The 446,989-nt window shown below is 62.1% G+C and carries 443 protein-coding genes, 5 tRNA genes, 1 other RNA gene and 1 riboswitch (2 of these 450 only partly in view); of the genes, 203 read left to right on the top strand and 246 right to left on the bottom strand.

Annotation, left to right across the window (positions count from 1 at the left end):
* Positions 1-509, top strand: partial view of a J domain-containing protein gene (locus ACR0JC_RS09865; protein ID WP_170340931.1) — the 3' portion only. It extends 112 nt beyond the left edge of the window; 509 of the gene's 621 nt are visible here — the last part of the coding sequence; the start codon falls outside the window, past its left edge; its stop codon occupies positions 507-509.
* Positions 510-514: 5 nt separating this feature from the next.
* On the opposite strand, the gene ACR0JC_RS09860 is transcribed toward ACR0JC_RS09865, so the two are convergent.
* Complete coding sequence (locus ACR0JC_RS09860) at positions 515-1,354, bottom strand: Hint domain-containing protein (protein WP_170340930.1); 840 nt, start codon at positions 1,352-1,354, stop codon at positions 515-517.
* A gap of 668 nt (positions 1,355-2,022) precedes the next feature.
* On the opposite strand from ACR0JC_RS09860, the gene cobS reads away from it, so the two are divergent.
* The 4 genes from cobS (at position 2,023) to ACR0JC_RS09840 (ending at position 7,310) form a co-directional block, all read left to right on the top strand.
* Positions 2,023-3,009, top strand: coding sequence for a cobaltochelatase subunit CobS (gene cobS / locus ACR0JC_RS09855; protein ID WP_480763856.1), 987 nt, complete (start codon positions 2,023-2,025; stop codon positions 3,007-3,009).
* A 125-nt stretch (positions 3,010-3,134) separates the two neighbouring features.
* Positions 3,135-5,012, top strand: coding sequence for a cobaltochelatase subunit CobT (gene cobT, locus ACR0JC_RS09850; RefSeq protein WP_170340929.1), 1,878 nt, complete (start codon positions 3,135-3,137; stop codon positions 5,010-5,012).
* 84 nt (positions 5,013-5,096) lie between these two features.
* On the top strand, positions 5,097-6,887 hold the full coding sequence (locus ACR0JC_RS09845) for an aminopeptidase P family protein (protein WP_170340928.1): 1,791 nt from the start codon (positions 5,097-5,099) through the stop codon (positions 6,885-6,887).
* 78 nt (positions 6,888-6,965) lie between these two features.
* Complete coding sequence (locus tag ACR0JC_RS09840) at positions 6,966-7,310, top strand: DUF427 domain-containing protein (protein ID WP_170340927.1); 345 nt, start codon at positions 6,966-6,968, stop codon at positions 7,308-7,310.
* A gap of 33 nt (positions 7,311-7,343) precedes the next feature.
* On the opposite strand, the gene ACR0JC_RS09835 is transcribed toward ACR0JC_RS09840, so the two are convergent.
* From ACR0JC_RS09835 to ftsW, 16 genes are all read right to left on the bottom strand, one after another.
* On the bottom strand, positions 7,344-8,009 hold the full coding sequence (locus tag ACR0JC_RS09835) for an outer membrane protein (RefSeq protein ID WP_170340926.1): 666 nt from the start codon (positions 8,007-8,009) through the stop codon (positions 7,344-7,346).
* A gap of 123 nt (positions 8,010-8,132) precedes the next feature.
* Entirely contained in the window at positions 8,133-9,818 is a 1,686-nt protein-coding gene (locus tag ACR0JC_RS09830) for a chloride channel protein (RefSeq protein ID WP_170340925.1), read from the bottom strand.
* A gap of 101 nt (positions 9,819-9,919) precedes the next feature.
* Entirely contained in the window at positions 9,920-11,569 is a 1,650-nt protein-coding gene (gene recN / locus ACR0JC_RS09825; RefSeq protein ID WP_170340923.1) for a DNA repair protein RecN, read from the bottom strand.
* A 36-nt stretch (positions 11,570-11,605) separates the two neighbouring features.
* Entirely contained in the window at positions 11,606-12,469 is an 864-nt protein-coding gene (locus tag ACR0JC_RS09820) for an outer membrane protein assembly factor BamD (protein WP_170340921.1), read from the bottom strand.
* Between the two features lie 125 nt (positions 12,470-12,594).
* A complete protein-coding gene (gene lpxC / locus ACR0JC_RS09815) occupies positions 12,595-13,515 on the bottom strand; it encodes a UDP-3-O-acyl-N-acetylglucosamine deacetylase (protein WP_170340918.1) in 921 nt (306 codons plus the stop codon).
* 213 nt (positions 13,516-13,728) lie between these two features.
* Positions 13,729-15,360 (bottom strand): cell division protein FtsZ, encoded by a 1,632-nt coding sequence (gene ftsZ / locus ACR0JC_RS09810; RefSeq protein ID WP_170340916.1) that lies wholly within the window; start codon positions 15,358-15,360, stop codon positions 13,729-13,731.
* Between the two features lie 344 nt (positions 15,361-15,704).
* On the bottom strand, positions 15,705-16,121 hold the full coding sequence (locus ACR0JC_RS09805; RefSeq protein ID WP_170340914.1) for a hypothetical protein: 417 nt from the start codon (positions 16,119-16,121) through the stop codon (positions 15,705-15,707).
* A complete protein-coding gene (ftsA, locus tag ACR0JC_RS09800; protein ID WP_170340912.1) occupies positions 16,108-17,442 on the bottom strand; it encodes a cell division protein FtsA in 1,335 nt (444 codons plus the stop codon). The genes ACR0JC_RS09805 and ftsA overlap by 14 nt, the downstream gene beginning before the upstream one ends.
* A gap of 7 nt (positions 17,443-17,449) precedes the next feature.
* Positions 17,450-18,457: a cell division protein FtsQ/DivIB gene (locus ACR0JC_RS09795; protein ID WP_170340910.1), complete on the bottom strand. Its 1,008-nt coding sequence runs from the start codon at positions 18,455-18,457 to the stop codon at positions 17,450-17,452.
* Complete coding sequence (locus tag ACR0JC_RS09790; protein WP_170340908.1) at positions 18,445-19,365, bottom strand: D-alanine--D-alanine ligase; 921 nt, start codon at positions 19,363-19,365, stop codon at positions 18,445-18,447. Before ACR0JC_RS09790 ends, ACR0JC_RS09795 begins: the two co-directional genes overlap by 13 nt.
* Positions 19,366-19,469: 104 nt before the next feature.
* Entirely contained in the window at positions 19,470-20,396 is a 927-nt protein-coding gene (murB, locus tag ACR0JC_RS09785) for a UDP-N-acetylmuramate dehydrogenase (protein WP_170340906.1), read from the bottom strand.
* Between the two features lie 342 nt (positions 20,397-20,738).
* On the bottom strand, positions 20,739-20,987 hold the full coding sequence (locus ACR0JC_RS09780) for a DUF2484 family protein (RefSeq protein WP_170340904.1): 249 nt from the start codon (positions 20,985-20,987) through the stop codon (positions 20,739-20,741).
* Entirely contained in the window at positions 20,984-21,232 is a 249-nt protein-coding gene (locus ACR0JC_RS09775) for a DUF2484 family protein (protein WP_170340901.1), read from the bottom strand. The genes ACR0JC_RS09780 and ACR0JC_RS09775 overlap by 4 nt, the downstream gene beginning before the upstream one ends.
* A 75-nt stretch (positions 21,233-21,307) precedes the next feature.
* Positions 21,308-22,717: a UDP-N-acetylmuramate--L-alanine ligase gene (murC, locus tag ACR0JC_RS09770; protein ID WP_170340899.1), complete on the bottom strand. Its 1,410-nt coding sequence runs from the start codon at positions 22,715-22,717 to the stop codon at positions 21,308-21,310.
* Complete coding sequence (locus ACR0JC_RS09765) at positions 22,714-23,811, bottom strand: UDP-N-acetylglucosamine--N-acetylmuramyl-(pentapeptide) pyrophosphoryl-undecaprenol N-acetylglucosamine transferase (protein WP_170340897.1); 1,098 nt, start codon at positions 23,809-23,811, stop codon at positions 22,714-22,716. Before ACR0JC_RS09765 ends, murC begins: the two co-directional genes overlap by 4 nt.
* The gene (gene ftsW, locus ACR0JC_RS09760; protein ID WP_093964841.1) at positions 23,811-24,974 is read right to left on the bottom strand and encodes a putative lipid II flippase FtsW; all 1,164 of its coding nucleotides are present in this window, start codon (positions 24,972-24,974) and stop codon (positions 23,811-23,813) included. Before ftsW ends, ACR0JC_RS09765 begins: the two co-directional genes overlap by 1 nt.
* A gap of 129 nt (positions 24,975-25,103) precedes the next feature.
* On the opposite strand from ftsW, the gene ACR0JC_RS09755 reads away from it, so the two are divergent.
* Positions 25,104-26,285: a BaiN/RdsA family NAD(P)/FAD-dependent oxidoreductase gene (locus tag ACR0JC_RS09755; RefSeq protein WP_170340895.1), complete on the top strand. Its 1,182-nt coding sequence runs from the start codon at positions 25,104-25,106 to the stop codon at positions 26,283-26,285.
* Here ACR0JC_RS09755 and ACR0JC_RS09750 read toward each other — a convergent pair.
* The 9 genes from ACR0JC_RS09750 to mraZ all read right to left on the bottom strand — a co-directional run bounded on the left by ACR0JC_RS09750 (position 26,282) and on the right by mraZ (position 35,939).
* Positions 26,282-26,656, bottom strand: a complete 375-nt coding sequence (locus tag ACR0JC_RS09750) for a glycine zipper family protein (protein ID WP_093964839.1) — start codon at positions 26,654-26,656, stop codon at positions 26,282-26,284. The two genes, ACR0JC_RS09755 and ACR0JC_RS09750, sit on opposite strands and share 4 nt — an antisense overlap.
* A 110-nt stretch (positions 26,657-26,766) precedes the next feature.
* Positions 26,767-28,161: a UDP-N-acetylmuramoyl-L-alanine--D-glutamate ligase gene (gene murD, locus ACR0JC_RS09745; protein ID WP_170340893.1), complete on the bottom strand. Its 1,395-nt coding sequence runs from the start codon at positions 28,159-28,161 to the stop codon at positions 26,767-26,769.
* 150 nt (positions 28,162-28,311) lie between these two features.
* Positions 28,312-29,394 carry a phospho-N-acetylmuramoyl-pentapeptide-transferase gene (gene mraY, locus ACR0JC_RS09740; protein WP_170340891.1) on the bottom strand — a complete coding sequence of 361 codons (1,083 nt, stop codon included), beginning with the start codon at positions 29,392-29,394 and terminating at the stop codon, positions 28,312-28,314.
* A gap of 34 nt (positions 29,395-29,428) precedes the next feature.
* Positions 29,429-30,823, bottom strand: coding sequence for a UDP-N-acetylmuramoyl-tripeptide--D-alanyl-D-alanine ligase (locus ACR0JC_RS09735; RefSeq protein WP_480763845.1), 1,395 nt, complete (start codon positions 30,821-30,823; stop codon positions 29,429-29,431).
* Positions 30,820-32,301: a UDP-N-acetylmuramoyl-L-alanyl-D-glutamate--2,6-diaminopimelate ligase gene (locus ACR0JC_RS09730; RefSeq protein WP_170340887.1), complete on the bottom strand. Its 1,482-nt coding sequence runs from the start codon at positions 32,299-32,301 to the stop codon at positions 30,820-30,822. The genes ACR0JC_RS09735 and ACR0JC_RS09730 overlap by 4 nt, the downstream gene beginning before the upstream one ends.
* A 21-nt stretch (positions 32,302-32,322) precedes the next feature.
* Complete coding sequence (locus ACR0JC_RS09725; RefSeq protein ID WP_170340885.1) at positions 32,323-34,110, bottom strand: peptidoglycan D,D-transpeptidase FtsI family protein; 1,788 nt, start codon at positions 34,108-34,110, stop codon at positions 32,323-32,325.
* The gene (gene ftsL / locus ACR0JC_RS09720) at positions 34,107-34,475 is read right to left on the bottom strand and encodes a cell division protein FtsL (RefSeq protein WP_093964833.1); all 369 of its coding nucleotides are present in this window, start codon (positions 34,473-34,475) and stop codon (positions 34,107-34,109) included. Before ftsL ends, ACR0JC_RS09725 begins: the two co-directional genes overlap by 4 nt.
* Positions 34,472-35,467 (bottom strand): 16S rRNA (cytosine(1402)-N(4))-methyltransferase RsmH, encoded by a 996-nt coding sequence (rsmH, locus tag ACR0JC_RS09715; RefSeq protein WP_170341099.1) that lies wholly within the window; start codon positions 35,465-35,467, stop codon positions 34,472-34,474. The genes ftsL and rsmH overlap by 4 nt, the downstream gene beginning before the upstream one ends.
* A 4-nt stretch (positions 35,468-35,471) precedes the next feature.
* The gene (gene mraZ / locus ACR0JC_RS09710; protein ID WP_254920219.1) at positions 35,472-35,939 is read right to left on the bottom strand and encodes a division/cell wall cluster transcriptional repressor MraZ; all 468 of its coding nucleotides are present in this window, start codon (positions 35,937-35,939) and stop codon (positions 35,472-35,474) included.
* 953 nt (positions 35,940-36,892) lie between these two features.
* Here mraZ and ACR0JC_RS09705 point away from each other — a divergent pair.
* Entirely contained in the window at positions 36,893-37,117 is a 225-nt protein-coding gene (locus ACR0JC_RS09705) for a DUF1127 domain-containing protein (protein WP_170340883.1), read from the top strand.
* A 514-nt stretch (positions 37,118-37,631) separates the two neighbouring features.
* Here ACR0JC_RS09705 and ACR0JC_RS09700 read toward each other — a convergent pair.
* A complete protein-coding gene (locus ACR0JC_RS09700; RefSeq protein ID WP_170340881.1) occupies positions 37,632-40,034 on the bottom strand; it encodes an ATP-dependent helicase in 2,403 nt (800 codons plus the stop codon).
* Positions 40,035-40,195: 161 nt separating this feature from the next.
* Between ACR0JC_RS09700 and ACR0JC_RS09695 the strand changes: the two genes are divergently transcribed.
* Both ACR0JC_RS09695 and ACR0JC_RS09690 read left to right on the top strand, forming a co-directional pair.
* Complete coding sequence (locus tag ACR0JC_RS09695) at positions 40,196-41,356, top strand: alpha-hydroxy acid oxidase (RefSeq protein WP_170369415.1); 1,161 nt, start codon at positions 40,196-40,198, stop codon at positions 41,354-41,356.
* 120 nt (positions 41,357-41,476) lie between these two features.
* Positions 41,477-44,914 carry a pyruvate carboxylase gene (locus ACR0JC_RS09690; RefSeq protein WP_170340877.1) on the top strand — a complete coding sequence of 1,146 codons (3,438 nt, stop codon included), beginning with the start codon at positions 41,477-41,479 and terminating at the stop codon, positions 44,912-44,914.
* A gap of 66 nt (positions 44,915-44,980) precedes the next feature.
* Here ACR0JC_RS09690 and ACR0JC_RS09685 read toward each other — a convergent pair whose 3' ends face one another.
* Both ACR0JC_RS09685 and ACR0JC_RS09680 read right to left on the bottom strand, forming a co-directional pair.
* On the bottom strand, positions 44,981-45,949 hold the full coding sequence (locus ACR0JC_RS09685; protein ID WP_170340111.1) for a hypothetical protein: 969 nt from the start codon (positions 45,947-45,949) through the stop codon (positions 44,981-44,983).
* A gap of 123 nt (positions 45,950-46,072) precedes the next feature.
* Positions 46,073-46,225, bottom strand: a complete 153-nt coding sequence (locus ACR0JC_RS09680; protein ID WP_170340270.1) for a hypothetical protein — start codon at positions 46,223-46,225, stop codon at positions 46,073-46,075.
* A 148-nt stretch (positions 46,226-46,373) separates the two neighbouring features.
* Between ACR0JC_RS09680 and ACR0JC_RS09675 the strand changes: the two genes are divergently transcribed.
* The 3 genes from ACR0JC_RS09675 (at position 46,374) to ACR0JC_RS09665 (ending at position 47,509) form a co-directional block, all read left to right on the top strand.
* A tRNA-Gly gene (locus ACR0JC_RS09675) sits at positions 46,374-46,448 on the top strand.
* A gap of 34 nt (positions 46,449-46,482) precedes the next feature.
* Positions 46,483-46,557: transfer RNA gene (locus ACR0JC_RS09670), tRNA-Gly, on the top strand.
* Between the two features lie 88 nt (positions 46,558-46,645).
* Positions 46,646-47,509, top strand: a complete 864-nt coding sequence (locus ACR0JC_RS09665) for a GNAT family N-acetyltransferase (protein ID WP_170340875.1) — start codon at positions 46,646-46,648, stop codon at positions 47,507-47,509.
* 3 nt (positions 47,510-47,512) lie between these two features.
* On the opposite strand, the gene ACR0JC_RS09660 is transcribed toward ACR0JC_RS09665, so the two are convergent.
* Positions 47,513-47,752 carry an Lrp/AsnC family transcriptional regulator gene (locus ACR0JC_RS09660; protein ID WP_050602861.1) on the bottom strand — a complete coding sequence of 80 codons (240 nt, stop codon included), beginning with the start codon at positions 47,750-47,752 and terminating at the stop codon, positions 47,513-47,515.
* Between the two features lie 153 nt (positions 47,753-47,905).
* On the opposite strand from ACR0JC_RS09660, the gene hisB reads away from it, so the two are divergent.
* Both hisB and hisH read left to right on the top strand, forming a co-directional pair.
* Entirely contained in the window at positions 47,906-48,493 is a 588-nt protein-coding gene (hisB, locus tag ACR0JC_RS09655; RefSeq protein ID WP_170340873.1) for an imidazoleglycerol-phosphate dehydratase HisB, read from the top strand.
* The gene (gene hisH / locus ACR0JC_RS09650; RefSeq protein ID WP_170340870.1) at positions 48,494-49,132 is read left to right on the top strand and encodes an imidazole glycerol phosphate synthase subunit HisH; all 639 of its coding nucleotides are present in this window, start codon (positions 48,494-48,496) and stop codon (positions 49,130-49,132) included. It begins immediately after the preceding gene.
* 4 nt (positions 49,133-49,136) lie between these two features.
* Here the strand turns inward: hisH and ACR0JC_RS09645 are convergent, their stop codons facing one another.
* Positions 49,137-49,544: a DUF2147 domain-containing protein gene (locus ACR0JC_RS09645; RefSeq protein WP_170340868.1), complete on the bottom strand. Its 408-nt coding sequence runs from the start codon at positions 49,542-49,544 to the stop codon at positions 49,137-49,139.
* 135 nt (positions 49,545-49,679) lie between these two features.
* Here ACR0JC_RS09645 and hisA point away from each other — a divergent pair, with 135 nt between their 5' ends.
* Both hisA and ACR0JC_RS09635 read left to right on the top strand, forming a co-directional pair.
* The gene (gene hisA / locus ACR0JC_RS09640; RefSeq protein ID WP_170340866.1) at positions 49,680-50,402 is read left to right on the top strand and encodes a 1-(5-phosphoribosyl)-5-[(5-phosphoribosylamino)methylideneamino]imidazole-4-carboxamide isomerase; all 723 of its coding nucleotides are present in this window, start codon (positions 49,680-49,682) and stop codon (positions 50,400-50,402) included.
* Positions 50,403-50,406: 4 nt separating this feature from the next.
* On the top strand, positions 50,407-50,889 hold the full coding sequence (locus ACR0JC_RS09635; protein ID WP_170340863.1) for a DUF2867 domain-containing protein: 483 nt from the start codon (positions 50,407-50,409) through the stop codon (positions 50,887-50,889).
* A gap of 6 nt (positions 50,890-50,895) precedes the next feature.
* Here ACR0JC_RS09635 and ACR0JC_RS09630 read toward each other — a convergent pair whose 3' ends face one another.
* A complete protein-coding gene (locus ACR0JC_RS09630) occupies positions 50,896-51,288 on the bottom strand; it encodes a DUF302 domain-containing protein (RefSeq protein ID WP_170341095.1) in 393 nt (130 codons plus the stop codon).
* A gap of 171 nt (positions 51,289-51,459) precedes the next feature.
* Here ACR0JC_RS09630 and hisF point away from each other — a divergent pair, with 171 nt between their 5' ends.
* From hisF to ACR0JC_RS09615, 3 genes are all read left to right on the top strand, one after another.
* Positions 51,460-52,221, top strand: coding sequence for an imidazole glycerol phosphate synthase subunit HisF (hisF, locus tag ACR0JC_RS09625; RefSeq protein ID WP_170340861.1), 762 nt, complete (start codon positions 51,460-51,462; stop codon positions 52,219-52,221).
* A complete protein-coding gene (locus ACR0JC_RS09620) occupies positions 52,218-52,535 on the top strand; it encodes a phosphoribosyl-ATP diphosphatase (RefSeq protein WP_170340859.1) in 318 nt (105 codons plus the stop codon). Before hisF ends, ACR0JC_RS09620 begins: the two co-directional genes overlap by 4 nt.
* A gap of 85 nt (positions 52,536-52,620) precedes the next feature.
* On the top strand, positions 52,621-53,196 hold the full coding sequence (locus tag ACR0JC_RS09615; protein ID WP_254430755.1) for a hypothetical protein: 576 nt from the start codon (positions 52,621-52,623) through the stop codon (positions 53,194-53,196).
* 4 nt (positions 53,197-53,200) lie between these two features.
* Here ACR0JC_RS09615 and ACR0JC_RS09610 read toward each other — a convergent pair whose 3' ends face one another.
* From ACR0JC_RS09610 to rlmB, 3 genes are all read right to left on the bottom strand, one after another.
* On the bottom strand, positions 53,201-53,671 hold the full coding sequence (locus ACR0JC_RS09610) for a CoA-binding protein (protein ID WP_093964819.1): 471 nt from the start codon (positions 53,669-53,671) through the stop codon (positions 53,201-53,203).
* A 201-nt stretch (positions 53,672-53,872) separates the two neighbouring features.
* On the bottom strand, positions 53,873-54,325 hold the full coding sequence (locus tag ACR0JC_RS09605; protein WP_170340856.1) for a YHS domain-containing (seleno)protein: 453 nt from the start codon (positions 54,323-54,325) through the stop codon (positions 53,873-53,875).
* Positions 54,326-54,717: 392 nt separating this feature from the next.
* The gene (rlmB, locus tag ACR0JC_RS09600; RefSeq protein ID WP_170340854.1) at positions 54,718-55,491 is read right to left on the bottom strand and encodes a 23S rRNA (guanosine(2251)-2'-O)-methyltransferase RlmB; all 774 of its coding nucleotides are present in this window, start codon (positions 55,489-55,491) and stop codon (positions 54,718-54,720) included.
* A gap of 116 nt (positions 55,492-55,607) precedes the next feature.
* Here rlmB and ACR0JC_RS09595 point away from each other — a divergent pair.
* The 6 genes from ACR0JC_RS09595 to ACR0JC_RS09570 all read left to right on the top strand — a co-directional run bounded on the left by ACR0JC_RS09595 (position 55,608) and on the right by ACR0JC_RS09570 (position 61,346).
* Positions 55,608-55,691, top strand: a tRNA-Tyr gene (locus ACR0JC_RS09595).
* Positions 55,692-56,121: 430 nt separating this feature from the next.
* Positions 56,122-57,468: a substrate-binding protein gene (locus tag ACR0JC_RS09590; protein ID WP_093964815.1), complete on the top strand. Its 1,347-nt coding sequence runs from the start codon at positions 56,122-56,124 to the stop codon at positions 57,466-57,468.
* Positions 57,469-57,572: 104 nt separating this feature from the next.
* Complete coding sequence (locus ACR0JC_RS09585) at positions 57,573-58,604, top strand: branched-chain amino acid ABC transporter permease (RefSeq protein WP_170340251.1); 1,032 nt, start codon at positions 57,573-57,575, stop codon at positions 58,602-58,604.
* Positions 58,605-58,607: 3 nt separating this feature from the next.
* Complete coding sequence (locus ACR0JC_RS09580; protein WP_170340852.1) at positions 58,608-59,813, top strand: branched-chain amino acid ABC transporter permease; 1,206 nt, start codon at positions 58,608-58,610, stop codon at positions 59,811-59,813.
* 12 nt (positions 59,814-59,825) lie between these two features.
* On the top strand, positions 59,826-60,581 hold the full coding sequence (locus ACR0JC_RS09575) for an ABC transporter ATP-binding protein (protein ID WP_093964812.1): 756 nt from the start codon (positions 59,826-59,828) through the stop codon (positions 60,579-60,581).
* 9 nt (positions 60,582-60,590) lie between these two features.
* Positions 60,591-61,346 (top strand): ABC transporter ATP-binding protein, encoded by a 756-nt coding sequence (locus ACR0JC_RS09570; protein ID WP_093964811.1) that lies wholly within the window; start codon positions 60,591-60,593, stop codon positions 61,344-61,346.
* Positions 61,347-61,352: 6 nt separating this feature from the next.
* On the opposite strand, the gene ACR0JC_RS09565 is transcribed toward ACR0JC_RS09570, so the two are convergent.
* The 7 genes from ACR0JC_RS09565 to ACR0JC_RS09535 all read right to left on the bottom strand — a co-directional run bounded on the left by ACR0JC_RS09565 (position 61,353) and on the right by ACR0JC_RS09535 (position 69,248).
* Positions 61,353-62,474, bottom strand: coding sequence for an alanine racemase (locus ACR0JC_RS09565; protein ID WP_170340850.1), 1,122 nt, complete (start codon positions 62,472-62,474; stop codon positions 61,353-61,355).
* Positions 62,471-63,718, bottom strand: a complete 1,248-nt coding sequence (locus tag ACR0JC_RS09560) for a D-arabinono-1,4-lactone oxidase (RefSeq protein ID WP_170340848.1) — start codon at positions 63,716-63,718, stop codon at positions 62,471-62,473. The genes ACR0JC_RS09565 and ACR0JC_RS09560 overlap by 4 nt, the downstream gene beginning before the upstream one ends.
* Positions 63,719-63,808: 90 nt before the next feature.
* On the bottom strand, positions 63,809-64,330 hold the full coding sequence (locus tag ACR0JC_RS09555; protein ID WP_170340846.1) for a DUF2478 domain-containing protein: 522 nt from the start codon (positions 64,328-64,330) through the stop codon (positions 63,809-63,811).
* A gap of 71 nt (positions 64,331-64,401) precedes the next feature.
* Positions 64,402-65,067 carry an NnrU family protein gene (locus ACR0JC_RS09550; protein ID WP_170340844.1) on the bottom strand — a complete coding sequence of 222 codons (666 nt, stop codon included), beginning with the start codon at positions 65,065-65,067 and terminating at the stop codon, positions 64,402-64,404.
* 105 nt (positions 65,068-65,172) lie between these two features.
* Positions 65,173-67,239 carry an ABC transporter permease gene (locus tag ACR0JC_RS09545; protein ID WP_254430753.1) on the bottom strand — a complete coding sequence of 689 codons (2,067 nt, stop codon included), beginning with the start codon at positions 67,237-67,239 and terminating at the stop codon, positions 65,173-65,175.
* Positions 67,236-68,288, bottom strand: coding sequence for a betaine/proline/choline family ABC transporter ATP-binding protein (locus ACR0JC_RS09540; protein ID WP_170340842.1), 1,053 nt, complete (start codon positions 68,286-68,288; stop codon positions 67,236-67,238). Before ACR0JC_RS09540 ends, ACR0JC_RS09545 begins: the two co-directional genes overlap by 4 nt.
* A gap of 9 nt (positions 68,289-68,297) precedes the next feature.
* Positions 68,298-69,248, bottom strand: coding sequence for an ABC transporter substrate-binding protein (locus ACR0JC_RS09535; protein ID WP_170340840.1), 951 nt, complete (start codon positions 69,246-69,248; stop codon positions 68,298-68,300).
* A 397-nt stretch (positions 69,249-69,645) separates the two neighbouring features.
* Here ACR0JC_RS09535 and ACR0JC_RS09530 point away from each other — a divergent pair, with 397 nt between their 5' ends.
* Together ACR0JC_RS09530 and ACR0JC_RS09525 are read left to right on the top strand one after the other, a co-directional pair.
* Positions 69,646-70,308: a DNA-3-methyladenine glycosylase I gene (locus ACR0JC_RS09530; protein WP_170340838.1), complete on the top strand. Its 663-nt coding sequence runs from the start codon at positions 69,646-69,648 to the stop codon at positions 70,306-70,308.
* Between the two features lie 40 nt (positions 70,309-70,348).
* Positions 70,349-71,035, top strand: coding sequence for a hypothetical protein (locus ACR0JC_RS09525; RefSeq protein ID WP_170340836.1), 687 nt, complete (start codon positions 70,349-70,351; stop codon positions 71,033-71,035).
* Between the two features lie 3 nt (positions 71,036-71,038).
* On the opposite strand, the gene ACR0JC_RS09520 is transcribed toward ACR0JC_RS09525, so the two are convergent.
* Positions 71,039-71,443, bottom strand: coding sequence for a c-type cytochrome (locus ACR0JC_RS09520; RefSeq protein WP_170340833.1), 405 nt, complete (start codon positions 71,441-71,443; stop codon positions 71,039-71,041).
* Positions 71,444-71,538: 95 nt separating this feature from the next.
* Between ACR0JC_RS09520 and ACR0JC_RS09515 the strand changes: the two genes are divergently transcribed.
* Positions 71,539-71,976 carry a DMT family transporter gene (locus ACR0JC_RS09515; protein ID WP_170340233.1) on the top strand — a complete coding sequence of 146 codons (438 nt, stop codon included), beginning with the start codon at positions 71,539-71,541 and terminating at the stop codon, positions 71,974-71,976.
* Here ACR0JC_RS09515 and ACR0JC_RS09510 read toward each other — a convergent pair.
* The 3 genes from ACR0JC_RS09510 to ACR0JC_RS09500 form a co-directional block, all read right to left on the bottom strand.
* Entirely contained in the window at positions 71,960-72,646 is a 687-nt protein-coding gene (locus ACR0JC_RS09510) for an ABC transporter ATP-binding protein (protein WP_170340830.1), read from the bottom strand. The two genes, ACR0JC_RS09515 and ACR0JC_RS09510, sit on opposite strands and share 17 nt — an antisense overlap.
* Positions 72,639-73,925, bottom strand: a complete 1,287-nt coding sequence (locus ACR0JC_RS09505; RefSeq protein WP_170340828.1) for a lipoprotein-releasing ABC transporter permease subunit — start codon at positions 73,923-73,925, stop codon at positions 72,639-72,641. The genes ACR0JC_RS09510 and ACR0JC_RS09505 overlap by 8 nt, the downstream gene beginning before the upstream one ends.
* Before the next feature lie 81 nt (positions 73,926-74,006).
* Positions 74,007-75,011: a DUF6492 family protein gene (locus ACR0JC_RS09500; RefSeq protein ID WP_217361079.1), complete on the bottom strand. Its 1,005-nt coding sequence runs from the start codon at positions 75,009-75,011 to the stop codon at positions 74,007-74,009.
* Positions 75,012-75,323: 312 nt separating this feature from the next.
* Between ACR0JC_RS09500 and ACR0JC_RS09495 the strand changes: the two genes are divergently transcribed.
* A complete protein-coding gene (locus tag ACR0JC_RS09495) occupies positions 75,324-75,683 on the top strand; it encodes a hypothetical protein (protein WP_170340824.1) in 360 nt (119 codons plus the stop codon).
* Here ACR0JC_RS09495 and ACR0JC_RS09490 read toward each other — a convergent pair.
* Complete coding sequence (locus ACR0JC_RS09490; RefSeq protein ID WP_170340822.1) at positions 75,680-76,573, bottom strand: glycosyltransferase family 2 protein; 894 nt, start codon at positions 76,571-76,573, stop codon at positions 75,680-75,682. The two genes, ACR0JC_RS09495 and ACR0JC_RS09490, sit on opposite strands and share 4 nt — an antisense overlap.
* A complete protein-coding gene (proS, locus tag ACR0JC_RS09485; protein ID WP_170340821.1) occupies positions 76,557-77,897 on the bottom strand; it encodes a proline--tRNA ligase in 1,341 nt (446 codons plus the stop codon). Before proS ends, ACR0JC_RS09490 begins: the two co-directional genes overlap by 17 nt.
* A gap of 165 nt (positions 77,898-78,062) precedes the next feature.
* Between proS and ACR0JC_RS09480 the strand changes: the two genes are divergently transcribed.
* From ACR0JC_RS09480 to ACR0JC_RS09460, 5 genes are all read left to right on the top strand, one after another.
* The gene (locus ACR0JC_RS09480) at positions 78,063-79,427 is read left to right on the top strand and encodes an FAD-dependent oxidoreductase (protein WP_170340818.1); all 1,365 of its coding nucleotides are present in this window, start codon (positions 78,063-78,065) and stop codon (positions 79,425-79,427) included.
* A complete protein-coding gene (locus tag ACR0JC_RS09475) occupies positions 79,427-80,401 on the top strand; it encodes an isopenicillin N synthase family dioxygenase (RefSeq protein WP_170340817.1) in 975 nt (324 codons plus the stop codon). Before ACR0JC_RS09480 ends, ACR0JC_RS09475 begins: the two co-directional genes overlap by 1 nt.
* An 87-nt stretch (positions 80,402-80,488) precedes the next feature.
* A complete protein-coding gene (locus ACR0JC_RS09470; protein ID WP_170340814.1) occupies positions 80,489-81,562 on the top strand; it encodes an AI-2E family transporter in 1,074 nt (357 codons plus the stop codon).
* Complete coding sequence (locus ACR0JC_RS09465) at positions 81,563-82,252, top strand: HdaA/DnaA family protein (protein ID WP_170340812.1); 690 nt, start codon at positions 81,563-81,565, stop codon at positions 82,250-82,252. It abuts the gene before it with no gap.
* A 49-nt stretch (positions 82,253-82,301) separates the two neighbouring features.
* The gene (locus ACR0JC_RS09460) at positions 82,302-83,837 is read left to right on the top strand and encodes a Ppx/GppA family phosphatase (protein ID WP_170340810.1); all 1,536 of its coding nucleotides are present in this window, start codon (positions 82,302-82,304) and stop codon (positions 83,835-83,837) included.
* Between the two features lie 15 nt (positions 83,838-83,852).
* On the opposite strand, the gene ACR0JC_RS09455 is transcribed toward ACR0JC_RS09460, so the two are convergent.
* The 6 genes from ACR0JC_RS09455 to scpA form a co-directional block, all read right to left on the bottom strand.
* On the bottom strand, positions 83,853-84,224 hold the full coding sequence (locus tag ACR0JC_RS09455; protein ID WP_170340808.1) for a hypothetical protein: 372 nt from the start codon (positions 84,222-84,224) through the stop codon (positions 83,853-83,855).
* Between the two features lie 39 nt (positions 84,225-84,263).
* A complete protein-coding gene (locus tag ACR0JC_RS09450) occupies positions 84,264-85,277 on the bottom strand; it encodes an endonuclease/exonuclease/phosphatase family protein (RefSeq protein WP_170340806.1) in 1,014 nt (337 codons plus the stop codon).
* A 4-nt stretch (positions 85,278-85,281) separates the two neighbouring features.
* Positions 85,282-85,962, bottom strand: a complete 681-nt coding sequence (locus tag ACR0JC_RS09445) for a molecular chaperone DjiA (protein ID WP_170340209.1) — start codon at positions 85,960-85,962, stop codon at positions 85,282-85,284.
* Between the two features lie 45 nt (positions 85,963-86,007).
* Positions 86,008-86,496, bottom strand: coding sequence for a GNAT family N-acetyltransferase (locus ACR0JC_RS09440; protein ID WP_170340801.1), 489 nt, complete (start codon positions 86,494-86,496; stop codon positions 86,008-86,010).
* Positions 86,493-87,095: a VOC family protein gene (locus ACR0JC_RS09435; protein ID WP_170340799.1), complete on the bottom strand. Its 603-nt coding sequence runs from the start codon at positions 87,093-87,095 to the stop codon at positions 86,493-86,495. Before ACR0JC_RS09435 ends, ACR0JC_RS09440 begins: the two co-directional genes overlap by 4 nt.
* A 157-nt stretch (positions 87,096-87,252) precedes the next feature.
* On the bottom strand, positions 87,253-89,418 hold the full coding sequence (scpA, locus tag ACR0JC_RS09430) for a methylmalonyl-CoA mutase (RefSeq protein ID WP_367646602.1): 2,166 nt from the start codon (positions 89,416-89,418) through the stop codon (positions 87,253-87,255).
* A gap of 144 nt (positions 89,419-89,562) precedes the next feature.
* Between scpA and ACR0JC_RS09425 the strand changes: the two genes are divergently transcribed.
* A complete protein-coding gene (locus ACR0JC_RS09425) occupies positions 89,563-90,009 on the top strand; it encodes a DUF4174 domain-containing protein (protein ID WP_170340796.1) in 447 nt (148 codons plus the stop codon).
* A gap of 115 nt (positions 90,010-90,124) precedes the next feature.
* On the opposite strand, the gene ACR0JC_RS09420 is transcribed toward ACR0JC_RS09425, so the two are convergent.
* The 5 genes from ACR0JC_RS09420 to ACR0JC_RS09400 all read right to left on the bottom strand — a co-directional run bounded on the left by ACR0JC_RS09420 (position 90,125) and on the right by ACR0JC_RS09400 (position 95,546).
* Positions 90,125-92,170, bottom strand: coding sequence for an acetyl-CoA carboxylase biotin carboxylase subunit (locus ACR0JC_RS09420; RefSeq protein WP_170340795.1), 2,046 nt, complete (start codon positions 92,168-92,170; stop codon positions 90,125-90,127).
* A gap of 117 nt (positions 92,171-92,287) precedes the next feature.
* The gene (locus tag ACR0JC_RS09415; RefSeq protein ID WP_093964781.1) at positions 92,288-92,491 is read right to left on the bottom strand and encodes a hypothetical protein; all 204 of its coding nucleotides are present in this window, start codon (positions 92,489-92,491) and stop codon (positions 92,288-92,290) included.
* Between the two features lie 485 nt (positions 92,492-92,976).
* Positions 92,977-93,330, bottom strand: coding sequence for a hypothetical protein (locus ACR0JC_RS09410; RefSeq protein ID WP_170340793.1), 354 nt, complete (start codon positions 93,328-93,330; stop codon positions 92,977-92,979).
* Positions 93,331-93,457: 127 nt separating this feature from the next.
* On the bottom strand, positions 93,458-93,943 hold the full coding sequence (locus ACR0JC_RS09405; RefSeq protein ID WP_093964780.1) for a DUF6497 family protein: 486 nt from the start codon (positions 93,941-93,943) through the stop codon (positions 93,458-93,460).
* Between the two features lie 70 nt (positions 93,944-94,013).
* Positions 94,014-95,546 (bottom strand): acyl-CoA carboxylase subunit beta, encoded by a 1,533-nt coding sequence (locus ACR0JC_RS09400; protein ID WP_170340792.1) that lies wholly within the window; start codon positions 95,544-95,546, stop codon positions 94,014-94,016.
* A gap of 172 nt (positions 95,547-95,718) precedes the next feature.
* On the opposite strand from ACR0JC_RS09400, the gene ACR0JC_RS09395 reads away from it, so the two are divergent.
* A complete protein-coding gene (locus ACR0JC_RS09395) occupies positions 95,719-96,924 on the top strand; it encodes a multidrug effflux MFS transporter (protein WP_170340790.1) in 1,206 nt (401 codons plus the stop codon).
* A 65-nt stretch (positions 96,925-96,989) separates the two neighbouring features.
* Positions 96,990-98,390: a helix-turn-helix domain-containing protein gene (locus ACR0JC_RS09390; RefSeq protein WP_093964777.1), complete on the top strand. Its 1,401-nt coding sequence runs from the start codon at positions 96,990-96,992 to the stop codon at positions 98,388-98,390.
* A 46-nt stretch (positions 98,391-98,436) separates the two neighbouring features.
* Here ACR0JC_RS09390 and ACR0JC_RS09385 read toward each other — a convergent pair whose 3' ends face one another.
* From ACR0JC_RS09385 to ACR0JC_RS09360, 6 genes are all read right to left on the bottom strand, one after another.
* On the bottom strand, positions 98,437-98,676 hold the full coding sequence (locus ACR0JC_RS09385) for an HP1242/YdcH family protein (protein ID WP_093964776.1): 240 nt from the start codon (positions 98,674-98,676) through the stop codon (positions 98,437-98,439).
* A gap of 127 nt (positions 98,677-98,803) precedes the next feature.
* Complete coding sequence (gene betA, locus ACR0JC_RS09380; protein ID WP_170340788.1) at positions 98,804-100,462, bottom strand: choline dehydrogenase; 1,659 nt, start codon at positions 100,460-100,462, stop codon at positions 98,804-98,806.
* A gap of 86 nt (positions 100,463-100,548) precedes the next feature.
* Complete coding sequence (gene betC / locus ACR0JC_RS09375; protein WP_170340786.1) at positions 100,549-102,057, bottom strand: choline-sulfatase; 1,509 nt, start codon at positions 102,055-102,057, stop codon at positions 100,549-100,551.
* Complete coding sequence (betI, locus tag ACR0JC_RS09370; protein ID WP_170340784.1) at positions 102,054-102,626, bottom strand: choline-binding transcriptional repressor BetI; 573 nt, start codon at positions 102,624-102,626, stop codon at positions 102,054-102,056. The genes betC and betI overlap by 4 nt, the downstream gene beginning before the upstream one ends.
* A gap of 94 nt (positions 102,627-102,720) precedes the next feature.
* Positions 102,721-103,629, bottom strand: a complete 909-nt coding sequence (locus ACR0JC_RS09365; protein ID WP_170340782.1) for a DMT family transporter — start codon at positions 103,627-103,629, stop codon at positions 102,721-102,723.
* Positions 103,630-103,669: 40 nt separating this feature from the next.
* Positions 103,670-104,269 carry a LysE/ArgO family amino acid transporter gene (locus tag ACR0JC_RS09360; protein ID WP_170340781.1) on the bottom strand — a complete coding sequence of 200 codons (600 nt, stop codon included), beginning with the start codon at positions 104,267-104,269 and terminating at the stop codon, positions 103,670-103,672.
* Positions 104,270-104,353: 84 nt separating this feature from the next.
* Between ACR0JC_RS09360 and ACR0JC_RS09355 the strand changes: the two genes are divergently transcribed.
* Positions 104,354-105,238, top strand: coding sequence for a LysR family transcriptional regulator ArgP (locus ACR0JC_RS09355; protein WP_170340780.1), 885 nt, complete (start codon positions 104,354-104,356; stop codon positions 105,236-105,238).
* Positions 105,239-105,259: 21 nt separating this feature from the next.
* On the opposite strand, the gene ACR0JC_RS09350 is transcribed toward ACR0JC_RS09355, so the two are convergent.
* Complete coding sequence (locus ACR0JC_RS09350; protein ID WP_093964769.1) at positions 105,260-106,525, bottom strand: permease; 1,266 nt, start codon at positions 106,523-106,525, stop codon at positions 105,260-105,262.
* 177 nt (positions 106,526-106,702) lie between these two features.
* Positions 106,703-107,443: a YebC/PmpR family DNA-binding transcriptional regulator gene (locus ACR0JC_RS09345; RefSeq protein WP_093964768.1), complete on the bottom strand. Its 741-nt coding sequence runs from the start codon at positions 107,441-107,443 to the stop codon at positions 106,703-106,705.
* 110 nt (positions 107,444-107,553) lie between these two features.
* Between ACR0JC_RS09345 and ACR0JC_RS09340 the strand changes: the two genes are divergently transcribed.
* The 4 genes from ACR0JC_RS09340 (at position 107,554) to ACR0JC_RS09325 (ending at position 112,704) form a co-directional block, all read left to right on the top strand.
* The gene (locus tag ACR0JC_RS09340; protein ID WP_170340779.1) at positions 107,554-109,326 is read left to right on the top strand and encodes an SLC13 family permease; all 1,773 of its coding nucleotides are present in this window, start codon (positions 107,554-107,556) and stop codon (positions 109,324-109,326) included.
* A gap of 40 nt (positions 109,327-109,366) precedes the next feature.
* Positions 109,367-110,101, top strand: coding sequence for a glutamine amidotransferase (locus tag ACR0JC_RS09335; protein WP_170340778.1), 735 nt, complete (start codon positions 109,367-109,369; stop codon positions 110,099-110,101).
* 72 nt (positions 110,102-110,173) lie between these two features.
* Positions 110,174-111,031 (top strand): bile acid:sodium symporter family protein, encoded by an 858-nt coding sequence (locus ACR0JC_RS09330; RefSeq protein ID WP_170340175.1) that lies wholly within the window; start codon positions 110,174-110,176, stop codon positions 111,029-111,031.
* Between the two features lie 11 nt (positions 111,032-111,042).
* On the top strand, positions 111,043-112,704 hold the full coding sequence (locus ACR0JC_RS09325; RefSeq protein WP_170340777.1) for an FAD-binding dehydrogenase: 1,662 nt from the start codon (positions 111,043-111,045) through the stop codon (positions 112,702-112,704).
* Between the two features lie 13 nt (positions 112,705-112,717).
* On the opposite strand, the gene ACR0JC_RS09320 is transcribed toward ACR0JC_RS09325, so the two are convergent.
* From ACR0JC_RS09320 to ACR0JC_RS09310, 3 genes are all read right to left on the bottom strand, one after another.
* Positions 112,718-113,455, bottom strand: coding sequence for a YbaY family lipoprotein (locus ACR0JC_RS09320; RefSeq protein WP_170340776.1), 738 nt, complete (start codon positions 113,453-113,455; stop codon positions 112,718-112,720).
* 99 nt (positions 113,456-113,554) lie between these two features.
* Positions 113,555-115,333, bottom strand: a complete 1,779-nt coding sequence (locus ACR0JC_RS09315) for an SLC13 family permease (protein ID WP_170340775.1) — start codon at positions 115,331-115,333, stop codon at positions 113,555-113,557.
* A gap of 90 nt (positions 115,334-115,423) precedes the next feature.
* Entirely contained in the window at positions 115,424-116,236 is an 813-nt protein-coding gene (locus ACR0JC_RS09310) for a TIGR00282 family metallophosphoesterase (protein WP_170340774.1), read from the bottom strand.
* 129 nt (positions 116,237-116,365) lie between these two features.
* Between ACR0JC_RS09310 and ACR0JC_RS09305 the strand changes: the two genes are divergently transcribed.
* The gene (locus ACR0JC_RS09305; RefSeq protein WP_170340771.1) at positions 116,366-116,596 is read left to right on the top strand and encodes a putative hemolysin; all 231 of its coding nucleotides are present in this window, start codon (positions 116,366-116,368) and stop codon (positions 116,594-116,596) included.
* A gap of 3 nt (positions 116,597-116,599) precedes the next feature.
* On the opposite strand, the gene ACR0JC_RS09300 is transcribed toward ACR0JC_RS09305, so the two are convergent.
* Together ACR0JC_RS09300 and mgtE are read right to left on the bottom strand one after the other, a co-directional pair.
* Positions 116,600-117,157 (bottom strand): 5-formyltetrahydrofolate cyclo-ligase, encoded by a 558-nt coding sequence (locus tag ACR0JC_RS09300; protein ID WP_170340768.1) that lies wholly within the window; start codon positions 117,155-117,157, stop codon positions 116,600-116,602.
* Positions 117,154-118,548: a magnesium transporter gene (mgtE, locus tag ACR0JC_RS09295; RefSeq protein WP_170340164.1), complete on the bottom strand. Its 1,395-nt coding sequence runs from the start codon at positions 118,546-118,548 to the stop codon at positions 117,154-117,156. Before mgtE ends, ACR0JC_RS09300 begins: the two co-directional genes overlap by 4 nt.
* 138 nt (positions 118,549-118,686) lie before the next feature.
* Here mgtE and guaD point away from each other — a divergent pair, with 138 nt between their 5' ends.
* Entirely contained in the window at positions 118,687-119,976 is a 1,290-nt protein-coding gene (gene guaD / locus ACR0JC_RS09290; protein ID WP_170340765.1) for a guanine deaminase, read from the top strand.
* A 7-nt stretch (positions 119,977-119,983) separates the two neighbouring features.
* Here the strand turns inward: guaD and ACR0JC_RS09285 are convergent, their stop codons facing one another.
* The 3 genes from ACR0JC_RS09285 to ACR0JC_RS09275 all read right to left on the bottom strand — a co-directional run bounded on the left by ACR0JC_RS09285 (position 119,984) and on the right by ACR0JC_RS09275 (position 122,639).
* Positions 119,984-121,318 carry an 8-oxoguanine deaminase gene (locus tag ACR0JC_RS09285; protein ID WP_170340763.1) on the bottom strand — a complete coding sequence of 445 codons (1,335 nt, stop codon included), beginning with the start codon at positions 121,316-121,318 and terminating at the stop codon, positions 119,984-119,986.
* A 113-nt stretch (positions 121,319-121,431) separates the two neighbouring features.
* Entirely contained in the window at positions 121,432-122,223 is a 792-nt protein-coding gene (hisN, locus tag ACR0JC_RS09280; RefSeq protein WP_170340760.1) for a histidinol-phosphatase, read from the bottom strand.
* A gap of 44 nt (positions 122,224-122,267) precedes the next feature.
* Positions 122,268-122,639, bottom strand: a complete 372-nt coding sequence (locus ACR0JC_RS09275; protein ID WP_093964756.1) for a helix-turn-helix domain-containing protein — start codon at positions 122,637-122,639, stop codon at positions 122,268-122,270.
* 301 nt (positions 122,640-122,940) lie between these two features.
* Between ACR0JC_RS09275 and ACR0JC_RS09270 the strand changes: the two genes are divergently transcribed.
* Positions 122,941-123,897 carry an NADPH:quinone oxidoreductase family protein gene (locus ACR0JC_RS09270; RefSeq protein WP_170341088.1) on the top strand — a complete coding sequence of 319 codons (957 nt, stop codon included), beginning with the start codon at positions 122,941-122,943 and terminating at the stop codon, positions 123,895-123,897.
* A 5-nt stretch (positions 123,898-123,902) separates the two neighbouring features.
* On the opposite strand, the gene ACR0JC_RS09265 is transcribed toward ACR0JC_RS09270, so the two are convergent.
* Positions 123,903-124,784: a LysR family transcriptional regulator gene (locus ACR0JC_RS09265; protein ID WP_093965049.1), complete on the bottom strand. Its 882-nt coding sequence runs from the start codon at positions 124,782-124,784 to the stop codon at positions 123,903-123,905.
* 127 nt (positions 124,785-124,911) lie between these two features.
* Between ACR0JC_RS09265 and ACR0JC_RS09260 the strand changes: the two genes are divergently transcribed.
* Together ACR0JC_RS09260 and ACR0JC_RS09255 are read left to right on the top strand one after the other, a co-directional pair.
* Complete coding sequence (locus ACR0JC_RS09260; protein ID WP_170340757.1) at positions 124,912-125,127, top strand: DUF1127 domain-containing protein; 216 nt, start codon at positions 124,912-124,914, stop codon at positions 125,125-125,127.
* 173 nt (positions 125,128-125,300) lie between these two features.
* Positions 125,301-126,038: a Bax inhibitor-1/YccA family protein gene (locus ACR0JC_RS09255; protein ID WP_170340154.1), complete on the top strand. Its 738-nt coding sequence runs from the start codon at positions 125,301-125,303 to the stop codon at positions 126,036-126,038.
* Positions 126,039-126,178: 140 nt separating this feature from the next.
* Here the strand turns inward: ACR0JC_RS09255 and ACR0JC_RS09250 are convergent, their stop codons facing one another.
* Entirely contained in the window at positions 126,179-126,685 is a 507-nt protein-coding gene (locus tag ACR0JC_RS09250) for a lipoprotein (RefSeq protein ID WP_170340151.1), read from the bottom strand.
* Positions 126,686-126,904: 219 nt separating this feature from the next.
* Positions 126,905-127,072, bottom strand: coding sequence for a 50S ribosomal protein L33 (gene rpmG / locus ACR0JC_RS09245; protein WP_007799108.1), 168 nt, complete (start codon positions 127,070-127,072; stop codon positions 126,905-126,907).
* A 292-nt stretch (positions 127,073-127,364) separates the two neighbouring features.
* Here rpmG and ACR0JC_RS09240 point away from each other — a divergent pair, with 292 nt between their 5' ends.
* From ACR0JC_RS09240 to ACR0JC_RS09230, 3 genes are all read left to right on the top strand, one after another.
* The gene (locus tag ACR0JC_RS09240; protein WP_149774645.1) at positions 127,365-128,000 is read left to right on the top strand and encodes a DUF1326 domain-containing protein; all 636 of its coding nucleotides are present in this window, start codon (positions 127,365-127,367) and stop codon (positions 127,998-128,000) included.
* Positions 127,981-128,841: a DUF2182 domain-containing protein gene (locus tag ACR0JC_RS09235; RefSeq protein WP_170340754.1), complete on the top strand. Its 861-nt coding sequence runs from the start codon at positions 127,981-127,983 to the stop codon at positions 128,839-128,841. Before ACR0JC_RS09240 ends, ACR0JC_RS09235 begins: the two co-directional genes overlap by 20 nt.
* Before the next feature lie 77 nt (positions 128,842-128,918).
* A complete protein-coding gene (locus tag ACR0JC_RS09230; RefSeq protein ID WP_170340147.1) occupies positions 128,919-129,251 on the top strand; it encodes a GYD domain-containing protein in 333 nt (110 codons plus the stop codon).
* Between the two features lie 7 nt (positions 129,252-129,258).
* Here ACR0JC_RS09230 and rnpB read toward each other — a convergent pair.
* From rnpB to gatC, 5 genes are all read right to left on the bottom strand, one after another.
* Positions 129,259-129,674: RNase P RNA component class A (gene rnpB, locus ACR0JC_RS09225), an RNA gene on the bottom strand.
* Between the two features lie 12 nt (positions 129,675-129,686).
* The gene (locus ACR0JC_RS09220; protein WP_170340752.1) at positions 129,687-130,454 is read right to left on the bottom strand and encodes an N-acetylmuramoyl-L-alanine amidase; all 768 of its coding nucleotides are present in this window, start codon (positions 130,452-130,454) and stop codon (positions 129,687-129,689) included.
* Complete coding sequence (locus ACR0JC_RS09215; protein ID WP_093964748.1) at positions 130,393-131,091, bottom strand: hypothetical protein; 699 nt, start codon at positions 131,089-131,091, stop codon at positions 130,393-130,395. The genes ACR0JC_RS09220 and ACR0JC_RS09215 overlap by 62 nt, the downstream gene beginning before the upstream one ends.
* A gap of 39 nt (positions 131,092-131,130) precedes the next feature.
* Positions 131,131-132,618, bottom strand: a complete 1,488-nt coding sequence (gene gatA / locus ACR0JC_RS09210; RefSeq protein ID WP_170340750.1) for an Asp-tRNA(Asn)/Glu-tRNA(Gln) amidotransferase subunit GatA — start codon at positions 132,616-132,618, stop codon at positions 131,131-131,133.
* A gap of 3 nt (positions 132,619-132,621) precedes the next feature.
* A complete protein-coding gene (gene gatC / locus ACR0JC_RS09205) occupies positions 132,622-132,909 on the bottom strand; it encodes an Asp-tRNA(Asn)/Glu-tRNA(Gln) amidotransferase subunit GatC (RefSeq protein ID WP_005981734.1) in 288 nt (95 codons plus the stop codon).
* A gap of 227 nt (positions 132,910-133,136) precedes the next feature.
* Between gatC and ACR0JC_RS09200 the strand changes: the two genes are divergently transcribed.
* The 3 genes from ACR0JC_RS09200 to ACR0JC_RS09190 all read left to right on the top strand — a co-directional run bounded on the left by ACR0JC_RS09200 (position 133,137) and on the right by ACR0JC_RS09190 (position 134,828).
* Positions 133,137-133,298, top strand: a complete 162-nt coding sequence (locus tag ACR0JC_RS09200) for a hypothetical protein (protein ID WP_170340142.1) — start codon at positions 133,137-133,139, stop codon at positions 133,296-133,298.
* Positions 133,299-133,499: 201 nt separating this feature from the next.
* Positions 133,500-134,063: a DUF4202 domain-containing protein gene (locus ACR0JC_RS09195; protein ID WP_170340747.1), complete on the top strand. Its 564-nt coding sequence runs from the start codon at positions 133,500-133,502 to the stop codon at positions 134,061-134,063.
* Positions 134,064-134,069: 6 nt separating this feature from the next.
* Complete coding sequence (locus tag ACR0JC_RS09190) at positions 134,070-134,828, top strand: class I SAM-dependent methyltransferase (RefSeq protein WP_170340745.1); 759 nt, start codon at positions 134,070-134,072, stop codon at positions 134,826-134,828.
* Here the strand turns inward: ACR0JC_RS09190 and ACR0JC_RS09185 are convergent.
* Entirely contained in the window at positions 134,788-135,474 is a 687-nt protein-coding gene (locus ACR0JC_RS09185; protein ID WP_170340743.1) for a ceramidase domain-containing protein, read from the bottom strand. The two genes, ACR0JC_RS09190 and ACR0JC_RS09185, sit on opposite strands and share 41 nt — an antisense overlap.
* Positions 135,475-135,531: 57 nt before the next feature.
* On the opposite strand from ACR0JC_RS09185, the gene ACR0JC_RS09180 reads away from it, so the two are divergent.
* Together ACR0JC_RS09180 and ACR0JC_RS09175 are read left to right on the top strand one after the other, a co-directional pair.
* On the top strand, positions 135,532-136,224 hold the full coding sequence (locus ACR0JC_RS09180) for a metal-dependent hydrolase (protein ID WP_170340741.1): 693 nt from the start codon (positions 135,532-135,534) through the stop codon (positions 136,222-136,224).
* On the top strand, positions 136,221-137,399 hold the full coding sequence (locus ACR0JC_RS09175; protein WP_170340739.1) for a M24 family metallopeptidase: 1,179 nt from the start codon (positions 136,221-136,223) through the stop codon (positions 137,397-137,399). Before ACR0JC_RS09180 ends, ACR0JC_RS09175 begins: the two co-directional genes overlap by 4 nt.
* A gap of 7 nt (positions 137,400-137,406) precedes the next feature.
* Here ACR0JC_RS09175 and ACR0JC_RS09170 read toward each other — a convergent pair whose 3' ends face one another.
* On the bottom strand, positions 137,407-137,877 hold the full coding sequence (locus ACR0JC_RS09170; RefSeq protein ID WP_170340737.1) for a nucleoside deaminase: 471 nt from the start codon (positions 137,875-137,877) through the stop codon (positions 137,407-137,409).
* A 61-nt stretch (positions 137,878-137,938) separates the two neighbouring features.
* Here ACR0JC_RS09170 and ACR0JC_RS09165 point away from each other — a divergent pair, with 61 nt between their 5' ends.
* The 16 genes from ACR0JC_RS09165 (at position 137,939) to ACR0JC_RS09090 (ending at position 155,169) form a co-directional block, all read left to right on the top strand.
* Complete coding sequence (locus ACR0JC_RS09165) at positions 137,939-138,751, top strand: pseudouridine synthase (RefSeq protein WP_437342835.1); 813 nt, start codon at positions 137,939-137,941, stop codon at positions 138,749-138,751.
* A 177-nt stretch (positions 138,752-138,928) separates the two neighbouring features.
* Entirely contained in the window at positions 138,929-139,843 is a 915-nt protein-coding gene (locus tag ACR0JC_RS09160) for a 5-bromo-4-chloroindolyl phosphate hydrolysis family protein (protein WP_170340733.1), read from the top strand.
* Between the two features lie 30 nt (positions 139,844-139,873).
* Entirely contained in the window at positions 139,874-141,064 is a 1,191-nt protein-coding gene (locus ACR0JC_RS09155) for a toxic anion resistance protein (RefSeq protein ID WP_093964738.1), read from the top strand.
* A 13-nt stretch (positions 141,065-141,077) separates the two neighbouring features.
* Entirely contained in the window at positions 141,078-142,031 is a 954-nt protein-coding gene (locus ACR0JC_RS09150; protein ID WP_170340731.1) for a DUF2927 domain-containing protein, read from the top strand.
* A 22-nt stretch (positions 142,032-142,053) separates the two neighbouring features.
* Positions 142,054-143,202, top strand: a complete 1,149-nt coding sequence (locus ACR0JC_RS09145; protein ID WP_170340729.1) for an SPFH domain-containing protein — start codon at positions 142,054-142,056, stop codon at positions 143,200-143,202.
* 9 nt (positions 143,203-143,211) lie between these two features.
* Positions 143,212-143,529 (top strand): CPCC family cysteine-rich protein, encoded by a 318-nt coding sequence (locus ACR0JC_RS09140; protein WP_170340726.1) that lies wholly within the window; start codon positions 143,212-143,214, stop codon positions 143,527-143,529.
* A 6-nt stretch (positions 143,530-143,535) separates the two neighbouring features.
* The gene (locus tag ACR0JC_RS09135) at positions 143,536-144,651 is read left to right on the top strand and encodes a TFIIB-type zinc ribbon-containing protein (protein ID WP_170340724.1); all 1,116 of its coding nucleotides are present in this window, start codon (positions 143,536-143,538) and stop codon (positions 144,649-144,651) included.
* Between the two features lie 99 nt (positions 144,652-144,750).
* A complete protein-coding gene (locus tag ACR0JC_RS09130) occupies positions 144,751-145,431 on the top strand; it encodes a nitroreductase (RefSeq protein WP_170340721.1) in 681 nt (226 codons plus the stop codon).
* 23 nt (positions 145,432-145,454) lie between these two features.
* Positions 145,455-145,892 carry a D-aminoacyl-tRNA deacylase gene (dtd, locus tag ACR0JC_RS09125; RefSeq protein ID WP_170340719.1) on the top strand — a complete coding sequence of 146 codons (438 nt, stop codon included), beginning with the start codon at positions 145,455-145,457 and terminating at the stop codon, positions 145,890-145,892.
* Positions 145,892-146,995 carry a glycerate kinase type-2 family protein gene (locus ACR0JC_RS09120; protein ID WP_170340717.1) on the top strand — a complete coding sequence of 368 codons (1,104 nt, stop codon included), beginning with the start codon at positions 145,892-145,894 and terminating at the stop codon, positions 146,993-146,995. The genes dtd and ACR0JC_RS09120 overlap by 1 nt, the downstream gene beginning before the upstream one ends.
* Before the next feature lie 51 nt (positions 146,996-147,046).
* Complete coding sequence (locus ACR0JC_RS09115; RefSeq protein WP_170340713.1) at positions 147,047-149,041, top strand: CocE/NonD family hydrolase; 1,995 nt, start codon at positions 147,047-147,049, stop codon at positions 149,039-149,041.
* 127 nt (positions 149,042-149,168) lie between these two features.
* Complete coding sequence (locus ACR0JC_RS09110; RefSeq protein ID WP_170340108.1) at positions 149,169-150,755, top strand: ABC transporter substrate-binding protein; 1,587 nt, start codon at positions 149,169-149,171, stop codon at positions 150,753-150,755.
* 15 nt (positions 150,756-150,770) lie between these two features.
* Positions 150,771-151,727, top strand: a complete 957-nt coding sequence (locus tag ACR0JC_RS09105) for an ABC transporter permease (RefSeq protein WP_170340107.1) — start codon at positions 150,771-150,773, stop codon at positions 151,725-151,727.
* Positions 151,724-152,539 (top strand): ABC transporter permease, encoded by an 816-nt coding sequence (locus tag ACR0JC_RS09100; RefSeq protein WP_170340710.1) that lies wholly within the window; start codon positions 151,724-151,726, stop codon positions 152,537-152,539. Before ACR0JC_RS09105 ends, ACR0JC_RS09100 begins: the two co-directional genes overlap by 4 nt.
* Positions 152,536-154,173 carry an ABC transporter ATP-binding protein gene (locus ACR0JC_RS09095; RefSeq protein ID WP_170340708.1) on the top strand — a complete coding sequence of 546 codons (1,638 nt, stop codon included), beginning with the start codon at positions 152,536-152,538 and terminating at the stop codon, positions 154,171-154,173. The genes ACR0JC_RS09100 and ACR0JC_RS09095 overlap by 4 nt, the downstream gene beginning before the upstream one ends.
* Before the next feature lie 159 nt (positions 154,174-154,332).
* Positions 154,333-155,169 (top strand): alkaline phosphatase family protein, encoded by an 837-nt coding sequence (locus ACR0JC_RS09090; protein WP_170340706.1) that lies wholly within the window; start codon positions 154,333-154,335, stop codon positions 155,167-155,169.
* A gap of 6 nt (positions 155,170-155,175) precedes the next feature.
* On the opposite strand, the gene ACR0JC_RS09085 is transcribed toward ACR0JC_RS09090, so the two are convergent.
* The 4 genes from ACR0JC_RS09085 to ACR0JC_RS09070 all read right to left on the bottom strand — a co-directional run bounded on the left by ACR0JC_RS09085 (position 155,176) and on the right by ACR0JC_RS09070 (position 160,178).
* Positions 155,176-156,099, bottom strand: coding sequence for an alpha/beta hydrolase (locus ACR0JC_RS09085; protein WP_480763805.1), 924 nt, complete (start codon positions 156,097-156,099; stop codon positions 155,176-155,178).
* Positions 156,100-156,111: 12 nt separating this feature from the next.
* The gene (locus ACR0JC_RS09080; protein ID WP_170340702.1) at positions 156,112-158,001 is read right to left on the bottom strand and encodes an acyl-CoA synthetase; all 1,890 of its coding nucleotides are present in this window, start codon (positions 157,999-158,001) and stop codon (positions 156,112-156,114) included.
* A gap of 154 nt (positions 158,002-158,155) precedes the next feature.
* Positions 158,156-159,976, bottom strand: a complete 1,821-nt coding sequence (locus ACR0JC_RS09075) for an ABC transporter transmembrane domain-containing protein (protein ID WP_170340700.1) — start codon at positions 159,974-159,976, stop codon at positions 158,156-158,158.
* A 128-nt stretch (positions 159,977-160,104) separates the two neighbouring features.
* A tRNA-Gly gene (locus ACR0JC_RS09070) sits at positions 160,105-160,178 on the bottom strand.
* Positions 160,179-160,485: 307 nt separating this feature from the next.
* On the opposite strand from ACR0JC_RS09070, the gene ACR0JC_RS09065 reads away from it, so the two are divergent.
* On the top strand, positions 160,486-162,375 hold the full coding sequence (locus ACR0JC_RS09065) for a PhoX family protein (protein ID WP_170340698.1): 1,890 nt from the start codon (positions 160,486-160,488) through the stop codon (positions 162,373-162,375).
* A gap of 54 nt (positions 162,376-162,429) precedes the next feature.
* Here the strand turns inward: ACR0JC_RS09065 and ACR0JC_RS09060 are convergent, their stop codons facing one another.
* Positions 162,430-162,996, bottom strand: a complete 567-nt coding sequence (locus ACR0JC_RS09060; RefSeq protein ID WP_170340695.1) for a tetratricopeptide repeat protein — start codon at positions 162,994-162,996, stop codon at positions 162,430-162,432.
* A gap of 30 nt (positions 162,997-163,026) precedes the next feature.
* Entirely contained in the window at positions 163,027-163,515 is a 489-nt protein-coding gene (locus ACR0JC_RS09055) for an Lrp/AsnC family transcriptional regulator (protein WP_093964720.1), read from the bottom strand.
* Between the two features lie 102 nt (positions 163,516-163,617).
* Here ACR0JC_RS09055 and putA point away from each other — a divergent pair, with 102 nt between their 5' ends.
* Genes putA through ACR0JC_RS09040 form a run of 3 tightly spaced genes read left to right on the top strand, consistent with a single transcriptional unit; the run spans position 163,618 to position 168,169 of the window.
* The gene (gene putA, locus ACR0JC_RS09050) at positions 163,618-167,016 is read left to right on the top strand and encodes a bifunctional proline dehydrogenase/L-glutamate gamma-semialdehyde dehydrogenase PutA (protein ID WP_170340693.1); all 3,399 of its coding nucleotides are present in this window, start codon (positions 163,618-163,620) and stop codon (positions 167,014-167,016) included.
* Positions 167,017-167,057: 41 nt separating this feature from the next.
* A complete protein-coding gene (locus ACR0JC_RS09045; protein WP_170340691.1) occupies positions 167,058-167,801 on the top strand; it encodes a rhomboid family intramembrane serine protease in 744 nt (247 codons plus the stop codon).
* Positions 167,798-168,169: a GFA family protein gene (locus ACR0JC_RS09040; RefSeq protein WP_170340688.1), complete on the top strand. Its 372-nt coding sequence runs from the start codon at positions 167,798-167,800 to the stop codon at positions 168,167-168,169. Before ACR0JC_RS09045 ends, ACR0JC_RS09040 begins: the two co-directional genes overlap by 4 nt.
* Here the strand turns inward: ACR0JC_RS09040 and ACR0JC_RS09035 are convergent.
* Positions 168,145-168,984 (bottom strand): IclR family transcriptional regulator, encoded by an 840-nt coding sequence (locus ACR0JC_RS09035; protein ID WP_170340686.1) that lies wholly within the window; start codon positions 168,982-168,984, stop codon positions 168,145-168,147. The genes ACR0JC_RS09040 and ACR0JC_RS09035 overlap by 25 nt on opposite strands.
* Positions 168,985-169,180: 196 nt before the next feature.
* Between ACR0JC_RS09035 and bhcA the strand changes: the two genes are divergently transcribed.
* Genes bhcA through bhcD form a run of 4 tightly spaced genes read left to right on the top strand, consistent with a single transcriptional unit; the run spans position 169,181 to position 173,529 of the window.
* A complete protein-coding gene (bhcA, locus tag ACR0JC_RS09030; RefSeq protein ID WP_170340684.1) occupies positions 169,181-170,371 on the top strand; it encodes an L-aspartate--glyoxylate aminotransferase BhcA in 1,191 nt (396 codons plus the stop codon).
* A gap of 52 nt (positions 170,372-170,423) precedes the next feature.
* Positions 170,424-171,368 carry a beta-hydroxyaspartate dehydratase BhcB gene (gene bhcB / locus ACR0JC_RS09025; RefSeq protein ID WP_170341086.1) on the top strand — a complete coding sequence of 315 codons (945 nt, stop codon included), beginning with the start codon at positions 170,424-170,426 and terminating at the stop codon, positions 171,366-171,368.
* Entirely contained in the window at positions 171,365-172,528 is a 1,164-nt protein-coding gene (gene bhcC / locus ACR0JC_RS09020) for a 3-hydroxy-D-aspartate aldolase BhcC (RefSeq protein WP_170340682.1), read from the top strand. The genes bhcB and bhcC overlap by 4 nt, the downstream gene beginning before the upstream one ends.
* Positions 172,529-172,542: 14 nt before the next feature.
* The gene (bhcD, locus tag ACR0JC_RS09015; RefSeq protein ID WP_217361078.1) at positions 172,543-173,529 is read left to right on the top strand and encodes an iminosuccinate reductase BhcD; all 987 of its coding nucleotides are present in this window, start codon (positions 172,543-172,545) and stop codon (positions 173,527-173,529) included.
* Between the two features lie 76 nt (positions 173,530-173,605).
* Here bhcD and ACR0JC_RS09010 read toward each other — a convergent pair whose 3' ends face one another.
* Positions 173,606-174,391 carry an inositol monophosphatase family protein gene (locus tag ACR0JC_RS09010; RefSeq protein ID WP_170340678.1) on the bottom strand — a complete coding sequence of 262 codons (786 nt, stop codon included), beginning with the start codon at positions 174,389-174,391 and terminating at the stop codon, positions 173,606-173,608.
* Positions 174,392-174,499: 108 nt separating this feature from the next.
* On the bottom strand, positions 174,500-175,405 hold the full coding sequence (locus ACR0JC_RS09005; protein WP_170340674.1) for a LysR family transcriptional regulator: 906 nt from the start codon (positions 175,403-175,405) through the stop codon (positions 174,500-174,502).
* Positions 175,406-175,499: 94 nt separating this feature from the next.
* On the opposite strand from ACR0JC_RS09005, the gene metF reads away from it, so the two are divergent.
* A complete protein-coding gene (gene metF, locus ACR0JC_RS09000; RefSeq protein ID WP_170340673.1) occupies positions 175,500-176,366 on the top strand; it encodes a methylenetetrahydrofolate reductase [NAD(P)H] in 867 nt (288 codons plus the stop codon).
* Between the two features lie 229 nt (positions 176,367-176,595).
* The gene (locus tag ACR0JC_RS08995; RefSeq protein ID WP_480642319.1) at positions 176,596-177,201 is read left to right on the top strand and encodes a J domain-containing protein; all 606 of its coding nucleotides are present in this window, start codon (positions 176,596-176,598) and stop codon (positions 177,199-177,201) included.
* Positions 177,202-177,257: 56 nt separating this feature from the next.
* On the opposite strand, the gene ACR0JC_RS08990 is transcribed toward ACR0JC_RS08995, so the two are convergent.
* Positions 177,258-177,776 carry a YHS domain-containing (seleno)protein gene (locus ACR0JC_RS08990; RefSeq protein WP_170340669.1) on the bottom strand — a complete coding sequence of 173 codons (519 nt, stop codon included), beginning with the start codon at positions 177,774-177,776 and terminating at the stop codon, positions 177,258-177,260.
* Between the two features lie 241 nt (positions 177,777-178,017).
* On the opposite strand from ACR0JC_RS08990, the gene yghU reads away from it, so the two are divergent.
* A complete protein-coding gene (yghU, locus tag ACR0JC_RS08985) occupies positions 178,018-178,896 on the top strand; it encodes a glutathione-dependent disulfide-bond oxidoreductase (RefSeq protein ID WP_170340667.1) in 879 nt (292 codons plus the stop codon).
* Positions 178,897-178,948: 52 nt separating this feature from the next.
* Here yghU and ACR0JC_RS08980 read toward each other — a convergent pair whose 3' ends face one another.
* Together ACR0JC_RS08980 and ACR0JC_RS08975 are read right to left on the bottom strand one after the other, a co-directional pair.
* A complete protein-coding gene (locus ACR0JC_RS08980) occupies positions 178,949-179,737 on the bottom strand; it encodes an SseB family protein (protein WP_170340664.1) in 789 nt (262 codons plus the stop codon).
* A complete protein-coding gene (locus ACR0JC_RS08975; RefSeq protein WP_170340662.1) occupies positions 179,730-180,317 on the bottom strand; it encodes a uracil-DNA glycosylase family protein in 588 nt (195 codons plus the stop codon). Before ACR0JC_RS08975 ends, ACR0JC_RS08980 begins: the two co-directional genes overlap by 8 nt.
* Before the next feature lie 234 nt (positions 180,318-180,551).
* Between ACR0JC_RS08975 and ACR0JC_RS08970 the strand changes: the two genes are divergently transcribed.
* Genes ACR0JC_RS08970 through ACR0JC_RS08955 form a run of 4 tightly spaced genes read left to right on the top strand, consistent with a single transcriptional unit; the run spans position 180,552 to position 185,114 of the window.
* Positions 180,552-181,211: an ABC transporter ATP-binding protein gene (locus ACR0JC_RS08970; protein ID WP_093964707.1), complete on the top strand. Its 660-nt coding sequence runs from the start codon at positions 180,552-180,554 to the stop codon at positions 181,209-181,211.
* Positions 181,189-182,763 (top strand): KpsE/RkpR family capsule polysaccharide export protein, encoded by a 1,575-nt coding sequence (locus ACR0JC_RS08965; RefSeq protein ID WP_170340660.1) that lies wholly within the window; start codon positions 181,189-181,191, stop codon positions 182,761-182,763. The genes ACR0JC_RS08970 and ACR0JC_RS08965 overlap by 23 nt, the downstream gene beginning before the upstream one ends.
* A 5-nt stretch (positions 182,764-182,768) precedes the next feature.
* Complete coding sequence (gene kdsA / locus ACR0JC_RS08960) at positions 182,769-183,602, top strand: 3-deoxy-8-phosphooctulonate synthase (RefSeq protein ID WP_170340066.1); 834 nt, start codon at positions 182,769-182,771, stop codon at positions 183,600-183,602.
* 15 nt (positions 183,603-183,617) lie between these two features.
* Positions 183,618-185,114 (top strand): phosphomannomutase/phosphoglucomutase, encoded by a 1,497-nt coding sequence (locus ACR0JC_RS08955; RefSeq protein ID WP_170340658.1) that lies wholly within the window; start codon positions 183,618-183,620, stop codon positions 185,112-185,114.
* A gap of 31 nt (positions 185,115-185,145) precedes the next feature.
* Here ACR0JC_RS08955 and ACR0JC_RS08950 read toward each other — a convergent pair whose 3' ends face one another.
* Positions 185,146-187,125 carry an AsmA family protein gene (locus ACR0JC_RS08950; protein ID WP_170340656.1) on the bottom strand — a complete coding sequence of 660 codons (1,980 nt, stop codon included), beginning with the start codon at positions 187,123-187,125 and terminating at the stop codon, positions 185,146-185,148.
* 98 nt (positions 187,126-187,223) lie between these two features.
* Here ACR0JC_RS08950 and rimO point away from each other — a divergent pair, with 98 nt between their 5' ends.
* The gene (gene rimO, locus ACR0JC_RS08945) at positions 187,224-188,615 is read left to right on the top strand and encodes a 30S ribosomal protein S12 methylthiotransferase RimO (RefSeq protein ID WP_170340654.1); all 1,392 of its coding nucleotides are present in this window, start codon (positions 187,224-187,226) and stop codon (positions 188,613-188,615) included.
* 58 nt (positions 188,616-188,673) lie between these two features.
* Here rimO and ACR0JC_RS08940 read toward each other — a convergent pair whose 3' ends face one another.
* A complete protein-coding gene (locus tag ACR0JC_RS08940) occupies positions 188,674-188,862 on the bottom strand; it encodes a hypothetical protein (RefSeq protein WP_244952318.1) in 189 nt (62 codons plus the stop codon).
* A gap of 229 nt (positions 188,863-189,091) precedes the next feature.
* Between ACR0JC_RS08940 and ACR0JC_RS08935 the strand changes: the two genes are divergently transcribed.
* Positions 189,092-189,334, top strand: coding sequence for a CDGSH iron-sulfur domain-containing protein (locus ACR0JC_RS08935; RefSeq protein WP_170340652.1), 243 nt, complete (start codon positions 189,092-189,094; stop codon positions 189,332-189,334).
* Between the two features lie 5 nt (positions 189,335-189,339).
* Here ACR0JC_RS08935 and ACR0JC_RS08930 read toward each other — a convergent pair whose 3' ends face one another.
* From ACR0JC_RS08930 to ACR0JC_RS08910, 5 genes are all read right to left on the bottom strand, one after another.
* Positions 189,340-189,597 (bottom strand): DUF6455 family protein, encoded by a 258-nt coding sequence (locus ACR0JC_RS08930; protein WP_170340646.1) that lies wholly within the window; start codon positions 189,595-189,597, stop codon positions 189,340-189,342.
* On the bottom strand, positions 189,594-189,866 hold the full coding sequence (locus ACR0JC_RS08925) for a DUF6455 family protein (protein WP_302478326.1): 273 nt from the start codon (positions 189,864-189,866) through the stop codon (positions 189,594-189,596). The genes ACR0JC_RS08930 and ACR0JC_RS08925 overlap by 4 nt, the downstream gene beginning before the upstream one ends.
* 17 nt (positions 189,867-189,883) lie before the next feature.
* Positions 189,884-190,135 carry a DUF6455 family protein gene (locus ACR0JC_RS08920; protein WP_170340645.1) on the bottom strand — a complete coding sequence of 84 codons (252 nt, stop codon included), beginning with the start codon at positions 190,133-190,135 and terminating at the stop codon, positions 189,884-189,886.
* A gap of 69 nt (positions 190,136-190,204) precedes the next feature.
* Positions 190,205-190,573 (bottom strand): YigZ family protein, encoded by a 369-nt coding sequence (locus ACR0JC_RS08915; RefSeq protein ID WP_170340643.1) that lies wholly within the window; start codon positions 190,571-190,573, stop codon positions 190,205-190,207.
* Positions 190,570-191,268: a M48 family metalloprotease gene (locus tag ACR0JC_RS08910; RefSeq protein WP_170340641.1), complete on the bottom strand. Its 699-nt coding sequence runs from the start codon at positions 191,266-191,268 to the stop codon at positions 190,570-190,572. The genes ACR0JC_RS08915 and ACR0JC_RS08910 overlap by 4 nt, the downstream gene beginning before the upstream one ends.
* Before the next feature lie 118 nt (positions 191,269-191,386).
* On the opposite strand from ACR0JC_RS08910, the gene ACR0JC_RS08905 reads away from it, so the two are divergent.
* Complete coding sequence (locus ACR0JC_RS08905) at positions 191,387-191,626, top strand: hypothetical protein (protein WP_093964694.1); 240 nt, start codon at positions 191,387-191,389, stop codon at positions 191,624-191,626.
* Here the strand turns inward: ACR0JC_RS08905 and ACR0JC_RS08900 are convergent.
* Positions 191,623-191,898 carry a DUF167 domain-containing protein gene (locus ACR0JC_RS08900; protein ID WP_170340638.1) on the bottom strand — a complete coding sequence of 92 codons (276 nt, stop codon included), beginning with the start codon at positions 191,896-191,898 and terminating at the stop codon, positions 191,623-191,625. The genes ACR0JC_RS08905 and ACR0JC_RS08900 overlap by 4 nt on opposite strands.
* 123 nt (positions 191,899-192,021) lie before the next feature.
* Here ACR0JC_RS08900 and ACR0JC_RS08895 point away from each other — a divergent pair, with 123 nt between their 5' ends.
* Together ACR0JC_RS08895 and ACR0JC_RS08890 are read left to right on the top strand one after the other, a co-directional pair.
* Positions 192,022-192,600 carry a nitroreductase family protein gene (locus ACR0JC_RS08895; protein WP_170340636.1) on the top strand — a complete coding sequence of 193 codons (579 nt, stop codon included), beginning with the start codon at positions 192,022-192,024 and terminating at the stop codon, positions 192,598-192,600.
* On the top strand, positions 192,597-193,298 hold the full coding sequence (locus ACR0JC_RS08890) for an EI24 domain-containing protein (protein WP_170340634.1): 702 nt from the start codon (positions 192,597-192,599) through the stop codon (positions 193,296-193,298). Before ACR0JC_RS08895 ends, ACR0JC_RS08890 begins: the two co-directional genes overlap by 4 nt.
* Here ACR0JC_RS08890 and ACR0JC_RS08885 read toward each other — a convergent pair whose 3' ends face one another.
* Both ACR0JC_RS08885 and mce read right to left on the bottom strand, forming a co-directional pair.
* On the bottom strand, positions 193,299-193,574 hold the full coding sequence (locus tag ACR0JC_RS08885) for a DUF1467 family protein (protein WP_170340631.1): 276 nt from the start codon (positions 193,572-193,574) through the stop codon (positions 193,299-193,301). It lies immediately after the preceding gene.
* A gap of 22 nt (positions 193,575-193,596) precedes the next feature.
* On the bottom strand, positions 193,597-194,001 hold the full coding sequence (gene mce / locus ACR0JC_RS08880; protein WP_093964690.1) for a methylmalonyl-CoA epimerase: 405 nt from the start codon (positions 193,999-194,001) through the stop codon (positions 193,597-193,599).
* 134 nt (positions 194,002-194,135) lie between these two features.
* On the opposite strand from mce, the gene ACR0JC_RS08875 reads away from it, so the two are divergent.
* Entirely contained in the window at positions 194,136-194,855 is a 720-nt protein-coding gene (locus ACR0JC_RS08875; RefSeq protein WP_170340629.1) for a response regulator, read from the top strand.
* A 263-nt stretch (positions 194,856-195,118) separates the two neighbouring features.
* On the opposite strand, the gene aspS is transcribed toward ACR0JC_RS08875, so the two are convergent.
* Positions 195,119-196,894 carry an aspartate--tRNA ligase gene (aspS, locus tag ACR0JC_RS08870; protein WP_170340627.1) on the bottom strand — a complete coding sequence of 592 codons (1,776 nt, stop codon included), beginning with the start codon at positions 196,892-196,894 and terminating at the stop codon, positions 195,119-195,121.
* 205 nt (positions 196,895-197,099) lie between these two features.
* Between aspS and ACR0JC_RS08865 the strand changes: the two genes are divergently transcribed.
* Positions 197,100-198,326 carry an SAM-dependent methyltransferase gene (locus ACR0JC_RS08865; RefSeq protein ID WP_170340624.1) on the top strand — a complete coding sequence of 409 codons (1,227 nt, stop codon included), beginning with the start codon at positions 197,100-197,102 and terminating at the stop codon, positions 198,324-198,326.
* Between the two features lie 5 nt (positions 198,327-198,331).
* On the opposite strand, the gene ACR0JC_RS08860 is transcribed toward ACR0JC_RS08865, so the two are convergent.
* From ACR0JC_RS08860 to ACR0JC_RS08850, 3 genes are read right to left on the bottom strand one after another with little or no spacing between them, the layout of a single operon-like run.
* Positions 198,332-199,003, bottom strand: coding sequence for a CPBP family intramembrane glutamic endopeptidase (locus tag ACR0JC_RS08860; protein ID WP_170340622.1), 672 nt, complete (start codon positions 199,001-199,003; stop codon positions 198,332-198,334).
* Positions 199,000-199,647, bottom strand: a complete 648-nt coding sequence (locus tag ACR0JC_RS08855) for an aminotransferase class IV family protein (protein WP_170340620.1) — start codon at positions 199,645-199,647, stop codon at positions 199,000-199,002. Before ACR0JC_RS08855 ends, ACR0JC_RS08860 begins: the two co-directional genes overlap by 4 nt.
* The gene (locus tag ACR0JC_RS08850; RefSeq protein WP_170340618.1) at positions 199,602-200,735 is read right to left on the bottom strand and encodes an aminodeoxychorismate synthase component I; all 1,134 of its coding nucleotides are present in this window, start codon (positions 200,733-200,735) and stop codon (positions 199,602-199,604) included. Before ACR0JC_RS08850 ends, ACR0JC_RS08855 begins: the two co-directional genes overlap by 46 nt.
* 172 nt (positions 200,736-200,907) lie before the next feature.
* Here ACR0JC_RS08850 and carB point away from each other — a divergent pair, with 172 nt between their 5' ends.
* Positions 200,908-204,261: a carbamoyl-phosphate synthase large subunit gene (gene carB / locus ACR0JC_RS08845; protein WP_170340616.1), complete on the top strand. Its 3,354-nt coding sequence runs from the start codon at positions 200,908-200,910 to the stop codon at positions 204,259-204,261.
* A 56-nt stretch (positions 204,262-204,317) separates the two neighbouring features.
* On the opposite strand, the gene ACR0JC_RS08840 is transcribed toward carB, so the two are convergent.
* Genes ACR0JC_RS08840 through ACR0JC_RS08830 form a run of 3 tightly spaced genes read right to left on the bottom strand, consistent with a single transcriptional unit; the run spans position 204,318 to position 208,878 of the window.
* Complete coding sequence (locus tag ACR0JC_RS08840) at positions 204,318-207,365, bottom strand: efflux RND transporter permease subunit (RefSeq protein ID WP_170340614.1); 3,048 nt, start codon at positions 207,363-207,365, stop codon at positions 204,318-204,320.
* An 11-nt stretch (positions 207,366-207,376) separates the two neighbouring features.
* The gene (locus ACR0JC_RS08835) at positions 207,377-208,414 is read right to left on the bottom strand and encodes an efflux RND transporter periplasmic adaptor subunit (RefSeq protein ID WP_170340613.1); all 1,038 of its coding nucleotides are present in this window, start codon (positions 208,412-208,414) and stop codon (positions 207,377-207,379) included.
* On the bottom strand, positions 208,411-208,878 hold the full coding sequence (locus tag ACR0JC_RS08830; protein ID WP_093964681.1) for a MarR family winged helix-turn-helix transcriptional regulator: 468 nt from the start codon (positions 208,876-208,878) through the stop codon (positions 208,411-208,413). The genes ACR0JC_RS08835 and ACR0JC_RS08830 overlap by 4 nt, the downstream gene beginning before the upstream one ends.
* A gap of 166 nt (positions 208,879-209,044) precedes the next feature.
* Between ACR0JC_RS08830 and ACR0JC_RS08825 the strand changes: the two genes are divergently transcribed.
* Both ACR0JC_RS08825 and ACR0JC_RS08820 read left to right on the top strand, forming a co-directional pair.
* Entirely contained in the window at positions 209,045-210,169 is a 1,125-nt protein-coding gene (locus ACR0JC_RS08825; protein WP_170340609.1) for a beta-ketoacyl-ACP synthase III, read from the top strand.
* Positions 210,170-210,361: 192 nt separating this feature from the next.
* Positions 210,362-211,090, top strand: coding sequence for a hypothetical protein (locus ACR0JC_RS08820; RefSeq protein WP_170340607.1), 729 nt, complete (start codon positions 210,362-210,364; stop codon positions 211,088-211,090).
* Positions 211,091-211,181: 91 nt separating this feature from the next.
* Here ACR0JC_RS08820 and ACR0JC_RS08815 read toward each other — a convergent pair whose 3' ends face one another.
* The gene (locus tag ACR0JC_RS08815) at positions 211,182-211,643 is read right to left on the bottom strand and encodes a hypothetical protein (RefSeq protein WP_170340605.1); all 462 of its coding nucleotides are present in this window, start codon (positions 211,641-211,643) and stop codon (positions 211,182-211,184) included.
* A gap of 356 nt (positions 211,644-211,999) precedes the next feature.
* On the opposite strand from ACR0JC_RS08815, the gene ACR0JC_RS08810 reads away from it, so the two are divergent.
* Complete coding sequence (locus ACR0JC_RS08810; protein WP_170340603.1) at positions 212,000-212,578, top strand: thymidine kinase; 579 nt, start codon at positions 212,000-212,002, stop codon at positions 212,576-212,578.
* On the opposite strand, the gene ACR0JC_RS08805 is transcribed toward ACR0JC_RS08810, so the two are convergent.
* From ACR0JC_RS08805 to ACR0JC_RS08785, 5 genes are all read right to left on the bottom strand, one after another.
* On the bottom strand, positions 212,575-213,525 hold the full coding sequence (locus tag ACR0JC_RS08805; RefSeq protein ID WP_170340601.1) for a 2-hydroxyacid dehydrogenase: 951 nt from the start codon (positions 213,523-213,525) through the stop codon (positions 212,575-212,577). The genes ACR0JC_RS08810 and ACR0JC_RS08805 overlap by 4 nt on opposite strands.
* On the bottom strand, positions 213,525-213,863 hold the full coding sequence (locus ACR0JC_RS08800) for a tRNA-binding protein (protein ID WP_170340599.1): 339 nt from the start codon (positions 213,861-213,863) through the stop codon (positions 213,525-213,527). Before ACR0JC_RS08800 ends, ACR0JC_RS08805 begins: the two co-directional genes overlap by 1 nt.
* Complete coding sequence (gene proC, locus ACR0JC_RS08795) at positions 213,856-214,671, bottom strand: pyrroline-5-carboxylate reductase (RefSeq protein WP_170340597.1); 816 nt, start codon at positions 214,669-214,671, stop codon at positions 213,856-213,858. Before proC ends, ACR0JC_RS08800 begins: the two co-directional genes overlap by 8 nt.
* A gap of 39 nt (positions 214,672-214,710) precedes the next feature.
* On the bottom strand, positions 214,711-215,211 hold the full coding sequence (locus ACR0JC_RS08790) for a type III secretion system chaperone family protein (RefSeq protein ID WP_093964674.1): 501 nt from the start codon (positions 215,209-215,211) through the stop codon (positions 214,711-214,713).
* Between the two features lie 322 nt (positions 215,212-215,533).
* Positions 215,534-215,782 (bottom strand): accessory factor UbiK family protein, encoded by a 249-nt coding sequence (locus tag ACR0JC_RS08785; protein WP_093964673.1) that lies wholly within the window; start codon positions 215,780-215,782, stop codon positions 215,534-215,536.
* Between the two features lie 97 nt (positions 215,783-215,879).
* On the opposite strand from ACR0JC_RS08785, the gene lgt reads away from it, so the two are divergent.
* The 5 genes from lgt to ACR0JC_RS08760 all read left to right on the top strand — a co-directional run bounded on the left by lgt (position 215,880) and on the right by ACR0JC_RS08760 (position 220,100).
* Positions 215,880-216,767: a prolipoprotein diacylglyceryl transferase gene (gene lgt / locus ACR0JC_RS08780; RefSeq protein ID WP_170340595.1), complete on the top strand. Its 888-nt coding sequence runs from the start codon at positions 215,880-215,882 to the stop codon at positions 216,765-216,767.
* A complete protein-coding gene (locus ACR0JC_RS08775) occupies positions 216,764-217,831 on the top strand; it encodes a class I SAM-dependent methyltransferase (RefSeq protein ID WP_170340592.1) in 1,068 nt (355 codons plus the stop codon). Before lgt ends, ACR0JC_RS08775 begins: the two co-directional genes overlap by 4 nt.
* Complete coding sequence (gene pgeF / locus ACR0JC_RS08770; protein ID WP_170340589.1) at positions 217,828-218,586, top strand: peptidoglycan editing factor PgeF; 759 nt, start codon at positions 217,828-217,830, stop codon at positions 218,584-218,586. Before ACR0JC_RS08775 ends, pgeF begins: the two co-directional genes overlap by 4 nt.
* A gap of 544 nt (positions 218,587-219,130) precedes the next feature.
* Positions 219,131-219,316, top strand: a complete 186-nt coding sequence (locus ACR0JC_RS08765; protein ID WP_093964668.1) for a hypothetical protein — start codon at positions 219,131-219,133, stop codon at positions 219,314-219,316.
* 1 nt (position 219,317) lies between these two features.
* Positions 219,318-220,100 carry a Hint domain-containing protein gene (locus ACR0JC_RS08760; RefSeq protein ID WP_170340587.1) on the top strand — a complete coding sequence of 261 codons (783 nt, stop codon included), beginning with the start codon at positions 219,318-219,320 and terminating at the stop codon, positions 220,098-220,100.
* Positions 220,101-220,222: 122 nt separating this feature from the next.
* On the opposite strand, the gene ACR0JC_RS08755 is transcribed toward ACR0JC_RS08760, so the two are convergent.
* Positions 220,223-220,723, bottom strand: coding sequence for an Lrp/AsnC family transcriptional regulator (locus ACR0JC_RS08755; RefSeq protein ID WP_093964666.1), 501 nt, complete (start codon positions 220,721-220,723; stop codon positions 220,223-220,225).
* Between the two features lie 222 nt (positions 220,724-220,945).
* Here ACR0JC_RS08755 and trxB point away from each other — a divergent pair, with 222 nt between their 5' ends.
* The 4 genes from trxB to ACR0JC_RS08735 all read left to right on the top strand — a co-directional run bounded on the left by trxB (position 220,946) and on the right by ACR0JC_RS08735 (position 226,355).
* On the top strand, positions 220,946-221,887 hold the full coding sequence (gene trxB, locus ACR0JC_RS08750; RefSeq protein WP_170340585.1) for a thioredoxin-disulfide reductase: 942 nt from the start codon (positions 220,946-220,948) through the stop codon (positions 221,885-221,887).
* Between the two features lie 110 nt (positions 221,888-221,997).
* The gene (locus ACR0JC_RS08745; protein ID WP_170340583.1) at positions 221,998-223,689 is read left to right on the top strand and encodes an adenylate/guanylate cyclase domain-containing protein; all 1,692 of its coding nucleotides are present in this window, start codon (positions 221,998-222,000) and stop codon (positions 223,687-223,689) included.
* 195 nt (positions 223,690-223,884) lie between these two features.
* Positions 223,885-225,603: a bifunctional sulfate adenylyltransferase/adenylylsulfate kinase gene (locus ACR0JC_RS08740; RefSeq protein ID WP_170340581.1), complete on the top strand. Its 1,719-nt coding sequence runs from the start codon at positions 223,885-223,887 to the stop codon at positions 225,601-225,603.
* A gap of 194 nt (positions 225,604-225,797) precedes the next feature.
* Positions 225,798-226,355: a hypothetical protein gene (locus ACR0JC_RS08735; protein WP_170340578.1), complete on the top strand. Its 558-nt coding sequence runs from the start codon at positions 225,798-225,800 to the stop codon at positions 226,353-226,355.
* Between the two features lie 37 nt (positions 226,356-226,392).
* Here the strand turns inward: ACR0JC_RS08735 and ACR0JC_RS08730 are convergent, their stop codons facing one another.
* The 4 genes from ACR0JC_RS08730 to ACR0JC_RS08715 all read right to left on the bottom strand — a co-directional run bounded on the left by ACR0JC_RS08730 (position 226,393) and on the right by ACR0JC_RS08715 (position 228,895).
* Entirely contained in the window at positions 226,393-227,262 is an 870-nt protein-coding gene (locus tag ACR0JC_RS08730; RefSeq protein ID WP_170340575.1) for a hypothetical protein, read from the bottom strand.
* Positions 227,259-228,146: a PhzF family phenazine biosynthesis protein gene (locus tag ACR0JC_RS08725; RefSeq protein WP_170340573.1), complete on the bottom strand. Its 888-nt coding sequence runs from the start codon at positions 228,144-228,146 to the stop codon at positions 227,259-227,261. Before ACR0JC_RS08725 ends, ACR0JC_RS08730 begins: the two co-directional genes overlap by 4 nt.
* A 107-nt stretch (positions 228,147-228,253) precedes the next feature.
* Positions 228,254-228,478, bottom strand: a complete 225-nt coding sequence (locus ACR0JC_RS08720; RefSeq protein WP_093964659.1) for a DUF1150 family protein — start codon at positions 228,476-228,478, stop codon at positions 228,254-228,256.
* Positions 228,479-228,481: 3 nt separating this feature from the next.
* A complete protein-coding gene (locus ACR0JC_RS08715; protein WP_093964658.1) occupies positions 228,482-228,895 on the bottom strand; it encodes an Hsp20 family protein in 414 nt (137 codons plus the stop codon).
* A 165-nt stretch (positions 228,896-229,060) separates the two neighbouring features.
* Between ACR0JC_RS08715 and ACR0JC_RS08710 the strand changes: the two genes are divergently transcribed.
* The 3 genes from ACR0JC_RS08710 (at position 229,061) to ACR0JC_RS08700 (ending at position 230,915) form a co-directional block, all read left to right on the top strand.
* Complete coding sequence (locus ACR0JC_RS08710) at positions 229,061-229,285, top strand: YdcH family protein (RefSeq protein WP_005981552.1); 225 nt, start codon at positions 229,061-229,063, stop codon at positions 229,283-229,285.
* Positions 229,286-229,366: 81 nt separating this feature from the next.
* A complete protein-coding gene (gene purE, locus ACR0JC_RS08705) occupies positions 229,367-229,855 on the top strand; it encodes a 5-(carboxyamino)imidazole ribonucleotide mutase (protein ID WP_093964656.1) in 489 nt (162 codons plus the stop codon).
* Positions 229,848-230,915: a 5-(carboxyamino)imidazole ribonucleotide synthase gene (locus ACR0JC_RS08700; RefSeq protein ID WP_170340566.1), complete on the top strand. Its 1,068-nt coding sequence runs from the start codon at positions 229,848-229,850 to the stop codon at positions 230,913-230,915. The genes purE and ACR0JC_RS08700 overlap by 8 nt, the downstream gene beginning before the upstream one ends.
* Here ACR0JC_RS08700 and ACR0JC_RS08695 read toward each other — a convergent pair.
* The 6 genes from ACR0JC_RS08695 to ACR0JC_RS08670 form a co-directional block, all read right to left on the bottom strand.
* The gene (locus ACR0JC_RS08695) at positions 230,912-232,072 is read right to left on the bottom strand and encodes an alpha-D-ribose 1-methylphosphonate 5-triphosphate diphosphatase (RefSeq protein WP_170340563.1); all 1,161 of its coding nucleotides are present in this window, start codon (positions 232,070-232,072) and stop codon (positions 230,912-230,914) included. The genes ACR0JC_RS08700 and ACR0JC_RS08695 overlap by 4 nt on opposite strands.
* Positions 232,069-232,842 (bottom strand): alpha/beta fold hydrolase, encoded by a 774-nt coding sequence (locus tag ACR0JC_RS08690; RefSeq protein WP_170340560.1) that lies wholly within the window; start codon positions 232,840-232,842, stop codon positions 232,069-232,071. The genes ACR0JC_RS08695 and ACR0JC_RS08690 overlap by 4 nt, the downstream gene beginning before the upstream one ends.
* A gap of 38 nt (positions 232,843-232,880) precedes the next feature.
* Positions 232,881-233,723 carry a DMT family transporter gene (locus tag ACR0JC_RS08685; RefSeq protein ID WP_170340558.1) on the bottom strand — a complete coding sequence of 281 codons (843 nt, stop codon included), beginning with the start codon at positions 233,721-233,723 and terminating at the stop codon, positions 232,881-232,883.
* Between the two features lie 221 nt (positions 233,724-233,944).
* Positions 233,945-235,588 (bottom strand): chaperonin GroEL, encoded by a 1,644-nt coding sequence (groL, locus tag ACR0JC_RS08680; RefSeq protein ID WP_170339978.1) that lies wholly within the window; start codon positions 235,586-235,588, stop codon positions 233,945-233,947.
* Between the two features lie 57 nt (positions 235,589-235,645).
* Positions 235,646-235,933, bottom strand: a complete 288-nt coding sequence (groES, locus tag ACR0JC_RS08675; RefSeq protein ID WP_093964650.1) for a co-chaperone GroES — start codon at positions 235,931-235,933, stop codon at positions 235,646-235,648.
* 166 nt (positions 235,934-236,099) lie between these two features.
* Positions 236,100-236,774, bottom strand: coding sequence for a DUF2161 domain-containing phosphodiesterase (locus tag ACR0JC_RS08670; RefSeq protein WP_170340556.1), 675 nt, complete (start codon positions 236,772-236,774; stop codon positions 236,100-236,102).
* A 115-nt stretch (positions 236,775-236,889) separates the two neighbouring features.
* Here ACR0JC_RS08670 and ACR0JC_RS08665 point away from each other — a divergent pair, with 115 nt between their 5' ends.
* From ACR0JC_RS08665 to ACR0JC_RS08630, 8 genes are all read left to right on the top strand, one after another.
* The gene (locus tag ACR0JC_RS08665) at positions 236,890-237,873 is read left to right on the top strand and encodes a TraB/GumN family protein (RefSeq protein WP_480763780.1); all 984 of its coding nucleotides are present in this window, start codon (positions 236,890-236,892) and stop codon (positions 237,871-237,873) included.
* Between the two features lie 110 nt (positions 237,874-237,983).
* Complete coding sequence (locus ACR0JC_RS08660; protein WP_480763778.1) at positions 237,984-238,904, top strand: manganese-dependent inorganic pyrophosphatase; 921 nt, start codon at positions 237,984-237,986, stop codon at positions 238,902-238,904.
* Positions 238,905-239,012: 108 nt separating this feature from the next.
* On the top strand, positions 239,013-240,104 hold the full coding sequence (locus ACR0JC_RS08655) for a DUF389 domain-containing protein (RefSeq protein WP_480763776.1): 1,092 nt from the start codon (positions 239,013-239,015) through the stop codon (positions 240,102-240,104).
* 84 nt (positions 240,105-240,188) lie between these two features.
* Complete coding sequence (locus ACR0JC_RS08650) at positions 240,189-241,064, top strand: TIGR01459 family HAD-type hydrolase (RefSeq protein ID WP_170340548.1); 876 nt, start codon at positions 240,189-240,191, stop codon at positions 241,062-241,064.
* Positions 241,065-241,165: 101 nt separating this feature from the next.
* Complete coding sequence (locus ACR0JC_RS08645) at positions 241,166-241,609, top strand: MaoC family dehydratase (protein ID WP_170339967.1); 444 nt, start codon at positions 241,166-241,168, stop codon at positions 241,607-241,609.
* 80 nt (positions 241,610-241,689) lie between these two features.
* On the top strand, positions 241,690-242,622 hold the full coding sequence (locus ACR0JC_RS08640; protein WP_170340545.1) for a bifunctional riboflavin kinase/FAD synthetase: 933 nt from the start codon (positions 241,690-241,692) through the stop codon (positions 242,620-242,622).
* Entirely contained in the window at positions 242,619-243,092 is a 474-nt protein-coding gene (locus ACR0JC_RS08635) for a YcgN family cysteine cluster protein (RefSeq protein ID WP_170340543.1), read from the top strand. The genes ACR0JC_RS08640 and ACR0JC_RS08635 overlap by 4 nt, the downstream gene beginning before the upstream one ends.
* Complete coding sequence (locus ACR0JC_RS08630; RefSeq protein WP_170340541.1) at positions 243,092-244,126, top strand: threonine aldolase family protein; 1,035 nt, start codon at positions 243,092-243,094, stop codon at positions 244,124-244,126. Before ACR0JC_RS08635 ends, ACR0JC_RS08630 begins: the two co-directional genes overlap by 1 nt.
* Here the strand turns inward: ACR0JC_RS08630 and ACR0JC_RS08625 are convergent.
* Both ACR0JC_RS08625 and ACR0JC_RS08620 read right to left on the bottom strand, forming a co-directional pair.
* Positions 244,123-244,935: an alpha/beta fold hydrolase gene (locus tag ACR0JC_RS08625; RefSeq protein WP_170340537.1), complete on the bottom strand. Its 813-nt coding sequence runs from the start codon at positions 244,933-244,935 to the stop codon at positions 244,123-244,125. The genes ACR0JC_RS08630 and ACR0JC_RS08625 overlap by 4 nt on opposite strands.
* Positions 244,932-245,534 carry a 2-hydroxychromene-2-carboxylate isomerase gene (locus ACR0JC_RS08620; RefSeq protein ID WP_170340534.1) on the bottom strand — a complete coding sequence of 201 codons (603 nt, stop codon included), beginning with the start codon at positions 245,532-245,534 and terminating at the stop codon, positions 244,932-244,934. The genes ACR0JC_RS08625 and ACR0JC_RS08620 overlap by 4 nt, the downstream gene beginning before the upstream one ends.
* Before the next feature lie 107 nt (positions 245,535-245,641).
* On the opposite strand from ACR0JC_RS08620, the gene ACR0JC_RS08615 reads away from it, so the two are divergent.
* Positions 245,642-246,661: a ribose-phosphate pyrophosphokinase gene (locus tag ACR0JC_RS08615; RefSeq protein WP_093964640.1), complete on the top strand. Its 1,020-nt coding sequence runs from the start codon at positions 245,642-245,644 to the stop codon at positions 246,659-246,661.
* Between the two features lie 21 nt (positions 246,662-246,682).
* Entirely contained in the window at positions 246,683-247,123 is a 441-nt protein-coding gene (rpiB, locus tag ACR0JC_RS08610) for a ribose 5-phosphate isomerase B (RefSeq protein ID WP_170340531.1), read from the top strand.
* A 32-nt stretch (positions 247,124-247,155) separates the two neighbouring features.
* On the opposite strand, the gene ACR0JC_RS08605 is transcribed toward rpiB, so the two are convergent.
* From ACR0JC_RS08605 to ACR0JC_RS08575, 7 genes are all read right to left on the bottom strand, one after another.
* Positions 247,156-247,506, bottom strand: coding sequence for an H-type lectin domain-containing protein (locus tag ACR0JC_RS08605; RefSeq protein ID WP_093964638.1), 351 nt, complete (start codon positions 247,504-247,506; stop codon positions 247,156-247,158).
* A 115-nt stretch (positions 247,507-247,621) separates the two neighbouring features.
* Positions 247,622-248,032 (bottom strand): F0F1 ATP synthase subunit epsilon, encoded by a 411-nt coding sequence (locus ACR0JC_RS08600; protein WP_149776434.1) that lies wholly within the window; start codon positions 248,030-248,032, stop codon positions 247,622-247,624.
* Between the two features lie 12 nt (positions 248,033-248,044).
* Complete coding sequence (gene atpD, locus ACR0JC_RS08595) at positions 248,045-249,469, bottom strand: F0F1 ATP synthase subunit beta (protein WP_093964636.1); 1,425 nt, start codon at positions 249,467-249,469, stop codon at positions 248,045-248,047.
* A 20-nt stretch (positions 249,470-249,489) separates the two neighbouring features.
* Positions 249,490-250,365 (bottom strand): F0F1 ATP synthase subunit gamma, encoded by an 876-nt coding sequence (locus tag ACR0JC_RS08590; protein WP_170340529.1) that lies wholly within the window; start codon positions 250,363-250,365, stop codon positions 249,490-249,492.
* A 12-nt stretch (positions 250,366-250,377) separates the two neighbouring features.
* A complete protein-coding gene (atpA, locus tag ACR0JC_RS08585; protein ID WP_170339951.1) occupies positions 250,378-251,916 on the bottom strand; it encodes a F0F1 ATP synthase subunit alpha in 1,539 nt (512 codons plus the stop codon).
* Positions 251,917-252,477: a F0F1 ATP synthase subunit delta gene (locus tag ACR0JC_RS08580; RefSeq protein WP_093965027.1), complete on the bottom strand. Its 561-nt coding sequence runs from the start codon at positions 252,475-252,477 to the stop codon at positions 251,917-251,919.
* A 312-nt stretch (positions 252,478-252,789) separates the two neighbouring features.
* Positions 252,790-253,524 (bottom strand): class I SAM-dependent methyltransferase, encoded by a 735-nt coding sequence (locus ACR0JC_RS08575; RefSeq protein WP_170339950.1) that lies wholly within the window; start codon positions 253,522-253,524, stop codon positions 252,790-252,792.
* A gap of 61 nt (positions 253,525-253,585) precedes the next feature.
* Here ACR0JC_RS08575 and gloB point away from each other — a divergent pair, with 61 nt between their 5' ends.
* From gloB to ACR0JC_RS08560, 3 genes are all read left to right on the top strand, one after another.
* Positions 253,586-254,353 (top strand): hydroxyacylglutathione hydrolase, encoded by a 768-nt coding sequence (gene gloB / locus ACR0JC_RS08570; RefSeq protein WP_170340527.1) that lies wholly within the window; start codon positions 253,586-253,588, stop codon positions 254,351-254,353.
* Between the two features lie 174 nt (positions 254,354-254,527).
* Positions 254,528-256,852 carry an ATP-dependent Clp protease ATP-binding subunit ClpA gene (gene clpA, locus ACR0JC_RS08565; RefSeq protein WP_170340524.1) on the top strand — a complete coding sequence of 775 codons (2,325 nt, stop codon included), beginning with the start codon at positions 254,528-254,530 and terminating at the stop codon, positions 256,850-256,852.
* Between the two features lie 168 nt (positions 256,853-257,020).
* A complete protein-coding gene (locus tag ACR0JC_RS08560) occupies positions 257,021-257,911 on the top strand; it encodes a YHYH protein (protein ID WP_170340522.1) in 891 nt (296 codons plus the stop codon).
* A 7-nt stretch (positions 257,912-257,918) separates the two neighbouring features.
* Here the strand turns inward: ACR0JC_RS08560 and ACR0JC_RS08555 are convergent, their stop codons facing one another.
* The 3 genes from ACR0JC_RS08555 to ACR0JC_RS08545 all read right to left on the bottom strand — a co-directional run bounded on the left by ACR0JC_RS08555 (position 257,919) and on the right by ACR0JC_RS08545 (position 261,442).
* Positions 257,919-259,661: a peptidoglycan -binding protein gene (locus tag ACR0JC_RS08555; RefSeq protein WP_170340520.1), complete on the bottom strand. Its 1,743-nt coding sequence runs from the start codon at positions 259,659-259,661 to the stop codon at positions 257,919-257,921.
* 3 nt (positions 259,662-259,664) lie between these two features.
* Positions 259,665-260,843 carry a biopolymer transporter ExbB gene (locus tag ACR0JC_RS08550; RefSeq protein WP_170340518.1) on the bottom strand — a complete coding sequence of 393 codons (1,179 nt, stop codon included), beginning with the start codon at positions 260,841-260,843 and terminating at the stop codon, positions 259,665-259,667.
* 68 nt (positions 260,844-260,911) lie between these two features.
* Positions 260,912-261,442 (bottom strand): gamma-glutamylcyclotransferase, encoded by a 531-nt coding sequence (locus ACR0JC_RS08545; RefSeq protein WP_170340516.1) that lies wholly within the window; start codon positions 261,440-261,442, stop codon positions 260,912-260,914.
* An 85-nt stretch (positions 261,443-261,527) separates the two neighbouring features.
* On the opposite strand from ACR0JC_RS08545, the gene ACR0JC_RS08540 reads away from it, so the two are divergent.
* Positions 261,528-262,511, top strand: a complete 984-nt coding sequence (locus ACR0JC_RS08540) for a DUF2125 domain-containing protein (RefSeq protein WP_367647292.1) — start codon at positions 261,528-261,530, stop codon at positions 262,509-262,511.
* Here the strand turns inward: ACR0JC_RS08540 and ACR0JC_RS08535 are convergent.
* The 4 genes from ACR0JC_RS08535 to ACR0JC_RS08520 form a co-directional block, all read right to left on the bottom strand.
* On the bottom strand, positions 262,508-263,365 hold the full coding sequence (locus ACR0JC_RS08535; protein ID WP_170340514.1) for an extensin-like domain-containing protein: 858 nt from the start codon (positions 263,363-263,365) through the stop codon (positions 262,508-262,510). The genes ACR0JC_RS08540 and ACR0JC_RS08535 overlap by 4 nt on opposite strands.
* Positions 263,362-264,282, bottom strand: coding sequence for a prephenate/arogenate dehydrogenase family protein (locus tag ACR0JC_RS08530; RefSeq protein WP_170340512.1), 921 nt, complete (start codon positions 264,280-264,282; stop codon positions 263,362-263,364). Before ACR0JC_RS08530 ends, ACR0JC_RS08535 begins: the two co-directional genes overlap by 4 nt.
* Positions 264,279-265,364 carry a histidinol-phosphate transaminase gene (hisC, locus tag ACR0JC_RS08525; RefSeq protein WP_170340510.1) on the bottom strand — a complete coding sequence of 362 codons (1,086 nt, stop codon included), beginning with the start codon at positions 265,362-265,364 and terminating at the stop codon, positions 264,279-264,281. Before hisC ends, ACR0JC_RS08530 begins: the two co-directional genes overlap by 4 nt.
* Before the next feature lie 64 nt (positions 265,365-265,428).
* Positions 265,429-266,844, bottom strand: a complete 1,416-nt coding sequence (locus ACR0JC_RS08520) for an aminotransferase class V-fold PLP-dependent enzyme (RefSeq protein WP_170340507.1) — start codon at positions 266,842-266,844, stop codon at positions 265,429-265,431.
* A gap of 102 nt (positions 266,845-266,946) precedes the next feature.
* Between ACR0JC_RS08520 and ACR0JC_RS08515 the strand changes: the two genes are divergently transcribed.
* Positions 266,947-267,408, top strand: a complete 462-nt coding sequence (locus ACR0JC_RS08515) for an Lrp/AsnC family transcriptional regulator (protein WP_170340505.1) — start codon at positions 266,947-266,949, stop codon at positions 267,406-267,408.
* A gap of 67 nt (positions 267,409-267,475) precedes the next feature.
* On the opposite strand, the gene rpsD is transcribed toward ACR0JC_RS08515, so the two are convergent.
* From rpsD to ACR0JC_RS08500, 3 genes are all read right to left on the bottom strand, one after another.
* Complete coding sequence (rpsD, locus tag ACR0JC_RS08510; RefSeq protein WP_093964621.1) at positions 267,476-268,096, bottom strand: 30S ribosomal protein S4; 621 nt, start codon at positions 268,094-268,096, stop codon at positions 267,476-267,478.
* Between the two features lie 196 nt (positions 268,097-268,292).
* On the bottom strand, positions 268,293-268,670 hold the full coding sequence (locus ACR0JC_RS08505) for a hypothetical protein (RefSeq protein ID WP_170340503.1): 378 nt from the start codon (positions 268,668-268,670) through the stop codon (positions 268,293-268,295).
* Between the two features lie 294 nt (positions 268,671-268,964).
* On the bottom strand, positions 268,965-271,247 hold the full coding sequence (locus tag ACR0JC_RS08500; RefSeq protein ID WP_170340500.1) for an adenosylcobalamin-dependent ribonucleoside-diphosphate reductase: 2,283 nt from the start codon (positions 271,245-271,247) through the stop codon (positions 268,965-268,967).
* A 129-nt stretch (positions 271,248-271,376) separates the two neighbouring features.
* On the opposite strand from ACR0JC_RS08500, the gene ACR0JC_RS08495 reads away from it, so the two are divergent.
* Positions 271,377-271,808, top strand: coding sequence for a DUF1489 family protein (locus tag ACR0JC_RS08495; protein ID WP_170340498.1), 432 nt, complete (start codon positions 271,377-271,379; stop codon positions 271,806-271,808).
* A gap of 2 nt (positions 271,809-271,810) precedes the next feature.
* Here the strand turns inward: ACR0JC_RS08495 and hisG are convergent, their stop codons facing one another.
* From hisG to hisS, 3 genes are read right to left on the bottom strand one after another with little or no spacing between them, the layout of a single operon-like run.
* On the bottom strand, positions 271,811-272,500 hold the full coding sequence (gene hisG / locus ACR0JC_RS08490) for an ATP phosphoribosyltransferase (RefSeq protein ID WP_170340496.1): 690 nt from the start codon (positions 272,498-272,500) through the stop codon (positions 271,811-271,813).
* Complete coding sequence (locus tag ACR0JC_RS08485) at positions 272,497-273,585, bottom strand: ATP phosphoribosyltransferase regulatory subunit (protein WP_170340494.1); 1,089 nt, start codon at positions 273,583-273,585, stop codon at positions 272,497-272,499. Before ACR0JC_RS08485 ends, hisG begins: the two co-directional genes overlap by 4 nt.
* A gap of 3 nt (positions 273,586-273,588) precedes the next feature.
* Positions 273,589-275,076: a histidine--tRNA ligase gene (gene hisS, locus ACR0JC_RS08480; RefSeq protein WP_170340492.1), complete on the bottom strand. Its 1,488-nt coding sequence runs from the start codon at positions 275,074-275,076 to the stop codon at positions 273,589-273,591.
* A 128-nt stretch (positions 275,077-275,204) separates the two neighbouring features.
* Here hisS and ACR0JC_RS08475 point away from each other — a divergent pair, with 128 nt between their 5' ends.
* Positions 275,205-275,399 carry a SlyX family protein gene (locus ACR0JC_RS08475; protein ID WP_093964614.1) on the top strand — a complete coding sequence of 65 codons (195 nt, stop codon included), beginning with the start codon at positions 275,205-275,207 and terminating at the stop codon, positions 275,397-275,399.
* Positions 275,400-275,408: 9 nt separating this feature from the next.
* Here the strand turns inward: ACR0JC_RS08475 and ACR0JC_RS08470 are convergent, their stop codons facing one another.
* From ACR0JC_RS08470 to ychF, 8 genes are all read right to left on the bottom strand, one after another.
* Positions 275,409-275,774, bottom strand: a complete 366-nt coding sequence (locus ACR0JC_RS08470) for a hypothetical protein (RefSeq protein WP_093965024.1) — start codon at positions 275,772-275,774, stop codon at positions 275,409-275,411.
* Positions 275,775-275,815: 41 nt separating this feature from the next.
* Complete coding sequence (locus ACR0JC_RS08465) at positions 275,816-276,034, bottom strand: YMGG-like glycine zipper-containing protein (RefSeq protein ID WP_254428944.1); 219 nt, start codon at positions 276,032-276,034, stop codon at positions 275,816-275,818.
* Between the two features lie 85 nt (positions 276,035-276,119).
* Entirely contained in the window at positions 276,120-276,641 is a 522-nt protein-coding gene (locus tag ACR0JC_RS08460) for a thioesterase family protein (protein ID WP_170340490.1), read from the bottom strand.
* Positions 276,638-277,426 carry a cyclase family protein gene (locus ACR0JC_RS08455; RefSeq protein ID WP_170340488.1) on the bottom strand — a complete coding sequence of 263 codons (789 nt, stop codon included), beginning with the start codon at positions 277,424-277,426 and terminating at the stop codon, positions 276,638-276,640. Before ACR0JC_RS08455 ends, ACR0JC_RS08460 begins: the two co-directional genes overlap by 4 nt.
* A 117-nt stretch (positions 277,427-277,543) precedes the next feature.
* Complete coding sequence (fdhF, locus tag ACR0JC_RS08450) at positions 277,544-280,327, bottom strand: formate dehydrogenase subunit alpha (RefSeq protein WP_480763769.1); 2,784 nt, start codon at positions 280,325-280,327, stop codon at positions 277,544-277,546.
* 11 nt (positions 280,328-280,338) lie between these two features.
* The gene (locus tag ACR0JC_RS08445) at positions 280,339-282,042 is read right to left on the bottom strand and encodes an NAD(P)H-dependent oxidoreductase subunit E (RefSeq protein WP_480752664.1); all 1,704 of its coding nucleotides are present in this window, start codon (positions 282,040-282,042) and stop codon (positions 280,339-280,341) included.
* Positions 282,043-282,126: 84 nt separating this feature from the next.
* Positions 282,127-283,008 (bottom strand): LysR family transcriptional regulator, encoded by an 882-nt coding sequence (locus tag ACR0JC_RS08440; RefSeq protein ID WP_170340480.1) that lies wholly within the window; start codon positions 283,006-283,008, stop codon positions 282,127-282,129.
* Between the two features lie 73 nt (positions 283,009-283,081).
* A complete protein-coding gene (gene ychF / locus ACR0JC_RS08435) occupies positions 283,082-284,179 on the bottom strand; it encodes a redox-regulated ATPase YchF (protein ID WP_170340478.1) in 1,098 nt (365 codons plus the stop codon).
* A 195-nt stretch (positions 284,180-284,374) separates the two neighbouring features.
* On the opposite strand from ychF, the gene ACR0JC_RS08430 reads away from it, so the two are divergent.
* From ACR0JC_RS08430 to ACR0JC_RS08400, 7 genes are all read left to right on the top strand, one after another.
* The gene (locus ACR0JC_RS08430) at positions 284,375-284,860 is read left to right on the top strand and encodes an acyloxyacyl hydrolase (RefSeq protein WP_170340476.1); all 486 of its coding nucleotides are present in this window, start codon (positions 284,375-284,377) and stop codon (positions 284,858-284,860) included.
* Between the two features lie 78 nt (positions 284,861-284,938).
* Complete coding sequence (gene trpA / locus ACR0JC_RS08425; RefSeq protein WP_170340474.1) at positions 284,939-285,730, top strand: tryptophan synthase subunit alpha; 792 nt, start codon at positions 284,939-284,941, stop codon at positions 285,728-285,730.
* A gap of 158 nt (positions 285,731-285,888) precedes the next feature.
* On the top strand, positions 285,889-287,055 hold the full coding sequence (locus tag ACR0JC_RS08420; RefSeq protein ID WP_170340472.1) for an alpha-hydroxy acid oxidase: 1,167 nt from the start codon (positions 285,889-285,891) through the stop codon (positions 287,053-287,055).
* Positions 287,056-287,165: 110 nt separating this feature from the next.
* Positions 287,166-287,822 carry a 50S ribosomal protein L25/general stress protein Ctc gene (locus ACR0JC_RS08415; protein ID WP_093964607.1) on the top strand — a complete coding sequence of 219 codons (657 nt, stop codon included), beginning with the start codon at positions 287,166-287,168 and terminating at the stop codon, positions 287,820-287,822.
* 133 nt (positions 287,823-287,955) lie between these two features.
* Positions 287,956-288,642 (top strand): aminoacyl-tRNA hydrolase, encoded by a 687-nt coding sequence (pth, locus tag ACR0JC_RS08410; RefSeq protein ID WP_480763762.1) that lies wholly within the window; start codon positions 287,956-287,958, stop codon positions 288,640-288,642.
* 78 nt (positions 288,643-288,720) lie between these two features.
* The gene (locus tag ACR0JC_RS08405; RefSeq protein ID WP_170340467.1) at positions 288,721-289,884 is read left to right on the top strand and encodes a serine hydrolase domain-containing protein; all 1,164 of its coding nucleotides are present in this window, start codon (positions 288,721-288,723) and stop codon (positions 289,882-289,884) included.
* A gap of 9 nt (positions 289,885-289,893) precedes the next feature.
* Positions 289,894-290,274 (top strand): DUF2237 family protein, encoded by a 381-nt coding sequence (locus ACR0JC_RS08400; protein WP_093964605.1) that lies wholly within the window; start codon positions 289,894-289,896, stop codon positions 290,272-290,274.
* A 60-nt stretch (positions 290,275-290,334) separates the two neighbouring features.
* Here the strand turns inward: ACR0JC_RS08400 and trpB are convergent, their stop codons facing one another.
* From trpB to ACR0JC_RS08355, 9 genes are all read right to left on the bottom strand, one after another.
* The gene (gene trpB, locus ACR0JC_RS08395; protein WP_170340465.1) at positions 290,335-291,582 is read right to left on the bottom strand and encodes a tryptophan synthase subunit beta; all 1,248 of its coding nucleotides are present in this window, start codon (positions 291,580-291,582) and stop codon (positions 290,335-290,337) included.
* A 67-nt stretch (positions 291,583-291,649) separates the two neighbouring features.
* Complete coding sequence (locus ACR0JC_RS08390) at positions 291,650-291,985, bottom strand: hypothetical protein (RefSeq protein ID WP_170340463.1); 336 nt, start codon at positions 291,983-291,985, stop codon at positions 291,650-291,652.
* Between the two features lie 48 nt (positions 291,986-292,033).
* Complete coding sequence (locus tag ACR0JC_RS08385; RefSeq protein WP_170340460.1) at positions 292,034-292,678, bottom strand: phosphoribosylanthranilate isomerase; 645 nt, start codon at positions 292,676-292,678, stop codon at positions 292,034-292,036.
* Between the two features lie 6 nt (positions 292,679-292,684).
* On the bottom strand, positions 292,685-293,035 hold the full coding sequence (locus ACR0JC_RS08380; protein WP_170340535.1) for a lipopolysaccharide assembly protein LapA domain-containing protein: 351 nt from the start codon (positions 293,033-293,035) through the stop codon (positions 292,685-292,687).
* 7 nt (positions 293,036-293,042) lie between these two features.
* Positions 293,043-293,327: an integration host factor subunit beta gene (gene ihfB, locus ACR0JC_RS08375; RefSeq protein WP_050603110.1), complete on the bottom strand. Its 285-nt coding sequence runs from the start codon at positions 293,325-293,327 to the stop codon at positions 293,043-293,045.
* A gap of 272 nt (positions 293,328-293,599) precedes the next feature.
* Positions 293,600-295,276 carry a 30S ribosomal protein S1 gene (gene rpsA, locus ACR0JC_RS08370; RefSeq protein WP_170340458.1) on the bottom strand — a complete coding sequence of 559 codons (1,677 nt, stop codon included), beginning with the start codon at positions 295,274-295,276 and terminating at the stop codon, positions 293,600-293,602.
* Between the two features lie 271 nt (positions 295,277-295,547).
* Positions 295,548-295,805 carry a DUF6525 family protein gene (locus tag ACR0JC_RS08365; RefSeq protein ID WP_244952315.1) on the bottom strand — a complete coding sequence of 86 codons (258 nt, stop codon included), beginning with the start codon at positions 295,803-295,805 and terminating at the stop codon, positions 295,548-295,550.
* Positions 295,806-296,011: 206 nt separating this feature from the next.
* Positions 296,012-297,697 (bottom strand): tryptophan halogenase family protein, encoded by a 1,686-nt coding sequence (locus tag ACR0JC_RS08360; RefSeq protein ID WP_170340455.1) that lies wholly within the window; start codon positions 297,695-297,697, stop codon positions 296,012-296,014.
* 239 nt (positions 297,698-297,936) lie between these two features.
* A complete protein-coding gene (locus ACR0JC_RS08355) occupies positions 297,937-298,452 on the bottom strand; it encodes a hypothetical protein (protein WP_170340453.1) in 516 nt (171 codons plus the stop codon).
* 216 nt (positions 298,453-298,668) lie between these two features.
* Between ACR0JC_RS08355 and ACR0JC_RS08350 the strand changes: the two genes are divergently transcribed.
* Together ACR0JC_RS08350 and ACR0JC_RS08345 are read left to right on the top strand one after the other, a co-directional pair.
* A complete protein-coding gene (locus ACR0JC_RS08350) occupies positions 298,669-298,962 on the top strand; it encodes a YHS domain-containing protein (protein ID WP_254430750.1) in 294 nt (97 codons plus the stop codon).
* 12 nt (positions 298,963-298,974) lie between these two features.
* Complete coding sequence (locus tag ACR0JC_RS08345) at positions 298,975-299,148, top strand: hypothetical protein (RefSeq protein WP_254430749.1); 174 nt, start codon at positions 298,975-298,977, stop codon at positions 299,146-299,148.
* Positions 299,149-299,178: 30 nt separating this feature from the next.
* Here ACR0JC_RS08345 and cmk read toward each other — a convergent pair whose 3' ends face one another.
* The 10 genes from cmk to miaB all read right to left on the bottom strand — a co-directional run bounded on the left by cmk (position 299,179) and on the right by miaB (position 309,735).
* A complete protein-coding gene (gene cmk, locus ACR0JC_RS08340; protein WP_170340451.1) occupies positions 299,179-299,796 on the bottom strand; it encodes a (d)CMP kinase in 618 nt (205 codons plus the stop codon).
* Positions 299,793-301,139 carry a 3-phosphoshikimate 1-carboxyvinyltransferase gene (gene aroA / locus ACR0JC_RS08335; protein ID WP_170340448.1) on the bottom strand — a complete coding sequence of 449 codons (1,347 nt, stop codon included), beginning with the start codon at positions 301,137-301,139 and terminating at the stop codon, positions 299,793-299,795. The genes cmk and aroA overlap by 4 nt, the downstream gene beginning before the upstream one ends.
* Before the next feature lie 68 nt (positions 301,140-301,207).
* Positions 301,208-301,918 (bottom strand): tRNA (guanine(46)-N(7))-methyltransferase TrmB, encoded by a 711-nt coding sequence (gene trmB, locus ACR0JC_RS08330; RefSeq protein WP_170340446.1) that lies wholly within the window; start codon positions 301,916-301,918, stop codon positions 301,208-301,210.
* A gap of 127 nt (positions 301,919-302,045) precedes the next feature.
* Positions 302,046-303,227 (bottom strand): methionine adenosyltransferase, encoded by a 1,182-nt coding sequence (metK, locus tag ACR0JC_RS08325; RefSeq protein ID WP_170340445.1) that lies wholly within the window; start codon positions 303,225-303,227, stop codon positions 302,046-302,048.
* Positions 303,228-303,232: 5 nt separating this feature from the next.
* Positions 303,233-303,281: riboswitch (SAM-SAH riboswitch) on the bottom strand.
* A 42-nt stretch (positions 303,282-303,323) separates the two neighbouring features.
* A complete protein-coding gene (lnt, locus tag ACR0JC_RS08320) occupies positions 303,324-304,829 on the bottom strand; it encodes an apolipoprotein N-acyltransferase (protein ID WP_170340442.1) in 1,506 nt (501 codons plus the stop codon).
* Positions 304,826-305,710, bottom strand: a complete 885-nt coding sequence (locus ACR0JC_RS08315) for a hemolysin family protein (RefSeq protein ID WP_170340440.1) — start codon at positions 305,708-305,710, stop codon at positions 304,826-304,828. The genes lnt and ACR0JC_RS08315 overlap by 4 nt, the downstream gene beginning before the upstream one ends.
* Before the next feature lie 36 nt (positions 305,711-305,746).
* Positions 305,747-306,241 (bottom strand): rRNA maturation RNase YbeY, encoded by a 495-nt coding sequence (gene ybeY, locus ACR0JC_RS08310; RefSeq protein WP_170340439.1) that lies wholly within the window; start codon positions 306,239-306,241, stop codon positions 305,747-305,749.
* A gap of 39 nt (positions 306,242-306,280) precedes the next feature.
* Positions 306,281-307,303 carry a PhoH family protein gene (locus tag ACR0JC_RS08305; protein ID WP_093964591.1) on the bottom strand — a complete coding sequence of 341 codons (1,023 nt, stop codon included), beginning with the start codon at positions 307,301-307,303 and terminating at the stop codon, positions 306,281-306,283.
* A gap of 164 nt (positions 307,304-307,467) precedes the next feature.
* Complete coding sequence (locus tag ACR0JC_RS08300; RefSeq protein ID WP_170340437.1) at positions 307,468-308,232, bottom strand: outer membrane beta-barrel protein; 765 nt, start codon at positions 308,230-308,232, stop codon at positions 307,468-307,470.
* A gap of 183 nt (positions 308,233-308,415) precedes the next feature.
* Positions 308,416-309,735 (bottom strand): tRNA (N6-isopentenyl adenosine(37)-C2)-methylthiotransferase MiaB, encoded by a 1,320-nt coding sequence (gene miaB / locus ACR0JC_RS08295; RefSeq protein WP_170339872.1) that lies wholly within the window; start codon positions 309,733-309,735, stop codon positions 308,416-308,418.
* A gap of 122 nt (positions 309,736-309,857) precedes the next feature.
* Here miaB and ACR0JC_RS08290 point away from each other — a divergent pair, with 122 nt between their 5' ends.
* Positions 309,858-310,721: a glycosyltransferase family 2 protein gene (locus tag ACR0JC_RS08290; protein ID WP_170340434.1), complete on the top strand. Its 864-nt coding sequence runs from the start codon at positions 309,858-309,860 to the stop codon at positions 310,719-310,721.
* A 15-nt stretch (positions 310,722-310,736) separates the two neighbouring features.
* Here the strand turns inward: ACR0JC_RS08290 and ACR0JC_RS08285 are convergent, their stop codons facing one another.
* Positions 310,737-311,534, bottom strand: coding sequence for a phytanoyl-CoA dioxygenase family protein (locus ACR0JC_RS08285; RefSeq protein WP_170340431.1), 798 nt, complete (start codon positions 311,532-311,534; stop codon positions 310,737-310,739).
* A gap of 86 nt (positions 311,535-311,620) precedes the next feature.
* On the opposite strand from ACR0JC_RS08285, the gene ACR0JC_RS08280 reads away from it, so the two are divergent.
* Positions 311,621-312,517 carry a LysR family transcriptional regulator gene (locus ACR0JC_RS08280; RefSeq protein ID WP_170340429.1) on the top strand — a complete coding sequence of 299 codons (897 nt, stop codon included), beginning with the start codon at positions 311,621-311,623 and terminating at the stop codon, positions 312,515-312,517.
* Here the strand turns inward: ACR0JC_RS08280 and irrA are convergent, their stop codons facing one another.
* On the bottom strand, positions 312,518-312,937 hold the full coding sequence (gene irrA / locus ACR0JC_RS08275) for an iron response transcriptional regulator IrrA (protein WP_170340427.1): 420 nt from the start codon (positions 312,935-312,937) through the stop codon (positions 312,518-312,520).
* 188 nt (positions 312,938-313,125) lie between these two features.
* On the opposite strand from irrA, the gene fabA reads away from it, so the two are divergent.
* The 4 genes from fabA to ACR0JC_RS08255 are packed head-to-tail and all read left to right on the top strand — an operon-like array spanning position 313,126 to position 315,951.
* On the top strand, positions 313,126-313,635 hold the full coding sequence (gene fabA / locus ACR0JC_RS08270; protein ID WP_093964585.1) for a bifunctional 3-hydroxydecanoyl-ACP dehydratase/trans-2-decenoyl-ACP isomerase: 510 nt from the start codon (positions 313,126-313,128) through the stop codon (positions 313,633-313,635).
* A gap of 48 nt (positions 313,636-313,683) precedes the next feature.
* Entirely contained in the window at positions 313,684-314,913 is a 1,230-nt protein-coding gene (fabB, locus tag ACR0JC_RS08265) for a beta-ketoacyl-ACP synthase I (RefSeq protein WP_170340424.1), read from the top strand.
* 5 nt (positions 314,914-314,918) lie between these two features.
* The gene (locus tag ACR0JC_RS08260; protein ID WP_170340422.1) at positions 314,919-315,710 is read left to right on the top strand and encodes an enoyl-ACP reductase FabI; all 792 of its coding nucleotides are present in this window, start codon (positions 314,919-314,921) and stop codon (positions 315,708-315,710) included.
* 58 nt (positions 315,711-315,768) lie between these two features.
* Positions 315,769-315,951: a hypothetical protein gene (locus tag ACR0JC_RS08255; protein ID WP_170340421.1), complete on the top strand. Its 183-nt coding sequence runs from the start codon at positions 315,769-315,771 to the stop codon at positions 315,949-315,951.
* Positions 315,952-315,962: 11 nt separating this feature from the next.
* Here the strand turns inward: ACR0JC_RS08255 and ACR0JC_RS08250 are convergent, their stop codons facing one another.
* Positions 315,963-316,391, bottom strand: coding sequence for an FKBP-type peptidyl-prolyl cis-trans isomerase (locus ACR0JC_RS08250; RefSeq protein WP_170339858.1), 429 nt, complete (start codon positions 316,389-316,391; stop codon positions 315,963-315,965).
* A 127-nt stretch (positions 316,392-316,518) separates the two neighbouring features.
* On the opposite strand from ACR0JC_RS08250, the gene ACR0JC_RS08245 reads away from it, so the two are divergent.
* From ACR0JC_RS08245 to ACR0JC_RS08205, 9 genes are all read left to right on the top strand, one after another.
* A complete protein-coding gene (locus ACR0JC_RS08245; RefSeq protein WP_170339856.1) occupies positions 316,519-317,205 on the top strand; it encodes a haloacid dehalogenase type II in 687 nt (228 codons plus the stop codon).
* Positions 317,205-318,032, top strand: a complete 828-nt coding sequence (locus ACR0JC_RS08240; RefSeq protein WP_170340420.1) for an alpha/beta fold hydrolase — start codon at positions 317,205-317,207, stop codon at positions 318,030-318,032. The genes ACR0JC_RS08245 and ACR0JC_RS08240 overlap by 1 nt, the downstream gene beginning before the upstream one ends.
* Positions 318,029-319,003 carry a threonine ammonia-lyase gene (locus ACR0JC_RS08235; RefSeq protein WP_170340419.1) on the top strand — a complete coding sequence of 325 codons (975 nt, stop codon included), beginning with the start codon at positions 318,029-318,031 and terminating at the stop codon, positions 319,001-319,003. The genes ACR0JC_RS08240 and ACR0JC_RS08235 overlap by 4 nt, the downstream gene beginning before the upstream one ends.
* 73 nt (positions 319,004-319,076) lie before the next feature.
* On the top strand, positions 319,077-319,865 hold the full coding sequence (gene pcaD / locus ACR0JC_RS08230; RefSeq protein ID WP_170341084.1) for a 3-oxoadipate enol-lactonase: 789 nt from the start codon (positions 319,077-319,079) through the stop codon (positions 319,863-319,865).
* Between the two features lie 11 nt (positions 319,866-319,876).
* Positions 319,877-320,590: an alpha/beta fold hydrolase gene (locus ACR0JC_RS08225; protein WP_170340418.1), complete on the top strand. Its 714-nt coding sequence runs from the start codon at positions 319,877-319,879 to the stop codon at positions 320,588-320,590.
* A 124-nt stretch (positions 320,591-320,714) separates the two neighbouring features.
* The gene (locus tag ACR0JC_RS08220) at positions 320,715-321,914 is read left to right on the top strand and encodes a TCR/Tet family MFS transporter (protein ID WP_170340416.1); all 1,200 of its coding nucleotides are present in this window, start codon (positions 320,715-320,717) and stop codon (positions 321,912-321,914) included.
* Positions 321,915-321,994: 80 nt separating this feature from the next.
* The gene (locus ACR0JC_RS08215) at positions 321,995-323,089 is read left to right on the top strand and encodes a Zn-dependent alcohol dehydrogenase (RefSeq protein WP_170340414.1); all 1,095 of its coding nucleotides are present in this window, start codon (positions 321,995-321,997) and stop codon (positions 323,087-323,089) included.
* Between the two features lie 31 nt (positions 323,090-323,120).
* Entirely contained in the window at positions 323,121-324,353 is a 1,233-nt protein-coding gene (locus tag ACR0JC_RS08210; RefSeq protein ID WP_170340411.1) for a mandelate racemase/muconate lactonizing enzyme family protein, read from the top strand.
* Positions 324,354-324,468: 115 nt separating this feature from the next.
* Positions 324,469-324,756, top strand: a complete 288-nt coding sequence (locus ACR0JC_RS08205; RefSeq protein WP_170340532.1) for an ArsR/SmtB family transcription factor — start codon at positions 324,469-324,471, stop codon at positions 324,754-324,756.
* 5 nt (positions 324,757-324,761) lie between these two features.
* Here ACR0JC_RS08205 and ACR0JC_RS08200 read toward each other — a convergent pair whose 3' ends face one another.
* Complete coding sequence (locus ACR0JC_RS08200; RefSeq protein WP_170341081.1) at positions 324,762-327,758, bottom strand: cyclic nucleotide-binding domain-containing protein; 2,997 nt, start codon at positions 327,756-327,758, stop codon at positions 324,762-324,764.
* Between the two features lie 215 nt (positions 327,759-327,973).
* Between ACR0JC_RS08200 and ACR0JC_RS08195 the strand changes: the two genes are divergently transcribed.
* Entirely contained in the window at positions 327,974-328,366 is a 393-nt protein-coding gene (locus ACR0JC_RS08195; protein ID WP_093964572.1) for a DUF3307 domain-containing protein, read from the top strand.
* Here ACR0JC_RS08195 and ACR0JC_RS08190 read toward each other — a convergent pair whose 3' ends face one another.
* Positions 328,367-328,828: an Lrp/AsnC family transcriptional regulator gene (locus tag ACR0JC_RS08190; protein ID WP_244952314.1), complete on the bottom strand. Its 462-nt coding sequence runs from the start codon at positions 328,826-328,828 to the stop codon at positions 328,367-328,369.
* A gap of 139 nt (positions 328,829-328,967) precedes the next feature.
* Here ACR0JC_RS08190 and ACR0JC_RS08185 point away from each other — a divergent pair, with 139 nt between their 5' ends.
* Positions 328,968-332,396, top strand: coding sequence for an indolepyruvate ferredoxin oxidoreductase family protein (locus tag ACR0JC_RS08185; RefSeq protein WP_480763751.1), 3,429 nt, complete (start codon positions 328,968-328,970; stop codon positions 332,394-332,396).
* On the opposite strand, the gene ACR0JC_RS08180 is transcribed toward ACR0JC_RS08185, so the two are convergent.
* From ACR0JC_RS08180 to ACR0JC_RS08150, 7 genes are all read right to left on the bottom strand, one after another.
* Positions 332,384-333,115, bottom strand: a complete 732-nt coding sequence (locus ACR0JC_RS08180; RefSeq protein WP_170340402.1) for a hypothetical protein — start codon at positions 333,113-333,115, stop codon at positions 332,384-332,386. The two genes, ACR0JC_RS08185 and ACR0JC_RS08180, sit on opposite strands and share 13 nt — an antisense overlap.
* 54 nt (positions 333,116-333,169) lie before the next feature.
* A complete protein-coding gene (locus ACR0JC_RS08175) occupies positions 333,170-334,474 on the bottom strand; it encodes an NAD(P)/FAD-dependent oxidoreductase (RefSeq protein WP_170340399.1) in 1,305 nt (434 codons plus the stop codon).
* Entirely contained in the window at positions 334,461-335,147 is a 687-nt protein-coding gene (locus ACR0JC_RS08170; protein ID WP_170340396.1) for a TetR/AcrR family transcriptional regulator, read from the bottom strand. Before ACR0JC_RS08170 ends, ACR0JC_RS08175 begins: the two co-directional genes overlap by 14 nt.
* Position 335,148: 1 nt before the next feature.
* Complete coding sequence (locus tag ACR0JC_RS08165; protein WP_170340394.1) at positions 335,149-336,693, bottom strand: trimethylamine methyltransferase family protein; 1,545 nt, start codon at positions 336,691-336,693, stop codon at positions 335,149-335,151.
* 2 nt (positions 336,694-336,695) lie between these two features.
* The gene (locus ACR0JC_RS08160; RefSeq protein WP_170340392.1) at positions 336,696-339,098 is read right to left on the bottom strand and encodes a GcvT family protein; all 2,403 of its coding nucleotides are present in this window, start codon (positions 339,096-339,098) and stop codon (positions 336,696-336,698) included.
* 77 nt (positions 339,099-339,175) lie between these two features.
* The gene (locus ACR0JC_RS08155) at positions 339,176-339,805 is read right to left on the bottom strand and encodes a glutathione S-transferase family protein (protein ID WP_170340390.1); all 630 of its coding nucleotides are present in this window, start codon (positions 339,803-339,805) and stop codon (positions 339,176-339,178) included.
* Positions 339,806-339,897: 92 nt separating this feature from the next.
* Complete coding sequence (locus tag ACR0JC_RS08150) at positions 339,898-340,395, bottom strand: class I SAM-dependent methyltransferase (RefSeq protein WP_170340388.1); 498 nt, start codon at positions 340,393-340,395, stop codon at positions 339,898-339,900.
* Between the two features lie 231 nt (positions 340,396-340,626).
* Here ACR0JC_RS08150 and ACR0JC_RS08145 point away from each other — a divergent pair, with 231 nt between their 5' ends.
* From ACR0JC_RS08145 to ACR0JC_RS08125, 5 genes are read left to right on the top strand one after another with little or no spacing between them, the layout of a single operon-like run.
* On the top strand, positions 340,627-342,399 hold the full coding sequence (locus tag ACR0JC_RS08145) for an ABC transporter ATP-binding protein (RefSeq protein ID WP_170340386.1): 1,773 nt from the start codon (positions 340,627-340,629) through the stop codon (positions 342,397-342,399).
* Entirely contained in the window at positions 342,392-344,305 is a 1,914-nt protein-coding gene (locus ACR0JC_RS08140) for an ABC transporter substrate-binding protein (RefSeq protein WP_170340383.1), read from the top strand. The genes ACR0JC_RS08145 and ACR0JC_RS08140 overlap by 8 nt, the downstream gene beginning before the upstream one ends.
* A 13-nt stretch (positions 344,306-344,318) precedes the next feature.
* Positions 344,319-345,347, top strand: a complete 1,029-nt coding sequence (locus ACR0JC_RS08135; RefSeq protein WP_093964561.1) for an ABC transporter permease — start codon at positions 344,319-344,321, stop codon at positions 345,345-345,347.
* Complete coding sequence (locus ACR0JC_RS08130) at positions 345,344-346,498, top strand: ABC transporter permease (protein ID WP_170339824.1); 1,155 nt, start codon at positions 345,344-345,346, stop codon at positions 346,496-346,498. The genes ACR0JC_RS08135 and ACR0JC_RS08130 overlap by 4 nt, the downstream gene beginning before the upstream one ends.
* Positions 346,495-347,844, top strand: coding sequence for a CoA transferase (locus ACR0JC_RS08125; RefSeq protein WP_480763743.1), 1,350 nt, complete (start codon positions 346,495-346,497; stop codon positions 347,842-347,844). Before ACR0JC_RS08130 ends, ACR0JC_RS08125 begins: the two co-directional genes overlap by 4 nt.
* A gap of 93 nt (positions 347,845-347,937) precedes the next feature.
* Here the strand turns inward: ACR0JC_RS08125 and ACR0JC_RS08120 are convergent, their stop codons facing one another.
* Positions 347,938-350,310 carry a mechanosensitive ion channel family protein gene (locus ACR0JC_RS08120; RefSeq protein WP_170341078.1) on the bottom strand — a complete coding sequence of 791 codons (2,373 nt, stop codon included), beginning with the start codon at positions 350,308-350,310 and terminating at the stop codon, positions 347,938-347,940.
* A gap of 373 nt (positions 350,311-350,683) precedes the next feature.
* Here ACR0JC_RS08120 and ACR0JC_RS08115 point away from each other — a divergent pair, with 373 nt between their 5' ends.
* From ACR0JC_RS08115 to ACR0JC_RS08085, 7 genes are read left to right on the top strand one after another with little or no spacing between them, the layout of a single operon-like run.
* Entirely contained in the window at positions 350,684-351,898 is a 1,215-nt protein-coding gene (locus tag ACR0JC_RS08115; RefSeq protein WP_170340379.1) for a glycosyltransferase family protein, read from the top strand.
* Positions 351,895-353,142, top strand: a complete 1,248-nt coding sequence (locus tag ACR0JC_RS08110) for a glycosyltransferase family 4 protein (protein ID WP_170340377.1) — start codon at positions 351,895-351,897, stop codon at positions 353,140-353,142. Before ACR0JC_RS08115 ends, ACR0JC_RS08110 begins: the two co-directional genes overlap by 4 nt.
* Positions 353,142-354,218: a glycosyltransferase family 4 protein gene (locus ACR0JC_RS08105; protein ID WP_170340375.1), complete on the top strand. Its 1,077-nt coding sequence runs from the start codon at positions 353,142-353,144 to the stop codon at positions 354,216-354,218. Before ACR0JC_RS08110 ends, ACR0JC_RS08105 begins: the two co-directional genes overlap by 1 nt.
* Complete coding sequence (locus ACR0JC_RS08100) at positions 354,215-354,799, top strand: histidine phosphatase family protein (RefSeq protein ID WP_170340373.1); 585 nt, start codon at positions 354,215-354,217, stop codon at positions 354,797-354,799. The genes ACR0JC_RS08105 and ACR0JC_RS08100 overlap by 4 nt, the downstream gene beginning before the upstream one ends.
* Complete coding sequence (locus tag ACR0JC_RS08095) at positions 354,796-355,938, top strand: glycosyltransferase family protein (protein WP_480763735.1); 1,143 nt, start codon at positions 354,796-354,798, stop codon at positions 355,936-355,938. Before ACR0JC_RS08100 ends, ACR0JC_RS08095 begins: the two co-directional genes overlap by 4 nt.
* Complete coding sequence (locus ACR0JC_RS08090) at positions 355,935-356,687, top strand: polysaccharide deacetylase family protein (RefSeq protein WP_170340368.1); 753 nt, start codon at positions 355,935-355,937, stop codon at positions 356,685-356,687. The genes ACR0JC_RS08095 and ACR0JC_RS08090 overlap by 4 nt, the downstream gene beginning before the upstream one ends.
* 18 nt (positions 356,688-356,705) lie before the next feature.
* On the top strand, positions 356,706-357,182 hold the full coding sequence (locus ACR0JC_RS08085; protein WP_170340366.1) for a class I SAM-dependent methyltransferase: 477 nt from the start codon (positions 356,706-356,708) through the stop codon (positions 357,180-357,182).
* On the opposite strand, the gene ACR0JC_RS08080 is transcribed toward ACR0JC_RS08085, so the two are convergent.
* Positions 357,183-358,325 (bottom strand): alpha-D-ribose 1-methylphosphonate 5-triphosphate diphosphatase, encoded by a 1,143-nt coding sequence (locus ACR0JC_RS08080; protein WP_170340363.1) that lies wholly within the window; start codon positions 358,323-358,325, stop codon positions 357,183-357,185.
* A 52-nt stretch (positions 358,326-358,377) separates the two neighbouring features.
* Between ACR0JC_RS08080 and ACR0JC_RS08075 the strand changes: the two genes are divergently transcribed.
* A complete protein-coding gene (locus tag ACR0JC_RS08075) occupies positions 358,378-359,061 on the top strand; it encodes a DUF1045 domain-containing protein (protein WP_170340361.1) in 684 nt (227 codons plus the stop codon).
* On the opposite strand, the gene phnN is transcribed toward ACR0JC_RS08075, so the two are convergent.
* The 7 genes from phnN to phnG all read right to left on the bottom strand — a co-directional run bounded on the left by phnN (position 359,037) and on the right by phnG (position 364,287).
* Positions 359,037-359,591 (bottom strand): phosphonate metabolism protein/1,5-bisphosphokinase (PRPP-forming) PhnN, encoded by a 555-nt coding sequence (gene phnN / locus ACR0JC_RS08070; protein WP_170340359.1) that lies wholly within the window; start codon positions 359,589-359,591, stop codon positions 359,037-359,039. The two genes, ACR0JC_RS08075 and phnN, sit on opposite strands and share 25 nt — an antisense overlap.
* A complete protein-coding gene (gene phnL, locus ACR0JC_RS08065) occupies positions 359,588-360,271 on the bottom strand; it encodes a phosphonate C-P lyase system protein PhnL (RefSeq protein WP_170340357.1) in 684 nt (227 codons plus the stop codon). The genes phnN and phnL overlap by 4 nt, the downstream gene beginning before the upstream one ends.
* Before the next feature lie 24 nt (positions 360,272-360,295).
* On the bottom strand, positions 360,296-361,066 hold the full coding sequence (phnK, locus tag ACR0JC_RS08060; RefSeq protein WP_170340355.1) for a phosphonate C-P lyase system protein PhnK: 771 nt from the start codon (positions 361,064-361,066) through the stop codon (positions 360,296-360,298).
* Positions 361,063-361,923 (bottom strand): alpha-D-ribose 1-methylphosphonate 5-phosphate C-P-lyase PhnJ, encoded by an 861-nt coding sequence (locus tag ACR0JC_RS08055; RefSeq protein WP_480763732.1) that lies wholly within the window; start codon positions 361,921-361,923, stop codon positions 361,063-361,065. Before ACR0JC_RS08055 ends, phnK begins: the two co-directional genes overlap by 4 nt.
* Before the next feature lie 235 nt (positions 361,924-362,158).
* Entirely contained in the window at positions 362,159-363,250 is a 1,092-nt protein-coding gene (locus tag ACR0JC_RS08050) for a carbon-phosphorus lyase complex subunit (RefSeq protein ID WP_480763729.1), read from the bottom strand.
* A gap of 3 nt (positions 363,251-363,253) precedes the next feature.
* Complete coding sequence (gene phnH / locus ACR0JC_RS08045; protein WP_170340350.1) at positions 363,254-363,829, bottom strand: phosphonate C-P lyase system protein PhnH; 576 nt, start codon at positions 363,827-363,829, stop codon at positions 363,254-363,256.
* Positions 363,826-364,287 carry a phosphonate C-P lyase system protein PhnG gene (gene phnG / locus ACR0JC_RS08040; RefSeq protein ID WP_170340347.1) on the bottom strand — a complete coding sequence of 154 codons (462 nt, stop codon included), beginning with the start codon at positions 364,285-364,287 and terminating at the stop codon, positions 363,826-363,828. The genes phnH and phnG overlap by 4 nt, the downstream gene beginning before the upstream one ends.
* Before the next feature lie 102 nt (positions 364,288-364,389).
* Here phnG and phnF point away from each other — a divergent pair, with 102 nt between their 5' ends.
* Positions 364,390-365,106 carry a phosphonate metabolism transcriptional regulator PhnF gene (gene phnF / locus ACR0JC_RS08035; RefSeq protein ID WP_170340344.1) on the top strand — a complete coding sequence of 239 codons (717 nt, stop codon included), beginning with the start codon at positions 364,390-364,392 and terminating at the stop codon, positions 365,104-365,106.
* A gap of 6 nt (positions 365,107-365,112) precedes the next feature.
* On the opposite strand, the gene ACR0JC_RS08030 is transcribed toward phnF, so the two are convergent.
* The 5 genes from ACR0JC_RS08030 to phnC all read right to left on the bottom strand — a co-directional run bounded on the left by ACR0JC_RS08030 (position 365,113) and on the right by phnC (position 369,859).
* Positions 365,113-365,730, bottom strand: a complete 618-nt coding sequence (locus ACR0JC_RS08030; RefSeq protein ID WP_170340342.1) for an LbetaH domain-containing protein — start codon at positions 365,728-365,730, stop codon at positions 365,113-365,115.
* Between the two features lie 24 nt (positions 365,731-365,754).
* Positions 365,755-367,122, bottom strand: a complete 1,368-nt coding sequence (gene phnE, locus ACR0JC_RS08025; RefSeq protein WP_170340340.1) for a phosphonate ABC transporter, permease protein PhnE — start codon at positions 367,120-367,122, stop codon at positions 365,755-365,757.
* On the bottom strand, positions 367,119-368,000 hold the full coding sequence (gene phnE, locus ACR0JC_RS08020; protein WP_170340338.1) for a phosphonate ABC transporter, permease protein PhnE: 882 nt from the start codon (positions 367,998-368,000) through the stop codon (positions 367,119-367,121). The genes phnE (ACR0JC_RS08025) and phnE (ACR0JC_RS08020) overlap by 4 nt, the downstream gene beginning before the upstream one ends.
* Positions 368,001-368,066: 66 nt before the next feature.
* Positions 368,067-368,969, bottom strand: a complete 903-nt coding sequence (gene phnD / locus ACR0JC_RS08015) for a phosphonate ABC transporter substrate-binding protein (RefSeq protein WP_170339782.1) — start codon at positions 368,967-368,969, stop codon at positions 368,067-368,069.
* A gap of 68 nt (positions 368,970-369,037) precedes the next feature.
* Positions 369,038-369,859 (bottom strand): phosphonate ABC transporter ATP-binding protein, encoded by an 822-nt coding sequence (gene phnC, locus ACR0JC_RS08010; RefSeq protein WP_170341072.1) that lies wholly within the window; start codon positions 369,857-369,859, stop codon positions 369,038-369,040.
* A 184-nt stretch (positions 369,860-370,043) separates the two neighbouring features.
* Between phnC and rpe the strand changes: the two genes are divergently transcribed.
* Entirely contained in the window at positions 370,044-370,733 is a 690-nt protein-coding gene (gene rpe / locus ACR0JC_RS08005; RefSeq protein WP_170340335.1) for a ribulose-phosphate 3-epimerase, read from the top strand.
* Positions 370,734-370,845: 112 nt separating this feature from the next.
* Here rpe and ACR0JC_RS08000 read toward each other — a convergent pair whose 3' ends face one another.
* The 6 genes from ACR0JC_RS08000 to ACR0JC_RS07975 all read right to left on the bottom strand — a co-directional run bounded on the left by ACR0JC_RS08000 (position 370,846) and on the right by ACR0JC_RS07975 (position 378,469).
* Positions 370,846-372,336: a class I adenylate-forming enzyme family protein gene (locus tag ACR0JC_RS08000; RefSeq protein ID WP_170340333.1), complete on the bottom strand. Its 1,491-nt coding sequence runs from the start codon at positions 372,334-372,336 to the stop codon at positions 370,846-370,848.
* A 39-nt stretch (positions 372,337-372,375) separates the two neighbouring features.
* On the bottom strand, positions 372,376-372,795 hold the full coding sequence (locus tag ACR0JC_RS07995; RefSeq protein WP_170340331.1) for a PaaI family thioesterase: 420 nt from the start codon (positions 372,793-372,795) through the stop codon (positions 372,376-372,378).
* Positions 372,776-373,903, bottom strand: a complete 1,128-nt coding sequence (locus ACR0JC_RS07990) for an acyl-CoA dehydrogenase family protein (protein ID WP_170340329.1) — start codon at positions 373,901-373,903, stop codon at positions 372,776-372,778. The genes ACR0JC_RS07995 and ACR0JC_RS07990 overlap by 20 nt, the downstream gene beginning before the upstream one ends.
* Position 373,904: 1 nt before the next feature.
* Positions 373,905-375,095 carry an acyl-CoA dehydrogenase family protein gene (locus ACR0JC_RS07985; RefSeq protein ID WP_170340327.1) on the bottom strand — a complete coding sequence of 397 codons (1,191 nt, stop codon included), beginning with the start codon at positions 375,093-375,095 and terminating at the stop codon, positions 373,905-373,907.
* 102 nt (positions 375,096-375,197) lie between these two features.
* Positions 375,198-376,373, bottom strand: coding sequence for an acetyl-CoA C-acyltransferase (locus ACR0JC_RS07980; protein WP_170340325.1), 1,176 nt, complete (start codon positions 376,371-376,373; stop codon positions 375,198-375,200).
* Positions 376,373-378,469, bottom strand: a complete 2,097-nt coding sequence (locus ACR0JC_RS07975; RefSeq protein WP_170340323.1) for a 3-hydroxyacyl-CoA dehydrogenase NAD-binding domain-containing protein — start codon at positions 378,467-378,469, stop codon at positions 376,373-376,375. The genes ACR0JC_RS07980 and ACR0JC_RS07975 overlap by 1 nt, the downstream gene beginning before the upstream one ends.
* A gap of 251 nt (positions 378,470-378,720) precedes the next feature.
* On the opposite strand from ACR0JC_RS07975, the gene ACR0JC_RS07970 reads away from it, so the two are divergent.
* From ACR0JC_RS07970 to ACR0JC_RS07960, 3 genes are all read left to right on the top strand, one after another.
* Positions 378,721-379,539, top strand: a complete 819-nt coding sequence (locus ACR0JC_RS07970; RefSeq protein ID WP_149775580.1) for a cyclase family protein — start codon at positions 378,721-378,723, stop codon at positions 379,537-379,539.
* A gap of 2 nt (positions 379,540-379,541) precedes the next feature.
* Positions 379,542-379,937, top strand: coding sequence for a carboxymuconolactone decarboxylase family protein (locus ACR0JC_RS07965; RefSeq protein ID WP_170340320.1), 396 nt, complete (start codon positions 379,542-379,544; stop codon positions 379,935-379,937).
* A 123-nt stretch (positions 379,938-380,060) separates the two neighbouring features.
* Positions 380,061-380,279: a DUF1127 domain-containing protein gene (locus tag ACR0JC_RS07960; RefSeq protein ID WP_170340318.1), complete on the top strand. Its 219-nt coding sequence runs from the start codon at positions 380,061-380,063 to the stop codon at positions 380,277-380,279.
* On the opposite strand, the gene ACR0JC_RS07955 is transcribed toward ACR0JC_RS07960, so the two are convergent.
* Genes ACR0JC_RS07955 through ACR0JC_RS07930 form a run of 6 tightly spaced genes read right to left on the bottom strand, consistent with a single transcriptional unit; the run spans position 380,276 to position 387,895 of the window.
* Positions 380,276-381,574, bottom strand: a complete 1,299-nt coding sequence (locus ACR0JC_RS07955) for an aspartate aminotransferase family protein (protein ID WP_170340316.1) — start codon at positions 381,572-381,574, stop codon at positions 380,276-380,278. The two genes, ACR0JC_RS07960 and ACR0JC_RS07955, sit on opposite strands and share 4 nt — an antisense overlap.
* Before the next feature lie 10 nt (positions 381,575-381,584).
* The gene (locus ACR0JC_RS07950; protein ID WP_480763716.1) at positions 381,585-382,691 is read right to left on the bottom strand and encodes a mandelate racemase/muconate lactonizing enzyme family protein; all 1,107 of its coding nucleotides are present in this window, start codon (positions 382,689-382,691) and stop codon (positions 381,585-381,587) included.
* The gene (locus ACR0JC_RS07945) at positions 382,688-383,794 is read right to left on the bottom strand and encodes a mandelate racemase/muconate lactonizing enzyme family protein (RefSeq protein ID WP_480763714.1); all 1,107 of its coding nucleotides are present in this window, start codon (positions 383,792-383,794) and stop codon (positions 382,688-382,690) included. The genes ACR0JC_RS07950 and ACR0JC_RS07945 overlap by 4 nt, the downstream gene beginning before the upstream one ends.
* Entirely contained in the window at positions 383,791-384,369 is a 579-nt protein-coding gene (locus ACR0JC_RS07940; protein WP_170340311.1) for a dimethylsulfonioproprionate lyase family protein, read from the bottom strand. The genes ACR0JC_RS07945 and ACR0JC_RS07940 overlap by 4 nt, the downstream gene beginning before the upstream one ends.
* A complete protein-coding gene (locus ACR0JC_RS07935) occupies positions 384,366-385,445 on the bottom strand; it encodes an alcohol dehydrogenase family protein (protein WP_217361077.1) in 1,080 nt (359 codons plus the stop codon). Before ACR0JC_RS07935 ends, ACR0JC_RS07940 begins: the two co-directional genes overlap by 4 nt.
* Positions 385,442-387,895, bottom strand: a complete 2,454-nt coding sequence (locus ACR0JC_RS07930) for an FAD-dependent oxidoreductase (RefSeq protein ID WP_170340309.1) — start codon at positions 387,893-387,895, stop codon at positions 385,442-385,444. Before ACR0JC_RS07930 ends, ACR0JC_RS07935 begins: the two co-directional genes overlap by 4 nt.
* Before the next feature lie 68 nt (positions 387,896-387,963).
* Here ACR0JC_RS07930 and ACR0JC_RS07925 point away from each other — a divergent pair, with 68 nt between their 5' ends.
* The 10 genes from ACR0JC_RS07925 to ACR0JC_RS07880 all read left to right on the top strand — a co-directional run bounded on the left by ACR0JC_RS07925 (position 387,964) and on the right by ACR0JC_RS07880 (position 396,143).
* Positions 387,964-388,851, top strand: a complete 888-nt coding sequence (locus ACR0JC_RS07925) for a MurR/RpiR family transcriptional regulator (protein ID WP_170340307.1) — start codon at positions 387,964-387,966, stop codon at positions 388,849-388,851.
* Positions 388,848-389,972 carry an aromatic ring-hydroxylating oxygenase subunit alpha gene (locus tag ACR0JC_RS07920; protein ID WP_170340305.1) on the top strand — a complete coding sequence of 375 codons (1,125 nt, stop codon included), beginning with the start codon at positions 388,848-388,850 and terminating at the stop codon, positions 389,970-389,972. The genes ACR0JC_RS07925 and ACR0JC_RS07920 overlap by 4 nt, the downstream gene beginning before the upstream one ends.
* Entirely contained in the window at positions 389,956-390,348 is a 393-nt protein-coding gene (locus ACR0JC_RS07915) for a carboxymuconolactone decarboxylase family protein (RefSeq protein WP_170340302.1), read from the top strand. The genes ACR0JC_RS07920 and ACR0JC_RS07915 overlap by 17 nt, the downstream gene beginning before the upstream one ends.
* 191 nt (positions 390,349-390,539) lie before the next feature.
* Positions 390,540-391,742 carry a 3-oxoadipyl-CoA thiolase gene (gene pcaF / locus ACR0JC_RS07910; protein WP_480763710.1) on the top strand — a complete coding sequence of 401 codons (1,203 nt, stop codon included), beginning with the start codon at positions 390,540-390,542 and terminating at the stop codon, positions 391,740-391,742.
* Between the two features lie 15 nt (positions 391,743-391,757).
* A complete protein-coding gene (gene paaA / locus ACR0JC_RS07905; RefSeq protein ID WP_170340298.1) occupies positions 391,758-392,750 on the top strand; it encodes a 1,2-phenylacetyl-CoA epoxidase subunit PaaA in 993 nt (330 codons plus the stop codon).
* A gap of 23 nt (positions 392,751-392,773) precedes the next feature.
* The gene (gene paaB, locus ACR0JC_RS07900; RefSeq protein WP_005978248.1) at positions 392,774-393,058 is read left to right on the top strand and encodes a 1,2-phenylacetyl-CoA epoxidase subunit PaaB; all 285 of its coding nucleotides are present in this window, start codon (positions 392,774-392,776) and stop codon (positions 393,056-393,058) included.
* Positions 393,058-393,819 carry a 1,2-phenylacetyl-CoA epoxidase subunit PaaC gene (paaC, locus tag ACR0JC_RS07895; protein WP_170340295.1) on the top strand — a complete coding sequence of 254 codons (762 nt, stop codon included), beginning with the start codon at positions 393,058-393,060 and terminating at the stop codon, positions 393,817-393,819. The genes paaB and paaC overlap by 1 nt, the downstream gene beginning before the upstream one ends.
* Positions 393,820-393,825: 6 nt before the next feature.
* Positions 393,826-394,287, top strand: a complete 462-nt coding sequence (gene paaD, locus ACR0JC_RS07890; protein ID WP_170340292.1) for a 1,2-phenylacetyl-CoA epoxidase subunit PaaD — start codon at positions 393,826-393,828, stop codon at positions 394,285-394,287.
* Positions 394,288-394,297: 10 nt separating this feature from the next.
* Positions 394,298-395,371 (top strand): 2Fe-2S iron-sulfur cluster-binding protein, encoded by a 1,074-nt coding sequence (locus ACR0JC_RS07885; RefSeq protein WP_170340289.1) that lies wholly within the window; start codon positions 394,298-394,300, stop codon positions 395,369-395,371.
* Between the two features lie 13 nt (positions 395,372-395,384).
* On the top strand, positions 395,385-396,143 hold the full coding sequence (locus ACR0JC_RS07880; protein ID WP_170340287.1) for a Phenylacetic acid catabolic protein: 759 nt from the start codon (positions 395,385-395,387) through the stop codon (positions 396,141-396,143).
* On the opposite strand, the gene ACR0JC_RS07875 is transcribed toward ACR0JC_RS07880, so the two are convergent.
* The 5 genes from ACR0JC_RS07875 to paaG all read right to left on the bottom strand — a co-directional run bounded on the left by ACR0JC_RS07875 (position 396,144) and on the right by paaG (position 399,567).
* Complete coding sequence (locus tag ACR0JC_RS07875; protein ID WP_170340285.1) at positions 396,144-396,353, bottom strand: hypothetical protein; 210 nt, start codon at positions 396,351-396,353, stop codon at positions 396,144-396,146.
* A 71-nt stretch (positions 396,354-396,424) separates the two neighbouring features.
* Positions 396,425-397,021: a TetR/AcrR family transcriptional regulator gene (locus ACR0JC_RS07870; protein ID WP_170340282.1), complete on the bottom strand. Its 597-nt coding sequence runs from the start codon at positions 397,019-397,021 to the stop codon at positions 396,425-396,427.
* A gap of 3 nt (positions 397,022-397,024) precedes the next feature.
* Complete coding sequence (gene paaK / locus ACR0JC_RS07865; RefSeq protein ID WP_170340280.1) at positions 397,025-398,335, bottom strand: phenylacetate--CoA ligase PaaK; 1,311 nt, start codon at positions 398,333-398,335, stop codon at positions 397,025-397,027.
* Positions 398,336-398,350: 15 nt separating this feature from the next.
* Positions 398,351-398,779, bottom strand: coding sequence for a hydroxyphenylacetyl-CoA thioesterase PaaI (paaI, locus tag ACR0JC_RS07860; RefSeq protein ID WP_170341068.1), 429 nt, complete (start codon positions 398,777-398,779; stop codon positions 398,351-398,353).
* 2 nt (positions 398,780-398,781) lie between these two features.
* Complete coding sequence (paaG, locus tag ACR0JC_RS07855; RefSeq protein WP_480763698.1) at positions 398,782-399,567, bottom strand: 2-(1,2-epoxy-1,2-dihydrophenyl)acetyl-CoA isomerase PaaG; 786 nt, start codon at positions 399,565-399,567, stop codon at positions 398,782-398,784.
* Between the two features lie 166 nt (positions 399,568-399,733).
* Here paaG and ACR0JC_RS07850 point away from each other — a divergent pair, with 166 nt between their 5' ends.
* The 12 genes from ACR0JC_RS07850 to ACR0JC_RS07795 all read left to right on the top strand — a co-directional run bounded on the left by ACR0JC_RS07850 (position 399,734) and on the right by ACR0JC_RS07795 (position 413,157).
* Positions 399,734-400,753 (top strand): TRAP transporter substrate-binding protein, encoded by a 1,020-nt coding sequence (locus tag ACR0JC_RS07850; protein ID WP_170340276.1) that lies wholly within the window; start codon positions 399,734-399,736, stop codon positions 400,751-400,753.
* Positions 400,754-400,809: 56 nt separating this feature from the next.
* The gene (locus tag ACR0JC_RS07845; protein WP_170340274.1) at positions 400,810-401,316 is read left to right on the top strand and encodes a TRAP transporter small permease; all 507 of its coding nucleotides are present in this window, start codon (positions 400,810-400,812) and stop codon (positions 401,314-401,316) included.
* Positions 401,313-402,665: a TRAP transporter large permease gene (locus ACR0JC_RS07840; protein WP_170340272.1), complete on the top strand. Its 1,353-nt coding sequence runs from the start codon at positions 401,313-401,315 to the stop codon at positions 402,663-402,665. The genes ACR0JC_RS07845 and ACR0JC_RS07840 overlap by 4 nt, the downstream gene beginning before the upstream one ends.
* 43 nt (positions 402,666-402,708) lie before the next feature.
* Positions 402,709-404,739, top strand: a complete 2,031-nt coding sequence (paaZ, locus tag ACR0JC_RS07835; RefSeq protein WP_170340271.1) for a phenylacetic acid degradation bifunctional protein PaaZ — start codon at positions 402,709-402,711, stop codon at positions 404,737-404,739.
* A 51-nt stretch (positions 404,740-404,790) separates the two neighbouring features.
* Positions 404,791-405,591, top strand: coding sequence for a PaaX family transcriptional regulator C-terminal domain-containing protein (locus ACR0JC_RS07830; protein WP_170340269.1), 801 nt, complete (start codon positions 404,791-404,793; stop codon positions 405,589-405,591).
* A gap of 72 nt (positions 405,592-405,663) precedes the next feature.
* Positions 405,664-407,145 carry a flavin-containing monooxygenase gene (locus ACR0JC_RS07825; RefSeq protein WP_170340266.1) on the top strand — a complete coding sequence of 494 codons (1,482 nt, stop codon included), beginning with the start codon at positions 405,664-405,666 and terminating at the stop codon, positions 407,143-407,145.
* Entirely contained in the window at positions 407,142-408,116 is a 975-nt protein-coding gene (locus ACR0JC_RS07820) for an alpha/beta fold hydrolase (protein WP_170340264.1), read from the top strand. Before ACR0JC_RS07825 ends, ACR0JC_RS07820 begins: the two co-directional genes overlap by 4 nt.
* Before the next feature lie 71 nt (positions 408,117-408,187).
* Positions 408,188-408,264, top strand: a tRNA-Met gene (locus ACR0JC_RS07815).
* Positions 408,265-408,494: 230 nt separating this feature from the next.
* The gene (locus ACR0JC_RS07810) at positions 408,495-409,874 is read left to right on the top strand and encodes an amidohydrolase family protein (protein WP_170340262.1); all 1,380 of its coding nucleotides are present in this window, start codon (positions 408,495-408,497) and stop codon (positions 409,872-409,874) included.
* A 4-nt stretch (positions 409,875-409,878) separates the two neighbouring features.
* Positions 409,879-410,685: a DUF3299 domain-containing protein gene (locus ACR0JC_RS07805; RefSeq protein WP_254430748.1), complete on the top strand. Its 807-nt coding sequence runs from the start codon at positions 409,879-409,881 to the stop codon at positions 410,683-410,685.
* A complete protein-coding gene (locus ACR0JC_RS07800) occupies positions 410,682-411,863 on the top strand; it encodes a carbohydrate porin (RefSeq protein WP_170340258.1) in 1,182 nt (393 codons plus the stop codon). Before ACR0JC_RS07805 ends, ACR0JC_RS07800 begins: the two co-directional genes overlap by 4 nt.
* A 52-nt stretch (positions 411,864-411,915) precedes the next feature.
* Positions 411,916-413,157 (top strand): dipeptidase, encoded by a 1,242-nt coding sequence (locus ACR0JC_RS07795; protein WP_170340256.1) that lies wholly within the window; start codon positions 411,916-411,918, stop codon positions 413,155-413,157.
* On the opposite strand, the gene ACR0JC_RS07790 is transcribed toward ACR0JC_RS07795, so the two are convergent.
* The 11 genes from ACR0JC_RS07790 to ACR0JC_RS07740 form a co-directional block, all read right to left on the bottom strand.
* Positions 413,154-414,266, bottom strand: coding sequence for an alpha-hydroxy acid oxidase (locus ACR0JC_RS07790; RefSeq protein ID WP_170340254.1), 1,113 nt, complete (start codon positions 414,264-414,266; stop codon positions 413,154-413,156). The two genes, ACR0JC_RS07795 and ACR0JC_RS07790, sit on opposite strands and share 4 nt — an antisense overlap.
* Positions 414,266-414,820, bottom strand: a complete 555-nt coding sequence (gene comE / locus ACR0JC_RS07785; RefSeq protein ID WP_170340252.1) for a sulfopyruvate decarboxylase subunit beta — start codon at positions 414,818-414,820, stop codon at positions 414,266-414,268. The genes ACR0JC_RS07790 and comE overlap by 1 nt, the downstream gene beginning before the upstream one ends.
* On the bottom strand, positions 414,817-415,323 hold the full coding sequence (comD, locus tag ACR0JC_RS07780; protein WP_170339639.1) for a sulfopyruvate decarboxylase subunit alpha: 507 nt from the start codon (positions 415,321-415,323) through the stop codon (positions 414,817-414,819). Before comD ends, comE begins: the two co-directional genes overlap by 4 nt.
* Before the next feature lie 49 nt (positions 415,324-415,372).
* Positions 415,373-415,783 (bottom strand): universal stress protein, encoded by a 411-nt coding sequence (locus ACR0JC_RS07775; RefSeq protein WP_170340249.1) that lies wholly within the window; start codon positions 415,781-415,783, stop codon positions 415,373-415,375.
* Between the two features lie 22 nt (positions 415,784-415,805).
* Positions 415,806-416,786: a zinc-dependent alcohol dehydrogenase gene (locus tag ACR0JC_RS07770; protein WP_170340247.1), complete on the bottom strand. Its 981-nt coding sequence runs from the start codon at positions 416,784-416,786 to the stop codon at positions 415,806-415,808.
* On the bottom strand, positions 416,783-417,544 hold the full coding sequence (locus ACR0JC_RS07765; RefSeq protein ID WP_170340245.1) for an SDR family NAD(P)-dependent oxidoreductase: 762 nt from the start codon (positions 417,542-417,544) through the stop codon (positions 416,783-416,785). Before ACR0JC_RS07765 ends, ACR0JC_RS07770 begins: the two co-directional genes overlap by 4 nt.
* On the bottom strand, positions 417,537-418,844 hold the full coding sequence (hisD, locus tag ACR0JC_RS07760) for a histidinol dehydrogenase (protein WP_170340243.1): 1,308 nt from the start codon (positions 418,842-418,844) through the stop codon (positions 417,537-417,539). The genes ACR0JC_RS07765 and hisD overlap by 8 nt, the downstream gene beginning before the upstream one ends.
* A gap of 12 nt (positions 418,845-418,856) precedes the next feature.
* Complete coding sequence (locus tag ACR0JC_RS07755; RefSeq protein ID WP_170340241.1) at positions 418,857-420,185, bottom strand: TRAP transporter large permease; 1,329 nt, start codon at positions 420,183-420,185, stop codon at positions 418,857-418,859.
* Between the two features lie 11 nt (positions 420,186-420,196).
* Entirely contained in the window at positions 420,197-420,709 is a 513-nt protein-coding gene (locus tag ACR0JC_RS07750) for a TRAP transporter small permease (RefSeq protein WP_093964490.1), read from the bottom strand.
* 98 nt (positions 420,710-420,807) lie between these two features.
* On the bottom strand, positions 420,808-421,953 hold the full coding sequence (locus ACR0JC_RS07745; protein ID WP_170340240.1) for a TRAP transporter substrate-binding protein: 1,146 nt from the start codon (positions 421,951-421,953) through the stop codon (positions 420,808-420,810).
* A 24-nt stretch (positions 421,954-421,977) separates the two neighbouring features.
* Complete coding sequence (locus ACR0JC_RS07740; protein WP_170340238.1) at positions 421,978-422,160, bottom strand: hypothetical protein; 183 nt, start codon at positions 422,158-422,160, stop codon at positions 421,978-421,980.
* Positions 422,161-422,295: 135 nt separating this feature from the next.
* On the opposite strand from ACR0JC_RS07740, the gene ACR0JC_RS07735 reads away from it, so the two are divergent.
* Positions 422,296-423,321, top strand: coding sequence for a LacI family DNA-binding transcriptional regulator (locus ACR0JC_RS07735; RefSeq protein WP_170340236.1), 1,026 nt, complete (start codon positions 422,296-422,298; stop codon positions 423,319-423,321).
* 14 nt (positions 423,322-423,335) lie between these two features.
* On the opposite strand, the gene ACR0JC_RS07730 is transcribed toward ACR0JC_RS07735, so the two are convergent.
* Positions 423,336-424,307: a LysR family transcriptional regulator gene (locus tag ACR0JC_RS07730; RefSeq protein ID WP_170339623.1), complete on the bottom strand. Its 972-nt coding sequence runs from the start codon at positions 424,305-424,307 to the stop codon at positions 423,336-423,338.
* Between the two features lie 90 nt (positions 424,308-424,397).
* Complete coding sequence (locus tag ACR0JC_RS07725; protein ID WP_170340234.1) at positions 424,398-426,833, bottom strand: GcvT family protein; 2,436 nt, start codon at positions 426,831-426,833, stop codon at positions 424,398-424,400.
* 185 nt (positions 426,834-427,018) lie between these two features.
* Between ACR0JC_RS07725 and ACR0JC_RS07720 the strand changes: the two genes are divergently transcribed.
* The gene (locus ACR0JC_RS07720; RefSeq protein ID WP_170340232.1) at positions 427,019-428,536 is read left to right on the top strand and encodes a trimethylamine methyltransferase family protein; all 1,518 of its coding nucleotides are present in this window, start codon (positions 427,019-427,021) and stop codon (positions 428,534-428,536) included.
* Between the two features lie 83 nt (positions 428,537-428,619).
* Complete coding sequence (locus tag ACR0JC_RS07715; protein ID WP_093964484.1) at positions 428,620-429,588, top strand: agmatinase; 969 nt, start codon at positions 428,620-428,622, stop codon at positions 429,586-429,588.
* Here the strand turns inward: ACR0JC_RS07715 and ACR0JC_RS07710 are convergent.
* From ACR0JC_RS07710 to ACR0JC_RS07675, 8 genes are all read right to left on the bottom strand, one after another.
* The gene (locus ACR0JC_RS07710) at positions 429,585-430,565 is read right to left on the bottom strand and encodes an arginase family protein (protein ID WP_170340231.1); all 981 of its coding nucleotides are present in this window, start codon (positions 430,563-430,565) and stop codon (positions 429,585-429,587) included. The genes ACR0JC_RS07715 and ACR0JC_RS07710 overlap by 4 nt on opposite strands.
* A 62-nt stretch (positions 430,566-430,627) precedes the next feature.
* Positions 430,628-432,217 carry an ABC transporter permease gene (locus ACR0JC_RS07705; protein WP_170340229.1) on the bottom strand — a complete coding sequence of 530 codons (1,590 nt, stop codon included), beginning with the start codon at positions 432,215-432,217 and terminating at the stop codon, positions 430,628-430,630.
* The gene (locus ACR0JC_RS07700; RefSeq protein WP_170339611.1) at positions 432,210-433,247 is read right to left on the bottom strand and encodes a quaternary amine ABC transporter ATP-binding protein; all 1,038 of its coding nucleotides are present in this window, start codon (positions 433,245-433,247) and stop codon (positions 432,210-432,212) included. Before ACR0JC_RS07700 ends, ACR0JC_RS07705 begins: the two co-directional genes overlap by 8 nt.
* A gap of 84 nt (positions 433,248-433,331) precedes the next feature.
* Positions 433,332-434,282, bottom strand: a complete 951-nt coding sequence (locus ACR0JC_RS07695) for an ABC transporter substrate-binding protein (RefSeq protein ID WP_170340226.1) — start codon at positions 434,280-434,282, stop codon at positions 433,332-433,334.
* 347 nt (positions 434,283-434,629) lie between these two features.
* Positions 434,630-435,403 carry a heme ABC transporter ATP-binding protein gene (locus tag ACR0JC_RS07690; protein ID WP_437342833.1) on the bottom strand — a complete coding sequence of 258 codons (774 nt, stop codon included), beginning with the start codon at positions 435,401-435,403 and terminating at the stop codon, positions 434,630-434,632.
* Positions 435,404-435,406: 3 nt separating this feature from the next.
* Positions 435,407-436,480: a FecCD family ABC transporter permease gene (locus tag ACR0JC_RS07685; RefSeq protein WP_170340221.1), complete on the bottom strand. Its 1,074-nt coding sequence runs from the start codon at positions 436,478-436,480 to the stop codon at positions 435,407-435,409.
* A complete protein-coding gene (locus ACR0JC_RS07680) occupies positions 436,477-437,325 on the bottom strand; it encodes a heme/hemin ABC transporter substrate-binding protein (RefSeq protein WP_367647291.1) in 849 nt (282 codons plus the stop codon). Before ACR0JC_RS07680 ends, ACR0JC_RS07685 begins: the two co-directional genes overlap by 4 nt.
* A complete protein-coding gene (locus ACR0JC_RS07675) occupies positions 437,325-438,377 on the bottom strand; it encodes a hemin-degrading factor (RefSeq protein WP_170340217.1) in 1,053 nt (350 codons plus the stop codon). Before ACR0JC_RS07675 ends, ACR0JC_RS07680 begins: the two co-directional genes overlap by 1 nt.
* 307 nt (positions 438,378-438,684) lie before the next feature.
* Between ACR0JC_RS07675 and ACR0JC_RS07670 the strand changes: the two genes are divergently transcribed.
* From ACR0JC_RS07670 to ACR0JC_RS07645, 6 genes are read left to right on the top strand one after another with little or no spacing between them, the layout of a single operon-like run.
* Positions 438,685-440,649, top strand: coding sequence for a TonB-dependent receptor domain-containing protein (locus tag ACR0JC_RS07670; RefSeq protein WP_480763678.1), 1,965 nt, complete (start codon positions 438,685-438,687; stop codon positions 440,647-440,649).
* 23 nt (positions 440,650-440,672) lie between these two features.
* Positions 440,673-441,119 carry a hypothetical protein gene (locus ACR0JC_RS07665; protein WP_254430746.1) on the top strand — a complete coding sequence of 149 codons (447 nt, stop codon included), beginning with the start codon at positions 440,673-440,675 and terminating at the stop codon, positions 441,117-441,119.
* Positions 441,120-441,123: 4 nt separating this feature from the next.
* A complete protein-coding gene (locus ACR0JC_RS07660) occupies positions 441,124-441,789 on the top strand; it encodes a MotA/TolQ/ExbB proton channel family protein (RefSeq protein WP_170340213.1) in 666 nt (221 codons plus the stop codon).
* A 31-nt stretch (positions 441,790-441,820) separates the two neighbouring features.
* Positions 441,821-442,150, top strand: a complete 330-nt coding sequence (locus ACR0JC_RS07655) for a biopolymer transporter ExbD (RefSeq protein ID WP_480763677.1) — start codon at positions 441,821-441,823, stop codon at positions 442,148-442,150.
* Positions 442,147-442,542: an ExbD/TolR family protein gene (locus tag ACR0JC_RS07650; protein ID WP_170340208.1), complete on the top strand. Its 396-nt coding sequence runs from the start codon at positions 442,147-442,149 to the stop codon at positions 442,540-442,542. The genes ACR0JC_RS07655 and ACR0JC_RS07650 overlap by 4 nt, the downstream gene beginning before the upstream one ends.
* Entirely contained in the window at positions 442,539-443,279 is a 741-nt protein-coding gene (locus ACR0JC_RS07645) for an energy transducer TonB (RefSeq protein WP_170340206.1), read from the top strand. Before ACR0JC_RS07650 ends, ACR0JC_RS07645 begins: the two co-directional genes overlap by 4 nt.
* Positions 443,280-443,303: 24 nt before the next feature.
* Here the strand turns inward: ACR0JC_RS07645 and ACR0JC_RS07640 are convergent, their stop codons facing one another.
* The gene (locus ACR0JC_RS07640) at positions 443,304-444,233 is read right to left on the bottom strand and encodes a LysR family transcriptional regulator (protein WP_170340203.1); all 930 of its coding nucleotides are present in this window, start codon (positions 444,231-444,233) and stop codon (positions 443,304-443,306) included.
* 111 nt (positions 444,234-444,344) lie between these two features.
* Between ACR0JC_RS07640 and ACR0JC_RS07635 the strand changes: the two genes are divergently transcribed.
* Together ACR0JC_RS07635 and ACR0JC_RS07630 are read left to right on the top strand one after the other, a co-directional pair.
* Positions 444,345-444,788 (top strand): cupin domain-containing protein, encoded by a 444-nt coding sequence (locus tag ACR0JC_RS07635; protein ID WP_170340201.1) that lies wholly within the window; start codon positions 444,345-444,347, stop codon positions 444,786-444,788.
* 5 nt (positions 444,789-444,793) lie between these two features.
* Positions 444,794-445,603 carry a glutathione S-transferase family protein gene (locus ACR0JC_RS07630; protein ID WP_170340199.1) on the top strand — a complete coding sequence of 270 codons (810 nt, stop codon included), beginning with the start codon at positions 444,794-444,796 and terminating at the stop codon, positions 445,601-445,603.
* Between the two features lie 172 nt (positions 445,604-445,775).
* On the opposite strand, the gene xylA is transcribed toward ACR0JC_RS07630, so the two are convergent.
* Positions 445,776-446,989 carry the 3' portion of a xylose isomerase gene (gene xylA / locus ACR0JC_RS07625; protein WP_170340197.1) on the bottom strand. 94 nt of this gene lie beyond the right edge of the window, so the window shows 1,214 of its 1,308 coding nt (coding positions 95-1,308); its start codon lies off the right edge, out of view — the gene reads right to left on this strand; the stop codon is at positions 445,776-445,778.

Raw genomic sequence — 446,989 nt, 5'->3', positions numbered from 1 at the left:
GTGACCACGAAGGATGCCAGGAAGCTGGCAAGTTCCGCGCGCCCAAGGCACCGGATGTGCTGGACGACTTTTTCTGGTTCTGCCAGCAGCACGTGCGCGAATATAACCAGAAGTGGAACTTCTTCGACGGCACCACCGAGGCCGAGCTTAACGCCCAACGGTCGAAAGACAAAGTGTGGGAACGCGAAACCAAGCCGATGGGCGATCCCGAGGCGCGGGCTTGGGCCCGGCTTGGCATCGAAGATCCGCATCAGGTTCTGGGCGAAAACGCAACCAAGAACCCCGGTCGGGCCGCAACAGGCCGTCGTCTGCCGCCTACTGAGCGTCGTGCGATCGAAATCCTCGAAGCCAAGGACACCTGGACCAAGGCCGAGGTTCGCAAAGCCTACAAAAAGCTGATCAAGGTGCTGCACCCGGACATGAACGGCGGCGACCGCAGCCAGGAAGAACAGCTGCAGGAAGTCGTCTGGGCCTGGGATCAAATCAAGGACAGCAGAAACTTCAAATAGCGGTTTTAGTGCGCGAACGTATCGCGTAACGCAGCAGCTTCGGGGCGTTTTAGGCAACGTACGCGCGTTTGCTCAAAAGCGGATGCCGCGTTTCGCAGTTCGGGAAATAGCACACGGAGTTCCTCGGCATCCTCCCGATCGAAGGACATCACCGCCATTTCACCTAAAAACAGACTTTCAGTTGGCAAACCATTCGACAACAGTATCGCGTGGCGACAGCAAGCAATGTGGTAGTATGTAACGGGATCATAAGTATTTACTTGGCGAATTGTTTGTTCGTTAACGAGATGAACTGCCGCGGCGAAAACTTTTGGCTCTCCAAACAGCAACTCTGCGCGCCAACCCTCCACGACAATCCTATGTTGTGGAGAAACGTACAAATCTCGGTCAGGCAGTCCTTTTCCGAATGCACCTTTCTGAATGCAAACCGGACGTAACTGGGGGTTTCGCTTCAAAGCTTCTGCCTGCAGGGTCTTCTCTCCGATCCACTCGATGCGTAGCAGTTCACCACTGGAAGCACGCACTTTGTCACCAACAGCGAGTTCCTCAACAGCGCGACAGCCACTTTCAGTTTCAATCAATGTCCCTTTCACGAAACACGGCACCGTTCCAGCGGGCAACCTAACGGTTACCCCAATCGAGGCATTGTTGCCATTTCCAGGCCCGCTGGAGGCTCTGACGATCAAACTCAGAGTTGTATTTGGGGGAACAATAACCCCCGGCTGCAGGTCCACTGTTAGTAAACCAGCACTGGAAATCGTAACCGAGTAATCTGAAGGGGAAAGAAGTCCGTCATCTGTTACAGATACAAACCAAGACGCTGGCTTGCTGGAGTTGTAGTCCACAGAAAATGTGTCCGTGTTCGGAGGAAAGAAAATCCTCGTTGGACCGGTAATTACTAAAGCCATGGCAACCTTTTACTCAAACTAAGTCCGAAATAGTGTACCACCTCCACAACACATTTCAATATCTGCACGTGACGAGCTGCAAGTTGTGAAGATTTCTTGTGGCATTTGCCCGAGGTCACTTTCCAGTTCGCCGAAAGTGTTGCCCTGCCTAGTTTCTACACGTCCTTAGGATGACGCTGAATCCAGAAACTGCCATCTCGACGTCTGGTATTGCCACCTGACAGTTCAGGCTCGCGACTAGCAAAGAAATCTGCTGTGTACTTGAGCAACTTGCAAAAAGCCCCATGAGACCATTTTTCATATGTCTGATAAGGTCATTTTCAACATTTGGATTATTGAATACTTACCTGCATACAGCATTTCCGACACATGGATCGGCATGTGCGTCCGAACAGGCCGCAGTGCCTTTGTTGACAAACGCGGCTTGACCTGCACCTGGTACGCGTCGCGACCAAGGATCGCCCGCGCGTCAATAGGGCCAGTTTGAAAGAAAAACCTGCTCACCTTTCCAAGGGGGCCGCTTTCCCTTGCCCTTATCTGCAATATGTTGCACCACACACGGGTTCAAACCCGGCAAAACGGGCCAAAGGATAAGGACAAGGCGAATGGCTGACGGATCGACCGATATCAACGCAAAACCCACCGAAGAGATCTCGGTCCGTGACGTGTTCGGGATCGACAGCAATATGTCCGTCAAAGGGTTCGCCGAAAGCAGCGACCGCGTGCCGGCAATCGACCCTACCTACAAGTTTGATCCCGAAACCACGCTGGCAATTATGGCCGGGTTCACTCACAACCGCCGGGTGATGATCCAGGGCTATCACGGCACCGGTAAATCGACCCATATCGAGCAGGTTGCTGCGCGACTGAACTGGCCTGCTGTGCGCGTCAATCTGGACAGCCACATCAGCCGGATCGACCTCATCGGCAAGGATGCGATCAAGCTGCGTGATGGCAAACAGGTGACTGAATTCCACGAGGGCATCCTGCCCTGGGCGCTGCGCAACCCTGTGGCCATCGTGTTCGACGAATACGATGCAGGCCGCGCCGACGTGATGTTCGTGATCCAGCGGGTTCTGGAGCATGACGGCAAGCTCACCTTGCTGGACCAGAACGAGATCATTACGCCCAACCCCTATTTCCGCCTGTTCGCCACTGCCAACACCGTCGGCCTGGGTGACACCACCGGCCTGTATCATGGCGTTCAGCAGATCAACCAGGCCCAGATGGACCGCTGGTCGCTGGTGGCGACGCTGAACTATCTCAGCCACGACGCCGAGGTCATGATCGTTCTGTCCAAGGCGCCGCATTACAACACCGAAAAAGGCCGCAAGACCGTCAGCCAGATGGTCACCGTTGCCGACCTGACCCGGACGGCGTTCATGAACGGCGATCTGTCGACCGTGATGAGCCCGCGTACCGTTATCAACTGGGCGCAGAACGCCGAGATCTTCCGCGACGTGGGCTACGCCTTCCGCTTGTCTTTCCTGAACAAATGCGACGAGTTGGAACGGCAGACCGTTGCCGAGTTCTATCAGCGTTGTTTTGATGAAGAACTGCCGGAAAGCGCGGCCAGCGTGAGCCTGGGTTGATGGCATCGATTGCGCCCAGATCGGGCGCAACGCCCCCGGCGGGGACATCGGGGGCCAGATGAAGACGGGGTCCGGCCACTTTAACCGGGCGTCGGGCCTAAGGGCGTGAGTGAGGGCTGATAGATATGGCGCAGAAGAACGACAACCCTGCTGATCCGTTCAAGAAGGCTCTGGCCGAGGCGACCAAGGTCATGGCCGATGATCCCGAGTTGTCGGTAAGCTATTCCGTCGACCCGTCGGGCCTGTCCGGAGACTCGATGCGCCTGCCGCAGGTGTCACGCCGAATGACACGCGAAGAGGTTCTTTTGGCGCGGGGCACCGCAGATGCCCTGGCGCTGAACCGTCGCTACCATGACGATGCGACGCATGCACGATATGCGCCTCCGGGAGATATGGCGCGCGACCTCTATGAAGCGATGGAAACCGCCCGGTGCGAAGCGATGGGCGCCCGGGACATGCCCGGCACGGCTTCGAACATTGACGTCAAGATCGGCCACGAGGCGTTGCGGCGCGGCTATGACCAATGCAAGCAACCCTCGGAGGCACCGCTTGCGGTGGCGGCGGGTTATCTGATCCGTCATCTGGCGACCGGGCGTGATCTGCCCGCTGCAGCCGAGAACGTCATGAACCTGTGGCGCGGATTCATCGAGGAACAGGCCGGCGGGGTGTTGGAGAATCTCGACGAGGTGCTCTCGGATCAGGCCGAATTCGCCAAATTCGCCCGCCAGATGATCAAGGATCTGGGCTATGGCGACCAGTTGGGTGACGACCCGGACGAACTGGACGAAGATCAGGAAGATCAGGCCGAGGAAGACGCCGAAGAACAGCCCGATCCGGACAGCACCGGCCAGGACGACCAAGACGACCAGGACGCCGACGCGACGCCCGAGCAAACTCAGGAAGAGCAACAGGATCAGTCTCAGGCGCAGGTCTCGATGGACGAGATGGCCGAGGACGAGATGGGTGAAGAAGCCGAGATGCCCGAGGGCGAAGCGCCTTTGGAGCCGCCTGCCCCTCCGCCCGCATCCGAGGCCGATCCGGACTACATGGTCTACCTGAGCACGCATGACGAAGAGATTGCGGCCGAGGACCTTGCCGAACCCGCCGAACTGGAACGGCTGCGGGCCTATCTTGATCAGCAGCTCGAGCCGCTGAAGGGCGCCGTCAGCCGCTTGGCCAACAAGCTGCAGCGCCGCCTTCAGGCACAGCAGAACCGCAGCTGGGAGTTTGACCGCGAAGAGGGCATTCTGGATGCCGGTCGGCTGGCGCGGGTGGTGGCCAACCCCACGACACCGCTCAGCTTCAAGGTCGAGAAGGATACCGAGTTCCGCGACACCGTGGTGACACTGTTGCTGGACAATTCGGGCTCGATGCGTGGACGACCGATTTCCATTGCAGCGATCTGCGCCGATGTTTTGGCCCGCACGCTGGAACGGTGCAACGTGAAGGTCGAGATCTTGGGCTTCACGACGCGGGCATGGAAGGGTGGACAAGCGCGTGAGGCGTGGCTGAACGATGGCCGCCCACAGCAACCCGGCCGCCTGAACGACCTGCGCCACATCGTCTACAAGGGCGCCGACGCGCCTTGGCGCCGCGCACGGCCCAACCTTGGCCTGATGATGAAAGAAGGCCTGCTGAAGGAAAACATTGACGGCGAGGCGTTGGAATGGGCCCACCGCCGGATGCTGGCGCGTCGTGAACAGCGCAAGATCCTGATGGTGATCTCGGATGGCGCTCCGGTCGATGATTCAACGCTCAGCGTGAACCCAGCCAACTACCTTGAGAAGCATCTGCGCGATGTCATCGCCATGGTCGAAAAGCGCAAGATGGTCGAGTTGCTGGCCATCGGCATCGGCCACGACGTCACCCGCTATTATGATCGTGCGGTCACGATCACTGATGTCGAACAGCTGGCAGGAGCGATGACCGAGCAATTAGCCGCGCTGTTCGACAGCGACCCGCGCGCGCGGGCCCGCGTGATGGGCATGAAAAAGGCCGGCTGAGGCCGGTCTTGCCTCCAGCGGGAGCATTTCAAAGATAGGTGAAGGCAGGCGAACAAGACCTGTAGCGAGCCGAAGGAGAAGCAGATGTTCCAGTCTTTCGAAGTCACGGCGCGGCCCGAACAGGGGCCGCCACGATTGGCGGCGTTGCGCACAGAATTGGAGCGCGAACGACTGGATGGCTTCATCGTCCCGCGTGCCGACGCGCATCAGGGCGAATATGTAGCCGCCCGCGACGGGCGGCTGGCATGGCTGACCGGGTTCACCGGTTCTGCCGGGTTCTGCGTTGCGCTGCGAAACGTGGCCGGCGTATTTGTGGACGGACGGTATCGCACTCAGGTCAAGGCGCAGGTGGCGTCCGATTTCACGCCGGTACCGTGGCCCGACGTAAGCCTTGCGGTGTGGCTGAAACAGCAATTGCCCGATGGAGGGCGGGTGGCGTTCGATCCCTGGCTGCATTCCGCCGGACAGATCACGGCGACCCGGGCCGAGCTGCAGAATAGCGGGATCGAGTTGGTTCCGTCAGACAATCTTGTGGACCGTATCTGGTCCGACCAGCCACCACCGCCAATGAACCCGGTCAAGGTGCACCCGCTGGAATTTGCAGGCGAAAGCGCCGAAAGCAAGGTCTCGCGGCTGGCTTCGGCGCTTGCTCGAAACGGACGGTCGGCTGCCGTCATCACGTTGCCGGATTCGATCATGTGGCTGCTCAACATCCGCGGGTCAGACATTCCGTACAACCCGGTTGCGCATGGGTTTGCGATTTTGCAGGCCGATGGGCACGTGGACCTGTTCATGGCCGCAAAAAAGCTGAAGGGGATGGACGACCATCTGGGGCCGCGGGTTTCGATCCACGAACCCGACGCGTTCCTGAACGCTGTTGCGGCGCTTGAGGGCGCGGTGCAAGTGGACATGGGAACTCTGCCGCAGGCCGTTGCCGATGTGCTTGGCGACCGGGCCGTGGATGGCGGCGATCCCTGCGCCCGCCCCAAGGCCTGCAAGAACGAAGCCGAAATTGCCGGCAGCGCCGCCGCGCATCTTCGTGACGCCGCTGCAGTCATCGAAACACTGTGCTGGCTGGATGCCCACCCCCCCGGCAGCCTGACCGAAACGCAGGTGGTCACACGGTTGGAGGAGAACCGGCGGCGCGACAATGCGTTGCAGGATATCTCGTTCGACACCATTGCCGGCACCGGGCCAAACGGCGCCATCATGCACTACAGAGTGACCGAAGAAACCGACAGCCGGCTTGAGGACGGTCATATTCTGGTGCTGGACAGCGGCGGGCAGTATCTGGATGGTACCACGGACATCACCCGGACGATCCCCATCGGCACGGTGGGAGACGAGGAAAAGAGCTGCTTTACCCGGGTTCTGAAGGGAATGATCGCGATGTCGCAACTGCGCTGGCCCGTTGGCCTCGCCGGTCGAGACATCGAGTGCATCGCCCGGGCACCTTTGTGGGCCGCGGGCCAGGATTTCAATCACGGCGTCGGCCATGGTGTCGGCGCATACCTGAGCGTTCACGAAGGGCCACAGCGCCTGGCGCGGGTCAGCCACGTTCCGCTCGAGCCTGGGATGATCCTGTCAAACGAACCGGGTTACTACCGCGAAGGTGCCTTCGGCATTCGGATTGAAAACCTGCTGGTTGTTGAGGAGGCCCCGGCCTTGCCCGGCGCAGACCCCGAGCGCGCGATGCTGTGCTGGCGGACACTGACATATGTCCCCATCGATCGACGCCTGATCGTCGTCGACATGCTGACCCGTGCCGAGCGTGATTGGCTGAACGCGTATCACCGGGACGTGGCGGAAAAAGTCCGGCCAAGACTGTCACATGCCGCGCAACTGTGGTTGGATGCCGCAACCGCGCCCTTGTGACACCCGTTTGTCACATACTATGGGCATAGGCGAAGGCCTGACCACAACGAGGCCGCGACGACGAGGGAAGGAGCAGACATGACAGACTACATCAAGATCCGCAAAGCACCTGGCAAGTGGTGCGTCAGGTCCGGTGGCGCGATTCTGGGCGAAACGACCAACGCCCTGGAATTGTTGGAAGGCGATCTGGCCCCCGTCATCTACTTTCCACGCGCAGACATCGCGATGGCCTTTCTGGACAAGACCGACAAGTTGACCCATTGCCCGCACAAAGGCGATGCTACGCACTACTCGATCGTCAACAAGTCGAGCGTGACGCAGAATGCGGTCTGGAGCTATGAAGATCCAATTCCCGCCGTTGCCGAAATCAAAGGCTACCTTGCTTTCTACCCGCTGGAGTCGGTGAAGGTCGAACAGATTTGAGGGCTAGACAAACCTAGCCCTCAACTACGTCTGTCAGAAACTGTAGCTGTATCCGACAATGAGCGAGTGCGAAGAGTAGCGGCCATTCGCGAGATCTGTCGGGATGAACACTTGGGTCGTGGTGAAATCAAGATCGCCGGTCGTCTTGTAGCGGTACCCGATGTCAATGTTCCCGCGTTCCCCTACCTGAAAGCGTCCGCCAAACCCCAATTGCCCCGCAATGGCGGTGTCGCTGTCATCGACCAATGTGACGCCAGCACCAGACTGACCGTCATGGGACACGCGCGCAAACCCGAGCCCGCCCCCAACATAGGGCTTGAACCTGCCCTGAACCGGGACGTCATACCAAAGGTTTGCCATCCCGAAGGTCGCATCAAAGCTTCCGTCATACTGAGCAAACGGGCGACCGATTTCCTTGGTATCATTCGAAGCATATGAAAGTTCGAACTCGGCCCGCAGATTTGGCGCGACACGTAGTCCGACGGCCAGACCGTAGGTTACTCCATTGTCGGTTGTGATGGTGCCTTGGCCAACCACGACCGAAGGAATTGTCTGGAAAAAATCAAAATCATAGTCGCCCATATCGGTGATACCGAGAAAGCCGGTCACGTACGAAGCCTCCTGCGCCCGCGCGGGGACAGCACCAATCATCGAAACCGCAACCACCACAGTCAGCAAAGAAGACCGTTCGAAAGCCATGTTCACACCTCAATCAAAGTGACTATCAGGGATAATTCTTCCATCAGGCTAGAATGCTCTCACTTTTTGACAAGGCGTCAAAATCAAAGAGAAACTCTCAGTGGCCCGCCTGCCACTGCTGCGTCATGAGTGTTCCTCGGCCGCTGTTGCGGCCAGTGCACGATTGTACGCCTTCAATGCGTCCACGTGGTACAAGGCTCCGACCGGGTTCTCGACCCCGTCGTCATCCCGAACGACCACCGGGAGCCAGGTGATTCCATCTCGATCGAAATACGGCATTGCCGCCTCGAGGGTTGCGCTGGCCCGGACGCATAGGCCCTGCTCGATCATCTCCTGAATCTCCTCCCTGCTTGCCGTATTCGGATCTCCCAGCGGGCGCATCACGGCCCCGGCCCGCAGCATCGCCAGCAAATAAGCCTGTGGCCCGGCGGCCAAATGCACCCCGCGGCGCTCGAGCTGGGTCAGGAAGAAGGACCGGTCCACAAGGCGCGAGGCCAACGCCGTGGACATGGACACCGAGACCATCACGGCAAGCCCGATCTGCCAGTCTCCGGTCAGTTCGAACACAATCAACGTGGTCGAGATCGGAGCGCCCAGAACCGCCGCCGCGACAGCACCCATGCCGGCAAAAGCATATAGCGTATGCGTGCCCGACACGCTTGGCAGAAGGCCTGTGGCGATCAGGCCAAAGGCAAGGCCAGTCAGCGCGCCGATCATCAACGACGGAGAAAATACCCCGCCGCCCATACGACCACCCATGGTTATGGCCACTGCCACGGTTTTCATCACTGCAAACAGGATGGCCGTGGTCAGCACCAGATCTCCGGTCAGGGCACGGATGGTCGTCTCGTATCCTACGCCGATGATATGCGGGAACCACACCGCCAGAACGCCGAGCATCGCGCCGGACACGGCGGGTCGCAGCCAGCGCGGCAGCGACAGGCGCGCCTGCACGTGGTTGCCAAAGTCTTCGGCAAAAAAGATCGACCGCATCAGCAACAGCGAGACCAGCCCACAGATCAGCCCAAGGATCAAAAAGGCCGGAAGTTCGACGTAGAATTGCAGGGATCCGGGCGTGTCCAGGACAAACTCGGTCACATCGCCATATGCCAGCCGGTTGATGACGGTGCCGGCCACAGACGCAATCACGATCGGTGCAAATGCGTGGACTGCAAAATGGCGCAGCACGACTTCCAGCGCGAACAGCGCTCCAGCGATCGGGGCGTTGAAGCTGGCCGATACAGCGGCGGCCACGGCGCAGCCCAGCAGGTCGCGGCCGGTTATTCCATCCGCGTTGATACGCTGGCATACCCAGGTCGAAATCACGCCCGCCATGTGCACCACTGGCCCTTCGCGGCCCGTCGACCCGCCCGTGCTGAGTGTGATCAGCGAGGCGAAAAACGACGCGACCCCGGCTTTGGTTTCGACCCGGCCATCGCTTATCGCGGATCCTTCGATCACATCGGCGACAGACCGAACTCTCCCGTCATCGGTAAAGCGGTGCAGGATGATCCCGACGACGAGCCCTCCAACCGTGGGGATCGCCAAAATCCAGGTCCAGTGCAGTTTCTCCGCAAAGCTGTGCAGAAACAGGATGTCATCGGTCTGATAGACCAGCGCTTGCAGAGCCGCGATCCCTTTGCGAAATCCCAAGGCCATGAAACCTGCCGTGATCCCGATCACCAGCGCGATGAACCAGAACTGAATCTGGCTTGGCCCGCGGTGCCGCAGTACCCGCCACGCGTCCTTGAGCGCGGCCAGGGCCTGATTGAGCTGAGTGCGCAGGACGGTTCGGGTTGATTGTGTCATAGGGCTTTGCGGATAAACAGGTATCCCTTACTAAGCCACACCGGGCGCTTAGAAAAGTCGGCTGACAAGATATTGAAGGCAAGTGTCGCCGCCCGGCTGCATCAGGCTTGCAACAACGAACGGGCGGCCGCGCGGGCTTCATCCGTGATGACGTCGCCCGAGACCATGCGCGCGATCTCGTCGATCCGGTCCGGCTCGGACAGTGGCAGGACGGTCGAAAGGGTCTGCCCGTCGGTCACGTGTTTCTGAACCCGCCAGTGATGCGCCGCGCGGGCCGCGACCTGCGGCGAATGGGTTACCACCAGCACCTGCCCGCCCTGCGCCAGCGCCGCAAGCCTGCGGCCCACGGCGTCGGCCGTGGCGCCGCCCACCCCGCGGTCGATTTCGTCAAAGATCATTGTCCGGGTGCTGTCATCGCCCGAAAGGCACACCTTGAGCGCCAGCAGAAAGCGGCTGAGCTCCCCGCCCGAGGCGATCTTGTTCAGCGGGCCCGAGGGGGCGCCCGGGTTGGTGGCCACGGTAAAGGCTACGGCGTCCTGCCCTTCGGGCCCGGGGTCGGTGGGCGTGATCTGGGTTTGAAACACCGCGCGCTCCATCTTCAGCGGCGCAAGCTCGGCCATCACCGCCGCGTCCAACCGGCCGGCAGCCTCGCGCCGCAGGGCGCTGAGTGCCTTGGCGGCCGCGTCATAGGCGGCCTGCGCGGTCTGCACCGCAGCACGGCGGTCGGCCAGGTCGGCGTCGCCGGCCTCAAGCTGGCCCAGACGGGCGCGCAGCGTGTCGGCGAAACCGCTCAGGTCATCGGGCGCCACTTCATGTTTGCGGGCCAGCGCGCGGATGGCGAACAGGCGCTCCTCGGTCTGCTCCAGTTCGGCGGGATTGAAGTCCAACGCCTCAAGGCAGGCGGTCACGCCGTCCTGCGCCTCGCCCAGTTCAATCAGGGCGCGCCCCAGGGCGGCGATCGGCTCGTCCAGTTGGCCCTCGGCCCGGTCGGCGACACCTTCCAGCCAGCGCACGGCATCCGCCAGCGCACCTTCGGCCCCGTCACCGCCCAGCAGGGCAAAGGCACGAGCCACGTCGTCGCGGATGCGCTCGGCCCCCTGCATCATCCGGCGGCGCGCGTCGAGTTCGGCGTCCTCGCCCGGCTGCGGATCAAGTCTGTCGAGTTCGGCCACGGAATGCCGCAGAAATTCTTCTTCGCTGCGCACGGCGGCCACGGCGGCCTCGGTCTCGGCCAGGGCCTTGCGGGCCCGCGCCATCTCGGTCCAAGTGGCGCGCACGGCGGCCAATTGCGGCTCGGCCCCGGCATAGACGTCCAGCATCGCGCGATGGCCGCGCGGGTTCAGCAGGCCGCGGTCATCATGCTGGCCGTGCAGTTCGACCAAGGTTTCTGACAGCGCCCGCAGCACCTCGCCCGAGCAGCGGCGGTCGTTGACCCAAGCGGTCTTGCGCCCCTCGGCAGTGTTGACGCGGCGCAGGATCAGCTCCGACCCGCCGGGCAAACCAGCCTCGGCCAGGATCGCATGGACGGGATGGTCCTCGGGCAGTTCGAACTCGGCCACGACCTCGCCCTGCGCGGCCCCCTGCCGGACCAGTTCCGCCCGTCCGCGCCAGCCCAGCACAAAGCCCAACGAGTCGAGCAGGATCGACTTGCCCGCGCCCGTCTCTCCGGTCAGCGCGTTCAAGCCCGGCTGAAAGGTCAGCTCCAGCCGATCAATGATCAGCATATCGCGGATATCAAGGGCGCGCAGCATCGGGTCGTCAGCGTCCCAAGCCTGTGACCATGGCGATTACAACCACTGGCCCTTGATGGTCTGGCGGTAGATCGTGCTGAGCCAGTTGTTGCCGCGGCTCTTGAGTTCAAGCCCGCGCGAGGTCAGCAGCTTGTAAGCCGCGTCATACCATTCAGACGACTGGTAGTTGTAGCCCAGGATCGCGCCGGCCGATTGAGCCTCGTCGACCAGACCCAAGGCCAGATAAGCCTCGACCAAGCGGTACAGCGCCTCGGCTGTGTGGCTGGTGGTCTGGAAATCCTCGACAACGACACGGAAACGGTTGATGGCCGCGGTATAGTGATCCTGACGCAGGTAGTAGCGCCCAATCTCCATTTCCTTGCCCGCCAGATGGTCGAAGGCCAGATCGAATTTCAGCACGGCCGAGGTGGCGTATTCGCTGTCGGGATAGACCTCGATCACGGTGCGCAGCGCCTGCAACGCCTGGAAGGTCAGGCCCTGGTCGCGGCCGACCTCGTCGATCTGGTCATAGTAGCTGAGCGCCAGAAGGTATTGCGCATAGGCTGCGTCTTCGTCGGTTGGGTAGAAGTCGATATACCGCTGCGCGGCGGCGCGGCTTTCTTCATACTCCTTGTCCGAGTGGAACGCGAAAGCCTGCATGATCAGTGACCGCTTGGCCCAGTCGGAATAGGGATAAAGCCGTTCGACTTCGGAAAAGTACCAGGCCGCATCTGCGGGACGATTCTGCGCAAGCTCGTATTCGCCACGGGTGTAGATCTGCTCGGGCGTAAAGCCTTCAAGGTTCTGGGACTTGTCAGCGCCCTTGTTGCCAAACAGGCCGCCCGCGTTGCCGCAGGCCGTCAAAGTAGCTGCCAGAAGAATCGCGCCCGCAAGCCTGACTGCCGCTTTGGTGCCAACCATACCGCCCATCCTAGTCGTCTTGTCTCTTTGGGTAACCCCGGATTGAGCTTTGGTCTAGCACATAAAATTCCGGTGCAAAACGCCTTATCGGCCCCACGACCGATTTGTCGCCGGGCCGTGCCGGATCAGGCAACTTCGGGGATTTCGTCCCAGACCAACCCCTGCCCGGGAAGTTGTGCGGCTTGCTCAGGCGTGCACAGCACCGGACGCACGGCGCCAGGCGTCTCGAACAGCTTGCGCAGCAATGTGTTGGTCATGGCATGGCCGGATTTCTCGCCGACGAAATGACCAAAGATCGGGCCGCCGGCCAGATACAGGTCTCCCAACGCGTCCAGCATTTTGTGGCGCACGGCTTCATCCCGGTGACGGAAGCCACCCGGTGTCAGCACCTCGGCCCCTTGAACAACAACCGCATTCTCCAGTGTGCCGCCCAAGGCCAGACCGTTTTCGCGCATCGCCTCGACATCGGTTCGGCGGCAGAAGGTCCGGCAGTCGGACAGTTCCCGAGCAAACGACCCGTTGCGCATATCCAGGATCTTCGATTGGCTGCCGATCGCAGTGTCTTCGAAATCAATGTGGAACTCGATGATCAAACCGTCTGCCGGCCGGATCGAGGCACGGGCACCTTCCCGCTCGGCCACGACCGGCTTGAGAACCTCATACGCCAGAACCGGGCTGGCCTGGCGGCGAACGCCTTTGGCGATGATACCGCGCACGAAGTCGATCGACGAACCGTCCATGATGGGAACTTCGGGACCATCAATCTCGATCAATGCGTTGTGGATCCCGCACCCTGCCAGCGCGGCCATGATATGCTCGACGGTTGACACCGAAACGCCTGCGTCATTGACCAGGCGCGTACACAGTTGAGTTCTTTCGACCACATCGTAGATGGCCGGGATCAACGCGTTGCCCAGTTCGATATCGGTCCGCTTGAACCAGATCCCGTGACCGGCTGCTGCCGGTTTCAGAACCATCGTCGCGGGCTTGCCACTGTGCAGGCCCACGCCTTTGAACGTGATCGAAGATTTGAGCGTCTGTTGCAAATTGAACCTCGGTGAGCGGTGTCCAGCCTTTTTCGGCTGTGTTGCACCCTCAGTTAAGGAAGCGCGGGTCAAGGCTCAACTCACTCTTTGTAACTGAATGAAACAGTTCTGCAACAGATCGGCAAAACCCTGCTTACTGGCACTTAAACGTTTGCATCAAAAGGAAAAAGGGCCGCCTTTCGGCGACCCCGTGAGTGGATATTGTTACCGCGATCAGTTGGCCTGACGGCGCAGGAAAGCCGGAATTTCGATACGCTCCTGCTCGGGATCGACCTCTTCATGCGAGGGTGCCGTAGCGTCAGTCTGGCGCATCGCAGGCTGTTGCCGGGCCGGTTGAGCGGGGGTATCCGGGGCGTGCCCAGTCATCCGGTCGATCAAACGGTTGAACCCGAACCGCGGTCGTTCCTCGGCGGCGGGCTGGCGCTGCGGCGCCGGTTCCTGCGGGCGCGACGCGGTCAGACGCTGGGCCGAAGTCGGTACGTTCTGAACAGCCGCCTGCAGCCGTTCCAGCGCGGCAGGCGAAGGCGTTCCAGGAGTATGCGGCACCTGTTGCGGCTGATAACTTTCCGCCGGGCGTTCGACCGGCTCGGGCTGCGGATCGAACTCGGCGCTGCGTGGCTGATAGGCCGGAGGAGGCAGCCCGTCGTCATCGTCCTCGACAGCCTCATCCGCGCCTTGACCGAATTGCAAAGTCGTGTGCGAAGGCTCTTCGGTCGCTTCAAACAGTGACGGTTCGCGCGGAGCTTCGGGCTGCGGAGCCGGTTCAGCAACTTCCGCCGCAACCGGAGCCGGCTGTGCTGCCTCTTCTTCCGCCGATACGGTGCGGGTCAGAGGTGCGGACATGGACCGGCGCGGAGCCGGCGCCTCGGAGCCGCTTTCGCTGGCGTCGATGCCGGTTGCCACGACCGATACGCGCATCTTGCCTTCCATCTCGGGGTCCAAAGTGGAGCCGACGATGATGTTGGCCTCGGGGTCCACTTCCTCGCGGATGCGGTTGGCGGCCTCGTCCAGTTCGAACAGGGTCAGGTCATGGCTGCCGGTGATGTTGATCAACACGCCCTTGGCGCCCTTGAGGCTGATTTCGTCCAGCAGCGGGTTGGCGATGGCCTTTTCCGCAGCCTGGATGGCGCGATCTTCGCCCTCGGCCTCGCCCGTACCCATCATGGCCTTGCCCATCTCGTCCATCACCGCGCGGACGTCGGCGAAGTCGAGGTTGATCAGGCCCGGACGCACCATCAGGTCGGTCACGCCCTTGACGCCCTGGTACAGCACGTCATCGGCCATCGAGAAGGCCTCGGTGAACGTGGTCTTTTCGTTGGCCAGACGGAACAGGTTCTGGTTCGGGATGATGATCAGTGTATCGACAACCTTCTGCAGCGCCTCGACGCCGTCCTCGGCCTGGCGCATGCGCTTGGCGCCTTCGAACTGGAACGGTTTGGTCACCACGCCCACGGTCAATACACCCAGTTCACGCGCAGCCTGCGCGATGATCGGAGCGGCGCCGGTGCCGGTGCCCCCGCCCATGCCGGCGGTGATGAAGCACATATGCGCGCCGGCCAAGTGATCGACGATCTGTTCGATGCTTTCTTCGGCGGCGGCGGCGCCGACCGATGCGCGGGCGCCTGCGCCCAGACCCTCGGTCACCTTGATACCCAGCTGCACCCGCGCCGACGAGCGGCTTTGCTGCAGTGCCTGCGCGTCCGTGTTGGCCACCACGAAGTCAACGCCGTCGAGTTGTTTTTCAATCATGTTGTTGACGGCGTTTCCACCTGCACCGCCTACGCCAAATACCGTAATCCGAGGCTTGAGTTCGTCGTGCCCGGGCATCGAAAGATTCAATGTCATGCTCTGTCCGCCTGTATTTATGATCCCGCAAAGCGGTGTTTTTCTTGCCTATCCGCTTGTGATTCTACCTTTCCAAACGTCAAACGTCACGCCAAAAATCGCGTGAATCCACAAAATATGGAAGAAATAAGGCGGTTTTTCGCGGCATTTCGCCCGACTGCGCAAATCTAGCGGTTCAGGGCGGACAGACCACCACACACGCGAAAACCCCCAGCCTGATTTGGCGGGTGCGATGCTGGACATCCTGTTCAAACTGCGGCTGACTGCTCGGGTCCTGCCGATGAGCCTCTGACGGGCCTTCTTGATATTCTGAGGGATAAATCCCTGCACCGCAACCAGAATTTTCAGCTGATGGGAACGGAAGGACAATCCAGGCCGTCGTCCGAAAATCCGCTGACTTCCTGGATTTCGCCATCCCCCAGCCGCGCGATCCTGACCAGCAACCGCCCATCATGCTCGAATGGCCACCAGCATACCGGGCCGGGCTCGGTGTCATAGAGGAAGCACAGCTTGCCGTCCGGCGTCGTGATCTGGCCATAGACACAGCCTTCGCCCTCTCGCCGCCAGACCGAGCGGGTTGGGCTGAGGAACTCCTCGGTGCCCACAAGCATACCGCTGGTCAATTCGTGGAACGTGACGGTTTTTCCGACCACCGCTTCCAGGAATGCTTCGGGCGAGATACGGCTCTGCGCGACAGCCGCAGCCGGAACCCAGGCTGCGCAAAACACCGCAGCCCGGAGCAGGAACCTACCAGTTGTCACGGAACCAACGCACGGCACGCTTGAATGGCCGTGCTGCGTAGGTATCAACCGGGATTTCAAAGTCCCACCATTCGTCCTGCGGATGCGCCGCAAACAGCGCAAGACCGACCGCCGAGGAGAACCCTGGGCCTGTCGCAGATTGCGGCAACCCATGCACACGCAGCGGTCGACCCAGACGCACACGCTGACCCAATATGCGGCTGGCCAGCCCATCCAGACCTGGGATCTGACTGGCTCCACCGGTCAGCACGATCTGTTGGCTTGGCATATGTTCGAACCCTGCAGCGTCCAGCCGAACACGGACTTCCTCGAGGATTTCCTCGACGCGCGGACGCATGATGCCGATCAGCTCGGCACGGCTGACGGTACGCCGGTCGTGTTCCCAATCCCCGGTGTCGCCGCCAATGTCGATCATGTCGCGGTCATCGGCTCCGGTGGCGTGAACCCCGCCATTGAAGGTCTTGATCCGCTCGGCAACCGAGGCGGACACACCAAGCCCCATCGAAATGTCACTGGTGACGTGATCCCCGCCCATGCGGACACTGTCGGCATAGATCATGTGCTTTTTGATGAAGAGCGAAACGCCGGTGGACCCACCGCCCATGTCGATACAGGCCGCTCCAAGTTCCTGCTCGTCTTCAACCAGCGCAGAAATCCCCGACACATAGGCCGAGTTCGCGATGCCGGCCAATTCCAGGTCGCACCGCTTGACGCAACGAACGATGTTCTGAATCGCCACCGCATCGACCGTCAACATGTGCATGTCGACCGCAAGCGTCTGACCCATCTGCCCCCGCGGGTCGATCAAGCCAGATCGGTTGTCCAGAGCGAAGTTCACAGGTTGTGCATGCAGCACCTCACGCCCTGCCCCATAGTCTGGGACATCGCAGGCGTTCAGGACACGACCGATCTCGGCCTCGGTCACCAACTGACCGTCCAGATCCACCTGCGCATCCAGCCCATAAGACCGAGGGTTTGCCCCCGAGAAACAGGCGATCACATGGTCTACCCGGATATCGGCCATCTTCTGAGCAGCCTGCAGCGCGGTGCGGATGGCGCGCTCGGTTTCCTGCATGGCCGTGATCTCACCAAAGCGCACCCCGCGCGATCGGGTCGTCGCCGCACCGATCACCCGGAACCCGGTCTGCCCGGCCATGGACCCGATCGAGTTGTCCTCGCTGAGCCGCGCCGACCCATCAAAACGCAGCACAAGACAGGCGATCTTGGAACTTCCGACATCCAGGATCGCAACGACACCGCGTTGCATGGCCTGTCTGCGCATCTGGCGCATTGCGCGTTGAGACTGATAGAGATCCGTCATCATCGTATTACTGCCCGTTACCCATAGTCACTTTTGTATTCCACCAGTCTGCGCTGGCGGCTTCTGTCATCCGAATGGTCGGCCGCGCCCCTATGCGCATATCGACCACGGCAACATCCCGTTCCAGAAGGTCCTGCACCTCGTTCACCGCCAGAACACGCTCGAGCGCGCGCACCGGACGTTCCGTCGGCAGCATGACCCGTTGGCCTCGGTCCAGAACCAGGTCCCAGCGCCGCTCGCCGACGCGGACCAGACCGCGCACCCGGCTGCCCAGGCTGCGCGCAGTGGCCAGAAGCTCCAGTGCCTCGGCCACATGCTGATCTGCACCCTGACCGGCAATCAGCGGAAGATCGGAGCGCTCGGTCCGAGCCGCGATCTCGGCCACGTGGATGCCCGTTTCGTCCAACAGCTGGATGCCTTCACGGGTGCGCCAGACGATCACGGGCTGACGTTCGACAACATCGACCTGCAGAATGCCGCCCGGACGGATCCGCACGGTTGCCGATTTGACCGGGTCCAAGCCGGTGATCGTGTCCCGGATCTGCTCGACATCCAGATCCCAGGAGCTGAGCGGGAAGTCCAAAGGCACGACTTCGCGGATGTCGTCAGCAAGGCCGGCCCCCGCCCCGTCGATCGCCATGAGCTTGACCATGAATTCAGGACGCTCCTGGAACGACGTGATCAAGTTGTCCACCTGCGCCCGAACCGCTTCTCGCCGCTCTTCGGCCGCGAAGTAGAGCCCAACCGTGGCCACGACCGCGCAGAGCGGCACTCCGATCTTGACCCCCAGCCGGATTCCCGGCGTCAGCATCCATCGCTGGAACCGATAACTAAACCGCGACGGTGCCGGGTCCGCACGGCCCTTGCCACGGCGGAAGAACCGACCACCGCGCAACCGCAATTTGGGCTCAGCACGGACGGCGTCGGCGTCCGCAGACTGAAACTCGGCATCAGGGCCGGACAGAGGCTTGGCGCGGTGGATCACCGGCGCACGAGTGGCGGTCAGCGGTCGCATGAGGCGTCCTCGACCATCCAGGCGCAGAGCTGACCGAAGGTCATGCCCAGATGCGCGGCTTGTTCAGGCACCAGCGAGGTGGGGGTCATACCCGGCTGGGTGTTGGTCTCCAGCAGGAACAGGCCCTTTTCGCCCCAGGCCTCGTCCCAGCGGTAATCGGTACGGCTGACGCCCCGGCAGCCCAAAACTTGATGGGCACGCAGGGCGTAATCCATGCACAGATCGAAGATCCGCGGCGGGATATCGGCGGGCAGCACGTGGCGTGATCCGCCGGGCTTGTATTTGGCGTCGTAGTCATACCAGCCGTCGGTCAGGATCTCGGTCACGGTCAGGGCGCGGTCGCCCATCACGGTCACCGTCAACTCGCGCCCGGCGACGTATTGCTCGACCATGACCTGTTCGGGCATGTCCTCCGACAGCTGCGGCGGGCCGTTCGAGCCTTCGAACACCAGATAGATCCCGACGCTCGAACCTTCGTTGTTGGGCTTGACCACATATGGCGCGGGCATGACGTGCCCCGCCATCACGTCCGATTTCGGGACGATCACGCTGTCGGCCACGGGCAGGCCGGCCGCGCGGAAAACCTCTTTGCTGCGCTGTTTGTCCATGGCCAGCGCCGAGGCAAGAACGCCGGAATGCGTGTAGGGCATTCGCAGCCACTCCAGCAGACCCTGCACGCAACCGTCCTCGCCCCAGCGGCCATGCAAGGCGTTGAAGACCACGTCGGGCTTGATGTCCTGCAAACGCGCACAAAGGTCGGGACCGGCGTCCAGCTCGACGACCTCGATCCCTTCTCCCACAAGGGCGGCTGCGCATTCGCGCCCGCTGCTGAGAGACACCTCGCGCTCCGCCGAGGGGCCACCCATCAATACCGCCACTTTGGGGTTTGTCCTGCTCGACCTACCCACGTTCGTGCGCCTCAATGTCCCCGGACCTTATCTGGTGGTCCGTATTTCGTTATGCCTTTGATCCGTCGCCTGAATTTGCCTGTTTTGGTCTGACGGTCGGGGCTTTAATCTGTCAGCGGATCACCGACCCGCATGATTTCCCACTCTAGCGTGATCCCGCTTGTTTCGTAAACCTTTTTTCGCACCTCTTCACCCAGCTCTTCGAGGTCGGCGGCGGTGGCGTTTCCGGTGTTGATCAGGAAATTCGAGTGCTTGGGGCTCATCTGTGCGCCTCCGCGCCGGGCGCCGCGCATTCCGGCGTCGTCGATCACCTTCCAGGCCTTCAGGTCGTGCACATCATCGGCCCGCCCGGTCGAGGAAAACCCCGCCGGATTGCGGAAGGTCGACCCGGCGCTGCGGTCCTTGGTGGGCTGGGTCTCGTCTCGCTTTTTCAGCTGCGCCTCCATCCGGGCGTGCAGGTCGGCCGGGTCGCCCGCCGGGCCCTGGAACGTGGCCGACACCAGCACCGCACCCTCGGGCAGGTCGGACTGGCGATAGCGGAAGTTCAGGTCGGCCGGCGTCAGCTCGACCACCTCGCCCTGCCGGGTGACGATGGTAGCCGATTTCAGAACATCCGCCGTGTAGCTGCCATAGCACCCGGCGTTCATCCGCACGGCCCCACCGATGGAACCCGGAATGGTGCGCAGAAAGGTGAGGTCCACCCCCGCATCCGCCGCCATGCGCGCCACATGCGCATCCAGCGCGGCCGCCCCTACAGTGACGGTGGTGCCCTCGACCGAAATGCCGTTGAAACCGCGCCCCAGCCGGATCACCACGGCCCGCAAGCCCCCGTCGCGGACTATCAGGTTCGAGCCGACGCCCATCGGGAACACCGGCACCTCGGCCGGAAGGTAGCGCAGGAAAGCCTGCAAATCCTCAAGGTCAGCCGGCTGAAACAGATAATCCGCCGGGCCGCCGACTCGCAGCCATGTGAGGTCGTTCAATTGTCTGTTTTGGGAAACTCTTCCTCGGACGGCGGGAAGTCCTGTCATTTCCTGACCTGCAATATCTAACTTCGTCTTGCCTCAATAAATGCACGGACCGCCCTCGCACAAGCGAATATGGCCGCGCCCACGACGATGACACCGAAGGCAAGGACGCCAAAGACCAATGCCCAATCACCAAAATTATGAAGATCGAAGCGTGGGTGGGTTAGTCCCAGCGTAAGACGCCAAGCCACGGGTGCAGCCAGAGCTATGAGAAATATTCCTCGATAGACGGATCGATTCCCCGCCCATCCACAGACCAGCGCAGCGGCCATGATCGTCAACCCGCAGATCACAATTAGTTGGCTCATGAATGGGAACGGGGTAGCTGGGTTAAACATAAGGCAATCAGCGTTGCCCTTGCCGCCGCAGCCACCGCCCAAGGTAGATCATCGGCCAGCGCAGCACCGACATGCCGGCGGCCAGAACGAACAGGCCAACCCACGGGCCGTTTTCGTAGGTGACATAACCCAGGATCGGAATGCCCACCGCGATCAGCGCATAGGCGCGGGTCCAGTGATTGTCCTTGCTGGGGATCATGGCCAGCACATTGGCGGCGACGCCCCAAAGGGCGGCAAGTGCGATCGACCAGCTCATTGCCCCACCTCGCGGCCCGACCATTTGCGCCAGTAAAACCGGATGGGGTTGCGGAACATCGATACGAACCCGGCAAAGGCCAGCACTCCGATCAGCCAGCCATGCGCTACGCCCAGCCAGGCGATCAGAACCGGCGCGCAGATCAGCAGCACGATGCCCGGCGGGAATTGCAGGCGCATCGGCAGCAGCGCCACGACAGTGGCGCAGATCACCCAAAGGGCGGCAAAGATGACGGAATAATCCATGGCTCTCTCCGCAAATGAGTCACGCACCAGGGCAGCGACACATCCGCAAGTTGTGCACCCAAATGCCTGCGAACGTCAAACGGCTTGTTTGACCTTCAGCCGGTCCGGCAGCGCATTGGCCCAGGCACTGATGGTGCCGGCGCCCAGACAGACGACCATGTCGCCGGGCCGGGCCTGTTCGCGGACCAGACGCTCCAGGTCGCCTTCGTCCAGCAACGCGCGCGCGTGGCGGTGGCCGTGGCGGATCAGGCCCTGCACCAGATCATCGCGGCTGGCGCCTTCGATCGGGTCCTCACCGGCCGAGAATACCTCGGCAATGGCCACGACATCGGCATCGTTGAAACAGGCGCAGAAATCGTCGAACAAGTTGGACAGGCGCGAATAGCGGTGCGGCTGGTGCACCGCGATCACGCGGCCTTCGGTCGCCTGACGCGCGGCCTTGAGCACCGCCGCGATTTCCACCGGGTGGTGGCCGTAGTCGTCGATGACGGTGACGCCGTTCACCTCGCCAACCTTGGTAAAGCGGCGATTGACGCCGCCGAAATTGGCCAGCGCGTCGCGGATTTCAGCGGTCTTCATGCCCAGATGACGTGCCACGGCGACCGCCGACAGGGCGTTCGAGACGTTGTGATCGCCCGGCATCGGCAGGGTGCAACCCTCGATCACGGTGTCCTCGTATTGCAGGTGGATGTCGAAATGCGCGATGCCGCCCTTGTAGGTCAGGTTGACCGCACGCACGTCCGCCTGGGCGTTGAACCCATAGGTGCGCACGCGGCGGTCGGTGATGCGGCCCACCAGCGCCTGAACCTCTGCATGGTCGGTGCAACACACCGCCAGACCGTAGAACGGGATGTTCGAGACGAAATCATGAAAGCCCGCGCGCAGGCGGTCGAAATCACCCCAATGCTCCATGTGCTCGGGGTCGATATTGGTGACGATGGCGATGGTCGCGGGCAGCCGGTTGAACGAGCCGTCGGACTCGTCGGCCTCGACCACCATCCACTCGCCCTGCCCCATCCGCGCGTTCGAGCCGTAGGCATGGATCACGCCGCCGTTGATGACGGTCGGGTCGAAATCGCCCGCCACCATCAACTCGGCCATCATCGTGGTGGTCGTGGTCTTGCCGTGGGTACCGGCAATGGCGATGTTGGATTTCAGCCGCATCAGCTCGGCCAGCATGTCGGCACGGCGCACCACCGGCAGGCCCAATGCGCGGGCGCAGTCCAGTTCAGGGTTGCCCGGCTTGATCGCGGTCGACACGACCACGACTGCCGCGTTGTCGAGATTCTCGGCCCGCTGACCCACGAAAATTTCGGCCCCTAGCGACGCCAGACGGTCGGTGATCTTCGAGGCTTTCAGATCGGATCCCTGCACCTGGTACCCAAGGTTCAGCAGCACCTCGGCGATGCCCGACATCCCGATGCCGCCGATGCCCACGAAATGGATCGGTCCGACATCCTGCGGCAGTTTGGTTGCTGGATTCATGGGGTCTCCTTCTGCGCCAGCTGTTCGACAAGGGCCACCAGACGCTCGGTCGCGTCGGGCGCCCCGACCGACACGGCAGCATGGGCCATTTTCTGTGCGGCTTCGGGGTTGGTCAGAACCAGTGCGATTTGCTCGGTCAGGGCGGGAACGTCAAGCGCATTTTCGGGAATCATGATCGCCCCGCCCGCCTGCACCAACCCGCGCGCATTGGCGGTTTGGTGATCGCCCGCTGCGGCGGCAAAGGGGATCAGGATCGAGGGCCGCCCGATCACCGAGATGTCGGCCACGCTGGACGCGCCCGAGCGGCTGATCACCAATTGCGCCTCGGACATGCGGCGGGGGACGTCGTGGAAAAAGGGCTGGACCTCGGCCAGAATCCCGTGGTCGGCGTAGAAGGCGGTGACCCGCTCGGCATCCTCTTCGCGCGCCTGATGCGAAACACGGATATACTGGCGCAGGCTCTCGGGCAGAGCAGCGATGGCGCCGGGCACCACATCGCTGAGGATGCGGGCGCCTTGGCTGCCGCCCATCACGAGCACCGACATCGGGTAATCTCCGGGCGGGATATAGGGCGCGGCCGCGCGTTCCAGCACGGCAGCACGGACCGGGTTACCGGTGTGGATGCCGTGAGCGCCCTCGGGCAGGTCGGTGGGCCAGACGCCGCAGGCCACATGCGCGACCCGGGTGGCGAACAGCTGGTTCACGCGCCCCAGAACGCCGTTCTGTTCGTGAATCATGCGGGGCAGACGCAACATCACCGCCGCGCTCAGCGCCGGGATCGACGGATAGCCACCGAACCCCACCACCACGTCCGGCTTGTCGCGCAGCAACTGGGCCGTCATCCCGGCAACTCCGGCTGCGATCCGGGGACCAGCCAGCGCCTTGGCCGCCAGCCCGCCGCGGGCGAAAGTGGCCGAGGAGACCTCGACGATCTCGGTGGAATGCGGGAAGCCGCCGGTATAGCGCGCGCCGCGCGGGTCGGTGGACAGGCGCACGCGCCAACCCTTGTTCAGCATGGCCTCGGCCAGCGCCTGGGCGGGGAACATGTGGCCCCCGGTTCCGCCAGCCGCGATCAGCAAATAAGGGTTCGTCATCAGCCTCGTCCGCGCAGAATGTCGCCCAGCTCGCCCTGCGGGCGGGTGCGGGTGAAGGCCAGCAGCATTCCCAGCGCGATGCCGCCCGCAATCAACGACGAGCCGCCGTAGCTGACGAAGGGCAGCGTCATGCCCTTGGCCGGCAGCAGGCGCACCGCGACGCCCATGTTGATCATCGCCTGAACACCGAACATGCAAGCCAGTCCCGTGCCTGCCAACCGGGTGAACATGTCACGCTCGCGCATCAAGCGCAGCAGGGACCGCACCACGATGATTGAATAAAGCGCGATGATGATCAGCACCAGGATCAGGCCGTATTCTTCGGCCGCGACGGCGATGATGAAATCGGTATGTGCATCGGGCAGCGACCATTTCACCTGCCCTTCGCCAACCCCAACGCCAAACAGCCCGCCCTCGCGGATTGCGTTGGTGGCATAGCCCAACTGGGTCGTCGGATCGACCTCTTGATTCAGGAAACCATCGATGCGCCGGGCGAAGTGTTCAGAATTGGCGTAGGCGAACATGCCACCCAGAACGACCGCTCCGGCCATTCCCAGCAGCAGGAACATCGGCGCACCCGCCACGAAGTACATCACGCCCCAGCCGAACAGGATCAGACAGGCCTGACCGAAATCAGGCTGCATCACCAACATGCCAACGATCGACATACACAGCGCAAACGACCACAACCGCCCCGGGGGGCCATTGATCTCCTGCGCTGCGGCCAGCAGCCACGCGGCCACGACAATGAAGCCCGGCTTCAGAAACTCGGACGGTTGCAGCGAGGCGAAGCCCAGCGAGTACCAGCGCACCGCACCCTTACCGAAATCGGTTCCGAAGACCGGCAGAAAGGCCAGCGCAACAAAAGAGGCCAGAAATCCCAGCACCGCCAACCGACGCACCAAGGTGGGTGACATCATCGAGGTCAGCATCATCGCGATCAGCGCCAGCACACCGAAAAGGGCCTGACGCTCGACATAGTGGAACGGATCGAACCCGTTGCGCTGCGCCAGCGGCGGCGACGAGGCCAGCCCCAGCAGAAGCCCGATCGCAAACAGGATCAGCACGCAGGACATCGTCCAGCGGTCAATCGTCCGCCACCATTTCGGAAGGATCGGTTCACCGCGCTGGTCCTGGACCGCGCCATACACCATCTCAGTCATGAGATACCGCCACTATCTGCCTCGTTACCGTCCCGTTTTTGGGATCTGTTTGAGAGTCTACAGGGAAAATGCCCCTCAGGCCAGCCTCTTCCTCTTGTCATTGGCGTCAATCCGCGCCAAGGGCGAGGGATGCGATTTGACACGATCATACTGGGCGCCGGAGCCGCCGGCATGATGTGCGCCGCCCATTGCGGCGGGCGTGTGCTGGTGATCGATCACGCCAAGGCGCCGGGGGAAAAGATCCGCATCTCGGGCGGGGGGCGGTGCAACTTCACCAACCTCTACGCCGGGCCGCAGAACTTCCTGTCGCAGAACCCGCATTTCTGCAAATCGGCCCTGGCGCGATACACGCAGTGGGATTTCATCGACCTTGTGGGCCGTCATGGCATCACCTGGCATGAAAAGACGCTGGGGCAGCTGTTCTGCGACGGCTCTTCGAAGCAGATCATCGCCATGCTGCTGGCCGAGATGGACCGCGCGGGCGCAGAGCTGTGGTTGCACACGTCGCTGCGCGATCTGCGCATGACCGAAGCCGGCTTTGAATTGGTGGTCGAGCGCGAGGGTGCGCGATATGACCTGAGCTGTGCCAACGTGGTATTGGCCACCGGCGGGAAATCCATCCCCAAGATGGGTGCGACCGGGCTGGCCTATGACATCGCCGCGCAGTTCGGATTGCACGTCACCGAGACCCGTGCCGCATTGGTGCCGTTCACCTTCCCCGATGGGCGGTTCAAGGACCTGTCCGGTGTGTCCGTCCCCTCGCGACTGTCGAACGATCGCACGAGTTTCGACGAGGCGCTGCTGTTCACCCATCGCGGCCTGAGCGGGCCGGCTGTGCTGCAACTGTCCTCGTACTGGCGCGAGGGCGAGGCGATCCGGGCCAATCTGATCCCGGACCTGCCCCTGTTCGACTTGCTGCGCGAACGGCGACAAAGCGCCGGCCGGAAGGCCCTGACCACGGAACTCGCGCGCCACCTGCCCACCCGCCTGGTCGAGTATCTGAGCGCCCAAATCCCGATGCACGGCAACCTGGCCGATCAATCGGACGCAGCGCTGCGGGCGCTGACCGATGCGCTGTCCAACTGGGTGCTGACCCCTGCAGGCACCGAAGGGTACCGCACCGCCGAGGTCACTTTGGGCGGCATCGACACGGCCGGCCTGTCCTCCAAAACGATGGAGGCCAAGGAGGTCCCCGGCCTCTTTGCGATTGGCGAAGCGGCGGATGTCACCGGATGGCTGGGCGGATACAACTTCCAGTGGGCGTGGTCCTCGGGCCACGCCGCCGGAATTGCGATCGCCGGTCGCCTCTAGCCTACGACGTTGTAGCCGCGGCCGCGCATGCAGTTGCGGACGATGACTTCCTGCTTCTGGGTGTTTTGCAGAGCGCTGGCCCCTGCCCCCACCAGTGCGCCAGCGACAGCCGCACGGCCCAGATCGCTTGCGCTGTCGTCTATGATGGCTTTGGTACCCGCAGCACCCGCCGCGCCAATGGCCGCTGCGCCAGCGGTATTGCTGTCGATCGTGCCCTGCTGCCGCGCCACGGCCTGACACTGCGCCAAGTCTGCGTTGTAGTTCGGGCTGACGGGTCCATCCACAATGGGTTGGTAGTTCGCGCCTGTGTTCGTGCAGGCCCCTGCCACCAGGATGGCCGGCAGGATCATTGAAAGCTTGCGGTTCAGCATGGTCTTAACCTCGTGTTGAATTCCTAGGGTAACAAAATCATTAATTCTGGTGCGTCAAGCTGATAGCACTTCAATTTGGCCCAACCGGCGGTTCATTGCAAATGCGCAGTTCAAAGCCGCTTTTGAACCTGCGCCACGAAATCGTCGCCGCGCTGTTCGAAATTGTCGTACTGGTCGAAACTGGCCGCCGCGGGCGCCAGCAGCACGGTTTCACCCGGCGCGGCGTCGCGCATGGCCTGTTCGACTGCCTCGGCCATTGTGGTGCAAACGCGGGCCTCAACCGACAACTGCATGGCGAAGCCGGCTGCCTCGCGCCCGATCACATAGGCGCACAGAACCTCGTCGGTCGCGTCGTTCAGCGCGGCGACACCCCCCTCTTTCTCAAGCCCGCCGCAGATCCAGCGGATTTTTTTGAACGCGCCCAGCGCCTTGGCCGCGCTGTCGACATTGGTGGCCTTGGAGTCGTTCACGAATGTCACACCGTTTGCCTCGGCGATGATCTGGCTGCGGTGCGGCAGGCCCGGATAGCTGTGCAGCGCGTCCTCGATCATCTTGGGCGCCAGGCCCAGCGCGCGACAGGCGGCATAGGCCGAACACGCGTTCTGGTGGTTGTGGGTTCCGGGCAGGCCCTTGATGCCGCGCAGGTCGATCGACGCGGCCTGCCGCCCCTTGCGATATTCCGACAGGAACCCCTTGCGGGCAAAGACCTGCCAGCCCGGGCCGGCCAATTTGCGCGCCACCGAGACGCGGATCACCCGGTCGTCGCCCGGCCCTTCGGCCAGTTGACCGGCTAGAAACGCGCCTTCGATCTCGTCCACGCCGATCACGGCACGGTCGGGACCGCCTTCTGAGAACAGGCGGCGTTTGGCGGCGAAATAGCCGCCCATGCCCCCATGCCGGTCCAGATGGTCGGGCGAGAGATTGGTGAACACCGCCACGTCGGGCGTCAGCGCACGCGCCAGCTCGGTCTGATAGCTGGAAAGCTCCAGCACCACCACTGATCCGTCGCCGCCGGGCTCGATATCCAGCACGCCGCGCCCGATATTGCCCGCCAGCTGCGCCTCGCGCCCCGATTGGGTCAGGATATGGTGGATCAGCGCCGCCGTGGTCGACTTCCCGTTCGAGCCGGTGACGGCGACCACACGCGGCGGCACATCGAACTTGTCCCATTCGGCACCGCCCAGCGAGCGGAAGAACAGACCAATGTCATTGTCGACCGGAACGCCGGCCTGCAGCGCGGCGGCAACTACCGGGTTGGGTTCGGGATAAAGATGGGGAATGCCGGGCGATACGATCAACGTGGCAATCGCGTCAAAGGCGCCTTCCCGCCGCAGGTCCTGACACATGAACCCCTCGGCCTCGGCCTTTTCGCGCGCGGCGGGGTTGTCATCCCAGCACACCGGCTCGGCTCCGCCCGTCCGCAATGCGCGCGCCGTGGCCAGGCCCGACCGCCCCAGCCCCAGAACCGCAACCTTATGTCCTGAAAACCCTTTGACCGGGATCATGCCGCGCACCTTCTTCCATCTGCCAATGCGCCGCTACCCTGTACCGAAGAATTGACCCTTGGCAAGGGCGGCGTCAGGCTCGCGCCCTCGGCGCGAGCCGGGCCCAACGGGTACAGGCGGGCCGCAGGCCCACCGCGCCCGGCGGGAGCCTTACCGTACTTTCAGTGTCGCAAGGCCAATCATCGCCAGGATCAGCGAGATGATCCAGAACCGGATCACGATGGTTGGCTCGGCCCAGCCCTTCTTCTCATAGTGGTGATGGATCGGCGCCATCAGGAAGACCCGCCGGCCTGTGCGTTTGAAATACAGCACCTGGATGATCACGCTCAACGCCTCGACCACGAACAGGCCGCCGACGATGGCCAGAACCAGCTCGTGCTTGGTGGCAACGGCGATGGCGCCCAGTGCGCCGCCGAGGGCCAGCGAGCCGGTATCCCCCATGAACACCGCCGCTGGCGGAGCGTTGTACCACAGAAACCCAAGCCCACCGCCAAACAATGCGGCGGTGAAGATAAGAATCTCACCCGTGCCGGGCACATAGTGCACGTCCAGATATTCGGTAAAGTCGACGCGACCCACCGCATAGGCGATCACGCCCAAGGTCGAGGCCGCGATCATCGCGGGCATGATGGCCAGCCCGTCCAGCCCGTCGGTAAGGTTGACGGCATTCGCCGCCCCCACGATCACCACGATCGAGAACGGAATGTAGAAGATACCCAGATTGATCAGCGTGTCCTTGAAGATCGGCACGGCCAGCTGGTTCTGCAGCATCTCCGGGTGGTGCAGCGTCGCCCACAGCGCGGCCAGCGCGGCAATAATGATGCCCAAAGCCAGGCGCATTTTGCCTGAAACGCCCTTGGTATTCTGCTTCGACACCTTGGCATAGTCGTCCGCAAATCCGATGGCTGCGTAGGCCAGCGTGACGAACAGAACCATCCAGACATAGGGATTGTCCCACCGCGCCCAAATCAGCGTGGACGTCACCAGAGCACCGACAATCAGCAGGCCCCCCATCGTGGGCGTGCCGGCCTTGGAAAAGTGCCCCTCGGGGCCGTCATCCCGAATTGGCTGACCCTTGCCTTGTTTCCGGCGCAGCACGTTGATCAACGGCTTGCCGAACAGGAAGCCAAAGATCAGGGCCGTCAGAAAGGCGCCGCCTGCGCGGAACGTGATGTAGCGGAAGAGGTTGAAGAAATCCCCTCCGTCCGACAGGCTGGTCAACCAATAAAGCATTACAAAACCTTTCTCACACCGCGGTCATGGGTGGTCATGCATCAAGCGCGCCCACTTGCCCCATTTTCCGCAAACCGTCAACAATCCGTGCCAGCGCCATGCTGAGGGAACCTTTGGCCAACACGGCATCGCCCGCCCGAACCAGCTGCGGAAGCTCTGGAACCATTTCGTCACTGGTCTCGAACCACAGCCCACGCTTGTCCTCGGGCAGGGCCTCGTGCAGCGCCCGCATCAACGGTCCAATGCAATGCACCTTGTCGATCTGCGTCATGGCCGGCACGTCTGCCATCGCTGCGTGCATCGCGCTTTCGTTTGGCCCCAGCTCTTTCATGTCGCCCAGGAAGGCGATGCGCCTTTCGCTCTGCGCTGCCGCCAACACATCCAGCGCCGCCGCCATCGAGGTCGGATTGGCGTTGTAGCTGTCATCCAGCAGTTCGATCTGCCCGCCATCCGGCAATGTCAGCGTTTCGCGCACGCCCCGCCCTGTGACCGGCGCCCATTTGGCCAGGCCGGTGATGGCCGCGTCCAGATCGATGCCCAGCGCAACACAGGCGGCAAGCGCGCCCAGGCCGTTCATGGCAAAATGCGTGCCCGCCGATTGCACATCAAAGGCGATGGCCTGGCCCATGGCCTCGGCGGTCACGTGGATGTCTGTAGGCGACTGGGTCACGCCGGTCAGCCGATAATCCGAGGCGGTGCGGCCGAAATCCACGATCACGGCGCCATGCCGGGCGGCGCAGGTGCGCAGGATGTCGGTATGATCCAGATCGGCGTTCACGATGGCGGTGCCGCCGGCCTCCAACCCTTCGAAGATGGCGGCCTTTTCGTGAGCAATGCCGGCAACCGACTCGAACGCCTCGAGGTGAACGGCGGCGACGGTGGTGACCAGCGCCACATGCGGGCGAGCCTGCCGCGCCAGAGGTGCAATTTCGCCGGGGTGGTTCATGCCGATCTCAATCACCGCATATTCGGTGTCGCGCGGCATCCGGGCCAGAGTCAGCGGCACGCCCCAATGGTTGTTGTAGCTGGCAACGCTGGCATGGGTGCGGCCCTGATCCGACAGGATGGTCGCCAGCATCTCCTTGGTCGAGGTCTTGCCGACACTGCCCGTCACCCCGACCACGCGGGCCTTGCACCGATCACGGGCGGCGCGGCCCAACGCCTCGAGCGCGGTCTGCACGTTGTCGACGATCAACAATGGCGCATCGGCGGCCACGCCGTCCGGGACGTGCGTCACCAGCGCGGCGGCGGCCCCTTTTTCCAGCGCCTGCGCCGCGAAATCATGCCCGTCGCGCGCCGCCTTCAACGCCACGAACAGGTCGCCCGGTTGCAGCGTGCGCGTATCGATGGACACGCCGCCCGCCTGCCAGTCGGTCGTGGCCCGTCCGCCCGTCGCGGCGGCGGCCTCGGATGCGGTCCAGAGTGTCATGCGACCCTCCCGTCCAGTGCGGCCACGGCGATGCTGGCCTGTTCCACATCATCGAAGGGCAGAACCTGGTCACCCACGATCTGCCCGGTCTCGTGCCCCTTGCCCGCGATCAGCAGCGCATCGCCCGGCTGCAAAGCATCGATGCCGCGCAGGATGGCTTCGGCCCGGTCGGCCACCTCGGTCGCGTCGGGGGCCCCGGCCATCACCGCGGCGCGGATGGCGGCGGGGTCTTCCGAGCGCGGGTTGTCGTCGGTGACAAAGACGATATCGGCGTTCTCGGCCGCGGCGCGGCCCATCAACGGGCGCTTGGTCGCATCCCGGTCGCCGCCCGCGCCGACGATGGCGATCAACCGGCCCATCACATGCGGGCGCAGCGCCTGCAGCGCAGTGGCCACAGCGTCGGGCGTGTGCGCGTAATCGACGAACACCGCAGCCCCGTTGCTGCGCGTCGCGGCCAACTGCATCCGCCCCCGCACCGTGGTCAGATGCGGCAAGGTGTCAAAGACATGGTCGGGCTCGTCTCCGCTGGCAATGACCAGCCCGCAGGCCAGCAGAACGTTTTCGGCCTGGAACCCGCCGATCAGGTTCAGCCGGGTCTGGAAGGTCTTGCCGCGCCAGGCAAAGCGCAGATCCTGCCCGGTGGCGTCAAACCGTTGGTTCAACAGGCAAAGATCGACATCCCCGCTGCCTACGGTCAAAACTGTCTGACCGCGCGCCTGCGCGATATCACGGATCGCGGCGCCTTTCGGATCATCCATGTTGATCACGGCGGTTCCGTCCTGCGGCAGAACCCGGTCGAACAGCCCCGCCTTGGCGGCGAAATACGCCTCGAACGTCGCGTGATAGTCCAGGTGATCCTGGGTGAAATTCGAAAACCCCGCCGCCGTCAGGTGCACGCCGTCCAGCCGGCGCTGTTCCAACCCATGCGACGAGGCCTCCATCGCGGCGTGGGTCACGCCGGCCTCGGCGGCCTCGGCCAGACAGCGATGCAGGGTGATGGGTTCGGGTGTCGTGTGGGCCAGCGGTGCCGTCCACGCGCCCTCGACCCCTGTAGTGCCGAGATTGACAGCCATGTGGCCCAGCTCGGTCCAGATCTGGCGCACGAAGGTCGAAATCGAGGTCTTGCCGTTGGTGCCGGTGACCGCCACCATGGTGCGCGGCTGCGCCCCGAACCACAATGCGGCGGTATAGGCCAGCGTCTGGCGCGGGTCCTGCACCACCACCAGGGCGGCGTCCGAGGCGGCCAGTTCATCAGCGGCGATCCGCGCGCCTTCGGCATCGGTCAGGATGGCCGCAGCCCCCATACGCAGGGCGTATTGAATGAATTCGCCCCCATGCACGCGCGTCCCCGGCAGCGCCGCGAACAGAAAGCCGTCCTTGACCTGACGGCTGTCCACCGCCAGCCCGGAAATCTCCGGGTCGGCACCGCCGCGCGCGGTCAGGGCCAGCTGGCTGAGTTTCTTTGACCTTGCGCCCATGACCCACCTCTGTCGGACTTCCTAATTCGAGGTCAGCGTTATAGCAGCGCGATCCTCAGGCTCAAGCCGCGGACGCAAGCCCAGCAGCGGCGCGATGCGGCCGATCAACTCGGCCGCCACGGGTACCGCCGTCCAGCCTGCCGTGCGGCGCTTTTCGCCGTAGGCCAGGATCGACGGTTCGTCCAGCGCAACGATCAGAACATATTTCGGATCGTAGGCCGGAAAGACCGAAGCGAAGGTGGCGATCACCTTGTCATCATAGTACCCGCCGCGCGGCTTGGGCTTGTCGGCGGTGCCGGTTTTGCCGGCCACGGCATAGCCCGGAACGTCACCAAAACTGGCGGTTCCGTCCGTCACCACCTTGCGCAGCATCATCAGCGATTGTTTGGCCGCGCTTTCCGACATCACGCGCGGCCCGTATTGCGGCCCGTTGCGGCGCAAGATCGTGGGGCTGACATAATGCCCGCCATTGGCGATGGCCGCATAGCCCGCCGCCAGATGCATCGGGCTGGTCGACAGGCCGTGGCCGTAGGAAATGGTGACGGTGCTCAATTCGCCCCACTTCTTGGGCTTGAGCGGCACCCCGCCCTTGGCCTCGACGATCTCGAACGGGGTGGGGTCGAACATGCCCAGCGCGTCCAGGAACTGTTGCTGGCGCTCGGCGCCGATCTGCAGCGCCAACCGCCCCGTGCCGCGGTTCGAGCTGTGCACGATCACTTCGGCCACGCTGATCTTGCCGTAATTCTTGCCGTTGAATTCGCCGATCGGGAAACGCCCGATCTTCATCGGGCCCGAGGTGTCGATGATCGTGTCGGAATTCACCAGCCCCAGATCGACCGCTTGCGCGGCGGTGAATATCTTGAAGACCGAGCCAAGTTCATACACGCCCTGCACATAGCGGTTGAACAGCGGGCTGTCCGAAGGGTCGAAACCCGAGGTCGGCGGGCGCGGGCGGTCGTTCGGGTCGAAAGAGGGCAACGAGGCGGCAGCAATTACTTCGCCGGTATGGGCGTTCATCAGCACCGCCGAGGCGCCCTTGGCGTTCATGATCTTCATGCCGCCGTCCAGCACTTGTTCCACCGCCGCCTGAACGGTCAGGTCCAGCGACAGCTGCAGCGGCTTGGTTCCGTTGGCCGGGTCGCGCAGATAGTCATCGAACTGTTTTTCCACCCCGGCCACACCGATCACCTCGGCAGCCGAGACGCCTTCGCGCCCAAAGCCTGAACCGCCAAGGATATGCGCGGCCAGCCGGCCGTTGGGATAGAGCCGCATTTCGCGCGGGCCGAACAGGATGCCCGGATCGCCGATGTCATGCACCGCCTGCTTTTGTTCCGGTGAAATACGTTTTTTGATCCACAGGAATTTGCGCTTGCCGGTGAAGTCCTTGACCAACCGCTCTTTGTCCAGATCCGGGAAGATCGCCACCAGCTTTTCCGCGGCCGCGATCGGGTCGATCATCAGCGGGGGCTGGGCATAAACGGAGTAGGTATCAAGGTTGGTCGCAAGGATTCGGCCTTCGCGGTCCACGATATTCGCCCGCTGCATGGCAATCGACGCGCCCGGGGCGCTCGCCAGCGGCTCTTGCGCCTCCGAAGTAGCCAAAGCGCCCATCCGGAACCCGACAACGGCAAAAGCCGCAAAGAAAAACGCACTGAGCACCAGCAACCGCCCCTCGGCGCGAGCGCGGGCGCGGTCCTTCATCTCTTCGTGGCGGCGGCGGATGTTCTCGCGCTCGATCACCTTGGGGTTTTCCCCGCGGGCGCGGGCCTCGAGGATGCGGGCAAGCGGGCGGAGCGGTGTGCGCGTCATGGGATCTGCACCTCGCCAAGGGCCTGGGTGTCGGTGATCGCCTGCAATTCGATCGGGTCGGCAATGGGCAGGTCGGGATCCTCGGCATAGGCGATCTGGTCCGCGCGTCCGAACTGCTCGGCGCGCAGCGGCAGAAGGCCCAGACGCTCGAAATTCAGGTCGGCCAATTCACGCAGTCGGTCCGGACGGTTCAGATAGGCCCATTCGGCCTGCAACACCGCCAGCCGGGCCTGCGCCGCGCCGATCTGGTGCTGCAGAGACTGAGTTTCCTTCAGTACCTGTTGGGTGCGGTAGTTTTCCTGATAGGCCCACAAGGCCAGCCCGAAAACACCCAAGGCGGTCAATACAAACAGAATACTCTTCATCTTGCCTTTCCCCCGATCATGGGCATGCCGATGGCGCGGGCATCAATTTCCCCCGCCGGAGCATCGGTACGAACAGCAACCCGCAACTTGGCAGAGCGCGCGCGCGGGTTGTCCTGCAACTCCTGCGGGTCGGGGCCGATGGCCTTGCGGGTCTTCAATGTGAATTGCGGCTGATCCGGCTGGATTTCGGGCGCATAGCGATTGGCGCGTCCGGTCTTGCCCGCGCGCGATTGAAAAAAGCGTTTGACCATCCGGTCCTCGACCGAATGGAAAGTGACCACCGCCAGTTGCCCGCCCGGCTTCAACGCGCGCTCGGCGGCCATCATACCCTGGAACAATTCCTCATATTCGGCATTCACCGCTATGCGCAGCGCCTGGAACGACCGCGTGGCCGGATGGGACTGGCCGGGCTTGGCGCGGGGCAGGCAGGATTCGACGATCTCGGCCAGACGCAGGGTGGTGGTGATGGGCGACTCGGTGCGGGCCTTCACGATGGCGCGCGCGATGCGGCGGCTGGCCCGCTCCTCACCGTAGTGGAACAGGATGTCGGCCAATTGCTCCTCGGTCGCAGTGTTGACCAGATCAGCTGCGCTTTCGCCCTCCTGGCTCATGCGCATGTCCAGCGGGCCGTCTTTCATGAAGGAAAAGCCGCGCTCGGCCTGGTCCAGCTGCATGGACGAGACACCAAGGTCCAGCACCACGCCGTCGAGGTCGCTGGCATATTCATCCATGCGCGAGAAAACACCCGGCTGCATCACCAGCCGGTCACCATATTCGGCAGCCCAATCCGCCGCCATTTCAAAGGCCAATGGATCCCGGTCGACGCCGATTACCTTGTCGGCGCCAGCCTCAAGCAAACCCCGGGTATAGCCGCCCGCACCAAAGGTACCATCCAGCCAGGTGCCGGAAACCGGCTGGACCGCGTCCAGCAAAGGGCGCAGCAGAACGGGAATATGGGGTTTGTCAGATGAAGTGTGATCCGCGCCGGCCATGCCGTCACGCACCTTCGATGCCGTCAAGGAACTGCATCGGATCGAAATCCTCGGGCAGTTCGTCCAACCAGTCTTCGGTGGCGGCCAGTTCCTCGGCCTCGTATGTCTCGGGCTTCCAGATCTGGAACGTGTCGCCCGCGGCGATAAAGAACGCCTCGCCTTCCAGCCCGATCTTGTTGCGCAGCTTGGCCGGCAACACCAGGCGACCTGTTTCATCGACATTGGTCGGGAAAGACTGCCCGTGGAACAGACGCTGCAACATCTTGCGCTGCATCGAGCCGCGCGGCAGCGCGTCGATCTTGGCGTCGACCTCGTCGATCGCCTCCATAGTATAGCATTCAAGGTATTTGCGGCGGTGGTCACCGTAAACGATCACCAGTTCAGGATTGTCGCCAGGCTGCCAGTTGGGGTCCGAGGCCTCGAGCACACGGCGAAACGAGGCCGGGATCGACACCCTGCCCTTCGCATCCACCTTGTGGTGGCTTTCACCTCTAAACCTGCGCGCCAAGACGACTGTCCCTTTCGCTTGCGCCCCACCTACGTCTTCCCCCGGATGAAAAACGGCGGGTTGATCTGCTGCCACTGATCAACCCGCCGCATTGACCCGCTGTGCGGGATGTCCAGCTGCGCGCGCCACCTGGGGGGATGTCTGCTCGCCCGCGCGCCGGATCTCTTGAGTGATGAAAGCGAGATGCCTGTATGAAACCTGTTTGTTTTTGGTTCGGGGTCGTTTGGCGCCCCATGTGCCTCGTCCTCATCGGATGAATAAGGGATGCCATGGGAATTCATGGAAATCAATGAGATTTTTTCCCAAGAAGGTTAGATCCGGAAAACTAAAGCAGTGGAAATTCATACACAAATACGAAAAATGACCACAGGTAGACAACTAATAACGCCTAAACACAATATATAGACAGATTCCGCGCGGGAAAAATTTTCCCACGATTTCCCACATCTCCTGCTCAACAACCCCGATTCCGCCCAACACCCCTCGCTTATTCGACCAAATGGCGCCGAATCACCCTGCGAACCAGGCCGAACCCAAGAGAGACCGCCCCGAATTTCCCACCAATTCCCGCCAGTCCCACAAAGCCCCATGACCGCGCCCAAATCGGGAGTTGGGCCAGACGCACAAAAATCGCGCAGTCCTGAACCGCACAAATTCCGCGTTTACGCGCGCAAATTTTCATCAAATGATGGGCGGCAGCCAGGCCGGAACAATGCCCCGCAGTTCGCGCTAACGAAAATTTCCATATTTTAAAGGCATATTTACGGGTGTCGGGATTCCGACAGTCAATCTATGCACTTGCTGCATAGCAGCATTGATCCTGTCCGGTATTGTGCAATCGCAGCATTTGCCTATCTTCAGTCTCAAGCAAGCGCCGGAACATAGCGGCGGCAACGACAGATGATTGGGTAACGAACATGGCAGTCGCAAGCACCAACAGCGCACACAAAAGCGCATCGACATTTGGTTTCGCCTTTCTGATCGAAACCATGAAGACCCGTATCGCACGCTATCGCGTGTACCGCCAGACGGTGAACGAACTGTCAGAACTGTCGGACCGCGAGCTGGCCGATCTGGGCCTGCACCGTTCGATGATCCGTCGCCTGGCCATGCAGGCCGCCGAAGAACAATTCGCGCGCTAAGCGCCACGAAACACCGAGATCAGGTCCACTCCTCCTCCCATAGGACCTGTATTTCAGCGGCAGCATCTCTCCTCCTCCCTGATGCTGCCGCACCCTATACCGGCCTCAACCTGCCGGATGCTGATACATCGGGGCTCTCCTCCTCCCTGCTCTGATGTTGAAAGCGCGCGGTGGCATCTTCCTCCTCCCTGATGCCACCGCGCCCTTCAAATACCGGGCCAGACCCGGAAACGCATACATCGGGTTCTCCTCCTCCCTTCCCGATGTGAAAAGAGCGCGGTGGCACCCTTCCTCCTCCCTGGTGTCACCGCGCGCTTCAGATACCGGGGAAAACCCGGGTTCGGATACATCGGGGCTCTCCTCCTCCCTGCTCTGATGTTGACAAGAACGGCGGTTCCCTCCTCCTCCCTGGGAACCGCCGTTTATTTTCATTCGGCATGAAAAAGGCGCCACGGGCAGGACCGGGCGCCAAACAAAAAAGTCGAGCATGTGCCGGGAGGCACATTCCGCTGGATCAGAACGGCACGTCGTCTTTTGCGGATAGATACTGTGCGACGACCTTCTTGGTTCCGGCCTTGTCGAACTCGACCTCGACCTTGTCCCCCTCGATCCCGACCACGCCGCCATAGCCGAACTTCTGGTGGAACACCCGCTCGCCCAGGGTAAAGCTGGCCACGGCGGTCGCGTCGATCACGGTGTTGCGGGATTCACGCGGCTGCGACATGCCGTATTGCCCCTGCCGCGCCTGCATCCGTTTCCAGCCGGGCGAGTTGTAGACATTGGCCTGCGCCGCGCGGGTCTCGATGCCTGCCGACATCTGGCCACCGCCATAGAGGCCCGGAGGTGTCAGAACCTCGACATGATCCTCGGGCAATTCATCGATGAAACGCGAAGGCATCGCGTTCTGCCACTGCCCGAACACCCGCCGGTTGGCGGCGAAGGAAATGGTGCAGACCTCCTCGGCGCGGGTGATGCCCACATAGGCCAGCCGCCGTTCCTCCTCGAGCCCCTTGAGGCCGGACTCGTCCATCGACCGTTGCGAGGGGAACAGACCGTCCTCCCACCCCGGCAGGAACACGGCCGGAAACTCCAGCCCCTTGGCCGCGTGCAGGGTCATGATCGAGACCTTGGGCCCGCCGCTGTCCTGTTCGTTGTCCATCACCAGGCCGACATGCTCCAGGAACCCTTGCAGGTTCTCGAAATTGTCCAGCTGGTTCACCAGTTCCTTCAGGTTTTCCAACCGCCCCGGAGCCTCCGGCGTCTTGTCGTTCTGCCAGTGGGCGGTATAGCCGGATTCGTCCAGCACGATCTGCGCCAGTTCGATATGCGACACCTCGGGCGGGCCATAGCGCACGGGCGCGGTTCCGTCGTCGATGACCGCATCATCCTCGATCTCGATCCGGGGGCCGCGGGTCATCGCGTTCCAGCGCGCCAGCCCTTCTACCAGTTCACGCAGAGCCGCGCCGCCCTTGCCCTTGATCAGCCCTTGCTCCACAGCGATCCGCGCGCCCTGAACCAGCGACACACCATGTTCGCGCGCGGTGCGCTGGATCGTCTGCTGCGCCTTGTCGCCCAAGCCGCGCTTGGGCGTGTTCACGATCCGCTCGAAAGCCAGATCGTCCTCGGGGCTGACCACCAGCCGGAAATAGGCCATGGCATCTCGGATCTCCATCCGTTCATAGAATCGAGGGCCGCCGATCACCTTGTAGGGCAGGCCGATGGTCAGGAACCGGTCCTCGAAGGCGCGCATCTGATGGCTGGCGCGCACAAGGATGGCGATTTCGTCCAGGTTCATCGGTCGCACGCCACGGGTGCCGCCCTGCATGGCGTCGATCTCTTCGCCGATCCAACGGGCCTCCTCCTCACCATCCCAGTGGCCGATCAGGCGGACCTTTTCGCCCCCGGGCTTGTCGGTCCACAACTCCTTGCCCAGACGGCTTTCATTGCCACGGATCACGTTCGAGGCGGCGGCGAGGATATGCGGGGTCGAGCGGTAGTTCTGTTCCAGCCGCACCACATGGGCGCCGGGAAAGTCTTTCTCAAAACGCAGGATGTTGCCCACCTCGGCGCCGCGCCAGCCATAGATCGACTGGTCGTCGTCCCCCACGCAGCAGATATTCTTGTGCCCACCGGCCAACAGCCGCAGCCACAGGTACTGGGCGATGTTGGTGTCCTGGTATTCGTCCACCAAGATGTAGCGGAACCAGCGCTGGTATTGCTCCAGCACGTCCGGGTGGGTCTGGAAAATGGTGACCATGTGCAACAGCAGGTCACCGAAATCCACCGCGTTCAGCTCGCGCAGGCGGGTCTGGTATTGGGCATAAAGCTCGACGCCTTTGTTGTTGTAGACCCCGGCATCGGCGGTGGGAACCTTGTCGGGCGTCAGGGCGCGGTTCTTCCAGTCGTCGATGATGCCCGCCAACATCCGCGCGGGCCAGCGCTTGTCGTCGATATTGGCGGCGTGCACCAGTTGCTTGAGCAGGCGCAGCTGGTCGTCGGTGTCGAGGATGGTGAAGTTCGACTTCAGCCCCGCCAGTTCCGCATGGCGGCGCAGCAGCTTGACGCAGATCGAGTGGAAGGTGCCCAGCCACGGCATGCCCTCGGCGGGCTGGCCCAGCAGGCGGCCGACCCGTTCCTTCATCTCGCGCGCGGCCTTGTTGGTGAAGGTCACGGCCAGAATCTCGTTCGGGCGGGCCCGCCCGATGTTCAGCAGATGCGCGATGCGGGTGGTCAGGGCCTTGGTCTTGCCGGTGCCCGCCCCGGCCAGCATCAGGATCGGGCCATCCAACAGCTCGACCGCTTCCCGCTGCGCCGGGTTCAATTCATTCAAGTAGTCCACCTCGGGCCGAAGCGCGGCCATGGCGCGGGCCGACAGCGAGGCGCCTTCGAAGGCGTCATTTTCATCGAAACTGCTCATGCGCCCAAACTAAGCCGGAAGCGCGCCGAGGGAAAGGGTTTGTTCACGGCTTGTTCGCACGGTTTTACGAATTTCTTTCGTTGCGCTGGTTGAGCCGTCAGGTGCGGGCTGCATCCGATTGAAACCCTTGCCGAATCGGGCCTCAGGTCGGATCAATCAGCATGGACCTGCACAGCACCTATCCAGGCATCGAGGATCTGAAGCGCCGCGCACGCCGTCGGCTGCCGCACTTTGTCTGGGACTATGTCGACAGCGGCACCGGGGCCGAGACCGCGCTGAAACGCAACCGGGCGGCGCTGGACCGCATCGGGTTTCTGCCCGCCATCCTGAAAGGCCCGCTGGAATTCGACACCAGCACCCGCTTTCTGGGGCGCGACCATCCGCTGCCCTTCGGCATGGCCCCGATCGGGATGTGCGGACTGGTCTGGCCGGGGGCCGAAGCGCTGATGGCGCGCGCCGCGGCGCAGGCGGGCATTCCGTATGTTCTGTCCACTGTCGCCAGTCAAAGCCCCGAGGACATGGCCCCGCATATCGGACCCGACGCCTGGTTCCAGCTGTACCCGCCCAAGGACCCGGAGATTCGCGCCGACCTGCTGTCCCGCGCCCGGTCCGCCGGGTTCGGCACGCTGGTGCTGACCGTCGATGTGCCCGTGGCCTCGCGCCGGGAACGGCAAACCCGCTCGGGCCTGACCCATCCGCCGCGCCTGACGCCGCGCCTGCTGGCGCAGATCGCCGCCCGTCCGGCCTGGGCCTGGGGCATGGCGCGTCACGGCAAGCCCCGGATGCGCACGCTGGACAAATATATCGACGGCACCGCCAATCTGCCGCCCACGGCGCATATCGGGTACCTGCTCAGGACCTCTCCGGGCATGGATTACGTCAAGTGGCTGCGCGACCACTGGCAGGGGCCGTTCATCATAAAGGGCGTGCTGCGCCCCGAGGATGCCGAGCGGCTGAAACAGGCTGGGATCGACGCGCTTTGGGTCTCGAATCACGGCGGCCGCCAGTTCGATGGCGCGCCGGCCAGCATCGACATGCTGCCCGCCATCCGCGCCGCGACCGACCTGCCGCTGATCTTCGACAGCGGTGTTTCGGGCGGGCTGGACATTCTGCGGGCGCGCGCCTTGGGCGCCGATCTGGTCATGCTGGGGCGGGCGTTCCTCTATGGCGTTGCAGCATTGGGCGCGCGCGGACCGACCCATGTCATTGATATTCTGCGACAGGACATGCTTGCAAATATGGGACAATTGGGTGCCGCAACGCTAAAAGATCTGCCGGATGTTAACGCAAACATTGATGCCGCGATGCAGCATGTGCCATAAAACGCCGCAATAGGCGGCGTTTGCGAGCGATAACATGCCGGTTCTACCCAGAACTACAGATATATCTGCGCGTAATCTCGGTCTATTAACACGGCCAAATGCAAAAGACCGGGACTTGCCATGACTGACTTCAAGAAAATCCTGATCGCCAACAGGGGTGAGATTGCCATTCGCGTGATGCGCGCCGCGAACGAGATGGGCAAACGCACCGTTGCCGTCTATGCCGAGGAGGACAAGCTGGGCCTGCACCGGTTCAAGGCGGACGAGGCGTATCGCATCGGCGAGGGTCTGGGCCCGGTCGCGGCCTATCTGTCGATCGACGAGATCATCCGCGTCGCCAAGGAAAGCGGCGCTGACGCCATCCACCCGGGCTATGGCCTGCTGTCGGAAAACCCCGATTTCGTGGATGCCTGCGTGCAGAACGGTATCACCTTCATCGGCCCCAAGGCCGAAACCATGCGCGCCCTGGGCGACAAGGCCAGCGCACGCAAGGTGGCGATTGCCGCCGGTGTGCCGGTGATCCCGGCGACCGAAGTGCTGGGCGATGACATGGACGCGATCCGCAAGGAAGCGGCCGAGATCGGCTATCCGCTGATGCTCAAAGCGTCCTGGGGCGGCGGCGGCCGGGGGATGCGCCCGATCTATTCCGAAGACGAGTTGGAAGAAAAGGTTCTGGAAGGCCGCCGCGAGGCCGAGGCCGCATTCGGCAATGGTGAGGGCTATCTGGAAAAGATGATCACCCGCGCCCGCCATGTCGAGGTGCAGATCCTGGGCGACAAACACGGGCAGATCTATCACCTGTATGAACGCGACTGCTCGGTTCAGCGCCGAAACCAGAAGGTCGTGGAACGCGCCCCTGCCCCCTATCTGACCGAAGAGCAACGCGCCGAGATCTGCGACCTGGGCCGCCGCATCTGTGCGCATGTGAACTATGAATGCGCCGGCACGGTCGAATTCCTGATGGATATGGAGACCGGCAAGTTCTATTTCATCGAGGTGAACCCCCGCGTCCAGGTCGAACACACCGTGACCGAAGAGGTCACCGGCATCGACATCGTGCAGGCGCAGATCCTGATCGCCGAGGGCAAGACCCTGGCCGAGGCCACCGGCAAGGCCAGCCAGGACGAAATCCGCCTGAACGGCCACGCGCTGCAGACGCGCGTGACCACCGAAGACCCGCTCAACAACTTCATCCCCGACTATGGGCGCATCACGGCCTATCGTTCGGCCACGGGCATGGGCATCCGGCTGGATGGCGGCACGGCCTATGCCGGCGGGGTGATCACGCGGTATTACGACTCGTTGCTGACCAAGGTCACCGCCTGGGCGCCGACGCCGGAAAAGGCGATTGCCCGGATGGACCGCGCCCTACGAGAGTTCCGCGTGCGCGGTGTTTCCACCAACATCGCCTTTGTCGAAAACCTGCTGAAGCACCCGACCTTCCTGTCGAACGAATACACCACCAAGTTCATCGACGAGACGCCCGAGCTGTTTCAGTTCAAGAAGCGCCGCGACCGGGGCACCAAGGTTCTGACCTATATCGCCGACATAACGGTGAACGGGCACCCCGAGACCAAGGATCGCCCGCGGCCGCGTGCCGACCTCAAGGAACCCAAGCCCCCCGCGCCCAAGGCGGAACCGCTGATGGGCACGCGCAACCTGCTGGAACAGAAGGGCCCGCAGGCCGTGGCCGACTGGATGAAGGCCCAGCGCCAGTTGCTGATCACAGACACCACCATGCGCGACGGGCACCAGTCGCTGCTGGCCACCCGGATGCGCTCGATCGACATGATCCGCGTCGCACCCAGCTATGCCGCGAACCTGCCGCAGCTGTTCAGCGTCGAATGCTGGGGCGGGGCGACTTTCGACGTGGCCTATCGTTTCCTGCAGGAATGCCCTTGGCAACGCCTGCGCGACCTGCGCGAGGCCATGCCCAACCTGATGACCCAGATGCTGCTGCGCGGCGCCAACGGGGTGGGCTATACCAACTATCCCGACAACGTGGTGCAGGAATTCGTGCGCCAGGCCTCGCAGAATATCGACGTGTTCCGGGTGTTCGACTCGCTCAACTGGGTCGAGAACATGCGCGTGGCGATGGACGCGGTGATCGAGAACGGCAAGATCTGTGAAGGTACCGTCTGCTATACCGGCGATATCCTTGATCCGAACCGCGCCAAATATGACCTTAAATACTATGTCGGCATGGCCAAGGAGCTGCGCGACGCCGGCGCCCATGTTCTGGGCCTCAAGGACATGGCCGGCCTGCTGAAACCCGCCGCCGCGCGGGTACTGATCCGCGCGCTGAAGGAAGAAGTCGGCCTGCCGATCCACTTCCACACCCACGACACCGCCGGCATCGCCAGCGCCACCATCCTGGCGGCCAGCGAGGCGGGCGTGGACGTGGTGGACTGCGCGATGGACAGCTTCTCGGGCAATACCAGCCAGGCGACGCTGGGCACCGTGGTCGAGGCCCTGCGCCACACCGACCGCGACACCGGGTTGGACGTGAAGGCGATCCGCGAGATCAGCGACTACTTCGAGGCGGTGCGCGGCCAATACGCGGCCTTCGAATCCGGGCTGCAGGCCCCCGCCTCCGAGGTTTATCTGCATGAAATGCCGGGCGGCCAGTTCACCAACCTCAAGGCGCAGGCGCGCTCGATGGGGCTGGAGGAACGCTGGCACGAAGTCGCGCAGATGTATGCGGACGTGAACCAGATGTTCGGTGACATCGTCAAGGTGACGCCGTCCTCGAAAGTGGTGGGTGACATGGCGCTGATGATGGTCAGCCAGGGCCTGACCCGCGAGCAGGTCGAGGATCCCTCGACCGACGTGGCCTTCCCCGATTCGGTCATCGACATGATGCGCGGCAATCTGGGACAGCCTCCGGGTGGTTTCCCCGAGACGATCGTGACCAAGGTGCTGAAAGGCGAAAAGCCGAACACCGAACGGCCGGGCAAAGACGTGCCTCCGGTTGATCTGGAGGCCACCCGCGCGGAGCTGTCGAAACTGCTGGAGGGCAAGGAGGTCGATGACGAAGACCTCAACGGATACCTGATGTATCCCAAGGTGTTCCTGGACTACATGGGCCGCCACCGGATCTATGGCCCGGTACGCACCCTGCCCACCCGCACCTTCTTCTACGGCATGGAGCCGGGAGAGGAGATCTCGGCCGAGATCGACCCCGGCAAAACTCTGGAAATCCGGTGCCAGGCGATCAGCGAGACCGACGAGAAGGGCGAAGTGAAGGTGTTCTTCGAACTGAACGGTCAGCCCCGCGTGATCCGGGTGCCCAACCGGATGGTCCAGGCCTCGACCATACAGCGCCCCAAGGCCGAGGTCGGAAACGCCAACCATGTCGGCGCGCCGATGCCGGGCGTGGTTTCGACTGTCGCCGTCACCGCCGGGCAAGAGGTCAAAGAAGGCGACCTTCTGCTAACCATCGAGGCGATGAAGATGGAAACCGGCATCCATGCCGAACGCGACGCCACGGTAAAGGCGGTGCATGTCCAGCCCGGCGGCCAGATCGACGCCAAGGACCTTTTGGTCGAGCTGGAGTGACCCAAACCGTTAAAACACAGAAAGGCGCGCCATCAAGCGCGCCTTTTTTCATCTGAACAGGCTAGTTCAACCGTCGCTGGACTCCGCGACGGGCTGCTGCGGCAACTGTTCCGGCGTGCTGTCGATCGAAACCTCTTCCTCGATTGGCGCTGGCAAGCCCAACAAATCGTGCAGTTCATGAAGAGCCGGATCGGACAAGTCACGGCCACCGGTCAAGGTATCAAGTGCTTCCTGCGGATCATCCGCCCCTGCCAAGGCTTCTTCGGCTTCGGTCACAGCCTGCTCCGCTTCGGCCACGGCATCCTCGTATTTGTCCTGTGCGGTGATGCCCTCGGCTGCTTCTTCTTCAGTTGGCGCAAATTGGTCCTCGATCTCCGCTTCGGTCAGACCTTCTAGTTCGGACAATTCCTGTTCGCGCATTTCAAGCTCCTCTGTCGCGCCAGAGAAACCAAGTATACTCTGCTGATAGCTGTAGAGCTTGCCAGGCATGCTGTTCGGGGCCGCATTCATCAGGGCAGTCTGGCTGGCGTGCGCGGCATTCAAGCCCTTGAGCTCGGACGCGATTTTGCCGTGCTTGATTGGTTTGACATACGGCTCCTCGACAACTGCCGCCGCTACCCGCGCTTTACGGATCGGCTTCTCGACTTTCTTTTTTCCAGTGAAGAATTCGTCGAGTTTGGCTGCAAAACCGTTCTGCCCTTTGATCCGTGATGTAGTTTTGGTGTTCTTTCGTTGTGCTTTTGGTTTAGCGAGACCGAGACCGGCGAGAAAACCCTTGCCCTGGCCGGATCCACCCTTCGTGCTGCGCGCAGATCCTCCGAGGCTGGCACTGGATTTTTCGGCGCTTTTGCCATTTCCGTTGCCGCCACCGTTACTATTTCCGTTTCCACCACCGTTACCATTTCCGCCACCATTGCCATTCCCGTTCTTGGCTATGGCGATATCTGGCGTAGCCAACACCGCAACGAAGCTAACTGCCCCGGTCAGCAACAAAGATGTCGCCACAACCCGTGACATGGAAATAAACCAATGCATGCCAATCCCCTTTTAGGTATCCAAATACTTGCGCCAACCGGCACAAGTTTGAGCAGAAATTTCGCATTATGCATATACTAGTTATCGAATACGGCAAAATTTGGCCTTCGAACGAAACCGCTGTCACCCACTCAATTCGAGAGAATTGACCTCGGGCGGCAGTTTGAAAATATCATTAACTTCATAGGCTTGCTCGTTTCTCAACTGACCTGCAAAGAGGCTCAGAAGCATAGCTCCGACCAGCGCAGTCAGTTTTATGTTCTCAACCTTGTTCATCCCTCCGTCTCCACCGTTGTCAATATCCGGGGCTGTAGGTTTCAACGGCTCAGCACACCTGTTCTGTCGCAAAATTTTTTCCGACCAAGTGCGTTTTTCCTCTTGCAGCTTTCCGCCAGAATTTATAGTTCACGCCTCACTCGACGGCGCGGGCGTAGCTCAGGGGTAGAGCATAACCTTGCCAAGGTTAGGGTCGTGAGTTCGAATCTCATCGCCCGCTCCAACGAGGACCGAAAGGTCGCACAAGATATCTGATTGCGGGCGTAGCTCAGGGGTAGAGCATAACCTTGCCAAGGTTAGGGTCGTGAGTTCGAATCTCATCGCCCGCTCCAGATATCCACCTTCCCACAACAAGCACTGGCGGATCGGTCGGTCCTGCGCCATTCTGTTCTGACAAGCAGCAGTCAGATGGATGCTCCGATGTCAGACTACCAAATTCGCACGCTGACCGCCGAAGAACTGCGCCACGCAGTGGATTGGGCCGGGCGCGAGGGCTGGAACCCGGGCCATGAGGATGCAATTTGTTTCCGCTCGACCGACCCCGACGGATTTCTGGGCGGGTTTCTGGATGGCGAGATGATCGCCTCGGTTTCAGCCGTGAACTACGACGACGCGTTTTCGTTTCTGGGCTTTTATATCGTGCGGCCCGAGTTTCGCGGATCCGGTCATGGTCTGGAAATCGCCCAGCACGCCCTAGCGCATTGTACGGGGCGAAATATGGGCTTGGACGGGGTGGTCGAACAACAGGACAACTACCGCAAGTCGGGCTTTGTCTTCGCCTACAACAATTATCGGTTCTCCGGCACGGTTTCAGGCATCCTGTCCAGCCTACCCAAGACCAGTATCGAGGTCGCGCCCATCGGTGGCCTGACCGAAGACCTTCGCACCTATGACCGTGCCCTGTTCCCCGCGCATCGGGATGCCTTTCTGACGGAGTGGCTGAGCGCACCGGGCCACATCTCGCGTTTTTGTATCCAGAAAGGTCGCCTCGCCGGCTATGCAACTCTGCGCCCCTGCCTGAATGGCTACAAGGTAGGGCCGCTGTTCGCCGACGATCCGGACATCGCGCAGGCGCTTTTGGCTGCGGTTCTGGCCGAAGTTCCCGCTGATCACCACAGTTCTGAGGTCTATGTCGACATGCCACAGCCCAACGCGGCGGCCTTTGCACTGGCTGACGCTTTGGGCCTAGAAAAAGTCTTTGAAACCGCGCGCATGTATTCCGACCACGAGCCGGATATCGACCTGAACCGCGTGTTCGGCGTGACGACGTTCGAACTTGGCTGAGCCTTAGAACGCCTTGAAGGTCATTGTCGTCAACGACCGCTCGATGTTCGGAATGACCAGAAGGTGTTCGTTAATGAAATGGCCCACATCCTCGGTTTCGGGAATGTAAAGCTTGAGCAGCAGGTCATATTCACCGCTGGTGGAGTAGAGTTCCGAGTGGATTTCGCGCAGAGCGATCTCTTCGGCCACCTTGTAGGTGGTGCCGGGCTTGCAGCGGATCTGGATGAAAACGCAGGTGGACATTTCGTGGCCTTGTTGCTTCCGTTTGGCGCAGGCTGGCACGCCCCGCGCCCGGGCGCAATCCCCTGCAACAGTTTGCTGCGATTGCAATGATCGGGCTGGATAAGGCCGCCCGTCCCCGTCTATAAGCGCCCCTGTAGCAAGAGGATTTCGCCAATGCGCACAGCTTCGATCAGCCGCAAGACCGCCGAGACCGCGATTACGGTCGAGGTCAACCTCGACGGCACCGGCACCTATGACAACCAGACCGGCGTCGGGTTCTTCGATCACATGCTGGACCAGTTGGCGCGCCATTCGCTGATCGACATGACGATCCGGGCCAAAGGCGACTATCACATCGACGATCACCACACCGTCGAGGACACCGGCATTGCACTGGGTCAGGCGCTGACGCAAGCGCTGGGAGACAAGAAAGGCATCCGGCGGTATGGCGAGTGCCATCTGCCGATGGACGACGCGCAGGTGCGCTGCGCGCTGGATCTGTCGGGCCGACCGTTTCTGGTGTGGAAAGTGGATCTGCCGACACCCAAGATCGGCAGTTTCGACACCGAGTTGGTACGCGAGTTCTTTCAGGCGCTGGCCACCCATGGCGGCATCACCCTGCATATCGACCAGTTGCACGGCTTCAACAGCCACCACATCGCCGAGGCGGCGTTCAAGGCCGTCGCCCGCGCCCTGCGTCAGGCGGTCGAGACCGACCCGCGCAAGGGGGATGCAATTCCGTCCACCAAGGGCGCGCTCTAGATGCTGACCGCGATCATCGACTACGAAAGCGGCAACCTGCACTCGGCGGAAAAGGCGTTTCAACGCATGGCGCGCGAGCTGGACGCGGGTGAGGTCGTCGTGACCTCGGATGCCGATGTCGTCGCGCGCGCCGACCGGCTGGTGCTGCCCGGCGACGGCGCCTTTCCCGCCTGCGCGGCCGAGCTGCGCGGGCACAGGGGCATCCACGATGCGATGGTCGAAGCGGTCGAGCAGAAGGGCCGCCCGTTTCTGGGCATCTGCGTCGGCATGCAGCTGATGGCGACCACGGGCCGCGAATATACCGACACGCCGGGCCTGAATTGGGTGACCGGAGACGTGGTGCGGATCGAGCCGGAAGACCGGTCGCTGAAGGTTCCGCATATGGGGTGGAACGATCTGGTGATCGAGAGCGAGCACCCGGTGTTCAACGGCGTCGCCTCAGGCGATCACGTCTATTTCGTCCACTCCTACCATTTCCGTGTCGCCAATCCGGCGCAACGTCTGGCCCATGTGGACTATGGCGGGCCGGTCACGGCCGTGATCAGCCGCGACACGATGATCGGGATGCAGTTTCACCCTGAAAAAAGCCAGGATGTGGGCCTCCGGATGATCGGAAACTTCCTGACCTGGGCCCCCTGACCGGTTACTGCACTCGGGTCCAGGTCTGACCGCGACAGATCAGGCCGCCCGCGACGCAACCCTTGACCGTCAGCTTGTTCTGACCGTCCAGCGACATCTTGGAATTGTAGGTCTTGTCCCGGTCCGGCGCCCAGATCTTGCCGCCGCTATAGCTGCCGCCGCCATCCGAGACCATATCCCAGATGATGTTCTTGCCAAGGTTCTCGTAATCCAGCTGCTGGTTTCCGTCCTTGTCGAAGGCGCTGTCGATGGTGCCGCAAACGGCGCTGCCGCAGGGCCCGATCGAGACGTGCAGATATCCGCCGGTATCCCCCGGCTGGGTTTTCCAAAGCCCGTCGACCGGGTCATCCGCGCGCGCGCCGGTGGCCAAGGTGACAAGTGCAGCCGCAGCGGCCAGAGCAAGTTTGTTCATGGTATCCTCCCTGTTTTGCAGGCAGTCTGACCGCCGGCACCCGTTCGGGCAAGATTGACTTTGCGTCGCGTTGCATCCCCTGCCCCGCCTGTGCCATATCCCGCGCCAGTACCAGTCACGAAAAGGCCGCCCGACATGATCCTCTATCCCGCAATCGACCTGAAAGACGGCCAGGCCGTACGCCTTCTGCGCGGCGAGATGGACAAGGCCACGGTCTTCAACGAAGACCCTGCCGCCCAAGCCCGGGCCTTTGTCGAGGCCGGTTGCGAATGGCTGCATCTGGTGGACCTGAACGGCGCTTTCGCCGGGGAACCCGTGAACGCCGCCCCGGTCGAGGCGATCTTGAAATCCTGCAACGTGCCGGCCCAGCTGGGCGGCGGCATCCGCGACATGGCCACGATCGAGACCTGGCTGGACAAGGGTCTGGCCCGGGTGATTCTGGGCACGGTTGCGGTGGAGAACCCCGATCTGGTCCGTCAGGCGGCCAAGGCCTTTTCCGGCCAGGTCGCCGTCGGGATCGACGCGCGCAACGGACGCGTAGCCACCAAGGGTTGGGCCGAGGAAACCGACGTGATGGTGACCGACCTGGCTCGCAGCTTCGAAGACGCGGGCGTGGCGGCGATCATCTACACAGACATCAACCGCGACGGCGCGATGCAAGGCCCCAATGTCGAGGCCACGGCCGACCTGGCCCGGGCAGTCTCGATCCCTGTGATCGCCAGCGGCGGGGTCAGTTCGCTGGACGACCTGATCGCCCTGCGCGACTGCGGCGCAAACCTGAACGGCGCGATTTCAGGCCGCGCACTCTACGACGGCGCGCTGGATCTGCGCGACGCCCTGGCGGCTTTGAAGGGTTAGTCTATTGCCAGGGGTCCGCAAAGAGGTTCTGCCCGAGCAGTCTGAGTTGTGGTCGCTGTACACTCCGGGCGATTTTGTTGATGGGTACTCGGTCCAAAGCGACCTTGCACCGTTTGACGCAATGAAAATCGGTCTGAGCATGCCGGGGTGGGTGAAGATCCTGATGGGAATCCGGAACGCAATCGTTGCCCCATTCGGCTTGAAGGGCGGCAAGCACTTGAACACCGACAATGGCTCGCCCGACGCAGGCACCGGCGCGATTTTTCCCGTGACCTACAGGGATGAGACAGAGGTCATCGTGGGAATCGATGACCGCCATCTGGATTTCCGCATCGCCGTGCATCGCGACGAAGACCGCATAGTCATGGCAACCTGGGTGCGGACTCACAATCGTTTGGGACGGATCTATCTGACGGTGATCATGCCCTTTCACATTCTGATCGTGCGCAATTGCATGAAACGGATCGCGCGCGCTTCTCAGGTATGACGCCGATCAGTTGGCCGCTGCACTCGTCAGCTTGCTCAACGCACCGCGCATCTTGTCGATCACCGGGGATTTTTCCACCGCATCAAGCTCGTCCATGGTTTCCTTGGGATCCTCGTAGGCCAACCAGACTTGGCCGTCGGCATCCTCATAGGCCTGCACCTTGAGCGGAAGGAACAATCCCGCGCGCGGATCGATCCGCATGGCGGGCGTTCCCAGGGCCGGGTTTCCGAAGATCAAAACCTGATTGGGCGGTATCGTCATGTCGACCTTGTGCGCACCGGCCGCGTGGTCAACGCGGGCAAATACAGTCGCGCCTGCATTTTCGACGGCAGCCTGCAGCGCGTCGATGGCCTCGGTCACGGACTTGTCGGTCGGGACCTTGATGATGTCGTCAGCCATCGCCCAAGTCGCACCGGACAGAATGAAAGCGGTTGTAAGAAACAAGTTGCGCATGGTTTTCACCTCCTGCTGAAATCCGCTTCAGTTTCACGAGGTTCCGGGCGCAGGACAATCACAACTCTGGCATCGGCGGGGCTTTGCCGGTAGAGGTGCGGCAACAAAGGACAAACCATGCTGAAAACCCGCATCATTCCCTGTCTGGATGTCGCCGATGGCCGCGTGGTCAAGGGCGTGAATTTCGTGGGCCTGCGCGACGCGGGCGATCCGGTGGAATCGGCTAAGGCCTATGACGCCGCCGGCGCCGACGAGATCTGCTTTCTGGACATCCACGCCACGCATGAAAACCGCGGCACAATGTTCGACGTGGTTCAGCGCACGGCCGAGCAGTGCTTCGTACCGCTGACAGTGGGTGGCGGCGTGCGGACCAAGGAAGACGTGCGCGCGTTATTGCTGGCGGGGGCCGACAAGGTCAGCTTCAACTCGGCCGCCGTGGCCAACCCCGATGTGATCTCCGAGGCCGCCGACCAGTTCGGCAGCCAGTGCATCGTCTGTGCCATCGACGCCAAAACCGTCAGCCCCGGCAAATGGGAGATCTTCACCCATGGCGGACGCAAGCCAACCGGCATCGACGCGGTAGAGTTCGCCAAGACCGTCGTCGCCAAGGGAGCGGGTGAGATTCTGCTGACCTCGATGGACCGCGACGGCACCAAGGCGGGGTTCAACATTCCCCTCACTCGCGCCATCTCGGACGCGGTCGACGTGCCAGTGATCGCCTCGGGCGGCGTGGGCAATCTGGACCACTTGGTCGAAGGCGTGACGGAAGGCGGAGCCAGCGCGGTGCTTGCGGCCTCGATCTTTCACTTCGGCGAATACACCATTCGCGAGGCCAAAGAACACATGGCCGCCGCGGGTATCCCCATGAGGCTGACATGAGCATACTGAACGATCTGGCCGCCACGATCGCATCCCGCAAGGGCGCGGACCCCGAATCAAGCTGGACCGCCAAGCTGCTGTCCAAAGGTCCCGAGAAGTGCGCCGAGAAGTTCGGCGAAGAGGCCGTGGAGGCGATCATCGAAGCCGTGAAGGGTGACCGCGACCGGCTGACATCCGAGGCCGCCGATGTGCTGTATCACCTGCTGGTCATGCTGGCCGCGCGCGACGTGCCGCTGGATGACGTTCTGGCCGAGCTTGCCAGACGGCAGGGCACCAGCGGCATCGCCGAAAAGGCCGCACGCGACCGGGGCTGAGACCCGGCTTTCACCAACAACATCCACGCCCTATAGTGGTTGACCGAAGCGCCTGCCGGGCGCAGAGGCGACAAGGGACACAGGCATGTTCAAACCCATGATCTGGGCACTGACGACGCTGGCCATTCTGGGGCTCGGCGCATGCTCATCCGCGCCGCCCGCTCGCAGCGACGACGTCGCGCGGCTTGCAGCCCAGATCCAGGCGCTGGGGCCCGAGGTCGACCCGGAAGAGGCCCAGCGCGCGGCCCGCGTCACCTATGCCTATACCGCGCAACTGTCGCAGGAATACCAGATCACAGACCCCCCTCTGATCCATAACGCCAAGGTCAACAAAGGGCTGCGCCCGCGCGGGCTTTGCTGGCACTGGGCCGAGGACATCGAACGGCGCTTGAAGCAGGAGAACTTTCGCACGCTGACCCTGCACCGCGCGATCGCCAACGCCGACAACCCGTTCCGAATCGATCACAGCACGGCAATAATCAGCCGACGCGGTGATTCGATGTACGACGGTGTCGTTCTGGACCCATGGCGCTATGGAGGGGTCCTGTTTTGGAGTCCTTTGCGCGAGGACACGCGCTATGACTGGGTCCCGCGCGACATCGTGCTGGAGAAACGGCGGCAAGAGCAGCTTGCGGAACTCAACGCCGTGGCGGTCAACTGAGCGGTCAGAGTTTTGATGAGATGATGCCGGTGGCGAACCCGCCCATGCGCAGCTCGCCGAACAGGCGCTGATATTCGATCTTGGGGCAGCGATTCATGACGACATCGACACCGCGCGCCTGCGCCACCGCGGCGGCCTCGGCGTTTTCGACGCCGATCTGCATCCAGATCGTGCGCAGGTCGGGAAATGCAGCCAGCGCTTCATCCACGATCGGAGGAACGGCTTCGGACCTGCGAAAAATATCCACCATGTCAACGGGTTCACTGATTTCGGACAACGAGGCCCGAACGGTTTCCCCAAAAAGATCGGCTCCGGCATGGCCGGGATTGACCGGGATCACCCTATACCCCTTGAGCGACAAGTAGCGCGCGACGTAATAGCTGGGCCGCACCGGGTTCATCGACACGCCAACGACCGCAACCACCTTGGTGCGTTTCAGGACGGATCTGAGGAAGTCATCGGAATAGTCGGTCATGGCTGCAGCCTAGCCGTGACTTGGAAAAGAAAAAAGCGCCCAAGGATACCTTGGGCGCCAGTTGTTGGAACGAGGGACAGTGAAATGACCCGCGGCAGTTCCGTTCCGCGGTCACTGTGACATTTAGGCATGAGTTGAGGAAAAAAAAGGGGCTGCGCGCATTTTTGTGATGACACGAGCGGATAAGCGGGAATCTGCCTGTCAACCGTATAGGATCGCCGGCCAGTTTTTCTCGGCCTTCTGGATAAAGCCGGTCGTGTCCGTCAGCCACATCTTTTCGATCTCGAGGGAATGCGTCAGATACAGCCTGCCACCTACGATTTTCCACGCCATCGGGTCCGCGCTGGTGAGCTCGCCATAGGCCATGGCATAGGCGCAATATCCGCCGAACCTCGGCGCGTAGGCACGCGGATTAAGCTCGAACGCCTCTCGGTTCTCCTGCGAGGCAAACCGCCAGGTAGCGCCCTTCCACATCACCGCAATGTCGGGTCGCCCTTGAACCGGGCCGCCATCTCGAAAATAGCTGACCGCGTCATAACCGGTAATGGCCGCACCTTTTGCGGAATAGAAGACCGGGGCGGTCTGCGCCCGCAATATCAGCGGACAAGCGATTGAAAAGGTAAGACCGGCAAGTACGGATCGTCGGGGTAGCATCAGATTTCACGGGTTGTGTTTTACAGACGCTATAAGATGCAACTTTTGACGCGCCGCGAAACCCATTTGACGCAGTTGTGAAGGGTCGTGTCGGAAAGGGCTCAGTCGAACACGTCCTCGATCACATCCCAAGCTTCGTCCAGAACGCGCGAGAAAAGGCCTTTTTTCCTTTTCTTGTAGCTCTTCTTTTTGGGCTTCTGCATCGGAATGCTGTGTCGCGGCTGTGGATCCGAAGCCTTTTTGACCGGAATCATCTTCAGGTTATGCAACGGGGCGCCGCAACTGGAACAGCTGAGTTCGTGCCGCTGGCGACCCTTGAGGACCAGCGCCGCGCGGGTGCCGCAGTAGCAGCACGTAGCAATCTTGGACGGGGCGGGAATGGGTCTCTCCTCTCAATGCGGCTGAGAAGCATATAGGGCAATCGCCGCGGCATTTGAGACGTTCAGGGATCCGAAACCGCCCGCTGCGTCAATTTTGACAAGCATATCCACCGTTTCCTTGGTCTTTTGCCGCAATCCCGGCCCCTCGGCGCCCAGAACCAGCGCAACCGGACGATCGCGCTTGCCTTCCAAAGCGGCCTCGATGGTCTGATCGGCCTCACCATCCAGGCCCAGAACCAGGAACCCCATATTCTGCAACTCAACGATCGCGTCGGCAAGGTTGCGGACCCGCAGGTAAGGTTGGCGCTCCAACGCACCGCTGGCGGTCTTGGCCAGCGCACCGGTTTCCGGCGCAGAGTGGTGGCGCGTGCCGATGACCGCGCTGGCGCCCAGAACCTCGGCCGAGCGCAGAATCGCGCCCACATTGTGCGGATCGGTCACGCGGTCCAACAGCAGCACCCGAGGGTTTTCGCGCCCGATGCAATTCTCGGCCAGACCGCCCCACTCCAGCGGCTTGGCTTCAAGCGCCGCGCCTTGGTGCACCGAGCCCGGGTCGATTGGCGCGTTGAATTTTCGCGGATCGACGAGTTCAGCCTGCATGCCGGATTCCGCGATCGCATCCGCCAGCTTGTCCTGTGCGTTGCGGGTCACGATCAGGCGCAGTTTCTGCCGTTTGGGGTTCATCAACGCATCACGCACGGCGTGCAATCCGAACAACCAGACGGTTTCGGAAGCCGCCGCTTTGCGCGCCTGCTCTTTCTCAATTACCCACTTCGGTTTCTTCATTTTACTGGCCTCCGGGCCGGGAACAATGTTTCCTGCGCCAAAGCGGAATTTTCCTGTTGACGCTCCTTTTGAGCGCTAGTAATCACGCCTCCACGTCAGGTGCAACGCCTGACAGTGGGCGACAGGCCGCAAGGTGTGGCAGGGGACTGTAACTCCCTCGCGGAGACGCACGCCTGGTTCGATTCCAGGGTCGCCCACCATCTTCTTCCGCAAATCAGAACGCAGATGGATGGCGCACACCGGATTTGTCCGGGTGGACCTTTGCCCTTGCCCTCGATTCTGCAAGGAAATTCAGGTAAAGGTTGAGTGCCCGGAGATCATGCGGTGCCCCGAGCAGCAACGGCCGGTCATCGGACGGCTTGGGAATGGCGGTTGCGTCCCGACACCCAATGCTCGTATCGAAACGGGATTTTCTGACTCATCCTTTCCAATGAGCAGCTTAGCTGCTTCCAATTCCAAAAATTTACAATTCCATAAATATAAGAGTTCAAGAATTTACAAAATAATATTTCATTTCTAGGGACTTGTTGGGGAATTTTCATTCTGCCCCTCATACTTGCCCTGCGCAGGTTGCGTTTTACCCGACGGAAGAGGAGCCCGAGGGCGTAGCCTGCTAGTTGGGAGGAATTCATGTCAAACAAATCTGTCACGCGTCGCGGCGTGCTGAAGTCTGGTGCCGTCACAAGCGCCGGTCTGGCATTGCCGACGATCTTCACGGCCTCGTCGGCCGCGGCCTATACCAACGAACCCACTGGCGGATCAGTCACGCTGGGCTTCAACGTGCCGCAGACCGGTCCCTATGCCGAAGAAGGCAATGACGAACTGCTGGCACAGCAGCTGGCGGTCGAGCATCTGAATGGCGAAGGCGACGGCGGCTGCCTGAACACCTTCACGTCCAAGGCGCTGAAGGGGAACGGCATCCTGGGCAAGAAGGTCGAGTTCGTCACCGGCGACACGCAGACCAAGTCCGACGCCGCCCGTGCATCGGCCAAGTCGATGATCGAAAAAGACGGCGCGATCATGATCAACGGCGGTTCGTCCTCGGGCGTGGCCGTTGCGGTTCAGGGCCTCTGCCAGGAGGCGGGCGTGATCTTCATGGCCGGCCTGACGCACGCCAACGACACCACCGGCAAGGACAAGAAGGCGAACGGCTTCCGTCACTTCTTCAACGCCTACATGTCGGGTGCCGCTCTGGCGCCGGTGCTGGCCAAGGAGATGGGTACCGAACGCCGGGCCTATCACCTGACCGCCGACTACAACTGGGGCTGGACCCAGGAAGAGTCGATCGTGGCGTCGACCGAGGCGATGGGCTGGGAGACGGTCAACACCGTCAAGACCCCGCTGGCCTCGACCGACTTCTCGTCCTACATCGCGCCGGTTCTGAACTCGGGCGCGGACGTGCTGGTTCTGAACCACTACGGCGGCAACATGGTCAACTCGCTGACAAACGCGATCCAGTTCGGCCTGCTGGACAAGGTCGTGAACGGCAAGGACTTCAAGATCGTCGTTCCGCTGTACTCGGAACTGATGGCAGCCGGTGCCGGCGAGAACATCAAAGGCGTTCTGGGTTCGATGAACTGGAACTGGCAGCTGCAGGATGAGGGCACCAAGGCCTTCGTGAAGTCCTTCGGCGAGAAGTACGGCAAGCCGCCGTCGAACTCGGCTCAGACTTGCTATGCCCAGGTACTGCTGTACGCGGATGCGTGCGAGCGCGCAGGCACCTTCAACCCGTGCGGCGTGGTCGAAGCTCTCGAGGACTTCGAGTTCGACGGTCTGGGCAACGGCCCGACCTGGTATCGCGGTGCCGACCACCAGTGCTTCAAGGATGTGCTGGTCGTGCGCGGCAACGAAAACCCGACCAACGCCTATGACACGCTGGAGATCGTCGAGATCACTCCGCGGGCGCAGGTCGAATACGATCCGGATCACCCGATGTTCGCCGGCGGCGAACTGGGCAAGTGCAACCCGGGCGCGTAACCCCGACACTCGGTTTTTCGCAAGAAAACCCCTGAGTCCTCAAAACGGCTCTCTCCGGTCAGACGACCGGGGAGAGCTGCCGGGACCAGTCAAAGGTAAGGACAATGGACGCAATCCTACTGCAAATTCTGAACGGGCTGGACAAGGGCTCGGCCTATGCGCTGATTGCGCTGGGGCTGACGCTGATCTTCGGCACGCTCGGCGTGGTGAACTTCGCCCACGGGGCCCTGTTCATGATCGGCGCCTTCTGTGCCGTCACGCTTCAGAAGATCTTCAACCTCAGCTACGAGGTGGTCGACGAGACCCAGACCGACTTTCTGGGCAACCCGCTGAAGGTGAAGACCCCCTATGTCGAAAGCTGGTTCGGCCCCGAGCTGGGCGCGACCATCATCGACTGGTCCGTGCCACTGGCCATCCTGTTTGCCATCCCGATCATGCTGATGGTCGGCTACGTGATGGAACGCGGCCTGATCAAGCATTTCTACAAGCGTCCCCATGCAGATCAGATCCTTGTGACCTTCGGCCTGGCCATCGTTCTGCAAGAGATCATCAAGTACTTCTTCGGCGCCAACCCGATCCAGACCCCGCCGCCTGCGGCACTGAGCGGGTCCGTCGATCTGGGCGTGGCGCTGGGGTTCGATCCAAACGCGATCATCTATCCGATCTGGCGTCTGGTCTATTTCCTGTTCGCAGTCGTGATCATCGGAGGCGTGTTCTCGTTCCTGCAGTTCACCACCTTCGGCATGGTCGTGCGCGCCGGAATGGCCGACCGGGAGACCGTGGGCCTTCTGGGCATCAACATCGACCGACGGTTCACCATCATGTTCGGCATCGCAGCCGCCGTGGCTGGCCTCGCTGGCGTGATGTACGGGCCGCTGAACCCGCCCAACTATCACATGGGAATGGATTTCCTTGTGCTCAGCTTCGTGGTCGTCGTGGTCGGCGGCATGGGCTCGCTGCCCGGCGCGGTTCTGGCCGGGTTCCTTCTGGGCATCCTTGAAAGCTTTGCCTCGACCACCTGGGCGACCACCACGATCCCGGGCATCAACCAGATCATCATCTACCTTGTCGCCATCATCGTTCTTCTGACCCGTCCGCGGGGTCTGATGGGCCGCAAAGGCGTGATGGAGGAATAACCCATGCTGGGACTGAACAAAAAAGACACAAGCCTGCTGATCGTCGTCGCAATCCTGACGCTGCTGGCCCCCTTCATCCTGAACCCCTTCCCCACTGACAGCGCCATGGCGCAGTTCAATGCGGGCTATCCGGACCTGATGCAGCGGTTCGTGATCTTCGGCATCTTTGCCATCGGGTTCAACATTCTGTTCGGCCTGACCGGATACCTGTCCTTTGGCCACGCGGCCTTTCTGGGGGTGGGTTCCTACTCGGCCGTCTGGATGTTCAAGCTGCTCAGCTACAACGTCATCCCGGCCATCGCGTTGAGCGTCGTGGTCGCCGGGCTGTTCTCGGTGCTGATCGGCTATGTCAGCCTTCGCCGGTCGGGGATCTACTTCTCGATCCTGACGCTGGCCTTCGCGCAGATGAGCTTTGCGCTGGCCTATTCGGTGCTGTCGAACCCCAAGTTCAACCTGACCAACGGGGAAACCGGCCTGCAGGTCTATGCCGACGACCCGCAGATCCTGCAGGGGGCCAATTCTCCCGATCTGCCGCATCTGTTTGGCCTGCCGATGCGCGCGACCTACACGATGGATGTGGGCGCGTGGAGCTTTGACTTCAACGCGGGCTACTATCTTTGCGCGGTGATCATGATGGTGGTGTTCTACCTGGCGATCCGCATCTTCCGCTCGCCCTTCGGCATGATGCTGCGGGCGGTGAAGTCGAACCAGCAGCGGATGAACTATACCGGTCTGAACTCCAAGCCCTACACTCTGGCCGCTTTCGTGATCTCGGGCATGTATGCCGGTCTGGCCGGTGGCCTGATGGCCGCAATGGACCCTCTGGCCGGAGCTGAACGGATGCAATGGACCGCCTCGGGCGAGGTCGTCTTGATGACTATCCTGGGCGGCACCGGTACCCTGATCGGGCCGGTTCTGGGTGCAGGCTTCATCAAATATTTCGAGAACATCTTCTCGAAGATCAACGACAACGTGCTTCACAGCTGGTTCGCCTTCCTGCCTGACGGGCTCGAGGACGCGGTGGTCTTCATCATCCACCCGTTCATCGGCAAAGGCTGGCATCTGACCCTGGGCATCCTGTTCATGCTGGTGGTGATCTACCTGCCTGGCGGACTGGTCGAAGGCGGTCAGCGGTTGCTGAACTGGATCCGCCGCAAAAGCGTTGGCGGGGATGACACCCGCGAAGGCAAAACCGAGCCGGCAGAATAAGGATACGCGTCAATGGCAATTCTGAAAGTAAAAGATGTCAGCAAGCGCTTCGGTGGCCTCAAGGCCCTGACGGACGTGAACCTGAGCGTCGAGGAAAACTCGGTCCATGCGATCATCGGCCCCAACGGGGCGGGCAAGTCCACCCTGCTGAACTGCCTGGTGGGCAAGCTGATCCCGGATACTGGTTCGGTCTTGTTCGACAACCAGTCTGTGCTGGGGCGCGAGCCGTACCAGATCAACCAGATGGGCATCAGCCGGGTGTTCCAAACGCCCGAGATCTTTGGCGAACTGACCGTGATGGAAAACATGCTGATCCCGATCTTCGCGATGCGCGACGGGGCATTCCGCATGCACGCCTACGAGACCATCGCCAACGAAAAAGAGGTGGTCGAACAGGCCGAGGCCATGCTGGAAGAGATGAATATGGCCGACAAGCGGCACATGCATTCAGCCTCGCTGTCGCGCGGCGACAAGCGGCGGCTCGAAATCGGCATGTGCCTCAGCCAGAAGCCGCGCCTGCTGCTGCTGGACGAGCCCACAGCCGGCATGGCACGGGCCGACACCAACAACACCATCGACCTGCTGAAGCAGATCAAGGACGAGCGCGACATCACCATCGCGATCATCGAGCACGACATGCATGTGGTGTTCAGCCTGGCCGAGCGGATCACCGTTCTGGCGCAGGGCACGCCGCTGGTCGAGGACACCCCAGAAAACATCCGCGGAAACCCCAAGGTCCGAGAGGCCTATCTGGGCGAGGCGGCGTGAGGAAAAGCTATGAACGAGAAACCTGACTTTTCGAAAAACGCCAACATGGCCAGCACCGCGCCCGCGTTCCTGTCGGTGTGGGACATGCATTCGTATTATGGCGAAAGCTACATCGTCCAAGGCGTCAGCTTCAACGTCCACGAGGGCGAGATCCTGGCCCTGCTGGGGCGGAACGGGGCCGGGAAGACTTCGACCCTGCGCTCGATCGCGCGCGTGGGCGAGCCCGAGGTGCGCCACGGCGAAATCTGGCTGGACCACAAGCCACTGCACAACATGACCAGTTACGAGGCCGCCGCGGCCGGGTTGGGCCTTGTGCCCGAGGATCGGCGGATCATCCCCGGCCTGACGGTCGAGGAGAACCTGCAGCTGGCCCAGATCGCCCCGCCGATCGGCTGGTCGCTGGAACGGATCTACGAGCTGTTCCCGCGTCTGGGCGAACGGCGCAAGCAAGAAGGTGTGACCCTTTCGGGCGGCGAACAGCAGATGCTGTCCATCGCCCGTGCGTTGGCCCGGGACATCAAGGTGCTGCTGCTGGACGAACCCTACGAGGGGCTGGCCCCGGTGATCGTGGACGAGATCGAAAAGACGCTGATCCACATCAAGCAGCAGGGCATGACCACCATCATCGTCGAACAGAACGCGGTGCGCGCGCTGCAACTGGCCGACCGGGCAATCATTCTGGACACCGGCTGCATCGTGTTTGACGGCACCGCCGACGAAGTGCTGGAAAACACCCAGCTGCGCGAGGAATATCTGGCGATCTGACCCGCGTCAGTTGGGCAGGCAGGCCCATTCGGCCACGACCCGCCCCTGCCGCAGTGCCAGAACCGTGCCGAACTGGTTCAAAACCGCTTCACTCTGACTGGGGCGCAGCAAGGCGATATCGCCGGGCTGCGCCCTGGTTGTTTTGGGACCCACCCAGACCTCTTGATTGCTTGAACGCCCGAAAACACCGGAATAGCCGAACCCGTCGGGCCAGACGGGTCTGGCCAGGTAGTGACCACCGGAAATGGCGAGGTTGGACCGGCGCAGGCCGGGCAGGTCGATCCCCGGCACCGGGTTGCGCGGCATGACCTTGAGGATCGGTGTGGCCAGGAACAGGGCGGGCAAAAATGCCTTCGTCGATGCGTGGTCAAAATCCGAAGGTTTCACCAGAACCGACCCAAAGGCGACCTCGGTCGCCGGGGTTCGCGTGGCCGGGTCCTGAAAGGTCAGGCTACCACCGGTGTTCAGGCACAGCCCCTGCGCCCCCTGCCCCAGCGCAGCGACCGCTTGCCCAAAGGCTTTGGCACTGGCTCGCCGCGCGCGGCGTCGGAGCGGCGCAGGCAGTTTGGCCAGATGCACCTCGTACCCCATCACGCCCGACAGTGTGACATGGGCGCGATCCGCGATCCGTGCCGCGACGCCTGCGACCTCATCGGGGGTCAACCCGCCGCGATGCAGGCCCACGTCGATCTCGAGCGACAGGCGCAGGGTTTGGCCCGTGTCAGCGGCAAGCGACAGATATGCGTCCAGCCGCTGTGGCGTGTCGATCAGCCACTGCACCCTTTGGGCGGCGTCGGGATGCGTCTCAAGAATCCGCCGGGCGGCCGCCACCGGCAGCGGCTTGCCCAGCAGGTGGTCGGTGTCCGGCTCGGCGGACAGCAGCGCCGACAGCATGGGTTCGGAAAAGCTCATCAGGCCCGATGTCGGAATCCGGGCGCGGATATGGTCCAGCAGAGGCAGGCACGGCAGAGACTTGGCCACCATCCGTGCCTGCAAGCCGTGGCCCAACCCCGCGCGGGCGGCGTCGCAATTCCCATCGACCCGGTCCAGATCGACGACGGCAACCGGCCGATCGACACCATGATCGCGCAGCGCTTGGGCGAGATGTTCAAGATACTCTGCAGTCATGGGCGGAACATCCGGGCCAGCGCGGGTGTCAGGAACTTGCCCTTTGGGTCCAGCCGTTCACGCAATGCGCTGAAGGCATCGAAATCGGGATAGAGGCGCGACAGATCGGAATAGGTCAGGCTGTGCAACTTGCCCCAATGGGGGCGGCCACCGGCCTGCACAAATTGCGGCTCCATCGCCTCGAAATACCGCAGATGGCCTTCCTTCGCATCGGTGTGGATGGCAACCGATACCCGTGGGCCACCTTGGAAAGGTGAAAGGCAGGCGTCGTCGCCTGCGGTCTGCCGCACCTCGATCGGGAAATAGATGTCGGCGTGGTCACGCTCCAACCGCCGGATCAGTTCGGACAGCACGTCCCGGGCGTTTTCAGGCGGCAGGTGGTATTCCATTTCCTTGAACCGGACGTGCCTGTCGCTGCACAGAACACGCCAGCTTTCGCCGACATAGTCCTCGTCGGATTGGGCCATCGTCAGCAGACGCAGTAGGGCGCGCCGCAAACCGGGGCTGAGCCGACCCGCATTGCGCGCCAGCTTCAGAACCTTGACGGCGATCATGTCCAGATCGCGCGGCGCGCGGGTCTCGGGCGCGTCGGTAATGTCATGTCGGATTTCAACGGTCTTGCCGGTGAAGGGGATGTAGAAGAATTCGAAATTCCGGTTCTCGTCCCAATGCTGGTGCATGCGCTCTAGTGTGTCCTGCAGGTCCGAAAGACGCACCCGGCGGCGCAGGTTGTATTTCGGCACGACATTGATCTGCGCCTCGGTCAGGAGGCCCAGCAACCCCAGCGAGACCTGCACCATGTTCAGCGGAATGTCGTTGGTGGTCAGGGTCTGTCCGTCAGCGCCGATCAGTCGGGCCGAGGTGATCTCGGCAGACAGGCACGGCAGGGTGCGCCCGGTGCCATGGGTCGCCGTGGCCGCCGCGCCGGCCAGAGTTTGCACGTTGATATCACCCAGATTGCGGAAGGCCTTACCGTGCTGGCCCAGGACCGGCGACAGATCGCGCAGCCGGGCATTGGCGTTGACCCAAGCCCGTGCACCTTCGATCTGCGTCACGGCAGGCAGGTCCAAGGCGGTAAGGTCAATGATATGTTGCGCGCCCGGAACCAGCGGGGTGAAGGAATGCCCTGCCCCGACCGGACGCAGGGTTTCGGCCGAGGCGATCAGCTGCTGCAAGTCTTCGGTCGTGGTCGGCCGCTTGGGCCGTATTTGGCTGGTCTGGTTGCCTGCCCAGTTCTGCCACATGGCTGATCCTCCTCCCATCCGGGGCAGAGGATTGCAGTCGGGGCGATAGGGAACAAGCCCGGTTTTCAGGACGTTACGTCGGGAAAGCTGTTATTCGGCGGCAGGCCGCAGGTTGGCGACGCTGTCGAACCAGGCCTCGATGGCGTCCAGATCGGGTTCAAGCGACTGCGCAGAGCCATCGGTGAAATCCACGAACTTGTCACGGTTCAGGCCGTTGACCCCGACCAGCACCGGGATATCCAGCGCCAGCGCCTCGGCGATGACGGGGCGGAACCCGCGGCCATCGGCCTCGTGCTTGCCGAACTTGTTGACGATCAGCAATTGCGGACCGTCGGCCAAAGACGCCGTCACATAGCCCACCGCCTGCTCCAACGCGGCCGGATCCAGCCGGCACCCGCGCGATTGGCGGCCCAGCGATTGCGAGATGCGGATGGTCTTGCCATTCGGCAGCACGCGCAGGTCCATGTCGCATTTGCTGCTGTCGGCGCAATCGGTGTTGGTCTGAACCACACCGGCCAGACGGGCGCCCTTGGCCAGCAGGCGTTCGGCCACCGCGCTCAGCAGGCGGTCGGTTGCGCCGCGATCGGTAGTGGTGACATAGGCCAGGTGCATCGGCAGACCCTTCTGGGTTTCATCTTGTTGTTTTAATTAGCACGCATGGGGCGCCCCTTCCAGCACCAGCATCAAGGCAGCGGAGACACTCCGATCACCGGCGCGTGCAGGTGCAACAGCGCGACATAGGCCAGCCCCGCCACCAACCAGACCCAGGGCCTCGGCCAGGGGCGCGGTAGCCGCAGCGACAGGCGTGCTGTGTTGCGCAACAGGCGCGGCCAATCGGCCCCCATCTCGCGCGCCTTACGCCTGTCGATCAGGGCCATGCCCATCCAGGCGAAACCCGTGAACAGTCCGAACAGAACCACATGCGCCAGGCTGCCATTGGCCAGCAGATGCGCCAGCGCCCACAGCATCATCGCCAGCAAGATCGGGTGGCGGGTGGTGCGCAGGATGCCGGGCTGCTCGGGGTTGAACGGGCGGCGTCCCAGCCCGCCGAAGGAAAACGGGTTGGTCGCCGCCAGCCCGGCCACCGCCAGCCAGCAGACGACGGGCATCACCAGCAGCGGCACCCAGCGCAGGATCGCCAGCTGTGGGATCACCTCGACATAGGGCGCGTTGGCCGCGGCAACGATCAGCCAGGCCAGAACTGCCAGTGACAGTGCCGAATAGACCGCGAAATAGGGCCCGCGCCCCATCAACCCGATCAGCCGGCCACGCACTGCCGGACGCGCCGGAATGGCGTGGCTCAGCAGAAAGATCAGAAGTGCAGCAACAAAAGCGCCCCAACCGGCCATTGTCATCTCCGCCTGTTTTGCGCCCGAGATACCGGGGGAAACGGCCCCGGTCCTTGTCCGAAATCAAGTGTGGTCGGGGGCAGCTGCTCCGCCCCCGATCCAACGTTACAGGCCCAGCGCCTTGCGGCGTTCCTCGGCAAAGCCCTGAACCATGCGGTCGGCGATCAGTGCCAGAATGGCCATCGCCGCCCCGGCCGAAATGCCCAGCCCCACATCCGCCTGCCCCAGCGCCAGATAGATCGACTGGCCCAAACCGGTCGTGCCGATCAGCGCCGCGATCACCAGCATCGCAAAGGCATAGAGGATCGTCTGGTTCAGCCCCAGGAGGATCGTGGGCGCAGCATAAGGCGCACGCACGTCGCGCATGATCTGCCACTCGGTCGCGCCGCTTGAGATCGCGGCCTCCATCATCTCGTCCGGGGTGTTGACCAGCCCGTGACGGGTGTAGCGGATCATCGGCACGATCGCATAGGCGCAGATCGCCAGAAAGGCCGAGAACTCGCCGATCTGGAACACCATCAGCACCGGGATCAGGAACACGAACAACGGGATCGTCTGCAGCATGTCGCAGATCGGGCGTACGATCTTCCAGACCGGCGACCAGACCGCGCTGGCGAGGCCGATCAGCCCGCCGACAACGGCACAGAAGAACACCGCCGCACCGCTGAGATAAAGCGACAGCAGCGCCCTCTCCCACAGGCCCGAGATCAGGATCGTGCTCAGCAGCGCCACCGACAGCGCCGCCAGACGCCAACCGCCCGCCACCCAGCCCAACGCCGCCGCGCCGGTCAGGACGAAGGGCCATGGCAGGTTGGCGATGCCGGTTTCCAGCATGCCGATCAGGATCAGCGTGACCAGACCTCCGGTCAGGTGCCCACGCCATGCCATCAGCAAGGCGATCACCGCACCGGCAGCGAACAGGCCATAGCTCATGGCCGGGGTCCACTGGAACCCCCAGGTAAAGGGCAGAACCGCCTGATCCAGACCGATCCGCAGCGGCAGCAGGACATAGAACATCGAGTTGTTCTTGAGCGAATCCAGCCACGGGCCGTTGTTCTGGGTAAAGGCTGTCAGGCCGCTGTCCACCGCCTCCGCGACCGGATCCAGCAGCGTCAGTTCGGACGGGTTGGGCAGCCGCGCCCAGAACAGCAGCGTGAACAGGACCGCAAAGCCAAGAACCGCCCAGACGACGCGGTTGTCATGGCGATTGCGCTCGGTTGCGAGCGTGCCGCTCATGCGGTCGATCACCACCGCAAAGACAACGATCACCATGCCGGCCAGCAGAGATTCACCGAACTGCGCCTTGCGCATGGTCAGCAGGACCTCCCAGCCGATGTCGTTGAACCCGCCGATGACCGCAGCGATGATCACCATCGACAGGGCCGCCATCAGGCACTGGTTCACACCCACCATGATCTGCGTCGCCGCCGCCGGGATTTCCACCTGGAACAGCTGCTGGAACCGGGTGCCGCCCGACATGATGGCGGCTTCCTTGATCTCGGGCTCCACGCGCTCCAACCCCAGCATCACGTTTCGCGCCATCGGCGGCGCCGCATAGATGGCCGAGGCGATCAGCCCCACCACAGGGCCAAAACCGAACAGCAGGAGCAACGGTGTCAGATAGGCAAAGGTCGGTACCGTCTGCATGATGTCCAATACTGCCTGAACGGCCGATTTCACCCGCGGCACCTCGTTGGCCAGAATGCCGATCGCCCCGCCGACGATCAGCGCAACCGGGACCGAAACGGCCACCAGAGCCAAGGTGTTCATGCTCTCGGCCCAATATCCCGAGGCCAGCACGAAGCTGAGGCCCAGAAAGCCCAGCGCCGCCATGGGCAACCCGCCCAGATACCAGCCGAGTGCCGTCACCAGCCCGATCAGAATCGGCCAGGGCGTATTGCCCAACACGAAGTTGGCCCAGTCCATCGGATAGGCCATCAGGTCGGAAAACAGCCGGGCCGCCGGTTTGATCGCGTTCAGAAACCAGTCGAGGAAGGTTCCCACCCACTGTGTGGCTGGCACTTCCCATGACGCAGGCCATTTGACGAGCCAGGGCGCGTGCGGCTCAAGCGCCAGACACAGCGCGCCCACGATCAGCGTGATCAGGGCCGCCTGCGCTCCGGCTGTCAGGTGCATCCAAGTGGGTGTGGGAACATCGGCGACGACGGTCATGCGTCATCCACCTGCAGGGCTGCGGCCAGATCCGAGGGGTGCACGGTGCCGACGATCGCGCCGGTTTCGTCATGCACCGGCACGGGCTCGTACAATGCCATACAGCGCGCCAGCGCCGCGTCCAATGTCATCTTTGTTGTCAGGCCAGGGTCATCGGGACCGCGCTCGGCCTCGCCCGCTTGCATGACCGAGGCGACTTTGGCGTGCTGGCCCTTGGCCACGTCCTTTGAGAACTCGCGCACATAGTCGTCAACGGGGCGCAGAACGATATCCGTCGGCGTGCCGATCTGCACAATCTTGCCGTCCCGCATGATTGCGATGCGGTCCGCCAGCTTTAGCGCTTCTTGAATATCATGCGTGATGAAGACGATGGATTTCTTCAGCGTCGCCTGAATGCGCAGGAATTCGTCCTGCAGCTGCCGCCGGATCAACGGGTCCAAGGCCGAAAACGGCTCGTCCAAGAACCAGATGTCGGGGTTCACTGCCAAAGACCGGGCGATGCCCACGCGCTGACGCTGACCGCCCGAAAGTTGCCGGGGAAAGCTGTCCTCGCGGCCCTCAAGCCCTACCAGCGAAATGACTTCCTGCGCACGGGCCAGACGTTCTTTGCGGCCCACACCCTGCACGCGTAGCGGATAGGCGACGTTCTCGGCCACCGTCATGTGCGGGAACAGTCCGAAATGTTGGAACACCATGCCCAGTTTCTTGCGGCGCAGTTCGGTCAGCTGCTTCTTCGGGGCACCCATCACGTTGTCGCCGTCGATGCGGATCTCGCCACCCGTTCCGGGCAACAGTTGCGAGATGCAACGGATCAGGGTCGACTTGCCGGACCCCGACAGACCCATGATGACGAACAATTCACCATCGCGGACTTCGAAATTTGCATCCTGAACAGCCGGGATGAACCCCTGTTCGCGCAAATTGGCGGCGGCCTTGTCGGCGTCGTTCCCTGACCGAGACAACGCGTCGGTCAGGGCTTTTTCTGCGCCTTGGCCAAAAACCTGCCAGAGAGACTGGCAGGCAATGGCTGGCGTATTCGCGTCAGTCACTTAGGTGGCTCACTTCGTTGCCGCGTCCACGACCGGACGCCACTTGTCTTCGTTGTCCGCCATCCAGGCCGCGACAACCTCTTCGACCTTGCCGCCGTCGACATCGATCGCCCCCATCATCGGCTGCTGGTCTTCGACCGCCAGTTGATAGTTGTTCAGGATTTCATACGCGGCAGGCCACTTGTCCGCCAGACCGCTCCACCCGGCTTTGAAGATGCGCGAGGGCGAGAAATCGCAGTCATTGACGGCATTGGGGTTTGGCCCCCAGGCCGGATCGTTGAAGCAAGCGTCTTCACCCGGCGGCAACTCAACGAATTTCACATCATAGGCCGACATGGCCCAATGCGGTTGCCAGAAGGTGATCAGCAGAGGCGATTTGCGTTCGGTCGAAGCGCGTAGTTCGGCAATCAGCGCGCCCTCGGACCCGGCAGGAATAGCCTTGAACGGCAGTTCAAGCCCGACCATGCGGTCTGCCCCGGGCGTACCCCAGTCAGCCGGATAGTCGACCAGACGTCCCATCGGCAGGGTCTCGGCCGTCGCAAAATTCTGTGCGCAGTCCTTCAGCGCTTCCCACGCGGGCAGGCCCGGGCAAAGGTCGGCGACATGGGCCGGATATGCGATGCCTTCCTTCGCATCGAGGCCAAGGTCGCCGATTTCGACCACGGTGCCCTCTTCGATTTTCTTGGCGTATTCGTCCGACACGTTCGACGACCAGATCTCGAGCGTGGCGTCGATGTCTCCGTCGGCCAGCGCCTGGAACTGGTTCAACATGCCCGCGGTGACGAATTCGACCTGGTAACCGGCGGCCTTGAGCATCTCTGCAGCGACATGAGTGGTGACGTGTTGGCCCGTCCACTCGTTGATCGCCAGTTTGATCGGCTCGTCCACCGCGCCCATGTCAGCCGCGTGCGCGGCGCCAGCGACCATGATCGCCAGAAGGCTTACATTCAGTTTTTTCATGGATTTTCTCCCTGTTTCTTTGTTTTGCCCACCCCGGCGGAAACGTGCCCGCCGGCTGACTTGTCTAACGACAATACCATGTCGCAACATGCACAAATTTGGCCGGAAAAGGAAAGCGAACAGTTCGCGTCATTCCCAATAAACGGCCTTGGTACCGCATTTCATTCCCCTTGCGCCCTCGTGTCGTGGGGCGGCTTGCCCGAGGTTTCGCGGACCGGACATTGATTGACGAGTCAATCACAAACCCAATTGGGGTCGTTTGTCGAGTATTTCTTGTGGCGATGGGGCAAATTCCTGATTTTCCGACTGTTTTGCCCAAATGGCAGACCATACTCGGCCGCCGCCCTTGCATTTAGTGGAACAAATTGGCAACATTTGGCGCGAAGGGAGCTTTGCGATGCACCATTTCGATGAGATCTATGGGCTGGCGGCCGACCGGCACGGCGGACAACACGCGCTTGAAGACAAACTGTCCAAGCCCAAATCCGCAGAGGAATTGGCCACCCTGCCAGAGGATCGGTGGCTTTCGACAATCACAAAATGCATCTTTCAGGCTGGGTTCAATTGGAAGGTCATCGAGGCCAAGTGGGACGGTTTCGAGGCGGCCTTTGACGGGTTCGACGTCGGGCGCTGCGCCTTCATGGATGATGAGAAATTCGACGCGCTGTTGCAGGACACGCGCATCGTGCGCAACGGCACCAAGATCGCCACCGTGCGCGACAACGCAGCGTTTCTTCTGGAACTCCGCACGGAAGGCGGTGCCGGCAAAGTGTTGGGCGGCTGGCCATCGACCGACTATGTCGGACTTTTGGACATGCTCGCAATACGTGGTTCTCGGTTGGGCGGGGCTTCAGCCCAGTATGCGATGCGCTTTGCCGGAAGAGACAGCTTTATCCTGTCACGCGACGTAACCGCCCGTTTGATCGCCGAAGGCGTCATAGACAAGCCAGCCACCTCCAAGAAAGCGATGGCTGCGGTGCAGGACGCCTTCAACATCTGGATGCATCAATCCGGCAGGTCGTTGACCGAAATCAGCCGGGTGCTTGCGATGAGCCTCTAGAATCGCTTGCGACCGAACCACAGCGGGCTAGGGTTTGGTCATGGTCCGGTTGGTTTCGATCCTGCTCTTTCTTGCTCTGTTGTCCTGCGGTCGTCCTCTGACCGAGAACGAGCGCGCCTTTGCAAGCAAGGTTCAAGGTGAAACGCTGGATCTTGACCGGGTTCGGCTGGTCGAGGGCGCGCCGGTCGCCTCCATCACCTACGAACGAAAAGCCAGACCGAGGCTGGCTTGCCGCGAGCGTATCCTGCCGCCGGTCAAGGACGAGATCGTAACCGGAAAACCGGCGGCGATCGCGCTGTTCAACCGGGTATACTTCACCAAGGACTGGTATCTTGACGACTACATGGCGCAGTACCCCGACCAGATGAACCTGGTGGCCGCCATGATCTTTGCCCATGAACTAACCCATGTCTGGCAATGGCAGAACAGGAAAACCACCGGCTATCACCCGTTGCGGGCGGCTGCCGAACATGGTGGCCGCAAGGATCCTTACCTGTTCGATCTGGATAACTCGGCCGATTTTCTGGACTACGGGTTTGAACAGCAGGGCGCCATCGTCGAGGAATATGTCTGCTGCCGCGCATTGGATCCGGACGCCCCGCGGACCCAGCGTTTGCATGACATGCTGGCCAAGCATTTCGACCCGGAAAAACTGCCGGGTGCCCGGCGAGAAAGCGACGTGGTTATCCCTTGGAGCGGTGCCAAGGTGGAAGGCATCTGCCGCTGAGGTTCACATGCCTTGCAAGGTCTTTAGATACGCGACCAGATCGGCAATCGGCTTGCTTGTCAGGATCGGCTGGCCGGCATCTGTCTTGATGGCGGTGTCCTGTCCTTCGAAATATGGCCCGTAGACCGGCATCGGACTGCCATGGCTGACCAGAGGATCACGGCCGTCTATCCGCTGCACCACACGCGCGGTCGGAAATTTTCCGCCCGCGTCCCCAAGCGTCTTCAGATTGGTCGGTTGGATCAACAGCACGCCGGCCATTGGTCCATGTCCAGTCGCATCCAGTCCATGACAGGTGGCGCAGTGGTGCAGGTAAAGCTGCTCCCCAGCTTCGGCATCCTGGGCTGCAGCACCTGTGGCGGCAATCGCACCTGCCATGGCCAAGGCCGTAAACGTCAACAGTTTCATTGCGTTCCTCCGTTCTAACGCCAAAAGCAGGGTTGCCCGAACCGTCACGACCCGCAATGATCCAGATCAACGAAATCGGCTAAGGGGTCCGGGCCATGACACATTATGCAGCCATCATGCTCGCCGCCGGGATCGGAGTTCCGATTCTCGCCGCGCTGAATGCGGCGCTCGGAAAACTGATCGGCTCGCCCACCACCGCTGCGGTCATCCTGTTTGCCGTGGCGTTTGGATCTTCGGCGCTGGTGATGCTGCTGTTCCCCGGAACACAAGCTTTGGCAAAGGTTGCGCAGACCCCGAAACATCTGCTGTTGGGTGGGGTTCTGATTGCCTTCTACGTGCTATCCATTACCCACGTCGCACCGCATTTCGGCGTCGGCAACGCGGTGTTCTTCGTGCTGTTGGGGCAGTTGATCAGCACCGCGGCCATCGACCATTTCGGCCTTTTCGGCGCGCAGGTCACACCGCTGACCCTGATGCGCGCCGGCGGGATCGCGGTGATGGCCGTAGGCGTCGCGATCACTCAGCTGGCCTGAGCACACCCCCATCCAGCCGCAGCATCCGGTCCATACGCGCCGCAAGGTCAAGGTTGTGCGTGGCAATCAACGCCGACAGGCCGGACTCGCGCACCAAATCCATCAGCGCGGCAAAGACCTGATCCGAGGTACCCGGGTCCAGATTCCCTGTTGGCTCGTCCGCCAGCAGGACACGCGGTTCATTGGCTAGGGCCCGGCAGAAGGCCACCCGCTGCTGCTCGCCCCCCGACAAAGCTGCCGGGCGGTGGTCGGCACGTTCGGCGACGCCGACACGTCCCAGCAGATCCATCGCGCGGGCCTTGGCCGCCCTGTCGGACACCCCGTTGGCCAATTGCGGAAGCACGACATTTTCCAGCGCGGTGAATTCCGGCAGCAGGTGATGAAACTGATAGACAAAACCCACATCCCGCCGACGCATCGCGGTGCGGGTGCGGTCGCCCTTGCCGGTCGCGTCCTGACCGCCGATTTCGACCGTCCCGGAATCCGGTGTATCCAGCAGACCGGCGATATGCAGAAGGGTCGACTTGCCCGCCCCCGAGGGCGCCACAAGAGCTACCGCCTCGCCCGCGCGCAGCTCCAGATCGGCGCCGCGCAGCACCTGCACCTCGGCGGGCGTGCCTTTCAGATAGGTCTTGGTCAGGCCGGTCAGACGCAAGGTGACATCATTCATATCGCAGCGCCTCGACCGGGTTCAGCCGTGCCGCACGGCGGGCCGGGAAATAGGTGACGAAGAAGGACAGACCCAGCGACAGCCCAACCGCCTTGAGCACGTCCGACAGGTGCAGCTCGGCCGGCAAGGCATAGATGCCGCGGATCGCCGGATCCCAGACGCCGCCGCCCATCAAGTAGTTCACGAAAGAGAAGATCGGGTCGATATAGAGTGCGAACAGACACCCCAGGATGACGCCCATTGCGGTGCCGATGATCCCGGTGAACGCCCCGCAGATGAAAAACACCCGCAGGATCGACCCCTCGCTGAGGCCGATGGTGCGCAGAATACCGATGTCGCGCCCCTTGTTCTTGACCAGCATGATCAGGCCCGAGACGATGTTCATCGCGGCGATCAGCACGAGGATCGACAGGATGATGAACATCACGTTGTCCTCGACCTCGAGCGCACGCAGAAAGCCGCCTGACGCATCCTGCCATGTCCAGATCTGCGACCGTTCACCCGCCGCCTCAAGGATGGGGATCAGGATGGGGTTCAGGTCCTCCGGGCGATCGACCATCACCTCGATCTCATCGGCGACACCTTCGCGGTTGAAAAAGCTCTGCGCCTCGGAAAACGGCATGTAGACGCGGGTGCGATCGATGTCATAGCGCCCGGCCGAAAACACATAGACGACTTCATAGGCATTCACGCGGGGCGAGGTGCCAAAGGCGGTCTTGACCCCGTTGGGCGAGGTCAGCTTGACCCGATCCCCCACCGTTGCACCGATGGCGCGGGCCACGCCCGAGCCGATGGCGATCCCCTCCTCGAACCGGGACAGGTCGCCGTAAGCCTGATCGCTTTCGGCAATACCGGGCAGGCTGTAGAGGTCATCGGGGCGGATGCCAAATATCTCGACCCCGCTGCTGCGGTCGCGGTTGGTGATCAGGACCTGCCCCTTGACCAGCGGAGCGGCGCGCTGAACACCCGGCACCTGCGCGATGCGTTCGGCCATGGCGTCGTATTCAACGATGGTGCGATCAACCTGCCCTTGCGCGCCCAGTTCGCCGGCCGAGTAGACTGTTACATGAGCGTTGGCCCCAAGAATGGTGCCCACGAATTCGGACCGGAACCCTGACCGGACCGCCAGCGTGGCGATCAGCGCGAACACGGCCAGCGTGATCCCGATCAACGAGATCCAGGTCATCACGCTTACACCGCCTTCGGCACGCCGGGCGCGCAGATAGCGCCAGGCGATCTTCCATTCGAATGCGGCAAAGGGCGGGGGTGTTCTGGCCATTCCTGCTCCGGCAAATCTGTGGTGGGGACATTTTCGGGATTTGGCTGAATGGTCAAGCCGGTTCTGGATGCGCGCGCCCGTTCAACCGGCCAGCGACGCAGTTGCATTCAGCACAGACTGGGTCGTCTCACGATCACTGATCCCTCGCCGTGCCAAGGCCTCGAACAAGCGATCTCGGGTTTCAGGCGTCAGCATGGAAACCGCCCGGTTGTGCAGACCAAGGCTCAACAGTTCCGGTTCGTCGATCCTGGCGATCAGGTCTTCCAGCTTCTGTTGCGAATAGGTCGGCCACAGCCCCAGCGCGGTACTGGGTGCGTCCTCGAACCACGGGCGCAAAGCCAGATCCGACCGGAGGCAAAACGCATTTAGCAGCATGAATTCCGAGGGTCTCCGGCGCGACCCGAAGAGCGACTGCACCGATCCGTAGCGTTCGTTGATCTCGTCCAACATCTCCAGCACCAACAACCTACGCACCGGGAACGGCGTCGAAAACGTCGTGGTCTTCAACGCCTCAAGATCCGGGACCGTGACGTGCAAAGCGTCCAGGCTCTGATGCAGCCAGTTGCGGTGAAAGTCGCTTTTGACCGAAATGAACGGAAGCCGGGCGGCTCCGCCATCCGAAAAGAACTCTGCCTCAGCGAAAGACCGCAGAAACAGGTTTTTGGTGTCCAGGATAACCATCTGCTCCGCCTCGGCGATCCGTGCGGCACCCAGCTTGAGCACCTGCTGCGTGCGGTATCCGTTGTTGCCGCGCCAGCCCCCCTTTCGCACGAAAGGGATACGGTGCCGTCCTTCAATCAGAAGCCGGTCGCCTAGTGAACGCCGGGTGCATTGACCTGCCCCAAGCAGAATTTCATCGCCCCCGACGACCCGAACCTTGGATTGCAAAGGACCATAAGCCGCCAATATGGGCTCGATACGCGCCCGCAATGTGGTTTCGTCCACGTCGTTCAGGACAACATGGATGGAAGCAACCTTGGCCGGATCAGCAAATCGCGCAAAAGAACGCGCCTGCAACTCGAGCAGCGGGTAATCCTTGGAATACACTATCGTGGCAAAACTCAGCACGGTCGGGTTGCCTTTCATAATCACTTGGCGCCGCTGTATCAGCTTCTCGACCGGCCGCCAAATCCGCTTTGCCGTGTTGCCGCAGAATCAGCCGTCGGGCGCAAATTCCAGCAGCGGATGAATTTCGGAAGACGATTACACCGCTGGTTGTGAAGCCCATCACAGACAGGCCCTTATTGTTTCAGGTATGAAGTCAATGTGAGGTTCAGACATTAAACTGAACTTGAAATGCAACATTTTCGCAGCAACTTTGTTTCGCATTTTGCTTCTTTTGAGAAATTTTGGCACCCTGATTGTGGGGGAATACATTTTAAAGAGCGGGGGTCGCTCATGAATATTGAAAAGGAAATTGAACAGGTTGGTGCGCCAGCCACGACGATCACTTCTCAGGACATGGATTGCGAAACCGCAGCGTTGCTGCGGGCCGTCATCCGACCGCTGTTTGCCGGTGCGGCCAGTTGGGCCAGTCTAGCCGACACGCTGCGCGAAAAAGGCTATCGCCTGGCATTCCAAAGCGGGCGCATGTGCCTGATGGACCGGGCGACCGGCAAACGGCTTTGCGGGTTGCGGTTCCTGGACATCGAATTGAAGGATCTGGTCCGACGTATGGGCCGCCCCGTCGTAGTCGCCCGAGGTGACAGGGCGGATGGGGAACTACTTCGCGCGCGTCCGGCGACGGGCGGGTCCTAGTACCGCCGCCAGAACTGGACGGACCGGCGTAGAGACTTGGCAAGGCCGTGTTTGGCGGCCCGCCGGATCGGCAGTGGCGTTTCCGGGCGCCTCAGCACCTCGATGAGCAGGTTTGCCGGCATATGTCCGCGGCGATAGAACTCCGCGAAATCACCCAGATCCAATCCTTGTGCCGCACGATAATCGGCAAAGAACCGTTGCCAGACTCGGGCATAGTCCTGCCCCGTCGCTTGCTGGTCGCTGGTCTCGCCTCGGTCCCAGAACAATGAAATCGGCTCATCCATCCTTTCGCCGCGATAGCCCCCGGCAACCAGTCGCAGCATCAGGTCGTAGTCCGCGGCGATGCGAAACTGTGTGTCGTGTCCCCCCAATTCCTGAAAAACATCTCGTCTCAAAAAAACAGAATTATGGCAAAACGGCATCCGCTGGAGGATGGCTTTGACCGACATCCGTTTTTCCATCTTTTCCCCGCCGTCAGCGGACCGGTGCAGGGTTGACCCAAAAAGATAGTCGGGGTGGGTCGCGGTCAATCGCTCGGCCGCCCGGTTCAGAACATCATCCGCTGCCAACGAGTCGTCGGAATTGAGGAACAGCACGTATTCGCCGCGTGCGGCTTTGACGCCGCGATTCATCGCGTCGTACAGGCCTTGGTCCGGTTCACTGATCAGCCGCGTGCGCGGCGCGTCGGCGATCAAATCCTGAATGAATTTGACCGTCCCGTCCGTCGATGCTCCGTCCTGAATGATGTGCTCGGAACTGTCGCAATTCTGCCGCGCCATGCATTCGATGACGCGGGGAAATGTGTCCTGACGCCCTTGGGACAGCAGGTTCCAAGTTGCCGTGATCACCGAGATCAGCGGCGCGTCACCGGTTTCAGACGGAGCGCTCATAGATCTCGGCAATGCGGGTTACGGCGGCCTCGGGGCTCAGCTCTTCGCTTTCGCCCGTGCGGCGGCTGGTCAGTTCGACCACCCCGTTCTTCAACCCGCGCGGGCCGACGGTGATACGCCAGGGCAGGCCGATCAGGTCCATCGTGGCAAACTTGCCCCCTGCCCGCTCGTTGCGGTCGTCATAGAGCGGCTCGAGCCCAAGCGCCGTCAGGGCCTTGTAGATCTTGTCACAGGCCGCGTCGGCCTCGTCATCGCCCTGTTTCAGGTTGACGATGCCGCAGTGGAACGGGGTCACGCCCTCGGGCCAGATGATGCCCTTGTCGTCGTGGCTGGCTTCAATGATCGCGCCGATCAGGCGGCTGACGCCGATGCCGTGGCTGCCCATGTGCACCGGAACCTGCTTGCCGTCGGGACCTTGCACGGTGGCGCCCATAGGCTCGGAGTACTTGGTGCCGAAATAGAAGATCTGCCCCACTTCGATGCCACGCGCGCTGCGGCGGCGTTCCTCGGGCACCTGCTGGAACAGGGCCTCGTCATGGGTCTCGTCCGTGCGGGCATAGAGCGAGGTGAACTCCTCCATGATCGCCTGACACTGAGCCTTGTCGTCATAGTCGATGTCGCGCTCGCCAAGACGGATGTCGGTGACCGCGCTGTCATAGAACACCTCGGATTCGCCGGTATCGGCCAGCACCAAGAATTCATGCGTGTCGTCCCCGCCGATCGGACCGCTGTCGGCGCGCATCGGGATCGCCTGCAGGCCCATGCGCTCATAGGTGCGCAGATAGCTGACCAGGTGGCGGTTGTAGGCGTGCAGCGCGTCCTCTTTCGTCAGGTCGAAATTGTAGCCGTCCTTCATGTAAAATTCGCGGCCGCGCATCACGCCGAAACGCGGACGGATCTCGTCGCGGAACTTCCACTGGATCTGGTACAGGGTCAGCGGCAGGTCTTTGTAGCTGCTGACGTGACCGCGGAAGATGTCGGTGACCAGTTCCTCGGCGGTGGGGGTATAGAGCATATCGCGGCCATGGCGGTCCTGCATACGCAGCATTTCCTGACCATAATCATCATATCGCCCGGATTCCCGCCACAGATCGGCCGATTGCAGGATCGGCATCTGGATCGGGATGTGCCCGGCGCGGATCTGCTCCTCGTGCACGATGTTTTCCAGCTTGCGCAGCACCTTGAAACCCAGCGGCAGCCACGAATAGATCCCGGCGGCAGCCTGCTTGATCATCCCGGCGCGCAGCATCAGCCGGTGGCTGACGATCTGGGCCTCGGACGGGTTTTCCTTGAGTACGGGCAGAAAGTAACGGCTGAGGCGCATGTTTTTACCTTGCAGGTGAGAATTCCACGGCCACGTGATTATGCGAAAGCCCCGCCGGGGGCAATCGGGCAATGGCGGATTTGCGACCTCAGGTCAGTCGGAATTTTGATTGACCCGCCAATCAGGTCTCGAAACAGTGGGAAAACTTCTGAAGACGAGGCCCCAATGCAGACCATTCGCGAACCCGCCCGAGACATCCCCGTGGTGCACAAGACTGACGTACTGGTGGTGGGCTCTGGCCCGGCAGGGCTGGCCGCGGCGCTTGCTGCCGCGCGCGCCGGGGCCGAGGTCGCTCTGCTGGACCGTTTCGGCTGCATGGGCGGCAATATCACCGCCGTCGGGGTCGAGGGCTTTGCCTGGTACAGGCACGACAAGACCATCGAGGCCGGCGGCATCGGATGGGAGTTCGAGCAACGCGCCAAGGAGATGGGCGCGGCGGTCCCGGAAAGCCAATCGCTGAGCTACGAGTTGGACAGCGAGGGTTTCAAGCTGGTGGCCGACCGCTTGGTGGAAGAGGCCGGGGTCCGCCCGATGCTGCATCGCCAGTTCGTGGCCCCGATCATGGACGGCGACCGGATCACCGGTGTGATCACCGAGTCGAAGGCGGGGCGCGAGGCAATCCTTGCCCGCATCGTGATCGACGCCACCGGCGATGCCGACGTGGCCCACCGTGCCGGCGCCCCAACCCGCAAGACCGAGCCGGAACAGATGATGGCGGCCTCGGTCATGTTCCACCTGGCCGGGGTTGACAAGCGCGCCTTCATGGAGGGCGTAAAGGCCGACCCGCAGACCTACAAGGACTGGGGCGGCGGCGGTGAATGGAACATCGAGACCAGCGGCAAGGAGGACGACATGTTCTCGCCCTTCGTCTACAAGCCGTTCCAGCAGGCCATCGACCAAGGCCTCATTCCGGCGCATCTGAACACCATCGCGGGCACCTGGGGTGCAATGCATGACACGGGCGAACTGACCTATATGAACCTGATCCACCTTGCCGGGATCGACGGGACGGACCCGGACAGCCTGACCAGGGGCGAGATCGAGGGCCGCCGCCAGACCATGCTGGCGATCGAGGCGCTACGCCGGTTCATGCCCGGATGCGAAAATGCACGGCTGCGCAACTTCGGCATGACCATCGGCATCCGTGACACCCGCAAGATCGACGCGGTCTACAACATGACCGAGGACGACGTGCGCCATCAGGGCCGGTTCGACGACACGATCGGCATCTACCCCGAGTTCATCGACGGCTACGGCATCCTGATCCTGCCCACCACCGGGCGCTACATGCAGGTGCCATACCGCTCGATGCTGCCCAAGGGGGTGCAAGGGCTGCTGGTGGCTGGCCGGTCTCACGGGGCCGACCGCATCGCCCACGCGGCGACACGCAACATGGCCTGCTGCGCGGTGATGGGCCAAGGGGCCGGCATCGCGGCCGCCATCGCATTGAAAAGCAATCAGAAGCTGTCCGAATTGAACCTGACCCCGGTTCATTCCGAATTGGACAGACAAGGCGTGAGGATCCACTGATGGAACACATCCCGACGATCGACATTGCGCCCTTGATGCAGGAGGCCCACCCTGACCACGGAAAAACAGTCCAGCAGGTTATGGACGCGTGCACCGGGATAGGTTTCCTTTCGATCACCGGCACCGGCATCCCGCCAGAGCTGGTCGAGCGGGTCCGGGCTTGCGTTCGCGCAATCTTCGATGTGGACGAAGCCAGCAAATGGCAGCAGGCGATCACCCGCGAGAACTATCGCGGATATATCCCGATGGGGTTCTTCACCCCCAATGACGGGTCGGGACATGCGGACAAGTATGAGGGCTACAAGCTGCACAACGAAGTGGCCGAGGATGCGCCCATCCGCCGGGATTGCGCGCTGTACGGACCCAATCTCTGGCCCGCAGAAGTACCGGATGCGCAGGACATCATCCTTGAATACTGGGCGCGATTGGATCAGGTGGCAGACAGCTTGCTGGGCGCGTTGGAGGCCGGGCTGGAACTGCCTGCGGGTTGCCTGCGGAATGCCTTCTGCGACCCGTTGACCAACATGACTTTGCTGCACTACCCGCCGCAGGCCCCCGAAGAAGGCGGCTATGGCATCCACCCCCACAAAGACACTGACGCGTTGACCATCATCGCCCCCGACCCGGTGGGTGGGCTGGAGGTCCAGACGCGGGGCGGCGGCTGGATCACTCCCGACTGCCCGAACGGTGGGTTTGTCGTCAACATCGGGGACATGCTCGAGCTCTGGTCCGGCGGGCGCCTGAAATCGACCCCGCACCGCGTGGTCAACCGATCCGGAAAGGAGCGCTACTCCTTTCCCTACTTCGCGGTACCGCGGCACGACGTGGTGGTTTCTCCGATGCTGCCGCCGCTGCCGGGATTTGACCGCCCGTCCGTGCATTGCGGTCACTGGTCCGCCGAGATCTGGCGTACCAACTGGTCCGACGAGACCGCCGCCGAAGACACGCCGGAACTGGGCACTCTACACGACTGAGACACAAAAACACTGATCCATGAACCGCTTGCATCGCGGGCCTTCATCAGCCAAGAACAAGGGCAACGACGCAGTCAGGAGGCCGCGATGGCGTTGCCGGTTCGGGATCAATTCAGATATTGGGGCATCGCCGCTGCAATATTCATATTGCTGTTGTGGCTGCTGGGCGACGTTCTGCTGCCATTCGTGATCGGCGGCGCAGTGGCCTATTTCCTGGATCCCGTAGCCGACCGGCTGGAGAACATGGGGCTTTCGCGCGCGGCTGCGACGGCGATCATTACCGTCTTCAGCATTCTTGCCTTCGCCTTGATGATCCTGATGGTGGTTCCGGCCCTGATCACTCAGCTGATCGATCTTGTGGATGTACTGCCCAGCCTGTTCCAGGAATTGCGAGCCTTCGTCGAGCGGCAATTCCCGTCGCTGCTGGACCGGGAATCGAACACCCACCAGTTCCTTCTATCAATGGGCGATACGCTGAAGGGCAAAACAGGCGACATCCTCGAAACGGTCATGGCCTCGGTCGGGTCAGCGGTGAACATCGTGGTCCTTCTGGTGATTGTGCCCGTGGTGGCCGTCTACCTTTTGCTGGACTGGGACCGGATGATCGCCCGGATCAACGATCTGCTGCCCCGGGACCATGCGCCGACGATCCGCAAACTGGCGGCCGATATTGACGCTGTGCTTGCCTCGTTCGTGCGCGGCATGGGTACGGTTTGCCTTATCCTGGGCACCTACTATGCAGTTGCCTTGATGATCGTCGGCCTACAATTCGGCCTGGTGGTCGGTTTCATCGCCGGGTTGGTCACCTTCATTCCCTATCTGGGCGCTTTGATCGGCGGTACGCTGGCTATCGGCCTGGCGCTGTTCCAATTCTGGGGTGACTGGGCTTCGATCGGGCTGGTGGCCGGGATATTCGCCATCGGCCAGGTCGTCGAAGGCAATTTCCTTACCCCCAAGCTGGTTGGTGACTCGGTCGGGCTGCACCCGGTCTGGTTGCTTCTGGCCTTGTCCGTTTTTGGCGCGCTATTCGGGTTTGTCGGCATGCTGATCGCCGTTCCAGTCGCTGCGGCCTTGGGCGTGCTTGCACGTTTCGGAACTTCGCAATATCTGACAAGCCGCCTGTACACGGGGCGTGATGAGCTGGATCCGGAAAGCGAGTGAATGGCCAAACAGCTGAGCTTTGATCTTCCGGCGATGACCGCGCTGGGGCGCGAGGATTTTTTCGTATCCCCTGCGAATGCGCTGGCCGTCGCAATGATCTCGGCCAATTCTTGGCCGGGCAACAAGCTGGTCCTGAGCGGCCCCGCCGGATCAGGTAAAACCCATCTTGCGCATGTCTGGGCCGCCGAGACGGGCGGGCGTATCGTGCAGGCCGCTGATCTGAAACACGAAGATGTTCCCGCACTTGCGCAAAATCCCGTGGCGGTCGAGGACATCCCGATGATCGCCGGGGATACCGAGCAGCAGAAAACCTTGTTTCACCTCCACAATCTGGTTCTGGCCGAGGGGCATGCTCTGCTGATGACCGGGCGCCTTGCCCCCAAATATTGGGAACTGCCGCTGGCCGACCTGCAGAGCCGGGTGGAAGGTGCCCATCATGTGGCGCTTGATCCGCCCGATGATGCCTTGCTGTGCGCGGTTCTGGCCAAGCTGTTCGTCGACCGACAGCTGAACCCGGGGCCGGACGTCATCGCCTACCTCGTCAACCACATGGATCGCCGGTTTGAAACCGCAGCCGACGTGGTGGCCCAACTGGATCAGGTCGCCTTGGCAGAAAAGCGCGAGATCACACGGACCTTGGCCGTGCGCGTTCTGAACAACGAAATCGACACGGCGGTTTCCGGTGATTGACCCGTGGGGTCCGATTTCGCATCCTGCGCGAGGCAACGTTGGGGAGATCATGGAACAGAGCGCTGCAAGGATCCCGGACTGGGGACCATTCGGAAGACCGCTGTTCGACCATCCGGGAATCCGCGATCTCTCGCGCGTTGGCGTGGTCGATGTTGGATCGAACTCGGTCCGGATGGTTATCTTTGACGGCGCGGCCCGGTCACCCGCTTATTTCTACAACGAAAAAGTCATGTGCGAGCTTGGCGCCGGGCTGTCGGAAACCGGCAGGCTGAACCCGCGCGGTCGCGTACGTGCGCTGGCGGCGCTGCGGCGCTTTGAACACCTGTCCCGCGATCTTGGCCTGCCCGGACTGCACGTTGTGGCCACCGCCGCCGTGCGCGAGGCGGAAGACGGTCCGGAGTTCTGTCAGGAAGTTCTGGCCGAGACAGGGCTGCATATCTCGGTCATCGACGGCGAGGAAGAGGCCCGATTGTCGGCTCAGGGTGTCCTGCTGGGCTGGCCGGGCGCCTACGGCCTGATCTGCGACATCGGCGGTTCGTCCATGGAGCTGGCAGAGATCGGCGGCGGATCGGTCGGACGGTGCGTGTCCTCGTCGCTGGGGCCGCTCAAACTCCGGGATATCAAGGGCGGGCGCCGCGCCCGCAAGGCCCACATCAAGGAAACACTCGAGGCGCTTCGTGACCAGATGGGGCCGCAGCGCGACCGACTGTTCCTGGTCGGCGGAAGCTGGCGAGCCTTTGCAAGGTTGGACATGCTGCGCCGCGGATATCCGCTGAACGTGCTGCACGAATACCGCATGACCACCAAGCAGGTGCGCGAAACGATCAAATACATCGAAAAGGGCGACCACGAACACCTGCGCTCTCAGGCTGGGGTCTCAAGCTCGCGGATGGCCCTGATTCCGTATGCCATGGACGTGCTGTCGCGGCTGATCCGCACCTTCAAACCCAAAGACATCGCAATATCCAGCTATGGTATCCGCGAGGGCCTGCTGTATGAGCAGATGCCGCAGATTCTGCGGGATTGCGACCCTTTGATCGAGGCCTGCCGGTTCTCGGAGCAAAAGGACGCTCGGCTGCCCGGTTTCGGGCCGCATCTTTATGATTTCGTGATGCCGCTGTTCCGGTCCGCCCCTCCTGCCCGAGTTCGGCTGATCAAGGCGGCCTGCCTGTTGCACGATGTCAGCTGGCGCGCCCACCCCGATTATCGGGCCGAGGTCTGTTTCGACAATGTGACTCGCGCCAACCTGGGCGGCCTGAAACACTCGGAACGTGTCTTCATCGGACTTGCCCTGCAGCATCGGTACCGGAACAAGCGAGAGGGCAACCGGTTCGCCCCTCTGTACGAACTGCTGGACGAGCGCGACCAGAAGCAGGCCGAGATTTTGGGAAAGGCCATGCGTTTCGGCGCAATGCTCTGGATGCAGAACGACGCGGCCACCGGAAAGTTGCGGTTCTACCCCAAGAAACGCGAACTGGAGTTTTATCTGCCCAAATCGCTCAGCCCCTTGTTCAACGAAGTGGCCGAGGCAAGGTTCGAGTCACTGGCGAACGCGCTGAAATCACGCCCGATCGTTAAAATCTAGGGCTGATCTGGACTATTAGATATCCGTTGCGCCTTCGTCGTCCTCTTTGGGGGCAACCTCGTCGGGCTGGTCGGGAACGTCCGGTTTCCTGCGGATGATAATGTCGCCATTGGGCAGCATCTCGGGCGCCTCATAGGCGCTCCAATCCTTGACCTTGCCGCCGATCTCGGCAAGGGCCGGGCCCATCTCCTCGATAAAGGACTGCATGGCCGGGCCGAATTGCTCGGCAAGCCCCAGAAGGTCCTCAAGGGCGGGCTCCATTTCCTTTCGCAGGCCCTCGAAGAACAGTTCGGCCCCCTGCTCCATCAGGGACTTACCGCCTTCGTCCTGGGCCGCGGCCGGCGCGGCAAAAAGGGCCGTGGCACCTATCAGCATCAATCGTTTCATGACCTGAAATATAAGGGGCGGGATCAGTTGTTGAAAGGGTCAGATGTCGATGTCCAGCGTCACCGGAAAATGATCTGATGCCGTAACCAGGGCATCGCGCAATTCCGGCACCGTCCAGCAGTGCTCGTCCCGGAACGGGTGCCAAATGCGCCAGACCGTATTGCGGACCCTCAGATCCTCGCTGATCATGATGTAGTCCAACAACGCCTCAAGATATTGGCCTTCCTTCGGGCGGGCAAAGCGCGCGGTCGATGGGATCCAACCCGGCCGAGGTCGAAGTGCCTGTGCGGGATGCGGATCGTACAGGCCGGTTTCCAGAAGGATTTCCACCGATGACCGCCCGAAAAGATGTTCGAATTCATCCAATCCCGGCCCGTCATTCAAGTCTCCCAGCAAGATCACCGGTTCAGCAGCGGCTATGTGCGCGCGCACACGGCGCGACAGCCAGACGGCCTGAGCCAACTGCTTGCGGCGGTTGGCGATTGAGATGCGCAAGGCTTCGTCGCGTGATTGGGCTCCGTGCGGAGCCTTGGACTTCAGATGTGCACCGATCAACCGGAACTCGAACCCGGCCCGGGTGCGGACCGCCAGTTCCATGGGTGGTTTTGAAAACCGCACCAGATCCTCGGTCGCGTCAATGTCCAGATCGATCCGAAACTCGCGGTCAAAGCGTGGAAGATAATCGGGGTCGTGGCCGCCATCTTGCTCTCCTTTCGGGTCGTGCCGGGCGGTCAGGGCCTCGGGATCATACAAGAGCGCCAGCTCCTGATGCGTATCGTTGGCGAAACCCATGATCGCATTGGATGTACGCAGATCGAACGTCTCGGCGAAATGCTGCAAGGCGCGCACCGTGTTTTGCGATTTGCCCGTATTCGGCGCCTCGACGATCAGCATGGCGTCGGCGTCGACGGCCGTCAGCACCGTTGCAATGGCCTCGATCTGCTGTGCCTTGGTGACATTGTGCCGGCCCGACCAGCTGTCATCGACAACCAGTTCATCATTGCGGTCGAACAAATTGGCGAACCATTCAATGTTGTAGGTCGCCAGACGCATCGTCTCAGACCCGCGCGCCGTTGATTTCATCCCAGGCGCGGTTGATGTCGATCATCTTTTTTTCGGCAAGGCGAATTGCTTCTTCGGGAACACCACGGGCCATCATCGCATCTGGATGTGTGTCACGCACAAGCCTGCGCCAGATTTTTCGGATCTCGGGTAGTGGAGTGTCAGGGGTCACGCCCAGAACGGTGTAGGGATCCTTGGGCGCATCTGGAACGAAGCGCGCACGCAGGGCTTTGAACTGTGCATCGGTCTGGCCAAAAATCCGCGCCACATCCTCCAGAAACTCGTTCTCGTTGGGGTGATAGAACCCGTCCGCCATGGCGATGTGAAACAGCCCCTCCATGAGGTCGCACAGGGTGGTGCTGTCTTCGGCGAACATGCGCGCGATCTTGCGTGCGTATTCCTGATACCCGGCCACATCCGTCCGGGCCATGTTGAACACGCGCGCCGCGCCGGCCTCTTCCTCCGGCGGAATACGAAACACCTCGCGAAAAGCGGTCACCTCGTCGCGGGTCACCTGCCCGTCCGCCTTGGCCATCTTTGCGCCCAAGGCGATCACAGCAATCGCGAAGGCCACCGAACGTTCGGGCGGCGTGCGTAGCTTCTCAAAAACGGCCGTCAGGCTTTCACCTTTGGCAAGCGCGCTCAGCGCCTCGGATATGCGGGACCAGATCGACATGAGCGCACACTAGCGCGCCGAGTACGGACTGTCAGGTGCGACCATTCATTCCGGGGCCAGAATTTTCTGCATCAGCACAAGATCCAGCCAACGCCCCCATTTATGACCAACTTCCGGCATTCGGCCGACCGCCTCAAAACCGACCGCCGCATGAAAGGAAATCGCGCCCGGGTTCTCGGCCGAGATTCCAGCGACCAGAACATGCACGCCTTGCGATCGCGCCACCTCCTCCAAGGCTCGGATCAGCGCGCGACCCGCGCCCCGCCCTCGGCCTTCAGGAGCCAGCAGGATGGTGTGTTCCCGGCTGTGCGCATATCCGGGACCCGAGCGAAAACGGCCATAAGTCGCATATCCCGCGACACGGCCGTCAAGCTCGGCAACTTGGAACGCCAGCCCTCGCTCGTCGATATCGCGCGCGATTTCTTCGTGGCTTCGCTCGGTCGTGGTAAACGTGATCAGCGTCTCGCGGATGATCGAATTGGTGATCTCTGCAATTTCAGCCGCATCCCGGGGCAGAGCCGGGCGAATGATCATTCCAGCACCCGCGGTCCGTGCGGCGTTTCAAATTCAGCCCGCAAAGCCGCAGGCCCGGAATCGAAAACAACCTTGTCGAGCGGGCCGAGCAATTGCGCCAAATCCAGCGCGTCCGGGTGATAAACCACCAGCCGCCGCAGGTGGCAGCCACTGGCCCGCAGCATGCCAGCCGGATGCAGGTCACCTTGCCACTGAATCAAAGCGGGAAACAGGTTGTCGAACGGTAAACGCCCCGATCCTGGCACCGCCATCTTCCACCGCAACGCACCACGATCAAGGTCATGGATATCGCCAATGTCGATTGAGAATCCATCGACATAGGCCTGCAGATCCGAAACCTGACAGACCCAGTTGCTGAGCCGCGGCGGCCCCGAGAAACGATCAAGATCAAACCAACGTGACCGCCCAGGATCGGCAGCTTCCGGGTCAATCGCGATCGCTTCAAGATACAGGCCCTCGTCCAGCCCAAGAAGCTTGTTGTAGGTGCCGAATTTTCCATGTTTGCCACCGGGCATCATCGGAATACCCAAGGCATGCTCAACATGCGCGACCGCCTCGTCCAAAGTCGACGCGGCCACCGCCAGATGATCAAGCTCCATAATTGCGCCTCCAGCGTCCAAAACCGACCTCATGCCATCGGATACCATGAAAAGCCTGACTTGGGCACTTAGTCTGACACCAAACATCCCAGCGGGTGAATGCCCGAGGCCGCAGGCATCGCGAAAAAGGGGGCAGAAAGCCCCCCAAAGTCACAGTTCAGGCGCGCGCCTCGCGGATCAGGCGCAGAATGTCTTGTGCCGCCTCAGGGATGTTGGTCCCCGGCCCGAAGATGGCCTTGACCCCGTGATCATACAGGAACTGATAATCCTGCTGAGGGATGACGCCACCGCAGATAACAATGATATCTTCGGCGCCGGCCTTTTTCAGCTCTTCCACCAGTTGCGGTGCCAGCGTCTTGTGGCCCGCCGCCTGGCTGGAAATGCCAACCACATGCACGTCATTGTCGATCGCGTCCTGCGCGGCTTCGGCCGGGGTCTGGAACAGCGGCCCCACGTCCACGTCGAAACCGATATCGGCGAAGGCGGTGGCGATCACCTTGGCCCCGCGGTCGTGACCGTCCTGGCCCATCTTGACCACCAGAAGACGCGGGCGGCGGCCTTCTTCCTCGGCGAATTCCTCGATCGATTTCTGGATGGCGGCAAAGCCCTCGTCACCTTCATAGGCCGCGCCATAGACACCAGCCAGCGTTTTCACTTCGGCCCGATGACGGCCGAATTCCTTTTCCATTGCCATGCTGATCTCTCCTACGGTTGCGCGGGCACGCGCGGCCTCGACCGCGGCTTCCAGCAGGTTGCCCCCCTCTTTCGCGCGCCGGGTCAGTTCGTCCAACGCAGCCTGACAGGCGGCCTCGTCCCGGGTCGCGCGGATGCGTTCCAGCCGGGCGATCTGCGCCTCGCGGACGGCCTGGTTGTCGACCTCAAGGATCTCGATCGGGTCTTCCTTTTCCTTGCGGTACTTGTTGACGCCGACGATCACTTCTTCGCCACGGTCGATCATGGCCTGACGGCGCGCGGCGCTTTCCTCGATCCGCAGCTTGGGCATTCCGCTGGCAACCGCCTTGGTCATGCCGCCCATCTCCTCGACCTCTTCCATCAGGGCCCAGGCTTTTTCGACCAGTTCATTGGTCAGGCTTTCCACATAGTAGGAGCCGGCCAACGGATCGACCACATCGGTAACGCCGGTTTCCTCCTGCAACACCAACTGTGTATTCCGCGCAATTCGGGCCGAGAAATCGGTGGGCAGAGCAATCGCTTCGTCCAGCGCGTTGGTATGCAGCGACTGCGTGCCCCCCAACACCGCGCTCATCGCCTCATATGCGGTGCGGATCACGTTGTTGTACGGGTCCTGCTCCTGCAGCGAAACGCCCGAGGTCTGGCAGTGGGTGCGCAGCATCTTCGAGCGGTCCGACTTGGCCCCGAATTCGGTCATCACCCGGTGCCACAGCGTACGCGCGGCGCGCAATTTGGCGATCTCCATGAAAAAGTTCATGCCGATGGCAAAGAAGAACGACAGACGGCCAGCGAACTTGTCCACGTCCATTCCCGCTTCGATGGCTGCGCGCACATATTCGCGCCCGTCGGCCAGGGTATAGGCCAGTTCCTGCACCAGGTTCGCCCCGGCCTCCTGCATGTGGTAGCCCGAGATCGAGATCGAATTGAACTTGGGCATCTCGTTCGAGGTGTACTCGATGATGTCCGAGATGATCCGCATCGAGGGCTCGGGCGGGTAGATATAGGTGTTGCGGACCATGAACTCTTTCAGAATGTCGTTCTGAATGGTGCCCGCCAGAACCGACTTGTCATGGCCCTGCTCTTCGCCGGTGACGATGAAATTGGCGAGGATCGGAATCACTGCGCCGTTCATCGTCATCGAGACCGAGACCTGATCCAGCGGAATGCCGTCGAACAGGATCTTCATGTCCTCGACACTGTCGATCGCCACCCCGGCCTTGCCCACATCGCCCACCACGCGCGGGTGGTCGCTGTCATAGCCGCGGTGCGTGGCCAGATCGAAGGCGACCGAAACGCCCTGCTGACCGGCCGCGAGGTTGCGGCGGTAGAAGGCATTCGATTCTTCGGCCGTGGAAAAACCTGCATATTGGCGGATGGTCCACGGGCGGCCCGCATACATGGTTGCCTTCACTCCGCGTGTGAACGGCCCGAAGCCGGGCAGCGACCCGATATGCGGCAGGTTCTCTATGTCGTCCTGCGTGTAAAGCGGCTTGACCTCGATCCCCTCCAGCGTCGTCTTGGTGAGGTCTTCGACAGGGCGCCCACGCAACTCTTTTTCGGCCAGGGCGCGCCAATCCTTCGTATCGGTCATAGCGTAATCCTCTTGTCTGTTCCCGTCGCGGGCCCGAATGGCGCGCCGAGGGGCTGGGTATGAATATGGAGGGGCCGACCCGGCGCACGGCAGGTTCGATCATTCAATTTTTTGATCGTCGCACGCATTTCGCCGGTCGCATTCGCGGCAACTGGGTCTATATTCAATGGAACAGGAGACCACATGACCCGCACGCTTGCCCTTGTTTTGTCAGCTTTTTTGCCTGTGGCTGCCGTCGCCGCCGACGGTGCGGCCCCGGATGAAACCGCATATATCCGGCCAGCCGGAGACAGCGATCTGAACGAGTTTCTGTGGACACACCGCCCCATAGTGGTGTTTGCCGATACGCCAGCCGATCCCCGGTTCCAGCAGCAGATCGACATGTTGCTGGAGGGCGAAGACATGATGCGTGACCGGGATGTCATCGTGCTGACCGACACCGACCCTTCGGCGCGATCCCCGATCCGGACGCAACTGCGCCCGCGTGGGTTCGCGATGGTCTTCGTCGACAAGGACGGTGTGGTGAAGCTGCGCAAGCCCACGCCGTGGAGCGTGCGCGAGATCAGCCGGTCCATCGACAAGACCCCCCTGCGCGAACGCGAAGTCCGCGAGCGACGCGAGGGGCGCTGACGACCCAGACCCGCCCGGCGCAAGGGGTCTGCCACGCCCGCCTCATCCGCACCGACGGTGCAGATGGCGGCAAAACGGGCGAAACCCACATTTTCCGGGCAAGCGCACATGGGCGTTATTCGAACTCCATGATCACGTCATCGACGGCGAGGCTGTCGCCCGGACCGGCGTTGATCTTGGAGACCACACCCCGGCGCTCGGCGCGCAGGATGTTCTCCATCTTCATCGCCTCGACCGTGCACAGCGCCTGACCTTCCTGCACCTCTTGCCCGACCTCGACATCGATCTTCACGATCAGGCCCGGCATCGGGCACAGCAGCATCTTCGAGGTGTCTGGCGGCAGTTTCTCGGGCATCAGCTTGGCCAGTTCGGCTGCGCGCGGCCGGCGCACATGCACCTTCAGGTCGGCGCCCCGGTTGCGGATGCGGAAACCGCCCGAGATCTTGCCCACCTTCAGCACGAGCGGGCTGCCGTCCACGTCCAGAACCGCAAGCTGGTCGCCGGGCGTCCAGTCCGAACTGACGCGCAGGGCGGCGCCGTCCTCGAACTTGACCGTGGCACCGTCACGGTCCGCATTCACCTGCACGGCATATTCCTGCCCCTGCAGCGTGACCACCCAACGCTTGCCGACCTTGCGTTCGTGGTTGTCCATCCGGCCCGAAACGCGAGTGCGGCGGATCTCGGCCACCCGGTGCATCGCCGCGCACGAGGCCGCGATTCGGCGCAGGTCGCCTTCGGGCAGTTCGACACCGTTGAACCCATCGGGGTATTCTTCGGCGATGAAGGCGGTGGTCATGTCACCACTGACGAATTTGGGGTGATCCATCACCGCCGACAGGAACGGCAGGTTGTGGCCGATTCCTTCGACCTCGAAACTGTCCAGCGCCACGCGCATCGCCTCGATCGCCTGCTCGCGGGTCGGCGCCCAGGTGCACAGCTTGGCGATCATCGGGTCATAGTACATGCTGATCTCGCCGCCCTCATAGACGCCGGTATCGTTGCGCACGGCTGTCTCGCCACTGGGCGCATCGCCCTGCCATTTGCCGTTTTCCAGCAGCGGCCCCGCGGCCACCTCCTGCGGCGGACGATAGCGGGTCAGCCGCCCGATCGAGGGCAGGAAGTTGCGATAAGGATCCTCGGCATACAGCCGGTTCTCGATCGCCCAGCCGGTCAGCTTGACGTCATCCTGGGTGATCGACAGCGGCTCGCCTGCAGCGACGCGGATCATCTGTTCGACCAGATCGACACCGGTAATCAGCTCGGTCACCGGGTGTTCCACCTGCAGGCGGGTGTTCATTTCCAGGAAGTAGAAATTCTTGTCGCCATCCACGATGAATTCCACCGTGCCCGCGCTGGCGTACCCCACGGCCTTGGCCAGCGCCACGGCCTGCTCGCCCATCGCGCGGCGGGTCGCCTCGTCCAGGAAGGGCGACGGGGCCTCTTCGACCACTTTCTGGTTGCGGCGCTGGATCGAGCATTCCCGCTCGCCCAGATAGATGCCGTTGCCATGCGTGTCGCACAGAACCTGAATCTCGATGTGGCGCGGTTGCGTCACGAATTTCTCGATGAAGATCCGGTCATCGCCGAAGGAATTCGCCGCCTCGTTCTTCGAGCTTTGAAAACCCTCGCGCGCCTCTTCGTCGTTCCAGGCGATGCGCATACCCTTGCCGCCGCCGCCAGCGCTGGCCTTGATCATCACCGGATAGCCGATCTGCTGGCTGATCTTCACCGCCTCGTCCGCATCCTCGATCAGGCCCATGTATCCGGGAACGGTGCTGACATCGGCCTCCTGCGCGATCTTCTTCGAGGTGATCTTGTCACCCATGGCCTCGATCGCCCCTTTCGGGGGTCCCACGAACACGACGCCTTCGGCCTCGAGCGCTTCGGCGAATTTCGCGTTTTCCGACAAGAAGCCATAGCCCGGATGCACCGCCTGCGCGCCCGTCTGGCGGATGGCGTCCATCACCTTGTCGATCACGATGTAGGACTGGTTCGCCGGCGGGGGGCCGATGTGAACCGCCTCGTCGGCCATTTCCACATGCAACGCGTGCTTGTCGGCATCCGAGTAGATGGCGACAGTGCCGATTCCCATTTTCCGAGCGGTCTTAATGACCCGACAGGCAATCTCGCCTCGGTTGGCGATCAGGATCTTGTTGAACATGGAACGTCCTCTGTCTTTGTGTTCTGGACAAACGAAAACGCCGCTGCCGGGCTGATGCCCCGCAACGGCGTTCCGTCAAATGATGGCCGGGACGGCGCGCGCCCCGGAAAACCGGTATCAGTTACAGTTGTTTTGCGTCTTGCAATACAGCACGTTGCCGGCCGCACCGACCGCAGCCCCAAGGATCGGGTCCGCGCTGAGAACCGCAGCCCCGACAGCCCCGACACCGCCGCCGAGCAGCGCCTGTTCCCCGGTTGAATCACCGCAGGCTGCCAACCCGCCGCAGGTTGCGAGCGCAAGGAAAACTCGTGAGATTCGCATGTATACTGCCCCTTTTGGTTTCTTGTCGAATTGAACAGCAAATGCCTGAATCGGGCTTTGTTATTCAATATCAAACGGGGTGAAACAGGGCTTTGCGCAGGTTTTTGCCGCCCTGGCTCCGCAGTTCGGGCAAAGAAAAGCGCGGGCAGGTCTGTGTTGGAAACACGGTCCTGCCCGCGGAAGGAAGGGGTACGGAATAGTAGGTGCATGTGCGGCGCAGGCAAAGTCGAGCCGCACGGCCCGTTCACCTTGCACAGCAAAAATGCGGCCGCCAACGGATCAATTGCAACGCCGGAAATTCCGGCTGGAAATTGCCCATTCCCAGAAACGGCGCGCAGGTTCGTGCCGAAAGAGCCCGGTTTGCAACGGGTTCTGGCACAGACTTCAGCCATCACTGGGCGCCGACTGGACCGCATATCCGGTCGCCGCCGGATCGCGCTCCAAGCAGATGAACCCATGATATTTGGCTGAAGGCTCATGCCGAACTATGCCTCCCCACCGAAGATATCGGGGAAGGATTGCCGCGCGGTCTCAAAGTCGATCTTCAGCAACGCATCATAGCTGGCCGGATCGAACGGATCCTCGGCAGGCACGACCTCGCGCCCAAACAGCCAGCTGAGGCGGCCAGCGTCCAGATTTCCGCGTTCAAACGGCTGATCACCGAAATGCTCCCACAGAGCTTCGAGGAATGCCGTATCGGCACGCTTGTCAGCGGCTTTTCGGTCCCGATAGCGTTCACGGCGGGTCAATGGCGTCACGCCCTTGGGGTTTGCCCGGCGGATCGTGAACTGGAAGTCGGTTCCCGGCAGCCGTCCGGGAAATCCACGGTGCTTCAACATGCTGGCACCTCGTTCAAAAACCCGGTCCGCGACGGGCACCCGCGCAGGGATGAATGTGTCATGCGTATCTCCAAAGCCGCATCAGTTTCTCGGAATGCTCCGACGACATGAGATCGGGAAATCATGTTCAGAGTCCCTCCCAGATACATGCGGATTGGTCCAACCGGTAGGCTTCAAAATACTGCGTCGCGTCCGGAGACGAGTTGCCGAATTCCACCGGGCGGTCGGACAGCGAGATCACGACCCGCGCCGGGCTGAGTTGATGGTGCTCGACATAAGGAATGGCCAGAGTCTGACACAGGTGCTCCATGTCGGTCGCGGCCACGTCATAGCCGATACCGCCCACCTCATCGCCGATCTTGGGCGCGACAAACCGAAACCGCAGCCAGAGTTCGCCCGGGTTGGTATCGACCAGAACATCCTCAAGTGTCACCGGCTGGCCGGATGGAACCGGCAACAGGTTCCCGTCCTGCGCGATACCGGGCGATCCAGAACACATGAAAGCCAGAACAAGAGCGCGACCCCGGACCCGCCATAGGCAGGCTCCTCCTTCCGGGGTCGCAGGCGCCAGGATCATCTCCTGCGCTGTTCCGTATCTGGTGGCTGGGATCATGAAACGGTTTTGTGTCAGCGGTCAATCGGGAACATTCGTGGATCGAACCGGGGCAAAGCGCCCCGGCGGATTACAGCGGAATGTTGTCGTGTTTCTTCCAAGGGTTCTTCAGCTGCTTGTTGCGCAGGCTGGCAAAGGCCCGCGACACACGGCGGCGCGTCGAGTGCGGCATGATCACCTCGTCGATGAAGCCGCGTTCGGCGGCGACAAACGGGTTGGCGAACCGATCCTCATAGTCCTGAGTGTGCTTCGCGATCTTGCCCGGGTCTCCCAGATCGGCGCGGTGGATGATTTCGGTTGCACCCTTCGCGCCCATCACCGCGATTTCGGCGGTCGGCCAGGCATAGTTGAAATCACCGCGCAGGTGCTTTGACGCCATGACGTCATAGGCGCCGCCGTAAGCCTTGCGGGTGATCACGGTCACCTTGGGCACAGTCGCTTCGCCATAAGCAAACAACAGTTTGGCGCCATGTTTGATGACACCGCCGTATTCCTGACTGGTGCCGGGCAAAAAGCCGGGAACGTCCACCAGGGTCAGGATCGGAATCTCAAAACAGTCGCAGAACCGCACAAACCGTGCGGCCTTGCGGCTGCTGTCAATGTCCAGACACCCCGCCAGGACCATCGGCTGGTTTGCCACCACGCCGACGGTCTGCCCCTCAAGTCGGATGAAGCCAGTGATGATGTTCTTCGCGAAATCCTCCTGGATTTCATAGAAATCACCCTCATCGGCTACCTTGGTGATCAGTTCCTTCATGTCGTAGGGGGTGTTGGGGTTTTCCGGGACCAGCGTGTCCAGAGAAGTCTCGATCCGCCCCGGCTCGTCAAAGAACGGGCGCACGGGCGGCTTTTCTCGGTTGTTGAGCGGCAGGAAGTCGACCAGCCGCCGCACCTCGGCCAGCGCCTCGACATCGTTTTCGAAAGCGCCATCAGCCACACTGGACTTCTTGGTATGGGTCGACGCCCCGCCCAGCTCCTCGGCGGTGACGACCTCGTTGGTGACGGTCTTCACCACGTCGGGGCCAGTCACGAACATATAAGAAGTGTCTTTGACCATGAAAATGAAGTCGGTCATCGCCGGGCTGTAGACTGCGCCACCGGCACACGGGCCCATGATCACCGAAATCTGCGGCACCACACCCGAGGCTATGATGTTGCGCTGGAACACCTCGGCATAGCCCGCCAGCGAGGCAACGCCTTCCTGGATTCGCGCACCACCCGAGTCGTTGATGCCGATTACAGGCGCGCCGTTCTGCATGGCCATATCCATGATCTTGCAGATCTTCTGTGCATGGGTTTCCGACAGAGAACCGCCAAACACGGTAAAGTCCTGGCTGAACACATAGACCATGCGGCCATTGATCGTGCCCCAGCCGGTTACTACACCGTCGCCCGCAGGTTTTTGTTTTTCCATGCCGAAATCGGTGCAGCGATGGGTCACGAACATGTCGAACTCTTCAAAGCTGCCCTCATCGACCAGCAGTTCGATCCGCTCGCGCGCCGTCAGCTTGCCCCGCGCATGCTGCGCATCGATCCGTTTTTGCCCGCCACCCAGGCGCGCGTCCTCACGGCGGTTCTCAAGCTCGGCAAGGATGTCCTTCATCACGATTTTCCCCTGTCAAATTTGTGGCGACAATATAGATTGCTCCGCATCACCCAAAGGCCTTTTCGGCAAATTTGCAAATTTTTGGCAATTGCATTTCTGGGAATTGCAAATCAGTTAATGTTTGTGCATCGGCATGGCCTTTCCCGAATAGCGGAATTATGAGTGAACCATGCAGTTCAGTTCCACGTCTACGCACCGCTCTCCGCCCAAGCTGCTAACGCTTGTCCTGCTGTCGGGATTGTCGGCGCTCAGCATGAACCTGTTCCTTCCCAGCCTGCCTTTCATGGCGGTGTATTTTGAGGCCGATTACAAGGTCATGCAGCTGTCGATTGCGTTGTATCTGCTGATCAACGCCATTCTGCAGATCCTGATCGGTCCGATCGCCGACAAGGCCGGGCGGCGGCCGGTGCTGCTGTGGGGGCTGGTGTTGTTTCTGCTGGCAACGCTGGGGTGCATCTACGCCCCAAACGTCGAGACATTTCTTGCTTTCCGCATGGGGCAGGCCGTTATCGTCGTGGGGATCGTCCTCAGCCGCGCAGCGGTGCGCGACATGTATGATCAGGATCAGGCCGCATCCATGATCGGTTACGTCACCATGGGCATGGCCGTCGTGCCGATGATCGGACCGGCCATCGGGGGCATTCTGGAGGAAAGCTTTGGCTGGAAGGCCAATTTCTGGCTGCCTTTCGGGCTGGCCGCCTTCGCGCTGGCGCTGACCTATCATGACTTCGGAGAAACCTCGGCCAAGAGCGGCAAAACCCTGATCCAACAGTTTCGGGAGTATCCCGAACTGCTGACCTCTCCGCGGTTCTGGGGGTATTCGCTGTCATCCGCGTTGTCGTCTGGCGCGTTCTTCGCCTATCTGGGCGGCGCGCCTTTCATCGGCACCGAGATCTTTGGCCTGACCGCCGCCGAAGTCGGAATCTATTTCGGCGCCCCTGCCGTCGGTTACTTCTTCGGGAACTTCATCAGCGGCCGGTACTCGGTACGCTATGGCGTGAACCGGATGGTGCGGTGGGGCTGCTGGCTGAACGCAATCGGCGTCGCGTTGTCGGCGGTTCTGTTTCTGGCGGGTTGGGGCTCGGCGCTCAGCTTTTTCGGGTTCATGACATTCGTCGGCTTGGGCAACGGCATGTCGATCCCGAATGCAACCGCCGGATCGCTGTCCGTGCGACCACATCTGGCCGCGACCGCATCCGGGCTAAGCGGCGCGATCATGCTGGGCGGCGGCGCAGCTCTCAGCGCCCTGGCCGGTGCGATGCTGACCAATGAAACCGGCGCCATGCCGCTGTTGTGGTTGATGTTGGCCACATCGGTTCTGGCCATCGTCGCGATCAGCAGCGTGATCTGGCGGGAACGTCAACTCGGCATCTAGCCATCTTGCACCCGGGACTTTGCAAAGTTAGCCTGCGCAGGCGGAATAGCTGCAAAGAAAACCCGATGGCCACTCAGAAACTCTACGCAGGTGCAAAGCTGCGCGAAATGCGGACGCGTCTGACGCTGACGCAAAAGGAATTCGCCGCCAAGCTGGGCGTGTCCCTGCCCTATCTGAACCAGATGGAGAACAACAACCGGCCGATCTCGACCACAGTTGTTCTGGCGCTGGCTCAGGAATTCGGCATGGATGTAACCGAGCTGAGCACCGGCGATAGCGAGCGTCTGGTCTCGGACATGCGCGAGGCGTTGGCCGATCCTGTATTTGCGGATGCCATCCCCCCTCTGGCGGACCTGCGGCTAACGGCGTCCAATGCCCCCGCATTGGCGCGGTCCTTCATCGAGCTGCACAAAGCCTACCGTCAGACCCACGAGAGGCTCGCCTCGCTGGACGAGGCCCTCGGACGCGAGGACGCGCGCATTCAGGCCAGCCCGTGGGAAGAGGTGCGTGATTTCTTCCACTATTGCGACAACTACATCGACGCGGTCGATCGGGCCGCTGAACGGTTCGCCGCCCGCGCCGAAGGACCGGGAGGCATTCGGCAGGCAGCACTGGACAGCCTGAAGGAACGCGGAGTTCAGGTGATGTTCGAAGACATTCCGGCCCTGCGCAGCTATGACAACGCTACAAAGACTTTGCGCCTGTCCTCGCGCGCTGCGCCGCAGACCCAGGTCTTTCAACTGCTGCTGCAGGTCGCACTGATCAGCCAGGACAAACTGCTCGAGGCCACGCTGGACTTTGCCAAGTTTCAAAGCGACGAAGCCCGCTCGATCGCCAAGATCGGCCTCGCAAACTATTTCGCCGGCGCGTCACTGATGCCCTACACCGCCTTTTTGTCAGCGGCGCAGGAGGACCGGCACGATCTTGAATTGCTGAGCAACCGGTTCGGCGCTTCGATCGAACAAGTCGCCCACCGGTTGTCCACGCTGCAGCGACCGGGCGCCAAGGGCATCCCGTTCTTCTTTGTGCGGGTCGATCAGGCGGGCACGATCACCAAACGCCATTCGGCCACCCGGCTACAATTTGCGCGGTTCGGTGGGGCCTGCCCGCTTTGGAACGTGCACCGGGCCTTTGAAACGCCTGGTCATTTCCTGCTGCAATTGGCGGAAACACCCGACGGGGTTCGGTATATCTCGATCGCGCGGGACGTGTCGAAATCGGGCGGCTCCTTCGGTGCGCCAGTGCGCCGTTATGCCATCGCCCTCGGGTGTGAGGTCCGGCACGCCGAAGCACTGGTCTATGCCGACAACCTGGATATCAACAACACCAGCGCCTACGAGCCGATCGGGATTTCCTGCCGCATCTGCGAACGCCAGACCTGCCACCAACGGTCCGTCCCACCGCTGGAGCGCCGACTGAAGATCGACGCCCACACGCGCGGCACGCTGCCCTACGAAGTCACCTGAGCCGAAAAACGGAAAAGGGCAGGATCAATTCCCGCCCTTTTTTGGTTCACGCTTTGCTCAGGATCGACCAGATCTGATCCTTGAGCGCGGCTCGCTTTTTGCGCAGTTCGCCCTCGGCCAAGTCTTCCATCGGCTCAACATTGGTTTCCGCCCGATGCACCATTCGGTTGAGTTCGTGATATTCGTCCGCAAGCCGGGCGAAATGGGCATCGGTCTGCTTGAGCTGGCTCATCAGTTCAACCTTGTCCGGGAATTCCTCGGCCAGTTCATGCGGGGTATGGGACATTCCTGCTCGCTCCTTGAGTTTGGTTTCGCACTACAGCTAGACCCTAATACCAAAGCTGACTTTGACTCGGATCAATTGGAAGGGGAATGATTCCTTCGCGGTCGCATCCCCCTTACCGACACTGCATTCAACGCTGCGCCTCGGCCCATTTGGGGTGGATCCATGGCCGGTCATTGGACCGGGGCAGCGGGTCTTTGCCCAGCAAATGATCCGACATTTTTTCACCCACCATGATCGACGGCGCGTTCAGGTTACCATTGGTGATCTGCGGGAACACCGAGCTGTCCGCTACGCGCAGCCCATCCACCCCGATGACGCGGCCCTGCGGGTCGACGACCGCGTTCGGGTCGTCCGCCCGCCCCATGCGGCAGGTGCCGCAGGGGTGATAGGCGCTCTCGGCATGTTCGGCGATGAAAGCGTTCAGTTCTTCGTCGGTCTGCACGTCCGCACCGGGCTGGATCTCCTTGCCCGCATAGGGCTTGAACGCGTCCTGGCCGAAAATCTCGCGGGTCAGGCGGATGCAGGTGCGGAAATCCTCCCAGTCCTGCTCGGTGCTCATGTAGTTGAAGCGGATCACCGGCGCGTCCTCGGGCTTGGCCGAGCGCAGCGTCACCGCCCCGCGCGAGGGCGAGCGCATCGGCCCCACATGCGCCTGGAAGCCGTGCCCCTCGGCTGCGGCCTTGCCGTCATAACGCACGGCGATGGGCAGGAAGTGGTACTGGATATCCGGGTACTCGACCCCCGGCTTCGACCGGATGAACGCCGCGCTTTCAAACTGGTTCGACGCGCCAAGGCCGGTCTTGGTGAACAGCCACTGCGCCCCGATCAGGCCCTTGCCGAACAGGTTCCAGTATTTGTACAGCGTGATCGGCTGCAGCGAGGCCTGCTGGATATACAGTTCCAGGTGATCCTGCAGGTTCGCGCCCACGCCGGGCCGGTCGGCGACAACATTGATGCCGTGCTCGGCCAGGTGCGCGGCCGGTCCGATCCCCGACAGCATCAGCAGCTTGGGCGAGTTGATCGACGAGGCCGCCAGCACCACCTCGCGCCGGGCGCGCACGATCTGCGTGCGGCCACCCCGGATCAGTTCGACCCCTGTTGCGCGGCCATCCTCGATCACCACGCGCGTGGCGAGGCCCCGGACGATGTCACAGTTCGGCCGTTTCAGCGCAGGCTTCAGATAGGCATTGGCCGCCGACCAGCGCCGCCCTTTCCAGACGGTCTGCTCCATCGGGCCGAAGCCCTCCTGTTTCTCGCCGTTGTAGTCGTCGGTCAGCTCGTAGCCCGCCTGCCGCCCGGCCTCGACGAAGGCCTTGAACAGTGGGTTCTTGCGCGGCCCTCGCGACACATGCAGCGGGCCGTTGGTACCGCGCCATTTGGGGTCACCACCATGGCCGCCGTCGTGCCAGCTTTCCATCCGTTTGAAATAGGGCAGAACATCCGCAAAGGACCAGCCATCCGCGCCCATATCGGCCCAGGTGTCAAAGTCGCGCGCATGGCCGCGCACATAGACCATCCCATTGATCGAGGACGACCCTCCGATCACCTTTCCGCGCGGGCAGGCCAGCCGCCGGTTGTTCAGGTGGGGTTCGGGCTCGGACTGATAGCCCCAGTCATAGATCGGCATGTTCATCGGATAACTCAGCGCCGCCGGCATCTGGATGAACGGCCCTGCATCGGTGCCGCCATGCTCGATCACCAAAACCGAGGCCCCCGCTTCGCTCAGACGATAGGCCATCGCACATCCGGCGGATCCGGCGCCGACGATGACGAAATCTGCTTCCATGGTCGTGTCTCCATTGGCCCCGACCGGTGGCGCGGGATGTCCCGTGCGTTGCCACCGGTGGGCGTATCTTTAAAATGTGAAAGAGGTCATTCGCCGCGCGGGAAGCGCTGGTTTTCCTCGAGGTTGTCCAGATTCATGTGGTTGCGCATATAGCGCTCAGACGCTTGCTGAAGCGGCTGATAATCCCACGGGTAATAGCCGCCCTGCCGCAGCGCCTCGTACACGACCCAGCGCCGCGCCTGGCTGGCGCGCACCTCGGCGTCGAACCGGTCCAGATCCCAGCGCGCCTCGGACTTGGCGCGCAGGGTCTGCAGCGTGCCGGCGTGCTCGGGCTTGTCGGCCAGGTTCTCCAACTCGTGCGGGTCGGCCTCGAGGTCGAACAGCTGATCGGGGTCCAGCGCGCAGCGGTTGTATTTCCACTTGCCATAGCGCATCGACACCAAGGGCGCATAAGACGCCTCGGCCGCGTATTCCATCAGAACCGGCGCGGTGCGCTCGGTGCCGTTGGCCAGCGGCACAAGGTCCTGCCCGTCCGTCCATGGGGCAATCTCCGACATGTCGATACCCGCCAGCGTGCCCAGCGTCGGGGTCACGTCGATGGTCGAAACCGGGGTGTCGATGCGGCCCGTCGGCAGGTCCGGCGCCGAGATCATCAGCGGCACTCGGGCCGAGCCTTCGTAGAAGTTCATCTTGAACCAAAGGCCCCGCTCGCCCAGCATGTCGCCGTGGTCGGAGACGAAGAGGATGGTCGCCTCCTGCCGGGTGGTCTCCAGCACTTCGAGGATCTCGCCGATCTTGTCGTCCAGATACGAGATATTGGCGAAATAGGCCCGGCGCGAGTGGCGGATGTCTTCTTCGGTGATGTCGAAACTGCGCCAGTCATTGGCGTCGAAGATGCGCTGGGAATGTGGATCTTGGTTTTCATAGCCCAGATCGCCGACCTCGGGCAGTAGGTGCTCGCATTCCTCGTAAAGGTCCCAGTATTTGCGCCGCGCCACATAGGGGTCATGCGGGTGGGTGAAGCTGACGGTTACGCACCACGGGCGGTCATCCTTGCCACGGGCCAAATCATACAGCTTGGCCTTTGCGTGATAGGCGACCTCATCGTCGTACTCCATCTGGTTGGTGATCTCGGCCACGCCCGCCCCGGTGACCGAACCCATGTTGTGATACCACCAGTCGATGCGCTCGCCCGGTTTGCGGTAATCCGGGGTCCAGCCGAAATCGGCCGGGTAGATGTCGGTGGTCAGGCGATCCTCGAACCCGTGCAACTGGTCGGGGCCGACGAAATGCATCTTGCCCGACAGGCAGGTGTAATAGCCCGCGCGGCGTAGGTGGTGGGCATAGGTGGGGATGTCGCTGCGGAATTCGGCCGCGTTGTCATAGACCCCCGTGCGCGAGGGTAACTGGCCCGACATGAAGCTGGCCCGCCCCGGCGCACACAGCGGTGATGCCGTGTAAGCATTGGCAAACCGCGTTGACCGCTCCGCCAGATTCTTGAGGTTGGGCGCGTGCAGCCACTCGGCGGGACCGTCGGGAAAGAGGGTACCGTTGAGCTGATCCACCATCAGGATCAGAATGTTGGGTTGTGTCATTTTTCGGCCTCGAGCAGGGTCGTCAGGACGCGCATGGCGTGGGTAACCGCCAGTTGCGGTTCCTCGGGCGCGGAAAGAGCAGCGCGGATATACAGACCGTCGATCTGTGCGATCATGTTCTCGGCCGCTTCGACCGGGTCCTTCATCAGCGGGCGCAAAGCGTGGATCAGGTTCGACCGGATCCGCGCCTGATAAATCTGCCACAGACGCAGCGCGTCATCGTTGGTCTGGGCCAAAACGTAAAAGGTCATCCACGCGGCGATCACGTCGGGCGTAAAGCAGGACGGCGCGAAACAGGCGCGGATGATGGCCTGGGCACGCTGGTCCGGTGCCGCGGCCTTCAGTTCGGTTCGGGCTTCGGCGCCAAAATCGCCAAGGATGCGCCGCATCGCCGCCAGAAAGATCTGGTCTTTCCCCCCGAAGTAATGGTGCGCGAGAGCGCTGGACATGCCGGCGCGTTTGGCGATCTGACTGACGGTTACATCGAGAGACTTCTTGGACCCCAACTCGGCAATCGTCGCCCTGACGATCGCATCGCGCCGGATCGGCTCCATTCCGAGTTTTGGCATAACCGCCCCCAAACCTAGTCTCAACAGGACAAACGCTAAGGGCTTTTTATTGACTCGTCAATCAATAACGTTGCCCTTGGGGGCTCCGGGGCTTTTACAGCTTGGGGGCAAGGCTTGGAGGGGTCAAGCCACTGCGGTTCAGGACGGCCTCGCGCCAGGTTATGAAACTGACCGCTGCGAGGATCAGCGTCCCCCCGGCCACGACCCAGATATCGATGCCCTCTTGAAACACGAGCGCACCCAGAAGCGTGGCCCAGATCAGTTGCAGGAAGGTGACCGGCTGGGTCACCGCGACAGGTGCAGCCTGCAAAGCCAAGGTCATGAAGTAGTGCCCCGCCGTTGCAAAACTGGCGATCATGAACAGCACGCCGATGTCGCGCAGGCTGGGCGGAGTCCAGACGGCGATCGCAAAAGGGATAAGAAACAACGTCGTCCAGATCGACAGATGCGCCACAACGACCGAAGGCCGCACGTCCTGCACCATCGCTTTGGCCAGCAGGTACGACCCCCCCAACATCAGCGAGGTGCCCAGCATCGCCAGATGCCCGGCGGAAATCTCGCGGAACCCGGGTCGTAGAATGATTACAGCGCCCAAGATGGCGACAAGAACGGCCGCGATACGGCGAAAGGCCATCGTCTCGCCCAGAAAAAGCGCGGCGCCCAAGGTCACATAGACCGGCGTCAGGTAGTTCATCGCAGTCACTTCCGCCAGCGGGATACGGGTCATCGCAAAGAACCACAACATGACCCCGACGGCGTGTATGGCCCCACGCAATCCGAACAAGGCGATATGCCGGCGGGTCAGATGCGTGGTCAGGATCGCCCGCATGGCTGGCAGCAGAAAGACCAGCCCCAAAGCATACCGCAAGAACGCAGCCTCAATCGGATCCATCGAGGTACCCAGAGATTTGACCAAGGCTGTCATCGCCACAAAGGACAGCCCAGCGCTGAACATCCAGAACATTCCGGCAAGCGGGCGGGATTGGGTGGCGATCGTTGTCATGGGTCCGGTTGAACACGGAAACCCGGCGACGAACAAGCCTCTACATTGCGACCAGCTTCCAGGCGATCGCCAACATGACGATACCGATCAGCACATCCAGCACCTGCCATGCCCTGGGCCGGGCGAAAATGGGAGACAGCACCCTGGACCCATATCCCAGAGAGAAGAAGAAAACGAAACTGGCGGACATGGCACCGATGGCGAAACCCATCCGGTCTTCATACTGCGCCGAAATCGAACCGATCAGCACCACCGTGTCCAGATAGACGTGCGGATTGAGCCAGGTGAAGGCCAGAACGGTCAGCAAGGCCGCGCGCAGACTTGTACGCTTTGCCTCTCCGACCTCAAGCGCGGCGCCGCCGCGCCCGGCTGACGCCAGACTGCGCAGCCCGTACCACGTCAAGAACAGCGCGCCGCCGTATCGCATCATCGGCTCGAACCACGGCGCCGCAGTTGCCAGGCTGCCGAAACCCGCGACACCTGCGGCGATCAGAATGGCGTCCGACACGGCGCATGTCAGGCACAACACAAAAACATGCTCGCGCCGGAGCCCCTGCCTGAGGACAAACGCGTTCTGAGCGCCGATTGCCAGGATCAAACTGAAGCCAAGCGCAAAGCCGGCGATGACGGATGTAGACATGGACCCTCCTGTTCAAGTCCGTTGACTACGCGACAGATAGACATGTATCAAATTAAAGATAATGAGCTATAATTAGACTTTCTAATGCACTTGGACCCACATCACCTGGCCGCGCTGGCCGCTATTCTGCGGAATGGCAGCTTTGACGCCGCCGCCGCGGAACTGGCGGTAACGCCATCTGCGATTTCGCAACGGATCAAGGCGCTGGAGGATCGGGTCGGCGTATCGTTGATTCACCGCGGCACGCCCTGCACCGGAACGCCGGCTGGCTTGCGGCTTGCCCGCCATGCCGAAGACATCGGCCTGCTTGAGGCGCAACTCAATCGCGAGCTTTCGCTGGAACAGGGCACAGGCCCCACCCGGGTCAGGATCGCGGTTCCGGCGGATGTTCTGTCTACCTGGTTCATAGACGCGATGGCAGCCGTTGGTGATATGCTGTTTGACCTTGTGATCGACGATCAGGATCACTCGGCAGAATGGCTGCGGCGTGGAGATGTCAGCGCCGCCATCTCGGTCGGCGGGCAGACCGTCCCTGGATGCGATTCCATTGCCCTCGGCACGCTCAGATACCTGCCGACGGCAAGCCCCGAGTTCATGGCTCGTTGGTTCCCTGACGGAGTGAATGCTCAGAGCCTGTCGCGGGCACCCTGCCTGACCTTCAACAGGAAGGATGCCCTGCAAAAGGCCTGGATCCATGCGCAAACGGGTAGCCGGCTGTCTCCGCCGACCCACTTTCTGCCCTCGTCTCACGGGTTCGTAGCCGCTGCTGCCGCAGGTTTGGGTTGGGGGATGAACCCAGCGCATCTGGTCCAAAGCGCGATCGCGGATGGCCGTCTGCGCGAGCTTGTGCCCGACACCCCGCTGGATGTGCCTCTGACCTGGCAGGTCGGGCGTATTCTTGCACCGGCGCTTTCACCGTTGACGCGAGCGGTCCGGAAAGTTGCGACGCAAGTGCTAGCAAACCCCTGACACCGTGCTGTGAACGATGGCTTAGGTGGCGCGTTCCGCATCCTTCGGCTGCGGCGTGACCAGACGATAGCATGCGATTGCGGACCAGAAACTGCACAAGGTGAGGAAAGCGACGGCCAGTGCGACCTCGTTCATATGCGCAACCGCCGCCAACCCGGCCGACCCGACAATCGCCACGAGCCTGCAAATGCTCTTGATCGCGGCCGACGCCTTGACCCGCTGTTCCTTGGGCGCGGTGTCAATGAAGTACAGCTTGCGCGCACTGCCGATGCCGGTTGTCGCGACGGTCGCCACGAACAGGGCGATCGCGTGCAGGTGAACGTCGTGGTCAAGATGCAAATAGTGAACCGCAACCAGAACGACGCCCGTCACCCCCACCATCAACGACCCGGCCACCATGACCGCCCGGTGTGACTTCATGTTCACGAGCTGCCACAGAGGCGCGGCGACCAGATAGCCGGTCGCCGACGAAATGATCAACGCCGTCAGCCCCTTGGCCGATCCATGATGCGCCTCGGCTGCGATCAATGCAAAAAACGGCACCGACAGAGAAACCCCGACCAGCGGCAGCCGCATGGTCAAATACCGCCGGAACCAGGCGAATTCGAACATGGCTCGAGCGTCCGACAGGAACTGCCCCGCCGCTCGGCGACCGGTTTGAGCCTGGGGTTGTGACCGCGACAGTTCGGCCAGGGCAAGAATGGATAGTCCGGACAGCACAAAGAACCCGGCAGATACCGCGATCACGGTCGAGTGACGCGAGAATGGCGGGTTGTCCGAAGTCAGGTGATGCAGCGTCAGTGTCAGCCCGATGGCCCCAAGCCCCCCTGCCCCCAGTTGAAGATAGCTCATCCAGATCCGGGATTTCGAGCGCAGGTGATCCCCCCAAAGGTCAGTGAACATCAGCGCCTGGACCTCTTCGATCATGCCAATTGCAAAGAAGGCTAGGACGAAAGCCGCAGCCACCATGGGCGAGCCCCCGATCGCCGCAACCACGATAGCTGCCAGCAGGCACGCACCAATCGCGACCTCGGTCAGGGCAATGGAACGTTTCTTCTGCTGCTTCGCGGACACAGGGACCGCAAAGAACATGTCCGAAATCATGTTGCCTGCCTGACGGACGGAAACCAGCGCCCCGGCAAGAAACATGGGCATTTCCAATGAGACCGCCAGAAACGGCAAGACGATCGAAGGGCTGCCCATCGTCCACGCCACCTGGGACAGCACGCTTTGGCTTGCCAGAACCGGCAAATTTCGCCGCTCCAATTCCGTGGGTTTGCCTGTCATGTCCTGTCTTGCCGACCCCGACCCGTCTGTCGCAAGGTCTCGGCCAGCTCCTTTCTGCGCGGTTCAACCCTAAGGGTATGCGGAGGACCCACATGCGCCAAGAACCAAGTGCGGCGCAGGCAAAAAAAGAAACCCGGCCGTGTTCGGCCGGGCTCCTAATACAACCGAGTGCGGCGCTTAGAGTTGCGCCATCACCTCGTCGGTAGCCTCGAAATTGGTGGTCACGCGCTGAACGTCGTCATCGTCCTCAAGCGCTTCGACCAGCTTCATCAGGCGCTGCATGTCCTCAAGGCCCAGTTCGGTGGTGGTCGTGGGTTTCCACACCAGCTTGGTGGATTCAGATTCACCCAGAGCCGCCTCGAGCGCACTGGACACTTCGTTCAGGTCGGTATCCGCACACCAGATGATATGACCGTCTTCCGAGCTTTCCACATCCTCGGCCCCAGCCTCGATGGCCGCCTCGAAGATCGTGTCGGCATCGCCCGCCGATGCGGGATAGACCACTTCGCCCTTCCGGTCGAACATGAACCCGACCGAGCCGGTCTCGCCCAGATTTCCGCCATTCTTGGAAAATGTCGAACGCACGTTCGACGCAGTGCGGTTGCGGTTGTCGGTCATTGCCTCGACGATCACGGCCACACCGTTGGGACCATAGCCTTCGTACCGGATTTCTTCGTAATCCTCACCGTCGCCCGCCTGGGATTTCTTGATCGCGCGTTCGATCACGTCCTTAGGCACCGAGTTCGACTTGGCCTCTTTGACCGCCAGACGCAGGCGCGGGTTCTTGTCGGGATCGGGGTCGCCCATCTTGGCGGCCACGGTGATCTCTTTCGACAGCTTGGAAAACAGCTTGGACCGCGCGGCGTCCTGTCGCCCCTTGCGGTGCTGGATGTTGGCCCATTTTGAGTGGCCTGCCATGTTGCGTCCTCGTAATCGTGATTGCGTATTTGGCGCACATATAGACGTTTGCGGGGCAAAGGATCAAGACACCCGCTTGCTCGTGCAGTCAGCGCGTTTATGGTGGCCCAATGACGACAGATCAGATCATTCTCTTTGCACTCTTTATTACGGTATTCGGTCTGCTGCTTTGGGGGCGGTTCCGCTATGACCTTGTGGCGTTTGCCGCCTTGATGGTCGGCGTGATCCTGGGCGTTGTTCCGGTTGACAAAGCCTTTGCAGGGTTCGGCCATCCGGCCACGATCATCGTGGCGCTGGTGCTTGTGGTCTCGGCCGGGTTGGTGCGGTCGGGGGCGGTGTTCCTGATCACCCGCACGCTGGTCGATGCCTCGCGGGGCCTCGGCGCGCATATCGCGCTGATGGGCGGGGTCGGAGCGGTTCTGTCCGCCTTCATGAACAACGTGGCGGCGCTTGCGCTGCTGATGCCTGTCGACATTCAGACCGCGCGCAAGGCGGGACGTTCGGTTGGGCTGACGCTGATGCCGCTGAGCTTTGCCACCATTCTGGGCGGCATGGCCACCCTGATCGGCACACCGCCCAACATCATCATCGCGTCGATCCGACAGGAAACCCTGGGCGAGCCGTTCCACATGTTCGATTTCGCCCCGGTTGGCGGGCTGGCGGCCATCGCAGGTCTGGCCTTCGTCGCCCTGATCGGCTGGCGGTTGATCCCCAACCGCGGCGAACAGACCGAGAGTTCGGACACGCTGGCGGAATATATCGCTGAACTGACAATCCCGGCTGAGTCACCCCATATCGGCAAACGCGTCGCCGAGCTGGACGAGGTGGCCGAGAAATCCGACGTCGCCATCATCGGCCTGATCCGAGACGGCAAGCGCCGTTATGGCCGCGCGGCGAACGCGATCCTTCAGGAAGGCGACGCGCTGGTGCTGGAAGCTAGCCCCGAGGCGCTGGACGAGTTCCGCGCCGCGCTGAACCTGGATTTCTCGGATGCCCGCCGACAAGAGCTGCTGACGGCCGCCGGCGACGGGTTGGAGGTGATCGAAGTCGTCGTGCCCGAAAGCGCCCGCATCAATGGCCGTACGGCACAGGGGCTGGGGCTGGCTTGGCGGCAGAACACGATCCTGATGGGCATTTCCCGCCAGGGTCGGCGCATCACCGAACAGGTCCGCAAGACCGAGGTGCAGCCGGGCGACATTCTGCTTCTGCTGTGCCCGCGCGACCGAGGCGCGGACGTGACCGAGTGGCTGGGCTGCCTGCCTCTGGCCCAACGCGGCCTGAACGTGACCGCCAATGACAAGGCATGGCTGGCCATCGGCTTGTTCGCCGCTGCCGTTCTGGCCGCCAGCATCGGGCTGATCTACCTGCCCATCGCGCTGGGGCTTGTGGTTATCGCCTATGTGCTGACCAAGATCATCCCGATCTCCGAGATCTACAATCAGATCGAGTGGCCGGTCGTGGTTCTGCTGGGCTCGATGATCCCGCTGGGCAGCGCGTTGGAAAGCTCGGGCGGGACGGAACTGATCGCGAATGCGCTGGTTCAACTGACCGACGGCCTGCCGGCTTGGGCTATTCTGACGGTTTTGATGGTCGTGACCATGACGCTGTCGGACGTGCTAAACAACACCGCAACCGCCATCGTGGCCGCGCCGGTGGGCATCCAGATGGCGCGCACGCTCGAGGTTTCGCCCGATCCCTTCCTGATGACGGTGGCGGTGGCCGCCTCGGCGGCATTCCTCACACCGATCGGACACAAGAACAACACTCTGGTCCTGGGGCCCGGCGGCTATCACTTTGGCGACTATTGGCGCATGGGCCTGCCCCTGGAAATTCTGATCGTGGCGGTTTCGGTCCCGGCGATCCTCGTGTTCTGGCCGCTGTGAGGGCTTGCGTGACTGCCGGACCGCGCGCTAAGGGCAGCGCATGAAATGCTTTCTGATCCTGCAGCTGCGCCCCGAGACCGATGCCTCGGACGCCGAATATGCCTCGATCCTGAACCGGTCCGGGCTGACACCCGAGCGTACCCACCGCATCCGTCTGGATTGCGAGGCCCTGCCCGAAGGTCTTGACGTGACCGACTATGCTGGCGTGATCGTGGGCGGCGGGCCGGGCTGCGTCAGCGACGACCCGGCCAGCAAATCTCAGATGGATGCCCGAATCGAGGGCGCGATCATGGGGCTGATGCCGCAGATCACGGCGCACGATCATCCTTTCATGGGCTGCTGCTATGGCCTGGGCATTCTGGCCGCGCATCTGGGCGCGCCGGTCAGCAAGGACCGCTATGGCGAGCCGGTCGGCCCGTCGCGCTGCCACCTGACCGAGGATGGCGCCCGCGACCCGCTGACCGCCGGGCTCGAGCCCGACTTCGATGCCTTCGTCGGTCACAAAGAGGCGGTGCAGGCCCTGCCCGCGGGCTGCGTGCATCTGGTCGCGTCAGACCCCTGCCCGTTCCAGATGATCCGCTGGGGCCAGAATGTCTATGCCACGCAGTTCCACCCCGAAGCCGACGCCAAGGACTTTGAGCAGCGCATCCACATCTACAAGGACCACGGCTATTTCCGTCCCGAGGACGCCCAGCCGCTGATCGAACGCTGCCACGCGGCCGAGGTCACGCAGCCCGGCGAAATCCTGCGCCGTTTCGCCCAGCGCTACGGGTGACCCAACGGCGCGGTTGCCTGACCGGGGACCGCGCGCTTAGGTTGGACCGAAACGACTTTGGGAGGGGTTGTTTTGGATCTTCTGATAAACGTGGGCCTGCCGGTTTCGCTGGCCATCATCATGCTGTCTTTGGGCATCGGGCTTGAGGCGGCGGATTTCCGGCGCGTGATCAGTCGGCGTTATCCGTTTGCGATCGGCGCGGTCTGCCAGGTCGTTCTGCTGCCGGTCGCGGCTTTCGTCACGGTCAAGCTGTTCGCGCTGCCGCCGGCGATTGCGGTCGGGTTCATGCTGCTCAGCTTTTGCCCGGGCGGCGTCACCAGCAACATCCTGTCGAAACTGGCGAAGGCCGATGTGGCGCTGTCGGTCAGCCTGACGGCGGTGATCAGCCTGCTGTCGATCGTCACGGTGCCGGTTCTGGCGGCCTGGTCGATTGACCACTTCATGGGCGAGGACGCACCTGAAGTGTCGATCAGCGGTCTTGCGCTGGCGATGTTCTTGATCACCACCCTGCCCGTCGCCATCGGCGTTGGCCTGCGCCACTTTGCAACCGCTTTTGCCAACCGGATCGACGGCCCCCTTTCCAAACTGGCCACCATCCTGTTCGTGTTGATCGTGATCGCCGCGCTGGCTGGAAACTGGCAGCTGTTCGTCGACAATCTGGGCATCATGGGCGCCGGGCTGATCTCGCTGAACCTCGCGCTGCTGCTGATCGGATTGGGGCTGGCGCGGGCGGCGAAACTGTCGTGGAATGAGGCCAAGACCATCTCGATCGAAACCGGCATCCAGAACTCGACCTTGGGCATCACGCTGGCGGCCCTGATCACCGGAACCGAAAGCGGCTTCAGCCCGCTGGCCCTGCCCTCGGCCGTCTACGGGATCACCATGTACGCCGTCGCGATCCCCTTCATCGCCTGGTACCGCAACCGCTGAAAGGACAGAGCATGACCGAAAACACTGCTGATGCGATCGTCGTGGGCGGCGGGCTGGCCGGGCTGGCCGCGGCAGCCGAACTGGGTGACCGCGGCAAGAAGGTGATCGTGCTGGACCAGGAACCCGAGCATTTCCTGGGCGGTCAGGCATTCTGGAGCCTTGGCGGCCTGTTCATGGTCGACACGCCCGAGCAGCGCCGTATGGGTATCCGCGACAGCCGCGACCTGGCCCTGCGCGACTGGATGGGCAGCGCCCAGTTCGACCGGGACGAGGACGCCTGGCCCCGCAAATGGGCCGAGGCCTATGTCGAATTCGCCGCCGGTGAGATGCGCCCCTGGCTGCACCAGATGGGCCTGCGCTGGTTTCCCGTGGTCGGCTGGGCGGAACGCGGCGGGTCCTATGCCGACGGTCACGGCAACTCGGTCCCGCGGTTCCATATCACCTGGGGCACCGGCCCGGGCGTGCTGGAGCATTTCATCCTCCGGGTCCGCGAGCATGTCAGCGCCGGCCTGATCCAGTTGAAGTTCCGCCATCAGGTCAGTCACATCATCATGCAGAACGGCGAGGCCAAGGGCGTCTCGGGCGAGGTTTTGGCCGATGACGCGGCCCAGCGCGGCGGCAAGACCAACCGCGACGAAGTGGGCGAGTTCGAGGTCTATGCCCCGTCGGTCATCGTCACTTCGGGCGGGATCGGTGGCAATTTCGAGATGGTGCGCCAGAGTTGGCCCCGCGACCGCCTGGGCGAACCGCCCAAGGACATGGTTGCGGGTGTGCCCTTCCACGTGGACGGTCGGATGATCGCGATCAGTGAAAAGGCCGGCGGCCACGTGATCAACGGCGACCGCATGTGGCACTACACCGAAGGCGTGCGCAACTGGGACCCGATCTGGCCTGCGCATGGTATCCGCATCCTGCCCGGCCCCAGCTCGATGTGGTTCGATGCACGTGGCAACCGGCTGCAGCCCCCCTGCCTCCCTGGGTTCGACACGCTGGGTACCCTGCGCGAGATCCTGAAAACCGGCTATGAATACAGCTGGTTCGTTCTGACCCAGAAGGTCATCAAAAAGGAATTCGCCCTGTCCGGGTCTGAACAGAACCCCGATTTCACCTCGGGCAGCTGGAAGGAGGTCATCCGCCAGCGGGTCCTCTCGGGGTCGAAGGCCACCGGGCCGGTCGAAGCATTCAAGGAAAAGGGCGAGGATTTCGTCGTCGCCAACACGCTGACCGAATTGGTGAACGGGATGAACCATCTGGGCGGCGGCCTGATCGACGAGGCACATCTGCGCGCCCAGATCGAAGCCCGCGATTCACAGGTGGACAATCCGTTCTCGAAAGATGCGCAGATGATGGCGATCCTGGCGGCGCGGAACTATCGCGGTGACAAGCTGATCCGCACCGCCAAACCGCACAAGTTCCTCGATCCGAAAAACGGCCCGCTGATCGCGGTCAAGCTGCATGTGCTGACCCGCAAGACGCTGGGTGGTTTGCAGACCAATCTGGACAGTCAGATGATCGGGGCCGATGGCCAGGTGGTGCCCGGCCTGTTCGCGGCCGGCGAAGTCGCGGGTTTCGGCGGCGGGGGCTTTCACGGCTACAACGCGCTCGAGGGCACGTTCCTGGGCGGATGCATCTTCTCGGGCCGCAATGCCGGGCGGTCGAGGGCCGTCGCCTGACGGCCCTTGGGCATTATTGGTCGCGGCGGAACTGCAGAACCGGTTCACCTGCCGCATCGAGCAGAACCAGAGTGTCCCCGCGCTGAACAAAGCTTGCGACCTTTGGGAGAGCGGCAAGGAATTCCCGCTCAACCTCGTCCAGCGGCGGCGGGCAGGCCATCAGAGTGGCGGCCATGTTGTCGGGGAAGGACATCGACTTACCCGATATCTCGGCCTGTCCACTGAACCGGTTGCAACCGCCTGTTCCCCCAAAGGCTCCGCCCTCGGCAAAGGTAATCTGCGGACGTTTCTCGGTGTCCAGCGCAACACCGTTCAACTCGGTTGCGGTCCATTGCGTGTTCTCAAGCATCGCCGCGCCCCGTTCCTGAACCTTGACCATGACCAGATCGACCGAGTCTCCGGCGTCGTTGGTCAGAACCGGGTAAGCGGTATCGGTGGTGAACAGCAGCTTACCGTCCTGATGCACCGAGGCTCGCACCACATAGCGGTGCCGATCCTGAATCAACGCGTCGTCATAGGTCAGCGCGAACTGGGCAGGCACGCCCGTCAAAGCATAGCGTTGCGCAGCCAGCGTGACGGCTGGCGCGTCAGCCAGTGAAACGTCCTGCAGTTCGACGAACAGGGTTGCCCCGGGCGGAACCGCGATCCGTTCGCGATATGTGGCTGTGCCTTCAACGGTTCCCGCCCGGGCGGCGCCCCACACGGCTGCCCACAACGCGGTTCCTGCCAGCAGGCTTTTTGCGGTTTGCATTGTCCGATCCCTTTGTCACCAGTTTCCAGCACAAAAGATCGGGACATCAGCGCGTTTTACAAGGTTTTTCAGTTCCAAGCGGCAAATTCGTGCCTGAATTCAAAGCGGCCAGAGGAACGGGATGATCAGCGAAGCCAGCAATCCAACCGTCAGGTTCAGCGGAATCCCGACTTTCATGAAGTCCGTGAACCGGTACCCGCCGGGGCCGTAGACCATCATGTTGGTCTGATACCCGATCGGCGTCGCGAACGAGGCCGAGGCCGCAACCATCACCGCCACCACGAGCGGCCGCGGATCCACCCCCACCGCCTGCGCCAGACCGATGGCGATCGGCGTGACCACGACCGCCACGGCGTTGTTCGAGACCAGTTCCGTCAGGACAGAGGTCAGCAGATAGATGGCCCAAACGATGAGGAACGGCGGCAGGTTGGAAAAGGACGGAGCAATCGCGTTGGCGATCAGGGTGACCGCACCCGAGCTGTCGAGCGCAGCCCCAATAGCCAGCATGGCAAAGATCAGCGCCAGCAGACGGCCCTCGACAAAGGAAAACGCCTCGTCCGCGTCGATGCATCGCGTCAGCAGCACAACCGCAACTGCCAGAATCGTCAGCAGGAAAATCGGAGCCACGCCGAGCGCCGCCAACACCACGATCCCAATCAGCGCAGCAATCGCGATCGGAGCATGACCCCGCCGGAAGGCGCGGGCCGATGGCTGGGTGACGTCGACCATGTCCATGTCGGCAGCCAGTTTACTGATATCGGCCGGCGAGCCTTCGAGCAGCAGCGTATCACCAACCCGGACGACCAGATCGTCAAGTTGCCCCCCGATGTTCTGATTGCGCCGGTGCACGGCCAAGACATAAACCCCATAGCGACGACGCAGCCGCAACGCACCCAATGTGCGCCCGACCATGCGACAACCGGGGGTGATCAGAACCTCAACCGTGCGTGTTTCGACCGCCGAAACCTGATCAACGCGTTTTAGTTCCTTGTTGCTTTGCAGGCTCAGCAGCTCGGTCATTTCCGTGCGCAACACCACGCGGTCACCGACCTTCAGTTCGACCCCTTTCAGGTTCCGCCGCAACGACTCGTCGCCGCGGATCACGTCGATGAGCCGCACGCCCGGACGTTTGAACAGCTGCACGCCGGTCACTTCACGGCCGATCAGGTTGCTGTCGGGCGGAATGACTGCTTCGGTGAAGAATTTCATCTTCGACCGATCGCTGAGCATGGTTGCCATGCTGTCACGCTCGGGCAGAAGGCGCGGCGCGATGAAGCGCAGGTAAATCATGCCGTAGATGACAAGAATGATGCCCAAAGGCGTGACCTCGAAAATCGTGAAGGCCGGCAGGCCCTGTGCCCGGGCCACACCATCGACCAACAGGTTCGTCGAGGTTCCGATCAGGGTCAGCGTCCCGCCGAGAATCGCAGCATAGCTGAGCGGGATCAGCAGCTTCGATGCTGAAATATTCAGCGTGCGGGCAATCTGGATGAACACCGGGATCATCACGACGACGACGGGCGTGTTCGACACGACCGCCGAGGCCAGGACGACAAATGCCATCAGCAGACCGATGGCAATGCGCGGGTTGACCTGCGCCTGTTTCTGCGCCGTCGCTGTAAAGGCGTGCAGGGCACCGGTCCGGACCAGAGCGCCCATGATGATGAACATCGCCGCGATGGTCCAGGGCGCCGGGTTCGACAGAACCGCCAGTGCGCTTTGGTAGGGAAGCACGCCGGTGACCAGCATCACCGAAACGCCGCCTATGGCAACGACCTCGGTCGGATAGACCTCGCGCATGAACATGATGAACATGCCCGCAACAACCGCCAGCGCAAGTATCGCGCTGCCCATATCTGACAATTGAAGGAGTTGCATTCGTGGTGTTCTGTCCGAAACCTGTCCCGGCCCAAGCGCCTGAGAGTCAGTTTCACGTATTGCAGGCCGCAGAGCAAGCCTGACGTGCGTTCACGGTGCTGCCTGCTGCAGGCGCCCGCCAACCCGGACCATGCTGATCGTCTTGGCTTGCCCGTCACGGTCATCAGTTTCTACGAAAACGCCGCTTAGCGTCGCTTCGCCATTGGCCGGGGTGAACCGCGCCTTGGGCATCCCCGTGATGAAGCGGCGCATCGGCTCCTGCTTGTCCATACCGATTACCGAGTCATAGTCGCCGCACATGCCCGCATCGGTCAGGTAAGCAGTGCCGCCGGGCAGGATCTGGGCATCGGCAGTCGGGACATGGGTATGGGTTCCTACGACTAGGGTGGCGCGTCCGTCGCAGTAGTGGCCCATGGCCATCTTCTCCGAAGTCGCCTCGCAATGCATGTCCACGATGATGGCCTGCGCCTGACCGCCCCGCGGGTGGGACTTCAGGATCGGTTCCACCGCCGAGAACGGATCGTCGAACGGCCGTTTCATGAACACCTGTCCCAGCACCTGAACCACCAACACCTTACGTCCGCCCGGCGCCGTGAACAGTCGATGTCCGCGACCGGGAGCACCCTTGGCGAAATTCACAGGGCGCACGATCCGGGGTTCGCGTTCGATGAATTGCAGCATGTCTTTCTGGTCGAAAGCGTGGTCGCCCAACGTCAGACAATCTGCGCCCGACTCCAGCAGCAGCTTGGCATGATCGCCGGTCAACCCCATGCCGTTCGAAGCATTCTCGCCATTGACCACCACGAAATCCAGCCGCCACTCGTCGCGCAGACGGGGCAGATGCTGTTGAACGGCGGCGCGGCCCGCGCGCCCCATCACGTCACCCAGGAACAAGATTCTCATATCGCGGTCCTAGGCCTTGCAAACGGCAATAACAAGGCGGAACGATGCAATTCGCGGGCCGCATGCGGGTTGAATTCCGGTGGAAACCTGCAATTCTGGCGCAACCGGTTTTTTCACTCGGAGATTTCGATGAAACGCATAGTCCTGACCGCAACTGTCTCTCTCGCTATATCGGGCAGCTTTGCTCACGCGACGACCAAGACCACAATGGCAAATCCGGCCGCGACCTTCTGCATCGAAAACGGCGGCGAATATCAAATCCGCAAAAACACCGATGGATCGGAATACGGCGTGTGCATCCTTGAGGATGGAACCGAGGTTGATGCCTGGAACTATCTGCGGAGCCACTTTGAGAACTGACGCCTAAAACGTCAGGACCCTGGTCTCGGTAACGATCATGTCCAGAGGCTGGTCCGTCGGTTCCAGCGGCAAGGCTTCGGCCTCTTGCGCGTCGAAGGCGAAACCGATGGCCAATGTGGGACGTTTGGCGCGCAGCCCTTCAAGCGTGCGGTCATAAAACCCGCCCCCATAGCCCAATCGCCCGCCTTGCGGATCGAATGCCACAAGGGGCACGATCAGGATTTCAGGGTCAAAATAGTCGTCCGTCTCGGGCACCTTGGCGCCAAATGGACCATCTTTCAGCGGCCCTTCGGGTGTCCAGCGCGAAAACCGCAGAGGCCGTCCGGCGCCTTGGATGACCGGAACACCCACGGGACCATAGGCTGCGGCCTCGGCCATCGCGGGCAGAGGGTCGATTTCGGTGCGGATCGGCATGTAGCCAGTCAGCGGAACCCCACGAAATCCGGCCAGCACCTCGGACAGGCGGCCCGCGGCGGCCGGCGGCCCCGCGTCAAAGGCCGCTTTGCGTCGGGCAAAGGCAGCCTTGCGCGCTGCAGCCTTGATTTCGGTCAGATCGGTCACAGCAGCACCACGCTTGCAAGCCCTAGAAAGATGAAGAACCCCATCACATCCGTCGTCGTCGTAACGAAGGTTCCCGAGGCCAATGCCGGGTCTACACCCAGGCGATCCAGCACCACCGGTACTACCGTACCCGCGAACCCGGCGATGATCATGTTCACGACCAAGGCGGAACCGATCACGACACCCAGCAGCGGGGATTCAAACCACATCATCCCCACCGTCCCCAGAACGATGGCGAAACACAGCCCATTCAACATGCCCACCAGCAATTCTCGGCGGATGACTCGCGCCACGTTCGAGCCCGTCAGGTCGCGGGTCGCCAACGCCCGTACGGCAACGGTCAGCGACTGTGTTCCGGCGTTGCCACCCATCGAGGCAACGATGGGCATCAGAATTGCCAGCGCCACGATCTGCTCGATTGCCGCCTCGAACTGTGAAATCACCAGCGAGGCACAAATGGCGGTGCACAGGTTGACCGTCAGCCAGGGCAAACGACGACGACTGGTTGCTGCAACACTGTCTGAAATCGAGCTGTCATCACTGACACCTGCCAGTCGCAGCATGTCTTCCTCGATTTCTTCATCCAGAACGGCCATTGCGTCGTCAATCGTGATGACCCCGACCAGCCGTTTGTCACTGTCCACCACCGGCGCGGAAATCAGGTGGTATTGGTTGAAAGCATAGGCAACGTCTTCTTCATCCTGATCGACCGGGATGATGTGGAACTCGTCCTCAGCGATGTCCAGCAACTTGGTATCGCGCCGTGCGGCCATCAACTTGCCCAACATGACCTGCGCCACCGGCTTCAGCCGCGGATCGACCAGCACAACGTGATAAAACTGCTCGGGCAGATCGTCCTGCGAGCGCATGTAGTCGATCGCCTGCCCCACCGTCCAATGATCGGGAGCCATGACAACCTCGCGCTGCATCAGTCGGCCCGCCGAGTTCTCGGGATAGGCCAGCGCCTGCAGGGCCGCGATCCGCTCCGAGGCCTCAAGGGCCTCCAGCACCGCTTCCTGCTGCGGCTCCTCCAGATCCTCCAGAAGGTCCACGACATCGTCGCTTTCCATCTCGCGGACCGCTTCGGCCAGAACGTCGGGTCGCAGAACTCCAATGACCTCTTCGCGGACGGATTCGTCCAGTTCAGACAGAATGTCCCCGTCGAATTCTCGGTCATACAGGCGGATCAGCCGCGCCCGGTCGTAGGGGTTGATCTGTTCCAGAAGGTCGGCAATATCGGCCGCGTGCAGCGGCTCCATCAGCTCGATCAGCTTCTCGCGATCCTCGACATCGACGGCGTAAAGGATTGCGGCCACCGTTCGCCGGTCCAGCGCATAGACGTCGTCATCGCGGGAGGGGTCGGTTCTGTTGTCTTCGGTGCCGGTCGTCATGCGCTGCCCCTTGTTCTGGGAATTGGCCCCTAAATAGAAGAAGCTGCTACCGGAAAACAATGACAATGGTGCGATTTACCCGCATCTTTCACATGCCTATGCTGCAAGCCGGATTCACCAAGGCGGAGATCACGGCGGATGGCGCAAAAGACGCTTCTGACAGGGCGCGTACTGAGTTTCGAACACTCCCCCTTCGAAACGCAACCGGATCAGGCGGTCCGGCTGCACGAAGCCGTTCTGATCGAGGGCGGGAAAATCCGGGAGTTGGGAAGTACCGTTGACCTGCAAACCGCGCACCCCGAGGCCGCCATTCATCACCATGGCGAAAACCTGATCCTGGCTGGTTTTGTCGACCCCCATGTCCACTATCCCCAGACGGCGATGATCGCGAGTTGGGGCAAACGGCTGATTGATTGGCTGAACACCTACACTTTTCCCGAAGAGATGAAGTTCGGTGATGCAGACTACGCTGCCGAGATTTCGAACCGGTATCTTGACCTGACCGCCGCACACGGCACCACGACCATGTGCAGTTTCTGCACCATTCATCCTGAAAGCGTCGATGCCTTTTTCACGGCCGCCCAGCAGCGCGGTCAGCGTGTCGTGGCCGGCAAGACCTGCATGGACCGCAACGCGCCCGAAGGTCTTCGGGACACGGCCCAAACAGCCTATGACCGGTCCAAGGCTCTGATCGAAAAATGGCAAGGTGTCGACCGGATAGCCTATGCGATCACGCCGCGGTTTTCCCCGACCTCGACCCCCGAACAGCTTGAGGCGATGGGCGCGCTGTGGGCAGAACACCCGGACTGTCTCATGCAGACGCATCTCAGCGAGCAGACGGACGAAATCGAATGGGTTCGGTCGCTGTTCCCCGAGGCGCGTGACTACTTGGACACCTATGAAAAGTTCGGACTGCTCGGCGCGAATGGCCTCTATGGCCACGTGATCCATCTGGAACCAAGCGAGCGAGACCGTCTGCGTGAGGTCGATGCCTCGCTGATCCATTGCCCCACCTCGAATACGTTCATCGGTTCGGGTTTGTTTGATATGCACGGGCTGATGCGGGATGGCCATCGTATCGGCCTGGCAACCGACACCGGCGGCGGGTCCAGCTTTTCCATGTTGCGGACCATGGCGGCCGCCTATGAAATCGGCCAATTGCGCGGACATCCGCTGCACCCGGCGCAACTGCTGTGGCTGGGCACCGCAGGATCGGCCCGGTCGCTGCGGATGGACGACCGCATCGGCAATATCGCCCCCGGAATGGAGGCGGACCTAATCGTGCTCGACCTCGCCTCGACCCCCGCGATTGCCCAGCGAGAGGCCAATGCCGAGTCCCTTTGGGAGGCGGTGTTCCCGACAATCATGATGGGCGACGACCGCGCCATCGCCGATGTGTGGATTGGCGGACGGCGCGTTTCGACCTGAAGGCAGATCAGCCCTGCAAGGCGAGAGCCAACCTGTTCTGCCGTTCGATCGCGCGCGGCAGATCGAATGTGGCAATGTTGCCGTCCCGGACGACCTGTCGCCCCTCGACAAACAGATGTTTGACGTGCACCGGACCTGCCAGCAGCAGGGCGGCCGGGTCCCAACTGCCCGCGCATTCCACACCCCTTGTGTCCCAAATAGCGATATCGGCACGTTTGCCCGGCATCAGGCGGCCGCAGTCCGGCCGGTTCAGCACGTCCGCCCCACCCCGCGTCGCAATTTCCAGAGCTTCGCGCGCCGACATGGCATCGGCACCGTTCGCCACGCGTTGCAGAAGCATCGCCTGCCGCGCCTCGGCCATCAGGTTGCCGCTGTCGTTGCTTGCGGAACCGTCAACGCCCCAGCCAACCCTGACCCCGTTGTCACGCATCGCGCGCACCGGCGCGATCCCCGAGCCCAGACGGCAATTCGAGCAGGGACAGTGCGCAACCCCGGTGCGTGACCGAGAGAACAGGTCGATCTCTGCCCCGTCCAGCTTCACGCAATGGGCGTGCCAGACATCGGGGCCGGTCCAGCCAAGTTCCTCGGCATACTGGCCGGGTCGACAGCCGAACTGGGATTCTGAATACAGTATATCCTCGTCGTTTTCCGCCAGATGGGTGTGCAGCATGACCCCCTTGTCCCGTGCCAGCAGTGCGGCGTCGCGCATCAGATCCCGACTGACCGAGAAGGGCGAACAGGGCGCAAGTCCAACCCTGCACATTGAGCCTTCGGACGGGTCATGGAACGCATCGACCACACGGATCATGTCATTCAGGATGTCGGCCTCGGCCTCGACCAACGTATCGGGCGGCAGACCGCCGTCGCTTTCGCCGATGCTCATCGCGCCGCGGGTCGGATGGAACCGCAGCCCCACCTCCGCAGCGGCCGCGATCGTGTCATCCAAGCGTGACCCATTCGGATACAGGTACAGATGGTCGGAACTGAGTGTACAGCCCGACAAGGCCAACTCGGCCAGACCGATCTGAGCCGAAGTGAACATCTCGTCGGGACCGAACCGCGCCCAAATCGGATACAGCGCCTGCAGCCAGCCAAACAGCAGCGCATCCTGGCCCGCGGGAACAGCTCGGGTCAGTGTCTGGTAGAGATGGTGGTGGGTATTGACCAATCCCGGCGTCACGACACAGCCGCCGAGGTCATGCACCTCTCCGTCGGTCGTCAAACCTTGGCCGATGCGGGCAATCTGACCGTCACGGATCAGCAAATCGGCGCCGGCCAGTTCTTGCCGGCTGTCGTTCATGGTCAGGATCGCATCGGCGTTTCTAAGAAGGATTTCGGGCATCTCGCACTCCTGCATCTGCCCGCCTCATGCCAGAAATGCGTGTGCCGGTGGAAAACGGGCGCAAGAACCGGCGCTCTGACCCTAGTCAATCGCGGCCGCAGCGGCAACCGTCGTCAGAAGTCGCGCAGAATCTCGAGGGCCGCGGCGTGGATCTCAGGGTTCGCAGCCGCCAGTGCCCGCCCCCCCTGATGGGCAGGCCCGCCCTGCCAGTCGGTCACGACGCCGCCGGCGGCCTTGATCACCGCTATCGGTGCCTGAATGTCATACGCGTTCAGTCCAGCCTCGATCACTAGGTCGACCTGCCCGGCCGCCAGCAGCGCGTATGCGTAGCAGTCCATGCCGTAGCGCGTCAGTTGCACCTGTCCGGCCACGGCGCGAAAGGCGTCGCCTTCGGCGGTCGTGCCAACTTCGGGGAATGTCGTGAACAGGATTGCGTCCCGCAAGGCGTCCGTCCGACGGGTCGCCAAGCTCGTTCTGCCCAGAGGACCGGTCATGAACGCACCGTCTGCATGACCCACAAACCTTTCGCCGATATAGGGTTGGTCAATCACCCCCATGATCGGCCCGCTATCGTCGCCTAGCGCGATCAGAACGCCCCATGTCGGTGTGCCGCTGACGAAACCGCGGGTGCCGTCGATCGGGTCCAACACCCATGTTCGACCCGATTTACCTTCGACCGCACCGTACTCCTCACCCAAAATTCCGTCGTCAGGGCGTAGCTCGGCCAGAACGGATCGCATGGCCTGCTCGGCGGCGCGATCAGCCACGGTCACCGGGTCATACCCGCCTTGCAGCTTGTTTGAGGTTTCAAGATTCGACTGGCGAAAATAAGGCAAAATGGCCGCACGCGCCGCGTCGGCCATTTTCTCGGCAACTTCAAGGTCACTTGCAGAGGCTTTGGTCATGCGCCACTGGTGCGCTCAGCCCTGTGCGAAGTCAAGCCCCGGTCTCAGGCCACGTCGCTGAGAACGCGCGCAAGCTCAAACAGGCGCCGGCGCTGGTTTTCCGGGATCGCGTAGTAGGACCGAACCAGATCCAACGCTTCCTTGTCGCCCATCAGATCAGCAGGAACCGATTTTTTGCCCGAGTCTTCCTTCTGGGCGTCCTCCAGACCTTCAAAGAAAAAGCTGACCGGAACGTCCAGAGCTTCGGCAATGTCCCACAGGCGTGATGCGCTGATGCGGTTGGCCCCGGTTTCGTATTTCTGGATCTGCTGGAACTTGATACCGACCTGCTGTGCCAGCTGCTGCTGCGTCATGCCAATCAACCAGCGGCGATGCCGTACGCGCTTGCCCACATGGACATCGACGTGATGGGTCATTGGTATTCTCCTCTGTTACACACAACCGCCCGGGAAAACGCTAACTGAACCATGACCGCACACTAGCGAGACGCTTGTAAAGAGCTCTCTAATACGGAACGTGCCCCCCGAAACAGCACTGACAAGCAATATTGCCGCTTTTTGGAAAATTTTCAAGATGGTTGAATCTGCGCGCCTGAAGGAAGGTTTACGGTTGTGCACGATTTGGCCTGTGCGACAAAGACACCCCGGCCATTCCCTTCCGGAATGATTGACAAGTCAGGGGCGGCCCCGATCAATGGCACCAACATGGAGACTTGAGATGCTGGCCTACCAGATCCAGTCTGCCGGAGAGCAGGCCAAATTGCACGAGTTACCCGTTCCCGCACCCGCCGAAGGCCAGATCCGCGTGGCCATTCGCGCCTGCGGGCTGAACTTTGCCGATCTTCTGATGCAGAAGGGCACGTACCAGGATACGCCAGCGGCCCCTTTCACATTGGGGCTTGAGGTTGCGGGGGTCGTAGACGCGGTCGGCGCAGGGGTCAGCCATCTGAAGCCCGGAGACCGGGTCGCGGTATACTCAGGCCAGGGCGGATTGGCGCAATACGGGGTTTTTGACGCCGACCGTGCCGTGCTCATCCCCCAGTCGTGCAGCTTTGAAGACGCGGCAGCCATCCAGATCGCCTACGGCACCAGCCATATGGCGCTGGACCATCGGGCGCGACTGCAGCCGGGCGAGACTCTGTTGGTAACCGGTGCCGCCGGCGGGGTCGGGCTGACGGCAGTCGAGATCGGCAAGCTTATGGGCGCGACGGTGATCGCACAGGCCCGTGGCGCCGATAAACTGGCGGTCGCCCGCGCGGCCGGGGCCGATCACCTGATCGACGCGGACGAAGATCTGCGCGAGCGCGTGCTGGCATTGGGTGGCGCAGACGTTGTCTATGACGCCATCGGTGGCGACGTGTTCAAGGCTGCCTTCCGGGCGACCAATCCCGAAGGCCGCCTGCTGCCGATAGGTTTTGCCGGCGGCGAAGTCCCGCAGATACCGGCCAATCATTTGCTGGTGAAGAACCTGACCGTGATCGGGTTCTACATCGGTGGCTATCTGAGGTTCCGGCCCGAGGTCGTTCGCAACAGCTTTGAGACCCTCTTTGCCTGGCATGCCGAGGGACGCATCCGGCCCCATATCAGCCACAGCCTGCCGCTGTCCGAAGTGGCGCAGGGCATGGCTCTGCTGAAGGAACGAAAGTCGACCGGGAAAGTCGTCATCACGATCTGACCGGATCAGCCCACCACGGCGCGCAGTGGTGTACCACCAAGCATGTGGAAGTTCTGCCGCACCAGCGCAGCGAGGGCCTCCACCACTTCGCCGCGCCCCTGATCGCCTCCGTAAAGGTTGATCATATGCGCCGGCAATTCGGGCAGAACCCCACCTGAATCGATCTTCTCCAGATGTGCCGCCTCGGTGCCCTCCAGCATGGCGTGGACGGCGAGGTCCGCGCTGACGGTAGCCTCGATCGTGCGGTCGTTCTCGGTTTCGACCGACAGCTCCCATGGAATGCCTGCTGCATCCAAGGCGGCGATGACCTGAGGCCGGAAGAGGCAACGCCGACCCAGCGCCAAAGGAAGCGGCCGCCGCCGCCAAGCCGAGCCTCCTGATGCGCCGATCCAGCGCAGGGGCAGCTCTGCAATGGTTTCACCGCCATCCGAATTTGCAGCCTCGGTCGTCAGGATCACGTCACATTCACCACGCCGAAACATCTCTTTCAATTGGATTGAATAGGACGAAACCAACTGCACCCGCACGCGCGGGAAGTCAGCATTGAACCGCTGCAGAACCCGTGGAATGGCCGGGTAGACGATATCGTGCGGCACCCCAAGCACCACCTCGCCCTCAAAGGCCTGATCGGTCAGCTTCGAGATGACCTCGTCGTTCAACGCCACCATTCGCCGGGCATAAGCCAACAGCTGTTCGCCAGAGGCCGTCAACGCGATGGTGCGCCCAGACCGGTCCAGCAATTCCAGGCCCAACAGCTCTTCCAGTCGTTTCAGCTGCATGGACACAGCCGACTGTGTCAGATGCAGGAAACCGGCGGCGCGCGTCACGCCCCCGTGGTCCGCGACCGCCACGAATGAGCGCAGGGTGGTGATGTCCAGGTTCCGCATCATCAACAATCCTTATGGATCAATTCAAAAACATTCATTTTCAAAATATGCCACAACCCGCCATATAGTTCAAGGAAGTTGATGCAAAAACGGCTTTACATCACCGACCGATGAAAGGACATAAGTCATGACCCAAATTGCAGCACACCGACCCTGTGCCTCGGCATCGATCAGAACGGGCAATTGGTTTCAGCGTATGCTTGCGGCCGCTCATCAACGGCGGGAGCTGGCTCGGCTGGATGACCGCGCCCTGCAAGACATCGGGATCACCCGATCAGAGGCCCTGACAGAAGCATCCCGCCCGTTCTGGGACGCGCCCGAAACCTGGCGCAAGCGGCCCTGAATGCGCAACCTGGAACGGATTTCAGCGCCACCTTCCAAAGCGGCGCTGAAATTGTTGACCATATTGCTGAGTTTTGGCCCCAAAACCCTTGAAACATGCGCTACACTCTCCGATATTTGCAGGGAAATCGCCCCGCAACCGGGGGCTGAAAGCTGAATCCAAGGGAGACCTCTATGGCACAATTCGATACGATCCGGACGGCGACTGGCGCGCGCGCTGCCGAGATTGACGAGGGCCTGCGCGCCCACATGAACAAGGTCTACGGCACGATGTCCGTGGGCATGCTGATCACCTTTGCGGTTGCATGGGCCGTCGGCACCAGCCCGCAGCTGCTGTCGGTATTCCGCGATCCGGTGACCCTCAGCCCGAACATTCTGGGCTGGATCGTCATGTTCGCCCCGCTGATCATGGTGTTTGCCTTCGGCGCGGCCATCAACCGCCTCAGCGCAGCTGGCGCCCAATTGTTCTTCTACGCCTTTGCGGCGGTGATGGGCCTGTCGCTCAGCTGGATCTTCGTGGCCTTTACCGGCATTTCGATCGCCCAGGTCTTTCTGGTGACCTCGATCGCCTTCGCCGGTCTGTCGCTGTACGGTTACGTCACCAAGAAGGACCTGTCCGGTATGGGCACCTTCCTGATGATGGGTGTGATCGGCCTGATTGTGGCCATGGTCATCAACCTGTTCCTGCAATCGCCAGCCATCATGTTCGCCGTGTCGATCCTGGGCGTTCTGATTTTTGCGGGCCTCACCGCCTATGACACCCAGAAGATCAAGACCACCTACATCCAGATGGCCCATGCGGGCGATCAGGAGTGGCTGGGCAAGGCCGCCATCATGGGTGCGCTTAACCTGTACCTGGACTTCATCAACATGTTCATGTTCCTGCTGCAGCTGCTCGGCAATCGCGAGTAAGACTGCCGGAACACCAAATCAAAGGGCGGGCCCGAATGGCCCGCCCTTTTTTTGTTCAGGTGCAAGTAAAGCCAGCCCAAAGAAAAAGGCCCCAGCCAAATGGCAAGGGCCTTACATCATTGTAATCGCAACGGATCCGATCAGCTGCAGTTCAGCGGAACCGCGAAACCCGAGCTGCGCGACGACCCGCCCTTGCGGTATACGTCGCCGGCAGGCAGACAGCCGGTAAAGCGCTCGGTCTGGCTGCCGAACGCGGCCCCAACCGAGTTGTCCACCTTGGTGCTGTTGTTTTCGGTGCGCAACACGCCGAACAGGGTTCCGTTCACGCTCACCGTGCTCAGGAACATGGTGCTGCTGCTGCCGGTCAACTGTACGGCCGTGGTGTCGGACCGTCCGCCATTGTCGATGGCAACGCCCGCGACCTTGTCGAATTCTGTCTTGTCAGTGCTGGCCTGAATGGTCGGCAATTCAGCCAACTCAGCTGGGACGTTCGTCGCAGGCGGAACAAAGGCAACGGCGCCTTTGACGTCCGAAACGGTTCTTGGTTCGCCATCAATGCCGGTGAACCCGACGCCTTGGCGGTTGAACGGGTCCTCACAGGCCGAAAGTGTCAGAATGGCGATTGCGGGCAACAAGATTTTTTTCATGGCGCTCAACATTTTGTGGCGGTTTGCTGAACCGTACTGGCAGGCGGGGCAAAAAAGCAAGCCAACACCAATCAGAATACCTGTCGGCCTGATGCGCCTCTGCAACGGCCCGAAACGGCCGGATCGGGCGGCGTCAGGGCTACACGACACGGTCAAAACAACGAAAAAGGGTCCTGCCGAAGCAGAACCCCCTAAGCTTTCGCGTCGAAAAAAGGCAGATTACTTGATCTTGCCTTCCTTGTACTCGACATGCTTCCGAACGACCGGGTCGTACTTACGAACGGTCATTTTCTCGGTCATGGTGCGAGCGTTCTTTTTGGTCACGTAGAAGTGGCCCGTGCCCGCGGTCGAGTTCAGACGGATCTTGATTGTCGTCGGCTTCGCCATGGTTATCTCCTGCGTCCGGAAAGGCAGGGGCCTTTCGGTTGAATTCCTATGAGCGTGCGCTTTTACCCGGTCGCGCGCCCGAGTCAACCGGAATCGGCGGTGTTTCAACACAAATCACAGTATCCGACACACAGTGGATCAGCGCCCGGTTTGGACAGATCACGGTTTCGTGATATGATCGCGTCACAGCATCCCAGAACGCCGCGGTCCAAGGTTGTGCGGCGTGAGGCAGCGAAACCGGGCAAGACCCTCTGTCAGCAGAGTTTTCTTGTACGTCTGCTTGGGGGAAATCATGACAGAATGGAAACTTCAGGGCGAGACTCTGGCCAATTGCAACTGTGATTTCGGTTGCCCCTGCCAGTTCAGCAGCCTGCCCAGTCACGGGAATTGCGAGGCCGTGGTCGTCTTTGACATCACAAGCGGCCACTACGGGGACACGGATCTTTCCGGCCTGCGGGCTGCGGGTGTCTACCACTGGCCAGGCCCGATTCACGAGGGCAACGGGCAGATGCAACTAATCATCGACGAACGGGCGGATGCCGATCAGCGGGCCGCCCTGCAGGCCATCATGTCCGGTGAGGACACCGATGAAATGGCCACCATGTGGTATGTCTACAGCGCCATGGCGCCGACCAAGCATGAGACACTGTTTGCTGAAATTGACGTGAACTGGAGCCGCGAAGACCGGACCGGCTACGCGAAGGTCAAGAACGTGTTCGATGTGGACGTCAAGCCGATCGCACATATCGTCTCGGGCCAACCGCATCGCGCGTCGATCCAGTTGCCGCATGGATTCGAATACCGCCACGCCGAGGTCGCCTCGGGAACGGCCAGGACAAGCGGTTCAGCCATAGACCTGACCTTCGAGTCCTCACATGCCCATCTGGCGCATTTAAATATCTCAGGTCATGGCGTTGTCGGGCCATAGTGCAGACGCGTCGGAACAGGCCCGCCCTGCCCGAACGATCAGCCTCGAGCGAGTACTGCGAAAAGAACGTCTGATCGTCGCTGGAAGTGTCCTTCTGATCGTTTCGGGTGCGGTCTGGTACACGGTCGCCGGTGTCGGGATGCAGATGTCGGCCGTCGAGATGACTCGGATGGCCGGTCCAATTGGCCAGCCCATGCCGATGGGGGCCGGTGCCGTCTGGACGCTTTGGTACGCCGCATTGGTCTTTGCCATGTGGTGGGTGATGATGGTCGCAATGATGACGCCCAGCGCGGCCCCGACTGCCCTATTGTTTGTGGCGTTGAAACGGGTTGGACCCGACAGGCAGCGCAGCGCCAGCTTCGGATTGGCCTTTCTGTCGGGGTATCTTTTTGCCTGGGCCGTGTTCAGCCTTGGGGCAACCGGACTGCAATGGGGCCTGCAACAGATCGGAGCGATGGATGGCCCGATGATGACCATCCGGTCCGGAATCTTGGCGGGCATCGTTCTCTGTGCTGCCGGGATGTATCAGTTCAGCGGGTTGAAATCCGCGTGCCTCCGCCATTGTCAGAGCCCGGCTGCCTTTCTGACCCGCCACAACCGGCCCGGGCATTGGGGTGCGTTTCGATGCGGCGCCCTGCACGGAGCCTACTGCTTGGGCTGCTGCTGGGCCTTGATGGCACTGCTGTTCGTCGGCGGCATCATGAACATTTGGTGGATCGTCGCAATCGCCGTCTATGTCGCGCTGGAAAAGCTGTTGCCCTGGGCGGGATGGCTGACGCCGGTCGTCGGTGTCGTTTTGATCGGATTGGGAGCCTGGGTGTCGATCACCGCATTGGTTTGATGCGGCAAGCCTGTCTTCCGGGCCAAGGAGCCGGCCAATTGGAGCGCTCTGCACATTTCATTCACGAGGAGATCGTCATGCCTGTCTTCATCACCTATGCCTCTTATTCCAACGCCGGTGTCAAAGGGATGCTGAAGAAACCGGAAAACCGCACCGGGCCGGTGGCGGCGCTGCTGGAGAAGGTTGGCGGCAAACTGCTGGCGTTCTACGTGACGACCGGAAGCAATGACGTGGTGGTCATCAGCGAAGCTCCGGACGGAACGGATGCCGTGGCCGTTGGTATGGCCGTTGCGGCTTCGGGGGCGGTTTCGCGGGTCGAGACGGTTCGGGCCTGGTCGGCCGACGAATTTGTTGCCATCACCGAGAAAGCCGCGAAACTGGTCGCGGCCTACACGCCGCCCGGAGGATGAAGAAGATACGCGCGGAGGGCCTGTAAGCCGGATCCTGTTCCGGGGTTGCCCCCTTCGATGACCATTCCTCTAGGCCGAGCATTGCTGCGCGGCTCGAGCTGCCAACCCGGTCCCTCTCGGCCAAGGCGAGCCTAGCGGCGGTATCGGCTGACGCCGACCGGCCCGCGCGGGGACCCTATTCGGCATTGCTCCCGGTGGGGCTTGCCGTGCCGCCGCTGTTGCCAGCGGCGCGGTGGGCTCTTACTCCACCGTTTCACCCTTGCCATGATGTGCCAGAGGCGAACCTCCGATCCGTCATGGCGGTCTGTTTTCTGTGGCGCTTTCCGTCGGGTTTCCCCGCCCGGGCGTTACCCGGCACCGTTGCCTTGTGGAGTCCGGACTTTCCTCTCGGGCCTGAGCCCCAGCGGCCATCCGGCCCTCCGCGCGGTTGCCGGGTTAAACGTCCACCCGAATACCGTCAAGGTGTTCCATCAAGGCAGCCAGTCGTTCGATGTCGCCCATATCCTTCTTGGACAGGGGCCCGCGCCGCCACGGGGCAAACCGGCTTCGGAACGCTTTCAGCAGATCCGCGGCAGGGGCTTTGGGGTACCCGGCCCTCTTGGCAACCAATGCAAAGTATTGGTCGTCTGGCGGCAATTCATCAAGGCATATACCCTTCAGAACGGCCGGCCCCGCTGCCATTTTTTGTTGCGCGAGACGATCCCAATCAAACTTGGGACCGGGATCAAGCTTTCGCTCGGGGGCCATGTCCGAATGGGCGATAACGTTCCAGGGCTTGATCCCCAACCGCTCTTGCAAATGTGAAAGCAGGTTTTCCAATACCGCCATCTGCGGTTCGGAGAAAGGATGATCGCCGCGATTGTCGAGTTCGATCCCGATGGAGCGGGAATTGATGTCGCTGAACCCCCGCCACGCACCTGCACCGGCGTGCCAGGCGCGATCTTCCTCACGGACCATCTGCCAGAGCGTTCCGTCGCAGCCGATCAGATAGTGGGCCGATACCTCGGAGTCCGGGTCGCACAAACGCTCCAGCGCGGCTTGAGCGCTGTTCATCGCGGTGTAGTGAAGCACCACCAGCGACGGCTTCAACCCATCCCGGCGGGGGCCGAAATTGGGGGATGGGTGCCAGATCGGCGAGAGTTCAGTTGCCGACGGCACTGCGGAACGGGCTGGGGTCCCAGCCGCAGGCAAATCCGTCGCCATCCGGGTCCAGGCCCTTGCGGTCGCGCTGGGGGCCACCATTGGCCAGGAAATCGATCTGGGCCTGGTCGGGCGATGCGTAGCCTGCGCAGTTGCGTTGTGCCTTGGCCTGCAAATTGAACCCGGCTCGGCTGTAGAGCTGTGTGCCAACTGGATTGGTCGTAGTCAGAGCATATTGGACGATATTGGGCTGTCCGTCCGACCCGCGCTGAGGAACCGCCGTCGGCGCGACAACCTCGTATGTCTGACGGTTCTGCTGAATCAGCGCGGCATCATCCTGGATGCTGCGGCTGCTTGAAACCGCTGCGAAATCCTGCTCGTTCGAAATGCCGTTTGAGCTTACAGCCACCGGTGCAGTCGGCTGAGCCGATGTGCTCGCCAATGCCGCCGCGGTCTGGTTGGCAATGTCCGTGGCGCTGTCGCCCGTCGTGAAGGGGGCAGGACCGGCTTCGGCATTCAACTGCTCCTGCGAAATGGCCGGGGGCGGCAGCAGCGGGTTGCCTGCTGCGCCCTGCCCAGCCAACTGCGCCTCGCGTTCGGCCTGATACTGCGGCGTGTTGAAGCCGGAGTCCGTAACTGGCGCCACGGTATCGCAAGCCGCGACGAACCCGAAGGCCGGAATGAGAAGCATTTTGCGCATGGAACTGCTCCGTCCTCGCGTTGTTACCGCTGCTGAGGGTTACCACCATTTGCCCGGCTTGGCCACAAACCCGGCGGCATTCTCAAGCGCGTAGGCGGTATTCAGAAGGTCACCTTCTTCCCACGGACGACCGATCAGCTGCAGCCCCAGCGGCAAGCCCTGCCCGTCAAGACCGGCGGGAACCGAGATACCCGGAAGACCCGCGAGGTTGACGGTCACGGTGAACACGTCGTTCAGATACATCTGCACCGGGTCAGCCTCGGTCATTTCGCCCAGACCGAACGCCGCCGAAGGTGTCGCCGGTGTCAGGATCGCATCGACGCCTGCGGCAAAGACATCCTCGAAGTCTTTCTTGATCAGGGTCCGCACCTTGCGCGCGCGGTTGTAATAGGCGTCATAGAAACCGGCCGACAGAACGTAGGTGCCGACCATGACGCGGCGCTGCACCTCGTGGCCAAAGCCTTCGGCGCGGGTCTTTTCATACATCTCGGTGATGCCGTCGCCCTGCGCCAGCTGCGCACGGTGGCCGTAGCGCACGCCGTCATAGCGCGCCAGGTTCGACGACGCCTCGGCCGGTGCGATTACATAGTAGGCCGGAAGCGCGTATTTGGTGTGCGGCAGCGAGATGTCGACAATCTCGGCCCCTGCGGCCTTGAGCATCTCGGCCCCATCGGCCCAGAGCTTTTCGATCTCGGCGGGCACACCATCCATCCGGTATTCCTTTGGAATGCCGATTTTCTTGCCCTTGATGTCTCCGGTCAGCATAGCCTCAAAGTTCGGAACAGCCAGTTCTGCGCTGGTCGAGTCTTTCGGGTCGTGCCCACACATCGCCTCAAGCATGATGGCCGCGTCGCGCACGTTCTTGGTCATCGGCCCGGCCTGATCCAGCGAGGACGCAAAGGCCACGATGCCCCAGCGCGAGCAGCGGCCGTAGGTCGGCTTGATGCCGGTGATGCCGGTGAAGGCGGCGGGCTGCCGGATCGAGCCACCGGTGTCGGTTCCGGTCGCTGCCAGGCACAGATCGGCTGCGACGGCAGACGCCGAACCACCCGAGGAACCGCCCGGGGTCAGCTGCGCGTCATCATTGCCGCGCCGCCAAGGGTTTACCGCATTGCCGTAGACCGAGGTTTCGTTGGACGAACCCATGGCGAACTCGTCCATGTTCAGCTTGCCCAGCATCACCGCGCCCGCATCGGCCAGTTGCTGCGAGACCGTGGATTCGTATTCGGGCTTGAACCCGTCCAAAATCTTGGACGCAGCCTGCGAGGGCACGCCCTTGGTGCAGAACAGATCCTTGATGCCGATCGGCAGGCCACACATGGCAGGCGCGTCGCCCGCCTTGATGCGCTCGTCTGCGGCCTTGGCGCGCTCCAGCGCGATTTCCGGGGTCTTGTGCACGAAAGCATTCAAGACATCGGCTGCGTCGATCGCCTTCAGGCAGGCCTCGGTCAGCTCGACCGAGGTCACATCTCCGTTGCGCAGGGCGTCGCGGGCCTCGGCAAGGCTCAGTTTGTTCAGATCGGACATGTCTTACTCCACCACCTTGGGAACCGCGAAAAAGCCCTCGCGCGCGTCGGGGGCGTTCGACAGGATCTTGTCCTGCATATTCCCGTCGGTCACAACATCCTCGCGCCGCTTCAGCCGCATCGGCGTCACCGAGACCATCGGCTCGACCCCTTCGACGTCAACTTCGTTCAGCTGTTCGATGAACCCCAGGATCGTGTTAAATTCCGAGGCCAGCGCGGGCAACGCGTCATCCTCGACCTTGATCCGGGCCAGTTTGGCCACCTTGGCGGCGGTGCTTTGGTCAATCGACATGGGAAACCTCATATGCGTTACAGGGGCATTTACCCGTCTGATGCAGCAGTCGCAAGACCACTGAGCCACAGCGATTTGTCCAAAGCCCACGCGGTTGCCGCCAAGCCAAACAATTTTGAATACCCGCTATGCAAAAAAGTGAACGGATTAGTTCACTTTGACGATTGAAGCCGGCGCAAAAAGTTACTTTATGTACTGAACGAAACAGTTCAGTCCGGAGAAAAATCATGAAACGCATGTTGATTGCTGTGTCCGTTGTTCTGACAACCGCTGCCGCGCCGGCCCTCGCGCTGGGGGTTCCCATGGGCGACCTGACACCGACGCTGACCTTCCCCGATCAGCACCCCTCGGATCAGGTGAGCCAGGAGAAATCCTCGCTCCGCAACTAACCCTACCGCTTCCCTGTTGGATCGGGCCGGTTCTCCCCCCTTTTTCCGCCCCGATCCTGCACCTGCCCTCGTGGCGCCGCCGGCCCTGAATGGGTCGGCGCTTTTTTGTTGAAGCACGGTGCTCTATCGTTCATTCACTCAAGAGTTTCAGGTCAGCATGACCGAATGTCCCGAGGTGCCGTTGCCAAAGCAGGAGATGCCATGACAGAGCGCAAGCAGAAGGTTCTGGATGCAATTGATACGGCCAATTCGGCCGATCCCACCCAGGAAGACGGCCGCCCCGCCGCGCTGCTTTATGGCGAACGGATGAGCGCTGAGTTGGATCGACTGTTCCCCGACGCCTCCGAGCCGTTGCAGATCGCCGCCCGCGGCCAGCATGTCGAGCGCTGGAAGCTGGCCCGCTCGGAATACCCTGAAGGGCGCGCGGGTTATCTGGCCTGGCGCAAGGCCCAGGCCGAGCATCACGCGCAGGTCGTGGCCGAGTTGATGTCCGAGGCCGGTTACGATCAGGCCGAGATCGACGCCGCCCGTCGCATGTTGCGCAAACAGGGCATCAAGCGCGACAACGACGTTCAGGCGCTGGAGGACGTGATCTGCTTTGTTTTTTTGAAATGGTATTTTGCGCCCTTCGCCACGAAACACTCGGACGAAAAGATCCAGCGCATCGTCGAAAAGACCGCCCGCAAGATGTCGGCCGAGGCGCGCCGACGCGTGCTGGACGAGTTCGACCTACCCGAAGACTTGGCCAGCGCCTTCAAGGATTGACGGGTCATGACTGATGACATGCAGCTGTTGATCGACCTGCACCTGCCCAACGACCGGCAAGGCCCCGGCAGCGACGCGGCAACGCAACTGGCGCTGACGCTGGCGGGCGTACAAGCCGATCCCGGACTGAAGATCGCCGATATTGGCTGCGGAACCGGCTCGGCGGCCTTCTGCCTTGCGCGCCATCTGGGCGCATCGGTGACGGCAGTGGATTTCCTGCCGGAGTTTCTGGCCGAGTTAAACAGGCGTGCGCAGGGCTTGGGTCTGGCGGCCCGCATTCACACCCTTGAGGCGTCAATGGAGAACCTGCCCTTCGACGATGCCAGCCTTGACGTGATCTGGTCGGAAGGCGCGATCTACAACATGGGGTTCGAGAACGGTTTGAAAGCCTGGCGTCGGTTCCTGAGACCCGGCGGGGTCCTGGCAGTGTCCGAGCTGACCTGGCTGACCGATCGACGCCCCGAACCGCTGACAAGGCACTGGGATGAGGCCTATCCCGAAGTTGCAACCGCCGGAGAGAAGATCCGCCAGATCGAGACCGCTGGCTATGAACCAGTCGGCTATTTCCCGCTGGGCACCGACTGCTGGATGGAGAACTACTATCTCCCCCTTCAGCGCAGCTTCCCCGCCTTTCTCGACCGGCATGGCCAATCCGAGCAGGCCAAAGCCATTGTCGATGCGGAACAGGCCGAGATCACTTTGTATGAAACCTATTCCGACTTTGTCAGCTATGGGTTCTACGTGGCGCGGCGACTGCCGGACTGACCGCATCCGTCATGGCCCGGCGGTAAACCTCGATCATACAGCCCAGCATGGTGGCGTTCAGGAGGTGCCACATGAAATGCGTTCCCATCGGGATGCGGGCGCAAAGCGGAGCATCGAGCGCACGGAAGGTGATCGACGCGATCAGGATCGCAGCCCCGACCGCCAGGCCCCGGGCCAATTGCGGCCTGCGCACGCGAAAAAGATACGCATAGATCAGGATCAGCAACGGCACCGGAGCATATGCGGACGACCCGCCCAGCCCGGGAACCAGTTGAAACAGCGGAATGGTTAACGCCGCATAGGGAATGAACAAGGCCGTCAGCCCCACCGCCTTCGGCGTGGATAGCCGCCAGATGTCCCGGTTCACAGCGAAGATATAGACCAGGATGAACAGCAAAATCGGCGTCGTATCCGCCAAAGCGGCCCAGACCTGCGCATGGGTATGAAACAGATAGCTGCCAATACCGATCACCGCCAGAATGGCGACCAGCAGGTTGGCCAAGGGCAGACCCTGCCCCCGCACCCGCCGCCACATCACCCATGCCGCCAGCAGAAAGGCCGCGTTGGTCACGGCGTTTACGGGTTCGGCCCAATAGGCCGGCGACAAGCGCTCGCAATAGCCGTCGATTTCTCGCATCCAGTCCATGGATTTTTATATAGCCGATGCTAGGCTGACCCTGAACCGGTTTCAGGAGGGTCTTTCATGAAAATCATCTGGTTGGGGCATGGCAGCTTTCGAATTCACGCGGCGGGACAGGTCCTGCTGATCGACCCCTGGCTGAGCGGCAACCCGATGCTGCCCGAGGATCAGCACGAGGCCGTCGTCCAAGGCGCCACGCATATCCTGCTGACCCACACGCATTTCGACCACGTCGCCGACGTTCTGCCGCTGGCCAAACGCCTGAATATTCCCGTGGTGGGCCAATACGACGTCATGGCCCATTGGGCCGAGGCCGAAGGGATCGAGACCATCGGCTTTAACAAGGGCGGCCGGGTCGACCTGAACGGGGTCAAGGTCGACATGGTGCCGGCCTCGCACAGCTCGACTTTCGCCACACCCGATGGCCCGCGCGCCGGTGGGTCCGAGGTGGGGTTCATCCTGTCGGCTGATGGTCACACGGTCTATGTCTCGGGTGACACCACGATCATGGCCGACATGGAGTGGATCGGCGACTATTACAAACCCGATATCGGCATCCTGTCGGCGGGCGGATATTTCACGATGGATATGAAAGCCGCCGCCTATGCCGCCCGGCGGTATTTTGACTTCAAGACGGTGATCCCCTGCCACTACCGGACTTTTCCGATCCTGGAACAATCCGCCAAGGACCTGGCGGATGGGCTGCCGGGCGTGACCGTCATCGAACCCGAGGTCCTGCAGGAGATCGAGCTTTGACACCCGCGCTGGCCTTCTCGGCGGAAGAATACGCGGCGCGGCTGGCCAAGACCCGGTCCGCGATGGCCCAGCATGGTGTCGAGACCCTGCTGGTTGCGGACCCGTCGAACATGGCCTGGCTGACGGGCTATGACGGCTGGAGCTTCTACGTCCCGCAGATGGTGATCGTGCCGCGCGACGGCGCACCTCTGTGGTGGGGCCGGACGCAGGACAAGCCCGGCGCGGCGCAGACCACCTGGCTGGACCCCGCCGACCTGTTCGACTGGCCCGAAGAACATGTGCAGCACCCCGACCATCACCCAGTCGAGTCGCTGGCATCGCTGCTGCGCGCGCGCGGCTGGACGACCCATCTGGGTGTCGAGATGGACAATTATTACTACTCGGCCGCCAGCCACCGGATCCTTGAGACCGCGTTCGGCCGCGATGCGCTGATCGACGCGACGGGGTTGGTCAACTGGCAGCGTGCGGTCAAGAGCGAGGCCGAGATCGCCTTGATGCGCAAGGCCGGGCAGTTGACCGCGCATATGCACGCGGTGCTGCGCGACGGGTTCCGCGCCGGGGTTCCCAAGAACGTGCTTGTGGCCGAGGTTCAGGCGGCGGGCATCGCCGGGCTGCCGGGTCTTGCGGGCGACTATCCCGCGATTGCGCCCATCGCGCCCTCGGGAGCCGAGGCCTCGGCCTCGCACATCACTTGGAACGACCGTCCGCTGAAACCGGGCGAGGCGACCTATTTCGAAATCTCGGGCTGCCATCGCCGTTATCACTGCCCGGCCAGCCGCAGCCTGTTTCTGGGTGACCCACCCGCCGATATCCGGCGCGCGGAAACCGCGATCCTGACCGCGATTGAGGACACGTTGGCCGCCGCCCGCCCCGGCGCCACCTGCGAAGAGATCGCCGCCTGCGTCTATGACAGCTTTGCCCGGGCCGGCTATGTCAAAGGCAATCGCACGGGCTATCCGGTGGGCCTGAGCTATCCGCCCGATTGGGGTGAGCGCACCATGAGCCTGCGCCCCGGCGACAGCACCGTTCTGCAGGACAACTTGACCTTTCACCTGATGCCGGGTCTGTGGACCCCCGATTGGGGGCTGGCCATCACCGAAACCTTCGTGGTCACGCCGACGGGCGGGCAACCCTTGGCAGACATACCCCGCGAACTGGTCGTGAAACCGGCCTGAGCGCGCCTCAGCCCTTGGGCCCGCCGCCACCGCGCTGCGCGGCAAAGAAATCGCGCAGCAACCGGGCGCAGTCCTCGGCCGCGATGCCGTCATAGACGTCCGGCCTGTGATGGGCCTGAGGGTGCGAGAACACCCGCGCCCCATGCGCCACGCCGCCCGATTTCGGATCGGCGGCCCCGTAGTAGATCCGCCGGATTCGCGCCGCCGCCAGCGCCGCGGCGCACATGGCGCAGGGCTCCAGCGTGACATACAGGTCATGCCCCGTCAGCCGCTCGGACCCGACGGCCCGGCAGGCGGCGCGCAGGGCCAGAATCTCGGCATGCGCGGTCGGGTCGTGCAACTCGCGCGTACGGTTGCCGTCAGCCGCGATGATCCGCCCGTCGGGCGCCACGATCACCGCGCCCACCGGAACCTCGCCCCGATCACCTGCCGCGCGCGCCTGTTCCAGCGCCTTGTCCATATGCGTTCTGAAGACCATGCCCCTGACTGCCCCAGAAACCCACCTTTCGCAAGCCGCGCCGATGCGCTATGCGCAAGGCATGAGTAACACCCCTCCTCCCGGCGACCGGATCGCCAAAGTGCTGGCCCGCGCCGGCATCGCCTCGCGCCGCGAGGCCGAACGCATGATCGAAGCCGGCCGCGTGACCGTGAACGGCAAGACCATCGACAGCCCGGCGCTGAACGTCACGCCCAGCGACAAGATCACCGTCGACGGCAAGCCCGTGGCCGAGCCAGAACCCGCGCGTCTGTGGCTGTATCACAAGCCAACCGGCCTTGTGACCACGAACCGCGACGAAAAAGGCCGCCCAACGATCTTCGACAACCTGCCCGAGGACATGCCCCGCGTCATGAGCGTCGGCCGGCTGGACCTGAATTCCGAGGGCCTGCTGCTGCTGACCAATGACGGGGGCATCAAGCGCAAGCTTGAATTGCCCTCGACCGGCTGGCTTCGCAAATACCGGGTGCGGATCAACGGCCGCCCCAAGGACGAGGATTTCGCCCCCCTGCGCCAGGGCCTTGTGATCGAGGGCGAAAGGTTCCAGCCCATGACCGTGTCGCTGGACCGCCAGCAAGGTGCGAATGCATGGCTGACGATCGGACTGCGCGAGGGCAAGAACCGGGAAATCCGCCGCGCGATCGAAGACATCGGCTTTACCGTGAACCGGCTGTTGCGCGTGTCCTACGGGCCGTTCCAGCTGGGCGATCTCAAACCCGGCGAGGTCGAGGAAATCCGCCGCCGCGTTCTGCGCGACCAGCTGGGCCTGGAACCCGAAACCCCACCGGCTGCTGCGAAACGCCCAAGCCGCCCTCAAAGATCCCGCAGGCCGGTCGGCAAGAAATCACGCAATTGACGCGGGTTATCGAACCTTCCCCCTAGCGCCAAGCCCATTGATCCCCTAGGTTTTCAAGGGGACAACCGCAGTTGGAGGACGTCATGTCCGGGACCGGAGTGCAAAAAATGGCCTACGCGGCCCTGCTGGTGCTGTTGTTCGGCGTCTGCACCGGTTGGCTTGGGGGGCTCTGACGCCATGGCCAAGCGATACGGCGGAAAGTTCAGCCCCGACGGCCAGTCCGACACCGACGCGCCCGCCCCGCGCGGGCAATACGATGGTGCCCGGGTGAACCCGGTCGGCGCACGCGCCAATGTCCTGTTCGTTCCGGCGATCCCTCTGGTCTTTTTGTCGCTCAACGACGGCGCGATCGGGATGACCCTGGGATTGCTCGCCGCCGGCATTCTGACCGCTGCAGCCTTTCTGCTGCGTGAAGGGCTGAAAGCCGAAGATGCCTACAACGCGCGCCGCACCGCGCGCCGCCCAGCCTTTCCCCGCAAGATCTTCTCGTCCGTTTTGACCGGGCTTGGGGTGGGTCTGGCCGCCTATCGCAACGACTATCTGGATGCAGAGGCCGCCAGCCAGGTCAGCCTCCTGGCGCCGGTCTTGTTCGGCGGCGTGGCCACGGCCCTGCATTCCGTCGCCTTCGGGCTCGACCCGATGAAGAACAAGGGCATGGAGGGTGTGGACACCTATCAACAGGACCGGGTCGCCCGCGTAGTCGAAGATGCCGAAGCGCATCTGAACCAAATGACGGATGCCATCAAACGGGCCGGCGACCGCAGGATCGAAGCCCGGGTCGAGCGGTTCCAAACTACCGCCCGCGACCTGTTCCGTACGGTCGAGGAAGACCCGCGCGATCTGGCCGGTGCCCGCAAATACCTGACCGTCTATCTGCAGGGCGCCCGCGATGCGACGATCAAGTTTGCCGATGTCTATGCGCGCACCCGCGACCCTCAGGCTCTGTCCGATTACTCGGCGCTGCTGGACGACCTCGAGCAGAATTTTTCGGCCCGCACCCGAAAGATGCTATTGGATGACCGCAGTGATCTGACGGTCGAAATCGACGTGCTGCGCGAAAGGCTGCAGCGCGAAGGCGTCCGGCTCGACTGACCGGCCAAACCAAGAACAGGGAAGCTTCTCATGTCTGACGAAATCAAGAAAAAGGCGGCCGAGGCCGAAACGCTGGTTCAGGAAGTTGCAGCCGTCTCATTGCCCGAGCCGAGTTCCGAGATCGTGCCGTTGGAAGAAGCGGACGAACCGGTGGGTGCCGAAATCCGCAAGCGCATGTCTGAAATCGACATGGGCGACACCAACTCGATCGTTGCTTTTGGCTCGGCGGCGCAAGCCGAGCTGCAGGAAATCAGCCAGGCCATGCTGGCCGACGTGCGCAACAAGGATGTCGGCCCCGCCGGCGACAGCCTTCGCGACATCGTCACCACGATCCGCGGCTTTTCCGTGTCTGAACTGGACGTGCGCCGCGAGCGCAGCTGGTGGGAGAAACTGCTGGGCCGCGCCGCGCCTTTCGCAAAGTTCACCGCGCGCTACGAAGAGGTGCAGGATCAGATCGACCGGATCACCGACAACCTTCTGTCGCACGAGCACACGCTGCTGAAGGACATCAAGTCGCTGGACCTGCTGTATGAAAAGACGCTGGATTTCTATGATGAACTGGCGTTGTACATCGCCGCCGGTGAAGAGAAGCTGACCGAACTTGACAGCCATGACATCCCCGAGAAAGAGGCCGAGGTGAAGGCCGCCCCAGAAGATCAGCAGGTGATGAAGGCGCAGGAACTGCGCGACCTGCGGGCCGCCCGCGACGATCTGGAACGGCGCGTGCATGACCTGAAGCTGACGCGGCAGGTGACGATGCAATCGCTGCCCTCGATCCGGCTGGTTCAGGAAAACGACAAGTCGCTGGTGACCAAGATCAACTCGACTTTGGTGAACACCGTGCCGCTGTGGGAAACCCAGCTGGCGCAGGCGGTCACCATCCAGCGCAGCGCCGAGGCCGCCGCCGCCGTACGCGACGCCAACGATCTGACGAACGAGTTGCTGACCTCGAACGCCGCGAATCTGCGCCAGTCGAACAAGATGATCCGCGAGGAAATGGAGCGCGGCGTGTTCGACATCGAAGCCGTCAAGAAGGCCAACGAGGATCTGATCGGCACGATCAATGAAAGCCTCGCCATCGCTGACGAAGGCAAGGCGAAACGGGCCGCCGCAGAAGAAGAGCTGAAGAAGATGGAAGCCGAGCTGCGGGACACCTTGGCTTCGGCCAAGGCCCGGAAAGACGGGCTGGGCGACACGGCCGGAACCGCCGTTCCGGGCTGAGGAGAGATCGCAGGTGCGGCTTCGGAGATTTCTAGGGCACGGGTTGGGGGCAGCTGCATTGCTGATCTTGGCCAATTGCGATGACGCGCTCGAGTCCTCGATTGCCCCGCAGGCGCGCCCGTCCCAGCCGCAGTTGGCCAATGCTTATGTCGAACCTTCGGCCGCAAGCCGGGATCTGGCGCGTTATTATCAGCGCGTCGAGCGCGACCTGTTGACCCGAGGTCTGATGCGTACAGACGGTGGCGGGCCGGACACCCCGTTTGATGCGGATGATTTGGCCCGGAATTTCGAAGCCATCGCGTTCTACAGCGAGTATCCCGGCGCCGCCGTATCTGGCAGCAGCCAACGTACCAGCGGAAGGCTAAGCCGCTGGTCTGGCCCAGTCCGAATACAGGCAGAGTTCGGGCCGTCAGTATCGCCAGACCAACGTGCGGCCGACAAGGCACAGATCCGGGCCTATACCGAACGCATGTCGTCCTTGACTGGCCACCCGATCTCGACCGTAACCAGAAACGCGAACTTCCATGTCTTCGTCGCCGGCGATGACGATACGGAATTCGTGCAAACGCGACTGCGCCAGTTGTTTCCCAATATCGGGCAGGCTCAGTTGAACCTGTTTCAGGATTTACCGCGCTCGTTCTATTGCTTCGTCTTTGCCTCGGCGTCGAACGGGGCACCGAACACCTACACTGGTGCGGTTGCGTTGGTACGGGCCGAGCACCCCGACTTGATGCGGCTGAGCTGCATCCATGAGGAAATCGCCCAGGGGCTGGGCCTGCCCAATGACAGCCCACGGGCGCGGCCGTCGATCTTCAATGATGACGACGAATTCGCCCTGCTGACCAGCCATGACGAAAAGCTGCTGACGATGTTGTATGATCCGCGCCTGAAACCCGGCATGACCGCGCAAGAGGCCGCGCCGGTGGTACGGATCATCGCCCGTGAATTGATGGGGCAGTCGCTCTGACCCCGATGACAGGAGAACCCAGATGGGAATTTTCGATTTTCTGACCGGAGAATTCATTGATGTCATTCATTGGGTGGACGACACCCGCGACACGATGGTCTGGCGGTTCGAGCGCGAAGGCCACGAGATCAAGTATGGCGCCAAGCTGACCGTGCGCGAGGGCCAGGCGGCCGTATTCGTGCACGAAGGCCAGCTGGCCGACGTGTTCACGCCCGGCCTCTACATGCTTGAGACTAACAACATGCCGATCATGACGACGCTGCAGCACTGGGATCACGGGTTCCAGTCGCCGTTCAAGTCCGAGATCTACTTCGTCAACACGACCCGGTTCAACGACCTGAAATGGGGCACCAAGAACCCGATCATGCTGCGCGACCCGGAATTCGGCCCGACCCGGATCCGCGCCTATGGCACCTACACGATCCGGGTCAAGGACCCGGCCCGTTTCCTGGTCGAGATCGTCGGCACCGATGGCGAGTTCACCATGGACGAGATCAGCTTTCAGATCCGCAACATCATCGTGCAGGAATTCAGCCGGGTCATCGCAGGCTCGGGCATTCCGGTTCTGGACATGGCCGCCAACACCGCCGATCTGGGCAAGCTGATCGCAGCCGAGGTCTCGCCCGTGCTGGACGGCTACGGCCTCGAGATGCCGGAATTCTACATCGAGAACATCTCGCTGCCGCCGGCGGTCGAGGCGGCGCTGGACAAGCGTACCTCGATGGGGCTGGCGGGGGATCTGGGCAAATTCACCCAGTATTCAGCGGCCGAGGCGATGACGGCGGCCGCCAGCAACCCAAGCGGTGGCGGTGGCATGGGTGCCGGCCTTGGTATGGGCATGGGGATGGCGATGGCGAACCAGATGTCGAACATGGCAGCGGGTCAGCCGTCTGGCCCGTGGGGCGCGCCCGCGCCCGCTGCCCCACAACCATTAGCGCATGCGGCCCCGCCGCCCCCGCCGCCGGTCGAGCATGTTTGGCATATCGCGGTGGACGGTCAGACCAGCGGCCCGTTCTCGAAGGCCAAGATGGGCCGTATGGCCAGCGACGGAGAAATTACGCGGGAAACTTTCGTGTGGACCCCCGGTCAGGACGGATGGAAGAAAGCGGGCGAGGTGCAGGAACTCGCGCAGCTGTTCACGATCCTGCCGCCTCCGCCGCCCGGGGCGTGAGGCATCGGCATGCCCGCATCGCGGAAACGCTCGAAGACAGGCGGGCGCAAAGCGCCGCAGCCGCCGCAATTCATCTGCCCGTGCTGCGGGTATGTCACCCTGGCCGAGCGCGGGGCCTACCTGATCTGCGCGATCTGCTTTTGGGAGGACGAGGACATTCTGTACGACAAGAACCCCCGCGATCCCTCTGCCGCCAATCACGGCCTGACGCTGGCCGAGGCGCGCGAGAATTTCCGGGCAATCGGGGCCTGCGTGGCGGCGATGCTGCCGCATGTCCTGCCTGAGGAGCAGCGCGCAGCCTATCTTCACTTTCCCCTCGACACGTGACCACCCATGACACAGCCCCCTGCTCCGCCACCCGGTTCTGCGGAACATCGTTTTCCATGTGACAATTGCGGCGCGGACTATCGGTTCGACCCACAATCCGGCACGCTGACCTGTGACCATTGCGGCCATTCCGAACCGATAGGGGCTGGTCCCTGGGGCGGTGCCAGCCTGCGCGAACTGGACTTTGACACCGCCATCGCCGACCGCCTGCCCGACAGCGAGATCGAAGAGACGCGGGTTCTGACCTGCCCCAATTGCGCGGCCCAGGTCGAGTTCGACCCCAACACTCACGCGGCGGAATGCCCGTTCTGCGCCACTCCAGTGGTGACCGATACCGGCGTCAACCGGCACATCAAGCCGCGCGGCGTACTGCCCTTTGCGCTGGACGAACGCGCCGCACACAAGGCCATGAGCGACTGGCTGGGGCGGCTGTGGTTCGCGCCGAACGGGCTCAAAGACTATGCCCGCAAAGGCCGCAGGATGCAGGGCATCTATGTGCCCTACTGGACCTTCGACGCCGACACGAAATCGACCTATCGCGGCGAACGGGGCGTGGTCTATTACGAAACCCGGACGGTGATGCGTGACGGCAAGCGCGTGCAGCAGCAGGTGCCCAAGGTGCGCTGGACGCCGAAATCCGGTCGGGTGGCCCGGTTCTTTGACGACGTTCTGGTGCTGGCCTCGCAATCTCTGCCCAAATCCTACACCGACGCGCTGCAACCTTGGGACCTGCCCGCGCTCGAGCCCTATCAGCCCGAATACCTGGCCGGATTCCGGGCCGAGGCTTATACGGTCGATCTGCAGCAAGGTTATCAGGAAGCCCGCGGCCACATGGCCCGGGTGATCGAGCGTGACGTCCGTTTTGACATCGGCGGCGACCGGCAGCGCATCCATGCGATCGAAACCGACATCCGCGACGTGACCTTCAAGCACATCCTGCTGCCGGTCTGGATGGCCGCGTACAAGTATCGCGGCCAGACCTATCGCTTTGTCGTCAACGGTCGCACCGGTCAGGTGCAGGGCGAACGGCCTTGGTCGGCGATCAAGATCACGATTGCGGTGGTCCTGGGCCTGCTGGCGGCAGCCGGCATCGGGTATCTGGTGGCGACCGGACAGCAATGACCGCTGAGTTCCGCCGCCGAAAACTCTGCCGCGGAACCCCTTGAACATCCCCGGCTCCTCACCCATCCTGCCGTCGGCTGCCCCGGAGGAGAGGACGACGTGACCCTGGCCGATCTGAACACGCTTCTGACCGCGCGCCATTCCTGCCGCGCCTTCCGGCCCGATCCGGTGCCGCGGGGTGACATCGAACAGATCCTGACCAGCGCCGCCCGGGTGCCCAGCTGGTGCAACGCGCAGCCCTGGCAGGTGGTCGTGACGAGCGGCGTGGAAACGGATGCGTTCCGCAGCGCCTTGCGGGCCGAAGCCGAGACCGGCCAGGCGCAGCCCGACCTGCCCTTTCCGACCGGCTATTCCGGCGTCTATCAGGACCGGCGCCGCGCGTGCGGATGGGCCCTGTACGAGGCAGTCGGCGTTGAGAAAGGTGACCGCGCCGGATCGGCCCGGCAGATGATGGAAAACTTCAACCTGTTCGGTGCCCCGCATTGCGCCATCCTGTCCAGCCCGGCGGAACTCGGCCCCTATGGCGCGATGGATTGCGGCGGGTTTGTCACGGCTTTCACCTTGGCGGCACAGGCCTTGGGAATCGCCACGATCCCACAGGCGGCGGTGGCCGCCTATGGGCCGTTCCTGCACCGCTATTTCAACATCCCCGATGACCGGCTGATCCTGTGTGCGATTTCCTTCGGCTATCCGGATGCCGATCATCCGGCCAACCAATTCCGGACCGAGCGCGCCATGCTGGACGAATTCGTCACTTGGCGTGGGGCGTCGGCCGAGTGAGCGAACTTTGAGAAAAACATGACATGCGCGCATTGATACAAAGGGTGTCCGAGGCATCGGTCTCGGTCGAGGGGGAAGTCATCGGCCAGTGCGGGCCGGGGCTGCTGGTGCTGGTATGCGCTATGCAGGGGGACGACGACTCGCACGCCGAGCAACTGGCGGCCAAGATTGCGAAGCTGCGGATCTTCAAGGATGACGCGGGCAAGATGAACCGGTCGGTGTTGGATATCGGCGGCTCGGCCCTTGTGGTCAGCCAGTTCACCTTGGCCGCCGACACGTCGCGCGGCAACCGGCCCGGATTTGCGGCGGCGGCCGATCCAGCAACCGGCGAACGCCTGTACGAACACTTTGCCCGCGCGCTGGCCGCGCTTGGCGTTCCGACCGAAACCGGGTCTTTCGGTGCGGATATGGCGGTGTCCCTGGTCAATGACGGCCCGGTCACGATCTGGATGGACATGTGATGACGATGCAGGATCAGGCGATCGCGATCTGGAAGGCTGGCGTTGCCGCCGTTGACGGCTATGGCGCGGTCAAGGCGGCACTGCCTGATATTCCGCGCCCCGATCGGATTCTGGCGGTGGGCAAGGCCGCGGCGGCGATGATGAACGCGGCGCAGGATCATTTCGGCAGAACACCGGGCCTTGTGGTCACGAAAGACGGCCATGCCGAAGGGCTGCCGTCACATCTGCAGATCATCGAAGCCTCTCACCCCGTGCCCGATGCCCGCAGCCTGAAGGGTGGCCAGGCCCTGCGCGCGGCTGTTCAGGCCATGGAGCCTGGCACGCATCTGTTGCTGCTGGTCTCGGGCGGTGCGTCTTCGCTGGCCGAGGATCTTGTGCCGGGGGCCACCCTCGAAGATCTGGCGCGGCTGAACGCGCAGCTGCTGTCCGAGGGGCTGGACATCACCGCCATGAACGCCCGCCGGCGCAAGATTTCGCGGATCAAGGGCGGCGGTCTGCTGACCGGTTTCGGCGGAGCGCGCGCGACGGTCCTGGCCATTTCGGACGTGCCGGGGGACGACATCGGCGTCATCGGATCGGGCATCGGCGCCTTGCCCAACGCCCCGCAATTCGAAGCGAGTGTCGAAATCATTGCCTCGAACGCCCATGCGCGCTGCGCCGCAGCCGACGCGGCACGTGCCGCCGGTCTGGACGTTTTGGTTGAGGAAGAGGCCCTGCACGACGACTATCTGTCCGTCGCCGCAGATATCGGCGCGCGGCTGCGTCAGATGCCGCCGGGCGCGATGATCTTTGGCGGAGAGCCGACGGTCGTCCTGCCCGAAAACCCGGGCCGAGGCGGGCGCAACCAGGCGCTGGCACTGGCGTTGGCGCGCGAGATTCAAGGATGCGAGGGGCTGTGTGTCGTGGTCGGTGGAACCGACGGCACCGACGGGCCGACTGATGCGGCCGGCGGTGTCGTGACCGGCGCGACATGGGCCGATGGGGCGGACCAAGCCTTGCGCGAGGCCGATGCGGGGACGTTCCTTGACCGGGTCGGTGCTCTGCTGGTGACCGGCCCCACGGGAACCAATGTCATGGATCTGCTTGTCGCAACGAAGGAATGAATTGACGCTTTTCCTCGCACAACATCCGCCGATGCGCCTGAGACTAGGCACATGACTCAGGCGAAGAACTCACTGGCCGAGATCGAAGACGTTCCGGATCAGGGCATCATTCTGTCGGACGGCTGCCGTCTGTCGGCGCGGATCTGGCGTCCTGTCGATGCGGCGCAGCGCCCGGTGCCCGCCATTTTGGAATACCTGCCTTATCGCAAGCGCGACGGCACGACGGCGCGCGATGCCCTGACCCATCCCTGGTTTGCCAAACGGGGTTACGCCTGCATCCGCGTCGACATGCGCGGCAACGGCGACAGCCAGGGACTGATGGAGGATGAATACACCCAGCAGGAACTGGACGACGCCGTCGAGGTGATCGAGTGGCTAGCCCAACAGCCATGGTGCAGCGGCGCAGTCGGGATGATGGGGATCAGTTGGGGCGGCTTCAACGCGCTGCAGGTGGCGGCGCTGCAGCCCGCACCCTTGAAGGCCATCATCACCTTGTGTTCGACCGCCGACCGTTATGCCGATGACATCCACTACAAGGGCGGCTGCCTGTTGAACGAGAACCTGGGCTGGGGGGCGACCATGTGGTCGTACTCGTCCCGCCCGCCCGACCCCGCGTTGCGTGACGACTGGCGCGAGATGTGGTTGCAGCGGTTGAAGGCAGAACCCTTCCTGCCCTCGGTCTGGCTGCGGCACCAGACCCGCGATGCCTATTGGCGGCATGGGTCTGTCTGCGAAGACCCCGGAGCGATCCGGGCCGCGACACTGGCGGTGGGCGGCTGGGGCGATGCCTACAAGAACACGGTGCCCTGGCTGGTCGAAAACCTGACTGCGCCGGTCAAGGGGATCGTCGGTCCCTGGGTGCACAAATACCCGCATTTTGCCGTCCCCGAACCTCGCATCGGCTTCCTGCAAGAGGCGCTGCGCTGGTGGGACCGATGGCTGAAGGACAAAGAGACCGGCGTCGAACAGGACCCGGCCTATCGCGCCTATCTGATGGATGGCGTGCGCCCGGCGCGCTGGTATGCCGAGCGCCCGGGTCGGTGGATCGCCGAGGATGCCGGCGCCACGCCCCACCTGCCGACGGTCACCCTTCCGCTTTCCGATGCCGGGCTGGGAGAGGACGGGCCCTTGGATACCAAAATCCGCTCGCCGCATCATTGCGGCATGGATGGCGGCGAATATTGCGCCATCTGGCTGGGTCCGGACATGCCGGGCGACCAGCGGGCAGATGACGCTCTGTCCTCCTGTTTCGACACGACCCCTCTGACCGCAGATCTGGACATTGTCGGTGCCCCGCGCCTGCGCTTGAAGCTGAGTGTCGACAAACCACAAGCCCAAATTGCCGTTCGGCTGAACCACATCCACCCCGACGGAGCTGCGACTCGGATCACCTATGGTGTACTGAATCTGACCCATACGGAGGGGCATTTGTCCCCCAAAACGTTGGTACCCGGACAGGTCTATGACATCGAGGTCGTGCTGGACCACATCGCCTACCGGGTTCCCGAGGGCCACCGCCTGCGCGTTGCCGTCTCAAGCGCCTATTGGCCGCTGATCTGGCCTTCGCCGGAAACAGCGGAGCTGCACCTGACAGGCGGCACGTTCACGATCCCCCAGCGCGACAGGTCGGATCGGGATGAATGGCAATTTGCCCCGCCCGATGCGGACTCTCCGTGGCAAGTTACCCAATTGCGAGAGGCGACCCATGCGCGGCGCGTCGAAACAGACATGACGACCGGCACCATCGATCTGGTCATCGAAGATGATTTCGGCCTGGTCGAAGACGCGGATCATGGTCTGGTCAGCGGCGGAACCGCTTTTGAACGGTGGTCCATCCATCCGGACGATCCGCTGAGCGCGCGCGGTCGCTGCGAATGGGTACAAGAGACCCGGCGCGACGGCATCCAACTGCGAACCGAGGCCAGTTGCGAGATGTGGTCGGACCGATCCAACTTTCATCTGCGCGCGACGCTTGATGCCTTTGAAAACGATGTGAAGATTTTTTCCAAAACCGTGGAGGACACCATACCTCGTGATCAGATGTGATTTTGCTGGTGGCACGTCCCCGAGATTTGACCTTGCCCGCCGCGACGAAATGCGCCAACGTTGACTCATGCGTCAATAAAAAGCCCGTAAAACGGGCACACAAAACACTCAACTGGGAGATATCCGAATGAACGAACAACTCACTCACATGGCCAGCCAGGTGACCGCCGGGAAACTGACCCGACGTGAATTCATGGGGAAGGCAGCCGCATTGGGTGTGTCGGCTGCCATGGCCAGCACCGTCTTCGCCGACGCGGCCCGCGCCGCCGGCGCCAAGAAAGGTGGCGATCTGAAACTGGGCCTGCAGGGCGGTGAATCCACGAACTCGCTGGACCCGGCCACCTATGCCAGCTCGGTTCCGTTCCAGAACGGCAAGCAGTTCGGCGACCAACTGGTCGAAGTCGCCCCCGACGGCACGATCGAGCCGCGCCTTGCCGAAAGCGTTGAAGGCAGCGCCGATGCCAAGGTGTGGACGTTCAAATTGCGTCAGGGGGTCGAGTTCCACAACGGCAAGACCATGACCAGCGAGGACGTGCTGAAAACGATGCAGCGCCACTCGAACGAAGATTCGAAGTCGGGCGCGTTGGGCATCATGAAGGGCATCGAGTCGATGAAGGCCGATGGCGAATATTTTCAGGTCACCCTGAACGAGCCGAACGCCGATCTTCCCTACCTGATGGCCGACTACCACCTGATCATCCAGCCGGACGGCGGAATGGACAACCCGGGCGCCGGTATCGGCACCGGTCCTTACAAGCTGGAAGCGGACGAACCCGGTGTGCGCCACCTGTTCTCCAAATTCGAAAACCACTGGAACCCGGATTTCGGCAACTTTGACAGCGTCGAAGTGGTGGTCATCAACGATGCCACGGCCCGGACGGCTGCGCTGCAGTCGGGTCAGGTTCACGCGATCAACCGGGTTGAGCCCAAGGTTGCCGACCTCTTGGGTCGTGCGCCCAACCTGACCGTACATTCCACGGCAGGACGCGGCCACTACGTGTTCATCATGCATTGTGACACGGCGCCGTTCGACAGCAACGAGCTGCGGACCGCTCTGAAATATGCGATCAACCGCGAAGAGCTGGTCGAGAAGGTACTGCGCGGCTATGGCTCGGTCGGGAACGACATGCCGATCAACGCAGCATACCCGCTGTTCGATGAGACGATCCCGCAGCGTGAGTTCAGCGTCGAAAAAGCCGCGGAACACTACAAGAAGTCCGGTCATGACGGGTCGCCCATCATTCTGCGTGTGGCCGACGGAGCCTTCCCCGGCGCCGTGGATGCCGCAGCCCTGTTCCAGCAGACCGCCCAGCAGGCCGGGATCCCGCTTGAGATAAAGCGCGAGCCGAATGATGGCTACTGGTCCGAAGTCTGGAACGTACAGCCGTTCTGCGCGTCCTACTGGGGCGGCCGTCCGGTGCAGGACCAGATGTACGCAACTGCCTATCTGTCCACCGCTGACTGGAACGACACCCGGTTCAAGGTCAAAGAGTTCGACGACCTGCTGTTTGCCGCGCGTGCCGAGCTGGATCCGGCAAAGCGCAAGGCCATCTACAGCCAGATGGGCATGATGGTCCGTGACCAGGGCGGCCTGATCTGCCCGATGTTCAACGACTTTGTCGAGGGCATCAGCAACCAGCTGGATGGCTGGGAGACTGATCCGACCCAAGAGATGATGAACGGCAACATGTCCCGCAAGATGTGGTTCGTCTAACTCGGATCGACAGGTATGCATCCTATCATCAAACTGGTTTCCCAGCGCCTGGCGCTGGGATTCCTCTTGCTGTTTGGCGCTTCGGCCCTGATTTTCGGGTTGACCGAGGCCCTACCCGGAGACGCCGCGCAAGCCGTCCTGGGGCAGTCCGCCACCCCTGAATCCCTTGCCAACCTCCGTGAGGAGATGGGGCTGAACCGTCCCGCCTTGACCCGGTATTTCGAATGGCTTGGCGGAATTGTCCAAGGTGACATGGGCACGTCCCTGACCAACAAGCTGGACATCGCCGAGTCGGTCAGCAACCGATTGGGCAATACGTTGTTTCTTGCCTTTTGGGCGGCCATCGTCTCGGTCCCCCTTGCAATTTTTCTTGGCCTCGTCGCGGTACGCTACCGCAACCGCTGGCCCGACAAGCTGATCTCAGCCGTTACCCTGACGACCATCTCGATCCCGGAATTCCTGATCGGCTATGTCCTCGTCTATTTCATCGCGGTCAAGCTGGGCATGTTCTCGCCGCTGGCGATGATCAATGACAGCATGTCTTTTTGGCAAAAGCTGAACTCGATCGCGCTGCCCGTCATCGTGCTGACCATGGTGGTTCTGGCGCATATGATGCGCATGACTCGCGCCGCAATTTTGAACGTGATGCAGTCGGCTTATGTCGAAACGGCCGAACTCAAGGGCCTGAGCAACTTCAAGGTCATCTGGCGCCATGCCTTCCCGAACGCCATCGCCCCCATCGTGAACGTGGTGATGCTGAACCTAGCCTATCTGGTCGTTGGCGTCGTCGTGGTCGAGGTGGTGTTCGTCTATCCCGGCATGGGACAGTATTTGGTGGACCATGTGACCAAGCGCGATGTGCCGGTGGTGCTGGCCTGCGGCGTCATCTTCGCCGCCATCTATATCGGGCTGAACATGGTTGCCGACATCGTCGCAATCCTGGCCAACCCAAGGCTGAGGCACCCGAAATGAAGAACATCCCAATCTCTGCAATGATCGGGCTGGCCTTCACCGCCCTGTATTTCATCATCGCCGTTTTTGCGCCCTTCCTGGCGCCCTACGGCATGGCCGAGGTGGTCGGCGACGTGTGGGAGCCCTCGAGTTCGGAATTCTGGCTGGGCACCGACAATATCGGCCGCGATCTTCTCAGCCGAATGATCTATGGCGGGCGCACCACGATCTTCATCGCCACCGCCGCCACCATCCTCAGCTTCGTCACCGGTTCGATCCTGGGCTTTCTGGCCGCCGTGCTGGGAGGCTGGGCCGATCAGGTGATGTCGCGGACCGTGGACCTGATCATGTCGATCCCGTCGCTGATCACCGCGCTGGTGGTTCTGGCCATGGTGCCGGTCACCATCCCGGTTCTGATCGTGGTCATGGGCCTGCTGGACGCCACCCGCGTCTATCGTCTGGCCCGGGCCGTTGCCGTTGACATCGAAGTCATGGACTATGTCGAGGCCGCCAAGCTGCGCGGTGAGGGCCGCGGCTGGATCATCTTCCGCGAGATCCTGCCCAACGCGCTGTCCCCGCTGGTGGCCGAACTGGGCCTGCGCTTCATCTTCATGGTGCTGTTCGTCTCGACCCTGTCGTTCCTGGGCCTGGGCGTTCAACCTCCGCTGGCCGATTGGGGCGGCATCGTGAAAGAAAACAAGGACGGCATCGTCTATGGCATCGGCGCGGCGCTGTACCCGGCGGTGGCCATCGCCACGCTGGCCATCTCGGTCAACCTGGTGGCCGACTGGATCCTGAACCGCACCACATCGCTGAAAGGAGGCCGGGGATGAGCGATACCCTTCTCAAGGTCCGTGACCTCAAGATCGGCGCAACCGTCTACCCGCCGGGCGAAAAGCCCCGCGACATCGAAATCGTGCACGGGGTCAGCTTTGACCTCGAGCGCGGCAAGGTGTTGGGGCTGATCGGGGAATCCGGTGCGGGCAAATCGACCATCGGGCTGGCATCGATGGCTTATGGCCGGGGCGGCGTTAAGATCACCGGCGGTGAGGTCTGGGTGAACGGGCGCGACATCCTCAAGACGTCGCTGTCGGATATCCGCAAACTGCGCGGCGGCGAGGTGACCTATGTGTCGCAATCGGCGGCGGCGTCCTTCAATCCCGCCAAGAAGATCATGGATCAGGTGGTCGAAGCCGCGGTCGAGCAGAAGAAGTTCAGCCGCAAAGAGGCCGAGGCCCGTGCGCGTGAGCTGTTCGCCAAGCTGGGCCTTCCCGACCCGGACAACATCGGCAACCGCTATCCGCACCAGGTCTCGGGCGGGCAGCTGCAGCGTTGCATGACGGCGCTGGCGCTGTGCCCCGAGCCGGATCTGGTGGTGTTCGACGAACCCACGACCGCGCTCGACGTGACCACCCAGATCGACGTCCTGATGGCGATCAAGGAAGCAATCCGCGACACCGGCGTGGCCGCGCTGTACATCACCCACGATCTGGCGGTCGTGGCGCAGGTCAGCGATGACATCATGGTGCTGCGCATGGGCGACACGGTCGAATACGGCACCACCGACCAGATCATCAACAACCCACAAGAAGAGTACACGCGGGCGCTGGTCTCGGTCCGTTCGATCGAACACGAGGAAAAACAGCCCACGCCCGAACCCGTGCTGCAGGTCGATGGCATCACGGCCCGTTACAAGGGGCTGAATTTCGACGTGCTGCACAACGTCAATGTCGAGGTACATCCGGGCCAGACGCTGGCGGTCGTGGGGGAATCGGGGTCGGGCAAGTCCACGCTGGCCCGGGTGATCACCGGCCTGCTGCCCCCGCGCGACGGCGAGATCACCTTTGCCGGGCGCAAGCTCAGCCCCGATCTGGGCGGACGCTCGCGCGAGGACCTGCGCGAGTTGCAGATGATCTACCAGATGGCCGATGTTGCGATGAACCCGCGCCAGACCGTGGGTACCATCATCGGCCGGCCGCTCGAGTTCTACTTCAACATGCGCGGCGCCGAGAAGCGCAAGCGCATCATCGAACTGTTGGACGAGATCGAATTGGGCGAAGGTTTCATCGACCGATACCCGGCCGAGCTGTCCGGCGGTCAAAAGCAGCGCGTGTGCATTGCCCGCGCGCTGGCAGCCAAACCCAAAATGATCATCTGTGACGAGGTCACCTCGGCGCTGGATCCTCTGGTGGCGGACGGCATTCTCAAGCTGTTGCTGGACCTACAGAAGATCGAGGACGTGGCCTATCTGTTCATCACCCATGACCTAGCGACGGTGCGCGCGATCAGTGACAGCATCGCCGTGATGTATCAGGGGCGCGTGGTGCGCTATGGACCCAAATCGCAGGTGCTGAGCCCGCCGTTCGACGACTATACCGACCTGCTGCTCAGCTCGGTACCCGAGATGCATCTGGGCTGGCTGGAAGAGGTCGTGGCCCACCGCAAGATGGAGAGCGCCGGCAACTGATGCCGCAGGCTGTTCACGCCGACAAAACACTCTGAAATCCCGACACTTTGTTTCTATCGAAGTGTCGGGATTTTCTCATTCCGGGCGGGAACAGGCAGCCTTGGCTGACCGAATCTCCTAGGGTGAGGCAAACAAGCCAACCAACACGAGGGCCATGCGATGGACCGCAAGCTTCTGCTCATCATTCTCGACGGGGTTCCCTGGCGCAATTTCCGCCGGCTATTCGGCAACCTCGAGGGCTGGGTCGACAGCGGCGAGGCGCGGGTTTGGAAGCTGCGTTCGGTGCTGCCTTCGATCTCGGCCAGCTGCTATGCCTCGATCCACACGGGCGTGACACCGCAGGAGCATGGCTGCACCGGAAACGGCAACGTGTTCCGTCTGGACCACAAGGACATCTTCAGCCAGGTGCGCGAGGCCGGCGGCGTGACCGGGGCCGTCACCCACAGCTTCTGGTCGCAGTTCTTCAACCGCCACCCTTTCGACTATGTGCGCGACATCGAATACGACGAACCGGACAGCGCCACCATCAACCACGGCCGCTTCCACTCGATGACGGGCTATGGCAAGGCCAACCAGATGACGCCGTCCGATGTCGACCTGTTCGCGACCCTGACCAACCTGTGCCTGCGGTTCGGGCTGGACTACGGCATTCTCCATACCTGTACGCTCGACAGCATGGGCCACCGCTTCTACCACGACTGTGAAGAGATGGATCACGCCTGCTTCGTCATGGACGAGATGCTGGCCCCTTTCATCCCCCGCTGGCGGCAGTTGGGATACGAGGTGATCGTGACCGCTGATCACGGCCAGGACGAGCGCGGCCACCACGGTGGGCGCAGCGCGCTGCAGCAGGAAACGGCGCTGTACTATTTCGGCGATGCCGAGGGCCCCGATGCGGAAACGGTCATTGACCAGCTGCAGTTGGCACCCACGATCCTGACCCGCATGGGCGCTCCGGTGGCCGAGACGATGAAGGCCAAGCCGTTCCTGCGCTGAGCGCCGTCAGTCGTAGTTCCACAACCCCTGCCCCAGCGCCTCGACCGCGATCGAGATCCGTTCGAAGCTGTCGGCGGCGCGGGTCACCGAATGGCGGGCGCGCAGGTAGCCATGCACGAGTCCGGCCTCGTTGATCCAATGCGCCTGCCCGCCGGCGGCGGTGATTTTGGCGCAGTACGCTGCTCCGTCATCACGCAGGGGATCGCATTCGGCGGTCACCACCACCGTCGGCGGCAGCCCGGAAAAGTCGGTATCATGCAGGGGTGCGAATGTTGGGTCATGTTCCGGGACGGCGCCGCCGCACCGGACTTTTTCATAGAACAGGACCTCGTCGCGCGTCAGCATCGGGGCGTGGGCGTGTTCGATATACGATCCCTGGTTCGGATCGCCACCCAAACCGGGATAGATCAGAACCTGCCCCAGGATGCTCCCGATGCGCCCGCGCGCGTGATGGGCGACGGCTGCGGCCAGGTTTCCGCCCGCGCTGTCCCCGGCCAGAACCAGCGGATCGCCGAATTCGGATTCCACCCAGTTCACCGCGGTCCAGCAATCCTGGAACTGCGCCGGATGAGCATGTTCAGGACACAGGCGGTAGTCGACCGCCACCACCCGATAGCCAGTTTGGGCGCACAGTTCGGCGCAGACGTCATCGTGGCTGTCCAGCCCGCCCACGACGAACCCGCCGCCATGCATGTAGACGACGGTTCGGGTTGGATCTCCGCAGGAATAGATGCGCACCCCGACCCCATCGGCCGAGCTGTCCCGCGTTTCGACGCCCTGTGGACGCGGCTGCCGAAACGCGCGGCACATGTCGTCATAGACGCGGCGCTGGTCCTCGATGGACCGATCCACCGCGTCTTCGGGATAGCTTTCGGCGGTGCGCCGGATGAACGCCCAGGTCTCCTCGTCGATCAGACGTTCATAGTCCATTGCCCCTCCGGATCAGTCGGCCCACTCCCACGGCCGGGTGAAGTTGCCCAGCACTTGGTTCACATCGTCCTCGGATGCGCCGTTCGCGTCAAGCTGTGCGACAAGGCCGCGCTTTTTGTCGTCGATGACCGACACGACTCGCGCCGCAACGCCGGCGGTTTCCAACGCCTGGTTGTAGACCCGCGTGATCGCCTGTTTTCGCAGTTCTGGCTTGAAGACCTTGCCCACCGCCGTCTTCGGCAGTTCGGGCAGGATGGTCATGTGCTTGGGATGCGCCGCGCGTTCGTGCACGTGCACCTTGCAGTATTCCAGCAGTTCTTCCTCGGTCACGCTGGCGCCTTCGACCAGTTCGACAAAGGCACAGGGAACCTCGCCCGCATGGGCGTCGGGCTGGCCGATGGCGCCGGCAAAGGCCACCGCGTCATGGCCCAGCAAGGCCTCTTCGATCTCGGCCGGGTCGATATTGTGGCCGCCGCGAATGATCAGATCCTTGGCCCGGCCCGTGATCCACAGATACCCGTCCGCATCGAACCGTCCCAGGTCGCCGGTGCGCAGGTACTTGTCGAAATAGTAGAGATCGACGTTTTTGTCCTCCTCGGTATAGGTGTTCCCGGCATAGACACCCGGGTTCGACACGCAGATTTCGCCCACTTCGTCCACCGCGCATTCCTTGGGCCCGTCGGGGCTGTCGCGCAGGATCTTGACGTCGGTGTACGGGAACGGAATCCCGATCGAGCCAATTTTCTTCTCGCCATCCACCGGGTTGCAGGACACCAGGCAGGTGGCCTCGGTCAGGCCATAACCTTCGACGATGGTCACACCGGTCGCTTTCTCGAACCGGCGGAACAGTTCGACCGGCAGCGGAGCCGAACCCGAGAAGGCCGTCTTGACGGTCGAGATGTCGGCATCCACCGGACGCTGCATCTTGGCCGAGATCGCCGTGGGCACGGTGATGATGAACGAAACTTTCCAACGTTCGATCAGCTTCCAGAAGTTGTCGAACACGCCGTCGCCGCGATAACCGGCGGGGGTCGGGAACACCACATGGGCGCCCGACGACACCGCCGCCATCACGATCACATGGCAGGCAAAGACGTGGAACATCGGCAGCGGGCACATGATCACGTCCTCTTCCGAGAACAGCAGCGTGTGGCCCAGCCACCCATTGTAGATCATGCCGGAATATTTGTGCTGCGCGACCTTGGGCATACCTGTGGTGCCGCCGGTATGGAAATAGCAGGCAACCCGGTCCTCTTTGCTGTCCTCGAAGGTCAGCGTGGTGGGTTGCTTCGCCAGTTCCTTGTTGAAATCCAGATAATCGGCGTGGGCCAGATGCTCTTTGTCGGCCATCTTGGGCCGGACCAAAGGCACGATCCACGATTTCGGCGGCGTCAGGTACCGGTTCAGGTCAATCTCCAACACGGTGTTGACACCCGGCGCGTGGCGCACGGCCTCGGCGACCTTCTGCGCGACGTCCGTTTTCGGGAATGGCTTCAGCGTGACCACGACCTTGGCCTTGGTCTCACGCAGGATCGACGCGATCTGCTCTGGCTCGAGCAGCGGGTTGATCGGGTTCACGATCCCGGCCACCGCGCCGCCCATCATGGTGACCAGCGTCTCGTTGCAGTTGGGCAGCACATAGGCCACCACGTCGTTTTCCTTGACCCCCAAAGAGCGGAACAGGTTGGCTGCCTGGTTCGTCTTGGTCAGCAGTTGCGACCATGTCAGGGTTTCGGCCTTGTCCTTGGGGCCGGACAGGATCTGGAAACTGATCGCGTTGCGATCCGGGAACTTGGCGGCCGTCCGCGAGAGCAGTTGATGGAACGTGACGGGGACGTCGCGGTCCTCCCACGGCATTTCCTGCTCCATTCTCAGTTTGTCTTCCTTGCCCACAAAGGCCATGTGGTTCCTCCCCTTTTTCACCCTGCATTTTTGCAGGCTGTCTTGCGTCCAAGATGTAAGCAAATGCAGCCCTGCGCAAGCGAGGGCTTACCCTCGGGCAAGGGGAAAAAGTAGAATGACGCTACGGCGGTTCGCGAAATGCCCGCGCGTCACTTCACTCGGCGGCCACACCATCGGTGAACTGGAGACGCGCCAGACGCGCATAAAGCCCATCTTGCGCCACCAGATCGTCATGGGTGCCCTGCGCCACGATCCGGCCGTTCTCCATCACCACGATGCGATCGGCCTTTTTCACGGTGGCCAGACGGTGCGCCACGATCAGGGTGGTGCGCCCGGCGCGCATCTGGTCGACAGCGGCCTGAACGGCGCGCTCGCTCTCGGCGTCCAGCGCCGAGGTCGCCTCGTCCAGCAGCAGAACCGGAGCGTCGCGCAAAATCGCCCGCGCGATGGCGATGCGCTGTTTCTGACCGCCCGACAGCATCACGCCGCGTTCGCCGACGAAACTGTCATAGCCTTCGGGCAGGGCTGAGATGAAGTCATGCGCCGCGGCGGCACGGGCCGCGGCCTCGACCTCGGCATCCGAGGCGTCCAGCCGTCCGAACCGGATGTTTTCGCGCGCCGAGGCCGCAAAGATCACCGGATCCTGCGGAACCAGCGCCATGTGCTGCCGGAAATCCGAGCGGCGCATGTCGCCCAGATCGATCCCGTCTAGGCTGACCTGACCGGCCTCGGGGTCGTAGAACCGCTGGATCAACTGGATCACGGTCGTCTTGCCCGCGCCCGAGGGTCCGACGAAGGCCACGGTCTCGCCCGGGTTCACTGTCAGCGACAGGTCGTCCAGTGCCAGAACGTCTGGCCGGGCCGGGTAGCGGAAGGTGACGTTGTCAAAGGTGATCTGTCCCTTGACCGGCTGCGGCAGCGCCTTGGGTTGTGTCGGGTCGTTGACCGTATCTTCGGCGTTCAGCAACTCGACCAGCCGCTCGGTGGCGCCTGCGGCACGCTGCAGCTCGCTCCAGATTTCGGAAAGGGCGGCTACGGACCCGGCCATGATGATCGAATAGATCACGAACTGGATCAGCACGCCTTCGGTCATCACGCCGTTGCGCACATCGTTCGCCCCCATCCACAAAACTCCGACGATCCCCGAGAAAACCAGAAAGATCACGATCACCGTCAGAACCGCCCGCGTCTGGATACGGCGCAGGGAAACATGGTACGAGGTCTCGGTCATGTCGCCGAACTGGCGGCGGCTGGCGTCCTCATGGGTGAACGCCTGTACGGTCTGAACGGCGCCCAGCGCCTCGCCTGCATTGCCCGACGAGGCGGCGATCCAATCCTGGTTTTCGCGGCTTATGACCCTCAGCCGACGCCCGAGAACCAGGATCGGCACCACCACCACCGGGATCAGCAGCAAAACCAGCCCGGTCAGCTTGGCCGAGGTCAGCAACATCAGCACAAGCCCGCCGATGAACATCAGGAAATTCCGCAATGCGATCGACACTGACGAGCCCAGAACGGATTGGATCAGCGTGGTGTCGGTGGTGATACGGCTCAGGACCTCACCGGTCATGATGCGTTCGTAGAAGGCGGGGCTCATGCCGATGACGCGGTCAAAGACTGCCTTGCGGATGTCAGCCACGACCCGCTCGCCCAACCGGGTCACCAGCATGTACCGGATACCCGTTCCCACCGCCAGAACCGCTGCGATGCCCAGCGCCGCCAAGAAATACCAATCGAGCAGTTCACCGTCTTCGATGCGGAAGTTGTCGACCACGCGCCGCACGGCCAAAGGCAAGGTCAGGGTCATGCTGGCCGTCAGAACCAGCGCCAGCGTCGCCCCAAGCATCAGCAGCCGATAAGGTTTCATGAACGGCCACAAAGAGGCCAGCACGCCCAGCTTCCGGGATCCGGGTCGATCTTCATGAGCACCGGGCGCCTGAACGTTTGCTTGGTTGGCGGAGCGTGTTCTTGCCATGCCTGACCCTTTTTACCTTCTGGGACTCGCGATACGGCTTCTTGGCGGCGCAGGCGCGCCGGGTCAAGGAGACTGCGCGCAATAGCACCCCGACAAGGGCTTTTTGACGCAACTTATTCCGGAGAGTTTGGAGCGGGTAGACGGAATCGAACCGACATAGCCTGCTTGGAAGGCAGGGGCTTTACCATTAAGCTATACCCGCTTGGTGAAGGGCTGAGTAGTCCATGCCCGGGCCGTCGTCAAGAACCGAAATCCACCTACGCATCGCTTTTGCGACTGCCTGCTTGCGGTCAACCATTGCAGACTGCGCGGCCAACCGCCCATCGCTCTGAATTGCACTTGTTTTGGGGTCGCGCACTGGCGCAGCATACGATTGCAGTGCTTGCCGTTCGCGAAAACCTGCCTAGCGTGTGTACCGCCCCAAACGGTTAATGGGGTTGTTAAGTACCTGTAACAATCAGTTCCTAAATCCGTTTCACAAATTCATTCCGACAGCGAGGAATCACCCAATGAAAGACGTTGATCCAGCCACCCTTTCCGCCGACGACTGGGACGAACTGCATTTCCCCCGCCCCGACGAAAACGACTTTGACCGCGTCGTCGAAAGCGCCCTGTCGCGACGCGGCTTTCTGGGCGGAGTGTTGGCCTTCGGGTCGGGTGCTGCGGCCATGGGCAGCGGTCTGCTGGGGTCGACCTCAGCCCACGCACAGACCGCTTCTCGTTTTGCCTTCACCCCGATTGCGGCCCAGACCGATGGCACCGTGCATGTGCCCGAGGGGTATGAATGGAAGGTCCTCATGCGCTGGGGCGATCCGCTGTTCTCCGAGGCTGACGGGTATGACATCACCGATGGTGGACCGGTCGAGAACTCGGACAAGGTATTTGGCGAAAACACTGATGGTATGGAAACCTTCTCGTTCCAAGGGCACCAGTTGATTGCCATCAATCACGAGTATCCCAACCGCAAAATCAACCTGCCCGCAGCGCAGGAAGGTGTGCCCGCAAACGCGGATGACGTTCGAAAGTTGCAGAACCTGCAGGGTGTGACGGTGATGGAAATTGCCGAAACCCCGGATGGCTGGACCGTGGTCAAGGACAGCCCTTTCAATCGCCGCATTCACCACAACACCCCCATGAAGATCGTGGGGCCGGCAGCTGGCCACGACCTGCTGAAGACCGAGGCCGATCCGACCGGCACAACGTCGCTGGGCACGATGAACAATTGCGGGTCGGGCAAGACACCTTGGGGCACCTACCTGACCTGCGAAGAGAACTTTAACGGCTACTTCGGCTCCAGCAACGAAAGCGCGACATATACTCCAAAGGTCGCGGATGGCTTCAAGCGATACGGCATCAAGGCCGAAAGCTGGAACGGGTACGAGTTGTTCGATCCACGGTTTGACACCTCGAAGAACCCCAACGAACCACATCGCGTCGGCTGGGTGGTCGAATTCGACCCGACCGATCCCAACAGCACCCCGGTCAAGCATACTGGACTTGGGCGGTTCAAACATGAGAACGCCGCGGTCGAGCTGGCTAAGGATGGTCGCATTGTCGTCTATATGGGAGATGATGAGCGGGGCGAATACCTGTACAAATTCGTCTCGAACGGCGTCTACACCCCCGGCGGGGATACCGAAGGTCTGCTGGATGACGGAACGCTGTATGTTGCCAGATTCAACGACGACATGTCTGGTGAATGGGTGCCGCTGACGCCGGAAACCACCGGCATGGACGAGGCCGAGATTCTGATCTTTGCCCGCATCGCTGCGTCTGAGGCCGGTGGAACCACGATGGACCGACCGGAATGGGTTGCAACCAGCCCAGTTCTTGCCGAGGCCTATTGTTGCCTGACCAACAACAAGAACCGTGGCGTCAAACCCAACGCGGGTGGCGATGATACTTCGGTCAATGGCCCCAACCCTCGGGAAGCCAACAAATACGGGCAGATCGTTCGCTGGCGGCCAGCCAACCAGGATCATGCAGAAACCGCGTTTAAGTGGGATCTGTACGTCATGGCCGGCAATCCGACAGTGCATTCCGATGCGTATGCCGGGTCCGAGAACGTAAACGAAGGCAACCTGTTCAACTCGCCCGACGGGATGATGATCGACAGCACCGGTGTGGTCTGGATCCAGACCGACGGGAACGACGACAACGAAGGCGATTTTGCAGGCCACGGCAACAACCAGATGCTGGCCGGCGACCCGATCACGGGTGAAATCGTTCGCTTCATGACGGGCCCGAACGGCTGCGAGGTGACCGGTCTGACATGGTCGGCCGACCGCCGGACCATGTTTGTAGGCATCCAGCACCCCGGTGGATCCTGGCCAGATGGGGGCACGCCGCGTTCCTCGATCATCGCGATCAAACGCAAGGACAACGGACAGGTCGGCTGAACCGTCTTACCTCAGCGATCACCCCCGGCGAAGCGTCGGGGGTGACAGTGCTGTTCAGAGATCTTGGCCCGGCATCGCCAAAGGCCCACCATCGGCTGCAAGGTGACGCTCGGGCAGCCACGGGTTCAGTTCCAGCGCCTCTGCCAGTGCAACGCGGGCTTCTTCCATTCTCTGCAGACCCATGAGGGTCAGCGCACGACCGCTCATCGCTGCGATATGGTTCGGCGACAATTCTAGTGCGCGGTCCAGATCGGTCAGGGCCGATTCAAAATCCTGACGCAGGAAATTCACGAATGCGCGCTGGTTGTAGCCCTCGGCATACTCGGGGCAATATGCAATCAAACGGTCGAAATCCTGCAGCGCCCCCAACAGATCCCAGGCATTACGTCTGGACATGCCCTGATCCAATACGGTCTGCGCGGCCTCGTCAGGTGCGTCGGCCCACAGCTCCCACATCTGGTTCGAGATCTCGCGCGCGGCCATCTCGGTCTCGGCCTGCTGGATCTGACCGATAAGATCACCCAGCCGGGCGGCGTGATCGGGCGCAGGCGGGCAGGTCTCAGCAATTGCCGGGATCCCAACGCCCGCGCTCAGAACTGCGGAAAGAATAAGGTGTCTCATAGTTCAATGGTGACGCGGATCGCCCTTTCGTCAACCCGCGCCATCGATGGCATCGGCCAGCCCGGTCTCTTTCACCGCCTCCATAGCCACGAAGGTTGAGGTGCTGGCCACATGCGGCAGCGACGAAATCTTTTCGGCCAGAACCGCGCGATATTCCGTCATCGACCCGGTCCGCACCTTCAGCAGATAGTCGAAATTCGACGCGATCATATGCGCTTGTTCGATCTCGGGCACTTTGCGGACAGCCGCGTTGAACTCAGCCAGCGCCTTTTCCCGCGTGTCGGTCAAGCGCACCTCGACAAAAGCCACATGGTCCAGCCCCAGGCGGATCGGGTCCAGCATGGCCCGGTAGCCGGTGATGATCCCCTCGGACTCGAGCCGTTTCAGCCGCGCCTGCGTCGGTGATTTCGACAGCCCGATCCGCCGGGCCAGATCCGCGACCGAGATCCGGCCGTCCTCGGCCACGATGGACAGAATCGCGCGGTCAAACCGGTCCAAACCCGGAAAGTCTTTTCGCATGGAGTTTGATCCAAAATTCAGGACATCGGGTGCCAGATATTTCATTTTCGGTCCGTTGTCCCGCAAAATCGCAAGTATACTGCGTGAAAGACCGGAGGACACATGACCCACAGCCTGCGCCACACCATCGATTCCATGACCTACGCGGACCAGACCGCATTGCTGAACTCCCTGACCGATCAGGCCGCCCTGACTCAAGCGGTCCGCACCGCCATCTGCGAGGCGGCCGCGCAACTGGTGCGCGACATCCGCTCCAGCACCGCGCCGGGGCTGATGGAGGTGTTTCTGGCGGAATACGGCCTGTCGACCGATGAAGGCATCGCCCTGATGTGTCTGGCGGAGGCACTGTTGCGTGTTCCCGACGCCGACACGATCGACGCGCTGATCGAAGACAAGATCGCACCCTCGGACTGGGGCAAGCACCTGGGCCACTCGTCGTCATCGCTGGTCAATGCCTCGACCTGGGCGCTGATGCTGACGGGCAAGGTGCTGGACGAGGGCAAGGCCTCGCCGGTCAGCGCCCTGCGCGGCGCCATCAAGCGGCTGGGCGAGCCGGTGATCCGCACCGCGGTGGGCCGCGCGATGAAGGAAATGGGCCGGCAGTTCGTTCTGGGCGAAACCATCCAGTCCGCCATGAAACGCGCCGCCGGGATGGAGGCCAAGGGCTACACCTATTCCTACGACATGCTGGGCGAGGCCGCCCGCACCGAGGCGGACGCCGCGCGCTATCACCTTTCCTATTCCCGCGCCATCGCCGCGATTGCCGAGGCCTGCACCCATGACGACATCCGCGCCAATCCCGGCATCTCGGTTAAACTTTCGGCGCTGCATCCGCGCTATGAGATTGCGCAGGAACAGCGCGTGATGGACGAGCTGGTGCCGCGCCTGCGGGCGCTGGCGCTTCTGGCCAAGGCGGCCGGAATGGGCCTGAACGTCGACGCCGAAGAGGCTGACCGCCTGTCGCTGTCGCTGCAGGTGATCGAGGCGGTTCTGACCGAACCGGCGCTTGCGGGCTGGGACGGGTTCGGCGTGGTGGTACAGGCCTATGGGCCGCGTGCCGGGCTGGTGCTCGACACGCTTTATGACATGGCCGAGCGGTATGACCGCAAGCTGATGGTGCGTCTGGTCAAAGGCGCCTACTGGGACACCGAGATCAAGCGCGCGCAGGTCGAGGGCGTCGACGGCTTCCCGGTCTTCACCAACAAGGCGGCAACCGACATATCTTACATCGCCAATGCCCGCAAGCTCTTGGGCATGACCGACCGGATCTATCCTCAGTTCGCGACCCACAACGCCCACACGGTCAGCGCGATCCTGCATATGGCCGAGGGCCAGCCCTTCGAGTTCCAGCGCCTGCACGGCATGGGTGAAACCCTGCACCAGATCGTCAAGGACCAACACAATACCCGCTGCCGGATCTACGCGCCGGTTGGCGCGCATCGCGACCTGCTGGCCTATCTGGTGCGGCGGCTGCTGGAAAACGGCGCCAACAGCTCGTTCGTCAACCAGATCGTGGACGAAAACGTTGCCCCCGAAGTGGTGGCCGCCGATCCGTTCGAGGCCGTGCGGAAACCTGCACGCCACATCCCAACCGGCCCCGAACTGTTTCAACCTGAAAGACCAAACTCGCAGGGGTTCGACCTGCATCACACACCGACATTGGACCGGATCGATGCCGCCCGCGACGCCTTTCGCGCACCTCACTGGTTCGCGCAGCCCCTGCTGGCCGGTGACGCAGCGCCCGAGGCCGAGGAACCTGTCATCAACCCCGCCCTGCCCGAGGACCGGCCAGGCGCGGTCGCGCCGGCCAGCGCTGCGGATGTGGAGCTGGCGCTGGCCGCAGCTGCTCCGTGGCAGGCTTCAGCGGCCGAGCGCGGCCGCATCCTTAATGCCGCCGCCGACCTCTACGAGGCCAACTACGGTGAGCTCTTCGCCCTTCTGGCGCGTGAGGCCGGCAAATCACTGCCCGACGCGGTGGCCGAACTGCGCGAGGCGGTGGACTTCTTGCGCTACTACGCCGCCAACATCCCCGACGCAGACCCTGCCGGGACCTTCACCTGCATCAGCCCGTGGAACTTCCCTCTGGCGATCTTCACGGGGCAGATCTCGGCAGCGCTTGCCGTGGGTAATGCGGTTCTGGCCAAACCCGCACCGCAGACTCCGCTGATCGCCCACCGGGCGGTGCAACTGCTGCACGAAGCCGGCGTGCCGCGCGATGCGCTGCAATTGCTGCCGGGCGGGCCAGCGGTCGGGGCCTCGCTGACGTCGGATGCGCGCGTCTCGGGCGTGGCCTTCACCGGCTCGACCGCGACGGCGTTGAAAATCCGCGCTGCAATGGCCGAGCACATGCGGCCCGGAACGCCGCTGATCGCCGAAACCGGCGGGCTGAACGCGATGATCGTGGACAGCACCGCCCTGCCCGAACAGGCCGTGCAGTCGATCATCGAAAGCGCCTTTCAGTCGGCGGGCCAGCGCTGCTCGGCCCTGCGTTGTCTGTATCTGCAGGACGACATCGCCGATGACGTGCTGGCCATGCTCAAGGGCGCGATGGACGCCCTGTCGGTGGGCGACCCGTGGCTGCTCTCGACCGATTGCGGCCCGGTGATCGACGAACAGGCCCGTCAGGGCATCGCGGACCACGTTACCAAGGCCCGCTCCGAGGGTCGTGTTTTGAAGGAGCTGGCGCTGCCGCCCGAGGGGATCTTCGTGGCGCCCACGCTGATCGAAGTCCCCGGTATAAAAGCGCTGGAACGCGAGATCTTCGGCCCTGTCCTGCATGTCGCCCGGTTCAAGTCACACGAGATCGACCAGGTGATCGCCGACATCAACGCCACCGGCTATGGCCTGACCTTCGGCCTGCACACCCGCATCGACGACCGGGTGCAGCACGTCACCGAGGCGATCCACGCCGGCAACATCTATGTCAACCGCAACCAGATCGGCGCGATCGTCGGCTCGCAGCCTTTCGGCGGCGAAGGCCTGTCCGGCACCGGCCCCAAGGCGGGCGGCCCGAACTATCTGGCCCGTTTCTGCGCCCCGGACCGACAGGTCGTGGCCGCGGAATGGTCCGCCCCAACCGACCTGCCCGCACCGATCGGGCAGCCTGCCGCGCCGACGACCCGCTCGATGCCCGGACCGACCGGCGAGTCGAACCGGCTGACCGAGTTCCCCCGCGCGCCGTTCCTGTGCCTGGGCCCCGGCCCCGAGGCGGCCAAGGCGCAAGCAGACGCCATTCTCGCGCTTGGCGGCACCGCGATTCAGACCGAGGGCGCGCTTGACCTGCACCGGCTTGAGAACCTGCCGGGAATATCGGGGGTTCTGTGGTGGGGCGATGCGGACACCGCGCGTCAGATCGAGCGCCATCTGGCTCGGCGAGACGGCCCCATCCTGCCGCTGATCCCCGGCTTGCCCGACCGGTCGCGGGTGATGGCTGAGCGCCATGTCTGCGTCGATACCACGGCCGCCGGAGGAAACGCCGCACTTCTGGGCGGTGCGGCATAAGCTGACTTGACGCTGGGCCGTGAAAAGCCCAGCGTCCCCCCATGTTTCCAATTCGAGACCACAACCCCTCGGGCCGCACACCCTATGTCGTCTATGCGCTGATCGCGGCGAATGTCCTGGTTTTCCTCAGCTATGTCGGAATCATGGACGATGCCCGGCTGATCAACCGGTTCTATTTCGACTATGCGATCATCCCCGCCCGCATCAGCGACGGCGTGGCGCTCGAGACGTTGGTGACGTCGATGTTCCTGCATGGCGGCTGGATGCATCTGATCGGCAACATGCTGTTCCTGTGGATCTTCGGCGACAACATGGAAGACGAGATGGGCCACCTGCCCTTCCTGCTGTTCTACATGGTCGCGGGTATCGGCGCCGGGCTGGTCCATATCGTTACGGCTCCCGGGTCGCTGGTACCCACCATCGGCGCGTCCGGCGCAATTGCCGCAGTGATGGGTGGGTACCTGCTGATGTTCCCAAAGGCGCGCGTCGATATCCTGCTGATTCTGATCATCTACTTCCGGGTCTTCACCATCCCGGCCTTCGTGATGCTGGGCGTCTGGCTGGGCATGCAGTTCCTTGGCAGCGTGTCCAGCAACCCTGACGCCGGCGGTGTGGCCTATTGGGCGCATACGGGCGGTTTCGTGATCGGTTTGGTACTGTGCATCCCACTGTGGCTGAAACGCGGCGGGCCGGCCTATTGGAACCGCACCCACGGCCACCCGCCGCATCCCGAACACCGCTACAAGCTCAGCCAGTCCCGCATACCAAGAGTGCCACGCCGATGAGCCAAATGACCGCCACCTGCCATTGCGGCGCCGTGAAGATCGAGGCCGAGTTCCCCGGTGGCCTGTCCACGGCTGCCCGATGCGACTGTTCCTTCTGCATCCGCCGCGGGGCCGCCGCCGTGACCGCCATAACCGAGAGCCTGCGCATTCTTGAAGGCGCCGAGAACCTGAGCCTCTACACGTGGGGCACGCACACGGCGAAACACTATTTCTGCAAGACCTGCGGGATATACGTTTATCACCAAAGACGCTCGGATCCGGCAGAGTGCGGCGTCAACCTTGGCTGCATCGAGGGCGCAAACCCCAGAACCCACGGGCCGATTCCCTGGAATGACGGGGTCAATCACCCCTCTGATCGGTCTGACTGATCCGGAGTTTGACCACCGCTCAACCGCGTGATCTCTTGCGCAGCCTGAACGACGTGGGCGGCAAGCTCGGGTGCCCGGTCCGGATTGAATCGCGCGGTCGGCCCCGAGACAGAGATTCCTGCGCAAGGCTCCTGCTTGTCGTTGAAGATTGCGGCTCCGATGCAGGACATGCCCGAGTGGCGCTCCTCTCGATCATAAGACCATCCGCGCAGCCGCGTTTCGGTCAGATCCGCGCGCAAGGTATCCAATGTGGCGCAAGTATTGGGCGTATACGGCACGAGCTGGGTGTCCGCCAACACCTTGGCCCGGGATGCCTCGGTCATGGCCGCCAGGATCGCTTTGCCCGTACCCGAGGCATACATCGGCGTGCGCGCGCCCGGCGGAAAGAACGCCCGGATCGGGTTCGATGTCTCGACTTGCCCGACAAACACAACTTCCGACCCGTCGGGAACTGCAAGGTTCGCCGTTTCTCCGCTGTCCTGCATAAGGCGCCGAAGAACTGACCGGCCGATCTCGACAACGCTGTTGTGCCGCAAAAACGAAGCGCCGGTGCGATAGGCTTCGACTCCGATCATCCATTCCTGACGTTCTTCGCTGAAGCTAACGAACCCATGTTTTTGCAAGGTCGTCAGGATGCGATGCGTGGTTGCTGTGGGCACGTCGATCTCACGCGCGAGGTCGCTGAGCGCGGTGCGTTCAAGCCGTGCGACCGTGGTCAGGACCCCCAGCGCACGGTCCAACGCCTGCATGGTTCCGGCCGAGCTTTCCTTGAACAACGACTTGGGCCGGCCGCGTGGCCGCTTCTGGGCTGACATGGCGATTCTTCCCCGCTTTGGCCGAACGGCCGTCTGGCTTTCTCAGCTGGTCACAAACACTCAGCGAAATGAGAAAGTGAATATTCTTCGTTTATAGCAGGTTACGAATTTTTTCCAAGAAATGAAAATATTTTTCAATAAAATTGCATCAACTCCGACAGGGAGACACACTTGGGGCAAAGCGGAGGACACGATGATGTCAAACCAAAATCCGGTCTTCATTCCCGGCCCGACGAATATCCCGGATCGCCTCCTGCGCGCGATGCAGGTCCAGACCATTGACCACCGCGCGCCGGATTTCGTTCAGGCCTTTGCGCCGGTACTCGAGGGCCTCAAGCAGGTATTCCGGTCGACCACAGGTCAGATTGTGACCTTTCCATCCAGCGGCACAGGTGGGTGGGAAGCTGCGATCAGCAACACACTGAGCCCGGGCGACAAGGTTCTTGTGGCCCATCATGGCGTATTCAGCCATCGCTGGATCGACCTTTGCCAACGGCATGGGCTGGACGTACAAGTCATCGATTGCCCTTGGGGCAGCGGGGCACCTGCCGAACAGTTTCAGTCGATCCTCACCGACGACCGGAACCACGACATCCGGGCGGTTCTGGTGACGCACAATGAAACGGCCACCGGTGTGCGCTCGGATATCCTGTCGGTCCGATCGGCGATGGATGCCTCGGCGCACCCTGCCCTGCTGATGGTCGATTGCGTCAGTTCGCTGGCCTCGATGCCGTTCGAATTCGATGGCTGGGGCGTCGATATTGCGGTTTCGGGGTCGCAAAAGGGGTTCATGCTGGCCGCTGGAATGGCAATCCTGTGCGTCAGCCCCAAAGCGCTGGCAGCGATGGATGGTGCGCGGCTGCCCCGCACCTATTTCGACTTTCGGGACATGTTGGACGCCAATGCCTCGGGCGGGTTTCCTTACACGCCGCCGCTGCAACTGATCTGCGGACTGCAGGAAAGCCTGTCCATTCTGTTTGACGAAGGCCTGGACAACGTCTACGCCCGTCACTTCCGTCTGGCTGAAGGCGTGCGTCGGGCCGTCGACGCGTGGGGATTGAGCCTGGTCGCTCAATCGCCGGACCTCTACTCGGACACTGTAAGCGCAGTCTATGTACCCGATGGGTTCGACAGCAATGTCCTGACTAACCATGCCTATGACACCTATGGAGTGTCCTTCGGGATCGGCCTGGGGCAGTTGAACGGCAAGGCGTTTCGCATCGGTCACCTGGGCAGCCTGACGGACGTCATGGTTCTGTCCGGCCTCGCCACGATCGAGATGGCGATGGCCGATCTGAACTACCCGATACAACTGGGCAGCGGCGTGGCGGCAGCGCAGGAATACTTCCGTGCAAACGGCACCAACCGCTCGCGCGCAGCGGCTTGAGGAGATCGGTAGGTTGGACACTCTTTCCGCTGCAGAGCTAACGATCGACGACATGCGCGCTGCGCATGAACGGATCAAACCACATATCCGGCGTACACCCGTCCTGTCGTCGGAGTATCTGAACGCACAAACCGGCGCACGGCTCTTTTTCAAGTGCGAAAACCTGCAGGAGGCCGGAGCCTTCAAGGTTCGCGGCGCCTGCAATGCGGTATTCGGATTGCCCGACGAGATCGCAGGCAAGGGCGTCTGCACCCATTCCAGCGGGAATCATGCACTGTCCTTGTCATATGCTGCCGGTCGGCGCGGCATTCCCTGCAACGTCGTCATGCCACGCACAGCACCTCAGGCCAAAAAGGACGCGGTCCGCAGGTTTGGCGGTACGATCACCGAATGTGAGCCATCGACATCTTCGCGCGAAGCGACCTTTGCCCAGGTGCAGGCCCGAACGGGTGGCGAGTTCGTACACCCCTACAACGACCCGCGTGTCATCGCAGGACAGGCCACATGCTCGGCCGAGATGCTGGAACAAACAGGTGGGCTTGATGCGGTTATCGCTCCGATCGGCGGCGGCGGTATGGTGTCGGGCACGTGCCTCACAGTATCGAATCTGGCCCCCGATACCGCGATCTATGCCGCGGAACCTCAGCAGGCTGATGACGCATACCGATCTTTCAAAGCCGGTCGGATCATCGCCGACGACGCACCCAAGACGGTGGCCGACGGCCTTCTGGTTCCGCTCAAGGAAAACACCTGGCACTTCGTGTCGCGGAACGTTGCCGACATCTTCACGGCCTCCGAAGACGAAATCGTGGCGGCCATGAAACTGGCCTGGAAACACCTGCGACTGGTGATTGAGCCATCTTCGGCTGTTCCATTGGCAACCATTCTCAACAACCCCGAGGTTTTTCGAGGCAAACGCGTCGGCGTGATCCTGACCGGCGGAAATGTGGATTTGGACAAGCTGCCCTGGCTGGCCGGGCAAGGAGGAGAAGGATGAACAAACCCGTGAACATCGATCAATTGGACGTCGGCTTCGACATCCCCGCAGCAATCGGCATGGATGAAAGCGAAATCCAGACCCCTTGCCTGATACTGGACCTCGACGCGCTAGAGCGGAACATCCGCAAAATGGGTGACTACGCCAAAGCGCACGGCATGCGCCATCGGGTGCATGGCAAGATGCACAAGTCTGTGGACGTCGCGCGCCTGCAGGAAAAACTGGGCGGCGCAGTTGGCGTGTGCTGTCAGAAGGTCTCGGAGGCCGAGGTTTTTGCGCGCGGCGGGATCAAGGACATCCTTGTGTCCAACCAGGTGCGTGATCCGGCCAAAATTGACCGCTTGGCTCGGCTGCCGAAGCTGGGCGCGCGAACGCTGGTCTGCGTGGACGACATCGCGAATGTGCCCGAGCTGTCCTCTGCGGCGCAGACCCATGGAACGCAGCTGGAGGTCCTGGTCGAGATCGACTGCGGCGCGGGGCGCTGTGGGGTGACCAGTACGGCTGACGTCATTGCCATTGCCCGCGCAGTTGAGGCGGCACCGAACCTGAAGTTCACCGGCCTCCAAGCCTATCAGGGCGCGATGCAACATCTCGACAGCTATGACGCGCGAAAGGAAAAACTGGATGCAGCAATCGCCATGGTGCGGGACGCCGTCGACGGGTTGAAGGCGGACGGGATTGAGTGCGAACTGGTTTCGGGTGGTGGGACGGGATCCTATTACTTCGAAAGCAATTCGGGCGTTTACAACGAATTGCAGTGCGGGTCCTACGCGTTCATGGATGCCGACTATGGGCGGATTCTGGACCGGAATGGCCAAAGGATCGATCGGGGCGAATGGGAAAACGCCTTGTTCATTCTGACCAGCGTCATGAGCCACGCCAAACCGGACAAGGCGATCTGTGACGCAGGGCTCAAGGCGCAGTCGATCGACAGCGGTTTGCCGGTGATTTTTGGCCGCGATGATGTCGAATACCTGAAATGTTCGGACGAACACGGTGTGATCCGCGACCCCAACGGCGTGCTGCGAGTGAACGACAAGTTGCGTCTGGTCCCCGGGCACTGCGATCCGACCTGCAACGTGCACGACTGGTATGTCGGCGTGCGCAACGGAAGGGTCGAGACCCTGTGGCCGGTCTCTGCTCGCGGCAAGGCGTTTTGATCATGAGGGACGAGATGAACGCTGAAACCAAATTGATACAGATCGTTGGCGAAGACCTCTGCCGGCAATTGGTCAACCGCGAGCTGGCGTTTGACGCAATCCAAGACGTGTTCTCAGCGATGGCACGCGGCGGAGCGCGCAACTTCCCCGTCATCCGCGAAGGGCTGGGTCATGCCGGCGCCGTATATGGGTTCAAATCCGGCTTTGACGCCGAAGGCCTGGTTCTGGGTGTCAAATCTGGTGGCTATTGGCCGGGGAACACCGATCGCGGGCTGACCAACCACCAATCCACCGTCATCCTTTTCGATCCCGATACCGGACAGCCTTCCGCGCTGGTTGGTGGGAACTACCTTACGGCTATCCGCACGGCTGCGTCCTCTGCAGTGTCGATCGCGCACCTGGCCCGCACGGACGCCAAGGTGCTTGGCATGGTCGGCGCGGGCCATCAATCGGCCTTTCAGTTGCGCGCCGCCGCCAAGCAGCGCGACTTCGAAAAGGTGGTGGCATGGAATCCCCATCCCGAAATGCTTCCGAAACTGGCCGCTGTCGCGCAGGACATCGGGCTGGATTTCGAATCCGTCTCGCAGCGGGAACTGGGGGCACAGGCCGACGTTATCATCACGATCACATCGGCGTTCGAACCGTTGTTGATGCGGGACTGGATCAATCCCGGAACGCATCTGGCCTGCATGGGCACCGACACGAAGGGCAAGATGGAAGTCGACCCCGAACTGGTTGCTTCGGCTCAGGTCTTCACCGACGAGGTTGCCCAGTCCGTCACCATCGGTGAGGCGCAACATGCCGTGGCTTCGGGCGCGCTGGATCCTGACGCCATCACGCCGATTGGAGCGGTGATCAATGGCGATCATCTCGGCCGGACAAAGGTTGATCAGATCACCCTGTTCGATGGGACCGGGGTCGGGTTGCAGGACCTGGCCGTGGCATCCGTGGCCGCGCGGCTGGCTTCCGAGGTCGGTTTGGCGAGTACTGTACGCCTTTGAAACAAAACGCGCGGCCAATTCGGCCGCGCGATCTTAGAAATTGGTTATGGTCGTTTCCGGCCGCCGTATTGACGGATCAGCCGCGGATCACCTTGGCGAACTGGTCGAAAATCGGTTCGTTGGCGCAGATGACTTCCCCGTCGGACAGAATGCTGCCTTCGGGGTTCAACGGTTGAACGAACCCACCCGCCTCTTTCACGATGATGATGCCAGCGGCCAGATCCCAGGCGTTCAGGCGACGCTCCCAGAAGCCTTCGTAGCGGCCAGCGGCAACATAGGCCATATCCAGCGCAGCTGCACCCCAGCGGCGCACACCCGCGCAGGCGGGCATCAGACGGGCCAGGTCCTGCAACGTGGCAGGCAGGTCCGAGCGGCCACCAAACGGCAAACCGGTCGAGAAGATCGATTCGATCATCCGGCTGCGGCTCGACACGCGGATACGCATGTCGTTCATCCAGGCACCCTCGCCCTTTTCGGCAAAGAACATCTCGTCCTTCGCGGGATCGTAGATGACGCCCGCGACGATCTTGCCCTTGTGTTCAAGGGCGATCGAAACCGCCCAGTGCGGCAGCCCGTGCAGGAAATTGGTCGTCCCGTCCAGAGGGTCAACGATCCAACGCCGGGTCGGGTCTTCGCCCTCGATCACACCACCTTCTTCAGCCAGCCAACCGTAGGTGGGACGCGCGCCCAGAAGTTCTTCTTTCAGAATGTTCTCGGCTGCAATGTCGGCCTTCGAGACGAAATCGCCCGCGCCCTTCATCGACACCTGCAGGTTCTCGACTTCGCGAAAGTCTTTTACCAGCGATCGACCCGCTTTGCGCGCGGCCTTGATCATGATGTTGAGATTTGCACTGCCAACCATAGTTCCGAGGCTCCTGTCCGGTCAAACCGCGCGTATACTGGCGCAACGCCCCCTTGCCAAGAGGAATGATGCGCATAGCAGCATGCCGTTTCCCGCGTGGCCAAAACCTTATTGCTGCTGCAGCTTGCGCGCCTCTAGGCTGGCCAGCTTGACCAATTCCTGCACAAAGGGTTTTTCCATGTCCTCGGTGCGCACTGCGGCATACAGCCGACGCGTGATGCCATCCTTGGTCAGCGGGCGGGTCACATAGTCCGAGTTGTACTTGACCTCGCGCACCACCCAGTCGGGCAGAACGGATATTCCACGGTTTGACGCCACAAGCAGCAGGATCACGGCGGTCAACTCGACTTGCCGGATCGCAGCAGGCTCAACGCGGGCCGGGATGAGAAGCTGGCTGAAGATATCAAGCCTCGTGCGTTCGACCGGATAGGTGATCAGCGTTTGACCGCGAAAATCCTCGGCCTCGATATACGCTTTCTCGGCCAGAGGGTGGGTCGAGGCGGCGACAAAAACAGGATTGTAGTCGAACAACTCGATGAACTCGACCCCCGGCAGATCTTCGGGGTCCGAGGAGACGACCAGATCGACCTCTTCCTTCTGCAGCGCGGGCAGCGCGTCAAAGGCCAGACCTGGCCGGATATCGACATCGACATCCGGCCACGACTTGCGGAAGGCCTCGAGCACCGGGAACAGCCACTCGAAACAGGCGTGGCACTCGATCGCGATGTGCATCCGTCCCGTGCGCCCATCGCGCAGCGAGGAAAACTCCTCCTGCATCGCTTCGACCTGCGGCAGAATCTGCTCGGCCAGACGCAGAAGGCGCAGCCCAGCGGCCGACAGTTTCATCGGTTTCGACCGGCGCAGGAACAGCTCGACGCCGGCCTGATCCTCCAGCCCTTTGATCTGATGGCTGAGCGCAGACTGCGTGATGTTCAGTTGATCCGCCGCACGGGCCAACCCACCACATTCATGGATGGCTTTGATCGTGCGCAGGTGTCGAAATTCGATATGCATCTTTCGCGTCGTTCATGTTGTTCTTGAATAATATGAGTTTGTCTCACAAAGAACTCCATGGCACAAGAGCCGCAACACAACCTGCGAGACTGCCATGACCCAGCCCGAGATTTCCTTCGAATTCTTTCCGCCTCAGACGCTCGAAGCGTCGTTTCGCCTGTGGGATACGGTTCAGACACTGGCGCCACTGGCACCCCGTTTTGTCTCGGTCACATATGGAGCGGGGGGCACCACCCGTGAATTGACCCGCGACGCGGTGGCGACGTTGCACAAATCCTCGGGATTGAAAGTCGCGGCCCATCTGACATGTATCGACGCTTCACGCAGCGAGACCTTGGCCATTGCCGACAGCTTTGCCGCGGCCGGCGTCACCGACATCGTTGCGTTGCGCGGCGACCCACCCAAGGGGCAGCAACGGTTCGTCCCGCACCCCGATGGGTTCGCCCACTCGGTCGAATTGATCGCAGCACTTGCGGAAACCGGCAGCTTCACCATCCGCGTCGGTGCCTATCCAGACATTCACCCCGAAGCGCCACATGCACAGGCTGACATCGACTGGTTGAAAGCCAAGCTGGACGCCGGCGCAGACGAGGCTTTGACGCAATTCTTCTTCGAAGCCGAAACCTTTTTGCGCTTTCGCGATGCCTGCGCCAAGGCCGGGATCGACAAGCCGATCGTGCCGGGCATCCTGCCGATCGAGAACTGGGCCGGTGCCAAGAAATTTGCCAAACGCTGTGGCGCGCAGGTGCCGGACTGGGTCGATCAGGCCTTTGACAAAGCAATCCGTGACAACCGGCACGACCTGTTGGCCACCGCGCTATGCACCGAGCTGTGTTCGGACCTGATCGACGAAGGCGTGGACAAGCTGCATTTTTATACGCTGAACCGCCCCGAACTGACCCGCGATGTGTGTTTTGCCCTTGGGATCACGCCCAAAGCCGATCTACAAAACGTCGCCTGACTGTTCCTTGCATTTGCACAGGCCAAAGGGGGATTGCCACCTGCGGCCCGTTGCAAGGTGCGAACAATTCCCCCTGCAACGGCGCACTGTCCCCGCCAAGCCTACCAATTCACTGGATAATTTGACAGAAACTCAAGGCTCCGGAAAATAGGAGCCAGTTGTTTTATCGAGTGATTTTGGTATGGAGCCAGTCGAGAAAATTCAGGCTCGCGTAGAAGCACTGCACGTCTTGGGCCTTGATCAGACCGCCACCGCATCGGACATCCGGAATGCGTGGCGTGACATCGCCTTTCATGCACATCCCGACCATACAGGCGGCGACTGCAATCAGTTTGCGCGGGCGAAGTCGGCCTATGACTATCTGCGCAAAAACGGGTTGGCAGGCAAAGGCGCCGGGCCGGCCCAACCGCGACGCCCGAAACTCAGAAAGCGTATCATAGAGCTGGACGAGAAGGATATTTCCGCCTGCCTGAAACTGCTCGATCCAAGTCGCGCCCTATCCTTTGGCGAGACCAGCGCGGAAGATTGCCCGCTATCGGCGCGCAATTCGGACCATGTACCAGAGGCGATCGGATGCTATGGCCGCGACCTGACCTATTTTGTTGCGACGCCGGTTTGCGAAGGTGAAAACCGCGTTGCCCTGCCGACATCCGTTCTGGCCGGCTTTCGGACCGTCGAAACCGAAATACTGTCCTTCCAGGCCAAGAATGGCGGAGCGGGCGAGGTCGTTGTTCCCGACACCATTCGAGAACGCAAGTTTCCCGGGGCGCGCAGCGTCAGGATCCGGTTCGAGGCGGATCAGGCCACTCGGGAACAGTTCTGGCAGGCTTGTTGAAAACCCAGCATTGAAAAAGGCCCGGCGGGTCTGCCGGGCCTGCAACGCGCGTCACGTCAGTTCGCGATCGGGCCTTCGGACGTGAATTTCGGGATCACGTTGGTCGAGGCGTCATTGCCTTCGAGCCCAGGCCAGTTTCCCTCAGCAAGGTTGATGTTGCCCGGGACGTCTTCTTCCCAGAATCCGACCACGACATCGGTGATGTTCAGGTACAGCTTGTCATCAACGATCCGCCACAGGTTGGGGTTGCCGGGCACCTTGCCACCCTTGGACACGCCATAGGCGCAATGGCCATCATATTGCGGCGCATAGAACGCGGGGTTTTCAAGGAACTTCGCGCGGTTTTCTTCGCTCGCGAAAGCCCAGGTCGCCCCGTTGTATTCCGCAGTGATGTCCGACCGTCCGCGCACGCCTTCGGGCTGCGACTGTCCGATCGGTGATTGAGCAAGCCCACGGTAGGCCACCACATCATATCCGGACACGGCGAAGCCGGTCCCATCGACATATTGCGGGCCGGCAAAGGCGGGCACGGCCAACGCCATTGCAGCAGCAAAGGTCAGAGCAAATCTGTTCATGTTTCATGTCCTCGTGTCTTGACGGGTTGCAGGGCCAGAGTGGCTGTCTGCTGAGACAATAAGCAATTCCCTCCGTCGGCGAAGACCCGTTAACGCCGCTGTGACCATTGACGAGCAAACGTGAGCAGTCTTGCCGCAATTGTTACAGAACAGCCGCCACGTCGGGGGTTGGCGTTCTTGTTCTGCAACACTAACTCTTGTCGGGCCGGGCGCGGCTCGGCTCTGGGACGAAAGGCGGAAGATGAGCGACACCACCACATACACCCCACCACAAGTTTGGACATGGGATAGTGAAAGCGGAGGGCGTTTCGCGAGTATCAATCGCCCCATCGCAGGGGCGACCCATGACAAGGAATTGCCCGTCGGCAAACATCCCTTGCAGTTGTATTCGCTTGCAACGCCAAACGGGGTGAAAGTGACGGTCATGCTGGAAGAGCTTTTGGCCTTGGGTCACGCAGGCGCGGAATATGATGCATGGCTGATCAATATTGGTGACGGCGATCAGTTCGGCTCGGATTTTGTCGCGATCAACCCGAACTCGAAAATCCCCGCTCTGATGGACCGCTCGGGTGAAACACCGATACGGGTGTTCGAAAGCGGTTCCATCCTTGTACATCTGGCCGAAAAATTCAGTGCATTCCTGCCCGAATCCGGTCCCGAGCGCACCGAAGTGATGAACTGGCTTTTCTGGCAGATGGGCAGCGCGCCTTATCTGGGTGGCGGGTTCGGGCATTTCTACGCTTATGCGCCAGAGAAATGGGAATACCCGATCAACCGCTTTGCGATGGAAGCCAAACGCCAGCTGGATGTTCTGGACCGCGAACTTGCGGACAAAGCTTTTATCGCTGGCTCGGACTACTCGATCGCCGACATGGCGATCTGGCCGTGGTATGGGCAACTGGTTCTGGGTCGTTTGTACGACGCGGCCGAATTCCTTGATGTCGAATCCTACAAGAACGTCATGCGATGGGCGCAAGAGATTGACGCGCGGCCAGCCGTGAAGCGGGGCCGCATGGTCAACCGCGCATTCGGAGAGTTGCACACCCAACTGCGCGAACGGCATGACGCAAGCGACTTCGAAACCCGTACGCAGGACAAGCTGGAAACAGCAGCCGAATAACTTTGTTCATTTGGCGCGGGGAGCAAACCATCCCTGCGCCGAAGCCTCGACTTCACTTCAAGATCGGGGGGCTGTCCGGGTCGCTTCCGGGCGCTGGTCGGGGCCCGGAGGCGCGCACTGGCTCGGGGATATCAAATCGCAGGCCCACTTTCGCCAATGCTGCGGCGGCAGGATCGCTGGCCGCGAAAAACCCGACATCCAAGGCACCAGCCTCAATCCCCGAAAATGTCAGAGCTTCGGACACCGCCTTGGCCAAGGCCGTCTGGGCACCGGGGACCGCGTCAACGAAACCAAGAAGATGACCCTGCCCGCCACCCTCGGCGCGGGTTCCGGCGAGATATGCGGCGGAGGCCAGACCTGAAGCTGTGGCCAGTTTGGTGTCCAGCGCCGTCAGCAAAATGTCGGGCAACCCCGCGGGCGGAAGGAACTCCGTCAGACGGGATTGCACTTCTTGCGGGGCATGGCTGAGGGTTTCCGCAAGCCAGGCCAACGCTTCGGCAGGGATGAGCATCGACGACGGCGCCACCTCGAGGTTCAGCCCCAACCCGATGCCCTGCCCTGCAAGCATCCCCGCCAGAACACGTCCGGACAGAGCGGCATAAGGGGCAGGACGGCCCGCAAACTGCGCCAGTCGGTCTTCGCGGTCAAAGGCCAGCACAAACCGACCATCAGCCACGTCAAACAGCTCGGGTGAGATGTTTTCGTCTCGCGCCTCTTCGGTCAGCAACAGAAACAGTTCGTTGTCCGCGAGCCGTTCGAAAAACCTCAGCCGCGCGGCATCGCTCTGAGGGTCGGCCTCCATCTGGGCATGCGCAATGTCCAGCGCGGTCGTGTCAGTCATCCATCACCTCTTTGACCCGGGCACGCAGCACCGGCAACAGGTCCGTTTCGAACCAGGGATTTTTCTTCAGCCATGCCGTATTGCGCCATGACGGATGAGGCAAGGCAAATACCCGCGGCGCATGCTGTTGCCAATTGCGCACCGTATCGGTCACCGAAGCTTGTGCGCCCAGATGGAATTTATGCGCGTGGCCACCGACAAGGATGGTCAACGGAACATCGCCAAGTTCACTCATCACCCTGTGATGCCAGGTCTTCCTGCAGATCGCCGGCGGCGGCAAGTCCGCCTTTCGCGCATCGTACCCCGGAAAACAAAACGCCATCGGAACGATCGAAACCCGCGCCTGATCGTAGAATTGCTCTTCCTCCAACCCCAGCCAATCCCGCAGCCGGTCGCCTGAGGGGTCGGTGAACGGTCGGCCGCTCTCATGGACCCGTGCCCCGGGAGCTTGCCCTGCGATCAGAATGCGCGCACCGGGGCGGAACCACACCACCGGGCGCGGCGGATGCGCGGTCGCAGTCGCAGCGAAGCGGTCGGCGCACAACCGGCACGATCTGATTTCTTCCGCAAGTGGCTTCACCTGATCTCCAGCCCTTTGGCGCTTGTTGCAATCCTAGGATGGATCATAGTCGTTCCCGCAAACCGATCCAGTTGTCGGCTCTGTGCGCCACAATTGTGGCCAGGCGTTTCGAACGCGCATTGAACATTTGTTTCATATTTCGACATAATGTGGCCAACATGGAGCGGTAGAACACCCGGCCGTCAGCCAGCCACCGGTGGCCGCACCCAAAGCAAAAACATGAGCAGGCCGTGAATGCTTGAGTTCGAGAATGTCAGCAAGTCCTTTTGGACCGGGACTCGCCGCAAGGTGATCCTGGACAGGGTCTCGTTCCGGGTCGAGCTGGGAAAATCACTTGGCGTTCTGGCCCCGAACGGCACCGGAAAAACCACGCTTATCAACATGATGGCCGGCCTCGAAAAGCCCGACGAAGGCGTGATCCGCCGAGAGTGTCGGGTGTCTTTTCCCATGGGCTTTGCCGGCGGCGTTTCCAAGAAGATGTCCGCGCTCGAGAATGCCCGTTACATCGCCAAGATTTATGGAATGGACCCCGACTATGTCGAGGCTTACTGCAGCTGGATGTGCGACTTGGGCGAGTATTTCAACCAACCCTTGGCGACATACTCAGCCGGCATGCGCGCCCGTTTCACCTTTTCGTTGATGCTCGCCCTGGATTTCGACATGTACCTGATCGACGAAGGTATGCCTGCCACCACCGATGTCGAATTCAACAAAAAAGCGGGTTCAATCCTGCAGGAACGCTTGCGAACCACGACTTTGGTGATTGTGTCACACAATCCCAAAACCCTCGAAAAATTCGCCCGCCAGGCCGCCGTGCTTGTGGATGGGCAGCTTCATATGTTTGACTCCTTGGAAGAGGCGACGCAGCTATATGACTACCAAACCCAAGGTTAAAAAATACGACCCGAACCATGCCTCGCAGGCCGAAGGCACGGTTGAGGCGCGTGCCGAGGCGATTTCGCGCATCAGAAAAGCAACTCAACCGGCCGAGGAAGCCCCGGCCGGAACTGAACTGGATGCCATCAAGAAAGAAGGGTTGACCGGTCGTCAGCTGCGCATAGCCCGACGCCTGGCGCAGAAACACGGTCTGGCTGCGACGTCGGACTACGATGCCGTGCGTCTGCTACGAAAAAAGGGGATCGATCCGTTTCCGCGCTCCAACCTTCTGGATTTTGCGGCGGGTTCTTCCGATACCGCGGATGCGGAAGACCAGCCAAAAGACAAGGTCACGATCCAGCTGCCGCAAACGGTGAAAGAAAAGCAACAGACCCTTCCCGGCCCCGAATGGAGCCCGGCACAGCGGCGCGAATTCGAAATCGGCCAGATTCAGAAGGATATCGCCCGTCGGCGCAGACGAAAGCTGTTTGGTCTGTTTGCCCGTCTATTCGCCTTTGTTCTGCTGCCCACGATTATTGTCGGCTATTACTTCTATCGCATAGCCACTCCGATGTACGCCAGCGAGTCCGCGTTTTCCATTCTACAGGCAGATGGTGGCGCTGGTGAGATCGGCGGGCTTTTGGCCGGGACGCAATACGCCACCACGCAGGACTCGGTCGCGACCCAGGAGTTCCTTGAATCCAAGGATGCGCTCAACCGTCTGGAACGGGACACTGGTTTTGCCGAGATTTTCAAGCAGGACTGGATAGATCCGATTCAAAGACTGCCTCAGGACGCCACGCTGGAAGAGGCGTTCAAACTGTACAAGCGAATGGTCACAATCGGCTATGACCCCAGCGACGGCATCATCCGGATGGAGGTTGCAGCACCCGACCCGGACACTGCCGTCGACCTGTCAAATCTGCTGATCTCCTACGCCGAAGAAAAGATCAACGGCCTCACCGAGCTGAAGCGCGAAGATCAGATGCGGGACGCTCTGCAGTCCTTCGAGGACGCTCAGGAAGAACGGCGCAAAGCCCAGGAAGCGCTGATCGAACTGCAGTTGCAGGGTGCCGTTCTGGACCCTGAAAACGTGATTGCCGGGCTGCGCGCCCGCATCAACGAGATCGAGATACAGCTTCAAGACAAGGAATTGGAGCTGGCGGCGTTGCTGGACAACTTGCGACCTAACAAAGCCAAAGTCGACGGTGTCCAAGCCGATATCAACCGGCTTGAGGCCGTGCTCGAAGAGCTCAATGCCGAGATGCTGGACGCCTCCGCCGGCGAAAACTCGCTGGCGCGGTTGAGCGTTCGGATCCAGATGGCCCAAGCCGATTTAGCCGCACGGGACATGATGCTGCAATCGGCCATGCAGCAAATGGAAACCGCCCGGACCGAGGCCAACCGCAAGGTTCGATACCTCACCGTTTCCGTGAACCCGGTCGCCAGTCAGGAGCCCACCTATCCGCGAAAGTTCGAAAATACGATTTTGGCTTTCCTGTTGTTTGCTGGTATCTACCTGATGATTTCGCTGACTACGTCAGTCCTTCGTGAACAGGTATCCTCGTAGAGCTCATGAAACATGTAAAAATAGCCAACGTCACCGTTGGCAACGATCTTCCGCTGACCATCATCGCGGGCCCTTGCCAGCTTGAAACGGCGGATCACGCACAGATGATCGCGGGAAGGATGAAAGAAGCCTGTGAAGCCGCGGGGGCACAGTATGTGTTCAAGGCCTCATATGACAAAGCCAACCGTACGTCCCTGTCCGGGAAACGCGGCATGGGGATCGAGGCCGGGCTGAAGGTGCTGGATGACATTCGCAAAACGATGGGTATTCCGGTCCTGACGGATGTCCACACTGAAGCGCAATGTGCCATCGCGGCCGAAGCAGTGGATATCCTGCAAATCCCGGCCTTCCTGTGCCGCCAGACAGACATGCTGCTGGCAGCCGGAGAAACAGGCAAGGCCGTCAACGTCAAGAAGGGTCAGTTCCTGGCCCCCTGGGAAATGCCGAACATCGTCGAAAAGATCGAAAGCACGGGCAACCACAACATCCTGCTGACCGAGCGCGGAACCTCGTTTGGCTACAATACGCTTGTCGCCGACATGCGATCGCTGCCGCAAATGGCGCAAACCGGGTATCCGGTTGTCATGGATGCAACCCATTCCGTTCAGCAGCCCGGTGGCCGAGGCGGCTCGTCCGGCGGACAGCGGGAATTTGCACCGGTAATGGCCCGCGCGGCCGTGGCCTTGGGCGTTGGTGCCGTGTTCATTGAAACGCATCAGGATCCGGACACGGCGCCGTCTGACGGGCCGAATATGATCCCGTTGGACCAGATGGGCCAACTGATTGACACATTGATGCGTTTCGATGCCCTGGCCAAGGCCAACCCAGTTCAGATTTAACGATCGAGATTTTCCATGACCAAACCAATCCCCGAGGTGACCCCGAACACCTGGAGCTTTCTGCGCGATGCGATGATCAAACCCACCGGGTTTCGTGAATATGATGCCCGCTGGAAATACCCTGACGAGATCAACCTGCCGGGGATGACGGCTCTGGGTCTTGGTTTGGGCACTCAGATGCACAAGCGCGGGATCGAGCCGGTGATCGCGGTCGGCAACGACTACCGCGACTATTCTCTGGCGATCAAGAATGCGTTGATTCTGGGCCTCATGCAGGCCGGTATCCAGGTCAAGGATATTGGCCCGGCGCTGAGCCCGATGGCGTATTTCGCCCAATTCCATCTGGATGTTCCTGCGGTCGCCATGGTGACGGCCAGCCACAACCCCAACGGTTGGACCGGGGTCAAGATGGGTTTTGACCGCCCTCTGACCCACGGCCCTGACGAAATGGCCGAGCTGCGCGACATCGTGCTGAACGGCGAAGGCGTGGCGCGCCCCGGCGGGTCCTATGAATTCGTGGACGGAGTGAAAGAGGCCTATATCAACGATCTGGTCGGTGATTTCAAAATGTCACGCCCCCTCAAGGTGGTGTGCGCGACAGGGAACGGCACCGCATCTGCCTTTGCCCCCGAGATCTTTGAGCGGATCGGGGTCGAGGTCGTGCCCAGCCACAACCGGTTGGATTACACCTTCCCCAACTACAATCCGAACCCCGAAGCGATGGAGATGTTGCACGACATGGCTGACGCCGTCAAAGCCAGCGGGGCGGACCTGGCGCTTGGGTTTGACGGAGACGGCGATCGCTGCGGTGTGGTCGATGACGAGGGCGAGGAGATCTTTGCCGACAAGGTCGGTGTCATCATGGCGCGTGATTTGGCCAAGCTGCATCCCGGCGCGACATTCGTGGCCGACGTGAAATCGACCGGCCTGTTCGCCAGCGATCCCGAACTGCAGGCCTATGGCGTCAAGGCGGATTACTGGAAAACCGGCCACAGCCACATGAAACGGCGCGTGAAGGAAATCGGGGCGTTGGCCGGGTTCGAAAAGTCGGGCCATTATTTTCTGGCCGAGCCAATCGGGCGCGGATACGACTGCGGAATGCGGGTCGCGGTGGAAATCTGCAAACTGATGGACCGCAACCCGGGACAGAGCATGTCCGATCTGCGCCGCGCCCTGCCCAAGACATGGTCGACCCCGACCATGTCGCCCTATGCTGCCGATACCGAAAAATATGACATTCTCGCCAGGTTGGTGGACAAGCTGGTTGCCAAGGCCGAGGCGGGTGAAACATTGGCCGGTCGGCCGATCAAGGACGTCGTGACCGTCAATGGTGCCCGCGTCATCCTCGACAATGGAAGTTGGGGCCTGGTCCGGGCGTCTTCGAACACGCCCAACCTGGTGGTGGTCTGCGAAAGCAGCGAGAGCGAAGATGAGATGCGGGCAATTTTCGCCGATATCGATGCCGTGATCCGCACCGAGCCGGGTGTGGGCGACTACGACCAGACGATCTGAGCAAAAAAAGGGGCGCTGCGGCGCCCCTTTCTCAATCCCGTCCGAGCAGTTTCAGCAAACCCTTCTTGGCCTCGTCCTCAAGCTTTTGCTTCAGCGCGTCTTCGACCTGTTCGCTGTCGGAGATGGTTGTATTCAACTCCTCTCCGACCTTCTTCAGCGCCTTGTCCTTCGCGTCCTGCTCCAGTTCCTTGAGCTTCTCTTCCGTCGCAGCTTCGATCACCTTGCTCAGGTCGGGCTTGATCGACGGATCGCTCCACGGCCCCTTGATCCGCACGGGCACGGCAATGCCATTGCCCCCGTTTGCCCGCAGCGCGACCGGCGTGAACACGTAGTCGATATCCCGCGCACCCAGCCCGACACGGCCCGCGCCATCGGCACGGAAATTGTCAAGCTGCATCAGAAGATCGTTGTTCGTCAGGTTGCCGTCCTGCATCGTGTAGGTGGCAGTCAGGCTGTTGAAGACGGTGGTTCCTCCACTGCCTTCGCCGCGCCCCATCAAACGATCCAGATCAAACCCGGCGATCACCCCCTTGCCGACGTCCAGGCTGCCCTTGCCGCTGAGTGAGCGCATGATTTGGGCTTCGGTTTGCCCCACCCCCAGAAATTGCAACGTTCCGGACGCAGTACCGGACAGACGTTCGATACCGCCCAATGTGGTCAAAGCCTGCTTGAGGTCGATACCGGTGGCGGTCAGGTTGCCCCCGACCGACAGTCCGTTTCTGTTGTTGGCCACGACTTCTCCGGTCAGCTTTCCGGAAAACAGCGTGGCCGGTTCCATTTTCAGAACCGCACGCGACCGATCCAGACTAAGGCTCAGATCGCTGGGGCCAAAGGTCATATCCGGAATAGCGATCGAATTGGCTTTCAACCGGATCGTTCCATTTGCCAACGAAAGGGGTGACGCGTCGATCAGCGCCTGGGACCAGCCTTCGGCCGCTTGTTTGCCTCCTCCGCCCGTGCCGCCGCTGTTGGGCGCGCTGCCGGCCGTTGCCTGCGTCAGGTCAAGGTCACCAGTACTCAGCCGCGCAGTAATCTTCGGTGGGCTCGCGATAACGATATCTGCGGCACCGTCAAAACTGTTCTGATCCAGAACTGCCCGCATATCCCGCAAGGAAATGCGCCCATCCTTGGTGTAGGTCATCTGGCCGGACACATCCGCGACCCGTCCAAGTCCCATGGGGACTGACACCCCACCCTGACCAAAAGCGGCCAGCATCGCGTCGGTGTTTGTAGTCCGGACATGAGTTTTCCCGTCCATTTCACCGGCCAGGTTGACGCGTCCGTCAAAGCTGATCTCTCCGCCCGGCGCTGTCAGGCCAAGAACCAATGGCGTCACCGCGCCACTGGAGAAGGCAGGTAAATCAGGAATTTCCAGATCAACCTCAACCGCGCCACCGGGCACCGGCATTGAGGCGCTCATCTTCATCGGCGCAGTGACATCGGGCCAACTGGCCATCAGATCGACCCCGGAAAAGTCCATCTGAGGGACACTGTTTTCCACATAAACAAGACGCGCGTTGCTGAGCTCCAATCGGTCCAGGGTCACGGTTCCGGTCTCGGCCGGTGCCGCAGAATTGGGTGCGGGCGCATCTGCATTGCCAGAGCCCGTGTTTGACGCTCCGGTTTGCGGCGCCGACATTTCCCAGTTGCCCCGCCCTTGTGACAGCTCCAGCCGCAAGACCGGATCTTCGGCCACGACGCGCCGGATACGCACATCCCCCGCCAGCAGCGCTGAGGCATCCACGCCAACTGCCAGGCTTTGCGCGCTCAGCATCGGTTCTGAGCTGGCCCAAGGCGCGTTCCCAAACGTAACCGGCCCGGTTTCCATTCCCAGAACCGGCCAAAAGGACAGGCGGACATCACCGGACAACGTCAGTTCACGTCCGGTCTGCGCCTTGACCTGTTCGGCGAGGATTTTGCCCAGCTTGTCGCCGGGCATCAAAAGCAACGCCCCGATCACCAGCACCGCGACCGCAACCAGAATGAATAGAATGCGTATCAGCCACTTCATGATTTGCTCTCTGCCTTGCCGGCTTTTTGCCTCAGCTTCGATGTTCCTCGCGTGCGAAGGATTTGCAAGGGGAAGATTTCCCCACTATATGCCGCGCAATGAGCACCAACCCGCCAAACCTACGCCCCGATCTGGCACCCGCAGCCCGGATCACCGACGCACCGCGCAGCGGCCAACCCACCATCGGAATGGTGTCCTTGGGGTGTCCCAAGGCACTGGTCGACAGCGAGCGCATCCTGACGCGCCTGCGCGCCGAAGGATACGGGATCTCGCCCGACTATTCAGGTGCGGATGCCGTGATCGTGAACACCTGCGGGTTTCTGGACAGCGCCAAGGCCGAAAGCCTCGAAGCAATCGGCGAGGCGCTGGTGGAAAATGGCAAGGTCATCGTGACCGGGTGCCTGGGCGCGGAACCTGACTACATCCGCGAACATCACCCCCGGATCCTGGCCGTGACCGGGCCGCACCAGTATGAACAGGTGCTGGATGCCGTTCACGCCGCCGTTCCGCCTGATCCCAATCCGTATGTGGATCTGTTGCCGGCTTCGGGCGTGAAGCTGACCCCGCGCCACTACAGCTATCTCAAGATATCCGAGGGCTGTAATCACAAGTGCAAGTTCTGCATCATCCCGGATATGCGCGGAAAACTGGCCAGCCGACCGGCCCACGCCGTTCTGCGCGAGGCTGAAAAACTGGTCGACAGCGGTGTGCGCGAATTACTGGTTATCAGCCAGGACACCTCGGCCTTTGGCCTGGATCGAAAATACGACGTGAACCCCTGGAAAGACCGGGAGGTGCGCAGCCACATTACCGATCTGGCCCGTGAACTGGGCCAACTGGATGCGTGGATACGACTGCACTACGTCTACCCCTATCCACATGTGCGCGAGTTGATCCCGCTGATGGCGGATGCAGGCAGCAACCTTTTGCCCTACCTGGACATCCCGTTCCAACACGCGCATCCGGACGTTCTGAAACGAATGGCGCGCCCCGCTGCCGGCGCCAAGACACTGGACGAGATCGCCGCCTGGCGCGCGATATGCCCCGACATCACGCTGCGATCGACCTTCATTGTCGGCTACCCCGGGGAGACCGAGGCCGAGTTCCAGACCCTGCTGGATTGGATGGATGAGGCGCAGTTGGACCGCGTCGGGTGCTTCCAATACGAAAACGTTGAAGGGGCCCGCTCGAACGACTTGCCGGATCACGTCCCGGATGAGATCAAGCAAGAGCGCTGGGAGCGTTTCATGCAAAAGGCCCAGGCGATTTCCGAAGCGAAACTGGCGTCGAAAGTGGGCCAGAGGATCCAAGTGATCGTGGATGAGGTGGATGCCGAAGCCGCCACCTGCCGCACCAAGTCAGACGCGCCCGAGATCGACGGCAACCTATTCATCGACGACGGTCACGAAAACCTGAAACCCGGTGACATCGTCCTTGTTCAGGTCGACGAGGCTGGTGAATACGATCTGTGGGGGAAGCAGGTGCGCTGAACCGCCATCCGGCGGACGAAGGCAGACGGCCCCCAAATCGGGACCGTCTGCAAAAAGCTTATTGAGTGACCGGGTTACACACGGTCTGGCCGGCCTCGGTGGTGGCCAGTTCATAGCCTGCCGAACAGCTGGGCGAGCCATATTTGTCATAGCTTGGCTGAACGTAAACCGGGGTGGGCTCTTCCTGCTGCGAGCAAGCAGTCAGGATCAAAACAAAGGCGCCGGCGGCAGCGAATTTCAGTTTCATGTCCATCAATCCTTTAATACTTTTCTGATATTGCCCAACTTTTCGGGGCCAGGTTAAGGATACGGGCAGTTCGGCTTTCTGGCAACAGATACGGTCACATCCGTGTGATCAGAGGCGAATCCACGCTTGCACCGCGACGTGACACCGCCGGACCGGGACGCGCGAACTACACATTTCTCTGCGTTGGGCTAAGCTTTCGGATGTCCCTTTCAACAGCCGGAGCGCCAGAATGCCAAAAGGATCTCAAATCGCCCAGAAATCGCCCTACCCCATCGAAGTGACTGAAGGCAAAAGCTACTTCTGGTGCGCTTGCGGACGCTCCAAACGTCAGCCATTCTGCGACGGTTCGCACAAGGAAACCGGGATTGAGCCGGTAAAATATGTAGCAGAATCAAGCAAGAAGGTCTTCTTCTGCGGATGCAAGCAGACCGCTAATCCGCCGCTGTGCGACGGAAGCCATTCCAAGCTTTAGGCCAATCAGGTCAGCGCATTCAAAGCTTTGGCATTGGCGCAAAAATCCGGGGCAGCGGTCGCCCGGCTTTGTTGGTAAGCAAGCCAGACGGCACATCTTTCGCTGCAGTCAGCGGCTCGACAACGGGTCACCATTTCGCTGTATCCCTGTGCGGTTAGCCGCCCTTCGGCGATGGCTTCGGACAGCGAGATTTCCATGCAGCGCGCAACCGACCGCGTCAGCCAGAAGTGTTTTTCTATGTCTCCGAGTCGCACATGTTTCATTGTTTTTCCTGATTCTGCAGCGTCTTAAGTTTGGCGAATCGGTTCCTGTTCGGGCATGTCTCCGGGGCCTCAACCCTGTCACCTCGGTGCGTCTGCCAGTCGCTACAGTCGCAAGCCCACTCGCAGCCCCGGCACCGTCCCACCATGCGCGCCCATTCGTCGGGACTGAGCCGACCCGCGCGATGGGCATCTACAAGGTCAACGCCGGTCGCCTGCCCCATCCGCAGAACAAGGCGTACATGCTTCATGGTCTGGCCAAGGACGTTCATGGTTCTGTCCGTCCGCGCTAGGGTGCAAGCCTGGCCAGCAACTCCTGGTTTCGGCAATACTCCGGTGGCCGTCCGTCGCTGTTTTGAAGCGCCAACGCGCGGTCGCAGTGATCGGGGTTCGTACAGCCTGTACAGCGCAGCACAGCGTCGGTGATTTCGTCGATCGAAACCGAACCGCCGATTGCGGCTTCCTGTAGGTCAACGCCCAGTGTCAGGGCCATTCGATCCACCAAAGCGGCGTGGCGGCGCAGTTCTTCGCGTCTGGACATCCGAGTTCCTTTCGCTGTCTCGCTAAAAAGAACCCTAGCGCCATAACCCCACGGTGCCCTTGATTCAGGTCAAGAGACAACCCCCAGGTCGTCCAGGTAGGCCCGTGTGGCGTCCTGGACCCGCCTGAAACGATCTCCGCCCAGCTTTTTGCCGCCATACCATCGGGTCACAATGACCACGTGATCCTGCACACCGGCGCGTTCCAACATGCGTAATATGACCATCCCCGCACCGGTTTCGCCATCATCTGCCTTGAGAGCGCCGGTCGGCAAAATCGCGGCCCACGTGTTATGGGTCGCCTTGGCATATGCCTTGTCCGATTTAAGGTCGCGCAATACCGCATCGACCTCAGCCCGCGACCTGACGGGCGCACCGCTCACTGCGTATTTCGAGCCTCGGTCCGTCAGAACGACCCCCATCCGCTGGATCTGGGTCATTGGGTCAGGCCTAGCTGGGCGGCTGTTTCCAGAACAACTTCGATGCGCTTGGCATTGGGCGGATGAGACGCCAGAAAGCGGTCACCCGGATCTGGAATCCGGCCGAAATAGGCCATGCCGACCAGCGGATTGTACCCAGCCGAATAGGTGATCAAAGTTCCCATCCGGTCCGCTTCCAGCTCGAATTCTTTCGTGTAGCTCTGAACTCCGACTTCAGCACCCAGCTTCTGAGCACGTTCAATTCCTGCCGCGTCCTCGCCTTGCGCCTCAGCCAGTTCTCCGAAAATTCGAGCCCCTTCCTTGGCGTTTTTTACCTGCCGGGCGATGTGGCCCAGGATGTGATGCGCCGCCTCGTGTCCCATCACGAACGCCATCTCGTCGGCGTTCTGCGTCGACTTGACCATTTCCTGCGTGAAAATGATGAACGGGCGCCCATCCTTGTCCAACGTCTGGAACGCATTTGGCTCGGCAAACGGATCCGTGTCGATCAGAATGCCGAAATCGCAGTTCTGCCCCCGTGTCTCGCGCTGACAGACTTTTTGCGCCGCCGCCCCGACCGACCTGCTGACCTGCTGAAACGTCAGTGCCGAGTCGCGCAGTTCGGGCGAGGACGGTGACCAATCATCAACAGCAATGAACCCGCCCGCAGTGCACGCGGACACAACCAAGACCAGCAAAAACCTGAGGCGGTGCATTCCGGATCCTTTCTGTTCGTGCCGGCAGGAAAGCTTAGCGCGATGTGGCCCCCCTGACCACAGCCCGAAACCCAATCAGCGGGTTGCATTGCGATCGCAGGCTGGGCAGTCTGGGAACATGTTTTCGATTGAGCATGAATTCGACTCGACAGTCATTACCCTGGTGGACGAAGGCCCGGAGCCTTTGCAAGAAGACGTGGTGATCAACAGTTTCGCCGAGTGCGTCACGATCGAGCAGTTGGACCCCCGAACGGACCAGATGCAGAAAATCACCCTTTCGCCCGAACAGGTGCGCGATCTTGCCGCCGCTCTGGATCTGCCCGAAGGGGTGTATCAAATCAGGGAGACACCAGCCTAGGGATCGTAGACAAAGACCTTGTCGCGCCCTGTATGGCCTTTTTTCAGCGTCAAAGCTGACGGTGAAGCACCCATGGCCCGGGCCAACAGCTTGACCACGGCCTGGTTCGCCTTTCCATCCTCGGGCACGGCGGTGACAGCGATGTGTACTGTCGTCCCGTCGAAAGAAATCCGGTCCTGCGCAGCTTTGGGAGTCACCCGTACGGGAAGCGATTGCCCGGGTCGCGCCAGATGCGCAAGGTCCGGCAGGTTTCGCAGTTTCGGTTTTGCCATCACATTCTCTTCCGCATTTGGACCGTGCCGGGTGGCACAATATGCAACAGTTTTACATCTTGCCCTTGAAACCGGCGCGTGTCTGCCCGAGATACGACAGAACCATGTAAAGGAATTTAACATATGACGCTGAAAAACCCGGCTGCGTTCGAGTTCCTGCAGTCGCGCAGGTCGCGGCCCGCCAAGACGTTGATGGCCCCGGCGCCGACCCGCGACGAATTGATCCCGTTGCTGACCGCAGCCGCTCGCAGCCCCGATCATGGCAAGTTGGAACCTTGGCGGTTCATCGTCATCGAAAAAGGCGCAATGCCGCGATTGGCCGATCTGACCGAGGAACGAGGCGTTACGCTGGGGAAAAGCCCCGAAGACATTGCCAAGGCCCGCAGTCAGTTCGATATGGGTCATCTCGCTGTTGCCGTCATCGAAGTGCAGAAACCATCGCCGAAAATCCCTGGAATCGAACAAACCTACTCGGCCGGGGCGGTCTGCCTTGCACTGCTCAACGCAGCCCTTGCTGCGGGTTGGGGTGCCAACTGGCTTTCAGGTTGGCAGTCGCACGACCGCGAATTCTGCGAACGCGGTTTGGGCCTGGCCCACAATGAACGCATTGCCGGACTGATTTACATCGCAACCGAAGGGGCCACGCCGCCCGAAAGGCCCCGCCCGGACGTGGCCGCGATCACCGAGTGGGTGACGGAATGATCATCCTCAACGCGTTCTTCGCGGCCTTGGGGCAGCTTGGAGATGCTCGATTCCGATCGGTGCTAATGCGCGGTGTCGGCCTGACGATTGTGCTGCTTGTTGTTGCCTGTGCGGTTGCGATTTGGGGCATCAACGCCCTTGCTGGTCAGGAGATATCGCTGCCATTTGTCGGCGACGTCCCGTGGCTGAACGACGTTCTGAACTATTCAGGGATCTTTCTGGTTCTGATTCTGCCGGTCTTTCTGATGGTGCCGGTGGCCTCAGCCATCACATCGATGTTTCTGGATGAGGTCGCACAGGCCGTTGAAGACCGGCATTACCCGAACCTGCCCCCCGTTCCGTCCGTCCCGATCTGGGACGCGGTGCTGGACTCGCTGGGATTCTTGGGCGTTTTGATTGTGGCCAACGTAATGGCGTTGGTCCTTTACGCGCTGTTCACACCCCTCGCTCCGTTCATCTTTTGGGGGATGAACGGGTTTTTGCTGGGTCGGGAGTATTTCACGCTGGCGGCCATGCGCCGGATCGGGCGCGACGGTGCGCGGGCGTTGCGGGCACGCCATGCCGGGACGATCTGGGTCGCCGGAACCTTGATGGCCATCCCCCTGTCGGTCCCGCTGGTGAACCTTTTCATTCCGATCATCGGAGCCGCAACGTTCACGCATATCTTTCATGGGCTGTCGCGACAGGCCGAGCGCTGATTACTCGCGCGGTTCCATCTGGTTCAACCAGTCGAAATCACGAACTGAAATCACGCCAGAAACAATGGTCCCTGCGATCACCGCCCACAACACGATAGAAATACCGGTGGTGATCCAGATCTTTTTCTTCATGTGGTGAACTTCCGGAGCGCCCGCATGGGTCCCCGGCACGATGTCGCCCAGATCGCCTTGCGTCTTGATGCGGACCGGCAGCACGACCAACAAGGTCATGAACCAGATCACGGCGAACAAAACCAGCGCAGCAGTGATTGTCATTTCGACGCCTCCTCAGCCCGGCTCAGACTTGCTCCAGCTCCACAAGGCACCCGTTGAAGTCCTTGGGGTGCAGAAACAGCACAGGCTTGCCGTGCGCGCCGATTTTGGGTTCTCCGGTTCCCAGAACGCGGGCACCGGTCGCCTTCAGGTGATCCCGTGCGGCGATGATGTCCTCGACCTCATAACAGACATGGTGGATGCCACCCGCCGGGTTCTTTTCCAGGAAGCCGTTGATCGGGCTGTCGTCGCCCAGCGGGTACAGCAGCTCGATCTTGGTATTGGGCAGTTCGATGAAGACCACTGTCACGCCATGATCCGGTTCATCCTGAGGTTCACCAACCTTGGCGCCCAGCGCGTTGCGGTATTGGGCGGATGCGGCCTCGAGGTCGGGCACGGCGATGGCGACATGGTTCAGGCGGCCAATCATGGCGGTCTCCTCTGTTCTGCGTTGCAGCGTTTATGGGGGCTGCCCTGTCAAAGGGCAAGTGCGCCAAAACGCGCGTTAACCCTGTGTTAGCCAGGAGTTCCTAGCGTGAGGCATCTGCTGAAAGGAGTTCTGCCATGGACGATTCGGTGCCGTTCGCCCCATCCGCCGTCGCCCCCAGCGCCACCAGGCCTTTGCTGGGTCAGACCATTCTGGTTGTCGAGGACAGTCGCTATGCCTGTGATGCGATGCGACTGATGTGCCTGCACAGCGGCGCCCGCATCCGCCGGGCCGATTGCCTGAGGTCTGCGCGCAGGCACCTTCAGATCTATCGCCCGTCGGTGATCGTGGTTGACATGGGCCTGCCGGACGGCTCTGGCGCAGACCTGATCGCGGAACTAAACGCGGTTTCCCCACGTATCAGCGTCATCCTTGGTATGTCCGGCGACGACTGCGCCGAAACGCTTGCCTTGCAAGCCGGAGCCGATGGGTTTCTGGCGAAACCGTTGAATTCGCTAATCAGCTTCCAAAGGGCCATCCTGGAAAACCTTCCCGAAGACCGCCGCCCGGGTACGCTCCAATCCGTCAAAGACGAACAGATCTGCCCCGATCCGCTGGCTTATCAGGATGACATGGCGCATATCGCAGATGTCCTGACCGGGCCCGCGGATTCACGCACTCTGGACTATGCCGCTCAATTCCTGCGCGGTGTTGCCCGAGATGCCGAGGATACGGTTCTGGAACAAGCAGCCCATGACCTCGCATCCTCGCGCGCCAAGGGCGCTCCGGTAACAGCTTTGGCTGCGCGCGTTGCCGGTCTTGTCCAAAGCCGTCTTGAAAGACGAAAGGCGATCTGAATGACCTTGGCCTATTTCGTGACAACAGCCATGCTCTGCGCTTGGTGGTATTGGCACACCCGCAGGTCCGCTCGGACCATTCGCGCCAACCGCGAAAAACAGCCGAACTGGCTGGACTGATTTCAAGTTCAAGGGATTTTAGCCACTTGGAAAACGCGGGCACCGATAAGCACTGAAGTGCTTGGCGGAAAGTTCGCTGCGCGCCACCGCAGTAGTTTTGACCGCACCCAAAGGTTTTTCACACTCTGGGTACGGTCCTTGGCTCATTCCTGAGGGATGACCCGCAGGCCCAGTTCCATCAGCTGATCCGAAGTCGGGTCCGACGGCGCTTGCATCATCAGATCTTCGGCGCGCTGGTTCATCGGGAACATCATGACCTCGCGGATGTTGGCCTCGTCCGCAAGCAGCATGACGATCCGGTCGATGCCGGCGGCGCAGCCCCCGTGCGGCGGAGCTCCATAGTGGAACGCGTTGAACAGCGCGCCAAAGCGACTTTTGACCTCGTCCTCGCCGTAGCCGGCCAGTTCGAAGGCCTTGAGCATGATCTCGGGCTTGTGGTTCCGGATCGCACCCGACACCAGCTCGTAACCGTTGCAGGCCAGGTCGTACTGATAGCCCTTGACCTCAAGCGGGTCGCCCTGCAGCGCCTCCATGCCACCTTGCGGCATCGAGAACGGGTTGTGTTCGAAATCGATCTCGCCGGTTTCCTCGTCCTTCTCGTAGATCGGGAAATCCACGATCCAGGCAAAGGCAAACCGGTCCTTGTCCGTCAGGCCCAGTTCCTCGCCGATAACATCGCGCGCCTTGCCGGCGACTTTTTCAAAGGCTTTGGGCTTACCACCCAGGAAGAACGCCGCGTCACCGACCTCAAGGCCCAGCTGCTGGCGAATTGCCTCGGTGCGTTCGGGGCCGATATTCTTGGCCAGCGGGCCGGCCGCTTCCATCCCCTCACCCTGATCGCGCCAGAAGATATAGCCCATGCCGGGCAGACCTTCTTTCTGGGCAAAGGCGTTCATGCGGTCGCAGAACTTGCGGCTGCCGCCACCCGGCGCGGGGATCGCGCGGATCTCGGTGCCTTCCTGTTCCAGCAGCTTGGCGAAGATTGCGAAACCGGACCCGCGGAAGTGTTCCGACACCACCTGCATCTTGATCGGGTTGCGCAGATCGGGCTTGTCGGTGCCATACCACAGCGCCGCGTCTTTGTAGGAAATCTGCGGCCATTCCTGATCAACCTTCCGGCCACCGCCGAATTCTTCGAAGATTCCCGTCAGAACTGGCTGGATCGTGTCGAACACGTCCTGCTGGGTGACAAACGACATCTCGAGGTCGAGCTGGTAGAAATCCGTGGGTGACCGGTCGGCGCGCGGGTCTTCGTCGCGGAAGCAGGGCGCGATCTGGAAATACTTGTCAAAGCCCGACACCATGATCAGCTGCTTGAACTGCTGCGGCGCCTGCGGCAACGCATAGAACTTGCCCGGATGCAGGCGCGAGGGCACCAGGAAGTCGCGCGCGCCCTCGGGGCTGGATGCGGTGATGATCGGCGTCTGATATTCGCGGAAGCCCTGATCCCACATGCGGCGGCGCATGCTGGCCACCACGTCCGAGCGCAGTGCCATGTTGCGCTGCATCGCCTCGCGGCGCAGGTCCAGGTAACGATAGCGCAGGCGAGTTTCCTCGGGGTATTCCTGATCGCCGAACACCATCAGGGGCAGTTCCTCGGCCGCGCCCAGCACTTCCAGTTCGCGGACATAGACCTCGATCTCGCCGGTGGGCAGCTTGGGGTTCACCAATTCGGGGTCGCGCGCCTTGACCGTGCCATCGATGCGGATGCACCATTCCGAGCGCACTTTCTCCAACGCGCTGAACGCAGCACTGTCGCCGTCGCACAGAACCTGGGTCACGCCATAGTGGTCGCGCAGGTCGATGAACAGCACGCCGCCGTGATCTCGCACCCGATGAACCCAACCCGACAGGCGGACGGTTTCACCGACATTTGCGGCGGTCAGATCGGCGCAGGTGTGGCTGCGATAGGCGTGCATGGATGATATCCCTTCGGGCGCTGAATTCGTCGCGCCGATACACCGCGATCGGGTCGGGAAGTCAAGGGTTGGAGCACGATGCGCCTCCATCGGAGCCCGGAATGCAGACAAATTCGAAAAAATCGCTATCTTTTGGACATGTGAACTCGAATAGTTTTCCCGGCACGCGGGAGCCAGGCCCCTTGAGCAAGGAGGTGTTCGGCCGATGTGGCAAACTGTTTTGGATCGCGTATTGCGGGGTTTCATCACCCGCGGAACTCTGCGGATCACCTATCCTGACGGGACGGCGCGCACCTATGGCGACGCCACGCAGCCCGAGGCGCATATCACCCTGCATGACCCCGCTTTGATGGCGCGCTTGGTGCGCAATCCCGAGATGGCTTTTGGCGAGGGCTACATGAACGGCACCCTGACCGTCGATGAAGGCGGCCTGGAAAGTGGCATGCGGATCGCGATTCGATGCGCGGCCAGCGGTTCATTGCCCCTGCTGCAGCAGATCCAGGACTGGGCCGGGTATCTGCTGCGATCAATCCTGCAGCGCAACTCGGTCCGCTCGGCGCGGCGCAACGTGGCGCATCACTATGACCTGTCCGACGACTTCTACCAGCTGATGCTGGACCCTGACATGCAGTACAGCTGCGCCTATTTCCAGCAGCCCTGGATGACTTTGGAACAGGCGCAAGCCGCCAAAAAGGCGCATATCGCGCGCAAGCTGTGCCTGGAGCCCGGCATGCGGGTGCTGGACATCGGCTGCGGCTGGGGCGGGCTGGCCCTGACGCTGGCGCGTGACCACGGCGTGCAGGTGACGGGGCTGACCCTGTCGCAGAACCAGCACCGCACCGCGACCGCGCGGGTGGAGCAGGCCGGGCTGGCCGACCGCATCGACATTCGGCTGATGGACTACCGGCAGATGCAGGATCAGTTCGACCGGATCGTCTCGGTCGGGATGCTGGAGCATGTGGGCGCGCCACAGCTGCGCACCTATTTCGACCGGGTCGCAGCCCTGTTGAAGCCCGAAGGTGTGGCGTTGATCCATTCCATCGGCCGCAACGGGCCGCCCACCGGCCAGTCGCCCTGGCTGAACAAATTCATCTTCCCGGGCGGCTATGTCCCGTCGCTCGAGGAAATCGTCAAACCCGTGGCGCGCACCGGCTTGTGGTTTCTGGATGTCGAAAGCCTGCGGCTGCATTATGCCCTGACCCTGCGCGCCTGGCGCGACCGGTTCGAGACCAACCTGGACCAAGTGCGCGCGATGTATGATGACCGGTTCATTCGCATGTGGCGGTTCTATCTGACCGCCTGCATCCTGGTGTTCGAAGAGCGCGACCAGACCGTGTTCCAACTGCAGCTGGGCCATCGCCGCGACGCGGCGCCGTTGACGCGGGACTATCTGTATCAGCCCGATCAGGACATGCGCGATGCCGCGGAGTAAAGCACCTAGAACGGGCGCTGCACGTTGCCGGAATAGAAGAACACGCCCAGCCCGGCGGCAAAGATGATGTTGCCCGCGATCGCGTGCAGCAGCACCGCATAGAAGAACGACCCGCGCTTGCGGTAGGCCCATGAAAACAGCAGCCCGCCCGCGAATGTCATCACGGTGACGATCCAGCTCCAGTACATCAGGTGGGCAAAGGCGAACAGCCCGGAGTTCAGCAACGGCAAGGCCGCGCCGTCGGGCAGGATCGCGTGATAGCGGCGATAGAACAGCGTGCGGAACAGCAGTTCTTGCGGCAGTGCTGACAGCAATGGATAGCCCAGCCAGATCACGGCCAGAAATTCGGGCCGGTTCAGCAGCAGGAAAAAGGCCGCATCGGGGCGCGTAGCCATCACCAGGGCCGAACAGATTGCCGCCATTGCCAATGAAAACCCGATCACCTCGGCCCAGCGCCAGTTGCGCCAACCATAGCGCAGCTCGGCCCAGGAAAAGCCCGGAGTGCGGTGCAGCAGGGCGATTCCGATGGCGGTGAAGAAGAACAGAGCCAGAAACATCCAGTCGGGTGGAAACAGAACCGCGATCAGCAAGGGAACCGCGACATAGAACGCCACGAATTCAGCCTTCAGGCGCAGGTTCGATACCTGCAATCCACGCGCAGAGCTGCGGTCGCTCATGGCAGCATCACTTTGGCCGATATCAAACCGCGCAAGGAATTGCCCATCCAGACCCGGTGCGCGGCGGCCAGATCATGCAGGGTCAAGACCGCCTCGGCAGCGCGTCCGGTTTCGAGCAACTCCTCGCGCAGGATGCCCGGCAGCAGGCCCACGGCAACCGGAGGTGTCAGCAGGCGCCCGTCTTCCGTTTCGACGAACAGGTTGGTGATTGTGCCCTCGCACAGTTCATCCCGTTCGTTCAGGAACAACAACTCGTCCACGCCGTCGGGCAATTCCGCCCGCGCTTGATCATAGATCGCGCGGCGGGTGGTCTTGTGGCGCAGCCAGATGTCCGAGGACGTCAGCCTTGTTGTCGTCAGACCCACCGTCCAGCCCGGCGGGTTGTCTGCCAAAGACTCCGTGGTGATCTTGGGTGCACCGGTCAAGTCCAGCGTTAGCCGACACCGCAGCGGGTCAGCGCCGGACACACCGCCCACCACTTCGCCGACGCGCCGTACGTCGAACCGAACACCCAGCCAGTCCGCAGTCCGCGCCATACGCCGCAGGTGACGGGTCACACGTACAAAGCCCTGCCCAGGCCGAAACGCAAAGGTTTCGATCAGGCGGAAATCAGGCTCAGTTGGCGCGCGAACCGGGCTTTCCATAGCGCTTCCTCGTATTCCGAAGCGGCGGTGCTGTCCCAGACGACGCCTCCGCCGACATTCAAAGTGGCCCGATTGCCCTCGACCATCAAGGTCCGGATCGCGACGTTGAATTCCGACCGCCCGTCCGGGGCGGCCCAGCCGATGGTGCCGCAGTAGATGTCGCGCGGCCAGGGCTCCAGATCCGACAGAATCTCCATCGCACGGATCTTGGGCGCCCCAGTAATCGATCCACAGGGAAACAGCGCCGACAGGATGTCGGACAGCCCGGCCCCCACCTGCAGCCGCGCCTGCACCAGCGACACCATCTGGTGCACGGTGGCGTAGGTCTCGACCTTGAACAGCTCGGGCACCTGAACCGTTCCCGGCAGCGCCACGCGGCTGATGTCATTGCGCAGCAGGTCCACGATCATCAGGTTCTCGGCCCGGTTCTTTTCGTCCGAGGACAGGAAATCGCGCCGCCGCGCGTCCTCGGCCAGATCGGCGCTGCGCGGCTGGGTACCCTTCATCGGCCGGGTCTCGATCATCCCGTCGGCATCGGTGCGGAAGAACAGCTCGGGCGAGCGGCTGAGCAGATCGGGCAGCCCGTCCTGCTGCACCAGCGCGCCATGGCCGACCGGCTGCCCGGCGGTCAGCGCGGCATAGAGCGCGGCACTGTCGCCCTCGGTTTCCAGGTCGATGGGAAAGGTCAGGTTGGCCTGATAGATGTCCCCGGCCCCGATCGCATCATGCACGGCGCGGAAGGCTTCGGTATAGCGCGCCTCGCTCCAACGCGGCTGAAATGCAGTCAGCCCGGCCGCACCGGACGGCAGGTCCTGCACGCTCGGGCCGTCGAACACCCCAAAGCACAATAGCGGCAATCGACGGTTCGCGGGCAGCCTTGCGGCCAGCTTCGGCTCAAGCGCATAGCCAAGCTCGTAGCTGGCAAATCCGGCCAGCCAGCCGCCCTGCGAGCGCGCGTCATCCAGCGCCGCCAATGCCTGGGGCACCTGCTCCGCCCGGTCGGCGCGGATCACCTGGGCGGGCCGGTCGAAACCGGTGCCCGGACCGGCGGGTCCCTGATCGAAACGAATGCGCAATTGCTTCCTCATCTGCCGTTCAGCGGCATATAGAGAATACGGTGCCAAGGGAAAGGGGGGAAAGCGGCAATTTCGCTTCCGTTTCCGATCCCCCTTGCACCTTTTGCCCGGGTCCCTATAACGCACGACAATTTGGGCGCTTGGGCGGCGCCCGCGACTCGTGCAAAATCGAAGGGACCAGGCCATGCCGAAGAGAACCGACATCCAGTCGATCATGATCATCGGGGCGGGGCCCATTGTCATCGGGCAAGCTTGCGAATTCGACTATTCCGGCGCCCAGGCCTGCAAGGCGCTGCGCGAGGAAGGGTATCGGGTCATCCTGGTGAACTCGAACCCTGCCACGATCATGACCGACCCGGAACTGGCCGACGCCACCTATATCGAACCGATCACGCCCGAGGTCGTCGCCAAGATCATCGAAAAGGAACGCCCCGACGCCCTGCTGCCTACGATGGGCGGGCAGACAGGCCTGAACACCTCGCTGGCGCTGGAAGAGATGGGCGTGCTGGAAAAATTCGGCGTCGAGATGATCGGGGCCAAGCGAGAGGCCATCGAAATGGCCGAGGACCGCAAGTTGTTCCGCGAAGCGATGGACCGCCTGGGTCTTGAAAACCCCAAGGCCACCATCGTCACCGCCCCCAAAAAAGCCGACGGTTCTGCCGACCTGGATGCCGGCGTGCAAATGGCCTTGGACGAGCTGGAAAACATCGGCTTGCCCGCGATCATCCGCCCCGCCTTTACATTGGGCGGCACCGGCGGCGGTGTGGCTTACAACCGTGAGGATTACATCCACTTTTGCCGCTCGGGAATGGATGCCTCGCCGGTGAACCAGATCCTCGTCGACGAAAGCCTTCTGGGCTGGAAAGAATATGAAATGGAGGTGGTGCGCGACACCGCCGACAACGCGATCATCGTCTGCTCGATCGAGAACGTCGATCCAATGGGCGTGCATACCGGCGACTCGATCACCGTGGCACCGGCGCTGACGCTGACCGACAAGGAATACCAGATCATGCGCAACGGCTCGATCGCCGTTCTGCGCGAGATCGGCGTCGAAACGGGCGGGTCGAACGTGCAATGGGCGATCAACCCGGCTGACGGCCGCATGGTCGTGATCGAGATGAACCCGCGCGTGTCGCGCTCGTCGGCGCTGGCGTCGAAGGCGACAGGCTTCCCGATCGCCAAGATCGCCGCCAAGCTAGCGGTGGGCTACACGCTGGACGAGCTGGACAACGACATCACCAAGGTCACACCGGCCAGCTTCGAGCCGACCATCGACTATGTCGTCACCAAGATCCCGAAATTCGCCTTCGAGAAATTCCCGGGCGCTGAACCCTACCTGACCACCGCGATGAAATCGGTTGGCGAGGCGATGTCGATCGGCCGCACGATCCACGAATCGATGCAAAAGGCGCTGGCTTCGATGGAGTCGGGCCTGACCGGGTTTGACGAGGTTGAAATTCCGGGCCTGAGCATCGGTCCATGGGATGCGGTCGAAAGCAGCGACGACAAGGCACATGTCATCAAGGCCATCAGCCAGCAGACACCCGACCGATTGCGCACCATCGCGCAGGCGATGCGCCACGGTCTGACCGACGACGAAATCTTTGCCGTCACCAAGTTCGACCCCTGGTTCCTGGCCCGCATCCGCGAGATCATCGAGGCGGAACGCACCGTTCGCAAGGACGGCCTGCCGATGACCGAGGACGGCCTGCGCCGGCTCAAGATGCTGGGCTTTACCGACGCGCGTCTGGGCAATCTGGCCGGCCGCGACGAGGCCAACGTGCGCCGCGCTCGACACAATCTAGGCGTCACCGCCGTGTTCAAGCGGATCGACACATGCGCCGCCGAGTTCGAGGCGCAGACGCCCTACATGTATTCGACCTACGAGGCCCCCACGATGGGCGAGGTCGAATGCGAGGCGCGCCCCAGCGACCGCAAGAAGGTCGTCATTCTGGGCGGCGGCCCCAACCGGATCGGCCAGGGGATCGAGTTCGACTATTGCTGCTGCCACGCCTGTTTTGCGCTGACCGACGCGGGCTATGAAACAATCATGGTCAACTGCAACCCCGAGACGGTTTCGACCGACTACGACACCTCGGACCGGCTGTATTTCGAGCCGCTGACCTTCGAGCATGTGATGGAGATCCTGCGGACCGAGCGGCAGAACGGCACACTGCACGGCGTGATCGTGCAGTTCGGTGGTCAGACCCCGCTGAAGCTGGCCAATGCGCTCGAGGCCGAAGGTATTCCGATCCTGGGCACCACGCCCGACGCGATCGACCTGGCCGAAGACCGCGAACGTTTCCAGGCACTGGTCAACGATCTGGGCCTGAAACAACCCAAGAACGGCATCGCTTCGACCGACGCCCAAGCGCTTGAGATCGCAGAAGAGATCGGGTTCCCGCTGGTGATCCGCCCGTCCTACGTTCTGGGCGGCCGCGCGATGGAGATCGTGCGCGACATGGATCAGCTGAAGCGCTACATCAACGAGGCCGTGGTGGTCTCGGGCGACAGTCCGGTGCTGCTGGACAGCTATCTGGCCGGCGCGGTCGAGCTGGACGTGGACGCGCTGTGCGACGGCAAGGATGTCCATGTGGCCGGCATCATGCAGCATATCGAAGAGGCCGGCGTGCACTCGGGCGACTCGGCCTGTTCGCTGCCGCCCTATTCGCTGTCGAAAGAGATCATCTCCGAAATCAAGGACCAGACCTACAAGCTGGCCAAGGCGCTGAACGTCGTGGGCCTGATGAACGTGCAGTTCGCGATCAAGGATGACGAGATCTACCTGATCGAGGTCAACCCGCGCGCCAGCCGCACCGTGCCCTTCGTGGCCAAGGCGACCGACAGCGCAATCGCCTCGATCGCCGCACGGGTGATGGCGGGCGAGCCGCTTTCGAACTTCCCGCAACGCCCGCCCTACAAGGAGGGTCAGGATACCAAGATCGCTGACCAGATGACCCTGGCCGACCCGGACATGCCGTGGTTCTCGGTGAAAGAAGCGGTGCTGCCCTTCGCCCGCTTCCCCGGTGTCGATACCATCCTGGGTCCCGAGATGCGCTCGACCGGCGAGGTCATGGGCTGGGACCGCGACTTCCCGCGGGCCTTCCTCAAGGCGCAGATGGGCGCGGGCATGGTGTTGCCGTCCAAGGGACGGGCGTTCATCTCGATCAAGGATGCCGACAAGGGTCCGGCGATGATCGAGGCTGCGCAGGTTCTGGTCGAGCAGGGATTCTCGCTGGTGGCCACCCGCGGAACACAGACATGGCTGGAATCCAAGGGCGTGCCCTGTGACGTGGTCAACAAGGTCTACGAGGGCCGCCCCGATGTGGTGGACATGTTGAAGGACGGTCAGGTCCAGTTGGTCATGAACACCACCGAAGGCGCGCAGGCAGTTGAGGACAGCAAGGCCATCCGCTCGATCGCGCTGTATGACAAGATCCCCTACTACACCACGGCTGCGGCCAGCCACGCCGCCGCGCTGGCGATCAAGGCGCAGGCTGAAGGGGATGTGGAGGTCAAATCGCTACAGGGTTGACGCCCGCAGCGGACAAGCAAAAAGCCCCGGCCGTTCGCCGGGGCTTTTTTGTGGGATCATGCAGTCTGCGCCGCCAACCTGCGCTGTTCTTCCCGAGAGAAGAACAGCATGTAGAACACCGGCGCGGCAACCATGGTAAGGATCGTCGCGAAGGCCAGACCACCCATGATCGTCACTGCCATCGACACGAAGAACGCGTCGGTCAGCAGCGGCGCCATCCCCAGGATCGTGGTGATCGCCGCCAGCATGACCGGGCGCAGGCGCGAGACCGAGGCTTCGATGATCGCTTCGCGCAGAGGCTTGCCCGTGGCGCGGACAAGGTCGATCTCTTCGACCAGAACAATACCGTTCTTGATCAGCATCCCTGACAGGCTGAGCAGCCCGAGAAGCGCGGTGAAGGTAAAGGGCAGGCCTGTGCCCAACAGCCCGATCACCACGCCGTTCACCGACATCGGCACCAGCAGCCAGATGATGACCGGTTGCCGGATCGCGTTGAACAGCAGCACCGAGATCAGAACCATGATCAACAGGCTCAGTGGCAACTGTTTGCCAAGGCTGGCTTGCGCTTTGCCGGAATCCTCGAACTCGCCGCCCCATTCCAGCTTGTAGCCCAGCGGCAGTTCCATGTCCTCGATCGCATCGCGAACCTCGGAATGGACCTGGGCTGCGGTCAGGCCGGCCGGGATGTCTGCGCCCACCGTGACGGTCAGAACGCGATCGCGCCGATGCACCAAAGTATTGAGCGCTTTGTACTGGAACCCGTCCACCATCTGCTCGATCGGAACGAATTTCTGTGACTGGTCCGAGTACACTACTTGATCGACAATCGAGTATTCTCCGTCCGCGGGGCGACGCAGGATAATCGGGATCAGGCGGTCCCTTTCGCGGAACACGCCGCCGGTGATGCCGTCCGTCGAGAATTGCAGGGTCGCGGCAATGTCTTCGCGGGTGACACCGGCCGTCTGCGCACGCTCGGTCGCATAGATCGGCTGGACCGCCAATTCCATTTCACGCCAGTCGTGATGCACGTCCAGCGCATTTGGCGATGCCGCCGACATGCGCCGCACCGCCTCGTCGGCCAGTTGCCGCAGCACGACCGGATCGCTGCCCGAGAACCGCGCCTCGATCGGGGTACCGCCGCCGGGGCCGAAGACCAGACGCTTGGTCCGGAATTCGCCTTCGGGGAATTGAGTTTCACCAAAGGCCTCCAGATCGGCGCGCAGGACAGGAATGTCCTCGAGCGTTTCGGTCCGGATGATCATGTGCCCATAGCTTGGGTTGGGCTTCTCGGCCGAATAGGTCAACATGAACCGCGTCGCGCCCTGCCCCACGAAGGTGGTGACCGAGACGACATCATCCCGCTGGGCCAGCCAGTCCTCAAAGACTTGCATATCGGCACTCGTCCGCGCGATCGGTGTCCCCTGCGGCAGCTTGTAATGGACGAAGAACAGCGGCGTGTTGGAGTCCGGGAAAAACTGCTGTTTCACCATCGCGAAGCCGGCATAGCAGACCACGGTGACCCCGACCAAACCGGCCACCACCAGCCAACGGAACCGCAATGCCCAGCGCAGGATCGCCCCATAGGATCGGAACAGGATGCCGCTATAAGCGTCGACATCCACGTCCTTGCCCTGTTTGAAGAAATAATGCCCCAATAACGGTGTCGCCGTGATGGCCAGCACCCAGCTCAGCAGCAAAGAGATCGCGATCACCGCAAACAACGAGAACAGGAATTCGCCCGTCGCATCCGGGCTGAGCCCAATCCCGGCAAAGGCCATGATTCCGATGACCGTGGCCCCCAGAAGGGGGATCTGGGTCTTGGACGCGGCCTCGTCGGCAGCGTCGCGCGAGTTTTTCCCCTTGAGCATGGAGATCTGCATCCCCTCGGCCACCACGATGGCATTGTCGACCAGCATCCCCATCGCAATGATCAGCGCGCCCAGCGAAATGCGCTCCATCTCGATGGAAAACAGCGCCATGAACAGCAGGGTCCCGACAACGGTCAACAAAAGGGTCGAGCCCACAACGACTGCTGCGCGCCAACCCATGAATATTCCTAGCACCGCCACCACGATGGCAACCGACATGGCCAGGTTCACAAGAAAATCGTTCGAAGCCTGCTCGACCACGACGTGCTGCTGGTAGATCGGCAATACATCGACGCCCGCGGGAATTTCCACATCCAGTTCGGCCAGCTTGGCGTCGACGCGCTTTCCGACCTCCACGATGTTTTCCGTCGACAGGCCGGCAATACCCAGGGTGAAGGCTTCGACGCCGTTGAACCGGATCATGATGTCAGGATGGGTCTGGCGGGCCCGGTAGACATCGGCCATGTCAAAGAGGTTGATCACTTGCCCCTGAGAGCCAACCGACAGCCCTGCGATTTCGGACACGCTGTCCGATCCGTCCGCCGTCAGGATCGTGGTGCGATCGTCGTCTGACCGAAGCGTCCCTGACGACTGAACCGAATTGGCGTTGGCGATCGCTTCGTTGATCGACTGCAACGGCACGTTCTGGTTGACCGAAATGGCCAGGTCCGGCTCGATGAAAATGGCTTCGTCTGGCAAACCCTGCACTTCAACGTCCGCAACGCCCTCAACGGTCAGCAACTCGCGCCGCAAGAAGGTCGACAATTCGTGCTTTTCGGCGTCGCTGAACCCTTCCGCGGTGACCGCATAGAAAAGACCGAACACGTCACCGAACCCGTCATTCACATAGGGCTGGCTGACACCGGACGGCAATCCACGGGCCGCATCCCGGACCTTGGCGCGCAGTCGGGTCCAGATATCCGGCAATTCGCTGCCATCGTAGGTGGACTTGATCTCGACTTCGATCAGCGATTGACCGGGACGGTTGACCGAGGTGATGACATCGACCTCGCCCATCTGCTGGATGGCAGATTCCAAAGGCTCCGAGACCTCCTCGGCCACCTGTTCAGCCGTCGCACCGGGATACGTGGTCAACACTACGGCGTTCTTGATGGTAAAGGCCGGATCTTCGAGCCGCCCGAGCGACGAAAATCCCCAGATCCCACCCAGCAAAGCGATCAGGATCACCAGCCACGTATAGATCGGCCTGTCGATCGAAGCGCGTGCGATATTCATCATCGCCCCCTTCAGTTTGCAAAGCCGTCAAAGCGGCGCACGGTCTGCCCATCGGTCAGAACGGACCCGCCGGCCACCACGATTTCGTCGCCGTCCGACAATCCGGTCAGAACCCGGACGTCACCTGTCTGGGTAGGTTCGATGGTCACGGGAACACGCCGCACGGCGCCAACATCTGCACCGACCGGCGAAAAGACCATAACGCCCAGATTGCCCTCGGCGTCGGCGACAATCGCGGTCGGGGGAACGATGATGCCAATGCGTTTGTCATCGACCTGAACATTGACGGTTACCGACGAGCCGGGCAGCACCCGCAAGTCTTCCGGCGGCGTGAGGCCGAACTGAATCCGGAACGTCTGGCCGACGCTCGAAGTTTCAGCGTCGAATTCGCGGATTTCCAACGGGAAGACCTCGTCACTTGCGGGGAATTTTGCCGTGATCGAAATGCCATCTTCTTGGCTGGTCCTTTGGAACAGGATTTCGGGCACATCGACCTCGATCCTCAATTCGGACAGATCGTGGATCCGGACGATCGGCGTTCCGGCGGCCACGGTGGTGAAGTTCTCGACCTCACGCCGCGATACCAGCGCATCGAACGGCGCGGTCAGAGTCGTGTGCTCGAGGTTGTACTGGGCGTCACGCACCGCGATTGCAGCCAGTTGGGCGGCGGTTTCAGCGTCATCGACAGCGACCTGACTTGCAGTCGTCCCCCGCAGGCGCGACAGGCGGGCCACGGTGCGGTCAGCCTGATCCTTCTGAAGACGCGCACGTTCCAGTGCCAGTTCGAACGGCTCTTGGTCCAGCTTTGCAATCAGGCTGCCCTTGGGCACCTGGAACCCTTCGTTGACGGGCAGTTCCACGATCTGTCCGGCGACCTGAAACGCCAGATCGACAGTCTGCCGCGCGGCCACGCGCCCGAAGAACTGGCGTGAGAATCCGGGAGCGGTCTCATGCACCACCATAAGTTTTACAGGCTTGGTGCCGTCTTGCGCCGCAAGCGGTGCGGCCAGTACGGCAAGGGCAAGGCCCAGCGAAGTCAGCAGCTTCATTTCGTCAATCCCTCGGGTATTCCCGTTTTCAGAATGTTGTCCCGGATCTTGCGGGCAAGCCGGGCAAATTGAGCGGTTTCCTCGTCATCCAACCCGGAGGCACGGTGAAACAGCTCTCCGGCGGTGGTAACCAGCATGTTGCGGGCTTCGGCACCTTTGTCGGTCAGCACCAGCAACCACGCACGGCGATCATCGGGATCCTGCTGACGGGTCAGATAACCGGCCGCCTCAAGCGCATCGGCGGTGGCCGTAATGGTCGACGGCACGGTCAGCATGTCGGCCGCCAACACTCCCATCCGCTTGGGCTGATCTAACTTGATCAACATGTGGCATTCCTGATGGCTGAGATCGGTATCAATGCAGCCGAAACTCTCTTCCAGTTTCCAGTACAGCGCATAGACGCCCATCATCGCCTGGATCTCAGGGGTCAGTCGGGCCAGCCGTTCACTGATGTCTTTGGTCATGGATGCTCTCCGCGCGAGTCGAGCGGTGATATACTTCAGATTTCGAACTATTCAAGATGTGAAGTTGAATTTGCGCAAACCTATGCCGTTCCCTTGGGTCAACATCTCTTGATCTGGGGGCGCTGTGACTGCATTTTGGGCGAATCCGAAACATTCAGGACCCGACATGTACACGCCCGCAATCACCGGTACCGGGGTTTTCACGCCCGAAAACGTCATCACCAATGCCGAGCTGGTCAAAGCCTTCAACGCCTATGCCGACAAGATGAATGCTGCCAACGCCGATGCCATCGCCGCGGGCGAGATGGAGCCGATGCAGCACTCCTCGGAAGAGTTCATCGTCAAGGCCTCGGGCATCGAGAACCGCTACGTCATGGACAAGACCGGCGTGCTGGACCCGGACGTGATGCATCCCCTGCTGCGCCAGCGCAGCGATGATGAGCCGGGCATTATGACCGAAATGGCGCTGGACGCCTGCAACAAGGCGCTGGCGCAGGCCGGGCGGACGGCGGCGGATGTCGATCTGGTGATCTGTGCCGCGTCGAACCATGAACGCGCCTATCCCGCCATTGCGGTCGAAATCCAGAACGCGTTGGGCATCGCTGGTTTTGGGTTCGATATGAACGTGGCCTGTTCTTCGGCGACGTTCGGCATTCAGGCCGCGGCCGACATGATCCGGTCGGGGTCCGTACGGGCGGCGCTGGTGGTCAACCCCGAGATCTGCTCGGGACACCTGGAATGGCGCGACCGGGATTGCCACTTTATCTTCGGTGACGTGGCCACCGCCACGCTGATCGAGCGGATCGAGGATGCAAAGGGCCCGCATTTCGAAATCCTGTCGACCCGCTGCGCAACCGAGTTTTCGAACAACATCCGCAACAACAACGGTTTTCTGCGGCGCACCCGGCCCGACGGATTGAAGGACCGCCGCGACATGCAGTTCATGCAGAACGGCCGCAAGGTGTTCAAGGAAGTGCTGCCGATGGTCAGCAAACACATCAGCGACCACATGGATTCCGAAGGGATCGAAAGTGGCGATCTCAAGCGGCTGTGGCTGCACCAGGCCAACAAGACGATGAATGATTTCATCGGCAAAAAGGTCTTGGGCCGAGAGCCGGAGCCGGGCGAACAGCCCAACATCCTGCAGGACTATGCCAATACATCGTCCGCCGGGTCGATCATCGCCTTTTCCAAATATTCAGACGATCTTCAGGATGGCGATGTCGGCCTGATCTGCTCGTTCGGTGCAGGATATTCGGTGGGGTCCGTCATCGTCAAACGCCACGCCTGACACGCCGGCGCCGCCGGTCCACGTCCGGTGCAACAAGCGATAACCTCGAATATTTCGCCCGCGCAGGCGGACTGTTTTTGTATTCCTGAAAACTTCTTCAGAATTGATACAGCGCAACTTAACCCGCGGCCTCCATCTGGAAGGCCATGCAATTCCGCATGTCAGGTGACGCTAGGTTAAGAAAGGTGCGCCATGTTCAAGAGTTCTAAGTCAGGAATGGCGGCCTGGGTTGTCGCCCCGTTTTTGGGGGTTGCTGCAGCCAGCGCGGCCATGGCCGAGCCCCAGGTTTGCAACGCCAACACAGCACGGATCGCAGCCAACAATGGTGACTATGCGGCCCTTTGCGGCTGTTCGCAGGTTACGCCCAGTTTCCTCTCGCATCTGCAACAACGGGCAGATTTCGGGTCGGTTCTTGCCAATACCTCGCAGCAATGTCCGGGGCTGGCCAATCTGCTGAGCGATTTGCCGACCGGATCGATTTCCAACGCCAACAGCTTTGACGGCCGCGAAAACGACCCCAGCGGATTTCAACCCGCATCGAGCACCGGCCCATCCGCCGGCGGCGGATCCGGGTCGGGCGGCGGAAACAGCGGCCCCGGCAATGGCGGGGGGAACGATGACCCCGGTGATGGCGGATCCGACGATCCGGGCAACGGCGGCGGGAATGATGATCCCGGCAACGGCGGCGGCAAGCCTGGCGATGGCGGTGGCAAGCCCGGCAAGGGCGGCGGCAAGCCCGGCCATGGTGACGGCAAGCCCGGCAAGGGTGGCAGTCACGGCGGCGGTAAAGGAAACAACGGCGACGGGAAAGGCGGCGGCAAGGGCAACATTGGCGGCGGCAAAGGCAACAACGGGGGCGGAAATGGGCCCGAGGGCTCAAGCCCCGGACGCGGGAACAATGCCAACAACGACGAAAACTGACTAAGGTTAAGAGCTACTTCAGCTCAGCTTGAGGAAGGCGATGCGCACATCGCCTTTTTCACCGCCCCATGGCGGCTTTTCGGAAACTAGATCAGCTGACGCTTTCCTCTTCGAGGTGCAATTTCATCTCGATCAGAACCTGTTGCAGCAACGAAGTTTCTTTCAGCAGACGCTTGGCTTCGTTGACGGTAATGATGCCATCCTCGATCGCGGCCTGGTATTCGGTCATCAGCATCGCAAACCGCTGGCTCAGTGCGATCACGTCCGAATTGACGCCCCCGGTGCGCGTACGGGTCGAATTGCGCTCATCATAGGACAAGGTGATGTTCTTGAGGTCCGCCAGGGCCGAAGTCACATGCGGGTAGCTGGCCGCGTTTTCCAGACGTGCGACCGCATCCACCGGCATGAACCGGTCACTGTGCTCGGGATTGTCGGAGTAATACCGGCCCAATGTGGCCTTGGATTTCCCTGTGATCTCGCATGCTGCCTCGATCCCCACGTCCTTGACCAAAGCTTCGGTGTGCTTTTTCAGATAGGCCCCGATATCTGCCATTTTTGTACCTTTGTTCGCTGCGCCCTCTTGCCCGGCTGTCCGCACCGGGGAAAGGGAGGGGAAATTTCCCATACTCGAGTCATAATTGAAATGTCATATGTTGGCTATCCCTCAGATATGCGGGGGTTTTGTGAGTGAGTGGCGGCAGTTAATGCCGGTAAAGAGTGTTTGTGGGGCAGTATTTCAGGCCCTGCGCTGTTTCGGCCATTTCGTGGCCGGCGGTGTCGCTGTTGCGGAAGCGGGGTTATCCATCCCCAAGAGCATCTGCTCGGCCTCTGCGACTGCAATGGCGGCGTCGATTTTTTTCAGGACATTGACGACTTGCTCGCGCAGCGTGAGCCGATTAGACCCAGCCCATGGCCAAGCTGTACTTTAACTACTCAACCATGAACGCAGGCAAGTCCACGGTGCTGCTTCAGGCGTCGCACAACTATCGCGAGCGCGGCATGGACACCTATCTGATGACCGCAGCCATTGACGGGCGCGCGGGCCAGGGGCGCATCGCATCGCGGATCGGAATCTCGGAACAGGCCGATACGTTCACTCCCCACGACGATGTGTTCGCGATGATCCAAGACCGTCTTGATCAGGGGAAAGTGGCCTGTGTTTTTGTGGACGAGGCGCAGTTCCTGACCGAAGAACAGGTCTGGCAATTGGCTCATGCGGTGGATGACCTGAAAGTACCGGTTCTGGCCTACGGGTTGCGGGTGGATTTTCAGGGCAAGCTGTTTCCAGGATCAGCGGCTCTGCTGGCGCTGGCCGATGAAATGCGCGAGGTCCGCACCATCTGCAGATGCGGGCGAAAGGCCACGATGGTGATCCGTCAGGACGAAAACGGCAAAACCATCACTCAGGGTGCGCAGGTGCAGATTGGCGGAAACGAGACCTATGTTTCACTCTGCCGGAAACACTGGCGCGAGGCCGTGGGCAGTTAGACCAGATTTGGCAGCGGTCGCCCGGCGACAAAAGCCGCCACATTGTCCAATGCCATGTGCCCCATATCCGTGCGCACTTCCTCGGTCGCGGTGCCCAGATGCGGCAGCAGGGTGACATTCTCCATCTCGCGCAGGGCCTGCGGCACGGCGGGTTCAAACTCGTAGACATCCAGCCCGGCCCCGGCGATCTGGCCGTTTTTCAGCGCATGGATCAGTGCAGCTTCGTCCACGACTTCTCCTCGAGCGATGTTGACCAGAATGGCCGACGGCCGCATAGCCGAAAGAACCAAAGCGTCTATGAGGTGGAAGGTGTCAACACCACCGGGGACGGCGACGACCAGAAAATCGACCGCAGCAGCCAGGGCCGCCAAATCGGGAACGAACTCGGCAGGGAAATCCAGATCCTTGGGCGTGCGGGACTGATAGCTGACCTGCATTCCGAACCCGAAATGACTGCGCCGGGCAATGGCTTGCCCGATCCGTCCCATTCCGATGATTCCGACCCGTTTTCCGGTGACATGCTGTCCCAGCATCTGGGTCGGGTGCCAGCCCTGCCAATTGCCGGACCGGACCAGCCGTTCACCCTCGCCCGCGCGGCGGGCCGTTGCCAGCAGCAGAGTCATGGCAATGTCCGCCGTTGCATCCGTGACCGCCCCCGGTGTGTTGGTGACGCGAACACCAGCAACCTGCGCTGCCGCCACATCAATGTGATTGAAACCCACTCCAAAATTGGCCAACAGTCTGCACCGCGGAGCCGTGACCACTTCAAAGATACTGGCCGAAAAGACATCACCCAAAGTCGGGACGACCACGTCGTAGCCCAGCAATGCGCGCTCCATCTCATCAATGCTGAGCGGTGCGTTGCTATCTCGGATATCGACGTCGAACTCATCCCGCGCGCGCGCGGTGACCGCGGGGGTCATCGGTCGGGTGATCAACAGCTTCATCAGTGCATCCGCCCGCCCACGGGAACTTTGCCATCAGGACCGATCAAAACAATCTCGCCCGATTCGTCCGGCAGACCCAGAACAAGAACCTCGGACATGAACCGCCCGATCTGACGCGGCGGGAAATTGACCACGGCCAGCACTTGTTTGCCCACAAGGGATTCGGGCGTGTAATGCGCGGTAACCTGCGCCGAGGTCTTGCGCTCGCCGATCTCGTCGCCGAAGTCGATCCACATCTTGATCGCGGGCTTGCGCGCCTCGGGATAGGGTTCGGCCCGGATGACCTCACCTACGCGGATGTCGACCTTTAGGAAGTCGTCGAAGGAAATTTCACTCACCAGACAGCTCCTTGGATCGATCGGTTGCCGCCTTTACTGCACGGTGCAACAGGTTTGGAAACCCTTCCTGTTCATGCATCAGGACTTCCAGCGCTGCCTGCGTCGTGCCGTTGGGTGACGTGACATTGATGCGCAATTGCGAGGGATCTTCCTCGGACGCCATCGCCAGAGCCCCTGCCCCGGCGACGGTCGCCTTGGCCAGCCGCATGGCCAGATCATGGGGAAGGCCTTGCGCCTCACCGGCGGCAGCCAGCGTTTCAATCAGATGAAAGACATAGGCCGGCCCCGAGCCGCTGAGACCGGTGACCGCGTCCATCTGCGCCTCATCCTGCAGGCGCACGGTATCACCGATGGCCGCCAGCAGATCTTCGGCCAGGGTCATGTCAGAACCCGACGTGCTGGCATTTCCAATCAGCGCGGTGATGCCCTGCCGGATCGCCGCAGGCGTGTTCGGCATGGCCCGAATGATCGGAGTACCAGCACCCAGAACACGCTCGAACGTGGCGATGGAAGTTCCGGCGGCGACCGAGATGAACAGGGTTTCGCCTCCCCCCAACGCCTGAATTGCCGGCAATGCCTCGCCCATCATCTGAGGTTTGACGGCAACCAACACGACGGCAGGTCTTTCAGGAAGTGGAGTGTTGATATTGACCCCTTGCGCCCTGAGCCATTCGGAAGGGTTAGGGTCGATCACCCATACTGATGCGGCAGGCAGGCCATGTTCCAGCCAGCCGGCCAACATGGCCGACCCCATCTTTCCGCATCCCAGAAGCACCAGCCCCTGATCCGCGACGCGTGACATGTCCATGATTGCCCCTCCCCTGCCTTTACGGTTTGGGGCAAAGCTTTACGCGCGGCCGTAAGCCTCTGCAATGGCGACTTGCATCGCATCCTCGGGCGTACGATTGCCCCAGGTTACCAACTGGATCGCAGGATAGTAACGCTCGGCGCTCAGGACAGCGGCGGTGATCATCGTGTCAATCTGTTCGGGGCTGGCCGATTGCCCGCCGCTGAGCACCAGACCGTAGCGGTAGACCATCAGCTTCTGATTGCCCCAGTAGGTGAAGGCGCCGGCCCAGCACTGGTCATTCATGCGGTTCAGCAATTCATAGAGATCGGAAACCCGGTCCTCGGGCGGCTCCATCTCGAACGAGCAGACCATCCGCAGGGTCTCGTCATAGTTGGACCAGGCCAACGTGATCGAGTAGGTGCGCCACTGTCCTTCGACCGCCATGGCGATCTGGTCGTCACCGATCCGGTCGAAATCCCAATCGTGGTGTTCAGCCAGATGTTCGACAATATCAATCGGATGAATGTCTTCTTCGAAATACTGCTCGGAAAGTGCCATGGTGCCACCTCACTTAATACCTAGCATTTCGGGGCTGGCAGCGCCCCAGCGCTAGTTGCCTGCTCTACAAGCCGGGCTTCCCCCATAGGCCTGTACTAAATATGGTGCGCTGTGGCTGGGACTCTGGCAACCCCCATTCTTGGGGATAACAGCAATAAGTTGTGGACAGCTGGCAACGGCCACCAAAATATTGGCGCACCCTGCAGCTTTGCCTTGATTTATTTTCGCAATGCGGCGAGACTCCCCACACTGCGACACCCAGCGCGGGTTGAGCGGTGTAGGGTCTTGCCAAAAATTCCGAAATGCCGATCTGCGGCTGGGCTTATTTGTCCAGCTTGGCTTCAAGCGCGGCGATCCGCGCTTCCAGTGCCGCGTTTTCTTCGCGCGCTTTCTGGGCCATCGCGCGGACGGCATCGAACTCTTCTCGCGTGACAAAGTCGCGATCCGCCAGCCAGCGGTCGACCAAGGACTTCATCGCCGTTTCAGCCTCTTCTCGCGCACCCTGCGCCACGCCCATTGCGTTGGTCATCAACTGGGACATATCGTCCAGAAACTTGTTGCGGGTTTGCATGTGTCTACTCCGGAATCGCGAATGCCTTCTATATGGGGGATAGAGAGCCCAGTCTCAAGGTTGACTTGGTCAGCCAACCCCGGGCAATGAGACGCACATGCAAGCTGTTTTGAATTTCCCCGATCTGTCGCCCGAGCTGTTCTCGATTTCCGCCTTCGGGATCGAGTTCGCGCTGCGGTGGTATGCGCTGGCCTATATCGCGGGCATCCTGATCGCGTGGCGCATGGCGGTGATGGCGGTGCGCCGTCCCGCTTTGTGGCCGGATCAATCCCCTCCTCTGAGACCGGACCAGTTGGAGGACCTGATCACCTGGATCATCCTGGGGGTCATCATCGGCGGGCGGTTGGGCTTTGTCCTGTTCTATCAGCCCGAATACTACCTGTTCCACCCGCTTGAGATCCTGAAGGTCTGGCAGGGTGGCATGTCCTTTCACGGCGGCCTTCTGGGTGTGGTGACCGCAGCGCTGGTCTTCGCGCGACGCCATTCGGCCCCCTTGCTTTCACTGGCCGACTTGATCGCCCATACTGTTCCCCCCGGCCTTTTGCTTGGCCGTTTGGCCAATTTCGTCAATGCCGAGCTGTGGGGCCGACCCAGCGAACTGCCCTGGGCGGTGATCTTTCCCGGCGCAGCAGCTCAGGACTGCGCCAATGTCGCTGCTGGGCTTTGCGCCCGCCACCCGTCGCAGTTGTACGAGGCTGCGCTGGAAGGCGTGCTGTTGGGCCTGCTATTGTTGTGGCTGGTCTATCGGCGCGGCGCATTTCATTGGCCCGGTCGCATCATGGGCGTATTTCTGGCGGGCTATGGCGCTTCGCGCTTCATCGTCGAGTTCTTTCGCCAACCCGATGCGCAATTCGTCTCGGCCGGAAACCCGCTTGGACTTGCGTGGCATGTGGGCGGCTACGGCCTGACGATGGGCCAGATCCTATCTGTACCGATGATCGCAGTCGGCTTGTGGTTTGCCCTACGGGCACGGCGGGCGGCATGAGCCTGCTTGGCCATCTGACCGACCGCATCCGGCAGGACGGGCCGATGAGCGTGGCGGACTATATGGCCGAATGCCTTCTGCATCCAACGCACGGCTACTACACCACCCGCGACCCAATAGGCACACATGGAGACTTTGTCACCGCTCCGGAAATCAGCCAGATGTTCGGCGAAGTGATTGGTCTTTGCCTCGCGCAGAGCTGGATTGATCAAGGCAGACCCGGCCGGTTTGCGCTGGTCGAGCTGGGCCCGGGGCGCGGAACACTCATGGCCGACATTCTACGGGCGACCCGGGGCGTGCCCGGGTTCCACGACGCCGCGCAGGTGGTATTGCTCGAAGCCTCGCCCGTTCTGCGCGGACTTCAAGCCGAGGCCCTGGATGCGCACGCACCGAAATGGATCGTTTCGGTGGGCGATCTCCCAGAGCTTCCGCTGTTTCTTGTGGCCAACGAATTCTTCGACGCCCTGCCCATCCGCCAGTTTCTGCGCGACGGCGACGGCTGGTGCGAACGTCTTGTGGGTCTGCAGGGCGATCAGCTGGCATTCGGCCTTGGCCCGAGGGCGACGCAGGCGGCCTTGGCGACGCGCCTCGAGGATACACGGGACGGTGATCTGGTCGAGCTGTGCGCGTCGGCCGTTCCCATCGTGACCGAAACGGCCCGCATCATCCGCAGCCACGGTGGTATGGCTCTCGTTATCGACTATGGCGCCTGGCGTTCGCTGGGCGATACGTTGCAGGCCGTCAAGGGGCACGAATACGTCGATCCGCTCGCCACACCGGGTCAGGCCGACCTGACTGCACATGTGGATTTCGAAACGCTGGCATTGACGTCGCGCGCGACGGGCTGCGCCCATACGCGGCTAACGCCTCAGGGTGTGTTTCTTGAGCGTCTGGGCATCACACAACGCGCACAGTCTCTGGCCAGCGCGTTGACCGGATCAAAACTGGAAACGCTGGTTCGGGCACATCGGCGGTTGACGCACCCAGAGGAAATGGGAAACCTGTTCAAGGTGCTGGGCCTCTACCCGAAAACTGCGATGCCACCATCGGGACTTGGGACATGACTCTGGAAATTCTGACCTCGGATTTGTTGTCACCGATTCGACACGGGTTCTTCAGTCGCAAGGGCGGCGCCTCTTCCGGTATCTTCAGCGGACTCAATTGCGGCACGGGCTCGTCCGACCTGAGCGAGGCGGTCGCGCTGAACAGAAGCAGAGTGGCCGAGGCCATGGGCGTCGAACTGGATGCATTGGTCGGCGTGCATCAGGTACATTCCCTGCACGTGATAGCCGTCGACAAGCCGATTGCAGGTGAGAAGCCAAGGGCCGATGCAATCGTTACCGCAACGCCGGGCCTCGCGCTGACGATCCTGACGGCAGACTGCCAGCCGGTGCTGTTTGCGGATGCTCAAGCGAAAGTGATCGGGGCAGCTCATGCGGGATGGCGCGGTGCTCTGGACGGTGTCCTTGAGGCGACGCTTGACGCCATGGAGGCGCTGGGCGCGCACCGCAAAAACATCATTGCCGTCATCGGCCCGACGATCTCGCAGCGCGCCTACGAGGTTGGCCCGGAGTTTCTGGAAGACTTCCTTTTGGAAAGCCAGGACAACGCGCGTTTCTTTGCAAATGGGCAAGGTGACCGGATGCATTTCGACCTGCCGGCCTTTGGCCTTCACAAGCTGCGTCAGGCCGGTGTCGGGCAGGCAGAATGGACGCGGCATTGCACCTATTCCGATCCCGACAAGTTCTATTCCTACCGGCGCGCGACCCACGCCGGAGAGGCGGATTACGGCCGCCTGATTTCCGCCATACGATTGTAAAGATCGGCTGAATTAAGGCGAAAGCGCCACTTTTCCGCCACATTTATTGTGTCTATCTGTCATCAGAATCGTTGTTAATTTTTGCCAGTGCTCAGATGGTTATCCGTTCTCCGAACGTCTGATTTCTGGCATCCGAACTCAGGGGGTGCCGCAAGACTTCATCTTTGTCCTCAATTGATCCCGGAACAGCCACATCCCTGCCGCAAAGACGCGTCACATTGGCTATACAAAGGGAAAAGGGCTTAGCCCCGAACATCGAGCAGGACATGAGTATGAAGTTGAAATCTCGCTTTCTTCGCGCCGTTGTCGCGACCGCCCGGGACCAACAACCGGAAATGCCCTGGAAGCGGGTTTCCAGTCACTCTGCAAGGGTCGTGCGCCGGTTGGCCGCGCGACGCTGATACGAACTCCCTCTGGGGCCAGCTGCCGGCCTCAACAGGGCAAGACGCGCACCGGAAGCTGCTCTGGGCCGGTGCGTGAACCGAGGCTGGTATTCGCAGCCGACGTTTTTCAGGGCGTTTGTGTGCGGACAATTACGTTCGCAGTGTACGAGTTTGTCTGGGGGGTCATTGTGTTGACCAAACGAATGCGAAATCCATTCGCCATGCGCGGCCACGTCGGTACCCGCATGGAGGTGGCGCACTTTTTTCAAGACAAAGAATCAAGCTGTCAGGCGGGCCTGCACGGGGATGTTTCCCGCCTGTTCGGCGTATTGGAAGGAACGGAATAATATGACTATTCCAAATTCACTGGCACGGGCCGCGCAGAATGCCGTCGACACTTCGGCACTGCTGCGCGAAGCACCGCGTCCAGGCACCAAGCAGAAGGCGCAACTGCGTCGATACGAGGTGAGTGCACTGCTGAAAAGCGGGGAAGTTTCGCAGACACGCCACATCGCACCGGCGCTGCCCGTTTTCGAAGACGCGTTCTGCGCCTTTACACGTGGGTCTCTGGTCGAGACGGAACACGGCCCGGTCGCCATCGAGGACTTGATGCCGGGCGACACGGTCCTGACCCAGACCGGCGCATCCGAAAAGGTGTTGTGGAAAGGCTCGGTCACTCTGGTACCTGGTCGCGAAGACTCGCGCGGGCGGACACGCCCTTTGACCCGCATTATGGCAGACACGTTCGGCATGCAAAAACCATTGTCCGGCGTCATTGCCGGCCCCGCAGCCCGCTTGCTGGCAACACCGGCGCATCTGAGGCATCTTGGAGGTGGCCAGCCGATGCTGACACCCGTTGCCGAATTTCAGGACGGCATGTCCGTGATTGAAACGCAGCCGCCCACTCCGGTCGAGCTGTTCCACATCTGCCTGGAGCGCCACGCGGTCATCAATGTCGATGGGCTGCAGTTCGAAACCTATCATCCCGGCGTGAACGCGGTCCGGATGATGAGCCACTCGCTGCGCTCGATCTACCTGAACCTGTTCGCGCATATCCATTCGTTGCACGATTTCGGTCCGCTGCTCATGGCGCGCGCCGGGGAGGGCGAGATCGACGCCATCACGGCGTGACAGCTTTAACCATCACCACTGCATTTTGGGGGGCAACATGCAGATTTTACTGAGTTGGGCCATTTCTCTGGCCATCGTGGCGGTGCTGCCGCCATGCGCATCGCAAACCAGACGCGCCGGCTTTACGCCGTCCGGTTCATCCGTTCTTCCAATACGTCGAACGGCACGCCGGGTTCGTCTTTTGCACCGCGGATGACAAGCGAAGTCTTGACGCTGGCCACGTTCGGCGTGGTCAGCAACTCACCCGTAAGGAACTGTTGAAAACTGCTGAGGTCGGGGGCGACGCATTTCAGGATGAAGTCGACCTCGCCGTTCAGCATGTGGCATTCTCGGACCAGCGGCCAGTCTCGGCAGCGGTCTTCGAACGCCCGCAATTCCGCCTCGGCCTGGCTTTCAAGGCCAACCATCGCAAAGACCTGAACTTCGAACCCCAGTTCTCGGGCGTTGACCTCGGCGTGGTATCCTCGGATAAAGCCGGCCTCCTCCAGCGTGCGGACGCGCCGCAGGCAGGGTGGGGCCGAGATTCCGACACGTTTTGCGAGCTCGACATTGGTCATTCGTCCGTCTGCCTGCAGTTCTGCAAGGATCTTTCGGTCGATCTCGTCCAGCCGTGTCGTGACCATGCGGTGCTCCTGAAATTTTCGGTTCTTATATCAGCGCAGGTGCCATGCGCAATATTCTTTCGCACCAGCGCAATAATCTTTGTCTGTCGATCAGGCAAGCCGGCACCTTGGAACCACATGACTGACGCGTGAGACGAAGGGGCTTTAAGCCGACCGATGCTGTCGCTATATCGAAGCCCGGCGCCCACGACGGCGCTCAGGCAATAATCGAGTGGGGGTTCCATGGCCGAGACACGACACACCAAGGTTCTGATCATCGGATCGGGACCTGCCGGATACACTGCGGGCGTCTATGCCAGCCGCGCGATGCTGAACCCGATTCTGGTGCAGGGCATCGAACCGGGCGGCCAGCTGACCACCACCACCGAGGTCGAAAACTGGCCAGGCGACACCGAAGTTCAAGGCCCCGACCTGATGGTGCGCATGCAGGATCACGCCAAGGCCATGGGCTGCGAGGTGATCGGCGACATCATCAACGACCTGGACCTGTCCAAGCGTCCTTTCACCGCCAAGGGCGACAGCGGCACCGTCTACACTGCGGACGCCGTCATCCTGGCGACCGGCGCACGCGCCAAATGGCTGGGGCTGCCGTCGGAAGAAAAATTCAAGGGCTTCGGTGTTTCGGCCTGCGCCACCTGTGACGGGTTCTTCTATCGCGGACAGGAGATCGTGGTGATCGGCGGCGGCAACACCGCCGTGGAAGAAGCGCTGTTCCTGACCAATTTCGCCAGCAAGGTCACGCTGATCCACCGCCGGGACGAGCTGCGCGCCGAAAAGATCCTGCAGGAGCGCCTGTTCAAGAACGACAAGATCGAGCCGCTGTGGTTCCACCAGCTGGAGGAAGTGATCGGCACCGACAACCCACTGGGCGTCGAAGGCGTGCGGGTGAAGAACGTCAAGACGGGCGAAATCACCGAGATCCCTTGCAAAGGCGTGTTCGTTGCCATCGGCCACGCCCCGGCCAACGAACTGGTCAAGGACGTGCTGGAAACCCATATGGGCGGCTATGTCAAAACCAAACCCGGCACCACGCAGACCTCGATCCCCGGCGTGTTCGCGGCCGGCGACTTGACCGACCATGTGTACCGGCAGGCCGTGACCTCGGCCGGAATGGGCTGCATGGCTGCACTGGATGCCGAACGGTTCCTTGCCGAACAGGAATGACCGCGACGCGCAGCGTCTTCTGCGCTGCGTACCGCCCTCCTCTGGCACCTTGACCCACACAGCGCGGCAACGCAGACTTGCCCCGAGCGCGGCAGATTTCAGGTGATCTTTTGAACACCCCCCTTTGGCAGGGCAGTTGGGCGACCCGTCTCAGGATCATCAGTGGTCTTGTGCTGTTTGCCTTTGCTTTCTTCCACTTCATCAATATCGGGCTGGGGCTGTTTCACACCGACTACCTGCATGACATGCAGGACTCTCGGAAAACGGTCACGCGCCATTCGATTGGCAGCGCTGTCCTGTATCTTGCCCTGATCGTACATGCAGGTCTGGCATTGGTGTCGATCGCCCAGCGCCGAACTCTGCGAATGCCCTTTCATACGGGCCTGCAAATCATTCTTGGCCTTCTCATTCCGCTGCAACTGATCTCGCACATCGTACAGACACGCTATGCGCATCAGGTTTTCGACGTGAATGACGAGATGGGCTACATCATCATTCTGATGTGGCCAAACTCGGCCATCTGGATGCAAAGCCTGCTGATGCTGATCGTCTGGATACACGGGTGCATCGGACTGCATATCTGGCTGCGACTGACCTCGTGGTGGCGCCAAACCGTACCCTATCTGATCGGAGTTGCCGTCTTCATCCCAAGCTTTGCCCTGGCCGGTTTGCTGACCGAAGGGCGGCGCATCTGGATGGATTTTGCGGATCCGGATCTACGCGAACAGTATATTGAGCATTACAACTGGCCCGGCCCCGAAGAGTTCCAGGTTTTGTTCAGCGTCAAGGACAACGCCTTGATGGCCTTCTGGATCGCGCTTGGTGCAGCTCTTGCGTTCCATTTCGGAGGCAAGCTTTGGCGTAGACGACACTCGGTGCGCGTCAGATATGTCGATGGGCCGGAAGTGACCTCAGAGAAAGGCATGACGCTGCTTGAGATGTCACAAGCCAACGGTATTCCGCATACTGCACTGTGCGGCGGCCGGGGGCGCTGCACCACCTGCCGCGTCATCGTCGAGGATGGCGCCGAGTCACTACCACCGCCCAGCGAGGTCGAAGCTCGCAGCCTGAAGGCCGTGGGGGCCACACAGCGCACGCGCCTGGCCTGCCAGGTCCGCCCCTCCAGCCCCTTGACGGTTTTCCGTGTTTTCCGGCCGGATGGTGGACGCCAGCGGGCGCATGCCAGCCAGGGGCAAGAGCGTAAACTGGCCGTGCTGTTTCTGGACATGCGCGGGTTTACCGCGCGCACAACGGGGCAACTGCCCTATGACATCGTGTTCCTGCTGAACCGGTTCTTTGACGCCATCGTTCCAGCCATTACCGCAGACGGCGGGGTCGTCGATAAATACATGGGCGATGGACTTTTGGCCGTGTTCGAAACACCCGACACGTCCAGCTCGGCCCGTTCTGCTCTGAAAGCTGCGATCGACATCAGTCATGCGCTTGCGCAGTTCAACCAGCAGCTGTCCCAGGAAAACAGCCCCGAGATCCGCATCGGCATGGGCCTGCACCTGGGCGACCTTGTGTTGGGAGAGATCGGCGCTGCCGGCCACGCCGCCCGGACCATCATCGGTGACGCCGTGAACGTCGCCAGTCGGCTGGAAGGAGAAACCAAGGCGCTTGGGGCCGAGCTGTTGGTCTCGGAAGCCGTGCTGCGCGCGGCCGGGTTTGAGACCGATGGCCTTGACCTGCGTCTGTTCCAGCTCCGGGGCGTAACCGAGCCCGTCCCTGCCCTGCCGGTCGAGCGCGCTCTGGATCTGGACCAACTTCTGACCTCACCAGAACAGATCGCCGCCGGTTGACGATATTGTCCCCATCCGGTGGGATTTTCGTCGCTTTTTCGGTTCCGGCCCGGAAAAACCTTCCATTCCGGGGAAAAACCGCGCATATCCTCCTTTGTTTCATGAATGTATATGGACTTCGACTGACGACCGGGGCACATGGCCCGGAAATGCACCTGAATCACTGACTGACCACACTGCCTCAAGAGTATTGCGATGACGATGTTGAGTAACCTGGCTCCGATCCCAGAACTGTATGTTTCCTATGAGTCCGCCCAAAAGCTGAAAGTCGAAGCCGCCGACCTGACCAGCTGGGACCTGACCCCGCGCCAGATCTGTGATCTGGAATTGCTGATGAATGGCGGGTTCAACCCGCTAAAGGGCTTTCTGAGTCAGGAAGACTATGACAGCGTCGTCGAAAACATGCGCTTGGCCGACGGAAGCCTTTGGCCGATGCCGATCACACTGGATGTGAACGAAGATTTCGCCGATCAGATCGAACTGGGTCAGGACATTGCGCTGCGCGACCAGGAAGGCGTGATCCTGGCGACCATGACCGTTACCGACCGCTGGACCCCGGACAAATCGCGTGAGGCCGAGAAGGTGTTCGGTGCCGATGATGATGCGCATCCGGCCGTGAACTACCTGCACAACGTGGCAGGCAAGGTTTATCTGGGCGGCCCCGTGACCGGCATCCAGCCGCCGGTGCATTATGATTTCAAGGCGCGCCGCGACACCCCGAACGAGTTGCGCGCTTATTTCCGCAAGGTCGGTTGGCGCCGCATCGTGGCTTTCCAGACCCGCAACCCGCTGCACCGCGCACACCAGGAACTGACTTTCCGCGCCGCGCGTGAGGCGCAGGCCAACCTGCTGATCCACCCGGTTGTGGGCATGACCAAGCCCGGTGATGTCGATCACTTCACCCGCGTGCGCTGCTATGAGGCGGTGCTGGACAAATACCCGGCCTCGACCACCACCATGAGCCTGCTGAACCTGGCGATGCGCATGGCCGGCCCGCGCGAAGCGGTCTGGCACGGCCTGATCCGCAAAAACCACGGCTGCACCCACTTCATCGTCGGCCGCGACCATGCCGGCCCTGGCAAGAACAGCCAGGGTGAGGATTTCTACGGCCCCTATGACGCCCAGGACCTGTTCCGCAAATTCCAGGACGAGATCGGCATCGAGATGGTCGATTTCAAACACATGGTCTATGTGCAGGAACGCGCCCAGTACGAACCCGCGGACGAGATCGAGGACCGCGACAACGTCACGATCCTGAACATCTCGGGCACCGAACTGCGCCGCCGTCTGCGCGAGGGGCTTGAGATCCCCGAGTGGTTCTCGTTCCCCGAGGTGGTCGAGCAACTGCGCCGCCGCTATCCGCCGCGCAGCCAGCAGGGCTTTACCGTCTTCTTCACCGGATTCTCGGGCTCGGGCAAATCGACCATCGCCAACGCTCTGATGGTCAAGCTGATGGAGATGGGCGGCCGTCCCGTCACGTTGCTGGACGGTGACATTGTCCGCAAGAACCTCAGCTCGGAACTGGGCTTCTCGAAGGAACACCGGGACCTGAACATCCGCCGCATCGGATATGTGGCCTCCGAGATCACCAAGAACGGCGGCATCGCCATCTGTGCCCCGATCGCGCCCTACGCCACCACCCGCCGCGCCGTGCGCGAGGAGATCGAGCAGTTCGGCGCGTTCTGCGAAGTTCACGTGGCCACCAGCATCGAGGAATGCGAGCGCCGCGACCGCAAGGGCCTGTACAAGCTGGCGCGTGAAGGCAAGATCAAAGAGTTCACTGGTATTTCGGACCCTTACGACGTGCCGGAAAACCCGGAACTGCGCGTCGAGACCGAGAATGTGGACGTGGACAACTGTGCCCATCAGGTTCTGCTGAAGCTGGAAAGCATGGGATTGATTGCCGGATCCTGAGCCACAGCTAGTTGCTGTCAACACTGACCCCCGGAGACATCTCCGGGGGTCTTTCATTTCCAGAACACTGCTTTGAACACCCCCCTTCCATCCGCGAAGATTGGCGGTCGTTCGACGTTTCATCCAAAAAATGCTACTATTTCGCATATTTTGAGCAGACATAATTTGTCTGCATCCTTTTGGAGGGTGAACATATGGCAACTCAGAAAAATACCGACGATGGCGGAGCCATGTTTGCGGGAGACAATCGCGCAGCGGTAATTGCCGACTACAAGATCGCCCAGTTTTCCCGGTTGCAACTTCCGGCGTTGATGGCTTCGCCGGCTATGGCAGGGGGCCTGACACCATTTATCCCCATAGACTGGCTGCTGGACCTTCTGAAATCGATCCGCACCTACGCGGATTGGGTGAAGGAATGCGACAAGATCAAAGCCAAGATTCAAAAGGCGCTGGATACACTGCAGCCGCCACCCCAGGATCACCCTTTGGGGCTTGTCGTGCCACCGGTTCCGCCGACGCCCGGCACGACCCGTCTTCGCCAGATACTTGAGGTCATCGATGCGGCCAAGACCGCTGCCGGCAACATGGAGCCAGACTCGGCGCGCGACAGTCTCAAAGAGGCCAAGGACATGATGCACCACGACTCGGTCAAAGCCGAGTTCCGCCGGCTGAACGACGTGGATGGCTGGTATGACATTCTGGAGGAATTGCAGGACGCGATCGATTACCTGGAACGTGTCTCGAGGCACTGACCCACTGCGGCACAGCCAAAGCGCGCGTTCGGCACAGTCAGCCTGCTGAAAGCTGATCCCGCAGGGCCTCGGCAGCCCTCAGTTCGAACTCTCCATAGATGGCGGCCTGCGGCTGCATCGCCCGCAGATATGGCAGGCGTTTTTCATAGTCTTCCACCGACAGCATCTGCACGGCCTGCTGGATGTCTGCCTCGGTTTCGCACAGGATCATCCCCTCGGTATCGAGGAAGTCGCCGATATTGGGGCACCCCCAATAGATCGGGACTGTCGAACACAGAACGGCGTCGATCAGCTTCTCCGAGAAGTAGTTCCTCTCGCGCACGTTTTCGATGACGACCGAATAACGATAAGGTGCCAACCCGTCTGACTTGTTCTCGAACGGCTGATAGCCGCGGCCCATGATGTCGAGGTCAGCGCCTGTGTCGCGGGCCCAATCGATCAGCCTGTGCCTCAGCTGGTGCCCCTCCAGATCGCGCTTCGCCGACGCGATCAGCGAACATGACCGCGTCTTTACGACGCTCAGATCCTGCCACTCGGGAACTTGGGTCACGCCGTAGGGCAGGAAAACCGCGTTGGGCAGGCTGTTCAGCAATACGTCGTGAAAGGTGAACACCCGGAAAAATCGCCGCCAGGTCCAGCGCAGCATCCGATCGTGCTTGCCATGTATGGCCGATGGCTCGCCCATCATCAGCGATATCCGAGCCCGCGTGCCGCGTCGCAGGCGCAGATGCACGGTGGAATTGGGATACATGATCAGGTGGTCGGTGGGCGCGAGGTCACCAACGGTCTTTCCTGACAGGCGCTCGGGGCAACCCAGCGGCCAATTCAGATCTGCCAGCGGAACCGAGGCCAGTTTCGGCCCCAGACGGTGGCCATAGGGCAGGATCGCGATGGCGGGTTCTGTCATTGCAGGCTGTCCGGCAGGTCGGTCTGGCCGCGCATCAGGACGAACCCGCGCCCGGCAACCTTGATACCCGTCATCGCATCCGTTGGCCCGACCCGCGTTACGGTCGCGTGGCCGGGGCGGCCCATGTCGTGGCCCTGTTCGGCGACAAAGCTGTCTTTCGGCATCAGCCCGTATTTCCATAGGTAAGCCGCCATTGCGCCGGTGGCGGAACCGGTGAACGGATCTTCGGGTGGGCTGGGCGGCGCCAGCAACAGACGCGAGAACGTATCCCCTTGAGCCGTGGCCCCCTGCAGGGTCACCAGAAAGGGTTCGGCCATGTCAGAGCCGGCATATCCGGCAGTTTCCGCCACCCGCTGCAGCGCATCCACATTCAGTTGTGCCGCGCGCAAGGCTGCATGATCCCGCAGAACTGTAATGCAAAATGGAAGCCCGGTCGAAACCATCTGCGGCGGCGAAATGATCGCGCTTGCAGGTAGGCCGATCGCAGCGGCAACAAGGTCTTCTGGCACCCGCGTGCCGAATTCGGGCGCGATCTGGGTCATCTCGATCTGGTCGCCATGCAGCTGGATCGACACGATCCCTGCTCCGGTTTCCAGTGTCAGTGCGTCACCAGATATCATTCCACGGGAGCGCATGGCAGCCACGGTCGCAATGGTCGGGTGTCCGGCAAAGGGAATTTCACGGCTGGCCAGGAAATACCGCACGCGAATATCCGCCACATCCGATGGGCCGGTAAATGTGCATTCGACCAAAGACGTCTCGCGGACAAACGCCGTGCAGACCGTTTCCGGCAAATGCGCGCCACCATGCACGACTGCACAGCCATTTCCGCCGAATGCCTCGTCGCTGAAGGCATCCACCCAATCGAAGTCGAACCAGCTCATGCGCCCTCTCGTGTCTGCAGTCAGAAAGTGCCGGGAATGCAAACCCGCGGGTGGCATGTTTGACGCCTCACGCGCCGCTTGTCACGCTGAATCGGTCTGTGGCCGTGTCAGTGCACGGCCACCGGAGACAGGTCATGCTGCCGCGCCAGTACGAAGGCCAACTTTCGATCGGCGACAAGCGCCAGTTGCTGCCCATCTGAATCGTGAACGGCATAAAGATGATCCAGATCACCCACCTGCGTGCGCACCTCGTGCGGCAGATTGGCCACGTTCACGGCCTTCACATAGACGATCCGATTGCCTTCGGTGTTGATTTCATACGGTGTATTCATGGCTTACCCCTTCCTTATGTTGATCGTCTGCACAACGGTTTCGGGCACGGCGCGGGTCAGGTCGATATGTAGAAGGCCATTTTCCATAATGGCCTCGCCGACCTCGACACCGTCGGCCAGCACGAACATGCGCTGGAACTGACGGGCCGCGATGCCGCGGTGCAGGAACACGCGCCCCTCGCTGTCGTCGCGCTGACGACCCCGGATCACCAGTTGCCGATCTTCGATGGTGATCGACAGGTCGTCCTCGGCAAACCCGGCTACGGCCAAGGTAATGCGGTAGGAATGATCCGACGTCTGTTCGATGTTGTAGGGCGGATACCCTTCGTTTCCGGCCTTTGCAGACCGTTCCAGAAGGCGTTCCAGCTGCTCGAACCCCAGAAGATGCGGGTATGAGCCAAGAGTAAGTTTTGACACGTTTTCTCGTCCTTCTTTGTCAAAGCGACGTGATGCGCGGCCCCGTAACGGCAGCTGCGCACAAGACAATATGGGATGAAACGTGTGTCTCCACAAGGTCTAGGCGGATTCACTTGAACGCACTATCTTGTGTAACACGCACCACCAGCCACACATGAGTCGCCCATGAACGCGCCCACCGACATTTCGATGAAAACCGACGAGGTTCTGCGCGTCGAACTGGAGGTGTTCCGCCAACAACACCGCGACCTGGACGAGGCGATCAAGGCGCTCGAGGCGACCGGCACTGCCGATCAGCTGACGGTGAAGCGGCTGAAGAAACAGAAGCTGCGCCTGAAGGATATCATCCGGCTGATCGAGGATCGCCTGACCCCTGACATCATCGCTTGATCCGGCGCGGTCAACCGCATTGCCACGCAAGCGGATTTCACTATAGTGCGCGCTTCCTAAAGCAGGCGGGGAACAGGGCGGATGAGCGAGATCAAGGTCGGAATCATCATGGGCAGCCAGTCGGACTGGCCCACCATGAAAGGCGCTGCAGAGATACTGGACGAACTGGGCGTGGCCTACGAGACTAAGATCGTCTCGGCCCACCGCACGCCGGATCGTTTGTGGGAGTACGGCAAGACCGCTGTGCAGCGCGGGCTGCAGGTGATCATCGCCGGCGCTGGCGGTGCCGCACATCTGCCGGGGATGATGGCGTCCAAGACGCGGGTACCGGTGATCGGCGTTCCAGTTCAGACGCGGGCGCTGTCCGGTGTCGACTCGCTCTATTCCATCGTGCAGATGCCCAAGGGTTTCCCGGTTGCGACCATGGCCATCGGATCGGCCGGCGGCGCCAATGCCGGCCTGATGGCCGCTGCTATTCTGGCCCTGCAGGACTCAGCCCTGGCCGACCGGCTGGAAGTTTGGCGCGCGGCGCTGTCGGACTCGATCCCCGAGGAGCCCCGCGATGAGTAACCCCTTGCAGCCCGGCGCGGTGATCGGAATTCTGGGCGGCGGCCAGCTGGGGCGGATGCTGTCGATGGCCGCGGCGCGGCTGGGTTTCGTGACCCATATCTTGGAGCCGGGCGCCAACCCGCCGGCGGGCCAGGTGGCGCATCGCGTGACCACCGCACCTTATGAGGATGCCGAGGCGCTGACCGCTTTTGCGCAATCCGTCGACGTCATCACCTACGAGTTCGAAAACATCCCAACCGAGGCGCTGGACGTTCTGGAATCGCACCGTCCCATCCGCCCGGGACGCGAGGCGCTGCGGGTCAGTCAGGACCGGCTGACCGAAAAGACATTCCTGCAAGGCCTGGGCCTGAACACCGCACCCTTTGCCGATGTGACCGACCTGGACAGTCTGCAGGCCGCCATCGAACGGATCGGCACGCCGGCCATCCTCAAGACCCGCCGCTTCGGCTATGACGGCAAAGGGCAGGCGCGGCTGAAGTCGCCCGAGGACGCCCGGACCGCGCTGGCCGACATGCAGGGCGCGCCCGCGATTCTGGAAGGCTTCGTCAATTTCAGTCACGAGGTGTCGATCATTGCCGCCCGCGGGCTGGACGGCCAGGTGGCCTGCTTCGACCCCGGCGAGAACGTGCATCGCGACGGAATCCTGCACACGACCACGGTGCCCGCGCGCCTGTCCCCCGCCCTGCGGACCGACGCGGTGCTGCTGGCCGCGAATATCCTGAACGCGCTGGACTATGTCGGCGTCATGGGGGTCGAACTGTTCGTGACGCCGCAGGGCCTGATCGTGAACGAGATCGCGCCGCGCGTTCACAACTCGGGCCACTGGACGCAGAACGGCTGTGCAGTCGATCAGTTCGAGCAGCATATCCGCGCCGTGGCCGGCTGGCCGCTGGGCGACGGGCAGCGTCACGCGGATGTGGTGATGGAGAACCTGATCGGCGACGACATGGACCGCGTACCCGAGCTTGCGCAACAGCGCGACGTGGCCCTGCACCTGTATGGCAAGGCCGAGGTCAAGCCGGGCCGCAAAATGGGCCATTTCAACCGGATCAAACGCTAGCGTGCCGCGGCGACAAACCGCCCGGCGATATCCCCCGACAGGAAACTGACCCGGCCGCCGGCGATGGTTGCCGCCACGCGCTGCGTTTCGGCGTCCAGAATGACCAGATCGGCGCGTTTGCCGGGTTGCAGCGACCCCCGGTCCCCGAGGCCAAGCACCCGCGCGGGCCCCGACGACACCAGCGCCCAAGCGCCCGCCAGATCCAGCAACCCCGATTTCATCAGCATCAGCGCCGCCCTGCGCGGGCTGGGATAGTGGTAATCCGACGCCAGCGCATCGCACAGCCCCATGGCGATCAGATCCAGCGCGCTGACATTGCCCTTGTGCGATCCCCCCCGCACCACGTTGGGCGAGCCCAGAATGACGTGATCGCCCGCAGCCTTGGCTGCCTCGGCCGCCTCGAGCGTTTCGGGAAATTCGGCGATATGCACGCCGCGTTTGCGCCATTGGGAACGTGCCTCTGCCGTCGCGTCGTCATGACTGCCCAGACGCACACCTTGCCGGGTCAGCGCCGCGCACAGCGCATCAAGCGCGGCGGGAACCTCGGAGGTGCGGGCGTGCATGTCCTGCAGCATCTTCAGATGCACCTCGGGGCTGCGACCGGCCTTGAGCGCCTGCCCGGTCAAACGCGGCGGGGTGCGTCCCTGTGCCAGACGGTCATGGGGCAGATGATCGTTGAACACGACATAGGGCACCTGCCAGTCGGCGATGCGCCCCGGCAGGTCGGCATAGTCATCCAGCAGGTGGGTTTCGAACCGCAACTGCGGAATCAGGTCCGTGACCACGCTGCCCTTCACCGCCGCGATCGCGCGGAACACGTCGGCGGCGAACTTTGGGCCGCGTACGCCGCCCTCCCAGCTGTAGAACTGCGCCAGCACGGCGGTGGTGATGCCATTGGCTGCCAGTTCGGCCTCGGCGGCGCGGATGCCCTCGTCCATCTGCTTCATGGCCCCCCGGCGCGGGGCGATGTGACGCTCGAACCCGTCCCCGTGCAGGTCGATGATGCCCGGCAGGACCAGATAGCCGCTCAGATCAACGACCGGCGCACCGCCGCCTTCTTGGATCAAGCCGTCCGCGATTGAGAGATCGTCACTGACAAGTCCGCGATCAGGGTGCAGAACCTGCGCCCCGGAAAAGGTCAGTTCCAATGCGGTCATCGTGTGGGTTCCGAGGCGGGTTCGGCGCAGTCCTCTCCGATGCAGATCTCATCAATGATGTCCATCACACCGTCCAGCCAGGTTATGTTGGGATCGAACTCACCGAACTCGATGAAGTGCAAAGCCTGCGCCATGACCTGCGGGTTGTTCATCATGAACGTATGCGTCACCGGCAGCACGATGTGGTCGGTCATGCCCTGGACTTTGGTTTCTTCGACAGCGACCTTGCCGTCATCCGGTCCATCAACCAGCGACGAAAAGACCGGATTCAAGGAGTTCTCGCCTGCAATCACCCCCAGCTCGAAGTCGACCGGTGGCAGGCGACGCGGAATACCTTCGGGACCCGTACCCAGCTGCAGGCCGGCGGGGCCGTTCAACAGACCGAACACTTCCCAATCGCCCAGTTCATCGACCAATTGGCTGCCTTGGTTGGGCGGGCCAAGCATGACGACGCGGCCCAGATTCTGCGGATGGTGATCCTGCAGCCAGTAGCGCAACAGGATACCCCCCATCGAATGCGCAACAACGTTGACGGTGTCATCTCCGCACGCCGCAAACGCCTCGGGTATGGTCCGGTCGGCCAGTTCCGGAATCGGAAGATCCGTCGAGCGATAACCCGGCCGCACAACGGTGTACCCGTGCACCTTGAACAACTGCTCCATGACCGAAAACGATGCTTCGGTCCGGGCAAGCCCATGCAGCAGGACAACGCATTTTGCCTGCGCGGCGATCGGCATCAGGAAAAGCAATATGAAAAACAGGATCCGCATGGCTGCCAGATAATCGCTATTCTTCAGAGAGGAAAGACCTAGCGCCGCCTCACGCGCATAACTGCCAATGCAATACCGCCCAAAACCAACCCTGCCCCTGCCATCAGCCGCAGGCTCAGTTGCTCGCCGAGCAGCGCCACACCTGCAATGATCGCAATCACCGGGACGCTCAGCTGCACTACGGCTGCAACCGCAGGCGCCAACTGGGGCAGCAGGCGATACCACAGGGCGTACCCCAACCCCGAGGTTACGCCGCCAGATACGGCCGCCAGCCCCAAACCCGCCCAGGTCAAGTTCCACGCCGGAGCGCCGGCGATCAAAATGCCAGCGGTCACCGGCAGGGCCACCACAAAGTTCGAGGCCGTTCCCGCCAGCGCATCGGGCTCGGACCGACCAGCAATCGAATACGCAGCCCACCCGACCCCTGCGGCGGCCATCAAGGCTGCCCCTGTCGGGTCAACACGTGCCTCAGCGCCTGGCCACAGAACCCAGGCCAATCCGGCCATTGCAATTGCTGCCCCCGCCACCTGTCGAAAAGTCGGGATCGCCCCCGTCAGGGTGCCGGCCAGAAACATCGAGATCTGGACCACCGCAAACAGGATCAAGGCGCCCAATCCCGCATCAAGTGACAGATAGGCCACCGAGAACCCGACCATGTAAAGCGACAAGGAGCCTGCTCCGATCACTCGGCGCCTGTCGAACACCCGCAGGGTGCCACCCCGCGACACGACCAAAGCGCAAAGAACGAGCGCACCACAGAGCACACGAACAACGGCAAAACTTGCCGGGTCGCTGGCTCCGCTCTCCACGGCCAACCGGTTCAGGATGGAATTGGCCGCAAAGGCACACATTGTCAGGGCGGTCAGAAGAAACAGCTGCATGCCCAACCAATATCGTGTCTGCACACAATGGACACCCGCTTTCCTGCGCTTCCGCGTGACCGGCTGCGGCGATCCCCAGAATTGCAAGCAGCGCCGGCCGAAACCCCGCGGATTACTGAAATAAACCAAAACGGGGCCGCCCGAAGGCGACCCCGCTGAAAATTTCGGTAAGACTTTCCCTTGCGGGTTGTCTGAATTCGCTGACGCGAACCCGGACAGTCTTACATCATGCCGCCCATGCCGCCCATGTCGGGCATGCCAGCACCGGCGCCTGCACCTTCTTTGGCGGGCTTGTCGGCAACCATGGCTTCGGTGGTGATCAGCAGACCTGCAACCGAGGCTGCGTCTTCCAGAGCGGTACGCACCACTTTGGCCGGGTCGATCACGCCGAACTTGAACATGTCGCCATATTCTTCGGTCTGAGCGTTGAAGCCGAAGGCGGTGTCCGAGGACTCGCGCACCTTGCCGGCAACGACGGCACCGTCGACACCTGCGTTTTCAGCAATCTGACGCAGCGGCGCTTCGATGGCCTTGCGAACGATGTTGATACCGGCGTCCTGATCGGCGTTGACACCTTTCAGATCGGCCAGAGCCTTGCCGGCCTGAACCAGGGCAACACCGCCACCCACGACGACACCTTCCTGAACGGCGGCGCGCGTTGCGTTCAGAGCGTCGTCCACACGGTCCTTGCGCTCTTTCACTTCAACTTCGGTCATGCCACCGACGCGGATAACAGCAACACCGCCTGCCAGTTTGGCAACGCGCTCTTGCAGCTTCTCACGGTCGTAGTCGCTGGTGGTTTCTTCGATCTGGGTACGGATCTGGGCAACGCGTGCTTCGATCTCGGCCTTCTCGCCAGCACCGTCGACGATGGTGGTTTCGTCCTTGGTGATCGACACTTTCTTGGCGGTGCCAAGCATGTCCATGGTGACGTTTTCCAGCTTCATGCCCAGGTCTTCGCTGATGACCTGACCGCCGGTCAGGATTGCGATGTCCTGCAGCATTGCCTTGCGGCGATCGCCGAAGCCCGGAGCCTTGACGGCAGCGATCTTCAGACCACCGCGCAGCTTGTTGACAACCAGAGTTGCCAGCGCTTCGCCTTCAACGTCCTCGGCGATGATCAGCAGCGGCTTCTGCGACTGGATCACCTGCTCGAGCAGCGGAACCATCGGCTGCAGCGACGAGAGTTTCTTCTCGTGCAGCAGGATCATGCAGTCTTCCAGCTCGGCGACCATCTTGTCAGCGTTGGTGACGAAGTAGGGCGACAGGTAGCCACGGTCGAACTGCATACCTTCGACGACGTCGGTCTCGGTTTCCAGACCTTTGTTCTCTTCGACGGTGATGACGCCTTCGTTGCCAACCTTCTGCATCGCGTCTGCGATCTGGCGGCCGATTTCAGCTTCGCCGTTAGCCGAGATGGTACCAACCTGCGCGACTTCGTCGCTGTCTTTGACTTCGCGGGCAGCGTTCTTGATTTCTTCGACGACTTTGGCGGTTGCCATGTCGATGCCGCGCTTCAGGTCCATCGGGTTCAGGCCGGCAGCAACCTGCTTGAGGCCTTCCTTGACGATGGCCTGAGCCAGAACGGTCGCGGTGGTGGTGCCGTCACCGGCTTCGTCATTGGTGCGGCTGGCGACTTCTTTCACCATTTGCGCGCCCATGTTCTCGAACTTGTCTTCCAGTTCGATTTCCTTGGCGACCGAAACACCGTCTTTGGTGATGCGCGGCGCGCCGAAGGATTTGTCCAGAACCACGTTGCGGCCTTTGGGGCCGAGGGTCACCTTCACAGCATCCGCCAGGATGTTCACACCCTTCAGCATGCGGTTGCGGGCATCGGTGTCGAACTTGACGTCCTTTGCAGACATGTCTTTTTCTCCTCGAGAAATGTGTTTGAAATGAAGATCAGAGCAAGCGCGTGCGCGTTACTCGATGATCCCCATGATGTCGCTTTCTTTCATCATCAGCAGCTCTTCGCCGTCGACGTGGACCTCGGTGCCGGACCATTTGCCGAACAGGATCTTGTCGCCGGGCTTCACAGCCATCGCGATCAGTTCGCCGCTGTCTTTCCGCGCGCCTTCGCCGGTTGCAACGACTTCGCCTTCGCTGGGCTTTTCTTTTGCGCTGTCGGGAATGATCAGGCCGCCTGCGGTTTTCTCTTCGCTTTCGGTACGGCGAACCAGCACGCGGTCATGAAGCGGTTTCAATGCCATCTTTGCAGCTCCTTGGGCTCAAAGGTTGTTTTCCTCCCCCCGCGGTCTTGCGGGGCGTTAGCACTCAGCTTGGTCGAGTGCTAACGACGCATAGCTAGGGGGTGATTTCCGGCGAGTCAACAATCGGTGATGAATTTTTTTCGCGCGCAGCCTGAGGCCGGCCTGGTCAGGTCGGGTCTTCCCAGCTGTAAGCCCAGTGCTTCAGACCTTCGGACCCGGAAGGCGACAGTTCATAGACGCCCTTTGCCACCTTTTCGAACCAGCCATAATGGTTTTCGCGCATGAGGCGCGTCGCGGCCGCAACGCCGGTGGCACTGGCGACCTCAGCACCTTTGGTCGCCCCGTGTTCGGCCAGATGCGCGGCACATTTCAGGGCATCCTGCCGATAGGCAGTTACGATTCCGTGCCGGGTTGCCCCACCTGAGTTCGGATCCCCTTCCAACCGCTCGAACTCGCGCAGCAGTCGCGCAGCTTTGGCCTTGTTCTTTCGCGGCGCATAGGGGCCGGGGTCACAATGGACTTCGACCCGTCCATCCGCACGAACGGTGATCAAACCCAGCCCCAACCGACGACACAGGGACAGGTTGTCCCGCAGCGCCCTGCGCGCCGACCGGCCGGTAGGCTTGCAGACGGCCACATAGACCTGATCCGATACCTTCAACCGGGTCACGGCCTGATGGAATAAGGCCAGCGAAAATCTCAGCTTCAATTCAACGATCACTGGATCACAACCGGGCTTGACGGCCACGATGTCGGCGGCGCCGACCTCTCCTTTCACGGTGTACCCTTGCCGCTGCAATAGCGCCTTGATCGGAGGATAGAGATCCTGTTCGCGGTTCATGACGCCATGCTATGGTTTTTTCAGAGAAACGCCATACGGATACACGGCTTGCGCGCGGTAGGCGGGAGTGGCTATCTGTTCCCAAGTTCTTTCAGCCACAATCGGAATGGTCTCGATGCGCGTGTTTCTTTTTGCCCTGCTTTCTGCTCTGCATCCAATTGTGGCCCATGCCGCCTGTGACGGGCGCGATTTGCGGCAAGACATGACGCCTGAGGCCCGAGCCGAGTTGAACGCGGCGACCAGTCAGATGGCATATCCCGAAGGAAATCACTGGATTGCGCAGAAGGACAGCACTGTTTTGCATCTGATCGGCACATTGCACGTCAACGATCCGCGAATGGGCCCGGTGGTGGAGCGGTTGGCGCCTACGTTGAGCGAGGCGGACGCGTTTTATTTCGAGATCACCCAATCCGACATGTCCGCTTTCGAACAAGACCTGGCCAAGGATTTCAGCCCGGTTCTGATCAACTCGGGACCAACTCTGATCGATCTGATGAGCGAAGAGGACTGGGCCGTCATTTCCAAGGCGCTTTCGGCACGCGGCATTCCCGGTTGGATGGCCGCGAAACTGCGCCCTTGGTTCCTGTCGATGATGCTGGGTATGCCACCCTGCATGCTCCAGGTGCCAGACGCAGACCGGGGAATGGATGCGCGCCTGACCGAACTGGCCGAAGCTGAAGGCAAACCGCAATACTCTCTGGAACAGATCGACGACCTGATCGCGATCTTCGACAGCCACACGCTTGAAGAGCAGGTGCAGTCTTTGGTGCGCATGGTCGATGCCTTTGACGCCGGCGATGACCACATGGTGACGATGGCCAGCGCATATTTCGAGGAGAAGCACGCAGAAATCCTGCAATTCGCAAAGATATATGGGCGCGAGGCTTCGGGCCTGGCGCCTGACGTGTTTGCACAGGAATGGGCCGCATTCGAGGACCAGCTTCTGGTTCAACGCAACGACAACTGGATGGAAACGATCCTGACCATCGAAAACCAGACGGCGGTGATCGCGGTTGGTGCCGGCCATCTGGGTGGAGACCATGGACTCTTGCAACAGCTGGAACGCGCCGGATATCAACTGAGCCGCGCACAGTTCTGAGCGGTCAGCGCTTCTGTCAGACCAACCGTCGCAGCCGTGTTTCTGCCGGGTGACAACGCCAATGGACCACCCTATAAGGCGCGCAAACTCCTTATGTGCAGGAAACAGACATGACCACCCAAGTATTTGGCCACAAATCTCCCGACACCGACTCGACCGGATCGCCGATCCTGTGGGCTTGGTATCTGAACGAAGTCAAAGGCGAAAAGGCCGAGGCCGTCCTGCTGGGCGAGCCGAACACCGAAGCCGCCTTCATGCTGCAGCGCTGGAACCTGCCCAAGCCGCGCATCATCGAGGATGTCGAGACCGATGCGCCCGTCGTCATCGTTGACACCAACAACCCGGCCGAGCTGCCTGCCAATGTCAACAATGCCGATATCCGCGCCATCATCGACCACCACAAGCTGGTTGGTGGGCTGGAAACCAAAGGCCCGATCGACATTACCGTTCGTCCGCTGGCCTGCACGGCAACCATCATGATCGACCTGATGGGCGACGACGCCGCCAAGATGCCCGAGGCCGTCAAAGGCGCGGCCCTGACCTGCATCCTGTCGGACACGCTGGAGTTCCGCTCGCCTACCACCACTGCGCATGACCGCGAAGTGGCCGAGAAGCTGGCCGCCGAGCTGGGTCTGGATGTTTCGGCCTATGCTGCCGACATGTTCGCCGCGAAATCGGACGTATCGTCTTTCTCGGACGCCGAACTGATCCGCATGGACAGCAAGGAATACGAGGTCGACGGCACTAAGTTCCGCGTGTCCGTTCTGGAAACTACCGCGCCGGGCGTGGTGCTTGACCGCAAGGACAGCTTGGCCCAGTCGATGGTCGAGGTGGCGAAGGAAGACGGTGTGGACCAGGTGCTGCTGTTCGTCGTCGACATCCTGAACGAAGAGGCCACCCTGTTGGTGCCGAACGACCTGGTCAAATCGGTTGCCGAGAAAAGCTTTGACGCTTCGGTGTCCGGCGACACGGTTGTTCTGCCGGGCATCATGAGCCGCAAGAAGCAGATCATCCCGAACCTCAAGGTCTGATCCCGTTCACAGTTCAGCGAAAGGCGCCCCCACCGGGCGCCTTTTTTGTTTGCGCGTCGAAAGGTTTGCCGGATGGCAAATCGTTGCTAGGCTGGACGCAGGGACAGGGTGGGTCGAGACACGGTGGTCACACGGAAATACAGCACGACACGCAGCATTCTGCTGTTCGAAGGCGGCGACAGGCTTGCCTATTGGCGGCGCTTTGCCATGCTGCTAACCCTTTCCGTGATCATCGCAACCATGGGCCTTCTGCGGAACTCTGGCGCCGTGGTCATCGCCGCGATGTTGGTCGCGCCGCTGATGACACCAATTCTGGGCATTGCGGCTGCGATGGTCATGGGCTGGCTGAAACGCGCTTTCGTTCTGACCCTGACGGTCTGCATTGCGGCGGTACTGTGCGTTCTGATGGCCTGGATCCTGGTTTATCTGGCCGATGTCCCGCGCGGCATCCTGATCCCCGATCAGGTCTTGGCCCGCACCGACCCGGGCACCGAAGACCTGATAGTGGCGCTCGCGGCCGGCGTGGCCGGCGCATACGTTCAGATCAACAAGGCCGAACTGAGCCTGTTGCCCGGCGCCGCCATCGGCGTGTCTCTGGTTCCGCCATTGTCCGCGTCCGGGATCCTGCTGTATTTCGGGGAACCCGCCGACGCCTACGAGGCGGGTCTTTTGTTCGCGACCAACCTTGGTGCGATCGTTCTGTCGGCCTGCGCGGTCTACATCGTCTATGCCGCAAGGTCGGTTGCATTCGGCAAGGGCCGGCGCAAGCTCAACTTTACTGCCGGTGTGGTCATAACCATGGCGTTCCTGGCCCTCGTCGTGGTCCAGTTGGGCAAATCGACTTACAACCGTTACCTGGAAACCCGTACCGAGGCCGAGGTTGCGCAAGCGATCCGCGACTGGGCGGACCCGGTATCGGTCGAGATCATCCGCATCGACGTGAATGCCAAGCGCAAACGGGCCGAGGTTTGGGTGATCGTCGATCTGCCGCCCGAGGCGCAATTCAAGGTCTCGTCCGTTGCCGGGCTGTTGCCCGAGAGCCTGCGGGAAACGTCGTTGGTCGACGTCTTGCAGGATGAACTTGGCCCCGGCTACCTCGCCGTCATCCGGTACCAGACCCGCATCGGCGCGCAGGTCATTCTTGGCACCGAAACCGTGCAACAGGCCCCGGATATCGAAAAGTTGAGCGACGAGGAATGACGGCCTGCATCCGGCTGCCTCTGGTCAAGCGGGGCCAGCTTTGCCATAGGTGGCGCAACGCCGTTTCAACAGCCCGAGGCCCGCATGACCCAGATCATCTCCGCGCTTGACCAGATTTCCGACCGTTACAAGGCTCTGTTCGTGGATCTGTGGGGCTGCGTCCACAACGGCATCACCGCCTACCCTGAGGCTGTTGCCGCGCTGAAGGCTTATCGCGACCGGGGCGGCAAGGTTGTGTTGGTGACCAACTCTCCGAAGCCGCGTGCCGGGGTTGCCGAGCAGTTGAAACAGTTCAACGTCCCCGCGGACTGCTACGACACCATCGCGACCAGTGGTGACTCGGCCCGATCCGCCATGTTCCGCGGAGCCGTGGGTGAGAAAGTCTATTTCATGGGTGAATGGGAGCGCGACGCCGGCTTCTTCGAGCCGCTGAAAATCCTGGAACACCCGATCCACATCGAACGTGTGCCGCTGGACCAGGCCGAGGGGATCGTCTGCTGTGGCCCGTTCGACCCGATGGCCGATCCGGCCGTGAATCGGCCGGACTTCCTGTATGCCAAGCAGAAAGGCCTGAAGCTGCTGTGCGCCAATCCCGATATCGTCGTCGATCGGGGCGAAGTTCGGGAATGGTGCGCCGGTGCGCTGGCCAAGCTTTATACTGAAATGGGCGGCGAGAGCCTGTATTTCGGCAAACCACACCCGCCCATTTATGATCTGGCCCGGCGTCGCCTGCATGCGCTGGGAACGGACGTGCCGGATGACGAGATTCTGGCCATCGGCGACGGTCCGCATACCGACATCGCCGGCGGCATGGGAGAGGGAATTGATTCCCTGTTCATCAGCGGCGGTCTGGCCGCATCGGAAACAAAAACGTCGCACCAGCCGGATCCGGATGCTTTAAGCGATTATATTTCCAAGGAAAACATCAACCCAACTTATACGATCGGCCGTCTGCGCTAGGCAGAAAACGCTTGATTTTCTGCAGCTGCGAAGTAATAAAGTTGCCAACCTTGGGTCGTTGGTGATTTTTTGTTGCCGGGCCGATGCATAGTGAGGGCAACATGTTGGACAATCTTCCGCGCGGAACGATCTGCATCGAAGACATAGAAATGGGCATGACCCGCTACCTGCGCAAAGTGGTGACGGACGAAGACATCGAGATGTTTGCCCAGGTCTCGACCGACCGGAACCCGGTGCATCTGGATGACGACTATGCCCGCGATACGATCTTCGAAGGGCGCATCGCCCACGGGATGCTGACCGCCGGTCTGATCTCGGCCGTGATTGGTGAACAGCTTCCGGGCCATGGGACCGTCTACATGGGGCAGTCGCTCAAATTCCTTGCGCCGGTCCGCCCCGGCGACACGGTTTATGCCGAAGTCAAGGTGATCGACATCGACTTCGCCAAGCGCCGGGTCAAGCTGGATTGCCATTGCGCAGTAGACGGCAAGAAGGTTCTGATTGGCGAGGCGATGGTTTTGGCTCCATCACGGAAATTCGACTGACGGCAGGTTTTGACGCCCCACTGGACGCTGGTCCGGAACTGCCGCTTGAACCCGGCGGACAGTCCCGCTAGGCAAGCCCCATGCAGATCATCCGGGATTTCCAGTTTGTAGACCCAGAAGACCGCAGCGCCAGCGTTGCGATCGGGAATTTCGACGGCGTTCATATTGGCCACCAGTCGGTGATCGATCTGGCCCGGCAGGCATGCCCCGAGGCACCCTTGGGCGTTCTGACGTTCGAGCCGCACCCGCGCGAGTATTTCGCCCCCGATGCCCCGCCCTTTCGTCTGATGCGCGGCAATGCGCGTGCGCACCGGCTAGAGAAGCTGGGCGTGCAGAAGCTGTACGAACTGCCGTTCAACGCCGCGCTTGCCGGACTGACGCCCGAGGAATTCGCCACCAACGTGATCTGCCAAGGCTTGGGTCTGGCCCATGTGGTGATCGGGGCCGATTTCTGTTTCGGTAAAGGCCGCAGCGGCACCGCGCAGGACATGGTGCAGTTTGGCCAGCAGATGGGGTTCGGTGTCACCATCGCCCCATTGATGCAGCAATCCGATCACGTGGTCTCGTCCACCGCGATCCGGCAAGCCCTGAGCGACGGCCGCCCGCGGGACGCGGCGGCCATGCTAGGCCACTGGCACCGGATCGAAGGCGAGGTTATCGGCGGCGAACAGCGCGGCCGCGAATTGGGCTTTCCCACGGCCAATATGTCGATCGAAGGAATCCACCCCCCAAAATTCGGCGTCTACGCGGTTCTGGTCGACGTGCTGGATGGCCCACATGCCGGCAGCTATCACGGTGCGGCCTCGGTCGGGGTGCGGCCGATGTTCCATGGCGAGGTGCCGAATATCGAAACCTTCCTGTTCGACTTCTCCGGCGATCTTTATGGGGCGACCCTCTCGGTGGGTCTGGTCGAATTCCTGCGCCCCGAGATGACCTTTGACGGCCTCGATGCTCTGATCGCCCAGATGACCGAAGACTGCGATCGCGCGCGCAAGATCCTGGCCGCGACATGAGCAAGGATCCGATCGACCGCGCCGGGCTGGCCCCGCGTTTCTGGGAGCGCAAACCCCTGCAGAAGATGAACCCGCGCGAATGGGAAGCCCTGTGCGACGGCTGCGGCAAATGCTGTCTGAACAAGCTTGAAGACGAGGACAGTGGCGAGGTTGCCCTGACCCGTGTCGCCTGCCGGCTGCTGGATGACGCGACGTGCCGATGCACCCAGTATGACATCCGCCACCAGTTCGTACCGGAATGCATCGTCATGCGCCCGGACAACATTCACGAACACGCCTACTGGTTGCCCCAGACCTGCGCCTACCGCCTGTTGTGGGAGGGCAAGCCCCTTTACGATTGGCACCCGTTGCTATCAGGGTCGCCCGACAGCGTCCACGCCGCCGGCGTTTCGGTTCAAGGGCTTACCGTGTCCGAATTCGAGACGCCCGAGGAAGAGTGGGAAGACTATATTATCGAGGAGCCAACCTGATGCATTTCGCCTCTGACAATTCCGGGCCCGTCCACCCCGAAGTTCTGACCGCACTGGCCGAGGCCAATCAGGGCTATCAGATGGCCTATGGCGCCGATGACCTGATGAACGAAGTGCGCGACCGGATTCGCGCCATCTTCGAGGCGCCCGGGGCAGCGGTCTATCTGGTGGCGACCGGAACGGCGGCCAACTCGCTGGCTCTGGCGACCCTGTCGCAGCCGTGGGAGACCATATTCTGCTCGCCCGTCGCGCATATTCATGAGGACGAGTGCAACGCGCCCGAATTCTACACCGGCGCCAAGCTGACGCTGGTTCCGGGCGGCGACAAGATGCAGCCGGATGCACTGCGCCGCACCATCGCCGCTGAAGAGACCCGCGGCGTGCACGGGCCGCAACGCGGGCCAGTGTCGATCACGCAGGTGACCGAGCGCGGCTCGGTCTATTCGCTGGCCGAACTGCAGGCCCTGTGCGGGGTCGCCAAGGCGTTCGGCCTGCCCGTCCACATGGATGGCGCTCGGTTCACAAATGCGCTGGTCGCGCTGAATTGTTCCCCGGCCGAGATGACGTGGAAGGCGGGCGTGGATGCGGTCAGCTTTGGCGGCACCAAGAATGGGCTGATGGGGGTCGAGGTGGTGATCTTCTTCGACGACAGCAAGGCCTGGGAGTTCGAGTTGCGCCGCAAGCGCGGGGCGCATCTGTTTTCCAAGCACCGGTATCTGTCGGCCCAGATGGCGGCCTATCTGCGCGATGATCTGTGGCTGCGCTCGGCCCGTAAGGCCAACGCCAATTGCGCGCGTCTGGCCGATGGGCTGCGGGCTGCGGGTGCGCAGTTCCTGCATGAACCCCAAGCCAACATCATTTTTGCCAGCTTTCCCCGCAGCCTGCACAAGCGCCTGCACGCGGTCGGTGCCGTATATCACCTGTGGGGCGACCCACTGGACGGCCCGGACGAGGACGAAATGCTGGCCTGCCGGTTCGTCTGCGACTGGTCGACACCGACCGAAGAAATCGACCGGTTCCTGGCGTTGCTCTAGGCGCGCCAGAATTCGTCGATCTGCGCTGCCGTCTCGCCCGGGTGCGAGATGGGCAGCATATGCCCTGCCCCCTCAACAACGCCCTGCTGCGCATTGGGCAAGCGGGCGCAAAGCCCGGCATTGACCACGGCCATGATCGGGTGCGAGGCCGATCCATGCAGCAGCAGGATCGGCATGTCGGCCCGCGCCATGGCCGTCGGGGCCAGCAGGCCGGTGGTGTCGCGGAACAGCGGCCCCTCGACCGCGCCGACCACGCCAACACCTCGGATCATCGCATTTCGGGTTCGCTCCGGCAGGTCCGGCCAGCGCGGGCTACGGTCGGTCGTGCCCCACATGCGGTTGAACAGACGAGCGGCCCGGGGCGCGTCGCCTTCGGCAAGGGCAGTCTTGTATGGCTGGGATTCGGCCGCGTGCCGCGCCGCAAGCGCTGGCGCGTCTTGGTGGGCGACCGCAAAGAACACCGGCTCGATCAGAACGGCGCTGCGCACACGGTCCGGGTATTCGATGGCCAGCCGCAGGGCGACCATCGCGCCGAAACTGTGCCCGATCACGTCCATCGGTTCGCTCAACTGCGCCCGCGACAAAGCTGTGGTCAGGTCGAAGAAATCTCCCTGCCCGTCCCATTCCGGGCTGCGTCCGTGCGACAGCATGTCGGGTGCAGTCAGTGTCGCCTGGTCGCCCAAAGCGGCCGCCAGACCGGACCACGCACCAGAATGCGCAATCGTGCAATGCAGCGCCAGCACCTTGCGAGCACCCGCCCCAAGAGTGCGAACGTGTACGGGCGGCAGCACGGCCTTGGCCACGGTCATGCTTTGAGCGTCGCCAGATGCTCGTCCAGATCGTCAAGCCGGTCCTGCCCCCAGAACCGCTGATCGTCCTGCGTGATATAGAAAGGCGCGCCGAACACGCCGCGGTCCACCGCCTCTTCGAGGTTGGCCGCATAGGTCTCGGCCCCGACCAGCAGTCCGCTGTCGGCCAGCGCCGGATCAAAGCCCGCTCCGGCCAGACAGTTACGGATCACGTCGTCCTGTGCGATGTCCTTGTCCTCGGCCCAGCAGGCGCGCAGAAAAGAATGGCAGAGTTTTCCCACATCACCCGACCCATCCTGAATGGCCGCGATGATGGCGTATGAGGACGGCGCCGCGTTGGTCGGCCAATGTGCAGGTTGCAGGTTGAACGGCAGGCCCGTCTTTTTGGCCTGACGCACCAGTTCCTGCGCCCGGTATTCGATGCGCGACGGGTGGCGGTCTTTAGGGGGCACGCCGCCGGTGCGCCCGAACAGCGCAATGATGTCGACCGGCTTGTAGGCGATGGTGGCGCCGTGCTTGGCCGCGATCTCCTCCAGCCGCAGCCCGGCGAGATAGGAATAGGGCGACAGTGTCGCAAAAAAGTAGTCAATGTCGGCCATGTGCACTTTCTCCACCCAGTTACCTTTGCGGAACCGTAAGGCCATGCTAAGCGGTGTCAACATCACGAATCTGTCACATTGCCACTGCTGCCCGGGGACCTCAGCCGATGCCGACACATCACGAACCCAAGCTTATTGCTGGGAACGCAAACCTTCCGCTTGCCGAAACCATCGCGCGCCGCATGAGCCTGCACCGCGGCGTCAACCAGCGTCTGGTCGATGCGCGGGTCGAACGGTTCAACGATGGCGAGATCTTTGTCGAGGTTTTCGAGAACGTCCGGGGCGAGGACATGTTCATCATCCAGCCCACCTCGAACCCGGCCAATGACAACCTGATGGAGCTACTGATCATCGCCGATGCGCTGCGCCGATCGTCGGCGGCGCGGATCACCGCGGTTATCCCCTATTTCGGATATGCCCGCCAGGATCGCCGCACCAAGGCGCGCACCCCGATCAGCGCCAAGCTGGTGGCCAACATGCTGACCGGTGCTGGGATCGAACGCATCCTGACGATGGACCTGCATGCGGCACAGATCCAAGGGTTCTTCGACATGCCGGTCGACAACCTGTATGCCTCTCCGATCTTTGCGCTGGACGTGAAGGACCAGTTCCGCGACCAGATGGACGACCTGATGGTGGTTTCGCCGGACGTCGGCGGTGTGGCTCGTGCCCGCGAGTTGGCCAAGCGGATCAGCGCTCCTCTGTCGATCGTCGACAAACGACGGGAAAAAGCCGGGGAAGTGGCCGAGATGACCGTGATCGGCGACGTGAAGGACAAGATCTGCCTGATCGTCGACGACATTTGCGACACGGCCGGTACGCTGTGCAAAGCGGCGCAGGTGCTGATAGACAACGGCGCACGCGAGGTTCACTCGTACATCACCCATGGCGTCATGAGCGGCCCGGCTGTTGAACGCGTCTCGAACTCGGTGATGAAATCGCTTGTTTTGACCGACACGATCATGCCGACCGAAGACATCAAGAAGGCCAAGAATATCCGCACGGTGCCGACGGCCCCGATCTTCACACAGGCCATTCTGAACATCTGGCAGGGCACATCAGTGTCGTCGCTGTTCGAAGACAAGACCCTGATCCCGATCTACGAATCCCTGTACCACACAGACTGAAGAAACCGGAAAGCCATTCCCATGACCGCCAACAAACGTCTGGTTCTTTCCAGCGATCACGCTGCCATCGACCTGCGCAAGGAAGTTGCCGCTTTTGCAGCGGCACAAGGCTGGGACGTTCTGGATCTCGGCCCTGACAGCCCCGAAAGCACCGATTACCCCAAGCACGGCAAAGCCGCCGCCGAGGCCGTCGTCTCGGGCGAGTGCCAATTGGGCATTGTCCTGTGCGGCACGGGGCAAGGTATCATGATGGCTGCAAACAAGGTTCCCGGCATCCGCTGCGGCGTCTGTTCGGATACGTTCTCTGCCCGCATGATCCGCCAGCACAATGACGCCAACATGTTGTCGATCGGTGCGCGTGTTGTTGGCACTGGATTGGCGCTGGATATTGTCGATGCCTTTCTGAGCACCGAATTCGAAGGCGGCCGGCACGCGAAACGCGTGGCGATGATCGAACCCTAAATCATTACGGAGCGCCCGCTGGGAACGGCGGGTCAGGAGATATCCCAGTCGTCCTCGTGGGCAACTTCCCCTATCGCGGTCCATGCCACACGGATCCGGGCGATACGGGTGTCCGACCACGTCCGGAACACCGCATCAAAGCCCGTGGTTGTAACATTTTCGGACAGCAGCTCGGCGCGCAAGGCCGAAGAGGTATCGACATCCCACAAGGACACTCCAATCTGCACGACGGGCGGGGTCCGGAAGGGTTGGCTGAAGGTGACGGGCCGGCGTCGTTCCCGCGGCCCCTCGCCGGTCCACATGTCTCCACCATCTGCGAATTCCGAGAACAGAACCTCTTCACCTCGGTCAATTCCGATGGGGTGGGTCAAGAATTTCTTCATTGCGCATCAATTCCTATGAATTTCCGCAACTTATCCTGACCTTTCGGCGAAATCACGACAAAAAAACGGCCCCGCAGCAGCAGGGCCGTTTCCAATTCTGACGGTGCATCAGCCGTTACAGGCTCATATGCGTTCCCAGCGCTTCCATGTCCGCCAGCAGCTTGGCTGCCTCGTCGACAATGGTCTGTTCGCCGTTTTCCTTCGCGGCCTCGTGCGAGGCGCGCGCCTCGGCAATCAGCTCGTCCAGATGCGTGCGGGTCACTTCGTCAACCGGGATGGCCTTTTCGGCCAGTACCGACAGGGCATCTCCGTTGATCTGGGCAAACCCGCCGGTGACCAGGTATTCGCTGGACCCTTCGGGCGCTTCGACCTTCAGGATGCCCGGACGCAGCGTGGTGATGGTGGGGGCATGATCGGGCATCGCCGTCATGTCCCCGTCCGCGCCGGGAATCTGGACCGCGCTGGCCTGAAGCGAAGCAAGGCTCCGCTCCGGGCTGACGAGGTCGAATTGCATCGTGTTTGCCATCGGGGATACTCCTTAGGCAGCTGCTGCGGCCATCTTCTCGGCTTTGGCGATCACTTCGTCGATGCCGCCAACCATCAGGAAGGCCGCTTCGGGCAGGTGGTCGAATTCGCCGGCCACGACACGCTCGAACGAGTCGATGGTGACTTCCAGCGGAACCTGCACACCCGGCGAACCGGTGAAGACTTCGGCCACGTCGAACGGCTGCGACAGGAAGCGCTCGATCTTACGGGCGCGGGCCACAGTCAGCTTGTCCTCTTCCGACAGTTCGTCCATGCCGAGGATGGCAATGATGTCCTGCAGCGACTTGTAGCGCTGGAGGATCTGCTGAACGTCGGTCGCAACCTTGTAGTGACGCTCGCCGACGATGGCCGGGTCAAGCAGGCGCGAGGTCGAGTCGAGCGGGTCCACGGCCGGGTAAATACCCTTTTCCGAGATCGCACGGTTCAGAACGGTGGTTGCGTCCAGGTGGGCGAACGAGGTTGCCGGCGCGGGGTCGGTCAGGTCGTCCGCAGGCACGTAGATCGCCTGCACCGAGGTGATCGAGCCCTTCTTGGTCGAGGTGATGCGTTCCTGCAGGGCGCCCATGTCGGTGGCCAGCGTCGGCTGGTAGCCCACCGCCGAAGGAATACGACCCAGCAGAGCCGACACCTCGGAGCCCGCCTGCGTGAAGCGGAAGATGTTGTCGACGAAGAACAGAACGTCGGTACCGGACTGGTCGCGGAACTGCTCGGCCAGGGTCAGGCCGGTCAGAGCAACACGGGCACGCGCCCCCGGAGGTTCGTTCATCTGACCGTAGACCAGAGCCACCTGGCTTTCCGACAGGTTGTCGGGCTTGATGACGTTCGATTCGATCATCTCGTGGTACAGGTCGTTCCCTTCACGGGTCCGTTCACCAACACCTGCGAAAACCGAGAAGCCCGAGTGCACTTTTGCGATGTTGTTGATCAGTTCCATGATCAGAACGGTCTTGCCCACACCGGCGCCGCCGAACAGGCCGATCTTGCCGCCTTTGGCGTAGGGCGCCAGCAGGTCAACCACCTTGATGCCGGTGACCAGGATTTCCGACTCCGTCGACTGTTCGTCGAATTCGGGCGCGGGTTGGTGGATGGCACGGGTTTCAGTCGCTTCGACCGGGCCCTTTTCGTCGATCGGCTCGCCGACGACGTTCAGGATGCGGCCCAGGGTGGCGTTGCCAACCGGAACCGAGATCGGTGCGCCGGTGTCGACAACGTCCGCGCCACGGACCAGACCTTCGGTCGCGTCCATCGCGATGGTACGGACGGTGTTTTCACCCAGGTGCTGGGCAACTTCCAGCACCAGGCGCTTGCCGTTGTTTTCAGTTTCAAGTGCGTTCAGAATTTCAGGCAACTGATCTTCGAAGTGCACGTCGACGACGGCCCCGATGATCTGTGTGACTTTGCCTTTTGCATTCGCCATGTTTCGTCTCCGGTTTGTCTCTACAGCGCTTCGGCGCCGGAAATGATTTCAATCAGCTCGTTGGTGATCACGGCCTGACGTGAGCGGTTGAACTGGATCGTCAGCTTGTCGATCATCTCGCCCGCATTGCGTGTCGCGTTGTCCATCGCGGACATCCGTGCACCCTGTTCCGAGGCCCCGTTTTCAAGCAGAGCCGAGAAGATCGCCGTGGCGACCCCCTTGGGCAGCAATTCGGCCAGGATGGCCTCTTCGCTGGGCTCGTAATCGAACACGGCGCCGCTGTCGTCCCCTTCGGTGTCCTCGAACGAGGCGGGGATGATCTGCTGGGCCGTCGGGATCTGGGTCACGACGTTCTGGAACTTCGCATAGAAGATCGTGGCAACGTCGAACTCACCCGCGTCAAAACGCGACAGGATGTCCTTTGCGATGTCCTGCGCATTGGCATAGCCGATACGCTTGACCTCGCTCAGGTCGATGTGGCCCACGAACAGATCGCCATATTCACGTTTGAGTGCGTCGCGGCCTTTCTTGCCGACGGTCAGGATCTTGACCGTCTTGCCCTTGCCGCGAAGCTCATCCGCCTTGGCGCGAGCCAACTTGGAAATGTTCGAGTTGAAGCCGCCGCAGAGCCCACGCTCGGCCGTCATGACGACCAGAAGGTGAACATCGTCGCTGCCCGTGCCGCGCAGCAGCTTGGGGGCGCTGTCGCTGCCCCCGACCGATGCTGCCAACCCCGCCATCACGGCATTGAACCGCTCCGCATAGGGGCGCGAGGCTTCGGCAGATTCCTGGGCGCGGCGCAGTTTTGCAGCCGCGACCATCTGCATGGCCTTGGTGATCTTGCGGGTCGATTTGACCGACTCGATCCTGTTTTTAAGGTCCTTTAGACTTGGCATCGCCGCGTCTCCTTAAGCGAAGGTTGCGGCGTATTCGTCCAGCGCAGCCTTGATCTTGTCGGCAGCCTCGCCCTTGATCTTGGGATCTTCGTCGGTGATCCACTGCAGCAGATCGGCATGCTTACCGCGCAGATGCGCCAGCAGACCAGCTTCGTAGCGGCCAACGTCCGAAACGTCGATCTTGTCGAGATAGCCGTTGGTGCCGGCGAAGATCACGCAGACGATTTCCGCGTTGGTCAGCGGCGAGTACTGCGGCTGCTTCATCAGCTCGGTCAGACGCGCACCACGGTTCAGCAGCTGCTGGGTTGCGGCGTCCAGGTCGGAACCGAACTGCGCAAATGCAGCCATTTCACGGTACTGGGCCAGTTCCAGTTTCACCGGACCGGCGACCGACTTCATCGCGTTGGTCTGAGCCGACGAACCCACACGCGAAACCGACAGACCGGTGTTCACGGCGGGGCGGATGCCCTGATAGAACAGCTCGGTTTCCAGGAAGATCTGGCCGTCGGTGATCGAGATCACGTTGGTCGGAATAAAGGCCGAAACGTCGCCGCCCTGGGTTTCAATGACCGGCAGAGCGGTCAGCGAACCGGCGCCGAAGTCTTCGTTCAGCTTGGCCGAACGCTCCAGCAGGCGCGAGTGCAGGTAGAAAACGTCACCCGGATAGGCTTCGCGCCCCGGCGGACGACGCAGCAGCAGCGACATCTGACGATAGGCGACGGCCTGCTTGGACAGGTCATCATAGATGATCAGAGCGTGGCGGCCGTTGTCGCGGAAGTATTCGGCCATCGCGGTTGCGGCATAGGGTGCCAGGAACTGCATCGGTGCCGGGTCGGACGCGGTTGCGGCCACGACGATCGAGTATTCGATGGCGCCGGATTCCTCCAGTTTCTTCACCAGCTGAGCCACGGTCGAACGCTTCTGGCCGATGGCCACGTAGACGCAGTACAGCTTCTTCGATTCATCGTCGCCAGCGGCTTCGTTGTAGACCTTCTGGTTCAGGATGGTGTCCAGAGCCACTGCGGTCTTGCCGGTCTGACGGTCCCCGATGATCAGCTCACGCTGGCCACGGCCGATCGGGATCATCGCGTCAACCGACTTCAGACCGGTCGCCATCGGCTCGTGCACCGACTTACGCGGGATGATGCCCGGCGCCTTGACGTCTGCGACGCCGCGCTGCTTGGCATTGATCGGGCCTTTGCCGTCCAGCGGGTTGCCCAGGCCGTCAACAACGCGGCCCAGCAGTTCATCACCAACCGGAACGTCCACGATCGAGTTGGTGCGCTTGACGGTGTCACCTTCCTTGATGTCACGGTCCGAGCCGAAGATCACGACACCGACGTTGTCGGCTTCGAGGTTCAGCGCCATGCCCATGATGCCGCCGGGGAACTCGACCATCTCACCCGCCTGCACATTGTCCAGGCCGTAAACACGGGCAATACCGTCACCGACGCTCAGCACGCGGCCGATTTCGGCCACCTCCGCTTCTTGACCAAAATTCTTGATCTGGTCTTTCAGGATTGCAGAAATCTCTGCGGCTTGGATACCCATTTATCCGACCTCTTTCATTGCATTCTGTAGGGAGTTGAGCTTGGAGCGGATCGAACTGTCGATCATCTGCGAGCCCACTTTGACGACAAGACCACCGATGAGGCTTTCATCGACGGTCGCATTGATGGTCACGTCCTTGCCCACGCGCTCGGACAGTGTCTTGGACAGTTTTTCCAGCTGGGTCTTGGTCAGCGCCTTGGCCGAGGCAACTTCGGCAGTCACTTCGCCGCGCTCGTCGGCCAGCATTTCGCGCAGAACCTTGATCAGCTGCGGCAGCACGAACAGACGGCGCTTCTGCGCCATCAGAGCCAGCGTGTTGCGCATGATCGGGTGCAGGCCCATCTTGTCGGCCACGGCGGTGATGGCCGCCTGCTGGTCGGCCCGAGAGATCAGCGGCGAAGAGATCACCTCGCGCAGGTCCGCGCTTTCACTCAATGCAGCCGAAAGGTCATTGATGCCGGTTTCCAGACCTGCAAGGTCCTTGTTCTCTTTTGCGATCTCGAAGATCGCCGTTGCATAGCGTTTGGCTATGCCCGTCGAAATCGAAGCTGGTTCGGACACGTCCACCCTTCCGATATTTTGGGCCCCGATTTCGCGTGCGGCAGCTGAACCGGGGGCGTGAGGAAACCCCGTCCTGAAAGGGCGGGGATCAAAATCACCGGGGATGTAGCAGAGCCTAAGCCACCTAGCAATATGTTATGCCGGGGTCAGCTTTATCCACAAAATCTTTCTTTTCAATTGGTTAAGGAAACTGCGACGGTTTGAACCCATTCGCCGGCGTGAAAAATGTTACCAAGTTGCCTGTTTTTGCGATTCCTGTGGCCTTTTTCCCTCATGTTTCCGGGGATCCCGCGCTCGTGGATGCGCGCCGGTTCACGCCGGCTTCAACAATCCGTCCAGCGCTTTGATGGGGCGTTTTTCGGCATCCTTGGTCACGCTGCCGCTTGGTGGCCGGACAAGCTTGCTGGCTTCGACCATCAGAACACCACCGGCCATGATGGTCGGGATCCGCTGCCCTGTCTTTTCGATCAACCCACCCGAGCGCAGCCAGAACCGCCGGAAGGAAGGCGGCAGGTAAAGCGCGGAACAGTGCATCTCGGGTACGAAATGATGTGCGCGCAGCTGGTTCTCCAATTGCGTTGCCGAATACGGATGTCCGTAGCCAAAGGGCGTTCGGTCGGTTCGGGACCAAAGCCCGGCCCGATTGGGAACGACAAACACCGCCCGACCGCCGGGCCCAAGAACACGCCAGCACTCTTCAAGTAATTGACTGGGTCGTTCCGAGGTCTCGAGCCCGTGCATGACCACAAGCTTGTCCACATGACCGGTTTCGATCGGCCACCGGGTTTCCTCGGTCAGCACCGACACGTTCTGCATACCAGCGGGCCAGGGCATCACCCCTTGCGGTCCGGGCATCAGGCCGATGACACGCCGCGCGTCCGCAAGATAGGGGCGCAACAGAGGCACCGCAAATCCGAATCCGGCCACCGTCTGGCCCTTGGCCTCGGGCCAAAGCTCGATCAGCCGGCCACGAATGGCAGCCTGCGCTGCACGCCCCAGCGTACTGCGGTAGTAGAAGTTCCTAAGATCCTGCACATCAAGATGCATTGCAGATACCCGGTCGATCGGCTTAGCTGAGCGCAGTCTAGCAACGAAAGGGCAAAAGGCCATGCCTCTTGAGATCGTCACCATTCCCTGTCTCAGCGACAACTATGCTTTTCTGGCCCATGACCATGCAAGCAGACAGACAGCCCTGGTCGACGCTCCGGAGGCCGGACCCATTCTGGCCGAATTGACCGCACGCGGCTGGCGCCTGAGCCATGTCCTTCTGACCCATCACCACTGGGATCACGTCGACGGCTTGCCGGGCATCCTCGAGCAGCACCCAGCACAGGTGATTGGTGCGGTGGCCGACGCTCACCGACTTCCTCCCCTCGACAAACAGGTGGCTGACGGAGACCAGTTCGAGATTGGGGGCGAACCTGTCGAGGTTCTGGATGTCTCGGGGCACACGGTGGGACATGTGGCCTATTATTTGCCCCAAAGCGCGGTGGTGTTCACGGCCGACAGCCTGATGGCGCTGGGGTGCGGCCGCTTGTTCGAAGGAGACGCGGCACAAATGTGGACCTCGCTTTCGAAACTCGCTGCTTTGCCCGACGAGACGTCGGTCTGCTCGGGTCACGAATATACCCAGTCAAACGCCCGGTTTGCGGTGACCATTGATCCTGACAACACAGCGCTGCTGCAACGAGTGCATGAGATCGATCAGGCACGGGCAGAGGGCCGCGCGACCGTGCCGTCAAATCTGGGCGAGGAAAAGGCGACCAATCCGTTCCTGCGCGCCACTGATCCCAAGATTCAGGCGCAGCTTGGAATGGTGGGGGCTGACCCGGTCGCCGTTTTTGCCGAGATCCGGGGTAGAAAAGACCGGTTCTAATGCCTAATTGGTCTTCTTCACGGCCACGGTCACATTAAATGTGACTGTCAAGTGAAAGAAAACCCTTGAAGCCGCGCCATGATCAACCAAACTCTAAAAGTATGAGGTCATGGTTGGGATGGGGATCCGGCCAATACTCGAACCCCTTCCGGCCCAATACAGAGGAGCACCCGCGTGCCTTCATTCTCGAGCACACTGGAACAAGCCATTCACGCGGCCCTGGCGGCTGCAAACGAACGGCGTCACGAATTCGCAACGCTGGAGCATCTGCTGCTGGCGCTGCTGGAAGAACCCGATGCGGTGCGCGTCATGAAGGCGTGCAGCGTGGATCTGGACGAATTGCGCAGCTCTCTGGTCGAGTTCATCGACGAGGATCTGTCCAATCTGGTGACAGACATCGACGGGTCCGAAGCCGTACCGACAGCCGCGTTCCAGCGTGTTATCCAGCGCGCCGCGATCCATGTACAAAGCTCGGGCCGGACCGAGGTGACCGGGGCGAATGTTCTGGTGGCCATCTTTGCCGAACGGGAAAGCAACGCGGCATACTTCCTGCAAGAGCAGGACATGACGCGTTATGACGCGGTGAATTTCATCGCCCACGGCGTCGCCAAAGACCCGGCATTTGGTGAAAACCGTCCGGTGACCGGCGCTGATCAGGGTGAAGAGGAAGCGCAGAACGCCTCCGGTGACGCCGACCAGAAGGAAAGCGCGTTGGGCAAGTATTGCGTGGACCTGAACGCCAAGTCCCGCGCCGGCGATGTAGACCCTCTGATCGGTCGCGCCGACGAGGTCGAGCGGTGCATCCAGGTTCTGTGCCGCCGCCGCAAGAACAACCCGCTGCTGGTGGGTGATCCGGGCGTGGGCAAGACGGCGATTGCCGAAGGACTGGCCTACAAGATCGTTCAGGGCGACGCGCCCGAGGTTCTGTCGAACACGACCATCTATTCGCTGGACATGGGCGCATTGCTGGCCGGCACGCGCTATCGCGGCGATTTCGAAGAGCGGCTCAAGGCCGTGGTGACCGAGCTTGAGGATCACCCCGACGCCGTGCTGTTCATCGACGAGATTCACACCGTGATCGGTGCGGGTGCCACTTCGGGCGGCGCCATGGATGCCTCGAACCTGCTGAAACCCGCGTTGCAGGGCGGCAAGCTGCGCACCATGGGCTCGACCACCTACAAGGAGTTCCGCCAGCACTTCGAGAAGGACCGCGCGCTGTCGCGTCGGTTCCAGAAGATCGACGTGAACGAGCCGTCGGTCGAGGACAGCGTGAAGATCCTGCGCGGTCTCAAACCCTATTTCGAAGAGCATCACGACATCAAATACACCGCCGACGCGATCAAGACTGCGGTCGAGCTGTCTGCGCGTTACATCAACGACCGCAAACTGCCTGATAAGGCGATCGACGTGATCGACGAGGCCGGTGCGGCCCAGCATCTTGTGGCCGAAAGCAAGCGGCGCAAGACCATCGGCGTCAAGGAGATCGAGGCCGTGGTGGCCAAGATCGCGCGCATTCCGCCGAAGAATGTCACCAAGGACGATGCCGAGGTTCTGAAGGACCTTGAGAACTCGTTGAAACGGGTGGTGTTCGGGCAGGACCAGGCAATCGAGGCTCTGTCCAGCGCAATCAAGCTGGCACGGGCCGGTCTGCGCGAGCCGGAAAAACCGATCGGAAACTACCTGTTCGCCGGCCCGACCGGTGTCGGCAAAACCGAGGTCGCCAAGCAACTGGCCGATACACTCGGAGTGGAATTGCTGCGCTTCGACATGTCGGAATACATGGAGAAACACGCGGTCAGCCGACTGATCGGTGCGCCTCCGGGCTATGTCGGCTTCGATCAGGGCGGACTGCTGACTGACGGCGTTGACCAGCACCCGCATTGCGTGCTGCTGCTGGACGAGATCGAGAAGGCGCACCCGGACGTGTTCAACATCCTGCTGCAGGTGATGGACCACGGCGAGCTGACCGATCACAACGGCCGGACGGTGAACTTCCGCAATGTGGTGTTGATCATGACCTCGAACGCGGGCGCGCAGGAACAGGCCAAGGCCGCAATCGGCTTTGCCCGCGACCGGCGTGAGGGTGAAGATACCGCCGCGATCGAACGGATGTTCACCCCTGAATTCCGCAACCGTCTGGACGCGGTAATCTCGTTCGCGCCGCTGCCCAAAGAGGTCATCCTGCAGGTGGTCGAGAAATTCGTCCTTCAACTCGAGGCGCAATTGCTGGATCGTGGTGTGACCATCGACCTGACCCCGAAAGCTGCCGAATGGCTGGCTGACAAGGGCTATGACGACAAGATGGGCGCACGGCCTCTGGGCCGGGTCATCCAGGAGCACATCAAGAAACCGTTGGCGGAAGAACTGCTGTTCGGAAAGCTGGCCAAGGGCGGTGTTGTGCGGGTCTCGGTCAAGAAAGGCGATCTGGATCTCGAGATTATCGGGCCCGACAATCCGCGGATCTCGGGCGACAAGCCGCCGCTGCTGACCGCGGACTAGACCTAGGTCCAATCAAACAAATCTCATCGCCCGGCAGTCAGTTCTGCCGGGCGATTTCGTGAGTTCCGCCCCCCTCTCCCGCCAGTATTCGCCAAAAAGAAAGTTCTCAGCGACGGAGACCGCTGCGCGCCACGTTTCAGTCCAAAGCCTTTGGAGTGGAGCAGCGCAGTGTCCAGAAAAATCGCCGTCATTTGGAGCATCGCCTTCGCGGCCTCGGTCGTCGGCGTAATCGCCTCTGCCCAGCATCGGTTTCGCTTTCATGACGAAACCCGTGCGGAACCGTTGAACCTGGAACCGGCGACCGTCGACCCAGGCGTCAACAGGTCAGAGATCACCGAACAAGGCCGCGCCTTGTCGATTACCGGCAATGGCATCCCCAATCATCTGGTCGGTCGCTTTCCGAACAAAGGCAACCCCCATCAAATCGCCGAGCAGTCGGTCAAGTTGAACGTGCCGGCCGTTCCGAGGGCGAATGCAACCCCGACGCCTCTGCGCATGGGGTGGAATTTTGGCGTGTCCCTGACTGGGGTCGTCTTTGACCCATTGGCCGCTGAATTCTGGCACGGCGATCCCCGGTCGGGCTGGTCCTACAATGCCTTGGGCGGCGCGATCGCCCTTGGACTCGATGCCAATTTCGCACATGTCCAACCAAACGGAAAATATCACTACCACGGGGTTCCGACCGGCCTGATCGAAATGCTGGGCTGGTCACCGAAAGAACACTCTCCGTTGATCGGCTATGCGGCGGACGGGTTTCCGATTTACGCCCGAACCGGTTTGGTGGGCGGCAAGGTCACGCAAATGACCTCTTCCTACCGGCTGAAGGCCGGACAGCGCCCGGGCGGCGCCGCTCCTGACGGACGACATGATGGAACTTTCAACGAAGACTTCGAGTTCGTAGCAGGACTTGGAACGCTCGATGAATGCAATGGCGCCATGACCGTCTCGGCCGAGTTTCCTTCGGGCACTTACGCGTATTTTCTGACCGATGACTACCCGGTTGTTCCACGCTGTTTTGCGGGCACACCCGATCCCAGCTTCCGCTTCGGGCCGCGTTGACACTGGCTTAGCGTTCGGTCAGCTTCAATTCGATGCGACGGTTCTTTGCCCGCGCTTCCGGAGTGTCCGCCGTATCGACAGGTTGAAACTCTCCAAATCCGTTTGCTGACAGGCGTTCCGGCGGTATGCCCAACTGTTCGACCATGTAGCGCACGACCGACAGCGCCCGCCCTTGGCTGAGCTCCCAGTTGTCGCGATACCGTCCTGTTCCGTTCAGCGGGATATTGTCCGTGTGACCGTCGACCCGGATGACCCAATTCAATTCGGGCGGAATGTCCGCAGCAATCCCGCGCAGAATGCCCGCCACTTTCGCGACCTCGCGCCGGCCATCCTCGGACAGAACCGCCGAACCGGGGGGGAACAGCACCTCGGACGAGAATACGAAGCGGTCGCCCTCGATCCGAACGCCTTCCTGGTTGCCCAACAAGTCGCGCAGGCGACCAAAGAACTCGGAGCGGTACCTCTGCAGGTCTTCGGCCTGCGCCGTAAGTTCCTGATTCTGACCGGCCAGTTTCTCGGCCTCAGCCTCCAGGCGGACGCGTTCGGCCTCTTCCAACAAGCGGCGGCGCCGTTCTTCGGAAGCGGCCCGGGCAAGGGCCGCGTTCAGGTCCTGACCAAGGGTCTGAATTTGCACCTCGGCCTCGGCATTCCTGTCTTTGTAGTCATCCAGCAGCGCCTGCAAAGACCCCAATTGGCCGCGCAATGCGGCGATCTGCTGGTTCAACAGGGCCGTCTGGCGTTGCGCCTTGGCGGAAAGAGCCTTTTCGGTGGCGATCGTTTCCCGGGCAACGGCAAGCAAGGCGTCACGCTGCTCGGCCAGCGTCCGCTGGCTTTCGGCCTCGGCCTCGGCTTCGGTTCGCGCCGCAAGGGCTGCTTCAAGCTGAGCCTTGAGCTCCTCGTCATTTAACTCACCGAATTGCCGCTCAAGCTCGGCCTTGGCCGTCTGAGCGGCGGCCAACAATGTCAGCGTTTCCTCGGCTTTCTTGCGCTGCTCTTCCAGTGCCAGGGTCATGGCCGTCAATTCGGCATCCGCATTCTGCAGTCTGTTGCGCAGTGCCTCAGCGGCAGCAGCTTCGGCGACGCGGGCGGCTTCCTCTTCAGACAGTTGGCTTTGCAGTTCCGCGATCTGGGCCGCGCGCGCGCTGTCCGCTTGCTCAAGGTCGGCCACCAAGGCCTCCAGCGCTTCGCGGCGTGCAGCCGCCAGCCGTGCTGCCTCCGCCTGGGCATCCACCTCCGCACGGCTTTGGGCCAAGGCAAGGTTCAATGCCTCCTGCTGGGACAGCAGTTGCTCGCGTTGGGATTCCAATTCGGCAATATCGCCCTGCGCGCGCGCCTGATCAGCCAAAAGCGCGGCAACTTGCGCTTCGAACCCTGTGATACGAGTCTGCGCCTCTTCCAACTCGGCCGCGCGCTGGTCACGCTCCGAGGTGAGTGACGAGATCAAGGCCTGCGCCTGGCTCAGATCCTCTTCGGCCTGCGACAGCGTCGTGTTCAGCGCCCCCAGCCGTGCCTGCAGGCGGCTGTTCTCGCGCTCTTCCAGGCCCAAGGCATCCGCAAGGGCGGCCACTTCGTCCGACAGGGCCGTCAGCTCGTCTTCCTGTCCGGAGATGGTTTCACGCAGCACGAACTGCACGACCATGAAAATGGTCAGCACAAAGGTCATGACCATCAGCAGCCCCGTGATCGCATCAACGAAGCCGGGCCAGACCGAGCCCTGGAAACGCTGACCGGTTCGACGAGACAGGGCCATGTGTTATTCTCCGCCCGGTGTGTGGCGCGCCGCGCCGCGCGGAAGCGTCAGCGCCTTGACCAGCAGTTCGAAATCCTTGCGCAGTTCGTTCATGCTGTCCTGGCGCCCGGCCGAGATTTCTTCGAGAATGCGCAGAAGCTGCACGTCCATCGACCGCAGACGCATCCGGCTTTCGGCGTCGATCCCCTCGCCCGCACCATGTTCACGCATGTGATCCAGCAGCGCGTCCTGCCCCAACGCGATCCGCTCGAGCGCGGCGGTGACCCCTTCGGTTTCCGCCTGTCGTTGGTTCATGTCCGCGATGACATCGACCAATGCACCCAGCTTGGCCGATACCTCGGCGCGATCCGCCTCCTGGGCCGCGAACAGGTCCTGCAGCGCGTCCATCTGCTCGGACATGGAATCAAGGACCGGGGTCAGCACCGCAAGTTCCGCACCGCCTTCATCTCCGGCGGCAAATCCGACGCGCGTGATCGACGACAGCCATTCCTCAAGCTCACGGTAGAACCGGTTCTGCCCGTGGCCGGCGAATAGTTCGAGCAAACCCACGATCAGCGATCCGGCAAGCCCCAACAGGGAGGACCCGAACGCCACGCCCATGCCTTGCAGCTGGGATTCGAGGCCACTCATCAGACGATTGAATACGGCCAGGCCTTCTTCGCCCTCTTGCGGGTTCAGGCTGCGAATGGTGTCGACAATTGCAGGAACCGTTGTTGCCAAGCCGAAGAACGTACCCAGAAGACCCAGATAGATCAGTACGTTGGTGATGTAGCGGGTGAATTCCCGCTCTTCCTCGACCCGTTCCGCGACCGAATCCAGGATCGACCGGGTCGATGTCGAGCTGATCTGCGATTTCGCGCCGCGTGCGCGAAGCAGCGACGCCAGAGGGGCCAACAGCTGCGGTGTACGAGCGTCTTCGCGCACGACGCCGCCCACGAACGCTTCGATCCAGCGAACCGAGCCGATCAACTGGGTCACCTGATAGAAACAGGCCACCACGCCGATGACGAAGACCAGCAGGATGAATCCGTTCAGATAGGGGTTGGCATAAAAAACCGGCAGGACGTAGGGCAGAGCCATGAACACGCCCAGACCCGACAGCCCGATGGCGATCAGCATCATCACGATTTGACGGATCGGTTGCGAGAAATGCGGTCTCGCGCCCTGCTGTACATGCGCCATGCGCGTCTTTCCCGGTTTTGCCTGCTCTGAGGCGAATCTATCGAAAATCTGGTGGCAAGGCCAAGGGTTTATGCGGTCAGGCTGCGCACCCGTTGCGCCAACCACTCAAGATCCGGGTCGTGCAACCCGATCTCGGACAGGTGTTCAGCGGTATTGTAAAGATACTCGGGGTTGGGGCCGCGGCCGCCCACGGCCCGCGCGATGATTTGCGCCTGCTCCTCCAGCGGCAGGCCCCCGCAATACTGCACGTGGTCGGGATCGATCACATAGGTCACTGCCGTCACCGTCTGGCCGTTGTCCAGATGCACATCCAGCATCTTCTCCACATAGGCTGACGAGATCAATTCGCGCTCGCGCAATTCCTCGAGGGTGCGTTCCTCATGGCCCGGTTCGACCGCCAGCGCCAAGCCCTTGCAATGGGCATCCGGGTGTTCGTCCAAGGCCAGGACAAGTCCGGGGTTTTCCTCGGTTCCGCGGTGATGGATCGACCGCATGCAAAATGACCGCGCATAGCCGTGAAGTGTCGCCTGCTCGCGCCGGGCCACCGGAAAGCCCGGATTCCACAACAGCGACCCGTATCCGAATACCCACATCGTCATAGTTCTGGTCCTTGCCCGTTTAGGCCTATAAACATCAATTCCAAGGCAGGAAAAAGGGCCATTTGCGATGCGCCGATTGGTACGAGTGTTCATATTTCTGGCCATCCTCTGGGGAGGGTATTGGGCCATAGCCGGGTATGGGCTGCGCAGCGCCATCACCGGTTGGTTCGCGCATCAGCAGGATCTTGGATGGCAGGCCGACTATTCCGACGTGGAAATCGCCGGATTTCCGCTGCACCACGTGACCCGCTTGAACAGTGTCGCGCTGGCCGATCCGGTGAACGGCACAGCCTGGAGCGCGGATTGGATCGAATTCGAAAGCCCCGCGATCTGGCCCGGACGACAGATCTTGCGCTTTGCGGATACGCCGCAGCGGCTGTCCTATTTCGACCAGACCGCAATCATCCTGGCCGACAGCCTTCAGGCAGAACTGAATCTGCGTCCGGGCGTCGCGTTGGAGTTGGAGAAGATGGCTCTGACATCGGGCAACTGGTCGGTGACCCAGGACGGAACCGACATGGCTGCCGGTCAGTCACTTGCCCTGGTCATGGAACAAGGCACCCAGCCCGAGAGCTATGCGATCGGGGTCAGTTCGGATGCCTTCACGCCCGGTGAAGACCTGCGCGCGCTGATGCGAACGGCTGCTTCGTTGCCCCAAGCCTTCGAGACGCTTGAACTGGACATGAATGTCACCTTCGACAAAACCTGGGACCGCTCCGCGCTGGAAGAACGTCGCCCTCAACCTCGGTTGATCGACCTGCATCTGGCCGAGGTGCAATGGGGCGAATTGCGTCTGTTTGCAACCGGCGAACTGGAGGTTGATGAACAGGGCATTCCGGTCGGAGAGATTGCGGTCAAAGCCGAGAACTGGCGTGACATGATTGCCATGGCCAACGCTGCGGGTGCCCTGCCCGATCAGGCCGTTGATCCGGTCACGCGGGCGTTGAACCTGCTGGCCGGCCTGGGGGGCAACCCCAACGCGCTGGACCTGCAGCTGAATTTCCGCGACGGATTCGTGGCTTTGGGACCGTTGCCGTTGGGGCCGGCCCCGCGTCTGATCCTGCGTTAGCGGCAGTAGGGTCCGCTGCGGTAACGGGCGGTATCAAGGTGGAAATGGTTCTGATGATAGCGGTCTGAATTCGGGCCCAGCACCGTGCCGAAGGGCCCGCACGCCCCGCGCCAGATCTTGGTCAGCTGCTTCTTCGAGGGGTTCTTGCGCCAACCGTCCAGAACGGTCACCACCTCGCCATCGGCCATTTTGAACCCCGAGATATCAATGGCCCGACCCTTGCCATGCTCCGAGATCCTTGCACCTTTCCGGTTGTTCCGGGTACGGCAAGCGTAATGTGCGGCAACCTGCAGTTCGACCACCGGGCCGCGCCGTTTGAACGTCGGTTTGACGGTCTTGTCGACCCATTTGTTCAATGCGATCGCCGTGCCGCAATCCATCGTCGATGGGCGGCTGAGAACCACGCCTGACACCGATGTGATCTGGACGGCATCCTTGATCCCGCAGGCTTTGATCTTGCCGGGAACCGAGCCCACGGCCTTGCCCTGAATGGCGATGTCACCGCACACCGATCCTTTGCGCAGTTTTCGCTTTTTGAACAGGACTTGCTGTTCCAACGCCTCGGGCCGCAGATAGGGCTTGAGTGACGTATCCGGTCCAAGCAGCGGAAGGTCGGCCGGGCGTGCCGCCACGGCCAGCACCTGAGGGGATAGGGGCCGCACAGCGGGTCGCATCTTCGCTGGCACAGCGATCGGCGTCTCCGGACTTGCCGGGACAAAAGCGGCCTGCACCAGCTCTGCCGCCGGGGATGGCCGCGCAACCGGAACCAGTGATGTGTCGGGGGCCGATGCAGCAGCTGCGCCGGCCCAAATCACCGCAATCATCGACAGGGCTTTGCCTTTGATCAGTTTCATGACTTGGCCTTTACGCGCCCGAAATCAGGAGCATCTGTATCCTGCCCCGCGTCGATGATCCCGCGTCGGATCGCGCGGGTACGGGTGAAATAGTCGAACAACTGTTCGCCGTCACCCCTGCGGATCGCGCGCTGAAGGGCAAACAGCTCTTCGGTGAAACGGCCGAGGATTTCCAGCGTCGCATCCTTGTTGGTCAGGAACACGTCGCGCCACATGGTCGGGTCCGAGGCCGCGATCCGGGTGAAATCGCGGAAACCGGCGGCCGAGTACTTGATGACCTCGGAGTCGGTGACGCGCCGCAGGTCGTCGGCCACGCCCACCATCGTATAGGCGATCAGGTGCGGCGCGTGGCTGGTGACGGCCAGAACCAGATCGTGGTGATCGGCATCCATCTCGTCGACATTGGATCCCATCCCTTCCCACAAGGCGCGCAGGCGGGCGATGGCCTCGGGGTCAGAGCCTTCGACCGGAACCAGCAGGCACCAGCGGTTGTCGAACAGCTCGGCAAAGCCGGATTCGGGGCCGGAATGCTCGGTCCCGGCCAGCGGGTGGGCAGGCACGAAATGCACGCCTTCAGGAATATGCGGGCCAACCTCTTCAATGACGTGCCGCTTGACCGAACCGACATCCGACACGGTCGCGCCGGGCTTGAGCACCGGCGCGATGTCCTTGGCGACGGCGCCCATTGCGCCCACCGGCACGCAGAGCACGACCAGATCGGCACCCTCGACGGCCTCTTGCGCGGTGTCGCAGACCCGGTCGCACAGACCGATGCGCCGCGCTGTGTCCCGAGTGGCCTCGGACCGGGCATAGCCGGTCACCTCGCCCGCCAAGCCGGCGCGCTTGATCGCCCAGTACATCGACGAGGCGATCAGACCCAACCCGATCAGCGCCACGCGGTCATAGATCTGGCTCATGCGGCGCCCCCTTTGAACGCGGTGATGGCCGCAACCACGCGGCGACAGGCCTTTTCGTCGCCCACGGTGATCCGCAGTGCGTTGGGCAGCTTGTAGCCCGCAACACGACGCACGATCAAACCTTTCGATTGCAGATAGGCGTCGCAGGCCTCGGCCTCGGCCTGATCCGCAAACCGCGCGAGGACGAAATTGGTGCAGGACGGATCGGACGGAACGCCGATTTTGGCCAGCTCGGCCAACAGCCATTCGCGCAAACGGGCGTTTTCGGCCCGGCAGAATTCGACATACTCCTCATCGGCCACGGCGGCCTCAGCCGCGGCGATGGCCGTCAGCGACAGGTTGAAGGGCTGGCGCACGCGGTTCAGCACGTCGATGATTTCGCGATGCGCATAGCCCCAGCCGACCCGCATCCCGCCCAGCCCGTAAATCTTCGAGAAGGTCCGGGTCATGATCACGTTGTCGAACCGGTCCACCAGACCGGCGCCGCCGTCAAAGCCCGGCACGAATTCCGCATAGGCGCCGTCCAAAACCATCAGGCAGGTCTGCGGCAGGCCCTCGGCCAGGCGCGTCAGCTCGGCGTCCGAGATCATGGTCGAGGTCGGATTGCCCGGGTTGGTCACGAACACGATCCGGGTGCGGTCGGTCATCGCAGCCAGGATCGCATCGACATCGACCTTGCGGTCACGCTCGGGCACCTCGACCGGGGTCGCGCCGGCCATGCGGGCGATGATCGGATACATCGAGAATCCATGCTCGGTATGGATCACCTCGTCCCCCGGCCCGGCATAGGCCTGGGCCACGAATTGCAGCACTTCGTCGCTGCCCACCCCACAGATGATCCGGTCGGGGTCCAGCCCGTGTCGCTCGCCGATCGCGGCGCGCAGGTTGTAATGATCGGTCACCGGATAGCGATGCAGCATCGTGGCACTGTCGCGCACGGCTTCGATCGCCTTGGGGCTGGGGCCAAAAGGGTTTTCGTTGGAACTCAGCTTGATGACGTTTTCCACGCCCTCGACATGCGACTGGCCGCCCTGATACAGCGCGATATCCATGATGCCGGGTTGCGGGGTGATCTTGTTCATGAGGGGCTCCGTTGGTTGCGCCCCTCATACAGGTCTCAAGGCCTTGGGAAAAGCGGCAATTCCGTCACGCCGCCTTGAAGCGGGCAGTTGCCGGATCGGCGGCGTAGAACGGGGCGTATTCCTGCGTACGGCGCGACAGGTCATTGACGCTGTCGATGATGAACTGAACCGTGTCCTCGGTCATCATGTACGAGAAGTTCAGCCGCACCCAACCAGGTTTCTTCATCTCTTCCCCGGCCGACAACGCCGCGTGCAGCGCTTCAGAGCCCGCCTTGTCGATGCCCAGCAGCCGATGCGCATAGGGGCCGGCGCAGGCACACCCGCCGCGCGCCTGAATGCCGTAGATGTCGCTGAGCATCCGGGTGAACAGCTGTTGGTGCACCGGTTGCCCGGTGGTGTCGCGCACTAGGAAGGAAAAGATCGGCAGGCGGTGCGGGTGGTCCACGCCCAGCAGGGTCAGGTTCGGGTTGTCACGCCACCCATCCAACGCCATGCGGTTGTACAGCGCCTCGCGCCGGGCGATCTCGTCGGTACCCACGGCATCCTTGACGATGAAGGCCAGGGCCGCGCGGATGTCGCCGATCACGTTCGGGGTTCCGGCCTCTTCGCGGGTGGCCAGATCGGTGCTGTAGTCGTGGCGCCAGGGCGAAACGAAGCTGACCGTGCCCCCACCCGGCCAGCTGGGACAGGTACGGCGCACGGCACCCTGGTTCACGATCAGAACACCCGAAGCCCCCGGCCCGCCCGGAAACTTGTGCGGAGACACGACGATGGCATCCTTGCGCGCATCGTCCGGCCCCATGTCCATCGGCAGGTAGGGCCCGCCCCCGGCGTAATCCCAGACCGCGCGCGCACCGTACCGTTTCAGCAGCCGCGTCACCGGGTCAGGGTCGGTGATGACACCCGTGACATTCGACGCGGCCGAGAATGACCCGATCACAAGATCCGAATCCGAATGCTCGATCAGCGTCTGTTCCAGCACCGCAATGTCCGGCCCACCCTCGAGGCTTTCGGGGATCTCGATGACCTGCGCCTTGCTCTCGCGCCAGGGCAGGATGTTCGAATGGTGCTCGTACGGACCAATCAAGACAACCGGCTGGTCAGCCTCTTGCACTCCCATCAAACTGACCAGCCGGTTGAGCCCCGCAGTGGCACCGGACCCGGTGAAGATCACCGCGTCATCTCCCCTCGCGCCAACGATGCGGGCTATTTCCGCGCGCGCCTCGCGACGCAGTCGCGTCATGTAGGAACCGCAATGGGAGGCCTCGGTGTGGCTGTTCGCATAGAAAGGCAACACATGCTGGGCCACAAAATCCTCGACCTGCCGCAAGGCGCGGCCCGAGGCAACGTAGTCCGCGTACACAAGCGGCACGTCCCCATGCAGACCCGGGATCAGAACGTTCTCTCCGATCAGCCCGTCGCGCAGGGTCGAATTGTGAGTGGCGGCTTGGATTTCTGCACGAAAATGGGACAGGGTCATGTCATTGGCTCCATATTGCACTTCCAATATGATCTACTTCAGCTGAGTAAACTTCACCTATCTTTGCTTGAATTATTAATCTTTTGGGTCATATGATCTGTAATGAGTGAAAATATAGATCTAATTGACAAGCGCCTTTTGCGCGAACTGCAAAAAGACGCTACCCTTTCCCAGCGCGAACTGGCCGAGCGAGTCGGCCTGTCGCAAAACGCCTGCTGGCGGCGATTGAAGGCGCTGAACGATGCAGGCGTCCTGACAGGGTCGACGGCCCGGATCGCGCGCGAAAAACTGGGGCTGAATCTGGTCGTATTCGTTATGCTGCGCACGCGTCACCACTCGGCCGAATGGCTGCAGGCCTTTCGCAGCCATGTCCTGACCATTCCGGAAGTCGTGGATTTCCACCGGATCGGCGGCGACTACGACTATCAGCTACGGGTCGTGACGCAGGATATGGCGACCTATGACAAAGTCTATCAGCGCCTGATCGAGAAGGTCGAACTGGACAGCGTGACCTCGTATTTCGCGATGGAGGCGATCGCCGAAGACCGCCCTCTGCCGATCTGAGTGTTTGCCATGAAAAAGGGCCGCACCTTCGCAGGTACGGCCCGTTTTCTGAAACTGTCCGCGGAGATCAGTTCTTCGCGTAGAATTCGACGACCAGGTTCGGTTCCATCATGACCGGGTACGGCACGTCGCCCAGCGACGGGGTGCGCACGAAGGTCGCGGTCATCTTCGAGTGGTCAACTTCCAGGTAATCCGGAACATCACGCTCGGCCAGACCAACGGCTTCCAGAACGACGGCCAGTTGCTTAGACTTGTCGCGGACCTCGATCACGTCGCCTTCCTTGACGCGGTAGCTGGGGATGTTCACCCGCTTGCCGTTCACTTTGACGTGGCCGTGGTTCACGAACTGACGTGCGGCGAACACTGTCGGCACGAATTTGGCGCGGTAAACAACAGCGTCCAGACGGCGCTCCAGCAGACCGATCAGGTTTTCACCAGTATCGCCGTTCACACGTACGGCTTCGGCATAGATGCGGCGGAACTGCTTCTCGGTCAGGTCGCCGTAGTAGCCTTTCAGCTTCTGCTTGGCGCGAAGCTGCAGACCGAAGTCCGAAAGTTTGCCTTTGCGGCGCTGACCATGCTGGCCGGGGCCGTATTCACGACGGTTGACCGGGGATTTCGGGCGACCCCAGATGTTTTCGCCCATCCGGCGGTCGATTTTGTGCTTGGCAGACGTGCGTTTGGTCACGGCTGATCTCCTTCTTAAGGTCGAGGCCCTGACAGGCCACTATGAAGGGCGTTGTCCTCTTGAGGTTTCCCCCATGACAGGCATCCCCTTGCGAGGGCCACCAACACCAATGAAGCCGCGCTTATATCTGCGGACAGACCAGAGTCAACACGCTGCGATGCGTGGACGAAGAAATAGTTCCTAAGGAATGGGCCGTTTATTCAGCGGCGGTGGCAGTCATGTGCGGCGCAAGAACCAGCGTTTGCTCCGTTGACCTGCGATGCTTGGGGAAGGAAACAACGTTGCCCGCACCCGATTGGCTTGCGTCGGCATATTCTTCGACGGCGCACACCCAGAAGTCCTGACCCCGCGCGGGGCAGCCATTTTCGAACAGAAGAACCGCGTCCTTCTGACCTTCGACCAACGTCAACTCGGCCTCGTAGGTCTGCGCCCCATTCGTCAATGAGATAACTGCAAGCGTGGCGATCGGCTTCAGCGTTGCGGCTTCGGGGCCATGCCCGGCCAACGCCATCAACGCCTGATCATGTCCAGTCTGTACGGAATATTCCGCGTCACAATCCGGCAAGCGTGTCATGCACCCATGCCACGACCAAGACGCTCCAATGGCCAAATCTGCCACAGGCGCTGCTTCAAGCCCGTCAATTTCCGTCTGGGACCAAAATACTGCTACGCGACCGTTATACCCGGCTGTCATCTGCCCGCCCGACCTTTCAAACTCATCACCCCGTACACTAGCGGTGTATCAACGATGAATCCGGCGGAAAAGAGACGGAATTGCAGCTTTCACGAGAATGTTGCCGGAGAGTCAAATCAAATTGAGACTCCGGCAAAACACAATACAACTTTAACGACAGTTATGTGGCACTCGTCAACCGCATTTCGAGTGTCCGCAGCTGCGGCAGGTCATGCAGCCCTCGATCATCACCATGTCATACTGGCCGCAGGACGGGCAGGCCTTGCCGCGTGGGGCATCCATGTTGACCACCTGCGCCTGCGGGTCGGACTTCAGCCCCATCCCTTCCCCCTCAAGGAACCCGATCGCGATCATGTGCTGCTCGATCACGCCGCCGATGGCCGCCAGGATCGAGGGGATGTACTTGCCCTGCACCCAGGCCCCGCCGCGCGGGTCGAACACGGCCTTCAGTTCCTCGACCACGAAAGACACGTCGCCCCCGCGCCGGAACACGGCCGAGATCATCCGCGTCAACGCCAGCGTCCAAGCGTAATGCTCCATGTTCTTCGAGTTGATGAACACCTCGAACGGACGCCGCCGGCCACCGATGACGATGTCGTTGATCGTCAAATAGATCGCGTGTTCGCTGTCGGGCCATTTCAGCTTGTAGGTCGAACCCTCAAGCGATTGCGGCCGGTCCAGCGGTTCGGACATGTAGATCACGTCGCCGCCGTCCACCTCGTGCGGGGCATCGGCGCTTTCGCCCGGCACCTTGTCGTCGCTTTCCGAGACGGTCAGAACCGAGCCGGTCACGTCGTTCGGGCGATAGGTGGTGCAGCCCTTGCAGCCCTGATCCCAGGCCTGCATGTACACGTCCTTGAAGGCATCGAACGAGATGTCCTCGGGGCAGTTGATCGTCTTCGAGATCGAACTGTCGATCCATTTCTGGGCGGCCGCCTGCATCTTGACATGCTCGGCCGGGGTCAGGGTCTGAGCGTTCACGAAAAAGTCGGGCAGTTCGACGTCGCCGAACTTGTCGCGCCACATCTGAACGGCATAGTCCACCACCTCTTCCTCGGTGCGCGATCCGTCTTTCTGCAGCACCTTGCGGGTGTAGGCATAGGCAAAGACCGGCTCGATCCCCGACGACACGTTACCCGCATACAGCGAGATCGTCCCGGTGGGTGCGATCGAGGTCAGCAGAGCATTGCGGATCCCATGCTCGCGGATTGCCTCGCGGACATCGTCATCCATCTGCTGCATGGTGCCGCTGGCCAGGTATTTCTCGGCATCGAACAGGGGAAAGGCCCCTTTTTCCTTGGCCAAGTCCACCGACGCCAGATACGCGGCGCGGGCGATCGCGTGCAACCAGCGCTCGGTCTGACGCGCCGCCTCGTCCGAGCCATAGCGCAGACCCAGCATCAACAGCGCATCCGCAAGCCCGGTCACGCCCAGACCGATACGACGCTTGGCCTGCGCCTCGGCGGCCTGCTGCGGCAGCGGGAATTTCGAGGCATCCACCACGTTGTCCATCATGCGAACGGCCGTGGCGACAAGCTCCTGCAATGCCGCCTCGTCCAGACGAGCCGCGTCTTCGAACGGTGCTGACACCAGCCGCGCCAGGTTGATCGAACCCAACAGACAGGCGCCATAAGGCGGCAGTGGCTGCTCTCCGCACGGGTTGGTGGCGGCGATGGTCTCGCAATAGCTCAGGTTGTTGGCCTGGTTGATCCGGTCGATGAAGATCACGCCCGGCTCGGCATAGTCATAGGTGGCCTGCATGATCTTGTTCCACAGATCGCGGGCCTGCACCGTGTGATAGACCTTGCCGTCAAAGACCAGATCCCACGAAGCATCGGCTTTGACCGCCTCCATGAAGGCATCGGTCACCAGCACCGACATGTTGAACATGCGCAGCCGGGCCGGGTCGGATTTCGCGGTGATGAACTGTTCGATATCCGGGTGGTCGCAGCGCATGGTCGCCATCATCGCGCCCCGGCGCGAGCCGGCCGACATGATGGTGCGGCACATCGCGTCCCACACATCCATGAACGACAGCGGCCCCGAGGCATCGGCGGCCACCCCATGCACATCCGCGCCGCGCGGCCGGATGGTCGAGAAATCATAGCCGATCCCCCCGCCCTGCTGCATGGTCAGCGCGGCCTCTTTCAGCATGTCGAAGATGCCGCCCATGCTGTCGGGGATCGTGCCCATGACGAAACAGTTGAACAGGGTCACTTGCCGCGCGGTGCCTGCTCCGGCCGTGATCCGCCCGGCGGGCAGGTATTTGAAGTCCTCAAGAGCTTCGTAGAACTTCTGTTCCCAGTGCGCGGGGTCCTTTTCCACCCGTGCCAGATCGCGCGCAATCCGCCGCCACGTATCCTCGACCGACTTGTCGATCGGCGTGCCATCCGCCTTCTTGAAGCGGTATTTCATGTCCCAGATCTGCTCGGCGATGGGGGCGGCAAAGCGGCTCATTGGTGATTCCCTGTCTTGAAAGAGGCATCCAGATTAGACCAAACCAGCGCCGAACCACAACAGCTTGATAGCGCGCAACGGTAAGCTACAATATAAAGATGGTCCGTGGGACGACTCTGTGGGAAAGCTGTGGATAAGTACATCAACCTCGTGAAACTCTCGGTCGGGTCCGAGAGCGTTGACAGCCTGATCGCCTGGCAGGACAGCTATCGCCGGCGGTTCGCGGACGGCCTGCCCCGCCACATCACCCGCATGTGGCCCAAGCGCGAGCCCGAGATTCTGAACGGCGGATCGATCTTTTGGGTCATCAAGGGTGTCATCCAGTGCCGCCAGCGCATTTTGCGGCTGGACGAGGTGACGGGTGAGGATGGCATCCGCCGCTGCGCCATCGTGCTGGACCCGCAGGTCCACCGCACCCAGGGCGCGCAGAAACGGCCGTTTCAGGGCTGGCGCTATCTGAAACCCGAGGACAGCCCCGCAGACCTGCCCGAAAGCCGCGCGCAGGACGACGCCCTGCCCGAGGATCTGAACCGCGCGCTGGCCGAGATCGGCGTGCTCTGACCTCAGCCCAGACGGCGCATCACTTCTGCCAGAGCGGCCTTTTCAGTGGCCCCGTACTCCGCAACCCGGCTGCGCCACAAAGTGGCCTGCGATTGCAGAATCAATCCATCCGAGAGGATCTTGAGGTGGTTGGCACGCAGGGTCTCACCGGTCGAGGTGATGTCGGCAATCGCCTCGGCGGTTTCGTTCATCACCGTGCCCTCGGTCGCCCCCTGGCTGTCGACCAGCGTATAGTCGGCAACCCCGGAATCGGTCAGGAACTCGCGCACCAGACGGTGGTACTTGGTGGCGATCCGCAGGCGGTGTCCGTGCGCGACGCGGAAGGCGGCGGCGGCGGCGTCCAGATCATCCAGCGTCTCGACATCGACCCAGCAGGCCGGAACCGCGATCACCAGATCGGCCTGGCCAAAGCCCAGCGGCGCGATTTCTTCGACCTGCTGTTCCCAGCGCGGAAGTTTCTCGTGCACCAGGTCAGTGCCGGTCACGCCCAGGTGAATCCGCCCGGCAGCCAGTTCGCGCGGGATCTCTCCGGCGGACAGCAGGATCAACGAGACATCCTCGATCCCGTCCACCTTGCCTGCGTATTCCCGGTCGGACCCGGCGCGCGACAGCTCGATCCCGTGGCGGGCGAACCAGGCAAAGGTTTTCTCCATCAGCCGCCCCTTGGACGGCACGCCCAGCTTCAGGGTCATTGGCCCGCCTCCTCGATTTCCAGCATCAGGTCGGGGCGCAGCACGCCACCCACCGCCGGGATCTCGGCCCCGTTGCCCAGCCGCCGCGTCAGCGCGTCATAGCGCCCGCCGGTGGCGATGGGCGGCAGGTCGGGGCGGCGCTCGGCGTAGAAACCGAAAACGAACCCGTCGTAATATTCCATCGAGGTGCGCCCATACGAGGCCTCGAAATCCAGCTTGCCGACATCAACGCCACGCGCCTGCAGGGCGGCGATCCGCGCCTCGAGCCGGTCCAGGGCGGGGGTGATCTGGGGCAGATCGACGGCGATGTCGCGCAGATGCTCCAGCGCATAGGGCATGGTCTCGCGCACGCCCAGCAACGAATCCAGCCCGGCCATTTCCGTGTCGGAAATCGGCGGCGTTTCGCGGTCGGCGCGCAGGGCGTCGATACGGGCGGCGATCTCGGCCGGCCGGCGCTTGCCGATCATCGGCGCGTCGCAGGCCATCGGGTCGGCCGCCCCGAGCAAAGCGGCGCGGTGGTCCGGCTCGGGCTTGCGGCCCGCGAACCGGTCCAGCAGAGACCGAAACCGGCGCGGACGCCACAGATGGCGCATCAGCGCGGCCTTGCGTTGGTCGGAGGTGCGCAGGCCTTGTACGGCCGCGGTCAGAATGCCGATGTCGCCGGTCGCCGCGCGCAGCGGCAGGCCCCGCAATTGCAGGGCAAACAGCGAGAACACCTCGGCATCGGCCCCTGCCGGATCGTCGCGGTCAAAGACCTCATAGCCCACCTGGATGTATTCATTGGCGCGGTCGGGGTCATGTTCCTGACGGCGGAACACCTCGCCCGAATAGGTATAGCGCGCCGGTTCGGCCCCGTCGCGCATGTGCATCTGCACCACCGGCAGAGTGAAATCCGGGCGCAGCATCTGTTCGCCGCGCAGCGCGTCCGAGGTGACATAGGCGCGCGCGCGGATATCCTCGCCGTAAAGGTCCAGCAGCGTCTCGGCCGATTGCAGCAGCGGCGTGTCGACGACCTGTGCCCCGGCGGCTTCGAAGCGCACGCGCATCATCGCGGCCCGGGCCTGGATCTGGGATCGATTGGGCATGGCTCAGTCCTGACTGTCCAGAATCTCGCGCACCTTGGCGACCAGATCACCGCGCGGCACCTCGAACTGGCTGGGGCGTTCCTTCCATTCCTCGAGCGTGGCGCTCTCGGCGATCTTGGCGCCCAGGATCAGGTCCTTGATCTGAACCACGCCACGGTCCTTCTCGTCCCCGCCCTCGATCACCGCGACGGGCGAGTTCCGCTTGTCCGCGTATTTCAACTGATTGCCGAAATTCTTGGGGTTGCCCAAGTAAACCTCGGCGCGGATGCCGGCATTGCGCAGTTCGGCCACCATCGCCTGATAGTCGGCCATGCGGTCCCGGTCCATCACGGTCACGACGACCGGCCCGGTGTCATGTGACTTGATCCGACCTTTTTCGCGCAGCGCGGCCAACAACCGGTCGACCCCGATCGAGATGCCCGTCGCGGGCACTTCCTGTCCGGTGAAACGCTTCACCAGATCATCATAGCGCCCGCCGCCCGAGACCGACCCAAACTGCCGCTTGCGGCCCTTTTCGTCGAAGATCTCGAAGGTTAGCTCGGCCTCGTAGACCGGACCGGTGTAGTATCCCAGCCCTCGCACGACCGAGGGGTCGATCTGGATGCGATCGGCACCATAGCCACCCGCGGCCAGCAGCTCGCCTATCTGTTCCAGCTCGGAGATGCCTTCGGCGCCGATCTTGCTGTCGCCCACGGCCGCGCGCAGGTTGGCCAGCGTTCCGGCGGTGTCATCAGCCTTGGACGTCAGGAAGGCGATCACCGGCTCGGCCTGATCGTCGGACAGGCCCACACCATCGATGAACGCGCCCGAGGCATCCAGCCGGCCCTTGGTCAGCAATTCGCGCACGCCCTGCTCGCCCACCTTGTCGAACTTGTCGATGGTGCGCAGTACGTCATCGCGCGCCGCCGCGTCCGCGCCCAGACCCATGGCCTCGAGCACACCGTTCAGGACCTTGCGGTTGTTGACCCGCACCAGATAGTCGCCGCGCGGGATGCCCACGGTCTCCAGCGTATCCGACAGCATGGCGCAGATCTCGGCGTCGGCGGCCATGCTGGCCGTGCCCACCGTATCCGCATCGCACTGATAGAACTGGCGATACCGTCCCGGCCCCGGCTTTTCGTTGCGCCAGACCGGCCCCATCGCATAGCGGCGATAGGGCGTGGGCAGGTCGTTGCGGTGCTGGGCATAGACCCGGGCCAAAGGTGCTGTCAGATCATAGCGCAACGCCATCCAGTCGCCGTTGCCGCCCTCGTCAAACTCCTGCCAGGCGAACACGCCTTCGTTCGGGCGATCGACGTCGGGCAGGAACTTGCCCAGCGCCTCGACCGTTTCCACGGCGCTGCTTTCCAGCGCATCAAACCCATAGCGATGATAGACGTCCGCAATCGTCCGCAGCATCTCGGTGCGCTGCGTGACTTCCTGGCCGAAATAGTCGCGGAACCCTTTCGGCGTGACGGCCTTGGGGCGGGGCTGTTTCTTGGGCTTGGCCATGTGGGGCGTCCTTGGGATTTCATCACTTGCGCGCGCGGTCTATCCCATGGTCTGGGTCGGGGCAAGCCAGCGCTGGCATTGCGCGCGCCACAGCGGTATGACCGCACCAGATCACAGGAGCCCCAGCGATGCAGCATCTGGAAGAGAAAATTGCCCATCTGACCCGCACCGTGGACGACCTGAGCATGGTGGTCGCCAAACAGCAGGACGAGATTGACCGCCTGACCCGCCACGTCGCGATGTTGATGCAGCGCGAAGCCGAACGTGCGCAGGAAGGATCCGGCGGGGTCATTCTGGGCGACGAGCGCCCACCGCACTATTGAGCCCGACCCCTACAGCCCAAGCGTTGATCTAACGGCATCGTCGACGACACCACCCAACAGGGCATCCTCATCGCCTGCGCAACCTTCGGTCAACGCTGAAAGAAAAGCCTCACGTAGCTTGGCCTTTTCTTCGTCCGAGGATGCAAACTCTTCGATATCAACCTGACGGTTGTAGAGCGAAAGAGCGGTCATCTTTCTGACGACGTCGAAAACGTATTCATCATTCCCATCAGCCTCTTCGATGACCGAAGCGCAGGTGTGGTACATCAGCGGAAGCGCGTCTTGCGCCATCTGGTCGGCGGCCTCGTCCGCCGTGCCGATGGAAGGGAGAAGGATCAAGCCGGCCAGAACCGGTTTGAAATCAAGCAGTCGCATCAGGGCTCCTTTCTGATGGCGGTCAGTCATGGACACCCCCGTCACTTGCGGTTTGCCCCAATGATGGCACCGACAACCGCACCTGCGGCCGCGCCTTTGCCATCTCCAATCAACGCTCCGACGCCGGCGCCGATCAGGGCGCCCTTCAGCGCGTCTTCTTCCTTCTTCTTCTCCGCCAAAGCGGCTGACGCAGGCAAGACGATCAACGATGCCGCCAATATGCAGGCTGGCGCCTGCGCGCATTTCCTCAGGATCCACATTTGGTTGCCCTCCCGTGACCAAGCCCAAACCGGGTGATCAGCGTAGCCTGCTCCTGGAATTCTGGCAACAAAGGCCACTCTCAGGCTATTTGCGCCGAATGCCGATTGGTTTGCCGATCTGCGGCTCGGGGGGCAATGCGGCATGGTCGGATACCATTCGCGCCAGCCGCGCCGCGGCCCAGTCCGGGTAGGGTTCCGACCGGCCTGTTGTGTGGCTGACATTCATGAACAGGGCCTCTTGGGTGGCACAGACCACGCCATCCTCGGCCGACACCATCTGCGCAAAATAGTGACCACGCTTATGATCGGCGTCCAGCACCCGAAACCGGAACACCAGCGCCTCGCCCTCGCGAACCTCGCGCAGGAAATGCAGATGCGATTGCAGGATGTACGGCCCCTGCCCCAGCGCCGCGACCTGCGGTTCGCCCAGGCCCAAGTGATCGACCAGCAGGCGCTCAAAGGCCAGATCGAACACCACGCCGTAATACCCCACATTCATGTGGCCGTTGTAATCGATCCAGTCTGGCCGAACCGTGAAACCGGTGATTTCGACCGGCGCGGGGTACGGTCCGTCATGGCCGCCCAAGGGTTCTGATTGCGGAGTCATTCGCCGTCGTCCTCCTCGAAGATCGCCACCGCGCGGATGAACCCGGCCGAGGCGCCCTTGATCTTGAACGGAAAGCACGAGATCTCGAACCCCGTGGGCGGCAGGCCTTCCAGATTGGTCAGCTTCTCCATGTGGCAATAGCCGATCTCCAACGACGCGCGATGCCCCTCCCAGATGATCGAGGGGTCATGGGTTTCCGCGTATTCCTGCGCGGTCAGCGGAAAGGGCGCGTCCCAACTCCAGGCGTCGGTGCCAGTCACCCGCACGCCGCGCTCGGTCAGGTACAGCGTGGCCTCGCGCCCCATTCCGCAGCCTTTCATCAGGTAATCCGGCTGGCCATAACAGGTGCCGGCCGAGGTGTTGACCACGACGATATCCAGCGGTTGCAGGTCATGCCCGATCCGCTTCAGCTCGGCCGCGACATCGGCGGCGGTGACGACGTAGCCATCCTCGAAATGCCGGAAATCCAGTTTCACGCCCGGGTTCATGCACCACTCCAGCGGCACCTCGTCGATGGTGATCGCCCTCTCGCCCCGGTTCATGGTCGAGTGGTGATGGTACGGCGCGTCCAGATGCGTGCCATTATGGGTGGCGATCTGCAGCCGTTCGATGGCCCAGCCCTCGCCGCCGGGCAGGTCCTCTTTCTTCAGGCCGGGGAAAAATGCCATCACCTGCTCGGCCGTCTGATCGTGGCTCATGTATTCGATCTGCGGCAGCATGATCGGCGGGTCCGACACGATGCCGGTTTCCAGCGGAACGGACAGATCGACGAAACGGCGGGCCATGAACTCCTCCGGGATTACGCGGCCCAAGGGTTGGCTGGCTGCAAGCATCTGTCAAGCCAAGAAAAAGGCGGGCACGCTGGCCCGCCCTTTCAGGGTTTTGGTGAGTGGTGGCAGTCGTTACTCGGCCGCAATGGCGTCCTCGATCTTTTCGACACGGATAGCCGAGAACTTGAACTCGGGGATCTTGCCATAGGGGTCGATGGCCGAGTTCGTCAGGATGTTCGCCGCCGCTTCGACATAGGCGAAGGGGATGAACACCATGTCCTCGGCGATCGCCCGGTCGGCGCGCACCATGATCTCGATCGAGCCGCGCCGGGTGGTCAGACGCACCATCTCGCCGGGTTCGATCCCCATCAGCTTGAGCGTACGCGGATTCATCGAACAGTTCGCCTCGGGCTCGACCGCGTCCAGAACCTTGGCACGACGGGTCATGGACCCGGTGTGCCAGTGTTCCAGCTGCCGTCCTGTGGTGGCAATCATCGGGAATTCCTCGTCCGGGGCCTCATCCGGAGGAATGATGCTGGCAGGGGTGAATTTCGCACGGCCATCCGGGCGCGGGAAGCCGTCTCCGAACACGATCGACTGGCCCGGATCGGTCTCGGACAGCGACGGATAGGTGATGCTCTCGCTCTCGAGCCGCTCCCATGTGATGTTGTCCAGCGAAGCCATGGTCAGCTTCATCTCGTTGAACACCTGCGAAACATCCGTGTAATCCCAGTTCAGCCCGATGCGCTTTGCCAGATCGACGGTGATCGCCCAGTCCTCGCGCGCCTGGCCCGGCGGCGGTACCGCGGGGCGCACGCGCTGCACCTGACGGTTCGTGTTCGATACCGTGCCGTTCTTTTCATACAGCGCCGAGGCGGGCAGGATGATGTCGGCATAGTTCGCCGTCTCGGTCAAAAAGATGTCCTGCACGATCATCAGATCCAGCTTGGCCAGCGCCTCGCGGGCGTGGTGCACGTCGGGGTCGGACATGGCCGGGTTTTCGCCCAGGATGTACATGCCTTTTATCTTGCCCGCATAGGCGTGGTCGATGATCTCGGTCACGGTCAGGCCCTTCTCGTTCGAGAAGTCGCCCGAGTTCCAGACCTGACTGAACTTGGCGCGCACGGCGTCGTCGGTGACCGACTGGTAGTCGGGCAGGAACATCGGGATCAGGCCTGCGTCCGAGGCCCCCTGCACGTTGTTCTGCCCCCGCAGCGGGTGCAGACCCGCGCCGGGCTTGCCCACATTGCCCGTCATCAGCGCCAGCGAGATCAGACAGCGCGAATTATCGGTGCCGTGGATATGCTGGCTGACGCCCATGCCCCAGAAGATTAGGCCCGCATTCGCATTGGCGAAAATCCGGGCCACGCGGCGCAGCTGATCGGGTTCGATCCCGCAGATCGGTGCCATCTTCTCGGGGGTGAACTGGCGCAGGTGCTCCTTCTCGGCCTCCCAGTTCTCGGTCCAGCGGTGGATGTACTGGCTGTCATACAGCTCTTCCTCGACGATCACGTTCATGATCGCGTTCAGCATCGAGACATCGGCACCGGGCCGGAACTGCAGCATCTCGGTCGCGAATTTGCGCATGCCCACGCCGCGCGGGTCCATCACGATCAGCTTGCCGCCGCGCTTAGCGAACTGCTTGAAATAGGTGGCTGCGACGGGGTGGTTCTCGATCGGGTTGGCGCCGATGATGATGGCCACATCGGCGTTCTCGATCTCGTTGAAGGTCGCGGTCACCGCGCCCGAGCCCACGTTCTCGATCAGCGCCGCCACCGACGAGGCGTGGCACAGCCGCGTGCAGTGGTCCACGTTGTTGTGGCCAAAGCCCTGCCGGATGAACTTCTGGAACAGATAGGCCTCTTCGTTGGTGCATTTGGCCGAGCCAAAGCCCGCCACGCTGCGCGGATCTTCATCCCGCAACTCCATCAGCCCCTTGGCGGCCAGATCCAGCGCCTCGTCCCAGGTCGCCTCGCGGAAATGGGTGCTCCAGTCGGCGGGATCGACGTTCAGGCCCTTTGGCGGTGCATCCTCGCGCCGGATCAGCGGCTTGGTCAGGCGGTGCGGGTGGTGGATATAGTCGAACCCGAACCGGCCCTTGACGCACAGGCGGCCTTCGTTGGCGGGGCCGTTGATGCCCTCGACATATTTGACCTTGCCGTCCTTGACCTTGAGGCTGACCTTGCAGCCCACCCCGCAGAAGGGGCAGACGCTTTCGGTCTCGCTGTCGTAATCCTTGCTGTCGCCGCGCTGCTGGTCGTCCTGCACGGTGGCGGGCATCAGCGCGCCGGTGGGGCAAGCCTGAACGCATTCGCCGCAAGCCACGCAGGTTGAGTCACCCATCGGGTCGTTCTGGTCGAACACCACCTGGGCGGTATGCCCGCGACCGGCCATGCCGATCACGTCATTCACCTGCACGTCGCGGCAGGCACGGACGCAGAGGTTGCAGTTGATGCAGGCATCCAGATTGACCCGCATCGCCACATGACTGTCATCCAGAAGAGGGATCTTCTCGGGCTCTTTCGCCGGAAAGCGGCTGTCGCTGATATCGTTCAGCTTGGCCATGTCCCAAAAATGGCTCGAGGCATCATGCGGCTGTTCGGGCTGGTCGGCCACCAGCAGTTCCATCACCAGCGCGCGCGATTTCTCGGCGCGGTCAGTGTCGGTTTTCACGACCATACCTTCAGCCGCCGGACGGATGCACGAGGCGACCAGCGTCCGCTCGCCCTCGACCTCGACCATGCAGGCGCGGCAGTTGCCGTCGGGGCGATAGCCCGGCGCAGGTTTATGGCACAGGTGCGGGATGACCAGACCCTTGCCGTTGGCCGCTTCCCAGATCGTGGTGCCCTCGGGCACGGTCACGTCTTCGCCGTTCAGGTTGAAGGTGACGGTCTTGGTTTCGCTTGCGTCAAGCATGGCTGTCTCCCTCAGATCTCATTGGCGAAATGTTTCATGACTAGGCGAATCGGGTTCGGGGCCGCCTGCCCCAGACCGCAGATCGAGGCATCGCCCATCACCTGGCACAGATCTTCCAGCAGGCCCGTATCCCACTTCTCGGCCTGCATCAGCTTGACCGCCTTTTCGCAGCCCGCCCGGCAGGGCGTGCACTGGCCACAGCTTTCGTCCTCGAAGAACCGCAGCATGTTCAGCGCCGCATCGCGCGCGGTGTCCTGATCGGACAGGACGACCACGGCGGCGGACCCGATGAAGGTGCCCAGCGGCTGCAATGTGTCAAAGTCGAGCGGGACGTCGTCGATGCTGGACGGGAGAAGACCCGAAGACGGCCCGCCCGGTTGATACGCTTTGAAGACGTGGCCCTCGGCCATGCCTCCGGCGGCCTCAATCACGTCAAGAATGGTCGAGCCGGCCGGCAGCAGGTAGACGCCGGGTTTCGCCACGCGGCCCGAGACCGAATAGCTTCGCAGGCCTTTGCGGCCGTTCTTTTCAACCGAATCTAGGATTTCCGGGCCTTCCCGGCAGATCTTGGACACCCAGTAGAGCGTCTCGACATTGTGCACCAGCGTCGGGCGGCCGAATACACCGACCTGCGCCACGAAAGGCGGGCGGTGACGCGGCAGGCCCTTCTTGCCCTCGATCGATTCGATCATCGCGGATTCTTCGCCGCAGATGTAAGCGCCCGCGCCGCGCCGCAGGTCGATATAGCCTTTCTCGACGATCCCGGCCTGTTCCAGCGCAACAATCTCGCGCCGAAGAATTTCCAGAACGGCTGGATATTCGTCACGCATGTAGATGAAGCAGGTCTGTGCCTCGACTGCCCACGCGGCGATCAGCATACCTTCGAGGAAAACATGTGGCGTGCGCTCCAGATAGTAGCGGTCCTTGAAGGTGCCCGGTTCGCCCTCGTCGCCGTTCACGGCCAGGTAACGCGGGCCGTCATTCATGCGGACAAAGCCCCATTTCTTGCCCGACGGGAAGCCGGCGCCGCCAAGACCGCGCAGCCCCGAGGCCAGAACCTGTTCCTGAACCTCTTCCCAGTCGCCGCCTTCGCGCAGCTCTTTCAGTTTGGCATACCCGCCGTTTTCGACATAGGTCGCGAAGGTCTCATACTCGGGCAGATGGGCGTGGGTGTCGCCCGCCGCGATGGCGGCCTGTACCTTTTCGGGGGTCGCGTGGTCGATGTGGTTGTGACCGAGTTCCAGCACCGGCGCGGTGTCGCAGCGCCCCATGCAGGGCGCACGCAGAACGCGCACCTCGGACGGGTCCAGCCCGTCCTCCAGCGCCTTTTTCAACTGCTGCGCGCCTGCCATTTCGCAGGACAGTGAGTCGCAGACGCGGATCGTCAGGGCCGGCGGAGGAGTTTCACCTTCTTTCACCACGTCGAAGTGGGCATAGAAGGTCGCGGTCTCGTAGATCTCGGCCTGACCGATCCGCATCTCGACGGCCAACGCGGCGATGTGGTCGGAACTGATATGGCCGTGCGCATCCTGGATCAGGTGCAGAAACTCGATCAGCAGATCGCGGCGGCGCGGGCGGTCGCCCAGCAGGCGCTGAATCTCGGCCTGCGCCTCGTCCGTGAATTGACGGCCTTTGGGCGTGTGCCGCCCCTTGCCTTTACCTGACTTCCAGACGCCCTTTGGCGCGCCTGACGGCTTGGTATCCAATGGTGCCATGATGCCCTCCGATCGAGCCTCGTCTCTCATCAGAGTAGCATATCGTCAAATCGCAAAAACCAATGGCACGATAACGACAGTTTATCACCGCAAAGACGTCACGACCTGCCGCAATGCGCCAACGGTGGGCAATTCCGGATCCCGCGCCAAGGTCGCCAGACAGATCGGCTTGCTGACCACCGGGTCGACCAGAGGCAGGACACGCGTGCCTTTCAAATCGCCGAGCGCCCGCACCAGAACCCGTGGCACGACCGTCGCCGCCAGCCCTTCGCGCGCCATGACCATCGAGGCAGTAAACCCGCTGGTTTCGGCCACTACACGCGGATGCAACCCCTGTTCGGCAAATATCCTGTCGAGAATGCGCCGGTTCTGCATCTGGGGCTCCAACAAGCTGAGCGGAAACTCGGCCACGCGTGCCCAAGGGATCGGGCCAGTTTCCTGCGTCATGTGCTGAGGGACAAGCAGCACATAGGTTTCTTCATACAGCGGGTGAACATGGCGCAGATCGGTGCCGATGCTGTCGCCATAGGTGATCCCGGCATCGATGCTGCCTTCGTCCAGCCGGTACTGGATCGCGGTGGCCGACATGGTTTCGATCCGCGACAGGATGCGGGGATGGGCTGCCTGCAGATGTTTGATCAGGCGTCCGGTAAAGGCGATGGCGGTCGGAATCACGCCAAGGATCAGGGTGCCGGTGATCTCGCCCTTTATCGCCTGCACCTCCTGCTCCAGCGCCTTGGCGTCATCCAGAATGCGGCGGGCGCGGCGGACGATCATCTCGCCCTCTTCGGTCAGGCCCTGAAACCGGTTGGCCCGGCGTACGATCGACACGCCCAGCCGGTCTTCGAGGTTGCGGATGCGCATCGAGAACGCAGGCTGCGAGATGCCGCACTCCTCGGCCGCCTTGGCAAAATGGCGGTAGCGCGCCAAGGCGCTGAGCAATTGCAGATCGCGGATTTCGAACACGTGCGGGCCTCGGGCGGATTGGAGCGATACCGTAAGATACCGCCAATGCCCGCCCAGAAAAGCTGTTTCGTGATCAGGTGTTGAACAGGAAGTGCATCACGTCGCCGTCCTTGACGACATAGCTTTTGCCTTCTGCACGCATCTTGCCGGCCTCTTTGGCACCCTGTTCGCCATTGCACGCTACGAAGTCATCATAGGCAATGGTCTCGGCGCGGATGAAACCCTTTTCAAAGTCCCCGTGGATGACACCGGCCGCCTGAGGCGCTGCAGTACCCCTGCGAATGGTCCAGGCGCGGGCCTCTTTCGGGCCGACCGTGAAATAGGTTTCCAGTTTGAGCAGGTCGTACCCCGCACGGATCAGCCGATCGAGGCCCGGTTCTTCGAGCCCCATCTCTTCGAGGAACATCTGCGCCTCTTCAGGCTCCAGCAGACTGATCTCTTCTTCGATCTTGGCGCTGATGATGACATGGGCATTGCCCTGCGCCGCGGCCATCTCGGCCACACGCGCGGAATATTCATTGCCTTCGGCAGCGTCTTCTTCCGAGACATTGCAGACATACAGGACCGGCTTGGTGGTCAGCAACTGCAGCATCTTCCAGGCTTTTGCATCCTCGTCAGACACCTCGACCAAACGGGCGGGTTTGCCGCTTTCCAGCATCTCTTGCGCGTTGGCCAGCAGGCGGTCCTGCTGCTGGGCCTCCTTGTCGTTGCCCTTGAGTTTACGCACGAGGTTGGCGCGACGCTTTTCGATGCTTTCCAGATCGGCCAGCATCAGTTCGGTCTCGATGGTCTCGGCATCGGCCACCGGATCGACCTTGCCTTCGACATGGGTCACGTCGCCATCTTCGAAACAGCGCAGCACATGAGCGATGGCATCGGTTTCGCGAATGTTGGCCAGAAACTGGTTCCCCAGCCCTTCACCTTTTGAGGCGCCTTTTACCAGGCCTGCAATATCCACGAACGTCATCCGGGTCGGGATGATCTGCTTCGACTTGGCGATCGCAGCCAACTTGTCCAGACGCGCATCGGGAACGGCCACGTCACCCACATTGGGTTCGATCGTGCAGAACGGGAAATTCGCCGCCTGCGCGGCCGCGGTCTTGGTCAGCGCGTTGAACAGGGTCGACTTGCCGACATTCGGCAGACCCACGATACCCATTTTAAAGCCCATGACGGCCTCCTGATGCCATTCGCGGGCTGCTTCTATGCGGGTCCGGTGCAATGCGCAAGGCACCTGCGGCTGCTGGCCCTGAGTCCAAACTGCAACATCACGAAAATGTAGGGAAAACGTGTGCTTGTTGACATTGAACACGAGAGAATAGTGTCAAACTTTAACATTTAACGAATATCAACAGCGAACATCCCCATGAAAAACCTCCTTTCAAGCGCCGCTTTTCTGGCTTTTTCAACAGCCGCGCAGGCGCAGTCGGTGATTTTCGGCGCCGGCTACGCCGACTATTCCGACAGCAGCTCGATTGACCAGGCGATCTTTTCCCTCGAATACCAGCACCGGCCATTTCACGAGGCCACCCGCTTCAGCGCTGCGCTGGGGGCCGCGCTGTCGGTGGACGAGGATGGAAACACACATATCGGCGCCGGGGTGATCGGGGTCTATTCCTTTGCCGACAGATGGTTCGTGGAAGGCAGCGTGATGCCGGGTTTCTACAGCGAAGCCAACGAATTGAACGACCTTGGCGGGAGCTTCGAAATCCGAAGCCTTTTCGGGCTGGGCTACACGTTGAACAACGGCAATGACATATCGCTGGCCGTGACCCACAAATCGAACGCCAGCACGCAAGAGGAAAACCCCGGCGTGAACGCGCTCTTGCTGCGGTATCACCTGAACTTCTGACCCCACCGCTCAGGACGGGATTGATTTTCGGCCAAAGTTTCTGCACATCAGGTCCAAACCTGTATGCAAGGATCGTCCATGACCCGTATCGACGCCAAGTTCGCCGCCCTTAAAGCCGAGGGGAAGAAGGCCTTTGTCGCCTATATCATGGCCGGGGATCCCGACTACGACACCTCGCTTGAGATCGTTCGCGGCCTGCCGGGGGCCGGCGTGGACGTGATCGAACTGGGCCTGCCCTTCACCGATCCGATGGCGGACGGCCCCACCATTCAGGCGGCGGGTCAACGGGCGCTGGACGGCGGCATGACGCTGCAACGCACGCTGGATCTGGCCAAGGCGTTCCGGGAAACCGATGACACCACCCCGATCGTACTGATGGGCTATTACAACCCGATCTACAGCCGCGGCGTAGACAAGTTCCTGGCCGACGCCAAAGAGGCCGGCATCGACGGCCTGATCGTCGTCGACCTGCCGCCCGAGGAAGATGACGAGCTGTGCCTGCCCGCGCAGGCGGCCGGGCTGAACTTCATCCGGTTGGCCACGCCCACTACCGATGACAAGCGCCTGCCGCGAGTGCTGCAGAACACATCGGGCTTTGTCTATTACGTCTCGATCACCGGCATCACGGGCGCGGCCGAGGCCAAGGCCACCGATGTCGGCCCCGAGGTCGCGCGTATCAAGGCGGCGACCGATCTTCCGGTGATCGTGGGGTTCGGCATCAACACGCCCGAGAAGTCGCGCGCCATCGCCAGCGTTGCCGACGGGGCGGTGGTCGGCTCGGCCATCGTCAGCCAAATCGCCGCCGGCAAACCGGTGGCCGAGGTTCTGGACTTCGTGAAATCGCTGTCAGACGGCGCCCACAGCGCCTGACGCCAGAACCCCAAACGGATTGCAACCGCTGCAGGCCGCACGCCTGCGGCGGTTTTTCTTTGCGCCTTCGTCCCACCTGACCACTTGCGCAACTGGCCGTTGCGCCGCGACGGAAGAATTGGTAAAGAAACCTAACCAATCTGCAGAAGGGCGCGGCCATGCCTGTCATTACCAATATCGACGACCTGAAACGCATCTATGAACGCCGGGTGCCCCGGATGTTCTATGACTATGCCGAAAGCGGCAGCTGGACCGAGCAGACCTTCCGCGACAACAGCTCAGACTTCCACGACATCCGCCTGCGCCAGAAGGTTGCGGTGGACATGTCCGGCCGCTCGACCGCGTCGCAGATGATCGGACAGGACGTTGCCATGCCGGTGGCCCTGGCACCCGTGGGCCTGACCGGAATGCAGCATGCGGACGGTGAAATGAAGGCCGCCAAGGCCGCGCTGGATTTCGGCGTGCCCTTCACCCTGTCGACCATGTCGATCAACTCGATCGAAGATGTGGCCGAACATACCGGCGCGCCGTTCTGGTTTCAGCTGTACACCATGAAGGACGAAGATTACGTCCGCCGCCTGATCCAGCGCGCCAAGGATGCCAAATGCTCGGCCCTGGTCATCACCCTGGATCTGCAGATCCTCGGCCAACGGCACAAGGACCTGAAGAACGGCCTGTCCGCCCCGCCGAAACTGACGGCCAAAACGATCGCCAACCTGATGACGAAATGGGCCTGGGGCATCGAGATGCTGGGCGCGAAACGACGCGAGTTCGGCAATATCGTGGGCCATGTCGAGGGCATCTCGGACGCCTCATCGCTGGGCGCGTGGACGGCCGAACAGTTCGATCCCAGCCTCGACTGGAAGAAGATCGAGAAACTGATGGAGCAATGGGGCGGCAAGGTGATCCTGAAGGGCATCCTGGACCCCGAAGACGCCAAGATGGCGGCCAAGTTGGGCGCCGACGCCATCGTGGTTTCGAACCACGGCGGGCGGCAGTTGGATGGCGCGCTCAGCTCGATCCGGATGCTGCCACGGATCATGGATGCGGTGGGCGGCGACGTCGAAGTGCATCTCGACAGCGGCATCCGCTCGGGGCAGGACGTGCTCAAGGCGCTGGCGCTGGGGGCCAAGGGCACCTATATCGGGCGCGCATTCGTCTACGGGCTGGGCGCGATGGGCCAAAAGGGCGTGACCACCGCGCTGGAGGTGATCCAGAAGGAACTGGACACCACCATGGCCCTGTGCGGCGAACGCAACGTGGCCGATCTGGGGCCGCACAACCTGCTTGTCCCGCAGGATTTCTGCGGCCGCTGGCAGGAATGACGCGGAAATCGTTTTTACCCCTTTCCAAATGGCCGGATTCGGTCTAAGGACGCCGCTTCACGCGGGGTGACAGCCTTGGAGGCACCCTGCCCTAACATTGGAGATTTATCATGGCTGGTGAGATTCCTGATCTCGTAGCTCTGGAACGGACGGGGACGGGCAAGGGCGCCGCTCGTCAGGCACGCCGCGACGGCATGGTTCCGGGCATCGTATTTGGTGGCGAGAAAGACCCGCTGCCGATCCAGATTCCGTTCAACGAACTGTTCAAGCGCCTGAAGGCAGGCCGCTTCAAGTCGACGCTGTGGAACCTGAAGGTCGAAGGCCACGAAGACGTCCGCGTCATCTGCCGCGACGTTCAGCGTGATGTCGTCAAGGACCTGCCGACCCACCTGGACCTGATGCGTCTGCGTCGCACGACCAAGATCGCCCTGTACATCCCCGTCGAATTCATCAACGAGGAAGAAGCCCCCGGCATCAAAAAGGGCGGCGTTCTGACCGTTGTCCGTCCCGAGGTCGAGCTGGTCTGCACCGCTGGCGACATCCCCGAAAAGATCACCGTCGATCTGACCGGTCTGGAAATCAACGACGTTGTCACCATCTCGTCGGTTGACCTGCCCAACGGCACCAAACCGACCATCGACCGTGACTTCGTGATTGCGAACATCTCGGCACCGACCGGCCTGGCGTCCAGCGACGACGAAGAAGGCGAAGGTGAAGAGGAAGTCGCAGCCGACGAAGTTGAAGTCGTAGGCAAAGACGAAGAATAAATCTGGATCCCTTCGGATTGGAATTTGAAGCGGGGCCTCGTCCAGGGCCCCGTTTTTCTTTGAACGACCGGCTGGCACTGGAAAGGCATCTTGTGCAATTCTGCGCCGGACCGAAACGCACAAGGAATTTGCGATGAAGCTGTTTGTCGGATTGGGCAATCCGGGCGCAAAGTACGCCCGCAACCGGCACAATATCGGTTTCATGGCGGTGGATGCCATCGCCAGGGATCATCGCTTTGGGCCATGGCGTTCAAAATTTCAGGGGGAAGTATCCGAAGGAATGCTGGGCCGAGAAAAGGTCCTGCTGCTGAAGCCCATGACCTTCATGAACCGCTCGGGCCAATCGGTCGGCGAGGCCATGCGGTTCTTCAAGATCGACTCAACCGATGTGACCGTTTTCCATGACGAACTGGACCTTGCACCCGGGAAGGTTCGCGCCAAGGCAGGTGGCGGCCATGCCGGGCATAACGGCCTGCGGTCGATCCACGACCATATCGGTGCAGCGTATGACCGTGTCCGGCTGGGGATCGGCCATCCCGGACGCAAAGAGCTGGTCTCGCCCTATGTTCTGGGCGATTTCGCCAAGGCCGACACCGACTGGCTGGATGATGTTCTGCAAGGCGTTGCAGACGGGGCGGTTCATCTGGCTGCGGGCGATGCGGCCAAGTTCATGAACGCCGTGGCGCTGCGAACAGCGCCACCGCGCAGTTCCACCACGACGCCCAAGTCCGAAACCAAGACCTCTCCTGCCCCGAAAGCCGAGACGGCAACGCCCGATGACCGTTCGGCGATGCAGAAGCTGTTGGACAAGTTCCGATAGCGGCAAAGACCTTCCGCAACGTAGCAATTGCGGAATTTCCGTCATCACGATCCAATGCCGCCAAACGGGAGGAATATCATGAAAACAGGTCTGAAATGGCTGCTGCGAATCGTCCTGACGCTGGTCTTGGCCGCTGCAGTTGTCGGTTTCTGGAAGCGCGAGGAAATTCAGCGCCTTCTGGCGGTGAACTCTCTGTTTTCCGAAGAAAAGATCGTTCAGAATTTCTCTCACATGGACGCGGCGTTTCTGACTGTCGACCTCCCTCGCGGGAACGGTCCCACTTGGGACCTGCCCTATGGCGCTGAATTCGACCTTTCCGCCGAGACGCAGGACTGGATCGAAGAGCGTACCGTTACATCCCTGCTGGTGATTCAGGAAGGGCAGATCCGGTTCGAGGAGTATTTCCTGGGCACATCGCCAGAAGACCGCCGGATCTCTTGGTCGATGGCCAAAAGCTATTTGTCCGCTCTGTTCGGCATCCTTCTTGAGGAGGGCGCCATAGCCTCGCTGGATGATCCGGTCATCAAATATGCCCCCAAGCTGCAGGGCAGCGCCTATGAAACAGCTACGATCCGCAACGTGCTGAACATGGCCAGCGGTGTAACCTTTGACGAAGACTATCTGGACCCGAAATCCGACATCAACCGGATGGGTCGGGTCGTCGCCCTGGGGGGCGAGTTGGATGATTTTGCGGCCTCGTTGAAGGACAGTTTCGCGGCACCTGGCGAGACCTGGCAGTATGTTTCCATCGATACACATGTCATTGGAATGGTGATCCGAGGGGCGACGGGTCAAAGCGTCGCCGCGTTGCTGGACGAAAAGATCCTGCAGCACCTAGGTCTTGAGCGGGACGGATACTATATCACCGACGGCGCCGGCGTCGCCTTTGTTCTGGGTGGCTTGAATTTCACGACGCGGGATTACGCCCGCTTTGGCCAAATGATCCTGCATAACGGCATGCGCGATGGACGCCAGATCGTTCCGGCCGACTGGATCAAGGAATCCACCTTGCCAAGCGCGCCGACCGAGCCCGGCAAGATCGGCTACGGATATCAGTGGTGGATCCCCGTCGGCGCCCATGACGGTGAGTTTCTGGCACGCGGCGTTTATGGCCAGTACATGTATTTCGACCAGTCGCGCGGCGTTCTGATCGTATCAACGGGCGCTGATCGTCGCTTCCGGGAACCCGGGGTCAATGAGCAGAACATCGAAATGTTCCGCAAGATCGCGCAAAGCCTGTAAGGTAGCTGCATGCAAAAGCAGGACAGCATAAATGTTCTGGGCGGCGTGCTGGCTCCGTGTTCTCGAAAGCCCCTGACCGGCTTTTTCCGCGACGGGGCCTGCAACACCTGCCCTGAGGATCGCGGCAGCCACACGGTCTGCGCGGTGATGACCGCTGAATTTCTGGCCTATTCAAAATATGTCGGCAACGACCTGAGCACACCACGGCCCGAGTTCGATTTCCCGGGCCTGAAGCCCGGCGACAGCTGGTGCCTGTGTGCCGCGCGGTTCATGCAGGCCCATGACGAGGGCTGTGCGCCAAAGGTTCATCTTGAGGCGACTCACCAGCGCGCATTGGAAATCGTGCCGCTGCACGTTCTGACCAGCCACCGCGCAGACTCTGGACAGTGAACCGGGAATGAAAAACCCGGCACGGTCGAAGCGTGCCGGGTCCGGATCTTTGGGCTGCCCTCAGGTTGCGTCGCGACCCTCGGTATCAGACATGTCGAAGTTCAGATACTTGGCGACCGTTTGAACATCCTTGTCGCCGCGTCCGCACATATTCATGCAGATGATGTGATCCTTGGGCAGATCGGGCGCGATCTTCATGACGTGCGCCAGCGCGTGGCTGGGTTCGAGCGCGGGGATGATGCCCTCGGTCGCGCAGCACAGTTGGAACGCCGCAAGAGCCTCTTTGTCAGTGATCGACACATATTGCGCGCGCCCGATATCGTGCAGCCAGGAATGTTCGGGGCCGATGCCCGGATAGTCGAGCCCGGCCGAAATCGAGTACCCCTCGAGGATCTGGCCGTCGTCGTCCTGCAGCAGATAAGTCCGGTTGCCATGCAGAACACCTGGTCGACCGCCCGTGAGCGAGGCGCAATGCTCCATCTTTTCGTTGACACCCTTGCCGCCTGCTTCGACGCCGATGATGTTGACCGATTTGTCGTCGAGGAAGGGATAGAACAGCCCCATGGCGTTCGAACCGCCACCGATCGCCGCGATGATCGTGTCCGGCAGGCGACCCTCGGCCTTCATCATCTGTTCCTTGGCTTCTTTGCCGATGATCGATTGAAAGTCGCGCACCATCGCCGGATACGGGTGCGGCCCGGCGACCGTACCGATGCAATAGAAGGTGTCGCGCACGTTGGTCACCCAGTCGCGCAGCGCGTCGTTCATCGCGTCCTTCAGGGTGCCGCGACCGGATGTCACCGGAATCACCTCGGCCCCCAGCAGACGCATGCGGAACACGTTGGGCGCTTGCCTCTGAACGTCATGTGCGCCCATATAGACCACGCATTTCAGGCCGAACTTGGCGCAGACGGTCGCGGTAGCGACGCCGTGCTGCCCGGCCCCGGTTTCGGCGATGATCCGGGTCTTTCCCATGCGGCGCGCCAGGATGATCTGGCCCAGCACGTTGTTGATCTTGTGCGCGCCGGTGTGGTTCAACTCGTCGCGCTTCATATAGATCTTGGCGCCGCCCAGATGCTCGGTCAGGCGCTCGGCGTGATACAGTGGCGACGGACGGCCCACATAGTTGGCCCACAGATCATCCATCTCGGCCCAGAAGCTCGGGTCGGTCTTGGCCTTCTCGTATTCCTCCTCCAGCGACAGGATCAACGGCATCAGAGTCTCGCTGACGAACCGCCCGCCGAAAATACCGAAGCGGCCGTTTTCATCCGGGCCGGACATGAAGGAATTGAACAGATCATTGGCCATGGTGGTCTCCATCGTCGTGCCTGTTGTTATTAGGAGGTGCCGGCGGGATTTGCCATCGCAAATCGCACTATTCCGCCGCGGTACTGCCGTTCATCCAGATAGTCAGCGCCTGATCCCGGGTCGGAATGGCGATGCAGGCAAAGTGACGGAAGTGGTAGGTATTGGCCAAACGCGGGGCGGCTTGCATCACCCCTCGGTGCGGGTTCGACTGGGCAAAGGTCAGCATGGCTTCGACGTCGTGCCAAACGCTCAGCGAGAAATACGCGCCCTCGTACGAAAACACCTCGGCATGGAGGCACAAGGGATCGCCCTTGGCCTGGCGCAAGGCCTTGCCCGCACGCCAGAAAAACTCGGGCCCGTGGTACCATCGCTTCAGTGAAACCGCGCCAATTGCAGCCAGCATCGTGCATCCTCCCCTTTGAGAAGGATACGCAAGCGCGTTCTGGTCAGATCACCGTGCCGCTTCAATAAATGAGCGGATCAGGCCCGGATCCTTGACACCCGGGGCGCTTTCCACGCCCGATGCCACATCCACCTGCCTTGCACCGGTCATACGGATCGCCTCGGCTACGTTGTCCGGGTTGAGTCCCCCCGACAGCATCCACGGCGTCCGCCAGTATTTGCGACCGGCGAGCAGACGCCAGTCAAAGGGCAAACCGTTGCCGCCGGGCAGCTCAGAGTTCTTCGGCGGCTTGGCGTCTACCAACAACTGATCAGCCACGTCCGAATACAGGTCTATTGCGGCCAAATCCTCGGCTTCAGCCACTCCAATCGCCTTGATAACCGGCAAGCCGTAGCGTGATTTGACCTCGGCCACGCGCTCGGGGCTTTCGGCGCCATGCAGCTGCAGCATGTCCAGTGGAACCCCCGCGACGATTTCATCCAACTGCGCGTCGCTGAAGTTCACCGCTAAGGCCACCTTGGCTACGCCGACCGGCACGTCACTGGCCAGCGCCGCTGCCTGGGCAATCGGTGCATAGCGTGGAGACTTGGGAAAGAAATTGAACCCAATGTAACGCGCACCTGCTTCAACGGCGGCACGCACATGCTCGGGTGCGGTCAAGCCGCATATTTTTACGCTGATCTCGGAAGACATCGGCTCTCAGCTGGCCTCGTCCAGAAGGGCAAGCACATCGTCCTGGCCTTCGTTCTGCTTCTTCTTGAGCTTCTTGACCTCGCGCTCGAGCTTCTTGACCTCGGTCTTTTTGACGGTGGCGTCCTTGCGGTGCTTGTGCTCACGCAGCCATTCCCACAGAAAACCGATGACAAGGCCGGCCACAATCCCGCCAAGAACTACAAGAAACAACGGCAGCGAAGTGGCCAGATTGAAGCCAAGCAAGTCAGACAAGGCGTCCGGCATCAACTGCAACTGAACCATCTGGCGATTGGCCAGCGAGACCGAGACAAGGACGATCCCCAGGACCGCAAGAAAACCGTATCGAATGTAGCGCATCATGAGATCACGCTTTACCGTTCAAACGATCCCTTAGCAACTTGCCGGTCTTGAAAAACGGCACGCACTTTTCCTCGACTTGAACCGTCTCGCCAGTGCGTGGGTTCCGGCCGACCCGCGCATCCCGTTTCTTGACCGAAAAAGCTCCGAAGCCCCGCAGTTCGACACGGTCACCGCGCGCCATCGCGTCTGTGACTTCCTCGAATACGGTATTCACGATCCGCTCGACATCACGTTGGTACAGATGTGGATTTTCGTCGGCGATTTTCTGAATCAGTTCTGAACGGATCATGCGTGCTACCCTCCCAGGTCACCGTGTCATCTCGTCTACTGGTTTGGTCAGTATAGGAAAAAACGGTGCCGGGTGGAATGTAAACTCTGTGTGTCCGGGGTGCATTTTCCAAGAAAGCACCGGAAATTCGCCTGTAGAGACGCGAATCCGGCGGTTCATGCCTGCACCTATCACCGAATAACTCGCAAAACCGGAACACATTGATTCGCAAAAGAAACGGCCCCGCTCGGGATGAGCGGGGCCGTCTGAGTGTTCAAAACTGCAAGTCTGGCTTAGTCGCCGGACTTCAGCGCTGCGCCAAGGATATCGCCCAGCGATGCACCCGAGTCGGAGGAACCGTACTGTTCCACGGCCTCTTTCTCTTCGGCGATTTCGCGCGCCTTGATCGACAGGCCCAGACGGCGGGTCTTGCTGTCCACGTTGGTGACGCGGACGTCGACCTTGTCACCGACCGAGAAACGCTCGGGGCGCTGTTCGGCACGGTCGCGGCTCAGGTCCGAACGGCGGATGAAGGACTTCATGCCTTCGTACTCCACCTCGATGCCGCCATCTTCGATCGCGGTCACTTCGACGGTGATGACCGAGCCACGCTTCACGCCGCCCACGGCTTCGGCGAACTTGTCACCGCCCAGGGCTTTGATCGACAGCGAGATCCGCTCTTTTTCGACGTCAACTTCCGAGACGACCGCCTGAACGACGTCGCCCTTGCGGTAGTTCTGGATGGCATCTTCGCCACGCTCGTCCCACGACAGGTCGGACAGGTGAACCATGCCGTCGATGTCGCCTTCCAGGCCGATGAACAGACCGAATTCGGTGATGTTCTTGACTTCGCCTTCGACCTGCGTGCCCTCGGGGTGCGTTTCTGCAAACACTTCCCACGGGTTGCGCTGGGTCTGCTTGAGGCCCAGAGACACGCGGCGCTTGGCGCCGTCGATTTCCAGAACCATGACGTCGACTTCCTGGCTGGTCGAAACGATCTTGCCGGGGTGGACGTTTTTCTTGGTCCAGGACATCTCGGACACGTGCACCAGACCTTCGACACCGGGCTCCAGCTCGACGAACGCGCCGTAGTCGGTGATGTTGGTGACGCGACCCTTGTGCACCGAACCCAGCGGGTACTTGGCGCCAACCAGATCCCACGGATCTTCCTGCAGCTGCTTCATGCCCAGGCTGATGCGGTGGGTTTCCTTGTTGATCTTGATGACCTGAACCTTGATGGTTTCGCCGATCGTCAGGATCTCGGACGGGTGGTTCACACGGCGCCATGCCATGTCGGTGACGTGCAGCAGGCCGTCAACGCCGCCCAGATCAACGAATGCACCGTATTCGGTGATGTTCTTGACGACACCCTCGACGGTCTGACCTTCGGACAGGTTGCCGATGACCTCGGCACGCTGTTCGGCACGCGATTCTTCCAGGATTGCACGACGCGAGACAACGATGTTGCCACGGCGGCGGTCCATTTTCAGGATCTGGAACGGCTGCTTCAGACCCATCAGCGGGCCAGCGTCGCGCACGGGGCGAACGTCAACCTGGCTGCCGGGCAGGAACGCAACTGCGCCACCCAGATCCACGGTGAAGCCACCTTTGACGCGACCAAAGATAGCGCCTTCGACGCGCTGGTCGTCGGCATATGCTTTTTCCAGACGGTCCCATGCCTCTTCACGGCGGGCCATCTCGCGCGAGATGACGGCTTCGCCACGGGCGTTTTCTGCGGCGCGCAGGTAGACTTCGACCTCGTCGCCAACAGCGATTTCAGGAGCTTCGCCGGGATTTGCGAATTCTTTCAGATCGACACGGCCTTCCATCTTGTAGCCTACGTCGATGATGGCCTGGCCCGCTTCGATCGCGATGACCTTGCCTTTGACAACCGAACCCTCTTCGGGGGTGTCCATTTCGAAGCTTTCGTTCAGGAGGGCTTCGAATTCCTCCATGGATGCGTTAGCCATGTGGCGTTGTTTTCCTTTACATAACGTTTTTGCTGGCCGAGCGGTTGTCTCCGCCGGTCTTGTTTCATGATGTCCTCTGGCGTGACCCGGTGCGCATCTGGCTAAACAAACACAAAGGGCCGAGGAAACCCGGCCCTGCTCAGATACGTCGTCCGGGCGTTGACCGCCCTTGTTCAGACAGCGCGCGTATAGGCGGATTCTGGGCACAGCGCAAGCAGAAAGGCCCTTGTTGCAAGCCGACGCGGGATTCCGCTTGCATTTTCCGGGCCAGCTACTCCTCCCAAATCCGGGCATCCCTCAGCAGCATGGCCTGCTCGATCGCATTCAAACGCGCCAGTGCGTCGGCCGGGGCCTTTGCCCCACCGGCTGCCTTCCAAATCTTGAGGGCCGAGTTCGGACTCCAAGGCAAGCAGGCATTCGCAAGCCACTGACGCAACTGAGGCGGAAGGGTGTCATAGGCCTGCATCGCGGGACGTTGCCGTCTCCGGCGGTTCAGGCGGCTGCGCAGATTGCGTCTTTGATTGGTCATGGGCATCGACTGTACCAATGCGAATTTTCAGAGCGGGAACTGGACCGGACGGAATGGGTTGGGGAAACGTCCCAACTGGTATGTTATGTTATTACGTAACATACTTTTGTTGCGCAACCCCGGATTGAGGCCAAAAAAAAGGCAGGGTTCTGCAACCCTGCCCTCAACCATTTCGAAGCTCTCAATATTAGCCGAAGCCGAGAGACCTAGAACAGTTGCAGGTCTTTCTTGCCGCTTTGAATCTCGGCCAGGTTCGGCATGTTCTGGATGACCACCGGTTCGGGCGCGGCACCCGGCATCGGAACGGTCGGCTGTGCCGCCTTGGCCATCGCAAAGGTGGGTTGCTTGAGCTCTCCGCGAATGTCGCGCAGAAGGGTTTTGTGATCCGGCATCGCTTTCAGGATCTGCGCAAGGTCCACTTTCGCGCCCTTCCACCACTGGAACCAGATGTCCTTCCGCAATGGTCGAATGCGATCACGAATTCCTGTGCCATACCCCGTGTCATAGACCTGCTTGCCCAGCAGAACCGTCTGATAGACGCGATGGTCAAACAGCGTTGCGAACTCGACATCGTGCTGCATCGGAAGGCGGTTCTTCCAAAGCTCGAGGTTTTCAGCCAGCCGGTCCGGCACCTTCATCTCGGTCCGCGCGTCGATCCAGTATTGATCATCGGTGCGATTGTTCAGCTTGTAATGCAGGCAAATGAAATCCAGCACTTCGTCATAGAGCTTGTTCATCTGACGATTGTACCTGTCCCTCAATGAGGGTTCGATATCGCGGGTCGGCAAATGCTCGGCGAACCAGCGCACAGCATGGTCGACCATATGGATCGCAGTGCTTTCAAGCGGCTCGATGAACCCACCGGCCAGCCCGATTGCAACGCAGTTCTTCACCCACGCATTGCGAACGCGCCCGATCCGCATGGGGATCACCCGCGGCGTCGCGCCTTTGCCGCTGTCACCCAGCCACTCCAGATATTCGTCCGCCGCTTGATCATCCGTCCGGTGCGCGGATGAATACACGTATCCCGTACCCACACGGTTGTAGAGAGGCACGCGCCATGTCCAACCAGCGCCAAGTGCAGTCGACCGCGTGACGCTTTCGATCTTCCGCGGATTGGGGTGCTCGATCTGCAACGCCATGGCACGGTCGTTCGGCAGATAGTCCGAATAATCCATGAACGGCTCGCCCAGTGCCTGATTGATGATCAGGCCGCGGAAACCGGTGCAGTCCACGACCATTTCGATATCGTGGCGGCCTGCACGCTCAAGCATCAGATGGCTGACATTGCCCTGTTCATTCAACTCGACCGACTGCACCTCGTCGCGGATATGTTCGACGCCACGCTGCGTACAGACCCTTGTCAACATGCCTGCGAATTTTACGGCGTCCAGGTGATAGGCATAGCCAAACCGCTGCTCGAATTCGGGTTGCCCCAGAAGCCGCGCGCCCTTGCACAGCCGAGCCAGGTCATCATGCGGCGAGATGGACTGAGTGAAATCCCGGTCCCCGTTGCCAAACCGAAGGAAGTATTCGGCGGCCTCGAGTCCTTCCAGCATCTGGCCATGGGCAAATGGGTTCACATAGTCGATGCGCTTTCCCTTTACGTCTTTGTTCCAGTTGCAGAATTTGACGCCCAGCTTGAACGACGCATTGGTTTCGCGGAAAAAGTCTCGCTCGGAAATTCCAGCCTGACGGAGCGTGACTGGCATACGTGGCACGGTCGCTTCACCAACGCCGACCGTGGCGATGTTCGGGCTTTCGATCAGGCAGATCCGCGGACGGTCCTTGGGTGCTGACGTGCGCGAAAACACCATCTCGAGTAGCAACGCCGTCATCCAGCCGGCCGTACCGCCACCCACGATGGTGATTTTTTGCAAACGATTATTCATGTTGTTCTGTCCCTGTTGGCTGTGAGGATTATGCGGCCGCCTGCCCGTTTTTCCGGGCCTCGGTGGCGACCTCCCCTTATCGCTGAGGGAAACTATAGCAGCTTTAAGGCATCCAGCTAGGGCCAATGGCGGCATCAAGTAGGCCCAAACGGGCGCCTTTGCCAAAGCAACGCATGGTCACGACCTGCTTCCCTTGCACTGAACGGACAGCGATGACGGTTGAGCCTTCCGAGGCAGCCTCAGATGTCCTCGCCTTTCTTCAGAAGATCGTCGATCAGTTCGCGTTGCAGATCATGGCTGTCCCCACCGCCGAACTCGGCCGCACCCCCGGAATAGAGAGTGCCATAGGTCCGAGCGATATTGACGGTCTGCGCCAGGCCCGAGATCAGTTGATCCTTGTTCAGCCGTGACAGCGGGTGGATGAACACGGCCCACAAGGTTCCGTTGGCGATCGCATAGCGCGCGTCCAGCGTGCTGTCGAAATTGGCCTGCATCATGCGCTGCAAGTCTTCGGCCGAAAGCTCTGAGGTTCCGCTGATCGCCACCATTGCCCGCATCCGGTCTGCATGCACATCAGTAACAACCAGTACCGGAACATCCGAAATCGTCATGGTAAAGCCCGGACCCTGCGGCTCGGCATCGGGGTCGAGGGCAAAGATGATCTTGCCCAGTCTCTCGTAGGTCATTGGTGCCTCGGCTTCCTGTGCCAACGCATGGCCGGCCAACAAAACCCAGATCAAGGCAAATCGGATCATCCGCTCTCTCCACCATAGACGCGTTCAGCCTAAGCGGGGACTGATCAACTGGCCAAACACAGCTTGGTGAGCCGGTTTGGCTGGCTCTCGGCAAGTGCGAACGATCTGCAAGGTTTTCCATTCGCGCTGCGATTACGCGTCCGCACGCCCGCATTTATCTGTTCAGCACGGGTCGGCGCGCGTGCCGGCCACAACTGAACACGAAAGGAACACACAATGAAATCTGTTGTACTCAGCGCCCTTGTCGCCGTCCTGCCGATGATCGCCGCACCGGCTTTTGCGGCGGATGAGATCAATGTCTCGAACGGGATCTCGGCCGGCGGTGCGCCGCTGGCTGCTCACGGGGTCGATCTGGTGGCGCTGGTCACTGAAGGCAACCCGGTGGAAGGGTTCGCCACGCATTCGGCCACCTATGGTGGCGCGTCCTACTACTTCACCTCGGCCGAGAACCGCGAAGCTTTCGAGGCCAACCCCGAGGCATACCTGCCGCAGCACAGCGGCTTCTGCTAGTATGGTGTTTCCGTGGGCAAGAAGTTCGATGGCGATCCGGATCAGTACCTGCTGGCCGATGGCAAGCTGTATCTGTTTCTGAACGCGGCAACCCGCGCTAAGTTCCTCGAAGACGTGTCCGGCACCGCCAAGACCGCGGATGACCAGTGGGCGAATATCAAGTCGATTGCGGTCGGCGAACTGTAATCGGACTGTCGCCAAGCGCTGTCCGCGGCCTCACCTTGCCGCGGGCAGCTTTCCTTGAATAACCGCGACCGCCTTTTCCAGCGCGGCCTCGATGCTCAGGTCCGAAGTGTCCAGAATTACGGCATCGTCGGCCGGTTTCATCGGGGCCGTGCTGCGTTCGGCGTCTCGCGCGTCGCGCTCGCGGACATCGGCCAGAACCTGCGCGCGCGTTATTTCCGCGCCTTTGTCAGCCAGTTCCAGATAGCGTCGCTCGGCGCGCACTTCGGGGCTGGCGGTGACGAATAGCTTCACCTCGGCCTCGGGGCAGATCACCGTGCCGATATCGCGCCCGTCCAGCACCGCGCCGCCGGCCCGCCGGGCAAAGCTGCGCTGGAAATCGACCAGAGCTGCGCGCACCTCGGGGATCACGGCCACTTTCGACGCCGCCTGCGCGATCTCGGCTGTCCGCAGGTCGCCCTGCTCCAACTCCTCGGCCGTCAAGGACCGCGCCGCCTCGACCGGATCGGTGCCGTCCAGCGTGCGCCGACCGACCGCGCGGTACAGCAGCCCTGTATCCAGATGCGCCAGCCCGAAATGCGCAGCCACGGCCTTGGCGATCGTGCCCTTGCCCGCAGCGGCCGGGCCGTCGATGGCGACGGTAAAGCTCATGTGCGCTCGACCTTGGCACCCAGGCCCTTCATCAACGGCTCGAAGATCGGGAACGAGGTCGCGATGGGGCTGCCGTCATCGACCGAGACCGCCTGTTGCGCGCCCATGCCCATCACCATGAACGACATGGCGATGCGATGGTCCAGGAAGCTTTCGCAGGTGCCGCCGCCGGGAACGCCGCCGATGCCCAGCCCGTCGACCGACCACCAGTCATCGCCCTCGTCAACCGTGACGCCGTTGGCCCGCAAGCCACGCGCCATGGCGTCGATGCGGTCGCTTTCCTTGACGCGCAGTTCCTTGACGCCGCCCATCATCGTCTTACCGGTGGCGTTGGCCGCAACCACCGACAGCACCGGATATTCGTCGATCATCGAAGCCGCGCGTTCGGGCGGGACGTCGATGCCCTTCATGTCGGGCGAGTAACGCGCGCGCAGGTCGGCGACCGGCTCGCCGCCTTCCTCGCGCATATTCTCATAGGTCAGATCGGCGCCCATCTCGCGCAGCGTGGTGAACAGGCCGGCGCGCGTGGGGTTCAGGCCGATGCCCGGCACCAGAACGTCCGATCCCGGCGTGATCAGCGCCGCGCAGACCGGGAAGGCCGCGCTGGAGGGATCGCGCGGTACGGCGATCACCTGCGGTTTCAACTCAGGCCGGCCGGTCAGGGTGATGACACGGCCTTCGTCGGTGTCCTCGACGGTGATTTCGGCGCCGAACCCTGCCAGCATCCGTTCGGAATGGTCTCGGGTGGCTTCCCTCTCGATCACCACGGTCTTGCCGGGCGCGTTCAGGCCGGCCAGCAGAACGGCAGATTTCACCTGGGCCGAAGGCACAGGCACTTCGTACCAGACCGGCACCGGATCGGCCGCGCCGACGATGGTCATGGGCAGACGCCCGCCCGAACGGCCCACGGCCTGCGCCCCGAACAACGCCAACGGATCGGTCACCCGCGCCATCGGGCGTTTGTTCAGGCTGGCGTCGCCGGTGAAGGTCGCGCTGATCGGGCTGGTCGCCATCGCGCCCATGATCAGGCGCACGCCCGTGCCCGAGTTGCCGCAGTCGATCACATGATCCGGCTCGGCAAAACCGCCCACGCCGACGCCATGCACCGTCCATTCGCCATTCCCGTGCGAGATCACCTCGGCCCCGAAGGCGCGCATCGCCTTGGCGGTGTCCAGAACGTCTTCGCCTTCCAGCAGGCCCGAGATCCGGGTCTCGCCCACGGCCATCGCCCCAAGGATCAGCGAGCGGTGCGAAATCGACTTGTCACCCGGCACTTCGGCCGTGCCGGTCAGCGGGCCGCAGGGATGCGAGGTCATCGGGATGGGCGTGCCGTGTCCGGACATGAGGGCTCCTTTTGCGCTATCAGTGCCCCTGCCGATTAGCGAATTGGCGCCGCAGCGTCCAGCCGCAATCACCCGTTGCGGCGGAAGGTCAGGTAGTGCGGCGTTCGGCCTTCACGCAGGGCCTTCTGCTCGTAGCGGGTGGAAATCCAGTCGTCCCACGGCTTGCGCCAATCCTCGGGGCCCTCGGCCAGCCATTCGAAACCGGCACGGGGCACCTCCTCGAGTGTCTGGCGGACATAGTCCGGGATGTCGGTCGCCACGCGGAAAATCGCGCCGGGTTTCAGCACACGCGCCAGCGGGTCCAGATGCTCGGGCGTCACGAAGCGGCGGCGGTGGTGCCGCTTTTTGGGCCACGGATCGGGATAGAGCAGAAACGCGCGCGAGATACTGGCATCGGGCAGCACGTCGAACAGGTCGCGCACATCGCCGGGATGTACCGCCAGGTTGGTCACTTCGGCCCGGCGGATCTTGCCCAATAGCATGGCCACGCCGTTGATGAACGGCTCGGCCCCTATGATGCCGATATCGGAGTTCTGCTGCGCCTGATGCACCAGATGCTCGCCGCCGCCGAACCCGACCTCAAGCCATACCGGCTTGCCGCCGAACAGCGCGTCCAGGTCGATCGGGGTGCGGTCGGGGTTGCTGTCCCAATCCACCGCGCCCGGCGACAGGGCGGCCAGGTCCTCGGACAGATAGGTCTTTTGGCTGGGCTTCAGGGTCTTGCCCTTGAAGCGGCCATAGAAGTTTCTGCGGGGGCGTTCGGGTGACTGGGTGCTCATGCCGGTGCCCTTACTGCGGTGGGGTTTGCGTTGCAAGGGGAGGGCTGTGCCGGAGGGGCGACCTTCGAAACGAAAAAGGCGCGCCACATCGGACGCGCCTTGCCGTGTTTGATTTCCCGGTGCTGGCTCAGACAGCCTTTTTCAAGGCCTCAACCAGATCGGTCCGCTCCCAGCTGAAGCCCCCATCGGCTTCGGGGTCGCGCCCGAAGTGCCCATAGGCCGCCGTGCGCTGGTAGATCGGCCTGTTCAGTTGCAGATGTTCGCGGATGCCGCGCGGGGTCAGGTCCATCACCTGTCCGACCGCCTTCTCGATTTCGGCGTCAGCAACCTGTCCGGTGCCGTGGGTGTCTGCGTAGATCGAAAGCGGCTTGGAAACGCCGATCGCATAGCTCAGCTGGATGGTGCAACGCTCGGCCATGCCGGCGGCCACGACGTTCTTCGCCAGATACCGCGCGGCATAGGCCGCCGACCGGTCGACCTTGGTCGGGTCCTTGCCCGAGAACGCCCCGCCGCCGTGCGGAGCCGCACCGCCATATGTGTCGACGATGATCTTGCGCCCGGTCAGGCCAGCATCCCCGTCAGGGCCGCCGATGACGAATTTGCCGGTAGGGTTCACATGCCATTCCGTCTGGTCGCTCAGCCATCCATCGGGCAGAGATTCGCGGATGTAGGGCTCGACGATCTGGCGAATATCGTCCGAGGTCAGCGCCTCATCCAGATGCTGGGTAGACAGCACGACCGAACTGACACCGACTGGTCGCCCGTCACGGTAGATCACCGACAGCTGCGATTTGGCATCGGGACCCAGAGCGGGCTCGGACCCGTTCTTGCGCACTTCCGCCAGACGGCGCAGGATGGCGTGTGCATATTGGATCGGAGCCGGCATCAGGGCTGGGGTTTCGGTAGTGGCATATCCAAACATGATGCCCTGGTCACCGGCGCCTTCATCCTTGTCAGCGGACGCATCGACCCCTTGGGCAATATGCGCGGACTGCTCGTGCAGCAGGTTCGTCACCTCGACCGTTTCGTGGTGGAACTTGTCCTGCTCGTAACCGATGTCCTTGATGCAAGCGCGGGCGATCTCTTCGATCTTGCCCATGTAGTCGTGCAGTTTTTCCTGATCCGACAGACCGACCTCGCCGCCGATGACCACCCGATCGGTGGTGGCAAAGGTTTCGCACGCAACGCGCGCTTCGGGCTCTTCGTTCAGAAAGGCATCCAGGACCGCATCTGAAATTCGGTCGCACACCTTGTCGGGATGCCCTTCGGAAACGGATTCCGAAGTGAAAATGTAGTTCTGTCGGGACATGAAAGCGCTCCATTAAGATTTCCCCGTCACGCCAGGAAGCCGTTGTGACAGGCATTCGACGGGATACGCCCGAAGAAACAGGGGGTCAATCGGTAATTATGCCCCGCCAAACCGAACGTTGCGCCCAAACAGCAGCAGAAGCACCAACAATAGCCCAAGCGTCAGCCCGTCGCCGGTTCGCGCATACAGTGTCGGAGGCAACGGCGCCGGAAGATGAGCATCCACGAAACCCGCCTGTCCCAAAGGCAGGGAGGCGATTACGTTGCCATAGGGATCGACCATCGCCGAAACACCGGTATTTGCCGACCGCGCCAGCGGCAGACCCTGTTCGATGGCCCGCATCCTTGCCTGCGCCAGATGCTGGAATGGTCCTGTGCGGGTCCCGAACCAGGCATCATTGGTTATCTGCAGAAGGAAATCCGGACGCTGCGGTGCCGCCGAGACATCCTGCGGAAAGATCGCCTCGTAGCAGATCAGCGGCAGCGCCAGACCCAGCTTGCCGGCGTTCAGCATCGCCGCTCCGGGCCCGGCACTGAACCCGCTTCCGGTGGTCGCGGCCATACCGTGTATTCCGAACCTGTCCATCAGATCGCCAAGGGGAACATACTCGCCGAAGGGCACCAGATGATGCTTGTCGTACAGGCCGGTCTGACGCCCCTGCTCGTCGAGGTAGATCATCGAGTTGTAGATGCGCGGCCCGTCTCCGCGTTGGATACCGAGGATGACGGGCGTTCCCGGAGCGGCCTCGGCAATCGCTTCCAGATAGGGACCCGCGCTGCCCAGCCACGCCGGAACCGATGTCTCCGGCCATACGATCAGGTCGGGGCGCGGATCGGCGGCAGTGAATTCAATCTGTCGAGCAAAAAACAGCGGGGCAAAAGAAGGGTCCCATTTCTGCTCTTGCGGCGCGTTGGGCTGGACCAGACGAACAATATGACCGGTCTCTGCAACCCTCGGGCGGTTGCTGGCTTGAACCAGCGCCAAACCGGCAAAGATGCCAACTGCCACGACGGGCCAAAGAAACGCCTTGCCGTTGCGAGGACCGGCGACGGCAGCGCCCAACGGCAGGGCAAGCAAAAAGGTCGCGGCCCCAAGGCCATATGGACCAACCCATGCCAAGAGTTGCCCGGCCGGGGCATCCACCCAAATCTGTGCCATTCCCGCCCAAGGAAACCCGGTCAGAACGTAGCCGCGCGCCATTTCAACCAGCGACAGGGTCAGGGCCAGAACGATGACCTTCCGCGGCCCCACCTCTCGGGTTCCGCGCGCGAGCCAAAAAGCAAACGCCCAGAACAAGGCCAAGCCAGCAGCCATGAACACAAGCGCAAAAGGGGCCATCCAGGCATAACGCTCAGCGTCGATCTGAAAGGGCTCGATGATCCAGCTCAGGGCATTGGCGAAGTAACCGGTTGCGAAAGCCCAGCCCACCCATGCCGCGCGAGCGCGCGTGGCACTGGCCAGAAACAACGGCGCGACGGATGCAAGCGCAATGCAGGTGATTATCCAATAGCCATACGGCGCCAAGCCAAAGGCCGCCAACGCGCCGAGTATCGCGGCCAGTACCACGCGCAGCCAATGCGGCCACCGCAAGGCAGGATTCATGCAGCCATATCCGGCAGCATCACCCGCAGGCGCTTGATGCGCCGCGGATCCGCGTCGATAACCTCGAACTCGGGGCCTTCGGGGTGCAAAACCACCTCACCGCGAGCTGGAACCCGCCCAGAAAGCATGAAGACCAGCCCGCCCAGGGTCTCGATCTCTTCCTCGTCCACATCCTCGTGGCTGGTCAGCGACCGGCCGATTTCGGCCTCGAAGTCCTCAAGCGGCGCCTTGGCCTGAACGATATAGCACCCGGGCTTTTCTTGCACCCACAGCTGATTTTCGTCGGCGTCATGCTCATCGGCGATTTCTCCGACGACCTGTTCGATCAGATCTTCGATCGTGACAAGCCCGTCGACGCCACCATATTCATCGATCACCAACGCCATGTGGCGACGCTCGGTCTGCATCTTGGTCAGCAAAACACCGATCGGCATCGAAGGCGGGACAAACAGCAACGGGCGGAGCATCGAGATCAGATCGAATTCCGCCGATCCACCGTTGAACCCATGCGTCAGGGCAAAATCCTTGAGGTGAACAAAGCCCAGCGGCGTGTCCAGCGTCCCCTCGTAGACCGGTATTCGGGACAGACCGCTATCCCGGAAGACCTGGGCCAGTTCCTCTTTGGTGATGGTCGAAGGCACGGACACGATGTCGGCGGAAGGAATTGCCACATCCTCGATCCGCATGCGCCGCAGATTGATCATGCCGCGTGGCTGAGGGGTCACGGCCTCATTCCCGTTCACGACGACTTCGGCGTCATCCTCGGCGGAAGAAAAAGCATCAAGAATACGAGAGAAAAGCCCGCTTTTCTCTTTGGTTTCATCGCTGCTCTGCGAGTGCGCGCTCTGCGCCGCTCCAGAACTGCCGTCAATATCGCCCATTTTCCTGTTCCAATAGATCGGGCACCAAGGCCCACATTACCCATTATATGGGTCATCAATACCCATTTTGCCAAGTATCTCGACCTCGGCACGTTCCATCAAAGTGGCGTCAAGGTCACGAATGTGATCATACCCCAGCAAATGCAACACTCCGTGAACCAGCAAATGGGTCACGTGGTCATCCATGGATTTCCCAGCCTCCTGAGCCTCGCGCCAGCAAGTGTCATACGAGATCGCGATGTCACCAAGCGCGATGTCACCCGTGAAATCCGGCTGGGGCACGAGCGGTGTGCCGCCGGGCTGATCCGCCGCAAGTTCCTCGGCGGGCCAGCTCAGCACATTCGTCGGCGCAGGCTTTTCACGAAATTCAGCGTTCAACTCGGCAATCCGGGTGTCGTCGCAGCCCAGCACGCTGACTTCGCACAAATCGGCATCCACGCCGCAATGCGCCAGCGTCGCGGCCACGGCCTTGTGCGCCAACGGCTCAAGACCCTGCCAACGCGGGTCTTCGATCGTGATTTCCAAGTTCATCTCGAAACGCTCCGAGGCCGATTCCCCAGCTCCGACGGTTCAACCCGTTTCCCGGCCCGAGTCGGCCTCATACGCCTCGATGATCGCCGCGACAAGCGGATGGCGCACCACGTCCTTGGATGTGAAGTAGTTGAAGCTGATATTCGGGATCGTCTTCAGCAGCCGCTCGGCATCCGCAAGCCCCGAAGCCACGCCGCGCGGCAGATCCACCTGCGACCGGTCGCCGGTGATCACCATCCGGCTGCCCTCGCCCAAGCGCGTCAGGAACATCTTCATCTGCATCGTCGTGGCGTTCTGGGCCTCGTCCAATACAACGAAGGCATTGGCCAGTGTCCGCCCGCGCATGAACGCCAGCGGGGCGATTTCGATCCGCTTTTCCTCGATCAGCTTGGCCAGTTGCTTGCCTGGCAGAAAGTCATTCAACGCGTCGTAAAGCGGCTGCATATAAGGATCGACCTTGTCCTTCATGTCTCCGGGCAGGTAACCCAGCTTTTCGCCGGCTTCGACGGCTGGGCGGCTGAGGATGATTCGATCCACATGTCCGCCGATGAACATCGACACACCCACAGCCACGGCAAGGTAGGTCTTGCCCGTTCCCGCCGGGCCGATGCCGAAGGCGAGTTCGTTGTTGAACAGCGACTGCACATAAGCCTTTTGCGCGTCTGTACGGGGTTCGACCAGCTTTTTGCGGGTCTTGATTTCGACAGTTCCACCCTTGAACATTTCAAGCTGGTCGCCATCACGCGAGCCGGTTCCGGCCTCGGAATTGCCCATCCGCAATTCGCGATCAACGTCGGCGGCTTCGACGTCGCGCCCGCCTTCCAGTCGGGTGTAAAGGGCCTGCAAAACCTCGATCGCCTGCTTCTGAAGCTCGTCTTCGCCCATGACGACAAGTTGGTTGCCGCGGCGCACGATCTGAACGGAAAGCTTCCGCTCGATCTCGGCCAGGTTGCGGTCGTATTCGCCGCAAAGATCAATCAACAATCGGTTGTCAGGGAATTCAACAAACGCCTCGTTCGCGGGCATTTCATCTTGCGGTGGGGTAAGGGCACCGATGGCCAATCCGTTCTCCTGTCTTGGCGTTGTCACCCCAAGCGTAGACAACAAGAGTCGGTCGGCGCAAGCCACAGATTCAAAAATCTGAGCAACTGATCGCAAATCGGTCAGGCGGAAAGGAATTCATGGCCCGGCGCGATGAAATCTCAGGCCGGAATCCGCCCTTGGGATCAGAACTTGTAGTTCAACCCGACGCGAATCCCCTGGTAGCTGGGCGTGGATTTGGTCGAGAAGCCCGAGCCAAAATCGACGACCTTCGACTGGAACTGCACATATTCGAATTCGCCGGTGACGGACCAATTGTCGTTCAACTGATGCTCGGCCCCGATGCTGGCAACGAATCCGTTGCGTCGGTCATCGCTTGCGAAAGACTGAGTGGTGCCGCCGCTGGACAGGCTGTTGGTCGTTTCGATTTCACCCTGAACGAACCCGACGGTAACGAAATACAGAACCGAACCGCTGGGGTTGGTCAGCCCGTTTTTGAACCGCAGCGACAGCACATCCGATATCTCGGAACCGCCCTGAACGGTCGTGGTGCCTATCTGCGTGGTGACACTGTCATCCAGCGACGCGAAATCGTACCCGATCTCAAATCCGTAGACGTAATCGCGCCCGCCACGCGCAGGCAGAACACCGCGCCAACCGCCCCGTATCCCGCCATAGGCACCGCTCAGGTCAAGTTTGCCGATGGGAAAGGTGCCCGCATTGGTAGCGAGCCCGAACTGGTCTGTTCCGCCTGATCCATACCCGGCGCTGAACCCCAGATAAAAGGCGCTGACGTCTTTGGAATAACGCTCCGGCCCCAACACGACCGGATCGGAAACGGCGCCGTCCAAATCCCCCGCATGAGTGGGAATACCTGCGCTGGCGGCCAGCAATAGGCCGGCCAGAACACGGCCCACCCCTGTTTGTCGAATACCTGCCTGACGTGTCACTCGTACCCTCCATTGCGGTGCCCGGACGACCCGAAGCCCCGCCGATGTAAAGCCCGAAGGCCACCTGAAACACGGCCCCGAGAATTCTGGCTATTCTCCGACCATAGTTCCAAGCGATAAATCAAGGGTAAATTTTGGAAACAAACGCCACGAATGTTGCGTGAGCGGTGAACCGCAGCCCGGTCACAGCACCTCGCCGGCCAGTGAATTAGCGCCCGAGGCCGTGATCCGGACGTTGCGAAGATCTCCCGCCGAAAGATCGGCTCCGGAAACGTGGACGGCATGCAGATACTCGGACTTGCCAACCATCTGTCCGGCCAGACGCCCGGGTTTCTCAAACAGAACCCGGACTGTCCGACCAACCATCGCATCCTGGATCTCTCGCTGGTGCCGGGTGATCAGGGCCTGCAAGCGTTGCAGACGGTCGTCCGCCTCCTGCGGATCGACCTGAGGACGCTCGGCCGCGGGCGTGCCCGGCCGGGTCGAATACTTGAACGAATACGCATAGCCATAGCGGACCTGCTCGACCAGATCCAACGTGGCCTGGAAATCCTCTTCGGTCTCTTCGGGGAAACCCACGATGAAATCACCCGACATCAGGATGTCGGGGCGCGCTTCCCGGATCCGCTCGATCAGTCGCAGATAGCTTTCGGCGGTGTGGCTGCGGTTCATCCGCTTGAGGATCTTGTCCGACCCCGACTGCACCGGCAGGTGCAGATAGGGCATCAGCTTTTCGCAGGTGCCATGCGCCTCGATCAGGTCGTCGGTCATGTCGTTGGGATGCGAGGTTGTGAACCGGATGCGCTCCAGCCCATCGATCTTGTTCAATTCCCAGATCAACCCGGCCAGGGTCATGTCGCCATCGGGTCCGGCACCGTGATAGGCGTTGACGTTCTGGCCAAGGAGCGTGATCTCGCGCACGCCGCGCTCGACCAGGTCCTGTGCCTCGCGCAGGATGCGGTCGGCGGGGCGGCTGACCTCGGCCCCGCGGGTATAGGGCACGACGCAGAAGGCGCAGAACTTGTCACAACCCTCCTGCACGGTCAGAAACGCCGTCGGGCCGCGCTTGGCCTTGGGACGGTTCTTAAGCTTCTCGAACTTGTCTTCTTCGGGGAAATCGGTATCCAGCGCCTTTTCGCCCGCACGCGCCTTGGCCTCCAACTCGGGCAGGCGGTGGTAGCTTTGCGGGCCGACGACGAGATCGACCAGCGGCTGCCGGCGCATGATCTCTTCGCCCTCGGCCTGCGCCACACAACCGGCCACGCCGATCTTCAGATCGGGTTTTTCGGCCTTCAATCCCTTGAAGCGGCCCAGTTCGGAATACACCTTCTCGGCCGCCTTTTCGCGGATGTGACAGGTGTTCAGCAGGATCATGTCCGCATCTTCGGGCGACTGCGTTTCCACATAGCCCTGCCCGCCCAACGCCTCGGACATGCGTTCGCTGTCATAGACGTTCATCTGACAGCCATAGGTCTTGATATACAGCTTTTTCGGTTCGGACATGGGCTGGGCCTTTTGCGTTCGCTGGACCGGCGTCGTCTATACCCATCGAACGCCGCTTGCAATGCTGGCGCAATTACCCGAATTTGACGGATATTTCCAGCAAGGCAGGCTACACGCGGGCAATGAAATACGAATCCCTCGACCACTTTCTGAAATCGGGCCGGGCAGCGTTGACCAAGGGGCCGGTCGCATTGGTTTTTGCCGAAGACGATGTCGAGCTTGATGGGACCTTGCGCCATCACTTGGACTTGGGGTTCAAATCCGTGATCGTATTTGCACCGGCCCAGTTTTCGATCCTGCCTGAAATCCTGGACCGGGTGCACCGGGTCACGATGCGCTGCTCGCCCAGAAACGTGGTTTTCGACACCATAAATCGCGTCATTCAGGCGGCGCCAAACATCTGGCTGTACTACTGCTACAACTCGGAATACCTGTTCTTTCCGTTCTGCGAAACGCGCACGGTCGGCGAGATGCTGGCCTTTCACGCCGAGGAGCGGCGCGACGCGATGCTCTGCCACGTGATCGACATCTACGCCGACGACCTGTCCGCCTATCCCAACGGTGTGGCCCCGGATCATGCGATGCTGGACAGTACTGGATATTATGCTCATTCCCGGCACGACCGATCGGGACAACCGCTGGAGCGTCAGTTGGACATGTCCGGTGGCCTGCGTTGGCGGTTTGAGGATCACATCCCGTACGAACGGCGCCGGATCGATCGGATCGCGCTGTTCAAAAGCTGCAAGGGTCTGACCCTCCAACCCGATCACACCTTTAGCGAGCCCGAGTACAACACCTATGCCTGCCCCTGGCATCACAACCTGACGGCTGCCATCTGTTCGTTCCGCGCCGCCAAAGCTCTGAAAAGCAACGCGGGATCGACCTTTGATATTCCCAGTTTCCGCTGCCCCTCCTCGGTTCCTTTCCAATGGAATTCGCACCAGTTGCTGGACCTTGGCCTGATGGAACCTGGCCAGTGGTTCTGAGCGCGCCGGAACGGCTCAGCGATTGAGCAGAATCGGGAACCAGTCCTCGCGCAGTCGTTGTCCAGCCCGCATGTCATGCCCCGGAAACGGCGGCGACGTCCGGCCCGGACGCTCGACATACCGGGCGTCATCCCCGACCAGCCGCAGCGAGAAGGCGCGGCGCCGGCTGTCCGACTGGTTTCCTCTGGCACCGTGCAGGGTTCGGAAGTTGAAGGCGACCGCATCGCCGGGTTCCATGTCGAACTCAACGATCCGCATCCCTTCGGCCACGGGGTCTGGTACCGCGATGTACTGGCCCTCGTCAGGAAAGAAACCCTCCTCCGAAACCCAGCGCGTCGGCAACACTTCCTTTTCCCACAGGTGAGACCCCGCCACGCACCGCAGAGTCGCCTGCGTCACCGGGTCGAGCGGCGACCAGAAGCTTATCGTCTGACGCCCTTCCACAAAGTAATAGGGCCCATCCTGATGCCACGGCGTGGCCATCGAGGTGCCGGGCTCCTTTACCAGAACGTGGTCATGGAAAATCTGGACCGAACGGGACTCCATCAGGTCGGAAGCAACCTCGGCAACCGGAGAGGCTTGAATGACCTGCCGAAACTCGGGGATGCGAGACCAGTTGCAGTAGTCGTCAAAGAAACGGCCGGTTTCGCCTTCTTTCTTGTTTTCCGACGCATATGGCCCGGGATCAGCCATGTTGCGTGCCACCCCTTCCCGCAAGGCATCAACGTGATCGGCGAACAGGCCCTTGACCAGAACAACCCCGTCATTGCGATAGGTTTCGATCATCTCCGGGGAAACAAGAGGGTGTGGCATGTTGGTCTCCGTCATTTGCTGAGGCCGATTTGCACATGTCCGGCACCCCTGTTCAAATCATATCTTTCAAAATAAGCATTAACTCCATGTTATATATCACCTTGCGCCAATACGAATATGTTTGCGCCATTGGGCGACACGGAAGCCTGTCCGCCGCGGCACAGCACCTGAACGTTTCGCAACCTGCGCTTTCAAACGCGCTGACCCGGGTCGAAGAACACCTGGGCCATCCGCTGTTCTCGCGCCGACGCGGCGCGGCAATGTCGCTGACGCCTCAGGGGCGCGAGTTCATCGACAGGGCCGAAGCCTTGCTGACGAGCGCTGCCCGGATCGAAGAGACGAAAGCCCTGGTTGCCGGAACAAGCCGTTTGAAGTTGGGTTGTTTTGTAGATCTTGCACCGTTCCTGCTGGCGCGGGCAATGCAAACGATCAGGGACACCCTTCCCGATATCGTTCTGACCCACGGGGTAGACACTTTCGAAGGCTTGATCAGCGGATTGACCGACGGCCGTTTCGATCTGGCGCTCACCTATGATCTGGGCCTCGATGCCGGTTTCTCACGCCACAAGCTGCTGGACAGTACGCCAAACGCGCTGGTCAGTCCCGCGCACCCTTTGGCCGGGCAAGGCAGCGTTTCACTTGCCGAGCTTGAGCAATACCCGCTCATCCTGTCCAAAGAAGGTCTGTCAGCGCAGCATGTCTTGGGCCTGTTCCGGCGTCATGGGCTGCACCCCAGCGTGTCCTACCGCGCGGAATCGCTCGAGATCCAACGCAGTCTTGCGGCCCATGGTGAAGGGGTGGGCATCAGCTATGCCAGCCCGCAAAACGGCCTCAGCTATGATCGGATGCGGCTGCTGAGCCTGCCGATCAGCGACCCCGATGCCACCGAGGCCGTGATTCTAGCTCGTCACGGCACCGGCCCTGCGGACACGACAATCGCTGCTGCTGAACAGGCTCTGGTTAGGTCGCTTGGGAAACTGTGATCAGCGCTTTTTGCGCAGCCGGATGACAACGTCCACCGACGCGATCTCGACCCCGGCCGGCGCTTCGGGCAGACGCTGGATAACCAGTTGCTCGGACGGCGCATCGCTCAGTCGGCCCTCGTCCTCCCAGAAGAAATGCGGGTGGTCATGGGTGTTGGTGTCGAAATAGCTTTTTGAGCCGTCCACGGTGATTTCCTGCAGAACGCCGGCATCGCAGAAGGCGCGCAGGGTATTGTAGACCGTTGCAAGGGACACGGCATCGCCCTTGTTCTTGGCCGACTCGAACAGGCTTTCGGCGGTGACATGTCGGTGGCGGCCATCGCCCACCAGCAATTCGGCCAAGGCAACACGCTGGCGCGTCGGGCGCAGCCCGGCGTCAACCAACCAGTTCGTAGCGATGTCCCGGCTTTGAGCTGTCATGAAACCATTACCCAATTTCCCCTGCCCCAATATATAAGTGCCGACCACCACCAATTTCAAATGAAATTCATTCGCAACCAGCGGCTCCGGCGGGCCGGATGTGTTCGGGTGGTCTTGCAGGACCTTGCAAACGGGTGATAGACGAGGCCAGATTGAATAAACAGACCCCTGGCAGGAGACGCGGCAGAATGGCCCAATTCCCAAGCAGCTTTGACAAGGACGATCTGCTGAAATGCGCCCGCGGCGAACTCTTCGGCCCCGGAAATGCTCAGCTTCCGGCTCCCCCGATGCTGATGATGGACCGCATCACCGACATTTCAGGCGACGGCGGCGCGCACGGCAAGGGGCATGTCGTGGCCGAATTCGACATCACACCGGACCTTTGGTTCTTCGATTGCCACTTTCCCGGAAACCCGATCATGCCGGGTTGTCTGGGTCTTGACGGACTGTGGCAGCTAACCGGTTTCAACCTCGGCTGGCGTGGCTGGCAGGGTCGCGGCTATGCGCTGGGTGTGGGCGAAGTGAAACTGACAGGCATGGTGCGCCCTGACCGCAAGATGTTGACCTACTACGTGGACTTCACCAAGGCAGTCCAGACCCGCCGCCTGACCATGGGTGTGGCGGATGGCCGGGTCGAAGCGGATGGCGAAGTCATCTATCAGGTCAAGGACATGAAGGTTGCATTGTCGGAAAGCTGACCCCAGCTGACTGACAGTCAACAGGGAATGGAACACAGGAGAACGCAAATGCGTCGCGTCGTCGTCACCGGTTTGGGGGTTGTCTCTTCCATCGGGAACAATGCCGAAGAGGTTCTGGCCTCGCTCAAGGCGGGTAAGTCCGGCATCGAGGCCAGCGAGCAGATGGTCGAGCACGGCTTCCGCAGCCAGGTTGCAGGGACGCTCAAGATCGATGTGTCGGAACAGGTCGACAAGCGCACTTTGCGGTTCATGGGGCCAGGCGCCGCGTATGCCCATATCGCGATGAGCCAGGCAATCGCTGACGCGGGGCTGAGCGAAGATCAGGTCGTCAATCCGCGTACGGGTCTTGTTGCCGGGTCCGGTGGCCCTTCCACCAGCGCCATGCTGACGGCGCACCAGACCGTTCTGAAAACCGGCGCAACCAAGCGCATCGGACCGTTTGCCGTTCCGAAATGCATGTGCTCGACGATCTCGGCCAACCTTGCGACCGCGTTCAAGATCAAGGGCATCAACTACTCGATCACTTCGGCCTGCTCGACGTCGCTGCATTGCATCGGAAACGCGGCCGAGCAGATCATGCTGGGCAAACAGGACGTGATGTTCGCCGGTGGCGGCGAAGAACTGGACTGGACCCTGTCCTGCCTGTTCGATGCGATGGGCGCGATGTCCTCGAAATACAACGACACGCCCGAAAAAGCCTCGCGCGCGTTTGATCAGAACCGCGACGGGTTCGTGATCTCGGGCGGCGGCGGCATCGTCGTTCTGGAAGGGCTGGAACATGCTCTGGCCCGGGGCGCGAAGATCTATGCCGAGGTGACGGGCTATGCCGCAACCTCGGACGGGCACGACATGGTCGCACCCTCGGGAGAAGGTGGAGAGCGCGCGATGCGCCTGGCCTTGTCCACCCTGCCCGAAGGCCGCAAGGTCGGCTACATCAACGCCCACGGGACCTCGACACCGGTCGGAGATGTGGGCGAAGTCGAAGCCGTCCGCCGGATTTTCGGCGAGGGCAATGTGCCGCCGATCTCCTCGACCAAGTCGATGACCGGCCACGCTCAGGGTGCTGCCGGCGCGCTCGAGGCGATTTTCTGCCTCTTGATGCTGCAGCATGATTTCATTGCGCCGTCGATCAATGTCGACACGCTGGCCGAAGGCATCCAGCCCGGCGAAATTGCAACTGAGGTTGTTGAAAACGCAGGTTTGGACAGTGTCATGACCAACAGCTTCGGCTTTGGTGGCACCAACGGTTCCATGATTCTGTCCAAGTATAACGGGTGATTATGATGTCGGATTCTATGAAGGGTAAGCGCGGGCTGATCATGGGCGTCGCCAATGATCGGTCGATCGCCTGGGGCATTGCCAAGGCCATGCACGAGGCAGGCGCTGAACTGGCATTCACCTACCAGGGCGAGGCCTTCGGAAAACGGCTGGAACCGCTTGCACAGAGCTTGGGCAGCGACTTCATGGTCGATGCGGACGTGACCGATGACGCATCGCTGGACCGGGCCTTCGACGAACTGGCCTCCCGTTGGCCAACGATTGATTTCCTTGTCCACGCCATCGCCTACTCGGACAAGACCGAACTGACCGGGCGGTTCCTGAACACCACGCGGGCGAATTTCAAGCACTCGCTGGATGTCTCGGCCTATTCATTCATCGAAGTGGCCCGTCGCGCCTATCCAATGATGAAGGAAAACGGCGGGACGCTGCTCACCCTGACCTATCAGGGTTCGAACAAGGTCGTGCCGAACTACAATGTCATGGGTGTTGCAAAGGCTGCACTGGAATCGGCGACTCGCTATCTTGCGAATGATCTGGGCCCCGACGGGATCCGGGTCAACGCCATCTCGCCCGGACCTATGAAAACCCTGGCCGGCGCGGCCATCGGGGGGGCTCGCAAGACCTACAAGTTCTGCGACCAGAACGCCCCGCTGCGATCGAACGCCACGCTCGAAGCGGTTGGCGGCACGGCCGTTTACCTTGCGTCGGACGCAGGGGCCTGCACCACCGGTGAAATCATTCGCGTAGACGGCGGTTTCCACATCTTGGGAATGCCTCAACCCGACTTCATGTGACGCGATCTTTCCCTGTCGTTGCCAAGATTTTACCAAACTTCAGCGGCAGGGATATCACATGAGCAAACTAGACCGGATAATCGCGACCAATACGCGTGCATCTCACTCTCGTCGCAAGACCGGAGTGCTCAGCAGCCGCGCGCGAACGCTGCTGCTGACCCTGACGACATTGTTGGTATTGTGGATCTTCTATACCCAACCGCAGCTTCGCGAGGCGGTTGGGTCATTGTTGGGCGGCTGAACGCGCGCTGATCAGTTGATCGAAACGACCTCGATGTCGAAGATCAGATCCTGGCCCGCCAGCGGGTGGTTTGCGTCCAGGGTCACGGTTTCTTCGTTGGCGTCCACCACGGTCACAGGCAGCGCCTGACCATCGGGGGTTTGCATCTGCAGCTGGGTGCCGGGGTCCAGCGGGATGTCGTCCGGGATGCCTTCGCGCGGGACGTCCTGGCGCATCGCGGGATTGATCGGCCCATAAGCGTCCTGGCAATCCACTTCGACACGTTTTTTCTCGCCAATTTCCATGCCCGGCAGTGCGGCGTCCAGACCGGGAATGATCTGGCCGGACCCCACGGCGAACTCAAGCGGATCGCGTCCTTCCGAGCTGTCAAAAACGTTGCCGTCCCGCAAAGTTCCAGTGTAGTGAATGCGAACCGTGTCGCCTTGTTTGATCGCGGTCATGACTGTCTCCGACCTGAGTTTGGAATGAGCGGTCCAACCTAGAGACTGACCCGGCAATGTAAACCCTTTTACGCTTTAACCCGCGCATGGCCTGTGCCAACCTGCCCCGGAAGATGGGGAGAGGCAGATGGCGATCACAACCTGCGTTTTCGATGCGTACGGAACCCTTTTCGACGTGGCCGCAGCCGCGCGTCAGGCGGCCGCCGAACCGGGCCAGGATGCGCTGCGTGACAAGTGGCCTGAACTGGCCAACCACTGGCGGTTGAAACAGCTGCAATACACGTGGCTGCGTGCTGTGGCGGACGCACATGCCGATTTCTGGGACGTAACGCAGGATGGCCTGGACTGGGCGCTCGAGGCGACAGGCCTGCAGGGGGACCCAGCGCTGCGGCAGAGACTGCTGGACCTGTATTGGGAACTGCAGGCCTATCCCGAGGTTCCGGCCATGCTGAAGGCGCTCAAGGATGGCGGGATGCAGACCGCAATCCTGTCAAACGGATCGCCGCCCATGCTGGAAGGCGCGGTCAGATCTGCGGGTATCGGCGGCGTATTGGACGACATACTGTCAGTCGAAAGCGTCGGCGTCTTCAAACCGCATGCCCGGGTCTATGATCTTGTGTGCGACCGTTTCGGGTGCGAACGATCGAACGTTCTGTTCGTCAGCTCGAATGGTTGGGACGCCGCCGGAGCCAGCGGGTACGGGTTCGTTACGGCCTGGGTCAACCGCGCCGGCGAGCCGATGGACCGCTTGCCGTGGACCCCGGCGCATGTCCTGTCCGACCTGACCTCGATTCCGGAACTGGCAGGCGTTTGATGCCACAATTCACGACGTCTGACGGTCTGCGCCTGACCTACGAAGATACAGGCAGCGGCAAGCCGCTGCTGTGCCTTGCCGGCCTGACCAGAAACAGCCGGGATTTTTCCTTCTTCACGCCGTACGCCAACAGACTGCGTGTCATTACGATGGACTATCGGGGGCGCGGAGACTCGGATTTTGATCCGGATTATCGCAACTATACCGTTCCGCGCGAGGCACAGGACGTGATCGAGTTGTTGGATCATCTGAAGCTCCATCGGGCCAGCATCCTTGGCACCTCGCGTGGCGGGTTGATTGCCATGACCCTCGCCGCAATTCGCCCCGAACGTCTGAGTGCCGTCATTTTGAATGATGTGGGCCCCGTAATCGAACCGTCGGCCATCGGGCGCATCATGGATTATGTCGGCAAGGCTCCTGCCGCAACAACGCTGGAACAGGCCGCTTTTGCGCTGAAACAGGCAATGGACCCGCAGTTTCCGGGCGTATCGATTGAAACCTGGAGAAAGCAGGCCGCATTCCAGTACGAAGAAACCGGCACCGGCCTGCGGTTGCGCTATGACCCCGCATTGAGAACCGCGTTGCAAGAACAGATTGCAGCGGGCCCGCCCGCTGATTTGTGGCCATTGTTCGAAGCCCTGAACCCGCTTCCCACCGGAGTGATCCGTGGGGCGAACTCGGACTTGCTTAGCGCCCAGACACTTGCAGAGATGCACCGGCGTCATGCGGGGTTGATTTCGGCCGAAGTGCCCGACCGGGGCCATGTTCCTTTTCTGGACGAACCGCAGTCCATAACCGTCATTCGCAAGGTACTGGATTTGATATGAGCACAATTGACCTGATCGAAGCCGCTGCCGTGCGCCTGCAAGGGCACGCGCGCGAAACCCCGATCCTCACATCGCTGTTTTTGGACGAACTTGCCGGGCGGCGCGTTCTGGTCAAGCCCGAGTGTCTTCAACACACTGGAAGCTTCAAGTTTCGCGGCGCGTGGTCTGCGATTTCCGCCCTGGATGCCGAGGCTCGCAAACGCGGGGTCATCGCGTATTCATCAGGCAACCACGCGCAGGGCGTGGCGCATGCGGCTACACTTCATGGTGTTCAGTCCGTCATTATCATGCCGTCCGACGCGCCGGCTCTGAAAATCAAAAACACCCGAGCTTTGGGCGCCGAGGTCATCCTTTATGATCGCTCCAATGAAAGCCGCGAAGAGATCGGCGAGGCGTTGTCCCGGGAGCGCGGTCTTACGTTGATCCGCCCGTATGACGAACCGCAGGTGATCGCCGGTCAGGGTACCGTCGGCCTCGAGGTGGCGCGGCAGGCGCGCGATCTCGGCGTGACCGACGCCGATGTTCTGGTATGCTGTGGTGGCGGTGGACTGACCTCAGGCGTGGCACTTGCCTTGGGAAAACATGCGCCGGGTCTCAGGGCACGCCCCTGCGAGCCCGAAGGATTCGACGATGTCAAAAGATCCCTGGCCTCGGGGTCCGTTCAGACCAACAACGCAGCCGCAGGCAATATCTGCGACGCGATCCTGACACCGCGGCCCGGTGATATCACCTTCCCGATCCTCCGTCGCCTCTGCGGACCGGGATTGGCGGTATCCGAAGACGAGGCTCTCCGCGCCATGGCCTTGGCGTTCCTGCGCCTCAAGGTCGTTCTGGAACCGGGTGGGGCAGTCTCGTTGGCGTCGGCGTTGTTCCGCAAGGACGAGATCCAGGGCGACGCCGTTATCGTCGTGGCATCGGGCGGGAATGTCGATCCGCAGGTCTTTGCCCGCGCGTTGGAATTCCTTACCTGACAACGGGTTAGGACAGATGCAATAAATCGCGGCGTAAACTGTCGGAATGATCGCAGCAAAAAAGGCTGACCAGATGCACATCGCTGATTTCGGAGATGTTCAGATTCACTATCGCTTGGACGGTGACCCGGATGGTCCACCTCTGGTCTTTGCCAATTCGTTGGGCACCGACATGCGCTTGTGGGACCCCGTGCTGCCTCTGCTCCCCAAAGGTCTGCGCATCATCCGCTATGACAAGCGGGGGCACGGCCTGTCCTCGCAACCGGATGGTCCCTATTCGATGGGAAGTCTGGTGCGCGATGCCGAGCGGCTCCTGGACTTTCTCGAGGTGCGGAATTGCGTCTTCGTCGGCCTGTCGATCGGCGGAATGATCGCGCAGGGGCTGGCCGTCAAGCGGATGGATCAGATCCGGGCGATGGTCCTGTCCAACACGGCCGCCAAAATCGGGACGCCCGCCATGTGGGCCGATCGGATGGCCGCCGTTCGTGCAGGTGGGATCGAGGCGCTGGCCGACGCAACCATGGAGCGCTGGTTTTCGAAAGCATTTCGGGAAACCCCCGATGTCGAGCTATGGCGCAATATGATGGTACGCCAACCGGTGCAGGGGTATCTGGGCTGCTGCTCCGCCATCTCGGGCACGGATTTCTATACGCCAACCAGCGGGCTCAGACTGCCGACGCTGGGAATTGCGGGCTCGGAAGATGGCTCGACCCCTCCCGATCTGGTGCGCGAAACCGTCGACCTGATCCCCGGCTCCCGGTTCGAGCTGATCCGCAAGGCCGGGCACCTGCCCTGCGTCGAGCGGCCCGAGGTCTACGCCGAGCTGCTGAACGCTTTTCTGCGAGAAACCGGACATATCTGAAGGAGGTCACGGTGGCGGAATTTCTTCTTGTTCACGGGTCTTGCCACGGCGCATGGTGCTGGCGCGATCTGATACCGGAACTTGAGAATCTGGGGCATTCGGTCCGGGCGATCGACCTGCCCAGTCATGGATCGGACCCGACCCCAGTATCCGAGGTCACGCTCGAGACGTGTCGAGATGCGGTGTTGAATGCCACGACCCCGCAAACGATTCTTGTCGGCCATTCCTGGGGCGGCTACCCGATCAGTGCGGCCGCCGAATTCGCCTCAGATCGGATGCGAGCCCTGATCTATGTCTGCGCCTACGTGCCGGTCTCCGGGCTGTCGATGATAGAAATGCGCCGGCGTGCACCAAGACAGCTGATTGGCGATGCGGTCGAGAAATCGGCAGACGGACTGTCCTACAGCGTGTTGCCGGATCGGGTGCAATCTCTCTTCTATCACGACTGTCCGGCCGACGTTGTCACCTATGCCCTGGCCCGCCTGTGCCCGCAGGCCATCCGCCCGCAGGACACGCCGTTGGACCTGAGCGAGCGTTTTGACGGAATTCCCAAGGCCTATGTCCGCACCATGGATGACCGGACGATTCCAACTGAGTACCAGGAAGAGATGAGCCATTGCGCGCCGCCCGAATTGCGCCTGACGATCGACAGTTCCCATTCTCCATTCTTCTCGCATCCCGCGGATCTGGCTCGACACCTGAACGAAATCGCCACCCGCGTCTGAGATCCGGCCCGGCCAAGGCTGACGTGCCGTCAGTCGAGAATTTCGCCTCGATCACAAAAGACCGGGTTACAACACGACAGGCGGGCGACTAAGGTCCTGCAAAATAAGTCATTCGTGCGGTTTCATGCGTCTTCCTTTTCTGTTCGTTCTCGGCACTGTCATGATCGATGCCATGGGCATCGGACTGGTCATGCCGATCATGCCTCAGCTGATCGTCGAGGTTCAGGGCGGCTCTCTGGCATCGGCAGCCATCTGGGGTGGGATCCTCAGCACTGCCTTTGCTGCGATGCAATTCCTGTTCGGTCCGGTGCTGGGCAACCTGTCGGATGCTTACGGACGCCGCGCGGTCCTGCTGGTTTCCCTGTTTGTCATGAGCTTGGACTACGTGGTCATGGCCTTGGCCGGCAGCATCTGGCTGCTGCTGATCGGCCGCATCGTGGGTGGCATCACCGCGGCCACCCACTCTACCGCAGCGGCCTTCATGGCGGACGTTTCGAAACCTCATGAAAAGGCCGCCAATTTCGGTCTCATCGGAGCGGCTTTTGGTGTAGGTTTTGTCCTCGGCCCTTTGATGGGAGGATTGCTGAGCGAATACGGAACCCGCGCCCCATTCTGGGCGGCTGCCGGATTGTCATTTGCGAACTTCCTGCTGGGCCTCGCGGTCATGCCTGAGACGGTAACGGACAAAAACCGCCGCGGATTCCGCTGGCACCGCGCGCGTCCTGATAGCGCATTGCGTGCCATCGCCGCCCTGCCCGGCATCCGACCGTTGCTGTGGGTATACTTTTTGTACTCGGTGTCGATCTACGTCTATCCCGCCATCTGGTCATACTTCACGACCGAGCGTTTCGGTTGGTCACCGCAGATGATCGGGTTGTCACTCGCGGTCTACGGATTGGGCATGGCGGCGGTTCAGGGCGGGTTGATCCGCCCCGCCACCCGCCACTTGGGAGAGCGGACCACGATTGTTTGGGGCATGATCTTCGAGATCGTCAGCTTTCTGGCCCTGGGTTTTCTCACAAACGGCACAATTGCGTTGATGCTGATTCCGATCACCGCACTGGGCGCCGTCGTGACGCCGGCCCTTCAGGCACAGATGTCACGTGCAACCCCGGATTCGCAGCAGGGAGAGCTTCAGGGGGTTCTGGCCGCGCTCCACGCGCTGTCGATGGTGATCTCCCCGTTGGTGATGACCACCGTTTTCGCCCAATTCGCGCGCGTTGATGCAGCATTCTACCTTCCAGGGGCCCCGTTCCTGTTGGCATTGCTGCTGATGCTGGCCGGATTCGTCCTGTTTCTGCGCGCACATCCCAGCGAAACGTGACAACGACACGGGAATGACGGTTTCAGCCTTGCGGACCGCAGATTCCCGCGTCACCGTGGCCCAAACCAAACGAGGGATCCATGCAGACCATCAAAGCCGCCGTATGCCGCGCCTTCAACGAACCGCTTGTCATCGAAGACATCCAGATCGCGCCGCCCGGCATGGGCGAGGTCGAAGTCACGTTGGATGCGGTGGCGATCTGCCATTCTGACATCACCTATGCCAGCGGCGCTTGGGGCGGGTTTCTGCCCGCCGTCTACGGGCACGAGGCCGCCGGTGTGATCTCGGCCGTCGGAGAAGCCAGCGGAGGATTCAAGGTTGGCGATGCGGTCGTGGTGACCCTGATCCGCGCCTGCGGGTCCTGCCCGTCCTGCGCCAGCGGCAAGCCGGTGATCTGCGAAACACCCTATGACACCGTCAAGGGCCCGCTGCGCACTGCGGATGGCGGGCCGCTGGAACAGGCGATGGCCTGTGGCGCCTTTGCCGAAAAGGTCGTGGTCAGCCACCGCCAGATCGTCAAGATACCCGACGCGATGCCCAAGGACGTGGCCAGCCTGCTGTCCTGCGGGGTGATCACCGGCGTGGGGGCGGCGGTCAACGCCGCGCAGTTGCGCCCGGGTCAGGATGTCGTGGTCATCGGCGCCGGCGGGGTGGGCCTGAACGCCATCCAGGGCGCGCGGCTGGCCGGGGCCCGGCGGATCGTGGCCGTCGACATGACCGAGGAAAAGCTGGAAATCGCCAAGGAATTCGGCGCCACGCACGGGGTCTTGGCCACGCTGAAAGAACCATGGAAGGCGGCCTACAAGGCCCTGGGCGGTCGCGGGGCCGATGCGGTTCTGATCACCGTCGGTGCGATCCCCGCCTATGATCAGGCCCCGCGCTATCTGGGTCGCGGTGGCAAGGCGGTGATGATCGGCATGCCGCATTCCGGCGCGCAATCCAGCTATGAGCCGGTCATTCTGGCGGCCTTGGGTCAGAGCATGGTCGGGTCAAAGATGGGCGACGTGGTGATCCAGCGCGACATTCCGTGGATGATCGATCTGTATGAACAGGGACGGCTTAAGCTGGACGAGCTGATCTCGGGGCGCTGGACGCTGGAACAGATCAACGAGGCCATCGAGGACACCAAGACCGGGTCGGCCAAGCGCAACGTCATCGTATTCGACCGGGGCTGACGGCCCCGGACCACCGGCGGGAGGAGACCGAATGAAACTGCAGGATCTCGACATCATCGTGACCGCTCCGCCCGCGCCGGGCTGGGGCGGGCGCTATTGGATTCTGGTGAAAGTCACCACCGATACCGGCATCACCGGCTGGGGCGAGTGTTATGCCTCCTCGGTCGGTCCCGGGGCGATGAAACACGTCATCCGTGACGTGTTCGACCGCCATATGGCCGGCGAAAACCCCGAGAATATCGAGCTGATGTTCCGTCGCGCCTATTCCAGCGGCTTCACCCAGCGCCCCGACTTAACCGTGATGGGCGCGTTCTCGGGGCTGGAAATCGCGTGTTGGGACATTCTGGGCAAGGACCGGGACCGCCCGGTATACGCTCTGATCGGCGGCCGGATGAACGACCGCATCCGTGCGTACACCTATCTGTACCCGCTGCCGCAGCACAATCTGACCGATTTCTGGACCTCGCCCGAACAGGCCGGGGAAAGCGCCGCCGAAATAGTCCGGCGCGGCTTTACCGCAGTCAAGTTCGACCCGGCGGGCCCCTACACGATGCGCGGCGGGCATATGCCGGCCATGTCCGACATCTCGATGTCGGTGGCCTTCTGCAAGGCGATCCGTGACGCAGTGGGCGACAAGGCCGACCTGCTGTTCGGCACCCATGGCCAGTTCAACACTGCCGGCGCCATCCGCCTTGGGCAGGCAATCGAGCCTTATTCGCCGCTGTGGTTCGAGGAGCCCACCCCCCCGGACATGATCGAGGACATGGCCCGCGTCGCCCGCAATGTCCGCATCCCCGTGGCCACGGGCGAGCGGATGACGACCAAGGCCGAATTCGGCGCGGTTCTGCGCGCCGGCGCGGCCGAAATCCTGCAGCCCGCCTTGGGCCGGGCCGGTGGGATCTGGGAGATGAAGAAGGTCGCCGCCATGGCCGAGGTCTACAATGCGCAGATGGCGCCGCATCTCTATGCCGGGCCGGTGGAATGGGCCGCCAACATCCATCTCGCGGCCTCGATCCCGAACCTGCTGCTGCTCGAGACCATCGAAACGCCGTTTCATGACCAGCTGATCAAGGGCTCGATCCGGGTCGAGAACGGCTTTGTCGAGCCGCCTTCGGTCCCCGGTCTGGGCATCGAGGTCGACGAGGAACTGGCCCGTGCCCACCCCTATTCCGGCGACGGTCTGCACCTGCAGATGCAGGAAGAACCCTGCGACTATGTCAATGGCAATGCGTTTCAGGGCGGGGCCCCGGCAACCGAGGGATGACAATTTCAGACAAGTTGGTGCATACTGCGTTCACCCCTTATTTTCATCCCCAAGGTACCACGTGACTTTCACTGACGCCGAATTGACGACCCCACAATCCGAATTGCCCTCGGAAATGGAGGAAAGCGCCGCGCAAGCTGCGGCTTTCCTCAAGACGCTGGCGCATCAGGGCCGCTTGATGATCCTGTGCCATCTCGCGGCCGGAGAACGCTCGGTGGGCGAGCTTGAAGCCTTGCTCAAGTTGCGCCAGGCCGCGGTCAGCCAGATGCTGGCGCGCCTGCGAACCGAAGGCCTGGTTTCAACCCGCCGAGAGGGCAAGACGATCTACTATTCGCTGCGCGACGGCAAAGCCAAGCAGGTGATCGAGTTGATGCATTCCCTGTTCTGTAGCCCGCAGGCCTGATCCTGTCAGCGTGATACATAGCCTGCGATCACCTGCAACAGCTTGAACGCGGTCGCAGCATCGTTTTCGACCACCGCAAGGAACTCTTCCTCGCCGATACGCAGACAGGTGAGATCGGTTTCAGCCACCATGCTGAGCGCACGGGGCTCTTTGCGGATCAGGCCCAGTTCACCCACCAAGGTACCGCTGCCGACGCGGGTCACCAGCCGATCCTCCTCGGGCGGTTGCGGCAGGTACAAACCAGCTTCGCCGTCGATGATCATGTAGGCACCATCAGTTGGCTGGTCATCCTTGAGGAACACGACTTCGCCGGCCTTTGCCTCGTACCAGCGCGCACCAAAAGCCAGCAGTCGAAGCTGGCGACGATCCAGCCCCGAAAACAGCGGTGTCTGTTCCAAAGCACGCAGCTTTCGCGTGAGGTCCGCCGAGGCTGCACTGTCACCTTCAACATCCGACGGAACCTGATCGGACACTACGCGCCCCTGTCGGATTTCGACAAACATGTCGAAAGCGCCGGGGTTCTTGAACTGTTCGTTCAGGTAGATGATCGTGGCGTCCGGAAGCAGCTCTCGCAGGTTCCTGAACACAGCCACCTGCGTGTCCATGCCATAACTCGCCAGTGCGTTTTCCAGTATCAGGATATCCGGCTTCTTGATCGTCGCGCGGGTAAAGGCCAAAGGCTCGGCCAGCGCGGCCGGCAGGTTCTGCCCGCCCAGCGCGACCGGTACATCGTAGATCAGTTCAACCACCAGCGGACGGGCTCCGTTTTCGGTCAGTACGTCTGCGATCACTTTCCGTACCTCGTCCGACCGCGCGCCCCCGATCTGGCTGACCTTGCCAAAAAGCGCATTCTCCATAACCGTCAATCCCGGCGCAAAGGTGGCCGGGTCCAGCGGCTCGAACACGTCGTTCAGGCGCTCCATCAACTTGTCGGAATGGCTGTGCCGTAGTTCGAGGATGCGATTCTTGAGCTCTTCGGAAAAAGCCGGCCCAATCTGTTCGGCCGAGATCACGAAAGGCACCGCCAGCAGGCTGGCCAACTGGTCATCGTCCAACCCCGATGCGCCGGTTTCCCGGGTCCTCTCTACCAGGTCGACAGCAGCTTCGTAGGTGGCGGCCTCGAGTCCCAGCTTGCGGAACAACGGGTGATCCGTCCCGTCTAGACCAAAGATCTGACGCAGCATTTCGATCACGTCACGTGTCAGGCCGACCAGTGTTTCATCCAGACCCAACTCGCGCAACTGCCCGAGGAAAACGGTCTGCCGGGCCAGCAACTCTTGCGTCACCTGCACGCGTGGCACAGCAAACAGCAGGTTTTCGGCAACGGGCAGTGCAGCGTTGTACGTCATGCGGTCGAAAATCAGGGCTTGCGACTCCAGACCGGCCTTTTTGACGGCGTCCTGCACCAAGGGCCGCAGCTCGATCAGCTTGGCAGCAAGGTCGGGGTGCTTTTCAGGATCGAAACCCAACTCGGCCCCGCGTTGGAACAAGATGGGCCCGGAGCCCAGTCCGTCGATCAGCTTCAGCCACCAATCGCGCAGCTGCTCGGCCGTTTCGAACCCGGCCAGGGAAGGGTCCAGCCAAGTGGCCCGGAAGGGATCGGGGCTGTTGCCCGCACGCAGCGTTTCAAGGTGGTCCGCGTCCTCCGGTGGAGCGGTCAGAGGCCTGAGCTGCATCGGCATCATCACGTTGCCGCCAACGGTTCCCTGGAACATCACCGGTCGCGATGTGGCATGACCGATCCGGGCCGCCACGACGGCCTGGTGCAGCGAGGACAGGTTAACATCCCCGATTTCGACCCGGCCCGAACTTGGCAGGATCTCCCGGGTCAATAGATCCGCCAGGGCCCGGCGGTCCTCTTCGCTGGGGGCCGCGATCCCTATGGTCTTGCCGGCAGGGAAGGTCAGGTTCAGATCATCCAGAACCTGATTGCCATCCAGATCACGCACCGAGACCTGCTCCAACTCGATCGGGCCATTCAGGTGCGGTCGGCTGTCGGGCTCGCCTTCGAACAGGCTTTCATCCAGCATGCCGCTTGGGGCGAACCGTTCGATGACCACCTCCCAGCGCAGAGACATGTCCTGTGTCTGGTTGTAATAAGTCAGCAGCTCCTTCCAGGGCGAGCTGAGGTCCTTGTAGGCAGCGAGCGCGGCCACGAGAGCACCGAGTGAAACTGACCCCTGCAAAACCAGCAAACCACCGACCAGGTAGAATAGGAACGGAGTCAATTGAGAGATGAAGTTGTTGATGAACTTCATGAAGAATTTTTTCTGGTAGATCTCGAACCGGATGCTGAACAGCCGGGACAGTTGATCTGAAATCAGCGCTCGGCGATGGCGCCAGCCGCCGTTCTGCCGCAGGGTTGCCGCGCCTGCTGCATTCTCGCCGATCTGAGCCGCCAGTACGCGCACCTCTTGGATCCGGCGCTTGTTCAACAGGTTGATCTGGCGCTGCAATCGCGGGATCAGCCAGGCCTGCAATGGGATCAGCGCGACAGCAGCCAATCCGAACCAGACGCTTTGCAGGAATAGAAAGGACAGGATTGTCAGCATCTGCCCCGCCTGAAGGACAGGCTGGCTGATCGCATCGCCCATCAGCCCGCCCATCGGCTCGCTTTCGGCGGTGATCATCGAGACCAGTTCGCCCTGACTGACGCGCTCGAAATAGGGTTGAGGAAACAACAGTGCGCGATTGATCAACTGGTATCTGAACCGGCGCAGCATTCGTTCGCTGAGAACGCCTTTCATCGTGTTGATGCGCATCTTCATCAAACCATGCGCCAACACCGCCGCCAAAAAGGCGAAGCACAAAATTACCAGAAACGTCGTCTGCGACAGACTGTATCCCCAGACATCCACGATCTCGCTGGAGGCGCCGATTGCGTCGTTGATGATGCGTTTGGGCAATTCAAGCGTCAGGTACAGCAGCGGGAACAAAGTTGCCGTCACGGCCAGCAGAACAAGCTGATCACGCTTGGAATACTTCCAAATAAATCCAAAAATTGAACGTTCTATGGCCCCTGCCCCTACTGGTGACCCGAAACTGTTTTGCAGCGATCCTGCCGCGGTCAAAGCAGCACGACGGTACTGCAATCGCGCTTGGATAGGCAAATGGTTTCCAAGGCGAAAACTATTTCGACTTGTGTGAACTAGTTCATTTGCGATCCTGTCTCATAGCCCTTAGTCTGAACGTCAGGACGATATCGGGAGGGTAGTTTTTGCCTGCTACACTTGGCACTGTGTTGCTTCTGCTGTGTGCACTGCAGATCAAACACATGTTTGCCGATTTCTACCTCCAAACGCCCAAGATGCTGTCTGGGCGGGGGGAGTACCTGCATGTCGGGCGCGCACAGCATGCTGCGGTGCATGTTGTGGGTTCAGTCGTGGTTTTCCTGATATTCGGCGCGCCGCTTTCGTTCATTCTGATCATTGGTGCGCTTGAGTGGATCGTGCATTTCAATATCGATTTCGCCAAAGCCAGCTACTCCGACAAGAAACAATTGCAACCTGATCAGGCCGCCTTTTGGCGGGCCGCCGGTCTGGATCAATGCCTGCACAACCTCACTTACATCGCGATGGCCTGGGCCTGGGTTGAATTCGTCGCGCGGTAATCAGAACTCGACCGAACGATTGCGTTTGACCGCGCGCAGAACCACATTCGTCTGCGCACTTGCGACGGCCGGCAAACGAAACAGAAACCTCTCCAAAAAGACGTTGTAGGCGGCAAGATCGGGACACTGCACTCGCAGGTGATAGTCTGCCTGACCGGTCGTTGCGAAACATTCCTGAACTTCCTTGCAGGTTTCGATTGCCCGGATGAACTCCACGATCTTGTCAGGATCATGCCGCGTCAGATGCACATGTACGATCGCCTCGAACCCCAACCCCAGCGCGACCGGGTTCACAACTGCGCCGTAGCGTTCAATGATCCCGGCCTCTTCCAATGCGCGCACCCGTCTCCAAAGGGCCGAGGTCGACATACCGACCGCATCGGCAAGGTCCGCATTCGACACACGGCTGTCCCTTTGTAGCAGGGTCAGAATCCGGCGATCTCTGTCGTCCAACTGCATCATTTGGTAAACCTTTTCGTCTTCTTAGGGTTTATCGGCAAATTTTTTCGAAATGATATCAAGCTTGCGGACCCATTGGCACAACATTTCGCAAATACCGAACTACAGTTGTTCAATCTCAAAGCCAATCCAGGTCCAAGCCATGAGCCGCCACGACAGCACTCTTCGCACTTATCAACTCACAGACCGGTACGAACAGACCGAGGGTCGCGTGTTCCTGACCGGCACACAGGCACTGGCGCGCATCCTGATGGATCAGGCGCGGCGCGACCGCGATGCCGGGCTGAACACGGGCGGGTTCGTCTCGGGCTATCGCGGCTCGCCCTTGGGCGGGCTGGACCTGGAATTGTGGCGCGCGCGCGAACGGCTGAAATCCGACCGCATCACGTTCATGCCCGCCGTGAACGAAGACCTGGGCGCAACCGCCGTTTTGGGCGCGCAACAGGCGACGCTGGACCCGCAGTGCGAATTCGAAGGCATCTTCTCGATGTGGTACGGCAAGGGGCCGGGCGTCGACCGCTCGGGCGATGCGCTGAAGCACGGCAATGCGTATGGCTCGGCGCCTAAGGGCGGCGTGCTGGTCGTGGCCGGCGACGACCATGGCTGCGTCAGCTCCTCGATGCCGCACCAGTCCGACGTTGCCTTCATGGCATGGTTCATGCCCACGCTGAACCCCGCCTCGGTCGAGGAGTATCTGGAATTCGGCGAATACGGCTTTGCACTGTCGCGGTTTTCCGGCACCTGGGTCGGGTTCAAGGCGATCTCGGAAACCGTCGAAAGCGCCCGCTCGGTCGAGCTGCGCCCCGACCGACAGTACATCCTGCCCGAGATCGAGCTGCCCCCCGGCGGGTTGCATGTTCGCGCCGCCGACCTGCCCTCGCCCGAGATCGAGACCCGCATCCAGCACAAGCTGCGCGCCGTGCGCGCCTTTGCCGAGGCCAATCCGATCGATCGGCGCATCTATGACATCGACAACGCCAAGTTCGGCTTTGTCACCACCGGAAAGGCCCATCTTGACCTGATGGAGGCGTTGCGCCTGCTGGGGCTGGACGAGGCCGCCTGCCGCCGTCTGGGCATCGACATCTACAAGGTCGGCATGGTCTGGCCACTGGCGCGGCGCAACGCGCTGCGCTTCGTGAAGGGCAAGGCCGAGGTGCTGGTGGTCGAAGAAAAGCGCGGCATCATCGAAAGCCAGTTCAAGGAATATTTCTATGACTGGCCCGGCGACAAGCCGCACAAGATGGTGGGCAAATACGACAGCCACGGCGAGCCGCTGATCCCCTGGACGGGTGAACTCAGCCCGCTGATGCTGGTGCCCATCGTGGCCGACCGCCTGCACCGGTTTTTCCCCGAAGAGGACCTGCCCGCCAAGGCCAAGGCGCTGACGGACCAGCCGCCACAACTGATCAACGTGTCCGGCGCGACCCGCACGCCCTATTTCTGCTCGGGCTGCCCGCACAACACCTCGACCAAAGTGCCCGGCGGCTCGATCGCGGCCAGTGGCATCGGCTGCCACGTAATGGCTTCGTGGATGGATCGCCACACCGTCGGCTATGCCCAGATGGGCGGCGAGGGCGTGCCGCATGTGGTGGCGTCCAAGTTCAACGGCGGCAAGCACATCTTCCAAAATCTCGGCGAGGGCACCTGGTATCACTCGGGCTCGCTGGCGATCCGGCAGGCGGTCGCGGCCGGGACCAACATCACCTACAAGATCCTCTACAACGACGCCGTGGCCATGACCGGCGGCCAGCCGGTGGACGGCCCGGTCAGCGTGGCCGGCATCGCCCAGACCTGCCGCGCAGAGGGCGTGGAACGGATCGCCGTCGTGTCTGACGACATCTCGAAATTCCACCACTCGGATTTTCCGGCGCAGACAACCTTCCACGACCGCGCCGAACTGGACATCTTGCAACGCGAGCTGCGCTATATCCCGGGCGTGACCGTTCTGATCTATGAACAGACCTGCGCCACCGAAAAGCGCCGCCGCCGCAAGCGCGGCACGATGGAGGACCCCAAGCGGTTCGTCTGGATCAACGATCTGGTCTGCGAGGGCTGTGGCGACTGCTCGGTCGAATCCAACTGTCTGAGCGTCGAGCCGCGCGAAACCCCGCTTGGCCGCAAGCGCAAGATCAATTTGAGCTCGTGCAACAAGGATTTCTCGTGCCTCAACGGATTCTGCCCCAGCTTCGTGACCATCGAAGGCGGTGAACGCCGCAAACGCATGGCAAAGCTGGATCTGGCAACACTCGAGGACGGGCTGCCTGACCCCGCCCTGCCCCGCCTGGACAAACCGTTCGAGATACTGGTTACAGGCGTGGGCGGCACGGGTGTGGTAACGGTGGGGGCGCTGATCACGATGGCGGCCCATCTCGAGGGGAAAGGCGCCTCGGTCCTGGATTTCACAGGCTTTGCACAGAAATTCGGAACCGTTCTCAGCTATATCCGTTTGGGAGACACTCCAAACGCATTGAACCAGGTCCGCATTGATCAGGGCGCGGCCGATGCGGTGATTGGTTGCGACGTCGTCGTCAGTTCAGCCCCCAAAGCCTCGGCGCATTACCGCAAGGGTACGCGCGTGGTCCTGAACCGGGCGGAAATGCCGACCGGCGATATCGTTCTGCGCCGCGACTCTCAGTTGCAGGTAAAAGCCCGTGAACAGGCCATTCAGAACGTGGTCGGGGCGGAAAACCTGTTCGGTTTCGACGCCAATGCGGTGGCTGAAACCCTGTTGGGTGATGCGGTGTTTGCCAATGTGATCATGCTGGGTTTTGCGTGGCAGCACGGTCTTGTGCCGGTATCGCAAGTCGCGCTGGGTCAGGCGATTCTGCTGAACGGCGTCGCTGTCGCGAAGAACCGTCTGGCTTTTGCAATCGGGCGCAACATGGCGGTTCGTCCGGACGTTCTGGCGCTGCCTTCCGACGACGTTGGTTCAGCAGAAACTCTGGATCAGATGATTGCGCGCCGCACCGCCTACCTGACCGAGTATCAAAACGCGAAATACGCGCAGGCCTACGCCGATCGTATCGCCGCCCTCCGCTCGGCGCTGCCGCAGGCTGACGAGACCCTGCTGCGCAGCGTCGCTCGCAACCTGTTCCGGTTCATGGCCTACAAGGATGAGTTCGAAGTCGCGCGGCTGATGACTTCGGACCATTTCGCAAAGGATCTGGCCAACCAGTTCGAGGGCGATTTTGCGGTCCGCTTCCACATGGCTCCGCCCCTGCTGAGCCGCAAAACGGATGCCCGGGGCCGACCGCTGAAAAAGGCGTTCGGACCTTGGATGCAGCCGGTTCTGCGGGGCCTGTCAAAGATGCGGGCACTGCGCGGAACAGCTCTCAATCCGTTTGGCTATCATGCCGAAGCGCGCCTGCACCGCGATCTGCTGAATTGGTACCAGGGGCTGTTGGACCGCCTTGTGGCAGAGTACGGGGATCGGGATACCGAAACGTGGCAAAGCATCCTGTCCTGCGCTGACGAGATCCGCGGTTACGGCCCGGTTCGGATACAAGCGGCCGAGACCGCCAGACGAAAGGTCGATGACTTGTTGCGCGCGCCGCGCGCTCAGGCCGCCTGATCCAGCGCCGAGGCTTTGTAGGCCGCAAGCCAAGCCGCATCCAGCCGGTCGACAACGGCTGGATTGAACCGGTCTTCGACCTCCCAATACCGGCCGGATGGCACCATGTAGCCCGCCTCGTACTCGGCCTGCAGCAGAGCATCGACGTGTTCAGTGCGCGGCCGGGCCTCGGGGATCTTTTCGGTATGAGAGACGGACGGATAGACCAGCCGGCTGGGTCCAACGGACAACCGCACCACGTTGCAATCCTGACGCGCCGCCAGCAGCGCCAGCCGTGCCGATTTCGCCTCGAGCGAGCGCAGGGTGACGTCGGCGCGCAGGGGATCGGCCGTTCCCTGGCCGTAGAAATGCGTATTGCCCGAGCGCGGATAGACCATGTCGCAGCCAAAGAAGGCCATCACCGATGGTTTGAGAGCACCCAGCGCCCAGTACCCGGCGGTAAAGGCCATGGTGCCACCGGCATAGACGAAGCCGCCATACGCGTTCTGGATCGGAACATAATCCTGCGCCGTCACGATGCGTTGCGTCGCTGTCAGACAGTCGGGGCGGTTCTCGGCCGGAAAATCCTCGGGATGGATCAGGAAATCCCAATCTTCGCGGATGCGCCAGGCGTTGTTGATGGCCACGATATGAGTGAACGACCCACGCGCCCAATCCCGCGCCGCCAGCGCCGCAGGCGCACTTCCCAAGATCAGAACTCTGGTGTCATTCTCCGCCATCGCGCCCGCCCTTTCTCAGTGTTTCCCGAGAGCTAGCGCATTTGTCCGGCATGGCTAGCCAAGGACCGAAAAACTGCTCTCGGCATTGATCGGGCGCCTGCGAGAGTAGAAGCTGACGTCGATGCTGCGTTGGATATAGGGCAATTGGAATTGCAGCGGCTGGGTATCGTGATCGCCACCGCCCTCGCAATACTCAACCAGCGCCGCCATCATCTTGCCCGCGATCGGCGCGTTCTTGTACTGGTTCCCGCTGGTGCCGCAGGCCATGTAAAACCCGGGCAGGCTGGATTTGTCATAGATCGGGATCCAGTCGGTCGAGGCGTCGTACAGATCGACCACACCACGCGTTCTGGACGGAATGCCCAGGCTCGGCACTCGCTGCGCGTATCGCATGGCCTGCGTCGTCCACTGGTCGGTGAAGTCGTGGTTGTAATGGACATCGTTCTCGCACCACTGATGCGGGTCGCATTCCGGATCCTCGGATCCTATCAGGATGTGGTTGCCATGTTCGGGCCGACAGTAGCAGGCGATATCGCTGTCCGACACGATGGTTCCCTGACGCTCGAAATCAAATCCTTCGGGCGCCGGAACATGCACCACCTCCTGCCGCAGCGGGCGGGTTTCGATGGTCATGTCGTCCAGCACCCCGGCCATGCGGTTGATGATCGACGATCCCGGCCCTGCCACGTTGATCACCACCGGCGCGTGAATCTTTTCGCCCGAGGCCAGCCGGACGCCTTTGACCTTGCCACCTTCCTGCAAGATTTCGACGACCTCGACCCCGGTCCGCACCTGCGCGCCGTGTCGCTTGGCAGCATCTAGAAGGTTCTGCGCCGACAGGGCCGGATCGGTGACATAGCCGGCCTTGGGCCAGAACACCGCCTCCTGCATCCTGCTGCCATTGGGCTGACCAAAAGCTGGATCGTCCATCCGTTTGGCCGGGGCAAAGCTGTCCAGTGTATAGATCGGCAGGCGGTCGAGAATCTGTTCAGCCGACCATTCCTCGAAGGGGCACTCCAACTCGGCGCTGTATTTCATGTGCTTCGACAGGTGGCCGTTGGCCTCAGTCTTCATGACCAGGCACCCGGTCTCGCGAAATTGCGCCAGATCGGCCCCGTCGGGCAGGCCCAGATAGTCGGGCCAGTCGCGCCAGTAGTGATAGCCCTCCCATGCGAAGGCGGTGCCGTCGAAGGTGGAATAATGCATCCGGATGATCGCGCAGGACCCGGCGGTCGAGCCATGCCCCACCTGCGCGTTGCGGTCCAGCGACAGGGTCTTCCAGCCGGCCTTGACCATCTCGAACGCGATCGCAGCGCCGATCACGCCGGTTCCGATGATGATTGCGTCAGGCTGGCTCATGATCCGATCCTCCTTCCCAGCAGCGCTTGGCATAGGCGCTGAATTCCTCGATTTCCGCGGGCCGCGGCTCGACCCCGGTAAAGACGTACAGGTAATGCGGCACCAGAGACAGGCGCGTCGCCAACGGCTCGTTCAACTGCGCCAGATCATAGCCGATCTGCATGTAGTACAGCACGCGCGCACGGGTTTCGGCCTCGACCGCCTCATAGCCATGTCGGGCGAACATGGCCCACAGCGCGGCCAGGCGGCGGGCATCGGACTGGTCCAGCATCCGCCGCACCTTGCCCGACCGCCGCGCCCAGTCGCGCACGGCAAAATCCAGCGCCGTGTCGAACAGGGCGGTGTTGACCACGCAGCGATGCACGTTGCAGACGGCAGCGGTGATGGTCTCGGCCGGCGCTTCGGCCTGCGCGATCAGGGCGGCGGTGTTGGTGGCCTGCCAGCGATCCAGCAGCGCGTCCAGCAGGTGCTGCCGGGATTTGAAGTACCAGTAGAAGGACGACCGCGACACCGCCATGCGCTCGGCCAGGTTCAGCACCTTGACCTGCTCGACCCCATCCGAGATCAGCACGTCCATCGCCACGTTCAACCAGTCGTCGCGCGTGACCTTGACGTTGCCGACCAGAGGCTCGGCCTTGGGGTCGTCACGGTGCAGGATCGGTTTGCTGTTCATATCAACTCTCCGGCGGCGCGCCGCCCTCGGCGGTTCGGCGGGCAATGAAATCACGCATTGCGTCCAGCCCCGGCTGGTCCTGCGCGGGTGGTTCGAAATTGTTCAGGATGTCACGCCAAACCGCAGTTGCCCGGTGGTTCGCATCGACCGATCCGCGTTCGGTCCAGGTGCCGAAATTGGCATAGTCATGCAGGTGCGGTTCGTAGAATTCGGTGGTGTAGCGCTCCATCGTCTGGCTGGCGGCAAAGAAATGGCTGCCGGGCTCGACCTCGCGCAAGGCAGTGTCAAACCCGATCTCGGCCGAACCCGCCTGAGCCCCGGCGCACAGCTCGGCCACCATGTTCAGCACCTCGGCATCGCAGACCAGCTTTTCGAAGGACACGGTCAGCCCCCCTTCCAGCCACCCGGCCGAATGGATGATCACCGTGGCCCCCGCCATCAGGCAACCCCACAGCCCGAACTGATTTTCATTGGCGGCCTGCACGTCATTGGCGTTCGAGGCCGACCCGGCCGCCGACCGCCACGGCAGGCCCAGATGGCGCGCCAGTTGCCCCGCCGCCAGCGAGGCCTGGAAATGCGAGGGCGTGCCAAAAGCCGGGGCGCCGGATTTCATGTCCACGTTGCTGGTGAAGGTGCCATAGCAGACCGGCGCGCCGGGTTTTGCCAGTTGGGTCAGCGTCAGGGCCGCCAGCGCCTCGGCATGAGACAGGGTGATCGCGCCCGCGACCGTGATCGGCGCCATCGCCCCCATCAGCGTGAACGGCGTGATGATCGACATCTGCCCGTGACGGGCAAAGTCGATCAGCCCCTGCGCCATCGGAATGTCCAGCGTGCGCGGGCTGTTGGTGTTGATGATCGTGTAGCAATGCGGCCGGGCGCGGAACTCGTTGTCGGACAGGCCCCGCGCGACGGCCAGCATCTGGAAACAGTCCATCACTTGCGGCGTGCCGCGCGAGAAGAAGAACGGGAACTTGTCGGTCAGCTCCATCTGCGCCTGCGTGGTGAAATAGTGGCGCAGGTGGGTCGGCACGTCCTGCGGCTCGACCTGCGGCGAGATCATCTGGAACACGTCAAAATGATGAGTGAGTTTCAGGAACTCGAGGTAATCCTGCCCGCTGGCCGGGCGGCGGCCGCGTTCCAGATCGGTGGCATTGGGCGCCCCTGCGCCGGGCTGGAAGACAAGGCTGCCCAGTTCCAGCGTAAAGTCGCGATGCCGCGCCCCGGCCCGGCAGGCGATGGACTTCGGGGCCGAGGCCACCGCGGCCTCGACCAGATCGCGGCCGATGAACACCATTTCGCTGTCTTCATCCACCCGCGCGCCTGCAGCGGCAAAGAGACGCCGCGCCTCGGGCAGCAGGACCTTGACGCCCAGTTCCTCAAGCGTGCGCAGAGCGGTTTCGTGCATGTCGGCGATCTGGTCGGCGGGAAAGACCTCCATCACCGGAAACGGGTTGCGCAATTGGCGGTAATTCACGTCCCGACGGGTGGCGGGAGCGGCCTCCGCCCCCCGCCCCCGCCGCCGGCCTTCTCTGCCCCGCGCCGCCACGATCAGCCCCGCATCGCTTTGCCCTCAGGGTCATAGGGCGACGGCGCGATCACCCGCGCGGGCCGCTCGACCCCGACCACATGCACCGACAGTTCGGTGCCCGGCTGCGCTTTGTCGCGGTCCACCAGCGCCATGGCCAGCGACTTGCCGATATAGTGGCCATACCCGCCGGAGGTCACGAAGCCCACGCGCTGGTCGCCGGCCCAGACGGGTTCATACCCGCTGGCATCCGCATCCAGCGCGTCGACCTCGAGCGTCACCTGAACCTGCGCCGGGCCGTTGCCCTCACGCTCGGCCAGTGCCGCGTCCTTGCCCACGAAGTCCTTGTCCCAATCGATCCAGCGGTCCATGCCGGTCATGCCGGGGGTGTAGGCCTGGGTGAACTCGGCCGACCAGATGCCAAAGCTTTTCTCAAGCCGCGTGGACAGCATCGCGTTGAACCCGCATTCGCGGATGCCTTCGCTGGCTCCGGCCTCGAGAAGCGCGCGACGCAGGGCGATGTGGTCGCCACAGCGGCAGTTGATCTCATAGCCCTTTTCGCCAGTCACCGACATGCGGGCCACGCGGGCGCGCACGAGGCCGATGTCATAGTCACCGCAGCCCATGAATTTCAGGCTTGAAATGTCCTGCTCTGCAAGGTTCTCGACCACCGCCTGCGATTTCGGGCCGACCACGGCAAAGCCGCAGACTTCCTCGCCCAGGTCGCGCACCTGTACGCCATCGATCATGTGATCGTCGAACCAGCGCATGTGCCAGGCCCGCAGGTAATAGCTGCCCATGATCCACCAGGTGCCGTCGCCCCAGTTCAGAACCGTCAGGTCGCCCTTGAGCCGCCCGTTCTCGCCCAGCATCGGCGCCAGTTTCGCGCGGCCCGGTCCCGGCAGTTTCGAGGCCATCACCTTGTCGAGCCAGATTTCCGCATTCGGCCCCGAAACCTCGAACCGTGAAAACCCGGTGATGTCCATCAGGCCCACGCCTTCGCGGATGGTGCGGCATTCCTCGGCCACGATGTCGAAGGCGTTCGAGCGTTTCAGGGTCGGCGTTTCCTCGAACCCTTTGGGCGCGAAATAGAGTGGCACCTCGAGATCCCAGCTGACGCCCCATTTGCAGCCTGCCTCGGTCATCGCGTCATGGGCCGGCGACATCTTCAGAGGGCGTCCGGCGGGCAGTTGCTCGTTCGGATAGGTCATCACGAAACGGCGGGAATAGAACTGGCCCGTCGTCTCGCGGATATAGCGCTTGTTCTGGGCAAAGTCGCCATAGCGCGCCACGTCCATCGGCCAGGCGTCGGCCTCGGGCTCGCCATGGATCATCCATTCGGCCAGCGTCTTGCCGACGCCGCCGCCCTGCAGGAATCCGGCCATCACCGCGCAAGCGGTCCAATAGCCGCGCTTGCCCGGGACCGGACCGACCAGAGGGTTGCCGTCCGGCGAGAAGGTGAAGGCGCCGTTCACCCATGTCTTGATGCCCACGTTCTGGATCGCCGGGTAGCGCTGGAAGCCCAGCATCAGTTCGTTCTCGATGCGGTCCAGCTGTTCCTGAAACAGCTCCTCGCCATAGTTCCACGGCGCACCGTCCATGGCCCAGTGCTCGTGATCGACCTCGTAGATACCGACCAGAACACCTTTCTGGTCCTGCCGCATATAGGTGAAGCCCTCGAGATCCACGGTCATCGGCATCTCGAAATCGGCCGCCGCGACCTCGGGCACCGTGTCGGTGATCAGGTAATGGTGCTTCAGCGGAGAGACCGGCAGTTCGACCCCTGCCATGCGCCCCACCTGCTTGGCCCACAGGCCGGCGGCGTTGACCACATGTTCGCAGGTGATCGTACCCCGGTCGGTCACCACCTGCCAGCCATCGGCAGTCTGGATCAGTTCCTCGACCTTGGTTTCCTCGTAGTATTCCGCTCCGCGCTTTTTCGCGGCACTGGCATAGGCCTGCACGGTGCCGGTGGTGTCGATGTAGCCCTCTCGGTCGGCCCACATCGCGCCCAGAATGCCGTCAGTGGACATGATTGGGCAGCGTTTCTGCGCCTCTTCCGGGCTCAGCAATTCGCAATCGTCGATGCCGATGGACTGGAAGATGCGATAGGTCGCCTGCAACCACTCCCACCGTTCGGGGGTTCCGGCCAGCGTGAGGCCACCGGTCATGTGCAGACCGATATTCTGGCCCGATTCCTTCTCGATCTCACTCAGCAGGTCGATCGTGTAGGCCTGCAACGCCGCCATGTTCGGATCGGCGTTCAGTGCGTGGATGCCCCCCGCCGCGTGCCATGACGACCCCGAGGCCAGCCGCCGGCGTTCCAGCATGACCACATCCGACCAGCCGAACTTGGCCAGATGATACAGAACCGAGGCGCCGACGACGCCGCCCCCGATGACCACAACGCGATACTGCGATTTCATCCCGACCTCCCTGGACGATTCCAAAAGGACGCTAGGAGCACTGTTCACTTCTGTCTAGACATTTCTGTACAGTGCCGTCAGGCGCTGGCGCTTGGCCGCGCCTGCACGCTGTCGAACCAGGCTTGGGTTGCGGTGTTGCCCTCGGGGATGCGCATCTTGATGACCCGGGCGAAATCTACGAACACGAAGGTCGAGATATCGGCCAGCGAGAACGCCTCGCCCGCCATGAAGGGGCTGTCTTGCAGGCGCTCTTCGAGCAGGTCGAAGAACGCTCCGGCGCGCGCGATGCCGCGTTCGGCCAGTTCGGGGATCTGCGGATGGTTCTGCGGGCCAGGGATGGCGCGGTCCTTGAAGGCCGGATGCGTGTTGCGCAGCGCCTCGGCGATGGGCGCCCCGCCCTGTTGCTCGACGATCGCGTTCCACATCAGCACCAGCCCTTTCTCGTCCGGTGTCCGCCCCATCAAAGGGGGCTCGGGGAAGCGCGCCTCGAGATAGGCGGCGATGCCGAGGTTTTCGGTCAGAGCAGTCCCTTCGTCGGTAACCAGAACCGGGATGGTGGCGCGGGGATTTACCTTTCGGAACGCCTCGCTCATTTGCTCGCCCTTGGCGATCGAGATGTCGCGGGTTTCGATCTGCAGCCCCTTTTCGGCGATGAACATGCGGGCGCGGCGCGGGTTCGGGGCGGTCGAGCAATCGTAAAACAGCATGGGCGGTCCTTTGCGTGAACGTCACGCGAAGGTTAGACCGCCCGCCGTGCCGGGATCGAGTCCCCGCGCAAAGTGACCCTGCGGAACGCCGCTCAGCGCCGGTAGATAAAGCAGCGACCTGGAACCGCATCTGCGGGAAGGGTCTGCTCCGTGAGCGTCTCGAAATACATCCGGTCGCTCGAGACCATCAGCCCGCCCTCGGCCAGCAGCGGTTCGATCAGCGGTGAAACGAAGCGGGCGAAGGCATCGTTCTTTTCGCGGTTGTGACCGCCCAGATCGGCATGGATCAGGCTGGCGGTCGCGCCGAACCGATCCAGCGCGGCGGGCAGAGTCTCGCGCACGTCGCCCAGGATCAGACGATCTTCGGGCGGGGTGGAATCGGGGTGCGAGGCCACCGCGCGTTCGAACACATAGACGGGTCGGTTGCGGACCCGGTTCATCATGTGATGATAAGTGCGCCCGTTTCCCAGACCCAGTTCGAACACCGGACCGGCCAAATCGGCCGTGTCGGCAATCGCGAAATCCAGACATGCCCGCTGCGAGACCATGCGATCAATGAACAGATCCAGTCGGCTTTGCGCGTCGGACATTGCGAAATATCTCCCTGATACCTTAACGACCACCAATCGCGGCCAATCGCGGCTTTGATGACAAAAACTCAAGACTTTGTGTAGGCACAATGCACTGTTCGTCACGTTTCCGCGACATTTCAGCCCAAGAAGGTATTTGACTAGTCGCCCCCAAGCGCGCGAAACTGCGACAAAAAAACCAGGGAGTTCAAAACCAATGTCACGTGGTGGCCACACGGGTGGAAAGCCCGCATGACGGCCTTGCTGTCTGTCCGAGACCTGAGCATCGGTTTCGGCGCCGGGGAGCCCGTCGTCAGAGATGTGAATTTCGATGTCGAGGCCGGGCAAACGCTGGCATTGGTCGGGGAATCCGGGTCGGGCAAGACGATCTCTTGCCGGGCGGTGCTGCGCATTCTGCCCAGAACGGCCCAGATCCGCAGCGGCGTGATGCAGCTGAACACCTCCAAGGGCAGCGTCGCGCTGTCCGAAATTTCCGAACGTGAGATGCGTGGCATCCGCGGCAATCGAATTTCGATGATCTTCCAAGAACCTATGCGGTCGCTGTCTCCGTTGCACAAGATCGGCAACCAGGTCAGCGAAGTTCTGTGGCTGCATCGGGGCGCCTCCGAGTCTGAGGCCCGCAAGGAAGTGCTGTCGCAGTTCGAACGCGTGGGTTTTCCCGATCCGGCGCGTGCCTATGACTCGTATCCCTTCGAACTTTCGGGCGGGATGCGTCAACGCGCGATGATTGCGATGGCGATGGTGTCCAAACCGGAATTGCTGATTGCCGACGAACCGACAACTGCGCTGGATGTGACGACCCAGGCTCAGGTGCTGGGACTGATCAAGGATCTGCAGAAAGAAACTGGTATGGCGCTGGTTTTGGTGACGCATGACCTGGGCGTGGTCGCCAATATGGCCGAACAGGTCGTCGTCATGCACAAAGGCCGGGTGATGGAGGCGGGTTCAGCCGAGCTGATCCTGAATGCTCCGGCCCATCCCTATACCCGCCAGCTGTTTGATGCGGCCCCCGAGATCCCGGACAAGGAAGCCGTGGGAATTCCGATGCCGGACGAGGATCTGATCCTCGATATGAAGGATGTGTGCAAGACCTACACGATGCGGTCGTCGCGCGGTTGGAAAGCGGGCAAGCTGATTTATGCCTGCCGGGGCGTCGACCTGAAACTGGCCCGCGGCAAGACGTTGGCCGTAGTCGGCGAAAGCGGATCGGGCAAGACCACCGCGGCCCGGATCGCGCTGGGGGCCGAGTTGCCAGACCCGGGCGGCGAAGTGCTTTTTCGCGCCGCGCCGGGCGAGGACCCGATACGCGTCCACCAGATGACCCGCGAGGAGCGCACGGCGTTTCAGCGCAAGGCTCAGATGGTGTTTCAGGATCCCTACAGTTCTCTGAGCCCGCGCATGCGCATTCAGGATGCGATGACCGAACCGCTGGAGATCCACAATATCGGTACGACGGCCGAGCGCCGCGACAAGGCCGCTGAGATGCTCGAACGCGTGGGATTGAACGCCGGGATGCTCAAGCGCTACCCCCACGCTTTTTCCGGCGGGCAACGCCAACGCCTGTCAATCGCCCGTGCGATGATGCTGGATCCGTCCCTGATCGTCTGCGACGAGCCGACATCGGCTTTGGACGTTTCGGTCCAGGAACAGATCCTGACCCTTCTGGAAAGACTGCAGGACAGTCTGAACCTGTCCTATCTTTTCATTTCTCACGATCTGGCCGTGGTCGCCCGTATCGCGGACGAGGTCGCGGTCATGCGCCAGGGGCTGGTCGTCGAACAGGCTCCACCCGAGACGTTGTTTTACAACCCGCGCCACCCCTACACCAAGGCACTGATTGCCGCACAACCCGAACCCGATATCAATCGTCCCATCGATCTGAAGCTGGTCGCCCTTGGCGCCGGGTCTCCGGACAGTTGGGATGACGCCTTTAGATTCTCTGACACCATGATACCTTCACTCGTGGAAATGGAGCCCGGCCATAAGGTACGTTGCCATGTTTAAGACCACTCGATTCAAGTTTCTGGTCGCCGCGCTGACGCTGGGCGCGGCGCTGCCCGCCTGGGCCGACACCCTTCCCGACCTGCAGGAAAGCACGTTCTGGAAAGCCGAGGTGGACATCGGAAACCTGCCCCCGGTGCAAGATCGCATCCCGCAGGAACCGCTGATCGTCGACCTGTCTTCGAAGGGGCGCGAATTCGGCAAACAAGGCGGAACCCTGCGCACGATGGTCACCCGGTCCAAGGATATCCGGCAGATGGTGGTCTATGGCTACGCCCGACTGGTGGGCTTCGATGCCCAGTACAATCTGGTCCCCGATCTGCTGGCGTCTTACGACAACGAAGAAAACCGCAAGTACACCCTGCACCTGCGCAAGGGACACAAATGGTCGGACGGCACACCGTTCACCTCGGAAGACTTCCGATACTGGTGGGAAGACGTGGCCAACAACGAGCTTCTCAGCCCGTCCGGCCCCCCAGATTTCCTGCGGGTTGAGGGCAAGCTCCCCACTGTCACGTTCCCGGACGAAACGACGGTGATCTATGAATGGGACGACCCGAACCCGAACTTTCTGGCCTCACTGGCGCAGGCGCGACCGCCATTCATCTACCGCCCTGCTGCGTTCCTGAAGCGTTATCATGAGAAATATGCCGACAAGGAAAAGCTGGACTTCGAGGTCAGTGACGCACGTGTCAAAAGCTGGGCCGCCCTGCACAACAAGCTGGACAACCTCTACAAGTACGACAATCACGAACTGCCCACTCTGCAGCCTTGGCTGAACGCAAGTTCGGGCAAGAAGATCCGGCACAATTTCGTCCGCAACCCATATTACCACCGCATCGACTCGAAGGGTTTGCAACTGCCATACATCGACGTGGTCGAGATGGAGATCGTTGCTCCCGGCCTGGTGGCGGCCAAGGCCAATGCCGGTGAGACCGACCTGCAGGGTCGTGGGCTTGATTTTCGGGATGCCTCGATCCTGAAAAAGGGCGAAGCCAACGGAAATTACAAGACGCTACTCTGGAAAACCGGTGTCGCCTCACAGATCGCGATCTACCCAAACCTGAATTTTGAAGACGAGGTCTGGCGCAATGTGCTGCGCGATGTCCGTGTCCGACGCGCTCTTTCGCTGGCTATCGACCGGCAGACCATCAACCAGGCGCTGTACTTCAAACTGGCGCATCCGGCCGCCATGTCCGTTCTGCCTGCCTCGCCCTTCTACAGTGAAGAGAATGCGCAGGCCTGGGCGCAATACGACGTCGCACAGGCCAACGCCCTGCTGGACGAGGTCGGGCTGACGCAGCGCGACAAGAACGGCACACGCCTGTTGCCGGACGGCCGCCCCATGGAGCTGGTGATCGAGACGGCCGGGGAACGCCAAGAGGTCGAGAACGCGCTGCAGATCGTGACTGATACCTGGCGGGAAATCGGGGTGAAACTGGTCATGCGACCGCTTGACCGCGACATCCTGCGCAACCGCGTATTCGCCGGCAATACGATGGCTTCGGTCTGGTATGGCTGGGATGATGGCATCCCGCAGCTGCATACGTCGCCGGTTTACCTGGCCCCGACCGACCAGGTGTTTCTGGCCTGGCCAAAATGGGGGCAGCACTATCAAACCGGCGGCGAAGCCGGCGAGCCGCCCGACCTGCCCGAAGCCCAGCGCTTGCTGGAGTTGAACCACCTCTGGGAACTTGCAAAAACCGAGGATGAACGCCGGGCGGTCTGGGAGGAGATGTTGAAGATACACGCCGACCAGATCTATGGCATCGGAATTCTGAACGGGGCGCCCCAGCCGATCGTGGCTTCAAACCGTCTGCGCAATGTTCCCGAACAGGCCATGTGGGCCTGGGAACCCGGCGCGCATTTCGGAGTGCACCGCCCAGACGAATTCTTTCTCGCCGACTGACAGGAGCGGATAGATGATCATGCTCCGCTACGCGGTGTATCGCTTTTTCACGATGCTGCTGACCCTGTTGGTGGTATCGATGCTGATCTTCGTGATCATCAACCTGCCGCCGGGAGACTATCTCAGCAATCAGATTGCCGAGCTGCAGGCTTCGGGGCAGTCGGCCGGTGTGGCCAAGGCGGAATTCCTGCGAAAGGAATACGCTCTGGACCGCCCGATGTGGGAACAATACCTGATCTGGGTCGGCTTCTTTCCCGGCCCTCATGGGTTTGAGGGGTTGCTGCAGGGCAACTACGGCTGGTCCTTCGAATTCGATCGTCCGGTGGCCGACATCGTCGGGGACACGCTGTGGCTGACCGTGGTCGTGAACCTTGCCGCGATCCTGTTCGTCTATGCCGTGGCCTTGCCTCTGGGCGTTATGGCGGCGGCCAAATCGCGGACCTGGGTGGACTATTCGACCGCCTTCGTGGGGTATCTGGGATTGGCGACGCCCAACTTTCTGCTGGCGCTCATCCTGTTCTACTACGGGCACCGTTACCTCGATTTGCCCATCGGCGGGTTGATGGACCCGGTGTATGAGGGGCAACCCATGAGCTGGGACAAAATGAAATCCATCCTGGTTCATCTGATCGTGCCCACATTCGTGATCGGCACCTCGGGCGCGTCGGCCATGATGCAGCGCCTGCGCGCCAACATGCTGGACGAATTGGGCAAGCCTTATGTTGAAACCGCTATAGCCAAGGGCATGTCACCGTCGCGGATGCTGACCAAGTACCCGCTGCGCGTCGCCTTCAACCCCTTCGTGGCCGACATCGGCAACCTGCTGCCCTCGATGGTGTCGGGATCGGTTCTGGTTTCGGTGGTGCTGGGTTTGCAGACCATCGGCCCCACGCTGCTGACGGCGCTTAAGACACAGGACCAGTTCCTGTCAGCCTTCATTCTGATGTTCGTGGCGCTGCTGACGCTGATCGGCACCATGATCTCCGACATTCTGCTGGTCATGCTTGACCCGCGTATCCGGTACGAGGGGCGCGAAGCATGAGCAAACTTCCCGACGGTCGCTTTGTCGACGACGCCCCCTTCGATCCCGAAGCATCTTTGCAGCAATTGGAGCGCAGGGATCTGGACGCCCCGAATTGGGTTCTGGTCTGGCGCAAATTCAAGACACACCGGCTGGGTCTGATATCGGGCATTTTTCTGCTGCTGTGCTATCTGATGCTCCCGTTTGCAGGGTTCATCGCGCCTTATGGCCCGAACGAACGAAATGGCGAGCATCTCTACGCACCGCCCCAATCGGTGAACTGGTTCCACCAGGGCGAGTTCATCGGGCCGTATGTCTACCCGATCGTGGCCGAGGCCGACCTCGAGACGTTTCAATGGAAATTCGTCCCTGACACCGAGGATCCGCGACCCGTGCGGTTCTTCTGCGAGGCATCCGAATACAAGCTGGCCGGGCTCATCCGGTCAAATACGCATCTGTTCTGCGCCCCGGAAGGCACGACACTGTTCCTCTGGGGTTCGGACCGGCTGGGCCGCGATATCTTCAGTCGCATCCTATACGGCGCACAGCTTTCGCTGACCGTGGGCCTGATCGGCATTTCGGTCTCATTCTTCCTTGGCATCCTGTTCGGATCGCTGGCCGGCTATTTCGGCGGACGGATCGACTGGGTCATCAACCGCGTGATCGAAATCCTGCGGTCTTTGCCCGAACTCCCCCTGTGGCTGGCACTATCGGCCGCGGTGCCGTCGAACTGGTCGCCGGTTGCGGTGTTCTTCATCATCTCGATCATCCTCGGCATCCTCGACTGGCCCGGGCTGGCCCGATCCGTGCGCGCCAAATTCCTGTCGCTGCGCGAAGAAGAATATGTGCGCGCCGCCGAGATGATGGGCGCCAGTTCCGGCCGGGTGATCCGCAAGCACCTGCTGCCGAACTTCATGTCTCACCTGATTGCCTCGGCCACGCTGTCGATCCCCGCCATGATTCTGGGGGAAACGGCACTCAGCTTCCTTGGCCTCGGCCTGCGGGCACCGGCGGTCAGCTGGGGCGTGATGCTGAACGACGCGCAAAACCTCGCCTCGATCGAGATCTATCCGTGGACGGCCATCCCGATGCTACCGATCATCGTGGTGGTGCTGGCCTTCAATTTCCTGGGTGACGGGCTGCGCGACAGTCTGGACCCCTATCAACAATGAGCCTGCTGGCTTCGCTTCCACCGTCCGAGGCCTATCAGGTCGCCGGCTCCGGTGCGCTTCCCAGCGCATTTGCCGTATCCGAGCTGGCCACAGCAAGCTTTGCAGCCGTGGGCCACGAGCTTGGCCGGTTCATACAGGCCACCAATCTTGTCTCGCTCCCACCAAAGTCATTGGTCGATCACCGCCTCGCGTCGCTGTGGTTCGGGTATTCGTTCAAGCCCGAAGGCTGGGATATGCCAAGCCTCTGGGATCCGATCGCGGGCGACTATCGGGGGGCCGATGGCTGGATCAGGTTGCATACCAACCTCCCCCACCATAGGGAAGCGGCCCTCAAGGTTTTGGCGACCGAGGGGGATCGTGCCGCGGTGACGCAGGCCATCAAGAGCTGGTCGGTCTCGAACCTTGAAACGGATATCGTGGCGCAGGGTGGTGTTGCCGCCGCCATGCGCAGCCGGGCCGAGTGGCTGGACCACCCGCAAGGCCGGGCCGTGACGCGGGATCCGTTGATCGGCTGGCATGGTCCACGCCGGATCACCCTGCGCGACAGGCCACAGGCGCGCGCGGATCGGCCTTTGGCCGGGCTTCGGGTTCTCGACATGACACGCGTGCTGGCCGGCCCGGTTTCCACCCGCACGCTGGCCGGGTTCGGAGCCGACGTACTGCGCATCGACCCACCGGGTTGGGATGAGCCGGGCGTGATCCCCGATATCTCGCTCGGCAAGCGCTGCGCGTATCTGGACCTCAAGACACCCGCCGGCCTGGAAAAGCTGCAAGAGCTGCTGGCGCAAGCGGATGTCTTTGTCCACGGCTACCGCCCCGGTGCGCTGGATGCCCTGGGCCTGACCAAAGAGGTGCGCGATACGGTCGCTCCAAACCGGGTCGAAGTTACGCTGGATGCCTATGGTTGGCAGGGGCCCTGGGCCACCCGTCGCGGATTTGACAGCCTCGTCCAGATGAGCGCGGGAATCGCTGACGCCGGCCGCGTTTGGGCCGGAGCCGACAAACCCACCCCGCTGCCTGTTCAGGCACTTGACCATGCCACCGGCTATTTGATGGCCGCCGCTGCCCTCTCGGCCCTGACAGAAGCGGCTTCGGGGCATTCGATCATGGATGGGCGCCTGTCGCTTGCCCGTACTGCCGAGTTACTGGCCAGCCTCGCGAAATCCGGGACAGGCGACCCGATCACCGCTGCCGAACCCGGGGACTACGCATCCCGATCAGAAGAGTCCGGCTGGGGTCCCGGCAAACGGTTGTACCCCGCGCTCAGCGTCGGTGAGGCACGGATGCACTGGCCCGTCCCGGCATCCCGGCTCGGCACGTCCGATCCTACGTGGCAAACCACCTGAACAAAGACCAAACCGCCGGGCGGAACGCGCGGCCCTGCCCAACGCTTTGAACGGTGGCGCGGCGGCGCCGCAGGTCAAAGGGGCGGGAGCGCCCTAGCGGTCGTCTCCACCGGGGCCGATATCGTCCAGATACTCCTCGTCAATCGCGGCTTGCACCGCGCCGGTGACTGCCTCGCGTTGTTTCGGAGAAAGGTCTTCGGGGTCCTTGCCATCGGCCAGTCGTACCGTGACTTCGCGGTGGGCAAACTTGATGCCTTCGCGCGCGAACAACTCGCGGATTTCTTGATACACCTTCTTGCGCACCAGCCACTGGTCGCCCGGCTTGGTCATGAACTTCACCCGGATGATCATCGCGGAATCCTGCATCTCGATAACGCCCTGCGACTTGAGCGGCTGGATGAAGTTGTCCCCGATCACCGGATCCTCCAGCAACTCCTGCCCCAGTTTCTTGATCAGCTTTCGAACCTTCTCGACGTCCGTGTCGTAGGTCACCCGCAGCGGAAGTTTCATGATCACCCAGTCGCGGGAATAGTTGGTCAGAACCTTGATTTCACCAAACGGGATCGTGTTCAGTGCCCCCAGATGGTGGCGCAGCTGGAAAGACCGGACCGAGATTTTTTCGACAGTGCCTTTGACATCTCCGATGTCGATGTATTCCCCCTTGCGGAACGCGTCATCCATCAGGAAGAACGCGCCTGAGAAAATGTCCCGCACCAGTGTTTGCGAGCCAAAGCCCACGGCCAGACCGACAACGCCGGCGCCTGCAAACAGCGGGCTGACATTTATGCCCAGCTCCATCAGAACGATCAGCACGATGGTCACGACCACCACAGCCAGTATGGCGCCCCGAAACAGCGGCAGCAGCGTAGCAAGGCGGCTTTGACCGCCCTCTCCGCCCTCGTCACCCAACTCGGCTTCGGCGGCTCCATCATCGGTTTCTTCAGCGATCTTGGTGTCGATCCAGATCCGGAAGAAGTGGAACAGGATGTAGCCGATGAACAGGATCACCATCACATCCAAAGCCCGTCCAATGGGCAAATCCTCGCTCCAGCTGGCTTCGGGATTCCAGATGACGACCAGTGCATAGATGCCGACGACAAAGGCCAGGATGCCCGCGACACGCCGCGCAAGATCTTCGTAGGTCACCAATGTGTGCTTGCGCTGCTCCGCCTCAGGCGTCTCCGAGGTGCGAACGGCGTCCTCATCGGAATCGAGTTCGGCATTCAGAGCCTCGATCTGCCGATTGCGATCGAAGTACCGCTCGAGCAGATAGTTCATAGCGCCATAGGCGATGACGACCGACATGAAGATCATGTAGCTGCTTGCGACGATCGGCAGCGAGTCCTCGGTCTCGAGCACCAGATCCACCGCCAGCTTGAACCAGCTGAAGACCAGATAGACGATCAGGGCCGGGGCCCAGCCAAATGACACGAACCGCAGCAGCCAGGACACCTGGTCCGGCTGACGGCCGCCTCGGATCGCGTTCGAAATGGCCCGGGCGTTGAACAGGATCATCAGGATGTTCCCGACCATCCCGATCAGGGTCAGCCCGCCATAAACCATCGCGTAGACGTTGTAGTTCAGCCCGAAATCCGCCACCCAGGTGGAAAACAGAACAGCGGTAATGTCATAGGTCGCCAGCGCCGATGCCCAGATATACAGCCGCTTGGCGTCACGGTCCGAGAATGGCGGCAGCCTGTACTGGCTGAGATACGGCGACAGCACCATCCGCCACAGGTCGGAAACCGTACGTGACAGGAAAAACGCCGTGAAAATCGCCGTGACGGTGAACTGGATCGAGATATCTTCGGCCTCGCCAAAAAACAGATACCCAACGATCAGAGCCATCAGCATTGCAAACACCGTGGCCCCGATACCCATCAGAAACCGGAACACAAGGAACGGCATCTTTTCCCGATACCCCTGCGGGTTTTCCTTGATCCGGGCGACGACCCACCGTCGGGCAAAGCGCTTGCCGTACAGCTCGATTGACAGCCATCGGCCAACCATCAGGAACAGGATGTTCCATCCCAGCACCTCGACATAGGTGAAAATCCGGCCATCAGGACTGGTTTGCTCGAGGATGTAACGCACCTCGAAGATCGAATAGGGCAACGCCTCAAGGCGGGATCGCACGGCTTCGCTGAACTTGGCAAAGCGCTCCTGCGCCTTCATCAACTGCGAACTTTCCGCCATCGGATCATGAGCGACGTCCTCGGGCTGGCCACCAGCCTGCCCAACCGAGGATACGACCTGCCCGGCGCTGTCGATGACGATCACGCTGGCGCCCGCTTCGGTCGCGGCGCGGATCGCGGCCGCAACATCGTTGTCCTGCGGAGCCTCTGTTTCACCGGACGCCCCGGGATACCCCGGGATCAGCGAGGTCTGCGCCGCCGCACCGGTCGCGCAGACCAGAGCGATTGTCCACGTCAGGAACAGTACACGGACAAGAAAGTTCGGTTTCATAAAGTCTTGCATCCTGATCTCTTGCTGCACGACAGCCTATAGAACGCACCGGCCTTGATCAAACGATCCACTCGTTGCTTCCCGACATCGTGTAGGACCGTGTTTTTGGCGCAAGCCCAAAGGCAGGATGTTTCCAACCCTCTGGAATTCCTATAAGAGCAGGCAGCATCCGGCAAATCCGGGCTTTGCCAACTTCGGGGAATGTTGCAGGCTTCGCGTTATTGGTGACTTGCGCAATGGCTGTTGCCAAATCGCAATGATTGACGCATTTGCGGCTTTGACACAGACCCTTTGGCAGGCGGCGTCAAAAAATATAAGATAACTGGTGCGAAACGCGCGGAAACTGCACCGTAACAATGATACGAGCGAGGGCATGAGCCTAGGCATCGACGACAAACAGACCGGTCGCGCTCCGCGCATAATGTTCTACAGTCATGATACGTTCGGACTGGGTCATCTCAGACGCTCCCGAGCGCTGGCTGCGGCAATGACGCGGGCGAACCCGCGGGCTTCGGCGCTGATCCTGACGGGCTCGCCCGTTGCCGGGCGCTTCACTTTTCCGCGGCGCGTGGACCATGTACGCCTGCCGGGCGTGACCAAGCGGGCCGATGGTTCGTATGCCGCGCGCACGATCGGAATGGGGATTGACGAGGTCACCGAGCTGCGTTCGGGACTGATCCAGACCACCGTGCGCCAATTCGATCCGGACGTCGTCGTCGTCGACAAGGAGCCGACCGGATTCCGAGGCGAACTGCTGCCCACCCTGGAACAGCTGCATCAATCCGGGCGCGCCAAACTGGTGCTGGGTCTTCGCGACGTTCTGGACGAGCCCGAGGTTCTGGCGGCGGAATGGGCCCGAAAGGACGCAGTCGCCGCGACCGAGAAATACTATCACGAAATCTGGGTCTACGGCCTGCGGTCGGTTTATGACCCGACAGAAGGATTGCCGCTCAGCCCGTCGGCGCAGGCGCGGATTCACTGGACCGGCTATCTGCGCCGCGATCTCGGCCCTGTCGGCGAACCTCCCGAGCAGCCCTATATCCTTATCACGCCCGGAGGCGGTGGCGACGGGAAGGCAATGGTCAACCTTGTCCTGTCCGCGTATGAAAAAGACCCTGATCTGTCCCCCCGAGCCCTGCTTGTCTATGGCCCTTTCCTGTCCGGTGAGTTGCGCGAAGAATTCGAGGCCCGCGTGGCGGCCCTGAACGGTCGTGTGACGGCGGTCGGGTTCGAATCCCAGATCGAAACCCTGTTCGCCGGCGCGGCGGGTGTGGTCTGCATGGGCGGATACAACACGTTCTGCGAGGTGCTCTCCTTTGACAAACGCGCGGTTATCGTCCCGCGAACCACCCCGCGGCTGGAACAGTGGATCCGCGCCTCGCGGGCCGAGGAACTGGGCCTTGTGCGGATGCTGGACGAAACCCGTGATGGGTTGACGGCCGATGCGATGATCACGGCCATTCGCAACCTGCCGCAGCAGCCCCTTCCCTCGCAGGCGATCCGGGCCGGTTTGCTGGATGGCTTGGACTATGTCTCTGATCGGGTCGAAGCCCTGCTGAGCGTGGAACAGGAACGAGCGACCGGATGACCGACGCAGAGCCGAGACTGGCGGTGTTGGTCAAAGGTTGGCCGCGCCTGTCCGAGACGTTCATCGCTCAGGAACTGGTTGCTTTGCAGGATGCCGGCCACGCCTTCGACATCTGGTCATTGCGCCACCCAACCGACACCAAACGCCACCCCCTGCACGACCGGTTTCAGGGGCGGGTGCACTATCTTCCCGAATACCTGTACCGGGAACCCCAACGCGTATGGGCGGCGAGACGAACCGCACAGGCGCTTCCGGGTTACGCACAGGCCTACCGGGTGTGGCGAGAGGATCTGCGTCGTGATCCCACGCACAACCGAATCCGCCGCTTTGGGCAGGCTTGCGTTCTGGCCGCGGAATTGCCCGGCGGTACACGCGCGCTGTATGCCCACTTCCTGCATACCCCGTCCTCGGTTGCCCGTTATGCTGCAATCATGCGCGGCCTGCCGTGGAGCTTTTCGGCTCACGCCAAGGATATCTGGACGTCGCCCGAGTGGGAAAAGCGCGAGAAACTTCATGCCGACACCTTCGGAGCGGCATTCGGCGCAACCTGCACCGAGATCGGCGCGCGGCACTTGCGCGATCTGGCCGATGACCCCGCCCGTGTCGATCTGATCTATCACGGGCTGGACCTGACGCGATTTCCTGAGCCGCCCGTACGAAAGCTACGATCCGTCGATGACCGGTTCCATATGGTGTCCGTCGGACGACTGGTGGAAAAGAAAGGCTTTGATCGTTTGATCCACGCCTTGGCCATGCTCCCCCCAGAGCTTGACTGGCACTGGACCCACATTGGCGGCGGCACCTTGTCGGACAACCTGCGCAGCCTGGCGGAAAATCTGCGCCTACAGGATCGCATCACCTGGAAAGGTGCCTGCGATCAACCCGAGGTCATTGCAGCCATGCGCGAGGCGGATCTGTTCGTGCTTCCTAGCCGCATCGCCGCGGATGGGGACCGGGACGGCCTGCCCAATGTCCTGATGGAAGCCGCGTCGCAAAAACTGCCGATCCTGTCCACTCCGGTCTCGGCCATTCCTGAATTCATCCGCAACAACGTGCACGGCATCTTGTCCGATGACGAACCCAAGGCGCTGGCAGACGCCATTTCCACCCTGGCCGCCGACCCGCAGAAAGCGGCAATCATGGCCGATGCGGCTTATGACCGCTTGCTTGCCAATTTTCGCATGGACCCCGGCATTGCGCGTCTGTCCCGCCGCCTGAAAGCCTTGTGCGCGGAGGGTACTTGATGGTTCGGGTCGCCTTCTATGCGCCGATGAAAGCCCCAGACAGCCCGGTTCCGTCCGGCGACCGCGAAATGGCTCGCAACCTGATGGCTGCAATCGGGGCCGACGGGCATCGTGTTGATCTGGTCTCGCGGCTGCGCATCTATGACAAAACCGGAGACCCGGACCTTCAGAACCGTCTCGACCGCGAAGCCGCGGCCGAGGTCACCCGACTGAGCACAGAACTGCCTGCAGATACAGGCCTCTGGGTGACCTATCACAACTACTACAAAGCTCCGGACCTTTTGGGGCCGGCGGTCTGCAGGGCGCGCGGGATACCCTATGTTCAGCTTGAGAGCACCCGCGCCATGTCGCGCCTTTCCGGGCCCTGGGCCGGCTTTGCCCAAGCTGCGCACGATGCCTGCGACGCCGCGCAGGTGATCTTCTATCACACAGCAAATGACTTGATCACACTGGAACGCGAGCGGTTCGGTGATCAGTCATTGATTGAACTCCCACCCTTCCTGCCCCGATCGGACCTGCCTCGGCCCTCTCGATGCGCGGGGCCGATGCTGACGGTGGGAATGATGCGATACGGGGACAAGTTGGAGTCCTTCCGCATTCTGGCCGATACGCTGGCATTTTTGAATGAGGATTGGACGCTGAACATCGCCGGCGACGGGCCAGCCCGCCCGGATGTCGAGGCTTTGATGGCCCCCTTCGGCACACGTGTCCGTTTTTTGGGCCTGCTGAGCCGCGATGACCTGGAAACGATTTACTCCGATGCTGCTCTGTTGGTCTGGCCGGGCGTCAACGAAGCCTACGGGATGACCTATCTCGAGGCGCAGTCCGCGGGCGTCCCCGTTGTCGCCCAGGATCGCCCGGGAGTGCGCGACGTACTGGCGCCTGCCAATCATCCTGCCCCTGATTACGGCGCCGCCGCGCTGGCCGAGCGAATTGACCGGCTGCTGTCCGATCCCGAACTGCGTCGGAGCGAAGGTCAAAAAGCGCGCGACTACGTGGCCGGCCGTCATTTGATGCCAACCGCAACGCGGACGTTCTGGTCGGGAGTTTCTTCGCTGGTAGAGGAGATGTCATGACACGTCTGGCCCTTCTGCGCCACGGTCATACCGCCTGGAACCGCGCAGGGCGCATTCAGGGGCGCAGCGACATCAGCCTCGATGATCAGGCAAAGGCCGAACTGGCCCGATATCGCTTGCCAACTCCTTGGGACCGGGCCGAACTATGGTCCAGCCCCCTGACCCGCGCCAGCGAAACTGCGCGGCTGGTCGCCGGACGCGAACCCGCAACCTCGGCCGCCCTGGTCGAGATGAATTGGGGCGACTGGGAAGGCCAACGCGGGGAAGACCTGATTGCAGATGCCAACACTGGTTACCGGCATATCGAGGATTGGAGCTGGGAATTTCGTCCCCCCAACGGCGAAAGCCCGGCCGACATTCGCCGCCGCCTTGTGCCATGGCTGTCCAGCCTGACCGGTGACAACGTAGCTGTCTGCCATATCGGAATCATGCGGGTCATCCTGGCGCTTGCCTGGGGGTGGGAGTTCACAGGCCCCGCGCCGTTCCGCATCAAACGCAATCGTCTCTACGTGGTCGATTTGGAGCAAATGCGACCGGAGGCTGAGCCCGTCCGGCTTATCCCGCGCGAGGCCGGGTCATGAGGACCATGATCGTCGTCACCCATCTGCTGGGGACCGGACATCTCAGCCGAGCCTTGACCTTGGGTCGGGCTTTTGCGGATGCCGGACACGACGTGACCGTCGCATCCGGTGGGATGCCTGCACCACAACTGAATGCGGATGGAGTTTCCCTGCTGGCACTGCCACCCCTGCGTTCGTATGGTACCGATTTCACGCGGTTGCTGACGGCCGACGGAGATATTGCAGACGCGACCTATCTGAACTCCCGCGCTATTGCCCTGACCGAGGCTGTTCGACGGGTAAACCCCGATGTCCTGATAACGGAACTCTATCCCTTCGGGCGCCGAAGCTTGGCCGACGAATTTCTGGCCCTGCTGTCCACTGCGCGGTCACTGCCGTCCTGTCCGGTTGTTCTGAGTTCGGTCCGGGACATCCTCGCGCCACCGTCGAAACCCGCCAAAGCTGTACGGACCGAAGAAATCATTGTGCGTTTCTATGACGGCGTACTGGTTCATTCCGACCCCGAAATCACGCCGCTGGATGCCAGCTGGCCGGTTACAGGCAACTTGGCCGGACGCCTGTTCTATACGGGCTTTGTTGCCCCGCCTGCGCCGGGTCCTCATGAACAGGGGGAAGGAGCGAATGAAATCCTGGTCAGCGCTGGCGGCGGATCGGTCGGGCAACCGATCTTTCGCGCGGCCATCGAGGCCGCCCAAAAGATGCCCAACTGGCGCTGGCGCCTGCTGGTCGGCGGTCAGGATGCCGAAGACCGGATTGCCGAACTGAGGCACATGACAAATGGCGAAAATGTCATTCTGGAGCCCGTACGTCCGGATTTCAGACAAATGCTACCGCTGGCCGCAGCCTCGGTCAGCATGTGCGGGTACAACACCGCCATGGACTTGCTGCAATGCGCGACCCCGGCCGTTCTGATCCCATTCGACGATGGTAAGGAAGTGGAGCAGACCCTGAGGGCAAAGAGCCTCGCGCGCCTGCCGGCCGTCGACGTGCTGCCCAGCGCGAAGCTGACCGGAGAGGCATTGGCCCAAGCAGTCGACCGCGTTCTGCATCAAGGCCCGCGCAAACCGTTGGATGGCGGGTTTGACGGAGCCCGCAAGTCGGTAGAGATTGCCACCTCACTCTGGGAGGCTCGGCAATGACAACCGATTGGACACCGCTGCGATCCGAATTGCAGGTGTGGCGAGAGGCTGGGCTTACGCTTCCACTGTGGTGGCGGGACGATGACGCGATCGCGCCCAGCCGGCAATTGGACCGTTTGGTGGGCCTGTCATCCCGAACCGGGCTGCCGGTTCATCTGGCCATCATTCCACGCGATGCCAGTCAGGATCTGGTCGACCAGGTTGCCAACCAGACCAGCTTGGTTCCGGTGGTTCACGGCTGGGCGCACGAGAACCACGCACCAAAGGGCGAAAAGAAGTCCGAGTTCCGCCTGCATCGTCCGCCCGCCTCGATTGTGTCTGATGCACGCAATGGCTTCCTGCGTCTGCAGGAGTCCTTCGGTGATCGTCTGTGCCCGATGTTCGTCCCCCCTTGGAACCGCATCGCGCCCGAAGTGACGGCAGAGCTTGCGGAGATCGGCTATCAGTTCCTGTCCACGGCCACGCCCAGAACGCACGTAGAAGCAGCGCCGGGCCTGACTCAGGTCAATACCCATCTGGATCCGATCGACTGGCGTGGTAAGCGAGGGTTGGCCGATCCGAATGCGTTGATCGCCAAAACCGTCTCGATGCTGCAGGATCGCCGAGAGGGACGTGCCGACCCAACCGAACCTTTTGGCGTGTTGACCCATCATCTTGTCCATGATCAACAGATCTGGGACTTTACCGAGGCGCTTCTGGATTGTCTCATGGCTGGCCCCACACGCGTCTGGTCCGCAGGACCACACTGATTACCCGAGGAGACCTTGATGAGCCGACTGGATTCCATGCTGCGACGCCTGACCGCCCAGCGCGACGGGCTGAACTGGGCTGCGGCGCGGATCAAAGGGCTGAAAGGCGATGTGCTGGACATGGGATTGGGCAACGGCCGCACCTATGACCACCTGCGCGAGATCCTGCCCGACCGGCGCATCTGGGTCATGGACCGGGTTCTGCAGTGTCACCCGGACAGCACCCCGCCGGCCGAAGATTTTCTGCAGGGCGAGGCCGAACCGATGCTGAAGAAGCTGGCCGAAGACGGCCCGCGGATCGCATTGGCGCATTATGATTTCGGTCGCGGGATCAAACATGAAGACGTGGTCGAAGCGGCGAGGCTCAGCAAGCTGATTGGCTCGGTCATGGTCCCAGGCGGGTTGCTGATTTCCGGCCAACCGCTGGAAGGGTTCGAACAGATCAACGGCCCGGACTCCATCGCGCCTGACCGCTATCTGTTCTACCTCGCCTGATCAGGCCACGCGCTGCCCGCGCGACCAGACGGCAGTAAGGGCCGGGACGTTGCCCCGCATTCGAAAACGGATCAGGTCTGCCCGCAGCCCCGGTTTCAGAGCGCCGCGATCCGCTAGGCCCGCCGCCCGCGCCGGAGCCCGTGTGACAGTGGCGATGCCACGCGCCATGTCATCCCAGATGCGCCCAAGGGTAACGGCGGACAACAGCAAGGCTGACGGCACATAGTCCGACGACAGAATGTCCAAACACCCCAAGTCGGCCAGTTCCCGTGCTGCCACATTCCCAGAATGTGACCCACCCCGGATCAGGTTTGGCGCGCCCATCATGACCTGAATGTCATGAGCGTGACAGGCCCGTGCGGCCTCGACCGTCGTTGGGAATTCGGCCAGCCGAATGCCATGGCGGGCGGATATCGCCACTTGCGTCTCGGTCGTGTCGTCGTGGCTGGCCAGAACCGCTCCGAAGCGGCGCGCGGCGTCCACGGCCTCCTGCTCGTGGCGGTCTCCATTGCGGTCCCTCAGCCCCCGCAACTGGTCGACGTGCCGTGCGAACATGTCGTCATCCATAGCGTACTTGCCTTTTAGATAGGCTTCGAACTTGGACAGGTCCCGAAACTGGCGCTGGCCGGGCGTGTGATCCATCAACGAAACGATGCCCACCCGGTCTTCTGGACCGAATTCCTGCAGTTCCTCGACCAGCGTCTCAGAACAGACTTCGGCGCGCAGATGCAGAAAGTGGCTGATCTTGAGTGCGTCCTGCTCTCGCAACTCCCACAGCTCGCGGGACAGTCCGCGCGCGTATTTCAGATACCGTCCAGCACCGGACGGGATCGACCCCACGCGCATAGCGTCAAAGACGGTCGTGATCCCGGTGCTAGCCAGTTCCGCGTCATGCGCAAGAATGGCTGCGGCATGGGGCCAGTCCACCCTGGGCCGCGGCTGGATGTGGCGTTCCAGGTTGTCGGTGTGCAACTCGACCAGGCCGGGCGACACATAGTCCCCGTTACAGTCAATCGCGCCTTTCGGAACAGCCGCGCCGGTGTCTATGTCAGCGATCGTCTGGCCAACGATACGGACACACCCCCGGACAGTCTCATCCGGCAGAACAAGCAACGCATTGGCAAGGGTCAGGTCATCTGTCATCGGATTTTCACGTGGTTTGAGGTAAGGAGAGGCCACGCAACAGGAGGCCATTGTGAATTTTGCGCGATACGCGATCTATTTCGTTCCCCCCGCCCAATCCGAATGGAGCAGGTTTGCAACCGGGTGGCTGGGGTGGGACATCGATGCGGGACGGACCGTCGACCATCCGGCCATCGACGGGTTGGACGTCGCCTCGGTAACACAAGTGCCGCGCAAATACGGGCTTCATGCCACGATGAAGCCGCCGTTTCGCTTGCGTGAAGATCAGTCGCTGTCCGCTTTGCAGGATACCTGCGCCCGTCTGGCCGGTAAATTCGCCCCCGTTTCGCTGGACGGGCTCGAAGTTGCACGCCTTGGTCGGTTTCTTGCTTTGCGGCCCGTGGGCGACACACGAGACCTGAACGCGCTTGCGGCGGCTTGCGTCCGCGACCTGGACCCTTTTCGTGCCCCGGCCTCGGAAACCGAGATGAACCGGCGCCGAGCGGCCGGGCTGACCATGGAGCAAGACGCCAATCTGACGAACTGGGGCTACCCATACGTTCTGGAGGCTTTCCGCTTTCACATCACCCTGTCCGGTCGCCTGAGCAAGCCGATGCTGGCAAACGTGCAAACCGTGTTGAACCAACGGCTTGTCCCATTGCTGCCAGCCCCTTTTGACATTGGGGACCTGGCCCTTGTGGGCGAGGCTGAAGACGGGCGGTTCCATATGCTTCAACGGTACGCCCTTTCAGGTTGAAGGCCGGACAAGATGGTTTCAACGGTCGCATCCAGTGACCCGGAATTGTCGACCTCGATCACGTGGTTCAGGCCTTCGGGCAGGGCTGCCTTGGCGCGCCCCAAACGCCGGGCTTGATCGGCCGCGCTTTCCCGGCCGCGCACTGCCAGACGTTGCGCCAGAACCTTTGGGTCGGCCGTCAGGGATATCACGATCAGCTCTCGAAATTCCTTTTGTGCCTCGGGCAACACAGCCCTTGAGAGGTTGACCAGAACGGCGTCGGCCCTTCGGCGTTGTTCCGTGATCGCAACGGGAATGCCGTAGTGCAGCCCGTGCGCAGCCCAGTGCAGAACAAAGCCGCCCTCTTGGACCATTGTTTGAAACGTCCGGTCGGACACGCGGTCAAAATCCTCACCGCCTTCGCCATGGGGACGGGTGATGACTCTACGCACCCTTTCGAAGTTCGGCGCGCGCGCCAACAGTGCTTGGATCACGCTGTCTTTTCCAACACCCGAAGGCCCGACAACTGCAATGACCGGGGCCATCTTCATGCCGCCGCCCCCTGCGCAAACTGCGTGACGTCAACCACGCGGTTGCAGACCCGGTCACGGGCCTCTTGGTCGTGGAATATCCCGATGATCGCCGCGCCGCGGGCCTTTGCCTCTTGGATCAGGGACAGCACGGTTTCGCGGTTTCGTGCGTCAAGGCTGGCCGTGGGTTCATCCAGCAACAGAGCCGGATAGTCATGCGCAAATCCACGCGCGATATTCACCCGTTGCTGTTCCCCGCCCGAAAATGTCGTGGGGCTGAGGCGCCAAAGCGGTTCCGGAATATTCAGGCGCTGAAGGAGGCCCGCTGCCTTGTCCAGTGCGGTCTGCTGCTCGCACCCCTTAACCAGAAGCGGTTCGGCCACGACCTCCAGCGTCGGCACCCGCGGCACGACACGCAGAAACTGGCTGACATAGCCCAGGGTCTCCCGGCGCAGCTGCAGGATCTCGCGCGGTTGGGCCCGGGCGACGTCCAGGCCACCCACCCGCACCTGCCCCGAGGCCGCCAGGTAGTTGCCGTAGATCACCCGCATCAGTGTGGACTTCCCAGCCCCGCTGGCCCCGGTCAGGGCCACGCATTCTCCGGCCCCGACCTGCAGCGACGCGCCCGCCATCACCGGGATCACGGCGCCGCCCTGATTGTGCAGGGTAAAGCTCTTGCTCACGTCGATCAGTTCAATCATCGGATTTCATCTTTTCTGTAGCATTCAAACCTGCAGGACGCTGGACACAAGCAGTTGCGTATAGGCATGCTGCGGATCGTCCAGCACCTGATCGGTCAGCCCCGCTTCGACCACCTCACCATCCTTCATCACCATCAACCGGTCCGCCAGCAGCCGCACCACGGCCAGATCATGGGTGACGATGATGGCGCTCAGCCCCATCTCGCGCACGAGGCCGCGCAGCAGGTCCAGCAGTCGGGCCTGTACCGAGACGTCCAGCCCGCCGGTCGGTTCATCCATGAAAACCAACCGCGGACCGGTCACCAGGTTGCGCGCGATCTGCAACCGTTGCTGCATGCCGCCCGAAAACGCGCTGGGTCGGTCGTCCACGCGGCTTTCTGCAATCTCGACCCGGCCCAGCCAATCCAGAGCCTGCCCGCGGATCTGACCATAGTGCCGGCTCCCCACGGCCATCAGCCGCTCGCCTATATTGCCGCCGGCGCTGACCGACATGCGCAGCCCGTCGCGGGCATGCTGATGCACAAAGGCCCAGTCGGTGCGCCCCAGCATCCGGCGGGCAGGTTCCGACATCGTGACCGTGTCCACCGGCCCGTCGGCGCGGGTATCAAAGATCACCTGCCCGGCATCCGGCTTAAGATGCCCAGCCAGACAGTTCAGCAGGGTCGACTTGCCCGACCCGCTTTCGCCGACGATCCCCATCACCTCGCCGGGGTAGAGGTCGAAACTGACATCCCGGCAGCCGATCCGCGCGCCATAGCGCTTCTCGATGCCTTTGACCTGCAAGAGCGGGGTCATGCCGCATCCTCCTGCGCCAAACTGCCTTGGTGTCCGGCCTCGCGGCGGGACCGACAGTAATCGGTGTCCGAACACACGAACATCCGGTTGCCGGCATCGTCCGTGATCACCTCGTCCAGGTAACTGTCTTCGGCCCCGCACAGATCGCAGGCATGATCGGCCTTGCTGGCCTCGAACGGGTAGTCCTCGAAATCGAGGCTGACCACCCGCGTATGCGGCGGCACCGCATAGATCCGCTGCTCGCGCCCGGCCCCGAACAGCTGGATCGCGTCCATCTCCAGTTTCGGATTGTCGAATTTCGGGATCGGAGACGGGTCCATCACATAGCGTTCGGCCACCCGGACCGGATAGGCATAGGCCGTGGAAATCGCGCCGTGCTGGCTGATGTCTTCGTAGAGCTTCACATGCATCAACCCGTATTCCTGCAGGCTGTGCATCTTGCGCGTCTCCGTCTCGCGCGGTTCCAGAAACCGCAGCGGTTCGGGGATCGGGACCTGATAGACCAGGATCTGATCAGCACGCAGCGGGGCCTCGGGGATGCGATGGCGGGTTTGGATGATGGTGGCCTTCTCGGTCTCTTCGGTCGTGGCCACGCCCGCCGTCTTTTCAAAGAACTTTCGGATCGACACGGCATTGGTCGTGTCATCTGCTCCCTGATCGATCACCTTGAACACATCATCCGGGGTCAGCGTCGCGGCCGAGACCTGAACCCCGCCCGTGCCCCAACCATAAGGCATGGGCATCTCGCGGCTGGCAAACGGCACCTGATAACCCGGAACGGCCAAGCCCTTGAGAATGGCCCGGCGGATCATCCGCTTGGTTTGTTCGTCCAAATATGCGAAGTTATACTCATTCATTTGATGTATCACTTTCGTTTTTTGGTGTTGTTGTGGACGGTTTTCTGGTTACCTCGGCCTTCGCGGTCGTCATGCTCTACTTTCTCTGGCGCAGGATACATTCCCAGCGACGGCGCCGGGCCATGCGGCGGGACGCGCGAGGCGAATGGTCTGCGATCAGCGCGGACGCGCCACGCCGGGCTGCGGCTGGCAGGGCATCTCGGCCGGCGGACAGGATGCAGGAAGGGCACTGAAGTCATTCGGCGGCCTCGCGCGGTTCCAGGCGTTCTTTGGCTTCGCGGCGCAATTTGCGCACCAGTTCCAATTCGGACTGGAAATCGACGTAGTGCGGCAGCTTGATATGCTCCAGAAAGCCGGTCGCCTGAATGTTGTCAGCATGGCTGAGGACGAATTCCTGATCCTGCGCGGGGGCGCCCAGATCGTCTTCGCCCAATTCCTCCCAGCGCAAGGCGCGATCCACCAGCGCCATCGCGATGGCCTTGCGCTCGGACTGGCCGAAGACCAGCCCATAGCCGCGTGTGAATTGCGGCGGCTCGGTCTGTGATCCTTTGAACTGGTTAACCGTTTCGCATTCGGTCAGGGCGATCTCGCCGATCTCGATCGTGAAACCCAGTTCGGGGATTTCCATCTCGACCGCAACGGTGCCGATGCGCAGCTCGCCCACGAAAGCGTGGTTGCGCGCATAACCGCGCTGGGTCGAATAGGCCATGCCCAGCACGAACCCCTCGTCCCCGCGCGTCAGCGCTTGCAGACGCAGGGGGCGGTCCGCCGGGAACTCCATCGGTTCGCGCGTCAGGTCGCCGGGCGGCTCATCGCTGGCGGGTTCGTCCTGGATCACGCCTTCGTCCTGGAGGAATTCGGTGATGTGCGGGGTCGGCTCGTGACGCGGCGCGGCGGTGGGGGCCTCAGGCTGCGCGCCATCGGCGGCCAGTTTGAAATCCAGCAGACGGTGCGTGTAGTCGAAGGTCGGGCCCAGAACCTGCCCGCCCGGTGCATCCTTAAACGTGGCCGAGATCCGGCGGTCGCAGGTCATGCTGCCGGTATCGACCGGGGTCGAATAACCAAACCGCGGCAGGGTGGTACGGTAGGCGCGGATCAGGAAGATCGCCTCGATCAGATCACCGCGCGCCTGCTTGATCGCAAGTGCGGCCAGATCGGGATCGTACAGAGAACCCTCGGCCATCACGCGGTTCACCGCAAGGCTGAGTTGTTCGCGGATCTGGGCCAAGGACAATTCGGCCACGCCGGGATCGCCCCGGCGTTCCTCGGCAAGCCAGGCATGGGCGTTTTCGATCGCCTTTTCGCCCCCTTTGACGGCTACGTACATGGCCTAACCCTCCGGCTGGATGCGGGTGCTGCGCGGCAGGGCCGCAACCATATCCCAGCAGGTGAAGAAGAAATCGCACCCCAAGGGGTACAGGTCCGAATTGGCCTGAACCGCCGCGACATCGGGCACGGCCAGGCGCGCAGTGTCGCGTATGCCCGGCCCTCGCAATACGGCACCGGAAAGGTCCAGCGCGTCACACTCCACGATCAGGGTGGCGGATCGGTCGGGGTATTCCGGCGTTCCGATCAGGTATTGGTCCAGCGGCACAAGGTCCTGCCAGCAGCCAACGGCGAAATCGGCCTGCGCGGCGGGCACGAGTGGCGCACCGGTGTGGAAGGTCAGCCATTGGCGAATGGCCGGGTTGTCGGCCCCGCCCGCCAGATAAACGCCCGTGTCCGGGTCGCACAGCGTCAGCAGCAGCGTTCCCGCGGCGACCGACAGGCCGTCGGGCGGGGTCGCGCCGACCAGCTGCCGCAACTCACCCGGCCGCGCCATCACGGTCATGGCCGCACGAAAGGCGTGGGCCGCCTGAACCGGCGCATCGGTGAAACCGCCCGAGAAACGAGTCTTTGGGGTCATTGATCCTCTCCCCGAACCATCGTGAAGAACTCGACCTTGGTGGCCGCAGCCTTGGCGGCCCGGGCCGATCTGGCCGCCTGAACCTGACGGGTCAGCGGCTCCAGGATTTTCGCCCGCACGGCGTCCGCGTCCCCGGTCTGCATCAGCGCGTCGATCAGGGCGGCGGTTTCGGCATGGGTCTTGTCGCGCCCCTGCACATATCCGTGGCCCTCGGTTCCGTCGGTCAAGGCCAGAGCGCAGCGCGTGATCGTCATCTCACCCAGATTGAAGGGCGCGCCCGAGCCGCCTGCCCGCCCCCGCACCATGACGCCGCCGATCTCGGGCGTGCGCAGCCACTGGAATTCGGGACGCGCGCCATAGGCGGTCCACAAGGCCGCCAGCGCCTCGGCCGGCGCACGTGCCAGAAGGCCCAGCCAAGCCCGTCGATCACCCGTCGCGATTTTTGTCTGATCCGCCATCAAAGCCTCTTGGCCAATTTGTCTACAACTACTATACAACTAGACAAATCATAGCGGGGCAAAGTGTGACTCGCAACGAATATGCTGTGAAGTTTTGATGACATGGGCCAAACACCGATCTGGAAGACCATCGCGCTGGCGCTGACCGCCGACATTGCCGAGGGGCGCTTTGCAACCGGCGACCGCCTGCCGACCGAGGCGCAGCTGGCCGCAACCCACGGCGTGAACCGCCACACGGTGCGCCGGGCCCTGGCCGAACTGGCCCGGCAGGGGCTGGTGCATCCGCGCCGCGGGGCCGGCGTGTTCGTTTCGGCAGCAGCGACCGATTACCCGATCGGCAAACGGGTCCGGTACCACCAGAACATCTCGGCCAGCGGCAAGATCCCGGGCAAGCAGGTGCTGTCGCTGATCACCCGCGCCGCCGACAAGACCGAGGCCGAGGCGCTGGCCCTGGCCCCCGGCGACCCGGTGCATGTCTATGACGGGTTGTCGCTGGCCGATGGCCAACCGATCGCGGTGTTCCAAAGCGTCTTTCCCGCCGCGCGCCTGCCCGACCTGCCCGAAGCGCTGGCCCAGAACGGCTCGGTCACGCGGGCGCTGCGGTACTGCGGCGTGGCGGATTATACCCGCATCTCGACCCGCCTGACCGCCCGCGCGGCTGATGCGGTTCAGGCCCGGCACCTGCACCTGATCGAGGGCGCGCCGGTTCTGCATTCGGTCGGCATAAACGCCGATCCGCAGGGGCATCCGGTTGAATACGGCAAGACCGTCTTTGCCGGTGAGCGGGTCACTTTGACGCTGGATGACGATCACGGGTGATGCCGGTCAATCCTCGTATTTCTCCAGAAACGCCTCGGCGGGCAACGCGCGGAAATCCGGAAGCGCCGCACGCAGGCGGGCATTGTCCCAATCCCACCAGGCCAGAGCCATCATCCGCTCGGCCACGTGCGCAGGGAACCGGCGGCGGATGGTTTGGGCGGTGACACCCCCGACGATGGTATAGGGCGGCACGTCCTTGGTCACGATCGCCCCGGAGGCAACGACTGCCCCGTGCCCGATCGTCACCTCGGGCTTGATAATGGCCGCGTGGCCGATCCAGGTGTCATGCCCGATATGCGCCAGCCGCCCGGCGCGCAGCGCGAACCAATCCGCATCGTCCTCGGCATCGTCCCAATAGTCGGCCGAGCGGTAGTGGAAGTGATGCAGCGACGCTTTCTCGATCGGATGGTCGGTGGCGCCGATCCGGGTGAAACTGGCGATATTGGCGAATTTTCCGATCCGGGCATTCGCGATGTCGCAGGTCCGGTCGCAATAGGAATAGTCCCCAAACACCGAATTCGTCACCCGCGTTCCGGCACCGATTTCGACAAAGGCGCCAAAGCTGCTGCCGGTTATCTGGCATTCCGGGTGGATGAAGGGCTGGTCCGGTCGCAAGCGCGCCATGGTCTGCAAGTCCTCGTATACGGTTCAAGGCAACATCAGGGGCTTGGCCTGCGGATCGCGCTGTTTGCGCGACTTGGGCGGCCCGCCCTGGATCAGCCGCCTGCGCAGCCAGCCCGAAAACCAGTCCATCAGCATGACCATCAGGATGATCAGCACGATGTAATAGGCGACTTCCTCCCAGTCTTTCTGGGTGATAATCGCCTGTGTCAGCAACAGACCGATCCCGCCCCCGGTTATCGCCCCGATCACGGTTGCGCTGCGGGTGTTGGATTCCAGGAAGTACAGGAGCTGACTGAGCAGAACCGGCGTGATCTGCGGGATCACACCGAAACGATATTTCTGCGGCGCATTGGCCCCGGTAGACTGCACGCCCTCGATCTGCTTCTGATCAACATTTTCCAGCGCCTCGGAGAAGATCTTGCCGAAGGTGCCGGTATCGGTGACCAGGATGGCCAGCGCCCCTGTTAGCGGCCCTGGCCCGAAGGCGCGTGCCAGAACCACCGTCCAGATCAACGCATCAACACCGCGCACGAAGTCAAAGATACGACGAGTGGCAAATCGGACCGTTCTAAACGGATTGAAATTTCGTGTCGCCAGAAATGCGAGGGGCAAAGCGATCATCCCTGCCCCCAATGTACCCAGAAAAGCCATCAGAAGCGTTTCAAAGATCGCCCACGCAACATCCTGATGGCGCCACATCTTGTTGGTCCAGAAATCGTCAAAGATTTCTGCGGCCTCGCCCGAAGCGGCACGCCCCATCAACTGGCTGAAAGACTGACCGTGATAGGGGCTGTCCAAAGTGAACCAGAACAGTTCCCAACCGTTGAAATACCGGAACACCTCGGCCCGGTTGCGTGTCACGGTCAGCCGACCCGCCGGCGTGGTGATCGCCAGGCGATTCTTTGACATGTTGATCCAGTCCGGCACCTCGGCAGTCGGTAAGTCGGCCTGCACTCCGGCAGACCGGCTGGGCGTTGCGCGCATGGTTCCATAACCCGGGATGTCATATTCCACGGTTTCAGGTCCAAAGCGAACGATGTGGCCGTCTTGCAGGTCAATCACGGTGGTTTCGCCCAAAACGACCCATTCCGGCGCAGTGCCATCCGGGTAAGCGCCCTTGCGCTCTCCTTCGATCGCAACGGACACTTCTCCGTTTCGATTGTCCCGCGTCACGTGAGTCTTGTAGCTGTAGCTGTCGGATACAAGCGTCTTGCCGTTTTCCCAGTTCGCCCGCTCGGCCAAGCCGGGCACGTCAAAGGCAAAGAAAACATAGACCAGGTATAGAATGACCAGCCCCGGCAACCCGAAACTCAGCGCCCGTTTACGCCGAAAGAATTGGTCGGTTCTGGCTTTCAAGTCGTTGATCGGCAGATCAGTGGCAAAGGTGCTCATGCTGCGGCTCCTTTGGCGGAACCGTGTGTCAGGCGGTCACGCAAAACGCCGGACAGCTGATCCACGGCCACGATGGTGACGAACAGAAGCAGAAAGATGGCCGCCGCCTCGTCGTAACGCCCCTGCCCCCAGGACATGGCGTTGCGCAGTTCGTACCCCAAGCCGCCTGCACCCACGAAACCAAGAATGGCCGAGGCGCGGATGTTGATCTCGAACCGCAGCAGCGCGTAGCTGACATAGTTTGGCCCGACCTGCGGGATCACGCCCAAATACATCCGCTGCGACCAGTTGGCGCCAACCGACTGCAGCCCCTCCACCGGTTTCAGAGAGGCGTTTTCATTCACTTCGGAAAACAACTTGCCCAGAGCACCGGCAGTGTGAATGGCGATGGCAATCATTGCAGGCACAGGCCCGCCGCCCAGAACAAAGATCAGTACCAACGCGATGACGATTTCCGGAACGGCCCGACAAATATCAGAAATACGGCGAAAAACGGGGATCAATGACGGCCACAGCGCCATGCCGCGGGTGGACATCAGCGCCAGAAAGGTGCCGCCCAGAGTGCCCACCAGCGTGGCCGCGGCGGCGATATTCAGTGTTTCGATCAGCGCGGGAAAGAACTCGACCAAATTTGCGGGCAATTCCCCGATCTTCTCCCAGGCCTCAGTCAGAACCTCGGCAGGGTAATCGAAAATGCGGTTCCACCCATCGGCAAAACTACCGGCGTTTCGCATGTCGGCGGTCCGGAATCCGGCCGCCATAAGAGCCACGAACAGGATCAGGAGTATCCCACCGTAAACCCGTTTGCGACGGGTCATGATGGTGTAATCCTCCCGAATCCGGTCGAGTCCGGCGGATCCCGCGGTCAGGTCGGTCATGAAAGGCTCCGATGGGGATAATGGGGTCCGGTTTGCGGCCGGACCCCGAACAGAAGTTGCGCAGGCTTAGTTCGACTTCAGCTTGCGGGCTTCAATGATGATTTCGTAGGCCTCGTGGGTGATCGGCTCGAACGCTTTTGCTTCACCTGCGGCCACGCCATAGAAGCACTCACGGTCTTTGTCGGCCAGCCCGGCCATCAGAGCCGTCATCTTCTCTTTGACATCCGCCGGCAAAGCCTTGCGCAGAACCACCGGACCTTCCGGGATCGGCTTCGATTTCCAGATTTCGACCATGTCGTTCATGTCGACCAGTCCGGCATCCACGGCGCGGCGCAGCGCACCCGAATTGTAGCCGTCTTCCCAGTTGCCCAGACCATCGGCCCAGGTCACGCCACCATCCACGTCACCGTTGTTGACGGCGACGATTGTCTGCTCGTGACCACCGGTGAACTTCACTTCACCGAAGTAGTCGCCCGACTCCATCGTTGCACCCGTTGCCTGAGGGATTTCGATCGAGGGGATCAAATAGCCCGAGGTCGAGTTCGGATCACCAAAGCCAAACACCTTGCCTTTCATGTCATCAAGCGAGGTGATGCCGCTGTCCTTGCGGGCGAACCCGACCGAGTAGTAGCCATACCCACCATCCACGTTCACCTTGACCAGAACCGGCTCAACCGCCTCGGGGTCGCTGAGATAGGTTTTGGCATAGGCGGAGGCGCCCAGCCAAGCCATGTCGATCGTACCGCCCAGCAGGCCTTGGATCACGCCGTTGTAGTCAGCCGGGGCGAACAGCTTGGTTTCGACACCCAGCGCGTCCTCGGTGTATTCACGCAGACATTCGTTGTTGTTCAGCCGGTCCTGCGCGTTTTCTCCGCCCAGGATGCCGATACGGAATTCGCTGATCTCCTCAGCCATGGCAGGTGCGCTCAGGGCAGTGGTCGCGACCAGGGCGGCAACGAGTTTCTTCATCTGTCTCTCTCCAGGTTGATTGGCCCACCCCATTCATCGGGCCGGGCGAAAAAAGAGGTGGTTGGGGCTCAGATCGTGGCCTCGGCTTCCATCAGAGCCTTCCGGGTGGCATCCAGTGTTTCGATCTCGGTCGAGGTCGCGGCCTCGGAGAAGCTGGCATCAGCACCGTAGATCTCGCGGGCGACGCCGGTGGTCAACTGTTCGGGCAGGCCGTCAAACACGATGCGTCCATCGCGCATGCCGACTACGCGGTCGCAATAGCGGCGCGCGGTGTCCAACGTGTGCAGGTTGGCGATCACGGTGCGGCCGTCCTCTTCGTGGATGCGGCGCAGGGCCTGCATCACGACTTGCGCATTCATCGGGTCCAGCGAGGCGATGGGTTCATCGGCCAGGATGATCTTGGGGTCCTGCATCAGTGCCCGCGCGATGGCGACGCGCTGCTGCTGCCCGCCCGACAGCGCCTCGGCCCGTTTGGGGGCATGTTCGGCGATGCCAAGACGGTCGAGAATGTCGATGGCGCGGTGGATGTCCGCGGTCGGGAACAGGTTGAACAGGGTGGCCAGGGTCGAGTTCCGGTTCAGCGTTCCATGCAGCACATTCGAGACCACGTCCATGCGGGGCACAAGGTTGAATTGCTGGAAGATCATCGCGCAATCGGCCTGCCACGCACGTTTTTGGCGGCCTTTCAGCGTGGTCACGTCGCGCCCGTGAAACAGGATCTGCCCGGCGCTGGCATCAGTCAGGCGGTTGACCATACGCAGCAGGGTGGACTTGCCCGCGCCCGACCGCCCGATGATCCCGATCATGCATGGCTTGTCGACGTCCAGCGTTGCGGTGTCGACTGCAGTATTGTCGCCGAAGCGCTTGGTCAGTTTTTCGATGCGCAGCACGTGCCACCCCCAGTTCATGATGGAGGTCGTCTACAGCTGGTGCTCAACGGTGATGTGTCGATCCGGTGAAGCTTTTGTAACGGGCTGAAAGCGGATGGCCTATGCAAGGGCTGGGCAATGCCGCTCGTCCCGTCTATACGCGGGCTCAACACCTGAACCGTCAGATCTGTCACATGAGGCCGCCATGAGCTTTGACCGCAAGATCAAGATCGCACCGTCGATCCTGTCCGCCGATTTCGCCAATTTCGGACAGGAGATCCAAGCCATCGAGGCCCAGGGCGCCGACTGGGTCCATGTTGACGTGATGGACGGGCATTTCGTGCCGAACCTTACCTTCGGCCCACCGGCGGTCAAAGCGTTCCGCCCGCATGTCAAGACGGTGATGGATGTGCACCTGATGATCACGCCGGTCGACCCCTACATCCAGGCCTATGCCGATGCCGGCGCGGACTATCTGACGGCCCATATCGAGGCCGGCCCCCACACGCACCGCACGTTGCAGGCCATCCGTGCGGCGGGCATGAAGGCAGGCGTGGCGCTGAACCCCGGCACCCCGGCCGAAGCGGTCGAGCACCTGCTGGATCTGGCCGATCTGGTCTGCGTGATGACGGTGAACCCCGGCTTTGGCGGGCAGAAATTCATCGACATGACCGCAAAGGTGAGCCGCCTGCGCGAGATGATCGGAGACCGTCCGGTGCATATCGAAATCGACGGTGGCGTCGACACCACAACCGCCCCGCTGGTCGCAGCGGCCGGCGCGGACGTTCTTGTTGCCGGTTCCGCTGTCTTCAAGGGCGGGTCGGTTGCGAACCCGAACGTCTATGGCCAGAACATCCGCGCCATTCGCGCCGCAGCCGAAGGCCACGCGGCCTGACGGCGGCTCCCGCCCTTCGTCGACGTTTTTGGCAAAACGCCTCCTCCTGTTTGGCCCGGCATCGGCGCAGCCGATGTCGCGCGGGCGCGGGAGCGTTTTGCCGGCCCTGCCCCTAGGCCAGTTGATCCGCGAAATGCGTTAGCAGCTTGTGTTTTAGAATCTTGCCCGTGGGCGCGGCTGGCAGTGACGTGGCCAGTACGATCCGGCCCGGCCGTTTGTAGCCCGCAAGACGTGCGGCCACGAACTCCGCCAACTCTGCCTCGGACGCAGCGCCGATTTCAGGCACCTGAACAAAGGCCAGCACCTGTTCGTCGCCGCCCACCCGATGCCCGATCACCGCAGATTGGATCACCTGCGGGTGGTCGTTCAGCGCGGCCTCGACCTCGGGCGGATAGACGTTGAAGCCGCCGTGAATGATCAGTTCCTTGGCGCGGCCGACGACGTGCAGATTACCGTGCGCGTCGAGACGGCCGAGGTCGCCCGTGCGCAACCATCCCTGGGCCAGAACCCGGCCCGTTTCCTCGGCGTTGCGATAGTATCCTTTCATCACATGCGGGCCGCGCGTCAGGATCTCGCCCACGCCATCTCCGCCGCCGGGTATGGTTTCGTCAATGCGCAGTTCGACCCCCGGCAAGGGCGGGCCGACCGAGATATCCGGATCCCCGATCCGGTTGTGCGAGGCGCAGATCCCCGCCGTGCTTTCGGTCATGCCATAGCCGTTCTGCAGCGCAACGCCATAGAACGCCTCGGCCTTGCGTTTCCACGCCGGATCCAGCGGGGCAGCCCCGGACGAAGTGTAGCGCAGGGCACCCGAGGGCAACCGCTCCAACCCCTGCTCCTTGGCATATTGCATCAACAGCGCATGCATCTGCGGCACACCCGAAAACACCGTGACGCCCGCGTTCAACGCGGCAAAGGCGCGGTCCGCCGCGAACCGGGCATCCAGTTGGACGAAGGCCCCGGCCAGCGCCGACCCGGTGACGATCGAGGCCAGTCCGAAGATGTGCGAAATCGGCAGCACCCCATAGACCATGTCATCCTGCGTCAACCCGCGGAAATTCGCCGAGGTCAGCCCGCCGAACCGCAGGTTTTCGTGAGTCAGCATCACGCCCTTGGGCGTTCCAGTCGTGCCGGTGGTGAACAGCATCGCCGCGACATCCGCCAGATCGGGGTCGGGCGCGCTCGGGTACGGCGCGGCCAGGTGCATCTGCCCGAAGGCCCCGGAAACGGGCCGGGCCCCGGCAGTTTGCGCATGGTCGCGCGCCTCCGGCGACGCGGCCGATGTGAACAGGATCACTGCCGGGGTCACGTGATCCACGATGCGGGCCAATTCAGCCTCGGTCTGGCGGGCGTTCACCGGCACCACGCAGGCCCCGATCCGGGAACAGGCAAACAGCGCGGCCACTGCCGCACAGCAATTCTCGAGCACCAGCATGACCCGATCGCACGGGCGCACCCCCGAGGCCAGCAGGATTTCTGACAGCTCGGAAATCGCGCGGTCGAGGTCAGCAAAGCTCCAATCGGCGCCGAACCCGTCTGCAAAGGCGCGGGCCCGCGGACGGGTCCGGATCTGGGCATCCGGATAGTCGTGCCATTTGTTCATGTCCCTTCGCCCTCCCCTGCGCCGGAACCGGTTTTGCGCTCAGCGTTTCGTGGTGCGCTTGAACACCCCCGCCGCTGTTGCGATCAGGGTTCCGTCGTCGCTGTGCAACTCTCCGGTCACATAGGCCAGCGTGCGCCCGCCACCCATTGCGCGCCCCGTGGCCGTCACGCGCCCCTGACGCACCGCCGCCACATAGCTTGTGTTCAGCGACAGGGTCAGAACCAGCGGATGGTCGTCCCGGTCGAACCAGGCCGAGGCGGTGTTGCCGCAAGCCACGTCCAGCAGCATGGCGATGATGCCGCCATGCAGGATGCCCTGGCTGTTCAGGTGATCCGCCCGGATGGTCAGATGGCACCGGGCCCGGCCGTCGGGGTCGGACAGATCCACCTCGAACCCGATCGCGTTCTGACAGCCCGACCGCCGGACCCTTGGGTCTTCTTCAGGCCGCGCCGAGTGCAATGAACCGCTCCAAATGATAATCCGCGTCGCCGAACCTGTGATCCGACATGACGATCCGCTTGGCAATATGCGCAAGCTCATATTCCTGCGTCATGGCGATGCCGCCATGCATCTGGATCGTTTCCTCGGCCACCAGCCGGCCCACCCGCGACACCAGGTTGCGGGCCGCGGCGATCTGCCGGTCGCGATCGGGTGCTTCAAGGTGACCGGCCGCGTTGATCACCGCCGAGCGCGTCTGCTCCAGCTCGATCAGCATATCCGCGAACCGGTGCTGCAGGGCCTGAAAGGTCCCGATCGGGCGGCCGAACTGCTTGCGCGTCATCAGATATTGCCGTGTCAGGTCCACCGCGATTTCCATCGCGCCCAGAACCTCGGCGACCAGCGCGACATTGGCTGCGGCCACAACGTTCATCAGCGGCTCGAACGCCTTCCCCGCGGCGCCCAGACGCGCGGTTTCCGGCAGGCGCACATCGTCCAGAGTGACCTCGGCCGCGCGGCCTCCGGCCAGCATCGGATACCCGCGCAGTCCCAGACCCGGTGTGCCAGCAGGCACCAGAAACAGCGAAATGCCATCCAGATCGAACGGCCCGCCCGTTTCGCGCGCGGATACGATCAGCAGCCCGGCGGCCTCGGCATTCACGACCACGGCCTTTCGCCCGTTCAGGATCAGGTCCGTGCCGTCGGTCCGCACGGTGGTCTCGACCCGGCTCAGGTCATACCGGCTGGCAGGCTCCCCATGCGCCAGCGCCAGATGCAGCTTGCCCGAGATCACCTGATCCAGCAGGGTCCGTTGATCGGGGTCGCCCACCTGCGCGATCAGCCGACCGCCCAGAATGCAGCTGTCCAGAACCGGCTCGACCACCCCGGCCCGGCCCAGTTCCTCGAACACAGTGGCGATGTCAAAACCCGCCCCGCCGAACCCGCCGTCCGCTTCGTCGAACAGCGCGCCCAGAACGCCCAGATCGGCCAGTTCGCGCCAGATGTCGGCGCTGAACCCCGCCGCGCTGTCCAGAATGTCGTTGCGCACCAGAGTCGTATATCTGTCGGCCAGATAGCGCCGCAGCGTGTCCTGCAGCATCTGCCGTTCTTCGGTCAGGTTGAAATCCATCTCAGCCCCCCATCTTGACCTTGGCGATGATCCCGCGCTGGATCTCGTTCGACCCGCCGAAGATCGACAGTTTCCGGTTGTTGAAATACTGGGCGGCGACCGGCGCGGCATAGTCCGGCCCGATCGGGTCGTTGTCGCCCGCCACCGCCTCGGAGGCGAAAGGCATCGCATAAGGCCCCACCGCGCGGCGGGCCAGGTCGTTGATCTCCTGCCGGATGATCGTACCCTTGACCTTCAGCATCGAGCTTTCGACCCCCGGTGCCTGTCCGGCCGCAGCCTTGCTGATGATGCGCATGTTGGTGGTGGCCATGGCCATCAGGTCGATCTCGACCCGTGCCAACCGAGCGGCGAAATGCGGGTTCTCGATCAGGGGGCGGCCATTCGCGGTTTCGATCCGGGCAATCCGTTTGACCATGTCCAGCCCCGCCTGGCTGAAGCCGACACCGGCGATGTTGGTGCGTTCATGCGTCAGCAGATACTTGGCATAGGTCCAGCCCTTGTTCTCCTCGCCCACCAGGTTTTCGACCGGGACGCGCACATCGTCAAAGAACACCTCGTTAACCTCGGGCGTTCCGTCCAGCAGGACGATGGGGCGCACCTCGATCCCCGGCGTGTTCATATCGATCAGCAGGAACGAGATCCCCTCCTGCGCCTTGGCCTCGGGATCGGTGCGCACCAGGCAGAAGATCCAGTTGGCGTATTGCGCCAGCGTGGTCCAGGTCTTCTGGCCGTTCACGACATACTGGTCGCCGTCCCGCACCGCGCGTGTCTTCAGAGAGGCCAGGTCCGACCCGGCACCCGGCTCGGAATAGCCCTGGCACCACCAATGTTCACCATTGAGGATGCGCGGCAGGAAATAATCCTGCTGTTCCTTCGAGCCGAATTTCTGCAGCACCGGACCCAGCATCGACAGGCCAAACGGCACGATGCGCGGCGCATAGGCGGCGGCGCATTCCTCCTCGAAGATATGGCGCTGAACCGCGTTCCACTCGGCGCCGCCAAACTCCTTCGGCCAGTTGAAATTCAACCAGCCGCGCTCGTTCAGCGTGGCATGCCACCACTCATACCCTTCCTTGCCGATATTCCGGCCAGCCCGGATCTTGTCCGAGATCTCCTTGGGCAGTTTCTCGGCCAGAAAACCGCGAACCTCGTCGCGAAAGGCCTTCTCCTCGTCCGTATAACTCAAGTCCACAGCCGCCCTCCTCCTCGACGCGATCGGAACCTTGCCTGCTCGGCCCCGCGGGCCGGGCTGCGCCGGGCCGGCCCTCGATGGGCTAGCCCGGTGCCCCATTCTTCAATAGATTTCGAACAGACCGGCCGCGCCCATGCCGCCACCGATGCACATGGTCACGATACCCAGCTTTGCCCCGCGCCGCCGCCCTTCGCGCAGCAGATGGCCGACCATCCGCGCGCCGGTCATGCCGAACGGATGCCCGATGGCGATCGAGCCGCCGTTCACGTTGCATTTCTCGTCATCGATTCCCAGACGGTTGCGGCAGTACAGCGCTTGCGAGGCAAAGGCTTCGTTCAGCTCCCACAGGTCGATGTCCTCGACGCTCAGACCATGCCGTTCCAGCAGGCGCGGCACCGCAAAGACCGGGCCGATGCCCATCTCGTCGGGCTCGCACCCCGCCACGCAGAACCCCTTGAACGCGCCCATGGGCTCCAGACCCCGACGCTCGGCCTCGGCGCTGTCCATTACGATCACCGCGGCTGCGCCGTCCGACAGCTGGCTGGCATTGCCGGCAGTGATGTAGTTTCCGGGGCCGCGCACCGGCTCGAGTGTGGCCAGCCCTTCCAGGGTCGTGTTCGGTCGGTTGCATTCATCCCGGTCCACGGTGACCTGCCGGTGCGAGACCTCGCCCGTCTCTTTGTCCTTGACCGCCATGGTGGTCTGCATCGGCACGATTTCGTCGTCGAACTTGCCCGCCGCCTGCGCCGCCGCGATGCGCTGCTGCGACCGCAGACCATAGGCGTCCTGTTCTTCGCGGCTGATGCCATAGCGCTCGGCCACGATGTCGGCGGTCTCGATCATCGTCATGTAGATCGCCGGCTTGTGCTCCTGAATCCACGCCTCGGGCACCGGGCGGGTTTTCGGCTGAACCAGCGAGATGCTCTCGACCCCACCGGCCACGATTGGCCCAGCGCCGCCCTCGGTGATGGCCTGCGCCGCCAGCGCCACGGTCTGCAGCCCCGACGAGCAGAACCGGTTCACGGTCATGCCCGAAACGCTGACCGGCAACCCGGCCCGGATGGCGATCTGGCGGGCGATGTTGCCGCCGGTCTCGCCTTCGGGGAAACCGCAACCGATGATGCAATCCTCGATCTCGGCCCCATCCATCCCCGAGCGCGCGACCGCGGCCTGAACCGCGTGGCCGCCCATCGTGGCGCCGTGGGTCATGTTGAACGAGCCCCGGAACGACTTGGCCAGCCCGGTGCGCGCGGCGGATACGATTACGGCTTGTTTCATCACTCGGCGTCCTTGTTCAGATCGTCAAAGCTGCGGCCCTCGGCCACCAGTTTTTCCAGCAGCGGCGCGGGCTGCCAGAAATAGTCATCTTCGGCCGACCAGGCGCGGATGTCGTCCAGAATACCCGGCAGGCCCTGCAGATCCGCCCATTTCAGCGGCCCGCCGCGATAGCGCGGGAACCCATAGCCATAGAGCAGCACCACATCCACGTCCAAGGGGCGGCGGGCGATGCCCTCGCCCACCACCTTGGCGGCCTCGTTGACCATCGAGACCATATATCGCCGCACGATCTCGTCATCCGTGAACGTGCGCGGGGTGATGCCCTGCGCCGCGCGGTCGGCCGCGATCAGGTCCAGAACCTCGGGGTTCGGCGTGCCGCCGCGCTTGCCTCTTTCATAGACATAGAAGCCCTTGCTGGTCTTCTGCCCGAAATGCCCGGCCTCGCAGAGTTTGTCGGCATAGCTGCTGTCGCGGGCGCGCGGGTCCAGCCCCTCGGCGCGTTTGCGTTTGCGTACCGCCCAGCCGATATCCAGCCCGGCCAGATCGGACACCGCGAACGGCCCCATGGCAAAGCCGAAATCGGTCAGCGCCTTGTCGATCTGGAACGGGCTTGCCCCGTCCAGAACCATGTGGTCGGCGCAGGTGCGATAGGTACTGAGGATCCGGTTGCCGATGAACCCGTCGCACACCCCTGCGCGCACCGAGACCTTCTTCAGCCGATGCCCCAGCGCAAAGCCGGTTGCGACCACCTCGGGCGCGGTCTTGTCGGCCACCACGATCTCAAGCAGCTTCATCACATGCGCGGGCGAGAAGAAATGCAGCCCGATCACGTCCTGTGGCCGCGTGGTGGTGGCGGCGATCTCGTTGACGTCCAGATACGAGGTGTTGGTCGCCAGAACCGCCCCGGGCTTGCAGACCGCATCCAGCTGGGCAAAGACCTGTTTCTTGACGTCCATATTCTCGAACACGGCCTCGATCACCAGGTCGACGGCGCTCAGCGCGTCATAACCTGTGGCAAGCTGCAACTGATCCGACAGGATCGCGTCGTTCTGCTGCTGGCTGATCTTGCCGCGCTTCAGGGCGCCTGCCAAGTTTCCGGCGATCCGGTCCTTGGCGGCATGGGCGGCCTCCTGCGTCATCTCTAGCAAGGTCACGGGCAGACCTGCCAACAAGGCGGCGGTGGCGATCCCCGCGCCCATCGTGCCGCCGCCGATGACCCCGATCTGATGCACCGGACGCGGCTCGACACCTTTCAGTTCGGGCAGTTTTCCCACGGCGCGTTCGGCAAAGAAGGCGTGGATCAGGCCCTTGCGCTGATCCGATTCCATCAACTGCATGAACAGTTCCCGCTCGCGCGCCATGCCCTCGGCAAAGCTGGGCGCCTCGCAGGCGGCTTGCACGGCACGCACGGCAACGGCGGGGGACAACTGGCCGCGGCCCTTCTTCAGAACAGCCTCGTAGACCGCATCGAAATCGACGGGGTCCGGCGCAGGCATCTCTCCGACCGCGCGGCGGGGCGCACCCGAGTCAAGCAGCTCCTGCGCATAGGCCAGCCCGATCTCGCGCGGGTCGCCATCCTGCACCTTGTCGATCACGCCCAGCTTCAGCGCCTCGTCGGCGCGGACATGGCGACCGGTTGTGATCATGTCCAGCGCGGCCTCCACCCCGGCCACGCGCGGCAGACGCTGGGTGCCCCCGGCACCGGGCAGGATGCCCAGATTGACCTCGGGCAGGCCGACCTTGGCCGAGGGAACCGCGATGCGGTAGTGGCTGGACAGCGCAACCTCGAGCCCGCCGCCGAGCGCCGTGCCGTGCAGCGCCGAAACCACCAGCAGGGGCGAGGCCTCGATCCGGTCGCACAGGCCGGGCAACCACGGTTCCTGCGGGGGTTTGCCGAACTCGCGGATATCGGCCCCCGCGAAATAGGTCCGGCCCTTGCCGTAGATCAGCACCGCCTTTGCGCGCTCGGCCTCGGCCCGTTCGATTCCGGCCAGCAGGCCCCGGCGCACATCCACGCCAAGCGCATTGACCGGCGGGTTGTTCGCCGCCAGCACCGCGATATCGCCAATCCGTTCGTATTCCACCGCCTCGGACATCAGACTTGGTCTCCTCTTGCCAACCCCAGCTTGTTCCGCATTGCGGAACAATATTCCGCAACAGATTGAACCCGTCCGCGCGCGGGTTCAACCCCTTATACCCGACTGCGCCGCCGGGCCGCATTTGTTGCCGGCGAGCAGGCCCCAAACAACTTGTGAACCGGATCGCGGAAAACCGTGCTAGGCTTTGCCCACCCGGCCAATGAATTCGGCCCGGAACGAAAACAGATTGCAGAACAGGGAGTTTTGAAATGTGTGACGTTTGCGTAATGAACGCGGTGAAAGACCGGATGCTGTCGCGTCGATCCTTTTTCAAGGCTGGCGCAGCGATGGCGGCAGGCACGGCGCTTGGGACGGTGGCTGCCCCACCAGCGCTTGCGGCCGGCCATGGCGAGGTGCTGGACATGACCCATGTCTACGATGCCGATTTCCCCACCTATTTCGGCCAGCCGGGGATCGAGGCGACACAGGCCTTCAATTTCAAGGAACATGGCTTCAACCTGTTCAACCTGGCCGTCAACGAACACACCGGCACGCATGTCGATGCCCCGCTGCATTTCTCGGCGGATGGGCAGTCGGTGGACGAAATCCCGGTGTCGAACCTCGTTTGCCCTCTGTGCGTGGTGGACATTGCCGCCCGCGCGGCCGAGGACCCGGATGCGCAGGTGACCCCCGACGATCTGAAGGCGTGGATCGCGGCGAATGGCGACATCCCCGATGGCGCCTGCGTCGCCATGCATTCGGGATGGGCCGCCAAAACCGCCACACCCGAATTCCGCAACGCCGACGGCGACGGCAAGATGCATTTCCCCGGCTTCCACGTCGAAGCGGCGCAGATGCTGATCGAAGGAACCGGCGCGGTTGCGCTGGCCGTTGACACGCTGTCGTTGGATCACGGCCCATCGGCCGATTTCGTGACGCATTACGCGTGGCTGCCCACCAACCGCTACGGCATCGAGAACCTGGCCAATCTCGACAAGGTGCCCGCCAGCGGAGCCACGTTGGTGGTCGGCGCGCCTGCGCATCGCGGCGGGTCGGGCGGTCCGGCGCGCATCTTTGCGATGGTCTGAGCATGGCAACGGTTCGCCTGTTGACGGACGAAGAGGTCAGCGCCGAGGCGCTGGCCGTCTTCGATGACATCCGCGCCACCCGCAATACTGATTACATCAACAATTTCTGGCGCGCTCTGGCCCATGACCCGGCACTGCTGCAAACGACGTGGGAGCGGCTGAAGACCGTCATGGCCCCCGGCGCGCTGGACTCGCTGGTGAAAGAGATGCTGTATGTGGCCGTCTCGGTCGCCAACAATTGCGAATATTGCGTGCACTCCCATTCGGCCGCGGCCCGCGCCAAGGGCATGACCGACCAGATGCAGGCCGAACTTCTGGCGGTGATCGCGATGGCCAGCCAGACCAACGCCCTGGCCACCGCTTTGCAAGTGCCGGTGGACGACCTGTTCAAGGCCTGAGCCTGCGCCTGTCGGGCCAGACTTGCACCAGATGCACAGCGGCTATTCCCTCAAGTGCCTAGCTGCACTGCAGCATCAGGTCTAAATCTCTTTGGTCACATACAGACCAGAGAGGCTCCGCTCATGGCACAGACAAGCACGCACCGCCCGGCAATCCTGAACCTGTTCTCGGCGGTCGCCGATGTGTTCAGCGGCATTTATGATGCTTTGATCCGCATGGGCGAAGCAAATGCCAAGGTCATCAAGATCAAGCAACTCAGCGAGTTGACCGACGAAGAACTGGCTGCGCGCGGCATGAAGCGCGAAGACATCGTTCGCCTGGTGATGGCGGGCGTCTACTAGGACACGCCCGCACTCTGCATTTCGGCCACGGCCTCCGCGGCGTTGGCATAGGCGGCTTTGCATAGGTCAAAGTCCGCTTCGGTCAGTGCCAGGGACGGATAGGTCTTGCCCGGCGACTTGAACATCCCGTTCTGCATCAGAACCGCATTGAACCGGGTTGCCTTGGCCGTGTCCGCGCGGACCACATCGCGGTAATCGCGCACCTTTCCTTCCGTGAACACGATTTCGAAAAGGGTCGGATCGCCGATGACGCGGTGGGCGACCCCCTGCTTGGTCAGCGCGGCCGAGGCCATGTCCATCAGACGCTGACCATTGGAGCGCAGCCGGTCGTACTGACCGGGGCGGCGCAGCACTTCCATCGTCTTGAGCCCGGCCACCGCGGCCACCGGATTGCCCGACAGGGTCCCCAACTGCATCAGCCATTTCTCATGGCCAACGGCGGACTTATCGAAATGGGCCATGATCTCGGCCCGCCCGGCGATCGCGGCCAGGGGAAAGCCGCCGCCGATGATCTTGCCCAGCGTGGCGATGTCGGGGGTCACGCTATACAGCTCCTGCGCGCCGCCATAGGCGAAACGAAACCCGGTCACCACCTCGTCGAAGATCAGCACGATGCCGTACTTGTCGGCCTCGTCCCGCAGAAGCTGCAAGAAGCCGGGTTCGGGCGGGATGATGCGTTGCAAGGGCTCGACGATGATGCCCGCGACCTGGTTGCCGTGCTCGGCCAACAGCGAGCGGATGTAGTCCGGGTCGTTGAACGGCGCGATCAGCATTTCGGCCTGAACGCTGGCCGGTATGCCCGCGCTGTCGGGAACCGCCTGCGGGAAATTCACCATCCGTGACGGGGCCAGGCTCATCTGCGCCTCGGCGCTCATGCCGTGATAGCCGCCTTCGAACTTCACGATCTTGTCGCGGCCGGTAAAGGCGCGGGCCAGCCGGATCGCGTACATGTCAGCCTCGCCGCCGGACGAGACATAGCGGATCTGATCGGCGCAGGGCACGGCGGCGCAGATCGCCTCGGCCAGTTCGACTGCGCGCGCGTTGTTGGCGAAGAACGTCATGCCCTTGGGCAACTGTTCGGCGACGGCCTCCAACACCTCGGGGTGGCCATGGCCCAGCAGCATCGGCCCCGAGCCGATCAGCAGGTCGACATATTCCTTCCCTTCCTCGTCCCAGACGCGGCTGCCGCAGCCCTCGCGGATGAAGACCGACGGGTCGAAATTGCCCAAGCCGCCGCCGGGCAGCAGCGCGCGGGCGCGCTGGCCCCAATCGGATTGGCTGAGATGTCGCGGCATGGTCGCCTCCCTAATCCAGAATCACGTCCGGCGCGCCCAGGTATTCGCGGTCGGGCGGGACGCCCAGGCCGACCCCGTCGGGCGGCGCGATGCGGCCGCCCTTGCGGGTTGGGCCATCCGGCGCCAGCCTCGGCGCGACATAGCCTGACAGGTCGCACACGTTCATCAGGCGCGCGGGTTCGGTGGCCGCGCCCAGATGCAGCAGGGCGGCGGTGGTGATGTCAGACCCCCAGGTGTCTTCGACGCACATCTTCGCCCCCAGATGCAGGCACAGATCACGCGCGCGGCGCGCCGCCGAAAGCCCGCCGAATTTCGACAGCTTCACCGCGACCGCGTCCATGCAGCCCAGCGCATGCGCGGCCAGCAGGCTGGCGGTGTCGTGTGCGCTTTCGTCCAGCTTCATCGGCAGGCCGGTGGCAGCGCGCACGCGGGCGCAATCTTCAATCGTGGCACAGGGCTGCTCCAGCATCACATCCAGATCCGCGACCGCCCGCCCCACCCGGCTGGCGTACAGAGACGTGGCGCCGCAGTTCCAGTCGCCATAGACCAGCGGCCCGTCGCCCACCGCCTCGCGCACCAGACGGAGGCGTTCGACATCGGCCTGCCAATCGGAATCCGCACCCAGCTTGACTTGGAACTGGGTGATGCCCTGCGCCTGCGCCTCGCGGGCGATGCGGGCCATCTCGGCCGGGGCGATGCAGGTGATCGAGTGATAGAGCGGCATCGTCCGCGCCCGCCGACCGCCCAGCAGCGCGTGCAGTGGCAGCCCTGCCACCTGCCCCGTCAGATCCCACAGCGCGATGTCGATCGCCGATTTGGCATAGACATGCCCCGGCAGGTGCCGGTCCAGCCGCGCCATCAACGCCTCGGGTCCGATCGGGTCGGCGCCCAGCAGAACTGCGGCCATGTCCTTCACCGCCGGGGCCACGCCGCGCGCATAGGCGGGCAGGTAATGCGGAATCGGGCAGACCTCGCCCCAACCGGTCAGATCGTCATCGGTGTCCAGCGCCAGAACCACCGTTTCAACCGTGTCGCAGGCCTTGCCGTCAGCCATGTAATAGGCCTGATGGCTGGTCAGCGGCACATGCCAGAGCGAAATGCGGGTGATGCGGGTCATTGGTACACGGCCTTTGGTTCCCCCAGTGCATCTTCATCCGGGGCTACCCCGAGGCCGGGTGCCTCGGGCAGTTCGAGATGACCCTGACGGTTGCGCGGGCCGCGCCCGCCCGCGACATCCAGCGTCAGCATGTCCTGACAGGCCCAGACGCCCAAACGGTTGTGATCCGGGATGGTGGCGGCCAGATGCAGCGCCTCGGTATCGGCCAGAACCGAGCCGCCGGTGGCCATCACATACATGTCGATGCCATGCGCCAGCGCGATGTCCCGCATCCGCGCGGCCTTGGTCAGGCCGCCGACACGGTTGAGCTTGATTCCGAAAACCTCGGCCAGCCCGTCGCGGGCAATGCGCGCGGCGTCCTGCAGGGTGACCAGGCTTTCATCCACGCTGACCGGGGCGGAATGCAGGGTCCGGATGGCGGCGATGTCGTCCAGCGTCTCGCCCGGTTGTTCGAACATCACGCCCAGATCCTCGGTGGCCTTCATCACCCGCAGCGCCTGCTGCCGCGTCCAGGCGCGGTTGACGTCATAAAGGATGCGCTCACCCGCCGGGCGGTGCGCCTCGACATCGCGGATGCGTTCTATGTCACGCTCCACGTCGCCACCCACTTTGACCGAATGCACCCAATAGCCGCGGCCGCGATAGCGATCCATCACCGCGCGGGTTTCCTCGACGGTCTTGGCCCCGACCGAGGAGGCGATCGGCGCGGGGCTGCGTGACCCGCCGCCCATCAGATCGGCAATCGGCAACCCCGCCGCCTGTCCGGCAATGTCCCAGCAGGCCATGTCGATCGGCGATTTGGCGTAAAGATGCCCGGGCAGCGCGTGGTCCATCGCCTGCTCGACCTCCAGAACCCGACGCGGGTCCAGCCCCAAGACGAAGGGCGCCATGGTCTCGATCCCCGCCCGGATGCCCGGCCCATGGGCGGGCACATAGGTGTGGCCCCATGGTGTACCCTCGCCCCAGCCGGTCAGCCCGGCATCGGTTTCGATCTTGACGAAGGTGGCATCCAGCACCTCGAATTTCAGACGTCCGCCGGACAGCCAATAGGGATGTTCAAGCGGCAGATCGACGTGAAAGACCGAGATGCGGGTGATCTTCATGCGGCGTCCATCCTTGGCAGGTCGTTCAACCCCTCTCCCCGCCACAGCACGAATGTCAGGATCGGCTGATCCCCCGTGGACATGGCGTGGCTTTGCCAACTGGCGTGCCAGCGCGTGCCTTCAGCGCCCACAAAGGCCTGGTCCTCGGCAACCTTGAAGACCGCACCGCCCGCCAGCGTCAGGTAAAGCTCCTCGGCCTGATGGCTGTGCCAGTCATAGTCCAGCCCGGCGCCCCAATAGGCGACATAGCCCCGCAGCTGGGTCGAATGGAAATGACCGCTTGGCCCGAACAGTTCGAAATACCCGTACCGATTGCGGAAATCGGCACCGACCTCTGCCTCGGTATAGGTTCGTTTCCAGTGGGCAAGATGCGCCGCCGACCGGATCGCCTGAACCAACCCCGTTGTCCGGGGTGATCCGGGTTGATCCAGCGCCTGCACCAGTGGCATGGCGGGGATCGCCCGCGGTTGCAAACCGGTCGCGGTCAGGTCGGTGGGCCAGGTGCCGAATTCGGACAGCGCCGGCAGGCTCTGATGCAGGTGCCGCGCGGCTTCGAGAACGTTTTCCAGGGTCATGGGATCACCACGATGTTGCCGGTATGTTGCTTGTCGATGAAGGCCTGCTGGGCCTCTCGCAGTTCAGTCAACGGGTAAGTGGCGGCCAAAGCTGGCTTAATTTGCCCATTTTCTATGTATTTCACGACATCAAAGAAGTTCTTCGGCGTGTTCACGGTCGACCCGGTGAAGGTCAGATCGCGCAGATAGAAGGTGCGCAGGTCGAATTGCACGATCGGACCGGCAATCGCGCCCGAACAGGTATAGCGCCCGCCACGCTCCAGCATGTCGATCAGTTTGGGCCACATCTCTCCGCCCACGACATCAGCGACGACGGTGATCCGTTCGCCTTTCAGCTCGGCCCGCAGGTTCCTGGGGTTGCGCGGCAGGATGCGATCCGGGCCCAGTTTGGCGACCTCCGGGTGTTTGGCCGCGCTGGCCATGGCGATCACGCGTGCGCCGCGCAGCTTGGACAGCTGGATCAGCGCCCCGCCCACACCGCCCGAGGCACCGGGGATCAGAACCGTGTCGCCCTCGCCGACCTGCGCCCTGTCCAACATGCCCTCGGCCGTCACGTACGAGCAGCTGAAGGTCGCCAGTTCGGCATCGCTCAGGTCGGAGTCGATCGCCGCCACGCCGCGGATGTCGGCCTTGGTGTATTCGGCAAAGCCGCCGTCACATTCGGAGCCGAAATACCCGGCCTTGTCGCGGTTCATCGGATCGGACCAGTCGCGCAGCCAGCCCGCCACGATCACCCGCCGGCCGATGATCGCAGGATCGGCCCCCTCGCCCACGGCCACGACCGTGCCAACCGCATCCGCGCCCTGAATGCGCGGGAAGGTCAGGGGCGCGCCGCCCCAGGTGCTATCGTCGTCATCCACCTCGGAATAGGCGCCGCCGGTGGTTGCCTCGTCCACCGCCTTGGAATACCAACCGGTGCGGGTGTTCACATCCGTGTTGTTCAGCCCGCAGGCGCCCACCTTGATCAGCACCTCCATCGGGCCGGGTGTGGGCGTGGGCCAGTCCTCGTGCCATTCGTATTTGTCCAGATCGCCATGCCCGGTCAGGACCATGGCCTTCATGGTTTTCGGGATCATTCCGCAGCCTCCATCGCGGTGTCGGTACGGGGCCGGAGGCTTTGCGGGTCATAGGCGGGCGCGCCCAGGATCCGCCCGCGACGCGGTGCGCCGGCGATCACCACCTGCACGTCGGTTCCCGGCACATTGGCCTGCGGTTTGACATAGGCAAAGGCAAGGATCTTGCCGACCGTATGCCCGTAGGCCACCGAGGCGGTGGAACCCACGACCTGGCCATCCAGCAGGACCGCCTCGCCGCCATGCCCATCGTTTTCGCCATCCGGTTCGATCTCCAGATAGGCGCAGACCCAGCGCAGATCGGGGTTCAGGGTCTGGTCCTTGCCCAGGTATTCCTTGTCGGTGCGGGCAAAGCGCAGCACGTCGGCCTCGGCCAGAGTGACCTCGTTGGTCAACTCGCCCGCGCCCTTGAAGGCCTTCTCCATCCGCAGCGCGTTCATCGCGAACGACCCGTAATCGGCGATGCCATGCGGCGCGCCTGCAGCCCAGAGCGCATCGTAGACGGCCAGGGCGCTGTCACGCGGCATGTGCAGTTCCCATCCCAATTCACCAGCATAGGACATGCGGAAAGCCCAGAGCCGATGACCCGCCACGTCGATTTCCTGCGCTGTCAGCCATTTGAAACCGGTATTGCTCAGATCGGCTTCGGTGCAGGCGGCCAGAACCTCGCGCGCCCGGGGGCCATTGAGGCTGAGCGCGGCCCAGTCGTCGGATCGCAGGATGATATCGACGTTTTCTTCGTCGCGATGCTGGGTCAGGTGGTCCAGCAGGCGCTGCTCGAAGAAGGCGGCACAGACGAGGTAGTACCGGTCCTCGGCCAGCTTCACGACCGTGGTCTCCAGCTCGATCCGTCCACGGCGGTTGAGCATATGGGTCAGCGCGATGCCGCCCACCTTTTGCGGCAGGCGGTTGGCGACCAGCCGGTCCAGAAGGGCCCGGGCATCCGGGCCGCTGATTTCGACCTTGGTGAAGGCCGAGATATCCATGATGCCGACCGCCTCGCGCACGGCCCTGCATTCGGTGGCCACCATGTCATGCACCACATTGCGGCGGAAGGAATAATGGTCGCGCTGTTCAACGCCGTCCTTTGCGAACCAGCGGGGGCGTTCATGGCCATAAACCTCTTCGAACACGGCCCCCTTTGCTTTCAGCCGGCCATACAGGGGGGACGGCTTGACCGGCCGCCCGGCAAGACGGTTGAAATGCGGAAACGGAATTTCGTGGCGCAGCTTGTAATCCTCATGCGCCTTGGTGACCTGCCAGTCTTTGGTGGCATAGGCCCCGAACCGGCGCGGATCATAGTCGCGCATCGAAATGTCGGCCGCCCCATGCACCATCCACCGCGCCAGTTCGCGCGTCAGGCCCGGGCCCCAGCCGATGCCGATCTGAGTGCCGCAGCAGCACCAATAGTTTCGCACCCCCGGCGCCGGGCCGATCAGCGGATTGCCGTCGGGCGGGTGCGAGATCGCCCCGTGAACCTCGCGCTGGATGCCCAGATCGGCGAAAATCGGCATCCGGTTCAGGCTCTCTTCAAGCCACGGCATGACCCGGTCGTAATCGGCATCGAACAGCCAGTTTTCATAGTCCCACGGGCAATGGTCATGCCAGACCGAATTCGTATTCTCCTTCTCATAGATCCCGATCAGCCCGCGCTTCTGCTCCATGCGGATATAGCCCGAGACCTTGCGGTCATCGCGGATCACCGGCAGCTCGTGATCGAGGTCCTGGAATTGTGGCACCGGTTCGGTCACGAAATAGTGGTGGGTCATCGAGGTCATCGGCAGTTGCAGGCCCGACCATTCGCCCATCTGCCGGGCATAGGTGCCGCCCGCATTCACAACGTGTTCGCAGCGGATCGTGCCCCGTTCGGTCTCGACCACCCATTCGCCATTGGCCGCCTGGGTGATGTTGGTGGCGCGGCAGCGGCGGATGATCCGTGCGCCCAACTGACGCGCCCCCGCCGCCATGGCCATTGTCACGTTCGTCGGGTCCACATGCCCGTCATCCGGCGTGTGCAGCGCGCCCAGAACCCCGTCGAGGTTGTAGAACGGGTGCAGTTCGGCCACGCGGTCGGGGCCGACCAGTTCGATGTTGAAGCCCAGTGACCGGCCCACCGACAGGGTGTGGCGCAGCCAGTCCATCTCGTCCTCGGTATAGGCCAGCCGGAACGAGCCGCATCCATGCCATGTCACCGCCTGCCTGGTCTCGGCCTCGAGCGCACCGGAATAGAGCCCGATGTTGTAGTCCACGCATTTGCCCAGACCAAAGGAACTGGTCGAATGGGTGATCTGCCCGGCCGCGTGCCAGGTGCTGCCGCTGGTCAGCTCGGCCTTTTCCAGCAAAACGACATCCGTCCAACCCTCGTGCGCCAGATGATAGGCCAGACCCACGCCCATGACACCTCCGCCCACGATCACTACGCGGGCCTGTGACGGCAGTTCCTTCCCGGACATGATTTTTCCTCTCACCGAGTCGCATTTCTTCTCGACAGGCTAAGGCCACATTTGTACCATCGTCAATCATGAATGACACAAATGTATCAACCACCGTTCTTGACCGGCTGACCCGTGAATGGGACGCCCTGACGCCCGAGGCGCAGAAGGCCGCCCGCTATGTGCTGGAGAACCCGGCGGATGTGGGCGTTTCGACCGTACGCGAGATCGCCGAGGCCGCAAACGTGAAACCCAACACCTTCGTCCGCATGGCGCGGCAGGTGGGGTTCGAGGGCTACGAGGATTTCCGCGCGCCATTCCGCGACGCCATCCGCCGAGGCACCGTGTCGTTCCCCGACCGCGCCCGCTGGCTGCAGGAGATCGGCAAATCCGGCGAGCTGGGCGGGCTCTATGCCGACATGGTCGGGGCCGCGATCCGAAACATCGAGGAAACCTTCGCGGGGATCGATGCGACCCGGCTGCAGGCCGCGGCCGAGGCGATCTGGACATCGCGGCAGGTGTTTACGCTGGGCGTCGGCGTCAACAACGCGAACGCGCGCAACTTTACCTATCTGGCCTCGACCGGGATGAAGCAGTTCCACGCCATCCCCCGCCCCGGCTCGACCCCGGTGGACGATCTCGCCTGGGCCGGCGAACAGGACGTGCTGATCGCGATGACCTGTCACCCCTACCGGACCGAGGTGATCGAGGCGGTGAAGCTGGCCCGCGAACAGGGCATGACCGTGGTCGGCATTTCCGACAGCCCCGCCAGCCCGGTCATTCTGAACGCGCAACATGGGTTTGTCGTCGCCGCCGACACGCCCCAGTTCTTTCCGTCATCGGTTTCGACCATCGCGCTGCTGGAGACGCTTCTGTCCTTCGTGGTCGCCCTGTCCAGCGATGAAATCGTCGAGCGTGTGGAGCGGTTTCACCGCCGCCGGCACCAACTTGGCCTCTATGCGGAGGAGCCTGAATGACCGCACCGCTGACCCGATCGTTGGAGGCCCGCTATTACACCGACCCGGCGATATTCGAGCACGAGAAACAGGGCCTTCTGGCCCGCACCTGGCAATTTGCCGGCCATGTGGCGCAGGTGCGCGAGCCGGGCGACTACTTCGCCTTTGAAATCGCAGGTCAGAACCTGTTCTGCATCCGCGGGCGCGATGGCGAAATCCGCACCTTCTACAATGTCTGCCAGCACCGCGCGCATGAGATGGTGACCGGGGCCGGCAACACCCGCGTCGTCGTCTGCCCCTATCACGCGTGGACCTATGAACTCACCGGGCAACTGCGCGCCGGGCCGAACATCAAATCGGTTCCGGGCTTCGACCGCAGCGCGATCTGTCTGACCCCGGTGCGGACCGAGCTGTTCAACGGCTTCATTTTCGTCAACCTCGACGATGACGCCGCCCCGATGGACGACTGGTACCCCGGCGTGCGTGCGGAAATCCGCGCCTTTGTCCCGCAGATCGACGATCTTGAGCCGCTGGAATGGGTCGAGATTCCCGAAAACTGCAACTGGAAGGTCAGTATCGAGAATTACTCGGAATGCTATCACTGCCCGACCAATCACCCGACCTTTGCCACCGGTGTGGTCAAACCCGAGACCTATGACATTCAACCCGACGCAGGCGGCGGATACGTCCTGCGCCATACGACCGAGTGTCAGAGCCTCGACAAGATGACCTATCCCATCGACCTGTCTGTGCCCCATGCGGGCGATTATCAGTCGTGGTTTCTGTGGCCGATGTTCTCGTTCCAGTGCTATCCCGGCAATGTGCTGAACACCTATCACTGGCGCGCGCAGGATGCCGACCACTGCACCGTCTGGCGCGGCTGGTACACCGAGGGCGGATCCGAAAGCGCGGTGATCCGCCAACTGGCGGTGCAGGACCGGGAAACCACGGTCGAAGAAGACATCCGGCTGGTTGAAAGCGTGCATCGCGGCCTGAAATCGCGCGGCTATCGCCCCGGCCCGCTGGTGCTAGACCCGGCTTGCGGCGTAATGTCGGAACATTCGATCGCCCGCTTGCAGCAATGGATGCGCGAGGCGGTGGATACAGATGCAAGCGGAGTGGACGATGGCCGACATCTTTGACGAAGACCTGTTCCTGAAAGGACTGGCGCAGCGCAAGGCGACGCTGGGCGACGAATACGTGGAAAAGAACCTGGCCGCGGCGGATGATTTCACCCGCCCGTTTCAGGAGGCCATGACCGCCTGGTGCTGGGGCTTTGGCTGGGGGGACAAGGTGATCGACCCCAAGACCCGCTCGATGATGAACCTGTCGATGATCGGCGCCCTGGGCAAGATGCACGAGTGGGAGATCCACTGTCGCGGAGCCCTGAACAACGGCGTAAGCAAGGAGGAGATTCGGGCGATCATCCATGTCGTCGGCATCTATTGTGGCGTCCCGCAGGCGCTGGAGTGCTTTCGCGTGGCGCGCAAGGTTCTGACCGAAGCCGGTCAGCTTTAGTCGGTTCCTGCCCCGAAGATCGAGATCGCCCGCCCCCGTGCGGGTTTTCTCATGTCGGCACAAATACGTTACTGAATTTCGATTTGGCGCACGATTGCGTTACATTTTCCTTGCCGCGAATCACTTCCGGGCGTATTACCCGACCAAGCGGTCACTTATTGACTCGGACGCAAGACACGAGGTTCTGACGCATGGACGCTTTCATCTGCGACGCACAGCGCACCCCGATCGGACGCTATGGCGGGGCTTTGTCCCAGGTTCGCACCGACGATCTGGCCGCGATTCCGCTGGCTGCGCTGAAAGAGCGGAACCCGCAGGTGGGCTGGGCCAGCCTGGATGACGTGATCCTGGGCGATGCCAACCAGGCCGGCGAAAGCAACCGGAACGTGGCGCGCATGGCCGCCCTGCTGGCCGGTTTCCCGGTTCAGGTGCCCGGCACCACGATCAACCGCCTGTGCGCCAGCGGCATGGATGCGGTCGGCATGGCCGCGCGGGCCATCAAGGCGGGCGATTATGACATGGCGATTGCCGGTGGCGTCGAAAGCATGTCGCGCGCGCCCTTCGTGATGCCCAAAGCCACCAGCGCTTTTTCCCGCGCCAACGCTGTCTATGACACCACGATCGGCTGGCGTTTCGTGAACCCGAGGATGCAGCAGATGTACGGCACGGATTCAATGCCGCAGACCGCCGACAACGTGGCCGAGGACTATGACATCAGCCGTGCCGATCAGGATGCCTTTGCGGCGCGCAGCCAGGCCCGCTGGGCGGCCGCGCATCAGGCCGGCGTTTTTGCCGAGGAAATCACCCCCGTGACCATCCCCCAGCGCAAGGGCGATCCGCTGGTGGTGGACACCGACGAACATCCCCGCCCCGGCACCACGGCCGAAAAGCTGGCGGGCCTGAAGGGCGTCAACGGGCCGGACAAGACGGTGACGGCGGGCAATGCCTCGGGCGTCAATGACGGCGCCGCGGCCATTCTGCTGGCCAACGAGGCCGCCGCGCAGAAAAACGGCCTGACCCCAATGGCCCGTGTCGTGGGCATGGCGGTCGCGGGGGTCGAGCCTCGGGTCATGGGAATCGGTCCGGTCCCGGCCACCCGCAAAGTGCTGGCCCGCACGGGGCTGAGCATCGAGCAGATGGATGTGATAGAATTGAACGAGGCCTTCGCCGCCCAGGGTCTGGCCACCCTGCGTGAACTTGGCGTGGCCGATGACGCCCCCCATGTGAATCCAAATGGCGGCGCTATCGCCATCGGCCATCCGCTGGGCACGTCCGGCGCACGGCTGGTCATGACGGCGGCCTATCAGCTGCGCCGCACCGGCGGGCGCTATGCCTTGTGCACCATGTGCGTGGGCGTGGGCCAGGGCGCCGCACTTATTCTCGAACGCGTGTAAGGGAGGAGACCCGACATGTACGCTCAGATGATCAAGACGGCAGGAACAGGCGTCAAATCCCGCGAGGAAATGACCGAGCAGGAACGCGCCTTTCAGGACAAGATCGACGCCGACATCAAGATCGAGCCCAAGGACTGGATGCCCGACGACTATCGCGCGACGCTGATTCGCCAGATCGGCCAGCACGCCCATTCCGAGATCGTCGGCCAGCTGCCCGAAGGCAACTGGATCACCCGCGCGCCCACGCTGGAACGCAAGGCGATCCTGCTGGCCAAGGTGCAGGACGAGGCCGGGCATGGCCTCTATCTGTACTGCGCCGCCGAAACCCTGGGCGTCAGCCGCGACGAACTGACCGAGATGCTACTGGACGGGCGGATGAAATACAGCTCGATCTTCAACTATCCAACGCTGAACTGGGCCGATATCGGCGCGGTGGGCTGGCTGGTCGACGGGGCGGCGATCATGAACCAGGTGCCGCTGCAGCGCACCTCGTTCGGGCCGTATTCGCGCGCGATGATCCGCATCTGCAAAGAAGAAAGCTTTCACCAGCGCCAGGGCTATGACGCGATCCGCAAGATGGCCGAGGGCACGCCCGAACAGCGCAAGATGGCGCAGGACGCCCTGAACCGGTTCTGGTACCCGTCGCTGATGATGTTCGGCCCGTCCGACAAGGACTCGGTGCATTCGGCCCAGTCGATGGCGTGGAAGATCAAGATCAACACCAATGACGAGTTGCGCCAGAAATTCGTGGATCAGACCGTGCCGCAGGCCGAGTATCTGGGCCTGACCATCCCCGACCCCGACCTGAAGTGGAACGAAGAGCGCGGGCATTACGATTTCACTCAGCCCGACTGGTCGGAATTCTTTGACGTGATCAAGGGCAACGGCCCCTGCAACACCGACCGCCTGGCCGCCCGCAACAAGGCCTGGGACGACGGCAAATGGGTGCGTGACGGTCTGCTGGAACATGCCCGCAAGAAACGCGCCCGCAAGGTCGCAGCCGAATAACCCACCCGATAGGAGGACACCTGATGAAAAACGAATGGCCCCTGTGGGAAATCTTCATCCGCGGCCAGCACGGCATGAGCCACCGCCATGTCGGCTCGCTGCACGCGCCCGACGCCGAAATGGCGATCAAGAATGCCCGCGACGTCTATACCCGCCGCAATGAGGGTGTCTCGATCTGGGTGGTCGAGGCCAACAACATCACCGCCAGTTCGCCCAGCGACAAGGGCCCGCTGTACGAGCCCAGCGAAAGCAAGGTCTATCGTCATCCGACCTTTTTCGACATCCCCGAAGAAGTGGGGGCGATGTGATGACCCGCGACGAGGCATTCCTGCAATTCCTGCTGCGGATGGGGGACAACACGCTGATCCTGGGCCATCGCGTCAGCGAATGGTGCGGCCACGCGCCGGTGCTGGAGGAGGACATCGCGCTGGCCAACACCGCGCTGGACCTGATCGGCCAGACGCAGATGTGGCTGGGCCTGGCCGGAGAGGTTCAGGGCGAAGGCAAGTCCGCCGACGATCTGGCCTTTCTGCGCGACGCCTGGGATTTCCGCAACGTGCTGCTGGTCGAGGTGCCCAACGGCGATTTCGGCCGCACCCTGATGCGCCAGTTCCTGTTTGATGCCTGGCACTCGATCATGCTGGGCCGGTTGCTGAAATCGTCCGACGACCGGGTCGCGGCGATTGCCGAGAAGGCCAGCAAAGAGGTCGCCTATCACCTGGAACGGTCCAGCGACACGGTGGTCGGACTGGGCGACGGCACCGAGGAAAGCCACAGGCGCATGCAGGAGGCGCTGGATTACCTCTGGCCCTATGTGGGCGAGTTGTTCGCCAGCGACGAGGTCGATGCCGAGATGGCCGCCGCGGGCATCGCCCCCGATCCGGCCAACCTGCGCGAGGAATATGACGCGCTGGTTCGGCGCGTACTGACCGAGGCCACCCTGACCGTTCCCGACAGCCGCTTTGCCCACAAGGGCGGCCGCGACGGACGCATGCATACCGAACATCTGGGCCACCTGTTGACCCAGATGCAATGGCTGCAGCGGGCCTATCCGGGCGCAACCTGGTAAAGGCAGATGAACCGCGCCAACGTAGAGCAGGTCTGGGAATGGCTCGACGCCGTGCCCGACCCCGAGATCCCCGTGATCTCGGTCGTCGATCTGGGCATCGTGCGCGATGTGACATGGGAAGGCGACACGCTGAAGGTTGCCGTGACGCCCACCTACTCGGGCTGCCCAGCGACCTCGGTCATCGCGATGGACATCGAAACCGCCCTGCGCGACCACGGCATCGACAAGATCAAGCTGGAGACCCGCATCTCTCCGGCCTGGACGACCGATTGGCTCAGCGACAAGGGGCGTGCGAAGCTGAAGGACTATGGCATCGCACCGCCCCAGCCCGCGGGCGGACCCGACCGCTGTCCGCATTGCGGCAGCACGGCAGTGGAAAAGGTCAGCCAGTTCGGCTCGACTCCGTGCAAGGCGCATTGGCGCTGCACCGACTGCCTGGAACCTTTCGACTATTTCAAGTGCATCTGAGGAGGACCGGATGGCACGTTTTCACGATCTGGAAGTCACCGACATCCACAAGACCATCCGCGACGCGGTCGTGGTCACGCTGAAACCGGTGAACGGCGCGGCCGAGGAATTCGACTTTGTCCAGGGCCAGTACCTGACCTTCCGCCGCGAATTTGACGGGGAAGAGCTGCGCCGCTCCTACTCGATCTGCGCGGGCAAGGATGACGGCGTTCTGCAGGTGGGCATCAAACGGGTCGAGGGCGGCGCCTTTTCAACCTGGGCCAACACCGAGCTGAAAGTGGGCGACAGGCTGCAGGCGATGCCGCCGATGGGGGCCTTCCACACACCGCTGGACCCGGCCGCGCATCGGCAGTACCTGGGCTTTGCCGGCGGGTCGGGCATCACGCCCGTGCTGTCGATCCTAAAGACCACGCTGGCACGCGAGCCGAATGCGCGCTTCACGCTGGTCTATGCCAACAAGGGCGTGAACACGATCATGTTCCGCGAAGAGCTGGAAGACCTGAAGAACCAGTATATGGGCCGCGTGAACGTGATCCATATCTTGGAAACCGACGCGCAGGAGATCGACCTGTTCACCGGGTTGGTGACAAAGAGAAAATGCGCCGAACTGTTCCAGCACTGGATCGACGTCGAAAACACCGACACCGCCTTCATCTGCGGCCCCGAGCCGATGATGCTGGGCATTGCCGAGGCGTTGCGCGAACACGGGCTGGACGACAGCCAGATCAAGTTCGAGCTGTTTGCCAGCGCCCAACCCGGCCGCGCCAAACGCAAGCAGGGCGATGCGGCAACAGCTGCACAGGCCAACCAGACCCAGGCGCGGGTCACGCTGGACGGCGCCACCCAGACCCTCACCATGCCCAAGGACCAGACCATTCTGGATGCGGCGCTGGAAAACGCGATGGACGCCCCCTATGCCTGCAAGGCCGGGGTCTGTTCGACCTGCCGCTGCAAGGTGATCGAAGGCGAGGTCGAAATGGTGGCCAACCACGCGCTCGAGGATTACGAGGTCGAGAAGGGCTATGTGCTCAGCTGCCAGGCCTACCCGCTGACCGACAATGTCGTCGTCGATTACGACCAGTAAAGGGAGAGGGACCATGGCCGAAGACATGAGCATCGAAAGCTACCTAGCGGCAGGCGGCGTTCTGACCAACCCGACCAATGTGCCACCCCGATACCGGGCCGAGCTGATGAAACTGATGGCGACCTTCGTCGATAGCGAACTGGCCGGTGCGGCTGGGTTTGCGGACATCATCAACCAGGGGCCGGGCATCAAGGAACGCATCGCGGCGGCGAAGATCGTTCTGGAAAAGACCGACAATGCCGACCGCGTGCTGAAGATCATGGGCGAGTTCGGCGCGGATACCGACCGCTATGCCACGCATCACCCGTGGACCGCCCGGCTGGACCGTTCCGCCGATATCGGGGCCACGCGCAGCGAACATGACATGCGCCTTGCGGTCTTCAACTATCCAATCGAAGGCTGGACCGATGCGGTGGTGATGAACCTGCTGATGAGCCGGGCCGTGGGCGTGCAACTGGCCGAGTTCGCGCTGGTGTCCTATCAGCCGCTGGCCGAGGCGTTCCGCGCCATCGCCCCGATCGAGGCGCATCACGGCGAACTGGCTCTGGAAGGCGCGGTCAAGCTGTTGGAACAGGGCGCGGCGCCGGCGATGCAGGACTCGGTCGATTACTGGTGGCCCCGCGTGGCCGCAAGTTTCGGCGCGGGCAACCCCGAGCGGATGGAAAAGCTGCGCCAGATGGGCCTGCGCCGGGCCTCGGGGGTCGAACTGAAAAACCGCTGGCTGGCCGAGGCCGCAGAGGTCGTCACGCGGCTGGGCCTTCGCACCCCGTGATCACCGCCCGCTGGGGCGGCTGATCAGGCCGTATTTCAGGGCAAGCGATCGCAGGCCGCGACGCCGTGGCCGAGCCACCATGTCCGCGTCACGCGCACCCGCTTTGCGGTTGAATTCATGGACGTCGATGATGCGCTCGGCGCAACCGCAGGCCTCGCCCATCCCGACCTTGGCGAAATAGAATTTGTCGAACCGTTCCGGTTTTTGCATGGCGCCCTCCGACCGCAAGTAAACGCCGGGACACCCGCGAAAGCCAAATCACAATGCCGGCAGGGCCGGAGCTACAGCGCCTTGACGCCCGACAGGGTCAGGTTACTGACCAGCGCGGCATAGTCCCGGCGCGCCTGCGCATCGGCACCGGAATTCCACATGTAGTACCAGTTCAGCATGCCGAAGACCGACATCGTGGCCGACCGCAGCTTGGCTCCGTCGCCCTGGAACACGTCGGGTGCGACCTCGGACAGGATCCCGCTGAGGAAATTCACCATGTCGCGCTGATATCCGCGCAACAGGCGCTGCTGATCCTCGGGCAGAGCCGACATGCCGCTGGTCTGGACCCGGTGTTCGTCATCCACACCCTGATAAGCCAGCAGGATCTCGGCCACCACGCGGTGCAGTTTTTCGGGCGGGCTTAGGCCGTCCATCTCGAGCCCGCAGATCAGGTCGCGCAGTTCCCGCAGATAGGTCTCGAGAATGTCGAACAGGATCGCGTCCTTGCTGTCGTAGTAGTGATAGATGTTGGCCTTCGAGATCCCGCATTCGCGCGCAAGCTGGGTCATCGAGGCGCGGTCGAAGCCTTCGCGGGCAAAGACCCGCGCCGCCGATTTCAGGATCTGCGCGCGTTTCTGGTCGTGATCTTTTGCAATCGTACGGGCCAAACCTCACTCCTTGTCTCGGTTGTCGACGACGCGCTTGGCCTTGCCTTGGCTGCGCTCGACATCGCCGGGGTCCCCTACAACGATCTCGGTGGAAACGCCAACGATGTCCTTGATCCGCTTGGTCAGCATCCGCGCGGCGGCGGTCTTGCTGAGTTCGTCGGCCGCGTCGGGCATCGCCTCGACATAGACACGCATCGCGTCCATGCGGCCGGATTTGTACAGCTCGATCTGGTAATGCGCGGCGATGCCGCCGGTTGCCATGACCTGTTCCTCGATCTGGCTGGGGAAGACGTTGACCCCGCGCAGGATGATCATGTCGTCGCTGCGGCCGGTGATCTTCTCCATCCGCCGCATCGAACGCGCGGTGCCCGGCAGCAGCCGCGTCAGGTCGCGGGTGCGGTAGCGGATCATCGGCAGGCCTTCCTTGGTCAGCGTGGTAAAGACCAACTCGCCCATTTCGCCGTCGGGTAGAACCTCGCCGGTCTGCGGGTCGATGATCTCGGGGTAGAAGTGATCCTCCCAGATGACCGGGCCGTCCTTGGTTTCCACGCATTCGTTGGCGACGCCCGGCCCCATGATCTCGGACAGGCCGTAGATGTCGACGGCATGCATGTCAAAGGCCTGCTCGACCTCTTTGCGCATCGCATCCGTCCAGGGCTCGGCCCCGAATACGCCCACCGACAGAGAGCTTTCGCGCGGGTCCATCCCGACCTTGTGATACTGTTCGAGGATGTTGAGCATGTAGGACGGCGTGACCATGATGCCGTCGGGTTTGAAATCGGTGATCAGGGCCACCTGCTTCTCGGTCTGACCGCCGGACATGGGAACGACCGTGGCACCGAGACGCTCGATTCCGTAATGCGCGCCCAGACCGCCGGTGAACAGGCCGTAACCATAGGCGTTGTGAACCATGTCGCCTTTGCGCAGACCGCTGGCGCGCAGGCTGCGGGCCACCAGATCGGCCCAGTTGTCGATATCGGCCTTGGTGTACCCCACCACGGTCGGTTTGCCCGTGGTGCCGGACGAGGCATGCAGGCGGATGATCTGCTCCCGCGGCACGGCAAACAGACCGAACGGGTAGTTGTCGCGCAGGTCGTTCTTGTAGGTGAAGGGAAACTTGGCCAGATCGGCCAGGGTTTTCAGATCGTCGGGATGTACCCCGGCCTCGTCGAACCGCTGCTTGTACATCGGCACGTTGTCATAGGCGTGACGCAGCGACCATTTCAGGCGGTCCAACTGCAAGCTGCGGATTTCATCGATCGACGCGATCTCGATCGGGTCAAGATCCGCTTTGTTCGGGGTCAGATCCTTCATGATGTCCTCCTCACCTCAAGTTTCTGGAAACAGGGTGCCATTGATCGCGCGGGAAAAGCCCCGGAACTCGGCGATCTTTTGACCGTCCTGGTTGGTCACTGTCACGTCATAGATGCCGCTGCGGCCGGTCAGGCTCTGCTCGGTCGCGCGGGCGGTCAGCCGGTCGCCCAGCCGGCCCGGCGCGACATAGCTGATCACGTTGTGCTGGGCCACGGTCGACTGGTTGCGGCTGTTGCAGGCAAAGGCAAAGGCGCTGTCGGCCAGCATGAAGGTCACGCCGCCATGGCAGATCCCGTGCCCGTTGCAATGGTGCTGCTGCACGGTCAGCGCCAGTGTCGCAGTGCCCTCGTCGACCTCGACCAGGTCCATCCCCGCCCATTTCGAGGCATGGTCCTGCGCCCACATCGCAGCGGCGGCCTTTTCGGCGTGTTCTTTCGGCGTCATGCTCATTCGCCCCGAAACTCCGGGCTGCGCTTTTCCAGAAAGGCTGCGACGCCTTCGGCATAGTCGGCGGATTCACCGCAGGTCTTCATGGCGTCGGCCTCGATTTCCAGATGATCGGTCAGGCTGTTGGTCGCGGCGGCCTGGATGGTCTGCTTGGTCAGACCCAGGCCCAGCGTCGGGCCGTTCGACAAGCGTTCGGCCAGCGCGCGTGCCTCGGCCATCAGATCGGCATCGGGCAGGGCTTTCCAGATCAGGCCCCAGTCCGCGGCCATTTTCGCCGCCAAGGGCTCGCCGGTCAGCGCCAGCCCCTTGGCACGCGCCTCGCCCAGCAGATGCGGCAGGTGCCAGCTGCCGCCGGTATCGGGGATCAGCCCGACCTTGGCGAAGGACTGGATAAATTTCGCGGACTCGGCGGCCAGCACGATATCGCAGGCCAGCGCAAGATTGGCACCCGCGCCCGCGGCCACGCCATTGACCGCGCAGATCACCGGAAAGTTCAGCGACCGGATCAACCGCACCAGCGGCGCATAGAAGGTGCGCACCGTGTGGCCCAGATCCGGTGGGCCGTCCATTTTCGACGGGTCGCGATCGGCCAGATCCTGCCCCGCGCAGAACCCGCGCCCGGCCCCGGTCAGCAGGATCGCCCGCGCGCCCTCATCGCGCGCGCCTTCGATGGCGCGGCGTAGGGCATGGTGCATTTCCTCGGTGAAGCTGTTCAGGCGATCAGGGCGGTTGAGAGTGATTTCCACATAATTTCCACGCCGCTGCGCAAGAATCGTATCGCTCATGGGCCGCTCGCTTTGCATTCGTTTCGATATTCTTCTTGCATTAACCGAACGGTTGGTCAATAAATTTCTCCGACGAAGCGCCGAATCCGGGCTTTCGGCCGGTTGATGGTTACAAAAAGGACCATTAACGCATTTGTGACTCATGTTTTGGAGGAGGAAACCAGTCATGAAACTCAACGGGATCAAAACGCTATTGGCGACGGCTGCCTTGGCAGTGTCTGGCAGCGTGGCATTTGCGGCGGATTACACCCTGACGATTTCCAGCTGGGCGCCGCCCACCCACGGGATAAACGCCAAGATGTGGCCCAAATTCGTCGAGATGGTCGAAGAGGCCACTGACGGCAAGGTGACTGCCGAGCTGAAGCTGGGCATCGCCCCGCCCCCGGCCCAGATGGACCTGATCATGGATGGCGCGGCGGATGCGTCGATCATCTTCCACGGCTATCAGCCGGGCCGTTTCGTGACGACCAAACTGATCGAACTGCCGGGCTATGAAGGCTCGGCCGAGGCCGCCTCGGTCGCCTATTGGCGCGCTTACGACAAATACCTGAAGGCCGCCGACGAACACCGCGGCGTCAAGGTCATCGCTCTGCACACCCACGGCCCCGCCCAGCTGCACACCAGCAGCCCGGTGACCTCGATGGACCAGATCTCGGGCCTCAAGGTGCGGATCCCCGGTGGCGTCGGTGGCGACGTGGGCACCGCGCTGGGTGCGACCGGCATCCAGGTTCCGGCCCCCAAGGTCTATGAGACGTTGGCCTCGAAGGCCGCCGACGGTGTGGTCATGCCGTTCGAATCCCGCAAGGGCTTCAAGCTGACCGAAGTGGCCCCGAACGTCTATGAGATGCCGGGCGGCCTGTATCGCGGGTCGTTTGCCTTCATCATGAACGAGGACACCTTCGCCGACCTGCCCGAGGACATCCAGAAAGCGCTGGAAGAAAACGTGTTCGGCGAACCGCTGAGCCGCGAAATCGGCAAGATCTGGGACGAGATTGACACCATCGGCCGTGAAGCGACCCAAAGCACCGAAGGCAATGCGATCCACGAAGCCGCTGCCGAGGACATGGAGAAATTCTCGACGATCGCCGAGGACGTGCGCGCCAAGGTTATTGCCGAAGTCAACGAAGCCGGCGTCGATGCGCAAGCCGCCTACGACATGATCAAGTCGGAAATGTCCTCGAACTGATCCCTGATGCGGGGCGGCACAGGCCGCCCCCACCCAGCCCCATTCGGAGCCACCCGATGACCCCTCTCATCCAGCTTGTACGGCGCGCCAGCGTCCTGCCGGTGATCGTCGCCTGCACGGCCCTGTTCATCCTGATGGTGATGACCTTCTGCGACGTGATCCTGCGGTCGGCCTTCAACGCGCCGATCGAGGCCGCCACTGAACTGACGCGCATCCTGATGGCGATTCTGGTGTTCTCGGTGCTGCCCATCATCTCGGTCACCAACGGGCATATCGCCGTGGACCTGACCGACGGTATCTTTCACCGCCTGCGCCTCAGCCGCCTGCGTGACGCGGTGATCTATATCCTCAGCGGCGTCATGTTGTACTGGCCGGTCCAGCGCGTCTGGATACTGGCCGAACGCGCCCGCGACTATGGCGATGTCACCGAATACCTCAGCATCCCGACCTACCTCGTCGGCTGGTTCATCGCTGCGTCGGTGGCGATCACCGCCGTGGTGATGATCATCACCGGACTGGTGCACCTGTTTGCCCCCAAGACCCTGACGGAATCCACTCAATGACCGCTGCACTCATCGGATTTGCCCTTGTCCTGATCCTGGTGCTGATGCGCCTGCCCATCGTCTTTGCCATGGGGCTGGTCGGCACGTTGGGCTTTGCCTATGAACGCGGCGGCTCGATCTTTGACGAGCGCGGGCTGAAGGCCGCGATGTCGATGGTCGGCCGCCAGATCACCGATACCGCGCAGGATTACGGCCTGTCGGTCGTGCCGCTTTTCATCCTGATGGGCCTGTTCGTCAACAAGGGCGGCATGGCGCGCGAGCTTTACGCCGTTTCCAACGCCTTTCTGGGCCATATGCGCGGCGGTATCGCCATGGCGACCGTCGCGGCCTGCGGCGGATTCTCGGCCATCTGCGGATCGTCGCTGGCCACCGCCGCGACCATGTCCAAAGTCGCGATGCCGCAAATGCGCCGTTATGGGTATTCCGACGAACTCTCGACCGCATCGATCGCGGCCGGCGGCACGCTGGGCATCCTGATCCCGCCCTCTGTCATCCTGGTCATCTACGGGCTGCTGACCGAAACCTCGATCGGCAAGCTGTTCATGGCCGGCATCATCCCCGGCATTCTGGGCATCCTGTTCTACCTGTTCGCCGTGCGCTGGACCGTCTGGCGCAACCCGGAGGCCGGCCCGGCCGGTGAACGCGCCAGCTGGGGCGAGCGCATCAGCGCGCTGGGGTCCGTCTGGGCAGTGCTGCTGCTGTTCTTCCTGGTGATCGGCGGGCTGTATGGCGTGTTCGATTTCGAACCGCTGAACCTGACCTTTTCGCCAACCGAGGCCGCAGGCATGGGCGCCGCCGGCGCCTTTCTGATTGCGCTGTTCCGCGGCGGGCTGACCGTTGGATCGACCTTCGAGGTGCTGAAGGAAACCTGCTTTACCGCCGCCGCGCTGTTCGCGGTACTGATCGGCGCGCAGATCTTTTCGAACTTCATCAACCTGGCCGGCTTGCCCGAGGCGCTGATCGCCATGGTCACCGCCTATGACGTGGCACCCTTCGTCGTGATCCTGATGATCCTGGGCATCTACATCATCCTGGGCTGCGTGTTCGAATCCCTGTCGATGCTGCTGCTGACGGTTCCGATCTTTTTCCCGCTGGTGACCTCGCTGGGCTATGACCCGATCTGGTTCGGCATCGTCGTGGTGGTGGTCACCGAGATCTCGCTGATCACCCCGCCGGTGGGCCTGAACGTCTTCATCCTCAAGGGCGTGGTGGGCGATGTCTCGACCGGCACGATCTTTCGCGGCGTGACCCCGTTCTGGGTGGCCGACATCTTCCGCCTGGCGCTGATCGTTCTGGTTCCGATCGTGGTTTTGTACCTGCCGCAACAGATGGGCGCGCTGGGTCACTGAGCAGATTTCGCCGCGCAAGGCGGCCCCAATACAGGAGCATTTCATGTCTCTGAAACAGATTTCCAGTTTCGCCGCGGGCCAATGGGTTGCGCCCGGCGCCGGGGCCCGCACCATCGCCTCGGCCATCACCGGAGAGCCCTTCGCCACCGCCGGCAACGACGCGCTGGACGTGCAGGCGATGCTGGCCCATGGCCGCGATGTGGGCGGCCCTGCCCTGCGCCGGCTGACTTTCCATGAACGCGCCAAGATGCTCAAGGCGCTGGCGCAGGCGCTGTCGGAACGCAAACAGGCGCTCTATGACCTGAGTTTTGAAACCGGCGCCACGCAGAAGGATCACCTGATCGACATCGACGGCGGTATCGGCACCATGTTCGTCTTTGCCTCGAAAGGACGGCGCGAGATGCCCGACGGCCATGTCTATCTGGACGGCGATGTCGAGCAGCTGTCGCGCAGTGGCACCTTCCTTGGTCAGCATGTCTGCACCCCACTGCAGGGTGTCGCGGTGCATATCAACGCCTTCAATTTCCCGGTCTGGGGGATGCTGGAGAAACTGGCCCCCACCCTGCTGGCCGGGGTTCCGGCGATCGTGAAACCGGCCACCAACAGCTGCTATGTCACCGAATTGGCCGTGCGGATCATGCTGGACAGCGGCATCCTGCCCGACGGCGCACTGCAGCTGGTCTCGGGCGGGCTGGGCGACATGCTGGATCACCTGACCTGTCAGGACGTGGTCAGCTTTACCGGATCGGCCGACACCGCGATGAAGCTGCGGCAGAACCCGGTGATCGTTGCCAACTCGGTGCGGTTCGTGGCCGAGCAGGACAGCCTGAACGCCTCGATCCTTGGCCCCGACGCGGCACCCGGCACGCCCGAATTCGACCTGTTCGTCAAGGAAGTCGTGCGCGAGATGACGACGAAGGCCGGGCAGAAATGCACCGCCATCCGCCGCATCATCGCCCCCGAGGCGCAGGTCGAGCCGCTGATCGCCGCGATCTCGGCCAAGCTGGCGCAGACCACGATCGGCGATCCGCGGCTGGAATCCACGCGCATGGGCGCGCTGGTCTCAAACGGGCAGAAGGCCGACGTTCTGGCCAAGGCCCGCCTCATCGGGCAAGAGGCCGAACGCGTGTTCGGCAACCCCGACGCGTTCGAGGTGGTCGGCGCCGATGCCGAAAAAGGCGCCTTCGTCCCGCCGATGCTGTTTCACTGCGCCGACCCCGACGCCGCCCGGCACGTGCATGACACCGAGGCGTTCGGCCCGGTCTCGACCATCATGGGCTATCGCGATCTGGACCACGCCATCGCGCTGGCCAATCGCGGCCAGGGGTCGCTGGTCACCTCGCTGATCACCCATGACCCCGAGGTCGCGCGCCAGGTGGTGATGGGCGCGGCCGCCTTCAACGGGCGGATCTATATCAACGACCGCGACTCGATGCAGGAATCCACCGGCCATGGCTCGCCCCTGCCGCACATGGTCCATGGCGGCCCCGGCCGCGCCGGCGGCGGTGAAGAGATGGGCGGCGTGCGCGGCGTGAAACACTACATGCAGCGCACGGCCCTGCAGGGCTCACCCCGGATGCTGGCGACGATCGGCCGGAAATGGATCCCCGGCGCGCCAGAGATCCAAGGCCCCGCCCATCCCTTCACCCGCAAGTTCGGGGACCTGCAGATCGGCGAGACGCTGCACACGGCGCCCCGGACCATCACGCTGGACGACATCGAACATTTCGCCCATTTCACCGGCGACACCTTCTATGCCCACATGGACGAGGACGCGGCGGCCAGAAACCCGTTTTTTCCGGGCCGCGTGGCGCATGGCTATCTGCTGCTGAGTTTTGCCGCCGGCCTGTTCGTCGAGCCGAACGAAGGGCCGGTGCTGGCCAATACCGGGCTGGACGGCCTGCGCTTCATGAAGCCAGTGGTGGCCGGCGACAGCATCAAGGTCCGGCTGACGGTCAAGCAAAAGACCCGCCGCACCGACGACTATGGCGAGGTGCGCTGGCACGTGACCCTGACCAATCAGGATGACGAGAAGGTCGCCGAATACGAACTTCTGACCATGAACGCCTACTGAGCGCACGGCAAAGTGTTTTTCTTGCACAGCCGGGCCGGATAGACTGGGCGCATGACCAACGCGCATCCGTGGTTCACCCAGGCCGTCGCCGAATTGGCCGACCCGCAGAATCAGCGGGTCTGGTCGATCATCGTGTCGCTGTTCGGCGACATGGCGCAGGAGCGCGGCGCCAAGATATCGGGCGGGGCGCTGGGCCGCATCATCGAACCGATGGGCATCAAGCCCGAGGCGATCCGCGTGGCCCTGCACCGTCTGCGCAAGGATGGCTGGATCGAAAGCGACCGGGTCGGGCGCGTTTCGATGCATTTCCTGACCGAATATGGCCGCACGCAATCAGCCCGGGTCACGCCGCGCATCTATGCGCGCGACCCTGCGCCGGATACGCCGCTGCACCTGCTGATCGCCGAGGATGGCACCGGCACCCGGCTGCTGGAAGACATCCTGCTCAGCCACGACTACACGCCGATCGGCCGCAACGCTGCGTTGGGACCGGGGGCACCGCCCGTGGACCAGGACGACCTGCTGATCCTTGAAGTCACCGCCCGCTCGGTCCCGCAATGGGTGCATGAAAAGCTGTTTCCGCCCGAATTGCGCACGGCTTGCCGGTCCTTGTACGAGGCCGTGCGCCACGTGTCCCGAGGCCGCCCGGCCAGTTGGGAACCCACAGCCTGTCAGATCGCCACCCTGCGCACGTTGATCGTGCACCGGTGGCGGCGCGTCGTTCTGCGCCTGCCCGACCTGCCCGACGGATTCTGCCCGCCGGACTGGACCGGACCGGCATGCCGTGCGCAGGTGTTCCGTCTGCTGGATCAACTGCCGCGCCCCCTGCCCGACGATCTAAACCAAGACTGACCCAACGGCAGGTTTTCCTGGAACGCCGTTTGACCCTATCCTGACCTTGTACCTTTGGGAGGAGGTGCAGGCATGACCCACGACACTGACATGCTGATCGTAGGGGCCGGGTTCTCGGGGCTGATCATGGCGATCGAGGCCCGCAAACGCGGCATCCACAACATCGCGATCCTTGAAAAGGCCGACGACATCGGCGGCACATGGCGAGAGAACACTTATCCCGGCGTGGCCTGCGATGTGCCCTCGCACCTGTATTCGATGGCAACCCATCCGAACCCGGACTGGACCCGCGCCTATGCAGGCGGGGCCGAAATCTGGGACTACATGCGCCGCGTTGCGCGTGATGAAGGGCTGTACGATCTGTGCCATTTCCACACCGAACTGAAGTCCGCCCACTGGGACGGAACGTATTGGCAGGTCGAGACGACCGGCGGCGCGCAATGGAAGGCACGGTTCCTGGTGTCGGCCATCGGCGCCCTGCACATCCCCAGCACTCCCGAGATCCCGGGAGCAGCGGGCTTTCAGGGTCCGGCATTCCACTCGGCCAAATGGGACCACACGGTGCCGCTGCAGGGTAAACGCATAGCAGTTGTCGGCACCGGCGCTTCCGCCGTTCAGTTCGTGCCGGAAATCGCCAAAACCGCCGCCCATGTCACCATCTTCCAACGCAGCGCGCCTTACGTTCTGCCGCGTCCCGACGGGCCGATTGCGCCCTGGGTCCGGCACCTCTATCGCCGCATTCCGCTGCTGCCGCGCATCCGCAGGCAGTTCATCTACTGGCTGTTCGAATTCCGCCACCGCGTGTTTCGCGGCGAAAAACGCGCGGTCGCCTTTGCCATGAAAATGTGGCGCAAAGGGCTGGAGGAGGCCATATCCGACCCCGAAATGCGCCGCATTCTGACACCGAACTACCGGATCGGATGCAAGCGCGTCCTCAGCTCGAACGACTGGTACCCAGCGCTCGCCCGCGACAATGTCAGCGTGATCCCGCATGGGGTCGAGCGGATCGAAGGGTCCGAGATCGTCGCGACGGACGGCAGTCGGACGGCGGCCGACATTCTGATCTGGGGCACCGGATTCCACGTGACGGACGCGGTCCAAAGGCTGGACATCCGCGGCGCGGACGGACTGAGCCTGCAAGACGCCTGGGCCGAGGGCATGCAGGCCAATCTGGGCACCGCCATTGCCGGGTTTCCCAACTTTTTCATCCTGCTGGGGCCGCATACCGGGCTGGGCCACAACTCGGTCGTTCTGATGATCGAAGCGCAAGTTGCCCATATCGGACGGGTGCTGGAGGAGATGCAGCGCGCGGGTCTGCCCGCGATTGCTCCAAACGCTGACCGGCAGGCCGACTTCACCCGCGAAATGCAGGAGCGTCATACCGACAGTGTCTGGCAGGCCGGCGGATGCACTTCGTGGTATCAGGACGCACAGGGGCGCAACACGACGCTGTGGCCCGGCACCGTTTCGGAATTCCGCAAACGTCTGGCGAAGGCCGGGCTCGAGCATTACCATCCCGTTGATCCCGCCCAGACCAAAGGACCGCCGACATGACCACCCTGCTGACCATTGCGCTGATCATCGGCGCCGCGTTGATCCTGATGCATCTTTGGACCCGGCGCCTGACGCGGATGGGAGCCCAATCCGTGCCTCAGCCCGGGCAGATCCTGCCGGTGAACGGCGGTTCGATCCATTATGTCGAACAGGGCGATCCAGAGAAGCCGACGGTGGTTCTGATCCACGGGCTGACCGGCCAGTTGCAGCACTTCACCTATGCCATGACCGACCTTCTGGCCGACGACTTTCACGTCATCGCGGTTGACCGGCCCGGGTGCGGGTATTCGACCCGCGACCACGCGCGGCTGGCCACCCTGCCGGAACAGGCGCGGATGGTCCACGAATTCCTCGAAGCCAAGGGCGTATCGCAGGCCATTCTGGTCGGACACTCGCTCGGGGGCGCGGTGTCGCTCGCCATGGCGCTGGACAATCCTGAGCGGGTTCGGGCGCTGGCCCTGCTGGCCCCGCTCACACATCGGGTACCCAGCACACCCGCCATCTTCAAGGCGTTGGAGATCCGGACCGAATGGCTGCGCAGCCTGATCGCCAACACGATCGCTGTTCCCCTGGCGAAAACCACGGCGCCGCATGTGATCGGCGAGGCGTTCGCCCCTGAACCGGCCCCGAGTGATTTCCTGAACCGCGCCGGTGGCGCCTTGGGGCTGCGCCCGTCAGCCTATATCACCGGATCGCAGGATCTGGCGGGCGTGGACGCCAGCATCGATGCCCAATCCCAACGCTACCACGAACTGAAGGTAGGGGGCGGCATCCTGTACGGGGCCGAAGATCCGATCCTGTCACCCAGCCAGCAAGGCGCACCGATGGTGGAATACGGGCTGAGCTTTGAACAGCTCGAGAACCGCGGCCACATGATCCCCCTGACCGCGCCCGAGGCCTGCGCAGAGTTCGTCCGCCGCATGGCCAACGCTTCGCAATCATCGTCGAAACCCGCCAACACGGCCGGATGAAGAATCCCGCATTTTCGTGGCATTTCCCTCTTGACCCTCTTCGGCCCCTCCCTTAAATCGCCTCTCACCGTGGCGGAGTAGCTCAGTTGGTTAGAGCAGCGGAATCATAATCCGCGTGTCGGGGGTTCAAGTCCCTCCTCCGCTACCACTTCCCTGAATTCCTCGAGTTTGGCCTTGGGCCGCGTCCGCTTGGCCAGTCGCGGTTATCATCGACTGCCGCTTATGCCCTCATGCCACCTGTCTGCATCAAGCGATTTGGCCAAACGGCCTGTTCCCCTCCAATGATCAACCCCGCAGGTTTGATTTTGGATCGCCGGCCCTATCATATTCAAATCTAGGATAATGATAGCCAAACAGGCACAAGCGGGAGGAACAGTGATGAAACGTCTATACCTTGGAGTGGTCTGTGCCCTCAGTTTCGCTTGGCCGGCGGCGGCCCAGGATGAAAAACCAGCTCAAACACTGTTCACCAACGTGCATGTCTTCGACGGCACAAGCGAACAACGCATCGAAAACGCCAGTGTTCTGGTCGAAGGGAACCTGATCAAAACGGTTTCGACCGAAGCGATCAACGCCCCAGACGCCACGGTGATTGAAGGCGAGGGGCGCACACTGACACCCGGGTTCATCGAGAACCACGCGCATCTCATGTTGATGGGGCCAAGTCTCAGCGCCATGGAAGCCAATTCGACATGGGAGGATTTCGGGATCCATGCCACGAGGATGGCCGAAATGTATCTGATGCAGGGTTTCACAACGGTCAGGGATGCAGGCGGGGCCAACGGTGGACTTCGCCGGGCTATCGACTCGGGTCAGATTCCCGGGCCACGCTATTATCCGTCGGGCGCTTTTCTAAGCACTCGTGGAGGCCACGCCGACTTTGGCAACTTCACCGCACCTCCGGGGACAGACACCAATTTCAGCCGCCTGAACATGGCACAGGAAATCAGCGGCGTTGACGACGTTTACAGATTCGGACGCAACAACTTCCGGATGGGCGCGACGCAGCTCAAATTCATGCAATCGGGCGGTGTCGTTTCGGCCTTCGACCCTTGGCAGTTGCTGGCCGGATCGCCAGAAGAGATCAAAGCCGCCGTGCAGGTCGCGAATGAATATGGCAGCTATGTCATGGCTCATTCCTATCGGAAGGAAGCAATTCTGGGTGCGCTCGACGCGGGAGTGATGTCCATCGAACACGGATTTTCGTTCGACTGCGAAATCGCTGAAAAGATGAACGAAATGGGCGCGTATATCACGACCAATCTAACAGCGTTCGATCCGGGCCTTCTAGATATACCGGCGGTCAAGAACCAACCATCGAGCCTTGCCAAGGCAATCTCGGCTTCGGCGACCTTCGAGAACTACATCCCGAACATGAAGGAATGCCCGGTCAAGCGCGGGTTCCAGACCGATTGCGTAGGCACAGTCGAAGCCTGCAACATCCAGATCGCGTATGAAAAACACCTGAACAACGAATTCTTCGGCCCCTATCAATCAATGGTCACACTGACCTCGATCGGAGGCGAGATCGCCCAGTTGTCCGGCGATTTCACCAATCCCTACACCGCCGGTAAGCTTGGAGTGATCGAGGAAGGCGCTTATGCAGACATCCTGCTGATCGACGGCAACCCGCTCGAAGATTTCTCGGTCGTGGGGACAGGCAATCAGTGGTTCGGCGCGGACCCGCGGCCTGACAGCCCCGAGACCATCCGCCTGATCATGAAGGATGGCGTGATCTACAAAAATACGCTCAACTAAGGCCATGATGAGGATTCGCGGTCGGGACCGCCATGACAAGCCCGCTTTTCTGAACTCCGTCGGAACTCTGCTGATTGCGGCGACGCTCAGCTTGGGTGCGGGCGCGCCATCCTGGGCTGGCCTCTCGGTTGGTTGGGACGATCTGCCCGACCCGACCGTTCAGACCTTCGAAGACCCCTATCGCGATCTCAGCCCCGAGCAGTTCGACGACGTCCTGTTCGTCGTTCGGCTGCGTGGCCGGCTGCAGCAGGATGTCGGAACGGAAGAGGACCGCCAGAAGTGGCAGGAGCTTCTGCACGAGACCGAGGATGCCCTGGCCGCGGGCGGTGTCGACGTGGACTGGCTGTTGGGTCAACGCGAGGTCGTGACCGAACGCAGGGAAAAAGCAGCCACGCTTGGCAACCCCTTGTATGACGGGCAAGAGGTCACGCTGTCCGGTTTCGCCATTCCGGCCCCGGCGGACGCGGACGGGCGATCTGTTGTCTATCTGGTGCCCGAACGGGGCATGTGCAGTCATATGCCGCCGCCGCCGCCGAACCAGATGATCCGTGTGATGCTGGATGCCGACTGGGTTCCCAGCTATGTCCACGAACCCGTCCGCCTGACGGGGCGTCTGACGATTTCGCCGACCGATCACCAGATGGTGGTGGTGGACGGGCTGATGCCGATGCGCGCCACGTTCCAATTGGAGGCAGACAAGGTCGAGACGCTCCAGAACCGCACCGACGGGCTGGAGTGGAGCGAGGATGCGACAGATCTTCTTCGGGCCGCGGGGCGGCGCAAAACCGGTGGTCAGGCGGCCTCGGAATGATCCGGCGGATTGCGCTGGTGCTGGCGGCCTTTGTCTGGGCCTCGGGTGCGGTCGCTCAGGGATTGTCAGGTCCCTCGTCGGTGAATGCCGAGCTTGAACCCGGAGACGGCTTGACCGATCCGCAATTCCGGTCGGATTTTCCACGCAATATCGCACCTGGATGGTTTGCCTGGAAGGATCGTCTGGCCGAAGACGGGTTCCGTTTCAACATTGACTATCTGGCCCTTGGGCAAACGACGGATGCCGACCTGGGCGCCGGTGAAGCCGCCAGCGGAATTGCCCGTTTCTATGGCAGCTGGCAGGCGACCGAACAGGGTTCGGTGACGTTCAAGGTGGAACACCGGCACAGCTATACCGATGTCGCGCCGCAGTTTCTGGGCCTGGACGGAGGCGCGCTTTCGATCACAGGAACCGCCTTCAACGACACGGGTTTGCTGCTGACGAACCTGTTCTGGTCACAGCGGGCCGCGGACGGGTCATGGACGCTGCAATTCGGTCAGATCGACGTGACCGACTTCGTCGACATTTATGGCCTTGTCAGTCCCTATAGCGGTTTCCAGAATCTGTCGTTCAACACCAACCCGACGATAAACGCCCCGAACCCCGGGCTGGGTCTTGCCGGGGGCGTGCGGCTGGGCAGCAATTTCTATGCTGTGGCCAGTGTCGCTGACGCAAACGCCGATCCGTCCGATCCGAACCTCGACGTTTTCAGCGACGGCAACCTCTTCAAATCGCTCGAGCTGGGCTACACGTCGGGCTTCGATCGGATCTATTTTGACAACATCCACCTGACCCTTTGGCACGCGGATGCAGCCGATGACGGCAGCCGGGCCGAAGACTATGGCGCGGCCTTCTCCGCCGCGTGGTTCGTGGGCAACCAATGGATGCCGTTCCTGCGCGCCGGTGCGGCAAAGGGAACGGCGGCGCTGTATGATCGGTCCCTGTCAGCCGGCATCGGGTACTACGGCCGGAACACCGATCTGGCTGGGCTGGGGCTGAACTGGGCCGAAGCCCGTGGCATCGACGGCGATCAGTTCACCCTCGAGGCTTTCTACCGTTTTTCGATTTCGCCCGGCCTGCAGATCACGCCGTCTGTGCAGTTCATCTCGAACCCACTGCTGAACCCCGGCCAGGACAACGTGGCCCTGTTCGGCCTGCGGACAAGGCTCGTGTTCTGACGCTGGCTGGGTCTACCCACTTGAGGCAATGAAACCCATGGAAGGACACTCGATGAAGCCACTGATGACTGCAGCCGCAATTGTCCTGGCAATCGCCGCCCCCCTTCACGCCAGCGAAGAAAGCAAGACCTGGGACGCATCGGACGAAGCCAGGCAGTTCGTGCAGGACACGATCGTACTGGGCATGCTGGCCAGCCCCTACGGAACCGGCTGGACCGAAGACGAGCAACTGAACACCTACTTCCAACGCGCCCGGGACAACGGCATCACCGGCCATGAAATGACATTGGCCGCCGCTGACATGTCGTTCGATGTGTTGCTTGAACAGCACTATCATTTCCGCGCAGCCATGGCGCAGCAGCCCGAGAATTATCTGATCGTGAATGAAACACGCGATATCGAGGCCGCGCATGCTCAGGGCAAGACGGCTGTGATCTGGAACAGCCAAACGGCAACGGTTCTGAATGGCGACCTCAAGAAGATGGCCTTGCTCAAGGACATGGGCATCAAAAGCATGATCCTGGCCTACAACGACATTTTCCGAACCGGATCAGGGCAGTTGGCAGCTTACAACGGACGGGACATCGGTCTGACCCCATGGGGCAAATCCGTGATCGATGAGATGGTGCGTTTTGGTATCCTGCTGGACCTTAGCCACACCGGGTCGAAAACGGCCAACGACGCGATGGACTACATGGACGAGAACTATCCCGGCGTGCCCTATGTTTACACCCACTCGGTTCCGGCGGGGCTCTACGCGAATGAGCCCAACGCCACGACCAAGGGCTGTTACCGAGCCATCCCGGACGACGAGGCACTGCGAGCAGCCAAGTCCGGAGGATACATATCGCCCACATTCACAGAATGGATGATGGACGGGGTATGGCCCGAAGACATCTCACCCAAGCAAGCCGCCGATATGATCGACTATTATGTCCAACTCGTCGGCGTCGACCATGTCGGGATTGCGACGGACGATATGTTTTCAACCGAACTTGTCGTTCAGTTCGCGACCGCGAATGCCAGCATGTATGACGACGGCGGCTACATGATTGATGCGTTCAACAAAGGCGCAACCGGAAATGGTGAATTGGCCAAGATCCTTGCCGCAATAACCGACGATCTGTGGGCGCGCGGCTATTCAAACGAGGACCTCGCCAAAATCTACGGCGGCAACAAAATGCGCGTCTATGCCCAGGTCTGGGAGGGCAAGCCGCCCGAACGGTTTTTGCAGGAATACCCAGAACGCCTGCGGATGAGGCAGGAGTTCCAGAACCTGTTCCACTCGCGCTAGTCCCCGTTCGGTCGTTGAATCTCCGACAAGGTGCTGACACCGATCTGGGCCATGGCGATGTCCATCTCCTCGGACAGCACCTCCCACAACCGGTGTAAACCGGCCTCGCCGCCCGCCGCGACGGCGAATTGCAGGATCCGCCCGAAGAACAGGAAATCGGCACCGGCCATCAGCGCCTTGAGCGCATCTTCGCCGGATCGCAGGCCGCTGTCGTAGAACAGCGGATAGTCGTCGCCGACCGCCGCCCGGATCTGCGGCAGGACCGAGATCGGCGCGGGCGCGCTCTCCAACTGGCGGGCGCCGTGGCTCGAGACCTGGATGGCGTCGACTCCGGCAGCCTTCAGTGCAACCGCGTCTTCGACGTGCAGCACGCCCTTGACCACCAGCTTGCCCGGCCACCGGTCGCGCAACCTTGCCAGCGTGTCCCAATCGGCCATTGCACGGCTTTCGGTGCGGTCGAACGCGAACCCCTCCATCAGGAAATTCGCCATCTGCGGTTTGCCCTTCAGCAAGGTCGAGATCGACCAGCGCGGGTGCAGCGCGAAATCCAGAAACTGCCACGGCCCGACCCGGAACGGCATACGGAAGCCGTGGCGCAGTTCGCGCGGGCGGCGGCCGACTTCGGGCACGTCAACCGTCAGGATCAGAGTCTTGTAGCCCGCGGCCTTTGCCCGATCGACCAGCTTGAACGTACCGCCGCCATCGCCGCTGAAATACAGCTGAAACCAGGCATGGCCCCGGGCCTCTTCGATCAGCGCCTCCATCGGTGTCGAGGCCACCGTGGAAACGCCCAGCGGCACCCCGTATTGCGCCGCCAGCCGCGCCAGCATCAGGTCAGCGCCCGGAGCGGACAGGTTGCACATGCCCATCGGCGCGATACCAAAGGGCCTGTCGGCTGGTTGCCCGAATACGCGGGTTGCCAGTGACCGGGTACTGACATCGCGCAGGATCCGGGGGCGGAGGGTCATCGCGTCCAGCGCCGCGCGGGTGCGCCGGGCCCCGGCCTCGGACCCGGCGGCCCCGTCGATATAGTCGAACACCATCCACGGCAGACGCCGCCGGGCCAGCCGGCGGGCGTCTTCGGCGCTGTGGATGGCGCTTGCGCCCATCAGGCCTGAACGGCCTTCATGAAGCGGTCGCGGATGACGACCGGGTCCATCGTGATCGGCGGCATCTTGGCGTTTCCGCTTTCACATTTGCTGACGATGATGGTCATCTGGCGGGCGTCCAGCGCCTCTTGCAGCACGCGGCCGGTCTCTTCGGCCTGGCATTCGATCACGCGCTCGCAGCCCGCCGCCTCGGCCATCTTGGCCAGCGAGGTCTTCTGCCCCGCATAGGTCGGCTGATCTCCGGTCGAGCCGTACGAGCCGTTGTCGATGATCAGCAGGATGTAGTTGTCGGCCACGTTGTTGGCGATGGTCGGCAGCGTCCCCAGATTGGTAAGGATCGAGCCATCGCCGTCGATGACGATCACCGGTTTTGGCTGGGCCAGCGCCAGACCCAGACCGATGCTCGAGGCCAGCCCCATCGTGCCCAGCATGTAGAAATTGGTGGGCTGATCGTCGATGGCATGCAGTTCCTGGCTGGGGATGCCGATATTGCACACGACCAGTTGGTCGCGCAGGGTCGGGGCGATTTCCTTCAGGATTTCAGAACGGATCATTGGTCGCCATAGCCTCCCCAGAAATTGGCGTCGGTCAGGATCGCGACGGGCTTGTTGCACATGAAGGTGTATTTCAGGATCGCGTCCAGTTCGGCCACGTCTTCCTGATGATGGAAATGGTAGGTCGGAATGTGCATCTGCGCCAGTAGGGCCTTGGTGTGAACGGCCATCTCGACCTGGCAGGCGATGGGCTCGCGCAGTTCGCCCCGGTACGAGATCAGCATCGGCAGCGGCATCCGGTAATACTGAATCAGCGTCGCCAGCGTGTTGATCGTGACCCCGATCGCGGTGTTCTGCATGATGATCGCGGGGCGCTTGCCGCCCATCCAGGCCCCGGCGCACAGGCCCATGCCTTCGTCCTCTTTGTTCGAGGGGATGTGGTAGATGGAGTCGTGGGCGTCGATCTCGGCGATGACGCCGGCCAATTGCTTGCACGGCACCGTGGTGACGAACGAGATGTCGTTGGCCACCAGATCTTCGGTGATCTTCTTGTCTATGTTCATGTCGAAACTTCTGTTCCTGGGTTGGGGCGCCGAGGGCGCGATGGACGGGTCAGGCCCTGCGGTGGACGTGGACGGCACATTTTGCATGCCGCACCACGCGCGACGCGGTGGAGCCAAGGAAATAATCAGTCAGTCCGGGACGGTGCGAGCCAATGACCACGCAATCGAACCCGTGGTCGTTGGCATAGTCGATGATCGTGCGCGCGGTGTGGCCTTTGACCAGTTCGGGCTTTACGTCCGTAAGGCCTTCCAGCTTGTTCATCAGGACTTCGCGGGCGCGGGCAAAGCCATCGGCCACGGCATCCTTATCCAGATAGACGCTGACCGAGCCCTGCGGCATCTCATAGACATGCAGCGCCACGATCTCGGCGGATCCGCCGCCCAAGGCGCGGGCAATCTCGAGCGTTTGTGGCGAAATGCCGTGGTCAAGCGCCATGGGGACAAGAATTTTCTTATACATGGTTACCTCCAGTTCCGGGCAGTCAGGCCCACGGGGACAGCACGATTTTCGGAACCGCGACCTCACCCGAGCGTAACTGGGCAAAGGCCCGGGCGCCATCGGCCAGATCGCGTTCTTCGATCCAGTCCAGAGGGCCCAGAGCGCCGTCAAAGATGGCCTGCGCAGTCTGACGGAAATCCTGCGCGGTATAGGTGTAGGTTCCGATGAAGGTGATCTCTTGCAGGGTCATGCGTCGCACGTCCAACCCGCCGGCGTCCTCGCCCAGGCCCACATGCGCGATCACTCCGCCGGGTTGGGCCCGTTCCGAGGCAACCACACGGGTGGCGGCAAAACCCACGGCGTCGACCACGATCGGAAATTCGCCTTGCGCTTCGGGTGCGACCTTGGCGCAATCCAGCCTTTGCAGGAACTTACGCCGCAGGTCGTTGGGTTCGACGATGGTCACATCCACGACATCCATCGCCCGCAGCGCCAGCGCCGCCGCAAGGCCAATCGCCCCACCCCCGATCACCAGCGCACGACGCTCCATCGCCGGGTGCAGCGCCTCGAGCGCAAGGCGCGCGGCATGCCAGCTGACGGCCAGCGGCTCGGCCAAGGCGGCTTTGGCGAAGGGCACGTGATCCGGCACCTCGACCAAATTATCCCAGGGCATCGAAACATATTGAGCAAAGGCGCCTTCACGCGGGGGCATCGAGATGATCTGACGGTCGGGGCACAGGTTTTCCCGCCCCGCTTGGCAGGCCGGGCACTGCCCGCAATTTACAAGCGGATTGATCGTGACCCGCGTTCCGTCTTTGGGGCCGCCGATCACTGTGCCCGCCGCCTCGTGACCCAGGATCAAGGGCGCCGGGCGGCGCGCATCATGGCCCAAGTAGGCATGCATGTCGGACCCGCAGATCCCAGCGGCCTCGACCCGGATCAGGTGCTCGCCCGGTTGCGGCGCGGCGTCCGGTACGTCGCGATAGACCAGCTGTTCGACACCTTCATAAACCAGAGCTTTCATTTCGCCGTGAACCCCCCGTCAACCATCAGGATCTGCCCGGTGACATAGTCGGATGCCTGCGAGCACAGAAAAAGGATCGGCCCGTCGATGTCTTCCATACGGCCATTGCGACCGATGCATGTCTGCGCCGCGTTGCGGGCCGCGCGGGCGGGGTCATCGAACACCGCCTGTGTCAGCTCGGTCGGAAAGAAGCCCGGGCCGATGGCGTTGGCGGTGATCCCGTGGGACGACCAGGCCTCAGCCATGGCGCGGGTCAGCTGTGCGATCCCGCCCTTGCTGGCGCCATAGGCGATCCCGCCGGGAAAGGCCCGCGTCGTCTGCAGCGAGGCGAAATTCACGATCCGACCCCAACCGCGCGCCTTCATCGCAGGCACCATGGCCTGGCTGAGGAAGAACGGCGCGCCGAGGTTCAGGCCCAGCGTCGCGTCCCAGCCTTCGGGCGTGACGTCATCGGCGGCCTGTCGCGTGTTCACCCCGGCGGCATGAACCACGATATCCGGCGCGTCGAACGGGGCCGAGATTTGTTTGACCAGCCTTGGCAGGCCGTCCCGGTCGGCCACGTCACCTGCGACCACCGCAGCGTTTAAACCGATCTCGGCCTGCAACTCGGCCAGTGCCTCGGCCCGGCGGGCAACGCCTACCACCTTCGCGCCTGCAGCCGCCAGCACCTGCGCAACGCGCCGGCCCAGCCCCGAACTGGCGCCCGTTACGCAGGCCACCCGGCCTGTCAAATCGAACAGGTCGCGGGGGTCATTCATCTGCGGTCAGGTCAAAGTTCTCGTCCGGGAAATACTTGGCCAGACGCACATCGGCAGCGCGGGCGTGGCCCTCCATCCCTTCCAGGCGCGAAATCCGCGCGGTCGCCTCGGCGATGGGTTTCGAACCCTCGCGCGTGGCCCGCTGCCAGGTGACGATCTTCATGTATTTGTGCACGCTCAGCCCGCCGGTATAGCTGGCCGCGCCCGAGGTGGGCAGGACGTGGTTCGTACCGGTGGCCTTGTCGCCATAGGACACGGTCGTTTCTTCGCCCAGAAACAACGAGCCATAACAGGTCAGCCGCTCCAGCCACCAATCCAGATCCGCGGCCTGCACGGTCAGATGCTCGGGGGCGTAGTCGTCGGAACACGCGGCCATCTCTTCGCGGTCCGCGCACAGGATCACTTCAGCATAGTCGCGCCAGGCGGCGGCGGCGTTGTCGCGGTTCAGTTCGGGCAGATCGGCGATCAGGGTCGGGACCATCTCCATCACCCGGGTCGCCAGATCGCGGTCATCGGTCACCAGCCAGACGGGCGAGTTGTAGCCATGCTCGGCCTGACTGACCAGGTCGGTGGCCACGACGAAGGGGTCGGCCGTGGCATCCGCCAGGATCAGGCTATCGGTCGGACCCGCGATCATGTCGATGCCGACCTTGCCGTACAGAATGCGCTTGGCCTCGGCCACGAACTGGTTACCCGGCCCCACAAGGATGTTGGCGCGCGGCAGCCCGAACAAGCCATAGGTCATGGCGGCCACGCCTTGCACGCCCCCCATGGCCAGGATGCTGTCGGCGCCGCTGATATGGGCGGCGTAGACGATCGCCGGGGCCACGCCCTCGCCTGGGCGGGGCGGCGAACAGGCGGTGATGTGACGGCACCCCGCCACTTTTGCGGTGGTCACGGTCATGATGGCACTGGCGATGTGGCTATACCGCCCGCCGGGCACATAGCAGCCCGCCGCATCGACCGGGATGGCTTTTTGCCCCGCGATGAAGCCCGGCACGATTTCCAGCTGCACATCCGACACGGTGGCCTTCTGCGCCTCGGCAAAGCGGCGCACGTTGTCCTGGGCAAAACGGATGTCGGCCTTGAGCTTTTCCGGCACCCGGGCGCAGGCGGCGTCGATTTCCGCGGGGGTCATCAGCACGTTGCCCTCGAACTTGTCGAACTTGGCCGCGTATTCCATCGCCTTGGCGTCTCCGCCGGCCTCGATGTCGGCCAGGATGGTCTTGACCGTGTCATGCACCTCGGACGCGTGGGATTGTGCGGTCAGGGTGGCCTTCTTGAGGTATTCACGCGGCATGTTCAGAAGATCCTATTGGTAGATTTCAGGAAGCAAAGTGGTCGACAGCGCCGGAACGTAGGCGATCAGGATGACGACGATCAGCATGGTCAGCACGAAGGGCACGGCGCGGGCTGCGATCTTGAGGATGGATTCACCCGTGATCCCCGATACCACGAACAGGTTCAGCCCCAGTGGCGGCGTGATGAAGCCAACGCCCAGCGCGGTGATCATCATGATACAGAACTGGATCTCGTTCATGCCGATATTGTCCGCCAGCGGTTTCAGGATCGGGGCCAGGATGACGATATTCGGTGTCGTCTCCATGACGCAACCGGCCGCGATCAGAATGCCGATCATCAGCAGGATCAGCAGGAACGGATCCTCGGTCAGCGAGGTCACCGAGGCCACGAAGCCCTGCGGCACGCCCATGATCGCCAGCGCCTCGGCCAGCGGGGCCGAGAAGGCGATGATCGGCAGGATAACCCCGTTCACCTTGGCCGAGCTGACCAGCATCGACGGGAAGTCCGCCAGCGTCAGCGTGCGCAGGATGAACCCCATGATGATGGTGACGACGACGGCGGTCGCGCCGGCCTCGGTCGGGGTCAGGCGACCCGAAAAGATGCCATAGAAGATGATGCCCGGCACGATGAAGGCGTACCAGCCCGACTTCAGCGCCTTGCCCAGGTTGGCCAGCCATTCGCCCATGGTCATCATCCCGCCGCCCTCGTAGGCGTAGAGACGGTTCATGATGATATTGGTCACGAGGATCGAGATCAGGATCGCCAACCCCGGGATCAGAGCAGCCAGAAACAGGGTCGAGGCCGAGATACCCAGCACGAGCCCGATGATGATATAGGCAATCGAGGGCGGGATCAGGATGCCGGTACAGGCCCCCGCCGCCACCAGCGCACATGCATAGGGTCGCGGATAGCCGCTTTCGACCAGTCGGTTGATCGTCATCCGACCCACCGCCGCCGCCCCCGCCGCGTCAGAGCCGGAAATGGCCGCGAACATGCCGCAGACCAGAACCGTGGCCGAGCCGAACCCGCCCTTGGCGAAACAGGTCAGCGCCTCGGCCACGTCCAGAAACTTGCGCGACAACCCGGTGCGCACCAGCACGTCGCCGGTCAGGATGAACAGCGGCACCGCGGTCAGGGCAAAGGCGTCGATGCCGGTGAACAGGCTTTCGCCCACAAGGCTCAGCGGCAGATCGCCCGACATGATCAGCATCACGATCGCAGCCGAGCCGATCGCGGCCCAGACCGGAACCGCCAGCGCGATCAGGCCGACGAACAGGATCACGGGTAGGTAGAAATCCCAGCCCAGTTCGACCGTTTGATTGAGAGAACTCCAAAGCATCCGGTTTCTCCTCAGTCAAACAGCTTGTCGCCTTCGAAGACGGGCGTGCCGTCACGAAGACTTTTGATGTCATTCATCAACGATTGGATCAGGCGCCAGATCATCAGAGCAAAGCCCGTGGGCACCGCCATCAGGAACCACACCTTCGAGACCCGCAACCCGTCAGTGACCGAACCGAACTTGGCCGAGACATGCACCGCCTCGTAGGACCAGTAGAGCGCGATGACCGCCACCGCGAACATCACCAGATCACCGAAGATATACAGCACCGCCTTGGGCCGGGGGCCGAGGTAATGCATGATCACGTCGATCCGGATATGGGCGCGTTCCTTGACCGCCGCCGCTGCGCCGATCCAGGCCAGATAGATGAAGGAATAGCGGACGATCTCCTCGCCCCAGATCGAGGAATAGGCGAAGATCTCGCGCCGCAGCACCTCGATTGCCATCGTGATGACGAGCATCACGTAGAACACCAGAAGCAGCCAGCGTTCGGCATTGCGGTCTATGGTTTTGAGTAAGGACATCGCTTCCCTCGGCAAGGCTGGGGGGATGGGCCTGAAAGCTCAGGCCCTGCAGGTCTGACGAAAAGGCGGGCGCGCGTCCGGCGCCCGCCCGGTTCGCATCAGGCGTCGTGGACGTAGTATTTGCCTTGGGTACCGGCCGCCTCGACCAGCTTTTCGAAGGCATCCATCGACCCGGCCAGCTCGGTCTTGAAGGGGTCCCACTCCGAGCGCTGATAACCGCCGGCCTCCTGCCACTCGGCCAGTTGGTCGTCGGTCAACGAGTGGAACTCGACTCCGGCCTTGTTCAGCTCGGCCATGGCATAGGCGCGGGCCGAGGGGACCTTGGCAAGGTTCTGGTGGCTGGTCATCTCCGAGCCCCACATGATGCCCTCTTGCACGTCGGCCGGCATCGAGTTGAACCATTCCAGATTGCAGGAATAGACTTGGCTGTCCGGCACCGCCTGGGTGAAGGTGACGTGAGACAGAATATCCTTGAACCCAAACACATAGAGCGCACCGACCGACGGGTCGAGCGCATCCGCCACGCCCTGCTTGATGGCCGAGGGGGTCTCACCCCAGGCAACGGGCGTCGGGTTGGCGCCGGCCATGCGGTAGTATTGCTGCAGCATCTTGGACCCGGGCACGCGGAACTTCACACCGCTCATGTCCGATGGGGTAATGATGGCATTTCCGCCCTGGCGCACGGCCACGACGCGCGGGTCGATCACGACATAGAACAGCGCCTTGAAGCCTGCGGCCTCGACCTTGGGGTGCACTTCGTTCTTCCAGGTGTCGGAATGCACCAGGTTGGTGAACCGCTGGTTCGAGCCGCACAGATACGGCATGTTGATCAGGTCCACGGTCGAAGCGAAGGGTGCGAAGTTCGACAGCGAATGCTGCGCGGCCTGGATGGTTCCACCCTGCACCTTCTGCACCAATGCGCCGCCCGCGCCCAGCTGCCCGCCCGGGGCCAGCTTGACATAGACCTTGCCGTTGGTTGCGTTCTGGATGTTCTCCTTCAGGTCCAGCTGCATGATCGGATAGCTGCGCGAGGCGCCCAGCACATAAGCCGTAGCGACCGTCATCACATGCTCGGCGGCTTGTTCGCGTTCCTTTTCCTCCTTCGCGGTCTGCGCCGCGGCCTCGGATGACCACAACACGCCGCTTGCGCCCGCCACTAGCGCGGCCGTGAACGCGCCGCTGGCACTGAGTTTCAGGAAATTGCGGCGTTCAGCTGACGCCAGTTCCATTTGATCTTTGTTCATTGATTGCCCTCCCATTGGAAAAATTCAGCCGCCGCTCTCCTCGCGTGCGGCCTCTTTTTTCAGAATTGCGACAACGAACAGGATCGACGCCGCGAACAGAACCAGCATCTCACCCACGTCCCCAAGAAACGCGCGGCCTGCGAACGCACCCAGCGCCACGTTCGCGAAATAGACGACGAAGACGATGGCGGATGCGGCAAGAAACATGTTCGGGACTCCGGGTAGAATCGGCACTGAAGCCATTTGTAAGCGCTTACATGGAAAATGCAAGCGCTTACATTTCAACTTTCATTGCCAACCCGATCCGGTTAGAATTGGACAGAGCAAAGATTAGGTTTGGAAATGTCGAAGCTGAAGCCCGCCCCGACACTGGATGACGTTGCCAGAAAGGCGGGCGTTTCCACGGCTACGGTCTCGCGCTGCATCAATACGCCGGATCGGGTTGTAGAAGCGACCCGCGAACGCGTGCAGTCGGCGATCGAGGCGCTGGGCTATACACCGAATTTCGCGGCTCGGGTCATGGCGGCCAAACGCACGTTTACCATCGGCGCGATCATCCCGACGATGGAGAACGCCATCTTTGCGCGCGGCTTGCAGGCCTTTCAGGAAGAGCTGCACCAACATGGATATACGCTGCTGGTATCCAGTTCGGCCTACAAACCGGCCACCGAAGAAGAGCAGATCCGAACTCTGGTCGCCCGCGGCGCCGATGGCCTGCTGCTGATCGGACACGACCGGGCGTCGCGCATCTACGAATTTCTTGAACACCGGGAAATTCCGGCGCTGGTCGCGTGGTCATTTTCCCCGGACGGGCGTTTGCCCTCCATCGGTTTCGACAACCGGGCGGCCATGTACGAGTTGGCGAAAAGGGTCATCGACCTCGGGCACAGACGGCTTGCGGTGATATCGGGCATCACCCACGGCAACGACCGCGCGCGCCTTCGATTGGACGGGGTGCGCGACGCAGTTCGGCAGCACGGGCTTGACCAGCAGATGCTTCAGGTCATCGAGACTCCGTACGAGATCGAAAACGGCGCAGAAGCCTTCGCGCGCCTCATGTCGCAGGACGCGCCGCCGACGGCTGTCATGTGCGGCAACGATGTGTTGGCCGCTGGCGCCTTGCTCAGGGCTCAGGACATGGGGCTGAAAGTGCCGCAGGATGTCTCGATCACCGGGTTCGATGACATCGAACTGGCCCGGATCCTGCGCCCGGCGCTGACGACCGTGCACGTGCCGCATCGGGAAATGGGTAGAAAAGCCGCCAAGGCATTGATCGAAATGGTAGAAAAAAGGGCCCCGGCGGCCGGTGAACACTTGTTCACGCATATCGTCGAACGACAGTCCTTGGGTCCTGCCAACTCGGGGTGATCCGCGTGACGGGGTCAGGCGGCCTGATCTTCCATCGTCCGGAAATCACCCTTCAGCCACAAATGCCGCTTGCACATCGGTTCGGTAAAATACTGCCGGATCAAGCTGCTGAGGGCCTTGTGGATCAGTTTAGAAGTAGTGTCCGGATAAACCTCGGTCGTGAACAGAGAAACGATCCTGACAAAGTTCCGACCCGGAAAAGGCGTTGCCCGCACCGAGTCATGATAGCGATGCGCCCGATGGAAACACCCGGCCGTGGTGATCGCCCATCCGCTGCCTTCGGCCACCAACCCCATGATCGACTGGTTGCATTCCAGTTCGAACCGGTTGGGCAGGTTGTACTTGTTGCGCGTGAGCTGGATCTCGATCTGCTTGCCGATCGTGTAGTCTCGCGAATACCGCAGCAGCGGCAGGTCAGAATGGGGCGAGAACAGGTCCTGCACCTCGCCTTTGAACTTTTCGGGCACGATCACGATGAACGGATCTCGCATCAAAGGATATTCGATCAGGCCCTGTGTGCCGCCGGGCGGTCGGGTCGCCACGCCCGCGTCCAGCTTGTGCTCCTGCAATTTCTCGATGATCTCGTGGCTGGGCCGTGTGAAATGCCGGAAATTGCAGCGCGGCAGCGCATGGGCCAGGAACCGGATCAGTTCAGGCGCGATCTGGTTGTCGAAATCATCCACCAGGGCCAGCCGCAGATCGGTGGCGTGGCGCCAGTTGCCAGACCGGATCTCGGCCTCGCCCCGCTTCAACACGGTCAGGCCATCGCGTACATAGCGCGAAAATACCTCGCCAGCCGGTGTCAGGCTCATCGGACGACGGCCGTGATCCACAAGTGCGATGCCAAGGGCGTCTTCCAGGCTGCGAAGATGGTTGGAAACGGTGCTGATCGACAAACCCGTTTCCGAGGCCACCTGCTGAATCGAACCGGACTTGGCGATCAGGCGGAACACTTCCAACCAGCGCAGGCTCAGTGTTTTGGACACGGGGCAAAACCCTCCCGCAATTTCGATTTCATCGAAACTAGCGAAACAGAGTTTTTGCTTTCGGGCAATGGTGAATGTTGGTCACACCCATTAGCTGCGCATGCGGGTGAACTCGGGATCGTAGGGGCAGGCAGGGATCACCCGCGCCGGAACCCTGTCACCACACAGGTCCAGCATCATCTCGCTGCCCTCGGCTGACAGGTGCGGCTCGACAAAGGCATGCGCCAGGTTCAGCCCGGTGCGATGCCCCCACTCGCCTGAGGTCACCGTTCCCACCACCCGATCCCCGACCATCAGTGACGCACCGGGTTGCGCGGGCGCGTGCGTGGCCTGCACTTGCAGGGCAACCAGCTTGCGCGACGGCCCATTGGCTTGCCGTTCGATCAGCGCCGCGCGCCCGATGAACTCCGGCTTGTCCAGCCTAACAAAGCGGCCCAACCCAGTTTCGAACGGGTCATATTCGGTGATCAGGTCGGCCTTCCAATGCAGGAAGGTCTTCTCCATCCGCATCGACTCGATCGCCCGCGCGCCGAACAATTGTAGGCTAAAGGCCTGTCCGGCCTGTCGCAGCGCAAGATAGGCCGCATAAAGCGAGGCGTTGGGCACATGGATCTCATAGGCCAGTTCGCCCGAGAAACTGACACCCATCACGGTGGCGGGCGCGATGCCGACAAAGCACTCGCGCACGCTGAGCCACGGGAAGGCGTCCCGCGACCAATCCCCGCGCGAACAGGCCGACAGCACGTCACGCGCCCGTGGCCCGGCCAGAACCAGGATGGTCTGGTCGTTGGTCAGGCTACGCAACTGCACGTCCTCGTCGGGGGCGATGTGCCGGGACAGCCAATCCATGTCATGCAGTTCGGCCGCTGCGGCCGAGCCGTACCAAACCCGATCCGGCCCCCGGTCACTGGCGGGCAGATTTGCGATGGTCGCCTCGGCCTTGACCATGCCCTGATGGTTCAGCAGATAGGCCAACCCCACCCGCCCCGGGCGACGGGGCAGCGCGCCGCAGATCATCCGGTCGAGGAACGCATGCCGGTCGGTACCGGTGATCTCGATCCGGTTGAACCCGTTCACCTCGGCCAGCCCGGCATTCTGCTGCACATTGGCAACCTCGGCGGCGATCACGTCGAATGTTTCGTCAAAATCGAAACTGAGTGTCGGCGTGAAATCGGGCGCGGGCTTGATGTACTCGACCCGCTCCCAGCCATTCACCACGGTAAATTCCGCGCCCTCGGCGGCCAAAACCGGGGTCAGCGGCGTTGTCTTGGCGGGCCGCCCGGCGGGGCGGTGTTCGTGCGGAAAGTGAAAGCGGAACTCGTTCTGGTAATCCTCGATCGCCTTCAGCGCGGTCAGCTCGACATTGGCATGCCCGGCGAACCGGCGCGGGTCGAGGCACCAGGTGTCATAGCAGGCCTCCCCATGCACGATCTGCTGGGCCAGAAGCCAGCCGTGACCGCCCCCCTCACCCAGCCCGGCCCGCAGGCCGATGATGCAGAATGCGTTGCGCTTGCCGGGGATCGGCCCGACCAGGGGTGCACCATCGATCGTGTAGGTGATAGGGCCGTTGACGACCGTGTGGATCCCGGCCTCCATCAGCGCGGGCATGCGGGCAAAGGCGCCTTCCAGCACATCGGTCACCCGGTCCAGATCGTCCGGGCACAGCGCGTTGACGAAATTCGGGTCGATCCCGTCCATGCCCCAGGTCTTGCAGTCCTGCTCGTAGAAACCCAACAGCAGCCCGTTCTTTTCCTGCCGGCAGTAGTAATCGCTGATCGGGCAGCGCAGCAGCGGCATGCGGTGGCCGGCATCGCGGATCGCGGGGATTTCCTCGGTCAGGAAATACTGGTGCTCCATCGAGGCCACGGGATGGTGCACGCCCATCATCGCGCCCACCTCGTTCACACGGTAACCGCAGGCGTTCACCACGATGTCACAGTCGATGTCGCCGTGCTCGGTATGAACGGTCCAGGTGTCGTCCCTGTGCTGGGTCAGGGCCGTGACCGGCGTGTTGCGATAGACTTCGGCCCCGGCCTTACGCGCCCGCCGCGCCAGCGCCTGACACAGCTGGGCGGGGTCGATGTCTCCGTCCAGCGGATCCCACAACCCGCCCAGCAGGTTCTCGGTGGAAATCAGCGGGTGGCGGCGGGCGCATTCCTGCGCGTCGATCACCTCGAAATGCACGTCCATCCCTCGCGCCATCGACGCGAAATGGCGATAGCCCTGCATCTGCGCTTCGGTATTGGCCAACCGGATGCCGCCGTCGCCATGATGGTAGTTGATCGGATAGTCCGGGTCCTCGGCCAGTTCCTTATACAGGCGGATCGAATGCGACTTGAGCCCCACCATCGTCTGGTTCATTCCGAAATTCGTCACCTGCGCGGCCGAATGCCATGTGGTGCCGGATGTCAGCTCGTTGCGCTCTACCAGAACCACGTCGCTCCAGCCTTCCTGCGTCAGGTGATACAGGGTTGAACAACCGGCTATTCCGCCGCCGATCACCACGACCTTGGTGCGCGATTTCATGGGTGTGCTCCTTCTGACGTTCCCCGAACCCTGCCGAACGGCGCAGCGGGCGGGCAATGGCGCAGTGGCCGGTCCCGAAAAATCGAAACGGGAATTGAGATTTCTCAAAACGGCATTTCCGCTTTGGCTGCACCCCGCGTTGCCGCATACCCTGCAGGACAGGATCGGATCAGGAGCCTTCGGAGATGCCAGAACAGGGCAAACGCGGCGGGCGGCGGGCCAGGCTGGCGCAACGGGCGGCCAAACCGGCATTTGACCCCTGCCCGCCCGGCCAGATCGGCGGGCAGTACAAACCCCTGACCTTGCCCGAGATCGCGGCAATCCACGACACCGCCGTGCGCCTACTGGAAACGCTGGGCATGGGTGAAGTGCCCGACCGCTTGGCACAGGACCTGATCGCCGCTGGCGCGCGGCCCGGCCCGCCGGGACGGCTGGTCTTTCCACGAGCGATGGTCGAAGGCGCGGTCCGGCGGGCCGCCAAGCGGTTTACCCTGCACGGGCGCGACCCGGCCCGGTCGATCGGGGTGGGCGGCGACCGCGTGCATTTCGGCACCGGCGGAGCGGCGGTCCAGACGCTGGACCTGGACAGCGGGCTCTATCGCCCGTCGACCCTGGCCGATCTGCATGATTTCACCCGCCTTCAGGACACGCTGGCCAATGTCAGCTGGTTCACCCGATGCTGCGTCGCCACCGACGTGCCGGACAATTTCGATCTGGACGTGAATACCGCCTATGCGCTGATCCGAAATACCACCAAACCGGTGGCGACCTCGTTCACGTTGGCCGAACATGTCGCGCCCATCGTGCGGATGCTGGACATCGCCGCCGGAGGCCAGGGCGCCTTTTCGGAACGCCCGTTCCTGAAGGCGCATATCAGCCCGGTGATCTCACCCTTGCGGTACGGCGAAGATGCGGTGGACGTGGTCTATGAATGCATCGCGCACAACATCCCCATGTCCTGCATCACAGCAGCCCAGGCCGGGGCAACCGCGCCCGCCACCATGGCCGGGTTTCTGGCCCAGTCACTGGCCGAAACCCTGGCCAGCCTGGTCATGGTCAACGCGATCCGGCCGGGCTTTCCCATGGTGTTTTCCAACTGGCCCTTCATCATCGATTTGCGCACCGGCGCGTTTTCGGGCGGCAGTGGCGAAACCGCCGTGCTGAACGCGGCCTCGGCCCAGATCACCAACTGGCTAGGGCTGCCCTCGGGCGTGGCCTGTTCGATGACCGATGCCAAGGCCATCGACGCGCAATACGGCGCCGAAAAAGGCATCACCTCGCTGGCCGCCGCGCTGGCCGGGGGCAACCTGATCTATGAAAGCTCGGGCATGACGGCCTCGCTGCTGGGGGTCAGCTTCGAGGGGTTCGTGCTGGATGACGAAATGCACTCGCACACCTATCGCGCCCTGCGCGGGATCGAGGTGACCGAAGAAAACCTGGGCTTTGACACGATCTGCCAATCAGTTCTGGGCGAGGGCCATTTCCTGGGCAGCGCCCACACCCATGCGGCGATGGAGCGTGACTATTTCTACCCCGCCCTTGCCGACCGGGCCGAGCCGCGCAGCTGGCAGGACAGCGGCGCCCGCGATGCCTGGTCCACCGCCCGCGACCGCGCGCGTGAAATCCTGCGCACGCATCACCCGCAATACCTCAGCCCCGAACAGGAGGCCGAGATCCGCGCCATTTTCCGGATTCTGTCCTGATCCGACGTTGCTGTGTCGCGGACTGGGTGTTTTTGACGCGGGCTTGGCGCTAGGCTCGGGCAAATGACGACACAGGGGGCCTCATGGCAAATGCGTTCTTTCAACCCGTCTCGGCGATGGAGCTGGCGCGCTTTGCCGGTGTCCCTACCTTCATGCGTCTGCCGGCCCTGACCGCGGACGACGACCGGATGGATCTGGTCGAGCTTGGGCTGGTCGGCATCCCCTGGGACGGGGGCACCACCAACCGGCCCGGCGCGCGGCACGGGCCGCGGCAGTTGCGCGACCAGTCCACCATGATCCGCGCCATGAACCCGGTGACCGGGGTTGCCCCGTTCGAACTGGTCAACTGTGCCGACCTGGGTGACGTGCCGCCCAACCCGGTGGATATCGAGGATACGCTGGACCGCGTCACCCGCTTCTACACTGACCTGATGCTGCGCGGCATCGTGCCCCTGACGGCGGGCGGCGATCACCTGACCACCCTGCCCGTCCTGCGGGCGCTGGCCAGCGACGGCCCGCTGGGGCTGATCCAGTTCGACAGCCATACCGACCTGTTCGACAGCTATTTCGGCGGGCACAAATACACCCACGGCACCCCGTTCCGCCGCGCGGTCGAGGAAGGATTGGTCGATCCCGAACGCTTCGTGCAGGTGGGCATTCGCGGCACGGCCTACAACACCGAGGATATCGAATGGGGCGAGGCGCAAGGCATCCGCATCATCCGCATCGAAGAGCTGTTTGACCGCGGCATCGACGATGTCATGGCCGAGGTCCGCTCCATCGTCGGCGACGCGCCCTGCTATTGTACCTATGACATCGATTTCGTGGACCCGACCCACGCCCCCGGCACCGGAACGCCCGAGATCGGCGGCCCCAACAGCTTTCAGGCTCAGCAGGTCATCCGCAAGCTGGAAGGGTTGAACCTTGTGGGCGCGGATCTGGTCGAGGTCTCGCCGCCGTTTGACCCGGCGGGCGGCACCGCATGGCTGGGCATTTCGCTGATGTTCGAACTGCTGTGCGTGCTGGCGCAGGCGATCGACGCGCGGCGCTAGGCCCGCGCGACGTTCTCGGCGATCATCGAGATCATCTCGAACATGACCGCCGCCGCCGTCAGCGCGGTGATGTTGTTGGGGCTGTCCTTGGTCGGCATCATGCAGACCACATCGCCGCCGACGATGTTCAGCCCCCGCGCGGCATGCAGGATGCCCACGGCCTCGTCGACGTCAAAACCCTTTTCGCCGGGTTCCAGGTTCGACACGCCCGGCGCGATGGTCGGATCAAGGCAGTCGAGATCGAAGGTGATGTAGACCGGCCGGTCGCCCAGAACCTCGCGCGTTTGGGCCACCACATCGGCCAGGCCACGCTGGCGGAACTCGCGCATGGTGACGATGTTGTACCCATAGTCATAAGAAGGCTGCAGCCAGTCGAGGCTGCGCGGATGCCCCCGCAACCCGATCTGCATCGACCGGGTCGGGTCCACCTGCCCCTGATCGGCCAAGTAAGCCCCCCAATGCGCGGCGGACTTCTTGGCCCCCAGGAAATGATCGACCTTGGTGAACACATCCGTATGCGCATCCAGATGCAGAAAGCTGACCGGTTGCCCGCCCGCCAGTTCGCCTCGGCCCAGCGCCTGCACGATCCCGCCCGTGATCGAGTGATCGCCGCCCACCGAAACGGGCCGCGCACCGGCGGCGTCGATGTCACGGTAGAAGGCGGTTATACGCTCGATGCAATCCTCGTTGTCGTTGGCGCGCGGGAACGGCACGTCGCCAACATCGGCAATGCGCGCGCTCGACCACGGATCGATCTGGAACAGCGAATGCACCCGGCGCTGCACGGCGGAGACATGACGCAGCGCACGCGGGCCCAGATGCTGGTCGCGCTCGGTGGTGCCGTTGCCGGCGGAATGCGGCACGCCCACAAGGGCGATATCCTGATCCTGCGGCCCCACATGGGGGCACCGGAACAGGGTCGGCACGCCCCACCAGTACAGGTTGTCCATCATGGATTGTTCGTAGCGGTCCGCCATCGTGTCTCCCCGCCCTGAAGTGAAACCGCCCCAATTGGTGTTCCAGAGGGGCGGCTGTCGCGTCAGATCTTTTCGTCTTCGCGTCGGAAGGCGCCCTGAACGATGCGATCCATGACCATGGCCAGGAACAGGATCGCAAAGCCACCCAGCAGGCCCGGCCCCTTGGCCGCGTATTGCAGCGCCTCAAGGATTTCCTTGCCCAGCCCCCCGCCGCCGATCAGCGAGATGATCACGACCATCGACAGACACATCAGGATGGTCTGGTTCACGCCGGTCATGATCGACGGCAGCGCCAGCGGGATTTCCACGTCCTTCAGCAACTGCCATTTCGAGGCGCCAAAGGCCACGGCGGCCTCTTTGATGCTTTCCGGCACCCCGCGCATGCCCAGCGCCGTCAGGCGGATCACCGGCGGCATGCCGAAGATGATCGTAGCAAGGATGCCCGGCGGGTTGCCGGTGCCAAAGAAGGCGATGATCGGGATCAGGTAGACGAAGGCCGGCAGGGTTTGCATCAGGTCCAGCACAGGCTCGGCCGCGCGATAGGCGCGTTTGGATTTGCCGAACCAGATGCCCAGCGGAATGCCGAAGGTGACGCACAGCAGCACGGCCGCGCCCACCAAAGCCACCGTCTCCATCGCCACGTCCCAATAGCCCAGCAGCGCGATATAGGCCAACGACGCGGCGGTGAAGATCGCCACGCGCGGACCCGCCGCGCGCCACGCGGTCACGCAGATCACCAGCATGACCACCGGCCAGGGCGACCCGATCAGGGCCACGGTCAGCCCGTCCAGAACCGAGCGCACACCGGCAACAATCCCGTCGAAAATGTCTCCGCCCGCGGCGGCTGCGGCGTCGATCCGGGCCTCCATCCAACTGGCCACGACCGAGAACAGTGTTCCCTGATCAGGCCCGAGTATCATCTCGGAGACTTGTTTCTCGGGGAAGGCATCCAGCAGCGGAAGCGAGGCATTCACCGTAAATTTGTAAACGATCAGCGGTCCGATCGCAGCGATCAGAACTGCCCCCAGAACCGTGTTCCGAGTCGAGCGGCCGCTTTCGGTGTTGTCGGGGTTGATCCGCCAGTTCGAGTACTGTTTTTCGTACACCCGGTCAGCGTAGAACCCCTGAACCAGCTTGAAAACCAGCAGCATCAGAAGCCCGGTGACCATGATCCCCAGGGCTTCGGACTGTGCCAGCTGCGCTTTCTCAAGGCTGCTGTCAGCCGCTTTCTGGATATTCGCGGCCAGTTTGTTGAACCGGTCTATGTCTGTCTTCTCGGTTGCATCCGCCGCGCGGGCCAGCAGCTCATTTGCGCGTTCCTGCTGACGGGCCGCGCGTTCGGCCAGATCGGCCCCCGGGTTACCCCAGGCACCGCGACCGATCTGCACCCAGGCGATGATCTCAAGGATCAGGAAGGTCCAGAACATTCCCCAGATCGCCCGCGAGGCGGACCAGAACGGCCCCAGCACCGCCGCCCACAGGTTGAACGTATTCGGGATCGGACTGGTCGCGTCGTGGATCTTGTGAAAGGCGTTGACATAATAGTCACCGTTGGGGCCGGCGAATTCATGGATCGACCGATCCAGCGCCTCGCGGTCCACCTCGATGTCGGAGGCGGCCGTGACTTTCAATTCCGTGGTTGCATCAGTCATTTTTGCCCCCCTGAATTCCGCGCAACAGGCGTGGTTTGGTCACGACGCCGACATCCTGACCGCCATCGGTGATCACCACCGGAAGCTCGGTGTTCACGGCCAGGTCGATCAGCTGGTCGAGGTCTGCGCCCTCATCGGCACGCGGCGCGCCATCCAGCGGGCCGGAATAACTGTCCAGCGGCTCCATGATCGAATGCGCCTTGACCAGTTTGAGTTTGGATATGCCCTGCACGAACTCGCGCACGTAGTCGTCGGCCGGGTTCATCACGATGTCCTCGGGCGTGCCGATCTGGACGATCACACCGTCCTTCATGATGGCGATGCGGTGGCCGATGCGAATGGCCTCGTCCAGGTCATGTGTGATGAACAGCGTAGTTTTTTTCAGCTGCGCAACCAGCGCCTTGAACTGATCCTGCAATTGCAGCCGGATCAGCGGGTCCAGTGCCGAGAATGGTTCATCCATCAACAGGATTTCCGGGTCCGAGGCCAGCGCGCGCGCAATGCCCACGCGCTGCTGCATCCCGCCGGACAGTTCCTTGGGCAGCCGGTCCTCGTAGCCGGTCAGGTCCACCAGTCCCAGCGCGTGATCGGACACCGCCCAGCGCTTGGATTTCGAGACTTTGCGGATCTCAAGCGGATAGGCCACGTTGTCGCGCACCGAGCGGTGCGGCATCAGCGCCATGTGCTGGAACACCATCCCGATCTGCTGGGCGCGAATGCGACGCAGCTCGGACTCGGAGATCTTGGACACGTCCTGCCCCATGATCTCGATCTTTCCGGCCGTGGGCTCGATCAGGCGATTGACATGGCGCACAAGGGTCGACTTGCCGGAACCCGACAGGCCCATGATGCAAAAAATCTCGCCGCGCGGCACTTCGAATGTGGCGCCTTGAACGCCGACCACGCAATTGAATCTTTCAAGAACTTCAGGTTTTCCAATACCTTCATTCCGGACCGCAGCCATGGCTTCTTCGGCCCGTGCGCCGAAAATTTTCCAGACATTTTCTAGTTTTACGACAGGTTCGTCCATTTGCCCCTCATCTACGGGGTTGCATCCCGGCAAACAGGCAAAGGGCCGCCGCGATCAGTCGCGACGGCCCCATGCGTTTGTGATTTAGTTCGTCAGCCAGCCGATAACGGTGTCTTCGTTTTCAGCCACCCACTGGCGGGCGAAATCGGCTGCTTCTATGTTGTCCACGGCCAGCGCCTTGCCCATCGCGCTCAGATCATCACCCTGCATCTGGTAGTTGCGGAACAGGGCCGCGACCTCGGGGTGATTTTCCTCAAGCTCTTTGGCGTAGTGCAGGTGTAGAGTTGCCCCGTTCCACGCGGTCGAGGCCTCGGACTTGTCCAGCCAGTCCGGGTCATCGGTCGGCTGAACGATCGTCCAGGTGGCCGGATCATGCGGCGGCTCTTCCAGCACGGTCAGATCCTGGGTCACGAAGATGTAGTGCGGGCTGTAGCAGAACCCGATCCACGGATCGCCGGCCTTGGTCGCGTTTGCCAGGTTGGCATAGGCGATGGTTTCTTCGTACTCGGTCAGTTCGAAGATCTGGTCATAGCCATAGGACTTGGCGCGGATCTTCTCGACCACGGTCGACGCCCAGCCGGGTGCGCCGATCCAGACCTCCGGGGTGCCGTTTCCGTCAGTGTCGAAGATGGCCATCTTGTCCGGATCGCTCAGGTCGTCGATGGATTTGATGTCATATTCCTCGGCAATGTAGGTCGGAACGCACATACCCTGCTCGGCCTGAACCGGGTTCTCGTTCATCACGACTGTGCCGTTCTGCTTGACATAGGTGTCGTGCAGGTTCTGCTGGTTCGGCATCCAGACTTCCGGATGGACGTGCATCGCTCCGGAATCCATCGCTTCGAAAACGATGGGGTTGGTGCCGTTCTGCAATTCGACATCAAGGCCAAGGTTTTCTTCGATAACGACTTCAAGAATGTGCGCGGTGGCGTTCACCGACGCCCAGTTCGGCACACCGATCACGATATCGGCAGCAAAAACCGGGGCAGCGACCGCCATCGATGCGCCCCCCAGTAACGTAGCAAGTTTGTTCATGTTGCATCTCTCCATGTTGGTCGTCTTCGGCGCTGATTCTCGTTGATCGAAAGCGATCGGGCGGACGGGCCAGATCGTCGAGATCGGGTCAGCGTCTCGGATGTATTGAGCGCGTTTCGCATGTGAACACGCCCCGCACTTAAAAAAGTGAAGCACCTGCAGTTTGACCCATCAAGCGCAACTTCGAACCGGGGTCACGGTTTCGAAATTCTCGCAAAATGGTTTCGCTAAATTCCGAATAACGGTCCCACGCGTCGGGGTGAAGCCCGTTAGACCGTGCGTTGGATTGGTACGCCTGCAGCATGAAATCTGGCTGCCATGCAGTTTGGTTCAGTGGGGATTGGGCCTCAAACCAGCGCCTGCGGCAAGACAAACGGAACGTCAGTTGTCGGCAGCGTGCTGACCGGTAAATCGATGCCATAGACCTGCCGCATCACCTCGTCTGTCATGACGTCCGAAACCGCCCCGGTGCGCCAGACCTCTCCGTTCGACAGCACGCAGACCTTGTCGGCGAACAACGCGGTCAGGTTCAGGTCATGCATCACGACCACAACGCCCCCGCCCTGATCGGCGAATTCGCGCGCGATGCGCAGAACCGTGAACTGATGCGCGATGTCCAGGCTGGCGACGGGTTCGTCCAGCAACAGCCAGCGCGGCCGGTCGCGCCGCACCGCGCTCCAGACCTGGGTCAGAACGCGCGCAAGCTGCACGCGTTGCTGCTCGCCGCCGGACAGGTTCTGGTACGAGCGCGGCTCGAACCCCGCAAGATCCACATGCGCCAGCGCGCGCGACGGTAGGGCGTCGTCGCCGTCGGCCAGGCCACCGGGTAGGCCCAGCCGTACGACTTCCAGCGCGGTGAAGGGAAAGGCGACCGCCGAGGATTGCGGAAGAACGCCCCGCATCGCCGCCAGCTCCCAGGGCTGCAGCGCCGCGATGTCGTGGCCGTTCAGGGTGATCCGGCCGGTGTACGGGATGTCGCCCGACAGCGCCCCGAGCAAGGTGGATTTGCCCGAGCCGTTGGGCCCGATGATCGCGGTGACCTGTCCGGGTTCGGCCAGAAAATCCACATCGCGCAGGATCTGCTTGCGCCCGATGCGGACGCTGACATTTTCAGCTTTCATCAATCACATTCCCATCGATCCGTGGCGGCGCAGCAGAATCCAGAAGAACACCGGCGCGCCCAGAATGGCCGTGACGATGCCGATCGGCAGCTCGGCCGGGGCCACGATCACCCGGCTGATCATGTCGGCGGCCAGCAACAGGGCGGCGCCCAGCAAGGCGGAATTCATCAGCAGCCGGTGGTGATCGGGGCCGGTGCCCAGCCGCAGCAGATGCGGCACGACGATGCCGATGAACCCGATCCCGCCCGACACGGCCACGGCCGCGCCGGTGGCGGCGGCCACCGTCAGGATCGCGATGTTCTTGCTGCGTTGAACCGGAATGCCGATGTGATGCGCCACCGCTTCGCCCATGGCCAGGCCGTTCAGGGCGCGGGCCAGACGCTGCGCGCACAGGATCGACGCCAGGATCAAGGGCGCGGCGGTGGCGAGTTTGGTCCAGGTTGCGCCGGCCAGCGACCCCATGCCCCAGAAGGTCAGATCGCGCAGCTGCTGATCGTCGGCGATGTACACCATGACCCCCGACACCGCGCCCGACAGGGCGGCCAGGGCGATGCCGGCCAGCAACATCGTGGCCACCGAGGTCTGCCCCTGACGCGTCGAAACGCGATAGAGGATCAGAACCGACGCCCAGCCGCCCAGAAAGGCGGCAACCGCGACCAGGCCACTGCCGATCCAGGCCAGAACGGCGGCGGGCAGAAGGTTGCCGAAGACGATGGCGGTGATCGCGCCCAACCCCGCCCCGGCGCTGACGCCGACGATGCCCGGATCCGCCAGCGGGTTGCGGAACAGCCCCTGCATCACCACGCCCGACACCGCCAGCGCCGCCCCGACCAGGATGCCCATCGCCAGCCGCGGCAGGCGGATGTCCCACAGCACGATCCGGTTCAGATCCGACAGGCCCCGGCCATGCAGCAGATCCGACGCGGCCATCTTCAACGAAGCCTCGGACGCGCCGACCGAGATGCTGGCCACGCTGGTCACGGCCAGAAGGCCGACCAGGGCCAGGGTCACCCATGCCGCCCGCGACCTGCGGGCCGCGGCGGACGGGGGCGCGCCGTTGTCCAGTGCCAGTGTCATGAGCCCCCGACGCCCCGCAATGCGGCCGACAGATCCATGACCGCGTCGGCGGTGCGCGGGCCGAAGCCCAGCAGATAGGCGCCGGGCATCCGGATCAGCGCCCGGTTCCGCCCTGCCGGAGTCAGCCGGACCGCGGGCAGCGCGAACAGCTCTTCCTCCGAGAGGATCGGCCCGCCCTGACGCTCCATCATCAGGATCACGTCTGGCGCGGTGGCGGCCATGGCTTCGGGCGTCATCGTCTTGAAACCCGTCACATCGGCGGCCGCGTTTTTGCCTCCGGCCATCCGAATGATGGTGTCGGCCTGGGTCTCGGCCCCACCGACGACAAACTCGCCGCCCCGAGCCGAAAGCAGGAACAGCACCTTCACCGGCGCGTCCTGCGCGGCGGACGCCTGGGCCAGCGCCCGGTCCAGCCGGCGCGCGGTTTCGGCCGCCAGGGCTTCGGCCTCGGCCTCGACCCGCAGCGCGGCCCCCACGGCGCGGATCTTGTCGATGACGCCATCGCGCGAGAACTCGTCGGCAATGGTGACGTAATCCACGCCGGCCTCTTGCAGCACCGCGATGGTCTCGGGCGGGCCCGACCCTTCGAGCGCAAGGATCAGGTCGGGCGCAACCGACAGCACGCCCTCGGGCGACAGGGCCCGGCGATACCCGACATCGGGCAGATCCGCCGCCTCGGGCGGCCAGGTCGAACTGCGGTCACGGCCGACCAGCCGGTGCTGCTGGCCCAGGGCATGGACGATCTCGGTCAGCGAGCTGCCGATGGCGATCACGCGTTTGCTCTCGGCCTGCGCAGCCGCCGCCGAAACCAGCAATGCCGCGCAGAGTGCCACCAGGCGCCGCATCATGCCGCTCCGGCATCAGCCGGGCCGGGCAGCGCGGCCACCAGCGCATCCCAGGCGGGGCGATGATCGGCCTCGCCGGTGCGGCGCCCGAAGATCTGCAGGATCAGGGCGCCGTCCGCGTCGAAAGCCTCGACCGAGATCGCCGGCCCGCGCTGGGTCGGTTTATCGACGGCCCAGACCTCGGCGATGTGATCGCTGCGCAGATGCAAGTTGAAGCCCGGATCCAGCACGTTGAACCACGGCCCCATCTGCTGAAGATTTTGCACCGGGCCGCCGTGGATCTCGATGCAGCCGCGGTTGCCGACGAAGATCATCACCTCGATGTGCCGGTCCCGCACCTGTTCGAACAGGTCGGTGACCGCCGCGGGATCAACCGCGCGGGCCAGCGGTTCGCCCGCGATGCGATAGGCGCCCAGCCGGTTCATCTTGAGCTTCGAGGTCAGGCGCAGGAACTGGTGCGTGTCCGTCATCTTGGCCCATTCGCGGCGCAGCGCGTCGGCCTTGTCGGCATTGGCCTTGGGCGCTTCGGCCGGTTTGCGCGGCGCGACCGTCATCGTCTGGCCTTGATCCTCGGCGGCCAGTGTCCGAACCAAACTGTCCCAGTGGCCCAGGTCCGAGCCATCGCGCAGGAAGATCTTGTGAACCGCGTCCCCGGCCGCATCGAACACCTGGATCGAGCGGCGCAGACCGGCCTCGGTTTCCCGCTCGACGGCAAGGACATGGCGCCATTGCGCGGGGAACATACGCAGGTCGATCTCTTCGGTCAGCACCATCGCGGCATGCTGGCCGCTGTGGTAATTGTCGTATCGCCCGATCTTTTCGATCACGCAGGACGGGTTGCGCGTCAGCGCCATGACCTCGCCCAAGCCGGCCAACTGGCCGAACAGCCCGTCAAGGCCGGGGTTCAGCCGCGTCACGCCCTGCCCTGCAAAGGCCGCGACCAGCTGGCCCTCGCTCAACCCCAGCGATTCCGCGAAATCGCGGTCTCGCTGGCCTGTCTTCTGCGCATAGGCAGCACGAATATCCTGAGGAGCCATAAGCACCTGTTCCATAGCGGGTTTCCCGTCTTCTTCGTGGTTCCAAGGGGGTGCTGGCCCGGGTGCTGATCGCAAACAGCGCCCTGCTGGCAGTGCCAAAATTACAGGCACGAAATTATGTTGACTGTTTTAGTCACCTTTATTAACGAGCACAAGTCGCCGCGAACAGGCGATTCCAAAAAACAGAAAAAAAACTGACCAGCGCCAGCGAACTGCAAGCATCTCCGGTCCTCACACTTGTTTCGAAGGGACAGAAATGCGTGCGCGTACTCATATTGCAGGCCTGCTTGGGACGGCCTCTTGCCTTGGTTTGACGGCGTCCATGGTTTGGGCGCAGGAACAGGATGACGGGTTCCTCGGGACCCTGGAACTGGGCGAAAGCAAACGCGAGATCCAGACCGCCACCGCGGTTCCGGTCACGAATATCGACCAGGAAGAGATCGATGACCGTCAGGCCAACACGGTGGCCGAACTGATCGATTCGGTTCCCGGCGTCACCCTGGTGAACGGCTCGACCCCGCAAGGATCGGGCATCAATATCCGCGGATACGGGGCCAACGGCACCTTCGGCACCGACCAGAAGGTTCTGATCCTTGTCGACGGCGCGACCGCCGGCGCGGAAGAGCTGTACCGGATCGGCAACCAGATGTTCACCGATCCGCAGCTGTACAAAAGCGTCTCGGTCATCCGCGGCACGGTGGGGTCCTTCGAATACGGCTCGGGCGTCGTCGGCGGCGTGGTTCAGCTGGAAACCAAGGACGCGTCCGACTTTACCGGTGGCGAACCGGGGTTCCGCTTCCGCCAGACGCTCGAGGGGTATTCCAACGGCAGCGGCTTTGCCTCGTCGTCGATCCTTGCGTGGCAACCCAACCGGCAGACCGAATTCCTGTTCAACTACACCTATCGCGACCAAAGCGATCAGAAGGACGGGAACGGCGACACGATCGGCAACAGCGCCTTTACCCTGCCGTCGCTGCTGGCCAAGGGGAAATACAGCTTTGGCGACAACCTTGAACATTCGATCACCGCGTCCTGGAACCAGTCCACCTCGGAAGAGCGCGACGTGCCCTATGATTCCTTCGGTACGACGGCGGACGCCTTCGGCAACGTGGACCGCGACATCGAAACCCGGATCGCCGTTCTGCGTTACCAGTACCGGCCGGCGGGCAACGATCTGGTCGATCTGGACGTCAATCTCAGCTATTCCGAACAATCCATCGACAGCAGCTATGTGCCCGGTTCGTCCAGTCTGGAGGGAACGCCCTTCTTCCCCGGCATCCGGGCGCTGGCCGATGCTACGCACAATTACGAAACCACCAAGCTGACGATCAAGAACAACGCGTATTTCCAGACCGGGGCCGCGTCGCATGATCTGCGGTTCGGGGTGGAATTCATCGACCGCGAGCGGCTGGATGCCCCATCGGCGCCGGGTGGCACCGACCGCCGTATCGCGCTGTTTGCCGTTGACGACATCCAGTTCGGCGACCAGCTGACCGTCACGCCCGCGCTGCGGTACGAAACGCAGGACATCAAGGGCAACGGCGACGCGGCGGCGCCCTTCAACGCCAGCTATGACAACGACGCGCTGATGGGCGGCCTGTCGGCCCGTTATGAATTTGCCAGCGGCTTCGCGGTGTTCGCGGGCGGGGCCTATACCGAAAGCCTGCCGATCATCGACGATCTGGGCACACCGCTCTACATGACCCAGCCCGAGAAATCCCGCACCTGGGAGGCCGGCTTTTCCTATGACCGCGGCGACATCTTCGCCGCCGGCGACGCCCTGCGCGCCAAGGTCAATCTCTACAGCACCGATCTGTGGGACATCACCTCTTACGTGTCGGGCACCCCGTCCCACCCCCTGTCCAAGGTCGAAACCGAGGGCGTCGAGATCGAGGCCTCCTATGCCCATGCCACGGGCTTCTACGTCGATTTCAACGCCAACATCGTCAGCGCCACCGAATTCAGCGCGGCGGGCATCGGATCGCCGTGGCGCAACGAAACCACGGATTCGGCCCGGATCACCCTGGGCAGGCGGTTCGGCGAAACCTTGGATGTCAGCTGGGAGATCTTCGGCGCCAAGTCCGGGCTCGATTCCTCGGGCGATCCGGTGGGTGGGTACGGGGTGAACACCCTGCGCGCGACCTATCTGCCGCAAGAGGGCGCGCTGGCAGGCTTCGAACTGCGCGCCGGGATCGAGAACATCTTTGACAAGGCCTATCAGCCGAACCTGTCGACCCGCAATTCGCCAGGCCGGAATTTCAAGCTGACCTTGGCCAAGACCTTCTGAGCCCACAAGGGAAAGGACCCTTCATGACAAAAGCCATGCAAAATCTTGTTCGGGCGGTCCTGCTGGCCCTGCCCCCCATCGCGGGGGCGGGGTTGGCCAGTGCCGCGGGCACCCAGGGCGCGGGCGGCGTCACGATCGAGCTCAGCTCGGCCGTGGACCAGGATCAGGGCTGCCTGCTGAGCTTCGTGGTCGAAAACGCCCACCCCGCCGATATCGGCGGCGCCGTCTACGAAACGGTGCTGTTCGGCGCGCAAGGCGAAGTGGCCCTGCTGACGCTGCTGGATTTCCAGGACCTGCCCGCCGGGCGGCCCCGCGTGCGCCAGTTCAAATTCGACGGTCTGGCCTGCAATCAGATCAGCCGGATCCTGATCAACGGGGTGCAGGACTGCGCCTATCCCGGTGATCTGGCCGATGCCTGCCTGTCCGGCCTGACGCTACGCAGCCGCCTTGAGACCGAATTGATTGGATGATCCGATGGATGCATTTCTGCAAAGACTGACCGCAATTCTGGACCTGGGCGGCCCGGTCGTGGCGGTGCTGATCGCGACCTCGGTCGCGACCATGGCGCTGATCCTCTACAAGCTGTGGCAGTACAAGGCCGCCGGGGTCGGGCGGCATGTCGAGCTGTCGCAGGCCATCGAAGCCTGGGACCGCAACGATCGGGCCACTGCGCGCGCGCATCTGGACCGAAGCCGCAGCTATCTGGCGCCGGTGGTCGCCATGGCGCTGGAGGGGCACGGGCCGGAACTGATGGACCGCGCCGATGCCGAGGCCGAGGCGCGCTTTGCCGGGCTGGAACGCGGGCTGAACATGCTGGACATGGTCTCGCAGCTTGCGCCGCTGCTGGGGCTGTTCGGCACCGTGCTGGGCATGATCGAGGCCTTCCGCACCCTTCAGGAGGCCGGCAACGCGGTGGATCCGGCGTTGCTGGCCGGCGGCATCTGGGTTGCGTTGATGACGACCGCCGCGGGGCTGGCCGTGGCCATGCCCACCTCGCTGGTCCTGACCTGGTTCGAGGCGCGGATGACCCGCGAACGGGTCTTTGCCAACCGCGCGCTGCGCACGGTGTTTGCCCCCGGCCACGCCGCCGCGTCACGCCCGGCCATCCCGTCCTCCGAGGCGCTGGCCCATGGCGCTTGAAACCCGCAAAAGGCGGCACCGGCGCCTGTCGATGACCTCCCTGATCGATGTCATCTTTCTGCTGCTGCTGTTCTTCATGCTCACCTCGAACTTCTCGAAATATGCCGAGATCGAGTTGACCACCGCCGCGGCGGGCGGAGCGCAGGCCCAGCCGTCCATCCGGTTCATCAAGCTGGAGCGCGACCGCATCCTGATCGACGGCACCGAAGTCGCGCCCGGCGCGGTCGCCGCCCGGTTCGACGGCCGGACCGACCAGCTGGCCTTGATCAGCCTGGGCGGCGGGGCGACCGCGCAGCAGTTGATCGACTTGCTGACCGCGCTTGCGCCCGTGTCCCGGCTCAGCACGCAGGTCATCGGATGATCCGCCTGACCCCCAAAACGAAACCCGGCCGCGAGCCGACGATCGCGCTGATCAACGTGGTCTTTCTGATGCTGGTCTTCTTCATGATCGCGGGCACGCTGGCGCCGCCTCTGGGCAAGTCGGTGCAATTGGTGCGGACGGCGGATCTTGAAGGGCGCGAGCCCCCGGATGCGCTGGTCATCCGCGCCGACGGCGTGCTGGAATATCGCGGGGCCGAGCTGACGGATGTGGCGGCCTATGTCGAGCGCGCCTCGATCGACCTGCCATTGGATGCCGTGCGGCTGGTGCCCGACCGGGCCTTGCCGGCGGTGCGGCTGAAACAGGTCAGCGACGCCCTGCGGGCCCTGGGCGCCAACCGGGTCTTCGTCGTGACCGAGCGGGGCCTGCCATGATCCCGCAATCCCGCATCATGGCCGCCGTGCTGGTCGTGCTAGCCGCCGCGGCCCACGCCGCCGCCCTGTTCGAATTCGACACGGACGAGGCGGTTTTCGTCGAAGGCGGTGGCGCGGTTGCCCCTGCGGCGCTAGGGTCCTCGTTCCGGGATTACGCGGCCGGAACCGTAGCCCCGCCCCCGGCGGCCGCGCAGCAGTCACCCGTTGCCCCAGCACAGACCGCGCCAGAGGCCCCTGCGGACCGTGCGCGCGCGCAGCCGGCCACCAGGGTGCGGGCGCAGGCCCCGGCCCAGCGGCAGAACGCCCATACGCCGACCCTGCAAAAACCCCAGCCTCAACAGGCCCGGCCTCCAAAACCACCCACCCAGACCGGGAATGCCGCGGACAGCCGCAAAAAGGGCAGCGCCACCGGCAAGGCGGCGACCGGGGCGGCCTCGGCGAAACGGACGAACCGCGCCGCGCAGGAACAGGGAAATGCCGAGGCCAGCACCTATGCCGGTCTGGTCAAGCGAAAGATTTTGCGGGCGCGGCGCAAAAGCGTGAACATCCGGGGCTCGGTCCGGGTGGCCTTTCGCATCGCCGACAACGGTGCGCTGGCGTCGGTCAGCGTCGCCCGCAGCTCGGGTTCGTCCCGGCTGGATCAGGTCGCACTGGCGCAGGTCCGGGCCGCCGCGCCCTTCCCGCCGCCACCAGCCTCGGCCCGGCGCACCTATTCGATGGAAATCGTCAACAAATAGAAACTCGAACCCGTGCTTCTCCGACTACCTGGTGTCCAGCGGCTTCAGCAGATCGAACACCTGTTGCCGCATCCATTTTGCCATCGGATTTTCATCCGATCGTCTGTGCCAGATAGCTATGATGTTGACGGGTTCGATTTCGAACGGCGGGGCAAGGACCTTCAGGCCGAACTCCGGCGCAAACTTCCTGGCCAGCTGAGAAGGCACCAAGGCCACAAGATCGCTTGCACTGACCACTCGGCACACCCCTGAAAACACCGGAAGCGTCATCGCGACGTGCCTTTTTCGACCAACTTTCGCCAGAGCCGCATCACCCATCGCCGCCAGTTTGCCCTCGGGTGAGAACAGCACATGCGACAAGGCGCAGAAGGTTTCCATCGGAAGTTCAGCACCGTCTTCGATCTGTACAAGGAATGGGTTGTCAACGCGCCCGACGACCATGAAGGACGACCGGAACAGCACCTCTCGGCTGATCCAATCCGGTGCATCTGTATCCGGGATCAACGCGAGATCAGCATTGTAGCGCTCAAGACTCTCGACATAGTTCTCGGGAACAAGATCCACCAATTGCGCGACCATCTTCGGAGCCTTGCGGTTCAGGACACCCCCAAGGCCGGGCATCAGCAGCTCGGCGAAAAAGTCGCTGGCCGCGATCTTGAAAGTTTCGGATGCCTGCCTGGGGTCGAAATCATCATTGCGGCTCAGTAGACTTTCAAGTCGATTGAGTTCCTCACGCAGCCCGTCCTTGATCGAAACCGCAAAATCCGTTGGGACAAGCTGATTTCCCCGCCGCACAAACAGATCGTCACCTAAGGCGTGCCGCAGGCGGTTCAACGCATTCGACACTGCCGATTGCGAAACCCCAAGTCTTTCCCCTGCCTTGGTGGTGGACCCCGCCGTCAGAATCGCATCAAGAACACGGAGCAGGTTCAGATCAAGCGTTGCGAAATTCATGTTGGTAATACCGCGTATTATGAACTTTCGTTAGATTGATACCGTTTTTTGCGCCTACAAGTAAGGTACCGAAAGCGCTTTCGTTTCATGTCGGATCAAAGGACAGAAGCGATGCATGATCATCTGGTTGATGACGCCACGCTCGAATGGCAGGGCGTTCGTTACAAAACAATTCTGGACCCCGCCGAAACCGGGGGCGCCATGTCGATTGTAGACAGCCTTTCGCCGGTCGGAAGCGGTCCACCACGGCACATCCATCACGCAGAAGACGAAGTCTTCGTGATTTTGACCGGTGTCTGCAAAGTCTGGGTCGAAGGTGTCGAAACGCGTGTCGGCCCGGGAGAAAGCATCTTCATACCCCGCGGAAAAGAACACACGTTCAAGGTCATCGGTGATGAGTCCAGCCGTCACCTTGTCATTCTCACACCGGGAGGTTTCGAGGGCTTCTTCCACGCCATGGCAACGGCCCGGTACAAAATTCCGGAATACATGCCGGACATCGAGGCCGTGGCCGCCAAGTACAACCTGTCATTTACTGGCCCTCCATTGGATTGAACGTCATGACCCAGCACATCGTCTACCATATTCCCGTGTGTCCCTTTTCACAGCGGCTTGAAATTCTGCTGGCGTTGCGGGGGATGAGGGACCGGGTGGAGTTCCGCGTCGTGGACATCACCAAACCCCGCGATCCAGAGCTGCTGAAGAAAACGCGCGGAACGACCGCTCTGCCGGTTCTCGAGACTCCAGACGGGCAGATCATCAAGGAAAGCCTCGTGATCCTGCGCTATCTCGATGAAATGCTCGAAGGGCCAAAGCTGCGGCGCACCGACCCGGCCGAGCATGCGGTCGAGTCGATGCTGATTGCCAAAGAGGGCGCCTTCACGATGACCGGCTACGTCTATGTGATGAACCAGGACCCCGCGCAGAAAGACGCCCACAACGAAAAACTGCTCGCGCTATATCGTGACCTCAATGACTTTCTTCTGACCCACAACCCGAACGGTGTTTTTCTGTTCGATCAGTTCGGGTTGGCCGAGGCGGTATTTACACCGATGTTCCAACGGTTCTGGTTTCTGGAATACTACGAAGATTTTGAACTCCCGCAGAACGGCGAGTACGACAGAGTCCGAAACTGGAAAGCCGCCTGCATGGCGCATGAGGCCACGGGGCAGGTGACACAAGAAGAAATCGTGAAACTCTACTACGACTATGCCTTGGGTGCCGGAAACGGAGCGTTGGTGGGCGGCCGCAAAGTGTCGAGCTTTGCGTTCGAGCCACATTGGAAGTCGAGGCCAATGCCGCCGCGGGACAAATACGCCGGGACGGCATCGGACAAAGAACTTGGGCTGGTAGTCCCGGCATCCGATTGAAGCCAGAAGGCATGCGGGTCGATCGGGGGCACCCACCGCAGAAGACCGATGCCCTCAACACGCATTCGGATATGGCCCGGTGGCGCACAGCCGGTCTTAAGTCATGAATACCGGCTGATTAAACCGAACCAGTCTTAGGCTTCCGGGCGCGGAACCGTTGAACCTTTAGCCGTCAGACAAACCTGTTGACGTAGTTCTCCAAGCGCTCCTGCCTTCCGGATCGAGGCTCGGGATTGGTACCTTCGGCTAACACACGGGCCGCGATTTCATCCAGCGATGAGGCAAGCATCGATTGCGCCTCCGGGCTGTCCCATCCGGAATATCTGTCGGTCAACGCGGCATCAAGCCCGCCATCCTCGATCATCGCGGCCGCGGCCTTCAACCCGCGGGCACAGACGTCCATGCCGCCCACATGCGCCGCGACAAGATCCTCGGGGTCGATCGACTGGCGGCGGATCTTGGCGTCGAAATTCGTGCCCCCGGTCGAAAACCCTCCGGCCTTGAGGATGTAGTAGTAGGCCAACGCGACTTCGGGCACGTTGTTGGGAAACTGGTCAGTGTCCCATCCAGATTGATAATCGTTCCGGTTCATGTCGATCGAACCCAGCATACCCTCGGCCGCCGCCACGGCGATTTCATGTTCAAAGCTGTGGCCAGCCAGGATCGCGTGGCCCTGTTCCAGGTTCAGCTTCACTTCGTCTTCCAGCCCGTATTTCCTGAGAAACCCGATGCAGGTTGCGGCGTCATAGTCGTATTGGTGCTTGGAGGGTTCCTGTGGCTTCGGCTCGACCAGGATGGTGCCCTTGAACCCGATCTTGTGCTTGTAGTCGACCACCATGTTCAGGAACCGTCCCATATGGTCCAGTTCCAGCCCCAGATCGGTGTTCAGCAACGTCTCGTAGCCTTCGCGCCCGCCCCACAACACATAGTTCTCGCCGCCTAGCTTGTGGGTCGCGTCCATACAGGATTTCACGGTTGCTGCGGCAAAGGCAAAGACGTCCGGATCAGGGTTCGTGCTGGCACCCCCCATCCAGCGGCGATGGCTGAACATGTTGGCGGTGCCCCAAAGCAGCTTGGTTCTCGACGCCTGCATCTTTTCACCGATATAGTCGGTGATTTCCTCGAGCGTGCGCAGGTTTTCGGCAAAGCTGCCCTGTTCGGGGCGAATATCCGCGTCGTGCCAGCAGAAATAGGGCTGTCCCAGTATTTCAAACATCTCAAAGGCGACATCGGCCTTCATCCTGGCGCGTCCCATGTCGTCTTGCGGGTGCCACGGGCGAACAAGAGTCGGACCGCCGAACGGGTCTCCGCCCTCCCATGCGAAAGAGTGCCACCAGGCGACGGCAAAGCGCAGATGGTCCTCCATGCGCTTGCCCAACACCACTT

It is taken from the genome of Ruegeria sp. CH5 (assembly GCF_056537025.1).
Note: the sequence above shows the minus strand (reverse complement) of the source record. Positions and strands in the feature narration are given on the sequence as shown.

Excerpts from the sequence above, each read along its gene's own strand:
- cobS (WP_480763856.1), top strand. The coding sequence starts at position 2,023 with ATGGCTGACGGATCGACCGATATCAACGCAAAACCCACCGAAGAGATC.
- cobT (WP_170340929.1), top strand. The coding sequence starts at position 3,135 with ATGGCGCAGAAGAACGACAACCCTGCTGATCCGTTCAAGAAGGCTCTG.
- ACR0JC_RS09845 (WP_170340928.1), top strand. The coding sequence starts at position 5,097 with ATGTTCCAGTCTTTCGAAGTCACGGCGCGGCCCGAACAGGGGCCGCCA.
- ACR0JC_RS09840 (WP_170340927.1), top strand. The coding sequence starts at position 6,966 with ATGACAGACTACATCAAGATCCGCAAAGCACCTGGCAAGTGGTGCGTC.
- ACR0JC_RS09835 (WP_170340926.1), bottom strand. The coding sequence starts at position 8,009 with ATGGCTTTCGAACGGTCTTCTTTGCTGACTGTGGTGGTTGCGGTTTCG.
- ACR0JC_RS09830 (WP_170340925.1), bottom strand. The coding sequence starts at position 9,818 with ATGACACAATCAACCCGAACCGTCCTGCGCACTCAGCTCAATCAGGCC.
- recN (WP_170340923.1), bottom strand. The coding sequence starts at position 11,569 with ATGCTGCGCGCCCTTGATATCCGCGATATGCTGATCATTGATCGGCTG.
- ACR0JC_RS09820 (WP_170340921.1), bottom strand. The coding sequence starts at position 12,469 with ATGGTTGGCACCAAAGCGGCAGTCAGGCTTGCGGGCGCGATTCTTCTG.
- ftsZ (WP_170340916.1), bottom strand. The coding sequence starts at position 15,360 with ATGACATTGAATCTTTCGATGCCCGGGCACGACGAACTCAAGCCTCGG.
- ftsA (WP_170340912.1), bottom strand. The coding sequence starts at position 17,442 with ATGACGGATCTCTATCAGTCTCAACGCGCAATGCGCCAGATGCGCAGA.
- ACR0JC_RS09795 (WP_170340910.1), bottom strand. The coding sequence starts at position 18,457 with ATGCGACCGCTGACCGCCACTCGTGCGCCGGTGATCCACCGCGCCAAG.
- murB (WP_170340906.1), bottom strand. The coding sequence starts at position 20,396 with ATGACAGGACTTCCCGCCGTCCGAGGAAGAGTTTCCCAAAACAGACAA.
- ACR0JC_RS09780 (WP_170340904.1), bottom strand. The coding sequence starts at position 20,987 with ATGAGCTGGTCGATCGCACTTGCCGCCCTTTGGGGCGTCGCCGCCAAT.
- ACR0JC_RS09775 (WP_170340901.1), bottom strand. The coding sequence starts at position 21,232 with ATGGATTATTCCGTCATCTTTGCCGCCCTTTGGGTGATCTGCGCCACT.
- murC (WP_170340899.1), bottom strand. The coding sequence starts at position 22,717 with ATGAATCCAGCAACCAAACTGCCGCAGGATGTCGGACCGATCCATTTC.
- ACR0JC_RS09765 (WP_170340897.1), bottom strand. The coding sequence starts at position 23,811 with ATGACGAACCCTTATTTGCTGATCGCGGCTGGCGGAACCGGGGGCCAC.
- ftsW (WP_093964841.1), bottom strand. The coding sequence starts at position 24,974 with ATGACTGAGATGGTGTATGGCGCGGTCCAGGACCAGCGCGGTGAACCG.
- ACR0JC_RS09755 (WP_170340895.1), top strand. The coding sequence starts at position 25,104 with ATGCGATTTGACACGATCATACTGGGCGCCGGAGCCGCCGGCATGATG.
- ACR0JC_RS09750 (WP_093964839.1), bottom strand. The coding sequence starts at position 26,656 with ATGCTGAACCGCAAGCTTTCAATGATCCTGCCGGCCATCCTGGTGGCA.
- murD (WP_170340893.1), bottom strand. The coding sequence starts at position 28,161 with ATGATCCCGGTCAAAGGGTTTTCAGGACATAAGGTTGCGGTTCTGGGG.
- mraY (WP_170340891.1), bottom strand. The coding sequence starts at position 29,394 with ATGCTTTATTGGTTGACCAGCCTGTCGGACGGAGGGGATTTCTTCAAC.
- ACR0JC_RS09735 (WP_480763845.1), bottom strand. The coding sequence starts at position 30,823 with ATGACACTCTGGACCGCATCCGAGGCCGCCGCCGCGACGGGCGGACGG.
- ACR0JC_RS09730 (WP_170340887.1), bottom strand. The coding sequence starts at position 32,301 with ATGGGCGCAAGGTCAAAGAAACTCAGCCAGCTGGCCCTGACCGCGCGC.
- ACR0JC_RS09725 (WP_170340885.1), bottom strand. The coding sequence starts at position 34,110 with ATGACGCGCACACCGCTCCGCCCGCTTGCCCGCATCCTCGAGGCCCGC.
- ftsL (WP_093964833.1), bottom strand. The coding sequence starts at position 34,475 with ATGAAGAGTATTCTGTTTGTATTGACCGCCTTGGGTGTTTTCGGGCTG.
- rsmH (WP_170341099.1), bottom strand. The coding sequence starts at position 35,467 with ATGGCCGGCGCGGATCACACTTCATCTGACAAACCCCATATTCCCGTT.
- ACR0JC_RS09705 (WP_170340883.1), top strand. The coding sequence starts at position 36,893 with ATGGCAGTCGCAAGCACCAACAGCGCACACAAAAGCGCATCGACATTT.
- ACR0JC_RS09700 (WP_170340881.1), bottom strand. The coding sequence starts at position 40,034 with ATGAGCAGTTTCGATGAAAATGACGCCTTCGAAGGCGCCTCGCTGTCG.
- ACR0JC_RS09695 (WP_170369415.1), top strand. The coding sequence starts at position 40,196 with ATGGACCTGCACAGCACCTATCCAGGCATCGAGGATCTGAAGCGCCGC.
- ACR0JC_RS09690 (WP_170340877.1), top strand. The coding sequence starts at position 41,477 with ATGACTGACTTCAAGAAAATCCTGATCGCCAACAGGGGTGAGATTGCC.
- ACR0JC_RS09685 (WP_170340111.1), bottom strand. The coding sequence starts at position 45,949 with ATGCATTGGTTTATTTCCATGTCACGGGTTGTGGCGACATCTTTGTTG.
- ACR0JC_RS09680 (WP_170340270.1), bottom strand. The coding sequence starts at position 46,225 with ATGAACAAGGTTGAGAACATAAAACTGACTGCGCTGGTCGGAGCTATG.
- ACR0JC_RS09665 (WP_170340875.1), top strand. The coding sequence starts at position 46,646 with ATGTCAGACTACCAAATTCGCACGCTGACCGCCGAAGAACTGCGCCAC.
- ACR0JC_RS09660 (WP_050602861.1), bottom strand. The coding sequence starts at position 47,752 with ATGTCCACCTGCGTTTTCATCCAGATCCGCTGCAAGCCCGGCACCACC.
- hisB (WP_170340873.1), top strand. The coding sequence starts at position 47,906 with ATGCGCACAGCTTCGATCAGCCGCAAGACCGCCGAGACCGCGATTACG.
- hisH (WP_170340870.1), top strand. The coding sequence starts at position 48,494 with ATGCTGACCGCGATCATCGACTACGAAAGCGGCAACCTGCACTCGGCG.
- ACR0JC_RS09645 (WP_170340868.1), bottom strand. The coding sequence starts at position 49,544 with ATGAACAAACTTGCTCTGGCCGCTGCGGCTGCACTTGTCACCTTGGCC.
- hisA (WP_170340866.1), top strand. The coding sequence starts at position 49,680 with ATGATCCTCTATCCCGCAATCGACCTGAAAGACGGCCAGGCCGTACGC.
- ACR0JC_RS09630 (WP_170341095.1), bottom strand. The coding sequence starts at position 51,288 with ATGGCTGACGACATCATCAAGGTCCCGACCGACAAGTCCGTGACCGAG.
- hisF (WP_170340861.1), top strand. The coding sequence starts at position 51,460 with ATGCTGAAAACCCGCATCATTCCCTGTCTGGATGTCGCCGATGGCCGC.
- ACR0JC_RS09620 (WP_170340859.1), top strand. The coding sequence starts at position 52,218 with ATGAGCATACTGAACGATCTGGCCGCCACGATCGCATCCCGCAAGGGC.
- ACR0JC_RS09615 (WP_254430755.1), top strand. The coding sequence starts at position 52,621 with ATGTTCAAACCCATGATCTGGGCACTGACGACGCTGGCCATTCTGGGG.
- ACR0JC_RS09610 (WP_093964819.1), bottom strand. The coding sequence starts at position 53,671 with ATGACCGACTATTCCGATGACTTCCTCAGATCCGTCCTGAAACGCACC.
- ACR0JC_RS09605 (WP_170340856.1), bottom strand. The coding sequence starts at position 54,325 with ATGCTACCCCGACGATCCGTACTTGCCGGTCTTACCTTTTCAATCGCT.
- rlmB (WP_170340854.1), bottom strand. The coding sequence starts at position 55,491 with ATGAAGAAACCGAAGTGGGTAATTGAGAAAGAGCAGGCGCGCAAAGCG.
- ACR0JC_RS09590 (WP_093964815.1), top strand. The coding sequence starts at position 56,122 with ATGTCAAACAAATCTGTCACGCGTCGCGGCGTGCTGAAGTCTGGTGCC.
- ACR0JC_RS09585 (WP_170340251.1), top strand. The coding sequence starts at position 57,573 with ATGGACGCAATCCTACTGCAAATTCTGAACGGGCTGGACAAGGGCTCG.
- ACR0JC_RS09580 (WP_170340852.1), top strand. The coding sequence starts at position 58,608 with ATGCTGGGACTGAACAAAAAAGACACAAGCCTGCTGATCGTCGTCGCA.
- ACR0JC_RS09575 (WP_093964812.1), top strand. The coding sequence starts at position 59,826 with ATGGCAATTCTGAAAGTAAAAGATGTCAGCAAGCGCTTCGGTGGCCTC.
- ACR0JC_RS09570 (WP_093964811.1), top strand. The coding sequence starts at position 60,591 with ATGAACGAGAAACCTGACTTTTCGAAAAACGCCAACATGGCCAGCACC.
- ACR0JC_RS09565 (WP_170340850.1), bottom strand. The coding sequence starts at position 62,474 with ATGACTGCAGAGTATCTTGAACATCTCGCCCAAGCGCTGCGCGATCAT.
- ACR0JC_RS09560 (WP_170340848.1), bottom strand. The coding sequence starts at position 63,718 with ATGTGGCAGAACTGGGCAGGCAACCAGACCAGCCAAATACGGCCCAAG.
- ACR0JC_RS09555 (WP_170340846.1), bottom strand. The coding sequence starts at position 64,330 with ATGCACCTGGCCTATGTCACCACTACCGATCGCGGCGCAACCGACCGC.
- ACR0JC_RS09550 (WP_170340844.1), bottom strand. The coding sequence starts at position 65,067 with ATGGCCGGTTGGGGCGCTTTTGTTGCTGCACTTCTGATCTTTCTGCTG.
- ACR0JC_RS09545 (WP_254430753.1), bottom strand. The coding sequence starts at position 67,239 with ATGACCGTCGTCGCCGATGTTCCCACACCCACTTGGATGCACCTGACA.
- ACR0JC_RS09535 (WP_170340840.1), bottom strand. The coding sequence starts at position 69,248 with ATGAAAAAACTGAATGTAAGCCTTCTGGCGATCATGGTCGCTGGCGCC.
- ACR0JC_RS09530 (WP_170340838.1), top strand. The coding sequence starts at position 69,646 with ATGCACCATTTCGATGAGATCTATGGGCTGGCGGCCGACCGGCACGGC.
- ACR0JC_RS09525 (WP_170340836.1), top strand. The coding sequence starts at position 70,349 with ATGGTCCGGTTGGTTTCGATCCTGCTCTTTCTTGCTCTGTTGTCCTGC.
- ACR0JC_RS09520 (WP_170340833.1), bottom strand. The coding sequence starts at position 71,443 with ATGAAACTGTTGACGTTTACGGCCTTGGCCATGGCAGGTGCGATTGCC.
- ACR0JC_RS09515 (WP_170340233.1), top strand. The coding sequence starts at position 71,539 with ATGACACATTATGCAGCCATCATGCTCGCCGCCGGGATCGGAGTTCCG.
- ACR0JC_RS09510 (WP_170340830.1), bottom strand. The coding sequence starts at position 72,646 with ATGAATGATGTCACCTTGCGTCTGACCGGCCTGACCAAGACCTATCTG.
- ACR0JC_RS09505 (WP_170340828.1), bottom strand. The coding sequence starts at position 73,925 with ATGGCCAGAACACCCCCGCCCTTTGCCGCATTCGAATGGAAGATCGCC.
- ACR0JC_RS09500 (WP_217361079.1), bottom strand. The coding sequence starts at position 75,011 with ATGAAAGGCAACCCGACCGTGCTGAGTTTTGCCACGATAGTGTATTCC.
- ACR0JC_RS09495 (WP_170340824.1), top strand. The coding sequence starts at position 75,324 with ATGAATATTGAAAAGGAAATTGAACAGGTTGGTGCGCCAGCCACGACG.
- ACR0JC_RS09490 (WP_170340822.1), bottom strand. The coding sequence starts at position 76,573 with ATGAGCGCTCCGTCTGAAACCGGTGACGCGCCGCTGATCTCGGTGATC.
- proS (WP_170340821.1), bottom strand. The coding sequence starts at position 77,897 with ATGCGCCTCAGCCGTTACTTTCTGCCCGTACTCAAGGAAAACCCGTCC.
- ACR0JC_RS09480 (WP_170340818.1), top strand. The coding sequence starts at position 78,063 with ATGCAGACCATTCGCGAACCCGCCCGAGACATCCCCGTGGTGCACAAG.
- ACR0JC_RS09475 (WP_170340817.1), top strand. The coding sequence starts at position 79,427 with ATGGAACACATCCCGACGATCGACATTGCGCCCTTGATGCAGGAGGCC.
- ACR0JC_RS09470 (WP_170340814.1), top strand. The coding sequence starts at position 80,489 with ATGGCGTTGCCGGTTCGGGATCAATTCAGATATTGGGGCATCGCCGCT.
- ACR0JC_RS09465 (WP_170340812.1), top strand. The coding sequence starts at position 81,563 with ATGGCCAAACAGCTGAGCTTTGATCTTCCGGCGATGACCGCGCTGGGG.
- ACR0JC_RS09460 (WP_170340810.1), top strand. The coding sequence starts at position 82,302 with ATGGAACAGAGCGCTGCAAGGATCCCGGACTGGGGACCATTCGGAAGA.
- ACR0JC_RS09455 (WP_170340808.1), bottom strand. The coding sequence starts at position 84,224 with ATGAAACGATTGATGCTGATAGGTGCCACGGCCCTTTTTGCCGCGCCG.
- ACR0JC_RS09450 (WP_170340806.1), bottom strand. The coding sequence starts at position 85,277 with ATGCGTCTGGCGACCTACAACATTGAATGGTTCGCCAATTTGTTCGAC.
- ACR0JC_RS09445 (WP_170340209.1), bottom strand. The coding sequence starts at position 85,962 with ATGTCGATCTGGTCCCGCATATCCGAGGCGCTGAGCGCGCTTGCCAAA.
- ACR0JC_RS09440 (WP_170340801.1), bottom strand. The coding sequence starts at position 86,496 with ATGATCATTCGCCCGGCTCTGCCCCGGGATGCGGCTGAAATTGCAGAG.
- ACR0JC_RS09435 (WP_170340799.1), bottom strand. The coding sequence starts at position 87,095 with ATGGAGCTTGATCATCTGGCGGTGGCCGCGTCGACTTTGGACGAGGCG.
- ACR0JC_RS09425 (WP_170340796.1), top strand. The coding sequence starts at position 89,563 with ATGACCCGCACGCTTGCCCTTGTTTTGTCAGCTTTTTTGCCTGTGGCT.
- ACR0JC_RS09420 (WP_170340795.1), bottom strand. The coding sequence starts at position 92,170 with ATGTTCAACAAGATCCTGATCGCCAACCGAGGCGAGATTGCCTGTCGG.
- ACR0JC_RS09415 (WP_093964781.1), bottom strand. The coding sequence starts at position 92,491 with ATGCGAATCTCACGAGTTTTCCTTGCGCTCGCAACCTGCGGCGGGTTG.
- ACR0JC_RS09410 (WP_170340793.1), bottom strand. The coding sequence starts at position 93,330 with ATGTTGAAGCACCGTGGATTTCCCGGACGGCTGCCGGGAACCGACTTC.
- ACR0JC_RS09405 (WP_093964780.1), bottom strand. The coding sequence starts at position 93,943 with ATGATCCCAGCCACCAGATACGGAACAGCGCAGGAGATGATCCTGGCG.
- ACR0JC_RS09400 (WP_170340792.1), bottom strand. The coding sequence starts at position 95,546 with ATGAAGGACATCCTTGCCGAGCTTGAGAACCGCCGTGAGGACGCGCGC.
- ACR0JC_RS09395 (WP_170340790.1), top strand. The coding sequence starts at position 95,719 with ATGCAGTTCAGTTCCACGTCTACGCACCGCTCTCCGCCCAAGCTGCTA.
- ACR0JC_RS09390 (WP_093964777.1), top strand. The coding sequence starts at position 96,990 with ATGGCCACTCAGAAACTCTACGCAGGTGCAAAGCTGCGCGAAATGCGG.
- ACR0JC_RS09385 (WP_093964776.1), bottom strand. The coding sequence starts at position 98,676 with ATGTCCCATACCCCGCATGAACTGGCCGAGGAATTCCCGGACAAGGTT.
- betA (WP_170340788.1), bottom strand. The coding sequence starts at position 100,462 with ATGGAAGCAGATTTCGTCATCGTCGGCGCCGGATCCGCCGGATGTGCG.
- betC (WP_170340786.1), bottom strand. The coding sequence starts at position 102,057 with ATGACACAACCCAACATTCTGATCCTGATGGTGGATCAGCTCAACGGT.
- betI (WP_170340784.1), bottom strand. The coding sequence starts at position 102,626 with ATGCCAAAACTCGGAATGGAGCCGATCCGGCGCGATGCGATCGTCAGG.
- ACR0JC_RS09365 (WP_170340782.1), bottom strand. The coding sequence starts at position 103,629 with ATGACAACGATCGCCACCCAATCCCGCCCGCTTGCCGGAATGTTCTGG.
- ACR0JC_RS09360 (WP_170340781.1), bottom strand. The coding sequence starts at position 104,269 with ATGTCTACATCCGTCATCGCCGGCTTTGCGCTTGGCTTCAGTTTGATC.
- ACR0JC_RS09355 (WP_170340780.1), top strand. The coding sequence starts at position 104,354 with ATGCACTTGGACCCACATCACCTGGCCGCGCTGGCCGCTATTCTGCGG.
- ACR0JC_RS09350 (WP_093964769.1), bottom strand. The coding sequence starts at position 106,525 with ATGACAGGCAAACCCACGGAATTGGAGCGGCGAAATTTGCCGGTTCTG.
- ACR0JC_RS09345 (WP_093964768.1), bottom strand. The coding sequence starts at position 107,443 with ATGGCAGGCCACTCAAAATGGGCCAACATCCAGCACCGCAAGGGGCGA.
- ACR0JC_RS09340 (WP_170340779.1), top strand. The coding sequence starts at position 107,554 with ATGACGACAGATCAGATCATTCTCTTTGCACTCTTTATTACGGTATTC.
- ACR0JC_RS09335 (WP_170340778.1), top strand. The coding sequence starts at position 109,367 with ATGAAATGCTTTCTGATCCTGCAGCTGCGCCCCGAGACCGATGCCTCG.
- ACR0JC_RS09325 (WP_170340777.1), top strand. The coding sequence starts at position 111,043 with ATGACCGAAAACACTGCTGATGCGATCGTCGTGGGCGGCGGGCTGGCC.
- ACR0JC_RS09320 (WP_170340776.1), bottom strand. The coding sequence starts at position 113,455 with ATGCAAACCGCAAAAAGCCTGCTGGCAGGAACCGCGTTGTGGGCAGCC.
- ACR0JC_RS09315 (WP_170340775.1), bottom strand. The coding sequence starts at position 115,333 with ATGCAACTCCTTCAATTGTCAGATATGGGCAGCGCGATACTTGCGCTG.
- ACR0JC_RS09310 (WP_170340774.1), bottom strand. The coding sequence starts at position 116,236 with ATGAGAATCTTGTTCCTGGGTGACGTGATGGGGCGCGCGGGCCGCGCC.
- ACR0JC_RS09305 (WP_170340771.1), top strand. The coding sequence starts at position 116,366 with ATGAAACGCATAGTCCTGACCGCAACTGTCTCTCTCGCTATATCGGGC.
- mgtE (WP_170340164.1), bottom strand. The coding sequence starts at position 118,548 with ATGACGACCGGCACCGAAGACAACAGAACCGACCCCTCCCGCGATGAC.
- guaD (WP_170340765.1), top strand. The coding sequence starts at position 118,687 with ATGGCGCAAAAGACGCTTCTGACAGGGCGCGTACTGAGTTTCGAACAC.
- ACR0JC_RS09285 (WP_170340763.1), bottom strand. The coding sequence starts at position 121,318 with ATGCCCGAAATCCTTCTTAGAAACGCCGATGCGATCCTGACCATGAAC.
- hisN (WP_170340760.1), bottom strand. The coding sequence starts at position 122,223 with ATGACCAAAGCCTCTGCAAGTGACCTTGAAGTTGCCGAGAAAATGGCC.
- ACR0JC_RS09275 (WP_093964756.1), bottom strand. The coding sequence starts at position 122,639 with ATGACCCATCACGTCGATGTCCATGTGGGCAAGCGCGTACGGCATCGC.
- ACR0JC_RS09270 (WP_170341088.1), top strand. The coding sequence starts at position 122,941 with ATGCTGGCCTACCAGATCCAGTCTGCCGGAGAGCAGGCCAAATTGCAC.
- ACR0JC_RS09265 (WP_093965049.1), bottom strand. The coding sequence starts at position 124,784 with ATGCGGAACCTGGACATCACCACCCTGCGCTCATTCGTGGCGGTCGCG.
- ACR0JC_RS09260 (WP_170340757.1), top strand. The coding sequence starts at position 124,912 with ATGACCCAAATTGCAGCACACCGACCCTGTGCCTCGGCATCGATCAGA.
- ACR0JC_RS09255 (WP_170340154.1), top strand. The coding sequence starts at position 125,301 with ATGGCACAATTCGATACGATCCGGACGGCGACTGGCGCGCGCGCTGCC.
- ACR0JC_RS09250 (WP_170340151.1), bottom strand. The coding sequence starts at position 126,685 with ATGAAAAAAATCTTGTTGCCCGCAATCGCCATTCTGACACTTTCGGCC.
- rpmG (WP_007799108.1), bottom strand. The coding sequence starts at position 127,072 with ATGGCGAAGCCGACGACAATCAAGATCCGTCTGAACTCGACCGCGGGC.
- ACR0JC_RS09240 (WP_149774645.1), top strand. The coding sequence starts at position 127,365 with ATGACAGAATGGAAACTTCAGGGCGAGACTCTGGCCAATTGCAACTGT.
- ACR0JC_RS09235 (WP_170340754.1), top strand. The coding sequence starts at position 127,981 with ATGGCGTTGTCGGGCCATAGTGCAGACGCGTCGGAACAGGCCCGCCCT.
- ACR0JC_RS09230 (WP_170340147.1), top strand. The coding sequence starts at position 128,919 with ATGCCTGTCTTCATCACCTATGCCTCTTATTCCAACGCCGGTGTCAAA.
- ACR0JC_RS09220 (WP_170340752.1), bottom strand. The coding sequence starts at position 130,454 with ATGGCGACGGATTTGCCTGCGGCTGGGACCCCAGCCCGTTCCGCAGTG.
- ACR0JC_RS09215 (WP_093964748.1), bottom strand. The coding sequence starts at position 131,091 with ATGCGCAAAATGCTTCTCATTCCGGCCTTCGGGTTCGTCGCGGCTTGC.
- gatA (WP_170340750.1), bottom strand. The coding sequence starts at position 132,618 with ATGTCCGATCTGAACAAACTGAGCCTTGCCGAGGCCCGCGACGCCCTG.
- gatC (WP_005981734.1), bottom strand. The coding sequence starts at position 132,909 with ATGTCGATTGACCAAAGCACCGCCGCCAAGGTGGCCAAACTGGCCCGG.
- ACR0JC_RS09200 (WP_170340142.1), top strand. The coding sequence starts at position 133,137 with ATGAAACGCATGTTGATTGCTGTGTCCGTTGTTCTGACAACCGCTGCC.
- ACR0JC_RS09195 (WP_170340747.1), top strand. The coding sequence starts at position 133,500 with ATGACAGAGCGCAAGCAGAAGGTTCTGGATGCAATTGATACGGCCAAT.
- ACR0JC_RS09190 (WP_170340745.1), top strand. The coding sequence starts at position 134,070 with ATGACTGATGACATGCAGCTGTTGATCGACCTGCACCTGCCCAACGAC.
- ACR0JC_RS09185 (WP_170340743.1), bottom strand. The coding sequence starts at position 135,474 with ATGGACTGGATGCGAGAAATCGACGGCTATTGCGAGCGCTTGTCGCCG.
- ACR0JC_RS09180 (WP_170340741.1), top strand. The coding sequence starts at position 135,532 with ATGAAAATCATCTGGTTGGGGCATGGCAGCTTTCGAATTCACGCGGCG.
- ACR0JC_RS09170 (WP_170340737.1), bottom strand. The coding sequence starts at position 137,877 with ATGGTCTTCAGAACGCATATGGACAAGGCGCTGGAACAGGCGCGCGCG.
- ACR0JC_RS09165 (WP_437342835.1), top strand. The coding sequence starts at position 137,939 with ATGAGTAACACCCCTCCTCCCGGCGACCGGATCGCCAAAGTGCTGGCC.
- ACR0JC_RS09160 (WP_170340733.1), top strand. The coding sequence starts at position 138,929 with ATGGCCAAGCGATACGGCGGAAAGTTCAGCCCCGACGGCCAGTCCGAC.
- ACR0JC_RS09155 (WP_093964738.1), top strand. The coding sequence starts at position 139,874 with ATGTCTGACGAAATCAAGAAAAAGGCGGCCGAGGCCGAAACGCTGGTT.
- ACR0JC_RS09145 (WP_170340729.1), top strand. The coding sequence starts at position 142,054 with ATGGGAATTTTCGATTTTCTGACCGGAGAATTCATTGATGTCATTCAT.
- ACR0JC_RS09140 (WP_170340726.1), top strand. The coding sequence starts at position 143,212 with ATGCCCGCATCGCGGAAACGCTCGAAGACAGGCGGGCGCAAAGCGCCG.
- ACR0JC_RS09135 (WP_170340724.1), top strand. The coding sequence starts at position 143,536 with ATGACACAGCCCCCTGCTCCGCCACCCGGTTCTGCGGAACATCGTTTT.
- dtd (WP_170340719.1), top strand. The coding sequence starts at position 145,455 with ATGCGCGCATTGATACAAAGGGTGTCCGAGGCATCGGTCTCGGTCGAG.
- ACR0JC_RS09120 (WP_170340717.1), top strand. The coding sequence starts at position 145,892 with ATGACGATGCAGGATCAGGCGATCGCGATCTGGAAGGCTGGCGTTGCC.
- ACR0JC_RS09115 (WP_170340713.1), top strand. The coding sequence starts at position 147,047 with ATGACTCAGGCGAAGAACTCACTGGCCGAGATCGAAGACGTTCCGGAT.
- ACR0JC_RS09110 (WP_170340108.1), top strand. The coding sequence starts at position 149,169 with ATGAACGAACAACTCACTCACATGGCCAGCCAGGTGACCGCCGGGAAA.
- ACR0JC_RS09105 (WP_170340107.1), top strand. The coding sequence starts at position 150,771 with ATGCATCCTATCATCAAACTGGTTTCCCAGCGCCTGGCGCTGGGATTC.
- ACR0JC_RS09100 (WP_170340710.1), top strand. The coding sequence starts at position 151,724 with ATGAAGAACATCCCAATCTCTGCAATGATCGGGCTGGCCTTCACCGCC.
- ACR0JC_RS09095 (WP_170340708.1), top strand. The coding sequence starts at position 152,536 with ATGAGCGATACCCTTCTCAAGGTCCGTGACCTCAAGATCGGCGCAACC.
- ACR0JC_RS09090 (WP_170340706.1), top strand. The coding sequence starts at position 154,333 with ATGGACCGCAAGCTTCTGCTCATCATTCTCGACGGGGTTCCCTGGCGC.
- ACR0JC_RS09085 (WP_480763805.1), bottom strand. The coding sequence starts at position 156,099 with ATGGACTATGAACGTCTGATCGACGAGGAGACCTGGGCGTTCATCCGG.
- ACR0JC_RS09080 (WP_170340702.1), bottom strand. The coding sequence starts at position 158,001 with ATGGCCTTTGTGGGCAAGGAAGACAAACTGAGAATGGAGCAGGAAATG.
- ACR0JC_RS09075 (WP_170340700.1), bottom strand. The coding sequence starts at position 159,976 with ATGGCAAGAACACGCTCCGCCAACCAAGCAAACGTTCAGGCGCCCGGT.
- ACR0JC_RS09065 (WP_170340698.1), top strand. The coding sequence starts at position 160,486 with ATGAAAGACGTTGATCCAGCCACCCTTTCCGCCGACGACTGGGACGAA.
- ACR0JC_RS09060 (WP_170340695.1), bottom strand. The coding sequence starts at position 162,996 with ATGAGACACCTTATTCTTTCCGCAGTTCTGAGCGCGGGCGTTGGGATC.
- ACR0JC_RS09055 (WP_093964720.1), bottom strand. The coding sequence starts at position 163,515 with ATGCGAAAAGACTTTCCGGGTTTGGACCGGTTTGACCGCGCGATTCTG.
- putA (WP_170340693.1), top strand. The coding sequence starts at position 163,618 with ATGACCCACAGCCTGCGCCACACCATCGATTCCATGACCTACGCGGAC.
- ACR0JC_RS09045 (WP_170340691.1), top strand. The coding sequence starts at position 167,058 with ATGTTTCCAATTCGAGACCACAACCCCTCGGGCCGCACACCCTATGTC.
- ACR0JC_RS09040 (WP_170340688.1), top strand. The coding sequence starts at position 167,798 with ATGAGCCAAATGACCGCCACCTGCCATTGCGGCGCCGTGAAGATCGAG.
- ACR0JC_RS09035 (WP_170340686.1), bottom strand. The coding sequence starts at position 168,984 with ATGTCAGCCCAGAAGCGGCCACGCGGCCGGCCCAAGTCGTTGTTCAAG.
- bhcA (WP_170340684.1), top strand. The coding sequence starts at position 169,181 with ATGTCAAACCAAAATCCGGTCTTCATTCCCGGCCCGACGAATATCCCG.
- bhcB (WP_170341086.1), top strand. The coding sequence starts at position 170,424 with ATGCGCGCTGCGCATGAACGGATCAAACCACATATCCGGCGTACACCC.
- bhcC (WP_170340682.1), top strand. The coding sequence starts at position 171,365 with ATGAACAAACCCGTGAACATCGATCAATTGGACGTCGGCTTCGACATC.
- bhcD (WP_217361078.1), top strand. The coding sequence starts at position 172,543 with ATGAACGCTGAAACCAAATTGATACAGATCGTTGGCGAAGACCTCTGC.
- ACR0JC_RS09010 (WP_170340678.1), bottom strand. The coding sequence starts at position 174,391 with ATGGTTGGCAGTGCAAATCTCAACATCATGATCAAGGCCGCGCGCAAA.
- ACR0JC_RS09005 (WP_170340674.1), bottom strand. The coding sequence starts at position 175,405 with ATGCATATCGAATTTCGACACCTGCGCACGATCAAAGCCATCCATGAA.
- metF (WP_170340673.1), top strand. The coding sequence starts at position 175,500 with ATGACCCAGCCCGAGATTTCCTTCGAATTCTTTCCGCCTCAGACGCTC.
- ACR0JC_RS08990 (WP_170340669.1), bottom strand. The coding sequence starts at position 177,776 with ATGAACAGATTTGCTCTGACCTTTGCTGCTGCAATGGCGTTGGCCGTG.
- yghU (WP_170340667.1), top strand. The coding sequence starts at position 178,018 with ATGAGCGACACCACCACATACACCCCACCACAAGTTTGGACATGGGAT.
- ACR0JC_RS08980 (WP_170340664.1), bottom strand. The coding sequence starts at position 179,737 with ATGACTGACACGACCGCGCTGGACATTGCGCATGCCCAGATGGAGGCC.
- ACR0JC_RS08970 (WP_093964707.1), top strand. The coding sequence starts at position 180,552 with ATGCTTGAGTTCGAGAATGTCAGCAAGTCCTTTTGGACCGGGACTCGC.
- ACR0JC_RS08965 (WP_170340660.1), top strand. The coding sequence starts at position 181,189 with ATGACTACCAAACCCAAGGTTAAAAAATACGACCCGAACCATGCCTCG.
- kdsA (WP_170340066.1), top strand. The coding sequence starts at position 182,769 with ATGAAACATGTAAAAATAGCCAACGTCACCGTTGGCAACGATCTTCCG.
- ACR0JC_RS08955 (WP_170340658.1), top strand. The coding sequence starts at position 183,618 with ATGACCAAACCAATCCCCGAGGTGACCCCGAACACCTGGAGCTTTCTG.
- ACR0JC_RS08950 (WP_170340656.1), bottom strand. The coding sequence starts at position 187,125 with ATGAAGTGGCTGATACGCATTCTATTCATTCTGGTTGCGGTCGCGGTG.
- rimO (WP_170340654.1), top strand. The coding sequence starts at position 187,224 with ATGAGCACCAACCCGCCAAACCTACGCCCCGATCTGGCACCCGCAGCC.
- ACR0JC_RS08940 (WP_244952318.1), bottom strand. The coding sequence starts at position 188,862 with ATGAAACTGAAATTCGCTGCCGCCGGCGCCTTTGTTTTGATCCTGACT.
- ACR0JC_RS08935 (WP_170340652.1), top strand. The coding sequence starts at position 189,092 with ATGCCAAAAGGATCTCAAATCGCCCAGAAATCGCCCTACCCCATCGAA.
- ACR0JC_RS08930 (WP_170340646.1), bottom strand. The coding sequence starts at position 189,597 with ATGAAACATGTGCGACTCGGAGACATAGAAAAACACTTCTGGCTGACG.
- ACR0JC_RS08925 (WP_302478326.1), bottom strand. The coding sequence starts at position 189,866 with ATGAACGTCCTTGGCCAGACCATGAAGCATGTACGCCTTGTTCTGCGG.
- ACR0JC_RS08920 (WP_170340645.1), bottom strand. The coding sequence starts at position 190,135 with ATGTCCAGACGCGAAGAACTGCGCCGCCACGCCGCTTTGGTGGATCGA.
- ACR0JC_RS08915 (WP_170340643.1), bottom strand. The coding sequence starts at position 190,573 with ATGACCCAGATCCAGCGGATGGGGGTCGTTCTGACGGACCGAGGCTCG.
- ACR0JC_RS08910 (WP_170340641.1), bottom strand. The coding sequence starts at position 191,268 with ATGCACCGCCTCAGGTTTTTGCTGGTCTTGGTTGTGTCCGCGTGCACT.
- ACR0JC_RS08905 (WP_093964694.1), top strand. The coding sequence starts at position 191,387 with ATGTTTTCGATTGAGCATGAATTCGACTCGACAGTCATTACCCTGGTG.
- ACR0JC_RS08900 (WP_170340638.1), bottom strand. The coding sequence starts at position 191,898 with ATGGCAAAACCGAAACTGCGAAACCTGCCGGACCTTGCGCATCTGGCG.
- ACR0JC_RS08895 (WP_170340636.1), top strand. The coding sequence starts at position 192,022 with ATGACGCTGAAAAACCCGGCTGCGTTCGAGTTCCTGCAGTCGCGCAGG.
- ACR0JC_RS08890 (WP_170340634.1), top strand. The coding sequence starts at position 192,597 with ATGATCATCCTCAACGCGTTCTTCGCGGCCTTGGGGCAGCTTGGAGAT.
- ACR0JC_RS08885 (WP_170340631.1), bottom strand. The coding sequence starts at position 193,574 with ATGACAATCACTGCTGCGCTGGTTTTGTTCGCCGTGATCTGGTTCATG.
- mce (WP_093964690.1), bottom strand. The coding sequence starts at position 194,001 with ATGATTGGCCGCCTGAACCATGTCGCCATCGCCGTGCCCGACCTCGAG.
- ACR0JC_RS08875 (WP_170340629.1), top strand. The coding sequence starts at position 194,136 with ATGGACGATTCGGTGCCGTTCGCCCCATCCGCCGTCGCCCCCAGCGCC.
- aspS (WP_170340627.1), bottom strand. The coding sequence starts at position 196,894 with ATGCACGCCTATCGCAGCCACACCTGCGCCGATCTGACCGCCGCAAAT.
- ACR0JC_RS08865 (WP_170340624.1), top strand. The coding sequence starts at position 197,100 with ATGTGGCAAACTGTTTTGGATCGCGTATTGCGGGGTTTCATCACCCGC.
- ACR0JC_RS08860 (WP_170340622.1), bottom strand. The coding sequence starts at position 199,003 with ATGAGCGACCGCAGCTCTGCGCGTGGATTGCAGGTATCGAACCTGCGC.
- ACR0JC_RS08855 (WP_170340620.1), bottom strand. The coding sequence starts at position 199,647 with ATGGAAAGCCCGGTTCGCGCGCCAACTGAGCCTGATTTCCGCCTGATC.
- ACR0JC_RS08850 (WP_170340618.1), bottom strand. The coding sequence starts at position 200,735 with ATGAGGAAGCAATTGCGCATTCGTTTCGATCAGGGACCCGCCGGTCCG.
- carB (WP_170340616.1), top strand. The coding sequence starts at position 200,908 with ATGCCGAAGAGAACCGACATCCAGTCGATCATGATCATCGGGGCGGGG.
- ACR0JC_RS08840 (WP_170340614.1), bottom strand. The coding sequence starts at position 207,365 with ATGAATATCGCACGCGCTTCGATCGACAGGCCGATCTATACGTGGCTG.
- ACR0JC_RS08835 (WP_170340613.1), bottom strand. The coding sequence starts at position 208,414 with ATGAAGCTGCTGACTTCGCTGGGCCTTGCCCTTGCCGTACTGGCCGCA.
- ACR0JC_RS08830 (WP_093964681.1), bottom strand. The coding sequence starts at position 208,878 with ATGACCAAAGACATCAGTGAACGGCTGGCCCGACTGACCCCTGAGATC.
- ACR0JC_RS08825 (WP_170340609.1), top strand. The coding sequence starts at position 209,045 with ATGTACACGCCCGCAATCACCGGTACCGGGGTTTTCACGCCCGAAAAC.
- ACR0JC_RS08820 (WP_170340607.1), top strand. The coding sequence starts at position 210,362 with ATGTTCAAGAGTTCTAAGTCAGGAATGGCGGCCTGGGTTGTCGCCCCG.
- ACR0JC_RS08815 (WP_170340605.1), bottom strand. The coding sequence starts at position 211,643 with ATGGCAGATATCGGGGCCTATCTGAAAAAGCACACCGAAGCTTTGGTC.
- ACR0JC_RS08810 (WP_170340603.1), top strand. The coding sequence starts at position 212,000 with ATGGCCAAGCTGTACTTTAACTACTCAACCATGAACGCAGGCAAGTCC.
- ACR0JC_RS08805 (WP_170340601.1), bottom strand. The coding sequence starts at position 213,525 with ATGAAGCTGTTGATCACCCGACCGATGACCCCCGCGGTCACCGCGCGC.
- proC (WP_170340597.1), bottom strand. The coding sequence starts at position 214,671 with ATGGACATGTCACGCGTCGCGGATCAGGGGCTGGTGCTTCTGGGATGC.
- ACR0JC_RS08790 (WP_093964674.1), bottom strand. The coding sequence starts at position 215,211 with ATGGCACTTTCCGAGCAGTATTTCGAAGAAGACATTCATCCGATTGAT.
- ACR0JC_RS08785 (WP_093964673.1), bottom strand. The coding sequence starts at position 215,782 with ATGCAAACCCGCAACAAGTTTCTGGACGATATGTCCCAGTTGATGACC.
- lgt (WP_170340595.1), top strand. The coding sequence starts at position 215,880 with ATGCAAGCTGTTTTGAATTTCCCCGATCTGTCGCCCGAGCTGTTCTCG.
- ACR0JC_RS08775 (WP_170340592.1), top strand. The coding sequence starts at position 216,764 with ATGAGCCTGCTTGGCCATCTGACCGACCGCATCCGGCAGGACGGGCCG.
- pgeF (WP_170340589.1), top strand. The coding sequence starts at position 217,828 with ATGACTCTGGAAATTCTGACCTCGGATTTGTTGTCACCGATTCGACAC.
- ACR0JC_RS08760 (WP_170340587.1), top strand. The coding sequence starts at position 219,318 with ATGACTATTCCAAATTCACTGGCACGGGCCGCGCAGAATGCCGTCGAC.
- ACR0JC_RS08755 (WP_093964666.1), bottom strand. The coding sequence starts at position 220,723 with ATGGTCACGACACGGCTGGACGAGATCGACCGAAAGATCCTTGCAGAA.
- trxB (WP_170340585.1), top strand. The coding sequence starts at position 220,946 with ATGGCCGAGACACGACACACCAAGGTTCTGATCATCGGATCGGGACCT.
- ACR0JC_RS08740 (WP_170340581.1), top strand. The coding sequence starts at position 223,885 with ATGACGATGTTGAGTAACCTGGCTCCGATCCCAGAACTGTATGTTTCC.
- ACR0JC_RS08735 (WP_170340578.1), top strand. The coding sequence starts at position 225,798 with ATGGCAACTCAGAAAAATACCGACGATGGCGGAGCCATGTTTGCGGGA.
- ACR0JC_RS08730 (WP_170340575.1), bottom strand. The coding sequence starts at position 227,262 with ATGACAGAACCCGCCATCGCGATCCTGCCCTATGGCCACCGTCTGGGG.
- ACR0JC_RS08725 (WP_170340573.1), bottom strand. The coding sequence starts at position 228,146 with ATGAGCTGGTTCGACTTCGATTGGGTGGATGCCTTCAGCGACGAGGCA.
- ACR0JC_RS08720 (WP_093964659.1), bottom strand. The coding sequence starts at position 228,478 with ATGAATACACCGTATGAAATCAACACCGAAGGCAATCGGATCGTCTAT.
- ACR0JC_RS08710 (WP_005981552.1), top strand. The coding sequence starts at position 229,061 with ATGAACGCGCCCACCGACATTTCGATGAAAACCGACGAGGTTCTGCGC.
- purE (WP_093964656.1), top strand. The coding sequence starts at position 229,367 with ATGAGCGAGATCAAGGTCGGAATCATCATGGGCAGCCAGTCGGACTGG.
- ACR0JC_RS08700 (WP_170340566.1), top strand. The coding sequence starts at position 229,848 with ATGAGTAACCCCTTGCAGCCCGGCGCGGTGATCGGAATTCTGGGCGGC.
- ACR0JC_RS08695 (WP_170340563.1), bottom strand. The coding sequence starts at position 232,072 with ATGACCGCATTGGAACTGACCTTTTCCGGGGCGCAGGTTCTGCACCCT.
- ACR0JC_RS08690 (WP_170340560.1), bottom strand. The coding sequence starts at position 232,842 with ATGCGGATCCTGTTTTTCATATTGCTTTTCCTGATGCCGATCGCCGCG.
- ACR0JC_RS08685 (WP_170340558.1), bottom strand. The coding sequence starts at position 233,723 with ATGCAGCTGTTTCTTCTGACCGCCCTGACAATGTGTGCCTTTGCGGCC.
- groL (WP_170339978.1), bottom strand. The coding sequence starts at position 235,588 with ATGTCTGCAAAGGACGTCAAGTTCGACACCGATGCCCGCAACCGCATG.
- groES (WP_093964650.1), bottom strand. The coding sequence starts at position 235,933 with ATGGCATTGAAACCGCTTCATGACCGCGTGCTGGTTCGCCGTACCGAA.
- ACR0JC_RS08670 (WP_170340556.1), bottom strand. The coding sequence starts at position 236,774 with ATGAACCGCGAACAGGATCTCTATCCTCCGATCAAGGCGCTATTGCAG.
- ACR0JC_RS08665 (WP_480763780.1), top strand. The coding sequence starts at position 236,890 with ATGCGCGTGTTTCTTTTTGCCCTGCTTTCTGCTCTGCATCCAATTGTG.
- ACR0JC_RS08660 (WP_480763778.1), top strand. The coding sequence starts at position 237,984 with ATGACCACCCAAGTATTTGGCCACAAATCTCCCGACACCGACTCGACC.
- ACR0JC_RS08650 (WP_170340548.1), top strand. The coding sequence starts at position 240,189 with ATGACCCAGATCATCTCCGCGCTTGACCAGATTTCCGACCGTTACAAG.
- ACR0JC_RS08645 (WP_170339967.1), top strand. The coding sequence starts at position 241,166 with ATGTTGGACAATCTTCCGCGCGGAACGATCTGCATCGAAGACATAGAA.
- ACR0JC_RS08640 (WP_170340545.1), top strand. The coding sequence starts at position 241,690 with ATGCAGATCATCCGGGATTTCCAGTTTGTAGACCCAGAAGACCGCAGC.
- ACR0JC_RS08635 (WP_170340543.1), top strand. The coding sequence starts at position 242,619 with ATGAGCAAGGATCCGATCGACCGCGCCGGGCTGGCCCCGCGTTTCTGG.
- ACR0JC_RS08630 (WP_170340541.1), top strand. The coding sequence starts at position 243,092 with ATGCATTTCGCCTCTGACAATTCCGGGCCCGTCCACCCCGAAGTTCTG.
- ACR0JC_RS08625 (WP_170340537.1), bottom strand. The coding sequence starts at position 244,935 with ATGACCGTGGCCAAGGCCGTGCTGCCGCCCGTACACGTTCGCACTCTT.
- ACR0JC_RS08620 (WP_170340534.1), bottom strand. The coding sequence starts at position 245,534 with ATGGCCGACATTGACTACTTTTTTGCGACACTGTCGCCCTATTCCTAT.
- ACR0JC_RS08615 (WP_093964640.1), top strand. The coding sequence starts at position 245,642 with ATGCCGACACATCACGAACCCAAGCTTATTGCTGGGAACGCAAACCTT.
- rpiB (WP_170340531.1), top strand. The coding sequence starts at position 246,683 with ATGACCGCCAACAAACGTCTGGTTCTTTCCAGCGATCACGCTGCCATC.
- ACR0JC_RS08605 (WP_093964638.1), bottom strand. The coding sequence starts at position 247,506 with ATGAAGAAATTCTTGACCCACCCCATCGGAATTGACCGAGGTGAAGAG.
- ACR0JC_RS08600 (WP_149776434.1), bottom strand. The coding sequence starts at position 248,032 with ATGGCAAACACGATGCAATTCGACCTCGTCAGCCCGGAGCGGAGCCTT.
- atpD (WP_093964636.1), bottom strand. The coding sequence starts at position 249,469 with ATGGCGAATGCAAAAGGCAAAGTCACACAGATCATCGGGGCCGTCGTC.
- ACR0JC_RS08590 (WP_170340529.1), bottom strand. The coding sequence starts at position 250,365 with ATGCCAAGTCTAAAGGACCTTAAAAACAGGATCGAGTCGGTCAAATCG.
- atpA (WP_170339951.1), bottom strand. The coding sequence starts at position 251,916 with ATGGGTATCCAAGCCGCAGAGATTTCTGCAATCCTGAAAGACCAGATC.
- ACR0JC_RS08575 (WP_170339950.1), bottom strand. The coding sequence starts at position 253,524 with ATGCATCTTGATGTGCAGGATCTTAGGAACTTCTACTACCGCAGTACG.
- gloB (WP_170340527.1), top strand. The coding sequence starts at position 253,586 with ATGCCTCTTGAGATCGTCACCATTCCCTGTCTCAGCGACAACTATGCT.
- ACR0JC_RS08555 (WP_170340520.1), bottom strand. The coding sequence starts at position 259,661 with ATGGCCCTGTCTCGTCGAACCGGTCAGCGTTTCCAGGGCTCGGTCTGG.
- ACR0JC_RS08550 (WP_170340518.1), bottom strand. The coding sequence starts at position 260,843 with ATGGCGCATGTACAGCAGGGCGCGAGACCGCATTTCTCGCAACCGATC.
- ACR0JC_RS08545 (WP_170340516.1), bottom strand. The coding sequence starts at position 261,442 with ATGACGATGTGGGTATTCGGATACGGGTCGCTGTTGTGGAATCCGGGC.
- ACR0JC_RS08535 (WP_170340514.1), bottom strand. The coding sequence starts at position 263,365 with ATGAAACTGATCAAAGGCAAAGCCCTGTCGATGATTGCGGTGATTTGG.
- ACR0JC_RS08530 (WP_170340512.1), bottom strand. The coding sequence starts at position 264,282 with ATGAGCCAGATCTATGACCGCGTGGCGCTGATCGGGTTGGGTCTGATC.
- hisC (WP_170340510.1), bottom strand. The coding sequence starts at position 265,364 with ATGAACAAGATCACCCCGCAACCCGGCATCATGGATATCGCGCTGTAT.
- ACR0JC_RS08520 (WP_170340507.1), bottom strand. The coding sequence starts at position 266,844 with ATGACCCTGTCCCATTTTCGTGCAGAAATCCAAGCCGCCACTCACAAT.
- ACR0JC_RS08515 (WP_170340505.1), top strand. The coding sequence starts at position 266,947 with ATGAGTGAAAATATAGATCTAATTGACAAGCGCCTTTTGCGCGAACTG.
- ACR0JC_RS08505 (WP_170340503.1), bottom strand. The coding sequence starts at position 268,670 with ATGACACGCTTGCCGGATTGTGACGCGGAATATTCCGTACAGACTGGA.
- ACR0JC_RS08500 (WP_170340500.1), bottom strand. The coding sequence starts at position 271,247 with ATGAGCCGCTTTGCCGCCCCCATCGCCGAGCAGATCTGGGACATGAAA.
- hisG (WP_170340496.1), bottom strand. The coding sequence starts at position 272,500 with ATGACCCTGAAGCTGGGCGTGCCGTCCAAGGGGCGGCTGATGGAGAAA.
- ACR0JC_RS08485 (WP_170340494.1), bottom strand. The coding sequence starts at position 273,585 with ATGCCCAATCGATCCCAGATCCAGGCCCGGGCCGCGATGATGCGCGTG.
- hisS (WP_170340492.1), bottom strand. The coding sequence starts at position 275,076 with ATGGCCAAGCCCAAGAAACAGCCCCGCCCCAAGGCCGTCACGCCGAAA.
- ACR0JC_RS08475 (WP_093964614.1), top strand. The coding sequence starts at position 275,205 with ATGCAGCATCTGGAAGAGAAAATTGCCCATCTGACCCGCACCGTGGAC.
- ACR0JC_RS08470 (WP_093965024.1), bottom strand. The coding sequence starts at position 275,774 with ATGCGACTGCTTGATTTCAAACCGGTTCTGGCCGGCTTGATCCTTCTC.
- ACR0JC_RS08465 (WP_254428944.1), bottom strand. The coding sequence starts at position 276,034 with ATGTGGATCCTGAGGAAATGCGCGCAGGCGCCAGCCTGCATATTGGCG.
- ACR0JC_RS08460 (WP_170340490.1), bottom strand. The coding sequence starts at position 276,641 with ATGACTCCGCAATCAGAACCCTTGGGCGGCCATGACGGACCGTACCCC.
- ACR0JC_RS08455 (WP_170340488.1), bottom strand. The coding sequence starts at position 277,426 with ATGGCCCGCCGTTTCGTCGATCTGTCCGTTCCGCTGGAAACCGGCATC.
- fdhF (WP_480763769.1), bottom strand. The coding sequence starts at position 280,327 with ATGCTTGACGCAAGCGAAACCAAGACCGTCACCTTCAACCTGAACGGC.
- ACR0JC_RS08445 (WP_480752664.1), bottom strand. The coding sequence starts at position 282,042 with ATGGCACCATTGGATACCAAGCCGTCAGGCGCGCCAAAGGGCGTCTGG.
- ychF (WP_170340478.1), bottom strand. The coding sequence starts at position 284,179 with ATGGGCTTTAAAATGGGTATCGTGGGTCTGCCGAATGTCGGCAAGTCG.
- ACR0JC_RS08430 (WP_170340476.1), top strand. The coding sequence starts at position 284,375 with ATGAAAAACCTCCTTTCAAGCGCCGCTTTTCTGGCTTTTTCAACAGCC.
- trpA (WP_170340474.1), top strand. The coding sequence starts at position 284,939 with ATGACCCGTATCGACGCCAAGTTCGCCGCCCTTAAAGCCGAGGGGAAG.
- ACR0JC_RS08420 (WP_170340472.1), top strand. The coding sequence starts at position 285,889 with ATGCCTGTCATTACCAATATCGACGACCTGAAACGCATCTATGAACGC.
- ACR0JC_RS08415 (WP_093964607.1), top strand. The coding sequence starts at position 287,166 with ATGGCTGGTGAGATTCCTGATCTCGTAGCTCTGGAACGGACGGGGACG.
- pth (WP_480763762.1), top strand. The coding sequence starts at position 287,956 with ATGAAGCTGTTTGTCGGATTGGGCAATCCGGGCGCAAAGTACGCCCGC.
- ACR0JC_RS08405 (WP_170340467.1), top strand. The coding sequence starts at position 288,721 with ATGAAAACAGGTCTGAAATGGCTGCTGCGAATCGTCCTGACGCTGGTC.
- ACR0JC_RS08400 (WP_093964605.1), top strand. The coding sequence starts at position 289,894 with ATGCAAAAGCAGGACAGCATAAATGTTCTGGGCGGCGTGCTGGCTCCG.
- trpB (WP_170340465.1), bottom strand. The coding sequence starts at position 291,582 with ATGGCCAATGATCTGTTCAATTCCTTCATGTCCGGCCCGGATGAAAAC.
- ACR0JC_RS08390 (WP_170340463.1), bottom strand. The coding sequence starts at position 291,985 with ATGCTGGCTGCAATTGGCGCGGTTTCACTGAAGCGATGGTACCACGGG.
- ACR0JC_RS08385 (WP_170340460.1), bottom strand. The coding sequence starts at position 292,678 with ATGTCTTCCGAGATCAGCGTAAAAATATGCGGCTTGACCGCACCCGAG.
- ACR0JC_RS08380 (WP_170340535.1), bottom strand. The coding sequence starts at position 293,035 with ATGCGCTACATTCGATACGGTTTTCTTGCGGTCCTGGGGATCGTCCTT.
- ihfB (WP_050603110.1), bottom strand. The coding sequence starts at position 293,327 with ATGATCCGTTCAGAACTGATTCAGAAAATCGCCGACGAAAATCCACAT.
- rpsA (WP_170340458.1), bottom strand. The coding sequence starts at position 295,276 with ATGGCTAACGCATCCATGGAGGAATTCGAAGCCCTCCTGAACGAAAGC.
- ACR0JC_RS08365 (WP_244952315.1), bottom strand. The coding sequence starts at position 295,805 with ATGACCAATCAAAGACGCAATCTGCGCAGCCGCCTGAACCGCCGGAGA.
- ACR0JC_RS08360 (WP_170340455.1), bottom strand. The coding sequence starts at position 297,697 with ATGAATAATCGTTTGCAAAAAATCACCATCGTGGGTGGCGGTACGGCC.
- ACR0JC_RS08355 (WP_170340453.1), bottom strand. The coding sequence starts at position 298,452 with ATGATCCGATTTGCCTTGATCTGGGTTTTGTTGGCCGGCCATGCGTTG.
- ACR0JC_RS08350 (WP_254430750.1), top strand. The coding sequence starts at position 298,669 with ATGAAATCTGTTGTACTCAGCGCCCTTGTCGCCGTCCTGCCGATGATC.
- cmk (WP_170340451.1), bottom strand. The coding sequence starts at position 299,796 with ATGAGCTTTACCGTCGCCATCGACGGCCCGGCCGCTGCGGGCAAGGGC.
- aroA (WP_170340448.1), bottom strand. The coding sequence starts at position 301,139 with ATGTCCGGACACGGCACGCCCATCCCGATGACCTCGCATCCCTGCGGC.
- trmB (WP_170340446.1), bottom strand. The coding sequence starts at position 301,918 with ATGAGCACCCAGTCACCCGAACGCCCCCGCAGAAACTTCTATGGCCGC.
- metK (WP_170340445.1), bottom strand. The coding sequence starts at position 303,227 with ATGTCCCGACAGAACTACATTTTCACTTCGGAATCCGTTTCCGAAGGG.
- lnt (WP_170340442.1), bottom strand. The coding sequence starts at position 304,829 with ATGAATCCTGCCTTGCGGTGGCCGCATTGGCTGCGCGTGGTACTGGCC.
- ACR0JC_RS08315 (WP_170340440.1), bottom strand. The coding sequence starts at position 305,710 with ATGGGCGATATTGACGGCAGTTCTGGAGCGGCGCAGAGCGCGCACTCG.
- ybeY (WP_170340439.1), bottom strand. The coding sequence starts at position 306,241 with ATGAACTTGGAAATCACGATCGAAGACCCGCGTTGGCAGGGTCTTGAG.
- miaB (WP_170339872.1), bottom strand. The coding sequence starts at position 309,735 with ATGTCCGAACCGAAAAAGCTGTATATCAAGACCTATGGCTGTCAGATG.
- ACR0JC_RS08290 (WP_170340434.1), top strand. The coding sequence starts at position 309,858 with ATGAAATACGAATCCCTCGACCACTTTCTGAAATCGGGCCGGGCAGCG.
- ACR0JC_RS08285 (WP_170340431.1), bottom strand. The coding sequence starts at position 311,534 with ATGCCACACCCTCTTGTTTCCCCGGAGATGATCGAAACCTATCGCAAT.
- ACR0JC_RS08280 (WP_170340429.1), top strand. The coding sequence starts at position 311,621 with ATGTTATATATCACCTTGCGCCAATACGAATATGTTTGCGCCATTGGG.
- irrA (WP_170340427.1), bottom strand. The coding sequence starts at position 312,937 with ATGACAGCTCAAAGCCGGGACATCGCTACGAACTGGTTGGTTGACGCC.
- fabA (WP_093964585.1), top strand. The coding sequence starts at position 313,126 with ATGGCCCAATTCCCAAGCAGCTTTGACAAGGACGATCTGCTGAAATGC.
- fabB (WP_170340424.1), top strand. The coding sequence starts at position 313,684 with ATGCGTCGCGTCGTCGTCACCGGTTTGGGGGTTGTCTCTTCCATCGGG.
- ACR0JC_RS08260 (WP_170340422.1), top strand. The coding sequence starts at position 314,919 with ATGTCGGATTCTATGAAGGGTAAGCGCGGGCTGATCATGGGCGTCGCC.
- ACR0JC_RS08255 (WP_170340421.1), top strand. The coding sequence starts at position 315,769 with ATGAGCAAACTAGACCGGATAATCGCGACCAATACGCGTGCATCTCAC.
- ACR0JC_RS08250 (WP_170339858.1), bottom strand. The coding sequence starts at position 316,391 with ATGACCGCGATCAAACAAGGCGACACGGTTCGCATTCACTACACTGGA.
- ACR0JC_RS08245 (WP_170339856.1), top strand. The coding sequence starts at position 316,519 with ATGGCGATCACAACCTGCGTTTTCGATGCGTACGGAACCCTTTTCGAC.
- ACR0JC_RS08240 (WP_170340420.1), top strand. The coding sequence starts at position 317,205 with ATGCCACAATTCACGACGTCTGACGGTCTGCGCCTGACCTACGAAGAT.
- ACR0JC_RS08235 (WP_170340419.1), top strand. The coding sequence starts at position 318,029 with ATGAGCACAATTGACCTGATCGAAGCCGCTGCCGTGCGCCTGCAAGGG.
- pcaD (WP_170341084.1), top strand. The coding sequence starts at position 319,077 with ATGCACATCGCTGATTTCGGAGATGTTCAGATTCACTATCGCTTGGAC.
- ACR0JC_RS08220 (WP_170340416.1), top strand. The coding sequence starts at position 320,715 with ATGCGTCTTCCTTTTCTGTTCGTTCTCGGCACTGTCATGATCGATGCC.
- ACR0JC_RS08215 (WP_170340414.1), top strand. The coding sequence starts at position 321,995 with ATGCAGACCATCAAAGCCGCCGTATGCCGCGCCTTCAACGAACCGCTT.
- ACR0JC_RS08210 (WP_170340411.1), top strand. The coding sequence starts at position 323,121 with ATGAAACTGCAGGATCTCGACATCATCGTGACCGCTCCGCCCGCGCCG.
- ACR0JC_RS08205 (WP_170340532.1), top strand. The coding sequence starts at position 324,469 with ATGGAGGAAAGCGCCGCGCAAGCTGCGGCTTTCCTCAAGACGCTGGCG.
- ACR0JC_RS08190 (WP_244952314.1), bottom strand. The coding sequence starts at position 328,828 with ATGATGCAGTTGGACGACAGAGATCGCCGGATTCTGACCCTGCTACAA.
- ACR0JC_RS08185 (WP_480763751.1), top strand. The coding sequence starts at position 328,968 with ATGAGCCGCCACGACAGCACTCTTCGCACTTATCAACTCACAGACCGG.
- ACR0JC_RS08180 (WP_170340402.1), bottom strand. The coding sequence starts at position 333,115 with ATGGCGGAGAATGACACCAGAGTTCTGATCTTGGGAAGTGCGCCTGCG.
- ACR0JC_RS08175 (WP_170340399.1), bottom strand. The coding sequence starts at position 334,474 with ATGAGCCAGCCTGACGCAATCATCATCGGAACCGGCGTGATCGGCGCT.
- ACR0JC_RS08170 (WP_170340396.1), bottom strand. The coding sequence starts at position 335,147 with ATGAACAGCAAACCGATCCTGCACCGTGACGACCCCAAGGCCGAGCCT.
- ACR0JC_RS08160 (WP_170340392.1), bottom strand. The coding sequence starts at position 339,098 with ATGAAATCGCAGTATCGCGTTGTGGTCATCGGGGGCGGCGTCGTCGGC.
- ACR0JC_RS08155 (WP_170340390.1), bottom strand. The coding sequence starts at position 339,805 with ATGCTGTTTTACGATTGCTCGACCGCCCCGAACCCGCGCCGCGCCCGC.
- ACR0JC_RS08150 (WP_170340388.1), bottom strand. The coding sequence starts at position 340,395 with ATGTCCGACGCGCAAAGCCGACTGGATCTGTTCATTGATCGCATGGTC.
- ACR0JC_RS08145 (WP_170340386.1), top strand. The coding sequence starts at position 340,627 with ATGACGGCCTTGCTGTCTGTCCGAGACCTGAGCATCGGTTTCGGCGCC.
- ACR0JC_RS08140 (WP_170340383.1), top strand. The coding sequence starts at position 342,392 with ATGTTTAAGACCACTCGATTCAAGTTTCTGGTCGCCGCGCTGACGCTG.
- ACR0JC_RS08135 (WP_093964561.1), top strand. The coding sequence starts at position 344,319 with ATGATCATGCTCCGCTACGCGGTGTATCGCTTTTTCACGATGCTGCTG.
- ACR0JC_RS08130 (WP_170339824.1), top strand. The coding sequence starts at position 345,344 with ATGAGCAAACTTCCCGACGGTCGCTTTGTCGACGACGCCCCCTTCGAT.
- ACR0JC_RS08125 (WP_480763743.1), top strand. The coding sequence starts at position 346,495 with ATGAGCCTGCTGGCTTCGCTTCCACCGTCCGAGGCCTATCAGGTCGCC.
- ACR0JC_RS08120 (WP_170341078.1), bottom strand. The coding sequence starts at position 350,310 with ATGAAACCGAACTTTCTTGTCCGTGTACTGTTCCTGACGTGGACAATC.
- ACR0JC_RS08115 (WP_170340379.1), top strand. The coding sequence starts at position 350,684 with ATGAGCCTAGGCATCGACGACAAACAGACCGGTCGCGCTCCGCGCATA.
- ACR0JC_RS08110 (WP_170340377.1), top strand. The coding sequence starts at position 351,895 with ATGACCGACGCAGAGCCGAGACTGGCGGTGTTGGTCAAAGGTTGGCCG.
- ACR0JC_RS08105 (WP_170340375.1), top strand. The coding sequence starts at position 353,142 with ATGGTTCGGGTCGCCTTCTATGCGCCGATGAAAGCCCCAGACAGCCCG.
- ACR0JC_RS08100 (WP_170340373.1), top strand. The coding sequence starts at position 354,215 with ATGACACGTCTGGCCCTTCTGCGCCACGGTCATACCGCCTGGAACCGC.
- ACR0JC_RS08095 (WP_480763735.1), top strand. The coding sequence starts at position 354,796 with ATGAGGACCATGATCGTCGTCACCCATCTGCTGGGGACCGGACATCTC.
- ACR0JC_RS08090 (WP_170340368.1), top strand. The coding sequence starts at position 355,935 with ATGACAACCGATTGGACACCGCTGCGATCCGAATTGCAGGTGTGGCGA.
- ACR0JC_RS08085 (WP_170340366.1), top strand. The coding sequence starts at position 356,706 with ATGAGCCGACTGGATTCCATGCTGCGACGCCTGACCGCCCAGCGCGAC.
- ACR0JC_RS08080 (WP_170340363.1), bottom strand. The coding sequence starts at position 358,325 with ATGACAGATGACCTGACCCTTGCCAATGCGTTGCTTGTTCTGCCGGAT.
- phnN (WP_170340359.1), bottom strand. The coding sequence starts at position 359,591 with ATGAAGATGGCCCCGGTCATTGCAGTTGTCGGGCCTTCGGGTGTTGGA.
- phnL (WP_170340357.1), bottom strand. The coding sequence starts at position 360,271 with ATGATTGAACTGATCGACGTGAGCAAGAGCTTTACCCTGCACAATCAG.
- phnK (WP_170340355.1), bottom strand. The coding sequence starts at position 361,066 with ATGACCCCGCTCTTGCAGGTCAAAGGCATCGAGAAGCGCTATGGCGCG.
- ACR0JC_RS08055 (WP_480763732.1), bottom strand. The coding sequence starts at position 361,923 with ATGAATGAGTATAACTTCGCATATTTGGACGAACAAACCAAGCGGATG.
- ACR0JC_RS08050 (WP_480763729.1), bottom strand. The coding sequence starts at position 363,250 with ATGTACGTAGCCGTCAAAGGGGGCGAAAAGGCGATCGAAAACGCCCAT.
- phnH (WP_170340350.1), bottom strand. The coding sequence starts at position 363,829 with ATGACCCCAAAGACTCGTTTCTCGGGCGGTTTCACCGATGCGCCGGTT.
- phnG (WP_170340347.1), bottom strand. The coding sequence starts at position 364,287 with ATGGCGGATCAGACAAAAATCGCGACGGGTGATCGACGGGCTTGGCTG.
- phnF (WP_170340344.1), top strand. The coding sequence starts at position 364,390 with ATGGGCCAAACACCGATCTGGAAGACCATCGCGCTGGCGCTGACCGCC.
- ACR0JC_RS08030 (WP_170340342.1), bottom strand. The coding sequence starts at position 365,730 with ATGGCGCGCTTGCGACCGGACCAGCCCTTCATCCACCCGGAATGCCAG.
- phnE (WP_170340340.1), bottom strand. The coding sequence starts at position 367,122 with ATGAGCACCTTTGCCACTGATCTGCCGATCAACGACTTGAAAGCCAGA.
- phnE (WP_170340338.1), bottom strand. The coding sequence starts at position 368,000 with ATGACCGACCTGACCGCGGGATCCGCCGGACTCGACCGGATTCGGGAG.
- phnD (WP_170339782.1), bottom strand. The coding sequence starts at position 368,969 with ATGAAGAAACTCGTTGCCGCCCTGGTCGCGACCACTGCCCTGAGCGCA.
- rpe (WP_170340335.1), top strand. The coding sequence starts at position 370,044 with ATGAGCTTTGACCGCAAGATCAAGATCGCACCGTCGATCCTGTCCGCC.
- ACR0JC_RS08000 (WP_170340333.1), bottom strand. The coding sequence starts at position 372,336 with ATGAACAAATGGCACGACTATCCGGATGCCCAGATCCGGACCCGTCCG.
- ACR0JC_RS07990 (WP_170340329.1), bottom strand. The coding sequence starts at position 373,903 with ATGGATTTCAACCTGACCGAAGAACGGCAGATGCTGCAGGACACGCTG.
- ACR0JC_RS07980 (WP_170340325.1), bottom strand. The coding sequence starts at position 376,373 with ATGAAACAAGCCGTAATCGTATCCGCCGCGCGCACCGGGCTGGCCAAG.
- ACR0JC_RS07975 (WP_170340323.1), bottom strand. The coding sequence starts at position 378,469 with ATGTCCGAGGCGGTGGAATACGAACGGATTGGCGATATCGCGGTGCTG.
- ACR0JC_RS07970 (WP_149775580.1), top strand. The coding sequence starts at position 378,721 with ATGTGTGACGTTTGCGTAATGAACGCGGTGAAAGACCGGATGCTGTCG.
- ACR0JC_RS07965 (WP_170340320.1), top strand. The coding sequence starts at position 379,542 with ATGGCAACGGTTCGCCTGTTGACGGACGAAGAGGTCAGCGCCGAGGCG.
- ACR0JC_RS07960 (WP_170340318.1), top strand. The coding sequence starts at position 380,061 with ATGGCACAGACAAGCACGCACCGCCCGGCAATCCTGAACCTGTTCTCG.
- ACR0JC_RS07955 (WP_170340316.1), bottom strand. The coding sequence starts at position 381,574 with ATGCCGCGACATCTCAGCCAATCCGATTGGGGCCAGCGCGCCCGCGCG.
- ACR0JC_RS07950 (WP_480763716.1), bottom strand. The coding sequence starts at position 382,691 with ATGACCCGCATCACCCGCATTTCGCTCTGGCATGTGCCGCTGACCAGC.
- ACR0JC_RS07945 (WP_480763714.1), bottom strand. The coding sequence starts at position 383,794 with ATGAAGATCACCCGCATCTCGGTCTTTCACGTCGATCTGCCGCTTGAA.
- ACR0JC_RS07940 (WP_170340311.1), bottom strand. The coding sequence starts at position 384,369 with ATGACCCTGGAAAACGTTCTCGAAGCCGCGCGGCACCTGCATCAGAGC.
- ACR0JC_RS07935 (WP_217361077.1), bottom strand. The coding sequence starts at position 385,445 with ATGATCCCGAAAACCATGAAGGCCATGGTCCTGACCGGGCATGGCGAT.
- ACR0JC_RS07930 (WP_170340309.1), bottom strand. The coding sequence starts at position 387,895 with ATGTCCGGGAAGGAACTGCCGTCACAGGCCCGCGTAGTGATCGTGGGC.
- ACR0JC_RS07925 (WP_170340307.1), top strand. The coding sequence starts at position 387,964 with ATGAATGACACAAATGTATCAACCACCGTTCTTGACCGGCTGACCCGT.
- ACR0JC_RS07920 (WP_170340305.1), top strand. The coding sequence starts at position 388,848 with ATGACCGCACCGCTGACCCGATCGTTGGAGGCCCGCTATTACACCGAC.
- ACR0JC_RS07915 (WP_170340302.1), top strand. The coding sequence starts at position 389,956 with ATGGCCGACATCTTTGACGAAGACCTGTTCCTGAAAGGACTGGCGCAG.
- pcaF (WP_480763710.1), top strand. The coding sequence starts at position 390,540 with ATGGACGCTTTCATCTGCGACGCACAGCGCACCCCGATCGGACGCTAT.
- paaA (WP_170340298.1), top strand. The coding sequence starts at position 391,758 with ATGTACGCTCAGATGATCAAGACGGCAGGAACAGGCGTCAAATCCCGC.
- paaB (WP_005978248.1), top strand. The coding sequence starts at position 392,774 with ATGAAAAACGAATGGCCCCTGTGGGAAATCTTCATCCGCGGCCAGCAC.
- paaC (WP_170340295.1), top strand. The coding sequence starts at position 393,058 with ATGACCCGCGACGAGGCATTCCTGCAATTCCTGCTGCGGATGGGGGAC.
- paaD (WP_170340292.1), top strand. The coding sequence starts at position 393,826 with ATGAACCGCGCCAACGTAGAGCAGGTCTGGGAATGGCTCGACGCCGTG.
- ACR0JC_RS07885 (WP_170340289.1), top strand. The coding sequence starts at position 394,298 with ATGGCACGTTTTCACGATCTGGAAGTCACCGACATCCACAAGACCATC.
- ACR0JC_RS07880 (WP_170340287.1), top strand. The coding sequence starts at position 395,385 with ATGGCCGAAGACATGAGCATCGAAAGCTACCTAGCGGCAGGCGGCGTT.
- ACR0JC_RS07875 (WP_170340285.1), bottom strand. The coding sequence starts at position 396,353 with ATGCAAAAACCGGAACGGTTCGACAAATTCTATTTCGCCAAGGTCGGG.
- paaK (WP_170340280.1), bottom strand. The coding sequence starts at position 398,335 with ATGAAGGATCTGACCCCGAACAAAGCGGATCTTGACCCGATCGAGATC.
- paaI (WP_170341068.1), bottom strand. The coding sequence starts at position 398,779 with ATGACGCCGAAAGAACACGCCGAAAAGGCCGCCGCTGCGATGTGGGCG.
- paaG (WP_480763698.1), bottom strand. The coding sequence starts at position 399,567 with ATGAGCGATACGATTCTTGCGCAGCGGCGTGGAAATTATGTGGAAATC.
- ACR0JC_RS07850 (WP_170340276.1), top strand. The coding sequence starts at position 399,734 with ATGAAACTCAACGGGATCAAAACGCTATTGGCGACGGCTGCCTTGGCA.
- ACR0JC_RS07845 (WP_170340274.1), top strand. The coding sequence starts at position 400,810 with ATGACCCCTCTCATCCAGCTTGTACGGCGCGCCAGCGTCCTGCCGGTG.
- ACR0JC_RS07840 (WP_170340272.1), top strand. The coding sequence starts at position 401,313 with ATGACCGCTGCACTCATCGGATTTGCCCTTGTCCTGATCCTGGTGCTG.
- paaZ (WP_170340271.1), top strand. The coding sequence starts at position 402,709 with ATGTCTCTGAAACAGATTTCCAGTTTCGCCGCGGGCCAATGGGTTGCG.
- ACR0JC_RS07830 (WP_170340269.1), top strand. The coding sequence starts at position 404,791 with ATGACCAACGCGCATCCGTGGTTCACCCAGGCCGTCGCCGAATTGGCC.
- ACR0JC_RS07825 (WP_170340266.1), top strand. The coding sequence starts at position 405,664 with ATGACCCACGACACTGACATGCTGATCGTAGGGGCCGGGTTCTCGGGG.
- ACR0JC_RS07820 (WP_170340264.1), top strand. The coding sequence starts at position 407,142 with ATGACCACCCTGCTGACCATTGCGCTGATCATCGGCGCCGCGTTGATC.
- ACR0JC_RS07810 (WP_170340262.1), top strand. The coding sequence starts at position 408,495 with ATGAAACGTCTATACCTTGGAGTGGTCTGTGCCCTCAGTTTCGCTTGG.
- ACR0JC_RS07805 (WP_254430748.1), top strand. The coding sequence starts at position 409,879 with ATGATGAGGATTCGCGGTCGGGACCGCCATGACAAGCCCGCTTTTCTG.
- ACR0JC_RS07800 (WP_170340258.1), top strand. The coding sequence starts at position 410,682 with ATGATCCGGCGGATTGCGCTGGTGCTGGCGGCCTTTGTCTGGGCCTCG.
- ACR0JC_RS07795 (WP_170340256.1), top strand. The coding sequence starts at position 411,916 with ATGAAGCCACTGATGACTGCAGCCGCAATTGTCCTGGCAATCGCCGCC.
- ACR0JC_RS07790 (WP_170340254.1), bottom strand. The coding sequence starts at position 414,266 with ATGGGCGCAAGCGCCATCCACAGCGCCGAAGACGCCCGCCGGCTGGCC.
- comE (WP_170340252.1), bottom strand. The coding sequence starts at position 414,820 with ATGATCCGTTCTGAAATCCTGAAGGAAATCGCCCCGACCCTGCGCGAC.
- comD (WP_170339639.1), bottom strand. The coding sequence starts at position 415,323 with ATGAACATAGACAAGAAGATCACCGAAGATCTGGTGGCCAACGACATC.
- ACR0JC_RS07775 (WP_170340249.1), bottom strand. The coding sequence starts at position 415,783 with ATGTATAAGAAAATTCTTGTCCCCATGGCGCTTGACCACGGCATTTCG.
- ACR0JC_RS07770 (WP_170340247.1), bottom strand. The coding sequence starts at position 416,786 with ATGAAAGCTCTGGTTTATGAAGGTGTCGAACAGCTGGTCTATCGCGAC.
- ACR0JC_RS07765 (WP_170340245.1), bottom strand. The coding sequence starts at position 417,544 with ATGAATGACCCCCGCGACCTGTTCGATTTGACAGGCCGGGTGGCCTGC.
- hisD (WP_170340243.1), bottom strand. The coding sequence starts at position 418,844 with ATGCCGCGTGAATACCTCAAGAAGGCCACCCTGACCGCACAATCCCAC.
- ACR0JC_RS07755 (WP_170340241.1), bottom strand. The coding sequence starts at position 420,185 with ATGCTTTGGAGTTCTCTCAATCAAACGGTCGAACTGGGCTGGGATTTC.
- ACR0JC_RS07750 (WP_093964490.1), bottom strand. The coding sequence starts at position 420,709 with ATGTCCTTACTCAAAACCATAGACCGCAATGCCGAACGCTGGCTGCTT.
- ACR0JC_RS07745 (WP_170340240.1), bottom strand. The coding sequence starts at position 421,953 with ATGAACAAAGATCAAATGGAACTGGCGTCAGCTGAACGCCGCAATTTC.
- ACR0JC_RS07740 (WP_170340238.1), bottom strand. The coding sequence starts at position 422,160 with ATGTTTCTTGCCGCATCCGCCATCGTCTTCGTCGTCTATTTCGCGAAC.
- ACR0JC_RS07735 (WP_170340236.1), top strand. The coding sequence starts at position 422,296 with ATGTCGAAGCTGAAGCCCGCCCCGACACTGGATGACGTTGCCAGAAAG.
- ACR0JC_RS07725 (WP_170340234.1), bottom strand. The coding sequence starts at position 426,833 with ATGAAATCGCGCACCAAGGTCGTGGTGATCGGCGGCGGAATAGCCGGT.
- ACR0JC_RS07720 (WP_170340232.1), top strand. The coding sequence starts at position 427,019 with ATGCCAGAACAGGGCAAACGCGGCGGGCGGCGGGCCAGGCTGGCGCAA.
- ACR0JC_RS07715 (WP_093964484.1), top strand. The coding sequence starts at position 428,620 with ATGGCAAATGCGTTCTTTCAACCCGTCTCGGCGATGGAGCTGGCGCGC.
- ACR0JC_RS07710 (WP_170340231.1), bottom strand. The coding sequence starts at position 430,565 with ATGGCGGACCGCTACGAACAATCCATGATGGACAACCTGTACTGGTGG.
- ACR0JC_RS07705 (WP_170340229.1), bottom strand. The coding sequence starts at position 432,217 with ATGACTGATGCAACCACGGAATTGAAAGTCACGGCCGCCTCCGACATC.
- ACR0JC_RS07700 (WP_170339611.1), bottom strand. The coding sequence starts at position 433,247 with ATGGACGAACCTGTCGTAAAACTAGAAAATGTCTGGAAAATTTTCGGC.
- ACR0JC_RS07695 (WP_170340226.1), bottom strand. The coding sequence starts at position 434,282 with ATGAACAAACTTGCTACGTTACTGGGGGGCGCATCGATGGCGGTCGCT.
- ACR0JC_RS07690 (WP_437342833.1), bottom strand. The coding sequence starts at position 435,403 with ATGAAAGCTGAAAATGTCAGCGTCCGCATCGGGCGCAAGCAGATCCTG.
- ACR0JC_RS07685 (WP_170340221.1), bottom strand. The coding sequence starts at position 436,480 with ATGACACTGGCACTGGACAACGGCGCGCCCCCGTCCGCCGCGGCCCGC.
- ACR0JC_RS07680 (WP_367647291.1), bottom strand. The coding sequence starts at position 437,325 with ATGCGGCGCCTGGTGGCACTCTGCGCGGCATTGCTGGTTTCGGCGGCG.
- ACR0JC_RS07675 (WP_170340217.1), bottom strand. The coding sequence starts at position 438,377 with ATGGAACAGGTGCTTATGGCTCCTCAGGATATTCGTGCTGCCTATGCG.
- ACR0JC_RS07670 (WP_480763678.1), top strand. The coding sequence starts at position 438,685 with ATGGTTTGGGCGCAGGAACAGGATGACGGGTTCCTCGGGACCCTGGAA.
- ACR0JC_RS07665 (WP_254430746.1), top strand. The coding sequence starts at position 440,673 with ATGACAAAAGCCATGCAAAATCTTGTTCGGGCGGTCCTGCTGGCCCTG.
- ACR0JC_RS07660 (WP_170340213.1), top strand. The coding sequence starts at position 441,124 with ATGGATGCATTTCTGCAAAGACTGACCGCAATTCTGGACCTGGGCGGC.
- ACR0JC_RS07655 (WP_480763677.1), top strand. The coding sequence starts at position 441,821 with ATGACCTCCCTGATCGATGTCATCTTTCTGCTGCTGCTGTTCTTCATG.
- ACR0JC_RS07650 (WP_170340208.1), top strand. The coding sequence starts at position 442,147 with ATGATCCGCCTGACCCCCAAAACGAAACCCGGCCGCGAGCCGACGATC.
- ACR0JC_RS07645 (WP_170340206.1), top strand. The coding sequence starts at position 442,539 with ATGATCCCGCAATCCCGCATCATGGCCGCCGTGCTGGTCGTGCTAGCC.
- ACR0JC_RS07640 (WP_170340203.1), bottom strand. The coding sequence starts at position 444,233 with ATGAATTTCGCAACGCTTGATCTGAACCTGCTCCGTGTTCTTGATGCG.
- ACR0JC_RS07635 (WP_170340201.1), top strand. The coding sequence starts at position 444,345 with ATGCATGATCATCTGGTTGATGACGCCACGCTCGAATGGCAGGGCGTT.
- ACR0JC_RS07630 (WP_170340199.1), top strand. The coding sequence starts at position 444,794 with ATGACCCAGCACATCGTCTACCATATTCCCGTGTGTCCCTTTTCACAG.